The sequence below is a fragment of the Micromonospora sp. NPDC047134 genome (assembly GCF_040643455.1).
Taxonomy (GTDB): Bacteria; Actinomycetota; Actinomycetes; order Mycobacteriales; family Micromonosporaceae; genus Micromonospora.
In genome coordinates, this window is record NZ_JBEYUI010000003.1 from 115,344 (window position 1) to 457,335 (window position 341,992).

At 70.3% G+C, this 341,992-nt stretch carries 317 protein-coding genes, 5 tRNA genes, 9 pseudogenes and 1 riboswitch (1 of these 332 running past the window's edge); of the genes and pseudogenes, 135 read left to right on the forward strand and 196 right to left on the reverse strand.

The annotated features are described in order from the left end of the window. Positions 1–448, forward strand: partial view of an AI-2E family transporter gene (locus ABZ795_RS05675; RefSeq protein ID WP_357529200.1) — the end only. It extends 722 nt beyond the left edge of the window; 448 of the gene's 1,170 nt are visible here — the last part of the coding sequence; its start codon lies beyond the left edge, outside the window; it ends in the stop codon at positions 446–448. A gap of 48 nt (positions 449–496) precedes the next feature. On the opposite strand, the gene ABZ795_RS05680 is transcribed toward ABZ795_RS05675, so the two are convergent. Beyond that, positions 497–1,165, reverse strand: coding sequence for an alpha/beta fold hydrolase (locus ABZ795_RS05680; protein WP_357529202.1), 669 nt, complete (start codon positions 1,163–1,165; stop codon positions 497–499). Between the two features lie 243 nt (positions 1,166–1,408). On the opposite strand from ABZ795_RS05680, the gene ABZ795_RS05685 reads away from it, so the two are divergent. Continuing rightward, positions 1,409–1,588 carry a hypothetical protein gene (locus tag ABZ795_RS05685; RefSeq protein WP_357529204.1) on the forward strand — a complete coding sequence of 60 codons (180 nt, stop codon included), beginning with the start codon at positions 1,409–1,411 and terminating at the stop codon, positions 1,586–1,588. A gap of 25 nt (positions 1,589–1,613) precedes the next feature. On the opposite strand, the gene ABZ795_RS05690 is transcribed toward ABZ795_RS05685, so the two are convergent. The 7 genes from ABZ795_RS05690 to ABZ795_RS05720 form a co-directional block, all read right to left on the reverse strand. Continuing rightward, positions 1,614–3,989, reverse strand: a complete 2,376-nt coding sequence (locus ABZ795_RS05690) for a glycosyl hydrolase family 65 protein (RefSeq protein ID WP_357529206.1) — start codon at positions 3,987–3,989, stop codon at positions 1,614–1,616. Beyond that, the gene (locus ABZ795_RS05695; protein WP_327023132.1) at positions 3,986–4,753 is read right to left on the reverse strand and encodes a beta-phosphoglucomutase family hydrolase; all 768 of its coding nucleotides are present in this window, start codon (positions 4,751–4,753) and stop codon (positions 3,986–3,988) included. The genes ABZ795_RS05690 and ABZ795_RS05695 overlap by 4 nt, the downstream gene beginning before the upstream one ends. Before the next feature lie 69 nt (positions 4,754–4,822). Continuing rightward, the gene (locus ABZ795_RS05700; RefSeq protein WP_327023133.1) at positions 4,823–6,121 is read right to left on the reverse strand and encodes an ABC transporter ATP-binding protein; all 1,299 of its coding nucleotides are present in this window, start codon (positions 6,119–6,121) and stop codon (positions 4,823–4,825) included. A 130-nt stretch (positions 6,122–6,251) separates the two neighbouring features. Then, entirely contained in the window at positions 6,252–8,462 is a 2,211-nt protein-coding gene (locus ABZ795_RS05705; RefSeq protein ID WP_357529208.1) for a bifunctional glycosyltransferase family 2 protein/CDP-glycerol:glycerophosphate glycerophosphotransferase, read from the reverse strand. 14 nt (positions 8,463–8,476) lie between these two features. After that, a complete protein-coding gene (locus ABZ795_RS05710) occupies positions 8,477–10,438 on the reverse strand; it encodes a DUF5941 domain-containing protein (RefSeq protein WP_357529661.1) in 1,962 nt (653 codons plus the stop codon). Between the two features lie 41 nt (positions 10,439–10,479). Beyond that, a complete protein-coding gene (locus ABZ795_RS05715) occupies positions 10,480–11,226 on the reverse strand; it encodes an ABC transporter ATP-binding protein (protein ID WP_357529210.1) in 747 nt (248 codons plus the stop codon). Then, entirely contained in the window at positions 11,226–12,053 is an 828-nt protein-coding gene (locus ABZ795_RS05720) for an ABC transporter permease (RefSeq protein ID WP_357529212.1), read from the reverse strand. The genes ABZ795_RS05715 and ABZ795_RS05720 overlap by 1 nt, the downstream gene beginning before the upstream one ends. 311 nt (positions 12,054–12,364) lie before the next feature. Between ABZ795_RS05720 and ABZ795_RS05725 the strand changes: the two genes are divergently transcribed. After that, positions 12,365–12,571, forward strand: a complete 207-nt coding sequence (locus ABZ795_RS05725; RefSeq protein WP_327023137.1) for a PspC domain-containing protein — start codon at positions 12,365–12,367, stop codon at positions 12,569–12,571. Between the two features lie 198 nt (positions 12,572–12,769). Here the strand turns inward: ABZ795_RS05725 and ABZ795_RS05730 are convergent, their stop codons facing one another. The 6 genes from ABZ795_RS05730 to pdxH all read right to left on the reverse strand — a co-directional run bounded on the left by ABZ795_RS05730 (position 12,770) and on the right by pdxH (position 17,756). Further along, complete coding sequence (locus tag ABZ795_RS05730; RefSeq protein ID WP_357529215.1) at positions 12,770–13,513, reverse strand: DUF4230 domain-containing protein; 744 nt, start codon at positions 13,511–13,513, stop codon at positions 12,770–12,772. Positions 13,514–13,648: 135 nt separating this feature from the next. Beyond that, the gene (locus ABZ795_RS05735) at positions 13,649–13,954 is read right to left on the reverse strand and encodes a type II toxin-antitoxin system VapB family antitoxin (RefSeq protein ID WP_111214238.1); all 306 of its coding nucleotides are present in this window, start codon (positions 13,952–13,954) and stop codon (positions 13,649–13,651) included. A gap of 188 nt (positions 13,955–14,142) precedes the next feature. After that, the gene (locus ABZ795_RS05740) at positions 14,143–14,745 is read right to left on the reverse strand and encodes a nitroreductase family protein (protein WP_357529217.1); all 603 of its coding nucleotides are present in this window, start codon (positions 14,743–14,745) and stop codon (positions 14,143–14,145) included. Positions 14,746–14,782: 37 nt separating this feature from the next. Then, the gene (locus tag ABZ795_RS05745; protein WP_357529219.1) at positions 14,783–15,712 is read right to left on the reverse strand and encodes an aldose 1-epimerase family protein; all 930 of its coding nucleotides are present in this window, start codon (positions 15,710–15,712) and stop codon (positions 14,783–14,785) included. An 89-nt stretch (positions 15,713–15,801) separates the two neighbouring features. Continuing rightward, complete coding sequence (locus ABZ795_RS05750) at positions 15,802–17,085, reverse strand: MFS transporter (RefSeq protein ID WP_327023141.1); 1,284 nt, start codon at positions 17,083–17,085, stop codon at positions 15,802–15,804. Then, the gene (pdxH, locus tag ABZ795_RS05755; protein ID WP_357529221.1) at positions 17,082–17,756 is read right to left on the reverse strand and encodes a pyridoxamine 5'-phosphate oxidase; all 675 of its coding nucleotides are present in this window, start codon (positions 17,754–17,756) and stop codon (positions 17,082–17,084) included. Before pdxH ends, ABZ795_RS05750 begins: the two co-directional genes overlap by 4 nt. A 230-nt stretch (positions 17,757–17,986) precedes the next feature. Between pdxH and ABZ795_RS05760 the strand changes: the two genes are divergently transcribed. From ABZ795_RS05760 to sepH, 3 genes are all read left to right on the forward strand, one after another. Beyond that, the gene (locus ABZ795_RS05760; RefSeq protein WP_327023143.1) at positions 17,987–19,093 is read left to right on the forward strand and encodes a citrate synthase 2; all 1,107 of its coding nucleotides are present in this window, start codon (positions 17,987–17,989) and stop codon (positions 19,091–19,093) included. Positions 19,094–19,410: 317 nt separating this feature from the next. Next, the gene (gene serC / locus ABZ795_RS05765) at positions 19,411–20,538 is read left to right on the forward strand and encodes a phosphoserine transaminase (protein WP_357529223.1); all 1,128 of its coding nucleotides are present in this window, start codon (positions 19,411–19,413) and stop codon (positions 20,536–20,538) included. A 287-nt stretch (positions 20,539–20,825) separates the two neighbouring features. After that, positions 20,826–21,908 (forward strand): septation protein SepH, encoded by a 1,083-nt coding sequence (gene sepH / locus ABZ795_RS05770; protein ID WP_357529225.1) that lies wholly within the window; start codon positions 20,826–20,828, stop codon positions 21,906–21,908. 224 nt (positions 21,909–22,132) lie between these two features. Here sepH and ABZ795_RS05775 read toward each other — a convergent pair whose 3' ends face one another. The 5 genes from ABZ795_RS05775 to ABZ795_RS05795 form a co-directional block, all read right to left on the reverse strand. Beyond that, entirely contained in the window at positions 22,133–22,747 is a 615-nt protein-coding gene (locus ABZ795_RS05775; RefSeq protein ID WP_357529227.1) for a 2'-5' RNA ligase family protein, read from the reverse strand. 46 nt (positions 22,748–22,793) lie between these two features. Continuing rightward, positions 22,794–23,285: a hypothetical protein gene (locus tag ABZ795_RS05780; protein ID WP_357529229.1), complete on the reverse strand. Its 492-nt coding sequence runs from the start codon at positions 23,283–23,285 to the stop codon at positions 22,794–22,796. Between the two features lie 66 nt (positions 23,286–23,351). Then, complete coding sequence (locus tag ABZ795_RS05785) at positions 23,352–24,629, reverse strand: MFS transporter (RefSeq protein WP_357529231.1); 1,278 nt, start codon at positions 24,627–24,629, stop codon at positions 23,352–23,354. Positions 24,630–24,706: 77 nt separating this feature from the next. Then, on the reverse strand, positions 24,707–25,156 hold the full coding sequence (locus ABZ795_RS05790) for a MarR family transcriptional regulator (protein WP_327023149.1): 450 nt from the start codon (positions 25,154–25,156) through the stop codon (positions 24,707–24,709). Between the two features lie 105 nt (positions 25,157–25,261). Then, positions 25,262–26,740 carry an NCS2 family permease gene (locus tag ABZ795_RS05795; RefSeq protein ID WP_327023150.1) on the reverse strand — a complete coding sequence of 493 codons (1,479 nt, stop codon included), beginning with the start codon at positions 26,738–26,740 and terminating at the stop codon, positions 25,262–25,264. 89 nt (positions 26,741–26,829) lie between these two features. Here ABZ795_RS05795 and ABZ795_RS05800 point away from each other — a divergent pair, with 89 nt between their 5' ends. After that, positions 26,830–27,072, forward strand: a complete 243-nt coding sequence (locus tag ABZ795_RS05800; RefSeq protein WP_327023151.1) for a DUF2530 domain-containing protein — start codon at positions 26,830–26,832, stop codon at positions 27,070–27,072. A 28-nt stretch (positions 27,073–27,100) separates the two neighbouring features. On the opposite strand, the gene ABZ795_RS05805 is transcribed toward ABZ795_RS05800, so the two are convergent. Continuing rightward, positions 27,101–27,937 (reverse strand): DUF3027 domain-containing protein, encoded by an 837-nt coding sequence (locus ABZ795_RS05805; RefSeq protein ID WP_357529234.1) that lies wholly within the window; start codon positions 27,935–27,937, stop codon positions 27,101–27,103. Between the two features lie 87 nt (positions 27,938–28,024). On the opposite strand from ABZ795_RS05805, the gene ABZ795_RS05810 reads away from it, so the two are divergent. Next, a complete protein-coding gene (locus tag ABZ795_RS05810) occupies positions 28,025–29,680 on the forward strand; it encodes an MFS transporter (protein ID WP_357529236.1) in 1,656 nt (551 codons plus the stop codon). After that, positions 29,677–30,342, forward strand: a complete 666-nt coding sequence (locus ABZ795_RS05815) for a futalosine hydrolase (RefSeq protein ID WP_357529238.1) — start codon at positions 29,677–29,679, stop codon at positions 30,340–30,342. The genes ABZ795_RS05810 and ABZ795_RS05815 overlap by 4 nt, the downstream gene beginning before the upstream one ends. On the opposite strand, the gene ABZ795_RS05820 is transcribed toward ABZ795_RS05815, so the two are convergent. Continuing rightward, a complete protein-coding gene (locus ABZ795_RS05820) occupies positions 30,334–31,215 on the reverse strand; it encodes a GNAT family N-acetyltransferase (protein WP_357529240.1) in 882 nt (293 codons plus the stop codon). The genes ABZ795_RS05815 and ABZ795_RS05820 overlap by 9 nt on opposite strands. 574 nt (positions 31,216–31,789) lie before the next feature. On the opposite strand from ABZ795_RS05820, the gene ABZ795_RS05825 reads away from it, so the two are divergent. Beyond that, entirely contained in the window at positions 31,790–32,638 is an 849-nt protein-coding gene (locus ABZ795_RS05825; protein WP_357529242.1) for a 1,4-dihydroxy-6-naphthoate synthase, read from the forward strand. On the opposite strand, the gene ABZ795_RS05830 is transcribed toward ABZ795_RS05825, so the two are convergent. Further along, the gene (locus ABZ795_RS05830; protein ID WP_013731110.1) at positions 32,599–32,985 is read right to left on the reverse strand and encodes a cold shock domain-containing protein; all 387 of its coding nucleotides are present in this window, start codon (positions 32,983–32,985) and stop codon (positions 32,599–32,601) included. The two genes, ABZ795_RS05825 and ABZ795_RS05830, sit on opposite strands and share 40 nt — an antisense overlap. 27 nt (positions 32,986–33,012) lie before the next feature. Continuing rightward, positions 33,013–33,636, reverse strand: coding sequence for an HAD hydrolase-like protein (locus ABZ795_RS05835; RefSeq protein ID WP_357529245.1), 624 nt, complete (start codon positions 33,634–33,636; stop codon positions 33,013–33,015). Between the two features lie 82 nt (positions 33,637–33,718). Here ABZ795_RS05835 and ABZ795_RS05840 point away from each other — a divergent pair, with 82 nt between their 5' ends. Beyond that, entirely contained in the window at positions 33,719–36,190 is a 2,472-nt protein-coding gene (locus ABZ795_RS05840) for a helicase-associated domain-containing protein (RefSeq protein ID WP_357529247.1), read from the forward strand. A gap of 6 nt (positions 36,191–36,196) precedes the next feature. Here ABZ795_RS05840 and ABZ795_RS05845 read toward each other — a convergent pair whose 3' ends face one another. Continuing rightward, a complete protein-coding gene (locus tag ABZ795_RS05845; protein WP_327027300.1) occupies positions 36,197–36,436 on the reverse strand; it encodes a hypothetical protein in 240 nt (79 codons plus the stop codon). Positions 36,437–36,867: 431 nt separating this feature from the next. Between ABZ795_RS05845 and ABZ795_RS05850 the strand changes: the two genes are divergently transcribed. Further along, on the forward strand, positions 36,868–38,547 hold the full coding sequence (locus ABZ795_RS05850) for a DNA repair helicase XPB (protein ID WP_357529249.1): 1,680 nt from the start codon (positions 36,868–36,870) through the stop codon (positions 38,545–38,547). A gap of 122 nt (positions 38,548–38,669) precedes the next feature. Here the strand turns inward: ABZ795_RS05850 and ABZ795_RS05855 are convergent, their stop codons facing one another. The 3 genes from ABZ795_RS05855 to ABZ795_RS05865 form a co-directional block, all read right to left on the reverse strand. Beyond that, positions 38,670–39,014, reverse strand: a complete 345-nt coding sequence (locus ABZ795_RS05855; RefSeq protein WP_327027302.1) for a toxin-antitoxin system HicB family antitoxin — start codon at positions 39,012–39,014, stop codon at positions 38,670–38,672. Beyond that, complete coding sequence (locus tag ABZ795_RS05860; protein ID WP_327023159.1) at positions 39,014–39,259, reverse strand: toxin HicA; 246 nt, start codon at positions 39,257–39,259, stop codon at positions 39,014–39,016. Before ABZ795_RS05860 ends, ABZ795_RS05855 begins: the two co-directional genes overlap by 1 nt. Positions 39,260–39,501: 242 nt before the next feature. Continuing rightward, complete coding sequence (locus tag ABZ795_RS05865; RefSeq protein WP_357529252.1) at positions 39,502–39,735, reverse strand: winged helix-turn-helix domain-containing protein; 234 nt, start codon at positions 39,733–39,735, stop codon at positions 39,502–39,504. 413 nt (positions 39,736–40,148) lie between these two features. Between ABZ795_RS05865 and ABZ795_RS05870 the strand changes: the two genes are divergently transcribed. Further along, complete coding sequence (locus tag ABZ795_RS05870; RefSeq protein ID WP_357529663.1) at positions 40,149–40,415, forward strand: hypothetical protein; 267 nt, start codon at positions 40,149–40,151, stop codon at positions 40,413–40,415. On the opposite strand, the gene ABZ795_RS05875 is transcribed toward ABZ795_RS05870, so the two are convergent. Beyond that, on the reverse strand, positions 40,412–41,164 hold the full coding sequence (locus ABZ795_RS05875) for a TIGR03089 family protein (RefSeq protein WP_357529254.1): 753 nt from the start codon (positions 41,162–41,164) through the stop codon (positions 40,412–40,414). The genes ABZ795_RS05870 and ABZ795_RS05875 overlap by 4 nt on opposite strands. Before the next feature lie 146 nt (positions 41,165–41,310). On the opposite strand from ABZ795_RS05875, the gene ABZ795_RS05880 reads away from it, so the two are divergent. Further along, positions 41,311–42,357, forward strand: a complete 1,047-nt coding sequence (locus ABZ795_RS05880) for a hypothetical protein (RefSeq protein WP_357529256.1) — start codon at positions 41,311–41,313, stop codon at positions 42,355–42,357. Positions 42,358–42,456: 99 nt separating this feature from the next. Here ABZ795_RS05880 and ligD (ABZ795_RS05885) read toward each other — a convergent pair whose 3' ends face one another. Then, positions 42,457–43,371 (reverse strand): non-homologous end-joining DNA ligase, encoded by a 915-nt coding sequence (ligD, locus tag ABZ795_RS05885; RefSeq protein WP_357529258.1) that lies wholly within the window; start codon positions 43,369–43,371, stop codon positions 42,457–42,459. Then, entirely contained in the window at positions 43,361–44,302 is a 942-nt protein-coding gene (ligD, locus tag ABZ795_RS05890) for a non-homologous end-joining DNA ligase (RefSeq protein ID WP_357529260.1), read from the reverse strand. The genes ligD (ABZ795_RS05885) and ligD (ABZ795_RS05890) overlap by 11 nt, the downstream gene beginning before the upstream one ends. A gap of 85 nt (positions 44,303–44,387) precedes the next feature. On the opposite strand from ligD (ABZ795_RS05890), the gene ABZ795_RS05895 reads away from it, so the two are divergent. The 5 genes from ABZ795_RS05895 (at position 44,388) to ABZ795_RS05915 (ending at position 48,820) form a co-directional block, all read left to right on the forward strand. Continuing rightward, entirely contained in the window at positions 44,388–45,404 is a 1,017-nt protein-coding gene (locus ABZ795_RS05895) for a Ku protein (RefSeq protein ID WP_357529262.1), read from the forward strand. Between the two features lie 184 nt (positions 45,405–45,588). Beyond that, positions 45,589–46,227 (forward strand): FKBP-type peptidyl-prolyl cis-trans isomerase, encoded by a 639-nt coding sequence (locus ABZ795_RS05900; RefSeq protein ID WP_357529264.1) that lies wholly within the window; start codon positions 45,589–45,591, stop codon positions 46,225–46,227. Between the two features lie 85 nt (positions 46,228–46,312). Next, positions 46,313–46,966 carry an HAD family phosphatase gene (locus ABZ795_RS05905; protein WP_357529665.1) on the forward strand — a complete coding sequence of 218 codons (654 nt, stop codon included), beginning with the start codon at positions 46,313–46,315 and terminating at the stop codon, positions 46,964–46,966. A 70-nt stretch (positions 46,967–47,036) separates the two neighbouring features. Beyond that, a complete protein-coding gene (locus ABZ795_RS05910) occupies positions 47,037–48,047 on the forward strand; it encodes an NADPH:quinone reductase (protein WP_357529266.1) in 1,011 nt (336 codons plus the stop codon). 281 nt (positions 48,048–48,328) lie between these two features. Next, a complete protein-coding gene (locus tag ABZ795_RS05915) occupies positions 48,329–48,820 on the forward strand; it encodes an NUDIX domain-containing protein (protein ID WP_357529268.1) in 492 nt (163 codons plus the stop codon). Positions 48,821–48,921: 101 nt separating this feature from the next. On the opposite strand, the gene ABZ795_RS05920 is transcribed toward ABZ795_RS05915, so the two are convergent. Then, on the reverse strand, positions 48,922–49,470 hold the full coding sequence (locus tag ABZ795_RS05920; RefSeq protein WP_327023170.1) for a type 1 glutamine amidotransferase domain-containing protein: 549 nt from the start codon (positions 49,468–49,470) through the stop codon (positions 48,922–48,924). 138 nt (positions 49,471–49,608) lie between these two features. On the opposite strand from ABZ795_RS05920, the gene rfaE2 reads away from it, so the two are divergent. After that, on the forward strand, positions 49,609–51,513 hold the full coding sequence (rfaE2, locus tag ABZ795_RS05925) for a D-glycero-beta-D-manno-heptose 1-phosphate adenylyltransferase (protein WP_357529271.1): 1,905 nt from the start codon (positions 49,609–49,611) through the stop codon (positions 51,511–51,513). Next, complete coding sequence (locus ABZ795_RS05930; protein ID WP_357529273.1) at positions 51,510–52,379, forward strand: glycosyltransferase family A protein; 870 nt, start codon at positions 51,510–51,512, stop codon at positions 52,377–52,379. The genes rfaE2 and ABZ795_RS05930 overlap by 4 nt, the downstream gene beginning before the upstream one ends. A gap of 45 nt (positions 52,380–52,424) precedes the next feature. Here ABZ795_RS05930 and ABZ795_RS05935 read toward each other — a convergent pair whose 3' ends face one another. From ABZ795_RS05935 to ABZ795_RS05950, 4 genes and pseudogenes are all read right to left on the reverse strand, one after another. Beyond that, a complete protein-coding gene (locus tag ABZ795_RS05935) occupies positions 52,425–53,531 on the reverse strand; it encodes a glycosyltransferase family 9 protein (RefSeq protein WP_357529275.1) in 1,107 nt (368 codons plus the stop codon). Between the two features lie 8 nt (positions 53,532–53,539). Beyond that, entirely contained in the window at positions 53,540–54,061 is a 522-nt protein-coding gene (locus ABZ795_RS05940) for an Hsp20/alpha crystallin family protein (protein WP_357529277.1), read from the reverse strand. Further along, positions 54,058–54,562: pseudogene (locus ABZ795_RS05945) on the reverse strand (DUF2231 domain-containing protein). The gene ABZ795_RS05940 and the pseudogene ABZ795_RS05945 overlap by 4 nt, the downstream one beginning before the upstream one ends. A 261-nt stretch (positions 54,563–54,823) precedes the next feature. Next, positions 54,824–55,396: a TetR family transcriptional regulator gene (locus tag ABZ795_RS05950; RefSeq protein WP_357529279.1), complete on the reverse strand. Its 573-nt coding sequence runs from the start codon at positions 55,394–55,396 to the stop codon at positions 54,824–54,826. Between the two features lie 98 nt (positions 55,397–55,494). Between ABZ795_RS05950 and ABZ795_RS05955 the strand changes: the two genes are divergently transcribed. Next, positions 55,495–56,979, forward strand: a complete 1,485-nt coding sequence (locus ABZ795_RS05955; RefSeq protein WP_357529281.1) for an aldehyde dehydrogenase family protein — start codon at positions 55,495–55,497, stop codon at positions 56,977–56,979. An 83-nt stretch (positions 56,980–57,062) separates the two neighbouring features. Here ABZ795_RS05955 and ABZ795_RS05960 read toward each other — a convergent pair. Next, positions 57,063–57,136, reverse strand: a tRNA-Thr gene (locus ABZ795_RS05960). A 125-nt stretch (positions 57,137–57,261) separates the two neighbouring features. Between ABZ795_RS05960 and ABZ795_RS05965 the strand changes: the two genes are divergently transcribed. Further along, complete coding sequence (locus ABZ795_RS05965) at positions 57,262–59,079, forward strand: metallophosphoesterase (RefSeq protein ID WP_357529283.1); 1,818 nt, start codon at positions 57,262–57,264, stop codon at positions 59,077–59,079. A gap of 24 nt (positions 59,080–59,103) precedes the next feature. On the opposite strand, the gene ABZ795_RS05970 is transcribed toward ABZ795_RS05965, so the two are convergent. The 7 genes from ABZ795_RS05970 to tmk all read right to left on the reverse strand — a co-directional run bounded on the left by ABZ795_RS05970 (position 59,104) and on the right by tmk (position 65,414). Beyond that, positions 59,104–59,544, reverse strand: coding sequence for a hypothetical protein (locus tag ABZ795_RS05970; RefSeq protein WP_357529285.1), 441 nt, complete (start codon positions 59,542–59,544; stop codon positions 59,104–59,106). 108 nt (positions 59,545–59,652) lie between these two features. Continuing rightward, positions 59,653–60,519, reverse strand: coding sequence for a regulatory iron-sulfur-containing complex subunit RicT (gene ricT / locus ABZ795_RS05975; RefSeq protein ID WP_357529287.1), 867 nt, complete (start codon positions 60,517–60,519; stop codon positions 59,653–59,655). A 116-nt stretch (positions 60,520–60,635) separates the two neighbouring features. After that, the gene (locus ABZ795_RS05980) at positions 60,636–61,337 is read right to left on the reverse strand and encodes a hypothetical protein (protein ID WP_357529289.1); all 702 of its coding nucleotides are present in this window, start codon (positions 61,335–61,337) and stop codon (positions 60,636–60,638) included. Continuing rightward, positions 61,337–61,642 (reverse strand): type VII secretion target, encoded by a 306-nt coding sequence (locus ABZ795_RS05985; protein WP_327023179.1) that lies wholly within the window; start codon positions 61,640–61,642, stop codon positions 61,337–61,339. The genes ABZ795_RS05980 and ABZ795_RS05985 overlap by 1 nt, the downstream gene beginning before the upstream one ends. Position 61,643: 1 nt before the next feature. Beyond that, positions 61,644–61,973, reverse strand: coding sequence for a YbaB/EbfC family nucleoid-associated protein (locus ABZ795_RS05990; RefSeq protein ID WP_327023180.1), 330 nt, complete (start codon positions 61,971–61,973; stop codon positions 61,644–61,646). 133 nt (positions 61,974–62,106) lie between these two features. Then, the gene (locus tag ABZ795_RS05995) at positions 62,107–63,327 is read right to left on the reverse strand and encodes a DNA polymerase III subunit delta' (RefSeq protein WP_357529292.1); all 1,221 of its coding nucleotides are present in this window, start codon (positions 63,325–63,327) and stop codon (positions 62,107–62,109) included. Then, the gene (gene tmk / locus ABZ795_RS06000) at positions 63,327–65,414 is read right to left on the reverse strand and encodes a dTMP kinase (protein ID WP_357529667.1); all 2,088 of its coding nucleotides are present in this window, start codon (positions 65,412–65,414) and stop codon (positions 63,327–63,329) included. Before tmk ends, ABZ795_RS05995 begins: the two co-directional genes overlap by 1 nt. 319 nt (positions 65,415–65,733) lie before the next feature. On the opposite strand from tmk, the gene ABZ795_RS06005 reads away from it, so the two are divergent. Next, on the forward strand, positions 65,734–66,942 hold the full coding sequence (locus tag ABZ795_RS06005; RefSeq protein WP_357529294.1) for an amino acid deaminase/aldolase: 1,209 nt from the start codon (positions 65,734–65,736) through the stop codon (positions 66,940–66,942). Positions 66,943–67,030: 88 nt separating this feature from the next. Here the strand turns inward: ABZ795_RS06005 and ABZ795_RS06010 are convergent, their stop codons facing one another. After that, positions 67,031–67,675, reverse strand: a complete 645-nt coding sequence (locus ABZ795_RS06010) for a TetR family transcriptional regulator (RefSeq protein WP_357529669.1) — start codon at positions 67,673–67,675, stop codon at positions 67,031–67,033. 222 nt (positions 67,676–67,897) lie between these two features. Here ABZ795_RS06010 and ABZ795_RS06015 point away from each other — a divergent pair, with 222 nt between their 5' ends. Both ABZ795_RS06015 and ABZ795_RS06020 read left to right on the forward strand, forming a co-directional pair. Continuing rightward, the gene (locus ABZ795_RS06015) at positions 67,898–69,214 is read left to right on the forward strand and encodes a D-arabinono-1,4-lactone oxidase (protein WP_357529296.1); all 1,317 of its coding nucleotides are present in this window, start codon (positions 67,898–67,900) and stop codon (positions 69,212–69,214) included. A 784-nt stretch (positions 69,215–69,998) separates the two neighbouring features. After that, positions 69,999–70,274, forward strand: a complete 276-nt coding sequence (locus ABZ795_RS06020) for a DUF559 domain-containing protein (protein WP_357529298.1) — start codon at positions 69,999–70,001, stop codon at positions 70,272–70,274. Positions 70,275–70,337: 63 nt separating this feature from the next. Here ABZ795_RS06020 and topA read toward each other — a convergent pair whose 3' ends face one another. The 6 genes from topA to ABZ795_RS06050 form a co-directional block, all read right to left on the reverse strand. Then, the gene (gene topA, locus ABZ795_RS06025; RefSeq protein WP_357529300.1) at positions 70,338–73,199 is read right to left on the reverse strand and encodes a type I DNA topoisomerase; all 2,862 of its coding nucleotides are present in this window, start codon (positions 73,197–73,199) and stop codon (positions 70,338–70,340) included. 313 nt (positions 73,200–73,512) lie between these two features. Continuing rightward, positions 73,513–74,232: a hypothetical protein gene (locus ABZ795_RS06030; protein ID WP_357529302.1), complete on the reverse strand. Its 720-nt coding sequence runs from the start codon at positions 74,230–74,232 to the stop codon at positions 73,513–73,515. Then, a complete protein-coding gene (locus ABZ795_RS06035) occupies positions 74,223–74,765 on the reverse strand; it encodes a hypothetical protein (protein WP_327023186.1) in 543 nt (180 codons plus the stop codon). The genes ABZ795_RS06030 and ABZ795_RS06035 overlap by 10 nt, the downstream gene beginning before the upstream one ends. 122 nt (positions 74,766–74,887) lie before the next feature. Further along, positions 74,888–77,269, reverse strand: a complete 2,382-nt coding sequence (locus tag ABZ795_RS06040) for a sodium-translocating pyrophosphatase (RefSeq protein WP_357529304.1) — start codon at positions 77,267–77,269, stop codon at positions 74,888–74,890. A 327-nt stretch (positions 77,270–77,596) separates the two neighbouring features. Continuing rightward, on the reverse strand, positions 77,597–78,031 hold the full coding sequence (locus ABZ795_RS06045) for an ATP-binding protein (RefSeq protein ID WP_327023188.1): 435 nt from the start codon (positions 78,029–78,031) through the stop codon (positions 77,597–77,599). Next, a complete protein-coding gene (locus tag ABZ795_RS06050) occupies positions 78,031–78,372 on the reverse strand; it encodes an STAS domain-containing protein (protein WP_327023189.1) in 342 nt (113 codons plus the stop codon). Before ABZ795_RS06050 ends, ABZ795_RS06045 begins: the two co-directional genes overlap by 1 nt. Before the next feature lie 141 nt (positions 78,373–78,513). Between ABZ795_RS06050 and ABZ795_RS06055 the strand changes: the two genes are divergently transcribed. From ABZ795_RS06055 to ABZ795_RS06070, 4 genes are all read left to right on the forward strand, one after another. Continuing rightward, positions 78,514–80,931, forward strand: coding sequence for a DEAD/DEAH box helicase (locus ABZ795_RS06055; protein WP_357529307.1), 2,418 nt, complete (start codon positions 78,514–78,516; stop codon positions 80,929–80,931). 112 nt (positions 80,932–81,043) lie between these two features. Further along, the gene (locus ABZ795_RS06060) at positions 81,044–81,250 is read left to right on the forward strand and encodes a hypothetical protein (RefSeq protein ID WP_357529309.1); all 207 of its coding nucleotides are present in this window, start codon (positions 81,044–81,046) and stop codon (positions 81,248–81,250) included. Positions 81,251–81,371: 121 nt separating this feature from the next. Continuing rightward, a complete protein-coding gene (locus tag ABZ795_RS06065; RefSeq protein WP_357529311.1) occupies positions 81,372–81,950 on the forward strand; it encodes a hypothetical protein in 579 nt (192 codons plus the stop codon). A gap of 100 nt (positions 81,951–82,050) precedes the next feature. Continuing rightward, positions 82,051–82,467 carry a hypothetical protein gene (locus tag ABZ795_RS06070; protein ID WP_357529313.1) on the forward strand — a complete coding sequence of 139 codons (417 nt, stop codon included), beginning with the start codon at positions 82,051–82,053 and terminating at the stop codon, positions 82,465–82,467. 72 nt (positions 82,468–82,539) lie between these two features. On the opposite strand, the gene ABZ795_RS06075 is transcribed toward ABZ795_RS06070, so the two are convergent. The 8 genes from ABZ795_RS06075 to ABZ795_RS06110 form a co-directional block, all read right to left on the reverse strand. Further along, positions 82,540–82,893 carry an Rv3654c family TadE-like protein gene (locus tag ABZ795_RS06075; protein WP_357529315.1) on the reverse strand — a complete coding sequence of 118 codons (354 nt, stop codon included), beginning with the start codon at positions 82,891–82,893 and terminating at the stop codon, positions 82,540–82,542. Next, entirely contained in the window at positions 82,890–83,258 is a 369-nt protein-coding gene (locus ABZ795_RS06080; RefSeq protein ID WP_327023195.1) for a TadE family type IV pilus minor pilin, read from the reverse strand. The genes ABZ795_RS06075 and ABZ795_RS06080 overlap by 4 nt, the downstream gene beginning before the upstream one ends. After that, entirely contained in the window at positions 83,255–83,413 is a 159-nt protein-coding gene (locus tag ABZ795_RS06085) for a DUF4244 domain-containing protein (protein WP_327027305.1), read from the reverse strand. The genes ABZ795_RS06080 and ABZ795_RS06085 overlap by 4 nt, the downstream gene beginning before the upstream one ends. A 32-nt stretch (positions 83,414–83,445) precedes the next feature. After that, positions 83,446–84,036, reverse strand: a complete 591-nt coding sequence (locus ABZ795_RS06090; protein WP_357529671.1) for a type II secretion system F family protein — start codon at positions 84,034–84,036, stop codon at positions 83,446–83,448. Positions 84,037–84,314: 278 nt separating this feature from the next. Further along, positions 84,315–85,499 (reverse strand): hypothetical protein, encoded by a 1,185-nt coding sequence (locus ABZ795_RS06095; protein WP_357529317.1) that lies wholly within the window; start codon positions 85,497–85,499, stop codon positions 84,315–84,317. Continuing rightward, positions 85,496–86,737, reverse strand: a complete 1,242-nt coding sequence (locus tag ABZ795_RS06100; RefSeq protein WP_357529319.1) for a TadA family conjugal transfer-associated ATPase — start codon at positions 86,735–86,737, stop codon at positions 85,496–85,498. The genes ABZ795_RS06095 and ABZ795_RS06100 overlap by 4 nt, the downstream gene beginning before the upstream one ends. Further along, positions 86,734–87,831, reverse strand: a complete 1,098-nt coding sequence (ssd, locus tag ABZ795_RS06105; protein WP_357529321.1) for a septum site-determining protein Ssd — start codon at positions 87,829–87,831, stop codon at positions 86,734–86,736. The genes ABZ795_RS06100 and ssd overlap by 4 nt, the downstream gene beginning before the upstream one ends. 618 nt (positions 87,832–88,449) lie before the next feature. Next, positions 88,450–88,722: a hypothetical protein gene (locus ABZ795_RS06110; RefSeq protein WP_357529323.1), complete on the reverse strand. Its 273-nt coding sequence runs from the start codon at positions 88,720–88,722 to the stop codon at positions 88,450–88,452. A 28-nt stretch (positions 88,723–88,750) separates the two neighbouring features. Here ABZ795_RS06110 and ABZ795_RS06115 point away from each other — a divergent pair, with 28 nt between their 5' ends. Next, entirely contained in the window at positions 88,751–88,993 is a 243-nt protein-coding gene (locus ABZ795_RS06115) for a hypothetical protein (RefSeq protein ID WP_357529325.1), read from the forward strand. A gap of 61 nt (positions 88,994–89,054) precedes the next feature. Further along, positions 89,055–89,606, forward strand: a complete 552-nt coding sequence (locus tag ABZ795_RS06120; RefSeq protein WP_357529327.1) for a GNAT family N-acetyltransferase — start codon at positions 89,055–89,057, stop codon at positions 89,604–89,606. Between the two features lie 20 nt (positions 89,607–89,626). Here the strand turns inward: ABZ795_RS06120 and ABZ795_RS06125 are convergent, their stop codons facing one another. The 3 genes from ABZ795_RS06125 to ABZ795_RS06135 all read right to left on the reverse strand — a co-directional run bounded on the left by ABZ795_RS06125 (position 89,627) and on the right by ABZ795_RS06135 (position 91,619). Further along, positions 89,627–89,752 carry a hypothetical protein gene (locus ABZ795_RS06125; protein WP_357529329.1) on the reverse strand — a complete coding sequence of 42 codons (126 nt, stop codon included), beginning with the start codon at positions 89,750–89,752 and terminating at the stop codon, positions 89,627–89,629. A gap of 426 nt (positions 89,753–90,178) precedes the next feature. Further along, a complete protein-coding gene (locus ABZ795_RS06130) occupies positions 90,179–90,844 on the reverse strand; it encodes a YdcF family protein (protein WP_357529331.1) in 666 nt (221 codons plus the stop codon). Between the two features lie 10 nt (positions 90,845–90,854). Beyond that, a complete protein-coding gene (locus ABZ795_RS06135; RefSeq protein WP_357529333.1) occupies positions 90,855–91,619 on the reverse strand; it encodes a GntR family transcriptional regulator in 765 nt (254 codons plus the stop codon). 525 nt (positions 91,620–92,144) lie between these two features. Here ABZ795_RS06135 and ABZ795_RS06140 point away from each other — a divergent pair. The 3 genes from ABZ795_RS06140 to ABZ795_RS06150 all read left to right on the forward strand — a co-directional run bounded on the left by ABZ795_RS06140 (position 92,145) and on the right by ABZ795_RS06150 (position 93,899). Beyond that, a complete protein-coding gene (locus ABZ795_RS06140) occupies positions 92,145–92,396 on the forward strand; it encodes a hypothetical protein (RefSeq protein ID WP_357529335.1) in 252 nt (83 codons plus the stop codon). Then, complete coding sequence (locus ABZ795_RS06145) at positions 92,389–92,631, forward strand: hypothetical protein (protein ID WP_357529337.1); 243 nt, start codon at positions 92,389–92,391, stop codon at positions 92,629–92,631. Before ABZ795_RS06140 ends, ABZ795_RS06145 begins: the two co-directional genes overlap by 8 nt. A gap of 461 nt (positions 92,632–93,092) precedes the next feature. After that, positions 93,093–93,899: an HAD-IB family hydrolase gene (locus ABZ795_RS06150; protein ID WP_327023206.1), complete on the forward strand. Its 807-nt coding sequence runs from the start codon at positions 93,093–93,095 to the stop codon at positions 93,897–93,899. A gap of 86 nt (positions 93,900–93,985) precedes the next feature. Here the strand turns inward: ABZ795_RS06150 and ABZ795_RS06155 are convergent, their stop codons facing one another. Next, positions 93,986–94,732, reverse strand: coding sequence for an oxidoreductase (locus tag ABZ795_RS06155; RefSeq protein WP_357529339.1), 747 nt, complete (start codon positions 94,730–94,732; stop codon positions 93,986–93,988). A 330-nt stretch (positions 94,733–95,062) separates the two neighbouring features. Here ABZ795_RS06155 and acs point away from each other — a divergent pair, with 330 nt between their 5' ends. The 3 genes from acs to ABZ795_RS06170 all read left to right on the forward strand — a co-directional run bounded on the left by acs (position 95,063) and on the right by ABZ795_RS06170 (position 100,811). Further along, positions 95,063–97,057 (forward strand): acetate--CoA ligase, encoded by a 1,995-nt coding sequence (gene acs / locus ABZ795_RS06160; protein ID WP_357529341.1) that lies wholly within the window; start codon positions 95,063–95,065, stop codon positions 97,055–97,057. A gap of 280 nt (positions 97,058–97,337) precedes the next feature. Next, on the forward strand, positions 97,338–99,743 hold the full coding sequence (locus ABZ795_RS06165; RefSeq protein ID WP_357529673.1) for an immune inhibitor A domain-containing protein: 2,406 nt from the start codon (positions 97,338–97,340) through the stop codon (positions 99,741–99,743). 135 nt (positions 99,744–99,878) lie between these two features. Beyond that, complete coding sequence (locus ABZ795_RS06170) at positions 99,879–100,811, forward strand: alpha/beta hydrolase (protein ID WP_357529343.1); 933 nt, start codon at positions 99,879–99,881, stop codon at positions 100,809–100,811. Here ABZ795_RS06170 and ABZ795_RS06175 read toward each other — a convergent pair whose 3' ends face one another. Together ABZ795_RS06175 and ABZ795_RS06180 are read right to left on the reverse strand one after the other, a co-directional pair. Next, entirely contained in the window at positions 100,812–101,177 is a 366-nt protein-coding gene (locus tag ABZ795_RS06175; RefSeq protein WP_357529345.1) for a hypothetical protein, read from the reverse strand. After that, entirely contained in the window at positions 101,174–104,155 is a 2,982-nt protein-coding gene (locus ABZ795_RS06180) for an SseB family protein (protein ID WP_357529674.1), read from the reverse strand. Before ABZ795_RS06180 ends, ABZ795_RS06175 begins: the two co-directional genes overlap by 4 nt. A 155-nt stretch (positions 104,156–104,310) precedes the next feature. Here ABZ795_RS06180 and mycP point away from each other — a divergent pair, with 155 nt between their 5' ends. Continuing rightward, positions 104,311–105,531 (forward strand): type VII secretion-associated serine protease mycosin, encoded by a 1,221-nt coding sequence (gene mycP / locus ABZ795_RS06185; protein WP_357529347.1) that lies wholly within the window; start codon positions 104,311–104,313, stop codon positions 105,529–105,531. 140 nt (positions 105,532–105,671) lie between these two features. Here mycP and ABZ795_RS06190 read toward each other — a convergent pair whose 3' ends face one another. Beyond that, positions 105,672–105,965 (reverse strand): WXG100 family type VII secretion target, encoded by a 294-nt coding sequence (locus ABZ795_RS06190; protein ID WP_327023212.1) that lies wholly within the window; start codon positions 105,963–105,965, stop codon positions 105,672–105,674. Positions 105,966–105,986: 21 nt separating this feature from the next. Further along, positions 105,987–106,307, reverse strand: a complete 321-nt coding sequence (locus tag ABZ795_RS06195; protein WP_327023213.1) for a WXG100 family type VII secretion target — start codon at positions 106,305–106,307, stop codon at positions 105,987–105,989. A gap of 245 nt (positions 106,308–106,552) precedes the next feature. On the opposite strand from ABZ795_RS06195, the gene eccE reads away from it, so the two are divergent. The 4 genes from eccE (at position 106,553) to rarD (ending at position 110,364) form a co-directional block, all read left to right on the forward strand. Continuing rightward, positions 106,553–108,361, forward strand: a complete 1,809-nt coding sequence (eccE, locus tag ABZ795_RS06200) for a type VII secretion protein EccE (protein ID WP_357529675.1) — start codon at positions 106,553–106,555, stop codon at positions 108,359–108,361. 60 nt (positions 108,362–108,421) lie between these two features. Continuing rightward, the gene (locus tag ABZ795_RS06205) at positions 108,422–108,808 is read left to right on the forward strand and encodes a phage holin family protein (protein ID WP_357529350.1); all 387 of its coding nucleotides are present in this window, start codon (positions 108,422–108,424) and stop codon (positions 108,806–108,808) included. A 142-nt stretch (positions 108,809–108,950) separates the two neighbouring features. After that, on the forward strand, positions 108,951–109,391 hold the full coding sequence (locus ABZ795_RS06210) for a GNAT family N-acetyltransferase (RefSeq protein ID WP_357529352.1): 441 nt from the start codon (positions 108,951–108,953) through the stop codon (positions 109,389–109,391). Positions 109,392–109,443: 52 nt separating this feature from the next. Continuing rightward, positions 109,444–110,364: an EamA family transporter RarD gene (rarD, locus tag ABZ795_RS06215; RefSeq protein WP_327023216.1), complete on the forward strand. Its 921-nt coding sequence runs from the start codon at positions 109,444–109,446 to the stop codon at positions 110,362–110,364. 6 nt (positions 110,365–110,370) lie between these two features. On the opposite strand, the gene ABZ795_RS06220 is transcribed toward rarD, so the two are convergent. From ABZ795_RS06220 to ABZ795_RS06230, 3 genes are all read right to left on the reverse strand, one after another. Next, positions 110,371–111,063, reverse strand: coding sequence for a zf-HC2 domain-containing protein (locus ABZ795_RS06220; RefSeq protein WP_357529354.1), 693 nt, complete (start codon positions 111,061–111,063; stop codon positions 110,371–110,373). After that, a complete protein-coding gene (locus ABZ795_RS06225) occupies positions 111,060–111,575 on the reverse strand; it encodes a sigma-70 family RNA polymerase sigma factor (RefSeq protein ID WP_357529676.1) in 516 nt (171 codons plus the stop codon). Before ABZ795_RS06225 ends, ABZ795_RS06220 begins: the two co-directional genes overlap by 4 nt. A 168-nt stretch (positions 111,576–111,743) precedes the next feature. Continuing rightward, positions 111,744–112,526 (reverse strand): helix-turn-helix domain-containing protein, encoded by a 783-nt coding sequence (locus tag ABZ795_RS06230; RefSeq protein ID WP_327027311.1) that lies wholly within the window; start codon positions 112,524–112,526, stop codon positions 111,744–111,746. Positions 112,527–112,680: 154 nt separating this feature from the next. Here ABZ795_RS06230 and ABZ795_RS06235 point away from each other — a divergent pair, with 154 nt between their 5' ends. Further along, a complete protein-coding gene (locus ABZ795_RS06235) occupies positions 112,681–113,877 on the forward strand; it encodes an MFS transporter (protein ID WP_357529356.1) in 1,197 nt (398 codons plus the stop codon). 74 nt (positions 113,878–113,951) lie between these two features. On the opposite strand, the gene ABZ795_RS06240 is transcribed toward ABZ795_RS06235, so the two are convergent. The 20 genes from ABZ795_RS06240 to mqnC all read right to left on the reverse strand — a co-directional run bounded on the left by ABZ795_RS06240 (position 113,952) and on the right by mqnC (position 136,835). Further along, positions 113,952–115,019: a polyprenyl synthetase family protein gene (locus ABZ795_RS06240; RefSeq protein ID WP_357529677.1), complete on the reverse strand. Its 1,068-nt coding sequence runs from the start codon at positions 115,017–115,019 to the stop codon at positions 113,952–113,954. A 107-nt stretch (positions 115,020–115,126) separates the two neighbouring features. After that, positions 115,127–116,677 carry an NADH-quinone oxidoreductase subunit NuoN gene (gene nuoN, locus ABZ795_RS06245; protein ID WP_357529358.1) on the reverse strand — a complete coding sequence of 517 codons (1,551 nt, stop codon included), beginning with the start codon at positions 116,675–116,677 and terminating at the stop codon, positions 115,127–115,129. Between the two features lie 142 nt (positions 116,678–116,819). Continuing rightward, complete coding sequence (locus ABZ795_RS06250; RefSeq protein WP_357529361.1) at positions 116,820–118,352, reverse strand: NADH-quinone oxidoreductase subunit M; 1,533 nt, start codon at positions 118,350–118,352, stop codon at positions 116,820–116,822. A 100-nt stretch (positions 118,353–118,452) separates the two neighbouring features. Further along, positions 118,453–120,411, reverse strand: coding sequence for an NADH-quinone oxidoreductase subunit L (gene nuoL, locus ABZ795_RS06255; protein ID WP_327023222.1), 1,959 nt, complete (start codon positions 120,409–120,411; stop codon positions 118,453–118,455). 12 nt (positions 120,412–120,423) lie between these two features. After that, positions 120,424–120,741, reverse strand: coding sequence for an NADH-quinone oxidoreductase subunit NuoK (gene nuoK, locus ABZ795_RS06260; RefSeq protein ID WP_131307288.1), 318 nt, complete (start codon positions 120,739–120,741; stop codon positions 120,424–120,426). Then, positions 120,738–121,508 (reverse strand): NADH-quinone oxidoreductase subunit J, encoded by a 771-nt coding sequence (locus tag ABZ795_RS06265; protein ID WP_357529363.1) that lies wholly within the window; start codon positions 121,506–121,508, stop codon positions 120,738–120,740. The genes nuoK and ABZ795_RS06265 overlap by 4 nt, the downstream gene beginning before the upstream one ends. Beyond that, the gene (gene nuoI / locus ABZ795_RS06270) at positions 121,505–122,128 is read right to left on the reverse strand and encodes an NADH-quinone oxidoreductase subunit NuoI (RefSeq protein ID WP_327027315.1); all 624 of its coding nucleotides are present in this window, start codon (positions 122,126–122,128) and stop codon (positions 121,505–121,507) included. Before nuoI ends, ABZ795_RS06265 begins: the two co-directional genes overlap by 4 nt. A gap of 16 nt (positions 122,129–122,144) precedes the next feature. Next, a complete protein-coding gene (gene nuoH / locus ABZ795_RS06275) occupies positions 122,145–123,491 on the reverse strand; it encodes an NADH-quinone oxidoreductase subunit NuoH (RefSeq protein ID WP_327023224.1) in 1,347 nt (448 codons plus the stop codon). After that, entirely contained in the window at positions 123,488–125,983 is a 2,496-nt protein-coding gene (locus tag ABZ795_RS06280) for an NADH-quinone oxidoreductase subunit G (RefSeq protein ID WP_357529366.1), read from the reverse strand. Before ABZ795_RS06280 ends, nuoH begins: the two co-directional genes overlap by 4 nt. Continuing rightward, positions 125,983–127,299 carry an NADH-quinone oxidoreductase subunit NuoF gene (nuoF, locus tag ABZ795_RS06285; RefSeq protein WP_357529368.1) on the reverse strand — a complete coding sequence of 439 codons (1,317 nt, stop codon included), beginning with the start codon at positions 127,297–127,299 and terminating at the stop codon, positions 125,983–125,985. The genes ABZ795_RS06280 and nuoF overlap by 1 nt, the downstream gene beginning before the upstream one ends. Continuing rightward, positions 127,296–128,333 (reverse strand): NADH-quinone oxidoreductase subunit NuoE, encoded by a 1,038-nt coding sequence (gene nuoE / locus ABZ795_RS06290; protein ID WP_357529369.1) that lies wholly within the window; start codon positions 128,331–128,333, stop codon positions 127,296–127,298. The genes nuoF and nuoE overlap by 4 nt, the downstream gene beginning before the upstream one ends. After that, positions 128,330–129,655: an NADH-quinone oxidoreductase subunit D gene (locus ABZ795_RS06295; protein ID WP_357529371.1), complete on the reverse strand. Its 1,326-nt coding sequence runs from the start codon at positions 129,653–129,655 to the stop codon at positions 128,330–128,332. The genes nuoE and ABZ795_RS06295 overlap by 4 nt, the downstream gene beginning before the upstream one ends. Next, positions 129,652–130,383 (reverse strand): NADH-quinone oxidoreductase subunit C, encoded by a 732-nt coding sequence (locus tag ABZ795_RS06300; RefSeq protein WP_327023229.1) that lies wholly within the window; start codon positions 130,381–130,383, stop codon positions 129,652–129,654. The genes ABZ795_RS06295 and ABZ795_RS06300 overlap by 4 nt, the downstream gene beginning before the upstream one ends. Continuing rightward, a complete protein-coding gene (locus tag ABZ795_RS06305; RefSeq protein WP_013731019.1) occupies positions 130,380–131,057 on the reverse strand; it encodes an NADH-quinone oxidoreductase subunit B in 678 nt (225 codons plus the stop codon). The genes ABZ795_RS06300 and ABZ795_RS06305 overlap by 4 nt, the downstream gene beginning before the upstream one ends. Positions 131,058–131,070: 13 nt before the next feature. Further along, the gene (locus ABZ795_RS06310) at positions 131,071–131,436 is read right to left on the reverse strand and encodes an NADH-quinone oxidoreductase subunit A (RefSeq protein ID WP_327023230.1); all 366 of its coding nucleotides are present in this window, start codon (positions 131,434–131,436) and stop codon (positions 131,071–131,073) included. 97 nt (positions 131,437–131,533) lie between these two features. After that, positions 131,534–132,808 carry a geranylgeranyl reductase family protein gene (locus ABZ795_RS06315; RefSeq protein ID WP_357529373.1) on the reverse strand — a complete coding sequence of 425 codons (1,275 nt, stop codon included), beginning with the start codon at positions 132,806–132,808 and terminating at the stop codon, positions 131,534–131,536. 170 nt (positions 132,809–132,978) lie between these two features. Continuing rightward, the gene (locus ABZ795_RS06320; RefSeq protein ID WP_357529375.1) at positions 132,979–133,206 is read right to left on the reverse strand and encodes a hypothetical protein; all 228 of its coding nucleotides are present in this window, start codon (positions 133,204–133,206) and stop codon (positions 132,979–132,981) included. 50 nt (positions 133,207–133,256) lie between these two features. Next, complete coding sequence (locus ABZ795_RS06325; protein ID WP_357529377.1) at positions 133,257–133,967, reverse strand: demethylmenaquinone methyltransferase; 711 nt, start codon at positions 133,965–133,967, stop codon at positions 133,257–133,259. A 198-nt stretch (positions 133,968–134,165) separates the two neighbouring features. Next, on the reverse strand, positions 134,166–135,347 hold the full coding sequence (locus tag ABZ795_RS06330) for a hypothetical protein (RefSeq protein ID WP_357529380.1): 1,182 nt from the start codon (positions 135,345–135,347) through the stop codon (positions 134,166–134,168). A 297-nt stretch (positions 135,348–135,644) separates the two neighbouring features. Beyond that, positions 135,645–136,835 (reverse strand): cyclic dehypoxanthinyl futalosine synthase, encoded by a 1,191-nt coding sequence (gene mqnC / locus ABZ795_RS06335; RefSeq protein WP_357529381.1) that lies wholly within the window; start codon positions 136,833–136,835, stop codon positions 135,645–135,647. Between the two features lie 198 nt (positions 136,836–137,033). On the opposite strand from mqnC, the gene ABZ795_RS06340 reads away from it, so the two are divergent. Continuing rightward, positions 137,034–138,797, forward strand: coding sequence for an ATP-binding protein (locus tag ABZ795_RS06340; RefSeq protein ID WP_357529383.1), 1,764 nt, complete (start codon positions 137,034–137,036; stop codon positions 138,795–138,797). Between the two features lie 10 nt (positions 138,798–138,807). On the opposite strand, the gene ABZ795_RS06345 is transcribed toward ABZ795_RS06340, so the two are convergent. Then, entirely contained in the window at positions 138,808–139,008 is a 201-nt protein-coding gene (locus tag ABZ795_RS06345; RefSeq protein ID WP_357529385.1) for a DUF397 domain-containing protein, read from the reverse strand. Positions 139,009–139,015: 7 nt separating this feature from the next. Continuing rightward, a complete protein-coding gene (locus ABZ795_RS06350) occupies positions 139,016–139,864 on the reverse strand; it encodes a helix-turn-helix transcriptional regulator (protein WP_357529387.1) in 849 nt (282 codons plus the stop codon). 136 nt (positions 139,865–140,000) lie between these two features. On the opposite strand from ABZ795_RS06350, the gene ABZ795_RS06355 reads away from it, so the two are divergent. Then, the gene (locus tag ABZ795_RS06355; RefSeq protein WP_357529389.1) at positions 140,001–140,399 is read left to right on the forward strand and encodes a hypothetical protein; all 399 of its coding nucleotides are present in this window, start codon (positions 140,001–140,003) and stop codon (positions 140,397–140,399) included. Here the strand turns inward: ABZ795_RS06355 and paaE are convergent. From paaE to paaA, 5 genes are read right to left on the reverse strand one after another with little or no spacing between them, the layout of a single operon-like run. After that, positions 140,387–141,499: a 1,2-phenylacetyl-CoA epoxidase subunit PaaE gene (gene paaE, locus ABZ795_RS06360; RefSeq protein ID WP_357529391.1), complete on the reverse strand. Its 1,113-nt coding sequence runs from the start codon at positions 141,497–141,499 to the stop codon at positions 140,387–140,389. The two genes, ABZ795_RS06355 and paaE, sit on opposite strands and share 13 nt — an antisense overlap. Next, positions 141,496–141,972: a 1,2-phenylacetyl-CoA epoxidase subunit PaaD gene (gene paaD, locus ABZ795_RS06365; RefSeq protein WP_357529393.1), complete on the reverse strand. Its 477-nt coding sequence runs from the start codon at positions 141,970–141,972 to the stop codon at positions 141,496–141,498. The genes paaE and paaD overlap by 4 nt, the downstream gene beginning before the upstream one ends. A 25-nt stretch (positions 141,973–141,997) precedes the next feature. Then, positions 141,998–142,759 carry a 1,2-phenylacetyl-CoA epoxidase subunit PaaC gene (paaC, locus tag ABZ795_RS06370; RefSeq protein WP_357529678.1) on the reverse strand — a complete coding sequence of 254 codons (762 nt, stop codon included), beginning with the start codon at positions 142,757–142,759 and terminating at the stop codon, positions 141,998–142,000. Between the two features lie 20 nt (positions 142,760–142,779). Beyond that, positions 142,780–143,067, reverse strand: coding sequence for a 1,2-phenylacetyl-CoA epoxidase subunit PaaB (gene paaB / locus ABZ795_RS06375; protein ID WP_357529395.1), 288 nt, complete (start codon positions 143,065–143,067; stop codon positions 142,780–142,782). Further along, positions 143,064–144,119, reverse strand: a complete 1,056-nt coding sequence (gene paaA, locus ABZ795_RS06380; RefSeq protein WP_357529397.1) for a 1,2-phenylacetyl-CoA epoxidase subunit PaaA — start codon at positions 144,117–144,119, stop codon at positions 143,064–143,066. Before paaA ends, paaB begins: the two co-directional genes overlap by 4 nt. A 366-nt stretch (positions 144,120–144,485) precedes the next feature. Here paaA and ABZ795_RS06385 point away from each other — a divergent pair, with 366 nt between their 5' ends. Together ABZ795_RS06385 and ABZ795_RS06390 are read left to right on the forward strand one after the other, a co-directional pair. Further along, positions 144,486–145,463 carry a hypothetical protein gene (locus ABZ795_RS06385; protein WP_357529399.1) on the forward strand — a complete coding sequence of 326 codons (978 nt, stop codon included), beginning with the start codon at positions 144,486–144,488 and terminating at the stop codon, positions 145,461–145,463. Further along, on the forward strand, positions 145,463–146,407 hold the full coding sequence (locus tag ABZ795_RS06390) for a hypothetical protein (protein ID WP_357529401.1): 945 nt from the start codon (positions 145,463–145,465) through the stop codon (positions 146,405–146,407). Before ABZ795_RS06385 ends, ABZ795_RS06390 begins: the two co-directional genes overlap by 1 nt. Before the next feature lie 136 nt (positions 146,408–146,543). Here the strand turns inward: ABZ795_RS06390 and ABZ795_RS06395 are convergent, their stop codons facing one another. The 3 genes from ABZ795_RS06395 to ABZ795_RS06405 are packed head-to-tail and all read right to left on the reverse strand — an operon-like array spanning position 146,544 to position 149,347. Then, positions 146,544–147,395: a menaquinone biosynthesis protein gene (locus tag ABZ795_RS06395; RefSeq protein ID WP_327023246.1), complete on the reverse strand. Its 852-nt coding sequence runs from the start codon at positions 147,393–147,395 to the stop codon at positions 146,544–146,546. A gap of 33 nt (positions 147,396–147,428) precedes the next feature. Next, on the reverse strand, positions 147,429–148,724 hold the full coding sequence (locus ABZ795_RS06400; RefSeq protein ID WP_357529403.1) for an MFS transporter: 1,296 nt from the start codon (positions 148,722–148,724) through the stop codon (positions 147,429–147,431). A gap of 41 nt (positions 148,725–148,765) precedes the next feature. Beyond that, positions 148,766–149,347, reverse strand: coding sequence for a helix-turn-helix domain-containing protein (locus tag ABZ795_RS06405; RefSeq protein ID WP_327023248.1), 582 nt, complete (start codon positions 149,345–149,347; stop codon positions 148,766–148,768). Between the two features lie 181 nt (positions 149,348–149,528). On the opposite strand from ABZ795_RS06405, the gene ABZ795_RS06410 reads away from it, so the two are divergent. The 4 genes and pseudogenes from ABZ795_RS06410 to ABZ795_RS06425 all read left to right on the forward strand — a co-directional run bounded on the left by ABZ795_RS06410 (position 149,529) and on the right by ABZ795_RS06425 (position 153,674). Next, entirely contained in the window at positions 149,529–151,664 is a 2,136-nt protein-coding gene (locus ABZ795_RS06410) for an AAA family ATPase (RefSeq protein ID WP_357529405.1), read from the forward strand. A gap of 124 nt (positions 151,665–151,788) precedes the next feature. After that, positions 151,789–152,217: pseudogene (locus tag ABZ795_RS06415) on the forward strand (ATP-binding cassette domain-containing protein); the annotation flags it as partial. 72 nt (positions 152,218–152,289) lie between these two features. Further along, the gene (locus tag ABZ795_RS06420; RefSeq protein WP_357529679.1) at positions 152,290–152,802 is read left to right on the forward strand and encodes an ABC transporter permease; all 513 of its coding nucleotides are present in this window, start codon (positions 152,290–152,292) and stop codon (positions 152,800–152,802) included. A gap of 101 nt (positions 152,803–152,903) precedes the next feature. Beyond that, complete coding sequence (locus ABZ795_RS06425) at positions 152,904–153,674, forward strand: VOC family protein (protein WP_357529407.1); 771 nt, start codon at positions 152,904–152,906, stop codon at positions 153,672–153,674. Positions 153,675–153,746: 72 nt separating this feature from the next. Here ABZ795_RS06425 and ABZ795_RS06430 read toward each other — a convergent pair whose 3' ends face one another. The 7 genes from ABZ795_RS06430 to mqnE all read right to left on the reverse strand — a co-directional run bounded on the left by ABZ795_RS06430 (position 153,747) and on the right by mqnE (position 161,045). Then, complete coding sequence (locus ABZ795_RS06430) at positions 153,747–154,556, reverse strand: ABC transporter ATP-binding protein (protein WP_357529409.1); 810 nt, start codon at positions 154,554–154,556, stop codon at positions 153,747–153,749. Further along, positions 154,553–155,641: an iron ABC transporter permease gene (locus ABZ795_RS06435; protein WP_327023254.1), complete on the reverse strand. Its 1,089-nt coding sequence runs from the start codon at positions 155,639–155,641 to the stop codon at positions 154,553–154,555. Before ABZ795_RS06435 ends, ABZ795_RS06430 begins: the two co-directional genes overlap by 4 nt. A gap of 32 nt (positions 155,642–155,673) precedes the next feature. Then, positions 155,674–156,609: an ABC transporter substrate-binding protein gene (locus tag ABZ795_RS06440; protein ID WP_357529412.1), complete on the reverse strand. Its 936-nt coding sequence runs from the start codon at positions 156,607–156,609 to the stop codon at positions 155,674–155,676. Between the two features lie 112 nt (positions 156,610–156,721). Then, a riboswitch (cobalamin riboswitch) is annotated at positions 156,722–156,784 on the reverse strand. Between the two features lie 160 nt (positions 156,785–156,944). Then, positions 156,945–158,825, reverse strand: a complete 1,881-nt coding sequence (locus ABZ795_RS06445; protein ID WP_357529413.1) for a M14 family zinc carboxypeptidase — start codon at positions 158,823–158,825, stop codon at positions 156,945–156,947. Positions 158,826–158,976: 151 nt separating this feature from the next. After that, positions 158,977–159,297, reverse strand: coding sequence for a DUF4229 domain-containing protein (locus ABZ795_RS06450; protein ID WP_357529680.1), 321 nt, complete (start codon positions 159,295–159,297; stop codon positions 158,977–158,979). A gap of 76 nt (positions 159,298–159,373) precedes the next feature. Then, positions 159,374–159,796, reverse strand: a complete 423-nt coding sequence (locus ABZ795_RS06455; protein WP_357529415.1) for a hypothetical protein — start codon at positions 159,794–159,796, stop codon at positions 159,374–159,376. Positions 159,797–159,875: 79 nt separating this feature from the next. Further along, entirely contained in the window at positions 159,876–161,045 is a 1,170-nt protein-coding gene (gene mqnE / locus ABZ795_RS06460) for an aminofutalosine synthase MqnE (protein ID WP_327023259.1), read from the reverse strand. Positions 161,046–161,309: 264 nt separating this feature from the next. Here mqnE and ABZ795_RS06465 point away from each other — a divergent pair, with 264 nt between their 5' ends. From ABZ795_RS06465 to ABZ795_RS06480, 4 genes are all read left to right on the forward strand, one after another. Beyond that, positions 161,310–162,905, forward strand: a complete 1,596-nt coding sequence (locus tag ABZ795_RS06465; protein ID WP_357529417.1) for a C40 family peptidase — start codon at positions 161,310–161,312, stop codon at positions 162,903–162,905. Positions 162,906–163,815: 910 nt separating this feature from the next. After that, positions 163,816–164,454: a hypothetical protein gene (locus ABZ795_RS06470; RefSeq protein ID WP_357529419.1), complete on the forward strand. Its 639-nt coding sequence runs from the start codon at positions 163,816–163,818 to the stop codon at positions 164,452–164,454. Between the two features lie 273 nt (positions 164,455–164,727). Next, entirely contained in the window at positions 164,728–166,293 is a 1,566-nt protein-coding gene (locus ABZ795_RS06475) for a DEAD/DEAH box helicase (RefSeq protein WP_357529681.1), read from the forward strand. Positions 166,294–166,479: 186 nt separating this feature from the next. Next, on the forward strand, positions 166,480–167,103 hold the full coding sequence (locus ABZ795_RS06480; RefSeq protein ID WP_357529421.1) for a putative glycolipid-binding domain-containing protein: 624 nt from the start codon (positions 166,480–166,482) through the stop codon (positions 167,101–167,103). A 10-nt stretch (positions 167,104–167,113) separates the two neighbouring features. Here ABZ795_RS06480 and ABZ795_RS06485 read toward each other — a convergent pair whose 3' ends face one another. Together ABZ795_RS06485 and ABZ795_RS06490 are read right to left on the reverse strand one after the other, a co-directional pair. After that, positions 167,114–168,205, reverse strand: a complete 1,092-nt coding sequence (locus ABZ795_RS06485) for a PLP-dependent cysteine synthase family protein (protein ID WP_327023263.1) — start codon at positions 168,203–168,205, stop codon at positions 167,114–167,116. A gap of 37 nt (positions 168,206–168,242) precedes the next feature. Further along, positions 168,243–168,698 carry an Lrp/AsnC family transcriptional regulator gene (locus ABZ795_RS06490; protein WP_327023264.1) on the reverse strand — a complete coding sequence of 152 codons (456 nt, stop codon included), beginning with the start codon at positions 168,696–168,698 and terminating at the stop codon, positions 168,243–168,245. A 268-nt stretch (positions 168,699–168,966) separates the two neighbouring features. Between ABZ795_RS06490 and ABZ795_RS06495 the strand changes: the two genes are divergently transcribed. Continuing rightward, positions 168,967–169,233 carry a BldC family transcriptional regulator gene (locus tag ABZ795_RS06495; RefSeq protein WP_327023265.1) on the forward strand — a complete coding sequence of 89 codons (267 nt, stop codon included), beginning with the start codon at positions 168,967–168,969 and terminating at the stop codon, positions 169,231–169,233. A gap of 29 nt (positions 169,234–169,262) precedes the next feature. Here the strand turns inward: ABZ795_RS06495 and ABZ795_RS06500 are convergent, their stop codons facing one another. The 3 genes and pseudogenes from ABZ795_RS06500 to ABZ795_RS06510 all read right to left on the reverse strand — a co-directional run bounded on the left by ABZ795_RS06500 (position 169,263) and on the right by ABZ795_RS06510 (position 172,426). Then, positions 169,263–169,892, reverse strand: coding sequence for a UbiX family flavin prenyltransferase (locus tag ABZ795_RS06500; RefSeq protein WP_357529424.1), 630 nt, complete (start codon positions 169,890–169,892; stop codon positions 169,263–169,265). Positions 169,893–169,964: 72 nt separating this feature from the next. Next, positions 169,965–170,858 (reverse strand): annotated as a pseudogene (gene mqnP, locus ABZ795_RS06505) (menaquinone biosynthesis prenyltransferase MqnP); the annotation flags it as partial. A 104-nt stretch (positions 170,859–170,962) separates the two neighbouring features. Then, positions 170,963–172,426 carry a menaquinone biosynthesis decarboxylase gene (locus ABZ795_RS06510; protein WP_327023268.1) on the reverse strand — a complete coding sequence of 488 codons (1,464 nt, stop codon included), beginning with the start codon at positions 172,424–172,426 and terminating at the stop codon, positions 170,963–170,965. A 177-nt stretch (positions 172,427–172,603) separates the two neighbouring features. Between ABZ795_RS06510 and ABZ795_RS06515 the strand changes: the two genes are divergently transcribed. Together ABZ795_RS06515 and ABZ795_RS06520 are read left to right on the forward strand one after the other, a co-directional pair. Further along, positions 172,604–173,476 carry an alpha/beta hydrolase gene (locus tag ABZ795_RS06515; protein WP_357529426.1) on the forward strand — a complete coding sequence of 291 codons (873 nt, stop codon included), beginning with the start codon at positions 172,604–172,606 and terminating at the stop codon, positions 173,474–173,476. Positions 173,477–173,590: 114 nt separating this feature from the next. Continuing rightward, positions 173,591–173,794: pseudogene (locus ABZ795_RS06520) on the forward strand (hypothetical protein); the annotation flags it as partial. 597 nt (positions 173,795–174,391) lie between these two features. Here ABZ795_RS06520 and ccsB read toward each other — a convergent pair. The 6 genes from ccsB to hemL form a co-directional block, all read right to left on the reverse strand. After that, entirely contained in the window at positions 174,392–175,366 is a 975-nt protein-coding gene (gene ccsB, locus ABZ795_RS06525; protein ID WP_357529428.1) for a c-type cytochrome biogenesis protein CcsB, read from the reverse strand. Continuing rightward, entirely contained in the window at positions 175,366–176,997 is a 1,632-nt protein-coding gene (locus ABZ795_RS06530) for a cytochrome c biogenesis protein ResB (protein ID WP_357529430.1), read from the reverse strand. The genes ccsB and ABZ795_RS06530 overlap by 1 nt, the downstream gene beginning before the upstream one ends. Continuing rightward, positions 176,997–177,851 (reverse strand): cytochrome c biogenesis protein CcdA, encoded by an 855-nt coding sequence (locus ABZ795_RS06535; RefSeq protein WP_357529431.1) that lies wholly within the window; start codon positions 177,849–177,851, stop codon positions 176,997–176,999. Before ABZ795_RS06535 ends, ABZ795_RS06530 begins: the two co-directional genes overlap by 1 nt. Further along, complete coding sequence (locus ABZ795_RS06540) at positions 177,851–178,432, reverse strand: TlpA disulfide reductase family protein (protein ID WP_357529432.1); 582 nt, start codon at positions 178,430–178,432, stop codon at positions 177,851–177,853. The genes ABZ795_RS06535 and ABZ795_RS06540 overlap by 1 nt, the downstream gene beginning before the upstream one ends. Continuing rightward, the gene (locus ABZ795_RS06545; protein ID WP_327023275.1) at positions 178,432–179,079 is read right to left on the reverse strand and encodes a histidine phosphatase family protein; all 648 of its coding nucleotides are present in this window, start codon (positions 179,077–179,079) and stop codon (positions 178,432–178,434) included. Before ABZ795_RS06545 ends, ABZ795_RS06540 begins: the two co-directional genes overlap by 1 nt. Positions 179,080–179,265: 186 nt before the next feature. Continuing rightward, entirely contained in the window at positions 179,266–180,603 is a 1,338-nt protein-coding gene (hemL, locus tag ABZ795_RS06550; protein WP_357529435.1) for a glutamate-1-semialdehyde 2,1-aminomutase, read from the reverse strand. A 139-nt stretch (positions 180,604–180,742) separates the two neighbouring features. Between hemL and ABZ795_RS06555 the strand changes: the two genes are divergently transcribed. Beyond that, on the forward strand, positions 180,743–181,078 hold the full coding sequence (locus ABZ795_RS06555; RefSeq protein WP_357529437.1) for an STAS domain-containing protein: 336 nt from the start codon (positions 180,743–180,745) through the stop codon (positions 181,076–181,078). A gap of 137 nt (positions 181,079–181,215) precedes the next feature. Here ABZ795_RS06555 and ABZ795_RS06560 read toward each other — a convergent pair whose 3' ends face one another. Both ABZ795_RS06560 and ABZ795_RS06565 read right to left on the reverse strand, forming a co-directional pair. After that, positions 181,216–181,779, reverse strand: a complete 564-nt coding sequence (locus tag ABZ795_RS06560) for a response regulator (protein ID WP_327023278.1) — start codon at positions 181,777–181,779, stop codon at positions 181,216–181,218. Next, complete coding sequence (locus ABZ795_RS06565; RefSeq protein WP_327023279.1) at positions 181,776–186,146, reverse strand: HAMP domain-containing protein; 4,371 nt, start codon at positions 186,144–186,146, stop codon at positions 181,776–181,778. Before ABZ795_RS06565 ends, ABZ795_RS06560 begins: the two co-directional genes overlap by 4 nt. Before the next feature lie 154 nt (positions 186,147–186,300). Here ABZ795_RS06565 and ABZ795_RS06570 point away from each other — a divergent pair, with 154 nt between their 5' ends. Next, positions 186,301–188,355 carry a SpoIIE family protein phosphatase gene (locus ABZ795_RS06570; protein WP_357529440.1) on the forward strand — a complete coding sequence of 685 codons (2,055 nt, stop codon included), beginning with the start codon at positions 186,301–186,303 and terminating at the stop codon, positions 188,353–188,355. 23 nt (positions 188,356–188,378) lie between these two features. On the opposite strand, the gene ABZ795_RS06575 is transcribed toward ABZ795_RS06570, so the two are convergent. Further along, entirely contained in the window at positions 188,379–189,725 is a 1,347-nt protein-coding gene (locus ABZ795_RS06575) for an FAD-binding oxidoreductase (RefSeq protein WP_357529442.1), read from the reverse strand. Between the two features lie 81 nt (positions 189,726–189,806). On the opposite strand from ABZ795_RS06575, the gene ABZ795_RS06580 reads away from it, so the two are divergent. After that, positions 189,807–191,903, forward strand: coding sequence for a S9 family peptidase (locus tag ABZ795_RS06580; protein WP_357529444.1), 2,097 nt, complete (start codon positions 189,807–189,809; stop codon positions 191,901–191,903). 1,286 nt (positions 191,904–193,189) lie between these two features. Then, positions 193,190–193,326 (forward strand): annotated as a pseudogene (locus ABZ795_RS06585) (DNA-binding response regulator); the annotation flags it as partial. 10 nt (positions 193,327–193,336) lie between these two features. Here ABZ795_RS06585 and ABZ795_RS06590 read toward each other — a convergent pair. The 7 genes from ABZ795_RS06590 to ABZ795_RS06620 form a co-directional block, all read right to left on the reverse strand. After that, positions 193,337–193,717, reverse strand: coding sequence for an STAS domain-containing protein (locus ABZ795_RS06590; protein WP_357529446.1), 381 nt, complete (start codon positions 193,715–193,717; stop codon positions 193,337–193,339). 198 nt (positions 193,718–193,915) lie between these two features. After that, positions 193,916–195,451, reverse strand: a complete 1,536-nt coding sequence (locus tag ABZ795_RS06595) for a SpoIIE family protein phosphatase (protein ID WP_357529448.1) — start codon at positions 195,449–195,451, stop codon at positions 193,916–193,918. 1 nt (position 195,452) lies between these two features. Further along, positions 195,453–196,802: a sensor histidine kinase gene (locus ABZ795_RS06600; RefSeq protein ID WP_357529450.1), complete on the reverse strand. Its 1,350-nt coding sequence runs from the start codon at positions 196,800–196,802 to the stop codon at positions 195,453–195,455. After that, the gene (locus tag ABZ795_RS06605; RefSeq protein ID WP_327023288.1) at positions 196,802–197,821 is read right to left on the reverse strand and encodes a SpoIIE family protein phosphatase; all 1,020 of its coding nucleotides are present in this window, start codon (positions 197,819–197,821) and stop codon (positions 196,802–196,804) included. The genes ABZ795_RS06600 and ABZ795_RS06605 overlap by 1 nt, the downstream gene beginning before the upstream one ends. Continuing rightward, positions 197,809–198,228 carry an ATP-binding protein gene (locus ABZ795_RS06610; protein WP_327023289.1) on the reverse strand — a complete coding sequence of 140 codons (420 nt, stop codon included), beginning with the start codon at positions 198,226–198,228 and terminating at the stop codon, positions 197,809–197,811. The genes ABZ795_RS06605 and ABZ795_RS06610 overlap by 13 nt, the downstream gene beginning before the upstream one ends. Continuing rightward, positions 198,225–198,635 carry an STAS domain-containing protein gene (locus ABZ795_RS06615; protein WP_357529453.1) on the reverse strand — a complete coding sequence of 137 codons (411 nt, stop codon included), beginning with the start codon at positions 198,633–198,635 and terminating at the stop codon, positions 198,225–198,227. The genes ABZ795_RS06610 and ABZ795_RS06615 overlap by 4 nt, the downstream gene beginning before the upstream one ends. Next, positions 198,635–199,495 carry an STAS domain-containing protein gene (locus tag ABZ795_RS06620; RefSeq protein ID WP_327023290.1) on the reverse strand — a complete coding sequence of 287 codons (861 nt, stop codon included), beginning with the start codon at positions 199,493–199,495 and terminating at the stop codon, positions 198,635–198,637. The genes ABZ795_RS06615 and ABZ795_RS06620 overlap by 1 nt, the downstream gene beginning before the upstream one ends. 164 nt (positions 199,496–199,659) lie before the next feature. Between ABZ795_RS06620 and ABZ795_RS06625 the strand changes: the two genes are divergently transcribed. Continuing rightward, positions 199,660–200,016: an STAS domain-containing protein gene (locus ABZ795_RS06625; RefSeq protein WP_327023291.1), complete on the forward strand. Its 357-nt coding sequence runs from the start codon at positions 199,660–199,662 to the stop codon at positions 200,014–200,016. A 10-nt stretch (positions 200,017–200,026) separates the two neighbouring features. Here the strand turns inward: ABZ795_RS06625 and ABZ795_RS06630 are convergent, their stop codons facing one another. Beyond that, entirely contained in the window at positions 200,027–201,289 is a 1,263-nt protein-coding gene (locus ABZ795_RS06630; RefSeq protein ID WP_357529456.1) for an MFS transporter, read from the reverse strand. Positions 201,290–201,339: 50 nt separating this feature from the next. On the opposite strand from ABZ795_RS06630, the gene ABZ795_RS06635 reads away from it, so the two are divergent. From ABZ795_RS06635 to ABZ795_RS06650, 4 genes are all read left to right on the forward strand, one after another. After that, complete coding sequence (locus ABZ795_RS06635) at positions 201,340–202,035, forward strand: FCD domain-containing protein (RefSeq protein ID WP_357529458.1); 696 nt, start codon at positions 201,340–201,342, stop codon at positions 202,033–202,035. A gap of 27 nt (positions 202,036–202,062) precedes the next feature. Beyond that, positions 202,063–202,536, forward strand: a complete 474-nt coding sequence (gene mscL, locus ABZ795_RS06640) for a large conductance mechanosensitive channel protein MscL (protein WP_327023294.1) — start codon at positions 202,063–202,065, stop codon at positions 202,534–202,536. An 84-nt stretch (positions 202,537–202,620) separates the two neighbouring features. Further along, positions 202,621–202,854 carry a hypothetical protein gene (locus tag ABZ795_RS06645; protein ID WP_327023295.1) on the forward strand — a complete coding sequence of 78 codons (234 nt, stop codon included), beginning with the start codon at positions 202,621–202,623 and terminating at the stop codon, positions 202,852–202,854. Positions 202,855–203,020: 166 nt separating this feature from the next. Further along, positions 203,021–203,380, forward strand: a complete 360-nt coding sequence (locus ABZ795_RS06650; RefSeq protein ID WP_327027318.1) for a hypothetical protein — start codon at positions 203,021–203,023, stop codon at positions 203,378–203,380. Positions 203,381–203,392: 12 nt separating this feature from the next. Here the strand turns inward: ABZ795_RS06650 and ABZ795_RS06655 are convergent, their stop codons facing one another. After that, positions 203,393–204,688, reverse strand: coding sequence for a benzoate/H(+) symporter BenE family transporter (locus ABZ795_RS06655; RefSeq protein ID WP_357529461.1), 1,296 nt, complete (start codon positions 204,686–204,688; stop codon positions 203,393–203,395). Between the two features lie 55 nt (positions 204,689–204,743). Between ABZ795_RS06655 and ABZ795_RS06660 the strand changes: the two genes are divergently transcribed. After that, positions 204,744–205,331, forward strand: a complete 588-nt coding sequence (locus tag ABZ795_RS06660) for an XRE family transcriptional regulator (protein ID WP_357529463.1) — start codon at positions 204,744–204,746, stop codon at positions 205,329–205,331. Between the two features lie 96 nt (positions 205,332–205,427). On the opposite strand, the gene ABZ795_RS06665 is transcribed toward ABZ795_RS06660, so the two are convergent. Next, on the reverse strand, positions 205,428–206,489 hold the full coding sequence (locus ABZ795_RS06665; RefSeq protein ID WP_357529465.1) for a LuxR C-terminal-related transcriptional regulator: 1,062 nt from the start codon (positions 206,487–206,489) through the stop codon (positions 205,428–205,430). A 63-nt stretch (positions 206,490–206,552) separates the two neighbouring features. Here ABZ795_RS06665 and ABZ795_RS06670 point away from each other — a divergent pair, with 63 nt between their 5' ends. Continuing rightward, complete coding sequence (locus tag ABZ795_RS06670) at positions 206,553–207,272, forward strand: protein phosphatase 2C domain-containing protein (protein WP_357529467.1); 720 nt, start codon at positions 206,553–206,555, stop codon at positions 207,270–207,272. A gap of 120 nt (positions 207,273–207,392) precedes the next feature. Here the strand turns inward: ABZ795_RS06670 and ABZ795_RS06675 are convergent, their stop codons facing one another. Then, on the reverse strand, positions 207,393–208,475 hold the full coding sequence (locus ABZ795_RS06675) for an NAD-dependent epimerase/dehydratase family protein (RefSeq protein ID WP_357529469.1): 1,083 nt from the start codon (positions 208,473–208,475) through the stop codon (positions 207,393–207,395). A 145-nt stretch (positions 208,476–208,620) separates the two neighbouring features. After that, a complete protein-coding gene (locus tag ABZ795_RS06680; protein ID WP_357529471.1) occupies positions 208,621–209,106 on the reverse strand; it encodes an anthrone oxygenase family protein in 486 nt (161 codons plus the stop codon). Positions 209,107–209,254: 148 nt separating this feature from the next. On the opposite strand from ABZ795_RS06680, the gene ABZ795_RS06685 reads away from it, so the two are divergent. Continuing rightward, positions 209,255–209,326: transfer RNA gene (locus ABZ795_RS06685), tRNA-Lys, on the forward strand. A gap of 85 nt (positions 209,327–209,411) precedes the next feature. On the opposite strand, the gene ABZ795_RS06690 is transcribed toward ABZ795_RS06685, so the two are convergent. From ABZ795_RS06690 to ABZ795_RS06700, 3 genes are read right to left on the reverse strand one after another with little or no spacing between them, the layout of a single operon-like run. Continuing rightward, complete coding sequence (locus tag ABZ795_RS06690) at positions 209,412–210,632, reverse strand: tyrosine-type recombinase/integrase (protein WP_357529473.1); 1,221 nt, start codon at positions 210,630–210,632, stop codon at positions 209,412–209,414. Then, entirely contained in the window at positions 210,632–210,829 is a 198-nt protein-coding gene (locus ABZ795_RS06695; RefSeq protein ID WP_327038957.1) for an excisionase family DNA-binding protein, read from the reverse strand. The genes ABZ795_RS06690 and ABZ795_RS06695 overlap by 1 nt, the downstream gene beginning before the upstream one ends. Continuing rightward, entirely contained in the window at positions 210,826–212,388 is a 1,563-nt protein-coding gene (locus ABZ795_RS06700) for a replication initiator (RefSeq protein ID WP_357529475.1), read from the reverse strand. The genes ABZ795_RS06695 and ABZ795_RS06700 overlap by 4 nt, the downstream gene beginning before the upstream one ends. Before the next feature lie 1,128 nt (positions 212,389–213,516). Between ABZ795_RS06700 and ABZ795_RS06705 the strand changes: the two genes are divergently transcribed. Then, the gene (locus ABZ795_RS06705; protein ID WP_357529477.1) at positions 213,517–214,035 is read left to right on the forward strand and encodes a hypothetical protein; all 519 of its coding nucleotides are present in this window, start codon (positions 213,517–213,519) and stop codon (positions 214,033–214,035) included. 280 nt (positions 214,036–214,315) lie between these two features. On the opposite strand, the gene ABZ795_RS06710 is transcribed toward ABZ795_RS06705, so the two are convergent. Both ABZ795_RS06710 and ABZ795_RS06715 read right to left on the reverse strand, forming a co-directional pair. Beyond that, positions 214,316–214,570, reverse strand: a complete 255-nt coding sequence (locus ABZ795_RS06710) for a hypothetical protein (protein ID WP_357529479.1) — start codon at positions 214,568–214,570, stop codon at positions 214,316–214,318. Positions 214,571–215,221: 651 nt separating this feature from the next. Next, a complete protein-coding gene (locus tag ABZ795_RS06715; protein ID WP_357529481.1) occupies positions 215,222–215,623 on the reverse strand; it encodes a winged helix-turn-helix domain-containing protein in 402 nt (133 codons plus the stop codon). A gap of 195 nt (positions 215,624–215,818) precedes the next feature. Between ABZ795_RS06715 and ABZ795_RS06720 the strand changes: the two are divergent. Together ABZ795_RS06720 and ABZ795_RS06725 are read left to right on the forward strand one after the other, a co-directional pair. Then, positions 215,819–216,133: pseudogene (locus ABZ795_RS06720) on the forward strand (hypothetical protein); the annotation flags it as partial. Continuing rightward, positions 216,130–216,426 (forward strand): hypothetical protein, encoded by a 297-nt coding sequence (locus tag ABZ795_RS06725; protein ID WP_357529483.1) that lies wholly within the window; start codon positions 216,130–216,132, stop codon positions 216,424–216,426. The pseudogene ABZ795_RS06720 and the gene ABZ795_RS06725, both read left to right, overlap by 4 nt. A gap of 46 nt (positions 216,427–216,472) precedes the next feature. Here the strand turns inward: ABZ795_RS06725 and ABZ795_RS06730 are convergent, their stop codons facing one another. The 3 genes from ABZ795_RS06730 to ABZ795_RS06740 all read right to left on the reverse strand — a co-directional run bounded on the left by ABZ795_RS06730 (position 216,473) and on the right by ABZ795_RS06740 (position 219,496). After that, a complete protein-coding gene (locus tag ABZ795_RS06730; RefSeq protein ID WP_357529485.1) occupies positions 216,473–218,101 on the reverse strand; it encodes a recombinase family protein in 1,629 nt (542 codons plus the stop codon). Positions 218,102–218,169: 68 nt separating this feature from the next. Beyond that, complete coding sequence (locus ABZ795_RS06735; RefSeq protein ID WP_357529487.1) at positions 218,170–218,415, reverse strand: hypothetical protein; 246 nt, start codon at positions 218,413–218,415, stop codon at positions 218,170–218,172. A 148-nt stretch (positions 218,416–218,563) separates the two neighbouring features. Next, on the reverse strand, positions 218,564–219,496 hold the full coding sequence (locus tag ABZ795_RS06740) for a replication-relaxation family protein (protein ID WP_357529489.1): 933 nt from the start codon (positions 219,494–219,496) through the stop codon (positions 218,564–218,566). Between the two features lie 1,092 nt (positions 219,497–220,588). Here ABZ795_RS06740 and ABZ795_RS06745 point away from each other — a divergent pair. Next, positions 220,589–220,831, forward strand: a complete 243-nt coding sequence (locus ABZ795_RS06745; protein WP_357529491.1) for a hypothetical protein — start codon at positions 220,589–220,591, stop codon at positions 220,829–220,831. Between the two features lie 74 nt (positions 220,832–220,905). Here the strand turns inward: ABZ795_RS06745 and ABZ795_RS06750 are convergent, their stop codons facing one another. The 3 genes from ABZ795_RS06750 to ABZ795_RS06760 are packed head-to-tail and all read right to left on the reverse strand — an operon-like array spanning position 220,906 to position 223,417. Continuing rightward, entirely contained in the window at positions 220,906–221,553 is a 648-nt protein-coding gene (locus tag ABZ795_RS06750) for a restriction endonuclease subunit S (RefSeq protein ID WP_357529493.1), read from the reverse strand. After that, positions 221,541–223,214: an N-6 DNA methylase gene (locus tag ABZ795_RS06755; protein ID WP_357529494.1), complete on the reverse strand. Its 1,674-nt coding sequence runs from the start codon at positions 223,212–223,214 to the stop codon at positions 221,541–221,543. The genes ABZ795_RS06750 and ABZ795_RS06755 overlap by 13 nt, the downstream gene beginning before the upstream one ends. Before the next feature lie 2 nt (positions 223,215–223,216). Then, entirely contained in the window at positions 223,217–223,417 is a 201-nt protein-coding gene (locus ABZ795_RS06760; RefSeq protein ID WP_046571315.1) for a hypothetical protein, read from the reverse strand. Between the two features lie 185 nt (positions 223,418–223,602). On the opposite strand from ABZ795_RS06760, the gene ABZ795_RS06765 reads away from it, so the two are divergent. Beyond that, the gene (locus ABZ795_RS06765) at positions 223,603–225,216 is read left to right on the forward strand and encodes a hypothetical protein (protein ID WP_357529497.1); all 1,614 of its coding nucleotides are present in this window, start codon (positions 223,603–223,605) and stop codon (positions 225,214–225,216) included. A 68-nt stretch (positions 225,217–225,284) separates the two neighbouring features. Here the strand turns inward: ABZ795_RS06765 and ABZ795_RS06770 are convergent, their stop codons facing one another. Together ABZ795_RS06770 and ABZ795_RS06775 are read right to left on the reverse strand one after the other, a co-directional pair. Further along, a complete protein-coding gene (locus tag ABZ795_RS06770; RefSeq protein ID WP_357529499.1) occupies positions 225,285–225,491 on the reverse strand; it encodes a DUF397 domain-containing protein in 207 nt (68 codons plus the stop codon). After that, positions 225,488–226,375, reverse strand: coding sequence for a helix-turn-helix transcriptional regulator (locus ABZ795_RS06775; protein WP_357529501.1), 888 nt, complete (start codon positions 226,373–226,375; stop codon positions 225,488–225,490). The genes ABZ795_RS06770 and ABZ795_RS06775 overlap by 4 nt, the downstream gene beginning before the upstream one ends. A 472-nt stretch (positions 226,376–226,847) precedes the next feature. Here ABZ795_RS06775 and ABZ795_RS06780 point away from each other — a divergent pair, with 472 nt between their 5' ends. The 3 genes from ABZ795_RS06780 to ABZ795_RS06790 are packed head-to-tail and all read left to right on the forward strand — an operon-like array spanning position 226,848 to position 227,786. Beyond that, positions 226,848–227,099 (forward strand): hypothetical protein, encoded by a 252-nt coding sequence (locus ABZ795_RS06780; protein WP_357529503.1) that lies wholly within the window; start codon positions 226,848–226,850, stop codon positions 227,097–227,099. Position 227,100: 1 nt separating this feature from the next. Beyond that, positions 227,101–227,382, forward strand: a complete 282-nt coding sequence (locus ABZ795_RS06785; protein WP_357529505.1) for a hypothetical protein — start codon at positions 227,101–227,103, stop codon at positions 227,380–227,382. Next, a complete protein-coding gene (locus tag ABZ795_RS06790; protein WP_357529507.1) occupies positions 227,379–227,786 on the forward strand; it encodes a hypothetical protein in 408 nt (135 codons plus the stop codon). The genes ABZ795_RS06785 and ABZ795_RS06790 overlap by 4 nt, the downstream gene beginning before the upstream one ends. 38 nt (positions 227,787–227,824) lie before the next feature. Here ABZ795_RS06790 and ABZ795_RS06795 read toward each other — a convergent pair whose 3' ends face one another. The 9 genes from ABZ795_RS06795 to ABZ795_RS06835 all read right to left on the reverse strand — a co-directional run bounded on the left by ABZ795_RS06795 (position 227,825) and on the right by ABZ795_RS06835 (position 241,019). Further along, positions 227,825–228,253: a hypothetical protein gene (locus ABZ795_RS06795; protein WP_357529682.1), complete on the reverse strand. Its 429-nt coding sequence runs from the start codon at positions 228,251–228,253 to the stop codon at positions 227,825–227,827. A gap of 192 nt (positions 228,254–228,445) precedes the next feature. Continuing rightward, positions 228,446–229,081 (reverse strand): hypothetical protein, encoded by a 636-nt coding sequence (locus ABZ795_RS06800; RefSeq protein WP_357529509.1) that lies wholly within the window; start codon positions 229,079–229,081, stop codon positions 228,446–228,448. Between the two features lie 25 nt (positions 229,082–229,106). Beyond that, the gene (locus ABZ795_RS06805) at positions 229,107–229,367 is read right to left on the reverse strand and encodes a hypothetical protein (RefSeq protein ID WP_095563279.1); all 261 of its coding nucleotides are present in this window, start codon (positions 229,365–229,367) and stop codon (positions 229,107–229,109) included. Positions 229,368–229,433: 66 nt separating this feature from the next. Next, positions 229,434–230,102, reverse strand: coding sequence for a hypothetical protein (locus ABZ795_RS06810; RefSeq protein ID WP_357529510.1), 669 nt, complete (start codon positions 230,100–230,102; stop codon positions 229,434–229,436). Beyond that, complete coding sequence (locus ABZ795_RS06815) at positions 230,099–232,723, reverse strand: FtsK/SpoIIIE domain-containing protein (RefSeq protein WP_357529512.1); 2,625 nt, start codon at positions 232,721–232,723, stop codon at positions 230,099–230,101. The genes ABZ795_RS06810 and ABZ795_RS06815 overlap by 4 nt, the downstream gene beginning before the upstream one ends. Positions 232,724–232,904: 181 nt before the next feature. Further along, positions 232,905–236,120 (reverse strand): type I restriction endonuclease subunit R, encoded by a 3,216-nt coding sequence (locus ABZ795_RS06820; protein WP_357529514.1) that lies wholly within the window; start codon positions 236,118–236,120, stop codon positions 232,905–232,907. A 30-nt stretch (positions 236,121–236,150) separates the two neighbouring features. After that, positions 236,151–237,353: a restriction endonuclease subunit S gene (locus tag ABZ795_RS06825; RefSeq protein ID WP_357529516.1), complete on the reverse strand. Its 1,203-nt coding sequence runs from the start codon at positions 237,351–237,353 to the stop codon at positions 236,151–236,153. Continuing rightward, positions 237,346–238,962, reverse strand: coding sequence for a class I SAM-dependent DNA methyltransferase (locus tag ABZ795_RS06830; protein ID WP_357529518.1), 1,617 nt, complete (start codon positions 238,960–238,962; stop codon positions 237,346–237,348). The genes ABZ795_RS06825 and ABZ795_RS06830 overlap by 8 nt, the downstream gene beginning before the upstream one ends. 20 nt (positions 238,963–238,982) lie before the next feature. After that, positions 238,983–241,019 (reverse strand): SAM-dependent DNA methyltransferase, encoded by a 2,037-nt coding sequence (locus ABZ795_RS06835; RefSeq protein WP_357529520.1) that lies wholly within the window; start codon positions 241,017–241,019, stop codon positions 238,983–238,985. A gap of 148 nt (positions 241,020–241,167) precedes the next feature. Here ABZ795_RS06835 and ABZ795_RS06840 point away from each other — a divergent pair, with 148 nt between their 5' ends. From ABZ795_RS06840 to ABZ795_RS06865, 6 genes are all read left to right on the forward strand, one after another. Continuing rightward, the gene (locus ABZ795_RS06840) at positions 241,168–243,576 is read left to right on the forward strand and encodes an AAA family ATPase (RefSeq protein ID WP_357529522.1); all 2,409 of its coding nucleotides are present in this window, start codon (positions 241,168–241,170) and stop codon (positions 243,574–243,576) included. Continuing rightward, a complete protein-coding gene (locus ABZ795_RS06845) occupies positions 243,573–243,947 on the forward strand; it encodes a hypothetical protein (protein ID WP_357529523.1) in 375 nt (124 codons plus the stop codon). The genes ABZ795_RS06840 and ABZ795_RS06845 overlap by 4 nt, the downstream gene beginning before the upstream one ends. A gap of 14 nt (positions 243,948–243,961) precedes the next feature. Continuing rightward, positions 243,962–244,441: a hypothetical protein gene (locus tag ABZ795_RS06850; protein ID WP_357529525.1), complete on the forward strand. Its 480-nt coding sequence runs from the start codon at positions 243,962–243,964 to the stop codon at positions 244,439–244,441. A 338-nt stretch (positions 244,442–244,779) separates the two neighbouring features. Next, the gene (locus tag ABZ795_RS06855) at positions 244,780–248,838 is read left to right on the forward strand and encodes an AAA domain-containing protein (RefSeq protein WP_357529527.1); all 4,059 of its coding nucleotides are present in this window, start codon (positions 244,780–244,782) and stop codon (positions 248,836–248,838) included. Then, entirely contained in the window at positions 248,835–249,671 is an 837-nt protein-coding gene (locus ABZ795_RS06860; RefSeq protein ID WP_357529529.1) for a hypothetical protein, read from the forward strand. The genes ABZ795_RS06855 and ABZ795_RS06860 overlap by 4 nt, the downstream gene beginning before the upstream one ends. Positions 249,672–249,894: 223 nt before the next feature. Then, a complete protein-coding gene (locus ABZ795_RS06865; RefSeq protein WP_357529531.1) occupies positions 249,895–251,721 on the forward strand; it encodes a hypothetical protein in 1,827 nt (608 codons plus the stop codon). 97 nt (positions 251,722–251,818) lie between these two features. Here the strand turns inward: ABZ795_RS06865 and ABZ795_RS06870 are convergent, their stop codons facing one another. The 3 genes from ABZ795_RS06870 to ABZ795_RS06880 form a co-directional block, all read right to left on the reverse strand. Continuing rightward, positions 251,819–252,541 (reverse strand): DUF2637 domain-containing protein, encoded by a 723-nt coding sequence (locus ABZ795_RS06870; protein ID WP_357529532.1) that lies wholly within the window; start codon positions 252,539–252,541, stop codon positions 251,819–251,821. After that, a complete protein-coding gene (locus ABZ795_RS06875; protein ID WP_357529534.1) occupies positions 252,538–252,930 on the reverse strand; it encodes a hypothetical protein in 393 nt (130 codons plus the stop codon). The genes ABZ795_RS06870 and ABZ795_RS06875 overlap by 4 nt, the downstream gene beginning before the upstream one ends. 769 nt (positions 252,931–253,699) lie before the next feature. After that, a complete protein-coding gene (locus tag ABZ795_RS06880; protein ID WP_357529536.1) occupies positions 253,700–255,205 on the reverse strand; it encodes a restriction endonuclease in 1,506 nt (501 codons plus the stop codon). 128 nt (positions 255,206–255,333) lie between these two features. Here ABZ795_RS06880 and ABZ795_RS06885 point away from each other — a divergent pair, with 128 nt between their 5' ends. After that, entirely contained in the window at positions 255,334–255,900 is a 567-nt protein-coding gene (locus ABZ795_RS06885) for an NUDIX hydrolase (RefSeq protein WP_357529538.1), read from the forward strand. Here the strand turns inward: ABZ795_RS06885 and ABZ795_RS06890 are convergent, their stop codons facing one another. After that, complete coding sequence (locus ABZ795_RS06890; protein ID WP_357529683.1) at positions 255,901–257,322, reverse strand: helix-turn-helix domain-containing protein; 1,422 nt, start codon at positions 257,320–257,322, stop codon at positions 255,901–255,903. It lies immediately after the preceding gene. 544 nt (positions 257,323–257,866) lie between these two features. Here ABZ795_RS06890 and ABZ795_RS06895 point away from each other — a divergent pair. After that, positions 257,867–258,214 (forward strand): annotated as a pseudogene (locus tag ABZ795_RS06895) (hypothetical protein); the annotation flags it as partial. Beyond that, the gene (locus ABZ795_RS06900; RefSeq protein WP_357529540.1) at positions 258,211–258,507 is read left to right on the forward strand and encodes a hypothetical protein; all 297 of its coding nucleotides are present in this window, start codon (positions 258,211–258,213) and stop codon (positions 258,505–258,507) included. The pseudogene ABZ795_RS06895 and the gene ABZ795_RS06900, both read left to right, overlap by 4 nt. 80 nt (positions 258,508–258,587) lie before the next feature. On the opposite strand, the gene ABZ795_RS06905 is transcribed toward ABZ795_RS06900, so the two are convergent. Next, positions 258,588–258,962: a type II toxin-antitoxin system VapC family toxin gene (locus tag ABZ795_RS06905; protein WP_357529542.1), complete on the reverse strand. Its 375-nt coding sequence runs from the start codon at positions 258,960–258,962 to the stop codon at positions 258,588–258,590. Then, entirely contained in the window at positions 258,959–259,213 is a 255-nt protein-coding gene (locus tag ABZ795_RS06910; RefSeq protein ID WP_357529684.1) for a type II toxin-antitoxin system prevent-host-death family antitoxin, read from the reverse strand. The genes ABZ795_RS06905 and ABZ795_RS06910 overlap by 4 nt, the downstream gene beginning before the upstream one ends. A 126-nt stretch (positions 259,214–259,339) precedes the next feature. Between ABZ795_RS06910 and ABZ795_RS06915 the strand changes: the two genes are divergently transcribed. The 3 genes from ABZ795_RS06915 (at position 259,340) to ABZ795_RS06925 (ending at position 261,879) form a co-directional block, all read left to right on the forward strand. After that, positions 259,340–259,579, forward strand: a complete 240-nt coding sequence (locus ABZ795_RS06915) for a type II toxin-antitoxin system prevent-host-death family antitoxin (RefSeq protein ID WP_357529685.1) — start codon at positions 259,340–259,342, stop codon at positions 259,577–259,579. A 515-nt stretch (positions 259,580–260,094) separates the two neighbouring features. Next, on the forward strand, positions 260,095–260,997 hold the full coding sequence (locus ABZ795_RS06920; protein ID WP_357529544.1) for a hypothetical protein: 903 nt from the start codon (positions 260,095–260,097) through the stop codon (positions 260,995–260,997). A gap of 249 nt (positions 260,998–261,246) precedes the next feature. Continuing rightward, positions 261,247–261,879 carry a hypothetical protein gene (locus ABZ795_RS06925; protein ID WP_357529546.1) on the forward strand — a complete coding sequence of 211 codons (633 nt, stop codon included), beginning with the start codon at positions 261,247–261,249 and terminating at the stop codon, positions 261,877–261,879. Positions 261,880–262,015: 136 nt separating this feature from the next. Here the strand turns inward: ABZ795_RS06925 and ABZ795_RS06930 are convergent, their stop codons facing one another. The 3 genes from ABZ795_RS06930 to ABZ795_RS06940 form a co-directional block, all read right to left on the reverse strand. Continuing rightward, on the reverse strand, positions 262,016–264,085 hold the full coding sequence (locus ABZ795_RS06930; RefSeq protein WP_357529548.1) for a hypothetical protein: 2,070 nt from the start codon (positions 264,083–264,085) through the stop codon (positions 262,016–262,018). A 145-nt stretch (positions 264,086–264,230) separates the two neighbouring features. Next, the gene (locus tag ABZ795_RS06935) at positions 264,231–264,626 is read right to left on the reverse strand and encodes a hypothetical protein (RefSeq protein ID WP_357529550.1); all 396 of its coding nucleotides are present in this window, start codon (positions 264,624–264,626) and stop codon (positions 264,231–264,233) included. A gap of 51 nt (positions 264,627–264,677) precedes the next feature. Beyond that, positions 264,678–265,274 (reverse strand): TetR/AcrR family transcriptional regulator, encoded by a 597-nt coding sequence (locus ABZ795_RS06940; RefSeq protein WP_357529552.1) that lies wholly within the window; start codon positions 265,272–265,274, stop codon positions 264,678–264,680. Between the two features lie 82 nt (positions 265,275–265,356). Between ABZ795_RS06940 and ABZ795_RS06945 the strand changes: the two genes are divergently transcribed. Together ABZ795_RS06945 and ABZ795_RS06950 are read left to right on the forward strand one after the other, a co-directional pair. Continuing rightward, positions 265,357–266,514 carry an FAD-dependent monooxygenase gene (locus ABZ795_RS06945; protein ID WP_357529554.1) on the forward strand — a complete coding sequence of 386 codons (1,158 nt, stop codon included), beginning with the start codon at positions 265,357–265,359 and terminating at the stop codon, positions 266,512–266,514. A gap of 149 nt (positions 266,515–266,663) precedes the next feature. Next, positions 266,664–267,131 (forward strand): hypothetical protein, encoded by a 468-nt coding sequence (locus tag ABZ795_RS06950; RefSeq protein ID WP_357529556.1) that lies wholly within the window; start codon positions 266,664–266,666, stop codon positions 267,129–267,131. Here ABZ795_RS06950 and ABZ795_RS06955 read toward each other — a convergent pair. The 3 genes from ABZ795_RS06955 to ABZ795_RS06965 form a co-directional block, all read right to left on the reverse strand. After that, positions 267,114–267,602, reverse strand: coding sequence for a GNAT family N-acetyltransferase (locus tag ABZ795_RS06955; protein ID WP_327023316.1), 489 nt, complete (start codon positions 267,600–267,602; stop codon positions 267,114–267,116). The genes ABZ795_RS06950 and ABZ795_RS06955 overlap by 18 nt on opposite strands. Positions 267,603–267,691: 89 nt before the next feature. Continuing rightward, positions 267,692–270,061: a glycosyl hydrolase family 65 protein gene (locus tag ABZ795_RS06960; RefSeq protein ID WP_357529558.1), complete on the reverse strand. Its 2,370-nt coding sequence runs from the start codon at positions 270,059–270,061 to the stop codon at positions 267,692–267,694. Positions 270,062–270,117: 56 nt separating this feature from the next. Next, positions 270,118–270,828 carry an A24 family peptidase gene (locus ABZ795_RS06965; RefSeq protein WP_357529686.1) on the reverse strand — a complete coding sequence of 237 codons (711 nt, stop codon included), beginning with the start codon at positions 270,826–270,828 and terminating at the stop codon, positions 270,118–270,120. A gap of 674 nt (positions 270,829–271,502) precedes the next feature. On the opposite strand from ABZ795_RS06965, the gene ABZ795_RS06970 reads away from it, so the two are divergent. From ABZ795_RS06970 to ABZ795_RS07025, 12 genes are all read left to right on the forward strand, one after another. After that, positions 271,503–272,072 (forward strand): hypothetical protein, encoded by a 570-nt coding sequence (locus ABZ795_RS06970; protein WP_357529560.1) that lies wholly within the window; start codon positions 271,503–271,505, stop codon positions 272,070–272,072. A gap of 68 nt (positions 272,073–272,140) precedes the next feature. After that, positions 272,141–273,010: a hypothetical protein gene (locus tag ABZ795_RS06975; protein ID WP_357529687.1), complete on the forward strand. Its 870-nt coding sequence runs from the start codon at positions 272,141–272,143 to the stop codon at positions 273,008–273,010. Continuing rightward, complete coding sequence (locus ABZ795_RS06980; RefSeq protein WP_357529562.1) at positions 273,007–273,669, forward strand: SAF domain-containing protein; 663 nt, start codon at positions 273,007–273,009, stop codon at positions 273,667–273,669. Before ABZ795_RS06975 ends, ABZ795_RS06980 begins: the two co-directional genes overlap by 4 nt. Continuing rightward, positions 273,669–274,469 (forward strand): ParA family protein, encoded by an 801-nt coding sequence (locus ABZ795_RS06985; protein WP_327023320.1) that lies wholly within the window; start codon positions 273,669–273,671, stop codon positions 274,467–274,469. The genes ABZ795_RS06980 and ABZ795_RS06985 overlap by 1 nt, the downstream gene beginning before the upstream one ends. Further along, on the forward strand, positions 274,459–275,994 hold the full coding sequence (locus ABZ795_RS06990; protein ID WP_357529564.1) for a CpaF/VirB11 family protein: 1,536 nt from the start codon (positions 274,459–274,461) through the stop codon (positions 275,992–275,994). The genes ABZ795_RS06985 and ABZ795_RS06990 overlap by 11 nt, the downstream gene beginning before the upstream one ends. A 3-nt stretch (positions 275,995–275,997) precedes the next feature. Continuing rightward, positions 275,998–276,900 carry a type II secretion system F family protein gene (locus ABZ795_RS06995; protein ID WP_327023322.1) on the forward strand — a complete coding sequence of 301 codons (903 nt, stop codon included), beginning with the start codon at positions 275,998–276,000 and terminating at the stop codon, positions 276,898–276,900. After that, entirely contained in the window at positions 276,897–277,760 is an 864-nt protein-coding gene (locus tag ABZ795_RS07000) for a type II secretion system F family protein (RefSeq protein WP_327023323.1), read from the forward strand. The genes ABZ795_RS06995 and ABZ795_RS07000 overlap by 4 nt, the downstream gene beginning before the upstream one ends. Positions 277,761–277,788: 28 nt before the next feature. After that, positions 277,789–278,025, forward strand: a complete 237-nt coding sequence (locus ABZ795_RS07005) for a hypothetical protein (RefSeq protein WP_327023324.1) — start codon at positions 277,789–277,791, stop codon at positions 278,023–278,025. A 36-nt stretch (positions 278,026–278,061) separates the two neighbouring features. Next, positions 278,062–278,472, forward strand: coding sequence for a TadE family protein (locus ABZ795_RS07010; RefSeq protein WP_357529567.1), 411 nt, complete (start codon positions 278,062–278,064; stop codon positions 278,470–278,472). Continuing rightward, a complete protein-coding gene (locus ABZ795_RS07015) occupies positions 278,457–278,924 on the forward strand; it encodes a TadE/TadG family type IV pilus assembly protein (protein ID WP_357529568.1) in 468 nt (155 codons plus the stop codon). Before ABZ795_RS07010 ends, ABZ795_RS07015 begins: the two co-directional genes overlap by 16 nt. Next, positions 278,921–279,346 (forward strand): pilus assembly protein TadG-related protein, encoded by a 426-nt coding sequence (locus ABZ795_RS07020; RefSeq protein WP_357529570.1) that lies wholly within the window; start codon positions 278,921–278,923, stop codon positions 279,344–279,346. Before ABZ795_RS07015 ends, ABZ795_RS07020 begins: the two co-directional genes overlap by 4 nt. 15 nt (positions 279,347–279,361) lie before the next feature. After that, positions 279,362–280,465, forward strand: coding sequence for a LysM peptidoglycan-binding domain-containing protein (locus ABZ795_RS07025; RefSeq protein ID WP_357529571.1), 1,104 nt, complete (start codon positions 279,362–279,364; stop codon positions 280,463–280,465). A 33-nt stretch (positions 280,466–280,498) separates the two neighbouring features. Here the strand turns inward: ABZ795_RS07025 and ABZ795_RS07030 are convergent, their stop codons facing one another. Beyond that, the gene (locus ABZ795_RS07030; RefSeq protein ID WP_357529574.1) at positions 280,499–281,350 is read right to left on the reverse strand and encodes a Rieske (2Fe-2S) protein; all 852 of its coding nucleotides are present in this window, start codon (positions 281,348–281,350) and stop codon (positions 280,499–280,501) included. A 196-nt stretch (positions 281,351–281,546) separates the two neighbouring features. Here ABZ795_RS07030 and ABZ795_RS07035 point away from each other — a divergent pair, with 196 nt between their 5' ends. Continuing rightward, positions 281,547–282,482, forward strand: coding sequence for a hypothetical protein (locus ABZ795_RS07035; protein ID WP_357529576.1), 936 nt, complete (start codon positions 281,547–281,549; stop codon positions 282,480–282,482). 22 nt (positions 282,483–282,504) lie between these two features. On the opposite strand, the gene ABZ795_RS07040 is transcribed toward ABZ795_RS07035, so the two are convergent. From ABZ795_RS07040 to ABZ795_RS07065, 6 genes are all read right to left on the reverse strand, one after another. Further along, positions 282,505–283,554, reverse strand: coding sequence for an NlpC/P60 family protein (locus ABZ795_RS07040; protein WP_357529578.1), 1,050 nt, complete (start codon positions 283,552–283,554; stop codon positions 282,505–282,507). Positions 283,555–283,579: 25 nt separating this feature from the next. Further along, positions 283,580–284,065 carry a poly-gamma-glutamate biosynthesis protein PgsC/CapC gene (locus ABZ795_RS07045; protein WP_327023332.1) on the reverse strand — a complete coding sequence of 162 codons (486 nt, stop codon included), beginning with the start codon at positions 284,063–284,065 and terminating at the stop codon, positions 283,580–283,582. Continuing rightward, entirely contained in the window at positions 284,062–285,339 is a 1,278-nt protein-coding gene (gene pgsB, locus ABZ795_RS07050; RefSeq protein ID WP_357529580.1) for a poly-gamma-glutamate synthase PgsB, read from the reverse strand. The genes ABZ795_RS07045 and pgsB overlap by 4 nt, the downstream gene beginning before the upstream one ends. Before the next feature lies 1 nt (position 285,340). Beyond that, positions 285,341–287,542 (reverse strand): HAMP domain-containing protein, encoded by a 2,202-nt coding sequence (locus tag ABZ795_RS07055; RefSeq protein ID WP_357529582.1) that lies wholly within the window; start codon positions 287,540–287,542, stop codon positions 285,341–285,343. A gap of 130 nt (positions 287,543–287,672) precedes the next feature. Beyond that, a complete protein-coding gene (locus tag ABZ795_RS07060) occupies positions 287,673–288,887 on the reverse strand; it encodes a CapA family protein (protein ID WP_357529584.1) in 1,215 nt (404 codons plus the stop codon). Between the two features lie 143 nt (positions 288,888–289,030). Then, positions 289,031–289,942, reverse strand: a complete 912-nt coding sequence (locus tag ABZ795_RS07065) for a phytoene/squalene synthase family protein (RefSeq protein WP_357529586.1) — start codon at positions 289,940–289,942, stop codon at positions 289,031–289,033. A gap of 64 nt (positions 289,943–290,006) precedes the next feature. Here ABZ795_RS07065 and ABZ795_RS07070 point away from each other — a divergent pair, with 64 nt between their 5' ends. From ABZ795_RS07070 to ABZ795_RS07105, 8 genes are all read left to right on the forward strand, one after another. Beyond that, on the forward strand, positions 290,007–291,161 hold the full coding sequence (locus tag ABZ795_RS07070) for a polyprenyl synthetase family protein (protein WP_357529588.1): 1,155 nt from the start codon (positions 290,007–290,009) through the stop codon (positions 291,159–291,161). Next, positions 291,158–292,663, forward strand: a complete 1,506-nt coding sequence (crtI, locus tag ABZ795_RS07075) for a phytoene desaturase family protein (protein ID WP_357529590.1) — start codon at positions 291,158–291,160, stop codon at positions 292,661–292,663. The genes ABZ795_RS07070 and crtI overlap by 4 nt, the downstream gene beginning before the upstream one ends. A gap of 55 nt (positions 292,664–292,718) precedes the next feature. Then, positions 292,719–293,309, forward strand: coding sequence for an isopentenyl-diphosphate Delta-isomerase (gene idi, locus ABZ795_RS07080; RefSeq protein WP_357529592.1), 591 nt, complete (start codon positions 292,719–292,721; stop codon positions 293,307–293,309). Next, positions 293,299–294,249, forward strand: a complete 951-nt coding sequence (locus tag ABZ795_RS07085) for a MerR family transcriptional regulator (RefSeq protein ID WP_357529594.1) — start codon at positions 293,299–293,301, stop codon at positions 294,247–294,249. The genes idi and ABZ795_RS07085 overlap by 11 nt, the downstream gene beginning before the upstream one ends. A gap of 95 nt (positions 294,250–294,344) precedes the next feature. Next, a complete protein-coding gene (locus ABZ795_RS07090) occupies positions 294,345–295,127 on the forward strand; it encodes a polysaccharide deacetylase family protein (RefSeq protein ID WP_357529596.1) in 783 nt (260 codons plus the stop codon). Positions 295,128–295,281: 154 nt separating this feature from the next. Continuing rightward, positions 295,282–295,354: transfer RNA gene (locus ABZ795_RS07095), tRNA-Glu, on the forward strand. A gap of 33 nt (positions 295,355–295,387) precedes the next feature. After that, a tRNA-Asp gene (locus ABZ795_RS07100) sits at positions 295,388–295,461 on the forward strand. A 102-nt stretch (positions 295,462–295,563) separates the two neighbouring features. Next, positions 295,564–295,637 (forward strand) — tRNA-Phe (locus ABZ795_RS07105). Positions 295,638–295,749: 112 nt separating this feature from the next. Here the strand turns inward: ABZ795_RS07105 and ABZ795_RS07110 are convergent. Further along, positions 295,750–296,073: a hypothetical protein gene (locus ABZ795_RS07110; RefSeq protein WP_357529597.1), complete on the reverse strand. Its 324-nt coding sequence runs from the start codon at positions 296,071–296,073 to the stop codon at positions 295,750–295,752. A 181-nt stretch (positions 296,074–296,254) separates the two neighbouring features. Here ABZ795_RS07110 and ABZ795_RS07115 point away from each other — a divergent pair, with 181 nt between their 5' ends. Then, positions 296,255–296,419, forward strand: coding sequence for a hypothetical protein (locus ABZ795_RS07115; protein WP_357529599.1), 165 nt, complete (start codon positions 296,255–296,257; stop codon positions 296,417–296,419). An 80-nt stretch (positions 296,420–296,499) separates the two neighbouring features. On the opposite strand, the gene ABZ795_RS07120 is transcribed toward ABZ795_RS07115, so the two are convergent. Further along, a complete protein-coding gene (locus ABZ795_RS07120) occupies positions 296,500–296,889 on the reverse strand; it encodes a hypothetical protein (RefSeq protein ID WP_327023344.1) in 390 nt (129 codons plus the stop codon). Between the two features lie 153 nt (positions 296,890–297,042). On the opposite strand from ABZ795_RS07120, the gene ABZ795_RS07125 reads away from it, so the two are divergent. After that, on the forward strand, positions 297,043–298,380 hold the full coding sequence (locus ABZ795_RS07125) for an ABC transporter substrate-binding protein (protein ID WP_357529601.1): 1,338 nt from the start codon (positions 297,043–297,045) through the stop codon (positions 298,378–298,380). A gap of 78 nt (positions 298,381–298,458) precedes the next feature. Here ABZ795_RS07125 and ABZ795_RS07130 read toward each other — a convergent pair whose 3' ends face one another. Further along, positions 298,459–299,205 carry an enoyl-CoA hydratase/isomerase family protein gene (locus ABZ795_RS07130; RefSeq protein WP_357529603.1) on the reverse strand — a complete coding sequence of 249 codons (747 nt, stop codon included), beginning with the start codon at positions 299,203–299,205 and terminating at the stop codon, positions 298,459–298,461. Beyond that, positions 299,202–300,113: a 3-hydroxyacyl-CoA dehydrogenase family protein gene (locus ABZ795_RS07135; protein WP_357529605.1), complete on the reverse strand. Its 912-nt coding sequence runs from the start codon at positions 300,111–300,113 to the stop codon at positions 299,202–299,204. The genes ABZ795_RS07130 and ABZ795_RS07135 overlap by 4 nt, the downstream gene beginning before the upstream one ends. Positions 300,114–300,306: 193 nt before the next feature. On the opposite strand from ABZ795_RS07135, the gene ABZ795_RS07140 reads away from it, so the two are divergent. Beyond that, positions 300,307–300,597 carry a hypothetical protein gene (locus ABZ795_RS07140; RefSeq protein ID WP_013730883.1) on the forward strand — a complete coding sequence of 97 codons (291 nt, stop codon included), beginning with the start codon at positions 300,307–300,309 and terminating at the stop codon, positions 300,595–300,597. 68 nt (positions 300,598–300,665) lie between these two features. Here ABZ795_RS07140 and ABZ795_RS07145 read toward each other — a convergent pair whose 3' ends face one another. Continuing rightward, positions 300,666–301,445 carry a methyltransferase domain-containing protein gene (locus ABZ795_RS07145; protein WP_357529607.1) on the reverse strand — a complete coding sequence of 260 codons (780 nt, stop codon included), beginning with the start codon at positions 301,443–301,445 and terminating at the stop codon, positions 300,666–300,668. Positions 301,446–301,499: 54 nt separating this feature from the next. Here ABZ795_RS07145 and ABZ795_RS07150 point away from each other — a divergent pair, with 54 nt between their 5' ends. Beyond that, entirely contained in the window at positions 301,500–301,886 is a 387-nt protein-coding gene (locus ABZ795_RS07150) for a PPOX class F420-dependent oxidoreductase (RefSeq protein ID WP_357529609.1), read from the forward strand. A 174-nt stretch (positions 301,887–302,060) separates the two neighbouring features. Here the strand turns inward: ABZ795_RS07150 and ABZ795_RS07155 are convergent, their stop codons facing one another. Together ABZ795_RS07155 and ABZ795_RS07160 are read right to left on the reverse strand one after the other, a co-directional pair. Beyond that, positions 302,061–302,270 carry a BldC family transcriptional regulator gene (locus ABZ795_RS07155; protein WP_007073996.1) on the reverse strand — a complete coding sequence of 70 codons (210 nt, stop codon included), beginning with the start codon at positions 302,268–302,270 and terminating at the stop codon, positions 302,061–302,063. A gap of 277 nt (positions 302,271–302,547) precedes the next feature. Beyond that, a complete protein-coding gene (locus ABZ795_RS07160) occupies positions 302,548–303,387 on the reverse strand; it encodes a hypothetical protein (RefSeq protein WP_357529611.1) in 840 nt (279 codons plus the stop codon). A gap of 205 nt (positions 303,388–303,592) precedes the next feature. Here ABZ795_RS07160 and ABZ795_RS07165 point away from each other — a divergent pair, with 205 nt between their 5' ends. Further along, entirely contained in the window at positions 303,593–304,675 is a 1,083-nt protein-coding gene (locus tag ABZ795_RS07165; protein ID WP_357529613.1) for a Glu/Leu/Phe/Val dehydrogenase, read from the forward strand. 297 nt (positions 304,676–304,972) lie between these two features. Next, a complete protein-coding gene (locus ABZ795_RS07170; protein WP_357529615.1) occupies positions 304,973–305,185 on the forward strand; it encodes a DUF3073 domain-containing protein in 213 nt (70 codons plus the stop codon). 147 nt (positions 305,186–305,332) lie between these two features. Here the strand turns inward: ABZ795_RS07170 and amcA are convergent, their stop codons facing one another. The 5 genes from amcA to ABZ795_RS07195 all read right to left on the reverse strand — a co-directional run bounded on the left by amcA (position 305,333) and on the right by ABZ795_RS07195 (position 310,154). Next, entirely contained in the window at positions 305,333–305,569 is a 237-nt protein-coding gene (gene amcA / locus ABZ795_RS07175) for a multiple cyclophane-containing RiPP AmcA (RefSeq protein ID WP_327023354.1), read from the reverse strand. Continuing rightward, positions 305,538–306,644, reverse strand: coding sequence for a cyclophane-forming radical SAM peptide maturase AmcB (gene amcB / locus ABZ795_RS07180; protein ID WP_357529688.1), 1,107 nt, complete (start codon positions 306,642–306,644; stop codon positions 305,538–305,540). Before amcB ends, amcA begins: the two co-directional genes overlap by 32 nt. A gap of 168 nt (positions 306,645–306,812) precedes the next feature. Then, complete coding sequence (gene purM, locus ABZ795_RS07185) at positions 306,813–307,967, reverse strand: phosphoribosylformylglycinamidine cyclo-ligase (RefSeq protein ID WP_327023355.1); 1,155 nt, start codon at positions 307,965–307,967, stop codon at positions 306,813–306,815. A 61-nt stretch (positions 307,968–308,028) separates the two neighbouring features. Then, positions 308,029–309,630, reverse strand: coding sequence for an amidophosphoribosyltransferase (gene purF / locus ABZ795_RS07190; RefSeq protein WP_357529618.1), 1,602 nt, complete (start codon positions 309,628–309,630; stop codon positions 308,029–308,031). Between the two features lie 161 nt (positions 309,631–309,791). Next, a complete protein-coding gene (locus tag ABZ795_RS07195; protein WP_357529620.1) occupies positions 309,792–310,154 on the reverse strand; it encodes a sterol carrier family protein in 363 nt (120 codons plus the stop codon). Positions 310,155–310,359: 205 nt separating this feature from the next. On the opposite strand from ABZ795_RS07195, the gene ABZ795_RS07200 reads away from it, so the two are divergent. After that, complete coding sequence (locus ABZ795_RS07200; protein WP_357529622.1) at positions 310,360–312,585, forward strand: carboxypeptidase regulatory-like domain-containing protein; 2,226 nt, start codon at positions 310,360–310,362, stop codon at positions 312,583–312,585. Positions 312,586–312,594: 9 nt separating this feature from the next. Here the strand turns inward: ABZ795_RS07200 and ABZ795_RS07205 are convergent. From ABZ795_RS07205 to purS, 4 genes and pseudogenes are all read right to left on the reverse strand, one after another. Continuing rightward, positions 312,595–313,047: pseudogene (locus ABZ795_RS07205) on the reverse strand (hypothetical protein). Positions 313,048–313,066: 19 nt separating this feature from the next. Then, entirely contained in the window at positions 313,067–315,775 is a 2,709-nt protein-coding gene (gene purL / locus ABZ795_RS07210; protein WP_357529624.1) for a phosphoribosylformylglycinamidine synthase subunit PurL, read from the reverse strand. A 67-nt stretch (positions 315,776–315,842) separates the two neighbouring features. Further along, positions 315,843–316,526, reverse strand: a complete 684-nt coding sequence (gene purQ, locus ABZ795_RS07215; RefSeq protein ID WP_327023360.1) for a phosphoribosylformylglycinamidine synthase subunit PurQ — start codon at positions 316,524–316,526, stop codon at positions 315,843–315,845. Then, positions 316,523–316,786, reverse strand: a complete 264-nt coding sequence (gene purS / locus ABZ795_RS07220) for a phosphoribosylformylglycinamidine synthase subunit PurS (protein ID WP_203999093.1) — start codon at positions 316,784–316,786, stop codon at positions 316,523–316,525. The genes purQ and purS overlap by 4 nt, the downstream gene beginning before the upstream one ends. A 458-nt stretch (positions 316,787–317,244) precedes the next feature. On the opposite strand from purS, the gene ABZ795_RS07225 reads away from it, so the two are divergent. Then, positions 317,245–317,925 carry a trypsin-like serine protease gene (locus tag ABZ795_RS07225; RefSeq protein ID WP_327023361.1) on the forward strand — a complete coding sequence of 227 codons (681 nt, stop codon included), beginning with the start codon at positions 317,245–317,247 and terminating at the stop codon, positions 317,923–317,925. Positions 317,926–317,952: 27 nt separating this feature from the next. Continuing rightward, complete coding sequence (locus tag ABZ795_RS07230) at positions 317,953–318,516, forward strand: YbjQ family protein (protein ID WP_357529627.1); 564 nt, start codon at positions 317,953–317,955, stop codon at positions 318,514–318,516. A gap of 148 nt (positions 318,517–318,664) precedes the next feature. Here ABZ795_RS07230 and purB read toward each other — a convergent pair whose 3' ends face one another. From purB to ABZ795_RS07250, 4 genes are all read right to left on the reverse strand, one after another. Continuing rightward, positions 318,665–320,089, reverse strand: a complete 1,425-nt coding sequence (gene purB / locus ABZ795_RS07235; RefSeq protein ID WP_357529629.1) for an adenylosuccinate lyase — start codon at positions 320,087–320,089, stop codon at positions 318,665–318,667. A gap of 329 nt (positions 320,090–320,418) precedes the next feature. After that, positions 320,419–321,045, reverse strand: coding sequence for a hypothetical protein (locus ABZ795_RS07240; RefSeq protein ID WP_357529631.1), 627 nt, complete (start codon positions 321,043–321,045; stop codon positions 320,419–320,421). A gap of 211 nt (positions 321,046–321,256) precedes the next feature. Further along, complete coding sequence (locus tag ABZ795_RS07245; protein WP_327023365.1) at positions 321,257–321,484, reverse strand: DUF397 domain-containing protein; 228 nt, start codon at positions 321,482–321,484, stop codon at positions 321,257–321,259. A gap of 6 nt (positions 321,485–321,490) precedes the next feature. Further along, on the reverse strand, positions 321,491–322,339 hold the full coding sequence (locus tag ABZ795_RS07250) for a helix-turn-helix transcriptional regulator (RefSeq protein WP_357529633.1): 849 nt from the start codon (positions 322,337–322,339) through the stop codon (positions 321,491–321,493). A 498-nt stretch (positions 322,340–322,837) separates the two neighbouring features. Here ABZ795_RS07250 and ABZ795_RS07255 point away from each other — a divergent pair, with 498 nt between their 5' ends. Further along, positions 322,838–323,296, forward strand: a complete 459-nt coding sequence (locus ABZ795_RS07255) for a hypothetical protein (protein ID WP_357529635.1) — start codon at positions 322,838–322,840, stop codon at positions 323,294–323,296. Between the two features lie 8 nt (positions 323,297–323,304). Here ABZ795_RS07255 and ABZ795_RS07260 read toward each other — a convergent pair whose 3' ends face one another. Beyond that, positions 323,305–324,597 (reverse strand): acetyl-CoA C-acetyltransferase, encoded by a 1,293-nt coding sequence (locus tag ABZ795_RS07260; protein ID WP_357529637.1) that lies wholly within the window; start codon positions 324,595–324,597, stop codon positions 323,305–323,307. A 54-nt stretch (positions 324,598–324,651) separates the two neighbouring features. Here ABZ795_RS07260 and ABZ795_RS07265 point away from each other — a divergent pair, with 54 nt between their 5' ends. The 7 genes and pseudogenes from ABZ795_RS07265 (at position 324,652) to ABZ795_RS07295 (ending at position 331,875) form a co-directional block, all read left to right on the forward strand. After that, positions 324,652–326,025 (forward strand): 3-oxoacyl-ACP reductase, encoded by a 1,374-nt coding sequence (locus tag ABZ795_RS07265; RefSeq protein WP_357529638.1) that lies wholly within the window; start codon positions 324,652–324,654, stop codon positions 326,023–326,025. After that, the gene (locus tag ABZ795_RS07270; RefSeq protein ID WP_357529640.1) at positions 326,025–327,116 is read left to right on the forward strand and encodes a MaoC/PaaZ C-terminal domain-containing protein; all 1,092 of its coding nucleotides are present in this window, start codon (positions 326,025–326,027) and stop codon (positions 327,114–327,116) included. Before ABZ795_RS07265 ends, ABZ795_RS07270 begins: the two co-directional genes overlap by 1 nt. 78 nt (positions 327,117–327,194) lie before the next feature. Beyond that, a complete protein-coding gene (locus tag ABZ795_RS07275; RefSeq protein WP_357529689.1) occupies positions 327,195–327,953 on the forward strand; it encodes an NUDIX domain-containing protein in 759 nt (252 codons plus the stop codon). Beyond that, positions 327,950–328,924: a serine/threonine protein kinase gene (locus tag ABZ795_RS07280; RefSeq protein WP_357529642.1), complete on the forward strand. Its 975-nt coding sequence runs from the start codon at positions 327,950–327,952 to the stop codon at positions 328,922–328,924. Before ABZ795_RS07275 ends, ABZ795_RS07280 begins: the two co-directional genes overlap by 4 nt. A 10-nt stretch (positions 328,925–328,934) precedes the next feature. After that, a complete protein-coding gene (locus ABZ795_RS07285) occupies positions 328,935–329,897 on the forward strand; it encodes a hypothetical protein (protein WP_327023373.1) in 963 nt (320 codons plus the stop codon). 8 nt (positions 329,898–329,905) lie between these two features. Next, positions 329,906–331,168: pseudogene (locus ABZ795_RS07290) on the forward strand (adenylosuccinate synthetase); the annotation flags it as partial. A 77-nt stretch (positions 331,169–331,245) separates the two neighbouring features. After that, complete coding sequence (locus ABZ795_RS07295) at positions 331,246–331,875, forward strand: DedA family protein (protein WP_357529645.1); 630 nt, start codon at positions 331,246–331,248, stop codon at positions 331,873–331,875. A 45-nt stretch (positions 331,876–331,920) separates the two neighbouring features. On the opposite strand, the gene ABZ795_RS07300 is transcribed toward ABZ795_RS07295, so the two are convergent. Continuing rightward, positions 331,921–332,559, reverse strand: a complete 639-nt coding sequence (locus tag ABZ795_RS07300) for a TetR/AcrR family transcriptional regulator (protein ID WP_327023375.1) — start codon at positions 332,557–332,559, stop codon at positions 331,921–331,923. A 66-nt stretch (positions 332,560–332,625) separates the two neighbouring features. On the opposite strand from ABZ795_RS07300, the gene ABZ795_RS07305 reads away from it, so the two are divergent. The 4 genes from ABZ795_RS07305 to ABZ795_RS07320 all read left to right on the forward strand — a co-directional run bounded on the left by ABZ795_RS07305 (position 332,626) and on the right by ABZ795_RS07320 (position 336,810). After that, positions 332,626–333,078, forward strand: a complete 453-nt coding sequence (locus ABZ795_RS07305) for an SCP2 sterol-binding domain-containing protein (RefSeq protein WP_327023376.1) — start codon at positions 332,626–332,628, stop codon at positions 333,076–333,078. A 1-nt stretch (position 333,079) separates the two neighbouring features. Beyond that, entirely contained in the window at positions 333,080–334,294 is a 1,215-nt protein-coding gene (locus tag ABZ795_RS07310; protein WP_357529647.1) for an acyl-CoA dehydrogenase family protein, read from the forward strand. Between the two features lie 153 nt (positions 334,295–334,447). After that, positions 334,448–336,010 (forward strand): AMP-binding protein, encoded by a 1,563-nt coding sequence (locus tag ABZ795_RS07315; RefSeq protein ID WP_357529649.1) that lies wholly within the window; start codon positions 334,448–334,450, stop codon positions 336,008–336,010. Positions 336,011–336,186: 176 nt separating this feature from the next. Continuing rightward, positions 336,187–336,810, forward strand: a complete 624-nt coding sequence (locus tag ABZ795_RS07320; protein WP_357529651.1) for a serine hydrolase domain-containing protein — start codon at positions 336,187–336,189, stop codon at positions 336,808–336,810. A gap of 76 nt (positions 336,811–336,886) precedes the next feature. Here ABZ795_RS07320 and ABZ795_RS07325 read toward each other — a convergent pair whose 3' ends face one another. Then, on the reverse strand, positions 336,887–341,803 hold the full coding sequence (locus ABZ795_RS07325) for a DNA repair ATPase (RefSeq protein ID WP_357529653.1): 4,917 nt from the start codon (positions 341,801–341,803) through the stop codon (positions 336,887–336,889). Positions 341,804–341,992: the final 189 nt, after the last annotated feature.

A 341,992-nucleotide genomic window follows, 5' to 3' on the forward strand; every position in this document is an offset into this window, starting at 1 on the left:
CATCGGCCTGGCGCTGGTACTGCTCGGGGTGCCGCTGGCCTTCCCCCTGGCCTTGATCACATTCATCGGTGGGTTCGTACCGATCATCGGGGCGACCGTGGCCGGTGCGGTCGCGGTGCTGGTGGCCCTGGCCGCCAACGGTCCCACGACGGCGCTGCTCACCCTGGCCGCGGTGATCGCCGTGCAGCAGATCGAGGGGAACCTGCTGGAGCCGCTGGTGATGAAGCGCCAGGTACGGCTGCACCCGGTGGTGATCCTGTTGGCGGTCACCGCCGGCACCCTCATCGCCGGCATCGCCGGCGCCTTCGTCGCGGTGCCGATAACGGCCGTGGCCTGGCGGGTCATCGACAGCGTGCAGCGCCAACGACAGGCCGCCGCAGCCACAGCCCGTCCGGATCCTCCGGCACCGGAGGATCCCCCGGCCCCACCACATCCCGTACCCGGCTGAGGTGCCCTGACCCCGCCCGCCGGGCCGCCGCGCTCCTGGCCGGCCGGGTCAGGCCAGGGCGGGTTGGGGGTGCAGGTGCTCGCGGAACCAGTCGGCCGCCGCCTCGGCCACCTGTTCCAGGGTGCCGGGCTCCTCGAAGAGGTGTGTCGCACCGGGGATCACCCGCAGGTCGGCGAGGGCGGTCAGTTGGCTGCGCGCCTGCCGGTTGAGCGCGAGCACCTGCTCGTCCAGGCCACCGACGAGCAGCAGGGTGGGGGCGCGTACCTGGCCCAGGGCGGCACCGGCCAAGTCGGGGCGACCCCCTCGGGACACCACGGCGTGCACCTGCTCCGGCCGTCGGGCCGCCGCGACCAGGGCGGCCGCGGCACCCGTACTGGCCCCGAAGATGCCGATCCGGGCCCCGCCGAAGGGGCGCGCCGAGACCAGCCAGTCCACGATCCCGGCCAGCCGGGCGGCCAGCAGGTCGATGTCGAAGCGCAGTTCCGCGGTGACGGCGTCCGCCTCGGCCTCCTCCGGGGTGAGCAGGTCTACCAGGACGGTGCCCAGCCCGCCCGCGCTGAGGGACCTCGCCACGGCGACGTTACGCGGACTGTGCCGTGAGCTGCCGCTGCCGTGGGCGAACAGCACCGCCCCCACCGGGTCGGTCGGCACCAGCAGATCCGCCGGTAGGTCGGCCCCGCCGGCCGGGATCGTCACCGCCTCGTCCCGCACGTCCATCCTCATCCTCCAGACACGGCCGGGCCAGATCACGGCCGGGCCAGATCACGGCCGGGCCACGCCGCACCGGTCGAATGGGTAGACCCGCCGTGACCCCCGCCCGGCATACCCCGTCGGGCGGAGGTCACGCCGGCCCCTGCCCGCGCGCCGTCCGGGTTTGTCGGCGGTCGGGTCGGGTAGCCGTCGCGGAACCAGCAGACGGACCGGCCGCTCGGTGCCGGCGATCAGATCGCGAGGACCGTCATGCCCCATCACCACCGTGAGCCCGTCGACCAGGCCGCCGAACGCGAGCGGCGGGAACAGAACCCTCAGGGAGGTAGGGACTGGGCGGACAAGGCAGCCCAGGCCCGGTCGGCGGACGACCCTCGGGCCCGGACACCCCACGACACCACCGGCCGTCCCTCACAGGGCGAGCCGATCTAGACCGGATCGGGTCGAGCGCCTCTGCTCAGGACACCCGCTCGGGCAGGCGGAGCAGCGGGGCCCGGCCGGGAGGCTGCTCCACCGGGGGCAGGTTCTCCGGCGCGGGCGGGATCGGTAGGGTCACCGGCTCGGTGCAGGTGACCCGCACCGACTCGCCGTGGTGGCGGAGGTCCATCACCGCGTCCGGCGCGGCATGGTGCAGGCCGTACGTCGCCTCCTCGGGGCGTACGGTGACCCGCAGCCGAGTGCCGCGCCATTGCAGGGAGAACTCCAGCCGGCCGATCCGGCTGGGCAGGCGGGGGGCGAACGTGGGCACGTCCTCGTCGTCCCGCAGCCCACCGAACCCCGCGATCAGCGCGATCCATGAGCCGGCCAGGGACGCCATGTGCACACCGTCGCGAGTGTTCTCGTTGAGGTCGTGCAGATCCATCAGCGCCGCCTCGCGCAGATAGCTGTGCGCCAACTCCAGGTAGCCCACCTCGGCCGCCAGCACCGACTGGGTGCAGGCCGACAGCGAGGAATCCCGCACCGTACGCCGCTCGTAGTACAGGAAGTTGCGCAGCTTCTCCTCGGGGGTGAAGGCGTCACCCCGCCAGTGCATGGCCAGCACCAGGTCGGCCTGCTTGACCACCTGCTTGCGGTACAGGTCGAAGTACGGGTAGTGCAGCAGCAGCGGGTACTTGTCCTGCGGGGTGTGCGAGAAGTCCCACTCCTCCAATCGGGTGAAGCCCTCGACCTGCTGATGCACGTCGATCTCCTGGTCGTACGGGATGTGCATGGCCGCGGCGGCGTCCCGCCATGCGGCGGCCTCCTCGTCGGTGACCCCCAGGTGGAAGGCGTCGTCCCGGTGGCGCATCGCCACCTCGGCGGCGACCCGCAGGTTCCGCTGCGCCATCAGGTTGGTGTAGATGTTGTCGTTCTTGACGGCGGTGTACTCGTCCGGGCCGGTCACCCCGTCGATGTGGAACTGGCCGTCGCGGTCGTGGTGCCCCAGCGAGCGCCACAGCCGGGCCGTCTCCACCAGCAGGGTCAGTCCGATCTCGCGTTCCAGCTCAATGTCGCCACTGACCAGCACGTAGCGTCGTAACGCGTCCGCGATGTCGGCCGCGACGTGGAAGGCGGCCGTGCCGGCCGGCCAGTAGCCCGAGGACTCCGGGCCTTCGATGGTCCGCCAGGGGAAGGTCGCCCCGGACAGGTTGAGGGTCCGGGCCCGCTCGTAGGCCTGCTCCAGGGTGGAGTACCGCCAGTACAGCGCGTCGCGCACGGCGGCCGGATGGGTGTACGTCAGCACCGGCAGCACGAACATCTCGGTGTCCCAGAAGGCGTGCCCATCGTACCCGGGACCGGTCAGGCCCTTGGCGGCGATGGGCCGACGTTCCGCGCGGGCCCCGGCCTGGAGGACGTGGTAAAGCCCGAACCGGACGGCCTGCTGCACCTCCGGATCCCCGTCGATCTGCACGTCGGCGGCGTCCCAGAACTCGTCCAGGTATTCCCGTTGCTCACGGACCAGGCCGTCCCAGCCGTCCAGCCGGGCGGCGGCCAGGGCGGCGCCGACCTGGTCGCGCAGGGCGGGCAGGGAGCGCCGGCTGGACCAGCCGTAGGTCAGGTACTTCACCACCCGCAGCCGCTGGCCCGGCTCCAGCACACACCCGATGGTGGTACGCACCCAGTCCTCGTACCCCTCGGACTCGATCGTGGTGCGCGACGGTGAGTCGATCTCGTGCTCCATCGCCGCGGCGACCCGCAGCCCGGAGACCTTGGTCCGGTGGATCAGCAGCCCCCCGTCGGCGGTGGTCAGCTCCTCCTCCGCCTGCAACGGCGACTCCAGTACGGCGGCGACCCGGGGATCGCGGCTCTGTGGCGGCAGGTTCTCGTTGGCCACCAGCTCCGACTGGACGATCAACCGCAGTGGCGCGTCGTCGGCGACCTCCACCTCGAAGCGGATGGCGGCCACCGAACGCTGCCGGAAGGAGACCAGTCGGGTGCTGTGCACCCGGACCTCCCGCCCGGCCGGGGAGCGCCAGTGCAGGGTCCGATGGAGGGTGCCGGCCCGCAGGTCCAGGATCCGTTCGTGGGCGAGCAGGTCGCCGTAGCGCACATCGAGGGGCTCGTCATCGACCAGCAGCCGGATCAGCTTGCCGTTGGTCACGTTGACGACGGTCTGACCGGACTCGGGAAACCCGTAACCCGCCTCCGCGTACGGCAGGGGACGCAGTTCGTAGAACGAGTTGAGGTACGTGCCGGGCAGCCCGTGCGGCTCCCCCTCGTCCAGGTTGCCGCGCAACCCGATGTGCCCGTTGGAGAGGGCGAAGACCGACTCGGACTGGGCGAGCACGTCCATGTCGAGTCGGGTCTCCCGGACGTGCCAGGGCTCGACCGGATAGGCCCGCTCCCGGATCACGCCGGCCGTCCGGCGTCGAGCAGTTCGGCCAGGTCGGTGACCACCACGTCGGCGCCGTGGGCCAGCAACTCGTCGGCCTGGTCGGCGCGGTCGACCCCGACGACGTACCCGAAGCCCCCGGCCCGTCCGGCCTCGACTCCGGCTAGGGCGTCCTCGAAGACGGCCGCCTGTTCCGGCTGTACGCCGAGCAGCTTCGCCCCGGCGAGAAAGGTGTCCGGGTACGGTTTGCCCCGCAACCCCTCGGCCCGTGCGCTCAGTCCGTCCACCCGTTCCTCCAGCAAGGGTTCGAGCCCGGCGGCGGCCAGGACCTCCCGGCCGTTGGCGCTGGCCGTGACGACCGCCCGACGCAGCCCGGCCTCGGCCACCGCCTTGAGATAGGTGACCGAGCCGGGGTAGACGTCCACCCCGATGCTGCGGATCCGCTCCAGGACCAGAGCGTTCTTCTGGTTGCCCAGGCCGTGCACGGTCTGGGTACCGGGCGGATCCTCCGGGGTCCCTTCGGGCAGGGTGATGCCCCGGGAGGCCAGGAAGGTGCGGACTCCGTCGAGTCGGGGCCGCCCGTCGACGTAGCGGTGGTAGTCCGGCCCCGGATCGAACGGCCGGTACGCCGCATCAGCCACCTCGGCACCGGTCGCCTCGGCGTGCCGGCGCAGGAAGTCGTCGAAGGTCTCGGTCCAGGCGGCGTTGTGGACCCGGGCGGTCTGGGTGAGCACACCGTCCAGGTCGAAGAGACACGCGGTCACGTGATCCGGCAGGCCGAGCATCGCCCCAATCTATCCACGGTCACCGGCCGGCAAACGTACTTCGCTCAACCCGGCGCGCCGCAGGTGCCCTCAGCGCCAGCCGACGTCGATCCGGTCGCCGCGCTCGTCGAAGAAGTGCAGGGCGTCCATGCGTACCTTGATGGCCAGTGGGTGACCGGCGGAGACCGCGGGGTACGGCGCTAGCCGGACGGCCAGTTCGGCCGGGCGGCGGTGGTGCCGGCCGGGGTCGGGCAGGACGCTGGCCTGACCGCTGTTCGGGTTGGCCTGGGGCACCGGTGCACGGTTGGTGAACCGCTGCATCACCTGACCGAAGCGGCGCAGGCCGCGCTGGCCCAGTGGAGTGTCACTGTCCGGGGCCGCGCCGACCTCGTCCACCACGATCGCGGTGGCGCCGATGTCCAGGAAGGCCAGCGATTCGTGCCCGTGATGTTCCAGGTAGCGGATCCGGCCCTGCAGGACGTCACCCGGTGAGTCCGGGGCCACCGGGGTGAGGGCCTCGGCCCGCATGCCCACCACGATCCGCTCCCCGTGGTAGTGCGCCACCGCCCGACTGCGGATGTCGTCCCAGGGCAGGTAGAGGGCCTGATCCCCGAGGGTGAGGGTGACGTACCGGTCGAGGTGGACGTAGACCGAGGCCTCCAGCAGGTTCATCCGAGGGCTGCCCAGGAAGGCGGCCACGTAGAGGGTGGCCGGACGGCCGTACACCTGGGTCGGGGTGCCCACGTCCTGAAGGACCCCCTTGCGCATGATGGCCACCCGGTCGGCCATGGTCAGCGCCTCGGCCTGGTCGTGCGTCACGTAGATGGTGGTGACCCCCAGCTCGCGGGTCAGGGCGGAGATCTCCGCCCGTAACTCCGCCCGCAGCCCGCTGTCCAGGTTGGACAGGGGCTCGTCCATCAGGAACAGCTTCGGGCGGCGCACGATGGCCCGGCCCATCGCCACCCGCTGCCGCTGCCCGCCGGAGAGCTGGCTGGGTCGTCGGGCCAGTACGTCGCCGATGCCGAGGGCGCTGGCCACATCGGTGACCCGTTCGCCGCGCGGGGCCGGCTCGATCCCGGCCAGCTTGAGGGGGAAGGCGATGTTGTCGCCGACACTCATGTGGGGGTAGAGCGCGAAGTCCTGGAAGACCATGGCGATGCCGCGCTCCCGGGGCGGGAGGTCGTTGGCGACCTCACCGTCGAGCATCACCGAGCCCGCAGTCGGCTCCTCCAGCCCGGCGACCATGCGCAACACCGTCGACTTGCCGCAGCCGGATGGCCCGAGCAGCACCATGAACTCGCCGTCGTTGACCTCGAGATTGATGCTGTCCACCGCGACCGTGCCGTCCCGGAAGACCTTCGTGACATCCTTGAGCGCGACGGTGCTCACCCGTCTCCTCCCCCGACCCCTCGTCTGCCGAACCCGGCAATGACTGTGGCCAGGATCATGTCAGCCGCACATCGGGTAAACGTGTCATGTTCAAGTCGTGACAGACTTAATACGTGCCATCGAGTAGCGACTATCGACTGAATTTTCCATCTCCGCCGGAGATGTCGGCCGAAAACACCTGCCGAACCACCCGCTGTGCGGCCTGACCGTCCTCCAGGGAGCAGAAGCGCTCCCGGAACCGCGCCCGTGTGCGGTCGGCCGCCAGGGTGTCGAATCGCCGGTCCCGCAACACCTCCAGCAACTCGGCGAAGGTCTGGGCCACCGGTCCGGGCGGCTCGGCCAAGAGGTCGAAGTAGACCCCCCGGGTCAACCGGTAGGCGTCCCAGTCCGGCGCGTAGATGACGATCGGCCGGTCCAGCACGGCGTAGTCGAACATCGCGGAGGAATAGTCCGTGACCAGCAGGTCCGCCGCCAGGTAAAGGTCCTCGACCTGGGGATGAGAGCTGACGTCGATGATCCGGTCCCGGCCCGCCGGGGGCCACCCTCTCCGGTTGCGGTCATGGAAGTAGTGGCTACGGATCAGCAGCAGCCCGGAGGGGCCCAGGGCGTCGAGCACCCGCTCCGGGTCGAAGGGCGGCCGGTAGCCGGGCAGGTGCTCCCGGTGGGTCGGCGCGTACAGCACCACCTGCTCACCGAGGCCGGCACCGAACTGGGCCCGCAGCCGCAGCACCTCCTCGGGGGTCGCGGTGACCAGCCGGTCGTTGCGCGGATAACCCACCTCCAGAGTGGTGTACGCGGCCGGATAGGCCCGCTCCCACATCTGGGTGGAGAAGCTGTTGGCGGAGATGCTGTAGTCCCAGCGGTCCACCCGACGCAGCAGCCCGGCGAAATCCATTCCGACCGCCCCCAGTGGATAACGCTGCTGATCCAGCCCCATCACCTTGACCGGGGTGCCGTGGTGGGTCTGCACATGCACCGAACCGGGCCGTTTGCGCACCGAGTCCGGGAAGTTCACGTTGTTGATCAGCCACTTGGCCCGGGCCAGCACCCGGTGATACGCGGGGCTGCCGGCCACCACGTACTCGACCCCCGCCGGCAGGGTGTGCACCCGGTCCCTGCGTACGATCCACACCCCCCGGATCTGGGGTGCCAGCCGCCGGGCCGCCTCATAGATCGCCGCCGGGTTGCAGGCGTAGCCGCGGTACCAGTAGGCCGCGTAGACGGCCAGATTCTCGTCCAGGGGTCGGTGCAGTTCGGCCCGGTGGTACCCGTGCAGCGCGGCATCCCTGGCCGCCCGCACGGTGGCCCGCACCGGTGGCACCGCCCGACGTCTGACCTGCCGGACGGCCCGGCGAGCAAACTCCCCCTTCCGGCTGGTGGCCCGCAACGCCGAGTAGGCCCGCCACCGCCCGGCCGCCACCAGCCGATGCTTGAGCCCTTCCACCCCGGGCGGGACCCGGTAGCCACCCGGCGGCCGGTACCGGGCGTACTCGATCGACATCCGGGCGAAGAAGGTGGGCCGCAGGTGGGCGGGGAGCCGATCGGGGTTGCCGAGCACGGTCAGGTAGTGCCACATCATCCGCTCGAACAGCGCCGCCCGCAGCTCCTGGGCGCCGAGCTGATCCGCGTACCGGAACACCCGGTGCCACTGCTCGAACAGCTCGAAGTGCCGCTCGCCCCGGGTCTTGGTGATCGCACCCGCCCGCCGCTGCCGATAGTTGACACAGACCGTGTCGAGGACCCCGATCCGGTCGGCGGCCAGCAGCACCGGATAGCTGAAGGACACGTCCTCGTACCAGCCGGGGGCGAACCGCAGCCCGGTCTCGGCCAGGAACTGTCGACGGACCAGCCGGTTCCAGACGGTGTGCAGCAGGTTCAGGGTCTCCGGTCGCTCCCGCAGCCGGAAGGTGACCGGCCCGGGCGGCTGCGGGAACACCTCCGCCATGGCGCTGGGAGTGACCGTGTCGTTCCAGTGGGCCCGGACGTGGTCGACCAGCAGCACGTCCGGGCGGGTGCTGCGCAGCCGCTCGGCCACCTCGATCAGGCAGTCCGGCACCAGCCAGTCGTCGCCGTCGACGAACCAGACGTACTCCCCGACCGCCCGGTCCAGCCCGGCGTTGCGGGCCGGACCCAGCCCGAGGTTGCGGTCCAGCCGGAGGGGGCGTACCCGCTCGTCGCGGGCCGCGTACTCGTCGAGGATCTCCCCGCTGGCGTCGGGTGAGCAGTCGTCGACCCCGATCACCTCGATGTCGACGACCGGCTGGGCGAGGATCGAGTCCAGGCATTCCCGCAGGTAGCCCTGGACCCGGTAGGCCGGGACGACGAAGCTGATCAGCGTCATCGTCCCGGCCCCCGTCAGGTTGTCGCGTTCCTCCCGGCACCTGTCGGCACCCGGGCCGGCCGGACGAACCAGGCCAGCACCACACTCGCCGCGAAAAGCACCAACAGGTAGATACCGAGTGTAGCGAGACCAATACCGACGATTCCGGCAATCGCCGTCAGCCCCAGCACCACCGACCGTCCCTCCCAGCCGAGGGTCGCCGGGTGCAACGGTGGTGCCGGTTGCCGCTTCTCCAGCCGGGCCACCAGGTCGTAGTGGTGCAGGGTGAGCACGAAGACGTACCCGAAGATCAGCCAGGCCGGAGCCCCGCCGATCACCCCTACCGCGATGGCGAACAGGTACTCCGCGGCCCGCAGGGCCGCCGGCACCAGCCAGTCCAGCGGGCCGTTGTGGGCCGCCCGGGCCCCGGCCGCACCCACCAGCAACACCAGCAGCACCACTGGTACCGCCCAGCGCAACCCGTCCGCATCGTCGCCGGTCAGCAACGCCGCGAGCAGCAGAACCCCCGCACCCAGGGCGGCGAACACCGCGAGCACCAGCGGCCCCGGGCGACGCAGCACCGGCAGCAGCCGGGCTGAGAGCAGGCCGTCGTCGCGGTGCAGGAGGGCATCCAGGGTGTCCAGCACCGGCACCCGCATCCACCGGGCCCGCAGGGTACGCAGCGCCCCGGTGTACGCGAACGCCAGCACCCCCCAGGTCAGTACGGCCAGCAGCGCGATCCGCTGGTTGAACAGGGCGGCGGCCAGCGCGATCAGGGCCCACCGCTCCCCGATCGGGAAGACCACGGTGCGCTTGAGCCAGTACGACACCGAGCCGGTGTCGGCCTGCACCTTCGTGGAGGCGGCGTTCAGCCGGTCCCCGATGCCGCCGCCCCCGGTGCCGACCGTCTTCGGCCGTCGGGCCGCCTCGTCGTGCAGGACGCCGTACCAGGCATCGGTCATGTGCCGGACGGTCTGCAGGGTCATCGCGGCGATGGCCAGGGCCCACCCGTACCGGACCCCGGCCGCCGTGGCCCCCCACCCCAGACCGGCGTAGACCAGGTACTCCTTGGCCCGGTCGGCCATGGTGTCCAGCCAGCCGCCCCAGGCGCTGAAGTTGCGGGTGTACCGGGCCAGTTGGCCGTCCACGCAGTCCAGCAGGAACCCGAGGTAGAGCAGCACCCCACCGGTGACCAGGGCTACCCGCCCGCCGGTGGCGAACAACGCCGCCGCGGCCACCGCGAACCCCACCGACAGCATGGTCACCCCGGTCGGGCTCAGGCCCAACCGGGCCGCCGCCTTCGTGACGTACGGGGACCAGGTGCTGACGAAGTAGGTCGTGAAGAAGTCGTCCCGCTCCTTCACCGACAGCCGCAACTCGGCCCGGTCCTCGTCCACCGCGGCGATCGCGGCCTGGGCCGCGTGCAGATCGCTCACCTCGTCCACCCGGTGCGCCACCAGCAGGCGTACCCGCTGGGCGAAGACCAGCACCCCCTGGGCGGCTAGCCCGGCGAAGACCTGGTCCACCGCGGGTCCCGAAGGCTCCATCGGCGCACCCCCGCCGTCGGAGTGCCCGGCGGCCACATCGGCCAGCCGACCGGTGGCGGCGGCCCGGGCGGCGGCCACCAGCGCCGGGAGGTCGTCCCGGCCGACCCGCACCGCGCCACCGAAGACCCCGGTGGCCTCGCCGTCCAGTCGGTGGGCGGGCCCCGCGCCGACCACCTGGCCGCGTTCCTCACGGACCGTGGTGCGGCCACCGGTCGGCGGGTCGGTGAGCACCAAGGCCACCGTCGGCCCGACCGGGCTGGTCAACAGATGCCGCAGTACGGCGGTGTGCGCGACCAGGTCGGCACCGCTGACCACCACCGGGCCCACGGAGGTCCCGGCCAGGTCGGCCAGCTCGTCGAGGTCGGCCGCGAACCGTACCTCGCTGACCCCGGCCGCCCGCCACTGCGCGGCCAGTCGGTCGGTCAGGGCCGTACCGTCGCCCGTCGGCAGGCCCGCGGCCGGGGAACCGGCGGCGAGCACGATCGCGAGGGTCACCGGGGAACCGCGTCATGGTACGCGGCCAGCGCCTCGGCGATCGTGCCGTCGACGCTCAGCCGGCCCGCGTCGAGGAACAATCCTCGACGGCAGAACCGGGTCAGGTCCTTTTCGTTGTGTGACACCAGCACCAGAGTGCGCCCCTCCCCGAGCAGACGATCGATGGTCGTGTAGCACTTCGCGCGGAACTCGGCGTCCCCGACCGCCGTCACCTCGTCCATCAGCAGGATGGGGTGCGGCAGGTGGGAGATGATGGCGAAGCCCAGCCGCACCTTCATACCGGACGAGTAGTGTCGCACCGAGGTGTCGATGGCCCGCTCCACCTGTTCCCCGGCGAACGAGACGATCTCCTCGAAGTGCCGCTTCAGGTAGCCCGACGACAGCCCGTGCAGGCCACCCACCAGGTACAGGTTCTCCCGCCCGGTCAGGTCGTTGGAGAACCCGGCGGAGAGTTCCAGCAGCGGCGCCACCTCCCCGGAAACCCTGATCGACCCCTCATCGGGGATCAGCACCCCGGCGATCAGCCGCAACAGGGTGCTCTTGCCGGTGCCGTTGCGGCCGACCACCCCGACGGTCTCCCCGGGGGCGATCGAGAAGGTCAGGTCGCGCAGCGGCCAGAACTGGCCGTCGGCCGCGTTGCGCCGCCCCCGATGGATGAGCAGTTCCCGCAGCCGCAACTGCCGCCGGCGGTTGCGGACGAACCGGATGCCGAGACCCTCCGCCTCGATGATCGATTCGCCCATCAGAGTTCCTTGAGCACGGCGGGTTCGAGCCGACGGAAGGACCACCAGCCGACCAGGAGCAGCAGCAGACTCATCCCGACGGTGGTGGCCAGCATCCGGGCTGACGGGAACTCCTCCGGGTACCACACCGAGTGGTGCAGTTGGAAGATGCCGACCAGCGGGTTGAGTTCGTAGCCCAGCTTCAGCCAGCCGGGCAGGCCGGAGTCCCGGACCAGACTCAGCGGATAGATGATCGGGGTGGCGTAGAACAGCACCCGGATGACCAGTCGCATGAACCGCTCCACGTCGCGCATCAGCACGTTCCAGGCGGACAGCAGCAGGGCCACCCCGACCAACAGGGTGGCCTGCACCAGCACGGCCAGAGGCAGGGCCAGCAGCGACCAGCCCGGCTCGATCCGGCCCTGGGCGGCGTACCAGATCGCGATGCCGGCCAGGATCGGCAGGCCGGCGGCGTACTCGGCGAACCGGCCGGCCACCCGACCGATCGGAAACACCTGCCGGGGTACGTTCATCGTGGTGATCAACCGGGACTGTCCGGTCAGGGCGTTCGTCGCCTCGCTCAACGCCGAACTGGTCCACATCCAGGCGAAGATCCCGGTGATCAGAAACAGGGGGTACGACCCGGCTGCCTCGCCCAGGTGTCGGTTGGTGTCCCGGGAGTAGAGCACCCCGAAGACGAACCAGTAGATGGCCCCCATCCCCAGGGGCTCGATCAGGGACCAGAAGTAGCCCAGCACCGACTGCTGATACTTGACCGCCAGATCGCGCCTGACCAGGATGCGCAGCGAGTTGCGGTGCGACCACAACGCCCCCACGCCAGAGGTCACCGTCGTTCTCCCGCCTACCGAACGGACGCCAGGTTAGCAGCCGGCACCCCCACCACCCTCGTCGATCATGCACTTATGGTCGCCGTTTTGACCCGCTAAGCCCGTTACACCCCGACCAAAACTCCATGATCGACGGGGTGGGCGGGGGTGGGGGGAGGGCGCGGGCGGGCAGGGGTGGGGGGTGGGGGGCGCGGGTAAGTACCTACGGGTGGGCGGGGTGAGGTTCGTTCTCGGGACGGAGGGCGAGGGCGGATCGAGTCCCTAGCGTTGACAACCGGAGCGGCGGATCGCCGCAGAGGGGAACCACCACGATGAGTCGCAAGCTTGTTCGGCCCCGGCAGGGGCGCATGTTCGCCGGTGTCTGCGCCGGCCTGGCCCAGCGTTTCGGCATGTCGGCCGGGTTCGTCCGGCTGCTGTTCCTGCTGTCGCTGCTACTGCCCGGCACCCAGGTGATCATCTACCTGGCCCTGTGGATCATCATGCCCAACGAGGACCGCTACGTGATGGCCGGTCGCTGATCCCCCCACGCCGGGCTTCCACCCGAGCCCGGCGCAGCCAACTTCAAGCAGCCCAACTTTAAGCAGCCGACTGCAGGCAACCAGCTTCACGGCAAGCAGCGCAGCCGACTTCGGGGATGCTGCCCGCCGACCGACCTGTCGGAGGCGGCGATCCCCGAAGTCGCCCCAGCTAACGGATTGACTGAGCCGCCCGGCGGGTCAGGGGGCCACGTAGGTGACGGTGACCTGCTCGAAGCCCAGGGAGGCGAGCAGACCGATGAGCATCTTGCGGGTGTTCTCCTCGGCCCGGGCGGCCAGCCCGCTGTCCCGTGCCGCAGCGGTGATCCGGTCCTCGGCCAACTGGTAGACCTGCTGCTGCCGGTTGGGGTCATTGCCGATCAGGTCACCCACCCGGTTGAGCAGGCCCCGCTCCTCCGCGAAGACGTAGCTCTTGTCCAGGTCGAGATTGGTTTTGCCGAGCTGCGGCGCCGGCAACCTGACCTCTACGGACTTGCCGTCGGCCGACTGCGTGATCGCCCCCTCGGTGAGGGCCCCGAAGTCCACGTACGCCTCGACGCTGCCCGACCCGACGAACAGGGTGCGCTGGTTGAGCAGCCAGTCCGGCACGTTGCGACGGTCGTTCTGCAGGTCGACGACGACCTGGAAGTTGCCCTCGGCGGCCACGTATCGGCTGAGGTCCCGCATCGACTCCAGCAGCGCCGGCTGACTGCGGTCGGTCTGCTCCTTGCTGAAGGGGTTGCGGAACTCGGGCAGGAGCCCGGTGGTCTGCACACCTAGCAGGACCACCACGGCCAGTGCCGCCGCGCCGAGCACCCAGAGCAGGGCGCGGGCGGCGCCGCCACTGGACGGGGGCGCGGGTGGGGCCTCGGACCGGTCGTCCGCTCGCAGGTCAGTGTCGGAAAAACTGCTGGTGGGCTCGTTGATGTCGCCGTCGCGTGCCATCGCCCTCACCGTCCTTGTTCAGACGCGTTGTCTGTGATGACGGTAAGCCCCCCGTACGACACCCGCTCACCGAGTCACCCGATCGCGTGTTTCCGCAGATCAGGACGGGTCAGGACCCGGCGGGGACCGGCACCGTCACTCGACCGCTTCGGCGAGCACGAGCACCCGGGCGTGGATCTGGTTGCGCTGTTGCAACGCGGCGCGCAGGGCCCGGTGCAGACCGTCCTCCAGGTAGAGGCCCCCGTTCCACTGCACCACGTGCGGGAACAGGTCACCGTAGAAGGTCGAATCCTCCGCCAGGAGCTTGTCCAGGGCCAGCTCACGCTTGGTGGTGATGAGCTGGTCCAGCCGCAGCGGGCGGGGCGGGATCTCCGCCCACTGCTTGAGAGTCAGGTTGTGTTCCGGGTAGGGACGCCCGTCCCGGACCGCTCTGAAGATCACGACGGCACGCTCCCCTCCCCTACCCGGTTCGTACCACGACGCCGACGCGGGTCGCGGCACGGTACCGCGACCCGCAGCACCGATGTCCGTGCCAGCGTAGCGGCACCCCGCACCCCGCGTTCTGCTCCCCGGCGCCAGTTTCGCCACCGGGAGTCCGGTTCTCAACCGGACGAAACCACCCGTACGGGTCAGCTCCACCGCCCTCGGCGGACCACTTCCTCCACCGGACGCCGCCCTCGACGCAACGAAGGTGACCGATGGTCGGGGGCCCGATAACCGACAGTGACAGCACCGATCGGGTGGTACTCCTCCGGCACCCCGAAGGCCTCCCGGTAGGCCTCCCACCGCTGGGGCGGTATCCCGAAGAAGCACGCCCCCAGTCCCTCGTCGACCGCAGTCAACATCATCAGCAGGGCGGCGAAGCCGGTGTCGATGTACCAGTAGGGCACCGGCCAGCGGTCCGTGGAGCGGTCCGCCCAGCCCTTGTCCGCCTCGGCGTACCGCTCCAGGTAGACCGAGCGGTTGGCGTGCGGCACCACGATCAGCGGGGCCCGGCGCATCCCGGTCAGCCAGCGTTCCCGGCCGCCCCCGGCCGGGGTGCTGGCCGCCCAGAAACGCTCCCGGTCCGCCGGTTCCTCCAGCACCAGGAACCCCCAGCCCTGGGAGAATCCCGCCGACGGGGCCCGTACGGCATGGTCCAGCAACCGGTCCACCACGGCCGGGGGAACCGGCCGGTCCGGGTCGTAGTTGCGCACCATCCGGCGACGCCGGACCACCTCCGCGAACTCCACCTGCACTCTCCTCCACGCCGGTCCGGGCGGCGGTCCCTCAGCTGATGGGCTGGATGCCCCAGGTCCCCCGCCAGGTGTCGCCGGGTGCCAGGACGATCAGATCCCGGCCGGAGCGGAAGGCATCTGGCGGGCAGGTCATCGGCTCGACCGCCACCGAACGCCGGAACCGCTCACCGGTCAGGGTGTCACCGGTGTAGACCTGCCACCAGCCGAACTGGGGGTCCGCCCAGATCCGCAACCCACCGGTCGCCTCCGACCCGCTCAGGGTGACCGCGGAACCGCCGTCGTCGTCCCGGTCCACCTGCCCGAAGGCCAGATCCAGTACGGCGTCGCCGATGCGTCGCGGCTGGGTGTAGTCGTACTCCGTGCCGCTGACCGGGGTCACCCCGACCGGCAGCAACCGGGCGTCCACCACCATCCGGGTCTGCGCGGGCACCTGCAACACGATCTCCTCCACCGGTACCCCGGGCAGTTGCAGGTAGGGATGCACGGAGAAGCCGAAGGGTGCCGGCTGCCCGCCGATGTTGGTCACCTCGTGCTCGGCCCGCAGCCCGTCCGGCCCCACACTCCATCGGGTACGCAGCCGCAGCGGCCACGGATAACCCGGCTGGGGCGGCAGGTCGAACCCGATCGTGATCTCGTCCGGCCGCTGCTCGATCAGGTGCCAGGCGGACCAGTTGACCAGGCCGTGGAGGGCGGTGCTGCGCTCCGGCTCAGTGATGTTGAGCTGCAAGGACTGCCCGTCGAAGGTGTAGACCCCGTCCCGGATCCGGTTGGGCCAGGGGGCGAGCACCTGACCGGCGGATCCGGGGCACACCTCGTCGGTGCCGTACCCGTCCAGGTGCTCGACGCCGTCCTGCCGGTAGGCGCGCAGCCCGCCGCCCACCTCGACGATGACCGCCTCGTGTCCGGCGGCGGAGATGGTCCACTGTGCTCCGGAGAGGGGACGCGGCTCGTGGTTATCCATGTCGCCAGACCCTAGCTTCCGGGTACGTCGCCCGCTCACCACGGTCGACGAAGGCCGCGGTCAGCGCCTCCTGACCGGCCGCGGCGCGATCATCGCGCTCCCCCGGAGGCCCGGTACCGGGTCAGCGCCGGGAAGGCCACCGCCAGCAGCACCGCCAGCACCGCCGCGGCCAGACCACCGCCCACCCAGGCCACCCCGCTGCCGAAACCGGCCGCCGTGGCCCCGGCCCGCAGGTCACCCAGGCGGGGCCCGCCGGCCACCACGACGGTGTTGACCCCCTGGAGTCGTCCGCGCATCCGGTCCGGGGCGTACACGATCAGCATCGACTGCCGCACCACCGCGCTGACCAGGTCGGCCGCCCCCGCCAGCACCAGCAAGGCGACCATCAGCCAGAGCTGACGGGCCAGCCCGGCCAGGGCCACCGCGATCCCCCAGCCGACGACGGCCAGGACCAGCACCAGTCCCTGCCGACGGACCCGGCCGATCCAGCCGGACAGCAGCCCGGCGAGCAGGGAGCCGATCGCGATGGAGCTGTAGAGCCAGCCCACCGCCGCGCCGCCACCGAACCGCTCGGTCGCGACCTCGGGAAAGAGGGCCCGGGGGAAGGCGAACACCATCGCGATCAGGTCCACCGCGAAGGAGAGCAGCAGCACCGGGGCACCGGCCAGGTAGCGGACCCCGTCGACGATGCTGCGCAGCCCGACCTGCCGGGGAGCACCGTCGGGATCCGGCTCGGGCGGCATCGCGGGCAGCCGCAGGGCGGCCCAGATCAGCGCGACGAACAGCACGGCATCCAGGCCGTAGGCCACCGGCAGGGCGATCCCGAGTTCGAAGGTGGCGAGGATCAGACCGGCGGTCAACGGCCCGAGCACGGAGGTGGCCATCGCCGTGGTGAAGTTCAGGGTGGTGGCCGCGGGCACCAGCTCGGTCGGGACCAGCCGGCCGACCAGGGCGGCGCGGGCCGGGCTGGCGATCGCGAACGACACCGAACTCAGCGCCACCAGGGCCAGCAGCAGCACCGGGCTGCCGACATCCAGCACGGCCTGCGCCAGCAGTCCCAGTACGGACAACCAGAGCAGCACGGACCCACCGAGCAACACCCGACGCCGGTCGAGGGCGTCGGCGACCGCGCCACCCCACAACCCGAAGACCAGCAACGGTACGAAGGCAGCCACCCCGAGCAGCCCCACCCACAGCGAGTCCCGGGTCAGCGCGTACATCTCCACCGGTACGGCTACCGCAGTCAGCTGGTACCCGAACATCGCGATGGCGTTGCCGCTCCACAGCCGCCGGTACGCCGGCACCCGCAGTGGGCGCAGGTCGATCGCCCAGCGGCGCCGCTCGCGCCCCCGGGAGGTGTCGGTCCTGGTCACGGGGCCAGCCGCTCCACTACCCAGCCGGTGTCGGTACGGCGGAACCGCAGCCGGTCGTGCAACCGGCTGGCCCGCCCCTGCCAGAACTCCACCGAGTCGGGGCGTACCCGCAGCCCGCCCCAGTGCTCCGGGGCGGGGATCGGCTCCACCTCGGCGAACCGCTGCGCCGCCGCCCGGTAGGAGTCGTCCAAGGTGGCTCGGTCCGGCAGTACGGACGACTGGGTGCTGGCCCAGGCCCCGAGCTGGGAACCGCGGGGTCGGCTGGCGAAGTAGGCCTCCGTCGCCGCCCGGTCGATCCGTTCCACCGACCCGGCCACGATCACCTGCCGTTGGATGGGAAACCAGGGAAACACCAGGCTGGCGTACGCGTTGGCGGCCACCTCGGTGCCCTTGCGGGAGTGATAGTTGGTGAAGAAGACGAACCCCTCCGGGTCGTACCCCTTGAGCAGCACCGTCCGCCCACTGGGCCGACCGCCGGCGTCGGCCGTGCCCACCACCATGGCGTTCGGCTCCGGCAGCCCGGCGGCGACCGCCTCGGCGAACCAACGATCGAACTGGGTGTGCCAGTCCTCGGCCAGGTCGGCTTCGACCAGCCCCGATCCGGCCGTGTACTCGTTACGCATGTCGACCGGCGGCGGTGTGTCCCCCGTCACGTGTCCTCCCCTGTCCATCCGGCTGATCCGCCCCCGACCAGCCCGTACGGTCAAGTCTCACCCAATCAGCCACGGCCGCCGCACCCGGGGATGTCGTGTGCAGCACATCGACAGTGGGTCGCGTACCCGATTACCAGCAGGCAAGATGTCACGAACACATCCCTGAGGGTCGCCTAAGGCGCTCACCCGGCCGGGGCCGGGTCATCGAGCCCGGGCGGGCGCACCGACCACACACCAGGAGTAGTGAGATGGCCGATTTCAAACCCGGACTCGAAGGCGTCGTAGCGTTCGAAACCGCTATCGCCGAACCCGACCGCGAGGGCGGTGCGCTGCGCTATCGCGGGGTCGACATCGAGGATCTGATCGGCCAGGTCTCCTTCGGCAACGTCTGGGCCCTGCTGGTCGACGGTCGGTTCGGGCCTGGTCTGCCGCCGGCCGAGCCGTTCCCGGTGCCGGTGCACTCCGGTGACATCCGGGTCGATGTGCAGTCCGCCGTGGCGATGCTGGCCCCGTACTGGGGGCTGCAGCAGATGCTCGACATCTCCGACGAGCAGGCCCGCGAGGATCTGGCCCGGGTCTCGGTCACCGCGCTGTCCTTCGTCGCCCAGTCCGCCCGGGGCCTCGGCCTGCCGGCCGTGCCGCAGAAGGAGATCGACAAGGCCTCTACGGTGGTCGAGCGCTTCATGAAGCGGTGGCGCGGGGAGCCCGACCCTCGGCACGTCAAGGCGGTCGACGCGTACTTCATCTCGGCCGCCGAGCACGGCCTGAACGCCTCCACCTTCACCGCCCGGATCGTCGCCTCCACCGGGGCGGACGCCGCCGCCTGCATCTCCTCGGGCATCGGGGCCCTCTCCGGCCCGCTGCACGGCGGAGCGCCCTCGCGGGTGCTCAGCATGCTGGAAGCCGTCGAGCGCAGCGGGGACGCCGAGAGCTACGTCAAGGGCGTCCTGGACCGGGGTGAGCGGCTGATGGGCTTCGGCCACCGGGTGTACCGGGCCGAGGACCCCCGGGCCCGGGTGCTGCGGCGTACCGCCAAGGAGCTGGGGGCACCCCGGTTCGAGGTCGCCGAGGCGCTGGAGAAGGCGGCGCTGACCGAGTTGCAGGCCCGCCGGCCGGACCGGGTGCTGGCCACCAATGTCGAGTTCTGGTCGGCGGTCGTCCTCGACTTCGCCGAGGTTCCGGCGCACATGTTCACCTCCATGTTCACCTGCGCCCGGATGGGTGGTTGGAGCGCCCACATCCTGGAGCAGAAGAAGCTCCAGCGCCTGGTGCGGCCCTCCGCCCGCTACGTCGGTCCGAGCCCCCGCAAGCCGCACGAGGTCGACGGCTGGGACGCCGTCCCGCACGGCGTCTGAGGTGTAAGGAAGGGGCCCTTCTTACCGTCTTCGGTAGAGGAAGGGCCCCTTCTTAACGCCCGGCCCCTGGTTCGGCGAACGTCCACGTCACGGCGGATACCGCGCCGGTGTGGGCCAGGCCACGGGCTGTGGCAGACGACTCACGGTTCGGGGCGGGACGAGCGCCCGGAGCGGCGGCGACGGGTGCGAGGATGAAAGCCGGCAGCGCCGCCGATGGGTTCGACCGACTCCACGGTCCACCCAGCACGCGCCCGCCGATCGGTCCACTCCCACCTGCTCACTCGGGCCCCGACCCATGCGGAAGGATCTTGAAAACCGTGGCTGACGCACCGACCATCCGGATTCCCGACGAGATCAAGCCCGCCGACGGCCGATTCGGCTGCGGGCCGTCCAAGGTCCGTCCGGCGGCGGTCTCCGCGCTCGCCGAGGTGGCCACCAGCTACCTGGGCACCTCGCACCGGCAGAAGACCGTCCGTGACCAGGTGGCCCGGCTGCGCTCCGGCATCGCCGAGTTCTTCTCCCTGCCCGAGGGCTACGAGGTCATCATCGGCAACGGTGGCGCCACCGCCTTCTGGGAGGTAGCGACCTTCGGCCTGATCCGCGACCGGGCCCAGTTCGCCAGCTTCGGCGAGTTCGGGGCCAAGTTCGCCAAGTCCGTCAAGGACGCCCCCTTCCTGGGCGAGCCCACCATCCGCAAGGCGGACGCGGGCAGCGCCCCGACCCTGGTCGCCGAGGCCGGGGTGGACGTCTACGCCACCCCGCACAACGAGACCTCGACCGGTGTCGCCGTACCGATCAACCGGGTGGCCGACGCCGACCCGGGCTCGCTGCTGCTGGTCGACGCCACCTCCGGCGCCGGTGGCCTGGAGGTCAACGTCGGCGAGACCGACGTCTACTACTTCGCCCCGCAGAAGTGCTTCGGCTCCGACGGTGGCCTGTGGCTGGCCCTGATGTCCCCGGCCGCCCTTGAGCGGGCCACCGAGATCAAGGCCTCCGGTCGGTACATCCCCGCCTTCCTGGACCTGGTCACCGCGATCGACAACTCGCGGCTGGAGCAGACCTACAACACCCCGGCGCTGGCCACCGTCTTCCTGGCCGCCGAGCAGACCGACTGGATGAACTCCCAGGGTGGGCTGGCCTGGGCGGCCAAGCGCACGGCCGAGAGCGCCGGGATCGTGTACGGCTGGGCCGAGCGCTCCGCCGTGGCCACCCCGTTCGTCACCGACCCGGCGCTGCGGTCCAACGTGGTCGCCACCATCGACTTCGCCGACGGGGTGGACGCCACCGCGATCGCCAAGGCGCTACGCGCCAACGGCATCGTGGACACCGAGCCGTACCGCAAGCTGGGCCGCAACCAGCTGCGCATCGCGCTCTTCCCGGCCGTCGAGCCGGCCGATGTGGAGGCCCTGACCGCCTCCATCGACTACGTGGTCGAGCGGCTCTGACCCGCCGCTGAGACACCGGGCCCGGTCTACCCTGCGCGGTCGGCCGGGCCCGCTACGCTGAACGGACCGGCCGTGCGACCTTCGTACCGTCGGGGTCGAATCGCCCTTTCGGCCCCTGGCGACTGACCGGCCGCACAGCCCTCACCAGCACCGGACAAGGCTGCTCAGCACGAGTTGCCCGGGCGTGGCGTCTCCCACCTGGACCCGGATGGGCGTACCGTGGTCCTCAACGCCCCGGGTGGCCGGCTCGTGGCGTACGGCCAGCGAAGCGGGACGGAGGCAACGCGATGCGCCCAGTACGCTTCGTCGCCCTCTCCGAGGACGGCCAGGCCCTGGTGCTCGCCGACGAGGTCGGGCGGCTGCTCGCCCTGCCCATCGACGAGCGTGTCGCCGGAGTGCTGCACGCCGAGCCGGGTGCACCGACCCTGGCGGTGGCACCGACCACGGCCGATCCGGTTCCCTCCCTGTCCCCTAGGGACATCCAGGCCCGGATCCGTTCCGGCGAGTCCGCCGAGGACGTGGCCCGCATCGCCGGGGTTCCGGTCGACCGGGTGCTCCGCTACGCCGGTCCGGTGCTTCAGGAGCGGGCCATGCTCGCCCAGCATGCCCGGCGTACCCGACTCAAGGGTGCCGACAAGCCGACCCCGCTGGCCGAGGTGGTGAACGGGCGACTCGCCCAGCACGGCATCGACACCGAGAAGATCTCCTGGGACGCCTGGCGTCGCGACGACGGCACCTGGCGGATCGTCGCCACCTGGCCCTCCGGCAAGGCCACCGCCCAGGCGGTCTGGGATCTGGACAAGACCCGCCAGTCGGTCGCGCCGCACGACGACATGGCGCAGTACCTCTGCGCCGAACGCCCCACCCCGATCCTCGGGCAGGAGCCGGCACCTGAGCGGGGCGGTCACGGGCTGCCCGGTCCCTCGCGTGGCGAGCCCACCCGGGGTGGCCACGGGCTGCCGTCACCGGCCGAGTCGGGCCGTGCTGGCCGTGACCCGATCCGCGCCGGTCGGGACGCCCTGCTCGCCTCCCTCGATCGGCCACTCGGCTCTACCTCGGGTCGGGGTCTCGAACCCCGCACCCCGGCCGCGCTGGCCGGCACCCCGGATTCCCCCCGGCAGCGGGCCGTCTCCGGTGGCGCTGCGGCGTTGCTCGGTGGTGGTCAGGGATCGGCCTTCGACGACGACGCGGACGCGCCGAAGGAGGTGCCGGCCGTACCCTCGCTGGCGGTGCTGCGCCCCCGTCGTACCAACACCCCGTCTGCGGCCGCCGCCGAGTCGACCGAGGCCGGCGGCAAGCCCCGCAAGCGCCTGCCCAGCTGGGACGACGTCCTGTTCGGCACCGGCCCCGCCGCCCGCGAATCCTCCTAACCCCACCCGGGCATCACCTGCACCGCCGGTCGAGCGGACGATCCTGCCGCCAGGCGTGAAACGCCCGCACTCCCCCACCCCGCGCGCCCTCACCCGCCCGTCGAGCCCCGCCGCGCCGATCTTGCGCTTTCTGTCCCCGCAAAACGCGCATACCGGGGCGAATTAGCGACCGAAAGTGCAAGATCGGCGAGCAGTCGAGGGCGGTGGCGGCGGGCGGGGGTGGGCTAGAGGGGGTGGGTGGTTAGGGGGTGGTAGGTGGGGGGAGGGCCAGGGCGGGTCTGTACCAGGACCAGTTCGGTTACGGGCCAGGGTGGGCCACGGTAGTCGTCCAGGGTGGCGAGGTCGGCGTCCAGGTCGGTGGGGGGCAGTTGGTCGCCGGGGCGGGCGATGGTCAGATGGGGCCGCAGCGGCTTGTCGTCGCTGGGCACCCCGATCGCGGCCAGTTCGGCGCGGACGGCACCGGCCAAGGTGATCAGGCCGTCGACCTCGCCTTGGACGTCGACCCAGATCACGGTGCTGCGGCCCTGGCCGAACCGACCGCCGCCACCCAGCCGGAGCACAGGCGGCCGGAGCACCGGTGGCCGGAGCACCGGTGGCCGGAGCATCGGTGGATCACTGCGGACCGTGGTGACGGCTAGCCGCAGCGCCTGCCGTACGGCGGGCAGCCGGGTGGGGTCTACCTCGCCGAGGAAGGCGAGGGTGAGGTGGGCGCGGTCGGGGTCGACCAGTCGTACCTTCGCCCCGGTGGCTGCCGCCGCGCTGAGCCGCAGCCCGGTGACCGTACGAAACAGGTGTCCGATCGCCTCGGCGGGCGGGTAGACCGCGATGAAGAGTCGCATCGAGGCAGGATGTCAGGCCACAGGCCCGGCGCCGGGCGTACCCGGGCTAGTGGTGGCGCTGGTGTTGGCCGGGGCGGGCGGCCGGCAGGCGGAGGCCGGCGGCGTCCAGTTCGCCCTCGATCCGGACCCGTTCGAGCTGCCGGTCGATACCGGTCAGCTCTACCAGGTGTTCGGTGATGCCCAGCGCCTGACAGGCCCACCGGAGCCGGTCGTCGTACGCGTCGAGCACGCCGCTGTGCCACACCACGGCCGCGCCACCCAGCCGGTCCCGGCGCAGGCACCGCAGATCCGCGGCGAGCTGCTCCAAGGGGCGCCGGTCGGGGCTGTCGAGGGCGTCCAGGGTCTCCCCGCCGGCCATCACCGCCTGATCGAGCTGTCGGATCAGGCGCCGCTCCCGTCGCCGGGTGCGCCGCTGGTCGAAGCCGCAGGTTAAGCGGGCGAGGGCCTCGTCCGTGCAGACCACGAGCGCGATCAGCACCGGTACGAAGACCGCGGCGACTAGGGCCAGGGACAGCAGCAGTAAGCGCAGGACCTCCACCCAACGAAGTTATGTCGCTTCGGATAGTGACGTCACTGGTTTTCCAGTATCCGACCGCCCGGCCGCTCAGACCTCGGTGACGTAGAAGCGCGGCATCGGCAGGATCCGGAACCGCACTCGGGCACCGTCACGCCGGAGCTGCCAGGCCAGCGCGAGCAGGGCGGTGACCAGGGAGACCAGGCCGCCGGCCCAGATGCTGACACCGGCACCGAAGGTCTCCGCGACCCAGCCGATCAGCGGCGCACCTACCGGGTTGGTGCCGAGGAACACCAGCACCCACAGCGCCATGACCCGGCCCCGAAAGGCCGCGTCGGTGCCGAGTTGGACCCGCTGGTTGGCGGCCTGGGCGAAGTAGACCATGAAGAAGCCGGTCGGCGGCAGCAGCGCCACGACCATCCAGTACGTAGGTGCCAGCCCGACGAGGGTGCCGAAGATCGCGCAGGCGATGGCGGAACCGAGCACCAGCCAGACCGAGGGGCGACTGCGCCGACCGGTACCGGCCAGCGCGCCGATCAGGGCACCGACCGCCAGGGTCGTGCTGAGCAGGCCGAAGGAGGCCGCGCCGGTGTTGAACACGGTCTTCGCCAGCGCCGCCAGGGTGAGCTGGAAGTTGAACAGCGACATCCCGATCACCGACATCACCACCATCGGCAGCAGCAGGTCGGCGCGACGACCGACGTACCGCAGTCCGTCCATCACGGTGGCGGCGGCCCGCTCCTCACGCGGCGGCAGGGGTGCGCGGTGCAGCTCGGAGCTGCGCATCTGCACCACCGTGACCAGGGGTGCGATCGAGCTGAGCGCGGTGACCATGAAGACCGGCCCGACGTCGAAGGCGGCGATGGCCAGGCCGGCGACGGCCGGTCCGACGATGCGGGCCGAGTTGAACACGGCCGCGTTGAGGGAGAGCGCGTTGGGAAGCAGTCGGGTGCCGACCAGTTCGGAGACGAAGGCCTGCCGGACCGGGGTTTCCACCGCGTTGGCCGTACCGAGCAGGGCGGCGAAGACGAAGACGTGCCAGAGCTGCACCAGGCCGGTGACGACCAGCAGGCTCATCGCCAGGGACAGCACGGTCCAGAAGGCGTTGGCGATGAAGAGCAGCATCCGCTTGTCGTACCGGTCGGCCAACCGGCCGGAGATCAGCGTGAGCAGCAGTACGGGGGTGAACTGGAGCGCCACCACCACGCCGAGGGCGGTGGCCGAATCGTCGGAAAGCTCGAGGACCAGCCAGTCCTGGGCGATGAACATCATCCAGACGCCGATCAGTTTGATCAGTTGCCCGGATGCGAATAGCCGGTAGTTGCGGACCTGTAGGGACTGGAAGATCGTGCTAAACCGTGCCTGCACTCTCGGTGCGCCTCCTCGCGGTGGTACGCGTCGTCGTCGCCGGACGGCGCGGCGCTACGCACAACCGGTGTGCGGCGTCAGGCGCGAGAGAGTCGCTGGAGGATCTCCGCGGCGTGTTGCAGAGTCTCCCGATCGGTATCGCTCAGCTCGGTCAGCCGGCGGGCCAGCCATTCGTCTCGGACCCGCTCGAACTGGTCGAGCACGTCCTGGCCCCCCGCGGTCACCGCGAGGATCACCTGCCGCCCGTCGGTCGGGTGCGGGGTGCGCTGCACGAGGCCGCGCTCCTCCAGCTTCGCGACGATCTTGGTCATCGTCGGTGGCTGCACCCGTTCGACGTCGGCGAGTTCCCGCGGCGTGAGCGCTCCACCCAGCCGGATGCTGGTGAGCGCGGACAGCTGGGTGACCGTCAGGTCACCTACCGGCCGGGCCTGGCGGACCCGCCGGTTGAGCCGGGTGATCGCATCACGCAACTGATGGGCCAGCTGCGCCGGTGGCATGCTCTGCGCCGTCACCGTCCGCTCCGTCACGATAGTTAGCCTAACTAATGAGCTGCCCGGACCGCAGGGAATATGACCACCCTCACCCCACCGGGCCAGGTGCGGCGAACCCACACCCGGCCCGGACCTGGGATGTCAGAACACCAGCGCCTCGACCGGACCGCGCAGGAAGTACACCACGAACAGTGCCGCCACCCCGTACAGCAACGGGTGGACCTCACGGGCCTTGCCCTTGGCCACCTTGATCACCACGTAGGCGATCAAGCCGCCGCCGATGCCGTTGGAGATCGAGTAGGTGAACGGCATCAGCACGATGGTGAGGAACGCCGGAATGGCGATCTCGTAGTCGGACCAGTCGATGGTCCGGACCGCGGTCATCATCAGGAAGCCGACCACCACCAGGGCTACGGAGGCCGCCTCGAACGGCACGACCACGACCAGCGGGGCCAGGAACATGGCCAGCAGGAACAGCGCCCCGGTGACCAGGTTGGCCACCCCGGTCCGGGCGCCCTCCGCGACACCGGCGGCACTCTCGATGTACGCCGTGTTGCTGGAGACGCTGGCCGCGCCGCCGGCCGCCGCACCGATCGAGTCGACCAGCAGGATCTCCTTGGTCCGCGGCGGAGTGCCCTGCTCGTCGAGCATGCTGCCTTCCTGCCCGACCGCGACCATCGTGCCCATGGTGTCGAAGAAGTCCGTGACGAGCAGGGTGAAGATGAACATCACCACGACCAGCCAACCGGCCCGCTCCCAGGAGCCGAGCACGTTGAACTGACCGAGCAGCGACAGGTCCGGCAGGTCGATGGGGTTGCTGGGCAGGGTCGGGACGTTCAGCGACCAGCCATTCGGGTTCGGCTGCCCGTTGACGAAGGACGGGCCGATGTTGCCGACCGCCTCCACGATCATGGCCAGCACGGTGGAGGCGAAGATGCCGATCAGGATCGCACCCCTGACCCGGCGTACCACCAGCACCAGGGTCAGCAGCAGACCCAGCACGAAGACCAGGGTCGGCCAGGTGGCCAGCTTGCCGCCGATGCCCAGACCGAGCGGCACGGTGCTGTTCGCCGCGTCCGGGATCCGCCGGACGAAACCGGCGTTGACCAGACCGATGATCGTCAGGAACAGACCGATACCGACCCCGATCGCGGTCTTCATCTGGGTCGGCACCGAGCGGAACACCGCGGTACGCAGGCCGGTCAACACCAGCACCGCGATGATCACACCCTCGATGACCACCAGGCCCATGGCGTCGGCCCAGGTCATCTCCGGCGCGATCTCGTACGCCACCAGGGCGTTGACCCCCAGACCGGCGGCGACGGCCAGCGGGAACCGGCCGACCACGCCCATCAGGATGGTCATCAGACCGGCGACCAGCGCGGTCGCCGCGGCGATCGCCGGAATGGCCAGGGCTTTGCCGTCACCGTCGACGGCGCCACCGATGATCAGCGGGTTGAGCACCACGATGTACGCCATCGTGAAGAAGGTGGCCAGTCCACCCCGTACCTCGCGGCTCATCGTCGAGCCGCGGGCGGTGACCTCGAAGTACCGGTCGAAGCCGTTGCGTGGCCGACTCGGGTCGGGGGGTGTGCTGTTGTCGAGCGGGGCTACTGCCATCAGAAACCTCACAGCGAATGATCAGGTCGTCGCGCGCATCGTCCCAGATGATCGGCCACCCGCAAAGGTCGGTCGCGTACCCTGACCAGGTGCCGAAGCAGCAGCCCAGACCCGAACCACTAGACCCGCCGATGGTTCCGTTCGCGTTGGCCGGCATGGCGGCGTGGGCGGTGGCCGGTCTGGTGCTGCTGTTGTTCCGAGACCGGCTGGCCGCGAGCGGTCACGAGGACTGGCTCTGGATCTGCCTGGCCGGTTTCCTGTGGGGTTTCCCCGGTTTGGCCGTGATGATGCGGCATGACGCCCACCGACGCCGCCGCCGCGCCACCGCCTGAGCGCGGTCGACCGAACCGGCCCGCCTGATCAGGGGTGGCCGTACGGCTCCGGGGGCTCGCTCGACTCGACCGACCCGGGTGCCCGGGACACCGACATCGGCTCCACCGCGCTGTCGTCGTAGATGGCGGGGACCTCCTCCACCGCCGTCTCGGCCTCGACCAGGGTCTCCGAGTGGGCGCCGCAGCCGTGGTCGGTGCTGACCACCCGACCGTCGTCCGGGGCGTAGAAGTTGCCGCAGACCCCGAAGCACTGGCGCAACTGCCCGGCGAGCGGAAGGTAGAAACCGCAGGTGCCGCAGCGGGCGGCGGCCGGAGCGGAGACCGAGATCGGCGCCGAGGGGCCGTGGTCGCCGTCGTACCAGCGCTGGGCCGCCTCGGCCCGCCCCTCCCGGGACAGCACCCGGGGTCGGCCCAGGCCCAACTCCCAGGCGGTCTCCTCGACCGCCGGGTCGTCGGAGAGCAGGTAGCCGGGCGCGAGTCGCTCGTCGTCGGCCGGGGTGGGCAGCAGATCACCGGGGCCGAGATCGCCCGGCTTGAGCCGCTCCTGCCAGGGCAACCAGCCCGGTGCCAGCAGCGCATCCGGACCGGGCAGCAGCACGGTCTCGCAGATGGTCACCGTACGGCTGCGCGGCACCCGGGTGACCGTGACCGCCCACCGCCAGCCGCGATACCCGGCCAGCAGGCATTCGAAGTAGTGGGTGACGAGCCGATCGCCCTCGGCGACAGCCTGGAGATGTTCACCGACTTCGGTGGCGTCCACCTCGGTGATGCCGGCACGCGCCACCTCGACGGCGGCGGCGCAGACCTGGTCGAGACGAGCGGCGCGGGCGGAGACAGGCCTGGTCACCCAACCATTGTTCCCCATGGGTGGGTCGGACCGTGAGGCACTCCCCAGAGGTGTTCTCCGAAGGTGGTGCGGCATCCGGGCAGCGGATAGGTCAGGATGGGTGCCATGCCGCTGTCCTCCCACTCCGAGCGGTCCCTCCTGGGGCGGACCGTCGGCACCGGCATCCGTGCCGTTCGACTGCTGCTCCGCGGCTCCCTCAGCGGGGGCCGGTGGGTGACCCGCAGCGCCGCCCGGGCGCGGGCCCGGGGGGCCGGCGGGGAGACCGGCATGGTCCGCATGTTCGATCTGCACGCGGTCTCCTGCGCCGGGGACACCCTGATCGCGATCGGCCTGGCCGGCACGATCTTCTTCAACGTGCCGCTCGGCGAGGCCCGCAGCAAGGTCGCCCTCTACCTGCTGGTGACCATGGTGCCCTTCGCCATGCTCGCCCCGGTGGTCGGTCCGCTGCTCGATCACTTCCGGCACGGCCGCCGGTATGCCCTGGCGACGACCATGCTGGGCCGCGCCTTCCTGGCCTGGATGATCTCGGACTACATCCACGGCTTCGGGCTGTATCCGGCGGCCTTCGGGGTGCTGGCGCTGTCCCGGGCGTACGGGGTGGCCCGCTCCGCCGCCGTCCCCCGGCTGCTGCCCGAAGGGCTGGGCCTGTCCCAGGTCGGCGCGCGGGCCAGCGTGTACGGCACGGTCGCCGGTGCCCTGGTCGCGCCGATCGGGCTGGCAGCCTTCTGGTTCGGGGCGCAGTGGCCGTTACGGGTAGCCTCGATCATCTTCCTGGTCGGCATGGTGATCGCCCTGCGGCTACCCCCCAAGGCCGACTCCGAACCGCCGGAGCGGGTACCCCGACCACTGCGGGCCCTCCGGCGAGCCACCGGCGACCGCCCGCTGGGACGGGGCCGCCCCGCCGGCCGTCTGGTGATCTCCAACCTGGTCGGCGCGGCCGTACTCCGTGCCATCTACGGCTTCCTGCTGCTCTTTCTGGCCTTCACCATCAAGGCCGGTGACCTGACCACGGTGCTGTTCGGCCGCGACCTGGGCGACAAGGGAGCGCTGGGCCTGGTCGGCGGGGCCCTGGCGGTCGGGACCTTCCTAGCCACCGCCCTCGGCACCCGGCTGCGCATCCACCGGCCGACCGCGCTCCAGTCCAGCGGCATGGTCATCGTGGCCGGGGTGGGCGTACTCGCCACCCTGTCCTTCACTCTTCCGATGGTCACCCTGCTCTGCGTGGTCGCGGCCATGATGAGCGGCATCGCGAAACTGGCCGTGGACGCCTCGATCCAGGAACGCATCCCGGAACGGCTGCGCGCCAGCTCCTTCGCCCACTCCGAGACCGTGCTGATGCTCGCCTTCGTGGCCGGCGGCGGGCTGGGACTCGTACCCTTCCACGGCCGGGTCGGCATCGCGGTCGCCGCCGGGGTCGGGGTACTCGCCGCCGTACGCGGGCTGGTGATGGCCCACCGGCTGCGCGCCGAACGGCTCCGTGGCCGCCCGCTGACCGACGAGGAGCTGAAGGCCACCGAGCGGGAGGCCGACGAGCGGGCCGCCAAGGAGCAGGCCGACCGGGACCGCAAGGCCGCCGAGAAAACCAAGGCCGCCGAGAAAACCGAGGACAACGCCCCCACCTCCCCCGCTCCCACCCAGGGAGGTACCGCCCCCGAGGAGCCGGACCTGGCACCCCCGGGCTTCCACATCTACCGGCCCTCCTCGGCGGTCACCGGCGGCGAGGACGAGACGCGCAGCAACTCACCCGGGTCGGTCTCGTGACCGACCTGCTCGTGGTCACCGCCGTACCCGCCGAGGCCGAGGCGATCCAGGCCGGCCTGGACGACCCGACGATCGCGGTGGTCCCGGTCGGGGTGGGAGCGGCTGTCGCCGCAGCCGCCACCGGCCGACTGCTGGCCTTCGCCGAGGCCGCCGGTAGGCCGTACCGGGCAGTGATCAGCGCGGGGGTGGCCGGCGGCTTCGCCGACCAGGTGCCGGTCGGCGGGGTGGTCCTCGGCACCCGAGCCGTCGCCGCCGACCTGGGCGCGGAGTCCCCGGACGGCTTCCTCCCAATCGACGAGCTGGGGATGCCGCCCGCCCTGCTCGGCGGCGGCCCCGCCGTGTCCGCCGACCCGGAGCTGCTGACCACCTTGCGTACGGCGTTGCCCTCGGCCACAGTCGGCGCGGTGCTGACGGTCAACACGGTGACCGGCACCGCGGCCAGCACCCAGGCCTTGCGGCAGCGGTACCCGGACGCGGTTGCCGAGGCCATGGAGGGGTACGGGGTGGCCGTCGCCGCCAGTCAGGCCGGGGTCCCCTTCGCCGAACTGCGTACCATCTCGAACCCGATCGGCCCCCGCGACCGGGAGGCCTGGCGCCTGTCCGACGCCCTGGCCGCCCTGACCACCGCCGCCGCCGCGGTTGCCGCCGTCGCTCTACCCTGACCGGGCCGACCAGGGGCGCGGCAGACGATGCGTGGCCGGCCGACTCCCATCGAGTTGATATCCACAGGCCCGCAGGAAGTCGATGCCACCGAACTCCGCAGTGGCACACACTGCCGGCACGCCCGCGAGACGGGTCTCCTCGGCCAGTCGGGTCACCAGCCGGCGACCGATGCCGAGTAGCCGTAGCCCCGGCGCCACCAACACCCCGTCCAGCACGACCTCACGCCCGTTGCCCCAATCCTCCCCATACAGCAGGCTCAGGCTGCGCAGATGAGCGCGTAGCTCGCCGACGACATCCCCGTCGGGCAGCTCGGCCAGCAGACGCCAGCACCCGTCCGGCACACCCTCGGTGACCCGTCGGATCACCACCGAGTCACGAATCCGCTCCCGCAGGCGCCGCTCGTCCCGACGACCACGATCCAGGTCGTACGTGACCTCGGGTACCCGCAACGGCCACCGGTCGGGCGCAAGCGTGTACGAGTACGCCCACCAGGCCCCCGACCAGTCCTTCAACGTACGGACCTTCCGCACGTCCAGGTGTGCCGGATACCGCCGCCCCGCTTCGTCGCGCCGGGTGTCATCCTGGATCACCTCGCGGCCTGCGTCATCGCATCCGCAGGAAGCGGCGGGATCACCAGCAGCGGGATCACCGGCGCCGGCAAGTCGCAACCTCCCGCCCGCTGCCCGGATGAGCCGGTGCACGGTCTGGAACCGAGGATCGGTGCACTGCCCGGACTCGATCCGCGCCACGGTTGACTGCGGCACGCCAGACAACCCGGCCAGCTCGCGCTGGCTCAGGTCGGCCTGCCGACGCAGCGACCGCAGCATCGAACCCAGATCAGCCAGACCGTCAGCACCCGACTCGTCCCCCATGCCATCGCATACTTCCGCTCCGCCCCAGACCACTCAACCCCGATCGTCCACCTGTGGACAACCCTGTGGATAACCCGGAGGCCGTTGGGGAACGCCTGCACCCAGCAGCGCGCACCGGTCTCCAGCAGCGTGCGTCGGCAGGACCGAGGGTGTCCCCCAGGCCCCCTGTCGAGCTGAACCGTCTGCGCTATCGCCGCAGACTGATCCAGCAGACCCTCAACGACGACCCTCGACACCGGCGCAGCGAAACCATCCCGACGGTGATCATCGACATCCCTGACGCATCGTCGACATCCCTGGCGCATCCTCGGCATTCCTGACGCAGGGGTTACCAGGACGGGCATCGGGATGGGTGATCCGTTGCTGCTTTCAGCTCGACAGGGGCCGCATCTGACATGGTCCGCCGCGACATGCCCTTCAATCCCCACCGCGTACGCCACGTCTGGACGCCGGCCGCAGGCTCGGCGGACCCGGAGGGCTCAGGGTCGGGTTGTTGCGGCGGTGGGGTGTGACCGGGCAGGGTGCGGCGCCGACCGCCCGGTGGCGGCGGACCGGGCGGGGATACGGTGGGGGCGTGGCGCTCTCGATGGCGATCTCGCCCTGCCCCAACGACACCTTCGTCTTCCACGCCCTGGTGCACGGGCAGGTGCCCGGGGCACCCCCGGTCGAGGTGACCTACGCCGACGTGGACGTGACCAACACCGCCGCCGAGCGGGGCGCCTTCGACCTGGTCAAGGTTAGCTACGCGGCGTTGCCCTGGCTGCTGGACGACTACCACCTGCTGCCCTGCGGCGGCGCGCTGGGACGCGGCTGTGGGCCCCTGGTGCTGACCCGGGCGGATCGCGACGGCGGCCCGGACCGGACCGACCTGCGCGACGCCACCGTGGCGGTGCCCGGTGACCGGACCACGGCGTACCTGCTCTTCCGGCTCTGGTCGGCTGGGAAAACCCCCCGGCGCATCGAGGTGGTGCCGTTCCACGAGATCATGCCCGGCGTCGCCGCAGGGCGGTACGACGCCGGGCTGGTGATCCACGAGGCCCGCTTCACCTACCCGCGACACGGGCTGACCGCGCTGGTCGACCTGGGCGAGTGGTGGGAAGGCGACACCGGCCTACCCATCCCCCTCGGGGCCATCCTGGCCCGACGCGGGGTGGTGGACCCGCAGCAGGCCGCCGGGTGGATCCGGGAGTCCGTCCGGCAGGCCTGGGCCGACCCGGCGGCCAGCCGGGGGTACGTGCTGGAGCACGCCCAGGAGATGGAGCCCGACGTGGTGGACCGGCACATCGGCCTCTACGTCAACGAGTTCACCGCCGACCTGGGAGAGGCCGGGTTCGCTGCCGTCGAGGCGCTGCTGGGCCGGGCCGCCGACGCCGGGCTGGTGCCTCAGACCTCCAGCTCGCGGGCCACCGCATGGACCAGCTGAGCGATCTTCTGGGCGGTCTTGCGGTCCGGGAAGCGACCCCGGCGCAGGTCCGGCTGCACCTTCGCCTCCAGCACCTTGATCATGTCTTCGACCAGCCCGTGCAGCTCCTCGGCCGGGCGACGGCGCAGCTCCGCCACCGACGGCGGGGCCTCCAGCAGCTTGACCCCCATCGCCTGGGTGCCGCGCCGGCTGTCCACCACACTGAAGTCGATGCGCTGGCCGCCCTTCAGGTCGGTGACACCTGCCGGTAGCGCGGCCTTTGGCAGGAACACGTCGCCACCCTCGTCACTGGTGACGAACCCGTATCCCTTGGTCGCGTCGTACCACTTCACTCGACCCGTAGGCACCTGAGATCCCCTGCTTCTTTGAGACGACTACTGCTTCAAGGCTAGCCGGATCATGCCGTCGAGCGCCGCCGGGAATCCGGTGAGATCCGCCAGCACCACCGCCGCGCCAGCGGCCCGCAGTTCATCGGCGGAACAGGGTCCGGTGGTCACTGCGATCCCCGGCACGCCGGCCGCCTCGGCGGCCACCATGTCCGCCACGTGGTCGCCGACATAGTACGTCGCACCGTGCGCCCGCAGCGCCGTCGCCTTCTCCTCGGCGAACAGGTCTCCGGCCAGCTCGTCCACGGCCAGGCCAAGGTGGTCCAGATGCAGCTTGGCCAGCCGGCCGAGCTTGGAGGTGACCACAACCACCCGCCCACCGCGCCGGCGTACCGCGTCCAGGGCCGCCCGCGCGCCGGGCAGCGGCACCGTCGGGGTGATCGCATACGCCGGGTAAAGCTCCCGGTAGATCCGGACCGCCTCGTCGACCTGCTCGGGCGGGAACCAGCGGGCGATCTCGGTGCGCAGCGGCGGGCCGAGCCGGGACACCGCCGCCTCGGCATCGACCCGGACCCCGGTCCGCTCGGTCAGCGCGCGGTAGGCCGCGGCGATGCCGGGGCGGGTGTCGAGCAGAGTCATGTCGAGATCGAAGCCGACCGTCAGTGCAGGCATCCTGGAAAGCTACCCGGCCTTCTACCCGGCCCGGTCGTCCGATGGGCGGGAGCACCCCCCGGCGGGCTAGCGTGGAACGACGATGAACGCCTCACTCGCCGACCACCTGCGGGCCCTGCCCGACGACTCCCTCGCCGCGCTGCTGCAACTGCGGCCCGACCTCGTCGTGCCGGTCCCCGCCGACGTCGACGCCCTGGCCATCCGGGCCCAGTCCCGGGTCTCGGTGTCACGGGCCCTGGACGGGCTGGACCAGTTCACCCTTCAGATCATGGACGCCGCCCGGTTGACCCGTGACCCGGCCGAGGGCACCACCTCGGTCGACGGGGTCCTGGCCATGGCCACCGCCGGCCCCAACCCACCCGCACCCACCTCCGTCCGAGCCGCCCTGGACCGGCTGCGGGCGCGACTGCTGGTGTACGGCCCGGACCATCAGTTGCACATGGTCGGCGGCATCGACGAGATCTCCCCGTACCCGGCGGGGCTGGGCCGACCGGCGGCGGAGCTGGACCCGCGCACGGCCGCTTTCTGCGCGGACCCGGCGAAACTGCGCCGGACCCTGCTGGCCGCGCCCCCGTCGGCGCGGGCGATCCTGGACCGGCTGGCGGCAGGGCCCCCGGTCGGCAGTGTGCCCCCCGGCGCGTTGCAGGCACCGGCCACCGGCAGCGACGACGACCTGCCCCCGGACGAGACCAACGGCGGGGCGCCCACCGGCTCCCCGGTCCGCTGGCTGGTCGACCACCGGCTGCTGGTGCGGGTCGCCGGCGGTAAGGGCGGCACCAGCGGGATGGTCGAGCTGCCCCGGGAGATCGGGCTGCTGCTGCGCCGCGACACCGGGCCGCTGGGGCCGCTGAGCGTCAGCGGGCCCCAGGTGGTCAGCACCCCCCGCGAGCCGAAGGCGGTCGACTCCGCCGGGGCCGGGCAGACCATGGAGGTGGTACGCCACACCGAGGCGCTGCTGGAACAGTTGGCCGCCGAACCGGCCCCGGTGCTGCGCTCCGGCGGGATCGGGGTACGTGATCTGCGGCGGTTGGCCCGGGCCACCGGGCTGGACGAGCCGACGGCGGCGCTGCTGCTGGAGGCCGCGTACGCGGCCGGGCTGGCCGGCGAGGTGGAGCTGCCCGGCAGCGCCAGCCGGTACGGGGCGGACCAGCAGGTGCTACCCACCGCCGGGTACGAGCTGTGGCGGGCCGGTTCCCTGGCCGAACGCTGGGCCCAGCTGGCCCGGGCCTGGCTGATCATGACCCGGCAGGTCGGGCTCATCGGCCAACGCGACGACCGGGACCGACCCATCACGGTCTTCTCCGCCGAGGCGGAACGGGCCGGTGCCCCGGCCGCCCGACGGGCGGTCCTCGGCGTGCTCGCCGACCTGGAGCCGGCCGCCGCACCCACCGTCGAGGAGGTGCTGGCGCTGCTGGACTGGCGGGCCCCCCGCCGCAGCCGGGGCCGGGAGGCCGCGCACCGGGAGGTACTCGCCGAGGCGGCCGCCCTGGGGGTGACCGGACTGGGGGCGCTCACCTCGTACGGGCGGCTGCTGCTGACCGAGGTGACCGACACCGAGGAGCGGGACGGCAGCGACCCCCTGGGGTTGCGCAGCGAGACCGAGGATGCCGGTACGGCGGTGCGGGTGTTGGACGCCCTGCTACCCGCCCCGGTCGATCACTTCCTGGTGCAGGCCGACCTGACCGTCGTGGTTCCCGGGCCGCCGGAGCCGACCCTGGCCGCCGAACTGGAGGCGGTAGCCGAACCCGAGTCGGCCGGTGGCGCCAGCGTGTACCGGGTGACCCCGGGCAGCGTGCGCCGGGCCTTGGACACCGGCCACTCCGCCGAGGAGCTGCACGACCTGTTCCGGCGCCGGTCCCGCACCCCGATACCCCAGGGATTGACCTACCTCATCGACGACATGGCCCGTCGGCACGGCGGGCTGCGGGTCGGCTCTGCCGGGGCGTACCTGCGCAGCGACGACGAGGCCTTGCTAGCCGAACTGCTGGCCGACCGGCGGGTCGAGGAACTGACCCTGCGCCGCCTGGCACCGACCGTGCTGGTCACCCCGTACCAGGCCGGGCGGATGTTGGCGGTGTTGCGGGAGGCCGGCTACGCCCCGGTGGCCGAGGACGCCACCGGCTCGGCCGTGCTGACCCGACCCAAGGTCCGCCGGGCAGCGGCCCGGGTGTCCGTGGGTACCCGGGTCCTCGACCCCCTGGCCACCCCCCGCCTGCCGCTGCCCCGCCTGCTCGGGGTGGTCGAGCAGATCCGCCGGGGGGATGCGGCGGCCCGGGCGGCCCGGCGGGCTCCGGCGGCCGTACGGGGTGCCGCGACCTCGACCGGCCCGGCCCCCGCACGCGGTCACGCCGAGGCCCTGGCCGTCCTCCAGCAGGCGGTACGCGACAAGGCGCTGGTCTGGGTCGGTTATGTCGACGCGCACGGGGCCACCGCCTCGCGGCTGGTCCGACCGGTCTCCCTCGGTGCCGGCTACCTGCGGGCCGAGGACGAACGCACCGAGATGCTGCACACCTTCGCCCTGCATCGGATCACCGCAGCGGTGCTGGAGAAGTGAAACGGGTCAACGGCGGCTGCGGCGCACCGACCCTACGATCGCCACGATCAGCAGCAGGGCGGAACCGGCGCCGGCGGCTTCCCCGACCGAATCCATGAAACCCTGCTGGAGGACGAGCCAGCCGTACAGGAACCAGCCGAACAACAGCGCCGCGAGGACCGCGTACGCCACCACCGTGGCGGTGGATACGGGTTCCGCCGAATCGGCCTTGTCACGCGCAAAGATCAATTCCTGATCAACGGACATCTGCCCTCCCCGTACGGTCGGCATGCCATCCCAGGGTGTCATTGAAGATGGCAACCGGCCAGCAGCACGGCCGACCGGTCCCGGCAGCTTCTACCCGGCGGCGGGTACGCGGAATCCGACGCGAAAGGTCGGCCCGGGCGCGCCGCTCGCCCCCGTTGGCTGTCCGCGATGGCGGGAAGCGCCCCCGCTTCCTGGCCCGCCTGATCACGGATCGAACGCACACGCACCGCGCCGACCTGGAAGACGAAGCATCCGCAGACCGATGCGACCCGTCTTCCCACCTGCTAAACGCAGCCCGGAAAGGAAAAGGTTGCCGCCCGCGTACGCATTCTTGGCACCGACTTCGACGTGCGACACTGGATGGTCGCCCGGTGGCAGGTCAGCGGCCTACCGTGCCAACCCCATCGGCCGTACGGAGGAGGAGATTCGGCGTGAGCGGTGGACCCCTGATCGTACAGTCGGACAAAACCCTGCTGCTGGAGATCGACCACCCTGACGCGCAGGCCTGCCGGATGGCCATCGCGCCCTTCGCCGAGCTGGAGCGATCCCCCGAGCACATACACACCTACCGGTTGACCCCACTGGGGCTGTGGAATGCCCGCGCCGCCGGCCACGACGCCGAGGGGGTGGTGGACGCCCTGATCAAATACTCCCGCTACCCGGTGCCGCACGCCCTGCTGGTCGACGTGGCCGAGACCATGGACCGCTACGGCCGGCTGCAACTCGCCAACGACCCGGTGCACGGCCTGGTGCTGCGCGCCCTGGACCGGATGGTGCTGATCGAGGTCGCCAAGAGCAAGAAGCTCGCCGGGATGCTCGGCGCCAAACTCGACGACGACACCATCGCGGTGCATCCCTCCGAACGTGGCCGACTCAAGCAGGCCCTGCTCAAGCTGGGCTGGCCGGCGGAGGACCTGGCCGGGTACGTCGACGGGGAGGCCCACCCGATCGAGCTGGCCGAGGCCGGCAAGGAGGGGGGCAAGCCGTTCACCCTGCGGTCGTACCAGCGGGAGGCGGTGGAGGCCTTCTGGGCCGGCGGATCCGGGGTGGTGGTGCTGCCCTGCGGCGCCGGCAAGACCCTGGTCGGTGCGGCGGCGATGGCCGAGGCGAAGGCGACCACCCTGATCCTGGTGACCAACACGGTCGCCGGTCGACAGTGGAAGCGCGAACTGATCGCCCGCACCTCGCTGACCGAGGAGGAGATCGGCGAGTACTCCGGCGAGCGCAAGGAGATCCGACCGGTCACCATCGCCACATACCAGGTGCTGACCTCGCGTCGCGGCGGAACGTTCACCCACCTGGACCTGTTCGGGGCCCGTGACTGGGGTCTGGTCGTCTACGACGAGGTGCACCTGCTGCCCGCGCCGATCTTCCGGTTCACCGCCGACCTTCAGGCCCGCCGTCGGCTCGGGCTGACCGCCACCCTGGTCCGGGAGGACGGCCGGGAGGGCGACGTGTTCAGCCTGATCGGCCCGAAGCGCTACGACGCCCCCTGGAAGGACATCGAGTCGCAGGGCTGGATCGCCCCGGCCCAGTGCACCGAGGTCAGGGTCACCCTGACCGACGCCGAGCGGATGGCGTACGCGACCGCCGAGGCCGAGGAGCGCTACCGGATGGCGGCCACCGCCCGGACCAAGCTGCCCGTGGTCAAGGCCCTGGTGGATCGGCACCCGGAGGAGCAGACCCTGGTGATCGGCGCGTACATCGACCAGTTGCACCAGCTCGGCGAATACCTGGACGCGCCGATCGTGCAGGGGTCGACGACCAACAAGGAACGCGAGCGGCTCTTCGACGCCTTCCGTGACGGGTCGCTGCGCACCCTGGTGATCTCCAAGGTGGGGAACTTCTCCATCGACCTGCCCGAGGCGGCGGTGGCGATCCAGGTGTCCGGCACCTTCGGCTCCCGGCAGGAGGAGGCGCAACGGCTGGGCCGGGTGCTGCGGCCGAAGGCCGACGGTCGGCAGGCCCACTTCTACACCGTGGTCTCCCGGGACACCATCGACACCGAGTACGCCGCCCACCGCCAGCGCTTCCTAGCCGAACAGGGGTACGCCTACACCATCATCGACGCCGACGACGTCCTCGGCCCGACCCTGCCCTCCTTCGACTGACCCCCGCTTGATCGACTCCATTCCGCCGATATGGCGGTATCGCGGCGGCTCGGATACCACCACATCGGCGGAATGGCGGCAGCCTCCCGCCGTGGGCTCCTGCGAAGGGCCGGCTCGGCCGGTCAGGCGGCTCGGAGTCTGCGTAGGACGTACTGGTTGAGGCTCAGGCCGTCCTCTGCGGCCTGGATGGCGAGTTCCCGGTGCAGACTCTCCCCGACGCGCAGGTTGAACTTGCCCGAATAGCTGCGCTCCGCGAACGGCAGCGGCACCTGCTCACCCTGGTCCTGCATGTCCTCGATCACGTCACGCAACAACTCCTGAAGCCCTTGCAGAGCCTCAACCTGCGAGGGAGCCAGCCAGGACAGCGACGGAAACTCGGCGCAGGTGGCAACGAACTCGCGATCCTCGGCGGACCAGGTGACCCGGTAGGTGTAGTGGGTGATCTCGGGGTGGGCATCGGGTTGCATCACATGGCCTCCTTCTTGTCGATCGCCCTGAGTACCTGCCGGACCTGGTACACCTTCGCCTTGCCTTTGTCGTTCTGGATGTTGACGCGTGGATCTCCCGCCCAGGGCATCTTGAACACCGCATGAGAGGTGCCGGCTTGCCGCGGCTTCCCGAAGTAGTGTTCGCACACCCTATAGAGATCGTTGTAGGCGATGTTCTGCTGACTCTTCCGCATCACCGCAACGAGCTTGTCTATGGAGGGCACAGTTGGGATGGTACTACCAGCGGTACCATGACTCCAGCCAATCACCAAGCCCTCCTGCGACCTGTGGATGCTTGGCGGCGACGGTCCAGTCTGTGGCAGTTCAGCTGTTCCGTCCTCGGCGTGTCGGCCAGCTGGGCTGACACAGCTCGCGGAGGCGGGCAGGGTGACCTACTCGGGAGCGCCGAAGAGGGTTGGTTGCTTCGGCTGGCGAGGGTAGGTAGACCTGATGAGCTTGGGGGCTATCAGTCGGTCGTTGATTCACTTTCGGTGACGTAGACGCCCTTGCCTTGGTGGCCCTCGACCAGTCCCTCGGCTTGCAGGATAAGCAGCGCTGATCGGACCGGCTCGGCGGAGACGCCGTAGTGCGCGGACATCTCCCGCATCGAGGGCAGCTTCGCGCCGGGGCCATAGACGCCTGATGCGATCTTGTCGCGGATGTCCTGGGCGATGCGTTGGCGATCTGAGATTCGGGGCATGGCAACTCCTGGTAGGCCCCAAGATCCTCCCACGCCAATCCGCGGCCGGCCAAGACTTTGTCTGCTTAGCATGGTTAGTTCTTGCACTTTGCATGCTTTGCATTGTAGGTTGGCCCTCGGACGCCCGGCATCGGATCGCCTGGTAGGCAAGCCGGCCCTTCCCGGTTGGGCATCCAGCACCGCTGGCACGGCTGGCTTCCCCCGCCGGCCGTGCCAGCACCTCAGCCATGAGTCCAGAGGACAGCCCTGCTGTCGTACTGCCGATTGAGGCTGCGGTGGTAGGGCAGGGGCGGCCTCCGCCGCCTGCACCGTGGCGGAGGCCGCCCTTCCACCTCACGTGATCAAGGAAGGGCGGTCAACCCGTGCACGATGAGGCCACCGAGGATGAGCAGACTGGCGGCAGCGGGCGTTGGGTGGTTCACCTGCCGATCACCGCGCCCGATCTGGTGCGGGCTCGGCTGCTCGCCCGTACGGTCGCTCGGGTGTTGACCCGGTTGAGCGGTCGGGTCGAGCCGGGCGCTGTGACCGTGTCGGCCGAGGACCAGCAGGGCGTACGCCATTGGGTTTTCTGCGATCGACGGCTGTCCGGCGGCGGGCGGTGTGTGCTGGCGGCGGAGCACGACGCGCCGTGTTCAACCCGTCCGGTGCGGGCGGTTCGGTGTGCGCGGCGAGGGATCTAGAGGATGCGGGTGACCTGCTCGGCGGCGGCTACCGCCTCCCGGTCGGCGGGGTCCAGGTTGGCGCAGAGCAGCACGGAGGCACCGGCCGACAGGGGCGCTAGCAGCCATTTCAGCGGCAGGTCATGCTCGGCGACGTCAACCAGCAGGCGGTCACCGACCCGCAGGTCCCAGGTTGCGGCCAGCTCCCGCGCCAGCCCGCCCCACTGGTGGTAGGTGGTGCCGTCCGGGCTGACCGGGTCGGTGGCGTGCAGCAGGGGGCGGTCGGTCGGGGCGGTGCCGTGCCGCAGCACCTCGGTCGACCAGTCGAGCCAGCCGGCCGGCACCTCGGCCAGGGGTTCCGGGGCGGTGCCGACGAGGTAGCGGTGCAGGCCGTCCGGTACCTCCTCCAGCCAGTCGTCCAGCCGTTCCGGGGTGACCAGGACCGCGTCGTACGGTCGGTCGCCGCCGGGCTCCAGCACCGGCAGCCCGGCGGTGGCGCGCGGCCGGAACGACACCTCCAGGCCGACCGCCCAGGCACCCAGCAGAACCGCGGCGGTACGCCAGTGCGGCGGCAGCAGCACCGCCACCCGGCTGCCCGGCGTCAGGCCGCAGCCGTCCCGCAGCAGGCCGGCGGCCCGCGCCGACCACTCGCCGAGCTCGGCGGCGGTCAACTGCTGGCGATGCCCGGTCCGGTGATCGAGGTAGGTGATCAGCGGCTGGTCCCGCTCGGCGAGACCGACGGTGGACAGCACGGGCAGCGTGGCAGACATACCGCACTTCCTACTCTTACCGCCCCGACCTGTCCAGACCGCCCCGCCCGGGGTGACGCCGGTACGCCTCGGCTGACCGATGGTCGATGGCGGGGGTAAACCATCGGCACTGGTGCCGTGCCCCATCGTGGCGGGACAGTCGGACCATGACGAACGCGGGGCAGCAACAGGCCGGTGTCGGGCAGGCGGATCACGGCGAGGCTCCGGATCCCCGGGAACCGGTGTGGCGGCGCCTCGTGCCGGTCGTGGCGCTGCTGCTGCTCGCGCCCTGGGCGGCCGAGTGTTCGTGGGGCGGGTTCGCCGGGACGGACATGCTGCTCGTCGTGGTCGTGCTGGCCCCGATGTACGGCGGCGCGGCGATCCTGATCCGTGAGGCGGCCCGGCGTACGGGCGGCGGGTGGCCGATGATCGTGCTGCTCGCATTGGGTTTCGGTGTGCTTCAGGCGGGGCTGGTCGACCAGTCGCTGTTCAACCCCGACTTCCTCGCCGACACCGAGTTCGCCGACCTCAGCGCGGCGGATCAGACCCGCATCCCGCTGCTGGGAATCAGCGCCCAGGAGGCGGTCAGCTTCCTGGGCAACCACCTGGCGTTGACCATCTGCGCGCCGATCGCGATCGTCGAGTCGTACCTCTCCCCCGCCCGCCGCCTACGCCCGTGGTTGCGGGCACCCGGCCTGGTCGTGGTGGGCGTTCTCTACGTGTTGGGCAGCCTGCTCGTCTTCGCCGACGACAGTGGCCGCAAGGGCTTCCTGGCCAGCCCCGGTCAGCTCGTCGGAGCGGCGGCGGTGGTGCTCGCCCTGATCGTGCTGGCTTCTCTGCCCCGCTGGCGGCGTCGCCCGGTGCCTGGCCCGGCGGTCGACGCGCCACGACCCGTCCTTGCCGGGGGGCTGGCCCTGGTCAGCTACGTCGGCGTGAGCATGCTGTCCGGCTGGCTCGCCTTCGCCGTGACGGTGATCGTAGGCGTCGGGCTGACGGCGGTGCTTGTCCGCTGGTCCGGGCGTCCCGGTTGGGGGCAGACGCACGTGTTGTCCACTGTCGCGGGGGCACTGATCGGCGCAGCGATCTTGGCGTACCTTGTGCCGCCGTACGCGGCGGCATCGCCCGGCGAGGCGCTGTTCAGCGACGTGCTGGTCAGCGTGATCGCGGTCGCCCTGCTCACCGGGGCCTACACACGGCTCCGTCCGAGACGTTGAACCCCGCGGCTCCGCCGCAGACGTTGAACGGCGCGGCTCCGCCGGAGGTGTTAACAGGGGGCCCTTCCTCTACCGGAGGCGTTAATAAGGTGCCCTTCCTTACCGCTCCGGAAGCGGGGGGCCGAGGTCGAGCAGGGGGGCGAGCAGGTCGCCGTGCTCGTCGAGCCGACTCAGCACCTCGCCGGCAATGTACGGCCGGGACGAGGGTCGTTTACCGGCCGCACCGGCGGCGACCTCGTCCCAGGTCAATGGGGTGGAGACGGACGGCACCGGCTGGGCGCGTAGCGAGTACGGCGCGACCGTGGTCTTCGCGGCGTTGTTCTGGCTCCAGTCGATGAAGATCTTGCCGGGGCGCAGGTTCTTCGCCATCTTCGACACGATCAGATTCGGGTGTTCCCGCTCCAGTTCCTGGGCGATCCGGCGGGCGTAGGCCGAGACCTCCTCGGCGGACTGGGTGCCGGCGATCGGGCAGCTCAGTTGCATGCCCTTCTTGCCGGAGGTCTTCGGGTAGGCGTCCACCCCGTCGGCGGCGAGCCGGTCGCGCAGCAGCAGCGCCACCTGGCAGCACTGCTTGAGGGAGGCCGGGGCACCCGGGTCCAGGTCGACCACCATCAGGTCGGGGTGTTCGCCGATTTTCCACTGTGGGGTGTGCAGTTCCAGGGCGGCCAGGTTGGCCAGCCAGACCAGGGTGGGCAGCTCGTCGGCAACCACGTAGTCGATGGTCTCCCGGCCCTTGCTCGATCCGGGGGCGGGCAGGTTCTCGGTGCGTACCCAGGAAGGGGTTGCGGCCGGGGCGTTCTTCTCGAAGAAGGAGTTGCCGTCCACCCCGTTCGGGTAGCGGATCCGGGTCAGCGCCCGGTCGGCCAGGTGCGGCAGCAGCACCGGGGCGATCCGGGTGTAGTAGTCGATCACCTCCCCCTTGGTGAAGCCGGCCTGTGGGTAGAGCACCTTGTCCAGGTTGGACAGCTCCAGGGTGCGGCCCTGCACCTCGACCCGGAACCGGTCAGTTGGCATCGTCGACCTCCTCGGCCGGTTTGTCCGGCCGCAGCCGCAGGATCCGGGGGAACCGCAGCCGTCCGTCCGGGGTGCGCTGACCGTACTTCACCTCCACGACCACCTGGGGGGTTACCCAGATGGCGCCCCGGGCATCCTCGCGGGGCACCCCGGCGGCGAAGGGTGAGGCGGGGGTGCGCAGGGGCTCCAGTTCGCGCAGCAGTTGCTTTTCGATCGCCGCGCCGATGCCGCCGCCGACCCGACCCCGGTAGGTGAGGCGTCCATCTGCGCCGGGCACCCCGACCAGCAGGCCGCCGATCTTGCGGGCGCCGGGCCGCCAGCCGCCGACCACGAAGTCGCCGGTCACCTCCAGTTTGACCTTCACCCAGTCCGCCGAGCGCACCCCGGGCCGGTAGGTCGAGTCGACCCGCTTGGCCATCACCCCCTCCAGGCCGTGCTCACCGGCGGCGGAGTAGGTGGCCGGGCCGTCGGAGAAGACCGGTGGGACCGCCCACCGCGCCGCCCCCAACCCCAGGTCGTCTAGGGCCTCCCGGCGACGGGCGTACGGCCAGCCGGTCAGGTCCTCCCCCCGAAACCGGAGCAGGTCGAAGATCATGTACGTGACCGGGACGGTGGCCGCCAACCGGGCCGCCTTGGCCGGATTCCGCACATGCATCCTCTCCGCAAGTGCGGTGAATGAGGGGCGTCCGGCCGGGTCGAAGAGGACCACCTCGCCGTCCAGCAGGGCGTCGTCGACCTGCTCGGCCAGGGTGATCAGTTCCGGGTAGGCGGTGGTGATCTCCACTCCGGAGCGGGCGTAGAGATGCTGCCGACCAGCGGAGATGTCGGCCAGGGCGCGTACGCCGTCCCACTTGAACTCGTACGCCCAGCCGGCACCGACCGGGAGGGGCCCGGTCATCGCGAGCATCGGCTTGAGCGGCGCGCCGGGCACGATCCGACTGTAGTAGCCAGCCGAACACCTCGCGTCACGTTCGCTTCAGTGCGAGCATGGTCGATACCGGCGAAGGGAGTACGGGATGCGGGCCATCTGGAAAGGCGCCGTGTCGTTCGGCCTGGTCTCGATCGGGGTGAAGCTGTACTCCGCCACCGAGGAGAAGGACATCCGGTTCCACCAGGTGCACCGGGAGGACGGCGGGCGGATCCGGTACAAGCGCACCTGTCAGGTCTGCGGCGAGGAGGTCAGCTACGACGACATCGCCAAGGGCTACGACATCGGCGGCGGGGAGATGGTCATCCTCACCGACGAGGATTTCGCCGAACTGCCGTTGAGCACCTCGCACGCGATCGACGTGCTGGAGTTCGTACCGGCCGAGCAGGTGGACCCGATCCTCTACAACAAGGCGTACTTCCTGGAGCCGGAGGGCACCGCCACCAAGCCGTACCTGCTGCTGCGTGACGCCCTGACCGACTCGGAGCGGGTGGCGATCGTCAAGGTGGCGTTGCGTCAACGGGAGCAGTTGGCCACCCTGCGGGTCCGCGACGGGGTACTGCTGTTGAACACCATGCTCTGGCCGGACGAGATCCGGAAGCCGGACTTCGGCTTCCTCGACGAGGACCTGAAGCTCCGCCCCCCGGAGTTGGCGATGGCCACCTCCCTGATCGACTCGATGGCCGGTGACTTCCACCCGGACGAGTTCGCCGACGACTACCGGGCGGCGTTGCAGGAGGTCATCGACGCCAAGGTGGAAGGCCGTGAGGTGGTGCAGCCGGAGGAGGCCGAGGAGGCTCCGGCCGCCGCAGTCGACCTGATGGCCGCCCTGAAGGCCTCGGTCGAGCGGGCCCGGGCGGCCCGGGGCGAGGCCCCGGCCGCCGGGGGTGGTGCCGGCGAGCCGACCCCGATCACCTCGGCGCGTTCGGCCCAGCAGAAGAAGGCGGCGGCCAAGGCTCCGGAGAAGAAGGCCGCCAAGAAGGCCGCCCCGAAGAAGGCCGAGACCGCCAAGAAGGCCGAGGGTACGAAGAAGGCGGCCCCGAAGGCGGAGAAGAAGGCCGCCAAGAAGGCCGCTCCGAAGAAGGCCACCCGCAAGACCGCCTGACCTCACCCCACCGGCTACGGATCGGTGATCTGCGCGGCCCGGCGGCCTCACAGCCGCCCCAAGGGCCCTCTGTCGTCCCACTGGTCACCATCGACGGTCGGAGCCGCGCCGGTCACCAGGTACCGTGTGTCGGCGACGGCGTCCGTGGCCGGACGCAACCACCTCTGCGCAGGGAGTCGAGGACGTGAGCGAGCACGCGGGCGAGAGCAAGGCACGGCGGCGGTTGGCCGAGCAGTTGGCCGAACAGAAGGCGGCCGAGGCCAAACGGCGCAAGCAGGCCTGGGCCGGTGCGTTCGCGGCCGTGGCCGTGGTCGGGGTGCTGATCACTGTGTTCGTGATGATCGGTCAGCGCGGCGACGACACCCCCGATCAGGTAACCCTTGAGCCGACGGCCGCGCCGACACAGGGTGCGCCCCAGGACGCGCCGCCCGCCCCGCAATTGCCGGAGGGGGCCGACCCGGCTCTGGGCACCAAGCCGGAGGTCAAGGCCGGCGAGGGTGAGCTGACCAAGCTCACCGTCACCCCCCTGATCGAGGGCACCGGCCCGAAGGTCGAGGCGGGCCAGTCGATCACCACAAACTACATCGGGGTGTTCTACGAGAGCGGTGAGGAGTTCGACTCCTCGTGGAGCCGGGGTGAGCCGGCCACCTTCCCGATCGGTGTCGGTCAGGTCATCGAGGGCTGGGACCGGGGCCTGGTCGGGGTGACCGTGGGCAGCCGGGTTCAGCTCGACATCCCGGCCGAGCAGGCGTACGGCGACGGCGCCGGCGGCCGCCCGGGCGGCCCCCTCCGCTTCGTGGTCGACATCCTCGCCGCCCAGTAACCACCCCACCCCACCCACCCCGTGGAGTCGATCGGGTTCACCGCTCGACAGGCCTGAGGGGTGGGTGGGGCAGGATGGGTGTGTGATGGTGGGTGCGGTGGTTTTCGACCTGGACGGCGTGATCGTTGATTCCGAGCCGGTCTGGGAGGAAGTGCGGCGGGGCTATGTCGCCGCGCACGACGGGACCTGGCAGGCGGACACCCAGCGGCGGCTGATGGGGATGAGCACCGGGGAGTGGGCCCGGTATCTCAGCGGGGAACTGGGCGTACGGCGTACCGCCGAGCAGGTCGCCGCCGAGGTGGTCGAGGAGATGGCCCAGCGGTACGCCCAGCGCGTACCGGTGATCGACGGGGCCGACCAGGTGGTGCGCCGGCTGGCCGCGCGGTGGCCGCTGGGGCTGGCGAGTTCCTCACCGACCCGGCTGATCGCGGCGGCGCTGGCCGCCACCGACCTGACGGACGATTTCCGGGCCACCCTGTCGACCGAGCAGACCGAGCGCGGCAAACCGGCACCGGACGTCTACCTGGCCGTGGCCGGGCTGCTCGGGGTGGGTCCGGCTGACTGTGTGGCCGTGGAGGATTCCTCCAACGGGGTGCGGTCGGCCGCCGCAGCGGGAATGACCGTGGTGGCGGTGCCACACGGGGCGTACCCGCTGGACCCGGACGCCCAGCAGTTGGCGGCCGTCGTGCTGGGTTCGATCGACGAGCTGACCCCGCAGGTCGTGGAGCGGCTGGCCTGAACCGCCACCGCCCGGCCACCGGCCCGCCTACGGTCGGTGACTGAAGACGGCCGAGCGGAAGGGGACGGCGATGAAGGCCATCGTGTACGAGCGCACCGGTGATCCCACGGTGCTCCAACTGGTCGATCGGCCGGTGCCGGAGCCCGGGGCGGGTGAGGTGCTGGTGCGGATGGCGGTCGCCGGGGTGAACCCGACGGACTGGAAGGCCCGCCGACAGTGGCCCCTGCCGGCCGGCTGGCAGATTCCCGGCCAGGACGGCGCCGGGGTGATCGAGGCGGTCGGCGCGGGGGTCGACCAGGGGCTGATCGGCGAGCGGGTGTGGCTCTGGGAGGCCGCCTGGCAGCGTCCCTGGGGCACCGCCGCCGAGTACACCCTGATTCCGGCCCGCCAGGTGGTGCCGCTCGGCGACGCCTCCTTCGAGCTGGGTGCCTGCCTGGGCATCCCGTTTTTGACCGCGCATCGCTGCCTGACCGCCGGGGAGTACCTGCCGGACAGCCTGCGCCCGGGTGCCCTCAGCGACCACACGGTGCTGGTGCAGGGCGGGGCGGGTGCGGTGGGCAACGCGGCGATCCAGCTCGCGGCCTGGGCCGATGCCTGTGTCATCGCCACGGTGAGCAGTCCGGAGAAGGCGCAGTTGGCGGCGGCGGCCGGCGCCTCGATGGTGATCAACTATCGCGAGCAGGACGTGGTCACCGAGGTCCGCAAGGTGGCGCCCGAGGGGGTGCACGCGATCGTCGAGGTGTCCGCGGCGCGCAATGCCGCCACCGATGTCCAGGTGCTGCATCCCGGCGGGGTGGTCTGCGTGTACGCCGACGACGGTGGCGACGAGGTGACCCTGCCGATCAGGCCGCTGATGGTGCCGAACGCCCGCTGGCAGTTCGTGCTGGTCTACACCCTGCCGAAGGCGGCGAAGGCGCAGGCGGTGGTGGATGTCGCGGCGGCTGCCGAGCAGGGCGGCATCCGGGTGGGCGAGGAGGCGGGGCTGCCGCTGCACCGCTATCCGCTGGCGGCTACCGCCAAGGCCCATCAGGCGGTGGAGGAGGCGACCGTGGGGAAGGTGCTGATCAGCACCACCGGGTAGCGGGACCGTTTCCGGGCGGGTTTCTCCATCAGCAGGACAGACGCGAACAACTCTCGCAATACTGGCTTTGCGGGTAACCCCCGCAAAAACGGGCGGCCCCGGCGCGGTGCGAACGCCGGGGCCGCCCACCGGGAGAGTGGTCTACGCGAGCCCGCTATCCCTAACGGCGATGATGCGCCCAGATGTGTTACGGCGTGGCCGGTTCCGGCACATCACCCCTACGAGTGGGTAACCCGGCGGTGTCGCGGACACCGGGGGCAACCCTGCGTACATTCGTGCGGGTGAGCATTTCCTGGGCGGACTCGTACGTCGGGCAACTGCGCGCCCTGGCCGGCGACCGGACCCTGATGTTCGTCGGCGCCCGCGCCGTGGTGCGCGACAACTCGGCGCGGATCCTGCTGATCCGCCGGTCGGACAACGGGCAGTGGGCGCTGCCGGCCGGGGCGATGGAGTTGGGCGAGTCGATCGCCGACTGCGCCGTACGGGAAGTCCGTGAGGAGACCGGACTGCGGGCCCTGCGGGTCAGCGCCTTCGCCCTCTACACCGGCGCGGACCGCACCCACACCAACATGTACGGCCACACGTACCAGATCTTCACCACGGCCTTCCGGGTCGAGGAGTGGGACGGTCAACTGGCCCGGATGACCGACGAGACCACCGACGCCGGGTTCTTCCCTCGCGAGGCCCTGCCGCAACCCCTGTCCGCCAGCGTCCAGGAGACCCTGGCCGACCTGGACGTCTTCGAGCAGACCAACCGCCTGATCCTCAAGTAGGTACCGGGGATCACCACCGCTTTCGTCACGCAGAACTGACCCGCCGGTCAACGCCGACCTGGCGGTCGCTGCCGGTCTGGCGGTCAGTGCTCGCCCGGCGGTCAGTGCCGGCCTTCGGCGAACTCCTCAACGATCTTGGCGCAGAAGGCCGGCAGATCGTCGGGCTTACGGCTGCTGACCAACCCGTTGTCGGTGACGACCTCCTCGTCGACCCAGTCCGCCCCGGCGTTCACCAGGTCGGTACGCAGGCTGGGCCAACTGGTCAGCCGACGACCACGCACCACGTCTGCCTCCACCAGGGTCCACGGGCCGTGGCAGATCACCCCCACCGGCTTACCCGCCTCGAAGAACGACCGGACGAAACGCACCGCGTCCGGATCGGTACGCAGGAAGTCCGGGTTGGCCACCCCGCCGGGCAGCACCAACGCGTCGTACCGACCGGGGTCCGCGTCCGCAGCGCTGACATCGACCTCGTACGTCTGCGAGGGGTCCAGGTGTTGGAAGCTGGTGATCTTCCCGGGCTTGAGTGACACCAGTTCGGCGGTGGCACCGGCCTGCTCGACGGCCTGGCGCGGCTGGACGTACTCGACCTCCTCCACGCCGTCGGTGGCCAGGAAGGCGACTCGCTTGCCCTGCAATGTGACTGCCATGTTGCTTCTCCTCTCCGGGGTTAGCAGAATCCGTTCCCGACCCGGGCGCACCGAAACGCGCCGCCGAGGTGGTCCCGGCCGCACCCCACCTGCTCCGGGCTACAGGTTTGACCCTGCCGGGCAGGGGGATCCGCCGGCATGGCACGAGCAGCAGCGGAACAGCTCCGGCTCGCCGAGGTGGTGCAGAGCTGGCTCGGGCGCCCGGTCCTGGTACTCGGGGACGCCATGCTCGACGAATGGCGGTTCGCCGACTCGGACCGGCTGTGCCGAGAAGCTCCGGCGCCCGTACTCACTCTGCGCCGCCGTATCTCCGCGGCGGGTGGGGCGGCCAACACCGCGGTCAACATCGCCGCCCTGGGCGGCCGGTCCGTGCTGGTGGCACCCGTCGGCGCCGATGTGGCCGGCGACGAACTGCACGACTGCCTGGACCGGGCCGGGGTCTGGGACCGTACGGTCAGCCAGCCCGGCCGGCACACCCCGGTCAAGCGCCGGATGCTGGCCGGGGACCAGATCCTGCTGCGCGAGGACTCCGGTGACCCCGACGACCCCCTCAGCGACGAGGGGGTGCACCAGCTGCTCACCGCCCTGGACTGCGCGACCCGGGAGTTGCAGGCCGCCGCCGGTGGCGAGGCCCCCACCCTGGTGGTCTGCGACTACGGCCTGGGTGCCCTGCCCACCCGGGTACGCACCTGGCTGGTAGCCCACCGGGACCGGTACGCCACTGTCGCCCTCGACGCGCACGACCTGGTCGACTGGCGGGGTCTGGCCCCTACCGTGGTGACCCCCAGCTTCGCGGAGGCCACCCGACTGCTCGCCCGCGCCGGCGGCGATGCGGGTGACCGGGGCGCCGGTGAGCTGCAACTGGAGCATCCGGAGGTGGACTCGAACGAGGGCCCCTCCGAGCTGACCGTGGGCACCTCGCCGGTCGGGACGGGTTCGCGGCGTACCGAGGGGCCGACCGGTGAGCCCACCCCCGGGGAGGGTCGGGTGGCGATGACCCATGACGGGCTCAGCGTCACCGGCACCGGGGTGACCGTGAACACCGACGTGGGAGCCGGGGTGGACCGGGCGGTACTGGCCGAGTCCCGGCTGGCCGAACTGCGGGCGCACACCGGGGCGGCCGTGGTCGCGGTGACCCTGGACACCGAGGGGGCGGTGGTCGGGGGCGCCGACGGGCAACCCAGCCGCAGCCACAGCACACCCGTACCGGCCAGCCACACCGTCGGGGCCGGTGACGCCTACCTGGCGGCCATGACCCTGGCGCTGGCCGCCGAGGCCCCGCTGTCCACCGCCGCCCAGCTGGCCCAACTAGCCGCCACCAGCACGGTCTCCGGCACCGGCACCTGCGTGTGTCGCCGCGAGGATCTGCTGACCGCCCTCGGGCAACCGGCCCTCGACTCGGCCGGGCGGCAGGTGCTGGTCGGCACCGAAGGACTGGACGCCGTGGTCGCCGAGCACCGCCGCGCCGGCCGGTCGGTCGTCTTCACCAACGGCTGCTTCGACGTGCTGCACCGGGGACATGTGCGCTACCTGGAACAGGCCAAGGCCCTCGGTGACCTGCTGGTCGTGGCGGTCAACTCCGACGGCAGCGTACGCCGACTCAAGGGACCCGACCGTCCGGTGAACCCGGTGGAGGACCGCACCGCCCTGCTGGCCGCGCTGTCCTGCGTGGACCATGTGGTGGTCTTCGAGGAGGACTCCCCGACCGCCCTGATCGAGGCGATCCGGCCGGACGTCTATGTCAAGGGCGGCGACTACCCGCCCGAGCTGGTCCCGGAGGCACCGCTGGTGCAGCGGCTGGGCGGGCAGGTCCGCACCCTGGGCTACGTACCGGACCGGTCCACCTCCGCGATCATCGACCGGATTCGGGCGTACGGCCAGGAGGGCTCCCCGGAGGTGGGGGCCGGCGGCCCACCGACGCCGCCCGACCCCGATGCTGATCGGGTCCTCGACGCGGACCGGGCGCTCGGGGTGACGCTGTCCGACCCGACGGACGACATGACCGGGTCGACCGCGCCGCCGATGACCGGTCAGGCACCGTGAACCGACCGCTCGACACCGGTTCGCACGCCGACTTCCGGGCGCAACGGCTGCTGGACGTGCTGATCCCGACGAAGGACCGGCCCACCGAGCTGGCCGTCACCCTCTCCGGGCTGGCCGCCCAGCAGGGGGTGCCGGGGTTCGGGGTGGTGGTCAGCGACCAGTCCGACGACCAGCCCGGGTACGCCCATCCGGCGGCGGCCACCATGGTCCGGGCCCTGCGGCACCGGGGCCATCCGGTGCTGCTGACCCGCCGACTGCCCCGCCGGGGCCTGGCCGAACACCGCGCCTTCCTGCTCGCCGCCTCCGCCGCCCGGTACGTGCTCTGCCTGGACGACGACGTCTGGTTGGAACCGGGCACCCTGCACCGCCTGGTCACCGCCATCGAGGAGTTGGGCTGTGGGTTCGTCGGCAACGGGGTGCACGGACTGTCCTACCTGCACGACGTACGGCCGCAGACCCACCGGCACTACCAGGAGTGGAGCGGCCGACCGGTGCCGGAACGCATCGGGCCGGACACCCCGGAGTGGGACCGGGCCCAGATCCACTCGGCCGCGAACCTGCTGCATGTGACCGAGGCGTTGGCGCTGCCGCCGGGCAGTTGGCGGGCGTACCGGATCTCCTGGATCGGCGGCTGCGTGCTGTACGACCGGGCCAAGTTGGTCGACTGCGGCGGTTTCGACTTCTGGCGGCGGGTGCCCCCGCGTCACCAGGGCGAGGATGTCGCCGCCCAACTGGCCGTGCTGGCGCGCCACGGCGGCGCCGGGGTCCTGCCCAGCGGCGCCTACCACCTGGAGTCCCCGACCACGGTCACCGACCGCGACGTGGAGGCCTGGGAGTTCGTGCTGGCCGAGGAACCGGGGTGTTAAGCGGGGACCCCTGCTCTACCGCAGACGTTAACAAGGGGCCCTTCCTTACTCGAAGAGCAGTTCCCGGGCGGCTTCCAGGACTTCGACCGTCGGCACGTCGGTGACGAAGGAGTCCCGGTGCGGGCACTCCCCGTCGCCCGGGCGGTGGGGGTAGATGCCCGGGGTGCAGTCCACCCCGCAGACCGGGCAGTGCACCGTCCACGAGGTGATCGGCCGGTGCCGGGCCCGCAGCGGGGTGGCCGTGGTGATCAGGTTGCCGACCCAGAAGATGCCGACCGTCGGGGCGCCCACTGCGGCGGCCAGGTGCAGCGGGCCGGTGTCGTTGGAGATCACCAGCTCGCAGTCGGCGTAGCAGCCGGCCAACCCGCCCAGACTCAGCGTGCCGACCTGAGGCCGCAGGGGCACCCGGGCCGCCGCGACCACCTGGTCGACCACCTCCTGCTCGGCCGGGGTGCCGGTGACCAGCACCTCGTACCCGTCGTGGTGCAGGGTCCGGCCGATCTCGGCGAACCGCTCGGCCGGCCAGCGGCGGCGGGTGTCCGTGGCCCCCGGATGCAACACCACCCGGGGCCGATCCGCCTCCCCGAGCACCGACCGGGCCTCGACCCGATCGGCCTCGGTGACCGCCAGCGTCGGGATGATGGTGGTCGCCGGGGCACCGACCAGTGCCACCGCCTCCAGGTACCGGATCACCTCGGGCTGGTAGTAGTCGTAGCGCAGCCAACGGTCCAGCGGTGGGGCGTCCTCGGCCCGCAGACCGGCGCTGACCCGGGCACCGAGGGCGGCCACCAGGGGGTTGGAGTTGGCACCCCCGCCGTGCAGTTGCAGCGCCAGGTCGAAACGCTCGGTGCGGGCGGCGGCCAGGAAGTCGACCATGCCGGCCTCGGCCTCGCCGGGGCCCGCCGTGCGGATCCCCGGCGCGGGCGGCACCACCAGCACCCGATCCACCGGGCCGGGCCGGTCGCGCCAGAGCTGCGCGTGCCACGGCGCACCGAGCAGCACGATCTCCGCCTGCGGGTACGCCGACCGCAGGGCCGTCAACGCCGGCAGGACGAAGATGAAGTCACCCAGGGCGTTGGCCCGCAGCACGGCGATCCGGGCCACCTCGGGGACCCATCCGGCGGCCGGTGTGATCAGGGCCGGGGCCACCACGGTCCGGGCTACCGGTCGGCTTCGCCGCTGGCGACGTCCGGGTGGTGCAGCTCCCGGTCGGCGGCCGGGTCGATGCCGCTGGACGGGCTGCCGGAACGCGGCCCGGTGCGGCCGACCGTGATCGTACGAGGGCTGGGGCGGATGGGTCGGGGCAACCGCACCCGGAGCAGACCGTGATCCATCACCGCGTCGATCGCGTCCGGGTCCACCCGGGCCGGCAACTGCACCCGATAGTCGAAGCCCCGGGTCTCGAAGCCACCGGAGATCCCGTGATCGGCGTTGACCTCGGCCTCGGTCCGGGCACGTACGCACAACTCCCGGTCGTCCACCTCCACGGCGACCTCCTCGGGAGCGACCCCGGGCAGCCGGACGACCACCTCCCAGCCCTCCGGGGTCTCCCCCAACTCCACCTCCGGCGGCCCCGGCCGGCCACCGACCAGCCGACTCAACTCGGTACGCAGGGACTGCAACTCGCCCAGCGGGTCCCAGCCCTGCTGGCCTGCGCGCCAACTCCGTCCCGGTCCGGTCATCGCACGTCTCCCATCCGTCGACTACTTGGACGACCGCAGCGAACTCGGCGCGTCGAGGTGGGCGTCCCGGTCCACCCCGACACCGAGCCGGTCGACCAGTTCCCCGCCGAGCCAGGCGCTGATGCCGAGGATGCCCAGCGCCACCACTTCGATGGCGATCAGTGCGCCACCGGCGGCCCGCGAGTCGGCGTTGAGGCGTACCACCCAGACCGCGGCGAAGAGCAGGACCACCGCCACGTTGGCGGCGGCGTGGGTGAGTCCCACCCGCTTGGCCCGCGTACCGGTCGGGATGGCCAGCAGGTCGAACGCTCCCGCCGCCGCGGCCAGCAGGCCACCGATCAGGCCGACCGTGATGTTCCAGTACGCCACCTCGCCGAGGAAGTCCGGCCCACCGGCGGTGTCGATGATGTCGAACAGCACCGCCGTCACGAACAGGGCGGCCGGGAACATCACCAGCATGGGATGGACAGGGTGACCCAGAACCTTGAGTCGGCTTTCCATCTCCGGCCTCCACTGCGGTCACTGACCGGCGTGCTGTCGCCGCGTTGGTGGGCGGTACCCCGGTCACTTGGGGACAAACATGACGACGGGCACGCCGCACCTACTGCGGCGGCACCGTCGTCATGGTCAACGCTGCGAAGGGTGGGCAGTGACGGTTCGCGTCGCTGTGGGCTGGACCCGGTCGTGCACAGCGCCGGCTCCGCCCCACCTGCCACACTTGAGCCAACATTCGTTGCCGGCTGTCGAAGGCAGAGCCGCCTCCTAAGCCGGGACGAACGCGCGGCGGACCGTCTCCGCGAGAGCGCGCTTGCGCCGCTCGTGAACGGCTGGTTCTTCATCTGGCGTCGCCGCGGTCTCCAGGCTGATCGGCGACCAGGCCTGCGCGGTGGCGGTGACCATGGCCAGCACATCCTCCGGGGCGACATCCGGCACGATCCGCCCGCTCGCCTGCGCGGCGCGAACGGACTCCAGCCTCGCCTCGTTGTGGTCCCTCAGGTGCCCGAACAGGTCACCGGTCGGCACGCGCTCAAGCCGTGCCCACGCGGCCAGCCGGGTGAGCAGCGGGCGAGCGAGGTGCGCGTCGTAGAGGCGTGCGGCGTATCCCGGCAGGTCATCCACGTCGAGCGGCACGGCGTTGACGATCTCGAGCACGTGCAGGTCGAGCACCGCGTCGAACAGCTTGTGCTTGCTCGTGTACCACGCGTACATCTGGGCCTTGTTGACCTGGGCGGCCTCGACGATGCGGTCCACCCGCGCCCCCGCGATGCCATGTTCGGCAAACTCCGCTGTCGCTGCCTCGAGAAGCCTGCGCTTCGACTCATCCGCTTTTCCCATGCCCCCAACTGTACTAACAAGTTGGTTTGACGCCTGCATCGATCGGGTCTACGTTAGCAACCAACCAGTTAACAAACGAGTTAGTTTTTGGAGTGACTGTGTCCGTCATCCAGCTAGACCCCACCATCGTCCGCCCAGTTCCCGAGCTGATCGAGCGTGGCCCGCTGAAGCTGTTCATCGACGGCGAGTGGGTCGCCGCCAGCACCGGCGAGACGTTCGAGTCGATCGATCCCGCCACTGGGGAGGTCCTCACCACCATCGCGAAGGGATCGGCCGACGACGTCGACCGGGCGGTGCGCGCCGCGCGCCGCGCGTTCGAGGACCCATCGTGGTCGGAGATGGCCCCGTACCAGCGCGGCCGGATCCTGCTGCAGATCGCCGACGTGCTCGAAGCCCACACCGATGAGCTCGCCACGCTGAACTCGCGGGACATGGGCGGCCCGTTCTGGCTGACCCGCTTGGAGATCGGCATCGCCGTCGAGGTGTTCCGCCACTACGCGGGATGGCCCACGAAGCTCTACGGGCAGGTCGCGCCCTCCGATCCCTCCTCGTTCAACTATGTGCTGCGCCAGCCGCTCGGCGTCGTCGCCGCGATCACCGCGTGGAACGGTCCCTCCCTGCAGCCCGCCTGGAAGATCGCCCCGGCACTGGCCACGGGCAACACCGTGGTGCACAAGCCCGCCGACTGGTCGTCCCTGTCGGCCGTGCGCTTCGCCGAACTGCTCGCCGAGACCGACCTGCCCCGTGGCGTGTTCAACCTCGTCACCGGCGACGGCGCGGGAACCGGGGAGGCCCTCGTCCGGCACCCCGGTGTCAACAAGATCACCTTCACCGGCTCGACCCCCGTCGGCCGGCACATCGCAGAGGTCGCGAGCGCGGACTTCAAGCACGTCACGCTCGAACTCGGCGGCAAGGGCCCGGTGATCGTCTTCGCCGATGCCGACCTGTCGCAGGCGGCGCGGACCGCCGCGCTCGGCTTCTGCATGGGATCGGGTCAGGGCTGCGTGGCCGGCAGCCGCATCTTTGTGCACTCCTCGGTCAAGGACGAGTTCCGCGCGTTGCTGCTCAAGGAGATGCGCTCCTTCACCCTCGGGGATCCGTTCGACCCCGCCAGCCAGATGGGTCCGCTCGCGAGCAAGCAGCATTACGACCGCGTGAAGGGCTACCTCGACGCCGCCCGCCGGCACGGCGCGACGGTCGAGTCGGTAGGCACCACCGACTCGGGCCTCTACCTGGCACCGACGCTGATCGAGAACACCACCAACGACGCGCTGACCTCCCGCGAGGAGATCTTCGGACCCGTCGCCTCGCTCATGGAGTTCACCGACTTCGACGAGGCGATCAGGGCCGGCAATGACACCGTGTACGGCCTGGCGGCGACGGTCTTCACCCGCGACCTGGAGACCGCGCACCGCGCCGCCCGGCTGCTCGACGCGGGAACCGTCTGGATCAACACCGCCAACGAGGTGAGCGCGGGCGCCATGCCGTTCGGCGGGTTCAAGCAGTCCGGCATCGGCCGCGAGCACGGCACGCAGGTGCTCGACGCCTACACCGAAGTCAAGTCCGTGATAGTGCGCTACTGATCAACCGCCGCCCCGGACGGCGGCGTGATCTACTCGGAAAACGGCGAAGCCCAGGTCGGGGACCTGGGCTTCGCCGTTTTCCGAGCCGCCTGACGGAATCGAACCGTCGACCTACGCATTACGAGTGCGTCGCTCTAGCCGACTGAGCTAAGGCGGCAACGATGGCCTAGTGTACGGCACGCGCCGACGGCCGGCGGAGCGGGATTGGCCGGGTCGGCGTACCGGACAGCCCGGCCCTTCCGGCGCAGCAGGGCTGACACCTCGCCCGCTACGCTGCGATGGATGGCCGACGATCACACCCCTCGCGACGAGCCGGTCGACAGCCCGCCGGAGGGCACCCCAACACCCCCGGACGATCCGGCAGCCACCGGTCGGGCCGCTCCCCTGGGACCGTACGCCGAGGAGGCGGCCGGTGGGCGGGCGGCGCGGCGGCCGCGCAGCACCGATCCGCTGGAGTTGGGGTTCACCCCGCGCAAGCCGGTGCCGTGGCTCGCGCCGCTGCTGCTGATCAGCACTGGTCTGCGTACCCTGCTGGCGATGTTGTTCGGGGCGTATCTGGACAAACGGGAGTTGCAGAAGGCCCTGGACTCGGAGATCAGCAAGCAGGTGGGGCCGGACGGCGGGCTCTGGCTGGATTATGTGGCCGACCTGGGTGACGGGTTCAACGCCACCTACTCGGTCGCCTACCTGCTAGCCCAGCCGGAGTTGACGGTGGACGGGCACCGGCTGCCTCGGGCGCAGACCCTGGTGATGGGCGGCGACCAGGTGTACCCCTCGGCCGCCTATGAGGCGTACGAGGATCGGTGCAAGGGGCCGTATCAGGCCGCGCTGCCGACCACCCCGCCGGAGCAGCCGGCGGTCTTCGCGGTGCCCGGCAACCATGACTGGTACGACGGGCTGACCGCCTTTCTGCGGCTGTTCGTCCGTACCCGGGATCGGCATTTCGGCGGCTGGCGTACCGGGCAGTCCCGGTCCTACTTCGCCGCCGAACTGCCCGCGGACTGGTGGCTGCTCGGCCTGGACGACCAGTCCGGCTCGTATGTCGATGATCCGCAGCTGACCTACTTCGACGCGGTGGCCACGAAGCTGGGCCCGCAGAGCAAGGTGATCCTGGCGGTGCCGGCTCCGGCCTGGGTCAAGGCGGTGGACAACCCGTCGGCGTACGACTCGATCGACTACTTCATCCGGACCATCATCGCGCCCACCGGGGCCCGGGTCCGGGTGTTGATCTCCGGCGACCTGCACCATTACGCCCGGTACACCGGCCCGGACGACCGTCAGCTGATCACCTGCGGCAGCGGGGGCGCCTACCTCTACCCCACCCACAAGCTGCCCGAGCAGATCGAGGTGCCGCCGCGCGACACCCTGGCCCGGCGGTCCAGCCCTTCCCGGTCGTACGCCCTGGCCACCCGTTACCCCGACGCGGCCCGCTCCCGGCGCTACGGCTGGGGGATCTTCGGTCGGTTGCCCCTGCGCAACCCCGGCTTCGCCACCCTGCTCGGCGTCCTGCAGACCCTGCTGATGCTCTCCATGGCCGGGGTGGCCGATTTCCGGGTCCTGGCCTCCGAGCAGCGGCTGTTCAGCGTGCCCCTGGTGCTGATGGTGCTGGTGACCGTGCTGGCGGCGGCCCTGTTCGCCAAGCCGCCCAGCACCACCGGTAAACGCAACCTGCGGCACTGGGTCCTCGGTGTCGCGCACGGGCTGGCCCATGTCGGGCTGGGAGCGGTGGGTACCTGGGTCTGGTTGGCCCTGCCCTTCCACAACTGGTCCTGGCCGCTACCGGCGGCTGCGGCGGCGGTGCTCTACCTGCCGGTAATCGGTCTGGTGGCCAGTCAACTGGTGGCGTTGTACCTGCTGATCGCCAGCGCTTTCGGGGTGAACGTCAACGAGTTGTTCGCCGGCCAGGGCATCGAGGACGCCAAGGGCTTCGTCCGGATGCGCATCGACCCGGACGGCACCCTGACCCTCTACCCCATCGTGGTCGACCGGGTGGCCCGCCGGTGGCGGGTCAACCCTGACCACTCCCCGGAGGCCTCCTGGCTGACCCCCACCACCGACCTCAAACCCCGCCTGGCCGAACCGCCGGTCCACCTGACCTGACCCGGGAGTGAGCGGCCCGGCGACTCACTCGCAGATCCGCCAGTTACCTTCCTCCTTGACCAGGGGGTACACCCGGCTGGTGGCGCCGCCCTCGGCCGGGGTGTAGCGGACGGTCGCGGTGCCGGTGACCAGACCGTTCTGGTTGGAGACGCTCAGCCCGACGATCTTGTGTCCGGTCAGGTCCGGCTCGGTGGCCTGCTGCTGCGTGAAGTCCGCCTCGCTGACCCGGTCCCGGATCCGGGTGCAGAGCTGCTGGTAGGCGGTCGGATAGTCGCGTTCCACCAGCGCACCGGCGAAGGTGTTTACTGTGGAGCGGACCGGTCCCGTGGCGTCCATCGCCACCCGGTAGATCAGGAAGGCGCCGAGCGCGCCACCAGAGCAACAGAGGGCGAGCACCACACCCAACACGATGAACAGTGTCCGCTTGGACTTCTTCGGCGGCGCCACGGCCGGCTGATATGCCATGCGGGCAGGGTAGGAAACCCGGACAAGCCCAAGATCGCAGGGTACGGGCAGGTCGGGCATCCAGGTCGATAAATTACCCTAAAAGCAGCTCGGAGGGTCTCCGGCCGGTCACTCCCCCTGCGGCGACAGACCCGGCTCTGCGGCGGAAGGCCTTTCGTCGTACGCGATGCGGGGGCGACAGACCTCGGCCAGCGAGCAGCGTTTGACCGCCCCGTCACTGAGCTGCCGGACGGTGACGGTCTCGCTCGGCGGATGCCGGGACACGACCTTGCCCAGACCGGAGGGGGTCTCGACCCGCTGCCCGCTCGTGGGGTACGTGCCGCTTGTGGCGTACAGGGGGTGCTCGTATTTGAGGCAGCACATCAGACGCCCGCAGGCACCGGAGATGCGCAACGGGTTAAGCGGCAGGTCCTGGTCCTTGGCCATCCGGATGGTCACCGGCTCGAAGTCGTTGAGGAAGGTGGCGCAGCAGAGGTCACGCCCGCAGGAGCCGATGCCGCCCTGCACCCGGGCCGAGTCGCGGGCGGAGAGTTGGCGCAGCTCCACTCGACAGTGCAGGGTCGCCCCGAGATCGCGCACCAGGGAGCGGAAGTCCACCCGGTGCGGGGCGGTGAAGTAGATGGTGCTGCGCTCCCCACCGTCGTCGCCCTTGCTGAAGACGTGGTCGATCGCCACCACCTTCATCGGCAGCCCGTGGGCACGGATCAGCCGCTTGGCCGCCACCTTCGCCTCGGCCTTGCGTCGCCGCAGGTCCTCGTCTCGCCGCAGGTCCTCCTCCTGCGCCAGCCCGGCGAGCTTGGGGAAACCGTCAGTGTCCTCGGTGACCCACTGCGCGGCCCAGACACACTCCGCGACCTCGGGACCGTCGTCCGTGGGCACCAGCACCTTGTCGCCGACCTGGGGGCGCAGGTCACCCGGATCGAGGTAGTAGAGGCGGCCGTACCGCTGGAAGCTGACCGCACAGAGCATGCCCATGCTGTCACCCTACGACGTCACAGCGTGCTCCTGCTGCGTATGCGAGTCGGCATCAGCCGCAAGGGAGGCGGTACCCGGGCGGTCGGCACGACCAGCCGGTCGGCCGCCGACCCTGTTCACCAGCCGATACGGGTCGATCGGGTGCCCGGGGCAGGGCCGTTGTCCGGGCGGAACCGGGAGCTCTCCTGCCGCCAGGGTGATTCGGCCAGGCTCGGTGCCCACTGCCGCAGCAGGGTCTCCGCACCGTCGTAGGCCACGCAGAGCACCGCCAGCACCCGGGCGGCGATCTCGGCGGCACCGGCCTCCCCCGAGGACAAGGGTCCAGAGTGGGAGGGGGCCCGACCCGGTGCGGTGGCCGCCAGGACCGCCACCGCCTCGGCGGAACCGATCACCTCGGCCAGGGTGCGGGCGACCGCGAGACGGCTGCCCTCCACCCAGTCGGCCAGGGCGTCGGCGTAGCCGGCGGTCGCCTCCAACCGCCCGACCAGACTCTCCGGGCCCTCGTCGAGATGGCGCAGCAGCGTCGCCCGGGACTGACCGTACGCCGCAGCGGCCGACCCGGACCAGAGCAACGGATCGGTGAGGGCGGCGCTGGCATTGTCGTACCCGTGGATGTGTCGGCGCACCGCGTGCCCGGCACCGGCCAGCGGGGCGGGCCGAAGGCCCAGGAAGCTGCGCAGGGCTTCCCCCGGCAGCACCTGCATCCGCCGCAGCAGCGGCCAGAGCCGGTGTCCCTCGGGGGCACCGGCGGCCAGCAAGGTGTCCACCCGGCGCAGCAGGTCCAGGCCGGGCTCGGCGAGCCGGTCCAGGGCGTCCATCACCCCTCCCGGACCACTCGACGGGCGACCAGGGAGTCGGTCTCGGCATAGCGGTTGGCGGCCTGGCGCAGGGCGTCCGCCGTGTCGGCCAGCTTCGCGGCGGCGGCCCGGGCCTCCCGGGCCCGGTCGCCGGTCGCGGCCGTCCACTGCCGGTGCAGGGCCCGCCCGATCTCGCCCGGCCGACCGGGAGCGTCGGCGCCGAAGACCGCCTGCGTGGGGTCGGCGGCCGTGATCGACCGGGAGAGGGCGCTCAGGCTGGCGCTCGCCTCGTCCAGCCGGGCGGCCAGGGCGCGGAGGTTGTCCATCTCAGGCCCCCGCCAGCGGCCGGTAGGCGGTGAAGGTCTCGTTGTGCAGTTTCTCCCGGGCCCACTGGGCGGCGTCGGCCGCGGCGGTGACCGCCGCCCGCACCGAAGCGGCCACATCCCGGGGGGCCCGGTGGTGCAGGGGGCCGAGGAAGCGTACGTCCGTGATCCGGCCGCTGGCGGTCACCACCACCTCGACCAGGCCGTCCGGGGACCGGACGGTGACCTCGACCGTCGCCACGGCCCGGTCGAACTCGGCCTGGAGGGACTCGATCCGGCGGTACCGCCGCACCGCCTCCTCGATCCACGCCTCGTCGATCTCGCCCCGCGGCATCAGCGGACTCCTCCCCGGCTGTCTCACTCTGGGTGCCGCCGCCGTCACCACGGCACACCGGACCGTACCGCACCTCAATTGCGCGTGTCGATGCCTGTGGATAACGGTCCGGCCGACAGGACCTGGCCGGGTGTCAGCCCTTCCAGAGGGAGAGCATCATGGCCTCGACGGCGATCCGGGGCTTGACGTTCGCCTCGATCGCGGTGCGGCACGCCAGCACGGCTTCCAGCCGGCGCAGCGCCCCTTCCGCCTGCCAGGTACGCGCCCCGGCATCGGCCAACTCGACCGTGTCGGTGTGCACCGGCGCCACCGGCGCCCCCAGCGCCATGGTCAAGGCGTCCCGGTAGAAGGCGGCCAGGTCGACCAGCGCCCGGTCCAGGGCGTCCCGCTGGGCCCGGGTGGCCCGTGACTTCTGCCGCCGTTCCAGGTCCTTGAGTTGCCCGGCGGAACCCCGGGCAGCGCCGGCCGCACCCCGGCCGGTACCCCCCGCACCCAGGGCGGTCTCCAGGGCGGCCCGCTCCGCGGCGTCGACCTCCACGACCGCAGCCTCGGCTTCGGCCTCGGCCGCCTCGATCAGCGCGGAGGCCGCGTCGAAGGCCGCACCCACGCTGGTCAGTCGGCGGGGTACCGCGAGCACCGCCTCCCGCCGAGCCCGGGCCTGGGGGTCACCGGCCAGTCGCCGGGCCCGGCCGACATGCCCCTGGGTGGCCGCCGCCGCCCACCGGGCCACCTCGGGCGCGATCCCGTCCCGACGCACCAGCACCTCGGCCACCGCCTCCGCCGCCGGCTGCACCAGGGGTACGACCCGACAGCGGGACCGGATGGTCACCGAGATGTCGTCCGGGTGGGTGGAGGGGGTGCAGAGCAGGAAGACCGTCCGGGGCGGCGGTTCCTCCACCGCCTTGAGCAGGGCGTTGCCGGCCGCCTCGGTCAACCGGTCGGCGTCCTCGATGATCACGACCTGCCACCGGCCACCGGAGGGGGTGCTGGAGGCGCGCAGCACCAGCGCCCGCATCTCGCTGACCCCGATGGAGAGCCCGTCCGGCACCACCAGTCGCACGTCGGCGTGGGTGCCGGCCAGGGTGGTGTGGCACCCGGGGCACCGCCCGCACCCGGTGCCCTGCTCGCACTGCAGGGCGGCCGCGAAGGCCCGCGCCGCTACCGACCGACCCGAGCCGGGGGGCCCGGTGAAGATCCAGGCGTGGGTCATGCCGGCGCCGGGATCGGGCCCGCTGACCTCCGGCTCCTGATCGCCCCGGGGGGCGCGCAGCACCTCGGCTGCGGCGGCGGCAGCCCGGCGTAAGGTGTCCACCGCCTCGTCCTGCCCGACCAGGTCGGCGAAGGCGTCCGGCATCAGGTCCGCTCCGTGGTCACCAGCTCCGTTGGGGATAACTCGGGCTGCACCGAGGTGTCCGGGCCACTGGCCGGCCCCGGGTGGTCCAGGTCATCGGAGGCGAGCAGTTCCGCCACCCGATCGGCGACCCGCTCGGAGATCTCCTCGGCCGAGTGCCCGGCGTCGAGCACAAGGTAGCGCTTGGGGTCGGCGGCGGCCAGGTCCAGGAAGGCGTACCGGACCCGCTCGTGGAAGGCCAGCGACTCGGCCTCCAGCCGGTCGACCGTCTGGCTGCGCTCGGCCACCCGGGACAGCCCGGTGCGGGGGTCGATGTCCAGCAGCACCACCAGGTCGGGCTTGAGCCCACCGGTGGCCCAGGAGGAGAGCCAGGAGAGTTCGTCGACCGGCAGGGTACGCCCGGCACCCTGGTACGCCAGGGAGGAGTCGACATACCGGTCACTGATCACGACGGCACCCCGGGACAGGGCGGGCCGGACCACGGTGGCCACGTGATGGGCCCGGTCGGCGGCGTAGAGCAGGGCCTCGGCGCGCGGGGAGGGTGCCTCGTCGTCGACCCCGTTGTCCAGCACCAGGGAGCGGATCCGGGTGCCGACCGCGGTGGCGCCCGGTTCCCGGGTTACCACCACGTCCCGGCCCTCGGCCTGCAGCCGCTCGGCCAGGTGGGCCAACTGGGTCGACTTGCCGGCGCCCTCGCCGCCCTCGAAGACCACGAACAGCCCGGCCGAGACGAAGGGCTCCGCCGGCATCAGCGGACGGCCCCGGATCGAACCCCACAGGTCGGCCAGGACGGGGACGCCCTTCTTGTCGTCCATCTGGCCGAAGGCGCTGATCCCGGCGAAGATCCCGGCCGCCCCGGCGGCCAGCAGCAGCAGGCGGGTGGCGGAGATCGAGATGCCCAGGTCGGCGATCACCAGTTGGCGGGAGCCACCGACACCGGCGAGCAGGCTGCCCAGTGCGATGGCCAGGATCAGCACCAGCCGGGTGCCGATCTGCACCACGGCGAAGACCCGGCCGCGTACCTCGTCGGCGACCTCGCCACCGAGCAGGGTGGTGCCGGAGAGGAAGGCCATTCCGGCGCCGGCGCCGACCAGGACCGCGCCGACCAGGGCCATGGACAGGTGGATGGCGAAGGCCAGGGTCATCACCGAGGCGCTGGCCAGCACGATGCTCATGCCGAACCAGCGACGCCGGGACATGTCCCGCACGATCATCGGGCCGAGCCCGATGCCGATCGCCAGGCCGAAGAAGATCGCCCCGAAGAGCAGGGAGAAGGCGGCGTCACCGGCACCGAGGGAGTTGGCGAAGAACCGGGAGGTACCGATCACGATGCCGCCGCCGGCGAAGGCACCGAAGATGCCCAGCACCAGGCCACGGACCAGCGGCGTCTTCCCGATGTACCGCCAGCCCTCGTTGAACTGGCGCAGCATGCTCTGCTCGGACTGTTCCTGCCGCTGGCGCTGTCCCTGGCTGATCTCCTTGATGCCGAAGGCGACGACCAGGGCGGTGGCCAGCCGGGAGAGCGCGTTGAACCAGAGCGCGAGTTGGGCCGGCTCGGCCCAGGAGGGCATCTCGCCGCCGGTGGCGCCCCGGACTATGCCGTCGAGCGAGGCGAGCACGATCGCGGCGAAGATCGGCGTCAGGCCGTACGTGGTGATCAGGGTGAGCTGGTTGGCGGTCTCCAGCCGGGCGCGCGGGATGAGGTTCGGTACGGCCGCTTCCTTGGCCGGGATCCAGAGCAGGGTGACCGTCTCGATCAGGAAGGTGGCGATGGCCGCCCAACTGACCACCCGGGCACCGCTGGCGCCGGTCAGCGCGTACAGCGGGATGGAGGCGAACAGTACGAACCGCAGCAGGTCGCAGATGACCATGGTCCAGCGCCGGTCGAACCGGTCGGCGAACACCCCGGCGATCGGGCCGAGCAGCAACGCGGGCAGCAGTCGGATGGCGATCACGCCACCGAAGGCCGCCCCCTTGGCGGTGCTCCCCTCCACCTGGGCGGCGGCGAAGATGCTGGTGGCGAGCAGACCGAGCCAGTCACCGAAGGAGGCCGCGCTGAGCACGATCCAGAGCCGGCGGAAGGGCCGGATGCGCAGTACGGAGCGGATGGCGGGGTAACCGGTCAGGTCGGCCTGGCCGGTAGTGCCGCCGGATCGACTCTGACCGCTGGGCTGGTCCGCGGACGGCGACACGCCGGACGACTCGCCGTTGAATTGGCTTTCGATGGCCGTACCTCCACGTGCCGGCCCATCGCTGGGCACCCCCGGTGGAACACTCTAGACCTGCGGGGGCCCACCCCCGTCACGCCTCGCCTTGCCTGCCGAGCCTAGGCCGCGGTTGCCGAACGGTGTTGAGCAGGCAGGACGCGAGGGTGTTTCGCATTCACCGTTTCACAGTTAGCGTGCACACGTGGCCACCGACAGCGAGAATCTGCGCCACCGACTGGACCGGGCGACCCGGCACCTCGATCCCCCGTACGCGGTGGTCGACCTGGCCGCCTTCGACACGAACTCCGCCGCCCTGGTCGCCCGGGCCGGCGGCAAGCCGCTGCGGATCGCCAGCAAGTCCCTGCGCAGCCGGGAACTGATCGCCCGGGCCCTGGGCCGTACCGGCTGGCAGGGGGTGATGGCGTTCACCCTGCCCGAGGCGATCTGGCTGGTGCGGACCGGAATCACGGACGACGCGCTGGTGGCGTACCCCACGGTCGACCGGGGGGCCCTCGCCGAACTAGCGGCCGATCCGGCGCTGGCCGCCGCCGTCACCCTGATGGTCGACGACCCCGATCAGCTGGACTTCTACGACGCGGTGCGGTCGTCGGGTAACCGGCCTGAGCTGCGGCTCTGCCTGGATCTGGACGCCTCCTGGCGGCTGCTGGGCGGCCGGGTGCACGTCGGGGTACGCCGCTCACCGGTGCACAGCGCCCAGGCCGCCGGCCGGTTGGCCGCCACGATCGCCGCCCGGCCCGGCTTCCGGCTGGTCGGCCTGATGTCGTACGAGGCACAGATCGCCGGGGTAGGCGATGCGCCACCCGGGCAGGCGGCGCTCGGTCCGGTGATCCGGCTGGCCCAGCGCGGGTCGTACCGCGAGCTGCTGGCCCGCCGGGCCGCGGCGGTGGCCGCCGTACACGACCACGCCGACCTGGAGTTCGTCAACGGCGGCGGCACCGGCAGCGTGGCCGCGACCAGCGCCGATCCCGCGGTCACCGAGGTCACCGCGGGATCGGGGCTGTACGGGCCGACGTTGTTCGACGGTTATCGGGCCTGGCGTCCCACCCCGGCGGCCTTCTTCGCCTGCGCGGTGGTCCGGCGGCCGGCACCCGGGCTGGCCACCGTGCTCGGCGGCGGCTGGATAGCCTCCGGTTCGGCCAGCCGCAGCCGACTGCCCCGACCCTGGCTGCCCACCGGACTCACCCTGGTCGGCACGGAGGGTGCCGGTGAGGTGCAGACCCCGGTGGCCGGTGACCCGGCCGACCGGCTGCGCCTGGGCGATCGGGTCTGGTTCCGCCACGCGAAGTCCGGTGAGCTGTGCGAGAGGGTGAACGAACTGCACCTGGTGGAGGGGGACCAGGTGGTGGCCACCGTGCCGACCTACCGGGGCGAGGGCCACGCCTTCCTGTGATCCGGGCTGGTTCCGGACCGACCTGCCGCCGGACTGGGCCTGTGTGGCCGGGCCGGGGCGGCGAAAGCGGGGCCGGGGCGGCGAGCGCTCAGACGGGCTGGGCGGTCGTCTCCGTGGAGTCGACGATCTGGTCGTCGGCCGGCTTCGCGGGCTGCACGACCGGCCGGTGCCCGGTGTCGCCCCGGGCGTCCACCTGACGGTGCAGGTAGTCGCGGATGAGGGCCTTGGCCTCGGCCAGGACCCGATCGTCGCCGTCGGACCTGCGCCGGAAGGCGAGCTTGATCAGCGCGTCGGCCGCCTCCACCGCGATTTCCAGATGGAAACGCAGCTCGGGCACGTCGGCGAGGCCGAAGCGTTCGGTGAGCACCCGGGCCAACTGGTCGGCGATCACCCCGTTGTTGTCCCGCTGCTCATCGAGCAGATGCAGGTCGACCACGTCGCCGAAGTGCAGGGTACGGAAGCCGGGAACGGTGCGGTGCATCGTGATGTACTCGTCGATGCTGGCGTCGACCCCGTCCCACCAGTGGGTCAGATCGTCCGAGGCGAAACGCTCGTCGAGCCGCTGGAGGTACGCCTCCATCGTGCGCAGGGTCAGCGCCTGCACGATCGCCCGCTTGTCCGGGAAGAACTGATAGACCGACCCGATCGCCACCTCTGCCCGCTCGGCGAGCAGGGTCGTGGTCAGCCCCTCGTACCCCACTTCGTCGACGAGTTCGGCGCAAGCGTCCAGCATCCGCTGGACCCGCGCGACACTACGACCCTGCACCGGAACCCGGCGCAGCGGCCCGGTCGTGGCGGCTGAAGTGGACACTCGCCACCCCCTCTCGACGGATGAACATATCTACACGTCACCGGTTCGTGACTACCGGTACAACGAGCGAATCTCGATTGCGGTGTTTACCAGGAACAACGTTCCTGATATGAACGCCATTCATATTCATCTGAAGGAGCGCCGATGCCCCGAAGCAGCGCCGCCGACGCCAGCACCTGGTCAAACTGGGCGGGAAACCAGCACAGCGCGACAACCGCCGTCCTGCGTCCCACCACTATCGCGGAGGTTGTCGAGCAGGTCCGCTCCGCCGCCGAGGCCGGTGCCCGGATTCGCCCGGTCGGCAGCGGTCACTCCTTCACCCCCGTCGCGGTCGGCGACGGCAGCCGGATGGACCTGGCCGAACTCGCCATCGACGTACGTGTGGACATCGATCGGCGCCTCGTCACCGTACCGGCCGGGATGACCCTGCGGCAGCTCAACTCGCTACTCGCCGACCATCAGTTGGCGCTGCCCAATCTCGGTGACATCGACGCCCAGACGGTGGCCGGGGCGATCTCCACCGGCACCCACGGCACCGGTGCGGGGTACGGCGGACTGGCCACCTTCGTGGCGGCCCTGACCCTGGTCACCGGCACCGGTGAGGTCCTGCACTGCTCTGCCGAGGAGCACCCCGAGGTGTTCGACGCGGCCCGGATCTCCCTCGGCGCCCTCGGGGTACTGGTCGAGGTGACCCTGCGCTGTGTGGAGGCCTTCGTACTGCGGGCCCACGAACGCCCGGCCGCCCTGGACACCGTGCTGGCCGACCTGCCCGACCTGGTCGGCAGCCACGACCACGTCGAGTTCTTCTGGTTCCCGTACAGCCGCCGGGTGCAACTCAAGGTCAACGACCGGGTGCCCGCCCACGACCGGCCCCTGCCCCGCTGGCGCGGCTGGCTGGACGACGACTTCCTGGCCAACACGGTCTTCGCCGGGGCCTGCCGGCTGGGCCGGGCGGTGCCGGCCCTGGCCCCGACGATCAGCGCCCTCTCCGCCCGAGCCCTCAGCGAACGCGTCTACACCGGCCGCTCCGACGCGGTCTTCTGCAGCCCCCGCCGGGTCCGCTTCGTGGAGATGGAGTACGCCCTACCCCGCGAGGCCCTGCCCGAGGCGCTGCACGCCCTCCGCCGGATCATCGACCGGCTGCCGTTCCGGGTGCTCTTCCCGGTCGAGGTGCGCTTCACCGCCGCCGACGACATCTGGCTGTCCCACTCGTACGGCCGGGATTCGGCGTATGTGGCCCTGCACCAGTACCTCGGCATGCCCTACGAGCCGTACTTCCGCGCCTTCGAGCAGGTGGCGACGGAGCTGGGCGGCCGTCCGCACTGGGGCAAACTCCACTGGCGCGAGGCCGACTCCCTGGCCGAGGCCTACCCCCGCTGGCAGGACTTCCACCGCATCCGCACCCACCTGGACCCCCACCACCTCTTCACCACCCCCTACCTGTCCGCACTCCTAGGCTGAAGCCAACGTGAATCTTGGTACGAAACCGCCCGCCGAGGGGCACTTTCGTACCAAGATCTCGGGGCTGTCCACAGGGGCGGCGCGGCGAGGGTGCGGGTGGGCAGGGTGGGGGTGTGCGGAGACAGGGTGGGCAGTGGGGGTTGCCGGAGGATGGGGCGGATGAGCTGACCTGGTTGTTGTTTCACCAGGAGCAGGTACTCAGTCTCGATCAGGCTCGGCGGCATCTGTCGCCGAAGGCCATCCGGCACCGGGTCGCCTCGGGGCGTTGGCGGCAGGTGCACCGGGCTGTCTATGTCACCCACAACGGCCCGATCGCACCGGCGCAACTGCCCTGGATCGGCGTCCTGTCCGCCGGTCCAGCGGCGGTGCTCGGTGGGCTGAGCGCGGCGCGGGCCTGGGGCCTGCGCAGGTACGACGACGGACTCGTGCACATCCTGCTGCCGGCGAGTCGACAGTCTCGGGCCCTGCCGCCCGGCATCCGGGTGCACCGCACCACCCTGCTGCCCGACGCCGACATCCTCGATGTGGGGCAGCCTCGCCGGACGATGCCGGCCCGGTCATTGGTGGACGCGGCCCAGTGGGCGCCGAGTGACCAGGAGGCTCGGGCGATCATCGCGGCCGGATTTCAGCAACGCCTGGTTGCAGGTGAGGACGTACGACAGGTGCTGGATCGCCTGCCGCGAGCCCGGCGTCGTGACCTGATCGCGCAGACCGCCGCCGACGCGGCAGGTGTGCCCATTCGCTGCCCGAGCTGGACTTCCTGCGACTGGTCCGGCGGGCCGGGTTGCCCGAGCCCACCCGGCAGGCCGTTCGCCGGGACGCCGCCGGCCGGCGCCGTTACCTGGACGCCTGGTTCGAGGAGTGGCGGGTCCATGTGGAGATCGACGGCAGCCAGCACCTCGATCCGGCCACCGCCTGGGCGGACATGCGCCGGCAGAACGACCTGTGGCGCAGCGGCGACCGGGTGCTCCGCTTCCCCGCCTGGGCCATCCGCCAGCACCCAACGGAGGTCATCGCCCAGCTCCGCGCCGCCCTGCTAGCCGCCGGCTGGCGCCCCTGACCAGAGATCTTGGTACGAAACCGCCCGCCGAGGGGCGCTTTCGTACCAAGATCTCTGGCGGGGTTACTCGGGGCGCGCGGAGGTGGCCTTTTTGGGGGCCGCCTTCTTGGGAGCGGCCTTGGTGGCCTTGGTGGCGGCAGCCTTGGTGGCCTTTGCTGCCGTGGCCTTGGTGGTCTTGGCCGCAGTGGACTTGGCCGCAGTGGTCTTGGTGGCCTTTGTGGCTTTGGTGGCCTTTGCTGCGGTGGACTTGGTGGTCTTCTTGGTGGCCTTCTTGGGGGCGGGGCCCTTTGCTCGCTTCTCGGCGAGCATCTCGGAGGCTTCCTCCAGGGTCAGCGCCTCCGGAGTCTGACCGCGCCGCAGGGAGGCGTTGGTCTCCCCGTCGGTGACGTACGGGCCGAACCGGCCGTCCTTGATGACCAGCGGCTTCTCGGTCAGCGGGTCGGCGCCCATCTCCCGCAGGGGCGGAGCGGCGGCCCGCCGCTGCCGGGTCTTCGGGGTGTTGAGCAGAGTCAGCGCCTCGTCCAGGGTGACCGTGAACATCTGGTCTTCCGAGTCCAGCGAACGGAACTCGTCGCCACGCTTGACGTACGGGCCGAAGCGGCCGTTGTTGGCGAACACCTCGGCGCCGTCCGGTGCCACCCCGACCAGGCGGGGCAGGCTGAGCAGCTTGAGGGCCTCGTCGAGGGTCAGCGAATCCGGCGACTGCGAGCGCAGCAGGGAGGACTTGCGTTCCCCGCTGGCCACGTACGGGCCGAAGCGGCCGGACTTGAGCAGGATCGGCTCCCCGGTGGCCGGGTCGTCGCCGAGCTTGCGCTCGCCCCCGCCGCCGAGGAACAGCTCGTGCACCTTCTCCGGGGTCAACTCGTCCGGGGCCAGGCCCTCGGGGATGGGCGCCCGGTCGCCCGGGGTGCCGCCCTCCTCGCCCTCCGCCTTCGGCGCGGGCTGCTCGCCGGGCAGCGCCCGTTGCAGGTACGGCCCGAACCGGCCAACCCGCACCACGACCTCGCGGCCTTCCTCGTCGGTGAACAGCGGGATCGAGTTGACGCTGCGGGCGTCGATCTCGCTGAGGTTCTCGGTGACCAGCTTCTTCAGCCCACCGGAACGGGCGATGTCCTGGTCACCGGCGCCGTTGGTGGTGCCGAAGTAGAAGGCGGTGAGGAAGTCGACCGCCGCGTGGTCACCACCGGCGATCTCGTCCAGCTCGTTCTCCATGCTGGCCGTGAAGTCGTAGTCGATCAGGCGGGGGTAGTGCCGCTCCATCAGCCCGATCACCGCGAAGGCCAGGAACGACGGGATCATCGCCTGGCCGCGCTTGACGACGTACCCCCGGTCCTGGATGGTCTGCATGATCGAGGCGTAGGTGGAGGGACGCCCGATGCCCAACTCCTCCAGGGCCTTGACCAGCGACGCCTCCGTGTAGCGGGAGGGCGGCTGGGTGTGGTGGCCCTGGGCGGCCAGCTCGTCGGCGGTCAGCGGCTGGTCCTTGACCAGGTTGGGCAGCCGACGCTCGGCGTCCTCTGCCTCGGCGTTCTCGTCGTCGCTGGACTCGACGTAGGCCCGCAGGAAGCCCGGGTCGGTGATGGTCTTGCCGGTGGCGCCGAAGTCGGCCTCCTCACCGGCGGTGGTGGTGGCCCGGATCCGCACCGACACGCTGGAGCCGACCGCGTCGGTCATCTGGGAGGCGATGGTGCGCCGCCAGATCAGCTCGTAGAGCTTGTACTCCTCGCCGGACAGTTCCTTGGCCACGTCGCCGGGGGTGCGGAAGTTGTCCCCCGCCGGGCGGATCGCCTCGTGGGCCTCCTGGGCGTTCTTCACCTTGCCGGTGTAGCGGCGCGGCTCCGGCGGCACGCTGCGCTCGCCGTACAGCTCGACGATCTGCCGCCGGGCCGCCGCGATGGCGGTCTCCGACAGGTTGACCGAGTCGGTACGCATGTAGGTGATGTAGCCGTTCTCGTAGAGCCGCTGCGCGGTGCGCATCGTCTGCTGCGACGAGAACCGCAGCTTGCGGGCCGCCTCCTGCTGGAGGGTGGAGGTGATGAACGGTGCGTACGGGCGGCGCCGGTAGGGCTTCTCCTCGACCCGGGTGACCGTGAAGGGGCGCCCGTTCAGGCGGGCGGCCAGCCCTCGGGCACCGCTGGAGTCCAGGTGGACGACTCCCGCTCCGGCGCGGACCTTGCCGGTGGTGGGCTCGAAGTCCTTACCGGTGGCGATCCGGTCACCGTTGAGGGCCACCAGGGTGGCGTTGAAGGTACGCGGGCCCTCGCCGGCGTTCCCCACCGCCAGGGTGGCCAGGATGTCCCAGTATTCCGCGGTGCGGAAGGCCATCCGCTGCCGCTCCCGTTCGACCACGATCCGGGTCGCCACGGACTGCACCCGGCCCGCCGACAGCTTCGGCATGACCTTCTTCCACAGCACCGGGGAGACCTCGTAGCCGTAGAGCCGGTCGAGGATGCGGCGGGCCTCCTGGGCGTCGACCAGGCTGCGGTCGATTTCCCGGGGGTTGGCCACCGCGGCCTGGATGGCCGGCTTGGTGATCTCGTGGAAGACCATCCGCCGTACCGGCACCTTGGGCTTGAGGGTCTCCACCAGGTGCCAGGCGATCGCCTCGCCCTCACGGTCCTCATCCGTGGCCAGGAGGATCTCGTCGACCTCCTTGGCCAGCTTGATCAGCTTGCTGATCTGCTGCTTGCGGTCGGCGGAGACGACATAGAGGGCGTGGAAGCCGTTGTCCACGTCGACACCGAGCCGGGCCCACGGCTCGCCCTTGTACTTCGCCGGCACGTCGGCGGCGTTGCGCGGCAGGTCGCGGACGTGCCCAAAGCTGGCCTCCACGACGTACCCCGGGCCCAGGTAGCCCGAGATCGTCTTGGCCTTCGCCGGCGACTCGACGATGACCAGACGGGTGGTTCCAGCATTGCTCGGCACTTCGGTTTCGACCTCATTCCCACTCGTGGCCGCGCCTGTGGCGGATCGGGGCACGCTCGACCCCCGATACCCGGCGGTCCGGATGTCCAACGTAACGCGCCGTCCGTCTTTCGGGTTTCGCGGGCGGCAATCCGCTCGGGACGATCCGTGGTCACGCCGAACGGCGTCACCGTACACCCTGGGTAGGCTCGAAGGCGTGCCACTGTGACCATGGCAGCCCCTCGGTGGAGGTGGCACCCGGCCGTTTCTCCGCAGGTGCGCTGTTCACCGGCTGTCCTGGATCGGACAACCGTCGCCCGCCCGACAGCGGCGATCAGTCGCGGGTCGGCCAGGCTCCGGGCGGCGCCGCGGGTGGGGGTTCGCCGACCAGTTCGGCCAGCCGCCGCATCCCCCGCCGTCCGGCGATCCGGTACGCGGGGCCGCCGGCCTCCGGCTCGACCAGTTCGCCGACCAGCCCGGCGGCGACCAGTGCTGCACCGACCACCGCCCAGCGACCCGGGTCCAGACCCCCGAGGTGCAGCACCACGGTGTCCGGCGAGTCGATCACCCCGGCCGTGGCCAGCCAGAGCCGCAGTCGCCGGCCGTCCAGTTGGAAGCCGGGGGGTGGCTGCTGCGTCGGGCCGCGCAGCCAGGCCGCCGCCAGCGGCACGATCACCCGGGTGTACGCGGTCCGCACGGCGTACCGCTGATCCTCGGTCGGGGTCCAGGTGGCCCGGACCCCCCGCTGGGCCAGTTCGGTGATGAGCACGTGGACCCGCCAGGCCGCCCCGACCACCACCGACAGCCGGGCCGTGCCGCCCATCCGGTGTACCTCGCCCGGCCCGGTCAGCAGACCGGCCAGGTCGGCCACCGAAGGTTCGGCGGTCTCCGCGCCGAAGAAGACCAGTTGCCGGTCCCCGGCCGGGGTGCCCTGGTCGGACTCGGCCGCCGGCACCCGGGCCCGTCGGGGGGTCGGTGGCGCCACAGCGGGCACCGGGAAGGACACCGGCAGCGGTTGCGCCGCCGATGTCTCACCGGGACCGCTCAATGGCATTCGGGTACCTCGTCGAAGGCGCGCTTCAACTCCTCCGAGTTCAGTCTGCTGGTGTCGAGGGCGCTGGCGTCGTAGTCCTCTTGCAGCCGTTCCACCGCTGCCTGCACGCCGTCGTAGAAGGCGGTGGCCTCACCCGTGCCCAGCCCGTCGATCGTGCTGCGGGCCCGCCCGTAGGCGTCCCGCATCGACGCCAACGACGCCCGGAATCCCTCGGAGATCTCCGCACCGTTCTCGACCGCCGGCACCCCGGCCTGCTCCACCTTGCGGCGAGCGTCCTCGCTGGCCTGTTCGGCGCCACCGAAGAGTCGGACCAGGTTCTCCTTGGCCTGCGCGGGGGTGGTCTGGGCGGTCATCTGCTGGTCGGTGCTGCTGGTCAGCTTGCTGATCTCGGCTCGCCAGGGGGTCAAGGCCGAGCACACCGAGGCGGCCCACGCCCTGGGGCTGGGCCCGTCGGACCCGCAGCCGGTCAGCAGGACCACCGTGGCCAGGACCACCGTCACCGCTCTGGCGGCGTCCGCCCGGCACGTACGCATGCGTTGCAGGGTACGGCCTCCTGTTGCCCTCGGCACCGCCTCACCGGTGCCGGTCCCACTGCGCCGACCGGCCCCCGGGCGGTGGTGCCGCTGCCCGGGGACCGGTGACGCTAGACGCAGGGTCAGGCCTTGATCTCCTCCGGACGCGGGTCCGCCGTCCCCGGCCCGCTGGGGGAGTCCTCCTCCAGGGCGATGCTCTTGCGCTTGCTGAACACCACCGCCGCGACCACGATCAGCGTCGCCACCACCGCGATGGTGACCCGCAGACCGACATTGCGGTCGTTGCCGATGCTCCAGGCCACCACGGCCGGCGCGATCAGCAGCGAGACCAGGTTCATCACCTTCAGCAGCGGGTTGATGGCCGGGCCGGCGGTGTCCTTGAAGGGGTCACCGACGGTGTCGCCGATGACCGTGGCGGCGTGCGCCTCGGAGCCCTTGCCGCCGTACGCCCCGTCCTCGACCATCTTCTTGCTGTTGTCCCAGGCCCCACCGGAGTTGGCCAGGAAGACCGCCATCAGGGTGCCGGCCCCGATCGCACCGGCCAGGTACGAGGCCAGCGCGCCGGGCCCGAGGCCGAAGCCGACCGCGATCGGCGCCATGATCGCCAGCAGGCCGGGGGTCAGCAGTTCGCGCTGCGCATCCCGGGTGCAGATGTCGACGACCTTGCCGTACTCCGGGCGCTGGGTGCCGTCCATGATGCCGGGCAGCTCACGGAACTGGCGGCGGACCTCCATCACCACGGCACCGGCCGAGCGGGAGACCGCGTTGATGGCCAGGCCGGAGAAGAGGAACACCACGGCCGCACCGATGATCAGGCCGACCAGGTTCTGCGGGTTGGCCACGTTCAGCGCGTTCAGGATCTCGGCACCGACGTCGGTCACCCCGGCGTCGGCGTACGCGATGCGCAGGGTGTCGGTGTACGAGCCGAACAGCGCGGTCGCGGCCAGCACGGCCGTGGCGATCGCGATGCCCTTGGTGATCGCCTTGGTGGTGTTGCCCACCGCGTCCAGCTCGGTGAGGGTACGGGCGCCGTGCTCGTCGATGTCGCCGGACATCTCGGCCACACCCTGGGCGTTGTCGGAGATCGGGCCGAAGGTGTCCATGGCCACGATCACGCCGACCGTGGTGAGCAGACCGGTACCGGCCAGCGCCACGGCGAACAGCGACAGGGTGATCGAGCCGCCGCCGAGCAGGAAGGCCCCGAAGACACCGGCGGCGATGAGCAGCGCCGAGTAGACCGCCGACTCCAGGCCGACGCTGATGCCGGCGAGGATGACCGTCGCCGGGCCGGTCTGCGAGCTCTTGCCGATGTCCTGCACCGGACGGCGGTTGGTCTCGGTGAAGTAGCCGGTCAGGGCCTGGATGGCGGCGGCCAGCACGATGCCGATGACGACCGCGCCGATGACCACACCACGCGGGCCGAACGGCGGGTCCCCGCCGTCCACACCGAGGGCGGTCCGCCAGTCGTCGCCGAGCTGCGCGGCCCAGGAGGGCTGGAGGTAGACGAAGGTGGCCACCCCGACCAGTACCGCCGAGATCAACGCGGAGAGGTAGAAGGCCCGGTTGATGGCGGTCAGGCCGTTGCGGTCGGAGGCGCGCAGCTTGGTGATGAAGACACCGATGATGGCGACCAGGACCCCGATGGTGGAGATGATCAGCGGCAGCACCAGGCCGTCCGTGCCGAAGGCGGCGCGACCCAGGATCAGCGCGGCGACCAGGGTGACCGCGTACGACTCGAACAGGTCGGCGGCCATGCCGGCGCAGTCGCCGACGTTGTCGCCGACGTTGTCGGCGATGGTGGCCGCGTTACGCGGGTCGTCCTCGGGGATGCCCTGCTCGACCTTGCCGACCAGGTCGGCGCCGACGTCGGCGGCCTTGGTGAAGATGCCGCCGCCGACCCGCATGAACATGGCCAGCAGGGCGGCACCGAAGCCGAAGCCCTCCAGCACGGTCGGGGCGTCACCCCGGAAGATCAGCACCACCAGGGCGGCACCGAAGAGGCCCAGTCCGACGGTGAGGAAGCCGACCACCCCACCGGTCCGGAAGGCGATCTTCATGGCCGCTTCCCGGCCGCCTTCCCGCTCCCGGGCGGCGGCGGCCACCCGCAGGTTGGCCCGGGTGGCCAGCCACATGCCGGCCCCACCGATGAACGCACTGAACAGGGCGCCCACCACGAAGAAGAGCGAACGGCCGATCTTCACCGCGGTCTCGCTGCCGTCGGTCTGGTGCACCGGCAGCAGGAAGAGCAGCACTACGGCGATCACCACGAAGATCGCCAAGGTCCGGAACTGCCGGAACAGGTAGGCCGAGGCGCCCTCCTGCACGGCCCCGGAGATTTCCTGCATTTTCTCGGTGCCCTTGCCGGCGGCCAGCACGGCCTTCGTCAAGGCGGCGGCGAAGGCGAGCGCTACCAGCGCGATCACCGCGGCTATGACGACGTACGTGACATTGGCTCCGGTCAGGGAGATCGCGCCGCCGCCCTCGGCGGCCAAGCTGTCGGACATCTGTGTCCTCCTGTGCCGAACAATGCGCCGGCCGGTGGAGACGCACCGACCTGCGCCTGGATGCGAATTCGCAAGTGCGCGCTGAGCCACCCCAGGGCGAACCAGCGCCTCCACGCCCAGCCGCGCTGGTTGTCCGAGGGATCACTTGCTGACAACCCGCGTACTCTAGCCCTCCGCAGTGTTCGAGGTCACAGCGAGGTGCCCGGCAATGTCGATGATCTTCGTCGCTGTGTTATGAGAATAAATCTGATATAGGGGCCCATCCATGACAAAGCCGCCGCATTCCCTGCTCAGGGAAGGCGGCGGCGGGTCAGCGGAGTCGATTGACTAACGGGTCAGCGGCCAGACCATCCGGACCTCGGTGCCGATGCCGTCGTCAACCGGGCGCACCTGGAGATCCTCGACGAACCCGGCGAGCAGGGCGAAGCCCACTCCGGTGGTGAGGTCGTCCTCGTTGAGGGACTCGTTGGCCAACTGGTCGGCGTCCAGAGCGGCCAGGCCGATCCCCGCCTCGATCGGGGCCCGGTCCACCACCCGCACCGCGTACGCCCCGGAGTCGGACATCTCCACCAGCACCGGCTCGGTCAACCCGTACTGGCGGTGCAGGGCCACCGCCCGGGTGCACGCCTCACCGATGGCCAGGCGTACCTCGTCGAGCAGCTCCTCGCGGATCCCCGCCCGACGGGCGACCGCCACCCCGACCAGACGGGCGGTACGCACATGCACCGGCGCCGGGGAGAAGGAAAGCCGTACCGTCGCCATCACGCGCCGGTGCCGGTCGCCGCTTCGACAGTGGGATGCAGTGGGAACACCTGGTCCAGGGCGGTGATCCGGAAAATCTTGAGCAGCGGCTCCTTGTCGCAGACCAGGGCGAAGGTGCCGTCGGCCGTACGCAGTCGCTTGAGCGCGCCCACCAGCACCCCCAGCCCGGTGGAGTCGAGGAAGTCGACCCGTCCCAGGTCGACCACCACATGCCGGGCACCGGAGTCGATCAGCTCGAGCAGCCGCTCGCGGAGTCGGGGGGCGGTGTAGACATCCACCTCACCGCCGACCTCGAGCACCGTGTGCTCCCCCACGGTTCGGGTAGCCAGCGACAGCTCCATCGATCCTCCCTCGACGCGGCCGTAAGCTTCATGGGCATCTAACCACTACCCCTGAGACCACCCGACGACTCACCGGGATCGGCTTCACCGTAGCGGCACGCCAATTTCCCAATTCCGAACACCAGTGCGAGAGTGCAGGACGTGACCTCGGCAGCCAGCGTATCCGCCGGCCGGGGCCCCGAGTCGGGCCCCGTCCCGGTTCCGGTCGCCGCGCCCGGGGACCTGCTACGTCGGCTGCGGCAACGACACCCGGTCGATCCGGTCACCCATGTGCAACGGGTGCCATCCCGGGCCGGGACCCCGGCCCCCTGGCCGCAGTGGGTTCCGGAGGAACTGCGCACCGCGTACGCCCGGCGGGGGGTCACCGCGCCCTGGCGGCACCAGGCCGAGGCGGCCGAACTGGCCCACGACCGGCGGCATGTCGTCGTGGCCACCGGCACCGCCTCCGGCAAGTCCCTGGCCTACCAGTTGCCCGCACTGGCCACCCTGCTGGCCGACCCCCGCGCCACCGTGCTCTACCTGGCACCGACCAAGGCGCTGGCCGCCGACCAGTTGCGCGCCGTCGCCGGGTTGGAGATCGAGAGCGTACGCCCGGCCTGCTACGACGGGGACACCCCACGGGCCGAACGGGAGTGGATCCGACGGCACTCCCGGTTCGTGCTGACCAACCCGGACATGCTGCACCATGGCATCCTGCCCGGCCACACCCAGTGGTCGGGATTCCTGCGCCGGCTGCGGTACGTGGTGATCGACGAGTGCCACGTCTATCGGGGGGTGTTCGGCTCCCATGTCGCCCATGTGCTGCGCCGACTGCGTCGGCAGTGCGCCCGGTACGGCAACTCCGCCGGCCCCACCTTCGTACTGGCCTCGGCGACCTCGGGAGACCCGGCGGCCACGGCCGGACGGCTGATCGGCCTGCCGGTGACCGCGGTCACCGAGGACGCCTCCCCCCGGGCCGGGGTGACCTTCGCCCTCTGGGAACCTCCGCTGCTACCGGCCGAGGGCAGCGCCGCCGCACCCGCGCCGCGCCGCGCTCCGGACACCCCCCGACCCACCGATCCCGAGGTCCTGGACCTCACCCAGGTCCGTCGATCGGCGCTTCGGGAGACCGCCGACCTGCTGGCGGACGGTGTCGCCGCCGGGGTGCGTACCTTGGCCTTCGTCCGTTCCCGGCGGGGCGCCGAGGTGGTCGCGACCAACGCCCGGCGCAGCCTCGACGAGGCCGTTCCCGGGCTCGGGGCGCGGGTGGCCGCCTACCGTGGCGGTTACCTGCACGAGGAACGGCGGGCCCTGGAACGGGCCCTGCTGCAGGGCGACCTGCTCGGCCTGGCCTCGACGAACGCCCTGGAGTTGGGGGTCGACCTGGTCGGGTTGGACGCGGTGTTGATCTGCGGGTACCCGGGCACCCGGGCCTCCCTGTGGCAGCAGGCCGGCCGGGCCGGACGCTCCGGGCAGGAGGCCCTGGCGGTGCTGGTGGCCCGCGACGACCCGCTGGACACCTACCTGGTGCACCACCCGGAGGCGATCTTCGGCGCACCGGTGGAGGCCACCGTGCTCGACCCGGCCAACCCGTACGTGCTCGGGCCCCAGTTGGCCTGCGCGGCGGCCGAGGCCCCGCTGACCGTGGCCGATCTGGAACTCTTCGGCGACAGCACCAAGGAGACCGTCGAGGCCCTGGTGGAGGCGGGGGCCCTGCGGCAGCGGCCGACCGGCTGGTACTGGCGGCACCGGGAACGGCCCCAGGTGGACCTGCGTGGCGAGGGGGGTGCCCCGGTCTGCGTGGTGGAGGCGGCGACCGGCCGGCTGCTCGGCACCGTGGACGGCGGCTCGTCACACTTCCTGCTGCACCCCGGCGCGGTCTACCTGCACCAGGGGGTCTCCTACGTGGTCGACACCCTGGACCTGGAGGACGGCTGCGCGCTGGTTCACCCCGAGGAGCCGGACTGGTCCACCCACGCGCGGGACGTCACCTCCCTGTCGGTGGTGTCGGTGCGCTCGTACGTCGACGCCGGGCCGGTCGGGCTGTTCCTCGGCGAGGTGGATGTGACCAGCCAGGTGGTGTCGTACCAGCGGCGACGCCTCTCCACCGGTGAGGTGATCGACACCCGGCCGCTGGACCTGCCGACCCGGGAACTGCGTACCGTCGCGGTCTGGTTCACCCTCTCCCCGGAGTCGCTGGCCGCCGCCGGGGTGGAGCCCGCCGAGGTACCCGGGGCCCTGCACGCCGCCGAGCACGCCGGAATCGGGCTGCTGCCGCTGTTGGCCACCTGCGACCGGTGGGACATCGGTGGGTTGTCCACCGCGATGCATCCGGACACCGAGGCCCCCACGGTCTTCGTCTACGACGGTCACCCCGGCGGGGCGGGTTTCGCGGAGCGGGCGTACGGCACGGCCGCCGCCTGGCTGACGGCCACCCGGGACGCCATCAACGAGTGCGGCTGCGAGACCGGCTGTCCCTCCTGCGTGCAGTCGCCCAAGTGCGGCAACGGCAACAACCCGCTGTCCAAGCCGGGCGCCGTCCGGGTGCTCGACGTGGTGCTGAACAACCTGCCACGCTGACACCAGGCATAAAACCCGGGGCGTACGGGCAAGAACGGTGGGAGCGCTTCCATCGATGCTCGTTGGCCTGTGCTTGCTGTTTTCTGTTCGTCCGCGTACGTGAGGAGGGGCCGTGGCCGACACCATCGCCGAGACCGTCGACCTGCTCTACACCATCGACCAGGAGCAACTCAGTGTCGATCAGCAGATCGCCCTGAGTACGGCGCTCGCCACCCTGGCGCAGGCCGAACGGCTGGATCAGATCAACGAACGGCTGCGCACCATCCAGCAGTTGCTCACCAACATGACCCACCGGTCGACCGCCGACGGCATTCGCTGACTCCCCCTGCCCGTGTCTCCCCTGCTTTGGCCCGTGGTCGCCGGCAGGGCGGTCGTGCCTGCTCGAGGCCGCCGTTGCCGGGCTGTGCGACACTCCGGCGCATCAGAGTTGAGGAGAATTCATGCAGCTCGACAGCCTTCAGGCGCAGCACCAGTTCCACGTCCGCCAACGGCTCCGTCTCATGGTCAACCAGTACGAGGTCCACAGCGTGGCCCCGGACGGCACCGAAGGCGGTCTGCTGGCCTTCGCCCGGCAGAAGCGGTTCGCCTTCAAGGAGCAGGTGACGATCTACACCGACGACTCGCAGCAGCAGCCGCTGCTCGGGTTCAAGGCCCGGCAGATGCTCGACCTCGCCGCCACGTACGACGTCACCGACCATGCAGGCAGGCCGATCGGGCTGTTCCGCAAGGACTTCGCGCAGTCGTTACTCCGCTCCACCTGGCACCTGGAGCAGGCGGGCCTGCCTCCCATCACCGGCCAGGAACGCAGCATGGCGGTGGCCGTGGTGCGCCGCTTCGTCGACTCGCTGTCCTGGCTGCCCTACCACTTCGACTTCGTCGCCGGTGGCCAGCCGGTCTTCTCGGTGATCAAGAAGTGGGGTCTGCGCGACCGGTACGTGGTCCAGATCCAGCACCCGCAGATCGACCGTCGCCTGGTGATCGCCATGGCGGTAGCACTGGACGCCCTCCAGAGCCGCTGACCGGTTCCCGGCGGCTCCTTCCTCGCTGCCGCTTGATCCTCACCTTGGTTGAGCCCTGAGGATCGTCGGATCAGCCAATCGGCGATCAACAGGAGCGATGATGGACCTCGACAATCCGGTGCTCAAGCTGTGCCAGGAGGGGATGCGGGCGGAGGCGGAGGGCCGACCGGCGGACGCGCGGGCGTTGTTCGAACAGGCCTGGTCCAGGCGTACAGACAGCTATGACGCCTGCGTCGCGGCCCACTACCTGGCCCGGCAGCAGGACGATCCGCAGGAGGTCCTGCGCTGGAACCAGGAGGCACTGCGGCAGGCCGACGCGGTCGGCGACACCAGAGTCAGCGCCCTGTACCCATCGCTGCACGTGAGCGTGGCGATGGCGCACGAACGGTTGGGTGAGCCCGAGGCCGCCCGCGCCGCCTTCGAGCGAGCGGCCGAGCACGTCGCCGCGTTGCCGGCGGACGCGTACGGCAACCAACTCCGTACGGCGATCACCGACGGTCTCAACCGGTTGAGCTGACCCCTGCCTCGCCCGGGATCCGGACCGAGGTGTCCGCGAATTGTTCGCGGTGCTGGTCGAGGCTGGCGGTGGTCAGCCGCGCAGCGGCCCGGCTCGGGAGGTCACCGTGGCCACCCGGCGTAGGCCGGGCAGCGGCTCAATGGTCAGTTCGGCGGTGACCAGGATGTCGAGCCCGTCCAGGTGACACCGCACCAACCGGGCACCGTTCGCGGCGACGATCTCGGCAGCCCGAGCGCACGCCGTCGACTCTTCCTGGAGGGCCCGGGCGGCCCCGGCCAGGGCACCGAAGTCGGCGGCTACCCGGGCCTGTTGACGAGCCATCCGGGCGGCGGCGACCCCGGCACCGAACAGACCGGCCAGGACGAACACCAGCCCGGCCGCCAACAGGCAGATGGTGGCCCCACCACGATCCCGGTCGGCCCTCATGGCTGCGGCTCCGGCACCCCCGGCTCGGCGACCGCCACCACCGAGCCCACCACCGTGATCACCGGCAGGTCGCCGCCGAGCACCCGTACCGGGGCGCGGACGGTCGCACGGACCAGGTCGCCCTCCATCACCACGGTGACCGTCGCACCCGGTGGCGCGTATCGACTGCCGGCAGGTGTGCCGTCCCCGCCCCGGGAGGCGGCCAGGGCCGCCTCCCGGGCCGCATCCAGACAGGCCGATCTGGTGCCTACCGCGTTGACGGCGGTCAGGCCGGTGAGCAGGAACAGCAGCAGCGCCGGCAGGCCGGCCGCCATCTCGGCCGTGAAGGAGCCTCGGTCACGACCGGCCAGCCGGCGCCCGGTCAACTCAGCGCCCGGTCGATGACGGCCGCCAACGCCGACTGCACGCTGTCGGAGGTCAGCACCTTGAGCAGGATGCCGCCGAAGGCCACCGCCGCGAGTGTGCCGACGGCGTACTCCGCGGTGTTCATACCGGCGTCCCCGCGCAGGCGGGCGAGCATTGTGCGCACTTGGTCGTCCCTTCTCTATGGGTTCACAGCACGTCGCCGAGGACGGCGACGATCACCGGCACCAGGCCGGCGAGAATGAAGGCGGGCAGGAAACACAGGCCCAGGGGCAGCACGATCAGCACCCCGGAGCGGCGGGCAGCCGCCTCGATCGTGGTGACCCGGTCGGCGCGCAGGTCATCCGCCAGCCGGGTCAGGGCCCCGGCCAGGGCGGCCCCGCTGCTGGCCGAGCGGACGGCCGCGGTGGCCACCCGCTGCCCACCCGGCACCGCGGCCAGATGCGCCCAGGCTTCCTGCGGCAACCCGCCGAGTTGCAGGGTCCGGCCGACCCGTCGCAGGTGGTCGGCCAACGGGCCGCCGAGGGCGTCGGCCACCGCGATGACGCACCGTTCCACCGGTGCCCCGGCCCGCAGGGCCGCCGCCATCAGGTCGGCGGCCAGCGGCAGATCCGCAGCGGCCCGCAGCCGCCGGTTCCGGACGGCAGGAGGCTCGATCCGCCGGAGCAGTCGATCCAGCAACACCGTGACGAGCAGCCCGACCAGCAGGCCGAACCAGCCTTCGAGCAGTACTGCCACGGCCACCCCGGCCAGAGCAGCGGCAAGGCGGATGCGGTCCAGTCGGCGGCTGAGGCCGCTGCGAGAGCTGGTGGGCGTACCGGTGCCATCGCCGCCAGATTCTCGGGCGGCATGGCCGACCGAGCCCCGGTCAGCACCGCCGCCGGTACCGCGACCGGGCGCCCGACCCCGGCCGGACCGGGCCCGGCCGACGCCGGGGTCGACCGTCGGGGTCTCGGTCAACCGGCGTAGTCGTCGGCGGGGACGTCGCCGGGCGACGGCCACCATGGCGAGCAGCACGGCCCCGGCCAGGCAACCCACTGACAGGGTGAGGGCGGACATCAGCTTGCCCCGTCCGCGACCGTGCCCAGGCGGTCCGCCCAGAGCAGCCCGATCACCTGCAAGGCGATGGCGGCAGCCGCGCACCCGGCACCGATCGGGGTGTGCAGCAGCACCTCAAGCGGATCCACCCCGATGCCGTAGCCCAGGCCGATGCCGCCCAACGGCAGGGCCGCCAGCAACCAGGCAGTCGCGCGGGCACCTGCCGCCTGCGCGGCGGCAGCGGCCACTCCCCGGTCGGTGGAGCGGGCGTCGGCCTCGATCCGCTCGATCAGATCGGCCAGTGGCGCCCCCGTACGCTCGGCTAGCCGCACCGCCGCCTGGGCCAACTGCCCTGGCCGGTCCGGTGAGGCGATCCGGCTCGCCGACCGGGAGTGACCGTCCGAAGACCGGCCCTCGGGCCCGGCGGACTCATCCGGGTCGCCGGTCCGCCAACCTCGCTGCCTTCCGGCCGTCGACCCGGCGGCGGGCGCGCTGGCCGCCAATACCCGAGGGCTGGTCGGCACCGGAGCGAGCCCCAAGGTCTCGGCGGCGACCGGCACCGGCAGTCCGGCCCTGAGGTCGGCGGCCAGGGCACACAACTGGTCCAACCGCTCATGTCGCGTCCGGACCCGGAGGGCCTCCGCACCGTGTCGGTGCCACGCCCGCACGCCCAGCGCGCCGTACCCGCCGCAGGCGACCGCCGCCACCGGCCCGGCCAGCAACCCGGACACCCCGGCTCCGAGCAGCAGAAAAACGAGCAGGTAGCGCCGTGGTAACCCGGACCAGCGGGAGGTCTCCGTGGCGACGGTCCGAACCGGTGGGCTGGACACCGGCCGGGACTCCTCGATCACCGGGTCGGTACGACCCACCTCGGAACCGCTCGGCATGAAGGGCGTACGGCTTGAGGTCGGGGGGCGTCGGCTTCCCCGCCACTGTGGCGGGCGGGTCGGGGCCGGTGCTCCGGCGGGCGCCGCCCGGAGGACGGCCGGCTGACGGACGGCACATTCGCGCCCGACGGGCCGGATCGCGGCGGACTGGGTCAGCGGCCGGTCCCCCGCCTCTCGCAGGGTGACGATCCAGTCGACCAGCGCCTCCCCCTCCGCCCGGCTGGACCGGGCGGCTCGGACGACCAACTTGCGGACCGGCAGGGCCGCGACGACGAGCAGGCCCAGCAGCGCCAGCAACCACCAGTACCGGTCGCTCATGCCGCTGCTCCGGGCTTCGTCGCCACCGCAGTCGTTCCGGCGGCGTGCCCCAGTGACCTCGGCGAAGGTTCGTCCAGGATCGGCGGCACCGGGACCTCCCGGTCGCGGAGCAGGGCGGCCAGCGCCGGTCCCGCCGGGCCGACCCCCTGGTTCCGAACCCAGGCCGGCACCGCCCTGACCAGCCGCTCCGGCCCCTCGGGCAGCAGCAGGCAGACCGACTCCAAGGCCCGCCCCCGCGTCGTACGCCGGATCTGAACGACCACCTGAAGGGCCGCAGCCAGTTGGGCGTGCAACGCCGGACGGGGTAGCCCACCGAGCAGACCCAGGGCCTCCAACCGGGCCGGCACATCCGACGGGGCGTTGGCGTGCAGGGTGCCGGCGCCACCATCGTGGCCCGTGTTCAGGGCGGCAAGGAGATCAACGACTTCTGCGCCTCGACACTCGCCGACCACCAGACGATCCGGTCGCATCCGCAACGCCTGCCGGACCAGTTCACTCAGGCCGACACTGCCGCGCCCCTCCACGTTCGCCGTACGGGCCTGCAACCCGACGACATGTGGATGCAACGGCCGCAGTTCCGCGGCGTCCTCGACCAGCACGATCCGTTCGGTGGCCGGCACCAGGCCGAGGAGGGTGTTCAGCAGGGTCGTCTTGCCGGACCCGGTCCCGCCGATCACCAGGTAGGCCAGCCGGGCCGCCACCACGGCGGCGAGCAGCGACGCGGCCGGACGAGGCACGGCGCCCTGCGCCACCAACTCGTCCAGGGTGAAGGGCCGCTGCCGGAAGGTCCGCAGCGACAGGTACGGGCCGTCAGTCGCCACCGGCGGCAGTACGGCGTGCAACCGGGTGCCGTCGGCCAGCCGCGCGTCGGCGCAGGGTGAGCCGTCATCGAGGCGGCGACCGGCACCGGCGGTCAGTCGCTGCGCGAGCCGACGGACATCGTCCACCGTGCCCACCGGCACCGGAACCTGGTACAGCCCCTGCCCCCGGTCCACCCACACCCGGGTGCCGTTGACCAGTACGTCGGTGACCTCCGGGTCCGCCAGCAGCGGAGCGAGCGGGCCCGCCCCGACCAGGTCGTCGCGTACCTGGTCGGCCATCCGCAGCAGGGCGGTGTCGCCCAGGACGGCCGGGTCGGCCTCGGCGCGTACCGCCGAGACGATCGTGGCCGGGGTGACCGGGGTGGTGGCGGCGGCGATCCGTTGTCGGACCCGGGCCGCCAGCGGCCGCCCGGTCATGCCGCACCCGTGACGGTACGGCCGGTCAGGTCGGCGACGATCCGCTGGCAGAGTTCCGCCAGTGGGCCGCGCCCACCGGCCGCCGGGGCCTCGCCTCGCTCAAGCCCACGACACAGGCCCGGCTCGGGGCGCAGGGTCCCGGTCAGTCGCAACCCCAGGGCCCTAGCCACCTCCGCTGCGCGCAGTCGCCCGGGAGCCGGTCCACGGACGATGACCGACAGGTCCTGGCAGTGCGGTGCGGCCACCGACACCACCCGGGCGGCGGCGGCCGTGGCCCGGAGTTCGGCGGGCACCACCACGAAAACCCGATCGGCGGCCTGCAAGGCGGTGACGGCCGCGTCGTCGAAATGCCGGGGCAGGTCGACGACGACGAAGTCCCGGCCCCGTCGGGCCGCATCCAGGGTGGAGGCCATGGCCTCGGCCGGCACGGCCACCGGATCGCCCCGGTCCCAGGAGAGCACCACCAGGTCGCCTCGGCTGGGCAGGGCCCGCACCAGAGCGGGTGGGTCCACCCGACCGTCGGCCCCGGACAGCGCCGGCCACCGCAGCCCCTCCAACTGCTCCCAGCCGAGGACCAGGTCCAGACCGCCGCCGAGGGGGTCGGCGTCGAGCAGCAGGGTCCGCAACCGACCTCGGGCGGCGGTGACCGCCAGCCCGCCCGCCAGGATGCTCGCCCCGCCACCGCCGCGCCCACCCACCACGGCGACCACCCGTGCCTGCGCATCACCATCGGTACCGCATTCGGCGAACCGGTCGACCAGCCACGGCTCTGCCGCCGGCAGCACGGCCACATGTTCCGCGCCCAGCAGGTCCGCGACCTGCCACCCGGGATCTAGGTCCTCGGCCCGACCGACGAGCACCAGCCGGGACCGCCGGGGCAGCCGCGCCCGCAGGCAGGGTTGGGCCTGATCGGTACCGACCAGCACCAGCGGAGCCGGTTGCCATCGGGTACGCGCGGCGGCCGGATCAGCGGCGACCTCCACCTCGACGGCGCCCGCGGCGGCGAGTCGAAGCAGGTCATCGAGGAGGTCACCGTCGGCGGTGACCACCAACGGCGGTCTCCGGGGCGGCGGAACGGAGGTACGGGACGGCATCGCGGCCTCCAACGGTCAGCGCGGGTTCGCTGTGCCGAACCATGCCTGCCGTGCCGCCCCTGAAGCCGCCCCGAACGCCCGCCCTGTGGATAACCAACCCTTCTGTGGACAACGCCCACCAGACCTGTTGATCTGCTATGTGTTGCCGAGCGCTCACCGAGTGTCCACATCGAACTTCGCCCATGGTCAGGAGTGTCATGAACCACGCATAATCGGTCTCCGCTGCCGTCGGCGGGACGGCAATCCTCGCCGGATCGGGGTCATGACACAGTCGCCAGATCACGACCACGTACGCAGGCAACCTCGGCTTCGGATCGGTCCCTGGCTGCCCGATCCCGACTCGGACACCATGCCGCCGGCCCTCCCCGCCACCCCGGTCAGGACCGCCCTGTCGGTCATCCCGGGCTCCGCCGACGACCGGCCACCACCACTCGTACCCGAGCCGGTCGTCCTGGCAGTCGATCCGATATCGCAGCCCACCGGCCGCCGTTCCCACCGGCTGATGCTGGCGGGTGTGGGTGCCGCCGTGCTCGGTCTGCTGCTGACCGCGCTCTGGCCGACCACCCCGTCGTCACCGACCGCCGAACCACCCACTCCGCCCGGCCAGTTCGGTTGGCCTCATGCCCCCGACCTGCCCTGGCCACCCCCCGGCACCCTGACCCCCTCCGCCCCGCAGGCCTCGTCCTCCGTGGGCGGGGTCTCCTCCACCCGCCCGACCGCGCCCAGTCGGGTGTCCTCACCCACCCGCTCGCCGTCGCCTTCGGCGACCAGGACAAGCCCGGCTGCCCCCAGCGCCAGCCCGGCTGCCCCCAGCGCCAGGCCGAGCACCTCGCCGAGCCGGACGGTACGACCGACGCCGAGCCCTCGTCCGGCCGAGCCGCGAGAACTCACCCCGTTGCCCCCATCGCGGGAGTGGGGTATGCGTTCGGTCAGCGGTGGCCCGGAGACCAGCATCGAGTTCGTCAACCACAGGTCACATCCGGTGACCATCCACTGGCTGGACTACCAGGGCCACCGACGCCAGTACGCCGTCCTCCAACCGTCGGCCTCGTACCGGCAGCACACCTATGTCGGGCATCCGTGGGTGGTGACCGGTGGCCGAGGTAGGGCATTGGTCTGCTTCGAGCCCACCACCACCCCTGCCCGCGCTGTGGTCCGCTAGGCCTGCATCGAAGTCGGTCACCACTGCCCGGTCGAACTCGTCGCCTGCCAGGCTGCGCGGCATGGACATTCGTCTTGAACCGTGGTCGGAATCCGCCCTCGACCTCCTGCGCCGGATCAACACCCCGCAGATGCGTCGACATGTCGGCGGTATCGAGCGGGAGGAACAGCTACTCGCCCGGCACCGCCGATACCTCGCGATGCCGGTAACCGGCCGCGGCCGGATGTTCGCCGTACTGCTCGGCGACGACATGGTCGGCAGCATCGCCTACCACCAGCGTGACTGGCAGGGCGAGCAGATCTACGAGACCGGCTGGAACGTCCTACCGCCCTACCAGGGCCGAGGCATCGCCACCGCAGCCGGCGCCGCCCTGATCACCATCGTCCGGAAGATCGCCCGCCGCTCCGACGCGCCCCACAGCCTGCACGCGTTCCCCTCAGTCGGGAACGCCCCCTCCAACGCGCTCTGCCACCGCCTCGGCTTCACCCTCCTCGGCCCCTGCGACTTCGAGTACCCGCCGGGCAGCGGCTCCCTGATGCGCAGCAACAACTGGCGCATCGACCTCGCCAACTCCAGCCGACCTACCGTCACACCACAGCAGGACCGCCGGTGACGCCCAACGGCCACCAGCGGTCAGTCGTGTGGGTCCGGCAGATTGAGTACGACGACGAGGGCACACGCCACCGTCGACAGCCAGACCACCATCACGTACAGCGGCAGGGTCTGTTGTCGCCGCGAGCCGGGTCCGAGCCGGTTCACCAGCACAGGAAGATCGGAGCCACCACGATCACCGATCTCAGGCCCACCATGACGCAGATCGTGCCTCACCCCGGTGGGTCCATGCTGTCCCCGTGGGCTTGCTGGCGACTCGGCCGGCCGGAGGGCTTACCGTGTCGCCGGCTTTCCGCGCGCCCGAGTGGCGGTGGTGCCGGTGCTGACCGTGCGACAATGAGTGACGGTATGTGGTCGAGGAGGTGGGTCGGGATGTCGAGCAACGCCGAGCGGATACCCGAGTGGCCGACCGCTGAGCACGTGCCGGTGGAGGAGTTGGCCCGCCGTCAGGGCGTGCGGCCGGTCGCCTCCGTTGACGACCTTGCCCGGCCGGACCTGTTCGAGTCCGACGAAGAGTTGGACGACTTCCTCGCCGACCTGTACGCCTCTCGGCGGGCTACTGTAGCTGCCGCTTTACTGCACGAGTCGGCTGGTGTAGCCGGCGTCGACCAGGCGGGTGTAGGCGGCGCGGACCTCGTCGGGGACGTGCTGGGGGATGGCGTAACCGAGTTCGGCGTACTTGTCGATGCGTTGGGTGTCGCCGACGAGCATGTCCATGACCTTCTTGGTGTTGCCGATGCTGGCCACGTAGTCGTCGAGTGAGAGCGGGTGGGACGCGCAGATCACGTCGACCTCGGGCCAGAGCTTCTTGCAGGTGGCGTACGCCCGGCGTTGTTGGTACGGGCGGGACATCAGGATCACCGACCTGGCTTGGATCTTGTGCTCGGCAAGGAGTGCGCGGGTGTACTCGATGTTCAGGCCGGTGTTCTTGGCTCGTGTGTCGATGAGGATTACGTCGGCTGGCACGCCGTGGGCTATGGCGTACTCCCGGTAGTGGACGGCTTCGCCCCGGGGGAAGGTCTCGATGGTGGTCGGGGCGTTGGCGCCGGTGAAGACCAGGTGCGGGTACATCCTCTGGTGGTAGAGATCGGTGGCGATCTTGGCGACTCCGAGGTCATGGCTACCGAGCCCGATGCCGACGTCAACGGGCCGGATCTCGTGGTGCATGTGGTGGTAGTTCCACAGGCACTCGACATCCGCGCGGTGCTCTGCCGGGATGGTCGGGGGAGTCGTGGACATCGTGTGACTCTCAGCCGGGGATCTTGAAGGTGTACGACCAGGTGAAGCGGGATGCGGCGTGCACTCCGCGGGCGAACTCGACTGGTCGGCCCTCGTGGGTGGACGTGGTGCGGTGCAGGATCATCACAGGTTCTCCGGCGGGGAGCTGGAGTAGGTCGGTTTCCTCGGGTGTGGGCATGCGGGCGTGCACGGTCTCGGTGATGGTGTCCGGCTCCAAGCCTCGGGCAGTGAGGATGGCGAAGCCGCCGCCTCGGCCGGCTGGCCCTGGTGTCGGGTCGACCAGGGATGTGCCTTCCACATCTTCGCGGCGGTAGTAGCTGGTCAGCGTGTGGGTCGGTACGCCGGCCTCTTTGACCAGGCGGGTGCGCTCGTAGACGGGTGCACCGGGCGGGAGTTCGAGTGCTGCGGCGACTTCGGCGTCAGCTTCGGTCAGTCGTACCTCGTTGGTCTGGTCGCCTGGCGTCCAGGCGCGGCCGGTGGCCTCGCGGTCGGCGGCGAAGGCGACGAGCCCGGATTTCCATTTGCTCTTGGCGTAGCGGTCGGTGCCGAGGCGCTTCATCGCCACGCGTGGGCGGACGACGGTGCCGCGCCGACGGACGGGCGTGACCAGCCCTTCGGCTTCGAGGACGCGTACCGCCTGCCGGACGGTGTTGATGTTGACGCCGTGCTCGGCGGCGATCTCATCCTGCTTCGGCAGGGTGCTGCCCTCGGGATAGTCGCCGCGTTGGATGGCCTGGCGCAGGAGCGCGGCCAGATCCCGGTACCCGATGCCCACTCGCTCCTCCTAGCCATGCGCCCGCATAGGGCTGCCCCCAACCAGCAAGTGTGCCCGACACGCGCACATTAGAGCTAGCTCTATTGACAGGGCCGCACCTCATCCGGTCATATAGAGCTAGTTCTAATGCCTGGTTGGTGGGAGACCGTGATGCTTGGCGCTGCGGAAGTTCCGAACACGTCTGGATCATCCTTGATCCCGTCCGGCTGCACCATCCAGCCCGTTGCACCCGGCGTGGTGCGGGTTGGCGCCTGTGCGTCCTGCGCGGGTCGGACCTGGAAGTACGTCCGCGCGCGGGCTGAGGTCCGCGCTATCGGGCACGGATCGCCCGCTGGCCGGCGCATGGCCCGGCGGTCCTGCCTGGATCGTGCGGGGTCCGGCCGTTCGGTCGCCTGCTGAGGCTGGCCCGGGGTGGGTGCTGGCATGGGACCGCGACCCGAACGACGGTTCCGACTAAGCCCGCCCGCCTCGGTGCCTCGCAGGCCGGAACCTCGCAGGCCGGGTGTCCCGAATCCGGGTGACCTGGTGTTGCTGGACGGTCGGGCGTCGGTGCAGTTCGGCGGGGACCGGGCGCTTTGGCTGCGGGTGTCCTCGATCTGTGATCGGCCGACGTATGACGGCTGGGTGTGGCTCACCGGCTACGCCATCAACCCGAGGACCGGGGCGGCGATGGCGCGGCGGGAGGTCTTCGCGCAGATCGCCGGCCTCCAGATCAACCCCAAACCCGCCAGCCCGGCGGGAACGGCACGGCGGACGACGAGGAGGCGTGGTGTTTGACCTACGGGTACGACTCGGCGCGGTGCTGCGCATCGAGGCTGCCGACCGCTACTGCCCTGCCGACGGGCCGATGATGCTCCGGGTCACCGGGGTTCGCCTGGTGCTCAACCGACCCGAGCGGGAGCAGTGGATCTGGGTCGAGGGCACCAAGGTCGCCCCACCCCATCGACACGGCGAACGCACGCAAGTCCTCGTACCCACGCGGCTGTTCGCTCCGAAGGGTGAGACACGGTGACCAAGAACCTGTCGGGTGCAGTGCGGGACCAGCTGCGGGCCGCGCGGACGCAACTTGACCGGCACACCCCGTCAGATGAGGGCGCTGGCGGGACCAGAGACGATCTGTGGCCCGCGGGGCAGCGCTTACCTACCAAAGGGACGACCCCCGTCGGGGGGAGACGGGGGTCGTCGAGGTTCGGCTCCGGGGGGGTCGAGCCGAACCTGCTCAGCGGTCACGGGGGGTGCAACCGCCGAGAGTCTGCGGGTCGTACGCGATATGAATACTCGTTCTGTGGACAAGTCTGCCTGAGTGAGCCTGGGTACGTCGAGTGGTGTAGCCTCACTCCCCGCGAAATCCTGTTCGCAGAGTGTGACCGCGATCACCGTCCGCAAGCGTGGTGAGGGCTGCCCCGCAGGTCCGAGGAGGTTCGACCCCCGGGCACCCGCCGACCATAGACCATCGGGCTAGACTTTCGCGCCGTGGGCCGAAGTGCCGCTTTCTTCGATCTGGACAAGACCGTCATCGCCAAGTCGAGCGCCTTGGCGTTCGGGAGGCCGTTCTACCGGGATGGCCTGATCACTCGACGCGATGTGGTCAAGTCGGCGTACGCGCAGCTGATGTTCCGGCTGGGCGGCACCGACGAGCAGACCATGGCCCGTACCCGGGATTATCTTGCCGCCCTCTGCAAGGGCTGGCAGGTGGAACAGGTCCGGCAGATCGTCGCCGAGACCCTGCACGAGCTGATCAACCCCTATGTGTACGCCGAGGCCGCCGCCCTCATCGAGGAGCACCAGGCCGCCGGTCGGGACGTGGTGCTGGTCTCCGCCTCGGGTGAGGAGATGGTGCGGCCGATCGGGGCGCTGCTCGGTGTCACCGATGTGATCGCCACCCGGATGGCGGTGGTGGACGGCCGGTACAGCGGTGAGGTGGAGTTCTACGCGGCCGGGCCCAGCAAGGTGGAGGCGGTGAACGAGCTGGCTGCGGAGCGCGGCTACGACCTGGCCGACTCGTACGCCTACTCCGACTCGTACAGCGATCGGCCGCTGTTGGAGTGTGTGGGGCACCCCAGCGTGGTCAACCCGGACCGGCAGTTGCGCCGGCTGGCCGTCGAGAACGCCTGGCCGGTGCTGGAGTTCCGGCATCCGATTCCGTTGGGCCGTCGGCTGCGGGAGCGGCCGGGAGTCCCGGTAGCCGCTGCCGCGCTAGGGGTGGGTGTCGGGGTGGCGATCGGCATCGCCTGGTACGGCCGACACCGGCGCACCCGCGCCTCGACCACCCCGGCCTGACCAACCACCCGGCCCGAGCCCACCCGACAGCCCGGTCTGAGCCACCACCCGGCCTCAGCCCACCCCGGCCACTCGGCAGCCCGGGTTCAGCTGGCGGCCAGGACCTCGTCGCCGATCTCGGTCAGCTGGTCGGCGCCGACCTCGACGGCCGCCATGTAGTGGCGCAGCCAGGACCGGAGCCCGTCCGGGGTGCCGGTGGCGAAGGCTCCGGCGGCGCCGACGTATTCCGGTTCGCGCTCGCGGTGGCCGACATCGATCGCCAGCAGGCCCCGCGGGTCGAAGCCGCTGGAGAGCAGCACCAGGCGGGCAGCGCCCCGGGCCACCACCCCGGAGGGGCCGGCGAACGGACGCAGGTTGAGCAGTTCCCCGTGTACGACGGCGGCCAGCACCAGCGGCGGGACCTTGGTGCCTCCGGCGACCAGCCCGACTAGGGCGTCCAGTCGGGCGGCGACCACCGGATCCTCGACCGGGCGACCCAGTTCGGCGGCCTCGACCACCTCCCGGCCGGCCAGTACGTGCAGTTTCGCCAGCACCTGCCGGGGGGCCCTGGTCCAGCGGTCACTGAGCCCGGGCAGTGCTCCGGCCACCCGCAGCGCCCCCTGGAGCACCGGGTCGGTCACCGTACCGGCCCGGACGGCTTCCCGCTCGTGGACCCGGCCCTCCAGGGCGGCGCTGGCGACCGCGGAACGCAGGCTCACCTCAGCGGCGACCTGGCCGCCGTGTCGGCGCAGGGCCCGGTGACCCAGGGCGGTGTCGAAGCGGGTCCGGGCCTGCTCGACGGCCTCGGCGATGTCGGCGAGCGCGAGCAGCGGTGCCAGCGGGTCGGTCGTCACCCCGTCACGCTATCGAGCCCGCCGGTCGGCCCGCGCCGCAGTCACCGGCAAGGCGACGGACACCACCCGTACGCCGTGGGGTTCCTGCGACCAGGAGGGGGCCGGCGGCGTTCATCGGGACCGTTTTGCACCTCGGCGCGCGAGAGGGTCCGTTGGGCGACGGAGGCGGGTGGCTTGCGTCGCCATGGTCGTCGGCCCCGACTAACCTGCCCCGGAGAGGCGCAGGTCACCCGACGACGAGGAGCACCGCATGAGCGAGGGCCAGCGAGCGAATCATCAATGCAGCGCCCAAGTGCCTCATGGCAGCACGCAGCGAAGCGGAGGGCTGGCATGAGCGAGGCGTTGGCCAATCTGCTGAACGAGACCCGCCAGTTCCCGCCGCCAGCGGCACTGGCCGCCGAGGCCAATGTGACCGCCGAGGCGTACGCCGAGGCCGAAGGCGACCGGCTGGCCTTCTGGGAGCGCCAGGCGGGGCGGCTGGCCTGGGCGCGGCCGTGGGACCAGGTGCTGGACTGGTCGAATCCGCCGTTCGCCAAGTGGTTCGTCGGCGGGCAGTTGAATGTGGCGTACAACTGTCTGGATCGGCATGTCGAGGCCGGTCGGGGCGACAAGGTGGCCATCCACTGGGAGGGCGAGCCGGGCGACACCCGCACCATCACCTACGCCGACCTGCACCGGATGACCTGCCAGGCGGCGAACGCGCTGACCGACCTGGGGGTGGTCGCCGGTGACCGGGTGGCGATCTATCTGCCGATGGTCCCGGAGGCGGCGGTCGCGATGCTGGCCTGTGCCCGGATCGGCGCCACGCACAGTGTGGTGTTCGGCGGGTTCTCGGCGGAGTCGCTGACCAACCGGATCCAGGACGCCTCCGCCAAGGTGGTGATCACCGCCGACGGCGGCTACCGGCGGGGCAAGCCGTCCGCGCTGAAGCCGACCGTGGACGAGGCGGTGGCCAACTGCCCCTCGGTGGAGCATGTGCTGGTGGTCCGCCGGACCGGGGAGCAGGTCGACTGGTCGTCGCGGGACCACTGGTGGCACGAGACCGTGGAGCAGGCCTCGACCGAGCACACCGCCGAGGCCTTCGACGCCGAGCATCCGCTGTTCATCCTCTACACCAGCGGCACCACGGCCCGCCCGAAGGGCATCCTGCACACCACCGGCGGCTACCTGACCCAGGCCTCGTACACCTCGCACGCGATCTTCGACCTGAAGCCGGAGACGGACGTCTACTGGTGTACGGCGGACATCGGTTGGGTGACCGGCCACTCCTACATCGTGTACGGCCCGCTCTCCAACGGCGCGACCCAGGTGATGTACGAGGGCACCCCGGACACCCCGCACAAGGGCCGGTTCTGGGAGATCGTCGACCGGTACGGGGTGACCATCCTCTACACCGCCCCGACCCTGATCCGCACCATGATGAAGTGGGGCGAGGACATCCCCGCCGGGTACGACCTGTCCACCCTCCGCCTGCTGGGCAGCGTCGGTGAGCCGATCAACCCCGAGGCGTGGATGTGGTACCGGCAGCATGTCGGGCGAGGTGAGTTGCCCATCGTGGACACCTGGTGGCAGACCGAGACCGGCAGCATCATGATTTCGCCGCTGCCGGGGGTCACCGCCGCCAAGCCGGGTTCGGCGATGACTCCGTTGCCCGGCATCAGTGCCGACGTGGTCGACGACCAGGGTCAGTCGGTGCCCAACGGGGGTGGCGGTTACCTGGTGCTGCGGGAGCCCTGGCCCTCGATGCTGCGCACCATCTGGGGTGACGACAACCGGTTCATCGAGACCTACTGGTCCCGGTTCGGGGCGGGTGCCGGCGGCACCGGCGGTGACGAGTGGATCTACTTCGCCGGCGACGGGGCGAAGAAGGACGACGACGGGCACATCTGGCTGCTCGGCCGGGTGGACGACGTGATGCTGGTGTCGGGGCACAACATCTCCACCACGGAGGTGGAGTCGGCGCTGGTCTCGCACCCCTCGGTGGCCGAGGCGGCGGTGGTGGGTGCCACCGATCCGACCACCGGCCAGGCGATCGTCGCCTTCGCCATTCCGCGCGGCACCGCCGACGTCGCCGGCGAGGCGGGTGAGCAGCTCATCGCCGATCTGCGCAACCATGTGGCGAAGACCCTGGGCCCGATCGCCAAGCCCCGGCAGATCATGCTGGTGCCGGAGCTGCCCAAGACCCGATCGGGCAAGATCATGCGGCGGCTGTTGCGGGACGTGGCGGAGAACCGTTCCCTCGGTGACGTAACCACCTTGCAGGACTCCTCCGTGATGGAGTTGATCGCCTCCGGCATGGGCGGGAGCAAGTCCGACGAGGACTGACCTGTCGTGCCCCTCGACGGGTGGTGGTCCGGTGCGGACCGCCACCCGTCGATGTCTGTCCGGACCTGCACGGACGTCGGGTGGACCCGGGCAGAGGTTGTGACAGTGGGCAGACCTGTCGGCAATTCACTGCCATAAAATCGATGGTTACCCCTTCCCACGGACCCCACTAGTGCCTAAGTTCACCAGTGGCCCCATCCGTAGGGGCCGATCTCACCGGCTTGCCACCCCTGATGGGCCGGTTTCCTCAATCCGGAGGTACCACGTGCGGAAAGTCGCAGTGGGTCTGCTCGGGCTTTCGCTGACGGCGACGGGACTGACGGTCGGTGCTTCGGCCTCCGCCGCGCCGATCGCGGAGCCGCCGACGGCCGCGCCGTCGGTCGCCGAGCCCGCCCATGCCGAACACGACCTGCCGAACCCGCTGGAAGAGAAGCGTCGCGCACTGCGCCAGGAGGGCCTGAGCGAGGTCCTCTCGGGCCGTGTCAAGACCGAACGGATCAACGGCAGCACGGTGGCCAAGGTCGGTGACCGGGCCGTCCGTGGTGGTAAGGCCGGCCGCAACGCCAAGACCCCCAAGGGCGGCAAGGGGCCCACCGAGAAGCAGTACGTCGAGCTTTCCCGGGAGAAGACCGACCAGATCTTCGTCATCCTGGCCGAGTTCGGCGACGAGCGGCACCCGAACTACCCGGACCAGGACACCGACCCGGATGTTCCCGGCCCCGCCCGGTTCGACGGGCCGCTGCACAACCAGATCCCCCAGCCGGACCGGCGGGTCGACAACTCCACGGTGTGGCAGCCGAACTACGACGCCGATCACTTCCGCAAGCTCTACTTCGGCACCGCTCCGGGCGACGAGTCCGTGAAGCAGTACTACGAGGCGCAGTCCTCGGGTCGATACAGCGTCGACGGCGTGGTCAGCAACTGGGTCAAGGTCAACTACAACCAGGCCCGGTACGGCCGCTCCAACGGCTACCCCTGTGACTCGATCGTCTGCTCCAACGTGTGGGCCCTGGTGCGCGACGCCGCCAACCAGTGGGTGGCCGACCAGAAGGCCGCCGGCCGCACGGACGCCCAGATCGCCGCCGACGTACGGGCCATGGACCAGTGGGACCGCTACGACCACGACGGTGACGGCGACTTCAACGAGCCGGACGGCTACATCGACCACTTCCAGATCGTGCACGCCGGTGGCGACATGGCCGACGGTGACCCGATCTACGGCGAGGACGCCATCTGGAGCCACCGCTGGTACGCGTACGCCTCCGACCAGGGTCGTACCGGCCCGCCGAACTTCCCGGCCGGCGGCACCCAGATCGGCGACACCGGCATCTGGATCGGCGACTACACCATCCAGCCGGAGAACGGCGGTCGCAGCGTCTTCTACCACGAGTACGCCCACGACCTGGGTCTGCCGGACGACTACAACGTCCTCAGCGGCGGCGACAACAACAACGAGCACTGGACCCTGATGGCCCAGAGCCGCCTGGGTGCCAAGAACGACGGCGGCATCGGCGAGCGCGGCGGTGACCTGGGTGCCTGGAACAAGCTCCAGCTCGGCTGGCTCGACTACGAGGTGATCGTGGCCGGCCAGAAGCGGACCCTGGTGCTCGGCCCGCAGGAGTACAACACCAAGGAGGCCCAGGCCGCCGTGGTGGTGCTGCCCGAGCGGGAGTACACCTTCGAGAACGGTGCACCCTTCGAGGGCACCAAGCAGTTCTTCTCCGGCAACGCGGACGACCTGAACAGCACCATGACCCGGACCTTCGACCTGACCGGGAAGTCGTCCGCGACCCTGTCCATGAAGGGCCGCTACAGCATCGAGGCGGAGTACGACTACCTGTTCTTCGAGACCTCGATCGACGGTGGACAGACCTGGACTCCGCAGCCCGGTACGGCCGACGGCCAGCCGCTCAAGGAGATCTCCCCCGGCCGCTTCGCCCTGGACGGCAGCTCCGACGACGAGTGGGTGGACGTCACCATCCCGCTGGACGGGGTGGTCGGCAACCAGGTCGGGTTCCGGCTGCGGTACCAGACCGACGGTGCGGTCTCCGAGGGTGGTTTCTTCGGTGACGCCCTCACCCTGACCGCCGACGGCGCCACGGTCTTCACCGACGGGGCCGAGGACGGCGGGGCCGGCTGGACCCTGGCCGGTGGTTTCGAGGTGGTCGAGGAGACCTACACCCGTAAGTTCGCGAACTACTACATCGCGGGCACCCGGCAGTACATCTCGTACGACAAGTACCTCAAGACCGGCCCGTACTTCTTCGGGTACGCCAACACCAAGCCGGACTACGTGGACCACTACGCGTACCAGGAGGGTCTGCTGATCTCGTACTGGAACACCCGGTGGGCGGACAACGACACCTTCGCGCACCCGGGTGAGGGCCGGAACCTGATCATCGACTCCCGGCCCCGGCCGATCTACAACCTGACCGGCCAGCCCTGGCGGGCCCGGATCCAGGTCTACGACGCGCCGTTCAGCCTGAAGAAGGCGGACTCGTTCACGCTGCACCTCAACAGCCAGCCGCAGTACATCCGCGGCCAGGCGGCGCAGCCGCTGTTCGACGACACCAAGCAGTACTGGTTCCCGGAGCTGCCGAACCACGGCGTGAAGCTGCCGGCCACCGGCACCAAGATCAAGGTGTTGGAGCAGAAGGGCCTGAACACCAAGGTTCGATTCTCCTGAGTGACCGCACGACCACACGATGCCCCGGGCAGCTCACCTGCCCGGGGCATCGCCCTTCACCCGGCGGGGGTCGCGCCGGACACCACGCACGCCGTCGCAGGGGCCTACCAGCGTCGGGGTCCTAGGCTGTCGGACATGACCGAGCAGCGTGGCGGAGCCATCGACGAGTCCTGCGTCCTCACCGAGGGGCCGTGGACGCACCGGTTCGTCGGCGCGAACGGCAGCCGGTTCCACGTCGTGGAGGCGGGCACCGGTCCGATGGTGCTCTTCCTGCACGGCTTCCCCGAGCACTGGTGGGCCTGGCACCGGATGCTCCCCATGGTCGCCGACGCCGGTTTCCGCGCGGTCGCGGTAGACCTGCGCGGCTACGGCGCCAGCGACAAACCACCCCGGGGGTACGACGGATACACCCTCGCCGCCGACGTCGCCGGGACGATCAGGGCACTGGGGGAACGCTCGGCGACCGTGGTCGGGACCGGGGCCGGGGGCATGGTGGCCTGGACGGTGGCGTCCTTCCACCCCACCCTGGTACGCCGACTGGTGGTGCTCGGTGCCCCGCATCCGTTGCGGCTACGGGCGGCCATCTTCGCCGATCCGCGTGGGCAGTTCGCCGCCTCCACACCCACCCTGAAGTTCCAGCTACCCCGGTACGAACACGTCCTGGCCAAAGATGACGGGCGGGCGGTGGAGGAGATCCTGCGCCGCTGGGGTGGCCCCCGCTGGGTCGCCGGCCCGGACTTCGCCGAGTACGCCCGGCAGTACCGGCGGGCCATGCAGATCCCGCAGGCGGCGTTCTGCGCGCTGGAGGGCTACCGCTGGGCGTTCCGGTCGGTGCTGCGGCTGCACGGCTACCGGTTCGTCAAGCTGATGCAACGGCCGCTCGTCGCACCCACCCTGCAACTGCACGGCGCACTGGATGTGGCCTCCCTACCCCGTACCGCCCAGGGGTCGAGTCGCTACGTCAGCGGGCCGTACGAGTGGCGGCTGTTGGACGAGGTCGGCCACTTCCCGCACCTGGAGGCCTCGGAGCTGGTGCTGGGCGAGGTGCTGCGCTGGGCCAAGTCGTGATCAGACCCGCTGCTCACGCAGGTCGGTGACCTCCCCGGCCGACGCCCACCCCTGGTAGACCCCGAAGTCGAAGGCCTCCAGCCGCAGCGCCTGCGCCACCGGCCAGCGGCCACCGGTGTACTCGACCCGCAGCCAACCCTCGTGCTCACCGAGCACGATGAAGGGCTGTCCCTTCCAGGTGCAGGTCGTCCGCACGTACGCCAACTCTTCGACCTCGGCCATCGGCACCACCCGGAGGTACCGGCCGGGCCGCACCTCGGTGAAGCCCTCAGCCGGCTCCGTCTGGTACAGCCGCACCTCACCACCGTCCGGGCTGGCCTGGTACTCCCGGCCCCGCCAGCGGGCCACATAGCCGTCGCGGGTCACTGCGCACCGGCCTCACGCCAGGCGACCGTGTCGGCGTCGAAGACGGCGATCAGCCGCTCGGTGCCGTCCGCGCCCAGGCGCAGCAGTTGCGCGCCGTGCGGCAGCCGGACACTGTCCACCTTGAACTCGGCGAGCACCTCGCTGCTCTCCCCGGGGGCGAAGCCGTTGCCACGGAACGGCGGGCGTTCGATCACCCAGCCCTCCATGGCCCGCATCGCGGCCTCGTTCTGCCCGCCGTAGGGGATGCGGTAGAGACTCGGCCGGTACGCCGGCCACCGCAACACGTAGATCTCCTCGGCGTCCGCCGCGAAGGGTGACTCCGCATGGTGCAGACCGAGGGCGCGGTAGAGCTGGGCGGGGGTGGTCAGGTGGGCCAGTTCGGTGGCCCGGTGCACGAAACCGGAGACCCGGTCGTAGCCGCGTTCCAGGTAGAAGCCCAGTTGGCTGGGCGCGATCGCCTTCTGCATCACGATCGGTCGAGTCGGGTCGGCTGCGGAGGCCACCTTCGGCGGGCTGCTGGTGGCGGCCGACTTGTCGACGCCAGGTTCCGGCTCGTTGTCGTCACCGAGCCCGAGTTCGGCCGCCCAGTTGGCCAGCCCGACGATCTGCTCGCCGGGCAGCTTCGCCCCGACCGGGGTGCCAGGATTGACCGCGAAGGACCAGGACAACTGAGGCCAGGACCGAATCAGCTGTACGAAGCGGACCGTCATCGTCTCGGCCGTCTGGTCGCCATGGTCGGCGAGTCGCTGCGGCGAGGTGTAGGCCACTACGAAGGTCTGGTCGTCCAGTTCCACCGTCGGCCAGACGTACCCGGGGTCACCGGGACGGCTGCCCGCAGCGGAGTCCGGGGAGATCGGCAGGAGGACCCGGGCCAGCAGCAGTGTCGACAGGAAGGTGTCGGTCTTCGCGGCCCCCGCAGCGGCGAGCAGCTCCTCCTCCACCTCGTTGGCCGGCTCGAATCCTGCCGGCGCCGGGGCGGGCTCCTCCGCTGGCGACACGGTGGCCGGCTCCGGAGTCGGCGTCGCGGCGGTGTTCTCGGGCTCAGGTTCGGTGGTGACCTTGGGCGAGGGGTCGAACAGTGAGGGCTCGGTCGCCGGCACCGGCGCGGTCACCTCATCCGCCACCGCCGGAACCGCCACCGTGGGCTCCGCCTCGACCGACGAGATCGGCGCCGTCGGCTCCGCCCCCGACGAGGACATCACCACCGTCGACTCCGCCTGCGCCGGGAAGAGCGTCGTCGTCGAATCCGCCTGCTCCGGCTCCGCCTGCGACGGGGACAACGACACGGTCTGCTCCGCCTGCGCCGGGAAGAGCGTCGTCGGGTCCGCCTGCGCCGGGGACATCGCCACCGTCTGCTCCGCCTGCGCGGGGAACAACGTCGTCGTCGAATCCACCTGCTCCGACTCCGCCTGGGACGGGGACAACGACACCGTCCGCTCCGCCTGCGCTGGGAAGAGCGTCGTCCGCTCCGCCTGCGACGGGAAGAAGGTCGTCGTCGGTTCCGCAGGCCTCGGGGGGATCGGTGCCGTCGGTTCCGCGTCGGTGGGCCACGTTTGCGGTGCCTCGGTGGTCGGGGGCAGGGTCGGGTCTGCTTCGGAGGTCTGGCGTTGGGGGGTACCGGGCTCCGGGTGCTGCTGCGCGGGCGACGCGGCAGTCAGATCCCGGGCCTCGATGATGGTGCCCTCTATGACGATCGGGGTGAACCCGCGCCGGGGCGCGGGCGGGGCGGAGACCGGCTCCGCCGCCGACGTGAGGGTCTGCTCGTCGCTCTCGGTCGCTTGGCGGCGGGGCAGCGACTGGGCCTCTGCGGTCGGGTCGCCTGGCACCGAACCGGTCAGATCGGTCGGCGCGGTGGACCACAAACGCTGGGTGGGTTCCGGTGCGGGGTCGGCCGGGGGCCGCAGCGGCTGGGTCGCTTCGCCGTTCACCTCGGGCCGGGTCAGACCGCCGGTCTGGGTGTCCTGGCTGAAGTCGAAGGCTCGGGTGGTGCCGTCGGTAGTCGACTCCGGGGAGGAGCCACGGCGGGGGAAGGGCTGCCCGGTGCGGGAGAACCGGGAGGGTGCGGTGACCCGCTCGCTTCGGGAGGCCGTTCGACCGGAGGCCGGTTCGAAGAAGGACCGCCGGGGCTGCTGGTCGGCGGCCTGACCGTTGGCCGGGGCTCCGGCCTGCTCGGGGGTGACCGGTCGACCGGGTGTCTCCCCGGGCGGGGGCATGGGCCGGCGCGGCGTCAGGTGGCCCTGGCGGTCTCCCCAGTGGCTCTCGGTGGCCTCCGGACGCACGCCACCGGCAGGGTCCGGGCGCGGGAGGCCGGGCCGGGGTTCGGCGACGCTCGGTCTGAGGTGACCGGCGCCGGGATAGCCCGCTGCCTGACCGGCGGGGGGTTGACCGGGCACTCGGGTGCCCGCACCCGGCGCGGTTACCGCGACGTCGGGGAGTTGAAAGGCGGCCGGGATCACCGGCGGAGGCGTTTCCGGTCGGCTAGGCCGGAGCTGGGCCGGTGGCGGAGTGTTCGCGGTCGGGCCGGATTCGCGTAGCCGACTCATCGCCTCGACCCGCTCCAGCCTGGCTCGGGCACCGATCGTCCGCCCGGGTAGCCGGACGTCACCCCGGGAGAGCTGAGCGACGTACCAGGCGGGCAGGTAGCCCTCGATCGGCAACCCGGGGTTGACCGCCAACCACCAATCGTGGTTCGGCCAACCGATGGCCAGTTCGGCGTAGCCGGTGCGGCGGGCGGACCCGCCGTACTCGCCCAGGCAGGCCCGCATCGCCTCGACGGAGGTGAAGGCCAGGACGTGCGTACGCCCACCGGTGGTCCAGGTGCCCCAGCCCGCAGGCGCCGATCCGGGGCCCGTCGGCGCGGAGATCGGCAGGAGCAGTTCGATGCTGGACAGGATGCGGAAATAGAGCTGTTGGTCATTGCTGCCTAGTGCGTCCCGCAGCGCAGCTTCCGCCTCGGTGGCCGGCTCCCAGTCGGTCACGGCCACCCCCTCCTCCCGGGCCCAGGCCATAGGTGTCGGTTACAACCTACAAGGTCACATCAAGATCACAATGACAAGGCTGGCCGGGATCCACCGCCGTTTCGTCCCAGGCGATAACATCCCGTTCCGGTGTCGACACGATACGGAGGCGGTCGATGTCCCGGTACGCTCGGCATCCCCTTTCAGCGGGTCTGACCGCCGTCCTGTTGCTGGCGGCGGATGCGGTCGGGGCCGGGACGGCTGTCGCCTCGGCCACGACCGGCAGGGCGCCGGTTTGCGCGGCGCCACTGGCGCCGGCCCGGCCGGTGTCCGCGGTCCCCTGGCCACAGCAGCGGTACGCACCCGAGCGGCTGCACTCCTTGGCTACCGGATCGGGAGTGACCGTGGCGGTGGTCGACTCCGGGGTGGATCGACATCACCCACAGTTGGCCGGCCGGGTACTCACCGGCACCGACCTGCTCGATCCCGGCGGGGACGGCACCCGTGACTGCGTCGGCCACGGCACCGGGGTGGCGAGCATCATCGCCGCCGCACCCAGGGACGGAAGCGGCCTGCGGGGACTGGCACCGAAGGCCCGCATTCTGCCGGTACGAGTCAGCGAACAGCAGATAGTGGACGGTCAGGGGGCAGGTCGTACGGTGGCCCCGGCCGACTTCGCCCGGGCGATCCGCTGGGCGGTGGACAACCGCGCCGATGTGGTCAACCTGTCCGTGGTCCTGTACGCCGACCATCCGGCGGTACGCGAGGCGATCGGCTACGCCCTGGCCCGGGACGTGGTCGTGGTCGCCGCCGTCGGCAACCTGCACGGCAGCGGTGATCCCCGCCCCTATCCGGCCGCGTACGAGGGGGTGCTCGGGGTCGGTGCGGTCGGGGCGGACGGTGTCCGGGCCGACTTCTCCCAGGTCGGATCCTATGTGGATCTGGTGGCACCCGGCTCGGAGCTGCTGCTGGCCGCTCCCGGGCAGGGCCATCATCGGGCCGAGGGGACCAGCTACGCCGCGCCGTTCGTGGCCGCCACGGCGGCCCTGCTGCGCGAGTACCGCCCCGAGCTGAGCGCCCTGGAGGTGGCCGACCGGCTCAAGGCCACCGCCGACCCGGCCCCCGGCATCGGGTACGGCGCCGGAGTGCTGAACCCGTATCGGGCGGTCACCGAGACCACCACCGGCCGGGTCACCCGCCCTGCCCCGGTCATCGCCCTGCCCGACGAGGAGCCCGACCCCGCGCTGGTGGCCCAGCAGAACCGGCGAGCCGCCGCCCGACAGCGGGCCGTCCTGCTGGCCACCACGGGCGCTGTGGTGGTGGTCGGCATAGTGCTGACCGCCCTGATCGTGCCTCGGGGTGCCCGACGCCGCTGGCGCCCCGCCGACCCCGCCTGACGACCACCCCGCCTGACGACCACCGCGCCCGCCAACCGGGGAGCCAGGACAGCCTGCGCCCGGGGACGGGTGCCGTGCTCGACCATTGCCTGACGCGCGGCGACGCCGCCCGAACGAACGGGCGGCGTCGCCGCTGGTGGTCACCGGAACAGGCCGACGTTCTTCTTCTCGGTGTCGAGGTAGTCGGCCGCCGACTCGTCCACCGCCAGCTTGATGTCACGCAGCATCGCCTGGAGGTCCTGGGAGGCGTTGCGCCAGCGGGCCTGCCGCTGCTCGTACGCCTGCTGGGCCTCACCGGACCAGGTGGCCACCAACGGGGCGGCGTCCCGTTCCAACTGGCCCAACTGCGAGTCGAGCGTGTTCAACGCCCGCTGGATGTCCGCGCTGGCCTGCTGCAGCGCGGCGAAGTTGACGACAAGCACACCGTGCTCCATCGAATCCCCCTGGATCGTGGTCTAGAGCGGCAGCTGGATGCCGCCGCGGTTGGTGGCGGACACCCGGCTGGCCGCCTCGGCGTCCGAGGCGTCGTAGTGCGTGCCGGCGGTGCGGATCGCCCCTGCGGTCTCGCGCAGCGCCCGCTGCAAACTGGCCTGGTCCTGCGCCCACTGCTGTTTCACCTGCTCGAACGACCGGCCACCGGCCCCGCGCCAGGCCTGCTGGAGAACCTCCAGTTGGGTCAGCAGCCCACTGAGCATCGACTGCAACGACTGGTCCGTCTGCTCGAACTTCGCCGCGGTCTGCTGCATCACCGCGGCCTGCGCCTGGGTCTGGGACACCCCGACATCTCCTTGTCTGCTGGGTCGTGGCTGGCCCTGCGAACATCACGCACCCACCGGCACCGAAAGGGGCTAGCGGGCCGTGGGATCGGACCAATGACGTCTCGTCGCTGACGGTAGCGGCACCATCGCTGTTGTGCTACCCCGTCCCGTTCCCCTGTGGACAACGCTGATCCCATCCACTCACTACGATGGGCGGCAGCCGGGTTGCGGCGGGTGACCGGCCGAGGAGGGGTGCGGTGGCGATGACAAGCCTGCCGACCACGGTTGCTCCTGCCCTGGCCGACGGAACGCCCGAGCAGCGCATCCAAGCTGCCGCCACGACCACCGGGCGCGGGGACCACTGGCGAGAGCATCGGCCTCGGGCCGGACAGGTCGTGACCACGCAGATGGCGCTGGCCGTGGTGGTCGCCGCCTCGGGCCGGGGCCCGGTAGCCCTGTCGGCCGCTGCCGGGCTGGCCGCAGCCCTGCTGCTGCTCGCCTGGGGCCGGATCCGTCAGCGGTGGCTGTACGAGTGGTCGGGCATCGGGCTGGGTTATCTGACCCGGCGACGCGCGCTCACCACGCCGGGGGGACCGGCGGCCCTGCTCGATCTGGTCGCCCCGGACACCGTGCGTCATCCGGCCGATCTGGCGGGCTCCTCGGCGGTGCTGTTCGACGACCCCGGTGGGGTGGTGGCCCTGCTGGAGATCGGCGACCGGGCCGACCTGCTCGGCGACGGCGGGCGGCACCTGCCCTCGCCCGCCGCCCTGCTACCGGCCGACTCCGACCAGGCTCCGCCGGTACGCATTCAGCTGGTGCTGTCCGCCTCGGCGGCTCCGGCGATCCGTGCCGGTGGCGGCCTGTCCGCCACCTCGTACCGGCAACTGACCCAGGGCCGGCTGGCCGGCTGGGAACGGGGGGTGCTGGCCGTACGGGTGATCCGGGCGGAGGGGTGGTCGGAGGAGGCGTTACGGCGAACTCTGGCCAGCACCGTCCGCCGGATCATCCGCCGTTTCGGCCCGTGGTCGATCCGACCGCTGGGCGAGCCGGCGGCGCTGCGGGTGTTCGCCGAACTAGCCCACCATGACGGGCGACCCGTTAGGGAGTCCTGGCAGGCCGTGCGCTGCGGTGGACTGTTGCAGACCACGTTCCGACTGCGTCGGTGGCCCACCGCGGAGGGCGGAGGCCAACTGGTGCCACGGCTGTTGACCCTGCCGGCGACCGCGGTCACGGTGTCCCTGCACGCCGAGCCGGGTCCGACCGAGGGCCTGACCGTACGGATCAGCGCCGCAACCCCGGCCGAACTCTCCGCCGCCGCCCGGGCGTTGCGGGGGCTGGTGACGACGGCCGGTGGGGTGGTGCGGCGACTGGACGGGGCTCACCTCTGCGGCTTCACGGACACCCTGCCACTGGCCCCGCCGGTCCCGGCCACCCTCGGGGACGGGTCCGAGTTGGAGTTGCCGTACGGCTCAGCCGGCCTGGTGGTGGGGGCCAACCGGCACGGCGATCCGGTCACCGTGCGGCTGTTCCGGCCGGAGAGCACCCGGGTGATGATCGTCGGCGGGGTGCGGGCCGCCCAACTGCTGACCATGCGGGCGATGGCCCTTGGCTGCCGAGTGGTCGTCCAGACCACCCGGCCCCAGGCCTGGCAACCGTTCGTACGCGGGGTCGGCACTCCGGGTGAGACGATCCCGCTGGTTCCGCCCGGCAGGCCGGTGGAGACCGAGCCGGGCACCCCCCTGTCGCCACTGCTGGTGATCCTGGACGCCCCGCCGCCCACCGGCGGTCCCCGTCCGGGTGCGGCCTGGCAGACCACCCTGCTGGTACGCGACGAGTTGACCCCGGCGGACGCGGATGCCCTGGGCCGGTCCGACCTGGCCCTGCTGCAACCGTTGAGTCCGGCCGAAGCCCCGATCGCCGGGGCTGCCCTGGGGCTCGGTGAGGCGGCCGACTGGCTGACCCGGATCCGGCCGGACATGGTGGCCGTGGTGAACCGGCGGGCCCTGCGCTGGGTGCTGCTCGCCGGCACCCCCTTGGAGGCCCAACTGATCGGTCGTCCGTCGCGCACCTGATACCGGCACAGCCGATCTCGCGGGTACCGTCCCTGGCCTGGTCGTGACACCATGCCGGCCATGGATTTCCTGAAAGGTCTACTGATCCGGGTCGGCGCCACGGCGGTGGCCTTCTGGCTGGCCACCCTGATCATCCCCGGCATCTCTCTGGACACGGAGTCGGTCAGCGAGACCGTGCTGACCCTGGTCCTGGTGGCGGTCATCTTCGGCGTGGTGAACGGGGTCCTCCAGCCGATCATCAAGACCGTGGGCTGTGGCTTCTACCTGCTCACCCTCGGCCTGATCGCCCTGGTGGTCAACGGTCTGCTCTTCCTGCTGACCGGTTGGATCGCCGACCAGGTCGGGTTGCCCTTCGAGGTGGACGGCTTCTGGCCGGCCGCCGTGCTGGGTGCCCTCTTCGTCGGCGTCGTCACCTGGGTCCTCGGCGCCATCCTCGACCGCGACTGACCCCCACCCCACCTCGGCCGCCAGCGCCGAGCCGACCAGCCGGACAGGTACCGCTCAAACGAGCGGTACCTGTCCGCTGTGCAGGCCAGATCGCGGGAGCTGCCTACCGGAGCCCACCTGGGTACGGACTACCGTCGCAGGGGTGTTCACGCTGACCCGCGACGACGGCTACACGATCAGCACCGATCCGGCCCGGCTGGATCTGGACCGGGTGCACCACTGGCTCAGCACGGACGCCTACTGGGCGCTGGGACGGGACCAGGAGACGGTGGCCCGGGCCTTCGCCGGCTCGATCGGTTTCGGGGTCTACCGGCCGGTCGACGGCCGCCAGGTCGCCGTGGCGAGGGTGATCACCGATCGGGTCACCTTCGGCTACCTGTGTGACGTGTACGTCGACCGGACCGAGCGAGGTCGCGGCCTGGGCACCTGGCTGGCGGGCGCGGTCCGCGACCATCTGGCCACCCTGGGGGTACGCCGGATGCTGCTGGCCACCCAGGATGCGCACGGGCTCTACCAGAAGCTCGGCTTCACTGTGGTGCAGGCCGAGCGCTGGATGGAGTTGGACCGCCGCAACCAGCAGTGAGCCCGCTCACCGGCAAGGATCAGGCGGGGAGATCGGCCCTTACCGTGTAGCCGTGACACCCCTGCGCCTCGGATATCTCTACGGGCTCGCCGCGTACCTGATGTGGGGATTCTTTCCCCTCTACTTCAAGCTGCTCCGTCCCTCCGGCCCGTTGGAGATCCTCGCCCACCGGGTGATCTGGTCCGTGGCCTTCGTCGCCCTGCTGCTCGGCGCGATGCGCAACATCGGATTCCTGCGGGCCCTGCTGCGCCGACCGCGCGCCCTGGCCGGCATCGGGGTGGCCGCCACCCTGATCGGGTTCAACTGGTTCACCTACATCTACGGGGTGAACTCCGACCGGGTGGTGGAAACCGCCCTCGGGTACTTCATCAATCCCCTGGTGGTGGTCCTGCTGGGGGTGGTGGTGCTGCGGGAACGCCTGCGCCCGGGACAGTGGCTGGCGCTGGGCATCGGCGGCCTGGCGGTGGCCGTACTCACGGTCGACTACGGTCGACTGCCGTACCTGGCGTTGATCCTGGCGCTCACCTTCGGCGGGTACAGCCTGGTCAAGAAGCAGCTCGGGCTGCCTGCCGCGGAGGGTCTGTTCGTCGAGTCGGCCGTGCTGGCGTTGCCCGCCCTCGGCTACCTGGGCTGGCTGGCGGCCACCGGGGAGGCGACCTTCGGGCAGGTCTCGACCGGGCACACCCTGCTGCTGGTCCTGGCCGGCGCGCTGACCGCCATCCCCCTCCTGCTGTTCGCCGGAGCCGCCAACCGGCTCCCGCTGACCGCCCTGGGGATGCTTCAGTACGTGGCTCCGATCCTCCAGTTGGGCTGCGGGGTGCTGATCTTCCACGAGCCGATGCCGCCAGCCCGCCTGGCCGGCTTCGCGCTGGTCTGGCTGGCCCTGATCGTCTTCACCGTGGACGGGTTGCGCCAGGCCCGGCGTACCCGTCGCGAGCGCCCCGCCAAGGTGGTCCCGGCCGGCACCCCCTGACCCCACTCAGGGCAGGTCGTACGCCAGCACCACGGTGCCGTCGGCCCGGATCAGTTCCAACCGGACCAGTTCGGCGTTGGTGAACCGGGTGGCCCCGCTGATCCGCAGGTCGTCCCCGGGTGCGGCCAGCCAGGAGCCGATCTGCTCCTGCGACCCGTCGGCGGCGTGGGCCACCAGCCGGAAGGCGTTCGCCTTGCCGTAGCCGGAACGCTCGTCGTACCCACAGGTCATGGTGACCTCGGTGCCCCAGTTGGTGCCGGTGAGCCCGATCTCGGCGTGCAGGGGCACCGCACCCGCGACCGGACGCATCTGCACCATCCGCACCTGGGCCACCGGCCCGGTCGGCGCCGGTTCGGGCAGCATGGTGGCCGTGCCGAAGCCGACGACCAGGGCGAAGGCGGCAGCGGCCAGGCCGATGACGGCGTACCGCAGGCGGTTGGCCTGCCGCTCGCGGCGCCGCCGCTCCCGCGCGGCGCTGAGCAACTCCGGCACCCGGGGGTTCTCCGGCAGCGGCAGGAACTGCTCCAGGCTGGTCGGATCCAACCGGCCGAGCAGACCGGGCAGCACGGCGATCTCCGAGACGGACTGCTGGCAGGCCGGGCAGTCGACCAGATGGCGTTCGTAGGCCGCGCGGTCCGCGGGAGACAGGGCACCCAGGACGTACGCCCCATCGTCGTAGGCGAAGTCGCAGCGGCTCATCCGGTCACCCCCATCTCGGCAAGCACCAACCGTAGTGACCGCAGGGCGTAGTGGGTGCGAGACTTCACCGTCCCCGGCGGAACACCCAGCCGGGAGGCCGCCTCCGCTACCGAGCGGCCCTGGTAGAAGCATTCGACCAGCACGTCCCGGTGGGAGGGACTGAGCCGGTTGAGCGCCTCGGCCACCGTCCACGCCTCGACGGCACGTTCGGTCTCGTCGACAACCTCCGGCGGTTCGGGAAGCTCGTCGGTGTAGATCTCACCAACCCGGGTGGAGCGGCGTCGCCAGGAGTCGATGGCCAGGTTGCGTGCGGTCGTGAACAGCCAGGCCCGTACCGAGCCGCGACGCGGGTCCAGCGACTCCGGGTGGCGCCAGGCCCGCAGCAACGTCTCCTGAACCAGGTCCTCGGCGCGCTGTCGATCGCCGTTGACCAGCCGCAACGCGTGCGCGTAGAGCGCGTCGGCATGTTCGTCATGCAGGGCGCGCAGCAGATGGGCGTCGTGGTCGCTGATGATCCTCTCCTCGCTCTCGACGGGAGCGGGCTCGGCGTTACGACCGTTGGTACGTGCAGTCACCCCGAAGAGTTCAGTCGCAGCTCAAACCTGGGGTTGGGCGGGGAGTGTCAAGGCTGCGGCCGACCCCAGCGCACCCGCCGCCTTCCCGCCAGGAAGGGCGCCGGCTCAGCTCTCCGTGGCCAGGCTGTCGGCGATCGCCCGGGCGGCGGTGAGCAGCTTCGTCCGCACCACCCGGGCGGAGGTCATCATCTCGCTGGCCGGCAGCGCGCAGGCCAGTACGGTCCGCCGCTCGATGTCCTTGTCCGGGCCGATCAGCACGGCGGCACAGGCCACCCCCTGCCGGAACTGGCCCAGTTCCAGTTGCATCCCACGACGCTCCCCGGCCGCCAGATCGGCCTCGAAGGCCTCCGGAGTGCACAGGGTGGCGCTGGTGAACGGGCGCATACCGTACTCACGGAGATAGCGGTGGCGTTGCTCGACCGTCAGGGTGGCCAGCAGGGCCTTGCCGAGGGCGGTCGCGTGGGCCCCCTCGTCGAACCCCGGCACGAGATCCTCCAGATAGGGCGAACGGGCACCCTCCGCGACAGCGGTGATCGCCACCTGCCCGCCGACGAACCGGCCCAGGTAGTGACTCCAGCCGGTCTCGACGGCCACCCGGCGCAGGGTCTCCCCGACCGCAGGCGACCCCCGGAAGGCGGCGACCAACTCGCGATAGCGGTCGGCCACCTCCAGGCCCACGATGTACGTGCCGTCCTCCCGACGGATCACATATCCCTCATAGGCCAGGGTCCGCACCAGGTGGTATGTGGTGGCCACGGTCAGCTCGCAGCGTCGGGCGATCTGTTTCACCGTCAGCCCGCGCGGGGCACGGCCGACCGCTTCGAGCACTCGAAGTGCGCGGGACACACTCCGGATGAGATCCGAAGGCTCCGCCAGGGGGTCGCGCACAACCACCTCCGCCACCAGGGACTTACACCATATGAAAAAGCGGCCCCAGGCGAAATCCCTGATCGGATGGATGACGCAGGCGGATGGCGTACATGAAGTGATCTCGGTTGCACTTCGTGGCGCCGCGCCGGTACTCGCATAGGTTGAGCTGACCATGACCGACACCGCCTCCCCTCCCGATCCGAACGCCGGCACCAGGCCGGTCCGAGCCAGCGCGGTGGCCGTCGTCGTGACCATCGCCTGCGTCCTGCCGGTCTTCCTGGTCGGTGGCCTCGCCGTGCAGATGCGGGAGGAACTGGCCTTCTCCCCCGCCGGGCTCGGGCTGGTCGTCGCGGCCTACTTCGGGGTGGGCGCGCTCGCCTCCGTACCGACCGGGGCTCTGGTGGAGCGTTGGGGCGGAGCCGTGGTGGCCCGCGCCGGCATCCTCGTCTCCGCCACCTGCCTGCTCGCCGTGGCGGTGCTGGCCCGGTCGTACCCGGTGCTGCTCGGCCTGCTCGCGGTGGCCGGCACCGCGAACGCGCTCGGCCAACTCTCCAGCAACGTGCTGCTCGCCCGGCACGTACCGATACGGCGGCAAGGCCTGTCGTTCGGCATCAAACAGGCCGCCATCCCGGTCTCCACCCTGCTGGCCGGAGCCGCGGTGCCCGTTTTCGCCCTCACCGTCGGCTGGCGCTGGGCGTTCGTGGCCGCTGCCGCTGCCGTGCTGGCCACCCTGCCGGCCGTACCCGCACAGCCGGCGCAGTCCGCTCGCCGGTCCGTGCGGGGTGCCGGGCGCGGGACGTTCCCGCTGGTGGTGGTCGGCATCGCCGCGACGCTCGCCGCCGGGGCTGCGGGGGCGCTCGGCACATTCGTGGTGGACGCGGCCGTCGATCGGGGACTCGAACCGGCGCTGGCCGGGCTGACCCTGACCCTCGGCAGCGCGGCCTGCATCACGGCCCGGGTCGGTCTCGGGTGGCTGGCCGACCGCCGCTCGGGTGGGCACGTCACGGTCATCGCCGGCATGCTCGTCGTCGGGGCGTTCGGGCTGGCCCTGCTCGCGATGGCCGGCCCAGGCCCCCTGGTGGTCGGCGTACTGCTCGGCTTCGCCCTGGGCTGGTCCTGGCCGGGGCTGATGAACTTCGCGGTGGTCCAGCTGCATCCGCAGGCGCCAGGGACCGCCACCTCGATCACCCAGACCGGGGTGTACGCCGGTGCCGCCCTCGGCCCGCTGACCCTCGGCCCGCTCGCCGCCGCTGCCGGCTATCCGACGATGTGGCTCACCGCAGCCACTGCCATGCTCATCGCCGCCGCCCTGATGCTCGCCGCCACCCGCCTGCTGTCCGCCCACTCCACACCCGCCCCATCGCGTTGATCATGAGGTTGGCGGTGGGTTGAAGATCAACTACTGCCGTCAACCTCATGATCAACCAGAGGGTGGGGGGATGGTCAGCTGGTGCGGTCGGCGATGTGGTCGCAGAGGGATTCCAGGGCCCGCCGGGCGGGGATCTGCGGCAGGGGGGCCAGTTGGGCGCGGGCGTCCTCGGCGTAGCTGCGGACGGTCTCCCGGGCCCGCTTGAGCGCCGCGGACTCCCGCAGCAGACCGAGGGCCTCGGCGTGCAGGGCATCGTCGGTCAGCGGCCCGGTGGCCAGGATCTCCCGCAGCCGCACCGAGGCGGCGTCGGTGTCGTCCGCAGCCAGGGCGTAGAGCACCGGCAGGGTGGGCACCCCCTCCCGCAGGTCGGTGCCGGGGGTCTTGCCTGACTCGGTGGACTCGCTGGCGATGTCCAGCAGGTCGTCGGAGAGCTGGAAGGCCGCCCCGATGGTCTCGCCATAGCCGGCCAGTGCGGTGACATGCTCGGGCGAGGCACCCCCGAACAGGCCGCCGAAGTGCGCACTGGTGGCGATCAACGAGCCGGTCTTCTCCGCGATCACGTGCAGGTAGTGGGAGACCGGATCGTCACCGGCCCGCGGCCCGACGGTCTCGGCGATCTGGCCGTGCACCAGCCGGGCGAAGGTGCGGGCCTGTAGGCGTACCGCCTCGGGGCCCAACTCGGCCGCGACGTCCGCAGCCCGCGCGAAGAGGTAGTCGCCGACCAGAATGGCCACCGAGTTGGTCCAGCGCGAGTTGGCGCTCGGGGCGCCCCGGCGCACCGGGGCCTCGTCCATCACGTCGTCGTGGTACAGCGTGGCCAGGTGGGTCAGCTCCACCACCACGGCGGCCGACACGATCTCCGGCCGGCTCGGGTCACCGAACTGCGCGCCCAGGGCCACCAGCAGGGGCCGGAACCGCTTCCCACCGGCATCCGCCAGGTGCCGGGCGGCCTCGGTCACGAACGGGTCGGCACTGGCGACCGTGTCGCGCAGTTCCGCCTCGACCGCCTCCAGCAGACCCAGCACGGACTCCTCCGTGCGAGAGTCAGCGAGATGAAGGCCGAGCGCGCCGAACTGACCTGCGCCAAGTCGGTTCCGGCGGCCACCGGAGCCGGTGCCATCCGAACGCTCGCCACCGCTAATCCCCACGACTCCACCATGCCACACGGCCTCTACCTGCACCGGACCGGGGATACACGGCGAGGGCCGGCCCACAGTCGTGGGCCGGCCCTCGTCAGCAGGGTCTACCGCTACCGCACGAACTCAGCCGCGTTGGAGGCCAGGTCCAGCAGTGGTGCCGGTGCCACGCCGAGGACCAGGGTGGCGAGCACACCGATCACCAGGGCCGCCGAGGTCAGCCCACCGGGCACGGTGACCGTGGGGGTCGACTCACCCGGCTCGGACAGCCACATCATCACCACGACCCGCAGGTACGGGAAGGCCAGCACCATGCTGGTCAGCACACCCGCGATCACCAACCAGACCTGCCCGCCCTCCAGGGCCGGCCCGAAGACCGCGAACTTGCTGGTGAACCCGCTGGTCAGCGGGATACCGGCGAAGGCCAGCAGGATGAAGGTGAACACGGCCGCGTACAGCGGGGAACGCCGACCCAGCCCCGCCCAGCGGGACAGGTGGGTGGCCTCGCCGTCGGCGTCCCGCACCAGGGTCACCACCGCGAAGGCCGCCAGCACCGCGAAGCCGTACGCGACGAGGTAGAACATCGTGCCGGAGAGCCCGTCCGCGCCCGGAGCCAGCACACCGACCAGCAGGTACCCGGCGTTGGCGATGGAGGAGTACGCCAGCAGCCGCTTGATGTCGGTCTGGGTCACCGCGAACACCGCGCCGACCAGCATGGTGAGCACCGCCACCACACCGAGCACCGGGGTGAAGTCCCAGCGGGCACCCTCGAAGGCGACATGGAACACCCGCAGCAGGGCACCGAAGGCGGCCACCTTCGTGCAGGCGGCCATGAAACCGGTCACCGGGGTAGGCGCACCCTGGTACACGTCCGGGGTCCAGACGTGGAAGGGGGCCGCGGCGGCCTTGAACAGCAGACCGATCGCCACCAGGGCCATACCGGCGAACAGCAGCACCGGGCTCTGCGTCGAGTTGGCCACCGCCGCGTGCAGGGTGGCGAAGTCGACCCCGGCCGGGCGGTCGCCCAGCCCGGCGGTGAACCCGTAGAGCAGGGCCAGGCCGAACAGGAAGAAGGCCGAGGCGTACGCGCCGAGCAGGAAGTACTTCATCGCGGCTTCCTGGCTCAGGATCCGCCGACGACGCGCCAGCGCACAGAGCAGGTACAGCGGCAGCGAGAAGACCTCGAGGGCGATGAACATGGTCAGCAGGTCGTTCGCCGAGACGAAGACCAACATGCCACCGACCGCGAAGGTGACCAGGGGGTAGACCTCGCCGGCGCCGCCGGCGCGCTCCATCTGCCGCCGGTCGTCCGGGGAGTCGGCGGTGATGGCGGCCTGGGCGACGAACGCGCCACCCCGCTCGATGGCCCGCTCACCGATCAGCAGCAACGCCACCGCCGACAGGACCAGGATCCCGCCCTGGAGGAACAGGGTGGGCCCGTCGATGGCGATCACCCCGATGGTGATCAGCCGCTTGTCGGCGTTGAACACCACCATGGTCAGGGCGGCGAGCACCGCCAGCAGCGCCAGCGGCAGCTGGATGGGGTGCCGCAGGCGGCGAGGCGCGAACGCCTCGACCAGCACCCCGACCACCGCCGCGCCCATCATGATCAGGATCGGCGCGAGTGCCGCGTAGTCGATCGGCGGCAGTTCAAACTCGTTCACTGAACCCACCCTCCGTTCGTGACTGCGGGGCTCGCAAGCTCACTCCTCGCGCTCACCAGACCAAACCTTTCGTTCGCGACTGCGGTAATCCGCTGCGCTGCGTTCCCCGCGCTCACCGGACCAGCAAGCTCACTGCGCGCACTCACCGGGCGGCCTCCTGCACGGTCTCTGCCGTCGGAGCCGGGTCGGTGCGGCCGACATCCTCCATGGTCGCCTGGATGGCGGGGTTGATCACGTCCGTGACCGGCTTGGGGTAGAAGCCGAGCAGCACGATCAGGGCGATCAGCGGCGCGACCACGAACTTCTCGCGGAGGTTCAGGTCCCGCTTCATCCCGTCGATCTTGGTGAGCTCCGGGTTGAGGGTGCCCTGCGTGGTGCGCTGCACCATCCAGAGCACGTACGCGGCGGCCAGGATGATGCCCAGGGTGGCGATCACCGCGACCGGCTTGTTAACCGTGAAGGTGCCGATCAGCACCAGGAACTCGGAGACGAACGGCGCGGTACCGGGCAGGGCCAGGGAGGCCAGACCGGCGAAGAAGAGCACGCCGGCCAGCACCGGCACCAACTTGCCGGCACCGCCGAAGTCGCTGATCAGCGCCGAACCCCGACGGGTGACCAGCATGCCGACCACCAGGAACAGCAGCCCGGTGGCGAGGCCGTGGTTGACCATGTAGAGCACCGCACCCGTACCGGCCTGGGTGGTGAAGGCGAAGATGCCGACCCCGATGAACCCGAAGTGGGCGATCGAGGTGTACGCCACCAGCCGCTTCAGGTCGTTCTGCCCCACCGCCAGCAGGGCGGCGTAGATGATGCCGATCACCGCGATGGCCAGCGCCCAGGGCGCGAACCACTGCGCCGCGTCCGGGAACAGCGGCAGGCAGTAGCGCAGGATGCCGAAGGTGCCCACCTTGTCCAGCACCCCGACGAGCAGGGCGGCGGCTCCGGCCGGCGCCGCGCCACCGGCGTCCGGCAGCCAGGTGTGGAACGGGAAGAACGGCGCCTTGATCGCAAAGGCGATGAAGAACCCGAGGAACAGCCAGCGCTCCGCCCCGGTGGAGATGTCCACCTGGGACAGCGCCACCCAGTCGAAGGTCTTGCCGCCGACCACCCACAGGCCGATCACCGCGGCCAGCATGAACAGACCGCCGACCAGGGAGTAGAGGAAGAACTTGACCGCCGCGTACTGCCGCTGGTGGCCGCCGTAGCTGCCGATCAGGAAGTACATCGGCACCAGCATGACCTCGAAGAACACGTAGAACAGGAAGATGTCGGCGGCGGCGAAGACACCGAGCATCGTGCATTCGAGGACCAGCAGCAGTGCGAAGTAGGCCGGCACCGAGCGCTTCGAGGACTCCGCGTCGTGCCAGGAGGCCAGGATCACCAGGGGCACCAGCACCGCGATCAGCATCAGCATGACAAGCGCGATGCCGTCGGCGGCGAAGGTGAAGTTGACCCCCCAGTTGGGGATCCACGGGTACGACTCGTGGAACTGGAAGCGCTCGCCGTCGACCTGCCAGGTCACCCACATGACCACGGACAGGGCGAGTACCAGCAGAGACCAGCCGAGCGCGACCTGCTTGGCCAGCGTCGGCCGACTGCGCGGCAGGAGGGCGACCACCACTGCGCCGACCAGCGGCGCCACGGTGAGCACCGAGAGGAACGGGAAGTCGGACATTATGCGGCCTTACCTCCGTCGTCGAAGCGCGGTCCGCCGGTGACGGCCGCCTGGGAGAGTGTCGGGAAAGCCGCGCGGTTCCCCGACCCCGGAAGGTGGATCACGCGAACCACCCCGCCTGCACGGCCAGGAAGGCGGCCACCACCAGCAGCGCGCCGGTCAGGATCGAGGTGGCGTACGACCGGACGAAGCCGGTCTGCATCCGCCGCAGGCGGCTGGAGCCACCGCCGACACCGGCGGCGAGACCGTTGACCAGTCCGTCGATGCCCCGGTTGTCCAGGTAGACCAGCGCCCGGGTGAGGAAGATGCCCGGCTTCTCGAAGACCGCCTCGTTGACCGTGTCGGTGTAGAGGTTCTTGCGGGCGGCGGTGACCAGCACCCCGGCCGGCTGCGGCTCGATCGCCGTACCGCCACGGAACATGACCCAGGCCAGCAGCGCACCGAGCGCGGTGACACCCAGCGACAGCGCCACGATCGCCCAGTGCGGCAGCACTGCGTCGTGGTGCGCCTCGGTCGCACCCAGACCGGCCGTGGCGGTCAGCCAGTCCGGCACCGAGGTGGCCAGCAGCCAACCGGCGCCGAGGGAGCCGATGCCGAGCAGGATCAGCGGGATGGTCATCAGCGGCGGGGACTCGTGCGGGTGCTCGATGTCCGTGGTCCACCGCTTCGGCCCGTGGAAGGTCAGGATGAACAACCGGGTCATGTAGAAGGCGGTCAGCGCGGCACCGAACACCGCGGCCCCACCGAACAGCCAGGCCGTCCACCCCTCCCGCTCGAAGGCGGCGGCGATGATCGGCTCCTTGGAGAAGTACCCGGAGAACGGGATCATGCCGATGATGGCCAGCCAGCCCGCACCGAAGGTCAACCAAGTGATCTTCATGTACTTGGAGAGGCCACCGAAGCGGCGGATGTCGACCTGGTCCTTCATACCGTGCATGACCGAACCGGCGCCGAGGAACATGTTGGCCTTGAAGAAGCCGTGCGCCAGCAGGTGCACGATGGCCAGCCCGTACGCCGCGCCGCCCAGGCCGACACCGAGGAACATGTAGCCGATCTGGCTGACGGTCGACCAGGCCAGCACCCGCTTGATGTCGTCCTTGGCGCAGCCGATGATCGCGCCCATCACCAGGGTCAGCGCGCCGACGCTCACCACCACCAGTTGCAGGGTGGTGTTCGCCGAGAAGATGATGTTGGACCGGGCGATCAGGTAGACACCCGCGGTGACCATCGTCGCGGCGTGGATGAGCGCCGACACCGGGGTCGGGCCCTCCATGGCGTCCGGCAACCAGGCCTGGAGCGGGAACTGACCGGACTTACCGGCCGCACCGAGCAGCAGCAGCAGGCCGAGCACCAGCACGGTACCGCCGGCCAGTGCGCCGACGCCGTTGAAGACCTCGTCGTACTGGGTGGTGCCCAGGGTGGCGAACATGATGAAGATCGCGATGGCCAGACCGGCGTCGCCGACCCGGTTCATCAGGAAGGCCTTCTTACCGGCGGTGGCCGCGGCCGGCTTGGTGTTCCAGAAGCTGATCAGCAGGTACGACGCCAGACCGACGCCCTCCCAGCCGAAGTACAGCATCACGTAGTTGTTGCCGAGGACCAGCAGCAGCATGGCCGCGACGAACAGGTTGAAGTAGGCGAAGAACCGCCGACGACCCGGGTCGTGCGCCATGTACTCGACCGCGTACAGGTGGATCAGGAAACCCACCCCGGTGATCAGCAGGACGAAGACCCCGGCCAGCGGGTCGAACAGCAGGCCGAAGTCGACGTGCAGGCCACCGACCGCGATGAAGTCCCACAGGCTCAGTTGAACCGACTTGTTCTCCAGGCCCCGCAGGCCGAGGAAGTAGGTCAACCCGAGCACGAACGCCGCGCCGACGGAGGCGACGCCGAGCCAGTGCCCCCAACGGTCGGCCCGCCGTCCGAGCAGCAGCAGCACCGTCGCGCTGATCAGCGGGATCGCCACCAGCAGCCAGACGCTGCTCAGCAGGCCGTCGGCCGTCGCGTACGAGACCGTCTCGGCCGGAGCAGCCTGGGCGTACGTCAGAATTTCGTCCACCGGTGGGCCCCTCTAGTACTTCAGCAGGTTGGCGTCGTCGACGCTGGCGGAGCGCCGGGTGCGGAAGATCGCCATGATGATGGCCAACCCGACCACGACCTCGGCCGCCGCCACCACCATCACGAAGAACGCCATGATCTGGCCGTTGAGGTCACCGTTCATCCGGCTGAAGGTGACCAACGCCAGGTTGGCCGCGTTGAGCATCAGCTCGACACACATGAACAGCACGATCGCGTTGCGCCGGATCAGCACCCCGGCCGCGCCGATGGTGAACAGCACCGCGGCGAGGACGAGGTAGTAGTTCGGCTCGACCGAGAAGAAGTCACTCATTTCTCAGTGCCCTTCAGGGTGGTCTCCTCGGCGGTCAGCTCGCGCACCGGGAGGATGTCCGGCGTGCTCCGGTCGCTCAACCGGCCGTCCGGCAGGCGGGCCGGGGTGGCGACCGAGGAGGAGGTGGCGAAGACACCCGGGCCGGGCTTCGGGCCGGGGTAGTTGCCGGGCACGAAGCGGGCCTTCATGGTGGCCACCTGGTCGCGCCGGTCCTCCTTGCGCCGCTCGACGTGCGCCAGGATCATGCCGCCGATGGTGGCGGTGATCAGCAGCGCCGCGGTCAGCTCGAACGCGAAGACGTAGTCGGTGAAGAGCAACCGGGCGATGCCCTGCACGTTGCCGCCCGCGTTGGCCTGCTCCAGGCCGACCGGGACGGTGTCCTGGGTGGCCCGGTAGACACCGCTGCCGAGCAGGCCGGCGAAGCCCACCCCGAGCCCGATCGCGGCGATCCGCTGCCCGCGCAGCACCTCGATCAGCGAGTCGGAGGCGTCCCGGCCGACGAGCATCAGGACGAACAGGAAGAGCATCATGATCGCGCCGGTGTAGACGATGATCTGCACCATGCCGATGAAGGGCCCCGCCTGGAGCACGTAGAACACGCCCAGGCTGAGCATGGTCAGCACCAGCCAGAGCGCCGAGTGCACCGCGTTACGCGCCGCGATCATGCCGATCGCGCCGGCCAGCGCCAGCGGGGCGAGGATCCAGAAGGTCACCGCCTCCCCGCCGGAGACCGCCCCCGCGGCGGCGAGCACCGTCGACGTGGTCATGCCGTCTCTCCCTTTTCCGCCGCAGCCCGCTGGGCGGCCTGCTCGGCACCGGGGAAGGTGACCCCCGGGTGCTCGTCCACCTGGTAGCGGCCCGGCCCCATCGGCGAGCGCTCGGCCCCGGCCGAGGTGCCCGGGTTGGTCAGGCTCCCGACGTAGTAGTCCTTCTCGCTGTCACCGAGGCGCATCGGGTGCGGCGGCTGCTCCATCCCTTCCAGCAGGGGCGCGAGCAGCTGCTCCTTGGTGAAGATCAGATCCTGCCGGTTGTCCCGGGCCAGCTCGTACTCGTTGCTCATGGTCAACGAGCGAGTCGGGCAGGCCTCGATACACAGTCCGCAGAAGATGCACCGCGCGTAGTTGATCTGGTAGACGCTGGCGTACCGCTCGCCCGGCGAGAACCGCTGCTCGTCGGTGTTGTCGCCACCCTCGACGTAGATCGCGTCCGCCGGGCAGGCCCAGGCACACAGCTCACACCCGATGCACTTCTCCAGACCGTCCGGGTGACGGTTGAGAATGTGCCGCCCGTGGTAGCGGGGCGCCGGGGTCGGCGGGGTGAACGGGTAGTCCGTGGTGACGACCTTCTTGAACATGTGCGAGAAGGTGACCCCGAAGCCCTTGAACATTCCGGTGATCGCCACGTCACACCTCCTCAGAGTCCTGGCCGGCGGGGGCGTTGGCCGGCTCCCGCTCGGCGACCATGCGCCGGGTACGCGGGCTCGGTGGTACCTGAAGGTCCAGCGGGGGCAGCGGGAAGCTGCCCTGCGGCCGGTTCTCGATCTGCTCGGCCAGGCTCGGCTTCTGCTCCGGCTTACGGTTGGGCCAGAACAGCGCGGCGATCAGTCCGAGACCACCGAGTACGCCGAACACCACCAGCCGGTCGTTGCGCTCCCAGTCCTGCACCTTGAGCCAGGTCGCCAGGAAGACGATCCAGACCAGGCTGACCGGGATGAGCACCTTCCAGCCCAGGCGCATGAGCTGGTCGTAGCGCAGCCGGGGCAGGGTGCCGCGCAGCCAGACGAAGACGAAGACCAGCAGGATGACCTTGGCGAAGAACCAGAGCATCGGCCACCAGCCGGAGTTGGCGCCCGACCAGATGCTGATCGGCCACGGCGCGTACCAGCCGCCGAGGAAGAGGGTCACGGTGAACGCCGACATGGCGACCATCGCGACGTACTCGCTGAGCATGATCAGGGCGAACTTCAGCGAGCTGTACTCCGTCATGAAGCCCGCCACCAGCTCCGACTCCGCCTCGGGCATGTCGAAGGGCGGCCGGTTGGTCTCACCGACGATGGAGATGAAGAAGACCACGAAGCTCGGGAAGAGCAGCAGCGCGTACCAGCCCGGGCCGGGAAGCTCCGCGCCGAACAGGTTCAGGGTCACACCCTGGCCCTGGGCGGCCACGATCTCGCTGGTGGACATCGTGCCGGCGAGCATGAACACCGCCACGATGGACAGACCCAGCGACACCTCGTACGAGATCAGCTGGGCGGTCGAGCGCAGACCACCGAGCAGCGGGTAGGTCGAGCCGGAGGCCCAACCGGCCAGCACGATGCCGTACACCGCCATCGAGGACAGGGCCAGCACCACCAGCACCGACACCGACACGTCCGTGACCTGCAACGGGGTCTGGTGGCCGAAGATGCTCACCATCGGGCCGAACGGGATCACCGCCAGCATGGTGACCGCGCAGATCATCGAGATGGCCGGGGCGAAGAAGTAGATGACCTTGTCCGCCGCCTTCGGGAGGATGTCCTCCTTGAAGGCCATCTTCAGGCCGTCGGCGAGGGTCTGGAGCAGACCGAAGGGGCCCAGCTGGTTCGGGCCCGGCCGGACCGCCATCCGCCCCACGACCCGCCGCTCGAACCAGACACCGAGCAGGGTGCCGAGCAGAGCGACGACGAAGGCGAAGAGCACCTTGCCGAGGATCAGCCACCACGGGTCGTGGCCGAAGTCCGTCAGCGACGGGGCCTGAGCTAGCGGGTTCATGCGACACCCCCGGAGGAGTTGAGAAGCGGGCCCGGACGGCCGGCCGCGTCGGCGGCCACCGACCCGGTCGTGCCGGGGGCGGAGATCCGCACCACCGCGCCGGAGGTCGCGCCCAGGCTGCGTCGCACGGTCGCGCCGGGCGAGTTGGTGGGCAGCCAGACCACGCCGTCCGGCATCTCGGTGATCGCCGCCGGGAGGGTCAGCGCCCCCCGGTCGGTGCCCACCGTCACCGGGTCGCCGTCGGCGACACCGAGGGTTTCCGCGGTGCCCTTGCCCAGCCGGACCACCGGCGGACGGGCGGTGCCACCCAGGTACTCGTCACCGTCGGTGAGGCTGCCCAGGTCGATCAGCTGGTGCCAGGTCGACAGGACCGCTTCGCCGGCACCCGGCTGCGGCACCGGACTGGCCGCGACCGCAGGAGCCGCCGGCCGGGTCATCCGGGTCACCGGCAGTCCGCCCAGCTCGCGACGGACGCTCAGCACGTCCCCGGTGCCCAGCCGCACGTCCAGTTGCGCGGCCAGCGCGTCGAGCACCCGGCCGTCCGTCATCGCGGCGGTGGTCAGCACGGCCTCGAAGGGACGCAGTCGGCCCTCCCAGTCCAGGAAGCTGCCGGCCTTCTCGGCCACCGCGGCGACCGGCAGGACGACATCCGCCCGGCGGGTCACCGCAGTGGCCCGCAGCTCCAGGCTGACCAGGAAGGGCACCGCCTCCAGGGCCTGCTCGGCCAGCCGGGGGTCGGCCAGGTCGGCCGGGTCGACCCCGGCCACCACGAGCGCACCGAGCTGACCGGCGGCAGCGGCGGCGAGGATGCCGTCGGTGTCCCTACCGGCCTGGCTCGGGATCACCCCGGCCGGGATGTCCCAGGCCTCACCCAGCTCGGCACGGGCGGTCGGCTCGGTGACCAGACGCCCACCGGGCAGCAGATTCGGCAGACAACCGGTGTCGACCGCACCCCGGTCACCGGCGCGCCGCGGCACCCAGGCCAGCTTCGCACCGGTACGCGCGGCGACCTCGGCGGCGGCGGAGAGCCCACCCGGCACGGTGGCCAGGCGCTCGCCGACGATCAGGATCGCACCCTCGGCGCTGAGCGCCTCGGCGACCGTGGCGTGCTCGGCGAGCACCCCGGCCTCCTCGCCCGGCACCACCCGGGCCAGCTTGGCCCCGAGCTTCTCCAGGCCGCGGGTGGCGAAGGGGGCGATCGCGTACACCTTGAGCTTGTTCTTCAGGTACGCCTTGCGCAGGCGCAGGAAGAGGATCGGGCACTCCTCCTCCGGCTCCAGGCCGACCAGCACCACCGCCGGGGCCTTCTCGACGTCGGCGTAGGTGACCTCGGTGCTGCCGGCGACCGTGCTGGCCAGGAAGTCGGCCTCCTCGCGGGAGACCGGCCGGGCCCGGAAGTCGATGTCGTTGGTGTTCAGCGCGACCCGGGCGAACTTCGCGTACGCGTAGGCGTCCTCGACGGTCAGCCGGCCACCGGTGAGCACCCCGGTCCCCTGGCCGCCGTCCCGGGCGGCCCGCAGGCCCTCGGCGGCGACCTGAAGGGCCTCGCTCCAGGAGGCCTCCCGCAGCTCACCGGTGCTCTGGTCGCGGACCAGGGGGGTGGTGAGCCGGTCGGCGGCGCGGGCGTACTGGAAGCCCCAGCGGCCCTTGTCGCAGTTCCACTCCTCGTTGACCTGCGGGTCGTCGCCGGCCAGCCGGCGCAGCACCTTGCCCCGACGCCAGTCGGTGCGCTGGGCGCAGCCGGCCGAGCAGTGCTCGCAGACGCTGGGGGTGGAGACCAGGTCGAAGGGGCGGGCGCGGAACCGGTACTGGGTGCCGGTCAGGGCGCCGACCGGGCAGATCTGCACGGTGTTGCCGGAGAAGTACGAGTTGAACGGAACGTCCCCCTCGTCGCCCTCCTCGCCGTACGCCTCGTCCCGGTAGATGTTGATCTCCTCGGCGGAGGAGCGGTTCATCAGGTCGATGAACTTGTCGCCCGCGATCTCCTCGGAGAACCGGGTGCAGCGCTGGCAGAGCACGCACCGCTCCCGGTCGAGCAGCACCTGGGTGCTGATCGGCAGGGGCTTGGGGTACTCCCGCTTGTGCTCGTGGAACCGGGAGTCCGTACGCCCGGTCGACATGGCCTGGTTCTGCAGCGGGCACTCGCCGCCCTTGTCGCACATCGGGCAGTCGAGGGGGTGGTTCACCAGCAGCAGCTCCATGATCCCCTCCTGCGCCTTCTTGGCGACCGGAGAGGTGAGCTGGGTACGGACCACCATGCCCTCGGCCACCGTCTGGGTGCAGGAGGCGACGGGCTTGCGCTGCCCCTCCACCTCCACCAGGCACTGCCGGCAGGCACCGGCCGGGGCCAGCAGCGGGTGGTCGCAGAACCGGGGGATCTCGGTGCCGATCTGCTCGGCCACCCGGATCAGCAGCGCCCCCTTGGGGGCGGTGACCTCGACACCGTCGATGGTGAGGGTGACCGTCTCGGTCGACTTCGCTACGTCCGTCATTAGTGGGCTCCCACCAACTGCTTGTCGGACAACTTCGGCGCAGTCCGGCCCTCGATGTAGTCGAGGTAGTCCTGCTTGAAGTACTTCAGGGAGGAGGTCACCGAACTCGTGGCGCCGTCACCCAGGCCACAGAACGAACGACCGAGGATGTTGTCGCAGGTGTCGAGCAGGGTGTCCAGGTCGTCGTGGGTGCCCTGACCGGCCAGGATGCGCCGGTAGACCCGCACCATCCAGTAGTTGCCCTCCCGGCAGGGGGTGCACTTGCCGCACGACTCGTGGTGGTAGAACTCCAGCCACCGGTAGGTCGCGTAGACCGGGCAGTCCTGGTCGGAGAAGATCTGGGTGGCCGTGGTGCCGAGGATCGAGCCGGCCGCGGCTACCCCCTCGAAGTCCATCGGCACATCCAGGTGCTCCGCGGTGAGCAGCGGAGTCGAGGAGCCACCCGGGGTCCAGAACTTCAGGTTGTGCCCCGGCTGCATCCCGCCGGCCAGCTCGATCAGCTCGCGCAGGGTGATGCCGAGGCCGCACTCGTACTGGCCGGGGTTGGCGATCCGGCCGGAGAGGGAGTAGATCATCGGGCCGGCGGACTTCTCCGTACCCATGGACTTCCACCAGTCCGCGCCACCGAGGACGATGTACGGCACGCTGGCGATGGTGCCGACGTTGTTGACCACGGTGGGGCTGGCGTACAGGCCGTGGGTGGCCGGGAACGGCGGACGCAGTCGGGGCTGCCCCCGGAAGCCCTCCAGGGAGTCCAGCAGGGCGGTCTCCTCGCCGCAGATGTACGCCCCGGCGCCGGAGTGCACCACCAGTTCGAGGTCGAAGCCGCTGCCCAGGATGTTCCTGCCCAGGTAGCCCTTGGCCTTGGCCTCCTGCACGGCGTTGCGCAGCCGACGCGCGGCGTGCACCGCCTCGCCCCGGATGTAGATGTAGGCGCGGTTGGCCCGGATCGCGTACGAGGCGATGATCACGCCCTCGACCAGCGAGTGCGGGTCGTGGGTCATCAGCGGCAGGTCCTTGCAGGTGCCCGGCTCGCCCTCGTCGGCGTTCACCACGAGGTAGTGCGGCTTGCCGTCACCCTGCGGGATGAAGCCCCACTTGAGGCCGGTCGGGAAGCCGGCGCCACCCCGGCCCCGCAGGCCGGAGTCCTTCACCAGCTGGATCAGGTCGTCCGGGTGGGCCTTCAGCGCCTTGCGCAGCGCCGCGTACCCGTCGAGCTTCTCGTAGGTGCCGATTTGCCAGGCGTCCGGCGACAGCCAGCGCTTGGTCAGCACCGGCGTCAGCTTGGCCAGGGTCTCGGGCCGAGGCGTGGTCACTTCTGAGCCCCCTTGTCGTTCGCGGCGTCGCCAATGGCGGACTCCGCTTCGCTGAGGTTGCGCTCCTGCGCCTCGGCGTCGTCGCCGGCGGGCTTGGCGTCGGCGGCCGGCTTGTTGGCCGCTACTCCGGCCGCCTCCGCCGCCTGGGCGTCAGGCGACGTGGGCGCCGCACCGTCGGTCGGGACCTTGGTGCCGGGGGCGTCCGGCACGGCGGTCTTCCCGTCCGGCTGGCGGGTCTCGGCGGTACGCACCTGCGGCGACTTGCGGTCCGGCGCCGCCACGTCCGGGGCGGTGCTGCCGGTCGGTGCCGCCTTGGCCGGGGTGGCCGGGGCCGGCTTCTCCTCGGCCTTGCCGCTGCGGATCGGGGTGTTCGGGTCGAAGCCCGGAGCCGAGACGCCGTGCTGCTGGGCCAGCAGCAGGCCCCGCAGGGAGGGCTCGCCCGGCACGCCGTCGGCGACCGCGCCCTCGCGCTCGTCGGCGAACCCGGCGAGCTGGATCGACATCTCCTTGAGGGTGCAGAGGCGGGCCCCCCGGCTCGGGGTGGGCCGGCCACCGGCCCGCAGCTCGTCGACCAGGCCCACCGCGGCCTGCGGGTCGACTCCGTCGAAGAAGTCGTAGTTGACCGTCATGACCGGGCCGTAGTCACAGGCCGCCAGGCACTCGGCGTGCTCCAGGGTGATCTTGCCGTCTTCGGTGGTCTCGTCGTGCCCGACGCCGAGGTGCTCGGCGAGGGTGTCGTAGACCTCCTGGCCACCCAGCACGTTGCACATGGTGTTCGTGCAGACGCTGACCAGGTAGTCGCCGGTGGGCCGGCGCTTGTACATGGTGTAGAAGCTGGCGACCGCGCCGACCTGGGCCTTGTTCAGGCCGAGGACCTCGGCGCAGAACGCCACACCGGCCGGAGAGACGTAGCCCTCCTCGGACTGCACCAGGTGCAGCAGGGGCAACAGGGCCGAGCGCGACCGGTCGGCCGGGTAACGGGCGATGATCTCCCGTGCCCGGGCCCGGGTCTCGTCGGTGAAGACCGTAGTCACCGGTCACAACCTCCCATCACGGGGTCCAGCGAAGCGCCGCCGGCGATCACGTCGGCGATCAGGCCGCCCTCGGCCATCGCCGGCAGGGCCTGGAGGTTGACGAAGCTGGGTTCCCGGTAGTGCACCCGGTACGGCCGGGTACCACCGTCGGAGACCGCGTGCACGCCCAGCTCACCGCGAGGCGACTCGACGGCCACGTACACCTGGCCCGGCGGCACCCGGAAGCCCTCCGTCACCAGCTTGAAGTGGTGGATCAGGGACTCCATCGACTGCCCCATGATCTTGGCGACGTGCTCCAGGGAGTTGCCCATGCCGTCGACCCCGATGGCCAGCTGGGCCGGCCAGGCGATCTTCTTGTCGGCCACCATCACCGGGCCGGGCTTGAGCCGGTCGACCGCCTGCTCAATGATCTTGAGGGACTCCCGCATCTCGGCCATCCGGACCAGGTAGCGGCCCCAGACATCGCCGTCGGTGTGGGTCGGCACGTCGAACTCGTAGTTCTCGTAGCCGCAGTACGGCATCGTCTTGCGCAGGTCCCAGGCCAGGCCCGCGGAGCGCAGCACCGGGCCGGTGACGCCGAGGGCCACACAGCCGGTGACGTCGAGCACGGCGATGTTGCGGGTCCGCTCCAACCAGATCGGCTGGCCGGAGAGCAGGTCCTCGTACTCCTTGAGCCGCTTGGGCAGGAGCTTGAGGAACTCGCGGATCTTGACGATCGCCTCGTCCGGCACGTCCTGGGCGACACCGCCCGGCCGGACGTACGCGTGGTTCATCCGCAGACCGGTGATCAGCTCGAAGATCTCCAGGACGTACTCACGGTCCCGGAAGCCGTAGAGCATCATGTTGATCGCGCCCAGCTCCATGGCCGTGGTGGCCACCCAGACCAGGTGCGAGGAGATCCGGTTCAGCTCCATCATGAGCACCCGGATGGTGTTGGCCCGCTCGGTCACCTCGTCGGTGATGCCGAGCAGCTTCTCCACCGCCAGGGAGTACGCCGTCTCGTTGAAGATCGGCGAGAGGTAGTCCATCCGGGTCACGAAGGTCGAACCCTGGACCCAGTTGCGGTACTCCAGGTTCTTCTCGATGCCGGTGTGCAGGTAGCCGACGACCGAGCGGGCCTCGCGGACCGTCTCGCCCTCCAGCTCCAGGACCAGTCGGAGCACCCCGTGGGTGGAGGGGTGCTGCGGGCCCATGTTGACGACGATCCGACCCTCGTTGATCGGGTCGACCCCCGAGACCACGTCGTCCCAGTCCCCGCCGGTGACGTTGAAGACGCGACCCTCGGTGGTCTCGCGCTCGGTGGCGTAGTTCGACGCACTCATTGGTACGACCTCCGCTTGTCGGGCGGCGGAATCTCGGCGCCCTTGTACTCCACGGGCACGCCGCCGAGGGGGTAGTCCTTACGCTGCGGGTGACCCTCCCAGTCGTCCGGCATGAGGATCCGGGTCAGCGCCGGGTGACCGTCGAAGATGACGCCGAACATGTCGTACGCCTCCCGCTCCTGCCAGTCGGCCGTCGGGTAGACGGCGGTGACACTCGGCAGGTGCGGCTCCTCGGCGGAGACCGCGACCTCCAGCCGGACCCGTCGCCGGTAGGTCATCGAGGTCAGCAGGTAGACCACGTGCAGCCGCCGGGCGTCGGCACCGAGGTAGTCCACCCCGGAGACCGAGGAGCACAGCTCGAAGCGCAGCGCCGGGTCGTCCCGCAGCACCTGGCAGACCTCGGCGATGCGCTCCGGCCGGATGTGCAGGGTCAGCTCGCCACGGTCGACCACGACCTGCTCGATCGCCTCGCCGAAGGCCGGGTAGGCCTCCTCCAGGGCGTCGTGCACCTCGTCGAAGTAGCCACCGTACGGCCGGGGTGAGCTCTCGATCGGGCGGTGCGGGCGGACCAGACCACCGAACCCGGAGACGTCGCCGGTGCCCTGGTTGCCGAACATGCCCCGCCCGGCCGGTGCGGCCGGAGGAAGCTCGGCGGGAGCACCACTGGTGGCCCCGGCCGGCGTCACCGGAACCGGTACGCCGCCGGTGCTCGGCTTGGAGTCAGTCACTTGATCCCCCGGTACGGCTGGAGGTGGTTCTGGGCCTTCATCCAGTTCTCGATCCGCAGCTGCTCCTCGCGGCCCTCGCGGACGGCCTTCGTCCACTCGGCCCGCCGGGCCTTGTCGCTGCGGTACGACGACGGCATCGAGCCGTACGGCACCACCGGCACGTCACCGCGTGCCTCACGGGCGGCCAGCATCTTGCGTCCGTTAGCCCCGAGCGGCTCGTGGCCGATCTTCTCGCGCAGCTTGAGGATCGCGTCGATGAGCATCTCCGGCCGGGGCGGGCAGCCGGGCAGGTACATGTCGACCGGTACGACGTGGTCGACGCCCTGCACGATGGCGTAGTTGTTGAACATGCCGCCGCTGCTGGCGCAGACGCCCATGGAGAGCACCCAGCGGGGCTCGGCCATCTGGTCGTAGATCTGGCGCAGCACCGGGGCCATCTTCTGGCTGACCCGGCCCGCGACGATCATCAGGTCGGCCTGTCGGGGCGAGGCCCGGAAGACCTCCATGCCCCAGCGGCCCATGTCGTAGTGGGGCCCACCGGCGGCCATCATCTCGATCGCGCAGCAGGCCAGGCCGAACGTGGCGCCCCAGACCGAGGACTTGCGCGACCAGTTGACCAGCTTCTCCACCGAGGTGAGCAGGACACCGGCGGGAAGTTTCTCCTCGATACCCATCTGGGTTCCTCCCTCAGTCCCAGTCCAGGCCGCCGCGACGCCACTCGTAGGCGTAGGCGACGAAGACCGCACCGATGAACACGAACATGGCCACGAGCCCGAACACCGGTAGGGCGTCGAACGAGACCGCCCACGGGTAAAGGAAGATCATTTCCACGTCGAAGACGATGAAAAGCATCGCCGTCAGATAGAACTTGACCGGGAATCGGCTACCGCCGACCGGCTGCGGGCTGGGCTCGATCCCACACTCGTAGGCTTCGAGCTTGGCCTTGTTGTAGCGGCGGGGCCCGGTGAACCGGGTGGCGGCTATCGAGAACAGCGCGAAGGCCGCGGCAAGGGCGAACAGCCCGATGATGGGTACGTAAGGCGAGAGCGACATATTCTTCTCCTGCTCGTCCTTCCCTGCCCTCGTTCGTTGGCAAAATTCACACTATTCACAACCCACCCGACGACCTTCGGCGGGGTGGCCTCGCGCCCTATACCGCCGGCGCAACCCGAGTCATCGCATTGATCACCCGGTCCATCGCGTCACCGCCACGGGGGTCGGTGAGGTTGGCCAGCAGCTTGAGCACGAAGCGCATCAACGTCGGGTGCGGCATTCCGTGCTTCGTCGCCACCCGCATGATCTCGGGCCGGCCGATCAGCTTCACGAAGATCCCGCCCAGCCGGTAGTAGCCGCCGAAGCGCGTCTTGAGCTCCTGCGGGTACGCCATCAGGGCCCGCTCCCGCTCGACACCGGCCGGCCGGGCGAGGGCCTGGGCGGCGACCTCCGCGGCCAGTTCGCCGGACTCCATCGCGTACGCGATGCCTTCGCCGTTGAAGGGGTTGACCATGCCGCCGGAGTCCCCTACCAGCATGACACCGCGGGTGTAGTGCGGCACCCGGTTGAAGCCCATCGGCAGCGCCGCGCCGAGGGTCGGCCCTTCGGCGTTGGCCTCGTCGGTCATCCCCCACTCCGGCGGAGTGTTGGCCAGCCAGTCGGTGAGCAGCCGCCGGTAGTTGGTCTTGCCGAAGGCCGAGGAGGAGTTCAGGATGCCCAGCCCGACGTTGACCCGGCCGTCACCCAGGCCGAAGATCCAGCCGTACCCGGGCAGCAGCTCCCCGGTGCCCTTGGCCCGCAGTTCCAGCCACGACTCCAGGTAGTCGTCGTCGTGCCGGACCTCGGAGCGGTAGTAGCGGCGAACGGCCACCCCGATCGGGCGGTCCTCCCGCTTGGCCAGTCCCAGGGCCAGGGGGAACCGGCCGGAGACTCCGTCGGCGGCGACCACCAGGGGCGCGTGGAAGGTGGCCGGGGCCTTGTCCGGGCCGGTCTCGGCCTCGACGCCGATCACCCGGCCGTTGCCGTCGAGCACCGGACCGATGACATTGACACTGGTACGCAGGTCGGCACCGGCGGAGACCGCCCGCTTGGCGAGCAGGTCGTCGAAGTCCAGGCGGGTGCGCACCAGGCCGTAGTTCGGGAAGCTGGCCAGATCCGGCCAGTCCAGTTCCAGCCGGACGCCGCCACCGATCACCCGCAGGCCCCGGTTGTGCAGCCAGCCGGCCTCGGGCGAGGTGTCCACACCCATGCGGATCAGTTGGCGCACCGCGCGGGGGGTCAGCCCGTCACCGCAGACCTTCTCCCGAGGGAACTCGGTCTTCTCCAGCAGCAGCACGCGTACGCCGTGCCGAGCCAGGTGATACGCGGTCGCCGAACCACCGGGACCGGCGCCCACGACGATCACGTCGGCGTCGTTCTCCACCGCGGTCATTTGCGCCTCCTCCCCGCGCGCTCGTGAAATGCTTCACAAGCCTGCCGAGACGAGTCTATGACCGTGGCCGTATGCTCGCGTTGTTAGGGCAACCTAACCTGGTGGAAACGAGTCCGTCACGGCTGCGTGCCATGCCTTTTCGTCGATTCGACCGGTTCGACCAGGCCGACCTAGCCCTTCGCCCCGGGGGCCAGCCGCGCCGGGCCGGCCGCATCAAGACCGGCCCGGATGGTCTCCGGCAGATGCTCACGCAGGGCACCCCCGGCGGCCCGATCCAGGGCCGCCAGCACCTCGGACACCACCTGACGCACGTCCGCCGGATCCGCACCAGCCAGATCCCGCAGTTGGGCGACCAGTTCGGCGGCATCGCCGTCGGCCGCATCCCTCGGATCGGTCATGCCCGACAGGATATGCCGTAAACCAACCACATTCTCCCGAATATGGGCAATTACTGGCGGATCGCCCGGTGCAGGGCCACCACACCCCCGGTCAGGTTGCGCCAGGCCACCCGACCCCAGCCGGCCGCCTGCACCCGGGCCGCCAGAGCCGCCTGATCCGGCCAGGCCCGGATCGACTCGGCCAGGTAGACGTACGCGTCCGGATTGCTGGAGACCGTCCGGGCCACCGCGGGCAACGAACGCATCAGGTACGACAGGTAGACCGTACGGAAGGCCGGGTTGACCGGGGTGCTGAACTCGCAGACCACCAGCCGGCCACCCGGCCGGGTCACCCGCGCCAGTTCGCGCAGCGCGGCATCGGTGTCGTTGACGTTGCGCAGCGCGAAGGAGATCGTCACCGCATCGAAACTGGCGTCGGCGAACGGCAGCCGCAGCGCGTCTCCGGCCAGCAGCGGCACCTGGGGTCGGGTGCGCTTGCCGGCGTACAGCATGCCGAGCGACAGGTCGGCGCCGACGGCGTACGCCCCGGAGTGGGCCAGCTCCTCCGTGGACACCCCCGTACCCGCGCCCACGTCCAGCACCCGGTCACCGGGGCGCAGTTCCAGCGCGGACCGGGTGGCCCGCCGCCAGAACCGGTCCTGCCCGAAGGAGAGGACGGTGTTGGTCAGGTCATAGCGGGCCGCCACGCCGTCGAACATCGCGGCGACCTCGTGCGGCTGCTTGTCCAGGCTGGCTCGCTGGCCCTGCGGGGTACGACTCACCCCTCCACTCTGCCAGCCCGACCGGTGCCGGATCGCGGGCAGGGTCGCCTGCCCCGGGGCGATCTTCGCCACCCCGCAGCCGCCCGGTCGGCCCGGCCGACCGTCCTGCGGACACAGTCAGGGCGAGATGGTCACCCATCTCGCCCTGACTGCCTTGCGTTATGTGAACGGCCCGTACGGGCCGATAGAGGACGAACCTCAGGCGGTCGTCTTCTCGTCACCCGGGGTCACCAGGACCACCCGGCGACGGCGGGCCAGCAGGAACAGCACGGCACCGGCGACCACCACGGCCGCACCGACGCCACCGATCAGACCGGCCTGCACACCGGTGACCGGCAGGCCACCGCCGCCGCCACCGTTCGGCGCGGCGAGGATCACCGCGAAGTCGTCGGTGTTGTCGGAGGGGTCCAGGTCGGCGAAGTCGGACTCCTCGGCCTGCCGCACCTTGGCCTTGGCGAAGGCCGGCTTGGCGGCCTTCCGGTGGATCGCCGGGGAGTCGACCGGCAGAGCACCGAACGCGGTGGCCTCCAGCGAGCCGCCCTTCAGGGTGATCGGCGCCTCAAGGTCCCCATCCACCGTGATCAGCAGGTCGAACCAGATAATCAAGTTCGGTTCAAGCAGGAAGTTCTTGTCCTGGCAGATCGCGGTGCGCCCGTCGTCGCCGATCTCGCAGCCATCGATCGGCTCGAACTTCGCACCCTTCGGCAACTGGAAGGTCAGCTTGATGCCCTCGGCGACCCGGTCACCCTGGTTCATGACCTCGCCGTAGACCAGGGCGGTGTCCCCGGGCCGCAGCGGACCCTTCTCCTTGCCACTGTCGAGGTCGATGCGGGCCTTCACATCCGGCACGAACACACCGAGGTCGACGCCGCTCTCCGGGGTCAACTCGACATCGACGTCGATGCTGTTGTTGCTGTCATCGGTGTCGTCATCGGACTCGATGCTGATCGTCACCGGCGCGGTCAGCGGCCCGGTGACCTTCTCGTCCATCTTGAACAGAACGATCGACACCTCGGAGGTCTCACCCGGACCGGGAATCTCTTCCTTGGCCAGCTCGCAGGTGAACAGTTCGGGCTTCGACTCGCCGATGACCTCGCACTCACCAAAGGAGAGCGGAACCAGCATCATCTTCTCGTCGTCCATCTTGGACACATCGACCTTGACGAGCACCTTGCCCGGGGTGCCCTCGCCCTGATTTGCGATCTTGATCCAGCCGTACTTGCCCTCGACGCCCTCGGTCATCCGGGTGCCGGCGGCGGTGACCGCCAGGTCCGTCTCGGTACCGGCCGCGTGGGCCGGCACACCGAAAGCGGAGACAGCACCAGCGGCGAGCAGTGCGGCCGCGGCGAGACTCGCGGCGCGGCGGGCACGGAAGATCATCAACTGGTCTCCCCAGTGAGGTATGGGAATGTACGGGCGGGGACGTTAGCGGCCCTCGATCACCCGCGCCACCCCGCAACGCCACCACGGGGGAACTGGTCAACTAATCTTTATTTAAGGATCGACCGAATTGATGAGCGCGGTCGCCCGACGGGATCCCCGGCCGGTCCTCCCGGCAGCAGACAGTCAGCCGGAAAGACGGTACGACTCGGCTATTCGGCTGACCGGCCGCATTGCGGAACGACGCGGCCACCTATCGCACAGGATCAGTTCGTCGCGGCCGGCTACCGCGCAGGGTCAGTTCGCCTCGACCAGAGGCAGCGAACGACCGGCCCCGCCACCCGGCAAGGCGATCGAGGAGAAGTGGGAAACCACCCGCTCGTCGGTCGGATCGTCCGCCGGCGTACGGTGCACGGCCAGCCGGTTGTAGAGGGTGTCCCGCTGGGCCGGAATCCGATCGGCGGAACGGATCATCCCGATCAGCTCGTGCAGGTTGGACCGGTGCCGGGCCCCCGCCGAGGAGATGACGTTCTCCTCCAGCATGATCGACCCGAGGTCGTCCACCCCCATGTGCAGGGCGAGCTGGCCGACATCCTTGCCGGTGGTCAGCCAGGAGGCCTGCAGGTGCGGCACGGTCTCGAAGAACAGCCGGGCCACCGCCACCAGGCGCAGATACTCCAGGGTGGTGGCCTGGGTACGACCCTTCAGGTGGTTGTTCTCCGGCTGGTACGTCCACGGGATGAAGGCCCGGAAACCCTGGGTGCGGTCCTGCACGTCGCGGATCATCCGCAGGTGCTCGATCCGCTCGGCGGCGGTCTCGCCGGTGCCCATCATCATCGTCGCGGTCGACTCGACCCCCTGCCGGTGGGCCAGCTCCATGACCTCCAGCCAGCGCTCGCCCGACTCCTTCAGCGGGGCGATCGCCTTGCGGGGCCGCGCGGGCAGCATCTCGGCACCGGCACCGGCGATCGAGTCCAGCCCGGCGGCCTTGATCCGGGCGATGGCCTCGTCCAGGCTCACCCCGGACACCTTGGCCATGTGCAGAATCTCGCTGGGACCGATCGAGTGGATGGCGAGCTGCGGGTACGCCTTCTTGACCGAGGAGAACAGCTCCTCGTAGTACTCCACGCCGTAGTCCGGGTGGTGGCCGCCCTGGAGCATGACCTGGGTGGCGCCCAACTCGACGGCCTCGCCGCAGCGCCGCAGGATCTCCTCGGTCGGGTGGGTCCACCCTTCCTTGTGCTTAGGAGCCCGGTAGAAGGCACAGAACTTGCACGCCGTCACGCAGACGTTGGTGTAGTTGATGTTGCGGTCGATCAGGTACGTGACGATGTTGTCCGGGTAGCGCCGCCGCCGCACCGCGTCCGCCGCCTCACCGAGGGCGTGGAAGGGCGCATCGGTGTAGAGCAGCAGGGCCTCCTCGGGCGTGATCCGCCCACCGTCCGCGCCACGCTGCAGGATGTCGTCGATCTCCCGGCTCACCATCACGTCTACGAGCCTACGTCGGCAGCCTGGAGGCCCAGAAAAGGCCACCCACCATCAGGCGTAGCTGTCGCACAGAAACCAGATTGTGCGACAGGCCGTGTTGCACAAGTGCAACACAACGGCGCGGCACCGTCGCACAAGCCAGTTCCGCTGTAACACTTCGTCTCGCTGACGATCTCCCCTGGTGAGGAGGGTGCACCAGTGACGCCGACGGAACTCCAAGAGCTACTCGACCGTCTCCGGCAACTCGGGAACGACAACTCGATCTGCGAGGTCAAGAAGGCCCGGGGCGGTCTCCCGTCCAGCATCTGGGAGACGATCAGCGCCTTCGCCAACGCCGGGGGCGGGCAGGTGGTTCTCGGAGTCGATGAGCGCAACAACTTCGAGGTGACCGGGGTCACCGAGCCGGGCGTCATGGAGGCCAACCTGGGCGCCGTCTGCGCCGAGTTGGAGCCGGCAGTCCGTGCGGACATCAGTACCGTCGAACTCGCCGGCCACCAGGTGGTGGTCTGTGAGGTCCCGCCCTTGGCCCGCGATCAGCGCCCCTGCCACAAGAGAACTCTAGGCCCGTGGGCAGGCTCCCGGATCCGCGTCAGCGACGGTGACCGGCGTCTCACCGACTACGAGGTGGCGGTGCTCCTGGCAAACCGCACTGAGCAGCGATACGACGCGGCTCCCGTCCCCCACGCCGTGCCCGACGACCTTGACTCGGACTTACTCGCCGCGTTCCTCAACCGGATCCGCCAGACACGAGGAGAGATCTTCCGGCGGGTCAGCGACGAACAGGCGCTCATCATGCTGAACGTCCTGACCCGCCACCAGGACAATGTGGTGCCTACTCTCGCCGGCCTTCTCGTGTTCGGCACATATCCACAGACTTTCGAACCTCAGCTGGGTCTGACCTTCGTGGCGTATCCCACGACCCAACCGGGAGCCCTCGGCCCGCGCGGTGAACGCTTCACCGAGAACAGATCGGTGGACGGCTCGATCCCCACGATGGTCGCGGAGTGCATCCGGATCCTCAAACGCAACATGAGGCGGCGCAACGTGATCTCCGGCCTCTACCGCACTGAGGAATGGGAGTATCCGGAAGAGGTGCTACGCGAGGCACTGGTGAACGCGCTCGTTCACCGGGACTACGCCGAGTTCGCCCGAGGAATGCAGGTTCAGGTCGAGATGTACCCCGACCGCCTCGTGATCAGGAATCCCGGCGGGCTCTACGGGCCGGTTGAGGTGACTTCCCTCGGAACGACCCCCGTCACTTCATCCCGCAACCGATCCCTGCTCAAGATTCTCGAAGACACCCCGTTCGGCGACGGGCACATGGTGTGCGAGAACCGCGGCAGCGGCATCACCCGGATCAGGATCGCTCTCGCCGAGGCCGGCATGGAGCAGCCTCGCTTCGCCGATGACATCTCCACATTCACGGTGGAGTTCCCCAACCACACCTTGCTGGACGAGGAGGCCATCAAGTGGTTGGGGTCGCTCGGTCGAGGGCCGTTGAGTCGTTCCCAGATGGCCGCCCTCGTGGTGATGCGGGGCGGGAGGGAGCTGTCCAACAGCTCATTCCGCGCAGTGACCGGCGTGACCGACAGCCGAATCGCCAGCCGGGAACTTCGCGAACTGGTCGAACGTGGCCTCGTCACCCAGCACGGTTCCCGGGGCGGCACGACCTATCGTCTGGTCACCACCGCCATCGACGAGTCACCGGATCTCTTCACACCCCTGGCGGGGCAGGCACCCAGTTCCCGAGCGGCAGATCTCATGCTGAACGCGAACGAGAGCAAGGTCATGGCAGCACTTGCGAGCGGCAGCCGGTCGCGAGGAGAACTTGAGCAGGCCACCGGCTTGAAATCGCACCAGGTGCTACGCGCGCTCCGTTCCCTACGGGAAAGAGATCTCGTCCAGATGAGCGGCCAGGAACGCTCCCGCAACGCCCGTTACGCAGCGGCCCGTCGGGTGTGAGGTTTGACCGTCACACCCGCATCTGCTGTGGGAGCGCACCGACAAAGGACGACCAGGCCGGGCGGTCGAAGGCCAGCACCGGCCCGTTCGGGTCCTTCGAATCGCGTACGGCGACCGCCCGGGTCAGCTCGGCCACCTCCACGCAGTCGGCGTTGGAACCGCTGCGGCTGGACTTGCGCCAGGTCGCGCCGGTCAGGTCAAGGATGATCATTGACGGCTCACTTTCGTTCGTGCTCCGTTGCGATCTGTGCAACGAGCCGCACCGATTCGGCGGGGCTCAGCGCCACGCCGCCAAGCCTATCCGCCTCGCCCCGGAAGTGGGCCACCTGCGGCGCCTCTTCGAGGAACAGACCGGTCAGCTTGTGGTCGAGGTAGACCACGGATCGGTTGCGGGGAAAGTCGAGCAGCGCGAACGATCCGTCGAGCCCGGTGTGCGCGCCGACCGGCAGCGGCACCACCTGCAGCGTGACGTTCGGCCGCTCGGCGGCGTCGACCAGATGCCGCAGTTGGCGGGCCATCACCGCCGGCCCGCCGAGCGCCCGGCGCAACACCGCCTCGTCGATCAGTGCGTGCAGCTTCGGCGGGGCGGGCCGGCTCAGGATGGCCTGCCGGCCGAGCCGGGCAGCCACCCGTGACTGCGCCTCGACCTCCGGCACCCCGCAGCCCACCATCACCGCGTGGGTGTAGTCCGGGATCTGCAACAGGCCCGGCACCAGCAGCGGTTGCCAGTTCACGATGGCGGTGGCCTCGGCCTCCAGCCGGATCAGCGTCCGGGACTCGTCGGAGAGGCCGTCGATCACCTCCCACCAGCCCGACTCGGCGGAACGCGCGGCCATGCCGAGCAGCCGCTTGCGTTCGTCGCCGGTGACGCCGTAGATCACCAGCAGGGAGGCCACGTCGGCGGCCGGAATGCCCTGGATGCCAGTCTCCATCCGGGACAGTTTCGACGGCTGCCAGCCGAGCCGGATCGCCACCCGGCGCAGGGCCAGCTTGCGGGCCTGCCGCAGCTCCCGCAACTCGCCGCCGAGACCTCGGCCCACCACCGTCGGCTGGTTCGCCCTGGACATCCGCCACCTCCACCCACCCCGGGGTCGTCACCCAGACACACCGAGTCGTCGCGCTCAGTATTGACTTGATCTCATCCAACCCGCAAACATCGACAGCAACGTTGCGAAAGTTCATTGCCGTCGACGGGAGGTCTCCGTGGAGCCGCAGATCCGAAAGCCCTTCCAGCCAACCTGGCTTCAGCCGTACGATCCAGCAAACTCGCCGGGGCCGATCCCGTCAGTCGTCGAGCGATTCCGGCGGCGGCCCAGGGCCGAGCAGCCGCAGCCCACGGAGGCGGAGATCGAGGCGGCTCGCTACACGGTGGTGCTGATGTCGCCGGAGGCGGCGGAGACGTTCGGCGACGATCGGGGCGAGGCCGGGCTGCACCTGTTCCGCGACGACGACTGGGACCACTACCCGGCCCACCTGGACGACGCGGTGAAGATGATCGAGGAAGCCTGCGGCGAGCGGGTGACGCTGGTCGAGCATCATTCCGACCTGACCTACTGGACCGCCCACCTCCGCCCCGAGCCGAAGCCGGATCAGGCGTCGTAGTCGACCGTGAGGGTGTCCGTGCGTGGGCTGGACTGGCAGGTCAGCACGTACCCGGCGGCCACCTCGTCGGGCTCCAGGGCGTAGTTGCGGGCCATCTCCACCTCGCCGGAGACCACCTTCGCCCGGCAGGTCGAGCAGACCCCACCCTTGCAGGCGTACGGCAGTTCGCCGCGGACCTTCAGCGCGGCGTCCAGCACCCGTTCGTCGCGGCGCATGGTGAAGCTCGACGAACGGCCGTCGAGCACGATGGTCACCTCGGTGCCGCCGGAGGAGTCCTCCGGTCGGCGCAGCGGCTCGGGTGCGGCGTCGACATGGAACAGCTCGGTGTGCACTGCCGACTCCGGCACGCCCCGCCCGGTCAGCACCTCACGGGCGTCCACCACCAGGCCGTACGGGCCGCAGAGGAACCATTCCTCGATCAGGTCACCGGGGACGATGGTGTCCAGCAGGCGCCCCAGCCGCTCGGCGTCCACCCGCCCGGACAGCAGCGCGGACTCGCCCTGCTCCCGGGAGAGCACATGCACCAGGTGCAGCCGGGTCGGGTAGCGGTCCTTGAGGTCGGCCAGCTCCTCGGCGAACATCACGCTGTTGGCCGTCCGGTTGCCGTACACCAGGGTGAAGGTGCTGGCCGCCTCGACGGCCAGGGCCGTGGCGATCAGCGACAGCACCGGGGTGATGCCGGACCCGGCGACCACCGCGCCGTAGCGACGCACCCGGTCCGGCGCGAAGGCCGTGGTGAAGTGACCCAGCGGGGGCAGCACCTCCACGGTGTCGCCGCTGCGCAGAACCCCGCAGGCGTACGACGAGAAGGCCCCGCCGGGGATCTCCCGCACCCCGATGCGCAGCCGCCCGTGCCGGGCCAACTCCTGCGGGGTGGAGCAGATCGAGTACGAACGGCGCACGTCCTCGCTCTCCGGCTGCGCAGCAGGTAGGCGTACCGTCAGGTGCTGACCGGCACGGAAGGCGAAGGTCTCGCGCAGCTCCTGCGGCACCTCGAAGGTGACCGCGACGGCGTCGGCGGTGAGCCGGTCCACGGCGATGACGGGCAGCGGGTGGAACACCGGGCGACGGCGGACCGGGCGGGTGATGGTGACAGTCACAGTGCCTTCACATGGTCGAACGGTTCGGAGCAGGCGCGGCAGCGCCAGAGTGACTTGCAGGCGGTGGAGCCGAACCGGCTTAGCTGCTCGGTCTCCAGGGACCCGCAACGCGGGCAGCGCACGGCCAGGGTCAACGGGACGACCCCGTCGCGGCGGACCGGGGCCGGCGGGGCGATGCCGGCGGCGGCCAGCTTGGCCCGCCCGGCGTCGGTGATCCAGTCGGTGCTCCAGGCGGGACTGTGCACCGTGCGTACCTCGGCATCGGGGTGACCGGCCGCGGCCAGGGCCCGGCGGATGTCCGCGCGGATGACGTCCATCGCCGGACAGCCCGTATAGGTCGGGGTGATGGTCACCACCACCCGGCCGGTGTCCGGCGCCACCTCCACCGCGCGCAGGATGCCGAGGTCGGCGATGGTGACCACCCGGATCTCCGGGTCCACCACCGCGGCCACGGCCTCGTACGCGAAGTTCACCGTCGCCACCTCGGGTCCCGGGCCTTCACCAGCGGGCGCCGGGGTGGGCCCGATGCAGCACCTGCATCTCGGCAAGCAGGTACGACAGGTGCTCGGTGTGCAGGCCCTCGCGTCCACCGGCCGGTGCCCAGCCGGGCTCCGGCGCGGTGAGGGTCGCCTCCGCGAGCACGGTCGAGACCGTCGTGTCGAACTCGGCCCGCAGGGTGGCCGGGTCGACCGGGGCCTGCGGCTGGGCGGCGAACAACTCCGGGACGTACGGCCAGACCTCGTCGATGCCGGCCTGCATCCGCCGGTGCGACTCCTCGGTGCCGTCGCCCAGTCGCCGTACCCAGAGGGCGGCGTGGTCCAGGTGGTACGCGGACTCCTTGCGGGCCTTGCCTCCGATGGCGGCCAACCGCTCGTCGGCGCAGCCCGCCAGAGCGGTGTAGAGCGGCAGTTGGTACGCCGACAGGACGAGCAGCTTCGCCATGGTCATCGCGAAGTCGCCGTTGGGCAGCTCGACCAGCAGGCAGTTGCGGAACCTCCGGTCGTCGCGCAGGTACGCCAGGGCGTCCTCGTCCCGACCGGCGCCCTCCAGCTCACCCGCGTACGACAGCAGCAGCCGGGCCGCACCGAGCTGATCCAGGGCGATGTTGGCCAGCGCGATGTCCTCTTCCATCTCCGGCGCCCGGGTGGTCCACTCGGCCAGCCGCTGCGCCGCGATCAGCGCATCGTCACCGAGGGCGAGGGCGAAATCAAAAGTCGCGCTCACAGCACCCGCCTCCGTTCGCGACTGCGGGGCTCGCAGAACCGGCTCACTCCTCGCGCTCACAGGTGGGCCACCCCTTCAGGCACCTCATAGAAGGTGGGGTGGCGGTAGACCTTGTCGGCCGCCGGGTCGAAGAAGGCGTCCTTCTCGTCCGGGCTGGAGGCGGTGATCGCGCCGGCCGGCACCACCCAGATGGACACCCCTTCCTGGCGGCGGGTGTAGAGATCACGGGCGTTGCGCAGGGCCAACTCGGCGTCGGGGGCGTGCAGGCTGCCCACGTGGGTGTGCGCCAACCCGCGCCGGGCCCGTACGAAGACCTCCCACAGGGGGGTGGTGTGCTGGCTCATGCCGCGACCTTCTCCTTGCTTGCCTGCTTGGCCGCGTACGCCGCGGCGGCCTCACGTACCCAGGCGCCCTCGGTGTGGGCGCGACGCCGGTGTTCCATCCGCTGCCGGTTGCACGGCCCGTCGCCGGAGATGACCCGCATCAGCTCGGCGTAGTCGGGCTGGGTGAAGTCGTACGCCTGGCGTTCTGAGTTCCAGCGCAGGTCGGGGTCGGGGATGGTCAGCCCGAGCACCTCGGCCTGGCCGACGCACATGTCCACGAAGCGCTGCCGCAGCTCGTCGTTGGAGAAGCGCTTGATCTTCCAGGCCATCGACTGGGCGGAGTGGGTGGAGTCGCCGTCCGGCGGGCCGAACATGGCCAGCGAGGGGTACCACCAGCGGTCCAGGGCGTCCTGGGCCATCGCCTTCTGGGCCGGGGTGCCGTGGGCCAGGGTGTGCAGGATCTCGTAGCCCTGGCGCTGGTGGAACGACTCCTCCTTGCAGACCCGGATCATGGCGCGGGCGTACGGGCCGTAGGAGCAGCGGCAGAGCGGGACCTGGTTGACGATCGCCGCGCCGTCCACCAGCCATCCGATGGCGCCGACGTCGGCCCAGGTGAGGGTGGGGTAGTTGAAGATCGAGCTGTACTTCTGCCGGCCTTCGAGCAGCAGTTCGACCAGCTCGTCCCGACTGATCCCCAGGGTCTCCGCGGCGGCGTAGAGGTACAGGCCGTGGCCGGCCTCGTCCTGGACCTTGGCCAGCAGGATCGCCTTGCGCTTGAGCGACGGGGCCCGGCTGATCCAGTTGCCCTCGGGCTGCATCCCGATGATCTCGGAGTGGGCGTGCTGGGCGATCTGCCGGATCAACGTCCGCCGGTACGCCTCGGGCATCCAGTCGCGCGGCTCGATCTTCTGGTCGGCGTCGATGACCTCCGCGAAGTAGGCGGCCAGGTCGACGTCCTGACCAGGGGCGCCCCGGTCTCGCTCCGCGGCGGCCCGCAGGTCCGCCTCCGCCGCCTCCACCTCGCCGAGCAGGCCGCCGGGCGGGTCCTCGCCCGGGAAGTCATTGCCATACATGCCCTAAGTGTTACAGCTGTCAGCCCAAGACACCAGAGGGTGTCATAGAAATGCGAAACCGCCGCTCGTAGCGCAATGAGCAGGATTGGTGACGCTCCGAAGACGAGACTTGACTCACAATTAGCCGATTAATCCTCGCAACCGACCTCCAACGGTTTGTTATCCCGCCTGCACAGCGCGTTGTCAGGTCTCAAAACCTGGCAAGACGCCGATCCGCACGTAGACTTCGCACGTCACACCGATCGGCTTCCAGCGATCGTCGACCAGAAACAGGGCCAAGGTCCCCCCGGCCCGGAGGCGATCCACCGCGATCAGTCCTGGCAACAAGCCGGTCCCCCCGGCCTGACATCTGGAGTTCACCCGCTCATGCGATCCCGCGTGACCATGGTGTTCGCCGTCACAGCAGTGCTGCTCGGCGGCGTCATGTTGGTACCAACCGCGTACGCCCGACTCGCCGGCGGGACCGGCGAGTCGGCGCCGGCCAGCGTCGCCGCGCCCACCCCGGAGCCCCCGCCGCCCCCGACCCTGGCGGCGGCCAAGGTCTCGGTGAACTTCAAGGGCGAGTTCTTCTCCTGGGCGCTGATGGATCGTGAATCGGGCGAGATCTCCGGCTCCAAGAACCTGGCCGCCACCAGTTCCACCGAGTCGATGCTCAAGGCCTGGATCGTCGCCGACTACCTGCGCCAACTGGGCGACAAGGAGCCGACGGCGGCCCTGAAGAAGGCGGCCAGTCTGGCCATCCGGGACAGCGACGACGACGCTACGAATCTCGTCTACCGGGCCGCCGGGGGCTCGTACGCGGTGCCGGCCGGGGGTAAGCCCGGCCCGGTGGTCAGGCGCGCGATCAGCATCTGCGGCCTCACCGACACCAAGCGCGGCAACGTGCCCGGGTACGAGGGCTGGTGGAGCTTCACCCGGATGTCCCCCCGGGACGCCGTCCGGCTCGGCGACTGCATCGCCGACGGCAAGGCCGCCGGACCCAAGTGGACCGAGTGGCTGATGACCGAGATGAGCAAGGTACGCGGCAGCACCGCGGACAAGGACCAGCGAGCACGTTCAGGCGGCGGCCGATGGGGAATTATCGATGGGCTCCCCGAGTCCATCCTCAGCCAGGGCCCGTTGAGCATCAAGAACGGCTGGACGCCGCTCAGTTATGACGGCAACTGGCACGTCAACTGTCTGGCAGTCACCGAGAAGTGGAGTCTCGCGGTAATGCTTCGCTACCCACACAGCCAAGGGCTCGACTACGGCTCCGACGTCTGCGCGAGCGTGACCGCGCAGTTGGTCACCCCCCAGCCCGGCGGCGCCCTCAAGGTGCCCCAGCAGCCGATCGGCAAGCTCTGATGGCCGCCCGGAGCCGTCGCCGCAGCCACCGCGAGGCATCGCGATTACGTCTCGCGGCCATCACCGCCGTCCTGATCGGTCTGGTCCTGGTGTCGCTGCGCCTGCTGCCCGGCTCGCCCTTCGAGTCCACTGCGGCCGCTGAGTGGGGATCGGCCTCATCGGAGGATCGGGGCAAGGATCTGACCGACCGCAAGACCAGGTCCGCCCCGCCGTCTCCCAGCCCCTCCCCCGAGCCTGAGCCCCTGCCCTTCGAGGCGAAGAGCCTCAACCTGAAGATCGAAGGCTGGTACGCCTGGAGCGTGCTGGACCGCCGCACCGGCGAGATCATCGGCTCGGACAACATGGCCGAGACCAGCACCACCGCGTCCCTGATCAAGTCCTGGATCGTCGCCGACTACCTGCGCCTCAGCGCCGACGCCGGGCAGACCCCGAGCGACGCGAAGCTGGCCGATCTCACGAAGATCATCAGGGACAGCGACAACGTACGCACCCAGACCGTGTACGAAGAGATCGACACGACCGCCTCGATCCGGCGGCTGATCTCCACCTGCGACCTGACCGACAGCAAGGTCTCCGAGGACCGCGGGTGGAGCCGTACCCAGCTCTCGCCCCGGGACGTGGCCCGGCTGGGCAACTGCATCGTCGACGGCCGGGCCGCCGGCCCCACCTGGACCAAGTGGCTGCTCAACGAGATGCGGCTGGTACGCGGTGCCGGGGACTTCGGCATCCGCAAGGCGTTCCCGACCGCCGAGGCCAAGAAGATCGCCATCAAGAACGGTTGGGTCGACCGCGAGCAGGAGCAGGAAATCCACGTCAACTGCCTGGCCATCGGTGACACCTGGACGATGGGCGTCATGCTCCGCTACGACATCGACAAGGGCTACGAATACGGCATGGCCAACTGCCAAAAGATCACCAAGGCCCTCCAAACCCCCACCCTCTAACCCTCCCCGCCGCCCTCACCCTCACGCGCCCGCACCCCCCTTTCCCCGTCGATCTTGCAATTTTGGTCGCTGATTCACGGCTTATGTCCGGAATGCGGCGACCGAAAGTGCAAGATCGCGGGAGAGAGAGGTGGGGTTAGCGGGTGAAGAAGGTGGGGCCGGTGGGGGGGAGGGCGGGGGCTTCGGCCAGGGCGGCGGCGTGGCGGGCGAACTCGCGGAGGCCGGCCACCTGGCGATCGCCCAGGGAGAAGTCCAGCGCCTGGTAGTAGGAGGCCAGGGTGGCCGCGTCGAAGGGTTCCCAGCGGGCTGCGGACTCGACTACCTGGTCGAGTTCGGCCAGGCACAGGTCACGGGAGCGCAGGAAGGCCTCGTGCACCTCCTTGACCAGTCCGGGGTGGGCGGCGGCGAAGTCGCGTCGGGCGGCCCAGACGGCGAAGACCATCGGTAGGCCGGTCCACTCCCGCCAGGCCTGACCCAGGTCGGTGACCGTCAGGCCCCGGCTCGGCGCCTCGTAGAGGGCGCGCAGGGCCACATCACCGATCAGCACCGCCGCGTCCGCCTCCAGCAGCATCTGGGTCAGATCGGGCGGGCACCGGAAGTACTCGGGCTGCACCCCGTACCGCTCGCGCAGCAGCAGTTGGGCGAGCAGCACACCAGTGCGCGAGGTCGAGCCGAGCGCCACCCGGGCCCCGTCGAGTTCGGTGAGCGGACGGGTGCTGACCAGGTTGACCGACAGCACCGGGCCGTCGCTGCCGACCGCCAGGTCGGGCAGCAGCAGGAGTTCGTCCGCGTGCCGCAGGTACTCCACCAGGGAGATCGGTCCGATGTCCAGATCACCGGCGACGAGCGCGGCGTTGAGCCGGTCCGGGGTGTCCTTGTACAGATCGACGTCCAGCAGGGCGCCGGAGCGCATCAGGCCCCAGTAGATCGGTAGGCAGTTGAGGAACTGGATGTGCCCGACCCGGGGACGGGCGACGCGCTCGATCATGCCCCGACCGTATCCCCGCCACCGGTGACCTGCTCAGCGGACCGGCGTCGAAGTGGCCAACCCCGCACCCGGCGGCCCTGCAGGCGGGGCCATCGCAGCGCAGCGGGACCGCTCGGCCCGGATCGCACGCCGGACCGGCCGGACGAAGCCGAGCAGCACCAGCAACCCGGCCACCCCGCAGCCGACGATCAGCGGCCGGGGTTCGCTCACCTCCAGCAACAGTCCGCCGATCAGGTAACCGACCATCGAAGCGCCCTGCACCGCCGCGCCCATCGCAGCGAAGGCCCGCCCACGGGCCGCCTCCGGTACCCGCCGAGCCAACAGCAGGTTGTTGAAAACGTTGTCGCCGCCGTTGCACACGCCACCGATCAGCCAGATCGGCACCAGCAGCAGCGCCACCGGCACCGTCACCGAGACCAGCACCATGAGGCAGCAGCCGCCGAGCAGGAACAGACCTGCCTGGACCAGAGCGGCGTCGTCGGCGAACCGCCGAGCCAGCCGGGCGAAGATCCAGGCACCGCAGAGCACGCCGAGGGTCCACGCCCCGGTCACCAGGCCGTAGGTAGCGGCGGAGGCCCCCAGAGTTTCCCGTACGTAGAAGACCTCGATCACATTGATCGCCCCGACCGCCGCGATCACCCCGGCCAGGGTGGCCACCATCGCCACCAGCAACGGGTCCCGGCGCAGTCGCCAGTCCGCCGTAGCACCGTCCGGCGTCCCGACGGCACCGGCAGCCCTCGGCATCGAAGGCCGGGCGCCGCCTCGACGGGTGCGGATGAGCAACCCGGCAACGACGAGCGCAAGGTAGCTCGCCGCGCCCACCAACAGCGGCACCCGACTGCCGAACCACCCGACCAGGAAGCCGGCCAGCGCCGGACCGGCGAGTATGCCCATAGTGCCGGCGGTCTGGTTGAGCGCGACCGCCCGGGGCAGGTCAGCTGGACGCACCATCGCGGGGATCAGGGCGGAGAGCACCGGCTGGGTGACCGCCAGACCGGTGGCGAGCAGTGCGATCAGGCAGACGACCAGCAGCGGATGCCGGGCGTACGCCAGGTTGAGGCAGATCACCGACTGCGCCAGGCCGGCACCGATCAGCAGGGTCCGGCTGTCCACCCGGTCGGCGAGCCGCCCGGTCAACGGGGCGAGCAGCACCAGCGGCAAGGTGGCCGCCAGCAGCACTCCGGCGACTGCGCTGCCACCGGCCCCCGCCGACTGGAGGGTCAGCGTCAGCGTGACGGCGGCGAGGAAGTCACCGCAGGTCGCGATGCCCCGGGCGGCAGTGGCCAGCCCGACGTCCGACCAGCGCGAGTCGCCAGATGTGAAAGACATACTTCGAAAATAGTGCTTCACATCTGATCGACACAAGACCCTCAGTCCAGCGGCAGCGCCTGGTACTGGATCGCCACCCGGCGGGCACCCGGCGGCGGATCGGGCCGGCTCCGCTTGCGGAACGGCCGCAGCACCTCCAGCACCGCGCGATTCACCTCCGCCAACTCCTCGGCCGTGAGCAACAGCAGCGAGTCGCTGAGCATCGCGTTCCGGTACCACTCCTCCGGCTCGTCGGGCGCCCGACGCAACCAGTCGCGGCTACGCTCCAGATTCCGAGTCAGAAAGACCTCGACAAGGCTCCGCTCGGCCTCACGCGTCGACGGGTCGGCGGCCCGACCGGCGTCGATCGCCCAGGACCGCATCGTGCTGCGCCACAACCGTTCCCGGGCATCCCCCCGGCTCGGCGCCGCCTCGACCAGCCCGAACCGGGCCAGCGCCCGGAGGTGGTAGCTGGTCGCGCTCGGGGACAGCCCCGCCACCTCGGCGCATTCGGTGGCGGTCACCGCCCCCTCGGTCGCCGCGAGATGTTCCATGATCGCGAGCCGGGCCGGGTGGGCGAGCGCACGCAACGTCTGCGGGTCGCTGATCGTCACCCGGGGCAGCTCGGGGTGGGCCTCCGTCATGCCCTCATGATCCCCGACCAGGATGAGAATTCGATTGCCGGCGTTGCTGGCTGGAGTAGGATTTCCGTTCGCCTGACGGCCGCGGTGAGCACGCACCGCAGCGGACGTCCCCGCGCCGGGCGCCGGCCATCCGCCCCGGACACGCGAGCGAGCAACCGGAATCTCCGTGAGGAATCGCATCGTGCCTGCATCCGACCTCGACGCCGATCTCAAGGCCGAACGCGAACACCTGGACATCTCCCGCACGGCGTTACGCCGGATGCGGGAACGCGCCGAGGCGCTCTTCGCCACCGGCGACAAGGTCGCCGGGGACTCGTACACCGCGGAACAGCTCGGCCGGCACCTCGCCCGGCGGGTGGCCGAACTGGCCGACGACCCACGAACGCCGCTGTTCTTCGGCCGACTCGACTTCGGCGCCGCCCCCGCCGACCAAGCCGCCCCCGCCGACCAAGCCGGACACAACAACCCCGCCGAGCATGCCGGACAGCGCTACCACGTCGGTCGCCGGCACGTCACCGACGAGCAGGGCGAACCGCTGGTGCTGGACTGGCGGGCGCCGGTGTCCCGGGCGTTCTACCGGGCCAGCGCAAGCGACCCGCAGGGGCTGGCCGTACGGCGTCGGTTCGGATTCGACAACGGGGCGCTGACCAGCTTCGAGGACGAGCACCTGGACCGGGGCGAGGAACTCGGCACCGCCAGCCGGATCCTGACGGCCGAGATCGAACGGCCCCGGGTGGGGCCGATGCGGGACATCGTCGCCACCATCCAGCCCGAGCAGGACGAGTTGGTCCGCGCCGACCTGGCCCAGTCGATCTGCGTCCAGGGTGCCCCGGGCACCGGGAAGACCGCGGTCGGGCTGCACCGGGCCGCGTACCTGCTCTATCTGCACCGGGAGCGGCTGCGCCGGTCGAAGGTGCTGGTCGTGGGCCCTAACCGGGCCTTCCTGGCGTACATCGCGGCGGTGCTGCCGGCCCTCGGCGAGGTGGAGGTCGAACAGGCGACCGTCGAGAACCTGGTGGACCGGGTGGCTGTGCGGGCGGTGGACCCACCGGCCGTGGCGGTGCTCAAGCACGACGCCCGGATGGCCGAGGTGCTGCGTCGGGCGGTAGACGGGTACCTCGGTGAGCCGACCGAGCCGATCGTCGTCTCCGACGGCTCCTTCCGCTGGCGGATCGGCCTGGAGCCGCTGCACCGGCTGGTCCAGGAGACCCGGGCCGAGCGGTTGCCGTACGCCCTAGGCCGGGAACGGGTCCGTGCCCGGGTGGTCGGGCTGCTGCAACGGCAGGCGGAGGCCCGGCGGGCGGAGTCGCCGAGCGAGGCGTGGCTGCGCCGGATGGGTCGGTCCAAGCCCGTGACGGCCTTCCTGGACACGGTCTGGCCGGCGCTGACCCCGGACGGGCTGGTGCACGCGTTGCTCGCCGAGCCCGCCCGGCTGGCCGCGGCGGCCGACGGCCTGCTGACCCCCGCCGAGCAGGCCCTGCTGACCGGCAAGGACAGCACCTCCACAGCAGGCGACGCGCCCGGGAGCACCAGAACGCGGGCAGGCGGCGGCGGTACGCAGCTGGGGCGTACGCCGAAGGCCACCCGGTGGAGCGCCGCCGACGCGGTGTTGATCGACGAGGCGGCCGGGCTGATCGAGCGGCCGGGCAGCTACGGGCATGTGGTGGTGGACGAGGCGCAGGACCTTTCCGCCATGCAGTGCCGGGTGATCGCCCGGCGCAGCGAGCACGGTTCGCTGACCCTGCTCGGCGACCTGGCCCAGGCGACCGCGCCGTGGGCCGCCACCGACTGGCGGGTGACCCTGGGCCACCTAGGTAAGCCGGACGCGACAGTGGTGCCGTTGACCGTCGGTTTCCGGGTACCGGCCGACGTGCTCGCCTTCGCCAACCGGTTGCTGCCCTCGCTCGCCGTGGACGTACCGCCAGCCGAGTCCTTGCGCCGCGACGGGGTGCTGAGGGTGCGTACCGTGACCGATCTTCTGGGGGCGACGGTGGCCGAGGTGGGTGCGGCGCTCGCCCACGAGGGGTCGGTCGCGGTGATCGCCGCCGACGACGCGGTGGACCGGCTGGTCGCGGTGCTGGCGGCGGCCGGGATCGAGACCGCGACCGCCGCCGATGCGGGCGGTGGCCCGCGCGTCACGGTCGTCCCCGCCACCGCAGTCAAGGGCCTGGAGTACGACCACGTCGTCGTCGTCGAACCGGCCGACATCGTGGCGGCCGAGCCACGCGGGCTGCACCGGCTCTACGTGGTGCTCACCCGGGCGGTCTCCCGGATGTCGGTGCTGCACCGCGCGCCCCTGCCCGCGCCCTTGGGCTGACCGGCGGTATTGCCACCACCTGGTGAACCGAGAATGATCAAGCTCGTGGAAAGAGACATCCTCGCCCGTGCCGAGCGGGTCAGCCGCCGATACGGCGACGTCCTCGCCCTGGATCAGGTCGACCTTGAGGTACGGGCGGGCGGGTGAACTGGTCGGCCTGCTGGGGCCCAACGGCGCCGGCAAGAGCACCCTGATCAGCCTGCTGGTCGGGCTGCGGAAGCCACCTCGGGACGGGTCGAACTCAACGGCGGCGATCCGCGTGACCCGGCCAGCCGACGGCAGATCGGGGTCACCCCCCCCAGGAGACCGGGCTGCCCGGCACCCTGCGGGTCGGTGAGGTGGTCGACTTCGTCTCCGCCCACTACCCGGACCCGGTGCCGCAAGGGAGTTGCTCGACCGGTTCGGCCTGGCCGAGTTGGTGCGGCGGCAGTGCGGCGGGCTCTCCGGTGGGCAGAAACGCCGACTCGCGGTGGCCCTGGCCTTCCTCGGCCGCCCCCGGCTGGTGGTGCTCGACGAGCCGACGACCGGGCTGGACGTGGAGGCCCGACACACCCTGTGGGAGGCCATCCGGGCCTTCCACGCCGAGGGTGGAACGGTCCTGCTGAGCAGCCACTACCTGGAGGAGGTGGAGGAGCCCTGGAATCCGTACACCCGGACTCTGCCGGCCGGGTCGGCGCCGCGCTTCGCCGGGCGGATCCTGGCCGGGATGGTGCTCACCTACCTCTCCCTGGTCCCCGTGGTGGTGATCGCCGCGACCCTGACTCAGGCCCGGATCACTCCAGGGGCCTTCCTGCTGGCCCTGGCGACCGTGGCCGTGGTCTCGGTGCCGTTCACCCTGCTGGGGTTGACCATCGGGTACGCGCTGCCGAGCAAGGCGGCGATCGTGGTGGCCCAGTTGGTCTTCTTCCCGCTCGCCTTCGGTGGTGGCCTGCTCTCCGCCCCGGACCAGGCCCCCGGCTTCATCGAGGCGATCGCGCCCTTCCTGCCCACCCGGGGTGCGGTGGAGCTGATGTGGGCGGCCGTCGGGGACTACTCGGTCAACCTGCTTTCCCTGGTCATGCTCGGGGTGTGGGTGGTGGTGCTGGCCACCCTCGCCGGCTGGGCCTACCGACGGGACGAGGGTCGCCGGTTCAGCTGACCTTCTCTCGGTTTCCGGCCCGGATGCCGCGTCGGCGGTGCCACGATGCCCGAGGAGGGGTGGTCGGGCGGCGGCCACTGCGGGGTTGGAGAGGAGTGGCCGTGGCCAGCGTCCCGTCGGGCACACCGTGCTGGGCCGATCTGGCCACGCCAGGGCTGGACCGGGCCCGGGAGTTCTATCCGGAGCTGTTCGGGTGGACCGGCCAGGTGGAGCCCGCGCCGGAGGCGGGCGGGTACACGATCTTCCAGCTAGGCGGCCGGGCGGTCGCCGGGGTGGGGCCACCGGCCGTACCGGACCAGGTGCCGATCTGGTCCACCTATGTCGCCACGGACGACGCCGACCTGGTCACCGGGCGGGTGGAGCGCGCGGGCGGGCAGGTGGTCGTACCGCCGTTCGAGGTCTTCGACCGGGGTCGGATGGCGGTCTTCAGTGACCCGGCCGGGGCCGCCTTCAGCGTCTGGCAGCCGATGACCTTCTCCGGGGCCGAGGTCTTCGACGTGCCCGGGGCGATGTGCTGGACCGAGCTGGTCACCCCCGATCCCGATGGGGCCCGGATCTTCTACGAGCTGGTCTTCGGGTGGCAGCCCGAGGAGGAGCCGATGGGGCAGGTCGCCTACACCGGGTGGCGGCTAGGGGATCGGATGGTGGCCGGCATGATGCCCCCGCGCGAGGAGGCCTTCGCCCCCGACTCCCCCGCCTACTGGACCCTCTACTTCTCCGTGGCCGACGCCGACGCCACCGCGGCACGCGCCGCCGAACTCGGCGGCACCATCCTCGTCCCACCCCGCGACATCCCCGCCGGCCGCATCACCGCCCTCCGCGACCCCGACGGCGCCCTCTTCTCCCTGATCGCCCTAGCCCCACCCTCCTGACCCACCCCACCCACCCCACCCCGTTGATCATGAGCTTGGCGGCAGTTGTTGATCTCCACAATGCCGCCAACCTCATGATCGACGGGAGTCACTGGGGGTGGGGCGGGTGGGGAGGACCAGGGGGCCGTGGGGGCCGGGGATGACCTTGACGTGGGCGCGGTAGTGGTGGGAGAGCAGGTCCTCGGTGAGGACTTCGGCGGGGGTGCCGGTGGCAGCGATCCGGCCGTCGGCCAGCAGCACCATGCGGTCGGCGTACTCGCCGGCGATCGACAGGTCGTGCATGGTGGCCAGTACGGTCAGGCCCTCGGTCCGGCGCAACTGGTCGACCAGTTCCAGCACCTCCTGCTGGTGGCCGATGTCCAGGGCGCTGGTCGGCTCGTCGAGCAGCAGCAGGGTGGCGCCCTGGGCCAGGGCCCGCGCCAGAAAGACCCGTTGGCGTTCCCCGCCGGAGAGGGTCGCCAGCTCCCGGTCCCGGAAACCGGTCAGATCCAGCCGCTCCAACACCCCCTGCACGACCGCCAGGTCGGTCGCGGACTCCCGACCCAAGGGCGGAATGTACGGGGTACGGCCGAGCAGCACGTAGTCGAGCACCGCCATCCCGGGCGGTACGACCGGGGACTGGGCCACCGTGGCCACCACCCGGGCCCGGTCCCGACGACGCAGGTCGCCCAGGGGGGTACCGAACAGGCGGACCGGGTGCGGCACCGGCAGCAGGCCCGCTACGGCGCGCAGCAGGGTGGACTTGCCGGCCCCGTTCGGGCCGATCACGGTTACCCACTCGCCCGAGCGCACGGTCAGGTCGACGCCGGCGAGGATGCGCACCCCGTCCAGCTTGACCTGAAGATCACGCACCTCGACGGCGGGCGGGTCCGGCGGGGTCATGTCAGCACCCTTCGGGCGGTACGCAGCACGAGGACGAAGAACGGCCCGCCGAGCAGGGCGGTGACCACCCCGATCGGGATCTCCTGCGGCGCGGCGGCGGTCCGGGCCACCACGTCGGTCAGGGCCAGGAAGGCCCCGCCGAACAGCAGGGACAGCGGAAGGATGACCCGGTAGCTGGACCCGGCCAGCATCCGTACGGTGTGCGGCACGATGATGCCGACGAAGCCGATCAGGCCGGAGGCGGAGACCGCGGCGGCGGTGCCCAGCGAGGCGGCCGCGATCAGCAGGTACCGCGACCGTTGCGGATGCAGGCCGAGACTGGCCGCCTCGTCGTCACCGACCGAGAGCACGTCCAGTTCCCGCCGGTGCAGCAGGACGATCACACTGGTGATCAGGAAGTACGGCAGCACCAACCGGACGTCCTGCCAACCGGCCGTGGCCAGCCGCCCGAGCAGCCAGGAGTAGACGGACTGGATGCTCTCCGCGTCCCGTTGCAGCAGGTAGGTCTGCCCGGCGGACAGGAACGCGGAGACGGCCACCCCGGCCAGGATCAGCACGGCCGGGGAGCGGCTGCGTCCGCCGGCCGCACCGAGCAGATAGGTCATGATCACCGCGCCGAGCGAGCCGACGAAGGCGGCCAGGGGGATGGTCACCGGCAGCCCGCTCAGCGCCCCGCCCGCACCGACCCCACCGACCGTCAGCACCAGAGTGACCGCCAGCCCGGCCCCCGCCGCCACCCCTAGCAGGTAGGGATCGGCCAGGGGGTTGCGGAACACCCCCTGGTAGGCCCCGCCGGCCAGGGCCAGCAGCCCGCCGACCAGCAGCCCCAGCACCACCCGGGGCAGCCGCAGCTCGGTGACGATGGCGACTTCCCGTTCGGTCAGTCCACTGTCGAACTGCACCCCGGGCAGCAGGTTGAGCAGTTCCAGGGCGACACTGCCCGGGGGCAGGCTGACCGGGCCGAGGGAGACCCCGGCCACCAGGGCGACCAGCACCGCGCCGATACCGGCGGCGAGCCAGCGTTTCCGCAGGCCCGCCGGCCGGGATCCAGCTAAGGAAGGGCCCCTTTTTACCGTGTGGAGCATAGGAAGGGCCCCTTGTTAACTTCTGCCGTTCGTCACTCGGCGGCCTTGGTGGTGGCGTCCACGATGGTGCGCAGCAGGTCCACCACCCGAGGGCCCCAGCGGGAGGCGATGTCGTCGTCGAGTTCCACGATCTGGTCGTTGCGTACGGCGTTGATGTCGGCCCAGCCGCTGCGCGCCTTGACCGTCGCGGCACTCTGCTGGCAGCAGGTGACGTCGGACAGGAAGACGAAGTCCGGGTTGGCCGCGACGATCACCTCCTGGGAGAGCTGCGGGTACCCGGCGCTCCTGCCGTCGGCGTCGGAGGGGTCGGCGATGTTCTCCAGACCGGCCAGGGCGTAGATCGAGCCGATGAAGGTCTTGCTGGTGGCGGTGTACAGCTCCGGTCCCAGCTCGTGGAAGTAGGTGGGGGCCTGGATCCGGTCCGGTACCTGGGCGACGAGTTTCTCGATGTCCTCCTTCATCCGTCGCACCACCTCCGCCCCGGTGTCGGCGTTGCCGGTGAGGATGCCGAGCTCGGTGAGCTGCCGGTAGGTGTCGTCGAGGGTCTGCGCCGCCGAGGTCTGGTAGACCGGGATCTTCAGCGTGGCCAACTGGTCGACGATCTTGTTGCGGTCGTCGCTGAGCACCACCAGGTCGGGGTTCTTCGCGGCGATCGCCTCGGCGTTGGGCTGGTAGCCGGACAGGTCCGACTTCGGTGCCTCGGGCGGGTAGTTGGACTGGTCGTCGACGGCGACGACCTGCGGCCCGGCACCGACCGCGAAGAGCATCTCCGTGGCCGTCGGCGCCAGCGAGACGATCTTCTCCGGGCGCTGCTCCAGGGTCAGCGACCCTACGGTGACCGGAAAGGCACCGCTGGTCGGGCTACCACCGGCGGCCGGGGTCTCGGTGGTCTTCTCGGCGCAGGCACCGAGGGTCAGCGCGGCCAGCGCCAGGGTGGCGGCGAGCAGCCGGGGGGTACGTCTGGACATCGGTCCTCCTGTCGGTCGAGGAGATCGGTGCTTCGCCGACAGGGAGCCGAGGGCACCCGTGGGCGAGGCGCCCTTCCTCGAGAGCGCGGTTCGCGACCCGCGCCACAGGCGACCTGGCTCGTCCCCCACGGAAGGGGGCATCACAGTTGCGGGACAGCGCCGGTTTCACACCGGCTTCGCTGTGGCGGGTCGGTAGAACCGTAGCGCACGCCCCGCCGGCACCCCGTCGCACCGGGGTAACCACGCCGATCGGCCCGGCGCTGGCAGCACCGGGCCGATCAGTCGCTTCCTGAAGACGGGGCCCCGCGCGAGGGGGTGTGACGGGGCCCGTCGGCTCAGGAGGCGGTGATGGTGACGTTGTCGACAGCCGCCTCGACCAGGCTGGCCGTCGAGGCGTCCGCGGCCTCCACCAGAATCCGGATCGACTGCCCGGCGTACGGGGTGAGGTTGAGGTTGGAGGTGGTCCAGGCGCCGTTGCGGTTGCTGGCCGCCCCGGCCTGGCTGAGCAGGGTGGTGGTGCCGCCGTTGTGCACCACGCTGACCCGGAGGTAGTCGGCCGAGGAGGAGTTCGAGCCGTGGGCCAGGTACCAGGCCAACGACAGGGTCAGGGTGCCGCTGGACGGCAGGGTGATCGCCGGGGAGCGGGCGCTGGTAACCCCGCCGTCCAGGTCGTAGTCACCAGCCCCGGATCCGGCCAGCCGGCCGGTGACCAGGTCGTTGCTGCCGGCGTACGGGGTCAACTGCTTGGCACCGCTGGAGTTGGTGGCCTGGGCGGCACCCCGCTCCCACTGGCCCGAGGTCGCGGTGTCCGTACCGTTGGGGTTGATCGTCCAGCCGGTGTTGGTCTCGAAGGTGTCCGACCAGACCGTCGTACCGCCGCTGCCACCGCCGCAGTACTGGGCCTGCTTGTTGATCGCCCGGTACGGGCAGTCGGCGTACTCGGCGAGGATGAGCACCGCCTCACGGTTGCGCGAGGTCTGCTGCGGGATCACCTCGTCGGGCGGGTAGAAGCCGCCGCCGGAGGCCGAGCGCGGGTACAGCTCGAAGGTGTACGCCCAGATGCCGTGCACCGCCCACATCCAGTCGATGCTGCTGCCGTCGGTGATGTACAGGTCACTGGACTGCTGCGGGGTGAAGTTGTTGGTCGCGGCCATCTGCCGACCGATGGTGGCGAAGGTGTTGTACTGGTCGGCGTTCATCCCGGTGGCGGTGTCGTTGTAGGTGTAGCCGTACGGCCAGAGCACCAGCTCGGAGTAGGTGTGGAAGTCGATGTTGGCCTTGATCTGCTGGACTCCACCGACCACCCGGCTGTTGACGAAGTTGCGCAGGGCCTGGGTCTCCGGGGCGGAGAAGGCCGAGGGGCCCCGGTAGGTGTCCGAGGAGGTCGAGCCGGAGGAACCGCCGCAGCAGCCCCAGTTGTAGCTCCAGTTGCGGTTGAGGTCCGTGCCGACGTTCGACGATCCGCTGTTGGGTTGGCGGTTCTTGCGCCACGACCGGTAGGAGCCGGTGGCGATGTCGTACTCGCTGCCGTCCGGGTTGACCGAGGGCACGATCCAGATCTCCCGGTTGTTGACCAGGTTGGTGATCCGGGAGTCCGATCCGTAGCTGTCCGTGAAGAGGTTCATCAGGTAGATGGCCATCTCGACGGTCAGGTGCTCACGGGCGTGCTGCTGTGAGTTGAACAGGATCTCCGGCTCGTTCTCGTCCGTGGCGACATTGTCGGAGATCTTGATCGCCACCAGGTCCCGACCCTCGTACGAGGTGCCGATGCTGATCTTGCGGGCGATCGCCGGGTGGTCCGCGACGACCCGGTTGACCACAGCGACCATCTCGGCGTAGTCGTGGTAGTTGGCGTCGGCCGGCGGGAAGGCCGTGACGCCGATGTCCCCGTGGTCATGACCCCGGTCGGTCGGCGCCGCGGCGATCGGCTCCAACTGGAAGCCGAGCCGGGTGATGGCGGCGGCCTCCGTACGGGTGGCCGAGATGTGCAGCACCCCGTGTTCGGAGTAGTCGATCGAGGCACCGGTACGGGCGACCGCGGTGCGGTCGGCCACCGTCCTCGGACCCAGCACCCGGTAGGGGGCGGCAGCCGGCTGCTCGTCCCGATCCGGTGCGGGGCGGGCGGAGACCGGTGGTGCGGAGAGGGCTAGTAGCCCGAGACCAGCAGCCATGATCAGCGCCAGTGCCCGGCGGACAGGGATGGATCGGAAGGCCATGGACAACCTCCTGGAGGCGCGGGGTTTCCCGCTCGGTAGCGGCCAGCCCACCACCGGTCACATGGTCATATCAATATCGCTCGCTGTTTACTCCATCCCAACCTGATCCCTACGTCGGCGGCATGTACCGCGAGGGGGTCGGGTGCCCAGCTCAGGCCGAGGGGCCGGGCCGGGAATCGGAGCCGCCCGGCTGCTCGGCGGAGGGAGCTTCGTCGCCGGTGTCGGCCTTGTCGTCACCGGCCAGGGCGGAGCGCAACTGCTCCTTCTCGGTACGGCGCCGCTCGGCGGCGACGGCCATCTCCTCGGCCATCTCGTCCCGCCAGCCCTTGAGCAGGAAGAAGGACAGGGCTGCGGAGAACAGCAACGCCACGATCAGCTTCAGGAAGATGTCGATGTTGACCGGCCAGAGGGCCGCCACCACGGCCGCGAACAGCCCGACCCGGCCGAGGGTGTACTTGACCGCCGCACTCACGTTGATCCACTCCACTCGTTCACGTCGCCATGTGTGTTCTGCGACCGGGCGCTGCGCCCGATCCGCGTACCCGAGGTCAGCTCGTCCGCTTGGCCAGCCAGCGCACGCCCGGGAACCAGACCAGCGCGTACACCACCGTGAAGGTCGCGGCGGCCAACCCGCCGGAGGCCAGCGGCGGCAGACCGGTAGCGATCCCGGCCACCAGCAGCCCGGACACCACCGCCACCGCAACGGCCACCAGCGCGGCCACCACCCGGGGGGCGCCGAACTCCCAGGCCCGGAAGTCCTCCCAGAACAGCCAGGCGGGCAGGATCACCGCGAGCCAGCCGTTGGCCTGACCGAAGTCACCGGCACCGAACCCGGCGAAGGCCGCGTCGAAGAGCACCAGCACCAGCATCCCGATGACCGCACCGGCCAGCGCCACGCCCAGCAGGTCACCCAGGGTCTGAATGCGTCCCTCGGCGTCGCGCCGTGGAAAGCCGCTCTGTTGCTCGCTCATCTCCCTGACGAGGGTACGCGAGGCCACTCGGCCCGCTCCCCGCCGGCCAGCACCACGGCGGCCAGCGCGTCCGAGGTCCCTAGGCCCAGACCTGCTGCGGCTCGGCCCGACGCTGCGCCAGGCTCGGCGCGGGGTCGTACTCGCGGACCACCTCGTAGCGGGTGTTGCGCTCCATCGGGCGGAAGCCGGCGTCCCAGATCAGGTGCAGCAGGTCGTCGCGGTGCATGGTGTTCGGCGTGCCGTAGGAGTCCGCGTCGTGGGTGATCTTGTATTCCACGACGGAGCCGTCCAGGTCGTCCACCCCGAAGTTGAGCGACAGCTGGGCCACCGAGAGCCCGTGCATCACCCAGAAGCACTTGACGTGCGGGACGTTGTCGAACAGCAGCCGGGAGACCGCGAAGGTCTTCAACGATTCGGCCGGTGAGGCCATCGTGGTGCGGGCCTGGATCCGGTTACGGATCTTGCCGTCCGCCGAGTCCACGAAATCGTGCTGGTAGCGCAGCGGGATGAAGACCTGGAAGCCCCCGGTCTCGTCCTGCAACTCGCGCAGCCGCAGCACGTGGTCTACCCGGTGCCGAGGCTCCTCGATGTGACCGTAGAGCATCGTCGAGGGGGTCTTCATGCCCTTGCTGTGGGCCAGCCGGTGGATCCGCGACCAGTCCTCCCAGTGGCAGGCGTGGTCGACGATGTGCTGCCGGATCTCCCAGTCGAAGATCTCCGCGCCGCCGCCGGTCAGCGACTCCAGGCCGGCGTCCATCAGCTCGTCCAGGATCTCGTCGGCGCTCAGGCCGCTGATCTTCTCGAACCACTGCACCTCGGTGGCGGTGAAGGCCTTGAGGTTGACCTTCGGCAGCGCCGCCTTCAGCTCACGCAGCACCTTGGGGTAGTAGCGCCAGGGCAGGGTCGGGTGCAGGCCGTTGACGATGTGCAGCTCGGTGAGCTGCTCGTCCTCCATCTCCTTGGCCTTGCGGACCGCCTCGTCGATACGCATCGTGTACGCGTCCTTCTCGCCCGGCTTGCGCTGGAACGAGCAGTACGCACAGCTGGCGCTGCACACGTTGGTCAGGTTGAGGTGCCGGTTGACGTTGAACATGACCCGGTCACCGTTGAGCTCGGTGCGCTTGTGGTGGGCCAGCCGGCCCAGCCAGGTCAGGTCGTCGCTGGCGTAGAGGGCGATGCCGTCCTCCCGGGTCAGCCGCTCCCCCGCGTACACCTTCGCTTCGAGCTCACGCTTGAGTCCGGCGTCCATCGAAAGCCCGTCCCCTCCTACTGCGGTCGCGACCGTGCCTGGCCACAATCTCAGAGCCTACGTCGGAGACCGGGGCAGCTCACAGCGCCCTCCGTCGGACCATCCCCGGCAAACCGGACTCTCAGCCTTCTGTGACCCGTTCGGACATCGACACTGTGGTGCCGGTGAGGTAAGACAGGGTGGGGGACGACACACCCTGGTACCGTCCCCGACCCACCGCGTGCCCACCACGACGCGGAGCAGCACCACCGGACGAGGAGCACAATGGTCGGCAGCGAGCACGGGCGACGGCGGCAGCGGCAGCGGCAGCGGCAACATCCGGTGGTCTCGCCGGTGCTACGACCGATGCTCTGGTCCGCGCTGCTCAGCGCCGTCGCCACCGCAGTCCTCTCGGCACCGGCGTACGCCGAGCCAGGGGTGCCGGTGACCGTGCCCGACACCGGTTCCCGCCCGGTGCTCACCGGCCCGCTGAACCTGCCCGGCGGAGCCCCGGCGACCACCGCCCCCGGTGTGATTCCCACGACCATCTCGCCCGGCGGCAGCGCCCTCGAGCAACAGATCAACGCCGCCGAGGCCCGGATCGGCGAGCTGGGCACCCAACTACTCGATCTGCAACAGCAGCTCACCGAGGCCGAGACCCAACTGGCCACGGCCGCGCGTGATCTGGAGTTCGCCACGGCCGCGCTGCAACAGGCGCAGCAGCGCGCCGACCAGGCTGCCGCCCAGGCGATCAAGCTGCACGCGGCCCTGCCGCCCGCCGACTTCGCCGCCGATCTGCTCGATCTGGACCTGCTCCGGCGCGCCAATCTCGGGGAGCGGGCCGAGCACGACACCGCCCCGGCGGCCGGTGAGCTGACCCGCGCCCAGGCCGACGAACGGGTGGCCATCCAGGCGCACACCGCGGCCGAGTCCCGGCGCAACGGGGTCCGGGACCAGCACACCGCCACCCAGAAGGCGCTGCGCGACGAAGAGGCCAAGCTGGTCAAGCTGCGCGAGCAGAACGCCACCCAGTTGGTCGAGCTGGCCCGCCAGCAGGAACGCGCCGAGCAGCAACTGGGTGCCGACTACCCCACCCAGTCGGCGGACGGGCTGGTCGCGCACCCCACCGCCCTGGCGGCCCTGGCGTACGCGCGCCGGCAACTGGGCGACCCCTACGTCTGGGGGGCCACCGGTCCGAACTCCTTCGACTGCTCCGGGCTGGTCTGGTCGGCGTACCGGTCGGCGGGCTACTACAAGCTGCCCCGGGTCGCCCGGGACCAGTACTACGCGACCAGGTCCCGGACGGTCTCCCGGTCCGCCCTGCTCCCCGGCGACCTGGTCTTCTTCGCCAGCGGCAGCAGTTGGCGGACCATCCACCACATGGGGATGTACGTCGGCAACGGCAAGATGATCCACGCCCCGACCAGCGGTGACGTGGTGAAGATCTCCACGGTGCGCTGGTCCCGCCTGTACGCGGCGACCCGGGTGGTCGGCGCGGTGCCCGCCCCGGCGGTCACCCCCACCCCGCCGGCCCCGAAGCCGACGCCGACCCCTTCGAAGCCGACGCCGACCACCCCGGCGCCGAAGCCCACCACCCCGAAGCCCGACCCGACCACCCCGAAGCCGGACCCGACCACCCCGAAGCCGACGCCGACGACCCCCTCGCCGACCCCGGCACCCACCCCCTCGGAGACCCCGCCTCCGTCGGTCACCCCACCGGGCACCACGACGCCGAGCCCGACCCGGACTACGCCGCCTCCGCCCGAGAACGACGAGGGCGACAACAGCCCGACCACGGCGGCGAGCAGCCTCGCTCCCCAGGAGAGCGTCTCGGCCACCCCCTCGGCGGCCACCACCTCCTCAGCGGCCGGTGGCCGCTGAGGAGGGCGAGCCGCGCCTGACTGAACAGACCACCCGGCCGACACCGTACGGCCGCACTCGGAACACTGTGGGCACTCCGGCTGTGCCGTACCGCCGGAATGTGGCACGGTGTCACTCAGGGCACGCCCGGTCGCGTTGAGGATCCGGGTGCAAGCGTGGCGCGGAGGCGAGGATGACCGAGCACGAGGTTCCGGCGACGGCCGACCCTGGATCAACTCCCACCCCCAGCACCGAGCCCGCCCCGGGCACGCCGAAGGCCGCGACCGGTTCAGCCACCCAGACCAGCCAGCCTGCCGTGGGGCGAGCGGGCGTCCCCCGCCCGACCGCACCGTACGGGTCCAGCGCGCTGCACGGGCCCACTGGACCGCAGGGGCTGGCAGGGCCGCAGCGGCCCACCGGGTCGCATGAGCCGGCCGGGCCGACCGGGTCCGCCGGGTCGGACGGCAGGGAAACCGCGCCGACAGCTGCACCGGCCGCGACCGGATCAGGGGGGTCGGTGCGCGCCAGTGTCCGGGTGCCGGGGATGAGCCGGGTGAGCGTGGACGAGGCGCAGGCCGCCGGGGCCGGTAGCAGGGCCGCCGGGGTGTACCGGTCGACTCCGGTCAGCCCCGAGCCGCCGGAGCCCGCGCAGCCGCCGGAGCCGGCCCAACCGCCGACGCCTCCGACGCCGGAACCGGAACCCGCGCCGCAGCCGCCGGCACCACCCGCCCCTGTACCGGCGCCACCGCCACCGCCGCCCGCACCGCCGTCACCTGCACCTGCACCGCCGGTTCCGGGCCCGCCGGTGCCCTATCCGCCGGGGCCGGTGCCCGCGCCGCCGCCCGCCCCCAGGCCTGCCCCGCCGTTGCCGGGTCCGCCGACCCCGATGCCGGGCCCGCCGATACCGGCACCACCGGCTCCGCCGGGCCCGATGCCCGCCCCGCCCTTCCCGCCCCCACCCGCCACCAGCATGGCCCCGGCCTCCAGGCCCGCTCCGCCGCCCGTCGGGCGGGTGATCGGCACGGCGCCGGGAACGACGAACCGGGCTGGCGGCACCACCGGGACTGAACCTGCCGGGGCCCCGCCGGTCGTACCGGCCCCGGCGCTGCCGACCTGGCCACCACCGGTCAGTGCCACCGGGCGCCGGGACGAGCCTGCCCCCGGTTCGTCCGGTGCGGCGCCCCGCCAGTCGACCCGCCCGGGTCTGCTGGCAGCCGCCGGGTCGGCAACCGCAGCGGGTACCGCCCCACCGGCTCCCGCACCGGAAGCCGCGTCCCCGGGAGCCGGCGTCACGCCGGCCGCGCCGCGTACCGGTGACGGTGATCTGAGCGCCTACTACACCGGTGGTACGAGTTCCGCCACGATCGCCTTCCCGGCCGCAGAGGCGGAGAACTCCGGATCGCTGACCGGGCACATCCTGGCTCAGGGCTGGGCGGACACCGCCACGGAACGCTCCAGCAGCACCACCCGGGTGCTGATCGTGATGGCGGTAGCCCTGGTCCTGCTGGTGGCGATCAGTGTGCTGGTCGTACTGGTGGCTAACAATGCCCTCAGCAGCCTGCTGGAGTGACGGCTGTCGGTGGATCGGCGGGTGAATCCGCCCACTACCCCACGCCTACCCGGGTGGCGGAACGTCCGCCGCCGTACACTTGTAGGTGATCACTGACCCGGCGCGCTACCGTGCGCGCCCCTGGGCGTTCTTGCTGAAGATCCGGCGGCGTCGTGCCGCAGCGGGACATCGCAAACGTGCGCCCCGCTCGAAAGGCATTTCTTGACCACCTCTGCTGTCTCCGGCACGCCCCTGTCCGCCCCCGACGCCGACCCGGCCGCCCAGCCGACCGACATCGGCACCGCCTCGCCCGCCGCCTCCGCCGAGGCGGTCAGCTTCGAGGCCCTGGGCCTACCCGAGCCGCTGGTTCGGACGCTCTCCCGCCAGGGCATCACCCAACCGTTCGAGATCCAGCGCGCCACCGTGCCCGACGCCCTCGCCGGGCGGGACGTGCTCGGCCGGGGTCAGACCGGCTCCGGCAAGACCCTGGCCTTCGGGCTGCCGCTGCTGGCCCGGATCGGCGATGGGCACCGGGCCCGGCCGTTGCGCCCCCGGGCCCTCGTCCTGGTGCCCACCCGGGAGCTGGCCATGCAGGTCAGCGACGCCCTGCTGCCGCTGGGCCGCGCGGTCGGGGTGTTCGTCAAGACCGCCGTCGGCGGGGTGCCCTACGACCGCCAGATCGACGCCCTGCGGCGCGGCGTGGAGGTCATGGTGGCCACCCCCGGTCGGCTCGGCGACCTGATCGAGCGTGGCGTCTGCCAGCTCGACGACGTCGAGATCACCGTGCTCGACGAGGCGGACCAGATGGCCGACATGGGCTTCCTGCCCGATGTCACCGAACTGCTGTCGAAGACTCCGGCGCACGCCCAGCGGCTGCTCTTCTCGGCCACTCTGGACAATGATGTGGACTCGCTGGTGCGGCGCTTCATGACCGACCCGGTCACCCACTCGACCGCCCCGGCCACCGCTGCGGTGTCCACCATGGATCACCACATGCTGCTGATCCCGCCGAGCGACAAGTTCCCGGTGACCGCCTCGATCGCGGCGCGGGCCGGCCGGACCATCGTCTTCGCCCGCACCCAGCTAGGTGTGGACCGACTCGTCAGCCAACTCGCGGCGGTCGGTGTCCGGGCCGGCGGGCTGCACGGCGGCAAGACCCAGCGGATGCGTACCCGCACCCTGGCCGAGTTCCGCGAGGGACGGACCACCGTGCTGGTCGCCACGGACGTGGCGGCCCGGGGCATCCACGTCGACGGGGTCTCCCTGGTGCTGCATGTCGACCCGCCGAAGGATCCCAAGGACTACCTGCACCGGGCTGGCCGCACCGCCCGCGCCGGGGAGACCGGTGCGGTGGCCACTCTGGTGCTGCCCAAGCAGCGACGCACCACCCTGGCGATGATGGAGAAGGCCGGGGTGCAGCCGGCGGAGACCCGGGTACGGGCCGGGGACCCGGCGCTGACCGAGCTGACCGGGGCGCGGGAGCCGAGTGGGGTGCCCGTACGCGAGGAGCCGGAGGCCCCGCGTCGCAGCAGCCGCCCGGGTGGCCCGCGCCGCTTCGGCGACGGACCCACCGCGGAGCGCCGTTACCGTGACCGGCCCACCGAGCGCCGCTACGGCGACGACACCCGCAGCACGGCCCGCTACGGCACCGACAGCCGGAGCGAGCGCGGCTACGGGAGCGACAGCCGGGGCGAGGGCGGTTACCGCGACCCGAGCCGTAGCGAGCGGGGTTACGGCGGTCAGGGTCGTGGCGAGCGCCGGTACGGCGACCGGCCCCGCTCGGACGCTCGGGGCCCGCAGGACCGGCCGCGCGAGGAGTGGCGTGGGTCGGGTGGGCGCCCCCGGGTGCGTACCCACTGACCTGAGTCCCTGTCTGAGATAGAAGATCGCGCTCGATCAGGGATCGAGTGGTCTGAAGGTTCGCCTTGGCCACTCGATCCCACATCGAGCGCGATCATGCTTTCAGGGGTGACAGGCCCCTCGTACGACCGGGCCTTCGGGGCAAGGCGCTGCCGGGCGAGGGCCGGGTGGCGTAACGTCCGGTTCATGCCGACCATGCCGAACTCGTTGCTGTGGACCCGGATCGACACCGCCGGGGCCGAACACGCCCTGGCCGACGACAGCCACGGACTGGCGGCGCACGGCACACAGGTGGCTGCGGATCCGATCCCGTACACCTGCCGTTATCAACTGCTGACCGACCCCCAGTGGGTGAGTCTTCGGCTGGAGGTCGAGGTCGAGGGAGCGGGCTGGCGGCGGAGCGTACGCCTGGAACGGGCCAGCGACCGATGGCGGGTGACGGCCGCCGAGCAGGGTGATCTGGACGCTGCCCTGGCCGCCACCGGCCACGCCCCGGCCGGGCTGCCGGGGGTGGAGGATCCGGACCGGCTGGCCGATGCCCTGGATGTCGATCTGGGCGGCTCGCCGCTGTTCAACACCCTGCCGGTGCGCCGGCTCCGGCTGGCCGATCAGCCCGCCGGCACCAACTTCCCGATCAGCGTGGCCTGGGTGCTGGTGCCCAGCCTGACGGTGCTGCCTGCCGAGCAGGTCTACACCGCGCTGGGCGGCGACCGGTTCCGGTACGCCAGTGGCAGCTTCAGCGCCGAGATCGACATGGACCCCGGCGGCTTCGTCCTGCACTACCCGGGTCTGGCCCGCCGGGGCAGGTGACTCGGCGTCCTCAGGCCGGCCAACTGCCGTCGGTCAGGAAGCGTTCGATCGTGGCCAGGTGCGGGGCCAGGTCCAGGCCCTGCGCCGCCACCCACTCGTCGGCGTAGTAGGTGTCGGCGTACCGGTCACCGGCGTCGCAGATCAGGGTGACCACCGAGCCGGTCCGACCGGCGGCCAGCATCTCGGCGATGAGTCCGAAGGCCCCCCACAGGTTGGTGCCGGTAGAGCCTCCCACCCGCCGGCCCAGCACCGCCGAGCCGGAACGCATGGCGGCCAGCGAGGCGGCGTCGGGCACCTGCACCATCCGGTCCACCACCGAGGGCAGGAAGGAGGCCTCGACGGTGGGTCGGCCGATGCCCTCGATCCGGGAGCCCCGCCCGGTGCACACCGACCAGTTCGCCGCCTGCCAGGCGGGATAGAAGGCGGAGTTCTCCGGGTCGACCACGCAGAGCTTGGTGGGCAGTCGCCGGTAGCGGACGTACCGGCCGATGGTCGCGCTGGTGCCGCCGGTGCCGGCACCGACCACCACCCAGGCGGGTACGGGGTGACGCTCCAGGGCCAGCTGCGCGTAGATCGACTCGGCGATGTTGTTGTTGCCCCGCCAGTCGGTGGCCCGCTCGGCGTAGGTGAACTGGTCCATGTAGTGCCCGCCGGAGTCCTCGGCCAGCCAGCGGGCCTCGATGACCACCTTCGCCGGGTCCTCGACCAGGTGGCACCGACCGCCCTGGAACTCGATCTGGGCGATCTTCTCCGGCGAGGTGGAGGCCGGCATCACCGCGATGAAGGGCAGGCCCAGCATCCGGGCGAAGTACGCCTCGGAGACGGCCGTGGAGCCGGAGGATGCCTCCACGATGGTGGTGTCCGGGCCGATCCAGCCGTTGCAGAGCCCGTAGAGGAACAGCGAACGGGCCAGGCGATGCTTCAGCGACCCGGTCGGGTGGACCGACTCGTCCTTGAGATAGAGGTCGATGCCCCACTGTCGGGGCAGCGGAAACGGCAGCAGGTGAGTGTCGGCGGACCGGTTGGCGTCGGCCTCGACGGCGGCGATCGCCTCGGTCACCCACCGTCGGCTCGCCTCGTCACACCGGTCGAGTTGAGTCACCTTCGGAACCTAGCAAGCGCGCCTGAGCGCTGGGCCTTCAGGAGGAGGGCCCGACCGGCTGTGGACGGTTCTCCCACTTGGTCGACAGGGCGATGCTGGTCCGGGTCGAGGCCACCCCGGGGGTACGGTTCAGCCGCACGATCAACTGCTCCAGCTCGGCGATGGTGCTCACCCGAGCCTTGAGCAGGAAGGACTCGACCCCGGCCATGAAGTAGCAGGACTCGATCTCGGGGATGGCCCGGAAGGCCTCCAGCACGTCGTCGGTGTCCGCGTTGGAGTCCTCGACGATGCTGATCAGAGCGGTCACGGCCAGCCCGATGGTCTCCGGCTCGACTTCGGCACGGTAGGCGCGGATCACCCCACCGGCCTCCAGCTTGCCGACGCGTTCGTGCACTGCGGGCGCGGAGAGCCCGACCTGGCGGGCGAGTTCGGCGTACGAGAGGCGGGCGTTGCCGCGCAGCAGATCCACGAGGGCGAGGTCGATGGCGTCCACGGACTGTAGACCCTAGTCGTCGCCGGGTGGCACCAGGACGTCGGCATCCGGGGTGAATTACCTAGCGCTACAGTTCGCATACCAAAGGTCCTGAGGGCGGGGCGCCGGTACCATTACTAACTTCCCACTCAGTGCATTTTTCGCGTTTGACGGACACGCCAGGTCGGCGGTGCTGTAATTGCCATACGTCCCTCATGACGGCTCTGGGCTCGCACCGGCCGGGGGCAGTGTGTTCAGCCGGGGGCTTCGTCGACGCGAGGAGGGGGCTGTGGACACTGGAGATCGCCTGCTGACACCGGGTGAGGTCGCCGCGTTGTTTCGGGTTGACCCGAAGACCGTGACGCGCTGGGCGGCGGCGGGCCGGATCGGCAGTATCCGGACTCCAGGAGGGCATCGCCGGTTTCGGGAATCCGAGGTGCGGGCCCTGCTTGAAGGGGAGGGCATGCTGGAAGAGGCGGATGACATGGGCAGACCGCGCAGTACGGGCCCAGCCGCCCCGACCGGACCGGGCCCGGCCAACGCCGGCATGTACTGAAGTGGTGCGGATCGAACGCGGACCGGCTCTCAGGTCCGGTCCGCGTTCACCTTTCCGGCCCATCTGCGGAACAGGGTGTGCGGCACCCCCAGGGCGTCGAGCACCTTGCCGGCCACGAAATCCACCAGCTGGGCGGCGGAGGCGTCAGCTCCGGCACCGTAGAAACCGGGGCTGGCGGGCAGCACCACCGCCCCGGCGTCGTGCAGGGCTATCAGGTGTTCCAGGTGGCTGCGGGTCACCGGGGTCTCCCGGGGCACCACGACCACCGGCCGGCGTTCCTTGAGGTTCACCTCGGCGGAGCGCTGCAACAGGTCCTTGGACAACCCGATCGCGATACCGGCACAGGCCGCCGTGCTCGCCGGCACCACGGCCATTCCGCGTACCGGATAGGACCCGCTGCTGGGACCGGCCGCCAGGTCGCCGGCCGGCCAGTGCCGCACATCCGCGTCGTCGAGATCACGACCTAGCCAGGCGGCCAGGTCCGCGGCCCAGTGGGCGTCGCGGAACGGACGCCCGGTCTCGTCCAGAACGGTCAACCGGGCCGCCCGGGAGACGATCAGGTCCACCGACTGCCCGGCGTCCAGCAGTCCGCGAAGGACCGCAGCCGCGTACGGCGTACCTGACGCCCCGGACACCCCGATCACCCATGGTTCGCGCATGTCCCCAAGCCTGCCTGGTCGCCACCGCCGTCGGGTCGGCACCCCGCCAAACGGGGAGGGAACCGGCCGGGGTCAGGGCCGCAGGCCCAGGCGGATCACCAGGTCGAGCAGGGCGAAGAGGAACAGGGCGATGCCGACGAAGCCGTTGGCGGTGAAGAATGCCCGGTTGACCCGGCTCAGGTCGGTCGGCTTGACCACCACATGCTGGTAGGCGAAGGCGACCGCGGTCAGCGCCAGCCCGATCCACCAGAGCCAGCCGAAGCCGACAAGCACCCCGAACCAGCCGAACAGCACGAATGTCACCACGTGCGACACCGTGGAGGCGTGCAGGGCGAACCGCAGCCCGTACCGGGCCGGGACGCTGTGCACCCCGATCTCCCGGTCCACCTCGGCGTCCTGGCAGGCGTAGATCAGGTCGAAGCCGCCGATCCACAGGCCGACGGCGGCGCCGAGCAGCCAGGCCGGGCCGGAGCCGGCGAAGGTGCCGGTGACCGCCAGCCAGGCGCCGACCGGGCCGACCATCTGGGCCAGGCCCAGGATGGCGTGCGGCCAGTTGGTGAACCGCTTGCCGTACGGGTAGACGATCAGCGGCACCACCGCCAGCGGGGCCAGCACCAGGCAGAGGGGGTTGAGCAGGGCGGCTGCGGCCAGGAAGACCGCCAGGGCGACGCCCGCCCCGGTCCAGGCCGTCCGCAGGCTGACCGCCCCGGTCACCAGCTCCCGATTGGCGGTACGCGGATTCCGGGCGTCGATCCGCCGATCCAGGATCCGGTTGGCGGCCATGGCGAAGGTCCGCGCCCCCACCATGGCCACGGTGATCAACGCCAGATCCCCCCACCGCACCCGCCCCCCGTTGACCGCCATGGCCGTCAACGCCGACAGGTAAGCGAACGGCAAGGCGAAAACCGAGTGCTCGATCGCCACAAGCCGCAGAAACGCCTTCACCCGCCCCCGCGATCTTGCACTTTCCGTCGGGACAGACCCGGACGAAGCAGACGAATCAGCGACCGAAGATGCAAGATCGCGGCGGGAGGAGGGGTCGCGGGGGGTGGGTGGGGTGGAGGGGGGCGTCATTGGATGCCGTATTCCTTCCAGCGCTTGTCTACCAGGGAGACGACCTCGGGGGTCATGGTCATCTCCTCGGGCCAGCCCCGGGTGTAGCCCTCGCTGGGCAGCTTGCGGGTGGCGTCGATGCCGGCCTTGCCACCCCAGAACTGCTGGTACGAGGCGTGGTCCAGATGGTCCACCGGGCCCTCGGTGAGCAGCAGATCCCGGGAGTAGTCGACATTGCCGAAGGCGCGGAAGGCCACCTCGTTGTAGTCGTGCACGTCGCAGTCCTCGTCCACGATCACGATCAGCTTGGTCAGCGACATCATGTGTGCGCCCCAGATCGCGTTCATCACCTTCTGCGCGTGCTTGGGGTAGCGCTTGCGGATCGACACGATCGCGCAGTTGTGGAAGACCCCGGCGGCCGGCAGGTCGTAGTCGACGATGTCCGGGATGAGGAACCGCAGCAGCGGGGCGAAGATCCGCTCGGTGGCCTTGCCCAGGCCGTGGTCCTCCTGCGGAGGCTGCGAGGTGACGATCGAGTGGTAGACCGGGTCGCGCTGCATGGTCATCGCCTCGACGTGCAGCACCGGGAAGGGCTCCACCGGGGTGTAGAAGCCGGTGTGGTCCCCGAAGGGTCCCTCCGGCAGGCGCTCACCGGGCTCCAGGTAGCCCTCCAGCACCACCTGGGCGTGCGCCGGCACCTGCAACGGCACCGTCAGGCAGTCGACCATCTCCACCCGCTCGCCGCGTAGGAACCCGGCGAACAGGTACTCGTCGATGTCGGCCGGCAGGGGCGCGCTGGACGAGTAGCTGACCACCGGATCGCAGCCGATCGCGATGGCCACCGGCAGCCGCTGGCCGAGCCGCTCGGCGACCGCGTGGTGGGCGGTGGAGTTCTTGTGGATCTGCCAGTGCATGCCGAGGGTGTTGTGGCTGTGCTGCTGGAGCCGGTACAGCCCGAGGTTGCGCTTGCCGGTCTCCGGGTGCTTGGTGTGGGTCAGCCCGAAGTTGTGGAAGATCCCGCCGTCACCCGGCCACACCTGAAGGCCGGGCAGCCGGTTCAGGTCCACGTCCTTGCCCCGGTAGACCACCTGCTGGCAGGGGGCGGTCTTGACCTTCTTGGGGGGCATCGACTTTAGCTGCATGACCTTGCCCAGGCCGCCCATCATGCCGGAGAAGCCCATCGGCAGTTCCGGCTTGAGCATCTCCCCGATCCGGTTGCCGATCTCGTCCAGGGACTCCACCCCGAGGGCCATAGCGGTCCGCTTCTCGGTGCCGAACAGGTTGATCGCCACCGGCATCTCGCCTCGGGTCGGCCGCTCGAACAGCAGCGCCGGCCCATTGGCCCGGACCGTACGGGTCACCACCTCACTGATCTCCAGTGTCGGGTCGACCGGGACCCCGACCCGGCGCAGTTCACCGGCGCGCTCCAGCGCCACCAGGAAATCCTTGAGATCGGTGTACGGGAACCCACGAGCAGCCATGACAGCAAGTCTCCCCCACTGCTATGCCGTGAAAGGAAGGGCCCCTTGTTAACGCCTCCGGTAGAGCAGGGGTCCCCTATTAACACGCGGCGGCATGAGAGTGGGCCAGGCGGGTAGTCGTCGACGCCGGAGAGCCGACCACCGGACGAATCGCCCGGACGAGGCAGAGAGGTGACGATGGGTGAGCGACGGATTCCAACGAGCTTCGCCGAGCAGCGGACGCAGGTCGGTGACGTCACCATCAACTACGTCCGGGGCGGCATCGGGCCCACGCTGGTGTTACTGCACGGCTATCCGCAGTCCTGGTACATGTGGCGGCACGTACTGCCGGAGTTAGGGCGGGCGTTCGAGGTGATCGCGCCGGACCTGCGGGGCTTCGGCGGCAGCGACGCCCCGCCCGACGGCTACGACAAGAAGACCCTCGCCGCCGACCTGCACGGGCTGCTCACCACCCTGGGCTTGGACCGCGACCTCCGGTTGGTCGGCCATGACATCGGCACCATGGTCGCGTACGCGTACACCGCAGCCCACCGGGACCGGGTGAGTCGGTTGGTGCTCAGCGAGGCACCGATCCCCGACGAGAGCATCTACACCTTCCCGGCACTGACGGCCGCCGGTCCGGCGGTGTGGAACTTCGGCTTCTTCAACCTGACCAACGGGTTGCCCGAAAATCTCGTCGCCGGCCGCGAGGCGCTCTGGGTCGACCAGTTCACCGACTCGTTGATGATCCGCAAGGACAGCCTGGACGCGGCGGACATCGAGGAGTACGCCCGGCCCCTGCGCGACGAGGCCCGCCTGCGGGCGAGCTTCGAATGTTTCCGTGCGTTCGGGCAGGACATCGCCGACAACGCCGAGTACCGCAAGTCGAAGCTGGCCATGCCGGTGCTCGCCATCGGCGCGCAGGCGAGCCTCGGCGGCCAGGTGGCCGATCAGGTCCGCCAGTACGCCGACTCGGTGACCGGCGAGGTGATCGAGGACAGCGGCCATTGGCTCTTCGAGGAGCAGCCGGCCGGACTCACCGCCCTGCTGCTGCCCTTCCTCCGGGCCTGACGGGTCGTCGGCCGGTCAGTGGCGACGGTCGGGCCGCCCGGGTGGGTGCTCGTTCGGCGGGCCGCCGCGCTGATCGTCCTGTCGCAGGCCCGGGGCGTACGGCTGCGGCAGGCCGTGCGGGTTCTGGCCGGTATCGCCGTCGGCGTGATCCTCGGTGAGGTCGTCGTCTGGGTGTTCGGCGCCCGCTCCACCGCCGCCATCTTCGTGGTCATCCTGGCCTCGGCCGGGCTGACGATCGCCGCCGGCGCCCCCGGCGTGGTCCGCAACCAGTTGACCACCCCCGCGCTCTTCCTGGTCGCCGTGGTGCCGCCGGGCGGGGAACTGGAGCCGACCCGCCTCTACGACGCGTTGATCGGCGGCTCGATCGCGTTGCTGATCACCCAGGTCGTCGGCGCGCAGTCGCCGCTCGGGCCTCTGGAAACCGAAGGTCGGCGGACGTTCGCGGAGCTGTCCGGGGTGCTGGACGACATCCGTCAGGCGGTGCAGCGGCACGACAAGCAGGCGGCCGTCACCGCGTTCGGGCGGGCTCAGCAACTGGACTCGCGTACCGCAGCGCTGCGCCGGGCCGTGTCGGTCGCCGACGAGAACCTGCGCCTGGCAGTCTGGGAGCGGCGCAACCGGTCCCGTGTCGATGCCGCGCGCAACGCCGCCAACCAGATCGATTACGCCGTACGCAACACCCGTACGCTGGCGCGCTCGGCGTTGGTGCGCTGCCGGTCAGCACGATTGTCGGCCACATCCGGATGGTGGTCATCGACCTGCTGCGCAGCGCCGGTGCGGACAAGCCGGAGGTGCTCGACGGGATCGACTTTGCACTGGACCTGCCCAGCGGCCGGGCAGCCCAGGGAGACGACTGACACCGCAGCATCAGATGCGCCTGGTTACCGCAGTTGCGGCGTAACCGGGCGCGTTCCGTCAGACGTCGGCGTACGAGTGCAGGCCCTCGAAGAAGATGTTCACGCCGAACAGGTTCATCATCACGGTCGCGAAGCCGAGGATGGCCAGCCAGGCGACCACGTTGCGCTTCACGCTCGGCGTAGCCCGGGCGTGCAGGTATCCGGCGTAGATCACCCAGGAGATGAAGGACCAGGTCTCCTTCGGGTCCCAACCCCACGGCCGACCCCAGGCCGCCTCGGCCCAGACCGCCCCGGCGATCACCGCGAAGGTGAAGAGCGGGAAGGCGAAGGCGTGCAGGACGAAGGTGAACCGCTCCAGGCCGGCCGCTGCGGGCAGCCTCTTAGCCAGGGTGTACGGGAAGCTGCGCTTGCCCTGCTCGTACCCGGCCCGCATCAGGTACGCCGAGGCCGGCACCGCGCCGAGCAGGAACAGACCCGAGGCGAAGACGACCGTCGACACGTGCACGATGAACCAGTACGAGTTGAGCGCGGGCACCAGCGGCACGATCGGGGTGTAGAGCACCAGCTCGGCGGTGGCCACCAGCAGCACCATGACCAGGGTCAGGAACAACCCCAGCCGGCGCAGCGAGGGCACCTTCACCAGCACGGCCAGCCAGCCGGCCACCCCGATGAACGAGACCGTCAGCACGAACTCGTACATGTTGCCCCAGGGCATCCGCTCGGCGGCGATACCCCGGGTGATCAGCCCGACCAGGTGCAGCACCGCGCCCAGGGCGGTCAGTCCGATCGCGATCCGACCGGCCAGGTCGGCCCGACGGGCGGTGCGTTGGGCCGGTCCGTCGGGATCGACGACCGGGGTGTCCCGCTCGGCCACGGCCACCCCACCGGCACCCACGGCCGCACCGACCAGTTGCCGGGCGGGGGCGGCCACGGCCCGCGAGTTGCCCAGGGCGTACTCGACCGCGTGACCGATCATCGCCAGCAGGTACACCATCGTGGTGATGGAGACCATCTGGTCGGAGAGTTCGGACATCACTCGGCTCCTTCTCGCGTGTCCGGTACACCGTCAGCCACCCGGTCGCCGCGCATCGCCGCCACCAGTTGGGCGAACTCCTCGGCGAACCCGGGATGCTCGGTACGCGGCAGGCCGCCCACCTCGATCAAACTACTACCGCCCGTCGGAGATCCATCTGCGGGGTCGATCGCACCCGCCGGCAGCAACCGGACGAAGACCCGCCGACGCCGGACGAACAGCGACCCCATCAACCCGAACACCAGGCCGATCGAGCTGACCAGCAGCAAGGTCGTACCGGGGTCGTAGCGTACCGAGATCACGATGTACGGCTCGGAGCCCAGGAACTCGACAGTGGTGCCGTCGTCCAGGGTCCAACTCTCCCCGAGCCGCAGCTCCTTCGCACCGATTTCGGTGAGCCGACCGTTGCGCACCTGACGCTGGTCGAGTTGATACACCGAGCTGGGGATGCCGGCGTCCAGCCCCATGTTGCCCCGGTAGGCCACCAGGCCGAGCAGGGGGTTCTGCTCGGTCGGGTGCTCGGAGCGGGTGAACGGCGGTTCCTGCGGGGCGGTCGGCAGGTACAGCCCGTCGAAGGCCACCTGGAGGTTCGGGTCGCGCTCGCCGGTGTCCGGATCGACATTGGCGTCCGGGAAGGCGGCCAGCCCTTCGCTGGTCATCCCGACATCACCGTTGCTGAGGAACGGTACTGCGCTGGTCTGGGTACCACCGAACCGGTCGGTGTAGCGGATCACCGGGGCGTACCCGTGCCCCAGCAGGTAGACGTTCGCCCCGTCCAGGCGCAGCGGCGAGTTGACCGAGAACTCCGCCGTCCGGGGGGCACCGCCGTTCTCGTCCACGGTCACCTTCGCGCGGTACGACGAGGGCTGACCGGTCGGCAGGAAACGGGCGTCGAACTCGTCCAACTGCATGCAGAACCGGGGCAGGTCGTCGCCGACCCGGGGACCGAGCTTGATCTCGGCGTACTGCTGGCGGGTGTTGCAGAAGACCCGGTCCTCGCCCGCGACCAGCAGGCGGTTGCCCTGCCAGCCGTACCAGGAGCCGAGCGCGACACCGAGCAGCACCACCACCATGGAGGTGTGGAAGATCAGGTTGCCGGTCTCCTTGAGGTAGCCCTTCTCGGCGGAGACCTCGTCGCCCCGGACCACCACCCGCCACCGCCGACGCCGCAGGGCCTCGGCGACCGCGGCCACCCCACCCTCGGGGGCAGGCACCACGGTGTGCTGCGGCAGCCGACCGAGCCGCTTCGGTACGGCCGGGGGCCGGGCCCGCAGGGCCCGGATGTGATCGGCCAGCCGGGGGGTGATGCACCCGATCAGCGAGGTGAACAGCAGCAGGTAGATCGCGGAGAACCAGACCGAGCTGAACGCCTCGAAGGCACCGATCCGATCCAGCCAGGGGGCCAGGTCGGGGTGCTCGGTGAAGAAGTCGCGGACATCCTCCGGGTTGACCCCGCGCTGCGGCAGCACCGACCCGGGGATGGCCGCGACCGCCAGCAGGAAGAGCAGCACCAACGCCGTACGCATGCTGGTCAGCTGTCGCCACGAGTTGCGCGCCAGGGCCAGCAGGGGGTTGGGGCGACGGGGCTTCTTGGCCGGTGTGTCGGCCGGCCGGTCGTCCACAGCGGTCATCAGATGCTCACCTGGAAATCACCTACGCCGATGGTGGTCTGCAACCAGATCACCACGTTGGTCCAGCCGCCGGTGACCAGTGCCAACCCGATCAGGATCAGCAGGGCGCCACCGATGCGGGTGACCCAGCGGCTGTTGCGCCGGATCGCCTGGAACACCCCGAGCAGCCGGTTGAAGCCCAGCCCGAAGACGACGAACGGGATGCCCAACCCCAGGCAGTACGCCACCGCCAGCACGACCGCCCGATCGGTCTGCCCGCTGGTGGCGGCCATGCCGAGCACGGCGGCGAGGGTCGGCCCGGTGCAGGGCACCCAGGTCAGGGCGAACACCGCACCGAGTACGGGGGCACCGAGCAGACCGGCGGAGGGCAGCCGGTTGATCCGCAGTTCCCGCTGGAGACCGGGCAGCACCCCGAGGTAGCCCAGCCCGAGCAGCACCACCAGGGCGCCGATGACGATCTCCAGCGGACGCTTGTAATCGAAGAAGACCCGGCCGATGGTGCTGAACAGGATCGCGGTGCTGACGAAGACGACAGTGAACCCGAGGACGAAGAGCAGGGTGCCGGCCAGCACCCGCCCCTTCACGGCGGCCCGCACCCTGGGCTGTTCATCCCGTACGACAGTGCCGACACCGCCGCTGCGGGCGGCGGCGGACCCTTGCGCTGCCGCAGGGGTAGACGAGGTACCCCGGCCTTCCAGGTCGGCGCCGGCCAGGCCGGTGACGTAGGAGAGGTAGCCCGGCATCAACGGCAGTACGCAGGGCGACAGGAAGCTGACCAGCCCGGCCAGGGCTGCCGCGCCCACCGCCAGCAGCAGCGGGCCGGAGACGGCGAGTTGTCCGAAGGTCTCGCCCATCAGCGTGGGCCGGACGCTGCGGGTGACTCCGCGGCGATTCGCTCGACGATGGGTTGCAGGCCCTCCTGCCGGACGGCCGCCCGGATCACCGTGGCGATCCGACCCTCCCGGTCGAGCACGACCGTGGCCGGGATGGTGTTCGGCGGGACGTCCATGTCCAGGGCCAGCCGGCTGCCCGGATCGAAGATGCTCGGGTAGCTGACCCGGCCCTCCTCGAAGGCGATCGCCTTGTCCCGGCTGTCCTGCACGTTGATGCCGAGGAAGGTGACCCCGGAGTCCCTGGTCGCCTGGTAGGTCTTCTCCAGGTCCTCGGCCTCGGCCCGACAGGGCGCGCACCACGAGCCCCAGAAGTTGACCACGACCACCTGGCCACGCTGGTCGGCCACGTCGTAGCTGCCACCCTTGAGCAGCTCACCGCTGATCTTCGGAGCGGCGGAGCGTTGGTCGGGGGCGCACTGCACGATGCCGCCCTCGCTGTCACATTCCGGCCTCCCTCCGCCGCCGGAGACACAGCCGGCCAGCAGAGCCACAGCGGTGCCGGCGGCCAGCAGACCGGCCACCGACCTCCTGCGGAGCCCCATCAGGCCCCCTTCGCCGTCCGGGCGGTCGCCGACATCGCCACCAGGTGCGCGGCCGGTTCGGAGTAGCCGATGCCGACGACCTTCGCGCCGTCGAAGTGGAAGGTGGTGAGGGAGGCCAGCCCGCACTGACGGCGGCGGGGGTCGTGCCAGAGTCGCTTGCGCTCGACATGCCGGCGCAGGGTCCAGATCGGCAGTTGGTGGGAGACCAGGACGGCCTCCCGGCCCTCGGCGGCCACCCGGGCGGCGTGCAGGGCGGCGAACATCCGCTCGGCGATCGCCCGGTACGCCTCCCCCCAGGAGGGGGTGACCGGGTCGCGCAGCACCCACCAGTTACGCGGGTCCCGGAAGGAACCGTCACCGGGCGAGACCTTCTTGCCCTCGAACCAGTTGGCGCTCTCGATGAGCCGCTCGTCCACCCCGACGGGCAGTCCGAACTGGGCGGCGATCGGTTCGGCGGTCTGCTGGGCCCGTTCCAGCGGGCTGGCCACCACATGCACGACCTCGCGGTCGGCGAGCCCCTGCGCTGCGGCCTTGGCCATCTGGACACCCAGCTCGCTGAGGCGGAACCCGGGCAGTCTGCCGTAGAGGATGCCCTCCGGGTTGTGTACCTCACCGTGCCGAAGCACATGGACCACCGTCTTGCTCACCGCTGTGCCCCCTTGGCTCGCGACTGCGGGGCTCGCAAAACCGGCTCACTCCTCGCGCTCACCGTGCTCCCCTTGGCTCGCGACTGCGGGGCTCGCAAAACCGGCTCACTCCTCGCGCTCACCGTGCTCCCCTTCGTTCGCGACTGCGGGGCTCGCAAAACCGGCTCACTCCTCGCGCTCACGTGCTTACCCCCCTGTGCCCGCCGCTGCCGCTGCATTGGCCGCCACCGGCAGGGCGGCGGCGATCTGTTCCAGGGCGGCGTCGTCGATCGCCGCCGACACGAACCAGGATTCGAACGCGCTCGGCGGCAGGTACACCCCGGCGGCGAGCATCGCGTGGAAGAACGCCTTGAACGCGGGCACCTGCTGGGTGCGGGCGCTGTCGTAGTCGACCACGTCGGCGTCCGTGAAGAAGATCGAGAACATGCTGCCCGCGTACGACAGCCGGTGCGGGACACCGGCGGCGGTCAGGGCCTCCGTGGCGAGCTTGCCCACGACGGCGGCGGTCTCGTCCAGCTTGCGGTAGAGCGCCTCGTCGGCCAGCCGCAGGGTGGTCAGTCCGGCCGCGCAGGCCAGCGGGTTACCGGAGAGGGTGCCGGCCTGGTAGACCGGGCCGGCCGGGGCCAGTCGCGCCATGATCTCCGCGCGCCCGCCGAAGGCCGCCGCGGGCAGCCCACCACCCATGACCTTGCCGTACGTCCACAGGTCCGCCTCCACCGGGTCGAGGCCGTGCCACCCGGAGCGGGAGACCCGGAACCCGGTCATCACCTCGTCGATGATCAGCAGCGCGCCGTTGGCGTGGGCGATCCGCGCCAACTGCTCGTTGAAGCCGTCCCGGGGGGCGACCACCCCCATGTTGCCCGCCGCCGCCTCGGTGATCACGGCGGCGATGTGCTGACCCTCGGCGGCGAAGGCCTCCTCGACCGCGACGATGTCGTTGTACGGCAGCACGATCGTCTCGCTGGCCGCAGCGCCGGTGACACCGGGCGAGTCGGGCAGGCCCAGGGTGGCCACGCCGGATCCGGCGGCGGCCAGCAGCGCGTCCACATGACCGTGGTAGCAGCCGGCGAACTTGATGATCTTCGAGCGGCCGGTGTATCCACGGGCCAACCGAATCGCCGACATGGTCGCCTCGGTGCCCGAGTTGACCAGTCGAACCTGCTCGACCGGAGTCCGCTCGACGATCTCGGCGGCCAGGTCCACCTCACCGGGGGTCGGCGTACCGAAGCTGGTGCCCTTGGCGGCGGCGGCCTGGACCGCCGCGACCACCTCGGGATGCGCGTGGCCCAGAATCAACGGCCCCCACGAGCACACCAGGTCGACGTAGCGCCGGTCGTCGGCGTCGTACAGCCAGGGGCCCTCACCACGAACCATGAAGCGGGGGGTGCCACCGACGGCCCGGAAGGCACGCACAGGTGAATTCACCCCGCCCGGCACGATGGCGCGAGCGCGGTCGAACAGGGCCGCTGAGGCCGGAGCGTCGACCGGGTAGCGGTCGGATCCGGCGGAAGTCACCTCGGTCACGATGTCGCCATTGTGTCAGCGCCGATCGGAGCACCGGCAGGTACCCCGGATCGGGGTTACCAGGCTCACCTGCGAAAGGCCACCCCGGGCCGGCTCGCCTCGGAAGGCCGAAGGGGCGAGATCGCGATAGGCTGACCCGGTGGATCGTGCCGAACTGTCCATCACCGTATATCGAGCGGGCGACGAAGCAGTGTTGCGCCTTGCCGGTGAGATCGACATGCTCACGGCCGCCCAGCTGTCGACCGTCGTCAACGAGGTCCTCGCCGAGCCGCCGCCCCGGATCGTGCTCGACCTGGGTGGCGTCACCTTCTGCGACTCCCAGGGCCTCGGCACCCTCGTCGTGCTCAGCCGCAAGGCCAGTCACGCCCAGAGCCTGCTCATCCTGACCAACGTCGGCGAGTTCCTGCTCCGCGTCCTGGACATCACCGGCCTCCGCAGCGCCCTGATGATCCGCAACGACGCCCCCACCCCCTAACCCCCCACCCCCACCCCACCCCACCCACCCCACCCACCCCCATCCGGCGGGTTGATCATGAGGTTGGCGGCACATTTTGATCTTCAATCTGCCGCTAACCTCATGATCAACGTGACAATTGGGTTGAGGGGGTGGGGTTAGTCGGGGGTGGGGCCCCAGCGGGCTTGTTCGAGGGTGGTCAGGGCTTGGGCGACAGCTTCGGGGGTGTCGGTGGCGGTGCGGAGGAGGGTGGTGGCCTCGTCCACGGCGTCGGTCAGCAGGCGCCACTGGGCGTCGCGCTCGCGGACCATCTCCGACTGGGCGGCCAACTGGCGGGTCTTGGTCCACAGTTCCACGAAGACGGAGACCTTGGCCCGCAGCACCCAGGGGTCGAAGGGCTTGGTCAGGTAGTCCACCGCGCCGACCGCATAGCCGCGCAAGGCCAGTTGGGCGTCCCGGTCGGCGGCGGTCAGGAAGATGATCGGTACGTGCCGAGTGCGTTCCCGCCGCTTGATGTGGCTGGCCGTCTCGAAGCCGTCCATGTCCGGCATCTGGGCGTCCAGCAGGATCACCGCGAAATCGTCGACCAGCAGTTGCTTGAGGGCCGCTTCGCCGCTCTCCACCGCCACGGACTGCACCTGCAGCCCCTGGAGGATCGCCTCCAGGGCCAGCAGGTTCTCCCGGCGGTCATCGACCAGTAGCGCCTTCGCCACCTGCGTCACGAGCCCTCCTCGGTGCGGCTGCCACTGATCCAGGAGCCCATCAGCTCGATCAGCTCGTCCAGGTCGACCGGCTTGGTGATGTAGTCGCTGGCCCCCGCCGCGATCGCCGACTCCCGGTCGCCGGGCATCGCCTTGGCGGTCAGGAAGACGATCGGCAGGTCCGCGAACCGGTGGTTACGCCGGATCTGCCGGGTCGTCTCGTACCCGTCCTGGTCAGGCATCATGGCATCCATCAGGACGATGTCGACCTCCGGGTGCTCGGCCAGCAGGCGTACCCCGTCGCTGCCGTTGTCGGCGTACAGCACCGTCATGCCGTGCAGTTCCAGCGCGCTGGTCAGGGCGAACACGTTGCGTACGTCGTCGTCGACGATCAGCACGGTGGCCCCGTCCAGTTGGCGGGTCTTCGGCGCCTCGGGCTGCGGTGGCAGCAACTCCACCGGCGGCATCAGCAACGACGAGGGCAGGCCGGCCCGTTGCGGGGAGGGCGGCGCCGGGGCCACCACGGCGTCCGGGGCCAGCACGTCGGGCAGGTAGAGGGTGAAGGTCGAGCCCTGACCGGGTACGGAGCTGACGGTGATCGTGCCGCCGATCAGCCGGGCCAGGTCCCGGCTGATGGACAACCCCAGGCCGGTGCCCCCGTAGCGACGGCTGGTGGTGCCGTCCGCCTGCTGGAAGGCCTCGAAGATCAGGGAGAGCTTGTCGTCGGAGATGCCGATGCCGGTGTCGATCACCGTGAAGGCGATCACCTGACGGGCGTTGGTCAGCGCCGGTACGTCGAAGACCGCCTGCTCCGGTGCCCGGGAGATGCGCAGGGTGACCGCGCCGTTGTCGGTGAACTTCACCGCGTTGGACAGCAGGTTGCGCAGGATCTGCTGGAGTCGCTGGGCGTCGGTGATCACCGCGGGTGGCAGATCCTCGCCGACCTGTACCTGGAATTCCAGGCCCTTCTCCTCGGCCTGCGGGGCGAAGGCCTGCTCGACGTAGCCACGGATCTCCGCGAACCGGACCTCCGTGGGCTCCACGTCCATCCGACCCGCCTCGATCTTCGACAGGTCGAGGATGTCGTCGATCAGGCGCAGCAGATCCGACCCGGAGCCGTGGATCGTACGGGCGAATTCGATCTGCTTCGGGGTCAGGTTGCGCTCCGAGTTCTCCGCCAGCAGCCGCGCCAGCAGCAGCAGCGAGTTCAGCGGGGTACGCAGCTCGTGGCTCATGTTCGCCAGGAACTCCGACTTGTACGCCGAGGCCCGGGTGAGCTGCTGCGCCTTCTCCTCCAGACCGAGCCGGGCCAACTCGATCTCCCGGTTCTTGGTCTCGATGTTGCCCTTCTGCTCCGACAGCAGGGTCGCCTTCTCCTCCAGTTCGGCGTTGGTGCGCTGCAACTCCGCGGACTGTTCCTGCAACTCGTGGGCCAGCCGCTGCGACTGGGCTAGCAGTTCCTCCGTACGCCGGTTGGCCTGGATGGTGTTGACCGCGATGCCGATGGTGGCCACCAGCCGCTCCAGGAAGGACAGGTGCAGCTCGGAGAAGGGGGTGACGCTGGCGAACTCGATCACCCCGAGCAGTTCGCCCTCGAAGAGGACCGGCAGCACGACCAGGTCGGCCGGTGGGGTGTCGGCCAGCCCGGAGCGCAGGGTGATCCGGCCGTCCGGCACGGCACCGACCCGGATCGTGCGGCGGGAGAGGGCGGTCTGCCCGACCAGCCCTTCGCCGGGGCCGAAGGTGACCTCGTGGCCTCGGGACACATAGCCGTACGAGGCGGTCAGCCGAAGCCGCATCACCCCCTCGGAGTTGTCCGCCAGGAAGAACGCCCCTAGCTGGGCGTCTACCAGCGGAGTCACCTCCATCATGATCATCCGGCAGACCTCGCCGAGGTCGCGCTGGCCCTGCAACAGGCCGCCGATGCGGGCCAGGTTGGAGTCCAGCCAGCCCTGCTCGGCGTTCTTGTGGGTGGTCTCCCGCAGGGTGACGATCATCTGGTTGATGTTGTCCTTCAGCTCGGCGACCTCGCCCTGCGCCTTCACCGCGATTCGCTGGGTCAGGTCGCCCCGGGTCACCGAGGTCGACACCTGGGCGATCGCCCGCAGCTGGGTGGTCAGGGTGGAGGCGAGCTGGTTGACGTTCTCGGTCAGGTCCCGCCAGGTGCCGGAGACCCCCTTCACCTGGGCCTGACCACCCAACTTGCCTTCGATGCCGACCTCCCGGGCCACCCGGGTCACCTCGTCGGCGAAGGAGGACAACTGATCCACCATCGTGTTGACGGTGTTCTTCAACTCCAGAATCTCGCCCTGGGCATCCACGGTGATCTTCTGCGACAGGTCACCGTTGGCGACCGCGGTGGTGACCGAGGCGATGTTCCGTACCTGACTGGTGAGGTTCGAGGCCATCGAGTTCACGTTGTCGGTCAGGTCCCGCCAGGTGCCGGAGACCCCCTTCACCTGGGCCTGACCACCCAACTTGCCCTCGGTACCCACCTCCCGGGCCACCCGGGTCACCTCGTCGGCGAACGAGGACAACTGATCCACCATCGTGTTGACGGTGTTCTTCAACTCCAGAATCTCGCCCTGGGCATCCACGGTGATCTTCTGCGACAGGTCACCCTTGGCCACGGCGGTCGAGACCTGAGCGATGTTGCGCACCTGGCTGGTCAGGTTGGAGGCCATCGAGTTCACGTTGTCCGTCAGGTCCCGCCAGGTGCCGGCCACTCCGCGTACCTGGGCCTGACCGCCGAGCTTGCCCTCGGTGCCCACCTCCCGGGCCACCCGGGTCACCTCGTCGGCGAACGAGGACAACTGATCCACCATCGTGTTGACGGTGTTCTTCAGCTCCAGGATCTCGCCGCGCGCGTCCACGGTGATCTTCTGCGACAGGTCACCCTTGGCGACCGCGGTGGTGACCGAGGCGATGTTCCGCACCTGACTGGTCAGGTTGGAGGCCATCGAGTTCACATTGTCGGTCAGATCCCGCCAGGTGCCGGAGACCCCCTTCACCTGGGCCTGACCACCCAACTTGCCCTCGGTACCCACCTCCCGGGCCACCCGGGTCACCTCGTCGGCGAACGAGGACAACTGATCCACCATCGTGTTGACGGTGTCCTTCAGCTCCAGGATCTCGCCCCGGGCGTCCACGGTGATCTTCTGGGAAAGGTCACCCTTGGCCACCGCGGTGGACACCTGGGAGATGTTTCGCACCTGGCTGGTCAGGTTGCCGGCCAACTGGTTGACGTTCTCGGTGAGGTCCCGCCAGGTGCCGGAGACCCCGCGTACCTGGGCCTGACCACCGAGCTTGCCCTCGGTGCCCACCTCCCGGGCCACCCGGGTCACCTCATCCGCGAACGAGGACAACTGATCCACCATCGTGTTGACGGTGTCCTTCAGCTCCAGGATCTCGCCCTGCGCCGCCACGGTGATCTTCTGGGACAGGTCACCCCGGGCCACCGCCGTGGAGACCTGGGCGATGTTGCGCACCTGGGCGGTCAGGTTGGAGGCCATCGAGTTGACGCTGTCGGTCAGGTCCTTCCAGGTGCCGGCCACATTGGGCACCTCGGCCTGACCACCCAGCTTGCCCTCGGTGCCCACCTCCCGGGCCACCCGGGTCACCTGCTCGGCGAAGAGACGCAGGGTGTCCGTCAGCGAGTTCATGGTGTCGGCCAGCTCGGCGACCTCGCCCCGGGCGCTCACCGTGATCTTCTGGCTCAGGTCACCCTTGGCGACCGCCGTGGCCACCTGGGAGATCGACCGCACCTGCCCGGTGAGGTTCGAGGCCATGGTGTTCACCGAGTCGGTGAGGTCCTTCCAGGTGCCGGCGACCCCCCGCACATCGGCCTGGCCGCCCAGCTTGCCCTCGGTGCCCACTTCCCGGGCCACCCGGGTCACCTCGTTGGAGAAGGACGAGAGCTGATCGACCATGGTGTTGACCGTGCGGCCGATGCGCAGGTACTCACCGCGCAGGGGACGGCCGTCGATCTCCAACGCCATGTGCTGCGAGAGGTCACCGTCGGCGACCGCGACGATGACCCGGGCGATCTCCGTGGTGGGCCGACCCAGGTCGTCGATCAACGAGTTGACCGCCCGCTGGCCCTCCGCCCACGAGCCGTCCAACCCCTCCTCGTCCAGCCGCTCGGTCAGCCGGCCGTCCCGACCGACCACCCGGCTGATCCGCCGTAGATCCAGATGCTGTCGCTCCTGGAGCGACACCACGTCGTTGAAGGCGTCCGCCACCTCCCCGGCCGCGCCGGAGCGCCGGGGAAGCCGGACCTTCAGGTCACCGCCGCGTACCCGGCGCAGTGCCTCCGCCAGCTCGGTGAGGACCGCCTCGTGGTCGGCGACGCTCATCTCCGCGGTCGCCGACTGTTTCGCCGTGGTCATCGTTCCTCGCTCACCTCGGGGTCCACCGGCCTGCGCCGGCCACCCCATCATTGTCCCCGTGAGCTCGAAACCGCCACGACACAACGCGGCCCGGGTCGCCGACGCCAACCCCGATCGGTTTGGCACACCACCGGTGTCCGTGGAGGATACGAGGGTGGCAGCGGAGGCGGGGCCCGCGGCGACCGGCGGCCCGAAGGAGCATGTGCGACGTGTCCGGCTGCCGGCTGACCGACGTACCCCGGCAGCCGCAAGAGCGGTCGTACGCTCCGTGCTGGCCGAGGCGAACCTGGACGAACTGCTCAACGAGGCGCTGCTGCTGACCACGGAGCTGTCCACGAACGCCGTCGAGCACGCCCGTACCGAACTGGACGTCGAGGTGAGCGCGGACGCCACCGGGCTGACCGTGACGGTCTCCGACTTCGCCGCCGGCCCGGTGGACGACCTGACGGTCGGGGGACGCAACGCGGCGACGGAGATCACCGAGGTGGCCGAACGCGGCCGGGGACTGCTGCTGGTCGATCACTTCGCCAGCCGCTGGGGCACCACCTACCTGCCCAGCGGCAAGGGGGTGTGGTTCCGGCTGGACCGGCACCATCCGGAGGACGGCGCCACGACCACGGAGGGCGACCCGGCCGGCACCGAAGCGACCACCGCCCCCAGCGCCGGGGCGATGAGTCTGCTGATGCAGACCCTGCCGGATCCCTACGCCGAGGATCCGCTGCCCGACTTCGCCACGAACCTGCTGACCCGGGTGGCGGAGATGGTCGGTGCCGCCGGAGGGGTGGTCCGGCTGGATCGTGGGGACGGGCAGGGACCTCAGGTGCTGGCCCGCTACGGCCGCCCACCCAGGACCGGTCACGACCTGCTCCGGGTGCCGTTGGCGGTGCACCGCCCGTACGCCGGGGAACTGGAACTTGATGCTGCGCCCACCGCGTACGCCCGCCCGCTGGCGGTGTTGACCGCCGAGCGGCTCTCGCTGCACCTGGAGAACGACCGGCTGCGCCGCGCGGACGTACGCCGACAGGCCTGGCTCACCTTCCTCGCCGAGGCCAGCGAGCTGCTCGCCCAGTCCCTGGACGTGGAGCTGACCATGGCCCTCGTCCCGCAGTTGGTGGTGCCCCGACTCGGTCAGTGGTGCGCGGTGCACACCACCGACGAGTGGGGTCGGCTGCGCCTGGCCGCCGCCACCCACGCCGACGAGGCGATGCTGCCGCAGTTGCACGCGATCCTGCGGCAGACCGGTCCGGACTCCGTCCAGGCCCGGCTGCGGGAGGCCAGCCGCAACGGCACCCAGACCCCGCTGGGGGTGCCGATGGAGGGTTTCGCCGTACCCCTGATCGCCCGGGGTCAGCGCCTCGGCACCCTGGCCGTGGGGCGACACCAGCGGCACCGGCACGACCCGGACGAGATCGCCGTGCTGGAGGATGTGGCCCGACGGGCCGCGCTGGCCATCGAGAACGCCCGCATCCACGCCGAACGGCGGCGGATAGCCCAGGCTCTGCAACAGTCCCTGCTGCCGCCGGTGCTGCCGGTGGTGGAGGGCATCGGTTTCGCCGCCGAGTACGTCCCGACCGGCGGGGACGCCGACGTCGGCGGGGATTTCTACGACGTGGTGCCGCTGCCGGACGGGTGCTGGCTGGTGGTGATCGGCGACGTCTCCGGCAAGGGGGTGCAGGCCGCTACGGTGACCGGGCTGGTCCGGGATGTGATCCGGGTGCTGGCCGGTGACGGGAAGCCGCTGCCGGAGTTGCTGCCCAGGCTCAACGAGACCCTGGTGCAGCGGGGGGCCGGCCGGTACTGCACCCTGGCCCTGGCCGTGGTCGCGCCCGGTGCGGACGGCCGGCTGGATGTCGGGCTGCACCTGGCCGGGCATGATCGGCCGTTGCTGCTGCGTTCCGGCGGGGGGCCGGCCACCTTCGTCGGCAGCGGTGGCACCGCCCTGGGCCTGCTGGACACGATCAGCTCACCCCCCTCGGAGCTCACCCTGGGCCCCGGTGACTGCCTGGTCTTCTACACCGACGGGGTGACCGAGCGCCGTCGCGGTCGGGAGCTGTTCGGCATCGGCCGGCTGCGCGACGCCGCCACCCCGCTGGCCGGCTACCCCGCCGACGTGGTGGCGGCCCGGCTGCGCGCCACCGCGATCAACTTTTCCGTGGAGGAGCCCCGCGACGACATCGCCATTTTCGTCCTGCGCAACGACGCCGGCTGATTCGAAGCCGCCCTGGGCGGTGCTCAGAGGCCACCGGGCAGTCGGCCGGGAGCCAGCCGGTGGGCCGGGTCAAGGTGCTGTTTGACCGCGCGGAGCCGAGCCAGGCCGACCAACTCGCCCCAGAGGTCGACCGCCCGCCGGACGGCCGGTGGTGCGGAGAGCACCACGCAGCGGCCCTGACGGGCCAGGAGCACACTGCGGACGGCGGCCAGGATCGCCGCCACCCGGTCGGGTGGCAGCACCCCGGGCAGGGCGGCGTGCACCACCCCCAGACCGGCCGAGCCACGGACCGGAATCGGCGCCCCGGCCGCGTCACGCAGCGCGTACACCGCCGCGTGCAGATCGGTGATGGGCACCTCCAGCCGCAGGGCGGTGTCGCCCGGGGCGAAGGGATAGCTGCGCCACCAGGCGGGAGCCGACCGGGCCACGGTGGTGCGGGCACCGAGCAGGGAGACCAGCCGGTCGCTCCGCTCCGCCACCTCGGAGGGGCCGCCCTCCAGCAGCACCACCAGCGACCCGGCTCCTCCCGGGCTGGCCGGGGACCGACCGGTCATGGAGGGATGGCGGGCCATCGCGGCGGTCCGCGGATCCCACTGTGGACGGTCCCTGCCCCCGGCCGGCAGGTCCAGCTCGATCGCGGCCGGTTCCAGGCGGGCGGCGAGCACCGCCCGGATCAGGTCGTGCACCTCCAGGGGGGTCCACACCGGTCGGGTCACCCAGACCCGGCTGGCCGGCAGGGCCTGCACCCGCAGGGTTGCGCTGACCAGCACGCCGAGGGCCCCTTCCGAGCCGCACAGCAGCCGGGCCTGGGTCAGCCCGGCGGCCCCGCCGTCGACCTCGGTCAACTGCCCGTCGGCGGCCAGGTAACGCAGGCTGACGAGTTGGTCGCAGGCGGTGCCGTGCCGGTGCCGCAGCGGACCTGCCTCGTCGGCGGCGAGCACCCCACCCACGGTGGCACCGGGCGAGGGGGCGTCCACCGCCAGGCGTTGACCGGTGCGTTCCAGGGTGGCCTGGACCGCGCGCAGGGGGGTGCCGGCGCCGACCTCGGCGGTGCGCTGGCCGGGCGGCCGGTGCCCGATGCCGGCCAGTCGCCCGGTGTCCAGCATGATGTCCAACCGCTCCGGCGGGGCACCCCAGTCGATCTTGGTCCCCGCACCCCGGGGAACAACGGCCAGGTCGTGTCGTGCGGCGAGTTGGAGCACCCGGGCGGCCGCCTCGGCATCGCCGGGCACGGCCACCCAGCGGGCCGGGCGCCCGGCCACCTCGTCGGCCGGGCCGGCGAACCGGGCGAAGCGGGGACCGCAGATCTCGGTCAGGCGGCGGGCGATGTCCAGGGCACCGGAACCGCCGGTGGAACGTGCTGGCACCATGCCGCGATCGTACATCTGTTCGAACGATTCGGTAGGTCTTTGCTACGTACGGGAGCGGAGCAGGGCCGGTAACGTGACGCCGTGACCACCGAGACCCCCGCACCCGTGGCTAAGCGGGTTCCCACCGAGCGAGTCCACCACGGCGACACCGTCGTCGACGAGTACGCCTGGCTGGCCGCTAAGGACGACCCGGACACGATCGCCTACCTCGAGGCCGAGAACACCTGGACCGAGCAGCGCACGGCCCACCTGTCCGGGCTGCGTACCGAACTGTTCGAGGAGATCCGTCGGCGCACCCAGGAGACCGACCTGTCGGTACCGACCCGAAAGGGCGGGTACTGGTACTACACCCGCACCGAGGAGGGCCGGCAGTACGGCGTGCACTGTCGGCGGGCCGTCCGTGACGGCGAGACCACCCCCCCGATCAGCGCCGACGGTGCCCCGCTGGAGGGTGAGGAGATCCTGCTGGACGGCAACCTGTTGGCCGAAGGGCACGACTTCTTCGCCCTGGGTGCCTTCGACGTCAGCCCCGAGGGGCGCTTCCTGGCCTATTCCACGGACTTCTCCGGCGACGAGCGGTACACCCTGCGGATCAAGGACCTCACCACCGGGGAACTGCTGCCCGACGAGATCCCGGGCACCTTCTACGGCACGGCCTGGTCGGCCGACGCCTCGGTGCTGTTCTACGTGACCGTGGACGAGGCCTGGCGGCCGCACCGGGTCTGGCGCCACCTCATCGGTACGGCCGCCGCCGACGACGTCATCGTGCACGCCGAGGAGGACGAACGGTTCTGGGTGGGGGTCGAGTTGACCCGCTCGGAGCGGTTCATCCTGATCGACATCGCCAGCAAGATCACCAGCGAGGTACGGGTCATCCCGGCCGACAACCCGACCGGTGAACCCGCGGTGATCGCCCCCCGTCGGCAGGGCGTCGAGTACTCCGTGGAGCACCACGGGCACCGGTTCCTGATCCTGCACAACGACGGCGCGGAGGACTTCGCCCTGGCGTACACCTCGGCGGACGCCCCGGGCGACTGGGTGCCCATGATCGGGCACTCCCCCGGCACCCGGCTGGAATCGGTCGACGCCTTCGCCGACCACCTGGTGATCACTCTGCGCAGCAACGGCCTGACCGGCCTACGGGTGGTGCCGCTGGACGGCGGCGAGGCCCACGACATCGAGTTCCCGGAACCGCTGCACACCGTGGCTCTGGACGGCAACCCGGAGTACCGCACGAGCCGGCTCCGGCTGCGCTACACCTCGTTGATCATCCCCGACTCGGTGTACGACTACGACCTGGCCACCCAGGAGCTGACCCTGCTGCGGCGCCGTCCGGTGCTGCCCGGCCCGGACGGACGGCCCTACCAGCCGGAGGACTACGAGCAGCAGCGGGAGTGGGCCCTGGCCGACGACGGCACCCGGGTGCCGATCTCCCTGGTCTACCGTCGGGACACCCCCCGCGACGGCTCGGCCCCCTGCGTCCTCTACGGCTACGGGTCGTACGAGGCCAGCATGGACCCCTGGTTCTCGGTAGCCCGGTTGTCCCTGCTGGACCGTGGGGTGATCTTCGCGGTGGCCCACATCCGGGGCGGCGGTGAACTGGGCCGACGCTGGTACGACCACGGCAAGATGCTGGCCAAGAAGAACACCTTCACCGACTTCGTAGCCTGCGCCCGGCACCTGGCCAAGGCCGGCTGGACCGCACCGGACCGGCTGGTCGCGCGCGGCGGCTCGGCCGGGGGCCTGCTGATGGGCGCGGTCGCCAACCTGGCCCCGGACGCCTTCGCCGGCATCGTCGCGCAGGTGCCCTTCGTGGACGCCCTCAACACGATCCTCGATCCCTCGCTGCCGTTGACCGTCACCGAGTGGGAGGAGTGGGGCAACCCGCTGGCCGACCCGGAGGTGTACGCCTACATGAAGTCGTACACCCCGTACGAGAATGTGGCGCCCCTGGACTATCCGGCGATCCTCGCGATGACCAGCCTGAACGACACCCGGGTGTTCTACCACGAGCCGGCGAAGTGGATCGCCCGGCTCCGCACCGTGGCCCCCCAGGGTGACTACCTGCTCAAGACCGAGATGGAGGCCGGACACGGCGGCCCCAGTGGACGCTACGACGCCTGGCGGGAGGAGGCGTTCATCAACGCCTGGACCCTGGATCGCCTGGGTCGCGCCTGACCGGTTCCGTAGCCCTCTCTCCGCGGCGCCGGCCGCTCACCCGCTGCCGGCGCCGCGCCGCCACCCTCCGGGGCCTGCCGGAGAGAATCTCATCTGCGCCCCCTGCCCTGACCTGACGTACGGTCCGGCCGGGGGGAATAAGGAGTCGCCGGTCGTGGGGGCGGGCTTCCCGCCGGCCGAGTCGGGCTGTGCGAGCTGGTGCGGCTCGCGAGGTGTGGATTACCGGACGGGACCCGCTCTGGCCGCGCGGCCCGCTCCGCCACCTGCTGTCCGGCGACGGACGTCCGGGCAGGAGTCCCCGGCGGGCTCACCGCCGGATGGTCGTCGTCGTACGTCCGCACAGGTGTCGTTCGAGCGCTCGCGGACGGGGTGTGCGTGGCCTCCTGTTGCTCGTCGGGGCGAGGGCTCCTGTCGTACCGGTCGGCGACCCAGTCGGCCAGCGCGACCATTCTCGCGACATCCTGCATCTGCCGGGGATCCTCGTAGAGTCTCTGCAGGTCAGGGTCGCCGGAGACGAGGTACGCGGCGGCGATGGCCTGCTGTAGTCGTTCCTTCTCGTGCTGGAGCAGGTTCTCCTCCTCGTTGAGGGTCGCTTTCCAGCTCTCCACCTGCGCATCGGTGATGGGCTTCCGGGGTTCCGGTGCCGGCTGACTAGGCGCGGGGGGCGACTCGTCCTTACCGGGTGCGGGTGGCTGGGAGCTTTGCGTCGCACCGTCCGGTCGGTTCGCCGCGGATTGCTCAGACCCGCGTGTCGGCTCACTGGACCCGGCCCCCCACGCATGATCATCTGACGCCTGCGGGCTCTGCCCCCCGGCACCGGCCTGCCTTGCCGCAGCGGCGGTTCGGGGCGTCGGCACCGACTCGCTGGTCTCGAAGCGGCGGAACAGGCGTTGGAGCCGGTGCAAGGCAACGCTCAGCCAGCCTGACCGGCCGTGCTTCAGGTGATCGTCGACCCGGCTCGCAGCGAGGTCACGGGCCTTCTTGATCTGACGTTCGCTCAGCTGCGGCGGGCCGTCGGCCGGGCCACGATCGGTCCCGCGACTCGCGCGATCGTTCTCCACCGCGAGCCGGAGATCCCGGTCCAGGGCTCGTTGCGCGTCGAGCAACCCGGGGGACGACTCTGTGGGCAGTTCCTGCATCCGTATCCACATGCCGTCACCAACGGGCCGACATGGTGGATGGTTCAGGTAGGGCCGGGCATACCCCAGTCGGTGGATCCAGTCGGCTGGGGCCGCGACAGACCGTTCAATAGCGTTATCGGCACGACACCGGTACCAGCGACCCACCTCGCCGCCCGGCTGCACGTCACCGAGGCCACCGTCGGCAAGCACATCGGCAACCCAAACTCGGTCTGCCGCCGGACGACGACACCAACCGCCGGGTGCTGGCGACCCTGACCTACCTGCGCGCCAACCCCGCCTGAGTCTCCGCTGTCATCCGAGGGCGACGAGGTCGCGGCTGAAGGATCGGCCGGTGCCGCCGATGCGGACGGTCCCGTGGTAGTTAAGCAGGTGTCCGCTGCCGCTGAGCGCGATGACCCGCGCCGGAACGCCCTGGGCGGCGATGACCGTCACCTGCTGCCCCCGTGCCATGGCCGCCGTCCGGACCCTCAACAGCGCGGAGAGGGCGGCACAGTCGAGAAACCGCAGGTTCTTCAGGTTGAGCGTCAGGTGGGCGACCCAGCGGGGGGTCAGGAAGGCGGTGAGGCCCTGCTCAAGCTGCTCGATGGTGGACAGGTCGGCCTCGCCGGCCAGGGTCACGTGCCGGATGCCCGGCCGCATGTCGCGATAGTCGAATCGCAGCAGTCCGTCCATGATGTGACTCGGTCCCCGCCCTGGCGAAGGGCATGTCGTGGGCCGGAGAGGTTGCCACCGTCAATCCGGCGCCGGGGAGGACAGAGCTTGCACGCGGCAGTGCCGACCTCGACGTGGTGCTTTGGACACCAGTTCCGACCGTACCCGGCCCTGACCTTTCCTGCCAGTGCCCACCCGTCTGCGGCCAGTGCCGGCGGCTCAGCGCCGGCGGAGGGCCACCACGGCTACATCGTCCTGGATCTCGTCGGGGGCCAGTTCGTCGAGCAGCCGCTGACAGAATCGGTCGAGGTCGGCGTCCACCCGCACGGCAGACCCGGCCAGCGCGGTCAGCCCCTCGTCGATGGTGGCGTCCCGCCGTTCGATGAGGCCGTCGGTGTAGAAGACGATCGTCGCCCCGCGCGGCAGCACGAACTCCAGGTCTGCCGGGCGCGGTGCCCGTACCCCTAGCAAGGGTGCGGAGTGGTGCACGTACTCGGTCTTCCCGTCCATGCTGATCAGCGGCGGCAGGTGACCCGCGCTGGCCAGTCGGACCTGCCCGGTGGCCGGTTCGAGCAGCAGTACACAGATGGTGGCCAGTTCGGTGGGCAGCAGCGTACGCATCAGCTCGTTGACCCGGTGCAGGATCTCACCCGGCTGGTGCCCCTCCACCGCGTACGCCCGCAGTGCGTGCCGCAGTTCGGCCATCACGGTCGCGGCGTGCAGCGAGTGGCCCGCCACGTCGCCGATCGCCATCAGCAGGTGACCGTCGAGCATCACCAGCTCGTAGAAGTCGCCCCCCACCTCGGTACGGGCGCTGGCGGGCTCGTAGCGGACGGCCAGATCCAGCCCGGCGATCGTCGGGATGCGCTGCGGGAGCAGACTGCGTTGCAGGGTCACCGCGATGCGGTGCTCCTCGTCGAAGGATCGCTGGGCCTCGACCGCGGAGGCCACCGCCTGGGCCAGTTGACGAAGCACCGGGGTACGGGCGGTCTGGGTGGCGGTCGGCACCACGACATAGAGGGGGGCCCGGTCATCGCGCAGCCGACCGGCGGCCACCGTCACGGTGTCCCCCGCCGGCCAGTCCACCAGGGCCCAGTCGGCCGGGTCCTGCACCCGGACGGTGGCGCCGACCGGGGTGTCGCTGTCGTCGACGACCCACGGCACGATGCGGCTGGGGGCACCCGGGCCGGCGCAGACCCCGGCGATGCAGTCGCCGTCGAAGGTCTCGGCTATCACCGCGGCGGGGCTCTTGAAGATCTCCGCAGTGCCGGCCGCCGCCGCTTCCAGCAGCCGGGCGAAGTTCGGCGCGGCGTGTACCGCCACCGTGGTGTCCGCCAGCCCGGTGAGTCGTTCCGCAAGCAGTTCGGCGCGCTGCCGTGCCTGGTAGTAGCGCAGCACCGCGTGAGCGGTGGCGACGAGTTCCTCCGGGTCGATCGGCTCCGCCAGGTACGCGTCCGCCCCCCGGGTGAGGCCCTGGGCGCGGTCGGCGGTGTCGATGGCGTGTGCGGACACGTGAATCACCGGCAGGGCGGGACGGGCCGACTTGATCCGTTCGCAGACCTCGAACCCGCTGAGGTCCGGCAGGCGCACGTCGAGAACCACCAGGTCGATCGGATCCACCTCGACCTGACGCAGGGCCTCGCTGCCGTTCTGGGCCTCGATCACGGTGAACCCGGCCCGGGTCAGCCAGTTCACCAGCAGGTAGCGCTTGGTCCGGCTGTCGTCGACCACCAGCACGGTCGGCGGGGAGTCCATGTCACATCCCGTTCGCCGGCAGGGTGACCGTCAGGGTGCTGCCCCGGCCGACCTCACTGGACAGTTCCAGGGTGCCGCCCAGCAGGGTGGCCAACCGCCGGGCGTACGGCAGACCCAGGCCGGTGCCGCCAGCCCGGGAGGGGCCCGGCACCTGGTAGAACTCCTCGAACACCCGGTCCTGCAACTCCGCCGGGATGCCTGCGCCGGTGTCGGAGACGACGAGTCTCCAGCTGTCGCCGGACCGCTCGGCGCGCAGCCGCACCTCACCCCGGGCGGTGAACTTCAGACCGTTGTGCAGCAGGTTGCGCAGCACCTGGGCGAGCAGCATCTCGTCGGTACGGATGGTGGCGGGGGTGGGGGGTTCCTCCACCACCAGCTCCACCTCGGAGGCGGTGTGCAGGGCCCGGAGGGTGCCGCGTAGCTGCCCGAACAGGGCCCGCAGGTCCACCTCGGTCCAGTTCGGTTCCAGTCGACCGGACTCCGCCTTGGCCAGATCCAGCAGCTCGTTGACCAGCGAGAGCAGATCCGAGGCCGAGGATCGGATCAGGCCGACCTGGCGTTCCTGCTCCTGCGTCAGGGGGTCGGAGGCGGAGTCGGTGAGCAACCGGGCCAGCCCGATGATCGCGGTCACCGGTGCCCGCAGTTCGTGGCTGACGTTGGCCAGGAACCGACTCTTCGACTCGCTGGCCGAGCGCAGCTGCACGGACTTGTCGTCCAACTCGGCGTACAGGGCCACCACACCCCGGTTGGTCTCCTCCAGCTCGTCGGTGAGCTGGTGATAGAGCGCCAGTACGCCCCGGTTGGTCTGCTCCAGTTCCTCGTTGAGCCGCGCCAGTTCGTCGCGTTGGGTGCGTACCTCGTCCAGGGCGGCGATCAGCTGCGAGTTCTGGGCGGCGAGTTCCTCCTCCGCGGTCCCCGGTGCGGTCTGCCCCAGTTGGGCCCGCAACTGCTCAAGGCCCTGTGGGGTGAGCGACTGCGCGGTGGCCGGGATACGTCGTGACATCCTCACGACCGTATCCCCCGCCGGAGCCACCACGGTCAACGTGTCCACCAGGCGCGCCACCGCACCGGACTGCGGCTCGTACCGCCCCTGCGGCAGTGGACCGACCGGAATGAGGTCGACTCGCAGGTGGTGGCGCCCGTCCGGGGTGTCCGCGATGGCGAACACCACATCGGCGCCGCCGACACTGCGCAGCAGGTCCCGGGCCACCTCACTCAGGGCGGTGGCGATCCGGACCTGGTCCTGGTGCTCCAGGCCGACCGCGGTGGCCACCTCCCGGCCCCGCTGGCGAACCACGAAGATGTCCTGCTCCACCCGCAGGGTCATCTGCAACAGCGGTTCGGCGTTCATCACCAGGACCTCGCCACCAACACACCGGCGTCGTCGCGCCGGACGCCGGCCTCGCGCAACAGGGTGGCGGCCACCACCAACGGTGACCGCCCGGACAGTCCGGGCTGGTCGGCGAGGCGCCAGCGGTCGACCACCCCGTCGCTGTGCATGACCAGCAGGCTGCCGGGGTCGAACGGATACTCGTACTGTCGGATGGCCGGGCGTTGATGTCCGGCGATGCCGGGCAGGGAGACCAGCCCCCGCTGCCGACCGTCCCCGGTGGCAACCACCCCGCTGATGTTGCCCAATCCGGCGTAGCGCAGCAACCCGGTAGCCGGGTCCGGCTCGGCCACGGCCAGCGCCGCGCCACGGGTGTGCGACAGGGCCCGGTGCAGGTGGCCGACCACCTCGGCCGGGGCGGCGTCCGGGGCGGCCCGGAAGGCGGCAAGGGCGGCGTCGGTGGCGGCGGCGGCCAACGGCCCGTGCCCCAGGCCGTCGGTGACCAGCAGCTGACGGCGTACGCCGACGATCCGCCAGGCGTATCCGTCTCCGCTGACCGTCTCCCCGGTCAGCGGCCGGGTGATTCCGCCGGCCCAGGGCCGTTCGGTCACCGGGTCGGCGAACACCTGCACGACGATGACCGTTCCTCGACCCGGCCGCGAGTACGCGTCGAACCAGCTGGCCTGCCGGACGATCGCCCCCAGGCCGATACCCAGGGTGCCGGTGGTGGAGTGACCGTCGCGGGCGGAGTCGGTCAGGTCGGCCATGCCGGGCCCGGAGTCGACCGCTACCAGTTCCACCCCGGCGTCCAGCTCGCGGCGTACCGGCCGGAGCAGCAGCACCCCGTCGTCGGCGTGCTTGATCAGGTTGCTGGTCAGCTCCGCCGTGACGATGGCCAGGTCGGCGATCCGGCTGTCCGGCAGCCCCAACTGCGCGCCCAGGCGTTCGGCCGCCCGTCGCACCGCACTGCCGGCGCTGCCGGTCTCCACCCGGAACCAGGTGCCCCGGTCGGAGACCGGTTCGGCCGTCACCGGGACCACTTGGTGATGGTGATCCTGGTGCCCTGACCGGGCGCGGTCTGGATGTCGAACTCGTCCACCAACCGCCGGGCCCCGCTGAGGCCCAGGCCCAGACCGCCACCGGTGGTGTACCCGTCGGTCAGGGCGAGGTCCAGGTCGGCGATGCCGGGGCCGGAGTCGGCGAAGACGATGCTGATGCCGGGACGGCGGCCGTTGTCCACGACGGCCACCTCGACCGTGCCACCGCCGCCGTAGACCAGGGTGTTGCGGGCGAGTTCGCTGGCCGCGGTGACCACCTTGGTCTGGTCTACCAGGGAGAGCTTGACGGCCACCGCCACCGTACGCACCAGTTGCCGGACGCGTACCACGTCCTCGTCGCTGCCGACCGTCTGCGCCTGCGGCCGGCTCAGGTCGACCCCGCTGGTCACGGCGACGCCGTCAGCTCGGGGTCCAGACCCTCGTCGTGCTCGTCGTACTGGTCGTCGCGGTTGGCCGCGATGAGTTCCATGCCCCGCTCGACGTTCAGCGCGGTACGGATGCCGTTGAGGGACAGTCCCAACTCGACCAGGGTGATGGCGACCGCCGGACGCATCCCGACGACCACCGTCTCCGCGTCGAGCACCCGGGAGATCGAGGCGATCGTGGACAGCATCCGTCCGACGAAGGAGTCCACGATGTCCAGCGCGGTGATGTCGATGATCACCCCGTGGCAGCTGGTGGCGACGATCCGCTCGGCCAGGTCCTCCTGGAGGGCGATGGCCGTCTGGTCGGACATGTCCACCTGGATGGAGACCAGCAGGATGTCGCCGATCTTGAGGATCGGCACCCGTTCCATCACGCCTCCCGACGCGGCTGGCGGCGGCCGGTCTCGACACCGGTGAGCCGCAGCACATGGCGCAGCGCGTCGGCCAGACTGGCCTTGGTGGCGATGTCACCGAACTCGATGCCCAGGGCGACGATGGTCTGGGCGATCTGGGGCCGGATGCCGGAGATGATGCAGTCGGCGCCCATCAGCCGGGCGGCCACCACGGTCTTCAGGATGTGCTGGGCGACCTGGGTGTCCACCGCCGGCACCCCGGTGATGTCGATGATCGCGTACGGCGAGCTGGTGTCCACCAGGGTCTGCAGCAGTCGCTCCATGACCACCTGGGCGCGGGCCGAGTCCAGGGTGCCGACCAGCGGCACCGCCACCACGCCTTCCCAGAGCTTGACCACCGGAGTGGACAGCTCCAGCAGCTGCTCGGCCTGGTCGGCGATCAGGCTCTCCCGGGTCCGCACGAAGCTCTCGAAGGTGAACAGGCCCATCTGGTCGACCAGGGTGCCGAAGGCTACGTAGTCGCGCAGGGTCCCGGCGCTCTCGTCGGTCTCCATCACGCTCAACAGGGCGTCCTTGAGGGCGAACACACCGGTGGCGGTCTCGGCGGCGGAGAAGCCCTGGCGGGCCTGCCCCCGGGACAGCTCGGCGAGGACCGCACGCAGTTCGGTGGCCTCCTCGGCGGCCAGGTCGGCGGCGCCCTTACCGAGCGCGTCGACCAGGGCGCGGTGCAGCTCCTGCACCTGCTGACGCAGTTCGGTCTGGCTGAGACGGCCACGAAGCTGCGCCGCGACGACCTCGGTCCACCGTTGCGTGACCTGATCGACATGGCTGGTTAGCAGACCAGCCAGCCGGCCGCTTTCGTCAGTGCTCAACGCCATGACATAACCCCCTCGAACCGGACCGGCCGGACTCTATCACCGCCGACCCGAAAACTACTTGCCCCACAGCAAGTGAAGGTCGGCGGGCACTCGATCTCGTGCCCGTTCTGCGTACCGAGGCTCCGGTGGGATACCGTTCCACCGATAAACAGGAGGTCTGGCGAATGTCCTTGACGGTGCACACGGAACAGCGCGGTGACATGGTCGTTGTGGCGGTCGCGGGCGAACTGGACATGGCCACCGCGCCGCAGTTGCAGGACCAGATCACCGACCTGCTCGACAAGGGGCGCAGCCGGCTGGTCTTCGACCTATCGGAGGTCTCGTTCTGCGACTCCACCGGCCTGTCGGTGTTCGTCCGCGCCAAGAACAGCTGCGACGAGGCCGGCGGAGTGGTCCGGCTGGCCGCACCGCAGCGCGGGGTGCTGCGCATCCTTGAGGTCAGTGGCCTGGTGGAGGTGCTGCACACCTACCCCACGGTCGACCAGGCGGTGGCGGGCGAGGCCACCCCGGCCACCTCCTGACTCCGACCCATCAGCGCTCGTCCTCGATGTATCCGGGGCGAGCGATGACCATTCCCGCCCCCGTCTGCACCGCCAGAGCCAGCAGCAGCAGACCGAGCGGCGCCGTCCAGCCTCCGGTGGCCTCGTAGAGGATGCCGACCAGTAGCGGCCCCAACGCCGCGATCACATATCCCGTGCTCTGCGCGAAGGCCGACAGGGCCACCGTGCCGTCGGCGGTACGGGCCCGCAGCCCGATGGTGGTCAGGATCAACGGGAACGCCCCCTGGCCACAGGCCAGCAGCAGCACCCACAGCAGGGCCGCGTCCCGGGGCGCGAACGCCAGGCCCAGATAGGCCGCCGTCGAGGCGGCCGTCAGGGCGAACACCAGGGGACGCAGGTTGCTCATCCGGCCGGCCAGGGTCGGCATCAACATCGCGATCGGTACCCCCAGGGCGGTCACCCCGGCGAGCAGCAGTCCGGCGTCCTGGGCCCGGAAACCCGAGTCCCGGAAGAGTTGGGCCAACCAGCCCATGATCGCGTACCCGCTGAGTGACTGGGTGCCGAAGTAGACCGCCATCGCCCAGCCGAGCCGGGTACGGCCGGGGCGGACGATCAGTCGGGCGCCGGCGGCACCCCGGGTCGCGCGCCGTGCGGCACCCCGGCTGCGCAGCGCCGCCGGCAGCCACGGGAGTACGGCGACCGCCGCCAGCCCCGCCCAGACCCCCAGCCCCGCCCGCCAGGAACCGAAGGCGTGCGCCACCGGCACCGCCGCAGCGGCGGCCGCCGTCGTGCCGGTGACCAACGCCATCGTGTACGCCCCGGTGACCAGCCCGGTGCGGTGCGGGAAGTACTGCTTCACCAGCATCGGCATCAGGATGTTCGCCACCGCGATCCCGGCCAGCGCGAGCGCGCTGGTGAGCAGGAACACCAGCGCGGAGTCGGTGACCACGCGCAACACCTGACCGACGGCGAGGGCCAGCATCCCCAGGACCAGCAGGCGGGCTGCGGAGAGTCGGCGGACCAGCCAGGGGGTGGCCGCCCCCAGCGCGGCGAAGGCGATGGTGGGCAGGGTGGTGACGAAGCCGGCCAGGGTGCCGGACATGGCCAGGCCGACGCGTACCTCGTCGAGCAGGGCACCGAGGCTGGTGACGGCGGCCCGCAGATTGAGCGCCACGAGCAGCATCCCGACCAGCACCAGCAGGCCACCGTGCAGGCGCGGCGCGGTGGTCTTGTCCTGGGTGGTCGACCCGTCGGCGGTGGTGGCGGCCGCAGCGGGGACGGGTGACGGAGGCATGACCTCGAACCTACAATCATGGGATGAATTCCGGCGAGAGGTGGTGACCAGTGCCACCGGCAGTCGACTCCGCCCCGGCGCCGCCCCGGGGACGGCGGATCCAGCAAACGATTACGCAACTGCGGGAGCGCATCCTGGCCGGCGAGTGGCCGGTGGGCAGCCGGATCCCGACCGAGCCGCAACTGGTCGAGGCCCTCGGGGTGGGGCGCAACACCGTACGGGAGGCCGTCCGGGCCCTGGCCCACGCCGGGGTCCTGGAGTGCAGGCAGGGCTCCGGCACGTACGTCATCTCCACGGACGAACTGGCGCCCGTGGTGGCCCGACGGCTCACCGACGACCGGATGACCGAGGTGATCGAGGTACGCCGAGCCTTCGAGGTGGAGGCCGCCCGGCTGGCCGCTCGTCGGCGTACCCCTGAGGACCTGGCCGCCCTCGACGAGGCGCTGGCCGCCCGCGAGGCGGCCTGGCGCGGCGGCCGGGTCGCCGAGTTCGTCGAGGCCGACGCGGAGCTGCACACCGCGGTGGTCGCGGCCGCGCACAACGGCATGCTCGCCGAGCTGTACGCCTCCATCGGCGCCGTCCTGCGCAGCACGGTCACCCAGGCGATGGGCGGGGCCCTGACCCCGGACCGACACGTCGACCACGCCCGTCTGGTGGTCGCCATCCGGGCTGGTGACCCGGATCTCGCCGCCCGGGAGGCCGGCGCATTTCTGGAGCCCCGATCCGGGGGCATAGGTTGTCCTTGACGAACCCGGGACACCTCAGGAGTACGAATGCTCAAGGGTTTCAAAGACTTCATCATGCGCGGCAACGTCGTCGACCTGGCGGTCGGTGTCGTCATCGGTGCCGCGTTCACGGGTGTGGTCACCCAGCTCACCAAGTCTTTCCTGGATCCGCTGATCCGGGTCTTCGTGGTCCTGGTCACCGGCAGCGACAAGGGGCTGGAGGGCACCGCACCGACGATCCAGGGCATCCCGTTCGACTGGGTCGCCTTCGTCAACGCCCTGATCACCTTCCTGCTCACCGCGGCGGCGCTGTACTTCCTGGTCGTCTTCCCGATGAACAAGCTCGCCGAGCGCCGCAAGCGGGGCGAGGAGCCGCCGCCCGCCGCGCCGAGCGAGGAGGTCAAGCTGCTCACCGAGATCCGCGACGCCCTGGTGGCCTCCGGCCGGACCACCCCGGCCCAGCAGCGCAGCGCCCTGGACGACGCACTCGGCTCGCGGGAGGAACCGCCCACCGGGCGCTGAACCCGACAACCGCAGGTCACCCGTACGGGGAATGCCGCCACGCGCCATCCTGAATCGAACACATGTTCGATAGAGTCCCTGGCCATGGAGCAGCGAAAGCACTGGTGGAACGGGAAATGGGGGCGCCTGGCCCGGCGGGACGTCTTCCTCCGGACGGACGCCGACCGGTGGTACGTCGAACAACGGGCCGGCGGCGCCGAGGGAGTCTCCCGCTTCTACGAGTACGACACCCTCGACGACGCCGAGGAAACCATTCGCGCCCTGCTCCACCCCGCCGACCCCTGGCGCGAACTCTCCCCCCGCCCCCCATCCCCCTAAGCCCGCTCCCCGCCCTCCCACCCTGCGCTTGTTGATCAAGAAGTTTGCGTCTGGATTTGCCGGATCCATGACGCAAACCTCTTGATCAACTCGGTTTTGGAGGGGTTGGTGGGTGGGTTTAGGGGGGTTGGGGGGCGGGAAGGGGTGGGGGATGGAGAGGCAGGGGATCGATCAGCAGGGGATCGTCTCGCGGGTGACCACCGGGATGCGGGTGGTGGATGTCGCCGGGCGGGACGTGGGGACCGTCGATCTGGTGCAGCGGGGTGATCCGAATGCGGTGACGGTGCAGGCCCCGACCGCCGACCCCGGCGGCAGCCTGGACGAGTTGATCGAGTCCGCCAGCACCGAGGAACCGGACGTCCCCGCCGACCTGGCCGCCCGGCTGCTGCGCACCGGCTACCTCAAGGTCTCCACCGACCTGGTACCCACCGGCGCCGTCTACGTGCTCGCCGACCAGATAGCCAGCGTCACCGACCGCGAGGTCCTCCTCAGCGCCCTGACCGCCGACCTCCCCGCCGAGGACTGACCCCCACCCGGCCTAGCGACCGATCACGCGGTCGACGCTCTCCTGGCGCAGGGTCGGCGCAGGGCCGGTGGGCACGGCGGACGAAGGCGCCGCTGGCGTGGGAGGCGCTGGCGTGGGAGTCGCTGGTGCGGGAGGCGCTGGCGTGGCAGTGGGTGGCGTGGTGCGGCGGCGGCGGAAGATCAGCAGCATCAGGCAGCCGGCGATCAAGCCCCAGAAGGCGCCGCCGATGCCGGCCAGGGAGACGCCCGAGGCGGTGACCACCAGGGTGACGACCGCCGCTTCCCGCGCGTCGGGGTCGGCCAGCGCCGAGGTCAGTGAGGTGGCCAGGGCACCTAGCAGGGCCAGCCCGGCGACCGCCTCGATCAACACCGGTGGCGCCCAGCCGACCAGGGTGGTGACCGCTCCGGCACCCAGCCCGAGCAGGGCCAGGCCGACACCGTTGGTCACCGAGGCGATCCAGCGACGATTCGGGTCGGGGTGGGCCTCCGGTCCGGCGGCCAGGGCGGCGGTGATCGCGGCCAGGTTCACCGCATGTCCACCGGCCGGGGCGGCGACCAGGCTGGCCAGCCCGGTGGCTCGCAGCGCCGAACTGAGGGGCGGCCGATAGCCGTAGCCGACCAGGACGGCCGTGCCGGGCACGTTCTGCGCGGCCATGGTGACCAGGAACAGCGGCAGCGCCAATCCGACCATCGCGGTCAGGCTCCACTGCGGCGCGGTGACCTCGATCACCGGACGTAGTCCACCGCCACCCCCGCCCGAGGTGGTCAGGGCGATCGCGCCGGCCGCCACCACCAGGGCACCGGGCACCGCCCAGGGGCGGGCGAAGCGGTGCAGCACCAACCAGCACACCAGCACCGGGGCGGCCAACACGGGCACCTCGACGAGGGCCCGTACCGGCGCGGTGCACAGTGGCAGCAGCACCCCGGCGAGCATCGCCCCGGCGATCGGCTTGGGGATCGCCGCGACGGCCCGGCCCAGCACCGGGAAGAGGCCGGCGGCCACGATCAGCAGCCCGGAGACGAGGAAGGCACCGACCGCGACCGGCCAACCGCCGGGCATCGGGCCGGTGGCTACCAGCAGCGCCGCGCCGGGTGTGGACCAGGCCACGCTCATCGGCAGCCGGTGCCGCAGGCCCAGCCAGGCGGCGCAGAGGCCGGACATCAGGCAGAGTACGAGCAGCCCGGAGGCGGCCTGACTCTCGGTGGCCCCGACCGCCCGCAGGCCGGCCAGGACCACGGCGAACGAACTGGCGAACCCGACCAGCGCGGCCACCGCGCCGGCCAGCACCGGTTGCATCCGATCCGCCATACCCCACCCTCAATCGTTCCGTTTACGGAACAGCACCGTGTAGCACCATAGCGGGGTGCCTTACTCAGCAGCATCAGACCCCCTACCGGTCGCCGACTCCGGTCAGCCCGGGGCGGCAGAGGCGGATCCCGCGGCGATCGGCCGCCGGGTCCGTGCCCTGCGCGAGGCCCGGGGGATCTCGCTGTCCGCGCTGGCCCGGCAGGCCGGGGTGGGGAAGGCGACCCTCTCCGGACTGGAGAACGGCCTCCGCAACCCCACCCTGGAGACGTTGTACGCGATCACCGCTCACCTCGGCGTACCGCTGGCCGCCGTGCTCTCCGAGGCGACCAGCGAACCGACCGTACGGGGGGCGGCCGTCAGCGCCACCCTGCTGGAGGTGTTCGAGGACTCCGAGGTCACCTACGAGCTGTACCGGATGCGGGTGGCCCCCGGGCCGGGGCAGCTCTCACCGGCCCACCAGGCCGGGGTGACCGAACATGTCACGGTCTTCACCGGAGCGCTGCGCGCCGGTCCGGTCGACGCCCCGCTGACCGCCACCGCCGGTGGCCACCTGCGCTGGACCTCCGACGTGCCGCACATGTACGCCGCCGTCGGCGACGAGGAGGTCACCGCCAGCCTCCTCCTGCGCTACCCCCGGCAGTAGGCGTGCACCGGCAGTAGGCCCGCACCGTTACGCCGAAACGGCGGGGTACGGGGCTGCGGATGCCGCCGTATCGCCGAAACGGAGTCGATCTCCGGCTCAGCCGTCGCGGGTGGCGGTCGGGGCGGCGACGGCGAGTCGTTGGCGTACCGCCCAGAGCGCCGCCTCGGTACGCGAGGCCGCACCGGTCTTGCGCAGCAGGTTCGACACGTGCACCGTGACCGTGCGTACCGAGATGCCGAGGGCGCGGGCCACCTGCTTGTTGGACATCCCGGCCACCAGGCAGTCGAGCACCTCGACCTCCCGACCGGTCAACTCGACCGTGGCAGCTACCGGAGAATCCGGACCGTCAGCGATCCGCGCAGCGGGCACAACAGCAGCGTCCGACACCCCAGCGGCGAGCAGGGTGGTGGGATCCGCTCCGGCGTGTGCGGCCAGCAGTTCGGTCAGGGCGTACGGGTTGCCGCCGGTGTGCTGCCAGACCCGGTGCACCAGCCCGGGGTCGGCGGCCGACCCGGCGTACACCTGGTCCAGCACTTCGGCGACCTCGGCGGGGCGCAACGGGCCGAGATGCTGGCGCACGACCCCGCGTACCCCGCAGAGGCGGGCCAGGGTGCGGCCGGTGAGGGCGGGTGCGACCGCATGGGTCGCGGGCCTGGTCGCCACCATCAGCAGAGCCGGCAGCCCGTCGGCGGTGGCCAACTCACCGACCAGGTTGAGGCTGGCCGGGTCCAGGGCGTGCAGGTCCTCCACGACGAGTACCGCCGGGCCGGTGCCGACCAGGGCCCGCACGGTCCGTACGGCCAACCGGAGCAGGGTGCCGGGGGCGTAGCGCTCCGGCGGGGCGGTGGGCTGCTGGGCCAGCCAGGCCAGCGCGTCGGCCGGAAGATCAAGTCGACTGGTGTCGCGCCCGCTCAGTACGGCGGCCAACCAGTCGTACGGGGCGGGACTGTGCAGCCGGGCGGCTCCGCTGAGCACCACCTCGGGCCGGGGGGTGAACCCGTCCAGGGCGGCGGCTACCAGCAGGCTCTTGCCCACTCCCGCGCCGCCGGTGACGACCGCGACAGCCGGGGACCGACGGTTGCCGTCCACCACGGTGGACCACGCTCGGCCCAGCTCAGCGAGCTCACCGGCGCGCCCGACCATGGACACGGGCAACATTCCTCAACCCTACGCAGTAGTGCGTAGAGACGCGGGACAGGTCTTCTTGGCAAGCTTGACCCCATGACGCTGATCCTCCGCTCGGCCATCCTCAACGACATCGGCCTGGTTCGGACCAACAACGAGGACTCCGCGCTCGCCGGCGAGCGCCTCGCGGCGGTGGCCGACGGTATGGGTGGGCTGCCTGCCGGTGAGGTGGCCAGCGAGATCGTCATCCGGATCCTGGACGAGCTGATCCCGCCTACCGCCCCGGACGCCGCCGCCGACGCGCTGCGGGCCGTGGTGAGCACGGCCAACCAACGCATCCACGCCGCGATCGCCGCCGAGCCGGCCCGCGACGGCATGGGTACGACCCTGACCGCGGTCCTGCTGGCCGGGAACACCCTGGTGCTGGCCCAGGTCGGGGACTCCCGCTGCTACCTGTTCCGGGAGGGTCACCTGACCCAGTTGACCCGTGACGACACCTTCGTGCAGGCGCTTGTCGACCAGGGGGCGCTGACCCCGGACCAGGCCCGGCACCACCCGCAGCGGTCCCTGGTGACCCGCGCGGTGCAGGGCGCGGACGCCCCGCCGACGATGGGGATGTTGACGGTAGCCGCCGGTGACCGGCTGTTGCTGTGCAGTGACGGGCTCTCCGACTATGTGACCGACGACGCCATCGCGGCCACCCTGGGGCTGCACGCCGATCGCCACCAGTGCGGCGAGCAACTGGTCAAGCTGGCCCACCAGGCCGGTGCGCCGGACAACGTCACCGTCGTGATCTCCGACGTGATCGACGACTGAGGCCACCCGAGTTCATGACCCGAGGGCTGCCGCACGCCATCGGGTCACCGCCCTGCTGATCGTGACGGTGGCCGGGGTGTTCGGGGTCCGCCTGCGGCGACGCCGACACCTGACCTGAGATCAGTAGGGGTTGCCGTGCCCGGCGACCCGGGCCCGGGTCAGGGCGGCCGGACGACCCGGCAGGGTGGGGGCGTCCGACAGCGGCGGGCCGTCGGTGTGGGCACCCTCGGCCATGCCCGCGAACAGCTCCTTGAGGGCCTCGATCGCGGTGACCCGGGGCCGCCACCCCAACTCGGTCTCGGCCCGCTCGCTGGACATCAGGGGCACGTTCAGCGCCAACTCCACCCACCCGGCGTCGACCGGTTGCAGCCGGGCCCGCCAGGTCAACGCCGCGGCGGTACGCAGCACCGGGGCAGCCACCGGCACCGTCCAGCCGTGGAAGTGCCGAGCCACCAGCTCCGGGGTCAGCACCGGGTCCGCAGCGACATTGAAAGCGCCGCGCACATCACCCAGAACCGCCCGGGCGTACGCGTCAGCCACATCGTCGGCATGCACCGCCTGCATCCGCAGCCGCCGGTTCGCCGGCACCAACGGCAGCCGCCCGAACCGCAGCAGCCGCACCGGCACCAGCGGCCCGAGAAAGTACCGGCTGATCTCCGTACCGGCCTCCCGCTGAAAGATCAGCCCGGGCCTCAGCCGTACCACCCGCAGCCCCGGATGGGTCCGCTCGATCCCGTCGAGCATCTCCTCCACCGCCGCCTTGTCCCGGCTGTACGACGAGGCCGGCACCCCGGTCGCCGGCCATCGCTCGCTGACCGGCGCGTTCTTCGGCCCCGGCGCGTAGGCGCCGACCGAGGAGGCGTACACCAGGGCCGGCACCCCGGCACGCAACACCGCGTCGACCACCGCCCGGCTACCCTCCACATTGGTACGACGCAACACCCGCTGGTCGTGGCTGGGCTGAATCTGCCAGGCCAGATGCACCACCGCATCCGCCCCGGTGAAAACCTCGGTCAACTCCTCCGCCGCACCGGGCAGACCGATGTCACACGAGTGCCACCGCACCCCGTCGTACGGCTCCCCGGCCCCCGCCGGAGGCAGCCGCCGGGCCACCCCGACCACCTGGACGTCACGCTCACGCCGCAACCGGCGCAGCAGCGCCGTACCCATGTTCCCGCTCGCCCCCACCACCACGATGCGCATCCCCGGCCCGTACCCGATAAGTCGCCGTCCACGCCTGCGCGGATCACGGCGTCGGGAACCACACCGATCCGGGTTTGCTCAGGCGAGGTCGACGACGACCTTGCCTCGGGCCCCGCCCTGCACTGAGCACAGGTCCGCCCAGACCTCAGCTCGGCCTTACCGAGCGAGCAGTGCTCCGATCAAGCAGGCGAAGGCGGCGACCGAACTGACCGTACGGACCAGGTTCCACCGCACCCAGGGCCCCTCGAACCGCCGCCGGATCCGTGCTCGCGTCGACCGACCCGGCGGCGTCCAATTGATCATTGAGCGGCACGTTCGACCGCATTGTCACAGCGAAGGTGACCAGATGGCAGACCAGTGCGGCAACCAGCCAACCGAGCACCGCACCGCCGGCACCGAGGTGACCGAGCACCGCCGCCACGACCAGCAGCGGCCCGCCGAGGAACACCGACAGGAACCAGCCGTTGAGAATCTTCCGGTTGATCGACTGCATGGCACCGACCAGGGTCCGGTCATCGGTCGCCCCAAGACCCGGCATGACCGAGCAGGCGTACGCGAAGAACAACCCGGCCACCAGCCCGGTGCTGAAGGTCGCCCCAGCCAGCACGACGACGCGGATCGGCTCCGACATGATCAATCTCCCCGCATCCCGAGTGACGACCGCCCGATCCTGCCAGCCGTGTGCGAGTCGCTGATGGCGCGGCACTGTCGTCCGGCCCGATCCGGGGGGTCTGAGCATCGCGCGCCGGGCCACGGGGGTCAGGTAGCCTGTGGGCCGCGGGCCGCTAGCTCAATGGCAGAGCTGTGGACTTTTAATCCATAGGTTCAGGGTTCGAGTCCCTGGCGGCCCACTTTCCCGCAGGTCAGCGGCCCTTTGTGGGTTGTTTGGGTCGTGTTTTCGGCCCGTACAGCAGCGAAGTACAGCAGTAGGCCCCTTCACCGGTCGAGCGCGCTGCCGAGCCGCTTGAGGGCGTCGCGGGTGGCCGTCGAGGACACCACCGTGTAGATCTCCATGGTGATGGCGAACTGGGCGTGCCGGAGGATCTGCATCGCCACCCGGGGGTGGACGTCCAGGTCCGCCAGGAGTGAGGCGCAGGTACGCCGGGCGTCCCGCACGGTGATCCGCCGGACTCCGGCCGCGTCACAGCGCCGGTCCCAGAAGCGGTTGAAGTTTCGCGGCTCGACCGGCCGGCCGTAGCGGGTAGTGAAGATCAGGTCTGACGGTTGCCAGGCCGGACCAGCGGCGTCCCGGGCGGCAGTCTGCGCGGCACGGCGGCGGCCGAGCGCCACGGTGCAGATGTCGGGCAGCGGCAGGGTGGCGTCCGAGGCGGCCGTCTTCGTCTCCCGGTGCAGCAGTTCGGCACCGACCCGCTGGAGTTGCCGATCGATGGTCAACTCCCCCGCGTCCAGGTCGACGTCCGCCCAGGTGAGCCCCAACATCTCGCCCTTACGCAGACCGAGCACCAGGACCAAGACGTACGCCGCATAGAGCGGGTCGTCGTCGGCGCGGGCCGACTCCAGGAAGCGTCGCGCCTCGTCGCTCGTCCACGCCTTCCGCTTGCGCTTGCGTACCGGTGGCAGCTTCACCAGCGACGCGACGTTGCGGCTGATCAGCCCTTCGGTGATCGCCTGCGACAGCAGCGTCCGGAGCACGGTCCGCAGGTGCGTGACGCTGGTCGGCGAGGGCAGATCCTGGCAGCAGCGGCCGAGGGCACAGCAGCGACGCTGCGCCGGCTTGCGCCGCTCGTCCTTGCCCTGGGCACAGCACTGGCAGGTCCGACCCACCTCGTTGATCCAGGTCTGGACGTCGCTGACCCGGAGCTTGTCGAGGCGCTTCCGGCCCAGCCCTGGCACGAGGTACAGCCGCACCACCACCTCGTAGGTGACGTAGCTGCCGGGCGCCAGGTTCGGCTTGACGATCTCGCGCAGCCAGTAGCCGGCGTACTCCCCCACCGTCGGGGAGCGCGTCGCCACCGGACCGGCCTTGGCCTGCCCGTGCAGCTTGATCCACTTGTCGTGGACCTCCTCACGGGTCTTGCCGTAGACCCACTTCCGGCCCCGCTTACCGTCCGGCTTCTCCACCCAGACGTACGCGGCGAACCCGTTCCGGTACGGGAAGATCGACCCTTCCCCGTTGGCACGAGCGCGTCCCGACATCAGGCCGCCTCCTGCCGGTCGACCTGGTCGCGGATGTAGTCGTCGACCCATTCGGGCAGGATGCGGCGGTACTTGCCGTCCTTGATGGAACGCAGCTCACCGGTGGCGATCTTCATCTTGACCTTGGAGATGCCGAAGCCGAGCAGGACGGCGACCTCGGCGGGCGAGTACCAGCGGGGGCGCAGGTCGTGGTTCATGCGGCGGCTCCGGCGAGCCAGGCTTCGTGAGCGAGTTCTTCCCGACCGACGCGTCTGCTCTCCCGTCGCTGTCGGGCGGCGGTGTTGGCGAGCAGCGCGTCACCGTCGGTGCGCCAGCCGGCCCCGAGGTAGGTGAGCGTGCCGACGGTGAGGGTGTCGGCGGTTTCGTTGTCTTCGGTGCGGCGGTAGGTGGCGCGGGTATCGCGGAGTAGGCCGAAGGTGATGGAGTAGCGGCGGGCTTTGGTGAGGAAGTGGCCGCCGAAGCCGAGCATGTGTGCCCAGCGACGCAGTCCGGCGTAAGGGTTGGTGTCAAGGTGGCCTTGACGGTCCGCGAGCTGTGCGGCGCTGCGGGTGGTCTGGGTAGCGGTGGGACGTCCGAGTCGCCAGCAGGCGTCGATGAGGCGGGCGAGGTGGTCGCCGTCGGGGTTGGCGTAGGCGTCGATGGTGTCCGGGGTGAGCCGGGTCGAGGCGTGGCCGGTGACCTCGGTGGCTTTGGTGGCGTACTTGGCGAGGTAGGCGGCCACCTTGGCGTCGGTCACGTCACCGTCGCCGCTACCGATGCGGCGTACGTCGACCTGCTTTCCCCAGGCGATCGGCCAGCCGTTCGGCCGGTCGGGGTGTGGTGGGGTGGTGACGGTGATCTGCCGGGCGGCGGCGTGCACGGCGTCGTCCAGGTCATCGGCGGTGATCCCGGCCGGCGGCGGCACCAGAGCGTCCTTGTCGCCGGGATCGACGCCGTCGAGGCGCAGCAGGACGTGGAAGTGCACGGCTCCCCGGCGCTGCATCTCGGCGACCTTGCCGTGCGACACCCGCACCGGCGGCACCCGACGCACCCGGCCGGAGTCGGTGACGACCTGGACGTGCCTGATGCCGCGTTGGCGGCAGAGAGCGGCGAGGTGGCGTTCGATGGCCTGTTTGGTGCGCCGCCACAGTTCGCCGGCGAATCCGTTCCACACGGCCTGGTGGTCGTGGTCGTAGCAGTCCAGACAGAGTGGCCGCCCGAGCTGCGGATCGTCGGCATCATGGCGGGCGAAGCAGGCCGCGGGCTGCCCGTGCTCGCAGGTACCGGCGTCACGGCGGGCGCGGCAGGGCGCGGGTCGGCAGTCGCACCGCTGGCGGTTGGCGCAGGTGTGCCGGGGGATATGCCGGTGGTGGACCGCGCCGAAGGACGGTGCGGTGAAGGTGGCGAACACGACCGGATGCCGTGCGACGGTGGCGGGGACGGTCTTGCCGCCGGTCAGGCCGGTGCGGACGATCTGGAAGGCGTCGCCCGCGTAGACCCAGGCGCAGTCGGGGCACTGCGAGGCACGGCGGTTGCCGCACGCCTTGTAGATCGACCGGTCGGGCAGCTCGTCGGTGTGTAGCTCTCGGATGATCCGGCCGGTGTCGGTCTCCACGGCGGTGAGGGTGCCGGTAAGGCGGATCGGGCGGGTACAGCCGCCAGCGGAGGCGGTGTGTTCCAGCCAGCCGAAGTAGTCCGGCGTGGCGGCACGGTGCAGGGCTTGGGTGATCCGGCCGGCGGCGAGGCTGGGCCGGGACAGGGCGAGTGGGGTAGACATCGACTTCTCCTCGCGGGGTGGCAGGGACGGAAGACGAAGCACCACCAGCCGTGGACGTGGGTCCGCTGGTGGTGTTCGTCGTGTCTCCTGGCACCGCCGAAAGGGCGGCTGACGCCGGAGGGCGGAATCGTGGTGGTGCCACACTCCGCCGATCGGTGATGTCCTCTCGTGGTCGTAGAGGTCATGGGGCCGGCACGGGTGGGGAGCCTGAGATACCGGCATCCGGCGGGATTGCCGCAGGCTGCCCCACCCGTGAAAGTGGGCGAATCCGGGCCATCGTGGACGGCGAAAGGCCGTTCTGGGCTGCTCGGCGGATTCAGAGAGCCGGCACTGTGGCCGGAGCGATGGAGAGGCGGCGGGATGTGGCCCGCATCAGCGGCAGGAAGGCCGCTCGGCGTCTCAGTGGTCGAGTCCAGCGATCCGGCCGAAAGGCCGCGCTGGCGTGCTCAACGAGGGCCAGAGTAGCACCGCGTACCGACACGTCAACCCGCCGTAAACCCGCATGGTCGAGGTGGAACGGCCGACTGCCGGCCGGCGTGGGAGGACTTTCTGTACGTCTATCAAGGCGGCCCTAGGCGGGCCGCACGCGCCGCCGCCTGGGCGCGCGTCCGTCGCTCCGCTGGCGCCTCCGACTCCGGCCACGCAACACGCCCGGCGGCTGGCGCGGAAGCGGGAAGCCCAAGGGGCCGCCGCATGACGACAGGGGTGTTGACCGGGTGGTGGTGAGCCGGCAGCCGGCCGGGCCGCGCGGCCACGAGCCCGCGCGGCGTTGGGCAGCGCACGCCGGCCGCGTCGGCGAGCTGGCGGCCGGGTAGCGGGGTTGCGGTTACTGCGCCTCCGGCGGGGGCGCTCGGGCTCCGGGATGGTCGGGGGGTCCGTCGGCGGATGCCGGGCCGTGGGTGGTTGCGGTGGGCCATCCCGCCTGCCATCGACCCGGGCAAGCCGAGCAGACCGCCGCCCGACCCGCCAGCGTCCGACCGTGCGTCAAGGCCGTCTTGACGTGGCGGGCCGGGCGGAGGCCCGCTCCCCAGGAGGGCGGGTCGACGGCAGACGGGATGGCAGGTGGTGGAGGCTAGCGCCTGTCTGGTGGGGCGGCAGGAGCTGTTGCCTGCTCTCTAGGCTGCTGCCGTGGATAACGGGCTGACTCACGGCGCTAGCTTCTTCATCAACTTTCGGCGCTACCTTCCGGATCCGAAGGAGCACGGGTTCCGGTGGGTCGACATCAAGCAGCTCCACTTCTCTAACGAGTACCTGGACGATAGAGCGTTGCTCGCCGCACTCATCGCGCATGAGCAGTTCCGCGATGACTATGCAGGTGGTGGAGTGCTGCCGGATGGGTCCCGGCATGGTCCGTACTGGCTGCGGTTGATCACTCCCGAACTCTATGAGCCCATTAGCCAGGAGAAGGCCGTACAAATCCTGCGCGAGTGGATAGACCCTCTCTGGGACGTCCCCACCGAGATGGAGGAAAACCTACAGCGAGAGGTGTTTGCCCGCCTTGCCGCAGCCAATGGCATTTACTACCTCGGGGAGCTCAGTGATGAGGCGATTCATGACTGGGGCCGTGTGCACGACTACTTCCACGAGTTCGTGCTCATCGACCGCTCGACTTCGCAGATCAATCTCATCGTGGCCGCCGACGACTGAGGCAACCACTGGGTGACTAACTGGGTGACGATCGGCTTGGGCACCACTGGACGAGTACGGACGAGCACGGACCATGCCGGCAGCGATTGGCCAATAGAGCAGCAGGTAAGAGCCCCATCATTGTTGCCTGGGGGTCAAGGAGTGCTCGGGGCACACACGGGGCACAAGACAGCGTGAAACGTCGGCAACCAGCCATCAACGACGTGAGCCCAGGAGCGAGCGTGACCAGCGCGTCGACCAGGCCGCAGCAGGTCAGGCGAGAGTACGTCTAAGTTCCGCTTCAACGTCTGACAGTCGTGGCGCCTTCGGGTCCATGGCTCCCGGCGATGAGTGCGAAGCGACGAGAGAACTCGACGGCCTCCTCCAGGTGGAGGGTTTTGACGGGCGACTCGCTCAGCGGTGGCGTATCCATGCAGATTGAAAAGCGGGTTCGCACCAGCGTGTCGTCCGGGCCTTCCTCATCGATGTCGACAAGCTCGGGCGGTGTGCCAGGGGAGGCAGTGCCCGAGACTGTCCAGATGTACTGGAACTCCACCTCTGCTTCGTGCGGGCAGCTCCAGGTTAGTTGACTTAGTGAGGCACCACCGGCGGCATTGGCCCACGCGCTCCAGCCTGTGCCGTCGCTCCGAAGGTAGATCCAACTCGACTCCATCGACCCGTAGTCATACGGGCCGCTGTCCCACAGCCCTACGAGGTCCTCGTTCCGCACACATCGCATGATCTCAACTGGTACGTGCTTAGCCGCCCACATCCGCGCCCGTTTCGTCTGCGACGACGCGGTGGCAGGCGGCCGTTGACAGCAGCAGTGACAGCAACGACCCCGGACCGAACCGAACTGAGAAAGCGATCGATGGCCGGCAGTCTGAGAGGGCGGTTAGGAGCGAACCCGCCGGAAGGCCACCAACCAGACGCAACGCATAGATCGGATCAAGTTACTGCGGACCGCCCTCTGAGGTCAGCGACGCTCGCAGACAGCAGCGGACGAGACACACAGAGCGTGTAAGCGAGGCGTCAGCAGCGAGGCAGCGAGAAGGCAGCAAGAGCGTCGGCAGGGGTTGACCCTGAACGCGAACCGCCGGCGTCCGGCACCTGCTCGCCAACGCGGACCGCCACCAGTTACTACCGGCTGACAGCTTGAGACCGCATCCCCCCAGCGGGGGTCGACGACCGACACGCGAGGAACGGGCTAGCGACCCACGCGTACGCGGTCGGCGGCGTACAGCTCGCGGGAGCCGTCGGCGCGGAAGATCACGAGCACCGGGACGCCTTCGCCGATCTCCAGCTCACGACGCTCGGTAGGCGTCGGCATCCGGGCGGAGGCGGTGTCGCCCTTGCGTAGGGTCACCGTCTCGGTCGGTTCGACGGCTCGGACGAAGGTGCCGCGCGGCGGTTCTACGATCACGAGCCCTTCCGACCGGAGTAGCGCTATCGCCTGCCGCACACTCGTACGGCTCAGCCCGTGCTCCTGAGCCAGCCGCAGTTCACTCGGCAGTGACGCACCGGGCGCGATGTCGCCAGACGTGATCCGGTCCCGCAGGAGGTCTGCGAGCTGCCGGAACACGGCCCGATCCGCGCTGGGGTCGATCACGAATGTGACGCTACGTGTCCAACAGTTCTACATCTTATTGTATCTACAGTCCTACGTCGGTACGGTGAACGTGCAGGTGCGGCGGTCGGATGACCAGCTCAGGCCCGGCCGCCGCGCCGTCGACCCGCGCCCGAGGGGAGATCTGGTGCCGCGCGTTTCGTACGAGGAGTACCTGATAGCCACCGCCCTCACCTTCGCCCGGCGGCACCGGCCGGTCTGGTCCTGGCAGAAGTGGCGGCGAATCTGCCGGTGCGGAGCCGATCTGGCCTGCCACGCCCGGCACCGCATCCCCATCAACCGTGGCCACTGGCCGGGAGAGGAGGCGCAGTGAAAGACGACCAGGAGCACACGATCCTCGCAGTACACATCCGAGGGCTCGACGGCATGTGTGCTGGTTGTCGGGCGTGGTGGGCGCGGCTGGCCCCGTACCCGTGCTGGCAGGTGGACTGGGCGACCAGCCGGCAGGCCCGCGCGAGCGTCGCCCGGTTCCTGGGCGGTGGTGTGCGGTGACCACCCACGGCCCGGTGCTGCCGATCTGGAGCTGCGGCGGCTGCGACCTTCCCTGGCCCTGCCCGACCCGACGCCAGGAGCTACGGGCGGAGTACGCAGGCGCTCCGCTGTCGCTGGCCCTCTACCTCGGTGCCTACCTCGTCCAAGCCGCCGAAGACATGCCCTGGGCACCGGCCGGCGCGCTCCACCGACGCTTCATCGGCTGGGCCAGACAGCCTGCGGAAGTACAGCAGCGAAGTACAGCAACCGTGCCCACCGAACCCGGCCGAGAAGTGCGTCAGCAGCCCGGATGACCTCGAACCACACCCCAGGAGGCCGGTTCGCCGGCAATCCATAGGTTCAGGGTTCGAGTCCCTGGCGGCCCACCGATTGCACCATTGTGCGAACCGGTGGTACTTCTGAGGTGCCCCCGTCCGTTTCGGGCGGGGGCATTGTCGTGTCGGTGGGGATCTTGAACACGGGTATGACTCCCTGGTCGGTGAGTTGGACTTCGGCGATGAGGGTCTCGATGGCGGCCTTGCGTTCGGTGTCGCTGCCGCTGGCCATGATCCTGGTGAGGTAGTCGCGGATCAGGGCGATGGTGCCGGGTGCCGGTGGGGCGGGCTGGGCCGCGAGACCGGCTGCGAGTTCGGCGTGCCGAGCATGGAGTTGAGCCAGTTGTTGGCGGAGCTCCCGGATACGGGGGCCGGCGGTGGCGTCGTCCATGGTGCCGTTCTCGAACGCGGTGTGATACCGGTCGATGGCCGCCTTGGTGGTGGCGATCTGGTGGGCGAGGGCGGTGAGTTCCGCACTGCGGTCGTCGGTGGTGGCGGCGCGTTGGGCGTGGGCGCGTTCGATCATGGCGGTCAGGACGGGTTCGGCGGTGAGGTAGAAGTCGTGCAGCGCGGTGAGGATGGCGTTGTCGAGGTCGTCGGCGGGTAGGCGGGGTGCGTCGCAGGTGGCGTGTTTGCCGTAGCGGGTGCGGGTGAAGCAGGTGTAGTAGCGGTAGCGGCGGGTCCGTCCGTTGGCGCACGTGCCGATGTAGCGCTGTCCGCAGCGTGGACATGTCAACAGGCCGGTGAGGTAGTAGTCCGAGTCGGACATCGCCCGCTGGGTTTGGACGTCACCGCGCGCTGCGGCGATGTCCTGGGCACGCTGGAAGGTGTCCCGGTCGATCAACGCGTCGTGGGCGTCAGGGACGTAGACGTCGCGGTAAGCGATGTCCCCGACGTAGGCCGGGTTGTCCAGGATCCGGTTGATGGTGTGTCCGGACCACTTCTTCCCGGTCCGGTTCGGGACGCCGCGTTCGTTGAGGATGGTGGCGATGGCGCGGGTGCCGACGCGGTCGCGGGTGTAGAGGCGGAAGATGTCGCGGAGGATGGGGGCCTCGTCGGGGTGGGGGACGAGGCGGTGGTCGGGGTTGACGAGGTAGCCGTAGGGGCGGGTGCCGCCGGCCCACTTGCCTTTGCTGGCTTTCGCGGTCATGCCACTTTTCACTCGGTCGATGATGATGTTGCGTTCGAATTCGGCGAACACGGCGAGGAGTTGGAGCATCATGCGGCCGAAGGGTCCGCCGGTGTCGACGGGTTCGGTGGCGGAGGAGAATCGGACGCCGGATGCTTCGAGGATGTTGATGAGGTCGAGTAGGTCGGCGACGCTGCGGCTGAATCGGTCGAGTCGGTAGACAAGCAGGACGTCGTAGAGGCCGGCTTTAGCGGCGTGGAGTGCTTTCCGAAGGCCGGGTCGGTGGGTGGTGGCGCCGGAGGCGTCGTCTTCGTATTCGGCGACGATGGTCCATCCGGGCTGGGACTTGACGTATTTCTCCAGGGCGGCGCGTTGGGCGTCGAGGGAGAAGGGTTGGTGTTCGTCGTCGGTGGAGCGGCGGATGTAGACGCAGACCCGGCACGGGCCGGTCGGCCGCTCAGCTGTGGTGGGCTGGTGGGCGCGTCGGCCGCGCCGCTTGGGCGGTGCGAGGGGTGGGGCTGTCAAGGGGGTGTCCTTCGCGGTGGAGGGGTGGTGCCGGTGGCGGCCGGGCGGACCGCCACCGGCAGGGCGGGTTACGGGAAGAGGTCGGGGTGGTCGTCGATGAAGTGGTTGAGTAGGACGGCGAGTGCTTCGGCGGCGTTGTCGAGTTCGGTAGGGGACATGGGTACGGTTTCGATCCGCGCGATCCGCATCGGAATAGCGGTTTCTTTGTTGCGGGTGCGGGGTGTTTTCGCATCGCCGTTGTTGGTGGCGGTACCGGGATGTGGTGCGTCAGGATAGCTCCGGACGTCGTTTTCGTGGTGCGGCTTGTGGGCCACGTTCCTCCGAAAATCGGGAAAGCCGGCTGGGGTCGGAGGATTCCGTTCATACGTTGCTCCTCTCGTTCGAATTGCAGCCCGTCGAGTTGGGCGGGAGGGTAGCTCGGTGATCTGTCAGCGGCTGGGACTTCGATCTCTCGGTGATCTGTCAGCCGCTGTCGGCAGGCTGTCGACAGATCCGTGACAGACCGGTGCTGCTGTCAGTCGGCGGCGTCGCGGTGGTGGTCGGATGAAGGGTGTGGTCGGCCAGGTCGGCGAGGCGTAGCCGATGCGGCCCGCCGACGGTCCAGACGGCGTCGGCGGGGCACAGGCCGGCGGTGGTGGCGTAGTCGCGGGCTGCGGTCGCGACGGGCAGCCCGGTGGGTTCGGCGGCCAGCCGCAGCCGCAGGTTGCGTTCCCGGGTGGTGGAGTGCAGCCAGAACAGCACGGGCCAGACCTGGCCGAGGGTGCCGAACAGGTCCCGGTAGCCGGCGAGTTTGCCGGTCAGCACGTCGAGCTGCTCACCACCGGTGTCGTACTCGACGAACACCGGCACCAGGCGGCCGTGTTCGGCCCACAGGGCGTAGCCGTCGGGCCGGACCCGCGGCTGGTAGGCGCGGACCAGAGCGGGGTCGTCGGGTCGGGTGAACGCGCCCGAGCGGGCGCACGCGGCCTCGGGTAGCCAGCGGACCAGGTCCGTGTCGGGGCGGGTGCGGGCGTAGCCGGCCAGGTCGGTGAAGAACTGGTTCACCCCGAGCCGGTGTGCCAGTGTCCGGGTGGAGGTCCACCGCCGCCGCTGGATGCGGGCGTGGTCGCGGCGGGGTGGGCGCTCGTCGCGGTCCGCGGCGACGACGTCGGCGCCGAGCTGGTCGAGCAGGTAGTGGTAGGGGTAGGAGCCGCCGTCGGGCCGCTGCGGCCGGAACCGGTCCACCAGCCCCAACTGGTGCAGCTTGCGCAGCCGCCGCTGGCAGAAGTCCAGCGACGGGAACAGGGCATGGGCGATCTGGAACGAGGTCAGCACGCCGTGGTCGTACAGCCAGCCCAGCAGGACCCGGTCCCGTCCAGTCAGCTGGGACTGGACCCGAAGCACAGGATCAACCATCAGCGGCGGTCACCCCCTTGCAAGGGATGCGGATGACGCACCCTCTGGGGGAGAGACCCGAGACGTGGAGGGTCTGTCGGAGGACAGGTGGCAGCCGGTGACAGCCGGACCGACCTGCACTGTGAGGAGGGGACGGGGGTCCGTTCGGGGGTCAGGTTCAACACTGACGTCAACACGGACGCCAACCCTGACCCCCGAACGGAGATCAAGACGGGTTCTGTCAGCACCCGCCGCCCGCGATGTCGAGCCGGCCGGCGGTGCAGGTAATCGGGAAAGTGGGTGAGAAGCAACGAGACTCCTTATGGAAGGGGTAGCGAGAGTGGGCCGCCGGGTCGACGGCTCGCAGGGGCATTCCGGTGGTGTCGCCTCCGCGCGTCGGGCCGGGCAGGATCTGGGCACGGCCCTGTCTCAACCGGCGAGCGAGACGGCGCGAGCGGTAGCGGGGGTTGGTCGCTGTGTAGTTTTCAAGGAACACGGCCATTCCCGAGCGGAGCCGGGCGGCCAAGGCGGAAGCGGACAGCACCCATCGCCCACGGCCGTGGAACCAGGACCATGGGTGACAGTTGCTCGACAACGGCGAGAACGATCCAGCGGACCACCCGGTCTTCAGCCCAGGCGAAGGGCGGGACCGGGGCTACCGGGCGGCGCGCGTCAACGCGTGCAGCACGATGGGCCGGCTCAGCTCGCCGGAACCAGATCCTTCATCAGGGACCTCCCGTCAGGTAGCTCGCACGCCAACGAGGGGTCGAGGACCGCGACGACAGCGGGTGCTCTACCCGGGAGCGCCCGCCCGTACGCTGATCGGCCCGGTAGCCAGGTCGTCGCACGAGGACGTGCCTCTATTGCGCATCAGCCGGTCACGCCGGTCAAGTGCGATCGGCCGGCCGGGAGCGCTGGCCAGAGCGATGAACGTACGCCTCTGTTCGCCTGCGTCCACCCACGGTGTGCAACAGTCCGCTCCAGTCCCGCTCCATCCAGGCCAAAGAATCTTGAGGAAATCGTTCGGCCTCCCAGGATATGAGACGCCAGCCGGTCGACCGCAGACAAGCGGCGGTCTGTCCGCACCGGTCGGGATGAGATACGTTCGCCATCATGGCCTTCGATGAGCAGGACGGCCCGGTAGGGGCGTGGATCAGGCGGACCGAGTACGTTTCCTGCCCTGTATGCGGTCGGTACGAAGCCAGTCCGGCCGCCGACGCCGTGCTGAGCGCCGACAAGACGAAGGAGCTGCGTCCGTGCCCGTCCAGGGCCGAAACGGGTTGCACCGGGGTGGCTGAGGTGGACGCCTACTTCGAGGCGCCGCCGAGTGAGTGGACGCACACCAACCTCACGTAGCCGTCGGCGCGTTGATCAAGTGCGCAGATGCCCGCGCCGGCCCGGTTCCGCCGCGACTTTCTCAGACCGAAGCCCTACGCGTCACGACTGACATTTGCCTCCGGCAGCACGGGATTGCCGGCGAGCATCTGCGGAATAAGTAGTCCTCGTAGCGCTTGGGTGGCCTGGATGACGTCCTTGTGCGCGCGGATCTTTGTGTCGATGGCTCTGGCGACCTCGGTAATGCTCAGCTGCACGGCTGCGGGCGGCAGCACGAGGGGCATTGCCCGGATCTTCCGGCCGTTGAGGGTCGGCAGCACTCCACGCTGAGTGTGTTCGGCCAGCCACTCCTGCACCGCCGGGTGGGTGAGGTAGCACGCGATGTACTCCGCGGAGATGTCTTGCTTAGCGCGGATGCGGATGCAGGAGCCGCCGAGCAGCCAGCGCTCTTGTCGCTCGGTCACCGTCGCGTGCCGGGTTGTTCTACCGATGCGCACGAACACGATGTCGCCGGAACAAAGCTCGTACCGTGGCCGAAGGCGTTTGGCGGTTTCCTCGTCCACGCTGACGCTGGAGAGAATCCCCTCGGGGCCGATGTCGCCGGCCTTCACGACGGGGACACCTCCGATTACGTACGCGGAGGAACTCAACGTGGTGCCGGATGGGCCTGGTTGCACGTCGCAGCACTCGCCAAGCTGCCGCGTTTGCCAGTCGTCCGGGACGGGGCCAATCAGCGTGTCCACGACACCAACCTTTCGAGGCAGCGGTCGAGGGTCAGGTCGGCTGTTCTGGCCTCGTCGTCCAGCCGGGCCAGGTTGCTTCGCAATGCGGGAAGCGTGGGCGAGGTCCGCCGGTCGGTCACGACTTGCCGACCCTGATTCAGATAGGTGCTGGGCTGAAGGTCGTAGCTGTGCTCCCGGATCTCCGTCACCGTCGCTGTGGTGGCGGCGAAGTCTTCCGTCGCGATCGGGAGGGCGGCCGTCTTGTTCATCCATCCTTGATGCGCGTCGAGGACTGCTTGGCAGCCAGGCTCTGTCAACACTCGGTGGGTAGGGCCGATCTTGCGAGTCGCTCCCCGCGCATCGACGAAGAGAACCTCCTCACCTGCAGTGTCGCCAGGATGAGCCAAGATCCACACTGTTACCGGGACCGTGGTCTCGCGGAACAGGTGACTGGGCAGCGCGACAACACAGCGAACGGCTCCACGCTCGACCATCGCCCCCCTGATCTCCCGCTCCCGGACGGTGAGCGCGAACGTGGCGTTGTAAGGCATGATCACGGCAGCCCGGCCGCCGGGCGCGAGCGCCTCGACCGCCGCCTGCAACCAGGCCATGGTGACGTTGTGCGGGGAAGGCTCGCCGTACGGCCACGGGCGTGCCGATCGGGCCGTGGGAAGGCTCCAGTTCCTCATGCCGAACGGCGGGTTGAGCAGCACGACGTCGAACCGGCCCGGTTCGGCGTCGATCTCCCCGGGGTCCGACGGCGGCCCATCTCCGAGGTCGATCCGTATGCCGTGGATTGCGGCGTTCATCGTGGCGAGGCTCCAGGTCCTGGCCGTCGCAGCCCGTCCGGTCAGCGCCACTGGTGAACCCGATCCGGCCAGGCGCGTCATATGTTTCCCCGCCGCCACCAGCAGGTTTCCCAGGCCGCAGCAAGGGTCGTGCACGCGGCTCCCGGGTGCGGGATCGACCATCCGCACCATCAGACTCGCCAGCCCAGCCGGAACCAGGTATTCGTCTGGGCTGCTGTGGCGGAACCTGGCGAACTGGTCGAGCAGGTACTCGAACACCTTGTCGCCGGGTGTCCGGACGTCGTCGAGGATGCGAACGATGTTGAGGAGCTGATGCCGTCCATAGACGGTTGCTGGAGCGTCTCGAAGGACTGTTGTGGCAGTCGAAAGGGGCGCCGCCTGCCGCTGCCATGCCTGCGTGACAACCCCATGAATCGTCTCAATGGAGGATCTCGATATCGCCGCCCAGTCGACAGGGGAGGCATCTCGCAGGCACAGTAGGGACAGGACGATGGCCTCGAAGACTGCCGGTACCTCGCTCTTGCGTAGCAGCCGCTCCAGGGGCGACCACAACCGCTCGTCGAGTAACTCCGCCGCCGGTTCAGGCATTGGATCAACGGTAGCTGGTGGTACTGGATACCCGACCGCGGAGCGGAACCGTTCCCCGTAGGTCCTTCCCAGACGCTCGCCGGGCAGCAACGCTGGACGCGGGATCCGGCGGCCATCGAGCCACGCCGCCACCGCCGACGTCAGGTAGCCATCCTGGGATCCGCGCCGAACGAGCTGAGGAAAGTTCTTGGGATGCCTACGCGCCCAGTTGCTCACCGCCTGGGTGGTGACGGCTGCGGCGTGAGCCACCTCCTCCTTCGTCATCAGCTGCTCCACCCTGGACATGGTCAGCGCCCCTCTCGGCTGCTGCCACGGGAGCTACCTCCCGGGCGGACCGATCCCCGCACCGCGCGGATCAGCTGCGTGAGGTGACGGGTCCGCCGCTCGCTCATGATGACCCAGCCAAGGAACAGCACCGGTAACAGAATCGCACCCATGATGTACGGCCCGGGGAGATCACCGACCAGCTGCGCCAGCCTCGCCGCCATGCTGCCTCCTCCTATGAGATTTCGTTGTCGCACTCGAAGCTAGGGGCAGCAGCCCGACGAACGAAGCGCGTATCGATGATACGCGGACATTTGTTTTGCCGCTGTCCGGGCGTAGCGGCGAAGGGCGGCGGTATCCCATCGTGGGCAAGGGAGGCCAGCTCAAACTCGCGCAAGGGTGTCGATCCTTGCGGATCAGGCCCTGGCAGTCGAAGGTCGAGGGCGTGCAGATATGGGATCCGCTGAAGGAACACCAGCTGCTGTTGCTGCGGCGGATCGGCGACGGAGACGACCTCAGCGGCTCCGACGGACTCGACCAGCGCCACTCGGCTCGAGCACTGCAGACCCGCCGGCTCGTCGACATCAGCCGCCGGGGCGGTGTGTGGCGGGCCCAGATCACCGACGCCGGCCGCTTCTACCTCGACAACGGCATCCACCCCGACCACCCCGACCGGCTCCCGCCCGGCAGGGCGACACCCCGCCAGCGCACCCGGACCGCCATCACCTCCAACCGCAGTGGGTCGGCTTCGAGCCGGTCGCCAGCCGGTGGCGGCGCCACATCGGCCGACTCGCCGCAGCCTCCGACCACCCCAACGGTCGAGCAGGCCCGGCAGCTCGTGGAACGCCTGCAGGCCGAGGGCGGGACCATGCGAGTCGAGAGCCCCGACTCCGAGGAACGTGCCCTGTATCGGCGGGTCATCCACGCGGCCAAGCAGCACGGTCTCGTGCCCGCCGGGTTCCACCTCAAGCACACCGGCCGCGCCGCCGGAGACCTAATCATTCGGCTGTCCAACGACGACGACCCGGACGACAAGGATTGGAACCGGATCCGGCTCAACACACGCCGTGTCACCACCGACCCGGACCTCGTGTTCGCCGCGCTGGAGAAGAACCCGGCCGGACTGGAGGTTACGAAGGCATCCGTCCCCCGGGCGCTGGGCCTGATCCGCGGCCTCGCCGCCGAGGCCCGACGGCGGGGCCACCGGGTCGGGGTGAACACCAAGACCAAGAACCCGTCGGTCTACCTCCAAGTCGACAAGACCCGTCGCAGGGTCAGGCTGATCGAGGAGTACGACGACGTCCCCCACGTCCCCACCGCCGAGAAGGCCCGGCAGTCGCGGCGCAACCGGTGGATGGTGCTGCCCAAGACCGACCGGGTCGCCTCCGGCCGTCTGCGGATGGAGATCGCCCGCGCTGGCTGGGACAAGAAGGACACTTGGACCGACGACAAGCGCACCACCCTGGAGAAGCGCCTCCCCCGCATCATCCGTGACGTCGAAGCCGGTATTGCTGCCGACGAGGAAGCCAAACAGGCTGCCCAACGGGCCCACGACGAATACGTCGCTGAGCAAGAAAGGAAGCGGGCAGAAGAGCGTCGCCGCTGGCAGGTCGCCCTCGACGAGGCCCGCCCCCAAGCCGCCGAACTCCTGCGCAAGAAGGCGTTCCAGCGGGCCTACGACTCCTGGATCTCCGCCAACGAGATCCGCGCTTTCTGCGACGCCCTCGAAACCGCGCCCGACGAACCAGCCGACTCGGACAACCGCACCCGATGGATCGACTGGGCGCGAGCCGCAGCCGACCGCCTCGATCCCACCTGCGGCGACGGAGCCCTCGCCGGCATCGAATTCGACATCACTCCCCAGCCCGACGACCTACGGCCCTTCATCGGCGACTGGAGCCCGCACCAGCCCCACCGCGAGTACCGGTCGGAGCGCGACCAGCAGGCCATCAACGCCACCCGGCTTCAGGCCGACACCTGGCACCACGGTATGCGCGGACGCCCCAGTTGGTGGCGCAAGTAGCAGCCATGTGCAGAAGCGCGCCCATGGTCGCAGACGGTCGGCTGGGCCCGTCCGACGGATGCGTTCGCCTACTGGTGGGTGAAGTGGCCGTACTTGGCGCCGGCCAGAAAGCTGGTCCAATCCTCCCGGCGGAACAGGAGGGCCGGGCCGGTGGGGTCCTTGCTGTCGCGGAGAGCCACCGCGTCGGCGAGGTCGGCGACCTCGACGCATTGGCCGTTTCCGCTGGACCGGGTGCTCTTTCTCCACTGGGCGCGGGACAGGTCGACTGAGGTCATCCCGTACCTCCTTTCTGACTGATCGCTGCGGCGTGTTCCTGGATCAGCTTGATCGAGCTGGTCGGGTCGAGTGCGGTGGCGCGGAGGTGTTCGAACGTGCTGGTGTAGCGGCGGACGTCTGCTTCCCGTTCGAGGAACAGGTCGCCGGCCATGCTGTCGACGTACACCAGAGCGGGGTCGGCTGGGTCGGGGAAGTCCATGACAACGAACGAGCCGGGCATGCCGGCGTGCGCGCCCGTGGTGAACGGGATGACTTGAAGGGTGACGTGCGGTTGGCCCGCCGCGGTCACCAGGGCGTCGAGCTGTTCGGCCATGACGGCTGGTCCGCCAGTCAGCCGGTGCAGGACGGCCTCGTCGAGGATCGCCCAGAGGCGTAGCGGCTCCGTCTTGCGGAGCGACTCCTGCCGCTGCATGCGCGCCTCCACCCGGGCCTGCACGTCCGCGTCGGTCGCCAGCGGCAACACGCCCCGGATGACGGCGCAGGCGTAGTTCTCGGTTTGTAGGAGGCCAGGGACGAAGAGCGACTCGTAGTTGCGGACCGAGCGGGCTTCGGCTTCGAAGCTGATGTACGTGGTGTAGAGCTCGGGCAGTTCCGACTCGTACGCCTGGAGCCAGCCCAACTGCGCGGCCTGGCGGGACAGGGCGATCAGCTCCCTGCGCTTGTCCTCGTCGGTGACGCCGTACTTGTCCAGCATCGCCATCAGGGTGCGCCGCTGTGGGCGGACCTTGGCCGTTTCGATGCGGTAGAGGGTGGCGGGATTGATGCCGGTCTGCTCGCTGACCTCGTCGCGGGTGAGGCCGGCAGCGGTGCGCAGGCTGCGCAGCTCCGCCGCGAGCCGCCGGAGGCGCACGGTGGGCGGTTGCCGTCGAGCTGACAACTCCATGTCCCTTCGCTCCTGTCGTAGTGAGAGTGTGCCCGCCGTTCGGATGCAACCTCCAGGCAGGCCAGGCAAGTGACGTACGTGCGAATGCAATCCTTGCATTATCACTAGTGCATAGGCACTATGGGCGTGAGCATGTCAGGCCGGTGCGGCCCACGAAAGCCGCGCGGTACGGCGGTGGGCTCGCGCTCCCAGGGGCTCACCGTCCGTCCGGCCTCGGACGCCTTTCGGCGGGACGCAGCCCGTCACCCGAAGCGGGCTGCGTCCCCCACGAGAGGCCGAGTCAGGGAGGCAACGCAGTGGTTCCATCCCTCGTCCTAGCGGTGGTCGCGGTGCTCGGCTTCGCCGCTGGACTGTTCCTGTTCAAGGTCAAGTCCCGATGGTGTCGACGGTGCGGGTCGGCACTGAACTGCCCCGACTGCGGCGGCCGTAGATCCCGCCCGCATCCTGGCCGGACGAGTTGGACGAGCGGACTGTGACCCCCACGCCGATCACACCTGTAGTCGCCGTCGCACCCGGCGACGTCGTGCACCTACGCGAACCGGACTACCAGCACGGCAGCGGCACGCTACGGCTGCGGATCGTCTGCGTCCGCCTCGACCTCAGCCTCTGGTACGACGGCCAGTGGGTGTGGCTCGAAGGCATCGAAATGCCCACGACCGGCGGCCCCGGACGCTTCCGGCAGGTACTCGCCCGCGTCGGCGCCCTCCCACAGCCGCAGGACTGACATGGCCACCACCGTCTACCTGTCCGCAGCGGCCATCGACCAGCTCACGACCGCGCAGCGAGCGCTCGACGAGCACGTCACCTCCAGCGCCACCGGCTACTGCCTGCGCTGCCAGCTCATCGGCCCCTGCCCCACCAACGAGCAAGCCGCCGCCACCTTCACCCGCTACGGCCGCCTACCTCGACGAACACCCGGCGCGACCCGACCGCAGCTCATCAACGCCCGCCGCATCACCGCCGGCCCCGATTCCGCAGCCCACCTCACCCGGAGGTACCAACCGTGACCCTGCCCGACATCACCGCCGCGCTCCGAGACCTGCACGTCTCCATCGGCCAACAGCAGGACCTGACCAAGGTCGTCATCCAGGACGCCGAGAACGCCCGAGCCGAGTTCCGCGCCCTGACCACCGGAGCCACCAACCCCCTGGTCAACCGGGCATTGGGCAACTACGCCCAAGGAATCGTCAAGCTCCGCGACGGCTCATGGCTGCTCGCCGAAGCCGGCGGCATCCTCGCCGAGTACGCCCGAGCAATCGGCATCGACATGCCGCCACGGCAACCGATCGAGGGCAAGCGGAAGGCCGAGCCGAATCCCGACGAGCACAGCGACACCGGTCCTCGCCAACCCGGCCCTCAACGGCTCCCGCAAGCCGACGAACCGGCACAGCGCGACCCGTCGGCTGGCTGACCCTCTATGACGTGGTGGAGTGCGGTGACGGCCGGCGCTCAGCCACCGGCCGTCGCCACCGCCACCAGATGCTTTCCGACGAGATCCTGAGCCTGCTTCACCTCGTCCACGCCCTCTTCGAGGCGGACAGGCGCCTGCCGGCAAGCACGCACCGCGCTGTTCAGCAGGTTGTTTCCCCCGCCCCGGCTGACCTTCTGGAAGTGGGCTTGAGCCTTGTTCACCAAGTCGACGACCTCGGCGATGCCGCGCCCCACCTGATCGAGCGTCTGCAGCACCATGCTCAACTCCGCCATCACGGAACCGATCGGACCGCCACCCCGCCCGGCGGTGATCCGATCCAGTCCGGCGTTCATGGCCCGTCCGACCAGGCCACCGACCTTCATGCCGGCGTACGCAGCACCCACCGCCACCAAGGGTGAGGGCTGGTGGCCAGCGGCATCGACTGCCGCGGTGGCCGCCACAGCGATCCCAGCCCCTGCCACCTTCCCGACCTTCTCGCTGACCTTGGTGATGCCTTCTCGAGCGGACTCGATGGCGGTGTCACGGAGGGCGCCGACCGTTGCCGTCAGCGCGCCAGCAGCCTTTTGCCGCGCCCCGGGTGTGCCCAGGTCCCTGGTTCGTCCCCGCTGGCCGCGCCCTCTCGTCCAGGCCATCGACAGCTACCGCACCAGGTCGAGGAATGCGCAGCCAGACGCGACCAGCATCGGAAGAGTCTTGGCGAGCTCGCTTGCCACCTCGGCGGCGGTAGCTGCCTCCACGTCCTCGCCAGCCCCGCGCTGCTCCTTCGCCCCTGTCTCGAAGTCAGCGCACGCATCCCATAGCGAGCCGACGCTCGAGGAGTAGGCCCACATGCCATAGACGGTGTAGTTGACCTTCACGTGCGCCTGCCCGTTATGCCCGATGAGGCGTCGGTCCGGCTCCTCGGGGGTGTTGCCCATGCCTTCCGCGAGCGGGTGGAGCTTGATCCGCCGGAACGGTTTCTCCAGCTCACTATCCGGGTCGAACTCGATCAGTAGCCCCCGGTCAAGGAGTCGCTCGATGACCGGCACCGGGTTGGCAGGTCCGTTGCCGGCTGCGATCACGTCCCGCTGAAGTGTCTCGCGGTTGACCTCCAAGCGAGCGTGCCGCTCTGGGTCGAGGAAAGCTCGTCCCCACACCTGGAACTCTTCGTCGGTCAGTTCCTCGGAGTCGTTGCCGAGGCGTACCTCCCAGTACTCCGGTGTCGGATCGGGCGGGGTGACGTACCGGTAGGAGGGGCCGAGGTTGAGGCCGACGGGGACGATGACGGTGGGCATGGAGGGAACCTTCCGGGGTTCGGTGTCAGAGGACGGCGTTGTACTTTTCGGTCTGAGCGATGGCGGCCTGGATGAGGCCGGCGCCCTCGCCGAACTTCTGCTTGGCGGCGCTGAGTTTGCCTATGGCGCCCATGACGGCGGGCTGCTGGGTGCCGGCGGCGAGGGCCTGGAGCACGGCTATGGCCCGGTCGACCTGGGCGTTGACGCCGGCGAGCTGGGCGAGTGCCTTGTCGGCTTCGGACTTGCCGTGGGCGAGGCCTGCCTTGATGTCTCCGATGGTGGCCACTGGATGTTCCTCCCCTGGGTCGTGGTGTCCAACGCCCCGCCACCGGTAGCGGGTGCGTCTGCGGGTTCAGCCTCGGGTCGCGGCGATGAAGATGAACCACAAGATCGGCATGCCGACAAAACAGATCACTCCGCCGACGCGGACGGACCGGGTGCCCCCTCCGCCGATGCGCGGCTGACCGACGAGGCTGATGGTGAGGTAGCCGGCGAAGAATGCCAGCGCGGGCAGCCCACACAGGGACCAGGGCACGAGTTGCCAAGGGATGCGGCCGAGGTCGGCGTCGGGGCTGACGGCGAACATCAGCAGTGACGCGAGGGTACCGAGGGTCGCTGCGGCGGTGTAGACGAGAGCGTTGCGGGCCAGCGGCGTGAATCCGGGCAGCAGTGGTGGTTGCGCGGCCTGCCGGTGGGCGTGCTCAGCGGCGGTGTCGGCCGCATCGGCGGCTGCGGCGGCCCGGCGCAGGGCTTCGGCCGGGTCAGGGACCGGGCTGGGGGCGATGCCGCCGATGTGCGGCTCGGGCAGGCGCAGCGTGGCGGCGAGCTGGTGGAGGTGTTGTCGTTGGACGGCGAGACGGTGGGTGATCTGGTCGAGGGCTGCCTGACCGCTGCGGCTCGCTGCGGCCCGCTGCTCGGCTCGCGAGCGTTCGTCCTGGAGCAGGGCGGCGAGGCGGCGGGCGTGGTCGGTGTAGGTGGCCCAGCCGCCGTCGCGGGGCATCGGGGTGACGGGGTCGGTCATGCGAGGTCGTCGATCTGGTCGAGGGTGCCGGGGCGGACGTAGGGGACGATGAGGGTGCGGCGGTTGTCGTTGCGGTCGATCAGCAGGGCCCGGTTGGGTCGGGACTGCCACTCGGAGGCGTAGTCGCCGAGCAGGGAGCCGATGTCGTTGCTGGGCAGGTTGAGCGCGACGAGGCAGGCGACCTCGCCGCCGCCGGTGGGGCCGAGGTCGTCGTTGAAGCGGCTCAGGGTGCGCCACCAGCCGAGCAGGTGCACGCCGTGGCCGGGACCGTTGGCCAGCACGGCCCGCAGGTCGTCGTGCCCCGAGCGGTAGGTGGTCGGGTCGCTGGCCGCGAGGAGGTTGCTCGTGGCGTCGGCGCCGAACACCACCAGGTACGTCGCCTGCCCGCCGCCAGGTTCGGACTGCTGGGCCAGGTCGACCAGGTGCGCCCGGTACTGCATGGAGGTGATCGTTTCGCAGGGGTGGCCGGCTGCGGTGATCGCCTCGACGGCGGCGTCGGCCGCCTCGTCTGCAGCGGCGACAAGCGGCGCGACGAGGAAACGGGCGGTGCCAGGGGCGTGCTGGCGGGCCAGGCTGACCGAGGCCGCGCACAGAACGTCGGCTCCGACCGGGGAGGTGCCGAGCACTGCCAGATGGCTGCCCGGAGTGGCGTCGAGAGTGAACCCGGCGGTCGGCAGTCCGACGTCGACGGCGCGGCCTACCAGGGCCCGCCGCCGACGCACGTCCGGGGAAAGGCCGGCGAAGGTGGGATCGGCGTCGGGATGCTGCTCGGCGTAGCCGGCGAACACCGCGGGTGGCGCGTCGCCCGGCGGTCGAGCGTTCCACAGCAGGTGCCGCTGCGCGGTCACCGACGCGGCATCGGCGTTCGGGAAGCGGATCACGCGGTTCGCTCCCGCTATCCCTGCCGCGGCGTTGACGACTGCCGCGCCGATCGGCAGGTTGTCCGCGCCGTCATTGAGCTGGTCGAGGATCCCGCCGCCGCCAGCGAGCGCGACCCGCAGCGGAAACTGCCCGAAGATCGACTCAGTCTTGGCGAACAGCGCCTCCACCCCCGAGATCGTCTGCGACGCCAAAACCAGGTGGATGCCGTACGAGCGGCCCTTACGCGCCAGCTCCTCCAGCAGCGCCACCGCCTGCCGGGCCACCGCGTCGTTGCCTTCGAACAGCACATGGAACTCGTCGATCACCGCCACCAGCCGCGGCATCGCCACATCCGGCCGCCCGGCACGAAGGTCGGCCAGCTTCGTCACCCCGGCCCGCTTCAGCTCCGTCGCCCGCCGGGTCATCTCCCGCGACAACGTGCGCAACACCGCCAGCCCGTACTCCCGGTCGGACTCGATGCCCACCGTGCGGGCGTGCGGGATCCACGACGGGTCCACCGCCGTCGGCGTGAACTCCGCGAACGACACCCCCTCCTTGAAATCCAGCAGATACAGGCCCAACTCGTCCGGCGAGTAGCGCGAGGCTAAGCCGTAGAGCACGTCCAGCAGGAACACGGTCTTGCCCGACCCGGTACGACCACCCACCAACCAGTGCGGCGTCGCATCATCCAGCGCCAGCACGCACTCGGCGCGGCCCTCCCGACCCACCACGGTCCGCAGCCCGCCGACCGACGACTCCTGCCAAATCTCCGCCGGCATCAGCGCCGCGAAGTCCGTCGAAGCCTGCACCCGCGCGGCTTTCGCCAACCTGCGACAGACGGCCTCGACCAGATCGTCCGGCGGGCCGCCGTCCAGCCGCATCGGCACCGCCAAGCCGGTGCCGTCATCACTGAACCGGTACGGACCCGGCGGGTCAGAGACCCGGAATAGCCCTCCACCGACCGCCGTCAGATGTGTCGTCCGTTCTAATCGAGGCGCCGCCTCCAGCCCCGGGTGTTGCGGCGGCGGATAGCCGGCCACCAGCAAGAACACCCCTGCGGCAGGACCGGCGTGCGCGATTGCCGCCAACCGCGACCACTCCGTACGTCCGGCACCCTGCGGCAGTGCCGCGACACCCAGCAGCAGCACCGACGGGTCCGTCTCACCGCCCTGGACGCGCTCGATCCGCTCCTCCGCCTCCGCGAGCACCTGGTGGAAACCCGGAAGGTCGATCGCGGGTCGCCGCCACGCCTCCGCCTCGACCATTGCGCGGAACGGACCGAACACCGCACCGAGAGTCGCCCCGTCCACGGCCGCAACCCGAAGCGCGCCGTCCGGCAACGCCGCCAGCACTCGAAGCAGCAGGCCGCGCAGCCAGCGCGCTACGGACGGATCGCGGGCGTCGCTGTCGACCGTCAGATGACCGGCACCCACGAACGGTACGACGACACCGAAGACGCTGCCGGCGACCGGTGACGCCTCACCCAGCCGCACAGCAAGCGGGCGACCCAATGCCGCATCGACACCTGTCGGAAGGCTGGCGGCGGCAGCTTCCAACCGGCAACCGAGCCAGCCCAGCGTCAGTCCCTCGGCCATTCGCTGCATACCGGCAGCGAAACGCCGAGTATCTTCGCTGGCCTGCGCAGAGACGCCGTCCGGCCCGGCACCAACGCGCAACCGCACACGGGCGGCCTCCGCATGCGACACCGCTTCTCGATGGGCCGTCACCGCCCGGCTGAAGGCCGACGCCACCGACTCCATGCCAACGTCTCCCCAGGACCGATGGACCGCGATCTCTGGCGCCGACCCTATCCAACGACACCACCCGCAGTCAGCCCCGTATTGCTCAGCGTGCTGAGCGATGCTGGTGAGGTGGCCTCTGGCAGGGCGAGGACACGCGTAAGCCATCGCACCACCGGCAGGGGTAGCCGGCCGCAGCCTGTCACCGCTGGGCGGCCTGCCCTCCCGGAGTCCACTCGTTGGCGAAGGTCTCCATCTGGCGGATGACCAGGTCGACGGCGGCGCGTTCGTGGTCCGGCGGATAGTCGTAGCGGGCCAGGAGGCGGCGGATGTGGCTGCGCAGCTTGGCGCGTACCGGTTCTCGGGAGAACCAGTCCACCGTGATCGACGACTGGATCGACTTGACCAACTGCCGGGCGATCTCCGCCAGGGTGCCGACACCCATGAGCTCCGTGGCCGCGCCGTTCTGCGCGACGGCGTCGTAGAAGGCCAGTTCGGCGTGGTTGAGCGGAGGGTCAAACTGCTGGCCGCGCCGGGCGTCCGCAGACACCTGCTTGGCCAGCTCAACCAGCTCGACGATTAGCTGCGCGCTAGTCAGCTGCTGGCGCATGTAGCGGTTCATCAGGTCTTCGAGCTGGGCGGAGAAGCGCTCCTGCCGCACGACGTTGTGCTTGGTGACCTCACGCATCTTCCGCTCGATCAGGCGACGGAGAGCGGAGGCGGCCAGGTGCGGAGTGTCAGAGTTCTGTAGGCGCTGCAGGGCAACCGCGTTGAGCTCGGTGATGTCGAGCTTGCCGAGGCCCGCCTCCTCGTAGATGTCGGTGATGTCGGCGGCGTCAACCACCTCGGCGGCGAGCTGGGAGAGGTAGCGCTCAACCTGGGCCGTGTTGGGCAGGCCCTTGGCCTCCCGGTCGGCGGCCTCTTCTTTGACGATCCAGACCCGGACGTCCCGGAAGAAGTGAATGTCTCGGCGCAGGCGCTGGATGTCGCCGGCACGGTCGACGAAGTCGCGGCTGGTGGCGCAAAGCGTGTAGAACCGCTCCAGCCTGCCCGCCGAGTCGCGGAAACGCTGGTGCAGCGGCTTCGTGCCGGGCTCGACATCGTTGCCGGGTGTCCGCGGGTCGCGCAGGAAGTTTGCGACTTTTCGTACCGCCCGAAGCCAGCGGGTCGGGTTCTTCTCGTCGTCGAGGATTGCCCGCCACTTCACCGTGGCCAACATTGCCTCGATGACGGAGATCTCGTTGTGCACCTCGCTGATCGCCCGGTCGATCTCTCTGCCGAGGGTCTGGTCTTCCTGGTCGCTTTGGGTGTATTCGGTGAGCGCTTTTCGAAGGTTCTCGGTCAGCGGGGCGTAGCCGACCAGCAGCCCATCCTGCTTGTCCCGGAAGCGGCGGTTGACCCGGGCGAGCGCCTGCATGAGGTTGGCGCCCTTCATCGGCCGGTCCATGTACATGGTGTGGATCGGCGGCGCGTCGTAGCCCGTGAGCAGCATCGAGTGCACGATGAGCAGCTCTAGCTCGTCGTTTGGGTCCTTGGCGCGAGCCTGGACGGTCCTCTGCTGTGATGGGCGCAGGTGATGCGGGCGTAGTTCCGCCTCGTCGCCTGGCACCCCGTGGAACACGATCTTCATCGTGCCTCTGTCGACGGCCGGGTCTGCCCAGTCGGGCCGCAGATTCTTGATGGCATCGAAGACGCGGACGCAGATCTCCCGGGTCGCACAGACGAGCATCGCCTTGCCCGGCCCGCCGAGCTGCGGTCGCACGAGCTCGCGTCGTTTCTCCCAGTGCTCAACCAGGTCCTTTGCAAGAGTCTCGACCCGGTCAGGAGCCCCGTAGATGGTGTTCATGGTGGCCGCGTATGCCTCGGCCTTACGCCGTTCCGCGTCGTCCAGACTGGCGGTGAGCGTCGCCACCTGATCGTCGATGCTGTCCGGATCGATGTCCGGCGACAGCGACAGCGGGATGATCCGGGGCTCGTGGTAGACCCGTACGGTCGCCTCGTCGTCGACGGCGCGCTTGAGGTCGTACATGTCGACTCTCTCACCGAAGACGGCACGAGTGTTCACTTCGGTGGTGGCGATCGGGGTGCCGGTGAAGGCAATGAACGTGGCATACGGCAGCGCGTCGCGCAGATGCCGAGCGTAGCCGTCCAGGTTGTCGTAGTGGCTACGGTGCGCCTCGTCGACGATCACCAGGACATTGCGCCGGTTGGAAAGCAGCGGATGCGGCCTCCCGGCCTCTCGCTCTTCTCTCGTACGTCCGAACTTCTGCAACGTCGTGAAGATTATGCCGCCTGATTTCCTGTTCAAGAGCTCGTCTCGCAGTTCGGCGCGCGAGTCGACTTGGATGGATTTCTGGCCGAGTAGACCCTGACTGTCCTGGAATGTGTCGTAGAGCTGGTCGTCGAGGTCGGTGCGGTCGGTGAGCACGATGATGGTCGGGTTCTTTAGAGCGGGGTGGCGCGTGGCCAGCGCCGCCGTGCACACCATCTCCTCGGACTTGCCGGAGCCCTGTGTGTGCCAGACGAAGCCTGCCTTTCCGTCGCGCTTCGACGCCCGCACGATGCACTCGACGGCCCGGATAACCGCGAAGTACTGGTGTGCCTTGGCGATCCGCTTGCCTTTCGACGTGAAGTTGACGAACCCGCCCATGAGCTCCAGGAAGCGCCGCTGGTTGAACAGGCCGTAGAGGGCGACGATCAGCGCCTCCGGGCCGTCGCAGTCAGGGCTGGCGGCGTCGACGCGCTCGCCCTCGTCGTCGACGTTCCATGGAGCGAAGTGTTCATACGGGGTGAACGGGGTGCCGTACTTCGCGGTAATGCCGTCGGAGATCAGGCACAGCACGGCATGCCGGAAGGCGAGCGGGAACTCCGCGAGGTAGGTCTGGACCTGAGCGTGCGCTCCGGTGAGGGTAGCGTTCTCGTCGGCAGCGTTCTTCAGCTCAATGATGGCGACTGGCAGGCCGTTGAGGTAGAGCACGATGTCGAAGCGACGCCGGAAGTCGCCGTCAACGATGGTGACCTGGTTGATCGCCCGGTAGACGTTGCGGCCGGGATCGTGCAGGTCGGCCAGGCGCACGGTGGGGTTGTGTTCGGCGCCGAACGAGTCCGTGTAGACGATTGAGCGGATCCCGTGGACCATCCGCTCGTGCGCCGCCCGATTCTCGGCGAACGGCTCCTGGGAGGCCACGTCAGTGGCGGCCCGCACCGCGTCGGCGACAGCCGACGGCGGCAGCTCGCGGTTGAGACGCTCGATCGCCGCCCGTAGGTCCTCGAAAAGCACCAGATCGGCCCAGTCCCGCCGCTGCCCCGATCCAGGCGCGAAGTTCTTCCCGGCCCCGGGCTCCCACCCAAGCTCACCGAGCTGCTCCAGCGCAAGCGCCTCCCAGCCGTCCTCGTTGATTCGTCCGTCCAACTCCATTGCAGCCTCTTCCCCTGGGCCTCTTCCTACCTAAACTGCTGCCCCCACGACCGACTCCGCGTCCTTGACCCGCAAACGCCCCGACATCAGCTCCGGCAACAGCGTGTCTCGCAGGCGCCCGAGCTTCATCGACTCAAGTAAGAGCTGCTCAATGCCGCGATGGAGCGGTGCCAATCGCTCTTCAAGTTTCGGCAGATGTTCCTCGGCAATGGACGGAACGGCGACGTGTTTGAAAGTCTTCATATTCACCGTGGAGAACACGGTGCCGTGCGCAATGCTCAACATTCGGTGGGATGCAGTTCGAATTATGTGGAAAAGGACGCCTGGCGGTACTTTACTGGGGATGAAGGCGTAGCACGACTGGTTGAATGACGAGGGGTTAATTACTCTAGCCACCGCGCCAACAGTTCCGCGAGCCGTTAGTACCACCGACCCGGGGGGGATAGGTTTGGCCCGCGTCCCTCGCGCCGCATCTTCAGTTATATGCTCCTCCGTCGATGCCACCACGCCGAAGGAGCTGCTGGCTACATCTTTTGCGGAGGCCCATGGCACGCTGCCACCCCAGTAGCTGCTGACTGCGCGGTCCGGAGTTGCACCCAAAATCGGGTCTGCAACATCGGCTAGGGGAATCTGCGGGCGCTGACGGGCCGCTTGCTCGAATAGGGCACCGGAGAGTGCGTCCATAGTTCCGGCGATGCGGTCGTTGACCGCAATTTTGTCATCGAGCGCGCCTAGGACGCCGACTACGGCATCTTGTCGGTCAAGAGATGGGATGCGAATCCGCATTCGCTGGAGATCCCCAAGGCTGACGAAGTCGGCCATGTCGGTCTGACCCTTGAGTGCATTAGCCTGAATCCAAAACTCGGCACTCTTGAACCAGTAGTAAAGAAATCGCGACCTCAGCGGGCCGTTAGCGGCAGGGCGGAAGAAGCAAAGTTGAGGGCTGTAGGCGAACGTCGGCCCATTGGGGGGCATCAAGGCCACTCGCCCTACGGTGCCCTTGGTTGTGAGAACAATATCGCCGGGCCTTGAAATCTTGGATCCTTCACCCTGCACATCTTGATTCGACGTGTGGGCCTGAAGCCCGTATTCGATCCTGCCATCCAAAACATCTGCGACACGCAGGATGGGAAGATCGTGCCCGTTCACATTTACGGTCCGGGGCCGTCCCGCGCCGATCTCGATCAGATTCTCGTTGACCAACTCAGAGAAGGTGGTGGTGTAGTCAGGCATCGAGGCGCTCCAGTTGCTGGCGGATGACGCTCTCGAGGTGGGTGGACTCCTCAAAGTGGGTGTACAGCTCCTTCGTGAGGCGGGTGATGCGGTCGGCGAGGGGCTCAGCGTCAATGTCTTGGTCGCTTTCGGGTGCACCCACGTAGCGACCGGGGGTCAGCACGTGTTCATGGGCTGCTACCTCATCGAGCTTCGCGGAGTAGCAGAAGCCGGAAACGTTCTCGTACGTCTGGCCCTTGGCTTTGGCGGATTTGGTCCCACGCCAGGCATGGTAGGTGTCCGCGATCTTGGCAATGTCCTCGTCGGTGAGGATGCGTTCAGTGCGGTCAACCATGGTGCCGAGGGTGCGGGCGTCGATGAAGAGAATTTCCCCGCGCCGGTCGGTCAGTGCCTTCGCGCCCTGCGGGGTCTTGTCCTTGGTCAAGAACCACAGGCAGGCGGGGATAGCGGTGGTGCGGAACAGGTTCGGCGGGAGAGCGACCATGCAGGCCACGAGGTCGGCTTCGACCATCGCGCGGCGGATCTCACCTTCACCGGACTGCTTGGAGGACATCGAGCCGTTGGCGAGGACAACGCCGGCGCTGCCGCGGTCGCCGAGCTTGGAGAGAATGTACTGGAGCCAGGCGTAGTTGGCGTTGCTCTGCGGCGGCACGCCGTAGCGCCAGCGTGGATCCGTCGCTCGGCGCGCCCAGTCGCTCATGTTAAACGGCGGGTTGGCCATGATGAAGTCGGCCCGCATGTCGTGGTGCTTGTCGTCGGCGAACGTGTCAGCCCAGCGGTCGCCAATGCCGACGGGGTCCATGCCGTGGATGGCGAGGTTCATCTTCGCCAGTCGCCAGGTGCGCTCGTTCTTCTCCTGGCCATAGATGGCGATGTCGTGGGTGTGGTCCCGCCCAGCGTGCTCCTCGACGAACTTCTTGGACTGTACGAACATGCCGCCGGATCCGCAGCACGGGTCGTAGACCCGACCCTCGTAGGGCTCCAGCACATCGACGAGGACTCGCACCACGCTAGGCGGCGTATAGAACTCGCCAGCCCGCTTGCCCTCGGCACGGGCGAACTTCTCCAGGAAGTACTCGTACGTCTCACCGAGGACGTCCTTCGCCTCCCGGTTGTCGTGGCCGGTGAAGCGGGCGTCGCTGATTAGATCGAGGAGTTCCTTCAACCGCTTCTGATCGACGTTGTCCCGGTTGAAGATCTTCGGGAGGACGCCGGTCAACGCAGGGTTCTCTCGCATGATCGCGTCCATGGCGTTGTCGAGCAGCTCGCCGACGCCACCGGGCGTGTTCTCCACCAGGTAGCCCCAGCGGGCGGTTTCCGGAACCCAGAAGACGTTCGCGGCGGTGTACTCGTCACGATCGTCCAGGAACTGGGCGTGGCGGTTCTCCGGGATGTCGGAGAGGCTTTTCTTGATCTGGGTGCGGTGTTCGGCGAACGCGTCCGAGACGTACTTGAGGAAGACCAGGCCGAGGACGAACTCCTTGTACTGTGCGGCGTCCATGGAACCGCGCAGCTTGTCGGCGGCCTTCCACAGGATGTCCTGAATCTGCTTGGTGCTGGACACGCCGAACAGCTCGGCCTGTCCGTTAGCGCGTTTACGTGGGGGCACTGTGTGTTCCGTTCTCTCGTTCAGGAGTTCGTACCGTATAAAGTCGTGAGGGTGCCGTCGGCGAACCCGGTCACGACGAGTTCGCGCAACCTCGCCAAGAGGTCGGCCTGCCGCTGCAGCAGATGCTCGCGATCTTCCAGACGGCGCAGCACCTCGTCCAGGCGGGCAGCCTCGTCCTGAGCAAGGTCGGGGATCGTGGCGTCCCGCAGTCGCGGGCCCCGCACCGCACGAGGGCTGCGTGCCATGTTGCGGGCGGTGCCCAGGAGTGCCGCCAGCACTCGGGGGGTGAGCGGGTCGCCAGATGAGATGCGCAGGCCGCTTGCGGGGAACTCGATCACCGAAAAGCCGTCGTCGTCGAGGAGGACGCCGAATCGAGGAACGCTGGTGACCACGACGTCACCAGGTTCGGTGAGGGCGACCTGTGGGTACTGCGCGGCGAGGGTGAGCCGGTCCATCCAACGCCCGGATGACTGGGCGAGTACCTCTGCCGCGCCGATGACCCGATGGTGACCCCGCGGGCCGACATGCTCGGGGTTCAGGCGGTGCCCGGTGAGGAAGCGGACCCGACGAGCCGTTCGTAGCGCCTCGCAAGAAAGCTCCTTCGGCCTGATTCCCTCGCGATGCACCGCTCCGGTGTTCAGGAAGCCATTCTCCTTCCCGTACCGGACGGCCTCTTGCTCAGCATCGGTGAGACGCCCCTCGACCTCGCCGACGAGTGCGGGGCGGTCGGCGGCCAGGCGGGCGCGGAGGGTAACTGACGCTGGTCCGGGCGGCCGGAGCGCGGCAGCCCGACGCAGGTCGAGGCTCTCCAGCGGGACGATTCGGCCGGTCCGAGGGTCGTGGCCGTCGCTGCGGTGCCCCTCGGCGCGCCACAGGAGGATGTCCTCGGCCACTGACTCGACAGTGGTGTGGTCAAGCGCGTGACCGCTGAGGTCGGCGAGTAGCACGCGGCCCTTGGTGGCGGGGATCGGGTCCCGGGTCAGCAGCCACAGGGCAGCGGGATGACCTGGCCTGGCCGGGTAGACGCCGCCCGGCAGTTGCACAACTGCCTCGACGATGCCGCTGCTCAGCAGCGCCGACCGGCGCAACGCCGCTGGCCCGTCTCGTAGTTGGTTGACGAGGCTGCTGGCAGGACCGACGACGATGGCCGTGCGGCCCGGACCGAGCAGATCGGCGATCGCTTCGACCCGGTTGAGGTCGGCGAGAGCGTCTCGACTCTCCGCCGGTTGGTACGGGAGCCTGGTGACGATGAGGTCCGGTTCGGCGAACTCGTCGTTCAGCTCATCGGCGCGCACGTCGAACTGGAACTCGGGCAACTCGGCGAGGAGTAACTGCCGGCGCACCAGGCGGGCGAGTTCCTCGTCGGCGACGACCGCGTTGACTCGTAGATTGTCGCGGTCCTGGTCGCTTAACAGCGCTGTCAATAGGTCGCCTGCGCCCGCGTTGCCGTCGGCGATGGTCAGGGCGCGGTGGCTTCGCAGCCGGGTCGGCACGTCGGCCACCCGACGGATCAAGGCCACCGTCTCTGGGGTGAGTGCATCCGCTGTCAGCTCGGGCCAGCCGAGGCGGTTGGCGGAGCTGAGCAGGAACTGACAGCTGCGCCAGGGGTCGAAGGCTCCCTCGATCAGTTGCTCGACCAGTTGGGCGAGCCCGGCTGGTTCAGGGGCGTCGGCCAGCTCGTGCAGCAGAAACTCGTCTTCGGGATCGAGGCGGCGAGCCAGCGGCAGAGGATCGGCGGGCAGCGCCCGGCCGGTGAGGTGGCGGAGGCAGAGCGCGGCGCCGAGGACGACGATCGTGCGTCGGCCGCCGTGCCGCCGGGCATACACCGCGAGCGTGTGCATGGACCGCTCGGCGCGCAGGGTATCCGGGTCGGCATGGCCGAGCCCGGTCCGGAGTAGCCACGCCACGACAGCGTCTGCAGGAAAGAGAGGTTGGCCGTGGTTGCCCGGCACGTGTGCAGGGAAGTCCGAGTGCCGCCGGCGCCAAGTGGTGACCGCAGGCTTGCTGACCCGCGCGAGCTGCGCGATCTCGCGCTGCGACATCAACTCCGCCTCCATGGCTCACCTCCTCGCTCTGGCGGTCACGGTACGAGTCGTGAAGTTCAAAGACGACCGCAAATCTGTTATCCCGGGATAACAGTGTGTAGGGCAGTGTAAGCGACCAATCTGCGGTTCCCTCGATGCGCCAACGACATCAGGGGGTCTGATGAACGACACGCTCACGCTCTACCAGGAACTCACCGACCGCCTTCAGCGGTCTCAGGTGCCCGGCCCGGTCAGCGACCTGGTTCTTGCCGCCTTCCACGGTGAGCAGGTTCTCGATGCCGTACTGCGAGGTGAGGCCCTTCCGGCGTCGCCCGAACCGGGTGAGACGGGCGACGCCGGGCCGCAGGCATTCCTGGAAGAAGTCCGGGTTGCCGGCTTCCGCGGGATCGGTCAGCAGGTCACGGTCGGCCGGCTGCCCAAGACCGGATTGACCGTGTTCGTGGGCCGCAACGGCTCCGGGAAGTCCAGCATCGCCGAGGCCGTCGAGTACGCGCTGACCGAGGACTCCCTTCGCTGGGCGCAGCGCCCGCCGGCCTTCCGCGAGGGCTGGCGGAACCTGCACCACGACGGTGCATCGGAGATCCGCCTCAGCCTTCGCCTCGACTCCGGCCAGCAGGTGACGACCCACCGCACCTGGCCAGCCGGGGCCACCGATCTGACCTCCGCGACGGTCACCACGACCACGGGCGGCGCCGCGATGCCGCCCGGTCAGGTGCCGCAGTGGATCGGTCAGGCCGCTAGGTTTCGGCCGTTCCTGTCCGCCCGCGACCTCGAACGGGTCATCACCGCGAAGCCGACCGAGCTGTACGACGCGATCGCGCCGATCCTCGGTCTGGGCCCGCTGCGCGATACCGATGCCCGGCTGCAGCAGCGGCGCAAGGTCTACGACGACCGGGCCAAGGCGCTGAAGGCGGCCTTCACCGAGCTGCGCGAACAGCTCGGCCAGATCGACGACGACCGTGCCCGCGAGGCCCTGAGCGCGCTCGGTGCCCGTCCGCTCCGCGCAAACCTGACCCTGCTGGCCGACCTCGCCTGTGGCGACACCGCCACGTCGGAGGAACCTGCAGCGGCAGCCGCCCGGCGGCTCGCCGAGCAGGACTTGCCCGACCTCGGTGGGGCGCTGGTTGCCCTCGCCGAGTCCGCGGCGGCGATGCGTGAGGCGACCGCGACCGACAGCGGCGCCGCGGATCGGAGCGCTCGGCTGCTGCGGGCCGCGCTCGACGTGCACCACGATCGTGGGAACGGCCCTTGCCCGGTGTGCCGCGTCGGGACCCTGGACCAGGACTGGCGTACGCGGGCCGAGGAGGAACTCGCCACGATGGCGGCGGTCGCTGCGGCGGCACGCGCGGCCCAGCAGGCTCACGCGCACGCCCGGCGCACGGTCGATGGGCTGCTCGGCGACATCCACCGGCTGCTGGAACCGGCCGCTGCCACGCTGGCGCCCAACATCCCCGGCGAGAGCGCGGCGATGCGCGAAGCTCTCGCCGGCCTCGGCCCCAATCGGGTCTCCTGGGAGAGTGTCGTCGCGGCGCACACCACCCTCGTGAAGGCGGTGGCCGGCTGGCTCGCCCAGCGTCACGACGCCTGGCGCGAGCCCGGGGCAGCGATCCGCCGGTGGGTCGACGCCGCGGCCATGGTCCGCGCCGAGGCGCCGGCCCTGGCTCTGCTCACCAAGGCTCGTGCGGCTCTCGACACCGCCGAGAAGGCGATCCGTGCCGACCGACTGGGCAGCTTCGCCGCGCAGTCGGACCGGATCTGGCAGAAGCTGCGGCAGGAAAGCAACGTCGAGCTGCGCCGGCTGCGGATGGAAGGGGTGAACAACACCCGCCGGGTCCTGTTCCCCGTAGCCGCCGACGGCGTCGAGACCAGCGCGCTCGCGGTAATGAGCCAGGGTGAGCTGCACGCCCTCGGCCTCGCGGTCTTCCTGCCCCGTGCCTGCGCCGAAACCAGCCCGTACAGGTTCGTGATCATCGACGACCCGGTGCAGAGCATGGACCCCACCAAGATCGACGGCTTGGCCGAGGTGTTGCGGGAGGTCGCCCTGACCCGACAGGTCATCGTGTTCACTCACGACGACCGGCTGCCGGAAGCGATCCGCCGTCTCGACATCGAGGCCGACGTCCGGGAGGTCACCCGCCGCGAGGGCTCGATCGTCGAGGTCCGCAAGGTCTGCGACCCGGCGGACCGCTACCTCGACGATGCCCGCGCCCTGGTCGCCGCGGACATCGCGGACGAGGCAAAGTACCTGATGGTCGCCGGGTTCTGCCGGTCCGCGATCGAGTCGGTGAGTATGGATCGCTACCGGGCCGCCGAGCATCGGCGCGGCACGCCCTACCAGCAGATCCAGGAAGGGCTCAGCCGGGCGCACACCGTCAAGGACCGGCTCAGCCTCGGGCTCTTCGGCCGCCTCGTACCCCGACCGGAGCTCTTCGCTCGTCTCGACCGTGACTACGGCACGCAGGCCACCCGGACGGTCAAAGCGGTGGCGGATGCGGTCCACGGCCACCGGAGCATGCCCGTCCGGGCGATGGTCGCCAATACCGCTGCGCTCGTGGGGCGGTTGCGATGACGACGTCCCTGTACCTCGCCACCGCCGACCGGATGCTCAGCAGCGTCATCCGAGGCACCCGGGGAGCCTGGCCCCGTGCGTGCGCGTGGCTGCTTCGCCACGAACTGGAAGCAGCGATGGACCGGTACTGGGCTCGCGTCTGCCCCGAGATCGGACGGACCCGGGTGCAGCGGCCGAAGCTGCTGCTGCTCGCCCACTACGCCGGCCCCGACCTTGGGCGCCGGGCCAGCTACCTGTGGTGGGCGCTGTCCCGCGCCGGTCACCACCACCACTACGAACTCGGCGTCACCGCAGCCGAGCTGACCCGGCTCCGCGCCGAGCTTCTCGACCTCATCGCGCTCCTTGACCACTCGGAGGCCCCCACATGCTGAAGCGAGATCAGGCCATGCTGATCCTCGGCGTTGAAGCGCTGGCCATCGTCGGCGTCGTCTACTACCTCATCACGCTCGACCTCATCAGCCTCGCCTGGTCGGCGTCGATCGCGATCGCCATCCCGGCCTGGCTGCTCGCCGTGAAGGCGCCGACGACGTGCGGCGTGACCACCCAGAAGGGCGGCCGGTGCGGACGGAAGGTCAACGGGGTGATCTTCGGCTGCGGCCGGTCGAACCACACCTGGGCCAAGTTCTTCGCCCGCTTCGGCTGGCGTCGTCAGCCTGACCCGAGCAACCGGCGGAGCCGGTCCAGCGAGGTGACCGAGGTGACCGAGATGGTGACCGTGAAGATCGCCGAGGACTGGAAGAGCAGCGTGACGTTCTGGCTCGCCCTCACCGCGACGACGTGCGCCCTGGTCAGTGCCACCGTCGATGCCACCAACTTTCTCCGTGCGCAGGAGTCGCCGAAGCCGCCGGTCGCCGTCTCCCGCTGAGCCTGACCTTCTCCATCGATAAATCGAAGATCAAATCCTGGCGAGGACCTCCCGCTACGGCCTCTCCCGCGCCGCGTAGCACCTGTTCGAGTTGGCCTTCAGCCACGTCAAGCTGCACCCCGGCACTGCAACATCTCGGCCTGCTCGATGTGCTGACAAGGCGCGGCGGTACTGAGGCAGGAAAGTGAAGGTTGCTGAGTGGGGTCCCTCCGATGACGTCGGTGTCGGAAATCTGATGCATAGATGAACGTGTCTTGCGCCCTATCCTGGAGGGCTTTGCCTCGGGCCGACGGCCCGGCGGATCAGCACTGGTGTACGTCGACTGACTTGGAGACGAGATGCTGTTGACCCAACCGGATGTACTCCACCTCGTCCAACAGGCCGCCGGCCGGTGGGCAGACCAACTGATCGACTTCGGCCCGCGCAACACGCTGCTCTACTTCAAGGAGCGACAGACCACCACTCTCGATCTCGCCGAGGCGGCTCCAGGCGCGGTCGCCGATCTGCTCCAGGGACAGAAAGTTCGCCTACGGACGCTGTTCCCGGAACAGGACCGGCACAACACGGCCTGCAACACTGCCCGCGGCCTCCGCCGGAAGCTGGTCGAGCTGGAGGAGGAGCAGGGCATCCAGGCCGGTTGGGTGACCCGCGGCCTGCTCTGCATGGTCGGCCAGTACACCCGGGGGTCCGTGCCGATGCAACCGCTGCGGGCGCCGCTGATTCTCCATCAGCTTGCGCTGGACAGCAGGACGGCGACCGAGAACGACTTCACGCTGGAGCTGTCGGAGTCACCCGAGATCAACCCGGTCCTCCTGTACGCGCTGGAGCGGCAGTACGGCGTGGAGACGGATATCAGCGTCCTCGGCGAGAAGCTGAGCGCGATGCTGTCCGAGATCGCTGACCCGGACCAGCAGCTCAGAGCCGCTTACGAGCTGATCGCCAAGGCAGTCGCTCCCAGCGGCCTGTCTCTCCGGCTCGAGCCCGCGGTGGTTGCCGGCGTCTTCAGCTTCGACAAGCTCCCCATGGTCGAGGACCTGCGCAACTCGGCCGAGCTGCTCGCATCACACCCAGTGATCGGCGCAATGGCGGGCGACCGCGACGCTCGGCAACAGCTGCGCACTGCGCAAGCGCAAGGGTCCAGCTCCAGTGCCGATCAGATCGATCCGGCCAAGGAGTTCCTGGTCCACGACGCGGACTCCTCCCAGCAGTCGGCGATCGACGCGGTGCTGTCCGGCCGGCATGTGGTCATCGAGGGCCCGCCCGGCACGGGTAAGAGCCAGACGATCGCGAACATCATCGCGTACATGGCCGCGATGGGTCGTAGCGTGCTGTTCGTCTCCGAGAAGCGGGCTGCCATCGAAGCAGTGATGAATCGCCTTGGCGACGTCGGGCTCGACAACCTGGTGTTCGACCTGCACGACCGCAAGATCAGCAAGCGACAGGTCGCCCAGCGCATCGCCAATGTCCTCACTCAAGCTGGCGCCGAACCACCCGTCGACACGGACGAACTGCACCGCCGCCTGCACAGCCGCCGGGCCGCGGCGAAACGGCACCCGGCCGAGCTGCACGAGGTACGGCAGCCCTGGGGGGTGAGCGCGTTTCAGGTCATCGAGCAGCTCCTCGCGCTTCCGGCTCTCGACGTCAGCGGCTACAACCTGCGCGCGTCCGAGCTGCGGAACCTTGACCGGTCGAGGCTTGAGTCCGCGCGGGAAGACCTTCGGACGTTCGTGGATCGAGGTGGCCTGAGGATCTGGCGCGGAGAGTCGCCGTGGGCGAAGGCCGCCATCCGCAACTCAGACGATGTCGGCAAGGTGCTGGTGCATCTCGACGAACTCGCGGCCGGTGCCCTGCAGGGCGCACAGTGCCAGATCCGGGACTTGGTCGACCGCGCGGGGCTGGACGTACCCGACGACCTCGCTGCGTGGAAGGATCTGTTCGACCTGATCAGCGAGGTCGACCGCACCATCGCCAGCTACGGTGAGCAGGTCTTCGGCCCGGATCTGGACGACTTCGTCTATGCGACAGCACCAGGGCGATCCCGGCCGCGCCGCTCGGAGCCGCTCGGGATCTTCCGCCGGTTCCAACTGCGCCGCGAGCTGCGGCGAACCTGTCCGGCACCTCCCAAGAGCCGATCCGAGATGTATCAGGGCTTGGTCGCCGCGGCGGGCCAGCGTGAGCGGTGGCGGAAGCTCAGCCGTCAGGACAGCGCACCAACTGCTCTGGCGGGCGCCGACCTGTGCATGTCGTCCTTCACGGAGGTGCGTAATCACCTCGCCGCTGTGGCGGCATGTGCCCGGATCGACGGTCTTGAGCGTGGGCCCACCGCCACCGCGGCCAATACGCTCGCCGAGTTGAACGCCGACCGCGAGACGTTGTTCCTGATGCCCGACCTGAACAAACAGCAGCAGATGTTCCGCTCCTTGGGGCTAAAACACATGCTCGATGACCTGGCCCACCGGCAGGTCTCGAGCGACGAGGCAGTCGACACGCTGTTGCGGTCCTGGTTGCAGGTGGTCCTCGACGAGATGCGCATGCGGGTCCCGTACCTCGGTCAGTTCGTCGGGCAGCAGCATGCCGCGGTGGTCCAGGACTTCCGCGCTGCGGACAGCCGGCACATCGAAATGGCCGCCCGGCACGTGCGCCGCAACGTGGCAGTGAACCTGCGGAAGGCCCGAGACGCCCATCCCGACCAGAATGGCCTCGTCCGGCGGGAGGCGGCCAAGAAGAGCCGGCACCTCTCTCTGCGGAAGCTGCTCAGCAGCGCACCGGAGGTGCTCCTCGCCGCATTCCCGTGCTGGGCCATGTCACCACTGGTGGTCAGCCGTATCCTGCCGCCCGAGCGGTCGTTCGACGTGGTGATCTTCGATGAGGCGAGCCAGATCGAGCCGCACGATGCTGTCGCCTCGATCATGCGTGGCACCCAGCTCGTCGTGGCCGGTGACCCGAAGCAGCTCCCACCCACGCCGTTCTTCCGGCGCCTCGTTCAGCAGAGCCCGGCTGGCGAAGACGATGATCTCGGCGACGAGAGCCTTGAGGACTACGAGTCCGTTCTTGACGTCCTCGGTGGGCTCATTTCGGACCGGTACCGCTTGACATGGCACTACCGCAGCCGAGACGAGCGTCTGATCGCGTTCTCGAACGTCGAGATCTACAACCGGTCCCTCGTCACGTTCCCTGGCGTGCAGGTCGACAGCCCGCTGCGTTTGGAGACGGTGGACGGCCGTGTCGCCCCCGGGCAGAGCGGCTCGTCAACGGAGGAGGTCAACCGGACGGTCGAGCTGATTCTCGAGCACGCCGAGCAGCGACCGAACGAGAGCCTTGGCGTCATCACCATGGGCCAGAAGCACGCCCTGCGGATCGAAGCGACCCTGCGCAGCCGACGCCGAGAGCATGAGCACCTCGACGACTTCTTCTCTCAGGACCGGGCCGCGAGCCAGCGGTTCTTCATCAAGAGCCTGGAGAATGTCCAGGGCGACGAGCGGGACGCCATCATCCTGAGTATCGGCTATGCCAAGACCAAAGACGGTCGACTTCCGCTGCGCTTCGGACCGCTCAACCAGGAGGGCGGTGAGCGGCGCCTCAACGTCGCGGTCACCCGAGCGCGGAGTCGGATGACCGTGGTGAGCGCCTTCTCCCACCACGACATGGACCCGAACCAGACCGCGGCGACTCGGAACCGCGGACCCGAACTGCTCCGCCGCTACCTCGAGTTCGTCGACCTCGGCGGCGACCTGGGCGCGCGACAGCATACTGGGGTCGAGCTCAACGGCCTCGAGCGCAGCGTCCTAAAGGCTCTCCAGCAGCAGGGCATCAACGCCGTGCCGCAGTGGGGCGTCTCCGGCTACCGCATCGACCTGGCCCTCGCCCACCCAGACCAGCCCGGCCGCATGGTCCTCGCTGTGGAGACCGACGGTCACTCGTATCACCAGGCACGCAGCGCCCGTGACCGGGACCGGCTACGCCAGCAGCACCTTGAGCGTCTCGGGTGGGAGTTCCACCGCATCTGGTCGACCGACTGGTACGTAGATCCGGCGGGCCAGACAGCCCGGCTCGTGGCCCGCTGGAAGCAGGCGGTCGACCGCGCCAACCACGCCGCGAGGAGCTACCCCGTACCGCCGGCACGCCGGCCCGCTCAGCAACCGACGCCGCCAGCGACCCGCCGTGGCCCCCGGCCCGACGTGCCGATCGGTCTCCGGATCACCGACTACACGCGGGAACAGCTGGTACAGATCTGCACCTGGCTGGTGAGCGACCAGCTCCAGCGTGATCGAGATGAGCGCCTCCAAGAGGCCATGAGCGAACTCGGCTTCCGCAAGCGGGGCTCAATCATCCTCCAGCGCCTGACCGAAGCACTCGACATCGTGCAGCAGCGCGCCGACCGGGAGGTATCCCGATGATTGCCCTCGACCCGCTGACCCTGGAACGCGTCGCCCGCCTGATCTGCGACGTCGATGGTCCCTACGAACGGACCGGCACGCAGGTCGAGCGGTTCCTGCACCGGGTCCGGTGGCCTGGCGATCCGCAGTACGACGGCTCTCCGCGGATCCCCTGGCTGACAGAAGTACTCAATTCCCATGCCGACGATGCCGCCGCCCTCGACCGGCTGCTCTGTCGCATCGGTGATCCGCTGGAGTACGACGGCGGCGTCGAGGCCGCCGACCCGATCACGCAAGAACTGAACCGCATCCTGGCTCCCGAGCAGCTCACCATCACCTACGTCGGCGGGCGCCCCGTGCTCGGTCAGATCAGCCAGAGCAGCGACGTTCCCCTGTACGGACCGCCGCCGGACCTCCACGAGCGGGTGCGACGACTGTCCCCCAACAGCAAGGCGGTCGACATCCTCATGGCGCGCGCCGACGAAGCGTCGATCTGCCAGAACAACGGAGCCTACGCACTGGCGATCATCGGCATCGGCAGCTTCGTCGAAGGCCTGCTGCACTTCGTGGTGACTGACCGCGACGAGACCGTCCGCAGGAGCGGCCTGGTCGACCGGAACGGCCGACGGGTTCGGGCCGAACGAGCGGGCCTTCACCTGCTCCTTGAGTACGCGCACCAACAGAAGTGGGTCCAGACCGACGCCAAGGACTTCATGGAGAAGGTCCGGGACTACCGCAACTTCGTCCACCCCCGCCACCAGATCGATTACGGGCTCGTGCCCGACCTGGACACGGTGCGGATGTGCTGGGCACCTGTACACGCGCTCCTCAACGACCTGGAATCCACACCATGATCAACAGCTCATCTCGGTGACCAGCAAGCAAGCGGATTGACCTCTCCTTGTCCAGATGCCGACCTCGACACCGCCGCTGCTACTCCAGCTTCCGAACCAAGACCAGGTGCTGGAGTAGCAGACGGAGGTCAGCGGGGCCGCATCGAGCGAGTGTGGCGACGCGTTCGGCGCAGCCCTCTCGCCTATAACCCCTCGGGACGGCGCAATGCTCGGTTTCAGGTCTGTGTTCACGACCCACCGCGAACGGAACCATCTGCAGCCACTGGTACGGGAACAACTCGACCGTTGGATCGCGGGCCCCAAGGGCTGGGATCCGTCCGCGCTTCAGGAGAATCGGTGGGCGACCATCGGCGACAACGTCAGGGCCCTCCTACTGCAGCACGAGGGGCAGGATGGATCGACGTCAACGCGCGTACGGATCGCCGAAACGAAGCCGGACGGGCAGTGGATCATCCAACTGACCGTACACTCGCCCAACGCGAGAGAGCGGGCGGCATGGGCCTGGATCGACATCGAATCCCCCGACCCCGACAGCGAGGACCCACGCAGCCGCCCCCGCCTCGCAGGCACACCCCGCTTTCTCGCGCCCATGCTCGAAATCATCGATGCCTGGGACGGTGCCGCACGCCTCACAACGCGACCAATCGTCATCCGCGGCGACGAAGTCGAGGAGGTCCACCGAGCCCTCATCGACACCGAAAGACGAGGTGTCGTCTTCGTCGCCGGCAACGACGACTCGCTGCCTTCAGTCCCATGGACTAACCGGATCGCCAACCTGACGCGGTTCACCATCGGCATGGCCTCGTGCTACGTGCTGGACGGGGAGGCCACACAGTTGCTCAACGACCGGCTCGGCCAGGCCCACGCCGTACTGCCCGGCCGGCTTCGTACCTACCGCTCTCAGGTGCAACCGGACTCCGTCGTCGACGGGCTGCGGCACCGGGTGCTGAGCGCCGAACGGATCGCCGACGACAACGAACAGCCCCGGCTCGCGCGGGTCCTCGCCTCCAACGCCCAACTTCAGGCTCTGGAACAGCCGCTACCCGCATCGGTGGCGCGGGTACACCGGATGCTGGAACGCATCGCCGACGACATGTTGGTGCACCGACTCGGCGACGTCAGTTCGAAGCGGCCATCGCTCGTTCCGTCGCAACCCAAGGCGGCGGCCGTCGAGACGCGAGAAAGTGATCGCCGACAAGATGACGCCAGCGCGCAGCAAGGCATGTTGCTGGACTACCTGAAGATCAAGGTAGGGGTCGATGACCTGACCGTCGACCGGATCGACGAGATCGTGCGTCTGATCGAGGTCGGTCGGTCATCGCAGGAGGCGCAGAAAGACATCGCATCCCGATTCGCGCAACTCCAGGCCGAACTCGATGAGACACAGAAGGCGTATCACGACGTCAAATGGCAGCTGGATGATGAGCAGATCGAGAACCGGGACGCGGTTGAACGCCTGACCCGGGCCGCAGAAACTGAACGGACGCTGCGCCACCGGCTCGCCTCTATGGGGCAAGCAGAGGTGGCCTGGACAGCACAGCCATCGGAAGCGGACGTCTCCCGGCCGGACAGCTTCGGCGAGTTGCTCCGTTGGCTGCCAAGACTCCAGCACGTCGTGTTCACGGGCGATCCTGACTGCGCTGAGGAACTCGACAGCAACGACCCCCTGGGCGCCTGGGCTTCGAAGACCTGGGACGCGATGTTGGTGCTCCAGGACTACGCAGCTGCGAAGGCAGACGGGCGCTGGGCTCGAGACGTGCATGGCTTCCTGGAGAACACTCCAGATGGCTGCCACGAGTGGCCGACGCGACGACACGCCCGTGACGAGAGCGAGGAGGTCCGAACCAACCCGGCGTTCCGGAGGAGGCGACTTCTCCCCGTACCAGCCTCCGTTGTTCAAACGGGCAGGATTTTCATGGGTGCACACTTCAAGATCGTTCAGTTCGCGATGATCAGCCCCCGCATGCACTACTACGACGACACGGCGCAGAGCGGACGGATCTATGTCGGCTACATCGGCCGGCACCTACCGACCGGACAGACGAACTGACGGCCCCGAGGGTAATCGCTGAGCCACGGCGTCGGCGGTTGCGGTATCTACGGCTGGCTCGGGTCGTACACCAGTCAGCTGGTGGCGCGGTAGAGCTTTACCCGCCGCTGGCATTCGGTGGGGGCTTCTCCGCCATAAGGCGTCGGACATGACGTTCGGACACGCCGGCGGCCAGAGCCAGCTCGGCCGGGCTGGCCTGCGGACGCTCGGCCCGCAGCCGGGCTACAACGTCTGCTGTCCGCTCCGCGTGTCCCGTCACCCGCTTGCGTCGTGAGGTTCGCCGTCGGAGGGGCGCCGACACCTGGCTCGTCGCCGGACCGTCGGCGGCCCCAGCCAGCTGCGCCTCCTTCATCTCGGTCACAACCTCCAACGGAAGCGACACCAGTGGCGACGCAGACGCAGCGTCAGAGACAGGCGGCTGGGCGGTGTCTGAAGCTCGGTGGTCGTTGCCCGAGGCCGGCTGCGCTCTCGTCAGCATTTCCACGACCAGCAGCAGCGCCACCGCCGGCCATGCCGCCACGATCCGCGCGCCGAGGCTCGGCTCGGCGGCGGCGATGTTCGCCGCCACACTCGCCGCTACCCCGACCGCGAACGCCGTCCGGGCTGACCAGCGCACCCTCCGACCGGCGCGTTTGTCCTCGACCATGGCCGCCGAAGCGACGACCAACATCCCGTCGACCGACAGCGGAAGTACGTAGGCGACCTCGGGACGCTCACCGAACCTCAACGCCACGGCGACCATGTGACTCCACGACGACCAGGCAGCAATCCCGGCCACCGCCACCGTACTCACGTCTCGAGCGAGCCGGGTCGGCGTCATCGAACCACCCCCGGCCCAAGCCGTTGCTCGATCGCCCGGACCTCGACGGGATCCACGGACAGGCGTCCGCCTATGTCCAGCCGCGTCTGGACATCAGCCCATCGCCGCCACCGCCGGACAACGTCGCTCGCGTCGAGACCGGTAGCTTCCGCGACGTCCGTTAGATCCGCGCCCGCCCACAGGGCGGCGTGGATCATTGAGGGTTGCCAGCGAGTCCACCAGGACACCACCGCGGCGGACAACGCCAGCTCCGCCAGGACGTCATCGAGTCCGGATTCCGGCGTCCGACCGACGGTGTGGTCATGAAGATCGAGAAGGAGTTGGAACGGGTTGATCTCTTCCGCGTCGGCGAATCGCACCGGCGGTTTGGGCGGTCGGGCCGGGTTCATCCGGCGCCGCCCGGTGCCCGTGAGCTGGGCAAAGTCAGCGGTAGCGGGTCACCGGCGATCGTGGCGGTGCGGTTCGCATGGTGGTACCTCCGGCCCACTCTCCCGCATGTCAGCGGCCCTGACCGAGCTTCTGAACGCCGCGATCAGGGCCGGTACAGCAGTAGGTAGTTCACCGGTCCAGCGCGTTGAGCGCGTCACGGGGGGCGGCCAAGCGCCACGGTGCAAGTGTCCGGCAGCGGCAACGTGGCGTCCGAAGCAGCCGTCTTTCGTCTCCTGGTGCAGCAACTCGGCACCGACCCGCTGAAGCTGCCGATCGATAGTCAACTCCCCCTCTAGGTCGACGTCCGCCCAAGTGAGCCCCAACATCTCGCCCTTGCGCAGCCCGGGCACCAGGACCAAGACGTACGCGGCGTAGAGCGGATCGTCTTCGGCGCGAGCCGACTCCAGGAAGCGCCGCGCCTCGTCGCTCGTCCACGCCTTCCGCCTGCGCTTCCGAACCGATGGCAGCTTGACCAGGGATGCGAAGTTTCGGCTGATCAGCCCCTCGTTGATCGCCTGGACAGCAGCGTCCGGAGCACGGGTCCGCAGGTGCGTGACGCTGGTCGGGACGGCAGGTCCTGGCAGCAGCGGCCAAGCGCACAGCGACGACGGTGGGCAAGCTCTGCCGCTCGTCCGTGCCTTCGGCACAGCAATGGCAGGTCCGCCCCACCTCGTCGTCCCGTTCTTGTACAAGCGAAAGTTTTGCGTCCGGTCCGGATGAAGATCGGAGTTATGCCAGGTCTGCCCTGTCCCAGCCTGGCGGAATCCTCTCCAGGCCGATAAGGACGTCCAGGCCGAGGTGTTCTTTCAACATGTGCTTAAGGTTGCGGCCCTCGATGATTTCGATGCGGCCATTTGCGGCGGCGAAGTCGCGGCTCGCCTTGCCCACCCACGATGTAGTGACTAACACACCTTTGGCGGCTCGCTTGTGATCCATCACTCCGGCAAGTGCGTGTACAGCTTCAAGGCCGACGATTTTGCTGTACCGCTTAGCCTGGATGATGCAAAGCCCGCCCACGATTGGATCTTCGTTGACAGCGACACCGTCGACGCCTTCGTCTTTGGACGCCTGCGTCACCCAGGACTTCATTCCAATGCTCTCGAATAGTCGACGGATAAGGTGCTCGAACTCTCCGGGAGAGAGCGTAAGTAGATCCGTCCGGCTATCCAGGCCAGCAACGACGTCCATCTCGTCAACGAACTTGTACTTCGAGAGGTCGAAGGACACTACTGGCCGGACGCCTTCCAGGTCGTACGGATGTGGGGAAACAATGGCGTTCAGGTGACTGCGAAGACACAGCACTGGATCCAACTCTGGCTCATCGAGCTGCACCATGGCGAACTTGTCCCGCTCCGCACCTACGCTCATCAGCAGCGGCCGAATGGCGCGGCCAGTCGCTTTGTCCTTGGTTGTGGCGTAGCCGTTGAAGACGATGCCGGTTACGAGTTCCGAAGGCGTTGCCTCAAAAGCTTCGGATATGGTGCGCAATGTTAGCCGCGCAAGGAGGTCGCCGTAGAGCTTCTTAGTCTCGGGTTCCTTGCGCGGGACGGCAACCATGCCCTTCCCCGTTGTGTAACGGTAGGCAACGATGGTTGGCACGACATCCCGGAGCGGCAGTTCGTACTCGATCAGCAGTTCTCTGGAGGCAGGGTCGTAGTGAGCGGCAGCCTTGCCTGTCAGGCCCTCCGGGTATCGGGACTGGGCGAGTACGTGTTGCAGGCGCTCAACAAACGCGGGTGGTCCGCCGTTCGACAGGGCCGCCGCAAGTTCTAGGGCATACTCGCTGGCTCGCCTGTTTCTCCGGGCCAGCAGCTGGCCGTACTCGGCAACCTTCGTACTGATGGCATCGGTCCGAAATTCGGCCTCTGCGATCTTGCGGGCGTGCGCCTCCCGCTCCGCCAGGCGCTTCACGGCGGACTCCTCCTGCGCCTTTGTACGGGCATCAGCAGCTCGGCGTCGCTCCTCGGTGCGTTCGCGCTGGACAGCTTCCCGGGCTGCCTTCGCCGCCGCCTGGTCGGCGAGACGTTTCTCCTGCAATTGATGCCTTAAGCGCGCTGCCTCGGCTTTCTTCGCCGCAGCCTCCGCTTGCTTTGCCTCCCGGCGCGCCTCCGCTTCCTGACGCTTTTGCTCGGCAATCAGCTCACGGTGCCAGCGTGCCTCTGCTTGCGCCTGCAACTTCTTGGCCTGCTTGCGGGCGTCGAGCATCTGAGCAATCAGGCCCTTACGTCGCGCCATACGTCCTCCGAAGCTCCACCAGAGACAGACACGACCGTAACCCACCGACAACGCAGTGAGAAGCTTGCGCAACTCTATGTAGTTGAGGTACCGCGGCGACTCCGTGCCGTTGGTCGGATACTGGCCGGATGGTGGAGGGACAGGACGTGAGGTCGACGCGGTGGACGATTCATGGTGAGCGGGTGGTGGACGGTAGCCGGCGGGCTCGGTTGAGCATCGCTGATGTGGAGTTGCCGGACGGGGTCCGCTTCGAGCAGTACGTGATTCGGGCGCCTCGGTCGGCGATGGTCGCGGTGCTTGACGGTCAGGGGCGGCTGCTGCTCATGCGGCGGCACCGATTTGTGTTCGACCGGTGGGTGTGGGAGCTGCCCGGTGGTTACGTCGATGAGGGTGAGGATGCGGCGGTGTGTGCGGTCCGGGAGGTTGAGGAGGAGACCGGGTGGCGTCCGGGTGCGTTGGAGCCGTTGTTGGCGTTTCAGCCGTGGGTGGCGACTGCGGACGCGGAGAATCTGCTGTTTCTTGCCAGGAGCGCGGAGCACATCGGTGCTCCGGTGGATGTCAATGAGGCCGAGCAGGTTGCCTGGATTCCGTTGGAGGAGGCTCGGCAGTTCGTCTCCCAGGGCGAGATCGTGGGTGCCGGTACGGTGATCGCGGTGTTGGAGTTGGTCGCGCGCAAGGCCCGGGGCGAGTTGTAGTCAGCGGCACTGGCCGAGGGCCGCGTCGATCCGGGTGATGAAGTGTCGTACGGCTGGTCGGCGGCGGTGTGACATGAGGTCCGTTTGTAGGTCGCGGATGTAGCGGACGGCGCGGGCGGACTTCAGTTGGGTGGCCAGGGTGAGGGCTTGGCCGCCGATGACGCTGGCTCGGTCGGGTTCGCCGTGGCGGGCTTGGGTGGTGGCCAGGAGTGCGAGGTTGAAGGCTTTGCCGCGTACGTAGCGTTCGTCCATGTGTAGGGATCGGGCGGCGAAGCGTTCGGCTTGGCGGTGTTGGCCGAGGGCGTTGAAGCAGTGGCCGAACTTGGCGGAGAGGTATGCCTCGTCGAAGTAGCCGAGCCACTGCGGGTCGCCACTGCGGTCGGCCCGGTCGAGGGCTTGCTCTGCCTGGTGTAGTGCGGTGGCGCAGGCGTGTTCGTCGCGGGCGGCGGCGTGGGCGTGGCCTTCCATGACCAGCGCTTCGGCGGTCAGCACGGTGATTCCGGCGCGGTGTGCGGTCTGTCGGGCGGCGCGGGCGAGGTCGACGGCGGTGGCGGTGTGGCCGAGGTAGGTGGCTTGGTGGCTCATCGCGGCAAGGATCTCGGCACCCAGGCCAGCGTCGTCGGCGTTTCGGGCCAGGTCGAGGGCATGGGTGAGGTAGCGCTGGGCGAGGCCGTGTTCGGCCATGTCGTACGCCTGCCAGCCGGCGAGTTGCGTCAGTTCGGCGACGGCGGCGAGCAGCTTGCGGCCGGTTGCCGGATCGTATCGGCCTTCGGTCACCAGGGGCCTGACCTCGTGATGGAGGTAGCGGGTGACGTTGTCGCGGGCGTGGCCGCCGCCATGCTGGTTGTCGAGTCGCCGGTATGTGGCGGTCATTTCTCGGATGGTGTCGATGTCGGGCTGACCGACCGTTCGGCGACCTTCCTGCGCGACGGGCTGCGTGCTGGTTGCGGTGAACCAGCGCAGGGCAGGCAGGGTGTACGCGGCGGAGCTGAATACGGTTTGGCGGAGCAGTTCTCGACGGTTCACGTCGCCTTCCCATAACTGCGCGGCAGCGCGGACATCCTCGCGCCAGGAGCGGTTGGCCGGCAGATCACTGTGCCGGGTGTTCCGGTGGTCGGCCATGTCCGCGCGATATGACCGCTGGCGAGGCGCGAGGCCGAGCGTCATCCGTGCCTCGTCAGGCATGGCGCAGCCGTCGGCGATGCGCTCCAGCACGTCGATGGAGGTCACCTTCCGGCCGGCGATGATCCGACTGACGTAGCCCTGCTCCAGGCCGACGGCGGCCCCGATGCGGGTCTGACTCGCGCCGGTGTGCCGAGTAAGCAGCCGGAACAGGGCAGCGATGTCGCGGGCAGCAAGAGCCGCGCGTATGTCCTGGTGCGACCAGAGGTCTTCGGGAATCCGTAAATGATCGAGCGGCACAGCGGCTCCAGGCGTCATCGGACGACTACTCATGGTGCTCAATCTGGAGCCTAGGGATGTTGTCCGGGCAGGTCGAGGCCGCCCATGTCACCGTGACATGACCAGCCGACATGGCCGCCACGCCTAGTCCGACGGAATCGTCTCGGACATGTTCTTCGATGCCGACAAGGCGGCTGGGGCTGGCGTGGGCGGGCACTCGCCACAACTCAGAGGCTCCTGTCTGGTCCGCCTTCCGGTAATGGGCGAGGAGGCGGGATCATCGTGACGCTCCGACCGCACCTGTACGTGCTGATCCGGTGGCTACTGCGGCAGCCCGAGTCACCACCCCCGCCGAGGACCGGACAGCGATACCAAGACGCCGAGCAGGCGGCGGCCCGGCGGCGGCTGCTCGACCAGGCGGCACGCCTGCGCTCCCCCTGCAGCCCCAGGCCGAGATTCAACATGTCGACCGATCGGTACGACGGGCCTGGGCGGGGGGAACTCCGATGAGCCGAACCGTGGCCGATTCAGCCGGCCGGTCAACTCCCAGAGGCCAGCGCGTCTCGTTCGACGAGTACCTCTCCGCCACCGCGTTGACGTTCGCCCGGCGGCATCGGCCGGTCTGGTCCTGGCAGAAGTGGCGGCGGATCTGCCAGTGCGGAGCCGATCTGCCCTGCCACGCCCGGCACCGCATCCCCATCAACCGTGGCCACTGGCCAGGAGAGGAGGCGCAGTGAACGACGACCAGGAGCACGCGATCCTCGCCGTACACATCCGAGGGCTCGACGGCATGTGCATCGGCTGCCGCGCGTGGTGGTCACGGCTGGCGCCGTACCCGTGCTGGCAGGTGGACTGGGCGACCAGCCGGCAGGCCCGCGCGAGCGTCGCCCGGTTCCTCGGCGGTGTGCAGTGACCACCCACGGCCCCGTCATGCCGATCTGGAGCTGCGGCGGCTGCGACCTGCCCTGGCCCTGCCCGACCCGGAGGCGAGAGCTACGCGCGGAGTACGCCGGCGCGCCGGTGTCACTGGCGCTCTACCTCGGCGTCTGCCTCGTGCAGGCCGCCGAGGACATGCCCTGGGCACCGGCCGGCGCGCTGCACCGACGGTTCATCGGCTGGGCCAGACAGCCGCCAGCAGTACAGCAGCGAAGTACAGCAACCGTGCCCGCCGAACCCGGCCGAGAAGTGCGTCAGCAGCCCGGATGACCTCGCACCACACCCCAGGCAATCCCAGAGTTCAGGGTTGCCTGCGGACGGAATCAGCCGGCGCTGAGAGGGCCGTCCGGTCACACCTTGAGGACGTCCACCTCGTACAGCGGTATCGACGCGTCGCGAGTGGCGAGCGTCAGGCCCTCGCTGATCGCCTGTGCCACGAGCATGCGATCGAAGGGGTCGCGGTGGTGGGGGGGCAGGCGGCCGGCTGCGATGACGTGGGCATGGGTCACTGGAAGTTCACGAAAACTCATGCCCCTTACTCGCTCAGCGATGTCAGAGGGACCTCCAAGCTTCCCGGCGCTCTGCTTCATAGTGATCTCCCAGAGGCTGACCGGGGAGAGAAAGATGTCTGGCTCGTGGCGTAGCTGATCGAGGAGTTCGGCACCAAGGGTCGCGTCGCCGGTGATGGCCCAGAGTGCGACGTGGGTATCGAGCAGCAGGGTCATGCGCCGATGCCGAAGTCGGCGGCGATCTCGGCGTTGGTCTGGGGCGAGTCCCAGTCGCCCGAGAGGCCCAGTTGCCCGGCGAGGGAGCCGATCGCCGTGCGGTTGGCCCGTCGGACAAGCGGCACCACCTTCGCCACCGGAGTTCCCGCCCGGTCGATGATGATCTCTTCGCCCCGTTCCACCCGTTCGATGATGCGCGACAGGTGAGTCTTGGCATCGTGCATGTTGTAGTGCACCGCTTCACCCGACATCATGCGATCCCCTCGTTTAGCTAACAGCTCAGCCAACCCGACCGGGCCCGTCACCGAGCGCCACCAAAACCAGGCAAACCCATCAGGGATCGAGGTACAGTTTTCTGTACCTTTCTGGAGGTGGCCATGCGGACCTCGAACTTCACCCAACTACGACAGAACCTAGCCGCCGAACTCGACAGGGTCATCAACGACGCCGAGGAAGTGGTGGTGACCCGCTCCGGCCACGAGCCGGTTGTGATCGTGTCGCTGGCCGAGTACGAGTCGATGAAGGAAACCGAATACCTCCTGCGCAGCTCCGGCAATGCCGCAGCCCTTCGCCGATCGATCGAGGAGCTTGGACGGGGGCGACACGGCCGAGCGTGAGCTGACTGATCCGAATACGGCGCGGGGCCTCGGGTGAGGCTCGTCTTCACCGCGACAGCGTGGAGCCAGTACCTCTGCCACACCGACCGCAAGCTGGTCAAGCGCATCAACGACCTCATCGCGGACGTGATTTGCAGCGGCTACGAGGGCATCGGCAGGCAAGGACGACGTCGAGATCATCGCCTGCCGGTACCGCTACGCCGACAAATAACGGACCGCGGTGGAGCCGGCAGCGCGCGGCCCTCATCGGTCGGCGTCTGGCCAATTCGCTCAAACCGCGGTTCCGATGGCGCATGTCGCAGGGCAGGACGGGTGCTGACTGACCAGAGTGGGGAAGGATAGGTTCCTGCGCATTAGCCGCTGGCACTTACTCGCACGTGGAGGTTCGGTTGGCCGGGATGCTGTACTACCCCTTCGCAAACGCTCCGGATGCAGTTCTGCATCAAGCGGTTCTGTACTGGGATGACCTCGCAACAGTCGTCGCTCCTGGATGGGAAAGCCGCCTCAGTGCACGAATGCGTGAGGTGCAGGACGCCGGACTCTATCGACCGCTGGAGGCCAACATGGCCTTCGGGCCCTACGAGCTGAGCGAGATCGAGGGAGAGCTCGACCACGCTCTCAAGCAAGTTCCACCCGACGACCTGATCCCACCTGCTAGTCCGACGGACGCTGAATTCAGCACACTTCACGTCGACAAGCTGCACAAGAGCGTCGTCGCGGAGCTGCTCGCTCGTCGGCTCGTCTACCCGCACCCACACAGCTCATCCCGGCTTGTCGCCGCGCCAGCCTTGCTGCACCTCGTCGTCAGCCTCATTGCCGAACGTATTGCCTCTGACAGCAACAGGCGGTCAGGATGCATCGGTCCTCAGGGACTACGGCCGCACACCAACGTTGATGTCGCTTATCGCCTCAGCACCGAACCCGCACCAGGCTACGACGTGACCGCCTGCTGGCAGGTCGACCTGGGCCCCCTTCTGCCTGTGCCACGTGATGTCATGATCAGCGACCTTGTGGCCTTCAGGGCCAAGTACGACGCCGAGAGGCGCCACCTGATGCTCACCATCGACAAGCTTCTGCACGAGCTCAAGCAGGCCAACCGCCACCCTCAGGATGCCTTCCGCCTGGTCGAACAAGAACTGTCCAGCGCGGTCGCCGAACTACACGCTGCCGCTCGTGCCACGAAGTGGGGTTGGGTTAAGCGATCACTGGCCGTCACTGTTGCAAGCGGCGCTGGCATCGGCGCGTCTATGGCGATCGCCCAGCCAGAGCTGGCCGCACCGCTAACGGTTATGTCCGGTCTAGCGGTCAACATGGCGTCCAGCCAGTCCCGACGAGGCGTCGGCAGGGGTGCGCTGGGCCATCCAGCCGACTACACGTACCTGCATCGGACAACGAAGCTGGTCCGAGAAGACACCTGATCAAGGCAACAAGAAGGCAGCACATGCTCGACACGGGTCGACTTCGAGCGCAACGTGGTTGGCAGCCTCGGCCCTAGAAGCCGTTGACGGGCAAGAGCGACTACTTGTTCCGATCGACGGAAAAATGTAGACAGAGATCATTATCCCCGCTAGCTTGGCCCCACTGGAAGAATGATTTGGAGGGCTGGATTGCTTATCGGGTCTAATTCGGGTACGCATACCCGTTCCACTTATCGCAAGGTCATTACGATGGCGGCATCGCTCGTGCTGTTGGCCGCCGGCTCGATGCTGCTGGCACCGCCCGCGTCAGCGGCCGTCACGCGGCCAGCTGAGACGAAGGTGCCGCAGCCGACAATCAGCTTCCCGGCTGGGGACAGCGTGGTCGAGGGCGGCCAGATTGCCATCAGGTTTGCCGCGAACGGTCACCCCAAGGTGATCAGCTACAGGTACAGCATCGGCGACACCAACCTGGGCCGCGAGGTCCAGGCGGGCCCAGATGGAACAGCCAACGTCACAGTCGATGCCGGCAACGTAAGCGGTGAGCATCTGGTGTACGCGGTGGGAGTCGACCGGCGAGGCCGGCTCAGTCCCATGACGCAGGAATCCTTCGCGGTCTCTGTCATGTGGAGCATTCAGGGCCAGGCGCTCGACATGACTACCTGGCTGCCGGTGGCAGGGGCGACGGTCCGGCTGGAACCGGCCGGGATCGAAGTTGTCACTGGTCCTGACGGCCGCTTCCAGTTCGCTGCCGATCCGGGCCTCTACACGCTCATCGGCACATACGCCGGTCCGCCGAGCCTTGCGGGCAGCAGTCAGGAATTGGAGGTTGACGGTCAGGGAATGTGGTTCGACCTGTACCTGTTCCCAGATGGCGGAAGCTGACCGCCAGAACCAGTCAGCGATGCGGTGGGCCCGCTCGATGGCCCCGGCGTTGACGCCCGGCCGGATCGGTGCACTCTTCCCGCGTGCGGGAAGAGTGCACCGGATCGTAGGGAAGCGGCTCACCGACGGACACACGTCAGCGGCGTACGGTGACCTTTGCGCTGGTGGACTTGCCGTTGGCGTGGCCGGCCTTGCGGGCGATCACCGTCACGGTGAGCTTCTTGCCGCGCATCTTCGAGGTCAGCTTCAGCGTTTTGCCGGTCGCTCCCTTGATCAGCTTCCCGTTGAGCCGCCACTCGTACTTGTAGGAGTCCACCTTCGGTGACCAGGTGCCGACCAGGGCCTTGACCTTCCGGCCGACCTTGGGCGTACCGCTGATCTTGGGTTTCTTGGTCGCCTTGGAGGCCTTGCCCGTGGCGACCGCGACGGTGGCCTTCGAGGTGGCCTTGCCGTTGGGGTGTCCGGGTCGGATCGCGGTCACGGTGACCGTCAGCTTCTTGCCGCGCAGCTTGGCCGGGATGGTGAGGGAGGCACTGGTGGCGCCCTTGATCGCGGTGCCGTTCGCCGCCCACTGGTACTTGTACGAGGTGGCGCTGGGGGTCCAGGTCCCGGTGCTGGCCTTCACGACCCGGCCGGCGGCCACCGTGCCGGTGATCGTCGGCAGCTTCGTGGCCTTCGGGGCGGGCGGTGCGACGATCTGGAATCTGCTGGCCCACGTCTCCGAACGGCCGAGTTCGTCGTGTGGGGTGAGCCGGACCGTCGCCGGCCCGGTCGCCACGCCAGTCAGGTCGGCGTACACCAGCATCATCGAGCCGCCGCCGGTCAGGTGGTGGACCTGCGCGGGTACCGGCTTGCCGTCGGAGGGGATGACCTCGATGAGGTCCTGCTTGTGCATGCCGTAGCCGGTCAGCTCCAGCAGGTGCACGGCGCCGGTGGTCACCGACCCCGGTTCCACGTGGTCGATGACGACCAGACGACGTTTGAGCTGGAAGCGGTGTTCGGTGACGTCGGAGGTGGCGCCGGTGGCCGTCACACTCCAGAGGAGTACCTCGTGGGCGCCGTCCGTCGGCGGCGTCCAGGACACGGTCGCCGTTCCGTCCGGGCCTGCGGGGACGGCGATCGACGGGGCGCCGTTGATCCGGTACCGGAACTCCGTCGTGCCGGGCATGCCGGCGGTGAAGGTGAAGGTGCCCGGCCACACCCGGCCGGTGCCGTTCGAGGGGAAGTCGGTCGAGGTGACCACCGGACGGTTGGAGACCGACCAGAGGATGGTGTTGGCACGGGTCTGCACACCGGCGGCATCGCGGGCGAAGACGTTGATGTAGTGGGTGCCTCGGACGGTGGGCAGGAGTTGGAAGGTGGCGCTGCCGTCGGCCGCCGGAGTCAAAACCTGTCGGCGGTTCTCGTCGGAGTTGACGGTGACCACGTACTCGACGGGGTTCGCCATGCGGGTGCGGGCGATGAAGGTGGTCGGTGTCACCCAGCCCACCCCGGGGATGCGCGACACGGTGGGGGTGGCGCCGTCGACGGAGTAGGAGACGTACCGGCTCGCGGAGATCGTGCCGTCGGCGCTGACACTGTGCACCAGGAGGTTGTCGATCTCGTGGTGGACGGCTGTCCAGGTGAGGTCCGCGGTTCCGTCCGGGCGCGCGTCCACCGTGCCGGTGCTGTACGTCGCGTGCACCCGGTCGCGGAGGCTGTAGGTGTAGGAGACGACATCCGGCCGACCCGGCCGCAGGCGTACCGTCCGCGACTCGCCGACCACCACCTTCGCGCCGTCCTCACCGCGATCGACCAGCCGTGGGCCGTCGTCGACCTTGAAGGTGTAGGCCGTCTCGCTCGATTGCGGGCCCTCGGGGGTCACGTCCCGGACGTAGAGCGTCTGCAGACCCGCCTGAGTGGGGGCGATCGACACGTACCCCAGGCGATCGACGGCCGGGACCGTGCCGGAGGGGCCGTCGTCGCCGAGTCGCCAGGCGAAGGCCACCGTGTCGGTACGGTGCGTCAGGAAGCGGAAGGTGCCCGCCACCCCGATGGTGTAGTCGAGTTTGGGCGGGTTGGGATACATCGGATACCCGTCCGACGTCACCGTCGGTGGGCGTACGGTCTGCTCGGATTGCAGGGTGGTCACGGCTGCCGAGGCGGGGGTGACCACCGCTACGGCGCCGCCGGAGCCGCCGAGTGCCGTGACCGTCAGCAGTGCCACGATCCGTCGAGCTGAGCGCGAGCCGATGCGCATCCGTCCCCCAGGTACCGACCGGGCGATGATCACCCGGGACAGATGATATTGACAGACGCCAGCGGGCCCGGACAAGGTGGATGTCCGCCCGGCCCGCAGGTCGGGTGTGCCCTCAGCGGCCTGCCCAGAGCCAGAACGCCATCAGCGCCATGCCACTCACGCCCATCGCGAGAACCCCCTCGCGGGGCAACTCGCGCGACACCGGTGGCGGAGCGCATCCGGTCGGCCAGTAGTCCACCGTCAGGTCGCTGTGCAGTCGGGGCAGCCGGCTGCCCTCGAATTGCGAGCTCCTGAGGCCGCAGAGGACCGCCCCGTCCGGGGTGTCGACTCTGACGAGGGCGACGAATGGTCGACCGATGCTGTCTTGTTCGATGGATATCACGGTGGCCGGGCGCAGCTCTCCGGTCGGCGAGGGCGGCCCCAGGTCGGAGAAGATCCCGGCCAACAGGATCAACAGGGAGGCGAACAATCCCGCGACGGGCACTGCCGGATAGGCACTGTGACGCATGCCGGCGAAGCTAGTGCGCGCGGTCAAACCCTGAGCGTCATCGCGCCCTGGTCATTGGGCGACGGCGGGAAATCCGTCGGTCAGCGCCGCGATGGCGCGGTGCAGACGTCCGGCGGCGGGCGTGCCGGTGCCGTCGGTCAACGCCAGGTGGTGCAGCACTGCGGCGACGACCAGGGCCAGCGCCTCCGGGTCGGCACTGGCGGGCACCCGGCCCAACTGCTGCTCGGCGGCCAGATACCGGGCGATCGAGCGTTCGACCGGTTGCAGGCCGGCGCTGCCGGGGCCCAGCACCGCTTCGACCTCGGCGGTGATGCCGGGCCGGTACGCCATCAGCCGGGTCATCGTCACCAGGGTGGTCGGCGGGAGGGCCTGGCCTACCTCGCTGAGGTTCTCGGTGACCGTCGCGCTCCCGGCGCGGGCCGGGAGCCCGGCCACCGCACCGGCCAGTTGGAAGCTGCGGTCGACCGCGTAGCCGACGAGGAAGTCGTCGAAGTTCGTGAAGTGGGTGAACAGCAGCCCGGTGGCGACCCCGGCCTCCCGGGTCACGGCCCGACTGGTGAGTCGGCTGGATCCCTCCTCCACGATGACTCGCTCCGCGGCAGCGAAGAGGTGCTGCCGAGGCTCGGGGGTGGCGACTCCGCGCGGCATACCTGCGATCTTAGGCCGCTCCGGGCACCCACGACGGCAAGAATGAGCGTACGCTCATTCCTGGGTCTCGGAAGGGGGACGGATGAGGCGAGCGGTGATCGTCGGGGCGGGCATCGCCGGTCTGGCCGCGGCAACACGGCTGGGCCGTGGCGGCTGGCGGACGACCGTGGTGGAGCGGGCCCCGGCCCGGCGCAGCAGCGGCTATCTGGTGAACCTGCTCGGGTCGGGGTACGACGCCGCGCAGCGGCTCGGCTTGCTCCCCGCCCTCTCCGACCGCGCGCTGGGTTCCTTCACCACCGTGCTGGTCCGGGCGGACGGGCGGCCGAAGTTCACCGTGCCGGCGGCCCTGGCCGAGGCCACCCTCGGCCCGCGCGCCATGACGGTGTTCCGGGGCGACCTGGAGGCCGCGCTGTACGACACGGCCCGCGAACACACCGAGTTCCGCTTCGGCACCACCGTCACCGCGATCCACCAGGATGCCAACCAGGTACGGGTAGCGCTCAGCGACGGCAGCACCGAGGAGGCCGACCTGCTCGTCGGCGCCGACGGGGTGCACTCCGCCACCCGTGCGTCCGTGTTCGGCGCGCAGCACCGGGTAGACCTGCCGTACGTGGTGGCCGCGGTCCCGCTCGCCGAACCGGTGGCGCAGGTGCCCGAGTCGTCCGCGACGACCTTCATCGGGCCCGGCCGGACGGCAGCGGTCATCAACCTGGGGCCCGGCCGATCCTCGGCCTTCTTCACCTACCGCTGCCAGGATCCGGGGCGGGAGGTGGCGCGGGGTGCCCTCGACGCCCTGGGGGCGACCTTCGCCGATCTCGGCGGGGGCTTACCCGAGGCGCTCCGACAGGTGGCCGACGATCCCGCCAGCGCCTACTTCGACCAGGTCAGCCAGGTGGTCATGCCACGGTGGAGCGACGGCCGGGTGGTGTTGCTCGGAGATGCCGCCTGGTGCGTCACCCTTTTCGCCGGGCATGGCGCCGCCCTGGCCCTGGCCGGTGCGGACCGGCTCGGCGCCGCCCTGAGCCGGACCGGCCAGGACATTCCCGCCGCCCTCGCCGGATGGGAGGCGTCGCTACGACCGGAAGTCGTCAAGCGGCAGGCACTCGCCCGTCGCGGCATGCACCAGTACGCCCCACCGAGCCGCGTCCACGTGTGGCTGAACGACGTCACGATGCGCGCGATCACCCTGCCCGGCGTACGTGGTGTGCTGCGGCGCGCGGTCGAACGGCAGAACCGCTGACCCGTCCGGTTGTCGAGGACGGGCAGGTGAGACCGGTTGCCCGGTCAGGTGCTGCCGACGCCGGTAGGGGTGCCGTGTCGTTGATCCGGTTGTGCCCGTTGCCCGCCGGTGGCCACCGTGAGGGCGTCGACAACCCCGGGAGGTACGCCGTGACCAGCGAACGCGAGACCGTCGAGGTCGAACCCGCCCTGTTCCAGGCCGTCTACGACTCGCCCGCCTCGCTGCCGGGCCGACACCGCTGGACCACCCCCGAGACGGACGTACGGCGGATCGAGAAGCTGCTGAACATGCCGCCGCGCACCATCGGTGCTCCGCTGTGGGTCAGCGGCGACGAGCCGGACTGCCCGAAGTGCGATCGCCGGATCAGCTGGTACGACATCGTCTCCTCGGCGCTCAAGGGCGTGCACGACCCGATGATGATCGCCACGGTGATCCTCGGCGAGCGCCGCTACGTCAACACCGGCCTCCCCGATGCCATCGCGGGCGTACGCTGCGCCGACTGCCGCACCCCGATCGAGGGCCTGCGCAGCTTCAAGTGCCACAACTGGGCGTACGCCTTCGAGGCGCTGACCGCCGTACGGGAGCGGATGGCGGGCGGCTCAGCCCTCGGCGAGTAGCGACAGCACGTGCCGCAGCCCGGGACGACCGTCGATCGACACCTCACCGGTCGGGGTGAACCCGGTACGCCGGAGCACCGCCAGCGAGGCGGAATTGTCCAGGGTGGTCACGGCGGTCAGCCGGCGCAGCCCGTACGCCTGACGGGCTAGAGCGGCCACCCGGCGTACGCCGTCGGTGGCCACCCCGCGCCCGGCGGCGCGCTGCGCCACCCGGTAGCCCAACTCGGCCTCGCCCGCGGCCACGTCGACCAGGTTGAACCGGCCCAGCACCTCCCCCTGGTCGACCAGTACGTGGAAGTGGCAGCGCCCGGTGGCCTGCTCGGCCAGCAGGGCGGCGTGCCGGTCGGCGAACGTGGCGAAGTAGTCGTCGCCCCGGTCCGGCACCGAGGCGGCGAACCACGCGCGGTTGTCGCGTTCGAAGGCCAGCAGCGGTTCTGCGTGCTCGGCGCTGAGCCGTTCCAGTTCGGGCATCCGCGCACCTTACGCGGCCCGCCGCCCGCAAGCCGAGTTGTTAACAGGGGGCCCTTGCTCTACCGGAGGCGTTAATAAGGTGCCCTTCCTTACCGCCCCTGGGGGCGGCGGCCGTCCGGGGAGTGCGGTTCGGGCCCGAAGTCGGGCACCGACGGCATCGGCCGCGTCGCCGGTTCTCCGGCGCTGACCCGTAGCCGCTCGCCGTGGTGCCACAGCTCGACGGTGGTTCCGGTGGGAGCGTCGGGCAGTTCGTAGCGGGCCTCATCGGCGGTGAGGGTGACCAGTAGCCGATGCCCGTGCCAGCACAGGCTGAACGCCAGCCGCTCGATCCGGTCCGGCAGCCGGGGGTCGAAGGAGAGCAGTTCCCGGTCGTCGCGCATCCCACCGAAGCCCTGCACCAGGGCCAGCCAGGCGCCGCCCAGGGAGGCCAGGTGCAGGCCGTCGCCGGTCTTGTCGCCGAGATCCTCCAGGTCCTGCAACACCGACTCGGTGAACAGGTCGTACGCCAGGTCCAGGTGGCCCAGTTCGGCGGCGAGGACCCCCTGTGGGCTGGCCGACAGGGAGGAGTCCCGGACCGTCCGGGGCTGGTAGTAGGCGAAGTTGGCGGCCTTCTCCTCGGCGCTGAACTCGCCCGGGCAGCGTTGCATCGCCAACACCAGGTCGGCCTGCTTGACCACCTGGTGCCGGTACAGCTCCAGGTAGGGGAAGTGCAGCAGCAGGGGGTAGTCCTTTTCGCTGGTGCCGGCGAAGTCCCACTCGGGCTGCTCGGTGAAGCCGGCGGACTGCTGATGCACCCCCCGTTTGGCGTCGTACGGCACGGTCATGGCCTCGGCCGCGGCCCGCCAGGCGGTCACCTCCGCCGGGTCGACCCCCAACCGACCCGCCGCCTCGGGGTGGCGTCGCACCGCCTCGGCGGCGCCGCGCAGGTTCCGCCGGGCCATCAGGTTGGTGAACAGGTTGTCGTCGACCAGGGCCGAGTACTCGTCCGGGCCGGTGACCCCGGTGATGTGGAAGCGGCCGTCGTCGGTGTAGTGCCCGTATCCGGCCCACAGCCGGGCGGTGGCCACCAGCAGGTCCAGTCCGGGCCCGGCCAGGAACTCCTCGTCCCCGGTGGCGGTGACGTAACGCAGCACCGCGTCCGCGATGTCGGCGTTGACGTGCAGCCCGGCCGTACCGGCGGGCCAGTACCCGGAGCACTCCTGTCCCCCGATGGTGCGCCAGGGGAAGGTGGCCCCGGTCAGCCGCAGCTCCGCCGCCCGCTCAAGGGCCTGGGGCAGGTGCGCGTGCCGCCAGCGCAACGCCGATCGGGCCACCTCGGGCGCTACATAGGTGAGCACCGGCAGGACGTAGCCTTCGGTGTCCCAGAGCACATGGCCGTCGTACCCGTTGCCGGTCAGCCCCTTGGCGGGGATGGTCCGGTCCCCGTCCGGGCGGCCCGCCTGGATCAGGTGGAACATCGCGAACCGGATCGCCTGTTGCAGCTTGTCGTCACCGTCGAGCAGCACATCGGCGGTACGCCAGGCGGCGTCCAGGGCGGCCCGTTGTTCCTCGCGCAGGGCGGCGAAGCCGTCCGCCCGGGCGGCCAGCGCCTCGGTCATCACCTGGTCGGCCAGGTCGCCGGGCGAGGTGCCGTCGACCGGCTCCCACTCGTACGCCGCGAAGGTGGTCAGGGTGACCCGCTCACCGGGGGACAGGGTCCCGGTGAGGCTCAGCCGGATCCGGTCCTCGGTGGCGTCCAGGCTGTCCGAGAAGTGATCGGGTGTCGTCGGCTGGTGTGCCACCGCGACGGCCACCCGCTGGCCGCTGTGCTCGGTGCGGTGCACCAGCACCCCGGCGGTGCCGTCGACCTGGTGCAGCTCACCGGCCAGCGGATCGTCGATGACGGCGGCGGCGCGCGGGTCGTCGGCCCGGTCCGGGATGGGCTCGTTGGCCACCAGGTCGGCGCAGATCCTCAGCTCGACCGGCTCGTCCAGGGCTTCCACCGTCCACTCGACCGCCCCCACCCGGCGACGTCGCAGGGACACCAGTCGGGTGCTGCGTATCCGGACCGGATACCCGCCGGGGGAGGTCCATTCGGTACGGCGGTGCAGCACCCCGGCGCGCAGGTCGAGCACCTGCTCGTGGTCGTGCAGGGTCCCGGTCCGGACGTCCAGGGGGTCGCCGTCGACCCAGAGCCGGATGAGGCTGGCGTTCGGTGCGCTGATCACCGTGTCGGACAGTTGCGGGAAGGCGTGGCCGTCCTCGGGGTAGTTCAGCTTGCGTCGCTCGTGGAAGCCGTTGAGGTAGCTGCCGGGCATGTCGCAGGGGCGGCCCTCGTCGAGGGTGCCGCGCCAGCCCAGCCAGCCGTTGCTCAACGCGAACACCGACTCGGTCTCACCGAGCCGATCCAGGTCCTCGTGGGTACGCCGGATCCGCCAGCACTCGTCCGGCTCCGACGAGCGATCGGGGGTGCGCTGCACTACGCCTCCTGACGGGGGTTCGAAAGGGTGGCAGACCCAATTCCCCGTCGCCCCGCTCACCACACCAGCAGCAGCGCCCCCAGGGTGCCGAGCACCAGGTACGGCCCGAAGGGCAGGTGCGACGACCAGCGGGCCCGACCGGTGACCAGCAGCCCGAGGGCCACCAGGCCGGACATGGTCACCGCTAGCAGCAACCCCAGCACCGGCATCGCCCAGCCGTACCAGCCGAGCAGGGCGCCCGCCCCCAGGGCCAGTTTGGCGTCCCCGATACCGAAGCCCCGGGCCCCGAACAGCAGGGTGGTCAGGGCGAAGAAGCCGGCCAGACCGAGGGCCGAGGCGCTGGCCCTCAGCCATGGGGTCGGCCCGGTGTCGATCAGCGCGGTCAGGCCGAGCAGCAGCCAGGTGCCGGCGGCGGCGGGCAGGGTCAGCCGGTCGGGCAGCCGGTGTACCGCCAGGTCGATGAAGATCAGCGGCACCGCGAAGCCCAGCCACCAGGCCGCGGCGATCAGTTCCCCTGCGGGCGGACCGGCCAGCAGCAGCAGGACGACGGCGACCAGGGTGACCAGTTCCACCGTGCCCGGTGGGGCCCCGATGCGGGCGCGGCAGGTGCCGCAGCGGGCGGTCGGGCCCAGTGCCGGCCAGGGCCGGTCCAGGCGGATCGGGGTGCCGCAGGCCGCGCAGCCGCTGCGGCGTTCGGTTCCCGGGGGTACGGCGTGCCGGGCGACGGCGTACCGCAGCAGCGGGATGAGGGTCAGTCCGGCCGCCAGCCGGGACCACCGGCCAGCGGAGGTGGCAGGTCGGCGGGCCGGGCTGTCGGAGGGCGCCGGCTCGGTGGCGGAGGGCCGGGTCACGCCGACCACCCCACCGAAGTGAACACGGTACGTAGTCTGACCGCTCGGATGCCGTGGTCAACCGGAGGTTGCGAAACGGAACCCTCAAGGTCGACCGCGACTGGGCCGACCAACCCTCCCGGCGTTGGTGGAATTCCCACGGTGCGCAATTGACGGTCGATTACGTGCGCCTGATCGGGGGACGGATCGGTCCACAAGCCACTTCCCACCCCACCCCGGCGGGCCTCGGCCTCCTGTCCACGGGACTGGATTCCCGCCGGGCGCCGCCCGGGCCCCAGCCCCGTCAACACCTCCCCGACCGGCCTCGGCAACCCTGCGGTAATCATCGAGCACCACCACCGTCCATGACTCAGAGTAGTCACATGAATTGCCTCTGTTGCATCGGCCGGCGTCAGCTTATGCTCGCCCCTTGGATGTGACGCAACCCACGTCCGGTGGCCATAACCACCCAGGACAGTGCATTTGCGGAAGATCCACAAGGGCAAATGCGACTGCGTATCGGACCGGCCCGGAGAGGAACATCCGGTCGCGCCGCCGCACGCCCGAAGAGTCGGCGACGGCGGTCGCCGGGTCGGTACCGAGGAGGCACGGTGCGAGCACGGCAGTTGAGTCGCTGGACGGCCGGCCTGGTCGCGGTGGCCACAGTCGGCGCGACCACCGCCTGCGCCAGCCCACCGGAGGCCACCGGCGGACCCTTACCGGACCGCAGCCGGACCACCGGCGACGAACGGGCCGCCGAGGAGAAGGCCGCCGAGAAGGCGGCCCTGAAGGCGTACGCCGGTTATCTGACCGCCTCCCGCGCGGCCAGCCGCAACAGTGACCCGCAACATCCGGAACTCACCCGGTTCCTGGCCGACCCCCTGCTGACCCGGGTCCGGCTGAGCCTCGTGCAGGCTCGCGCCAACGGCGCGATCAGCGCGGGAACCCTGCGCTCCGATCCCGAGGTCATCTCGATCGATCTGGACGGGAAACCACCGGCCGTGGAGATACAGGACTGCGTCGACGCCACCGGCTACCGGCTGGTCTACGTCGCCGACAAGAAGAAGGTCGTGCCGGGCACCCGGGGCACCCGTCACCTGGCCACCGCCACGGCCACCCGCTATCCGGACGGTCGCTGGCTGATCAGCAGCGGCTCCGCCCACCCGGACCAGCCGTGCTGACCCGGGCGGCACACCACCGGGCACCCCGCCGGGCCCTGCGCCGGGTGCTGCTCGGCGCCACCCTGACCCTGCTGCTGGTCACCGGCCCCCAGGTGCCGGCCGATGCGGCCGACCCGGGCGCCGAATGCCCACCGGCCCAACCCAACTGCAACGTCTGGGACGACGACCCGGGCACCCCCGGTGGCGGGGGCAACGGTGGCGACGACGGCGGGAACAACGGCGGTGGAAGTGGCGGCGGCGGAGTCTGCCAGTGGCGAGGGCAGACCGTCCCCTGTTACCACGAGGACGCGGGCTGGTTCAACAGCTCAGACGGCTGCTACTACCAGCTCTCCGTGCCCCAGCAGGAGGCGCCCGACGGGTGGCAGTGGTACACGATCACCTGCGACGCCATCTCGCTGGGCAGCGTACGCACCGAGCTGAGGGAGGAGCCGCCGCCGGGCTTCGGTGCTCCACCCGACCCGGAGGAGCTGGCCCGCCGGGCCTTCGCCTCGATCACCCTGCTGGCCCCCCGGGCGGCCGTCGCCCCCCGCAAGGACATCGGCCCCGGGCTGGTCGGGCTGCCGGTCTGGATGTGGGCCAGCCGAGGTCCCACCTACTTCGGCCCGCAAGGCGCCTCCGCCTCCGATCGAGGTCTGACGGTGACCATCGAGGCCGAGGTCGACCGGATCGTCTGGGACATGGGCAACGGCGACAAGGTCACCTGCGACGGCCCGGGCACCGCGTACGACCGGCGGGGTCGACACGCCGGGCAGCGCTCTCCCGACTGCGGCTACCACAACGGCTACACCAAGGCCGGCACCTACCGGGTTCAGGCCACGACGCACTGGAGCGTCACCTGGCGCAGCAGCAGCGGCACGACCGGGAGCATCGGTGGGGTCACCCGCACCACCGGCCCGGTGGAAATTCAGATCAACGAGCTTCAGGTGGTGACCCGATGAGCGTGGCGACCCGTAACGGACCCTCTCCAGTGGACGCCCCGGTCGCCCCACCCAAGGTGGTCCGGCAACGCCGGGTCCGCCCCGGGCTGCTCGGGCTGGCCGTACTGCTGATCGCCCTGGGTGGGCTGGGTTCGGCCTTCGCGGTCACCTCGGTCCGGGCGACCGGCAGCTACCTGGCGATAGCCCGGACGGTGGAGGTGGGCAGCGTGCTCAGCGCCAGTGACCTGGTCTCCGTGCAGGTGGCCGGTGGGCAGGGGCTCGACCCGCTGCCGGCCGGTCGACTGGCCGAGGTGGTGGGTATGCGGGCCGCCGTCTCCCTGGCCCCCGGCACCTTGCTGACCATGGCGCAGCTCACCGACAAGCCCCTGCTCGGCCCGGGTCAGCAGCAGATCGCGCTGGGGTTGCGTACCGCCCAGGTGCCGGCTCCCAAGCTTCGCCCCGGCGACCAGATTCTGCTGGTCAGCACCCCCCGCGACGACAACAGCAGCAACTCCTCGTCCGGCACCACCCGGTTCACCGCCACCGTCACCGACGCGGTCAGCACGGACGGCCGCGACGAGGTGGTGGTCTACCTGGCCCTGGCCGTCCGGGACGTACCGGCGGTGGTGGCGTTGGCCGCGCAGGACCGGATCGCGGTCGTGCTCACCAAGGCGGCCTGATGGCGCTCATCGCGCTGGTCTCGGCCAAGGGTTCGCCCGGGGTGACCACCACGGCGCTTGCCTGCGCGCTGAGTTGGCACCGCCGGGTGGTCCTGGCCGAGTGCGACCCGGCCGGCGGCTCGATCCTCGCCGGCTACCTGGGCGGCGCCCTGGAGGGGCCACGCGGCCTGGGTGAACTGGCCGTCGGGGAACTGCGCGACGGCAACCTGGACACGGCCTTCTGGTCGCAGCTGGTCGATCTGGACGCGCCGCGTCGGGAACGTCTGCTGCTGCCCGGGGTCGTCGACCCGGCCCAGGCCGGCAGTGTCATCCCGCTGTGGCAGCGGTTCGCGGACTTCTTCACCGGGCTGGAACACGGCGACCCCCCGTACGACGTGATCGTCGACTGTGGTCGGCTGCAGGTGGTCGGCCCGCCCTGGCCCCTGCTGCGGGCCGCCTCGGTGGTGCTGGTGGTCACCCGGGCGCAGCTACCCGACCTGTCCGGCACCCGGGCCATGCTCAAGACCCTGGAACGGGACTTCGCCGAGCATCGGGTGGAGCCCGGCACCCTGCGGCTGCTGCTGATCGGCGACGGCCACGGCAAGGGCGAGATCAGCAAGGCCCTCCAGCTACCGGTGATCGCCCGGCTGCCGCACGATCCGCGTACCGCGGGGGTGTTGAGCCTGGGCGGCACGGTGCGCGCCGGGCGGCCGTTGCTGCGGGCCGCCCGCGAGCTGGAGGTGCCGGTCGGGGCCCTGCTGGAACGGCGCCGAGCCCGCCTGGCCTGGCCGGTCTCGCAGGGGGTGCCGGATGCGCTTTGAGCCGGTCTCCTCGGATCCTCGTCGGCAGCCACCCGGAGCCACCTCGATCGCCCCGCCGTTGCCCCCGGCCAACGGTCGACACCACACCGCCCCGCCGGTGCCGGTGTCGGCGGTGTCGGCGACGGCCGAACCCGCACCCCGGGCCCGGGTGGACTTCCAGGTGGTCCGGGAGCTGCGCCGTCAGCTCAGCGAGGAGCTGACCCGGTGGCAACGGGGCCGGGAGTTCAGTGTCGACGAGGAGGACACCGAGCGGGCCCGGCTGGCGGTGCTGCTGGTGGCCGAGTACGCCGACTCGGTGCGCCGGGCCGGCACCCCGATGCCCGCCGGGGAGGAACGGCTGCTGCTCGACCAGGTCACCGCCGAGTTGGCCGGTCTCGGTCGACTTCAGACCCTGCTGGTCGACGACACCATCGAAGAGGTCCACATCCTCGGCTGTGACCAGGTACGCATCACCCGGCACGGGGGTGGGGTGGACTGGGTCGAGCCGATCGCGGACAGCGACGACGAGTTGGTGGAGATCCTCCAGGCGGCGGCCCGCCGGGCCGGGGCCACCGAACGGTCCCTGTCCACCTCGAAGCCGACCCTGGACCTGCAACTGCCCGACGGCAGCCGACTGGCGGCGGTGTTCCTGGTCAGCCACCGCCCGTACGCGGTGATCCGCAAGCACAACACCCTCGAGGTGACCCTGGACGACCTGGCCGGCAGCCGAGCCGACCTGGACGAGATGATCGACCCCCTGGTGCGGGACTTCCTCCGCGCCTCGATGCGGGCCGGACTGAACATCATGGTCGCCGGGCTGGCCGGGGCCGGTAAGACCACGGTCATCCGGGCCCTGATGAGCGAGATCCCACCCGACGAGCCGTACGTGCTGCTGGAGGAGAGCCGGGAGTTGCTGCCGGCCCGCCGGACCGGACGGCACCGGGCGGTGATGAGCTTCGAGGCCCGCGAGGGGCACGGTGAACGCGGGCCGGACGGTCGACCGGCCGGTGAGATCAGCATCGCCGACCTGATCCCGGTGTCACTGCGGATGGGGGTACTGCGGATCATCGTCGGTGAGGTGCGGTCCCGGGAGATCGTGCCGATGCTCCAGGCGATGACCACCAGCCGGGGGTCGATGTGCACGATCCACGCCCGTACCCCGGGTGGGGTCAGCGAACGGATCATCGAGTTGGCCCTGGCCCACGGCCGGGAGATGACGGTCGACCAGGCCCGCCGGATGGCCGGCAACGCGCTCGACCTGATCGTCTACGTCACCGTCGAGGACGAGACCGGCATCGGCGGGCGCAAGCACCGGTTCGTCTCCCACATCGAGGAGGTGATCGGGGTCGGTGACGGCAACCGGATCACCACCACGAAGGTGTTCGCGCCCGGCCCGGACGGTCGGGCGGTGCCCCGACACCTGCCCGAACGGGTCCGGGACCAGTTGCTGCGGGTGGGCTACGACGCCCGGCTGTTGAGCCGCTGGATCGAGGCCGGGCAGGGTGCCTGGCGCCGCCCCAAGCAGACCCGACTAGGTCGGCGGTGAGCGGTGCTCGACAACATCGAACTCCTCGCCGTGGTCTCCGGGGCGGCCTGCGTGGCCGGGCTGGTGTTGACCGTCGTGGCCCTGGTCGGCACCCGCCGCCCGCCCGGCCCGGCACCGGGCGCGGGCCCGGGGATCAGCCGATTGTGGCGCGGCTCCGGCACCACCCTCCGCGAGCAGCAGGCCCACCAGGCCCTGCTGCTCGGCGCGGTGGTCGCGGGCGCCCTGGCCTTCCTGTTGACCGGGCTGCCGGTGGTCGGTCTGCTGGTAGCGGTCGCGGTGCCGGGCACCCCCTGGCTGTTCTCGGTCGGCCGGGCCGAACAGCGGGCCATCGCCCGGATCGAGGCGGTCGGTGAGTGGACCCGCCGCCTCAAGGACGTCTCCGCCACCGGGCAGGGACTCCAGCAGGCGATCATCGGCACGGTCGGCACCGCGCCGGAGGAGATCCAGGAGGAGGTACGGCTGCTCGCCGCCCGGCTCCAGGCCGGTTGGCTGGCCCGCTCCGCCCTGCTGGCCTTCGCCGACGAGATCGGCGACCCGGTCTGCGACCAGGTGGTGGCGGCCCTCATCCTGCACCTGACCGACCGGGGGGAACGGCTCGGTGACGTGCTCGGTTCCATCGCCTCGGCGGCGGCGGCCGAGGTGACCACCCGCCGGGAGATCGAGGCCAAGCGCACCCAGCCCCGGTTCGCGGTCCGGTTCCTCACCGGGATGACCCTGGCCACCATCGCGTACGGGCTGTTCAACGCCGAGTACGTGCAGCCGTACGGCACCTTCTTCGGGCAGTTGGTGATGGCGGTGCTGGGTGCCGCCTTCGTCGGCCTGCTGGCCTGGGTGCGCTCGATGAGCCAACCGCCCCGACCGGCCCGCTTCCTGCCCACCCCCGATCCCCACGAGGTGGTGGCGTGAACCTGCATCTCACCATCGCCGTGGTCGCCGGAGCGGCGGTCGGGCTGGGGGTCTTCCTGGTGGTACGCGAACTGGTGCCGGCCACCCCCGCACTGGGCCCGGCGTTGCGCCGGCTGCACCCGCCGCCCGGAGCCGCCCGACCCACCCCGGTCGACCGTCGACTGGACTGGCTAACCGGCCTGGCCCGCTGGCTGCGCCCTCCACACCGACAGTTGGCCCTGCTGGACCGCACCCCGGAGCAGTACGCCCTCTCCATGGTGTTGTCGGCCCTGATCGGGCTCGCCGCACCGGCCCTGCTCAGCTTCACCCTGTTCGCCGTCGGCATCTCGCTGCCGGTGGCCGTACCGGTGCTGGGCAGCCTGGGCCTGGCGGCCCTCTGTGCCCTGGTGGCGCATCGGGCGGTGCTGACCCGGGCCGAGGCCGCCCGGGAGGAGTTCCGCCAGGCAGTCTGCACCTACCTGGACCTGGTGGCGTTGCAGTTGGCTGCCGCGCACGGCCCGGTGCAGTCGCTGGAACGGGCCGCGGCGATCTGCGAGGGCTGGGTCTTCGACCGGATCTCCGAGGCGCTGCGGATCGCCCAGATGCAGATGCACTCCCCCTGGGACGAGCTGCGTGACCTGGCCGACCGGATCGGCATCCCGGAGTTGGGCGACGTCGGGGCGATCATGCGCTCCTCCGGCAGCGAGGGTGCCCAGGTGCACGAGACCCTGCGCAGCCGCGCCGACTCACTGCGCGACCAGATCCGCACCGACAACCTGGCTCGGGCCGAGGGGGTGACCAGTCGGCTCGACATCCCCGGGGCCCTGCTGGTCTTCGTCCTGCTCGGCTTCGCCATCTATCCGTTCCTTGCCCGCCTCTGAATCCGACCCCCAAGCGAAGGAGCAGCCCATGTCCGCCCTCACCACACTGCCGGGCGCGCTGAACGCGCGACTGACCCAGCTGCACGTGGCGCTTCAGACCCGCCTGACGGAAATGCGCGGGGACCGTGGCGACAGCCCGGTGCCCACCGCCGTGATCATCTTCGGCCTGGTGGCCGTGGCGATGGCGGTGACCGCCGCCGCCCTCGGCGCGGCGAACGACTGGATGGACAACATCCCCACCCACCAGAACCCGACGACGCGCTGACCGATGCGCCGCGCTCTCTCCGCCGTAGGGTGCCGGATGGTCACGGCCATCCGGCACCACCGGCGCTCGGGCGACGGCGAACGGGGTGGCAACCCGGTCGAGTTGGCCGTGACCCTGCCGGCGATCCTGCTGATGCTGTTCGCCGCGATCCAGGTCGCCGCGGTCTTCGTGGCCCGCTCGACCGCGCTCAACGCCGCGCAGAGCGGTGTCAACGCCCAACGGCTGCACGAGGCCGCCCCGGACGCCGGTGCCCAGCGGGCGACGACCTTCCTCAACCAGGCGGGCGACTGGCTGGTCGACTGGAAGGAGCCGGGGCCCAGTTGTGTCACCACGGCCACCGAGGTGACCTGCACGGTGACCGGTCGAGCCCTGTCGGTCGTACCGGGTGTCACCTTCTCCGTTCAACAGAGCGCACACGGGACGGTGGAACGATGGACCGATCCATGAGCCGGGGCTCGGTCTCGATCGAGGTGGCCGTGCTGGCACCGGCCTTCGTGGCGCTGATGGTGCTGGCCGGGGTCGCCGGTCGTACCGCCGTGGCCAGTGAGGCCCTGGAGGCCGCCGCCCACGACGCCGCCCGCGCGGCCTCGATATCCCGGGACGCCCCCACCGCCCGCCGGGAGGCCCGGGAGGCGGCCCGGCAGCAACTCGACTGGCGCGGCATCGCCTGCACCGGGGCCCCACAGCTCACCTTCCGGGGTACGGTCGACGGCCGGTCCACCACCTTCAACGCTGCCTTCCGCAGCCGGGTCGGGCAGGAGGCATCCGTCACGGTGGAACTCGCCTGCACGGTGTCCTACCAGGACATCAAGCTCCCGATGCTGAACAAGATGCCCGCGGGCAACCGGATCACCGTCTCGTTCACCTCCCCCCTGGACCGCTACCGGAGCCGGGGATGACCGCCGGCCGGGGCGACGCCGGGCGGGTGAGCATCTTCCTCGCCGTAGCCCTCGTCGGGGTGCTGGCCATCATCGGCATGGCCTTCGACGGCGCAGGACAACTGCGTACCCTCCAGCGGGCCGAGAACCTGGCCGCCGAGGCGGCGCGGGCCGGCGGGCAGGCCATCGACCGGGCCGCCGCCATCGAAGGTGGCCCCAAGCAGATCAACCAGCGGCAGGCCCGTCGGGCGGTGGCGGACTACCTGGCCGCCGCCGGGGCCAGTGGCCACACCGTCAGCTTCCCGGTGGTCGACGGCGAAACCCAGATCCAGGTACGCGTCACGGTCACCTACCACCGGGCCATGCTCGGTTTCTTCGGCTTCTCCAACACCGTCACCGTCTCCGGTGAGGCGACCGCGCGGCCGCTGACCGGGCTCCCCTGAGAGAAGGAGGTCGTCATGGCCGCATCGGGCGGTACCGCCGTACGGCGCCTCGGTCGCATCCTGACCGGCTTCGGTGCCCTGGTCGTGCTGGTCGGCCTGCTGGTCGGCGGGCCGATCGCGTTGCTGGCTTTCGCCGGCAACCCGTTGCCGGACCACGTACCGACCCTGGCGGAGATCGGCACCACCCTGACCAGCCGGGACGACGGTCAACTGTTCCTGCGGGCGTTGGCCCTGGTCGGCTGGTTCGGTTGGGCCACCTTCGCCCTCTCGGTGCTGGTGGAACTGGGTGCCCAGACCCTGCGCCGACCCGCCCCCCGGCTGCCCGGGATGGGCCGACAGCAGCGGGCCGCCGCCGCCCTGGTCGGCTCGGTCGCGCTGATCCTCGTCGCCAGTCCGGCCGCCGCCGCCACCGCCGCTTACACCACCGGGCCGTACCAGGCCGCCCCCACCGCGACGGTCGCCTACGCCTCCTCCGCGACCGGCCTGACGGCGACGGGATCGGATATCCAGGCGACCGTACGGGCGGACCAAGCCCCGGTCTATCAGGTGGCCAAGGGCGACTACCTGGGTAAGGTCGCCGACCGGTACCTGGACGACTTCGAGGACTACCGCGAACTGGCCACCCTCAACGGGCTGCGCAACCCGGACCAGATCCGCCCCGGCCAACTGATCAAGCTTCCGGCTCAGGCCCAGGATCAGGGGGTACGGCCGCACGCCACCGGTCGGCTGGTCACCCCGAAGGCGACCCCGGCCCGCCCCTCGCCACAGCCGGGGTCGGCGACGCCACAGCCGAGCCAGACCACGCCGCAGCCGGGGTCGGCCACGACCGTGCCCGTCTCGCCGGAGGATCGGCAGCCGACCGCGCCCCGTGACGAGGCCGCCGAGGATCAGTCTCCGGTGGTGACGGTGGGCGCGGCCCGGGCCGGCGATCCCGACCGGGTGAACCGTCCGTTGGCCATCTCCGCCGTACTGGCCGTGGCCAGCATCGTCGGCGCGCAGATCGGCGCCGTGCTGGGCCTGCGCCGACGGCCCGTCACCACCTCGGCCAGCAGCACCTGGCAGCACAGGCGCAGCAGCGCGCCCCGCGAACTTCCCACTGGCCGACACCGCAAGGACTGAGGAACTGCCGATCCGGCGCCAGCGGCTCGCAGGTCAGGGCAGGCGTGCCTCGAGCTTGCCGTTGACCACGCGGGTGGGCAGGATCTGCTGGTCGTTCGAGGAGGGGCCGTGCACCACCTCGCCGCCGTTGAGGCGGAAGGTGCTGCCGTGCCAGGGGCAGACCACGCAGGCGTGCCCGTCGATCTCGCGTACCTCACCCTCACCGAGCGGCCCGCTCTGGTGGGGGCAGCGCTCCAGCATCACGGTCACGTCGTCCCCGTGCCGGTAGAGGATCACCGACACCTCGTCGACCTTGCGGGTGACCAGTTCCCGTTGGGGCAGGCTGGCCATCTCCCCGATGGTGTGCCACCCCTCGCCGATCAGGTGCAGGTCGGAGACGGCGACATTCACCTGGGCACCCTGCTTGTACGCCAGGTGTCCACCGATGTACGCCCCGGCACTAGCGGCACTGAGTCCGAGGAAGCCCAGGGCGCGGCCGAGGCCGTGGCGGCCGGACAGCCGGGCGGCCAGCGAGCCCCCGTACAACACCAGGGCCACGCTGTTCGAGGCGGCGTGCACCAGGCCGACCCGGCGCTGGTCACGGGCCAGGGCCGCCCAGTCGTTGAGCCCCGCCACCGCGGAGGGCACGGCGCTGGCGGTGCCGACCGCGATGAGGGCGGTGGCCGCCCGCCGCTGACCCGGCAGCAGATCCAGTACGGCCGCACTCATCCAGGAACCGACCGTGACCTGCACCATCGCGGGGTGCAGCGGATGCCCCAGCCAGACCCCGTGCAGCAGATCTCGGACCCGCTGCCCCCGCAGGGTGCCCTGTACCGCGCGCTGCAACCGGTCACCGAACCGGTCAAGGCGGGAGTTCTGCTCAATCTTCGTTAATAGCTCTCGCACGACTACCGACTTCCCACCCCAGGCCCCCCCAAACCGCCCCCCACCCCCCAATCTCCCCCCACGCCCCACCCCCTCCCCCCGCCGATCTTGCACTTTCGGTCGCCGATACACCCCTTCCAGGCGGATTTGTCGAGGCAGAAAGTGCAAGATCGGCGGGGAGGGGCGGGGTGGGGGTGGGTGGGTTAGCCTGCTTCGGGTGGGGGAACAGGCGGGGGGCGTGGGGGCTAGGCGACGGACGGTGTTGGCTGCGGCCACGGCGGTCGGGCTGCTCGGCGGGGGGTGTGGTCCGGGCCCTTCATCAGCTGCCACCGAGTTGAATCTGGCGGGGCTTGTTGACGAGTTGACCGGGTCGTTGTCGGCGAACGAGCCGTACCGTGATCCGGATTCGGCGGAACGGCGTACGGCTGCGCGGGCGGCTCGGGCGCTGGTGGCCGGGGGCGACAAGACGGCAGGAGGCGACAAGTCGGCGGAGGCCGACCGGCTCTTCGCCGACCTGGGGTTCCAGGCTCGGCACGGGGTCGATTCGGCTACCGGTCGGGAGTGCAGCAGCTACCTTGCCGGGGGTTCCGACAGCCGGACCTGGGGGGCGGTACTGGTCGACCGGTCCGCCACCCCCCGCACGGTGATCGAGGTGCCGCACCCCGGGTTCGACATCAACACCGAGAAGATCGGACTGGCGTTGCACCGCCGGCTCCCCGGCAGTGTGCTGCTGGTCGCCGGTGCCCACCGGCAGGCCGCTGCCGGCGCCGCCGACGTGGCCCACAACAACCGTTCCCTGTTCCACAGTCTGGCCGTGACCTTCGCCGAGGCCGGCCTGGACGAGATCCAGCTGCACGGCTTCGCCGACCGCAATCTGCCCTCTTCGGACGTCGTCGTGTCTACCGGTTCGGCACCGACGAACCGGCTGGCCCGCCGGATCGCCGACAGCCTCTCCGAGCTTGGTCTGCGCACCTGCCGGTCCTGGGTACGCCGCTGCGGTCAACTGGAGGGACGCACCAACGAGCAGGGGCGCGCCGCCGCCGAGGCCGGGAGGGGCTTCGTCCACCTGGAGTTGAACTGGTCGATCCGCAGCGACTCGGCCACCGGCGACCGGGTGGTGGCGGCGCTGGCGGAGCGGCTCGCCGAGGACTGACCCCGACGAGCCGCCGCGAGGCTCACACTCGGCGGGCGGTCCGGAACCGCAGCGCCCAGTAGCCGGTGCCGTCGAGGATGGACTCGCCGCCCAGGTCACCCATGGTGGGCCCGTTGGCGGTGGTACGGCTGGAGATGAAGCGGTGGTGACCACGGTCGTCGACACCGAGGTAGATGCCCATGTGCTCGATGTTCGCGCCCTGGATCGGGCCGGCGTTGAAGAAGAGCATGTCGCCCGGGAGCAGACGGTCCAGCTCGCGGGCCCGCTTGCCGGTGTTCGGCATCAGCTGGGTGCCCGGTCCGACCGAGGCCATCGCGGTGGCCCGGCGGGGCAGGCCGGGACCGGCGTTGTTGGTGCCGAGCAGGGGGTAGCCGGCCCGGTAGCCGTACACCATCCGGACGAAGCCCGAGCAGTCCAGGCTGAGGAAGTGCGACGGATTGGGCCGCTCCTCCTTGTCCGGGAAGCTCCACGAGATCCCCAGGTAGTCGTAGAAGTCGGAGTTCTCCGCCCGGCCGTCCGGGTCGATGTCCGACAGCGGGCCGAAGGCGGCGTCCCCGGAGTACTGCCGCCCCTGCCGGTCCCGCTTGGGCTGACCCAGGTAGGTGTACTCCATCGCCAAGGCGAGGATGTCCGCCGACCGGTCCTTACGCGCCTTGGCGAACCAGTCGATGAACCACTTCTCCTCCTCCGCCCCGGCCCGCCATTGGCGGGGGGCCAGCCGTACCCAGAACTCGGTGTGCAGCTTGGCCTTGGTGAACCGAGGCTCGGCGAAGGTCCGCTTCTTGCCGATCAGATGGACCGTACGGGAACCGTCGGTCATGATCGCGATGGTCTTGCCTTTGTCGTCGAGCACCTGGGTCCGGTCCGGGGCGGTCATCCGGATGTAGCGCAGCCCGCTGGTAGCCGCCGGGGTGGCGGCCTGTGCGGCCTGCGGACCCAGGCTCAGTTCGAGCGGGGCCGGGATGGAGTGCCGGACGGCCACATAGGTGAAGGTGCCGCCGCCGACCAGCAGGGTGAAGGCGGCGATCACCATCAGCGCCGCCTGGCTGCGCGAGTAGGTCCGGTAGTTCATTCCCCGTTACCTCTTCGATCGGTGCTCAGGTGACCGGCACGAAGCCGGCCACGACGCCGCTCACCGCGACCCCGTAGGTGATGGCGGTGACCATGATGGTGGCCAGCACGGTGGCCTTCGGCGGCTGCCGGACGAGCTGGTAGGCGATCAGTCCCGGCGCGACGAAGCCCAGGGTCTGGTGGGCGAAGAGCAACGGTAGATCGCGTTGGACGATGATGAACAGCGTCATCTGCAGGAAAACGCTGAGCAGCACGATCGCGGCGAACAGTCGCTTGCCGTAGAGGATCACCATGCGCTGCATCAGCCGGGTCAGGCCGTAGGTGACCACGGTCATCACCACGATCACCCCGGCCTGGAGCGGGTCCTCGATCAGCGCCAACGCGATCCAGCCGGGCGTGATCATTCCGCCCGGGGACAGGTTGGTGGTCAGGTAACACAGCAACGCGAAGACCAGGCCGATGCCCAGGCAGGCGGTCGCGAGCTGAGCACTCAGCTCTCCCCCGAAAATCATCGCCGGATCCCTCCCAGGAAAACGGTCTCGGCGTCCACGTCGAACCCGGGCGTGCTCGGCGTACGCAACATCGATTCGGCGCGGTCACGGCCGCGCGGCTCCCAACTCGGCAGGGCGGCCAACTCGTGCAGCAGCACCTCACCCTGGCCGTGGATGTTGCCGACCGCGATCACCGAGCCGTCCGGGGCGGTGGCGGCCATCACCTCGGCGAGCAGCCGTTCGGGGGGCAGCTTTCCGCCCAGGTCGACCACCCGGCCCTGAAGGTCCGCCGGCACGTTGACCCGGGCGCTGCGGGTCATCTCGCCGATCAGCACGATCCGCTGGGGCTGTACGCGACCGGCCAGGGTGCCCATCTGCCCGTTGCGTTCCACCCGGTCCGGACGACAGTTGATCACCATGGTCAACGGCCGGTTGATCAACTGCTGCTGCTCCAACTGCTGGATGTTCATGAAGGTCGACTCGGGGTCGTTCGCGGCGAAGATGTTCGCGAAGCGCACCCGCTTGTCCTGGTGGAGCACCCGGGCCACGGAGAGCACCCCGGGGTCGGGGGGTGCCGCCCACATCCCGGCCAGGGCGCTGCGCCGGTCCACTCCCAGTTCCGCGGCGACGGCCAGGGCGATCGCCACGTTCTCCTTGAAGGTGATCCAGCCGAAGCCGGCCATCTCCTGATCGGTCACCGACTCCGGGTCGACCGAGATCAGTCGGCAGTTCCGCTTGGCGGCCTCCTGTTCCAGGATGGCCAGCCGGTCCTTCTCGGCGGTGATGCAGATGCCACCCTCCGGCATGGAACGACTCAACGACCGGGCCACGTCGTCGAGGGTGGGCCCCATCTCGGCCAGGTGATCCTCGCGGACGTTGCACAGCACCCCGATGTTCGACCGGATCAACTTGCTCTGGTTGATCTCCTGAAGCGCCGGCATGACCGCCATGCACTCGATGACCAGGGCGTCCGGGTGGTAGACGGCCGCCCGCCGGACGATGCCGATCTGCTCCACCACGTTGGCGATGCCGAACTTGCGGTGCACCGGCTCCTCGCTGGCGTCCGGGAAGATGAACCGGGCCGCGGTGCCGGTGGTCTTGGCCACCACTACCTTGTTCCCCCCGCGCAGGGCACCGGCGCACAGCCGGGTGATGGAACTCTTGCCCCGAATGCCGTTGACCAGCACCCGGTGCGGGATGGTGTTCAGGTTGCGGTAGTGGTTGCGCTGCTCGATCACTCCCGCCACGACCAGGGCGAGACAGCACAAGCTGTAGACGGTGTACAGGTAGAACATGTCAGCCCTTCGTCCCCCGACCGGTGCCCGCCGCCGAACGCACCCTCGGCAGGACGGTGGTGCGGTCGGCCCCGGCGCCCCGCAGCCGCAGGGCCCCGCCGAATCGCGCCGAGCCGGTGTGCCGGACCTGGCGGCAGATCTCCAGACACATCGCGATCGCACCGATGTCGTCGTGCCGTTGCGGCGGCACCGGCAGCTCGACGTTGCCCTCGCTCATCCGGTCGGCGACATTCGCCAACCGACGCAGGGGCCGGACGAAGATGTAGAGCTGCCATACATGGGTCAGCAGCACGACCCCGACGGCTGCTCCGGCCATCAGCAGGGTCCAGCGCTGCTCGACCAGTTCCGGCAGCCGCAGCCCGGAGGTGTCCTGCTCGATCACGACCGCCCACTCCAGGTGGGCCACCGTCCCGGGCGCGGACAGGCCGGCGGCGGCGACCAGGGCGGGCTCCCCCTCGGCGGTACGTGACCGGCCGACCGTCCCGCCCGGCAGGGCCTCCACGGCGGCCTCCCGGACCAGGTCACCCTGCAAGGGTTGGAAGGCCTGGAAGCCCTCGGAATCCAGCACGGTACGCAACTCGGCGTCGACCACATAGGTACGCCCGCTGACCCGGCGCACCAGGCCCAGCAGCCGGTCCGGGTCGAACTCGCCGACGATCGAGTAGCCGTCGGCCATCTGGTTGTAGGCGTACACGACGGGTAGGCGCTGCACCGTCCGGTCCAGGTGGATGCCGATCTCGCCGGGCAGTGGCTCGACCGTACGCAGCGGACGGCGGCCCGCGCTGGCCAGCACTGTGCCGTCCCGATCCACCAGGTAGAGGGCCCGCAACCGGTCGTCGGTGTCGAGTTCCCGGTCGAGTCGCCTGCCGGCCTGCTCCAGGTCCTGCACGTTGAAGCCGTACGAGGTCCGTGAGACCGTGACCAGTCCACCGTCGAGGAGGTTGCCCAGCGCGCTGCTGGCCTCCTCGGCACGGTTCTCCTCGTCGCGCATGAGTTGCACCGGAACGGTCGGGTCCGGAGCCCGCAGTCCGAGCGCGACGACCGCCGCCGGCCAGAGCAGGGCGATGACGAGGGCGACGCTGAGGCCCTGGAGCACGGTCGGGCGCCAGCGCCGGTCGGTGGGGAACTGCTCACCGGAGGTCAGGGCCAGGGCGCGGGCGATCCGGTGGGCCTCCCGGATGCGCAGCTTCGGCCGCCGGGCGGTGATGGCCCCGCAGGCGTCCGCCTTGGCCTGGCTGAGCAGCACCCGTACGGGCAGGAACAGCGACCTGCGCATGATCCAGAAGCTGAGCAGGCCGACGGCCAGCAGGCTGAGTCCCAGCAGCAGGCCCTTGCGCACCGAGGTTCCGGTGCTCACCTCGGTGGTGAGCAGGGAGACGATCACCAGGCCGGAGCTGCCCACCGGGGCGGAGGAGATCAGCAGTCGTCGGTCCGACCATTCCTTGACGACGACCTGTCGGCTCTGCCGGGAGCCGGCCTCGACCAGCCCTTCGAAGATCGTCGGCAGGTGGGCCGCCTCGACCGCGTTGGCCCCCTGCATCAGGCTGATCGTGCCGTCCGGGGTCAGGGCGTGGATGCCGTGTCCGGCGTCCGGGTTGAGTCGCAGGTTCCGCATGGTGAGCGGCTGGGTGGCCAGGACGACCCGGGTCTCGTCCAGCGCGATCCCGTACACCATGAGGGGTCCGTCGGCGTTGGTCACCGCCAGGGTGGAGCCGATCGGCAGTTCCGCGGGCAGCAGCTCAAGTGGCAGCTCCGTGCCCTTGGCCGTGATCACCTGCCGGGTCCCGGCGTCCATGATCAACGCCCCGCTGATGTTGCGTCCTCCGCTGATCAGGCGGTTCAGCAGCTCGGCGTCGGTGCTCTCGCCGCGGTTCTGCACCATCCGGGTCAGTTCATCGCGTCGGGCGGTGGCGTCCAGCCGGATGCTGGAGGCCAGCTTGGCGACGATGTCCCGCTGCGAGTCGACCACGGCCGGCAGCGCGCCGTGCTGGGCGTTCACCGCGAAGCCGAGGACGGCCGCGACGACGACGAACATCGTCGCCAGGAGGTAGACCAGGGAGGGGGCGTTGGTCCCCGCCGGGAAGGCCGCCGCCGGCAACTGCTGTTCCAGAGCACGGCGTCGCCATGCCACCAGTTGCGCCTGGTCGTTGACCGAACCGCCTATCGGCTGCTGTGGCGCACCTTGGGCCGAACCGCTTCGCACCTGAGGACAACCTTCCGGGGGTGGCCAGGCTGCCATGAAGACCTGTCCGCCCAGCTCAATGCCAGGCAGGGACGCCAGGCCGGGCAGATGCTAGCAAGGCTCACGTTCACCGAGGGTCCGGTATTTACGGTCAGGACCCCGGTCGCGCCCCCCGGACGACCAGCCCTTCGGTGTCGGCACCCCTGGTCAACAAGCTGCCCTCGATCCGGTCGACCGCCGCCTCGTAGATCGTGCGCCGCCCCGGGGGCAGGGCAGGATCGGCCAGTTTCCGCCCAAGATCAACCAAACGGATATCCGGATTAAGATCAACGAAGGTGGGAATGGCCTCAATGGCCACCACCTTCCACCGGTTCGTATCGCCCGCCGGGCCGAACACCGCTCGGATCATCACCCCGTCCCGGTTGGTGTTCACGGGCTGGGCATGCCGGGCGATGTGGTTGCCCATGCCGTAGACGATCCAGGTGTCCCCGATCCGCTCGACCGGCTGCACCACATGCGCGTGGTGCCCGAAGACCAGGTCCACATCGTCGATCTCGGCGACCGCGCGCGCCCAGGTCTGCTGGTCGACGTCGGGCTCGTGCTCGTACTCGGTGCCCCAGTGCAGGCTGACCACGACGATCTCCGCGCCGGACTGCCGGGCCGCCGCGGCCTCGCGCCGGATGGCCTGCGGGTCGATCAGATTCGACACCCACTCCTTGCCGGCGGGCGGACGCAGACCGTTGTAGCTCTTGGTGTAGCTGAGGTGCCCGACCTTGACACCCTTGACCTCGTAGATCTTGGCGGCACCGGCTCCCCGCTTGGTCCGGTAGCTGCCGGTGTGACCGAGGCCGACCTCATCGAGGGCGTCCAGAGTGCGCTTGACCCCCTCCATCCCCTGGTCGATGGTGTGGTTCGAGGCGGTCGAGCAGCCGTCGTACCCGGCGGCCTTGATGCCCTGCACGATCTCTCGGGGCACGCTGAACTTGGGAAAGCCGATGTACGGCCCACCCGGCGGGGCCACCGGGGTCTCCAGGTGACACAGGGCCAGGTCGGCTGCGGAGACCGTCTCGCGTACGTGCTCCAGCATCGGCCCGAAGTCCAGGCCGCCGGCACCGTCCCGGCGGGCCTGATCCCACAACTCCGGGTGTACGAGGATGTCGCCGGAGCCGATCACCGAGATCGTGCGACCGGAGACCTTCTCCGCGGCGGCGATCGGACGGGGTGTGCCGATCGGCGCGGGCTCCTCGGAGGACCAGGGTCCGAACACGTAGATGGCACCTGCGGCGACCGCCAGCGCCGTCACCGAACCCAGGATCGCCCGAAGCGTTCCGGAGAACCCGCCGCTGGACTCAGAGCTTCTCGACACTGCGACAGGCTAGACCGCCAGCCCGACCACCCGATCCCACCCCTGCGGGTCGGGCTGCTCGACTCCGTCACCCCGAAACGGCGGAATCAACCCGCCGCCGACCCCGCCATCCCGGCGAAACGGCTACGACCCACCGGCCCCGATCAGGGCGCCGGAGGCCCCGGCAGGGCCACCGGGGCGCCGGTCCGGGTGAGCAGGGCCCGAGCCGCCACGGACATCCGGCGTCGCTGCCCGACGGTGGCCCGCCGGACGAACACGTCGTAATCCTGCGCGGCCACCTCGTCCAGGATGCCCCCGTAGAGCAGGTACGCGGTGCGGATGCAGGACTGCGAGCCGGGCTCCAGCATGAGCACCCCGGGGGCGGCGGCGGCGTAGTGGGCCTGGGCCCGGGTGACCTCGTACCGGATCAACTCACGCACCGGCTCGGTGGTCCGACCGGCGGCCCGGCAGGCCAGCAGATCGTCGCGGGTCACCCCGAACTTCGCCAGGTCCTCCTCCGGCAGGTAGGTCCGGCCCCGGTCCAGGTCCTCGGCCACGTCCCGGATGAAGTTGGTGAGCTGGAAGGCGAAGCCGAGCTGACGAGCCGGCTCCCGGGCCGCCGCCAGGGAGGGGCTGCCCAGGATCGGCAGCATCATCGTGCCGATGACCGCGGCCGATCCCTCCATGTAGTCCAGCAGGTGGTCATAGGTGCGGTAGGAGGTGACCGTCAGGTCCATCGCCATGCTCTTGAGGAACGAGGCGAAATCCTCCCGATCCAGGTCGAAGACGGCGATGGTGTGCAGCACCGCCGGCAGTAACGGGTCGTCGACCGGCTCGCCGTGCAGCCCGGCCACGAACCGCCCACCCCAGTCGTCCAGCAGGGCCGCCCGCTCGGCCGGCGGCAGCGCCTCCGTCTGATCGACGATCTCGTCGGCGTACCGGGTGAATCCATAAAGGGCATGAACATGTCGGCGTTTCCATGCGGGCAGCAGCCGGGTAGCGAGATAGTACGTGCGTCCGTGCTGTCTGTGCAGGTCACGGCACCGACCGTAAGCGGTGGCGAGGTCCAGATCCATTCGCCCTCCCAGGAATCGACGCACCAATCGACGCAACTAGAGACCCTAGGGTACGCTCAGCCGCATGGCCAACGACCGACTAACGGGTAACCTCCTTCGCGTGTTGCCTGAACAGCCGGTCGGTGGAGACGAACCGATTCCGGCCGTCCTGGCCGCGTACACCCGGGATCTCGTCCTCTCGGTGGAGCAGACCCTCGCCGGTTTCCTCGACGCCGAAGTAGCGGCGTTGGCCGCGATCGATCCGGCGATGGGCGGCTTCGCCGCCACGGCCCGTGACTGCGTTCTCGCTGGTGGTAAACGAGTCCGCCCGATCTTCGGCTACTGGGGATGGCGTGGCGCGGTCGGCGATGCCGAGCCGCTGGACACCGTGCTGCCCGCACTGGCCACCCTGGAGCTTCTGCACGCCTTCGCCCTGGTCCACGACGACGTGATGGACCACTCCGCCACCCGACGAGGGCGTCCCACCGCCCACGTGGCGGTGGCCGCCCAACACGCCGCAGCCGGCCGCAGCGGCGACTCCGGCCGGTTCGGCGAGGCCGTCGCGGTGCTGATCGGGGACCTCTGCCTGGTCTGGGCCGATGAGTTGCTGGCCCGCTCCGGGCTGGCCCCGGAGCGCCTGCTTCAGGTACGCCGCGGTTACGACCGGATGCGGGTGGAGACCATCGCCGGGCAGTACCTCGACGTCCTCGGTGAGAGCGATCCGCAGAACTGGTCGGTCGACCGGGCCCTGCGGGTGGCCCGATACAAGACCGCCAGCTACACCGTCCAGCGTCCCCTGCTGTTCGGGGCCAGCCTGGCCGGGGTCCACGACGACGCCCCACTGGCCGCCGCGTACACCCGCTACGGGCTGGCGGTCGGAGAGGCCTTCCAACTCCGCGACGACCTGCTCGGGGTCTACGGCGATCCGCGTACCACCGGCAAACCCGCCGGTGACGACCTGCGCACCGGCAAACCGACCGCCCTGCTGATGCTGGCCCGCGAGCTGGCCTCACCGGCCCAGCGCCGAGCCCTGGAGGGCAGCGGCTCGGTTTCCACCGAGCCGGAGGTGGCCCGCCTGGCCGAGATCGTGCTCGACACCGGGGCGGTCGGCCGGATCGAGCGGATGATCGACGAACGGGTCCAGGAGGCGGTGGCCGCGCTGGCCACGGTCACCATCGACGAGACCGCCCGCACCGCGCTGTTCGCCCTGGCCAGCGCAGCCACCGACCGGAGGGCATGATGGCCAGCAGGAGATCGTCGGCGCGCACGGTCGCCGGGCGTACGGATCGGGTGGTCGTGGTCGGAGCCGGCCTGGGCGGCCTGGCCTGCGCCCTGCACCTGGCCGGCAGCGGGCGGCAGGTCACCCTGCTGGAACGCGAGCCGCTGCCGGGTGGTCGGGCGGGCCGACTCAGTGTCGACGGGTACGAGTTCGACACCGGGCCGACCGTGCTGACCATGCCCGACCTGATCGCGGAGGCTCTCGGGGCGGTCGGGGAGGAGTTGAGCGACTGGCTCGACCTGGTCCCCCTGGATCCGGCCTATCGGGCCTACTACCCGGACGGGTCGACCCTGGACGTGATCACCGACACGGCCCGGATGGCGGCGGAGATCTCCCGGGTCTGCGGGCCCCGTGAGGCCGACGGCTACCTGCGGTTCGTCGACTTCGCCCGCAACCTGTGGCGGCTGGAGCGGGCCGACTTCATCGAGCGCAACTTCGACGCGCCGACCGACCTGCTCACCGCCAACCTGCTCAAGCTGATGGCCACCGGGGCCTTCCGGCGGCTGCAAACCAAGATCGACCAGTTCTTCCGCGACCCGCGCACCCGACGCATCTTCTCCTTCCAGGCGATGTACGCCGGGCTGTCGCCGCACGACGCCCTGGCCATCTACGCCGTGATCGCGTACCTCGACTCGGTCGCGGGGGTCTACTTCCCCCGCGGCGGGGTCCACGCGGTCTCCCGGGCCCTGGCCGGGGCGGCGGAGAAACACGGCGTACGCATCCGGTACGGCACCACGGTGACCCGGGTGGAGACCGCGAACGGCCGGGCCACCGGGGTGCTGACCGCCGACGGCGAGTTCGTGCCGGCGGACGCGGTGGTGCTCAACCCCGACCTGCCGGTGGCCTACCGTGACCTGCTCCCGCCGGCCCGCCAGCGCCGGTTGGCCTACTCGCCCTCCTGCGTGGTGCTGCATGTCGGCTCGACCCAGGGGTACGGGCGGATCGCCCACCACAACATCCACTTCGGCCGGGCCTGGAAGGGCACCTTCGACGAGGTGATCCGGCGGGGGGAGCTGATGACCGACCCCTCCCTGCTGGTCACCAACCCGAGCCGGACCGATCCGGCGGTGGCCCCGGCCGGTCGGCACACCTACTACGTGCTGGCCCCGGTGCCCAACCTCGACCGGGCCCCCTTCGACTGGCGCGGCGACCTCACCGCCCGCTACACCGACCAACTGATCGCCACCCTCGAGGAACGCGGCTATGTCGGCTTCGGCGCCGGGGTAGAGGTGCTCCAGGCGATCACTCCGGCGGAGTGGGCGGAACAGGGCATGGCTGCGGGCACTCCCTTCGCCGCCTCGCACAGCCTGTTCCAGACCGGCCCCTTCCGGCCGGCGAACCTGCACCGGTCACTGCCCAACGTGGTGTTCGTCGGTTCCGGCACCCAACCCGGGGTCGGCGTCCCGATGGTGCTCATCTCCGGCAAACTCGCCGCAGGCCGGATCACCGGGGCCGACCGGTGAGGTCGTACGGTACAGCGCAGCCGAACCCCGAAGTCGCGAACAGAGGTATGCACTGATGTCCCCGTCCCGGGAGAGTCATCTGGTCGAGTTGGTGGACGAGACCGGTCAGCCCATCGGCTCGACCACGGTCGCTACGGCCCACCAGCCCCCCGGCCGGCTGCATCGTGCCTTCTCCGTGCTGCTGGTGGCACCGGACGGTCGGGTCCTGCTGCAACGTCGAGCCGCGGTGAAGACCCGGTTTCCACTGCGCTGGGCCAACGCCTGCTGCGGCCATCCCCAGCCGGGTGAGTCCCTGGCCGAGGCGGCCAACCGGCGGCTGGCGGAGGAGTTGGGGGTCGGGCCGGTCCCGCTGACCGAGGTCGGGGTGCACATCTACCGTGCCGAGGATCCGGCCACCGGACGGGTCGAGGTCGAGTACGACCACGTCCTGCGCGGCGAGTTCGAGCCGGAAGCGCCCCTGCACCCGCAGCCCGCCGAGGTCGCCGAACTCCGCTGGGCGGATCCGGTGGCCCTCTCCGCTGAACTGATCGAGGCCCCCGAGGCGTACGCCCCGTGGCTGGGCGGGGTGCTGGACCGACTCCTGCGCCCGTCGGGCCCGGCCCAGTTGCCGGCCAGCGACGCGTCGGAGCGGTCGGGTGGTCGATGAGGCGCTGAGCGCCGGGGCGGTAGCCCGACGGTTGGGTATCGCAGTCACCACCCTGCGCACCTGGCACCAGCGGTACGGTCTGGGGCCTAGCCAACACGTCCCCGGGCACCACCGGCGCTACACCACGGCCGACCTGGCCCGGCTGGAGGTCATGCGGCGACTCACCGCGGACGGAGTCAGCCCGGCGGAGGCGGCCCGCTGGGCCCGGCAGGCCCCGGAGCCGGGGTCCGTCCGGACGCCGCGCCCGGTGGGGTCGACGAAGGCCCGAGCCGGTGGCGGGGCCACCATCCCGGTGCACCGGGCCGGTCCGGTGGCCCGTGGCCTGGCCCGAGCCGCGATGCGACTGGACGCCGAGGCGATCAGCCAGACCATCACCCGGGCGATCGCCACCGACGGGGTGGTCGACACCTGGGACCACCTGCTCCGCCCGGTGCTGGTCGGCATCGGGGAGCGGCACGCCGCCACGGCCGCCCTGGTCGAGGTGGAGCATTTGATCTCCCGGTGCGTGTCGACCGCCTTCGCGGCGGTCGTGGCGGCCTGTCCCGCTCCGGCCGGGCAACCGCCCCGCATCCTGCTCGCCTGTGCCGACGAGGAGCAGCACAGCCTGCCCCTGGAGGCGCTGGCAGCGGCGCTGGCCGAGGTCGGGGTCAACCATCGGATGCTCGGCGCCCGGGTGCCGCTGACGGCCCTGCTGGACGCGGTCGAGCGGACCGGGCCGGCCGCGGTGATGATCTGGTCACACATCCGGGCCACCGCCGACCCGACCCAGCTCAACGCGCTGCTGAGTGCGCCCCGCCGGCCCATGCTGGTGCTCGCCGCCGGGCCGGGTTGGCGGGTCGACACCCTGCCCGCCGGGGTGGTGCACCCCGGCGATCTGGCCGAGGCGGTCGAGCTGGCGATCTCCGTACGCGACTCGCTGGGCCGACCGGCCGCCTCCTGAGCCCGCGCCCACCTCCCCTACCCGCCGCTATCCGCCGAAAAGGGGTGAACTAGCGTTCGAGGCTTGCATACCCGAACCCCTCTCGGGAGCGAACGATGCATCCTCGTGTGCTGCTCACCTGCCTGACCGGGCTGACCCTCCTGCTGCTGGCCGGCTGCGGCCCGGGTCCCTCCGAGCCCACCCCGGCCCCCACCAGCCCGCCACCCTCGGCCGCCCTGCCGCCGGAGGCGGCGGCCCCCAGCCCCACCGCCTCCCCCAAGCCCAGGTTGCGGCCCCTGCCCGCCAAGCTGCCCGCCGGCCTGGTGCGCACCACCGGCGGTACGAAGGTGGCGCTCACCTTCGACGACGGCCCGGACCCGGCCTGGACCCCGAAGGTGCTGGACCTGCTGCAGGCCGCCAAGGTCAAGGCCACCTTCTGCGTGGTGGGTACCCAGGTCCGCAAACATCCCGAGCTGGTCCGGCGGATCGTCCGGGAGGGGCACCAGCTCTGCAACCACAGCTGGAACCACGACCTGGACCTGGCCCGGCGGCCGGTCGCCGAGATCCGGGCCGACCTGACCCGGACGAACCGGGAGATCCGGCGCGCGGTGGCCGACGCGAAGGTGCCGTACTACCGGCAGCCCGGCGGCCGCTGGACCGCCGAGGTGGTCAAGGTGGCCAAGCAGTTGGACATGCGATCCCTGCACTGGTCGGTCGACCCCCAGGACTGGACCCGACCCACCGCCGCCACCATCCAGAAGCGGGTGCAGCGGGCCGCCCGGCCCGGCTCGGTGGTCCTGCTGCACGACGGAGGCGGCAATCGGGCCGCCACCCTGGCCGCCTGCCCCAAGGTGATCGCCGCCCTCAAGCGCGACCACGGGATCACCCGACTCCGCTAGCACCCCGCTGACCTGCGGTTTCGGGAGCTTCTGCGGCTGGAGGCATACCGGTTTGGTCGTCCGGTCAGACATCACGTATGCTTTCCAAGCCTCCGGCGGGGCCGGATGGGAGCAAGTCCGCACAGAGTTGCGAATGTGCAATGATGGCGGGGCCGCCCTCATCGTCTAGCGGCCCAGGACGCCGCCCTTTCAAGGCGGTAGCACGGGTTCGAATCCCGTTGGGGGCACGGTCCGGCTTCGGCCGGATGCAACACTAGCTAGGTCCTGTGGAGCAGTTGGAGTGCTCGCCGCCCTGTCAAGGCGGAGGTCGCGGGTTCAAGTCCCGTCAGGACCGCAAGCGCTGACGCCGCGCCATTCGCGCGGCGTTCTGCGTATCGGGACAGGTGACCCGTTCGGTGGCGCTCCCGCCAACCGGGTAACATGACCCGAGCACCACGGCCAGGTAGCTCAGTTGGTACGAGCGTCCGACTGAAAATCGGAAGGTCGGCGGTTCGACCCCGCCCCTGGCCACATAGCCTTTCGCCGGGCTAGCAAAACGCCGACCAGCGGAAACGCCGGTCGGCGCGTTTGCGTTTGTGGGGCCTGTTGCCTTCGGCAGCCTGTTGCATTGGCCACAGGGCAGCTAGTCCTGTCGCCAGAGACACCAACCCATCGCGGCCACGGCGAGAAGCAGGGCCACCGCGAACAGCGCTCTTGCCGCCGCCGAGGGCATCGGGATGAAGAAGGGCACCTGCTGGACCAGCAGGCCGCCACCGAGCAGCGCCTGAAACCCGCCCATGCGAACCGGCTGCGACTGCCCGGCAGCGTTCAGCCGGGTGATCCGCACCCAGGCCACCGGAAACCGGCGCGATACGGCGACCCGGACACCGAAGGCCAGCAGGGCGAGACCGAAAATCACGATCACCAGGCGGAGGATCCACAGCGGGTCCGGGTCGGAGAGGGTCACGCCGCCCATCATTCAGCTACGGGTCAATATCCCGCTACGGTCACCGGCATGGTCGAGCCCGCCTACCTGAGCGCCATCCGGGACCGGATTCCATCGCGCTCTGGCCCACGGCGGGAGCCTACTGGTCGGGTTCCATGTCGGCGACGAGGAGCTGCGTCCCGAGCAGGCGTACGGCCACCCGGTGTCCTACCGCACCCACCTGCTGTCGCCGGACACCGTCGCGGGCCTGCTGCACGACGCCGGTCTGGTGGTCACCGCACGCCTGGTGCAGGAGCCGGTGGAAGGGCTCACCCGACCGCAGGCCTGCCTGCTGGCCCGCAGACCCGCACAACCGGCCGGTGGGTGACCTGGGCCTCCAGGCAAGCTGTGCAGTCGGGCAGCAGCCGGTATGGTCCGGGCGTATGAGACACCCGCCGGGTGAGCGGGTCAGGTGGATCGGTGCCGCAGGGTGGCGATGGTCGACCCGGCCAGGGTCAGCAGGCAGTCCGGCAGGAGTCCGTCGGCCGCCGCCGCACCGAACAGCGCCCGTCCCGTCTCCAGGTCGGAGTTGGCGTACGCGCTGACGAAGCGGGCCACCCACCGGGCGTCGTACTCGGCCTGGTCGATGCCGGGGAAGTCCAGGGCGCAGGCTCCCGGGGGCACCGGGTCGCCGACCATGGTCGCGGCCAGACACCAGGCCACGTCGTACGCACCGGTCAGGCCGTCCCGGTCGACGACCGCGTCGAAGGTCCCCACCACGGCGTCGGAGTCTCCGTCGAGCGCCGAGCTGAGGATCGCGGTGGCGTCGGCAAGGGTCTGCTGTGGCGAGTCGGTCACGCACCGCACAGTAAGTGCTCCGGTCAAGGAACCCGCCTGTGTCACTCTCCGCACATACGGGAGGCGACCTGCGGATAGACGGCCCTCCACGGTCCCGTCGCCCCTCGCGGCACGTTAGTCTGCGCAGCGGACCTTCGCGGAGGAAGGACGACAATGCACATGTCACGCGGCACGCGGAGCGCTGTTCTGGCGGTCTGCGCCACGGTCCTGCTCGCCACCAGCGCCTGCGGGAACGATGAGCGCGAAGATACGACCGCCCAACAGGTGCGCCTCTACGGCACCGACGGCAACATGTCGAACTCGTACGCGGAGGAGTTGGGAGATCGCGCCAACCTGGTCGACGGTATGAAGGGCACCATCCCGCTCACACCGCTGCCGGAGAACTTCAAGAAGCGGCTACTGTCCGTGGATCCGAGCCTGGACGGTTTCCTCTATGCCGCGGAGTCGTACGACGCGGTGGTGATCAGCGCGCTCGCCGCGGAACTCGCCGGCACCACCGACCCGGCGGCCATCGCCAAGCAGATCGTCGGGGTCACCAACCACGGCACCCGCTGCGGGGCGGTGGACCAGTGCCTCCAGTTGATCCGCGACGGTGAGGACATCGAGTACCGCAGCGTCTCGATCACCCGGGCCGGGTTCACCGAGGCCGGTGAGCCGGCGACCGCCAGCTACGCCACCCAACACTTCGACGGGCAGCAGCTCAACGACGCCAAGACGGAGTTCGTCGGCGCCGGTGACGAGTCCGCCGCCAGTGACAAGCGGCCGCCGCGCGGCGCCGCCCAGCCCAGCGGCGCACCACTGGTCTTCGGCGGGTTGCTGCCCAAGAGCGGTGACCTGGCGATCGCGTACCCGCCCCTGGCCGCTGGTGCGGCACTGGCGATCCAGGAGATCAACGCGGCCGGTGGGGTGCTCGGCGAGGAGGTGGTCTGGGTCGACGGCGACGACGGCACCAACCCGGCGATCGCCAAGGAGACCGTGGCCCGGCACGTCAGGGCCGGGGTCCACGTGATGATCGGTGCCGGCGGCTCCGGGATCTCCGCAGCCATCCTGGAGGACGTGGTCAAGGCGGGCCGGATCCTGTTCTCTCCCTCGAACACGGCGGCCAGCCTGACCGAGGTGGACGACCGAGGGCTCTACTTCCGTACCGCTCCGCCGGACGGGTTGCAGGGACGGGCCCTGGCGGACGTGATCCTCCGGGACGGCCCGCACAAAATCGCGATCGTGGCCCGCAAGGACTCCTACGGTGAGGGCCTCCAGAAGACCGTCCAGGGTGAGCTGGAACGGGCCGGGTTCGGCGGCGACAAGGTGAAGCTGCTCAACTACCAACCCGGCGAGGAGGCCGACGCCGCCCCGATCGACTTCAGCCAGGGCGCCAAGGAGATCAAGGATTTCGGTGCCGACGCCGTCCTGATCATCGGGTTCGGTGAGTCCGCCGCGGTCATCCGGGCACTCGCGGACGCGGAGGTACCCCTGGCGGCCCTGGACCGCTAAAAGCTGGCCGCACCGGCCTGACGACAGTACGGAAAGGTCCGCACCCGATCTGGTCGGGTGCGGACCTTTCCGGTTGTCTCAGCGTGCGCGTCGACGGTCCAGGAACTCCGTCATCCGGCGACGCTTCTCCTCGTCCTCGAAGAGCACCGCCTGACTGACCAGGTCCAGGTGCGGGTGCGCGGCCGGCGGGGCGTCGACGGCCAGCTTGGTCAACCGAAGCGCCAGCGCGGAACCCTTGGCCATCTCGTCGATCAGCTCGTGGGCGGCCGGCAACAGCTCCTCCGGGGTCGCCACCACCCGGTTGACCAGGCCGATCCGCAGCGCCTCCGCGGCGTCCACCCGCCGCCCGGTGAACAGCAGTTCCTTGGCCCGGGCCTCACCGACCAGCGCCGGCAGGCGGTGGGTGGCCCCGGCTCCGGCCAGGATGCCCAGCCGCACCTCAGGCTGGCCGAACACCGCCCGCTCCGTGCACACCCGAAGATCGCAGCCGTACGCCAGTTCGGCGCCGCCGCCGAGCGCCGGGCCGTCGATGGCCGCGACGGTCGGCATGGGCAGGGCCCGGATGCGGGCGAAGGCGGCCGAATTGATCGCGGCCAGGGCGTCCAGCCGACCCCGTTCGCACAGTTGGGCGATGTCCGCCCCGCCCGCGAAGATTCCCTCGGTGCCACCGGTCAGCAGCAGCATCCGGGGCCGGGCCTCCAACTCGGCGCAGACCTCGTGCAGGGCCGCGATGAGGTCGGCGTCGATGGCGTTGCGCTTCTCCGGCCGGTCCAGGGTGACCACCAGCCGGTCCGGGTGCTCCTCGATCCGCAGCCCGCCGCTCACTGCGCCGCTCCCGTCGCGGGATCCGATCCCGGGGCCGTCCACTCGGTACCGTCGCTGCGGACCCCGTCGACCCAGCGGTAGAAGCCGTGGCCGGACTTCTTGCCCAGGCGACCGGCCGCGACCATCTCCACCAGCAGCGGTGGCGGGGCGAACCGGTCGCCGTAGGCGGCCTGAAGGGTGCGGGCGATGTCCAGGCGCACGTCCAGACCCACCAGATCGGTCAGTTCCAGCGGGCCCACCGGGTGCCGGTAGCCGAGCACCATCGCCTTGTCGATGTCGGCCGGGCTGGCCACCTCGTCGGCGAGCATCCGGATGGCCTCCAGCCCCAGGGTGACCCCGAGCCGGGAGGTGGCGAAGCCGGGCATGTCGCGTACGACGACGGGGTCCTTGCCCAGCCGACCGGCCAGGGCGCGGGCCGCCTCGGTGGTCTCCTCGGCGGTGGCCGGGCCGACCACGATCTCCAGCAGGGCCATGACCCAGACCGGGTTGAAGAAGTGCAACCCGCAGAACCGCTCCGGTCGGGCCAGTCCGGCGGCCAGGTCGGCGATGGAGATGCTTGAGGTGTTGCTGCCCAGCAGGGCCGGCTCCAGTCGCTCCGCCTCGGCCAGCACGGCCCGCTTGAGCTCCAGCCGCTCCGGTACCGCCTCCACGATCACCTCCGGGGCGGGGGCGACCTCGCCCAGCCCGGCCCGCAGGGTCACCGCAGCCCGGCTGGAGGCGGCCTGCTCGGCGGTCAACTTGCCGCGCTGCACCGCCCGGTCCCACAGTTGGCCGAGTCGTTCGACGGCCGCTGCACCCCGGTCCCGGTCCACCTCGACCAGTTCCACGGCGTAACCCGCACCGGCTGCCACGTACGCGATGCCCAGACCCATCGTGCCGGCACCGACCACCACGAATCGCTGCGTCATCGGCCGATCACCGCACCGTGACGACCCTCGGTCTCCGCCGCGCCGTTGGCGCGCGGGATCACCGCCACGCCGAAGCTGGTCCGTACCCTCCGCTCAGTCATGGTGCGACCCTATGCAGCACGATCATCGTCGCGTGCGTGGGGGCGGCCGAGATCGGGTAGGACCGCTGACAACCAAGGGAAGGGACGAACTGATGAGCCAGGCACCGGAGACCGGTACGGAGGCCCAGGAGACCGTCGAGACGCGCGGCGACGAGCGTGTCGAACTGCTGCGCGCCGACACCAACAACGACGGCCGTACGGACGTCTGGGTGGTCGACACCGACGGCGACGGCAAGGCCGACCTGTTCCAGTTCGACACCGACGGCGACGGCAAGGTGGACGTCACGATGGTCGACATCGACGAGGACGGCCAGCCCGACGAGGTCGTGGACGGCGACGGCGGCCTCCCCCCGGAGCAACTCCCCCCGACCGTCCAGGTCTGATTGTTAAGGAAGGGCCCCCTGTTAACGCCTCCGGTATAGCAGGGGTCCCCTCTTAACATTCCGCCCGCTCAGCCGGGCAGTTGCAGGGTGGCGAGGTAGTACGGGGCGTCGCGGTCGTCGATGTCGGCCAGTCGCCACGGGGTGTCCCGGACCAGGTCGGCCAGTTCGGCCGGGGAGCAGACCAGGTAGTCGAACCAGGGGGTACTCAACTCCCGGTAGCGCAGCCGCAGCCGCAGTTGCCCGCCGAGGCGGTCCCGGCGCCGGTTGGCCTCGTGGTAGCCGGTGTGCACCGGATCGCGGGTGCCGTAGGGATCGGTGCCCTGGGCGATCACCTGCGCCCCCGGGTTGGCCATCGCGGCCAGCGCGGTGAGGAAGGCCGGGGCCCGTTCCCGGCCCTCCAGCAGCCCCAGGTTGTTGCCGAGCAGCAGGAAGGTGTCGTACCGCCGCCCGCTGGCGGCATGCTCGTCCACAGTGCCGAGCACCAGATCGCGTACGCCCCGACGGCGGCACACCGCCAGCGCGCCCGGCGAGACGTCCAACCCGGTGACGGCTACGCCACGCTCCTGGAGCAGCAGCGCGATCCGCCCGGCGCCGACACCGATGTCCAGGGTGGCGCCGCGTACCCGCTGCACCGCCCGGTGGTCGTGGGGTTGCCACTGCGACGGCTCTTCGAGGTACTGGGCGGCGGGCGCCCCGTTGACCAGTCCGTCGTCCCTCTCGATGATCTCGATGACCGGGCGGGGTACCCGCCCGCCGGCCAGTGGGCGGGGGCCGACTCCGGTCGCCACGGCCAGCGTGTCGCGCAGCAGCTCCCCGAAGACGTCACCGATTCGCGGTTCTGTCGTCACATCCGCCACGCTATCGGCCTGCTCATACCTGGCTGACGCCCGTACTCTGAGGGGGTGACCACCTTGGATCGCCTCGCAGCGGAGAAGTACATCCTCCTGACGACCTTCCGTAAGGACGGCCGAGCCGTGCCGACCCCGGTCTGGGCGGTCCGCGACGGTGACGCCCTGGCGGTGTGGACCGCCGCAGACGCCGGCAAGGTGAAACGGATTCGGCGCAGCGGCGAGGTCACGGTGGCGCCCTGCGACGTCCGTGGTCGGCCACACGGCGCGGCCGTACCGGCCATGGCGACCCTCTACGACCCGGGCGCCATGGAGCGCATCCGTGGGCTGATCAAGCAGAAGTACCGGGTGTTGGGTCGGCTGAGCCTGCTCGGCAGTCGGCTGCGGCGCGGCCAGGGCGGCACGATCGGCATCCGACTCGAACTCACGGACTCGGACTGACCGACCCGATCTGACCAGCCCGGCAAACCGGCTGAGCGGCCAGTCAGCCGCCGGGCGGCCGTATGTCGAGGTCCCGACCCCAGGACGCCCGGTTTTCATGGCTGAGACGAGCTGAAGGGCGGCGGATCATCAGATCCGCCGCCCTTCAGGCGAGCTTCGTTATCTGTCGGCCGGTCAGTCCCCTTGGCGCTGCTGCGGGATCTGCCCCTGTAGCAGCGCTCTGACCTCCGACTCCCGGTAACGGCGGTGGCCACCCAGGGTCCGGATGGCACTGAGCTTGCCAGCCTTGGCCCAACGGGTCACCGTCTTCGGGTCGACACGGAACATCGACGCCACCTCGGCCGGTGTAAGTAGCGGCTCTGGTTCGTGCGTTCGCGATGCCATCGGTCACTCCTCCACATGTATAGACATCGGCCGGGGTCCCGCCGGCCGACGCGTCTCCCATGGTCCGGCTAGTCCCCGATGTCCGACATGGGCCGAACGGCCGAACGTCCCTAGACGGACGGATGAACCATGCCCGATTTATGCCACCTTTACACGCCAGAACCTACCTTATTCGGACTCATGATCACGGTTCGTGATGCATCAACTACGAAGGAACCTCAGATTGTGAACGGACATTGTCGGGCATTGTCGGATGAGTTGCTCGGACAATGTCGGACTAGTTACACCGCTCCAGAAGTTGCACGGCACGCCACCGAGCGACCAATTTGTCGTACGCCGCCGAGGCCTCCTCGGCCTCGCCCTCGGACAGCCCGGCCAGTCCCGCCGCGACCAGTTCCGGCGAATCGTCGTCGGCCAGGGTCTCGTCCGAGAGCAGGTCCACCAGGCCGCCGTAGTCCAGCTCGACCACGGAGCGCGGGTGGAACTCCTCCAGCCACCGGGCCGCCTCCTCGACCGCCTCGGTGATCGGGGCGTCCCCTACCGACTTGCGCAGCACGGATAGCGCCCGGGAGGAGCGCCGCCGAGCCTTGGAGATCTCCGTACGGAACCGCAGGGCCCGGCGATCCGGGGCGGTGACGTGCTGCCGCTCCTCGGGGTCGAACAGCACGAACCAGCGCAGCGGCACCCCCCAGGTGGCGATCTGCTCGTGCACCCGGGGCACCCCCCGCTCCAGCACCCGGGCACCGCTGCGCCAGTCCTCCACCACGGCCTTGGCCTGCCCGGCCAGCACGGGTGGGACGAAGGCGTCCGCCAGCACCGGCGGCACTCCGTCCCGGGCGCTCAACGCCGCCTCGGCCACCCGGATCCGCAGGTTCCACGGGCACACCAGCAGCCCCTCGTCGGCCTCCAGGACGTAGGCCTCCTCGGGCAGATCGGGCAGCCGGGTCCAGCCGGCGCCGAGCGCCTCGATCACCGAGGTCCGTTGTCGGCCCGGCCCCTCCACGGGCGCCACTGCCCGCCCCTGTTCGACATAGCGGCGCCAGTACGCCTGGCGGTCCCGGTCGAAGGCGGTCAACGGCTCGTACACGCGCAGGTATGAAGCGAAGAGCGACGGCACGGCGCGATCCTCCCACGAATCGCAAGCCGAGCGTTGCTCGGCGTCACCGTGGCCTGCACCGGTGGGTGCCCGCTGGACGGGACGGCCGACTGGCGAGGGCATCCCGGGCCAGGTCGATACTAGGCTTCGCAGCACCGGCAGCATCCCCGCCGGCGTAGACCAGGTCCGCGTCCTACGAGGGCGCCCGCCGACACAGGAGTCAGCCATGGGCGTATTCGCCAGCACCGACGATCCGGAATCCACCGGCCACGAGCAGGTCGTGTTCTGCCAGGACAAGCAGACCGGCCTCAAGGCGATCATCGGCATCTACTCCACCGCGCTGGGCCCCGCCCTCGGTGGCACCCGCTTCTACCCGTACGACAGCGAAGAGGCGGCCCTGGCGGACGTCCTCGATCTGTCTCGCGGCATGGCGTACAAGAACGCCCTGGCCGGTCTGGACCTGGGCGGCGGCAAGGCGGTCATCTGGGGTGACCCGGCGCAGATCAAGACCGAGGCGCTGCTGCGGGCGTACGGCCGCTTCGTGGAGTCCCTGGGCGGGCGCTACTACACCGCCTGCGACGTGGGCACCTACGTGCCGGACATGGACGTGATCGCCCGCGAGACCCGCTACGTCACCGGTCGCAGTGTGGAGCACGGCGGAGCCGGTGACTCCTCCATCCTCACCGCCTGGGGTGTCTTCCAGGGCATGCGGGCCGCGGCCGAGCACGTCTGGGGGGTGCCGACCCTGCACGGCAAGCGGGTCGGTGTGGCCGGTCTGGGCAAGGTCGGCAAGTACCTGGTCGGGCACCTCATCGAGGACGGCGCCGAGGTGGTGGCCACCGATGTCAGCCCGCAGGCCCTGGAGTGGGCCCGCACCACCCACCCCCAGGTCTCGCTGCTGGACGACGTCTCCGCGCTGGTAGCGGCCGACATCGACGTGTACGCCCCGTGCGCCCTCGGTGGTGCGCTGAACGACGACACCGTGCCGGCCCTGCGTGCCAAGGTGATCACCGGTGCGGCCAACAACCAGCTGGCCCACCCGGGAGTCGAGAAGCTGCTGGCCGACCGGGGCATCCTCTACGCCCCCGATTACGTGGTGAACGCCGGTGGTGTGATCCAGGTCGCGGACGAGATCGAGGGCTTCGACTTCGAGCGAGCCAAGCTGCGCGCCACCCGGATCTACGACACCACCCGGCAGATCCTGCGGCTCGCCGACGACGAGGGCGTTCCGCCCGCGGTGGCGGCCGACCGGTTGGCCGAGCGGCGGATGGCCGAGATCGGCCGACTGCGCGCCATCCACCTGCGCTGACGACTCTCCCGGTAGGGGCGGGTGGGCCGATCCCGCCCACCCCGGCCGGTCGATCCCGGTTACGCTGGGAACACGACGCATTCGCCAGGTTCGCCCCCTGTCACGACCGTTCCCGGCATCGCTCCTTACCGGGTACAATGGGTGACGACCACCGGCCGCAACGCGCGGGGGCGGTCGACGGTAACCCGAGGTGCCGAACGGTGGCATCCCCATGTACCGTAAGAGCCACGAGAGATGCCTGACGTCATCGGGGCCCGCCTTCGGGCTGCCCCGCATTCTGTGCGAGGGGGTCGAGCCATGGGGCGCGGCCGTGCTAAGGCCAAGCAGACAAAGGTGGCCCGGGAGTTGAAGTATCACTCCCCGAACACCGACCTCGCCGCCTTGCAGCGAGAACTCGGCGGCGGCGGCAAGTCGGACCGCAACTTCGACGACGACTACAACGAGTACGTCGACGAAGACGAGGACCATACCGAGGACGGCCCGGACAAGTGGGTCCGTCCGACCCGCTGACCCCTGGTCGCATCTGAGCACGCGGTAACTCCCCGCGTGCTCACGTATGTGCCCGCCAAGGCGGCGCAACACCCGACGACTCAAGGGCCTGCCATGCCCGGACCAGAATCCGGTAGCGTGGCAGGCCCTTGAATCAGCCCGGTCGGCTCATCGTGGCCGGTTGTTCCAGTTGTAGAACGTCGGGATGTTCTCGAAGTGGTTCCAGGCGCAGACCGCGCTGGCGCCGTCACCACCTGCCACCTCCGCCCGTGACCGTCGCGCGGCATCGGCCTCGTGCAGGAGAGCGGTGAGCCCGGCAGCGGCCTCCCGCACCTTGGCGCCGACCTGGTCGCAATCCTCTCCGGTCGCTGGCTCAGGTTCCCGACGGCTGGTGGTTTCGGGCATGCTCCAACACTCCCTCCAGTAAGCGGATCTTGCTGTTGCGGCAGTGCTCGGTCTCCGTACCGTCAAAACGCCCCAGCTCGAAGTACCGGTTGGCCGCGTGGCCCCCGCCACAGAATCCGAAGTAGGGGCAGGAGGAGCGGCAGGCCTCCACCCCGGTCAGGAACTCCCCGACCCAGGCCGTCCGCTCGGTGGCCTCCTCGAGGATCGTGTGCAGCGGGGTGCGGAGCACGTTTCCGCTGCTGAAATCGCCGTACCGCGGATCGGTGAAGCCGGCCAGTTCGGGCGAGAGCACCACCACCGAGCCGTCGTACGCGATCGTCGGGATCGGGTCCAGCCGCCGAGGCAGCAGATCATCCGCGGTGTCGTCCAGCACCGCGGCGGCGTACCGCAGCGACCACTCGACCTCCCGCAGATGGATCCGCGGCTGCCGGCGCCAGGCGGCCACCAACTCGGCCCAGAACCCGGTCACCAGGGCCGGATCGTGGGCGTTGTCCCGGGTGTTGACTCCCTCGGTCTCCTCGATGTTCACCCCGAGCACCTCACAGCCGAGGTCGAGGCAGTAGTCGTACAGCTCCGCCGCCCGGCCGGGGGCCGGGTCGTTCACCACCGCCAGCGCCGAGAACGGCAGGCCGTGCCGGCGCAGGGCCGCCACCCCACGGACGATCCGGTCGTACGCGGGCCGACCGGAGCGGGTGACCCGCTCGGTGTTGCGCTCCCGGGGACCGTCCACGCTGACGCTGACCCGCATGCGATGGGTCACGAAGAACTCGCACCAGGCGTCGTCGATCAAGGTGGCGTTGGTCTGGACGTGGTGCTCCACCTCCGGGCCGAAGGGTGCCATCAGCGCGGCCAACTGCTCACGACCGGCGGCCAGCGGCTCACCCCCGTGCCAGACCACGGAGAACCGGGCCTCCGCTGCCCAGGGGTTCACCGAGGCGGCCACCGCCTGCGCCACCTCGACCGGCATCCGCCGGTCGACCGCCCGCAGGGGCAGATAGCAGTAGGCGCAGTCCAGGTTGCAGAGGGTGGTGGGCTGCATCACGACGTACGACGGGACGGCGGTCAGCCCGCGCATCCCGGGTATCGGTCGTCCCCGTGCAGCCATCGCCCTCCTCGTAGCGGTAGAAGGCTGCCGGGACACCCCGGCAGGTCATGCCCCGCAGCGTTGAGGGTGCCCTACAGGCTAGGCCGCGACGGCTGCTCGGGTGAACCCCGGACCAGGCGCCCGGAAGATCGGATCACCTCAGCCGCGGGTGTGCTGGCCGACCATCTTCACCTCGCCGGTGCCCTCGATGACCTCGCCCACCTGCCAGGCGTCGACCCCCCGGCCGGTGAGGGTGGCCAGGGCCCGGTCGGCATCCTCGGCCGAGACGATCGCGAACATGCCGACCCCCATGTTGAAGGTCGACTCCATCTCCGGGTCCTCGATCCGCCCCTTGGACTGGATCAGGTCGAAGATCGGCTGCGGGCGCCAGGTGGAGCGGTCGACCACCGCGTCCACGTGCTCGGGCAGGATCCGCACCAGGTTGCCGGGGATGCCGCCGCCGGTGACGTGGGCCAGCGCCCGCACCTCGGCCTCGGCGATCAGCTTGAGGCAGTCCTGAGCGTAGATCTTGGTGGGGGTGAGCAGCTCCTCGCCCAGGGTGCGCTGCCGACCGAAGTCGTCGATCACCACGTCCAACCGCATCCGCCCCGCGCCGAGCAGCACGTGCCGGACCAGGGAGTAGCCGTTCGAGTGCAGACCGGACGAGCGCATCGCGATCACCACGTCGCCCACCTCGACCCGCGCAGGGCTGAGGATCTCGCTCTCCTCCACCACCCCGACACCGGTGGCGGAGATGTCGTACTCGTCCGGACGCAGCACGCCCGGGTGCTCGGCGGTCTCGCCACCGAGCAGTGCGCAGCCCGCGTAGCGGCAGCCGTCGGCGATGCCGGCGCCGATCTCGGCGACCCTGTCCGGCACGACCTCGCCGGTGGCGATGTAGTCGAGCAGGAACAGCGGCTCGGCGCCGCAGGCGACGAGATCGTCGACGACCATCGCGACCAGGTCGATGCCGACCGTGTCGTGGATGTTCATCTGCTGGGCGATCACCAGCTTGGTGCCGACCCCGTCGGTGGAGGAGGCCAGGATCGGGTTCTTGTATTTGGTGGTGTCGAGCCGGAACAGACCGGCGAAACCACCGAGGTCGCCCATCACCTCCGGCCGGCGAGTCTGCTTGACCTTGGACTTCAGCAGCTCGACGGCGCGGTCACCCGCCTCGATCGACACACCGGCGTCCGCGTACGAGACCGAACGTTTGCGAGCCTGACGGCCGGTGCCGGCAGTCCAGGGCTGGCGGTCGCCGCCAGCGCCGGTCGGGCTGCTTCCTGCGCCGCTGCGCTCGGACACGTGCGTCACGGTTCTCCCCTTTGTGGTTCTCGGCTGCTGGTCGACGGTGACCGACCGCAACCGGGCGATGCTACGGGCGGTTTGTGGTGGCCGACATCTTCAGGTCGGAGCGCGAGGTACGGCGTGCCCGGCTGAGATCGTCGTCGGCCCCCGCAGCGGCGACGAGCGGAGGGACGGTTTGCTCGACGGAGTCGGTGTCGTCCGAGTTGTGGGCGACGCGACGGCCGATTCCTTCTAGAACGTGCTTGCCGATCAGGTTGCCGACGGGAAGTTCGATCGGATACTCCCCGTCGAAACAGGCCCGGCACAGACGGGTCTTGGGCTGCTCGGTCGCGGCGATCAGGCCGGACAGTGAGACGTAACCCAGGGTGTCGGCACCGATGGAACGCCGGATGCCCTCGTTGTCCAGGCCGTTGGCCAGCAACTCGGCCCGGGTGGCGAAGTCGATGCCGTAGAAGCAGGGCCAGGACACCGGCGGAGAGGAGATGCGGACGTGCACCTCCAGGGCGCCGGCCTCGCGCAACATCCGGACGATCGCCCGCTGGGTGTTGCCCCGGACGATGGAGTCGTCGACCACGACCAGGCGCTTGCCGCGTACGTTCTGCCGAAGCGGGTTGAGCTTGAGTCGGATGCCCAGCTGGCGCAGGGTCTGCGACGGCTGGATGAAGGTGCGTCCGACGTACGGGTTCTTCATCAGGCCGGCGCCGTAGGTGATGCCGGACTCCTCGGCGTAGCCGATCGCCGCCGGGGTGCCCGACTCCGGAACCGGGATGACCAGGTCGGCCTCTACCGGGTGTTCCTTGGCCAACTGCCGGCCGATCTGCACCCGGGCCGCGTGCACGTTGCGACCGGCGATGGTGGCGTCCGGACGGGCGATGTAGACGTACTCGAAGAGGCAGCCCTTGGGCTCGGGGACGGCGAACCGGGTGGACCGCAGCCCCTCGGCGTCGATCGCGATCAGCTCGCCGGGCTCGACCTCACGGACCACGCTGGCACCCACGATGTCCAACGCCGCCGTCTCGCTGGCCACCACCCAGCCCCGCTCCAACCGGCCGAGCACCAGGGGGCGTACGCCGTGCTGGTCGCGGGCGGCGTAGAGGGTGCTCTCGTCCATGAAGACGAAGCTGAACGCGCCGCGCAGCCGGGGCAGGACCTCCAGGGCCGCCGCCTCCACGGAGAGATCCGGTCGACTGGCCAGCAGCATGGTGACCAGGGAGGTGTCGTTGGTCGACCCGTCCGCGCTCAGGCCCCGCTCGGCCGCCTCACGCTGCAACTCGGCGGTGTTGACCAGGTTGCCGTTGTGCGCCAGGGCGATCGTGGTGCCGGCGCTGGTGGCCCGGATGGTCGGCTGGGCGTTCTCCCAGGTGGAACCACCCGTCGTGGAGTAGCGGGTGTGCCCGATCGCGAGATGCCCGCGCAGGCTGGCCAGGGTCGGCTCGTCGAAGACCTGGGCCACCAGGCCGAGATCCTTGTAGACCACCACGCCGGAGCCGTCGCTGACCGCTATCCCGGCCGCCTCCTGCCCTCGGTGCTGTAGTGCGTACAGCCCGAAGTAGGTGAGATTGGCGACCTCTTCCTCCGGCGCCCAGACGCCGAAGACGCCACAGGCGTCCTGGGGGCCAGGTCGTTGGGGATCAAGGTCGTGGCTCAGCCGGCCGTCGCCTCGGGGCACCTACCGCTCCCTCTTGCTGGTCTGGACTGGCCTGGCGGAACCCCAAAGGGCCTGCTCCGCTGATTGGCCGGGACCACACTGTCGTCGCCTGACAGTGTACGCGAATCCAAGTCGCCACATACAGTCACGTTGTCACCGCTAAAGGTCAGCGGCAACATGCGTCACTCCAGTTCGAGGGGCAGGTACGGGGAGAGGTCCGCGCGAGCACCACTCGCCCGTACGCGACCCTCCGTGACCGCTTGGGCCCAGTCGAGTCGTCCGGTGGCCAACTCGAGCCAGGTTTGCGGATCCATCTCGACCGTGTTCGGAGGTGTACCGCGGGTGTGTCGCGGACCCGGAACGCACTGAACTGCACCGTAAGGTGGGACGCGCACCTCCACCGATCGGCCGGGGGCACGATCCGCAAGGGTGGTCAATAAGGCCCTTACCGCCGCACGGAAGACCGACCGTTCAGGTGTGCGGCCCTCATCGAGCGCCACCATCACCGCCGCGACTGCGGCGGACTTATCGCACGGAGAGGACACGACGGGACGATACGGCCTCGCCCCGCCACGCTTCACGCTGGCCCTGGGTCGCGCCGATCCGCCCCGACAAGGCATAGTTGCCGACGGCGTATTCGTACCGTGATGTTCCCCAGGCCTGGCACCCGCCAGCCAGGGAAGATCAGTCCGGAAGGCGGTGGACGTGTCAACACACCGACGAGCCTGGCAAACGCGGGCCGGTGTGGTCGTGGCGCTGATTGTGGGTGCCCTGCTCGCGGTCCCCGCCACACCCGCCCTCGCCGCCCCGAGCGTCAACAACGTCTCGGCATCTCCGAGCGCCGTTGAAGCAGGTAAGACCACCACCGTGCGTTACTCGCTGGGCTTCAGTGACGACGTAGTCCCGGTGGACATCACCGTCAGCTCGAACAACGGAAAGCTGAGGTGCGTCGACGGCTGCGAGCGCAGGCGCGTTGACTCAGCTGGCACTCTCGAAGCCACCTTCCAACTCGCAAACGACGCCACCAATGGGTCGGCCACGATCACCGTCAAGGCCGTTGAGGCTCAGGGTGTGATTCGGCAGGATGCCGAGGCCTCGACAAACGTGACGATGGTCGCTGCTCCCCCGCCGCCGCCGACCACTCAGGCGCCGCAGACGGTCCGGTCGATCTCCGGCAAGGTGGTCAACCAGGCCGGTGACGGGGTGGCGAACGCATACGTCCTGCTCAAGGACAGCGCCGGTAAGCAGTACGAGACCAACACGAACTCCGACGGCAACTTCCGCTTCACCGGCAGCAACGACCGCCCCATCGCGCCGGGCCGGATCGATATCGGTGCCAGCTCGAACAGCGTCCGGGAGGTCGTGAGCTTCACGGCGAACGCCGGTCAGAGCGTCACCGGACAGCGGATCACCCTGGCTATCCAGGCGTCGAACAGTCCGAGTCCCACCCCGTCGGCCAGCGAGTCCGCAGTGCCGACGGAGGACCCCTTCGACGACGAGTTCGCCGAGGATGAGGAGACTCCCCCCGGCGAGTCTGCGGCCCCACCGGCCCAGGCCGGCAACGAGGACTCCGGTGGCTTCGGCAGTTGGCTGCTGGTGCTGCTCGGCGGTCTGTTCGTTGCCGTCGGTGTCGGCACGATCGTGCTGCTGTGGATGAGGCGCAAGGAGGACGGCGACGTCGACGGGGACGCCCCCGCCGCCGCCCCCGCTGGCGCTGTTCCGGCGGCCCGAGGCAACTTCGTCAGCGCGGACGACCAGACCCGCGTAGTCAACCGGGTCGGCGCCACGCCCGACCCGACCATGGTCGCCGGTGCCGGGATCAGCAACGCGCCGACGATGATGCACCAGCCGGTGGTCGACGACGTTCCCCCGGACCCGTACGGCGCACCCGCACAGCCCTACGGCGCTGCGGGCGGAGCCGGCCAGGCCTGGTCGGGCGGTCGCTACGGCGACGAGCCCGCCGGCTACGGCACCCCCGGTTACGGCAGCACCCCGTCCTCGGGTGCCGGGTATGGCGGCCGTGACTACGGTGCCGGCGGTGCCGGGGCGGACTACCCCCCGGCTGGCGGTGGCGCTGCCGGCTACGGCGAGCGGTACGACGAGCCGACCGGCCGTTACACCGGCGACGAGACCCGTTACCCCGCGCCCGCCGACCCCTACGCGACCGGCCTGTACGAGCAGGACGCGGGCCAGGGTTACGGCCAGAGCGAACCCACCGGCTACGGCCGTGGGGAGACCGGCGGATACGGCCGGGGTGAGTCCGGTGGCTACGGCAAGAGCGAGCCGACCGGCGGATACGGCCGGACCGAGCCCACGAGCGGGTACGGCCAGGCCGACCAGCCCGGCTACGGCCAGGCCGGGTCGACCAGCGCCTACGGTTCGACGGAGCCGGACTACGGCCGGGGCGAGCCGACCGGTGGTTACGGCAGCGCAGCCACCAGCGGGTACGGCCAGAGTGAGCCGACCGGCGGGTACGGCCAGGCTGGGCCGGCAGGCGGATACGCCTCCAGCCCCCCCATCAGCTACGGCCAGGGCGAGCCCACCAGCTACGGCCCGAGCGAGCCCACCGGGTATGGCAAGAGCGAACCCACCAGCTACGGCCGGGGTGAGCCTGCCGGCGGGTACGGCCAGGCCGAGCCGACCGGCGGCTACCCGGCGCAGCCCGGCGGGTACGGACAACCGGCGGAGGGCTACGGCCAGCCCGGCGGGTACGACGACGCCAGTCGCTACGGCGGCTACGGCCAGGGCGGTGGCTACGGCCAGGAGCAGCCGCAGCAGCGCGGTGGCTACGGCAGCGGCTACGAGCAGGGCGGCGGGTACGGCCAGGAGCAGCCGCCGCGCCAGCGCGAGAGCTACGACAGCGGCTACGAGCAGGGCGCTGGCTACGGCGCCGATCCGGCACAGGCCGGCCGTGCCCGGCCGGAAGCCGGCCCGGGAGAGCGCGGCGGACGCCGGCTCGACTGGCTGGACGACTGAAGCGACGCTTTAGGAGGACGATGGAGCGGTGACGGCGGGCATCATCTGCCGCAGCCGCCCGTCGTCCTCCCTGGCGCGTCCAGTCTGGTGTTGCAGCCGCGAGGGCGAAGACGTCCTCGCTAGGCGTACGGCGATCTCGACATCCTCGGCGAAGCCGGCGTCGATCAGTTCACGGCCGGAGACAGGACAGCGCATCGAGCACGCTCGCCGCACCGAGTTGATCCTCCACCGCCGGGCGCAGCGAGCCGTCCGGCCAGCGTTCCCCGGCCGCGATCACCCCGATCGGTGCGGTCGTCGAGCCGTACCCCTGGCTCAGCAGCCAGTACCGCGCCCGACCGCCACCTCGACGGTGGTGGTGAACGACAACACGTCCACCACCACCAGCACGGCACAGACCCGGCCTAGTTCGGCCGCCCCGGCCAGGCCCCAGTCGAACCGGGACCCGGAACCGGACTGGGTCAGGTCGGGCCCGGCCGACACCTCAGCGTTCGTCGGCGGTCGGCTGCGTTCCCGGCGCCTCGGCGGTGGGGTCACCCTCACCGGTCGCCCGGCGGACCGGCGGTGCCGCCCGCTCGACCTGCTCGACGGCCGGTTCGGCACCCGCCGCCTCTGGTGCGGACGACTCGGGGTCCTCCTCCGAAGGCGCCGCCACGCCGGCCTGCTCGCCCTCGGCGGTCGCCCCGGCCTCGGCCTCGCTCACCGGGGCAGACTCGACCACCGGCGCGGCCTCGACCGCGGCGTCCGGGGCCGACTCGACCGGGGTGACCCCGCCGAACAGGGCCGGCAGGGTGGCGCTGTGCGCCTCGCGCAGCTCGTCCAGGCCGATCCGGAACTGGCCGAGCACCTCAAGCGCACCGGCGGAGGGGTCGGTGACCCCGATCGGTTCCCACGGCACGCCGTAGTCCGTGCAGAGGGCGGTGAACGCCTTCTCGTGGCCCCGGGGCACCGAGACCAGCACCCGGCCGGCGGACTCGCTGAACAGGAAGACGAAGGGCATGGAGTTGCCCTCGAAACGCTCCGGCACCGCGATCCGGGCGCCGACGCCGTGCCGCAGGCAGGACTCCACCAGGCTCTGCGCGAGACCTCCGTCGGAGAGGTCGTGCGCCGAGCTGAGGTGACCGACTCGGGCGGCGGCGGCCAGCAGCTCACCGAGCTGCTTCTCCCGGGCCAGGTCGACATGCGGGGGTACGCCACCGAGGTGCTGGTGGGTCACCCAGGCCCATTCCGAGCCGGAGAGCTCCACATGGGTCTCGCCGAGCAGGAAGAGCTGGTCGTGGTCGCCGCTGGGCCGCGGGACGAAGCCCATCGCCACCCGCTCGGCGACGTTCTCCAGGACGCCGAGCACCCCGACGACCGGGGTCGGGTGAATGGCCGCCGCCCCGGTCTGGTTGTAGAAGCTGACGTTTCCGCCGGTGACCGGGATGCCCAGCTCGGCGCAGCCGTCGGCGAGGCCGCGTACCGCCTCGGCGAACTGCCACATCACGCCCGGGTCCTCCGGGGAGCCGAAGTTCAGGCAGTCCGTGACCGCGATCGGGGTGGCCCCGGTGACCACCACGTTGCGGTACGCCTCAGCCAGGGCCAGCTTGGCGCCGTGGTACGGGTCGAGGCGGGCGTACCGGCCGTTGCCGTCGACCGACAGGGCCACTCCCAGGCCGGTCCGCTCGTCGATCCGGATCACGCCGGAGTCCTCCGGCTGGGCGAGCACGGTGTTGCCCAGCACGTAGCGGTCGTACTGCTCGGTGACCCAGGTCTTGTCGCACAGGTTCGGCGAGGCGATCATGCGCAGCACGGTCTCCCGCAGCGCGTCCGGGTCGCTGGGCCGGGGCAGGGTCTCGGCCCGGTCGGCCTGGAGCAGGATCAGGTCGGCCGGCTCCCGCATCGGGCGGGCGTAGACCGGGCCGTCGTCCACCAGCGAACCTGGCGGCACGTCGACCACCAGCTGGTCCCGCCAGGTGATGAGCAGTCGACCCGGCTGGCCGTCCGGCTCCGGAGCGGTGACCTCACCGATGGCGGTGGCCAGCACCCCCCACTTCTCACAGGTCTTGAGGACGGTTTCGAGCTTGGCCGGCTCGACGACCAGCAGCATCCGCTCCTGGGACTCGCTGGCCAGGATCTCGTGCGGGTCCATCGAGGGCTCGCGCAGCGGCACCCGCTCCAGCCAGACCCGCATGCCGGTGCCGGCCGCCGCGGCGGTCTCGGTGAGGGCGCAGGTCAGCCCGGCCCCGCCGAGGTCCTGGATGCCGGCGACCAGTTCGGCGTCGTACAGCTCCAGGCATGCCTCGATCAGCAGCTTCTCGATGAAGGGGTCACCGACCTGCACGGAGGGGCGACGCTGCTCGCTGCCCTCGGAGAAGGTTGCGCTGGCCAGCACCGACACGCCGCCGATGCCGTCGCGCCCGGTCTTGGCGCCCATCAGCACCACGACATTGCCGGGGCCGACCGCGGCCTTGTTCTGCAGGCGGCTGACCGGCAGTACGCCGAGGCAGAGGGCGTTGACCAGGGGGTTTCCCTGGTAGCAGGGGTCGAAGACCACCTCGCCGCCGATGTTGGGCAGGCCCAGGCAGTTGCCGTACCCGCCGACGCCGGCCACCACTCCGGGCAGTACCCGGGCGGTGTCGGGGTGGTCGGCCGCGCCGAAGCGCAGCGGGTCCATCACCGCTACCGGACGGGCGCCCATGGCGAGGATGTCCCGGACGATGCCGCCGACCCCGGTGGCCGCACCCTGGTACGGCTCGACGAAGCTCGGGTGGTTGTGCGACTCGACCTTGAAGGTCACCGCCAGCTCGTCGGAGACCCGCACCACACCGGCGTTCTCCCCGATGCCGGCCAGCAGCCGGTCACTCGGCGGGGCCTTCTCACCGAACTGGCGCAGGTGCACCTTGCTGGACTTGTAGGAGCAGTGCTCGCTCCACATGATCGAGTACATCGCCAGCTCGGACTGGGTGGGCCGGCGGCCCAGGATGTGCCGGATGCGGTCGTACTCGTCGTCCCGGAGCCCCAGTTCGGCGTACGGCTGGAGTTCGGACGGGGTGCCCTCGGCGCGCGGCACGGTGTCCACCCGGTCCGCCCAGTCGGCCTGCCCGGAGGCGTGCCGGACCGGCGCGGCGGCCGGATATGGCTGGACCGGCTGTGCCGGCGTGGCCGGGACTGCCTCCGGGGTCTCCCGTACCGGGTCCGGATGCGTAGTCATGACCTCTCCTCGTTGCGCTCGCCGCCGTGCGGGCGGGTGAGCCGACCGATGATCCCGACGCGGACGGTCACGCCGGCGCCCCCACCAGGTGCTTGAGCACCGAGGTGAAGAAGCCGAGGCCGTCGAGGGAGGGGCCGGTGAGGGCCTCCACCGCGTGCTCGGGGTGCGGCATGATGCCGACCACGTTGCCGGCCGAATTGGTGATGGCCGCGATGTCCCGCTGCGAGCCGTTGGGGTTGACCCCGACGTACCGGGCGACCACCCGGCCCTCGGCCTCGAGGGCGTCCAGGGTGGCGGGGTCGGCGACGTAGCAACCCTCACCGTTCTTGACCGGGATCAGCACCTCCTGGCCAGGCTGGAAGGCGTTCGTCCAAGCGGTGCCGGCCGACTCGATGCGCAGGATCTGGTCGCGGTTGCGGAAGTGCAGGTGCTGGTTGCGGGTGAGCGCCCCGGGCAGCAGGTGGGCCTCGCAGAGGATCTGGAAGCCGTTGCAGATGCCGAGCACCGGCAGGCCACCGGCGGCGGCGTCGATGATGGTCTCCATCACCGGGGCGAACCGGGCGATGGCCCCGCAGCGCAGGTAGTCACCGTAGGAGAAGCCGCCGGGCAGGACGACCGCGTCCACCCCGTGCAGCTCCGGGTCTCCGTGCCAGAGACGTACCGGTTGGGCGCCGGCGATCCGGACCGCCCGGGCGGCGTCCCCGTCGTCGAGCGAGCCGGGGAAGGTCACCACACCGACCCGCGCGGTCACGACCGGGCTTCCGCAGGCTCGTCGGCCTCGACCAGGCGGACGGTGAAGTCCTCGATGACCGGGTTGGCGAGCAGCTTGTCGGCGATCTCCCGGGCCCGGTCCAGGTCCGGTTCACCGGTGAAGTCGATCTCGATGCGCCGACCGATCCGCACCGAGGCGACATCGTTGACACCGAGCCGGGGCAGCGCGTTTGCGACGGCCTGGCCCTGCGGATCGAGGATCTCGGGCTTGAGCATGACGTCGACGACGACGCGAGGCACTGGGCACTCCTGACTGTGTACGCAGTTGGGTGCCGACCCACAACGGGCGAGCGCAGCCAGCCTACCTGGCAGGAGTCGCACCGGACGCACCGGTGGGAGGGGCGTCGGACAGCGCCGGTGGCCGCCCGCTCGGCCCTTTCAGGATCGATACGGGTTCGTTGCTGTCCCGATACGGCTTTGTTGTCCGATCTCCCGGCGCGTTGCGTAACGGATCATCGGCGACAGTTCGGCAGAGCCGGTCGGAAGTCGGACGGGGGATGGCCGGGCGGGCCGATTTCGGGAAATCCGACTGTTACATCACTCTGTTTCTATGTACCCCTTGTGAAACACCTCACCCGGCTCTACGGTACATCGTCAGACGTCGATTTATCGACGTAGCGGCGGCGGATCACCCCCTACCCGTCGCCGCAGGTCGACCCGGTAACCCGGGTCCCGCGACCCCCGAAGGAGCCCTACCGATGCGCATCCGATCCCTGCTCGCGGTCCTCGCCACAGCCCTGGCCGGCGTGCTCGGCGCCAGCTCCGGCGCCGTCGCCGCCCCCGTCGGCCCGTACATCATCGGCGGCGGGACCGTCTCCTCCGCGCCGTGGGCCGCAGCGGTGCTCAGCAACGGCTCGTTCACCTGCTCCGGCACGATCATCGCCCCGCAGTGGGTACTCACCGCCCGGCACTGCCTCGGCGGCACCATGTCCGTCCGGGTGGGCAGCGTCAACCGCACCTCCGGCGGGGTCACCCGCACGGTCAGCGCCACCTACGGCCGCTACGACCTGGCCCTGATGCGCCTGTCCAGCGCGGTGAGCACCACCTACGTCACGCTGGCCAACAGCAACCCGCCGCTCAACTCGACCAACACCATCTTCGGCTGGGGCATGACCTGCTACAGCGGCTGCTCGGCCTCCACCCAGCTCAAGACCGCGTCCGTCCGGGTGACCAGCAACAGCGTCACCGACGCGTACGGCGGGCAGGCGATCCGGAGCACCCGGATCAACGGCAACGCCTGGCGGGGCGACTCCGGCGGCCCGCAGTTCTACAACGGCGCCCAGGTCGGGGTCGCCTCCACCGCCGACGGCCAGAGCATCCAGAACTACGGCAGTGTCGCGTACAACCGGGCCTGGATCACCTCCGTGGCCGGTGTCTGACGGAAAGCGTCCGAAGCGGCGCGGAAGGTGGGCTACGCGCTCGCCGTCCGCGCCGCGTCGTTTTTCAGCATCCGAGCAGGTGAACAAGGCTCACGTTGCTCGGTGTCGGCGCCTGACAGCATCGAAACCGTGCTGGTCGTGACGACGGATCAACTTCCCGGCTACGAGATCCGCCAGATCCTCGGCGAGGTGGTCTCCTCGATGGCCAGGACCCGCAACCCGTACCGCGAAGGGGTCAAGAATCTCCGAGGTGGCGCGTACGACCCGATGGCGCCGGACAACCTCACCCGGTGGCGTACCGACTCGGTGGCCCGACTCGGCGAGGAGGCCCGCCGGCTCGGCGCGAACGCCGTGGTGGGGATGCGGTTCGACAGCCGCGACTGCGGCGAGATGTGGATGGAGATCTGCGCCTACGGCACGGCCGTCATCGTGGCCCCCAAGGTCCCCGACGTCATGCCCCCGGACCAGCCGCTGATCGCCGCCGAAACCGCCACCGACCCGGCCTTCGCCGACACTCCCGGCGGCATCGCCGAACCCGCGAGCGCCCCCAACCTCCGCACCGCCGCCGAAACCCCCACCCGCGACAGCTAGCCCACGCCGCTGCCCTGCCGCCCGCGGTCCTTGCCCGCGACCCCCGCGGCCCACCGACCCCCGTCCGCGCCGACGCGTCGGCGCGCGAGGCGGGGGCGGGCGAGGGCGGAGGGCGTGCGGGGGCAGGGCGCGGGAGGGGTGGGGGTGGTTAGAGGATGGGGGGTGGGGTGTAGGTGGCGGCTTGGGGGTGGGACTGGACGATCTTGGAGATGCGGGTGGTCACCGCCTGGATCTGGGCGGGGGCAGCGCCTACGAAGGCGGCGCGGTCGGCTACCAGGGCGTCGATCTCGGGGCGGGACAGGCCCAGGCGGGAGTCGGCGGCCAGGCGGTCGAAGAGGTCGTTGTCGGGGCTGCCCTTCTCCCGCATGGCCAGGGCCACCGCGACCGCATGCTCCTTGATCGCCTCGTGGGCGGTTTCCCGGCCGACGCCTCGGCGGACGGCCGCCACCAGGATCTTCGTGGTGGCCAGGAAGGGCAGGAACCGCTCCAACTCCCGGTTGATCACCGCCGGGTAGGCCCCGAACTCGTCCAGCACGGTGAGGAAGGTCTGGAACAGCCCGTCGGCGGCGAAGAAGGCGTCCGGCAGGGCCACCCGACGCACCACCGAGCAGGAGACGTCGCCCTCGTTCCACTGGTCGCCGGCCAGCTCACCGACCATCGACAGGTACCCCCGGATGATCACCGCGAAGCCGTTGACCCGCTCCGAGGAACGGGTGTTCATCTTGTGCGGCATCGCGCTCGAGCCGACCTGGCCCGGCTTGAAGCCCTCGGTGGCCAACTCCTGCCCAACCATCAGCCGGATCGTGGTGGCCAGCGACGAAGGCGCGGCAGCGGTCTGCGCCAGCGCCGAGAGCACGTCGAAGTCGAGCGAACGCGGGTAGACCTGCCCCACGCTGTCCAACACCCGGTTGAAGCCGAGGTGTTCGGCGACCCGCCGCTCCAACTCGGCCACCTTCTCGGCGTCGCCGTCGAAGAGGTCCAACTGGTCGGCGGCGGTGCCCACCGGGCCCTTGATCCCGCGCAGCGGGTAGCGGTCGATCAGGTCGGTCAGCCGCTCGTACGCGATGATCAGCTCCTCGGCGGCCGACGCGAAGCGCTTGCCCAGCGTGGTGGCCTGCGCCGCGACGTTGTGCGACCGCCCGGCCATCACCACCTCGGAGTACTCGTGGGCGTGCCAGGCCAGCCGGGCCAGGGACGCCACCACCCGATCCCGGATCAGCTCCAGCGACCGGCGTACCTGAAGCTGCTCGACGTTCTCGGTGAGATCCCGGGAGGTCATGCCCTTGTGCACGTGCTCGTGCCCGGCCAGCGCACTGAACTCCTCGATCCGCGCCTTGACGTCGTGGCGGGTCACCCGCTCCCGCGCCGCGATCGAGTCCAGGTCGACCTCGTCCAACACCCGCTCGTACGCCTCGACCACCCCGTCGGGCACAGCCACACCGAGGTCGCGCTGTGCCTTGAGCACGGCGAGCCAGAGTTGCCGCTCCAGGCGGATCTTCTCCTCCGGGGACCAGAGGGCGACCAGTTCGGGCGAGGCGTACCGGTTGGCGAGCACGTTCGGGATCGTCGTCACCCGCCCATTCTCCGGCACCCACCAGCCAGCCCTCGACCGCCCCTCACCAGCAGTGACGGTTCCCGGTGGAGGCGGGCCCGGTGCCTTCAGAGCGGTCCCTGGTAGTCGCGTGTCGGCAGGCCAAACCGCTGGGGTTAAGACCTCGAAGAGGGCCACCCGAACCGGTGGCCCTCTTCGCTTTCTGCATCAGCCCTTACCGCTTTCAAAAATGAAACGTCGTCGTGGACCGACTGGCGACGGGATCCGGGGTGGCGTCGAGCCTCGCGTACCTGAGTCGTAGTTCCTGTCGAGCTGCTAGCGCAAACGGATCACGTCGCCGTGGGGCCGGATCACACCTCCGGCACCTCATTCACGGTCGCGGTCACCACCAGGGTCTTCGTCTGCTTGCCGTGGGAGTTGCGCACGGTCAGCTGGTAGGTGTGCCGCTGCACGTCGCCCCCGGCCCCCTCACAGGGAAAGGTGAGGGTTTCGCTGCCGGTGGGCGGGTAGTTGTCGGCGTACACGCCCTGGCCGTCGACGGAGAGGGCGACAGAGTCGACGTTGCCGACCTTCCACTCCAGGACGACCGGCGTGCCGGGGATCGGGTTGACGTTCGTCCCAGCCGGGCAGGAGGGCTTCTGGGCAACCCGGAAATAGGTGATGGTCGGCCCGGTGCCCGACTTGGTCCCGGACTGTCCCCCGCCGGTCGAGCCGCCGCCGGTCGAGTTGTTGCCGGTGGAGCCGCCGCCGGTCGAACCACCCTTGGTCGCATCGCCTGCGGTGGGCGCGGAATCGGGGGTCGGATCGGAAGCGGAGGTGGGGTCAGACGCTGCGGTCGGATCAGTGGTTGCCGGTGCGCTGGGCGCCGCCGCAGTCGAGGCGGACTCCGGGCTGGTGCCGGTGGTAGTGCAGCCGCTGACCACAAGGACAACGGTCAGGACGACGATGGATGTACGGAGCAGGACTTGACCACTCATGACCACTCCTTGGAAGCGCGCCGCCGGTGGCTCCGGGGCGCAGGCTGTGGTCCACAGTAGAGACGACTAACAATAGCTTCCGACCACGGCGAGCGACGCGATCCTCACCCGCTTCGTAGACCGGGTGCAGCGGCTCGCGACCTGCAAATAGAGCCGCACTCAGAAAGATCTCGAACCTACCGGCGTTTCCGCGCACACCGGGGGAGCACCATCAATCAAGGGGGCCGTTGCGAACTGCCGAGAGGAAGCTGTTCCAACTGTCGGAGGCATAGACGAGGGCGGGACCGGTGCGATCTTTGCTGTCGCGGACGGCCACCCGGCCACTGCCATCGAGGATCGGCCCGGCCTCGACACAGTTGCCGCCGCCGCTCGGGCTCCTCGTGCTCACATGCCAGGCCACCGGCGGCAGTAGTAGCGCGGATGCCGCCGTGTGCCTCATCGCCGTCTACTCCAACTGATCGATCAGGTCAGACACGAGCGCGAGCCCTGTCTGCGCGGGGAGAGCCAGCCCGCGCAGCCGATCGTAGGTCCGGAGTAACGACTCCGCCAGGCCATCTTCGACGACGAGGCTGCCGGCAGGCGTCCAGACGCACCCGGCGAGCGGATATGGCGGACGCATCCGAAAGACGTTGAAGCCTCCCTCGGGGCTCGGATGCGCGCCCGCAGCGGAGGGCAACACCAGCAGTTCGATGTGACTCCGCGTGGCCATCGTGGACAAGTGCTCCAGCTGTTCCCGCATCACGGTGGCTCCGCCCACGGTTCTGCGGAGAGCGCCCTCGTCGATGACGACGGAGAGCCTCACCGGCTCATCACCGTCGAGTCGGCGCTGACGGGCGAGCCGGATCTCGACATAGCGGTTGATCTGCTCCTCGGTGGCGTCGATGTCCACCGCGCGGATGATCGCCTCGGCATACGCCTTGGTCTGCAGCAGGCCGGGGAGCACGACGACGTCGAAGGAGTAGATCTCCGTCGCCCGACTCTCCAACCAGATCCAGTCGATCAGCGAGCCGACAACGTCGGCCGCAAAGCCGTCCCACCAGCCCTTCTGCCAGACATCCTTCGCCATGGTGGTCAGGTCGGCGCGACGCCGGCCATCGTCCACACCGCAGATGTCGAGGTAGGCGAGCACTTCGGGCACCCGGGCCGCCACGACACCGGACTCAAGGCGACTGACGGTCGAGGCGTTGCGATTGATGTAGTCGCCCACGTCTTTGAGGGTCAGCCCGGCTGACTCGCGCATCTCCCGGAGCTGCTGGCCGAGCCATTGAGCGCGTAGCGTCGCCGCCTTCACCATGTCGCCTCCTCAGCTCCCACTTCAGAGTCAGCGAGAAACGCGGAAAATGCAAGCTTGCACAGACGCCACTCTGCATGCATGCTGCTTGTACGTACAGTGATGGCGACGTCACCGTTGCCAAAGAAGAGTGGACCGGGGTGGGGCGGTTTGGCGGCCTCTCCCACTCCCGGTCCGAGACGAGTCGAAGGGAACAGTCACGCTGGACGCACCCGGGGATCGACTCCCCTTCTGTCTACCACCGAAGGCGCTCGACGCGCGTACCCGGTGATGGGCGTGGCGTGTCCATGGTGGCTGCTCCCGGTCGTACTCCGGTGTCGGGTCGAGCCTGCCCGCACCGGTCCGTGACGGGGCGGGCGCACGTCCGCCGCCCGGCAAGTCCCCCGCCTGTGGCCGCAATTCCCCCTGCGGCCCGGTGGCGATGCCGTGCGCCCGCCCCTCGCCTGACGGGAGTGGGAGAGATGGGACTGACCGGGCGAGCCACCCTTGCCGGTCGGCGCGGTGGTGGAGGTACCCGAGCAGCATTACTGCTACGGCCTGGGCACCCTCACGATGCGGATCGTGGAGATCGGCCGCCGGGAACGGCACAGCGACGGGGTCTGGGTCCGCCTACGCGGCGTCGATCTCGGCGATCCGCGCGGCCCACGGCAGCGTCGGGTGCTGGCCCGGCTCGACGCCGTACGCCTCAGTGTCGCCCCCGCCTGGGTCGCGCATGTGCCCGCCCGGCCGAGTTGGGACTGCTCGGGCTGCGGGCGACCGTGGCCGTGCCCCGACCGGCGGCGTCGGCTGTTGGATCGGTACGCGGGCCAGCGGGTAGCCCTCGCGGTCTACCTCGCCACCCAGCTGGTCGATGCGGTGTCGGATCTGCACCAGGTGCCGCCCGGGCACCTCTACGGGCGGTTCCTGGGCTGGCTGCCCGACCCGGGCGAGGATGATCCGACCGGGTCGGCGGCGAGTTGACCCGACGGTCAGCGTTCCAGGATGGCGGTGACGCCCTGGCCGCCGGCGGCGCAGATCGAGATGAGTCCGCGACCGCTGCCCTTCTCGTCTAGGAGTTTGGCCAGGGTGGCGACGATCCGTCCGCCGGTGGCGGCGAAGGGGTGTCCGGCGGCCAGGGAGGACCCGTTGACGTTGAGTTTGTCGGTGTCGATCGCACCCAGCGGGGCGTCCAGGCCGAGCCGCTCGACGCAGAACTCCTTCGACTCCCAGGCAGCCAGGGTGGCCAGCACCTGGGCGGCGAACGCCTCGTGGATCTCGTAGTAGTCGAAGTCCTGCAAGGTCAACCCGGCTCGGGCGAGCAGTCGGGGTACCGCGTACGCGGGTGCCATCAGCAGTCCCTCGTCACCGTGTACGAAGTCGACCGCGGCGGTCTCGGACCAGGAGAACCAGGCCAGTACGGGCAGGTTGTGCTCGGCGGCCCACTGTTCGCTGGCCAGCAGCACGGTGGAGGCACCGTCGGTCAGGGGGGAGGAGTTCCCGGCGGTCATGGTGGCCCGGTCGGCGTCCGGACCCTTGGTACCGAAGGCCGGCTTGAGGGTGCCGAGCTTCTCCAGGGTGGTATCGGGGCGGAGGTTCTGGTCGCGGGTCAGCCCCAGGTAGGGGGTCATCAGGTCGTCGAAGAACCCCCGGTCGTACGCGGCGGCCAGTCGCTGGTGGGAACGCAGGGCGAGCTCGTCCTGGGCCTGCCGTTCGATGTTCCAGCGCAGCGCCGTCAGTGCGGTGTGCTCCCCCATGGACAGGCCGGTACGCGGCTCGGCGTTGCGGGGGATCTCCGGCTTGAATGCCTGGCCCGGACGCAGCTTCGCGGCGACCTTCATGCGCTCGCCCATGGTCCGGGCGGAGTTCAGCTGGAGCAGGGTGCGACGCAGGTCCTCGTTGATGGCCAGCGGGGCGTCCGAGGTGGTGTCGACCCCACCGGCGATGCCCACCTCGATCTGCCCCAGGGCGATCTTGTTGGCGATCAGGATGGCGGCTTCCAGGCCGGTGCCGCAGGCCTGCTGGATGTCGTACGCCGGGGTGCGCGGGTCGAGCTTGGAGCCGAGCACCACCTCGCGGGTGAGGTTGAAGTCCTTGGAGTGCTTGAGTACCGCCCCGGCGACCACCTCGCCGACCTGCTGTCCGGCCAGGCCGAATCGGGCGATCAGGCCGTCCAGGGCGGCGCCGAGCATGTCGGAGTTGCTGGCGCTGGCGTAGCGGGAGTTGGAGCGGGCGAAGGGGATGCGGTTGCCGCCGATGACCGCGACCCGTCGAACGTTCTGCACTATCCGCCTCCTCGAAAGTGTTGCCCGCACCTTACTCACCAGTAGGCTACGCCTATGAGCGACAGGTACGCGAGCTTCGTCCAGTCGGGCGCCGGTAGGGCGCTGGTCAAGCGCCTCGGCCTGCCCGATCCGCCGCGGCTGCGCCGGTACGCCCCCGGTGAGCCGATTCTCCCCGGGCCGGTGCTGCTCGGCAGCGCCTCGGGTGGTCGCCTGGCCGAGCCGGTCGGCAAGATCCTGGCCGCCGCCGGGCTGGCCCTGCGCGATCCGGCCACCGCCGTGCCCGATCCGACGACCGGCCGTACGCCGGACAGCGCCGCCCTGGTCTACGACGCCACCGGCATCACCGACTCGACCGGGCTGAGCCAGCTCTACGACTTCTTCCACCCGCAGGCCCGGGCGGTGCAGCCCAGCGGCCGGGTGATCGTGTTGGGCACTCCGCCGGGCGAGTGCGCCACCCCCCGCGAGGCGACCGCCCAGCGGGCCCTGGAGGGGCTGACCCGCAGCATCGGCAAGGAGTTCGGCCGCGGCACCACCGCTCAACTGGTCCATGTGACCCGGGAGGCCGACGAGGGCACCTGGACCAGTCTGGAGGCGACCCTGCGGTTCCTGCTCTCCGGCCGTTCGGCGTACGTCTCGGGTCAGGTGATCCGGGTCGGTGCCGGTCAGGCGACCGCGCCGGTGGACTGGGACCGCCCCCTCGACGGGCAGGTGGTGCTGGTCACCGGGGCCGCCCGGGGGATCGGTGCGGCCCTGGCCCGGGTGCTGGCCCGCGACGGGGCTACCGTGCTGGCCCTGGACATCCCGGCGGCCGGGGACGAGTTGGCTGCGGTGGCCAACGAGATCGGCGGCAGCGCGGTGCAGCTCGACCTGACCGCCCCGGACGCGCCTACCCGACTGGCGGAATACCTGGCCGGTCGGCACGGGCGGGTGGATGTGGTGGTGCACAACGCCGGCATCACCCGGGACAAGACCCTGGGTCGGATGGACCCCGACCGCTGGAACCAGGTCATCGACGTCAACCTGTCCAGCCAGGAGCGGATCAACGACCTGCTGCTGGAGCGGAAGCTGATTCCGGCCGGCGGGCGGATCGTCGGGGTCTCCTCGATCGCCGGGATCGCCGGCAACCGGGGTCAGACCAACTACGCCACCAGCAAGGCCGGGGTGATCGGGCTGGTCGACTCGCTGGCCCCGGTGCTGCGGGAGCGGGGGATCAGTGTGAACGCGGTGGCGCCCGGGTTCATCGAGACCCGGCTGACCGCCCGGATTCCGCTGGTGGTGCGGGAGGCCGGTCGGCGGATGAACAGTCTGGCCCAGGGCGGGCTGCCGGTGGACGTGGCCGAGACCATCGGTTGGCTGGCCTGGCCGGCCTCCGGCGCGATCAGCGGCAACGTGGTCCGGGTCTGCGGCCAGAGCCTGCTGGGGGCGTGATGGCCCGACGCAGTCCACACGAGGAACCCGACGACCTTTCCGTCGGGGAGTTGATCGACGGGCCCACGGAGATCCTGAACCGGGAGATGCTGGCCGCCGCGCTCGCCGGTGAGGGCCGCGATGCGGCGGCCACCCAGGACCTGACCAGCGCCGCCGCACACGTCGGTGCAGGCCACGATGCGGCGGCCACCCAGGATCTGACCAGCGCCGCCGCCTCGGTCGTGGGGCCGGCGGCTCGGGAGCGGGTGGAACTGTCCCAACTGCCCGCGCCGGGGCCGCTGTACCGCCGGGCGTTGCTGGGGGTGGTGCCGGGGCTGGGCGGTCGGCGGGGTGCGGAGCTGCCGGCGGTGGAACTGGTGGTCAAGGGGGTGGCGGTGGATCCGCAGCGCCTGGCCGACTACGACCGGGTGTGCGGATTCCGGTTGGCGGACACCCTGCCGGCGACCTTCCCGCACGTCATGGGCTTCCCGCTGGCCCTGCGCCTGATCACCGCCTCGGAGTTCCCGATCCCGCTGACCGGGGTGGTGCACGTCGGCAACCTGATCACGGTGCACCGGCCGGTCACCGTGACGGATCGGCTGGACTTCACCGCCTGGGCGGAGAACCTGCGGCCCCACGATCGTGGGCGGCAGGTGGATGTCGTACTCGTCGGGTCGGTCGACGGGGAGGAGGTGTGGCGCGGAGTCTCGACGTACCTGGGGAGGCAGCGCACCCCGGACGGCGGTGAGCGGCGCGACCGGCCGGAGCGGCCCGCGCCGCTGGCCCCTTCCGCCCGTTGGCGGGTGGAACCCCGCATCGGTACGGAGTACGCCCGGGTCTCCGGGGACCACAACCCGATCCACACCTCCCGGCTGGGTGCCCGGCTGTTCGGTTTCCCCCGGCCGATCGTGCACGGCATGTGGAGCAAGGCCCGGTGCCTGGCCGCCCTGGAGAACCGGCTGCCGCAGGCGTACACGGTGCAGGTGGCCTTCAAGCTCCCGGTGCCGTTGCCCAGCACGGTCGCCTTCCACGCCGAGCGCTCCGGCGACGACTGGGACTTCGCCCTGCACGACCAGCGGGGACGCCCGCAGTTGGTGGGCTCCATCCGCTGAATCAGGGCCGGGCACTTGCCCGGCCCTGATTTTCGCGCTAAGTTGTTCTCACATAGAGATGTTCTCAAAGTGAGAGTGATTATCGTGAACGAGCAGGACTTCCTCGCCGCCTACGACCCGTCGGCCTACCCCGCCACCGCGGTCACCGTCGACGTGGTCGCCCTGACCATCCGGGACAACGCCCTGCACCTGCTGCTGATCCGCCGCGCCGAGCAGCCCTACGCGGGCCACTGGGCGCTGCCCGGCGGCTTCGTCCGACCCGACGAGGACCTGGCCGCCGCCGCCCAGCGGGAGCTGGCCGAGGAGACCGGCCTGGGCGGTGACCGGTTGCGCCGGGTCCACCTGGAGCAGTTGGCCAGCTACGGGGCCCCCGAGCGGGACCCCAGGATGCGGATCTTCTCGGTGGCGCACCTGGCCTTCGCCCCGGACCTGCCCGACGCGACCCCCGGCACGGACGCCGAGGAGGCCCTCTGGCTACCGGTCGCCGAGCTGCCGAACCGGGACCTCGCCTTCGACCACCGCCAGATCGTCGCCGACGGGTTGGAGCGGGCCCGGTCGAAGCTGGAGTACACCCCGCTGGCCACCCGCTTCCTGGGGCCCGAGTTCACCATCGGCGAGCTGCGGTCGGTCTACGAGACGGTCTGGGGGCAGCCCCTGCACGCCGGCAACTTCCACCGCAAGGTGCTCTCGGTGCCCGGGTTCGTGGAGAGCACCGGCACGAGCACCGAGCGCGGCGGCAGCCGAGGCGGCCCACGGGCCCGGCTCTACCGGGCCGGTGACGCCCAGCTGCTGCACCCGGCCCTGCTGCGGCCGACCCGAGAGGACGCGGTGCGATGAGGACCGACGAGGCGATCCGCCTGGTCGGCGGGGCCCGCGACGATGACGAACTGTTCGGTCTGGACGAGCCGCAGAGCCGCTACCGGGAACTGGTCGCCGCCCTGCACCCCGACCGGCTCGGCTCGGCCGGGCCCGGGGTACGGGCCGAGGCCACCGCAGCCTTCGTAGAGGTCACCACCCGTTGGCGCAACCGTCAGGTGATCGAGCTGCACGGCTACCGCTGCGGCCAGCCGGTGCACTCCGGCGACCTGGCCGACCTGTACGACGTAGGGCAGGACCGGCTGCTCAAGCTCCCCCGGGTCCCGCACGACAACGACCTGATGCTCCGGGAGGAACGCGCGCTGCGTCAGCTCGCCGAGCGCGGCGACCCGCGCTGGCTGCCGTACGTGCCCCGGCTGGTCGACAGCTTCGCCCACCAGGACACCGCCACCAGAGCCGAGCGGCGGATCAACGTCCTGGCCACCGCACCCGGCCTGCACAGCCTGGTAGAGGTACGCCAGGCGTACCCGGACGGGCTGGACGCGCGCGACGTGGCCTGGATGTGGCGACGGCTGCTGGTGGCGCTCGGCCTGGCCCACCGGGCCGGGGTGGTGCACGGCGCGGTGCTGCCGCCACACGTGCTGATCGAGCCGGAGGCGCACGGTGTCGTCCTGGTCGACTGGTGCTTCTCCACCGAGCCCGGCGGGGTCGTGCCGGCCATGGTGCCCGACTACCAGGACTGGTACCCGCCCGAGGTGACCGGCGGCCAGCCCGCCGGGCCCGGCACCGACATCGCCATGGCCGCCCACTGCATGGCCTGGCTGATGGACGGACACGCCCCAGCGGAGCTGCGGGCCTTCATCAAGGGCTGCCGCCAGCCCCACCTGGCCGCCCGCCCGGACGACGCCTGGCGACTGCTGGGCGAACTCGACGAGGTGCTGGAACGCCTCTACGGCCCCCGCACCTTCCGACCCTTCACCCTCAACCCGTAAGGAGGCTGCCATGGGCAGCGGAATGTGGTCCACCGACGTGTACGACGCCGCCGACCGGTACCGCCGGGCCACCGGCACCAGCGCCTTCGCCTACAGCGACAGCGGTGCCCGGAAGGTGCACCCGGCGCTGGACCCCCGCGATGCGATGCGGGAGAGCCGCGACTCCGCGGAGCACCCGCAGTCGACCCCGGTGGCGGTGCTCTTCGACGTGACCGGCTCGATGGGGCACGTGCCCCGCACCCTCCAGGCCAAGCTGCCGAAACTGCTGGGGCTGCTGCTGCGCCAGGGGTACGCCCGGGACCCCCAGATCATGTTCGGGGCCATCGGCGACGCCACCTGCGACCGGGTGCCCTTGCAGGTGGGGCAGTTCGAGTCCGACAACCGGATGGACGACGACCTCGGCCGGATCGTGCTGGAGGGCGGCGGTGGCGGCCAGATGATGGAGTCGTACGAACTCGCCCTGTACTTCATGGCCCGGCACACCGTCACGGACAGTTGGTCCAAGCGCGGTCGGCGGGGCTACCTGTTCATCATCGGCGACGAGCTGGCGTACCCGAAGGTGAAGGCCGCCGAGGTGACCCGGCTGCTCGGCGGCAACCTGCGCGAGGACGTGCGGCTGAAGGAGATCGTCGAGGAGGTGACCCGCCGCTGGGACACCTACTACCTGCTCCCCGCCGGCAGCCACTACGCCGGCAACCGCAAGGTGCTGGACTTCTGGCGCGGCCTGCTCGGCCAGAACACCCTGGAACTCGACGACCTGGACGCGGTCTGCGAGACCATCGCCCTCACGGTCGGTCTCGGCGAACAGGCCATCGACCTCGACACCGGCCTGCGGGACCTGGACCGGGTCGGGTCGACGGCCACCGGCACGGTGTCGAAGGCCCTGGCCCGCCTCGGCAACACCGGACGACGCACCGAGACGTCCCGGCTGCCGGCCACCGGGACCGGCCGTGGCGGAGTCGTGCGGCTGTGAACGGGCTGATGACGGGCCGGGACGGGCTGGACGACGAACACACCATCGTGGTCGACCTCGGGTACGGCGACGCCGGAAAGGGCACGGTCGTGGACTGGCTCTGCGCCACCCGGCCGGTGCAGATGGTCGTCCGGTTCAACGGGGGCGCGCAGGCGGCACACAATGTCGTCCTGCCCGATGGACGGCATCACACCTTCGCCCAGTTCGGCGCCGGCACCTTCCACCCCGGGGTCTGGACCCACCTGTCCCGGCACGTCGTGGTCGACCCGTTGGCCCTGGCCGCCGAGGCCGATCACCTGGCCGCCGTCGGGGTGCCGGACGCCCTCGACCGGCTGACGGTGGACGGGGAGGCCCTGCTGGCCACCCCGTACCACCGGGCCGCCAACCGGGCGCGGGAGTTGTCCCGGGGAGCCGACCGGCACGGTTCCTGCGGGCTGGGGGTGGGTGAGGCCGTCGCGTACGGCCTCACCCACCCCGACGAGGCCCCCCGGGTGGCCGACTGCCACAGCCCCAGGCGGCTGCGCCGCCGGTTGGCCGCGCTGCGGGACCGGCTGGTCGCCGAACTGGGCCCATTGGACGCACCACCGGTCGAGGACTGCCTGCCGGCCTTCACCGCCTTCGCCGAGCGGGTGGCGATCGTCGACCGCTCCTGGCTCGCCGGGGCGCTGCGGGCCGGGCCGTGCGTGTTCGAGGGGGCGCAGGGGGTGCTGCTGGACGAGTGGCACGGCTTCCACCCGTACACCACCTGGAGCACTACCACCTTCGCCAACGCGGAGTCGCTGCTGGCCGAGGCCGGGCTGGGCGGGACCGCGACCCGACTGGGGGTGCTGCGGACGGTCACCACCCGGCACGGGCCGGGGCCACTGGTCACCGAGGACCCCACCCTGCCGCTTACCGACCCGCACAACCCGACCAACCCCTGGCAGGGGCGCTTCCGGTTCGGCCACTTCGACGCGGTCGCCCACGCGTACGCCCTGGCGGTCGCGGGTGGGGTGGACGGCCTGGCGCTGACCCACCTGGATCTCGCCGAACGTGGTCTGGACCTGCGCATCTGCCGCCGCTACGACGGGCTGGACCGGCTCCTGCCCGGCCCGCCGGGCGATCTCGACCGGCAGGCCGAGCTGACCGCCCGCCTGCTGCGGGCCCGCCCGGTGTACGACGAGGACTCCCCCACCGACTGGCCGCAGGCGGTGGTCGAGGCGCTCGGCGCACCGGTCCTGCTCACCTCACACGGCCCCACCGCCGCCGACAAGAAGCTGCTCGCGAGGGTGTAAGGAAGGGCACCTTATTAACGCCTCGTGTAGAGGAAGGGCCCCTTATTAACAGCCGGTGCCCTGAGCATGGAGTCATGGAGACCGCGCTCGACCTGCTCCGGCAGACCCTCAGCTCACCCTGGGTGTACCTGCTGCTGTTCGGGCTGACCGCGGTCGACGCGATCTTCCCGGTGGTGCCGGCCGAGGCGGCGCTGATCACGGTCACCGTGCTGGCCACCGGTGGTGAACCGAACCTGGCGCTGGTCCTCGTGGTGGCCGCGCTCGGTGCCGCCGCGGGCGACCACCTCTCGTACGCCGTGGGGCGCGGCGGCGGATCACGCAAGCTAGACCACTCCCCGGCCGACAGCCGCCGCCGGGCCGGGTCGGAGTGGGCCCGGCGGGCGGTGGACCGGCGCGGCGGCATGATCCTGTTGGTGGCCCGCTACGTCCCCGGCGGGCGGACGGCGGTCACCCTGACCATGGGAGCGGTCCGTTATCCCCTGCGGTCGTTCCTGCTGTACGACCTGATCGCAGCGGTCACCTGGGCGTTCTACTGCGTGCTGCTCGGCATCTTCGGCGGGCTGGCCTTCGAGCGCAATCCGTTGCACGGAATCCTGGCCGGCATCGGCCTGTCGGTGGCGATCACCCTGGGACTTGAGCTGATCCGCTGGCTGCGCCACCGCGCCCACCGCCGGGCCGCATGCACGTCGGATCGCGAGTGTTAAAAGGGGGCCCTTCCTCTACACGAGGCGTTAATAAGGTGCCCTTCCTTACTGCTCGGGTGGGTGCCAGGTGTTGCCGTGCAGGAGTTGACCGGCACCTAGCCAGGCGACGTTCATCATCCGGGTGGCGGTCTTCTCCGGGTCGGCCTCCGGGTGGTCGGCCAGCCAGTCACCCAGCGACTCGGTCGCCCCGACCAGGGCGTACGCGACCACTTCCAGCTCGGTTTCGGCCACCTCGCGCCCCTCGGCGCGCAGTGCGTCGTCGAGCATCCCGGCGACCACCTCGATGATCCGCGCCCGCATTCCGGCCAGTTCGTCCGCGAACCCCCGCTCGGCGCGGGCCTGGCGGTAGAGCACCGCCCAGCCGTCCCGGTGGGCCCCGACGAAGCCGAAGAAGGCCCGCAATCCACGCCAGAGCCGTTCGTCGGCCTTCAGATCGGGCATCGCGGCGGCGGCGATGGCCTCCATCATCCGGGTGCCCTCGCGGTGCAGGCAGGCGACGAAGAGCTCCTCCTTGGTGCCGAGATAGGCGTAGACCATGGGTTTGGAGATGCCGGCTCGCTCGGCGACCTCGTCCATGCTGGCCCCGTGGTAGCCATGGCGGGCGAAGACCCGTACGGCGGCGTCGAGCATCTGTTGCTCACGCACAGCCCTGGGTAAGCGTCGGAAGGTGGGCCTGGTGGACACCTTGCCAGCATACCTACTCACACGTAAGGTTACGCCGGAGTAACTACTGTCCGAGAGGTGCCTTTCATGACTGACTTCGACCCGGCCAACTTCGCCAACGTCGGCCCGAAGGAGTTCGCTCAGCTCGTCAAGTCCACGCCGGACAGCAAGCTGAACGAGGTGATGTCCGGTGAGCTGCGCGGCAAGATCCTCGGAGAGGTCTTCGGGCGGATGCCGCAGCTGTTCCGCGCCGACCGGGCCGGCGCGACGAACGCGGTCATCCACTGGAACATCACCGGCGCCCCCGACGGCGGCACGGACACCTACGAGGTGGTCGTCGCCGACGGCGCCTGCACGGTCAACGAGACCCCGCAGCACGACCCGCGGCTGAGCCTGACCCTGGGCCCGGTCGAGTTCCTCAAGGTCGTCTCCGGTGGCGCCAACCCGGTCATGATGTTCATGACCGGCAAGCTCAAGGCAAAGGGTGACCTGGGCCTGGCCGCCAACATCGCGAACCTCTTCGACATCCCCAAGGCCTGAGATGGTCGAGTTCTCGCTCGACCTGACCGAGGAACAGCGGGATCTGCGCGACTGGGTGCACGGCTTCGCCAGCGAGGTCGTGCGCCCGGCCGCGGCCGAGTGGGACGCCCGCGAGGAGACCCCCTGGCCGATCATCGGAGAGGCGGCGAAGGTCGGCCTGTACGGCTTCGAGTTCCTCGCCACCTGCTGGGCCGACCCGACCGGCCTGTCCCTGCCGATCGCCAGCGAGGAACTCTTCTGGGGTGACGCCGGCATCGGCCTGAGCATCTTCGGCACCGGGCTGGCGGTGGCCGCGATCTACGGCACCGGCACCCCCGACCAGCTCGTCGAATGGGTCCCCCAGTGCTTCGGCGATGTCGACTCCCCGGCCGTCGCCGCCTTCTGTTCCAGCGAGCCGGAAGCCGGTTCGGATGTCGCTGCCATGCGTACCCGGGCCAGCTACGACGAGGCGACCGACGAGTGGGTGCTGAGCGGACAGAAGGCGTACGCCACCAACGGGGGGATCGCCGGGGTGCACGTGGTGGTCGCCTCGGTCGACCCGGAACTCGGCTCGCGCGGCCAGGCGGCGTTCGTCGTACCCCCGGGCACCCCCGGGCTCAGTGCCACCCGCAAGCTGCGCAAACTGGGCCTGCGGGCCTCGCACACCGCCGATGTCTTCCTCGACGAGGTACGGGTTCCGGGGCGGTGCCTGCTCGGGGGCAAGGAGGCCCTCGACGAGCGGCTGGCCCGCGCCCGGGCCGGGAAGCGCTCCTCCGGTCAGGCCGCGATGCGGACCTTCGAGTTGTCCCGGCCCACCGTCGGCGCGCAGGCTCTCGGGGTGGCCCGGGCCGCCTACGAGTACGCCCTCGACTACGCCAAGGACCGGGTCCAGTTCGGTCGGCCGATCATCACCAACCAGGCGGTCGCCTTCACCCTGGCCGACATGAAGATGGAGATCGACGCCGCCCGGTTGCTGGTCTGGCGGGCCTCCTGGATGGGCCGCAACAACCGGCCCTTCACCGCCGGGGAGGGCTCGATGTCGAAGCTCAAGGCCGGTGAGGTGGCCGTCTCGGTCACCGAGAAGGCCGTCCAGTTGCTCGGCGGGGCCGGCTTCCTGCGTGACCACCCGGTGGAGCGGTGGTACCGGGACGCCAAGATCTACACCATCTTCGAGGGCACCTCGGAGATTCAGCGTCTGGTCATCTCCCGGGCGATCTCCGGTATGCAGATCCGCTGACCGCCCCGGCCCGGCCGTGGACCGCACCGGCGCGCCACCTCCGGCCGGCACCCGGCGAACGGGTGCCGGCCGTCTGGCGTCCGGCCACCTCCCGATGGATGATCGGAAGGAATTCGAGCCGTTCGGGCGGGGAACCGAAGGAGGTACGCGGTCGTGGAGCTGCCATTCGTCGTCGCCACCCTGACCCGGCGGGGCCTGCTCACCCCGGGGCGGCCGATCCGGGTCGCCTCCCAGCTCAGCGCGCTACGCACCTGGGGTTGGAGCCTGGCCGGTGAACTCCGCCAGGCCGCGGCGCGCGACCCCGACCGGATCGCGATCATCGACGACCAGGGCACCCAGCTGACGTACGCCGAACTGCTCGACCGCTGCCTGCGGCTGGCCCGCGCGCTGCGCGCCGGACTGGGCGTCGCCCCCGGGGACCGGATCGGGGTGTTCGGCCGCAACCATCCGGGCCTGGTGGAGACCATCGTCGCGGCCACCCTGCTCGGTGCGGACGCCGTACTGATCAACACCGGCCTCTCCCCGGCACAGCTGACCACAGTGGCGCAGGAACAGCAGCTACGGGTCCTGGTGCACGACGATGAGTTCGCCGAACGGATCCTCGGGCTGCCGGCCGACCTGCGCCGCCTCGACGAGCGGGCCCGGGAGGAACTGATCCGCACCGCCCTGCCCGGCGAGCTGCAACCCCCCGAGCGGGACGGCCGGATCATCGTGCTCACCTCCGGCACCACCGGAGCGCCGAAGGGCGCCCGCCGCCCCATCCCCAGCGGATTCGGCCCGCTGGTCGCCATCATCGACCGGATCCCGCTGCACGTCCGCGACCGGGTGATGATCGCCGCTCCGGTCTTCCACACCTGGGGGTACGCGGCCCTTCAGGTCTGCCTGGCCCTGCGGGCCACCATCGTGCTGCACCGCCGATTCGACCCGGCCGCCACCCTGGAGGCCCTGGAACGCCACCGGTGTCAGGCCCTGTTCGCGGTGCCGGTGATGCTGCAACGCCTGATGGAGGTGCCGCCGCCGGAGCACCGGCCGCCCCTGAAGGTGGTGGCGGTGAGCGGATCGGCGCTGCCCGGCGGCCTGCCCTCGGCCTTCATGGACCGCTACGGCGAGGTGCTCTACAACCTGTACGGCTCGACGGAGGCCTCCTGGGCCTCCATCGCGGTCCCGGCCGACCTGCGTGCGGCCCCCACCACGGCCGGCCGCCCCCCGCACGGCACCCGCCTGGCGATCCTCGACGACACCGACCAGCCGGTCCCGGCGGGCCAGGTGGGACGCATCTTCGTCGGCAACGAGATGCTCTTCGAGGGCTACACCTCCGGAGCCGACCGGGAACGCCACGACGGCCTGCTGGACACCGGGGACCTGGGTCGACTCGACGCCGAAGGGCTCCTCTTCGTCGACGGCCGGGCCGATGACATGATCGTCTCCGGTGGGGAGAACGTCTTCCCCGCCGAGGTGGAGAACCTGCTGGCCCAACTCCCCCAGGTACGCGAGGCCGCCGTGGTCGGGGTCCCCGACCCCGAGTACGGTCAGCGGCTCGCCGCCTTCCTCGGCCTGTACCCCGGCGAGACCCTCGACGCCGACGCGGTCCGCGAATACGTCCGGCACTATCTCGCCCGGTTCTCCGTGCCCCGGGACGTCGTCTTCGTCAAGTACCTGCCCCGCAACGCCACCGGCAAGGTGTTGACCCGCGAACTACGCGACTACATCGGTTGACCTGCGGCGGCGAGATCAACCCCGTACCTGTTGAGTGGCGGTATCGGAACAGCGGGATCCGCCATGCCGCCGTAACGGCGTACGCGCGGTGACGAACACCCCTACTGGCAGCGGCTCGGGGCAGAGTCCCGGGGGTCCCCGATCCGGCTGCCTCGCCCGCCCGCCAGGCTCGTCCCATGTGGAGCTTCAGACGTACCCTCATCGCCGGTGTCGCCCTCGGCGCCGTGCTGGCCGGCACCGTGCCCACCCCCGCCGGTGCGGTCCCCACCGCGGGCTGCCACCTCGGTGCCCTCGATCCCAGCGGGCTGGTGGCAGCGGTCGGCACCATCCCCGACCAGAAACTCACCACCACCAGCGTCCACCTGCGGGTCACCACCCCAGCCGGATGCTTCAACGACACCTTCGGCGTCCGCGACCTGCGGTCCGCGGCACCGGTGCCGCCGTACGCCCGGTTCCGGATCGGCAGCGTGACCAAGGTCTTCACCGCCGTGGTCGTCTACCAGTTGGTGGCGGAGGGCCAACTGGACCGGTTGCTCGCCCCCGCCCAGCAGCGCGAACTGTTCAGCCACCCGTGGGCCGGCGCGGAACTGAGCAACGGCGGACTCTCCTCGGTACGGCTCCCCGACGGTCGTATCTTCTGGGGCAAATCCGGTGCCCGCTACGGCTACCAGGCGCTCATCGGCGGCATCGGGAACGGTGACCTGCGGGTCGCGTTCGCCGCCACCCCGACCGACGCCAAGGCCGACGGGCAGTCCGCACTCGCTCAGCGGCTTCTCGGTGCCATCCTGGCGCTCACCTGAGCGCCGGTGCCGGGCCGGATGCTCCGGTCCGGCACCGGGCAGTTGTTAAGAAGGGGCCCTTCCTATACACGAGGCGTTAATAAGGTGCCCTTCCTTTCACAATGGCGGCGGCGATGGCGTTGACGCGGTCGGCCAGCAGGCCAAGGGCGCCGACGGCCCGGTCGACCGGGTCGTCGCCGGCACCGCCGAGGGCCCGGGTGCGCTGGAAGGCGCCCTTCACCTCGGCCCAGCGGGCGGCCTGCTCGTCGGTGAGCCGGCCGCGCAGCTCGGCGAGTTTGAGCAGGTTCGCCTCCGCGCCCGCGGCCAGGGTCTGCGCCTCGCCCAGGTAGTGGTCGTCGATCACCGCTTCCAACTCGTCGTCGGTGAGCACCGGAACGACCCGCTCGGCCAGCTTGTTCATGTTTCGGTACGACCCCTGGAGCTGGAACGGCGGCTCGGTACGGGCGTCGTCGGACTGCGCCGCCGAGGCGATGTACGCCTGGTTGTTGGCCAGCACCACCTGCTGCACCCGCAGCAGTTTGCGCAGCACCGAGACGATCTGTTCCAACTCCACCGGCTGGTACGCATGCGACAGCTGATCGGGTCGTACGCTGTCGTCGCCCCGCGCCATCCGGACCAGCAGTTCCAGGTCGGCGCGTTCCCGTCCGGCCAGCGGCGCCAGCACCGGGTTGGCGGTCAGCGAGTTCTCGATGTAGCTGAGCGCGAAGACCTCCTCCCGGCCGGAAAGCACATCGCCGAGGTTCCACACGTCGGCCCGGTTGGCGAGCATGTCCGGGATCCGGAACCGCTTGCCCGATTCGGTGTACGGGTTACCGGCCATGCACACCGCGAACCGCTTGCCGCGCAGGTCGTAGGTGCGGGTCCGGCCGTCCCAGACCCCCTCCATCCGGCGCTGCCCGTCGCACAGGGAGATGAACTTCTGCAGCAGCTCCGGGTTGGTGTGCTGGATGTCGTCCAGGTAGAGCAGGACGTTGTTGCCCAACTCCAGGGCGAAGGAGATCTTCTCCACCTCCTGGCGGGCGGTGGCGTCCGGGGCCTCCGCCGGGTCCAGGGAGGTGACCTTCGTACCCAGGGCCGGCCCGTTGACCTTGACGAAGACCAGGCCGAGGCGGCTGGCCACGTACTCCATCAGGGTGGTCTTGCCGTAGCCGGGCGGGGAGATCAGCAGCAGCAGGCCGGACTGGTCGACCCGCTTGCCGTCGCCGGTGGCGCCGAGCTGCCGGGCCAGGTTGTCACCGATCAGCGGCAGGTACACCTCGTCGAGCAGCCGGTTGCGGACGAAGGCGTTCATCACCTTCGGCCGGTACTCCTCCAGCCGCAGCCGGTCCCGCTCGGCGTCCACCAGGGCGTTGCGTCGCCGCTGGTAGTCCCGGTACGCCGGGATCAGGTCGGTGCGGAAGGCCCGGGTGCGGGCCAGCATCTCGTCCAGGCGTACCGCCAGGGTGGAACCCTCGATCCGGGGGTGGGCCCCGAGCAGTCCGCCGACGGTCTCCGTCATGGCGGCGGTGCTGTTCTCCCGGGGCAGCTCGGTGCCGCACAGCTCGACGGCGACCGCCTCCGGCAGGTCGTACCCGGACAGGTCGCCGTCGTCGGTGGCGAGGAAGGCGGTCAGCCAGGCCTGCACCAACTGGTGGCGACCGGCCAGGTCACCGCCGAGGGCCCGCAGGTCCTCGTCGAACTCCCGGGAGGAGCGTGACTGGGTACCCCCCAGGGCCCGCCGGAACCGCTCCAGCATGGTCAGGGCCCCGCTGCCGGTGACGAACCGCACCGGGGGTACGGACAGCTCCTCGAACAGGTACTCCCCGGCCAGGTTGGTCCCGCCCTCCGGTACGGGCAGCCCGGTCTCCCGCAGGAACCCCTCGATCGCGGTGGCCAGCTCGGCGCAGAGCCCGTCGGCGGCGTCCTCGCCGTCGGGTCGACCGAACCGCTTGCGGGCCCGGGCCAGCGAGGCGGCCCGTGCCGTCCAGGCCGTCCGGGTCGACTCCTCGGTGCCGTACCGCCAGAACAGGCAGGCGGCGGCGCGGTCGGCGGGTCGGTAGCGCAGCAGTTCCGCCCCGGCGTGCAGGCGCAGCAGCACCCGCAGGATCTCGGCGGCGTCGTGGTCGTGCACACCGCGCTCGTACCCCTCGTCGTAGCGGGTCTCGGCGATCCGCTGGACCAGGTCCCGCAGGTCATCGCCGTCGACCGCCGCGGTGTGCAGGGCGTCCAGGGTCAGCCCGTCGCGGCCGGCCTCGGCGGCGGACAGGATGGTGGCGGCCAGGTGTTCCGCCCGGTACACCTGCGGCGACTCGGAAACCAGGAGCTGGTCCCAGAACCGCTGGGTCTGCTGGAACTCCTCGTCGCGCACCGGGGCCCGGTAGTCCGTGCCGGTCACCGCGACCGCCATCCGGCCCTCGTGTGGCACCACGGCCACATCGATGGGCTGGGTGTTCACTGCGAACCGGTGCCGACCCAGCCGGATGGTCTCGCCACCGTCGGCGTACAGGTCCAGCCGGTCGCGCAGGCCGCGCCCGGCCTCCTGGCGGGCGGCCCGGACCCGGCCGTCCAGTTCCTCGGCCCGCACCGCGTCGCCGAGGGTACGCAACTCCTCGACCACCGCACGCAGCTTGCCGACCATCGGATCGGCCGCGAAGTAGGTGTTGATCTCGTCCAGTGAGCCCAGGGTGCCGGCCCGCCGGTGCACACTGACCATGATCCGCTCGGCGGAGGCGACCAGCCGGTCGGCGCGGCGGGACCGCTCGTCCAGCAGGGCCTGCTTGCGGCTGGAGAAGGCCTCGTAGATGTCGGTACGCCGGGTGGCCAGTTCGGCCAGGAAGTCGTCGAACTCCCCGAACCGCGACTCCAGCTCCTCCACCCGCAGCAGCAGCCGACCCAGTTGCTCGTCGCAGCGTTCGGCCGTGTCGGCCGCCGCCAGCGCACCGGCCACCGCCTGCCCCAGCAGCGCGAACTCGGCCGCGAACCCGGCCCGCCCCTCCACGGCGGCCAGCTCACGACGGTGCTTGTCGAGCACCGCCCGGGCCCGGTTGACCGCCCCCAGCACCTCGCCGACCCGACCCAGAATGGCGGTACGGACGGTCGCGTCGGCGATGTCCAGCCCACCCACCACATCGGTGATGGTCTGGAGCCCTTCGGTGCGGGCGGCCAACTCCTCGCTGACCGTCCCGGCCTCGGCCACCGTGCCGATCTCGGCGGACCGGGCGGCCAGCCGGTCCACCTCCTGCTGGTAGCCGGTGAACGCCTCGTCCCGGCGGAGGAACTCCACCGCCCGGCGGCCGGCCACTGCCAGTTCCTCGTCCAGCCGCCCGGCCAGCTCGTCGATCCGGGCATGATCGACGTACCGCAGCTCGCGCAGGGTCTCCAGGTGTCCCCGGGCCCGCCGCAGGCCACCCAGTTGGGCCACCCAGTCGTCCGCGGTCAGCGGCGCCTCGCCCCGGGCCCGGCGGGCCAACGAGGCGATCTGCTCGGCGCTGGCCTCCACCTCGACTCGGGCCTGCTCGGTGAGGGTACGAACCTTCTCGTGCTCCTCCAGCACGGCGGTGGCGGTCCGCCGCAGTCCGACCAACGGGGTGGCCAGGTCGCCGAGTTCGGACTCGCCCAGCCAGTGGTAGTGGTCGCTGATCCGGCCACAGGCGGCGATCAGCGCCTCGTACACCTCGGCCGTGGCGGTGCCCTCGACCATCCGGGCCGCCGACAGCGAGTCGGAGATGCCCCGGACCAGGTCCGCGTTGCCGATCCGCTCCAGGGGCCCGGTGCCGGCCGGCTGCGCGGCGGCGTACGCGTCCGAGACGTACGGCGTCTGCCAGATCTGCATCGGGTGGACCCGGGTCGGCTCCTCGGAGACCGCCCGGAACACCACCAGGGTGCCGTCGTCGAACAGCGAGAACCCGTGACACGGGATCGGTGCGGCGACCTCCTTGCGGATCGCGTTGTAGGGCAACAGCAGCGAGCGCCCGTCGTCGCGGGCGTGGAAGACGTAGAGCACGTCCTCGCCGTTCGGCGAGCGCACCACCCGCTCGAACTCCAGGCCGGTGACCTCGGTATCGAAGGTGCGGGTGACCCCGGTGGCCAGGTGGTAGCCGCCGGGGAAGATGATGCCGTGGTCCTCGGGCAGCCGTTGGCAGGCCACCCCGATGCCGTCCAGCCGGATGACCTCACGGCTGATGGTGTTGAAGACCAGGTGCCGCCACTGGGTCTCCTTGTACGGCCGCAGCCGCATCAGGATCAGCGTGCCGACCCGCGCCCAGTGCACGTCGGCGTCGGCCAGGCTCTGCAACGGCTCGTCCACCGGCTCGCTGTAGATGCCCTCGCCGACCTCGGTGTTGTTCTCCACCTTGACGGTCAGGGTGCCACCCACCGTCTCGACGAAGACCTCACCGTCGATGGAGATGTGCGGGTGCCGGCCGAGGACGTGGTCCTCGCGGGTGGTCTCGATCCACTCGAAGTCGTGGCTGGGCGGGAAGACGTGGTCCCGCTCGCCCCGGCTGTCCAGGTACTCCGGCACCCCGTCGACCCCGACCTGCCAGCGCAGCACCCGGATGTCCTCGGTGCGCGGCCCGATCTGGAACACCGCCAGCAGTCGGCCGTCCACCCGGCGCAGTTGCAGCAGCCGGGCCTGCCGGTAGTAGCGGTACAGCTCGGAGAAGTCGCGGACGAACTGTGGGTGGCGCAGCAGGCCGGGCAGTTCGTCGTGACCGGCCTCGTCGAACCGGAAGGCATCCGTCTCACCAGCCGACTCCCGGACGAACCGGTGCAGGGAGAAGACGTCGTCGACGCTCGTCTCCGGCTTCAGGCCGATGAAGACGTTGTAGCCGAACAGCATCAACCCGCCGACGGAGACGATGTCCCGGGGCACGCAGTTGTGCTCGGTACGGATCCGCTCGGTGCTCAGCAGCCGCAGTTCGGTGCTGCCGAAGACCTCCAACCGTCGGGCGTTGAGCGCTTCGGCCCGCTGGGCCAACTCGGCGGCCTGGGCGGCCAGCCGCCTGCGCAGCACCTCGTAACTGCCGTCGTCCAGCCCCGGGGAGCCGGTCGCGTCGACCGTCGGGACGGCCGCCTCCGTTTCGCCTGGTCGGGTTCCCGGGGCCGGGCCGGTGGGGGGGGGGGGGGGGGCCCGCCCCCCCCCCCGCGCGCGCGCCCACCCCCCCCCGCGCCCCGGACCCCGCGGGGCCGGCCCGCCGGCCGG

Excerpts from the sequence above, each read along its gene's own strand:
- ABZ795_RS05685 (WP_357529204.1), top strand. The coding sequence starts at position 1,409 with ATGCCCCATCACCACCGTGAGCCCGTCGACCAGGCCGCCGAACGCGAG.
- ABZ795_RS07090 (WP_357529596.1), top strand. The coding sequence starts at position 294,345 with ATGCATCCTCGTGTGCTGCTCACCTGCCTGACCGGGCTGACCCTCCTG.
- ABZ795_RS05775 (WP_357529227.1), bottom strand. The coding sequence starts at position 22,747 with ATGCGACTCTTCATCGCGGTCTACCCGCCCGCCGAGGCGATCGGACAC.
- ABZ795_RS06535 (WP_357529431.1), bottom strand. The coding sequence starts at position 177,851 with ATGGGCGAGACCTTCGGACAACTCGCCGTCTCCGGCCCGCTGCTGCTG.
- ABZ795_RS06815 (WP_357529512.1), bottom strand. The coding sequence starts at position 232,723 with ATGGAGTCGGTGGCGTCGGCCTTCAGCCGGGCGGTGACGGCCCATCGA.
- ABZ795_RS07170 (WP_357529615.1), top strand. The coding sequence starts at position 304,973 with ATGGGGCGCGGCCGTGCTAAGGCCAAGCAGACAAAGGTGGCCCGGGAG.
- nuoI (WP_327027315.1), bottom strand. The coding sequence starts at position 122,128 with ATGTTCAAGGGCTTCGGGGTCACCTTCTCGCACATGTTCAAGAAGGTC.
- ABZ795_RS05795 (WP_327023150.1), bottom strand. The coding sequence starts at position 26,740 with ATGGCAGTAGCCCCGCTCGACAACAGCACACCCCCCGACCCGAGTCGG.
- ABZ795_RS06465 (WP_357529417.1), top strand. The coding sequence starts at position 161,310 with ATGGTCGGCAGCGAGCACGGGCGACGGCGGCAGCGGCAGCGGCAGCGG.
- crtI (WP_357529590.1), top strand. The coding sequence starts at position 291,158 with ATGATGGCCAGCAGGAGATCGTCGGCGCGCACGGTCGCCGGGCGTACG.
- ABZ795_RS06955 (WP_327023316.1), bottom strand. The coding sequence starts at position 267,602 with ATGCCCGAACTGGAACGGCTCAGCGCCGAGCACGCAGAACCGCTGCTG.
- ABZ795_RS06315 (WP_357529373.1), bottom strand. The coding sequence starts at position 132,808 with ATGACCGCGGTGGAGAACGACGCCGACGTGATCGTCGTGGGCGCCGGT.
- ABZ795_RS06675 (WP_357529469.1), bottom strand. The coding sequence starts at position 208,475 with ATGCGCATCGTGGTGGTGGGGGCGAGCGGGAACATGGGTACGGCGCTG.
- ABZ795_RS06400 (WP_357529403.1), bottom strand. The coding sequence starts at position 148,724 with ATGTCTTTCACATCTGGCGACTCGCGCTGGTCGGACGTCGGGCTGGCC.
- ABZ795_RS07270 (WP_357529640.1), top strand. The coding sequence starts at position 326,025 with ATGGCCCGACGCAGTCCACACGAGGAACCCGACGACCTTTCCGTCGGG.
- ABZ795_RS06330 (WP_357529380.1), bottom strand. The coding sequence starts at position 135,347 with ATGATCTTCCGTGCCCGCCGCGCCGCGAGTCTCGCCGCGGCCGCACTG.
- ABZ795_RS06085 (WP_327027305.1), bottom strand. The coding sequence starts at position 83,413 with ATGCTCGCCCGCCTGCGCGGGGACGCCGGTATGAACACCGCGGAGTAC.
- ABZ795_RS05835 (WP_357529245.1), bottom strand. The coding sequence starts at position 33,636 with ATGCCTGCACTGACGGTCGGCTTCGATCTCGACATGACTCTGCTCGAC.
- ABZ795_RS06755 (WP_357529494.1), bottom strand. The coding sequence starts at position 223,214 with ATGTCCAGGGTGGAGCAGCTGATGACGAAGGAGGAGGTGGCTCACGCC.
- ABZ795_RS07245 (WP_327023365.1), bottom strand. The coding sequence starts at position 321,484 with ATGAGGCACACGGCGGCATCCGCGCTACTACTGCCGCCGGTGGCCTGG.
- ssd (WP_357529321.1), bottom strand. The coding sequence starts at position 87,831 with ATGCCGTCCCGTACCTCCGTTCCGCCGCCCCGGAGACCGCCGTTGGTG.
- ABZ795_RS07280 (WP_357529642.1), top strand. The coding sequence starts at position 327,950 with ATGAGGACCGACGAGGCGATCCGCCTGGTCGGCGGGGCCCGCGACGAT.
- ABZ795_RS06860 (WP_357529529.1), top strand. The coding sequence starts at position 248,835 with ATGATTGCCCTCGACCCGCTGACCCTGGAACGCGTCGCCCGCCTGATC.
- pdxH (WP_357529221.1), bottom strand. The coding sequence starts at position 17,756 with ATGGACAGGGGAGGACACGTGACGGGGGACACACCGCCGCCGGTCGAC.
- ABZ795_RS06265 (WP_357529363.1), bottom strand. The coding sequence starts at position 121,508 with ATGACCACGTCGACGGTGCTCGCCGCCGCGGGGGCGGTCTCCGGCGGG.
- ABZ795_RS06915 (WP_357529685.1), top strand. The coding sequence starts at position 259,340 with ATGCGGACCTCGAACTTCACCCAACTACGACAGAACCTAGCCGCCGAA.
- mycP (WP_357529347.1), top strand. The coding sequence starts at position 104,311 with ATGTCCCGGTACGCTCGGCATCCCCTTTCAGCGGGTCTGACCGCCGTC.
- pgsB (WP_357529580.1), bottom strand. The coding sequence starts at position 285,339 with ATGTTCTACCTGTACACCGTCTACAGCTTGTGCTGTCTCGCCCTGGTC.
- ABZ795_RS06840 (WP_357529522.1), top strand. The coding sequence starts at position 241,168 with ATGAACGACACGCTCACGCTCTACCAGGAACTCACCGACCGCCTTCAG.
- ABZ795_RS06575 (WP_357529442.1), bottom strand. The coding sequence starts at position 189,725 with ATGGTGCCAGCACGTTCCACCGGCGGTTCCGGTGCCCTGGACATCGCC.
- ABZ795_RS06980 (WP_357529562.1), top strand. The coding sequence starts at position 273,007 with ATGAGCGTGGCGACCCGTAACGGACCCTCTCCAGTGGACGCCCCGGTC.
- ABZ795_RS07025 (WP_357529571.1), top strand. The coding sequence starts at position 279,362 with ATGGCCGCATCGGGCGGTACCGCCGTACGGCGCCTCGGTCGCATCCTG.
- ABZ795_RS06280 (WP_357529366.1), bottom strand. The coding sequence starts at position 125,983 with ATGACGGACGTAGCGAAGTCGACCGAGACGGTCACCCTCACCATCGAC.
- ABZ795_RS06405 (WP_327023248.1), bottom strand. The coding sequence starts at position 149,347 with ATGACGGAGGCCCACCCCGAGCTGCCCCGGGTGACGATCAGCGACCCG.
- ABZ795_RS06620 (WP_327023290.1), bottom strand. The coding sequence starts at position 199,495 with ATGGCGTTGAGCACTGACGAAAGCGGCCGGCTGGCTGGTCTGCTAACC.
- ABZ795_RS06510 (WP_327023268.1), bottom strand. The coding sequence starts at position 172,426 with ATGGCTGCTCGTGGGTTCCCGTACACCGATCTCAAGGATTTCCTGGTG.
- ABZ795_RS06825 (WP_357529516.1), bottom strand. The coding sequence starts at position 237,353 with ATGCCTGACTACACCACCACCTTCTCTGAGTTGGTCAACGAGAATCTG.
- ABZ795_RS05880 (WP_357529256.1), top strand. The coding sequence starts at position 41,311 with ATGACGAACGCGGGGCAGCAACAGGCCGGTGTCGGGCAGGCGGATCAC.
- ABZ795_RS07010 (WP_357529567.1), top strand. The coding sequence starts at position 278,062 with ATGGTCACGGCCATCCGGCACCACCGGCGCTCGGGCGACGGCGAACGG.
- ABZ795_RS06435 (WP_327023254.1), bottom strand. The coding sequence starts at position 155,641 with ATGCTCCACACGGTAAAAAGGGGCCCTTCCTTAGCTGGATCCCGGCCG.
- ABZ795_RS05805 (WP_357529234.1), bottom strand. The coding sequence starts at position 27,937 with ATGGGGAACAATGGTTGGGTGACCAGGCCTGTCTCCGCCCGCGCCGCT.
- ABZ795_RS06015 (WP_357529296.1), top strand. The coding sequence starts at position 67,898 with ATGCCCCGAAGCAGCGCCGCCGACGCCAGCACCTGGTCAAACTGGGCG.
- ABZ795_RS06800 (WP_357529509.1), bottom strand. The coding sequence starts at position 229,081 with ATGCCCACCGTCATCGTCCCCGTCGGCCTCAACCTCGGCCCCTCCTAC.
- ABZ795_RS06680 (WP_357529471.1), bottom strand. The coding sequence starts at position 209,106 with ATGTCGGAGCCGATCCGCGTCGTCGTGCTGGCTGGGGCGACCTTCAGC.
- purL (WP_357529624.1), bottom strand. The coding sequence starts at position 315,775 with ATGACTACGCATCCGGACCCGGTACGGGAGACCCCGGAGGCAGTCCCG.
- ABZ795_RS07240 (WP_357529631.1), bottom strand. The coding sequence starts at position 321,045 with ATGAGTGGTCAAGTCCTGCTCCGTACATCCATCGTCGTCCTGACCGTT.
- ABZ795_RS07295 (WP_357529645.1), top strand. The coding sequence starts at position 331,246 with ATGGAGACCGCGCTCGACCTGCTCCGGCAGACCCTCAGCTCACCCTGG.
- ABZ795_RS06835 (WP_357529520.1), bottom strand. The coding sequence starts at position 241,019 with ATGGAGGCGGAGTTGATGTCGCAGCGCGAGATCGCGCAGCTCGCGCGG.
- ABZ795_RS07285 (WP_327023373.1), top strand. The coding sequence starts at position 328,935 with ATGGGCAGCGGAATGTGGTCCACCGACGTGTACGACGCCGCCGACCGG.
- mscL (WP_327023294.1), top strand. The coding sequence starts at position 202,063 with ATGCTCAAGGGTTTCAAAGACTTCATCATGCGCGGCAACGTCGTCGAC.
- amcB (WP_357529688.1), bottom strand. The coding sequence starts at position 306,644 with ATGCGCGGGCTGACCGCCGTCCCGTCGTACGTCGTGATGCAGCCCACC.
- paaB (WP_357529395.1), bottom strand. The coding sequence starts at position 143,067 with ATGAGCCAGCACACCACCCCCCTGTGGGAGGTCTTCGTACGGGCCCGG.
- ABZ795_RS07320 (WP_357529651.1), top strand. The coding sequence starts at position 336,187 with ATGTGGAGCTTCAGACGTACCCTCATCGCCGGTGTCGCCCTCGGCGCC.
- ABZ795_RS06345 (WP_357529385.1), bottom strand. The coding sequence starts at position 139,008 with ATGATCATCCTTGACCTGACCGGCGCGACCTGGCGCAAGTCCAGCCGC.
- ABZ795_RS06595 (WP_357529448.1), bottom strand. The coding sequence starts at position 195,451 with ATGGACTCCCCGCCGACCGTGCTGGTGGTCGACGACAGCCGGACCAAG.
- ABZ795_RS06035 (WP_327023186.1), bottom strand. The coding sequence starts at position 74,765 with ATGCGTACGTGCCGGGCGGACGCCGCCAGAGCGGTGACGGTGGTCCTG.
- ABZ795_RS06910 (WP_357529684.1), bottom strand. The coding sequence starts at position 259,213 with ATGTCGGGTGAAGCGGTGCACTACAACATGCACGATGCCAAGACTCAC.
- ABZ795_RS06590 (WP_357529446.1), bottom strand. The coding sequence starts at position 193,717 with ATGGACGGACTGCTGCGATTCGACTATCGCGACATGCGGCCGGGCATC.
- ABZ795_RS07135 (WP_357529605.1), bottom strand. The coding sequence starts at position 300,113 with ATGACGCAGCGATTCGTGGTGGTCGGTGCCGGCACGATGGGTCTGGGC.
- ABZ795_RS06625 (WP_327023291.1), top strand. The coding sequence starts at position 199,660 with ATGTCCTTGACGGTGCACACGGAACAGCGCGGTGACATGGTCGTTGTG.
- ABZ795_RS07040 (WP_357529578.1), bottom strand. The coding sequence starts at position 283,554 with ATGAACTACCGGACCTACTCGCGCAGCCAGGCGGCGCTGATGGTGATC.
- ABZ795_RS05695 (WP_327023132.1), bottom strand. The coding sequence starts at position 4,753 with ATGCTCGGCCTGCCGGATCACGTGACCGCGTGTCTCTTCGACCTGGAC.
- ABZ795_RS05995 (WP_357529292.1), bottom strand. The coding sequence starts at position 63,327 with ATGCCGGACGCCTTCGCCGACCTGGTCGGGCAGGACGAGGCGGTGGAC.
- ABZ795_RS06515 (WP_357529426.1), top strand. The coding sequence starts at position 172,604 with ATGGGTGAGCGACGGATTCCAACGAGCTTCGCCGAGCAGCGGACGCAG.
- ABZ795_RS06320 (WP_357529375.1), bottom strand. The coding sequence starts at position 133,206 with ATGACCGATCCGAGGGATGCGGCCGACGGCGATGCCGCCGAACTGGTC.
- ABZ795_RS06880 (WP_357529536.1), bottom strand. The coding sequence starts at position 255,205 with ATGGCGCGACGTAAGGGCCTGATTGCTCAGATGCTCGACGCCCGCAAG.
- ABZ795_RS05760 (WP_327023143.1), top strand. The coding sequence starts at position 17,987 with ATGGCCGATTTCAAACCCGGACTCGAAGGCGTCGTAGCGTTCGAAACC.
- ABZ795_RS07310 (WP_357529647.1), top strand. The coding sequence starts at position 333,080 with ATGGTCGAGTTCTCGCTCGACCTGACCGAGGAACAGCGGGATCTGCGC.
- ABZ795_RS06820 (WP_357529514.1), bottom strand. The coding sequence starts at position 236,120 with ATGGAGTTGGACGGACGAATCAACGAGGACGGCTGGGAGGCGCTTGCG.
- ABZ795_RS07165 (WP_357529613.1), top strand. The coding sequence starts at position 303,593 with ATGGGCGTATTCGCCAGCACCGACGATCCGGAATCCACCGGCCACGAG.
- ABZ795_RS06540 (WP_357529432.1), bottom strand. The coding sequence starts at position 178,432 with ATGGGGCTCCGCAGGAGGTCGGTGGCCGGTCTGCTGGCCGCCGGCACC.
- ABZ795_RS06875 (WP_357529534.1), bottom strand. The coding sequence starts at position 252,930 with ATGAACCCGGCCCGACCGCCCAAACCGCCGGTGCGATTCGCCGACGCG.
- ABZ795_RS07070 (WP_357529588.1), top strand. The coding sequence starts at position 290,007 with ATGGCCAACGACCGACTAACGGGTAACCTCCTTCGCGTGTTGCCTGAA.
- ABZ795_RS07065 (WP_357529586.1), bottom strand. The coding sequence starts at position 289,942 with ATGGATCTGGACCTCGCCACCGCTTACGGTCGGTGCCGTGACCTGCAC.
- ABZ795_RS06190 (WP_327023212.1), bottom strand. The coding sequence starts at position 105,965 with ATGGAGCACGGTGTGCTTGTCGTCAACTTCGCCGCGCTGCAGCAGGCC.
- ABZ795_RS05705 (WP_357529208.1), bottom strand. The coding sequence starts at position 8,462 with ATGACGCTGATCAGCTTCGTCGTCCCGGCCTACCGGGTCCAGGGCTAC.
- ABZ795_RS05910 (WP_357529266.1), top strand. The coding sequence starts at position 47,037 with ATGAAGGCCATCGTGTACGAGCGCACCGGTGATCCCACGGTGCTCCAA.
- ABZ795_RS05950 (WP_357529279.1), bottom strand. The coding sequence starts at position 55,396 with ATGGGAAAAGCGGATGAGTCGAAGCGCAGGCTTCTCGAGGCAGCGACA.
- ABZ795_RS06630 (WP_357529456.1), bottom strand. The coding sequence starts at position 201,289 with ATGCCTCCGTCACCCGTCCCCGCTGCGGCCGCCACCACCGCCGACGGG.
- paaA (WP_357529397.1), bottom strand. The coding sequence starts at position 144,119 with ATGTATGGCAATGACTTCCCGGGCGAGGACCCGCCCGGCGGCCTGCTC.
- ABZ795_RS06010 (WP_357529669.1), bottom strand. The coding sequence starts at position 67,675 with ATGCTGGACGCTTGCGCCGAACTCGTCGACGAAGTGGGGTACGAGGGG.
- ABZ795_RS06770 (WP_357529499.1), bottom strand. The coding sequence starts at position 225,491 with ATGACCTCAGTCGACCTGTCCCGCGCCCAGTGGAGAAAGAGCACCCGG.
- ABZ795_RS06310 (WP_327023230.1), bottom strand. The coding sequence starts at position 131,436 with ATGTCGCTCTCGCCTTACGTACCCATCATCGGGCTGTTCGCCCTTGCC.
- ABZ795_RS06775 (WP_357529501.1), bottom strand. The coding sequence starts at position 226,375 with ATGGAGTTGTCAGCTCGACGGCAACCGCCCACCGTGCGCCTCCGGCGG.
- ABZ795_RS06500 (WP_357529424.1), bottom strand. The coding sequence starts at position 169,892 with ATGCGCGAACCATGGGTGATCGGGGTGTCCGGGGCGTCAGGTACGCCG.
- ABZ795_RS05820 (WP_357529240.1), bottom strand. The coding sequence starts at position 31,215 with ATGGGGGACGAGTCGGGTGCTGACGGTCTGGCTGATCTGGGTTCGATG.
- ABZ795_RS06850 (WP_357529525.1), top strand. The coding sequence starts at position 243,962 with ATGCTGATCCTCGGCGTTGAAGCGCTGGCCATCGTCGGCGTCGTCTAC.
- ABZ795_RS06030 (WP_357529302.1), bottom strand. The coding sequence starts at position 74,232 with ATGCCATTGAGCGGTCCCGGTGAGACATCGGCGGCGCAACCGCTGCCG.
- ABZ795_RS06065 (WP_357529311.1), top strand. The coding sequence starts at position 81,372 with ATGCAGCTCGACAGCCTTCAGGCGCAGCACCAGTTCCACGTCCGCCAA.
- ABZ795_RS05845 (WP_327027300.1), bottom strand. The coding sequence starts at position 36,436 with ATGTCCGTTGATCAGGAATTGATCTTTGCGCGTGACAAGGCCGATTCG.
- ABZ795_RS05905 (WP_357529665.1), top strand. The coding sequence starts at position 46,313 with ATGGTGGGTGCGGTGGTTTTCGACCTGGACGGCGTGATCGTTGATTCC.
- ABZ795_RS06985 (WP_327023320.1), top strand. The coding sequence starts at position 273,669 with ATGGCGCTCATCGCGCTGGTCTCGGCCAAGGGTTCGCCCGGGGTGACC.
- ABZ795_RS06740 (WP_357529489.1), bottom strand. The coding sequence starts at position 219,496 with ATGGTTGATCCTGTGCTTCGGGTCCAGTCCCAGCTGACTGGACGGGAC.
- ABZ795_RS06130 (WP_357529331.1), bottom strand. The coding sequence starts at position 90,844 with ATGTCCACGACTCCCCCGACCATCCCGGCAGAGCACCGCGCGGATGTC.
- ABZ795_RS05985 (WP_327023179.1), bottom strand. The coding sequence starts at position 61,642 with ATGGACAACCTCCGCGCCCTGGCCGCCCGGCTGGACGAGGCGAGCGCC.
- ABZ795_RS07140 (WP_013730883.1), top strand. The coding sequence starts at position 300,307 with ATGAGCCAGGCACCGGAGACCGGTACGGAGGCCCAGGAGACCGTCGAG.
- ABZ795_RS05965 (WP_357529283.1), top strand. The coding sequence starts at position 57,262 with ATGGCCGACGATCACACCCCTCGCGACGAGCCGGTCGACAGCCCGCCG.
- ABZ795_RS05920 (WP_327023170.1), bottom strand. The coding sequence starts at position 49,470 with ATGGCAGTCACATTGCAGGGCAAGCGAGTCGCCTTCCTGGCCACCGAC.
- ABZ795_RS05730 (WP_357529215.1), bottom strand. The coding sequence starts at position 13,513 with ATGGCACGCGACGGCGACATCAACGAGCCCACCAGCAGTTTTTCCGAC.
- ABZ795_RS06990 (WP_357529564.1), top strand. The coding sequence starts at position 274,459 with ATGCGCTTTGAGCCGGTCTCCTCGGATCCTCGTCGGCAGCCACCCGGA.
- ABZ795_RS06040 (WP_357529304.1), bottom strand. The coding sequence starts at position 77,269 with ATGTCCGACAGCTTGGCCGCCGAGGGCGGCGGCGCGATCTCCCTGACC.
- ABZ795_RS07155 (WP_007073996.1), bottom strand. The coding sequence starts at position 302,270 with ATGGCATCGCGAACGCACGAACCAGAGCCGCTACTTACACCGGCCGAG.
- ABZ795_RS07250 (WP_357529633.1), bottom strand. The coding sequence starts at position 322,339 with ATGGTGAAGGCGGCGACGCTACGCGCTCAATGGCTCGGCCAGCAGCTC.
- ABZ795_RS05745 (WP_357529219.1), bottom strand. The coding sequence starts at position 15,712 with ATGGATAACCACGAGCCGCGTCCCCTCTCCGGAGCACAGTGGACCATC.
- ABZ795_RS06045 (WP_327023188.1), bottom strand. The coding sequence starts at position 78,031 with ATGGCGACGGTACGGCTTTCCTTCTCCCCGGCGCCGGTGCATGTGCGT.
- ABZ795_RS07125 (WP_357529601.1), top strand. The coding sequence starts at position 297,043 with ATGCACATGTCACGCGGCACGCGGAGCGCTGTTCTGGCGGTCTGCGCC.
- ABZ795_RS06295 (WP_357529371.1), bottom strand. The coding sequence starts at position 129,655 with ATGAGTGCGTCGAACTACGCCACCGAGCGCGAGACCACCGAGGGTCGC.
- ABZ795_RS06385 (WP_357529399.1), top strand. The coding sequence starts at position 144,486 with ATGCGATCCCGCGTGACCATGGTGTTCGCCGTCACAGCAGTGCTGCTC.
- ABZ795_RS07045 (WP_327023332.1), bottom strand. The coding sequence starts at position 284,065 with ATGATTTTCGGGGGAGAGCTGAGTGCTCAGCTCGCGACCGCCTGCCTG.
- ABZ795_RS06445 (WP_357529413.1), bottom strand. The coding sequence starts at position 158,825 with ATGGCCTTCCGATCCATCCCTGTCCGCCGGGCACTGGCGCTGATCATG.
- ABZ795_RS06235 (WP_357529356.1), top strand. The coding sequence starts at position 112,681 with ATGACCGACACCGCCTCCCCTCCCGATCCGAACGCCGGCACCAGGCCG.
- ABZ795_RS05680 (WP_357529202.1), bottom strand. The coding sequence starts at position 1,165 with ATGGACGTGCGGGACGAGGCGGTGACGATCCCGGCCGGCGGGGCCGAC.
- ABZ795_RS05940 (WP_357529277.1), bottom strand. The coding sequence starts at position 54,061 with ATGACCGGACCGGGACGGAGTTGGCGCGCAGGCCAGCAGGGCTGGGAC.
- nuoK (WP_131307288.1), bottom strand. The coding sequence starts at position 120,741 with ATGAGTGACTTCTTCTCGGTCGAGCCGAACTACTACCTCGTCCTCGCC.
- ABZ795_RS06455 (WP_357529415.1), bottom strand. The coding sequence starts at position 159,796 with ATGAGCGAGCAACAGAGCGGCTTTCCACGGCGCGACGCCGAGGGACGC.
- ABZ795_RS06480 (WP_357529421.1), top strand. The coding sequence starts at position 166,480 with ATGCCGACCATGCCGAACTCGTTGCTGTGGACCCGGATCGACACCGCC.
- ABZ795_RS06050 (WP_327023189.1), bottom strand. The coding sequence starts at position 78,372 with ATGGAGCTGTCGCTGGCTACCCGAACCGTGGGGGAGCACACGGTGCTC.
- ABZ795_RS06935 (WP_357529550.1), bottom strand. The coding sequence starts at position 264,626 with ATGCGTCACAGTGCCTATCCGGCAGTGCCCGTCGCGGGATTGTTCGCC.
- ABZ795_RS05865 (WP_357529252.1), bottom strand. The coding sequence starts at position 39,735 with ATGCCCCGAATCTCAGATCGCCAACGCATCGCCCAGGACATCCGCGAC.
- ABZ795_RS06075 (WP_357529315.1), bottom strand. The coding sequence starts at position 82,893 with ATGAGGGCCGACCGGGATCGTGGTGGGGCCACCATCTGCCTGTTGGCG.
- ABZ795_RS05855 (WP_327027302.1), bottom strand. The coding sequence starts at position 39,014 with ATGCAACCCGATGCCCACCCCGAGATCACCCACTACACCTACCGGGTC.
- ABZ795_RS06070 (WP_357529313.1), top strand. The coding sequence starts at position 82,051 with ATGGACCTCGACAATCCGGTGCTCAAGCTGTGCCAGGAGGGGATGCGG.
- ABZ795_RS06390 (WP_357529401.1), top strand. The coding sequence starts at position 145,463 with ATGGCCGCCCGGAGCCGTCGCCGCAGCCACCGCGAGGCATCGCGATTA.
- rfaE2 (WP_357529271.1), top strand. The coding sequence starts at position 49,609 with ATGGCACGAGCAGCAGCGGAACAGCTCCGGCTCGCCGAGGTGGTGCAG.
- ABZ795_RS06615 (WP_357529453.1), bottom strand. The coding sequence starts at position 198,635 with ATGGAACGGGTGCCGATCCTCAAGATCGGCGACATCCTGCTGGTCTCC.
- ABZ795_RS06440 (WP_357529412.1), bottom strand. The coding sequence starts at position 156,609 with ATGTCCAGACGTACCCCCCGGCTGCTCGCCGCCACCCTGGCGCTGGCC.
- ABZ795_RS06940 (WP_357529552.1), bottom strand. The coding sequence starts at position 265,274 with ATGCCGCGCGGAGTCGCCACCCCCGAGCCTCGGCAGCACCTCTTCGCT.
- ABZ795_RS06470 (WP_357529419.1), top strand. The coding sequence starts at position 163,816 with ATGCCCGCCCCGCCCTTCCCGCCCCCACCCGCCACCAGCATGGCCCCG.
- ABZ795_RS06905 (WP_357529542.1), bottom strand. The coding sequence starts at position 258,962 with ATGACCCTGCTGCTCGATACCCACGTCGCACTCTGGGCCATCACCGGC.
- acs (WP_357529341.1), top strand. The coding sequence starts at position 95,063 with ATGAGCGAGGCGTTGGCCAATCTGCTGAACGAGACCCGCCAGTTCCCG.
- ABZ795_RS06760 (WP_046571315.1), bottom strand. The coding sequence starts at position 223,417 with ATGGCGGCGAGGCTGGCGCAGCTGGTCGGTGATCTCCCCGGGCCGTAC.
- ABZ795_RS06885 (WP_357529538.1), top strand. The coding sequence starts at position 255,334 with ATGGTGGAGGGACAGGACGTGAGGTCGACGCGGTGGACGATTCATGGT.
- nuoH (WP_327023224.1), bottom strand. The coding sequence starts at position 123,491 with ATGAACCCGCTAGCTCAGGCCCCGTCGCTGACGGACTTCGGCCACGAC.
- ABZ795_RS06430 (WP_357529409.1), bottom strand. The coding sequence starts at position 154,556 with ATGACCCCGCCGGACCCGCCCGCCGTCGAGGTGCGTGATCTTCAGGTC.
- ABZ795_RS06670 (WP_357529467.1), top strand. The coding sequence starts at position 206,553 with ATGACGCTGATCCTCCGCTCGGCCATCCTCAACGACATCGGCCTGGTT.
- ABZ795_RS06350 (WP_357529387.1), bottom strand. The coding sequence starts at position 139,864 with ATGTCCAGGGCGAACCAGCCGACGGTGGTGGGCCGAGGTCTCGGCGGC.
- ABZ795_RS06115 (WP_357529325.1), top strand. The coding sequence starts at position 88,751 with ATGCGTTCGGTCAGCGGTGGCCCGGAGACCAGCATCGAGTTCGTCAAC.
- mqnE (WP_327023259.1), bottom strand. The coding sequence starts at position 161,045 with ATGGACGCCGGACTCAAGCGTGAGCTCGAAGCGAAGGTGTACGCGGGG.
- ABZ795_RS05725 (WP_327023137.1), top strand. The coding sequence starts at position 12,365 with ATGAGTCGCAAGCTTGTTCGGCCCCGGCAGGGGCGCATGTTCGCCGGT.
- ABZ795_RS06695 (WP_327038957.1), bottom strand. The coding sequence starts at position 210,829 with ATGAACCACGACCTGCGCCCCCGCTGGTACTCGCCCGCCGAGGTCGCC.
- ABZ795_RS06925 (WP_357529546.1), top strand. The coding sequence starts at position 261,247 with ATGGCGGCATCGCTCGTGCTGTTGGCCGCCGGCTCGATGCTGCTGGCA.
- ABZ795_RS06845 (WP_357529523.1), top strand. The coding sequence starts at position 243,573 with ATGACGACGTCCCTGTACCTCGCCACCGCCGACCGGATGCTCAGCAGC.
- ABZ795_RS06395 (WP_327023246.1), bottom strand. The coding sequence starts at position 147,395 with ATGATCGAGCGCGTCGCCCGTCCCCGGGTCGGGCACATCCAGTTCCTC.
- ABZ795_RS06945 (WP_357529554.1), top strand. The coding sequence starts at position 265,357 with ATGAGGCGAGCGGTGATCGTCGGGGCGGGCATCGCCGGTCTGGCCGCG.
- ccsB (WP_357529428.1), bottom strand. The coding sequence starts at position 175,366 with ATGTCCGAACTCTCCGACCAGATGGTCTCCATCACCACGATGGTGTAC.
- ABZ795_RS06855 (WP_357529527.1), top strand. The coding sequence starts at position 244,780 with ATGCTGTTGACCCAACCGGATGTACTCCACCTCGTCCAACAGGCCGCC.
- ABZ795_RS07305 (WP_327023376.1), top strand. The coding sequence starts at position 332,626 with ATGACTGACTTCGACCCGGCCAACTTCGCCAACGTCGGCCCGAAGGAG.
- ABZ795_RS05990 (WP_327023180.1), bottom strand. The coding sequence starts at position 61,973 with ATGCCGCGGGGCGAGATCGACGAGGCGTGGATCGAGGAGGCGGTGCGG.
- ABZ795_RS06690 (WP_357529473.1), bottom strand. The coding sequence starts at position 210,632 with ATGTCGGGACGCGCTCGTGCCAACGGGGAAGGGTCGATCTTCCCGTAC.
- ABZ795_RS06665 (WP_357529465.1), bottom strand. The coding sequence starts at position 206,489 with ATGTTGCCCGTGTCCATGGTCGGGCGCGCCGGTGAGCTCGCTGAGCTG.
- ABZ795_RS07265 (WP_357529638.1), top strand. The coding sequence starts at position 324,652 with ATGAGCGACAGGTACGCGAGCTTCGTCCAGTCGGGCGCCGGTAGGGCG.
- ABZ795_RS06530 (WP_357529430.1), bottom strand. The coding sequence starts at position 176,997 with ATGACCGCTGTGGACGACCGGCCGGCCGACACACCGGCCAAGAAGCCC.
- ABZ795_RS06600 (WP_357529450.1), bottom strand. The coding sequence starts at position 196,802 with ATGAACGCCGAACCGCTGTTGCAGATGACCCTGCGGGTGGAGCAGGAC.
- ricT (WP_357529287.1), bottom strand. The coding sequence starts at position 60,519 with ATGGGCATGCTCTGTGCGGTCAGCTTCCAGCGGTACGGCCGCCTCTAC.
- ABZ795_RS07225 (WP_327023361.1), top strand. The coding sequence starts at position 317,245 with ATGCGCATCCGATCCCTGCTCGCGGTCCTCGCCACAGCCCTGGCCGGC.
- ABZ795_RS05715 (WP_357529210.1), bottom strand. The coding sequence starts at position 11,226 with ATGGGCGAATCGATCATCGAGGCGGAGGGTCTCGGCATCCGGTTCGTC.
- ABZ795_RS06170 (WP_357529343.1), top strand. The coding sequence starts at position 99,879 with ATGACCGAGCAGCGTGGCGGAGCCATCGACGAGTCCTGCGTCCTCACC.
- ABZ795_RS06920 (WP_357529544.1), top strand. The coding sequence starts at position 260,095 with ATGCGTGAGGTGCAGGACGCCGGACTCTATCGACCGCTGGAGGCCAAC.
- ABZ795_RS06745 (WP_357529491.1), top strand. The coding sequence starts at position 220,589 with ATGGCCTTCGATGAGCAGGACGGCCCGGTAGGGGCGTGGATCAGGCGG.
- ABZ795_RS05980 (WP_357529289.1), bottom strand. The coding sequence starts at position 61,337 with ATGGACGCCCTGGACCGGCTCGCCGAGCCCGGCCTGGACCTGCTGCGC.
- ABZ795_RS07005 (WP_327023324.1), top strand. The coding sequence starts at position 277,789 with ATGTCCGCCCTCACCACACTGCCGGGCGCGCTGAACGCGCGACTGACC.
- ABZ795_RS06655 (WP_357529461.1), bottom strand. The coding sequence starts at position 204,688 with ATGGCGGATCGGATGCAACCGGTGCTGGCCGGCGCGGTGGCCGCGCTG.
- ABZ795_RS06120 (WP_357529327.1), top strand. The coding sequence starts at position 89,055 with ATGGACATTCGTCTTGAACCGTGGTCGGAATCCGCCCTCGACCTCCTG.
- ABZ795_RS05810 (WP_357529236.1), top strand. The coding sequence starts at position 28,025 with ATGCCGCTGTCCTCCCACTCCGAGCGGTCCCTCCTGGGGCGGACCGTC.
- ABZ795_RS06565 (WP_327023279.1), bottom strand. The coding sequence starts at position 186,146 with ATGACCACGGCGAAACAGTCGGCGACCGCGGAGATGAGCGTCGCCGAC.
- ABZ795_RS06095 (WP_357529317.1), bottom strand. The coding sequence starts at position 85,499 with ATGAGCGACCGGTACTGGTGGTTGCTGGCGCTGCTGGGCCTGCTCGTC.
- ABZ795_RS06810 (WP_357529510.1), bottom strand. The coding sequence starts at position 230,102 with ATGACCGACCCCGTCACCCCGATGCCCCGCGACGGCGGCTGGGCCACC.
- ABZ795_RS06100 (WP_357529319.1), bottom strand. The coding sequence starts at position 86,737 with ATGACCGGGCGGCCGCTGGCGGCCCGGGTCCGACAACGGATCGCCGCC.
- eccE (WP_357529675.1), top strand. The coding sequence starts at position 106,553 with ATGACAAGCCTGCCGACCACGGTTGCTCCTGCCCTGGCCGACGGAACG.
- ABZ795_RS06220 (WP_357529354.1), bottom strand. The coding sequence starts at position 111,063 with ATGAGCCGCTGCGACTTCGCCTACGACGATGGGGCGTACGTCCTGGGT.
- ABZ795_RS07020 (WP_357529570.1), top strand. The coding sequence starts at position 278,921 with ATGACCGCCGGCCGGGGCGACGCCGGGCGGGTGAGCATCTTCCTCGCC.
- ABZ795_RS06205 (WP_357529350.1), top strand. The coding sequence starts at position 108,422 with ATGGATTTCCTGAAAGGTCTACTGATCCGGGTCGGCGCCACGGCGGTG.
- ABZ795_RS06305 (WP_013731019.1), bottom strand. The coding sequence starts at position 131,057 with ATGGGTATCGAGGAGAAACTTCCCGCCGGTGTCCTGCTCACCTCGGTG.
- ABZ795_RS06870 (WP_357529532.1), bottom strand. The coding sequence starts at position 252,541 with ATGACGCCGACCCGGCTCGCTCGAGACGTGAGTACGGTGGCGGTGGCC.
- ABZ795_RS05875 (WP_357529254.1), bottom strand. The coding sequence starts at position 41,164 with ATGTCTGCCACGCTGCCCGTGCTGTCCACCGTCGGTCTCGCCGAGCGG.
- sepH (WP_357529225.1), top strand. The coding sequence starts at position 20,826 with ATGCGCCCAGTACGCTTCGTCGCCCTCTCCGAGGACGGCCAGGCCCTG.
- ABZ795_RS05840 (WP_357529247.1), top strand. The coding sequence starts at position 33,719 with ATGAACGCCTCACTCGCCGACCACCTGCGGGCCCTGCCCGACGACTCC.
- ABZ795_RS06645 (WP_327023295.1), top strand. The coding sequence starts at position 202,621 with ATGGAGCAGCGAAAGCACTGGTGGAACGGGAAATGGGGGCGCCTGGCC.
- ABZ795_RS06785 (WP_357529505.1), top strand. The coding sequence starts at position 227,101 with ATGGCCACCACCGTCTACCTGTCCGCAGCGGCCATCGACCAGCTCACG.
- amcA (WP_327023354.1), bottom strand. The coding sequence starts at position 305,569 with ATGCCCGAAACCACCAGCCGTCGGGAACCTGAGCCAGCGACCGGAGAG.
- ABZ795_RS07015 (WP_357529568.1), top strand. The coding sequence starts at position 278,457 with ATGGACCGATCCATGAGCCGGGGCTCGGTCTCGATCGAGGTGGCCGTG.
- ligD (WP_357529258.1), bottom strand. The coding sequence starts at position 43,371 with ATGCCAACTGACCGGTTCCGGGTCGAGGTGCAGGGCCGCACCCTGGAG.
- ABZ795_RS06250 (WP_357529361.1), bottom strand. The coding sequence starts at position 118,352 with ATGTCCGACTTCCCGTTCCTCTCGGTGCTCACCGTGGCGCCGCTGGTC.
- ABZ795_RS05970 (WP_357529285.1), bottom strand. The coding sequence starts at position 59,544 with ATGGCATATCAGCCGGCCGTGGCGCCGCCGAAGAAGTCCAAGCGGACA.
- idi (WP_357529592.1), top strand. The coding sequence starts at position 292,719 with ATGTCCCCGTCCCGGGAGAGTCATCTGGTCGAGTTGGTGGACGAGACC.
- ABZ795_RS06700 (WP_357529475.1), bottom strand. The coding sequence starts at position 212,388 with ATGTCTACCCCACTCGCCCTGTCCCGGCCCAGCCTCGCCGCCGGCCGG.
- ABZ795_RS05895 (WP_357529262.1), top strand. The coding sequence starts at position 44,388 with ATGCGGGCCATCTGGAAAGGCGCCGTGTCGTTCGGCCTGGTCTCGATC.